The organism is Pseudomonas sp. Leaf58, assembly GCF_003627215.1.
Classification (GTDB): Bacteria; Pseudomonadota; Gammaproteobacteria; order Pseudomonadales; family Pseudomonadaceae; genus Aquipseudomonas.
This window is the reverse complement of sequence record NZ_CP032677.1, coordinates 1-461,373: the sequence shown is the minus strand read 5'-3', so window position 1 is coordinate 461,373 and position 461,373 is coordinate 1. Positions and strand designations below refer to the sequence as shown.

Here is a 461,373-nt window from a genome sequence, read left to right as displayed (position 1 = left end):
TCGCCATTGTCCTCAGCCGCCTTTCGGGCAGCCCGGACCCGCGTTCCAGCGGTTCAGGCAATGCCGGCGCCACCAACATGCTACGCCTGGCAGGCCGTAAAATGGCGATCCTGACCCTGCTTGGCGACCTGTGCAAGGGCCTGCTGCCGGTATTACTCGCCCGCCTTGCCGGGCTAGACCTGCAAGCGCAGGCCTGGGTTGGCGTGTGTGCAGTGCTGGGCCACCTGTTCCCGCTGTACTTCTGCTTCCGCGGCGGCAAGGGCGTGGCGACCGCCGCCGGCATGCTCATGGCCCTGTACTTCCCAGCGGCGCTGCTGGCCATCGGCGCCTGGCTACTGACCTTCTACCTGACCCGCACCAGCTCGCTGGCGGCGCTGATCGCCACGCCCCTGACCTTGCCCTTGCTGGCCTGGCGCGAGCCCGAGGCCCTGCTGCCGATCAGCGTGCTGACGGTGATGATCGTATGGCGCCACCGTAACAACCTGCGCGACTTGTTTGCCGGCCGCGAACGGCATTTCTAAACCTTACAACGGCGGCAACTGCTCCATCGGCCAGCGGGCCTGCACGCTGATCGCCAGGTCTTGCTGCTGCCCGGCCAAAAGGCGTTGGCAACCGGCGTAGGCGATCATCGCGCCGTTGTCAGTGCAGAACTGCGGGCGCGCGTAGTACACGCTGCCCTTCATAGCGGCCAGCATGTCTTCCAGCGAAGCACGCAGGGCCTTGTTGGCACTCACGCCTCCCGCAATCACCAGGCGCTTGAGGCCCGTTTGCTTGAGGGCACGCTTGCACTTGATGGTCAAAGTCTCTACCACCGCCTGCTGGAATGCCAGGGACACGTCGCAACGGGTTTGCTCACCGTCGTCGCCAGCATTCCTGCACTGCTGCCAGGTATTCAGGGCGAAGGTCTTGAGGCCGCTGAAACTGAATTCCAGGCCTGGGCGGTCGGTCATTGGCCGCGGGAACACGAAGCGCCCAGGCACACCCTGCTCGGCCAGGCGCGCGATTTCTGGGCCACCCGGGTAGTTGAGGCCGATCAGCTTGGCCGTCTTGTCAAACGCTTCGCCAGCGGCGTCGTCCAGGCTCTCGCCCAGCAACGCGTACTGGCCGATGCCATCAACCCGAACCAGCTGGGTATGACCACCAGAAACCAACAAAGCGACGAACGGAAATTCGGGCGGGTTTTCTTCCAGCATGGGGGCCAGCAAGTGGCCTTCCATGTGGTGTACGCCAATTGCCGGGATGCCCCAGGCAAAGGCCAACGCCTGGGCACAAGAAGCCCCCACCAGCAATGCACCGACCAGCCCAGGACCCGCGGTATAGGCGATGGCGTCGATCTCGGTGGCAACGCAGCGGGCCTCGTCCAGCACCTGGCGGATGAGCGGCAGCATGCGCTTGACGTGGTCACGCGAAGCAAGCTCGGGCACCACACCGCCGAACACGCGGTGCAGGTCAATCTGGCTGAACAGCGCGTCGGCTAACAAACCGCGTTCACTGTCATATAATGCGACGCCAGTTTCGTCGCAGGATGTTTCCAATCCCAGTACTAGCATGGGTTCGTCCCTTGTGGGGGCTGAATTCGAAGGCGCGCATGATAGTCCCCGTGTTGGATGCCGACCAGCGGTTTTCGATCAGAGGCTTTGCATTCCGGCTTGCTAAGGGTTAACATCCGCAACCCTTGAAAACCGACGTTCTCCAGCACACCTTTGTTTTGCCAGGAGCACGTCTACCCCGGTAATGAATTAAGGTAGCCCTGGATGCCAGCCGTCAAAGTTAAAGAGAACGAACCCTTCGACGTAGCTCTGCGTCGTTTCAAGCGCTCCTGCGAAAAAGCCGGTGTACTGGCTGAAGTTCGTAGCCGCGAGTTTTACGAGAAGCCGACCGCCGAGCGTAAGCGCAAAGCAGCTGCTGCTGTTAAGCGTCACGCCAAGAAAGTTCAGCGCGAACAGCGCCGCGCCGTTCGTCTGTACTAATACAGACGTTCAACGCAAAGCTTCTGCCCTGCCCGGCTAACACCCGGGCGATGGCAGTGGTCGCTTCAAACTTGAGCAGCTAGCTCAAGGCCCTGCACGAGCTTCATGCGAACTGCATATGGGCAACCTGCCTGAAACGTCAGAGCTGGTCCTTGTTGTTGTATGACCAGACGTGCACGTCCGACTGACGGGCCCTCACAGGCCGGCGACGAGCACACTCCCTCGCACTCCCCAAGCAGCACCCGCCCCATTCGGCGTGTGAGCGATTAGACTTGCCAGTTGCCAGATGACGAGACTGCCATGGCCGGGCTGATTCCCCAGAGCTTCATTGACGACCTGATCAACCGCCTCGACATCGTCGACGTGGTGAGTTCGCGCGTCCAGCTGAAAAAAACTGGCAAGAACTACTCCGCCTGCTGCCCGTTCCACAAAGAAAAGTCCCCTTCCTTCACAGTCAGCCCCGACAAGCAGTTCTACTACTGCTTCGGCTGCGGCGCCGGCGGCAACGCGCTGGGCTTCGTCATGGACCACGACAACCTGGACTTCCCCCAGGCCGTCGAGGAACTGGCCCGCGCCGCCGGCATGGAAGTACCCCGCGAACAAGGCCGCCGCGACCACAAGCCGCGCCAGCCAACCGATTCACCGCTGTACCCGTTGCTGGACGCCGCATCGGAGTTCTACCGCCAGGCCCTGCGCAACCACCCAACCCGCAAGGCAGCGGTGGACTACCTCAAGGGCCGCGGCTTGTCCGGGGAAATTGCCCGCGACTTCGGCCTAGGCTTCGCCCCGCCAGGCTGGGACAATTTGCTCAAGCATCTGGGCGCTGACACCCTACAGCAAAAGGTGATGATCGATGCCGGCCTGCTGATCGAGAACGCCGAAAGCGGCAAGCGTTACGACCGCTTCCGCGACCGGGTGATGTTCCCGATCCGCGACAGCCGTGGGCGCATCATTGCCTTCGGCGGCCGGGTGCTCGGCGACGACAAGCCCAAGTACCTGAACTCCCCGGAAACCCCGGTGTTCCATAAAGGCCAGGAGCTGTACGGCCTGTACGAGGCACGCAAGCACAACCGCAACCTCGACGAAATCATCGTCGTCGAGGGCTACATGGACGTTATCGCCCTGGCCCAACAAGGCTTGCGCAACGCCGTGGCTACTCTCGGCACCGCCACCAGCGAAGAGCACCTCAAGCGCCTGTTCCGCGTAGTACCCAGCGTGCTGTTCTGCTTCGACGGCGACCAGGCCGGGCGCAAGGCTGCCTGGCGCGCCCTGGAGGCGACCCTGTCGAACCTGCAGGATGGCCGCCGCGCGCGCTTTCTGTTCCTACCCGAAGGCGAAGACCCGGACAGCCTAGTACGCGCCGAGGGTACCGATGCCTTCATGGCTCGTATCAACCAGCACGCACAGCCGCTGGCCGATTATTTCTTCGAGCAGTTGGGCGTCGAAGCTGACCCGCGCTCGCTGGAAGGCAAGGCGCACATGGCGACCCTGGCAGCACCGTTGATCGAAAAGATCCCCGGCGCCAACCTGCGCCAGTTGATGCGCAACCGCCTGAAGGAAATCACCGGCCTCGACCCACAGCAGGTCGAGCAATTGGCGCAACAAGCCCCAGCCTCCAGCAGCGTGCCGGACTACGACCCTGGCTATGACTACGATGCCATGGCCAGCTACACCCCCGACTACGGCGACATGCCGCAGCACGACTATGCCCCCGTTCATCAGGAACAGGAGTGGAAGCCGAACAAGGGTGGCGGCAAGAAGCCGTGGAGCGACAAGCCTTGGGACAAGAACCGCAAGGGCGGTAAGCCCTGGCAGCAGCGCGACGAAGCACCACCGCGCGTGCCGGCCCCGGTCGAGCCGCCCACCCTGGCTGCCCTGCGTACCCTGCTGCACCACCCGCTGCTGGCCGGCAAGGTGGAAGATGCCAGCCACTTCGCCGACGAAGAACACCTGTACAGCCAGCTGCTGGTGGCATTGATCGAAGCCGCACAGAAAAATCCTGGGCTAAGCTCAATGCAGTTGATCGCACGTTGGCACGGCACCGAACAGGGCCGCCTGCTGAGGGCCTTGGCGGAAAAGGAATGGCTGATCGTGGCCGACAACCTTGAACAACAGTTTTTCGACACTATAACTAGCTTGTCCGCCCGCCAACGCGAGCGCAGCCTGGAACAACTGCTCAGGAAATCACGTCAAAGCGAATTGACCAGCGAGGAAAAAACCCAGCTCCTCGCCCTGCTGAGCCGGAATGTTCCCGCACAAACGCCGACCTCATCTGGCGCGTGAGGCCCATGCTCGGGTATAATCCTCGGCTTGTTTTTTGCCCGCCAAGACCTTCAGTGGATAGGGTGTTATGTCCGGAAAAGCGCAACAGCAGTCTCGTATCAAAGAGTTGATCACCCGCGGTCGTGAGCAGGGCTACCTGACTTACGCGGAGGTCAACGACCACCTGCCTGAGGATATTTCAGATCCGGAACAGGTGGAAGACATCATCCGCATGATCAACGACATGGGGATCAACGTATTCGAGAGTGCTCCGGATGCGGATGCCCTTCTGTTGGCGGAAGCCGACACCGACGAAGCCGCGGCCGAAGAAGCCGCAGCTGCGTTGGCGGCAGTTGAAACCGATATCGGCCGCACGACCGACCCGGTGCGCATGTACATGCGTGAAATGGGTACTGTCGAGCTGCTGACCCGCGAAGGCGAGATCGAAATCGCCAAGCGTATCGAGGAAGGCATTCGTGAAGTCATGGGCGCTATCGCCCACTTCCCGGGCACTGTTGACTACATTCTCGGCGAATATGACCGTGTCACCGCCGAAGGTGGCCGTCTGTCCGATGTTCTCAGTGGTTACATCGACCCTGACGACAACATCGCCGCGCCAACCGACGAAGTGCCAGTTCCTGGTGCCAAGGCCCCTGCGGCCAAAGAAGAGTCGGACGACGAAGACGAAGAAAGCGAAGGCAGTGATGACGAGGAAGAGACCGAAAGCGGTCCCGATCCAGTCGTTGCAGCCCAGCGTTTCGGCGCAGTCAAAGACCAGCTGCAGGACACTAACAAGGTCCTGAAGAAGAACGGTCGCGCCCACAAGGAAAGCGTCGCGGCCCTGCAGGCCCTGGCTGACCTGTTCATGCCGATCAAGCTGGTACCTAAGCAGTTCGAGGTACTGGTTGAACGTGTTCGCGATGCCCTGAACCGTCTGCGCCAGCAAGAACGCGCCATCATGCAACTGTGCGTGCGTGATGCCCGCATGCCGCGCGCCGACTTCCTGCGCATGTTCCCGAGCAACGAAACCGACCAGACCTGGAGCGGTGACCTGGCCAAGCGCAACACCAAATGGGCTGCCGCCCTGGGTGAAAAGGACGCTGCCATCGTCGCTTGCCAGCAAAAGCTGATCGACCTTGAAACCGAAACCGGCCTGACCGTTGTCGAGATCAAGGAAATCAACCGTCGCATGTCGATCGGTGAAGCCAAGGCCCGCCGCGCCAAGAAAGAAATGGTCGAGGCGAACTTGCGTCTGGTGATCTCCATCGCCAAGAAGTACACCAACCGTGGTTTGCAGTTCCTCGACCTGATCCAGGAAGGCAACATCGGCTTGATGAAAGCGGTGGACAAGTTCGAATACCGTCGCGGCTACAAGTTCTCGACGTATGCCACTTGGTGGATCCGCCAGGCGATCACCCGTTCGATCGCCGACCAGGCGCGCACCATCCGTATTCCGGTGCACATGATCGAGACGATCAACAAGCTCAACCGTATTTCCCGCCAGATGCTGCAGGAAATGGGTCGCGAACCGACCCCGGAAGAGCTGGGCGAACGCATGGAAATGCCTGAGGACAAGATCCGCAAGGTATTGAAGATCGCCAAAGAGCCGATCTCCATGGAAACCCCGATTGGTGACGACGAAGATTCGCACCTGGGCGACTTCATCGAGGACTCGACCATGCAGTCCCCGATCGACGTGGCTACGGTCGAAAGCCTCAAGGAAGCCACTCGTGACGTGCTCTCGGGCCTGACCGCACGCGAAGCCAAGGTGCTGCGCATGCGTTTCGGTATCGACATGAACACCGACCACACCCTCGAAGAGGTGGGCAAGCAGTTCGACGTGACCCGTGAGCGGATCCGTCAGATCGAAGCGAAGGCATTGCGCAAACTGCGCCATCCGACTCGCAGCGAGCACTTGCGCTCCTTCCTCGACGAGTGATGACAAACCCCGGCCCAGGCCGGGGTTTTTCTTTTGGCGTGCCCACGCACACCGGCGCAGCCGGCGCCATCTATCGCGGCGCCGGTTTCGCGGGCATGCCCGCTCCCACAGATATAACAGCCCACACCTGCAAGGCCCTGTTGTATCTGACAAAAGACCCCACCTTCCACCGCACACCTGCAGCAATGCCCGTCTACACTCGACTTCATATCACCTGAATGTGAGGCCGCTATGCCCCCGATGCCGGCCATCCTGTTGCTGCTCCTGATTTTGTGGAACACAACGGCCGGCGCCCTGACCCTGACAGATGAGGAGAAAGCCTGGTTGGCTGCCCACCCGCAGCTGAGCCTGGGCGTAGATGCCTCTTGGCCACCGTTCGAGTTTCGCGACCAGGCGGGCCGGTACCAGGGATTGGCCGCCGATTACATCGCCACCATCCAGCAGCGCCTGGGTGTAACGTTCAAACCGGTCGAACCCAGCAGTTGGACCGAGGTACTGGCGCAGGCGCGTGCAAACCGTATCGACTTACTGCCCGGCATCATGTCCACCCCCGAGCGCCAGGAGTACCTGGCCTTCACCCGTCCGTACCTCGACTTCCCCATCGTCATCCTCGCCCACAAAGGCGGCGCACAGCCGCGCAAGCTGGAAGACCTGTACGGCCTGAAGATCGCCGTGGTCGAAAACTATGCTCCGCACGAGTTGCTGCGCACCCACCATCCAGACCTCAATCTGGTCGCCCTGCCCAACGTCAGCTCCACCCTGCAGGCCTTGGCCACCGACCAAGTGGACGCGGTGGTCGGCGACCTCGCTTCCAGCATCTGGAGCCTACGCCAACTCAAGCTGGACGGGCTTTACGTCAGCGGCGAAACACCTTACCGCTACCAGTTGGCCATGGCCGCCCCGCGCGACAATAAGCTGCTGGTCGGCATTCTCGACAAAGTAATGGCCGACATGAGCAGTGGTGACGTCAGCCAGATCCAGCAACGCTGGGTAGGCAATGTGGTCGACCAACGGCTGTTCTGGTCCGACCTGCTGGTGTATGGCCTGCCAACGGTGCTGTTGTTGATGGCCGTGCTGGCTGTAGTCATCCGTATCAACCGCCGGCTCAGCTCGGAAATTTCCCGGCGCATCGCCCTCGAACAGGAACTGCGTAGCAGCGAGTACCACTACCGCAGCCTGGTCGAGAGCCTGTCCGCTATCGCCTGGGAGGCCGACGCCAACGACTTCACCTACAGCTACGTCTCGCCCCACGCCGAAGGTTTGCTCGGCTACCCGCTGAGTGAATGGCTCAAACCCGGCTTCTGGCGCAGCATCCTGCACCCGGAAGACGCCCTATGGGCCCAAGCCTACTGCGACAGCGAGACCGCGGCTGGGCGTGACCACAGCTTGGATTATCGCGTGATCCGGGCCGATGGCCAGGCGCTGTGGGTGCGCAACATCGTCAGCATGATCGAACACGGCCACCAGCCGGTGATGCGTGGGCTGATGATCGACATCAGCGAAACCAAGCACACCGAGGACGCCTTGCGCCTGTCGGAGCAGAAGTTTGCCTCGGTGTTCCAGCAGTGCCCAGACATCCTGCTGATTGCCCGCCACAGCGACGGCTGCCTACTGGAAGTTAACGAAGCCTTTGAAGAGCAGATTGGCCTCAACCCAGGCCAGGTAATTGGCCGTACCGCCACTGACCTGAACCTCTGGGGCGTCGAAGGCAGCGGCCCGCAGCTGCTCGAACGCTTGCACCAGGGTGGCATCCGCAACCTGGAAATGAGCTTCCGGCGCAGCAACGGCCAACTGTTTACCGGCCTGACCTCGGTAGAAACCTTCGAGCTTGACGGCACGCCTGCGCTGGTGGTGGCGGTACGCGATATCAGCCAGCTCAAAGAAACCCAAGAGCAGCTGCAAACCTCGGAAGAAAAATTCGCCAAGGCCTTCCATGCTTCACCCGACGGCTTGTTGCTGTCGCGCCAGAGCGACGGCTTGTTGCTTGAAGTGAACGAGGGTTTCTGCCGCCTCACCGGCTACGACCTTAACCCAACCCTCGACCAGACCTCGTTGGACCTGGGCATCTGGGTCGACCTCAACGAACGCAAGCGCCTGGTCGACCAGCTCAAGCGCGACGGCTTTGTGCGCGACTTCACCTGCCATATCCGCCGCAGCGACGGGCAGATCCGTCTTTGCGAGCTGTCCGCGCGGCCCCTGCCAATTGCCGGGGTCGACTGCATGCTAACCATCGCCCGTGACATCACCGAGCGCCACCTGATGCAGCAAAAACTGCAGCTGGCCGCCACCGTGTTCGAGAATACCGCCGAAGGCGTGCTTATCACCGACATCGACCAACGCATCAGTGCCGTCAACCGTGCCTTCAGCGAAATCACCGGCTACAGCGAAATCGAAGCGCTTGGCCAGACCCCGCGCCTGCTCGCCTCCGGCCAGCACGACAGCGCCTTCTATGCCGCTATGTGGCACCAGTTGACCGACGAAGGCCATTGGCAAGGCGAGATCTACAACAAGCGCAAGAACGGTGAGCTGTACCCTGGCTGGTTAACCATCAGCGCCGTGCGCAACAGCGAGCGCGAAATCACCCATTTCGTCGCGGTGTTCGCTGATATTTCCAGCCTCAAGCATGCCCAGGCCAAGCTCGATTACCAGGCCCACCACGACCCGCTCACCGGCCTGCCCAACCGCGCCTTGTTCGAGAACCGCCTGCAGGCCGTGCTCACCTGCGCGCAGGAGTCCAACCGCCAGGGCGCAGTGTTGTTCCTTGACCTTGACCGCTTCAAGCACATCAACGACAGCCTGGGTCACCCCGTCGGCGACCTGCTGCTCAAGGGCATCGCCCAGCGCCTGAAGGAGCAGGTACGCGACGTCGACACCGTGGCCCGCCTGGGCGGCGACGAGTTCATCATCCTGCTGCCCGGCCTGCACAAACCCAGTGACGCCAGCACCATTGCCAACAAGCTGCTGGCCTGCTTCAACGCGCCGTTCCAGGCCGGCGAGCACGAGTTCTTCACCAGTGCCAGCATCGGCATCAGCCTTTATCCACAGGACGGCACCGACGTTTCCTCGCTGATCCGCAACGCCGACGCGGCCATGTACCGGTCCAAGGCCAAGGGCCGCAACCGCGTCGAAGCCTACACCCGCGACCTCACCGCCCAGGCCAGTGAACGCATCGCCCTGGAGCACGAACTGCGCCGTGCCATTGAACGCAACGAACTGAGCCTGTGCTTCCAGCCCAAGCTCAGCCTCAAGACCCACAGCCTGGTCGGCGCCGAAGCGCTGATCCGCTGGAGCCACCCGAACTTTGGTGAAGTGCCGCCGGAGCACTTTATCCACCTGGCGGAAGAGAACGGCACCATCCTTCAGGTTGGCGACTGGGTATTGGAGCAAGCCTGCCGGCAGATGCAGGCCTGGAAGCAGCACTTCGAGCCCTTCGGCCCACTGTCGATCAACCTCGCCGGCGCCCAGCTGCGCCACCCGCACCTTGCCCGGCGCATCGAACAGTTGCTCAAGCAATACCAGCTCAAGGCCGGCGACCTGCAACTGGAGATCACCGAGAACTTCATCATGAGCCAGGCCGAAGAGGCTCTGGCCGTGCTGTACCAGCTGAAGAAGCTGGGCGTGCAGCTGGCCATCGACGACTTCGGCACCGGCTATTCCTCGCTGAGCTACCTCAAGCGCCTGCCGCTGGACATCCTCAAGATCGACAAGTCGTTCATCCGCGGCCTGCCCGACGACCCGCATGACGCTGCCATCGCCCGTGCAATCATCGCCCTGGGCCGCAGCATGCAGCTGACCATCATTGCTGAGGGCGTGGAAAACCAGGCCCAGCAACGCTTCTTGGCTGCCGAAGGCTGCGAACAGATTCAGGGCTACATCGTCAGCCTGCCCCTGCCTCCAGAGGAGTTTGCGGCAACGTTTCTTCGCATAGCACTATCGGATCTTTCAGATGGCACAGGTGCGAAACCCTCGTTATAATCCGGCCACTTACTGAGGGCCTATAGCTCAGTTGGTTAGAGCAGAGGACTCATAATCCTTTGGTCCACGGTTCAAGTCCGTGTGGGCCCACCAACTTCAAAGCCGCGCACTGCGCGGCTTTTTTGTGCGACTGTCCTCGGCACAGGTTTTTCACCGCTACGGTAGTAACCAACATACGCCGGCTCCAGTTCCACATGAGCTTATGTGAACACTCCATAACCTGTTCCACCCCCCGCGCGCGCAGGTTGTCGGCAGCAAGCGTTCGACCAACCTGTTACTCCTCTCTCGGGCGCGCAAAACGGCTCTGGGATTTTTGCAGTACTGTAATGGGCTGTGACTGCCCTTGCTCTGGTTGGCACGGGCTAGCTAGGCTAGCGGGCCAACCGTAGAGACTCGCCATGTCGGATTCCCGCTCCATCCCACTGGATGAAATCGATCGCCAGCTGATCGCCCTGCTGCAGATTAACGCCCGCGAAAGCGTCGCCACCCTCGCCCGCCAGCTGGGCATCGCCCGCACCACGGTCAATTCGCGCCTGGAGCGGCTGGAGAAAAACAAGGTCATCTCCGGCTATGGCGTGCGCCTTGGCCAGCGGGTAATGGGCGGTGGATTGCAGGCGTATGTGGGGATCAAGGTGCAGCCGCGCTCGGGCAAGGAGGTGGTGCGCCGCCTGAGTGCCATGGGGCAGGTGCAGCAGCTGTGCGCGGTAAGCGGCGAGTTCGACTATGTGGCCTGGCTGCGTACCGACTCGCCCGAGCAACTGGACCAACTGCTGGACCAAATCGGCAGTGTCGACGGGGTGGAGAAGACCACCACATCGATCATTCTCAGCAGCAAGGTGGACCGCGGGCAGCCGCTCTGAGCAGGTTGGCGGTCAGGAGCGTGATGTTGGGCGTAATCAGTGGCGACTTGATTGAAACCACGGGCCAAAAGGCATGCGTGGACCAGGGCGTCTGTGGCGTCGATGCCGGGGCGTATGGCGAATAGCCGCGGGTAGCTGGATTCGCAGCAGCAGAAGGGCTTTTCAGCGGTGGGTTTCAGGAACTGTCTGATCACCCAGTTTACAAGGGCCACACAGCCCCTTGTAGGAGCGGGTTTACCCGCGAATGCTGCAGTGAATCTACCGACGCATTCGCAGGCAAACCCGCTGCTACAAAGGGCCGGTGATGCACTTGGACTACCCGGACCCTGCCTCGTCTAAATGTATATATCCGATGCACTTATGACGAAAAAAACTACATTCAGACAACACTCTGCATCTTAATAACGAACACCCCGCCCCCTAAAATGGCCCCCAAGCATCTCCTATACTCAGGCTCCGCTCGCTGCGCAGCCTCTCCGGCAAGGTCACTTCATGAACAAGAAAAACCGCCACCCCGCCGACGGCAAAAAGCCCATCACCATTTTTGGCCCAGACTTCCCCTTCGCCTTCGACGACTGGCTGGAACACCCGGCAGGCCTGGGCAGCATCCCGGCCGAGCGCCATGGTGAAGAAGTGGCAATCGTGGGCGCTGGAATTGCTGGCCTGGTGGCGGCCTACGAGTTGATGAAGCTGGGCCTGAAGCCTGTGGTGTATGAGGCTTCCAAGCTGGGCGGGCGGCTGCGCTCGCAAACCTTCAACGGCACCGACGGGGTCATTGCCGAACTGGGTGGCATGCGCTTCCCGGTGTCATCCACCGCCTTCTACCACTATGTGGACAAGCTGGGCCTGGAAACCAAACCCTTCCCCAACCCGCTGACCCCGGCTTCGGGCAGCACGGTGATCGACCTGGAAGGCCAAACCTACTACGCCGAAAAGCCCACCGACCTGCCCAAGCTGTTCCACGAAGTGGCCGACGCCTGGGCCGACGCACTGGAAAGCGGTGCCCAATTCGCCGACATCCAGCAGGCTATCCGCGACCGGGACGTACCGCGCCTGAAAGCGCTGTGGAACAAGCTGGTACCGCTGTGGGACGACCGCACCTTCTACGATTTCGTCGCTACCTCGCGCTCGTTCGCCCAACTGAGCTTCCAGCACCGTGAAGTGTTCGGCCAAGTCGGCTTCGGCACCGGCGGCTGGGACTCGGACTTCCCCAACTCGATGCTGGAAATTTTCCGCGTGGTGATGACCAACTGCGACGACCACCAGCACCTTGTAGTCGGCGGTGTAGAACAAGTGCCGCAAGGCATCTGGCGCCATGTACCGGAGCGCTGCGTGCATTGGCCGGAGGGCACCAGCCTGAGCGCGCTGCACGGCGGGGCGCCGCGGACTGGGGTGAAGCGCATCGCCCGCGCTGCCGATGGCCGCCTGGCGGTCACCGACAACTGGGGCGACACCCGTCACTACAGCGCCGTGCTCGCCACCTGCCAGACCTGGCTACTGACCACCCAGATCGACTGCGAGGAATCGCTGTTCTCGCAAAAGATGTGGATGGCCCTGGACCGCACCCGCTACATGCAGTCCTCGAAGACCTTTGTCATGGTCGACCGCCCGTTCTGGAAGGACAAGGACCCGGAAACCGGCCGCGACCTGATGAGCATGACCCTCACCGACCGCCTTACCCGGGGCACCTACCTGTTCGACAACGGCGACGACAAGCCGGGGGTGATTTGCCTGTCGTACGCCTGGATGAGCGACGCGCTGAAGATGCTGCCGCACCCGGTGGAAAAACGCGTGCAACTGGCCCTGGACGCTCTGAAGAAGATCTACCCGAAGACCGACATTGCCGGGCACATCATCGGCGACCCGATCACCGTGTCCTGGGAAGCCGACCCGCACTTCCTCGGTGCCTTCAAGGGCGCGCTGCCTGGCCATTACCGCTACAACCAGCGTATGTATGCACACTTCATGCAGCAGGACATGCCTGCCGAGCAGCGCGGCATGTTCATCGCCGGTGACGACGTATCGTGGACGCCAGCCTGGGTTGAAGGTGCGGTGCAAACATCGCTGAATGCGGTGTGGGGTATCATGAACCACTTCGGTGGCCGCACCCACCCGGACAACCCCGGCCCAGGCGATGTGTTCGACGAAATCGGCCCAATCGCCCTGGCCGACTGAGACAAGGAGGCAGCATGCGCATTGCTTTGTTCCAGGGCGCGCCCAAGCCATTGGACGTGCCCGGCAACCTGCAACGGCTGCACCACCAGGCGCAACTGGCGGCCGAACGCGGCGCCCAGCTGCTGGTGTGCCCGGAGATGTTCCTGACTGGCTACAACATCGGCTTGGCCCAGGTCGAGCGCCTGGCCGAGGCCAACGATGGCCCGGCGGCCATGGCGGTAGTGGAGATCGCTCAGGCGCACCGCATCGCCATCGTCTATGGCTACCCGGAGCGCGGCGATGATGGTGCGATCTACAACAGCGTGCAGTTGATCGATGCCCACGGCAGTAGCCTGAGCAACTATCGCAAGACCCACCTGTTCGGTGAGCTGGACCGCTCGATGTTCAGTGCGGGCCTCGACCACTTCCCGGTGGTGGAGCTGGATGGCTGGAAGATCGGCCTGCTGATCTGCTACGACATCGAGTTCCCGGAGAATGCCCGGCGCCTGGCGCTGGGCGGCGCTGAGCTGATCTTGGTGCCAACGGCAAACATGTCACCGTATGACTTCGTCTGCCAGGTGACCGTAAGGGCGCGGGCGCAGGAGAACCAGTGTTACCTGGTTTACGCCAACTATTGCGGCGCGGAAGGCGAGATCCGGTATTGCGGGCAGAGCAGCATCATCGGCCCGGATGGCAGCCTGCTGGCCATGGCCGGGCGGGAGGAGTGCCAGTTGTTGGCGGAGCTTGAGCATGAGCGGGTTGTGCAGGGGCGAGCAGCATTCCCCTACTTGTCCGACCTGCGCCAGGAACTGCACCTGCGTAAAGGCTGACAGGGGCCGGGCCTGCAACCAAATGGGTTAGCATGGCAGCAGTTACCGGAGTTCCCATGCCTGACGCCACCCGCCACCTCACCCTTGCCAACGGCCTGCAGCTGACCCTGCGCCACGCCCCGCGCCTGAAGCGCTCGGCGGCCGCACTGCGGGTACACGCGGGTAGCCACGACGCCCCAGGCAAATGGCCTGGCCTGGCGCACTTCCTGGAACACCTGTTCTTCCTCGGCACCCCGCGCTTTCCGCTGGAAGACGGCCTGATGCGCTACGTGCAGGCGCTTGGTGGCCAGGTCAATGCCAGCACCCGCGAACGCACCACCGACTTTTTCTTCGAGGTCCCACCCAGCGCCTTGGCCGGTGGGCTCGAGCGCCTGTGCCAGATGCTCGCCGAACCTGACCTAGGCATCGAGCGCCAACGTCGCGAACGCGAAGTGATCCATGCCGAGTTCATTGCCTGGTCGCGCAACCCGCAGGCTCAACAGCAGTTTGCCTTGCTGCAAGCCGTGGCGCCGGGCCATCCATTGAGCGCTTTTCATGCCGGTAACCGGCACACCCTCGCTTTACAGGACCCGGCCTTCCAGCAAGCGCTGCATGGCTTTCATCAGCGCTTCTACCAAGGCGGCCAGATCACCTTGAGCCTGTGCGGCCCGCAGCCGCTGAACGACCTGGAAACACTCGGCCGACAGCATGCCGAGCGGTTCGCAACGGCTAAACCGGTACCACAAACGCTGCCACCGCCACTGTCAGCGGCCCCCCTGCAGCGGGCCTTCACCCACACGAACCTGCCGCCAGGCGCCGAGCAGGCCCTGGAGCTGCTGACCACCTGCCTTGGCGACAGCCGCCCGGGCACCTGGCTGGCTGCACTTCGCCAGCGTGGCTGGCTGCAAGGTTTCCAGGCCGAGGCGCTGTATGCCTTCGCTGGGCAGCTGTTGTGGCACATCGATCTCAAGCTGAGCGAGGAGGCCTGCCCAGAGGAGGTCGATGCCCTGTTGCAGGGTTGGTTTGGCTTTATGCGCCAGGCCCGGGCAGAACAATTGAATGCCGAGTTCGAACGGCTGCAGCAAAGCCGCGAACGCAGCGCCAGCGCGCTTGAGCTGGCCCGCCGGGACAGCGCCGGCCAGCCATTTGCCGGGTTGAATGTGCAAGCTTTGCAGGCCCTGCGTGCCCTGCTGCAAGGCCTGCCGAGCCGCACACATGGGCAATGGCAACTGCCCGCGGTCGAGCCCTTGCTGATGACCGAGCTGCCCAGCGCCAAGACGCAGCCTCTGCCCGCTGCCCTGAAGCTCAGCGACCAGCTCCCCGGCGCACGACAGTACTCGGCGCTCTACCTGCGCTGGCACGTCCCGTCACCCTGGCGCCAGCACCTGCAGGCGGTACTCGAATGCGCCTTGCTGCCCCTGCAACAGCGCTGCGAACGCGCATCGGTGCAACTGCAGTTCAGTGCCGTTGGCGACTACTGGCAACTGCGTTGCGCCGGGCTGCCGGCAGCAGCGCTACGCACTGTGCAGCAGGCTCTGGCGCTGATGCTCAAGCCGCCGGCCGGCTGCTGGCTACCGCCCTCGGCGCAGCCTCCCACACTGATGCCGATCCGGGCCCTGCTCAAGCACCTACCCGACGCGGTGCTGGGCGGCACATCTGCGCCCGTTGCAGCCTGCGCGCTGGCCCAGGCCCAGCTCGACAGCCTGTGGCAGCAGGCTAGCTGGCACGGCCTGGCTGCTGGCTTCGAGCATGCCGCCCTGAACGCATTGGGCACTGCTTTGCAGCATTGCCCTGGCCAAGGTGATGTGCCGGGCCCGTTACCCGCATGGGCCGGGCACCGCTGGCAACATGTCGAAGTACCTGGCAGTGAACAGGCCTTGCTGCTGTTCTGCCCACTGCCCGCTTCCAAAGAAGCGGCCGGCCGCCTGCTCGCCCAGTTGCTACAAGGGCCGGTTTACCAACGGCTGCGGGTAGAGCTGCAACTCGGCTACGCGGTATTCAGTACCTTCCGTCAGGTCGAAGGCGTCGGCGGCCTGCTGTTCGGGGTGCAGTCGCCGCATGCCAGCCAGGCCCAAATCCTTGAGCACCTGCTCAGCTTGCTGCGCCGGGGCGTTACCCTTGAGCCGGCTGCTCGCCAGGCCCTGGCCGAGCAGTTCGATGAACCCGCCATGGGCAACGCCGAAGTCGCCGAATGGGCGTGGCAGACATACCTAGCCACATACGACCACGGGTTGGATGCGCTGCGCCGGTCTATCCTGGATACACGGCAGACGGACCTGGACCAATTGCTCAGCCACCTGCTCGACTCAAGTTCCAGGTGGCTCTGCCTGGCCAACGCTGCCGCGCCAGATACTTCCTGGCAGGGCGCAAACCCATGATTGTTACGAAAATTGCAATGGCACTTTTCGAATAATTAACCTTTCGGTACAAATTTTTCTTGTAAGATAGCGCAATCTCAGTCACGGGAACCTCCAGCGAATGGTGGTACCCAAGTAGTAGCTGACACACCCCACCCTCATCCGGAAGGAGTAATTCCATGTGGACCAAACCTGCATACACTGATCTTCGCATCGGCTTCGAAGTCACCATGTACTTCGCCAACCGCTAAGCCCGGCTTACGGTTCAACGCCTCGGCCTGCCGGGGCGTTTTCGTTTATTCGCTACGGTTTTCTGCATAGAGAGTGGCCATGTACATTCAGGTTCTTGGTTCCGCCGCCGGTGGCGGGTTCCCACAGTGGAACTGCAACTGCGTCAACTGCAAGGGCTACCGTGACGGCACCCTGCGCGCCACGGCGCGCACCCAGTCGTCCATCGCCCTGTCCGATGACGGCGTGCACTGGGTGCTGTGCAATGCCTCGCCCGACATCCGCGCCCAGCTCCAGGCTTTTGCGCCAATGCAGCCAGCCCGCGCCCTGCGCGATACCGGCATTAACGCCATCGTGCTGCTGGACAGCCAAATCGACCACACCACCGGCCTGCTCAGCCTGCGCGAAGGCTGCCCGCACCCAGTGTGGTGCACTGACATGGTCCACCAGGACCTGACCACCGGTTTCCCGCTGTTCAACATGCTCAGCCACTGGAATGGCGGCTTGCAGTGGAACCGCATCGAGCTGGAAGGCAGCTTCGTAATCGACGCCTGCCCCAACCTGCGTTTCACCCCGTTCCCTCTGCGCAGCGCCGCCCCGCCCTACTCGCCGCACCGCTTCGACCCGCACCCGGGCGATAACCTTGGCCTGTTGGTCGAGGACACTCGCACCGGCGGCAAGCTGTTCTACGCCCCAGGCCTGGGCCAGGTGGACGACAAGCTGCTGGCGATGATGCACGGCGCCGACTGCCTGCTGGTCGACGGCACCCTGTGGGAAGATGATGAAATGCAGCGCCGTGGCGTGGGCACCCGCACCGGCCGGGAGATGGGCCACCTGGCGCAGAACGGCCCCGGCGGCATGCTTGAAGTGCTCGATGGCTTCCCGCGCCAGCGCAAGGTACTTATCCACATCAACAACACCAACCCGATTCTTGACGAAGACTCGCCCGAGCGCGCCGAAGTGCTGCGCCGGGGCGTGGAAGTGGCCTTCGATGGCATGAGTATCGAGTTATAGGGCCGCCTCCGCACAGCGTAGGAGCGGGCTTGCCCGCGAAAAATGCAACACGGTATAGGGCACCGGCTCCGCCGGTGTTCGCGGGCAAGCCCGCTCCTACAGGAGGCGAGGCGAGCCGAAACCCAGCTTTACAGGAGCCAGCCGAATGAGCGACGCACTGCCAATGTCCCCTGCCGAATTCGAGCAGGCTCTGCGCGCCAAAGGCGCCTACTACCACATCCATCACCCGTACCATGTGGCGATGTATCAAGGCCGCGCCACTCGCGAACAGATCCAGGGCTGGGTGGCCAACCGTTTCTACTACCAGGTCAACATCCCGATGAAGGATGCCGCGATCCTGGCCAACTGCCCGGACCGCGAAATGCGCCGCGAGTGGATCCAGCGCCTGCTCGACCACGATGGTGCGCCCGGCGAAGACGGCGGCATCGAAGCCTGGCTGCGCCTGGGCCAGGCCGTGGGCCTCGACCCAGACCAACTGCGCTCACAAGAGCTGGTACTGCCCGGCGTGCGCTTTGCCGTCGATGCCTATGTCAACTTCGCCCGCCGGGCCAGCTGGCAGGAGGCCGCCAGCAGCTCGCTGACCGAGCTGTTCGCCCCACAAATCCACCAGTCGCGCCTGGACAGCTGGCCGCAGCACTACCCGTGGATCGACCCAGCCGGCTACGAATACTTCCGCACGCGCCTGGGCCAAGCCCGGCGTGACGTGGAGCACGGCCTGGCGATTACCTTGCAGCACTACACCACCCGCGCGGGCCAGGAGCGTATGCTGGAAATATTGCAGTTCAAGCTGGATATCCTTTGGAGCATGCTCGACGCCATGAGCATGGCCTACGAGCTGAACCGCCCGCCCTATCACTCCGTCACCCAGGAACGGGTGTGGCACAAAGGGATCACCCTATGAGTTTCAACCGTAAACAGGTGCCCAACTGGCGCCCCGGTTACCGCTTCCAGTACGAGCCGGCGCAAAAGGGCCACGTGCTGCTGTACCCCGAAGGCATGATCAAACTCAACGACAGCGCCGCCCTGATCGGCGGCCTGATCGACGGCCAACGCGACGTTGCCGCGATCATTGCCGAACTTGCCCAACAGTTCCCCGATGTCCCGGAAGTGGCCGATGACATCGAGCAGTTCATGGAGGTGGCCCGTGCCGAACACTGGATCGTCCTCGCCTGAGTTACCGCCCACGCCCGAGGTCGGCCTGCCCCTGTGGCTGCTGGCCGAGCTGACCTACCGCTGCCCTTTGCAGTGCCCGTACTGCTCCAACCCGCTGGACTTCGCCGCCCAGGGCCAGGAGCTGAGCACCGCACAGTGGTTCAAGGTAATGGCCGAAGCGCGGCAAATGGGTGCCGCGCAAATCGGCTTTTCCGGCGGAGAACCGCTGGTACGCCAAGACCTCGCCGAACTGATCGGCGAGGCCCGTCGGCTGGGTTACTACACCAACCTGATCACCTCGGGCATCGGCCTGACCGAGGCGCGCATCGCCGACTTCAAGAAAGCGGGCCTGGACCACATCCAGATCAGCTTCCAGGCCAGCGACGAGCAGGTGAACAACCTGCTGGCCGGTTCGAAGAAAGCTTTTGCGCAAAAGCTGGAAATGGCCCGCGCAGTGAAAGCCCATGGCTACCCGATGGTGCTCAACTTTGTCACTCACCGGCACAATATCGACAAGATCGATCGCATCATCGAGCTGTGTATCGCCCTGGAAGCCGACTTCGTCGAGCTCGCCACCTGCCAGTTCTACGGTTGGGCCCACCTCAACCGCCTGGGCCTGCTGCCGACCCGCGCGCAGCTGGAGCGCGCCGAACGTATCACCAACCAGTACCGCGACAAGCTCAAGGCCGAAGGTAACCCGTGCAAGCTGATCTTCGTCACCCCCGACTACTACGAAGAGCGCCCCAAGGCCTGCATGAATGGCTGGGGCAACCTGTTCCTCACCATCACCCCCGATGGCACGGCACTGCCTTGCCATGGCGCACGCCAACTGCCGGTGCAGTTCCCGAATGTGCGCGACCACGACCTGCACCATATCTGGTATGAATCGTTCGGCTTCAACCGTTTCCGTGGCTATGAGTGGATGCGCGAACCGTGCCGCTCCTGCGACGAAAAAGAAAAGGACTTCGGCGGCTGCCGCTGCCAGGCCTTCATGCTGACCGGTGATGCCAGCAACGCCGACCCGGTGTGCGCCAAGTCAGCCGACCACAGCATCATCCTCAAGGCCCGCGAGGAGGCCGAAAGCGCCCAGCTCGCCATTGAACAGATGACCTTCCGCAATGAACGAAACTCCCGTGTCATCGCCCGCGGCTGAATTCACTGCGGCCCAGGCGGTAGCCGCCGGCACCGACTTCGCCGAACTCAAGGTGAGTGCCGATGGGCTGTTCTGGCTGGAGTTCCGCCCAGCCGATGGTGCTTGCCGCATCTGGCACTGGTTGCACTACCAAGCCCGTTGCCTGACCCCGGACGGCTTCAGCGTGCGCAGCCGGGTTTACGAGTACGGCGGTGGCAGTTTCTGCTTGAGTGATGACGGGCTGGTGTTCGTCAACGAAAAGGACCAGCAGGTCTACGCGCAGCTTCTGGACGGCTCCACCCCGCGGGCTTTGACTGACGACGCCAGTTGCCGCTACGGCGATGTGCAGTGGCACGACGGCTCGGTGCTGGCCGTCGAAGAGCGCCACGCCGGGCAGGTGGAACATCGCCTGGTCGCTTTGCGCGAGGGCAGCCGCGAGGTGCTGGCCGAGGGCGCCGACTTCTATGCATCCCCCACCGTGAGTGCCGATGGCCAACGCCTGGCGTGGATTGAATGGGACCGCCCGGAGCAGCCCTGGACCGTCACCCGGTTGATGCAGCGCGCACGGGATGCCCGCGGCCAGTGGGGGCCAGCGCAGTGTGTAGCGGGCACTGACGAATCGCTGCAGCAGCCGCGTTTCGATACAGCAGGCCGGCTCTACTGCCTATCTGATCGCCATGGTTTCTGGCAGCCCTGGGGAGAGGCCGACGGCCGCTGGCAGGCGTTGCCTGCCACCCCCGCTGACCATGCCGCAGCGCCTTGGCAGTTGGGTACCTGCACCTGGTTGGCGCTGGGGCCGCAAAGTTACCTGGCCAGCTGGTTCGCCGACGGCTTCGGGCAATTGGGGCTGCGTACTGCCGATGGCCGTACGCAGCGTTTCGCCAGTGCCTATACGCGCTTTCGCAGCCTAGCCATGGATACCGATCAGCTGTATGCCATTGCCGCCTCGCCCATCAGCCCGCCGGCAGTGATCGCCATTGACCGGAGTAACCACGAGGTACGCGTGTTGGCCGGTGGTGCCGAGGTGCTGCCGGCAGAGCAAATCAGCCTGCCACAGTCGTTCCACTATGGCCGTGACGACGCGCAGGCCCATGGTTTCTTCTACCCGGCGGCGCAGTCGCCAAGTGCCGCGCCGCTGGTGGTCTTCATCCACGGCGGCCCCACCTCGGCTTGTTATCCCGTGCTCGACCCGCGCATTCAGTACTGGACCCAACGCGGCTTCGCCGTTGCCGATCTCAACTACCGGGGCAGCACCGGCTATGGCCGGGCGTACCGCCAGGCGCTGCACCTGCGCTGGGGCGAAAGCGATGTGGTCGATGCCTGCGCGGCGGTCGAATACCTGGCGGCTCGCGGCCTGGTAGACGGGCGCAAGGCGTTCATCCGCGGCGGTAGCGCTGGCGGCTACACCACCCTGTGCGCCTTGGCGTTCCATGATGTGTTCCGCGCTGGTGCCAGCCTGTACGGGGTAAGCGACCCGGTGGCCCTGGGCCGGGCCACGCACAAGTTCGAAGGGGACTACCTGGACTGGCTGATCGGCGACCCACTACAGGATGCCGAGCGCTATCGCCAGCGTACGCCGCTGCTGCATGCGGAGCAGATCAAGGTGCCGGTGATTTTCTTCCAGGGCGAACTGGATGCGGTGGTGGTGCCGGAGCAGACGCGGTCGATGCTGGCGGCGTTGCAGGCTAACGGGGTCGAGGCCGAAGGGCACTTCTATGCGGGCGAGCGGCATGGGTTCCGCAAGGCGGAGAACCTGGCGCATGCCTTGGAAGAAGAATGGAAGTTCTATTGCCGGGTGTTGAAGAGATGACCCCCGGGGCTGCTTTGTAGCCCAATCGCCGGCAAGCCAGCTCCCACAGGTATTACACAGGCCTTGATCGCTGCGCAATCCTGTGGGAGCCCGGCTTGCCGGCGATGAGGCCCTGACAGGCTAACGCTTGGCGATGATATACACCGCATGCACGATCCCCGGAATGTACCCCAGCAAAGTCAGCAGGATATTCAGCCAGAAGGCCCCGCCAAACCCCACCTGCAGGAACACGCCCAGCGGCGGCAGGATGATGGCGATGATGATGCGGATAAAGTCCATGCGAGTCTCTCCTGAAAGGGTTACCTCACAGACTAGCCGCCCGCGGCAGAGGTTCCACGGGCAAAAAAAAACGCCCCGGGCCGAATGAAGCAGGCCAGGGGCGATGCGCAGGAACGCCAGACGGTTCGTTGAATTCTGTATTTCGATCAATCGCTACGCCGGCACTTCGCGGCGGGCCTGCTGCTGGGCGTGCAGGCGGGCGAAGGCACGGGCCAGGCGCAGCAGCATCTCGTCGATGTTGCCCTTGCTCACGGTCAGGGCTGGCGAAAAGCGCAGCACATCTGCCTGCGGTGCGTTGAGCAGCAAACCTTCATGCAGGGCCGCCGCCACCAGCTCGCGGGCCAAGTTGTCTTTCAACTGCAGGGCCCAGAGCAGGCCTTGCCCACGTACTTCGCCCTGGCCATAACGCCCGGCCAGGCGGCTCAGGCCTTCGCGCAAGTGGCGGCCATTGTCCTGTACCTGCTCGAAGAAGCCAGGATCCAGCACGGTATCCAGCACGGCCAGGCCGGCGGCGCACATCAGCGCGTTGCCATGGTGGCTGCCTTCCAGTTCGCCGGGCTCGGCGCAACACGCCGTGCCCCGGGCCAGCAACGCTGCCAACGGCACGCCACCGCCCAAGCCCTTGCCCAGGGTGATGATGTCGGCACGCACGCCATAGGTTTGTTCGGCCAGCAGCGCACCACAACGGCCGATGCCGGTCTGCACTTCATCGAGGATGAGCAGGATGCCCAACTCGCGGCACAGTGTTTCTACCCCCTTGAGGTATTCCTGCGTGGCCGGGATAACACCGGCCTCGCCCTGTATCGGTTCCAACATGATCGCCACGGTGCGCGAGTTCACTTCGGCGTGCAGCGCCGCCAGGTCGTTGAACGGCACTTTGCTGAAACCCGGCAAGCCCGGCTCGCAACGGTTGCATGGCAGCGGGTCGGAGGCCGACAAGGCGCCCAGGCTGCGGCCATGGCAAGCTTGGCTGGCCGTGATGATGTGATAGGCACCGTTGCGGTGCAGTTGGCCCCACTTGCGCGCCAGCTTGATCGCGCCTTCGCAGGCTTCGGCACCACTGTTGAGCAAGTAGGCCTGATCGCTGCCGGTGCTCTGGCACAGGCGCTCAACCAGCCTCAGCAAGCCACGGCTGTGGAAGCCGGACCCCGGGTTGATCAGCGCTTGGGCCTGGTTGCCCAGCGCCTTCACCAACACGCTGGGGCTGTGCCCCAGGCTGTTGACCGCGCCACCCTGGGTAAAGTCCAGGTAGGCATGCCCTTCGTTATCCCACAACCAGGAGCCTTGGCCACGTACGAATACCTGTGCTGCGCGTTCGGTGCTGGGCATCAGGCGCTCACGCGACAGCTGCGACGCTTCCGGCACGATCACCGGCGCACGCTTGGGCTCGGCGACGGCGGCAGCGGCCGGGCGGCGCAGGTTGAACAGGTTCATCAGGGCTCCAACCAATCACGGTAAAGGGCGGCCACGGTGCGGTCTGGGTGCCGGCACTCGATATTCTGCCTTGCCTATCAAAAGTGTTTTTCATCCAAGGTAACAATCGACCGATTGATCGCTGTAACCCGTTGGAATACGGCGATAGACTAGGCTTCGCGAGGGTTCTCGACCATTTCGTTTTTCCAGCATTTTCGATAAGTGTTACTTATGGATTTCCGCCAACTGCGTTATTTCGTCGCGGTGTATGAAGAAGGCCACGTGGGCCGCGCGGCCGAGCGCCTGTCACTGTCCCAGCCAGCGCTGTCGCAGCAGATCCGCCAACTGGAACACAGCCTCGACCTGAGCCTGTTCGAGCGCAGCAACAAGCGCCTGCTGCCGACCTTGGCCGCTCATACCCTGTACAACCACGCCCTGCCGCTGCTCGACGGCCTGCAGCGCGCCCACGAGGCCATGCGCAATTTCAAAGGCCAGTCGCTGCGCACTTTGGCCATCGGTGTATTGCAAACCGTGCGGCCGAGCCTGGTGCCACAACTGCTCGAACGGCTGCGCAAGGCACAGCCGCACCTGGTGGTGCAGATCTACGAGTTGTCAGGGCTGGAGATCGAGCGGCGGCTGCTCAACGGCAGCCTGGACATTGGCATCAGCTATCTGCCGCCACGTCAGCCAGGGTTGCATGGCCTGCTGTTGTATGAAGATGAGCTGCAACTGGTCATCCCCAATAGCCACCCGCTCAAGGACTTCAAGAAGGTTTCCATCCGGCAGGCCGCCGAGCTGCCCATGCTGATGCTGGGCGAGGAGTTCCAGATCCGCCAGATCTGGCAGGCGCAGCTAGCCAGCCAGGGGCGTCGGCCGCAGGTGCAGGCGGAGATGAACAACATGGCGGGGATTCTCGACAGCCTGGCCCATACCGCGCTAGCCACCATCCTGCCCGGGCGGGCCAAGGAAGCTGCCGAGGATGATCAGGGGCTACTGTGGAAGCCATTGAGCGAGCCGCGGGTGCCGCTGAAGGTTGGTTTGGTGTTCCGCGACGCCCAGCGCCAGCAGGCCTCTGTAGAGCTGCTGCGCACGCTGCTGGAGGAAGAGACGGACGCCCGGCTGTTGGGCGCATCGCCGCTGGATGTGCTGGCCTGAAAAAAACGCGCACAAGAAAAACCCCGCCGAAGCGGGGTTTTCCAGACTGTTTCCCTGTGACATCCGTATCGCCCCGCCGTCCTGGCAGGTGGTCCCTCGTCGTCATCCTTGATCTGTCCTTTGCGCTTCCTGCGCAACGTCCATGTGGTAAAGATTAACTCTGGATCCAATCTGAGAACAGTGGCGAAACATCACCACGTCGTGTAGGAAAAAGCTTACACGGAGATGTTTGGGCCGCCTCGCAGCCCTAAAGTCCGTCAGAACTGGCCAGCATCCAGCAGGTACAACGACTCACTCCCCGCCTTCACCGACGCCACCAGCGAATTCAGCCGCGGCAGCAAACGCGCAAAGTAGAACCGCGCCGTGCCCAGCTTGCCCGCATAAAACGCCTGGTCTCCTTCCCCCGCCTGCGCTGCCCGCGCCATCAACGCCCACATGTAGGCATAGGCCACGTAGCCAAAGGCATGCAGGTACTCGACCGAAGCCGCGCCAATTTCATTCGGGTTGCCCTTGGCCTGTTCCAGTACCCATTCGGTCAGCCCGTCGAGTTGGTCGAGGCTGGCCGCCAACGGCTTGGCAAAATCGTCCAGTTCGCTACCCGCACTGGCAATGAACTGGCGAATCTCGTCGGCGAACAGCCGGTAGTACGCGCCGCCGCTGGCCACCACCTTACGCCCCATCAGGTCGAGGGCCTGGATGCCGTTGGTGCCTTCGTAGATCTGCGTAATACGCACATCGCGCACCAGCTGCTCCTGCCCCCACTCACGAATGTAGCCATGCCCGCCAAACACCTGCTGGCCGTGCACCGTGCACTCCAGGCCCAGGTCGGTGAGGAAGGCCTTGGCTACCGGTGTCAGCAGTGCCACCAGCTCTTCGCTGCGTTTGCGCACGCTGGCGTCTTCGCTGTACTTGGCACTGTCCAGTTGCATGGCCACGTAGGTGGAGAAGGCGCGGCCACCCTCGATCTGCGCCTTCATGGTCAACAACATGCGGCGTACATCTGGGTGGACGATGATCGGGTCGGCGGCCTTGTCCTTGGCTTGCGGGCCGCTCGGCGCGCGGCTTTGCAGGCGGTCGCGGGCGTATTCCACAGCATTCTGGTAGGAGCGTTCGGCCGAGGCCAGGCCTTGGATACCAACACCCAGGCGCTCGTAGTTCATCATGGTGAACATGGCCGCCAAGCCTTTGTTTGGCTCACCGACGATATAGCCGACTGCTTCGTCGAAGTTCATCACACAGGTGGCCGAGGCCTGGATGCCCATCTTGTGCTCGATCGAGCCACAGGTGGCCGGGTTGCGCGCGCCCAGGCTGCCGTCTTGGTTGACCATGAACTTCGGCACTAGGAACAGCGAAATCCCTTTCGGCCCCGCCGGTGCATCTGGCAGCTTGGCCAGCACCAGGTGGATGATGTTCTCGGTCAGGTCGTGCTCGCCACCGGTAATGAAAATCTTCGTGCCACTGACCTTGTAGCTGCCGTCAGCCTGGGGTTCGGCCTTGGTGCGGATGATGCCCAGGTCGGTGCCAGCGTGCGGTTCGGTCAGGCACATGGAACCGGCCCACACGCCGGCGTACAGGTTCGGCAGGTACTTTTCCTTCAATGCCTCACTGGCGTGGGCATTGATCGACAGGCAGGCACCGGCGGTCAGCATCGGGTACAGGCCGAAGGCCAGGCTGGAGGCGTTGACCATTTCCTCGACCTGGGCCGAGATAGCCTTGGGCATGCCCATGCCGCCGAACAATGGGTCGCCGCCCACGCCCACCCAGCCGCCTTCTGCATAGGTGTTGTAGGCCTCGATAAAGCCCGCCGGTGTGCGCACCGCGCCGTTGTCCCAGTGGCAACCCTCTTCATCGGCAGCGCGGCTGAGCGGCGCGATGGTTTTCGCGGTGACCTTGCCGGCTTCTTCCAGCACCGCCATCGCCGTGTCGGCATCGACTACTTCAGCCAGCCCGGGCAACTGCGCCCACTGCTCGGCTACGTTGAAGACTTCATTCAGTACGAAGCGCATGTCGCGCAGGGGCGCTTTATAGTCGGCCATGACAACCTCTCGCTAGTCGGGTCGGGGCGGTCTCGGGGAACCGCGAACACTGGGTTGCAGGCAGTGTAACCGAACAACTTTTACGAGACATAGGGTCATCACTAGACCGCACGGTCTATTCCGGTCACGCCATGCGCACTGCCCCACGCTGCGATTGTTGCCCATGCACCATGACACAATTGCGCCCTGCGCCCTTGGCGCTGTAAAGCGCCTGGTCGGCGGACTTCAACACGGCCTCGGGGTTACGATGATCGGCCTGGCGCTCGGCCACGCCGATACTGATGGTGACCGATACCGTGCCGCCGCCACTGCCGGCCCGCCGGTGGCGCCCGGCGGTATCGTCCTGGGGGCGGTTGTGCTGGTCACGCAAGTGCATCACGTAGTTAGCGATCACCTCGCGCACGGCTTCCACGTGCGGCACGCATTGCTCGGCGGTCTTGCCGGCAAACACCAAGGCAAACTCCTCGCCGCCATAACGGTAGGCCCGGCCGCCACCAGTGACTTTGGACAAGCGGCTGGCGACCAGGCGCAGCACCTGGTCGCCCACATCATGGCCATGGGTGTCATTGAATTTCTTGAAGTGGTCGACATCGCTCATGGCAATCACATAGTTGCGCCCCAGGCGCTGCATGCGCTCGTTCAGCGCCCGGCGGCCCGGCAGGCCGGTAAGCTCGTCGCGGAAGGCCATCTGGTAGGCCTCATGGGCCACCGCTGCAGCGATCATCAGCATCACCTGGCTGCACATGATGTTCAGGGTGAACGGCAGGATGAAGGTTTGCGGCAGCATCCAGAAAATGCCCAGCAGCCCTGTGAGCAACGCTGCGTGCAGTGGCCGCGGTGCGCGCAAATACTGCACCACCAACAGGATAAATACGCCGAGAAACAGCGGGTAGGCCATTTGGATCAAGCTCATCCAGTGGCCGTGCAGGGTCGGCCAGCGGATTTCCGCCAGCCATGTCAGTAGCGCCTCGGGGTAACTTTGCTCCAGGGCCACCGCCACGCTGCCCACGGCGAACAGTACTGCACCGCGGGCGACCAGGTCCTGCAGCAGGTGGGTGCGCTCTTGCCAGGCGCCGTACAGCCCGAACAGGGCCGGCAGCAGCAGGCACACCAAGTGGAAGATCACCGCCGCGTCATCGCGCACACGGCCATGGTCGCGGTAAAAGTCGGTCTGGGCGTCGAGCAGGAAGTAGGCGATGTACACCGTGAGCATCAGGAACAGCTCGCGCTGGCGGCGGTACACCGCACAGTAGGCGCCGCCCAACAGCAAGACCAACGTAGGCAGGACGTTAAACAACGATGTGAAAAAGACACTGAGGTCTCTCACATAGGCCGCGGCAAGCCCTGCCAGCAACAGAATCAGCGAAGGCAGAAAGTGACTTGCGCGAACAGCGTTAAAACGAAACAAGGGTAATCTCCAACCCGGCAGATCAATGATGGCATTGTGCCCCTACTTCATCGGCAGCGCACATGAACAGTTGAATTTGCAGATGGATTGAATGGTCTCATCGCCAGCAAGCGGCCCTAGAATGCAAAAACCCGCCTGCCGGTGAAGGCAGGCGGGTTTGGTCTACAGCAGTAGGATCAGTACGACAGGCCGAAGTGCTCTTCGTCCATCGCCATCAGGTTGTTGGCACCCGACAGCATCGTCGCCACATGGGTACGGGTACGCGGCAGAATGCGCTGGAAGTAGAAGCGCGCGGTTTGCAGCTTGGCCGTGTAGAACGCCTCTTCGCTGGTGCCGGCTGCCAGCTTTTCGGCCGCCAGGCGAGCAATGTCGGCCCAGAAGTAGGCCAGGCAGGCGTAGCCGGAATACATCAGGTAGTCGACCGAAGCCGCACCCACTTCTTCACGGTCCTTCATGGCGGCCATGCCCACTTTCATGGTCAGTTCGCCCCACTCTTTGTTGATGGCTGCCAGCGGTTCGACGAACTCCTTGAGCGCCTCAACGCCTTCCTGCGCTTGGCAGAACTTGTGCACGATCTTGGTGAAGCCCTTCAACGCTTCGCCTTGGGTCATCAGCACTTTACGGCCGAGCAAGTCCAGCGCCTGAATGCCGGTGGTACCTTCGTACAGCATCGAGATACGGCTGTCGCGCACGTTCTGCTCCATGCCCCACTCGGCGATGAAGCCGTGGCCGCCATAGATCTGCACACCGTGGTTGGCGGCTTCGAAACCTACTTCGGTCATGAACGCCTTGGCGATCGGGGTCAGGAAAGCCAGCAGCGCGTCGGCCTTCTTACGCTCTTCTTCATCCTGGCTGTACTTGACGATGTCCACCTGCTTGGCGGTGAAGTACACCATTGCGCGGTTGCCTTCAGCGAACGCTTTCATAGTCAGCAGCATGCGCCGCACGTCCGGGTGGACGATGATCGGGTCAGCGGCCTTGTCCGGTGCTTTCGGGCCAGTCAGCGAACGCATTTGCAGGCGCTCACGGGCGTACTTCAGGCCACCCTGGAAAGCCACCTCGGCATGCGCCAAGCCTTGCAGCGCGGTACCCAGGCGAGCAGTGTTCATGAAGGTGAACATGCAGTTCAGGCCTTTGTTGGCCGGGCCGATCAGGAAGCCAGTAGCGCCGTCGAAGTTCATCACGCAGGTGGCATTGCCGTGAATGCCCATTTTGTGTTCGATGGAGCCGCAGCTCACGCCGTTGCGCTCACCCACGCCACCTTCGGCGTTGGGCAGGAACTTCGGCACGATGAACAGCGAAATACCCTTGGTGCCGGCTGGGGCGTCCGGCAGGCGGGCCAGGACGATATGGACGATGTTGTCGGCCATGTCGTGTTCACCGGCGGAAATAAAGATCTTGGTGCCAGACACCTTGTAGCTGCCGTCGGCCTGCGGCTCGGCTTTGGTGCGCAGCATGCCCAGGTCGGTACCGCAGTGGGGTTCGGTCAGGCACATGGTGCCGGTCCACTCGCCGGAAACCAGCTTGGTCAGGTAGGTGTGCTGCTGCTCGGCAGTGCCGTGCGCGGAAATGGTGTTCATCGCGCCGTGCGACAGGCCTGGGTACATGCCCCACGACCAGTTCGCACCACCGACCATTTCGCTCAGGGCCAGGCCCAGCGATTCTGGCAGGCCTTGGCCGCCGTGCTCGACGTCATGCGCCAGGCTTGGCCAGCCACCTTCGACGAATTGTTCGTAGGCCGCTTTGAAGCCGGTTGGGGTTTTCACGCCCGACTCGCTCCAGGTGCAGCCTTCCTGGTCACCCACACGGTTCAGCGGCGACAGCACCTGCTCACAGAACTTCGCGCCTTCTTCGAGGATCGCGTCGACCATGTCAGGCGTGGCGTCCTGGCAACCCGGCAGGCTCTGATAGTGCGCCTCATAGCCGAGCAGTTCGTCGCGAACGAAGCGGATATCACGCAAGGGGGCTTTGTAGTCAGGCATTGCGATGAACCTCTGGGTGAGTTCTGTGGGGTAAGCAGCGCTTGGCGGCCGTCGATCAAACAGTTGTTTGAAACTTACGTTTAGCACCGACTTATGTCAAGGAGGGACTATGGTGCCATTTACGCCACGAAAAATGGCAAAACAGCCATGGCATGGCAAACCCCTTGTAGGAGCGGGCTTGCCCGCGAATGGGCCCGGCCAGGCAAAATGGCTGCCTGATCGGATGCATTCGCGGGCAAGCCCGCTCCTACAGGGAAGGCGGGAGCTTAGGGCGGACGCCGTATCAGGCGTAGGTGTCGATGAACCGGCCGAGCATTTCGTCGGATGCTTTGGCGACATTTGCGCCAAGCTCGACTTCATGTTTGCCTACGGCCAGCTGCACCGTGCTGGTAGCCAAGTCCATCTGCTGGCTGCGGTCGACTGCGCGCAGGCGTTCAGCCTGAAAATCGCTGGACTGGCTGGTGGCGGTACGTTCGGCGCTGATGTTGGCGATCTGGCCTGCGGCCTGATCGACGCGGTTCTGGCCGGTGTGGATTGCGCTCAGGCCCGCGTAGTAGGCGGAGCTACCGGTGATTTCCATGTCAGGACTCCATAGACGCTGGATGACAAACAGGCACAATTAAAGCAGCCCAGGCACAAAAAGACCCGTTTAAATCCCTAATGGCCTGGTGCCATTTGATAGGCCTTGGGTATGCCTACGCCGCTAATCCAACAAATCCAGCTGCAAATGCTCAGCCACCCTATCGGCACTGGCCTGCTTGAGCTTGGGCACCCGCCCCAGGCATGGCGCCGGCAAGCGCTCGGCTAGGCTGGCCAGGTTCTCTTCCAACCTTGAGGTGCGCGGCTCGATAATGTTCGCCACCCAGCCCGCCAGTTGCAGCCCATCACGCTCGATCGCCTCAGCACTGAGCAAGGCATGGCTGATGCAGCCCAGCCGCACTCCCACCACCAAAATCACCGGTAGTTGCAGCGCGACGGCAAGGTCGGACAGGTTCTCCAGGCCCGACAACGGCACACGCCAGCCGCCAGCCCCTTCGACCAAGGTGAAATCGGCATTTTGTTGCAGCACGTTGCGCATCGCCGCCAGCAGCTCGGGCACGGCAAGTGTCACCCCCGCCTCGCGCGCGGCCACATGCGGCGCGATGGCTGGCTCGAAAGCAAACGGGTTGACCTGCTCATAGGGCAACTTGACCGTGCTTTCATCGATCAGCGCCTGGGCATCGCTATTACGCAAGCCTTTCGCCGTCATCGTGCAGCCGGAGGCTACCGGCTTGGCCCCGAGTGTGCTCATGCCCTGCAACCGCGCCGCATGCAGCAACCCGGCGGCGATAGTGGTCTTGCCGACATCGGTATCGGTACCGGCAATGAAATAGGCCTGACTCATTTCGCTCCCCTTACGCCTGTGGCTTGCGCAACACACCATAGACCACCTGATAGGTGGCGGGCAGCCCCTCGGGCTGGCGAAATGCCTCATAGGCCTGCAACAGGCCCTGCATGCGAGCCCGGCCGGTGAGGCCGGAAGGGCGGCCAGGGTTCAAATTGTGCGCACCCAACGCCTTCAGTTCGTGGGTCAGGCTGCGCACATCCGGGTAGTGCAGCACATGCGGGCAGCGCTGCAGCCCAAGCTGTTCAAAGCCACTGGCAGCACACAGGCGCTGATAGTCCTCGAAACGGCGGAAGCGGTTCACATGCACCAGACCATCCACCGCCTGCCAACTGGCACGCAGTTCATCGAGAGTGCCTACGCACAGGCTGCTGAAGGCCAGCACACCGCCGGGGCGTAGCACCCGCCGCGCTTCTGCCAGCACGCTGGCGAACTGGTCGCACCACTGCACGGCCAGGCTGGAGAACACCAGGTCGACGCTGGCATCACCCAGCGGCAAGCGCTCGGCGTCACCGGCCACGTGATAGTGCGCCCCGCCCCGCTCATCGCGGGCATGGCGCAACATGCCTTCGGCGATATCCACCGCTATGCCGCTGGCCTGGGCAAAACGCGCGGCGAGTATGCGGCTGAAATGGCCGGTGCCACTGCCCAGGTCCAGCCAACGCGATGGCTGCAAGCCTGCCGGCAACTGCGCCAGCAAGCTCAAGCCCACCGCACGCTGCAAGGCCGCCACGCTGTCGTAGCTGGCCGCGGCGCGGGAGAACGAGGCTGCCACCTGGCGCTTGTCGGGCAGCGCGCCGGGCAGGGTCGGACGGGAAAGGTCAGTCATCGCCACTCTCATGCAGGAAACTCTTGATGCCCGCCGCCAGTTCCTGTGGGTACTCCAGCAGGAAGGCGTGGGAACTGTCTTCGACCAGGCCCACTTCCACATCGGGCAGCAACTGGCTCAGCGCCTTCGCCGCCTCTGCTGGCACCAGCGCATCACTGCCGGCGAACAGGTGCAGCTGTGGGCCACCATAGGCCTGCAGGGCTTCGCGGGTATCCAGTTTGGCCAGCACCTCAAGGCCGGTGGCCAGGTACAGCGGGTCGGTGTCTGGCACGCCGACACCCAGCTGGCGCAGCAAGGTGCGGGGCTGCAGAGCACCGTCGCTGCACAAGCTGCGGAAGCGTTTGAGGGTGACCTGGGTATGGCTGCGGCAGCCATCGAGGAAGGTGCCGAAGGTGTCTTCGGCCATGCCGTGGGGCCAGTCCGACCGAGCTACGAAACTGGGGTTGCAGGCCAGGGTCAACAAGCCGCAGCAGTGGTCGCCGCGCTTGTGCGCCAAGGCGCTGGCCAGCATGCCGCCGAGCGACCAGCCGCCCAGCCAGACATCGTTGGGCAGCTTGCGGTCAAGGTGCTCGACCCAGGCCTGCACATCACTGTGGGCCAGTTCCGGCAAGGGCATCAGTTCAACCTGCAAGCGGGCATCCTGGGCGCGCAGGCTGGCGGCCAGCGGTTCCAGCGCAGCAGTGCCCAGGCCCCAGCCGGGCAGCAGAACAAGGCGATTACGCATCGGCGTTCTCCAACTGTGGATAACACTCGGCCAATGCATTCAACAATAGCTGCACCTGCGCCTGGCTGTGAGCAGCGCTTAGGGTCACCCGCAGGCGTGCGCTACCCGCCGGCACCGTCGGTGGGCGGATGGCCGTCACCAACAGTCCGCGCTCGCGCAGCATGCGCGACAGGCGCAGGGCCTGCGCGCTGTCGCCGATGACGATCGGCTGGATCGGCGTGGGGCTGTCCATCAGCTGCAGGCCGATTTGCTGCGCGCCTTCGCGGAACTGCCGGATCAACGCCGCCAAGTGCTCACGGCGCCAGGTTTCCAGGCGCAGCAGCTCCAGGCTCTTGAGCGTGGCACAGGCCAGCGCCGGGGGCTGGCTGGTGGTGTAGATGTACGGGCGGGCGAACTGCACCAGCGCCTCGATCAGTTCTTCGCTGCCGGCAACAAATGCCCCAGCGGTACCACACGCCTTGCCCAGTGTGCCGATCAGCACCGGCACCTCATCCACGCCCAGGCCGAAATGCTCGACGATACCGCCGCCTTGGGTACCGAGGGTGCCAAGGCCATGGGCATCGTCGACCATCAACCAAGCGCCGCGGGCCCGGGCCACCTCGGCCAGGGCCGGCAGGTCGGCCAGGTCGCCGTCCATGCTGAACACGCCGTCAGTCACCACCAGCGTGTTGCCGACGGCTTTGTCCAGGCGGCTGGCCAGGCTGGCCGGGTCATTGTGCAGATAGCGGTTGAAACGGGCGCCGCTAAGCAGCCCACCATCCAGCAGGGAGGCGTGGTTCAAACGGTCTTGCAGCACCGTGTCGCCCTGCCCCACCAACGCAGTGATAGCCCCCAGGTTGGCCATGTAGCCGGTGGAGAACAGCAGCGCGCGCGGGCGCCCGGTGAGCTCGGCCAGCGCCTCTTCCACCTGATGGTGCGGTGTGCTGTGGCCGATCACCAGGTGCGAGGCACCGCCACCGACACCCCAGCGCTCGGCGCCGGCCTGCCAGGCAGCGACCACCTCGGGGTGGTTGGCCAGGCCCAGGTAGTCATTGCTGCAGAAGGCCAGCAAACGCTGGCCGTCGACCACCACTTCCGGCCCCTGCGGGCTCTGCAGTAATGGCCGCTGCCGATACAGGTCTGCGGCGCGCCGTTCGGCCAAGCGCGCCGCCAGGTCAAAGGCCATTTCAGGCGGTCGCGGCGTTGTAGAACATCTCGTTGCTGCGCTGCTCGACCAGCGCCTGCTCGATGGCCGCCTGGTGCACTTCGTCAGCGTGTTCTTCGCGCGCTTCGGGCTTGATGCCCAGGCGCTCGAACAGCTGCATGTCCTTGTCGGCCTGCGGGTTGGCGGTAGTCAGCAGTTTTTCGCCGTAGAAGATTGAGTTGGCGCCAGCCATGAAGGCCAGGGCCTGCATTTGCTCGTTCATTTGCTCACGGCCGGCGGACAGCCGCACATGCGACTTGGGCATGAGGATACGAGCCACGGCCAGCATGCGGATGAAGTCGAACGGGTCGACGTCTTGTTCCTCGGCCAGCGGGGTACCGGCTACCTTGACCAGCATGTTGATCGGCACCGACTCCGGGTGCTCCGGCAGGTTGGCCAGTTGGATCAACAGGCCGGCGCGGTCGTCCAGCGACTCGCCCATGCCCAGGATACCGCCCGAGCAAATCTTCATCCCGGCATCACGTACGTAGGCCAGGGTCTGCAGGCGCTCGCTGTAGGTACGGGTGGTAATGATGCTGGTGTAGAACTCTGGCGAAGTGTCGAGGTTGTGGTTGTAGTAGTCCAGGCCGGCTTGGGCCAGCGCCTTGGTCTGCTCCTGGTCGAGCTTGCCGAGGGTCATGCAGGTTTCCAGGCCCATGGCCTTCACGCCTTTGACCATCTCCAGCACATAGGGCATGTCCTTGGCCGACGGGTGCTTCCACGCCGCGCCCATGCAAAAGCGGGTAGAACCGATGGCTTTGGCGCGGGCGGCTTCTTCCAGCACCTTTTGCACTTCCATCAGCTTCTGTTTTTCCAGCCCGGTGTTGTAGTGGCCGGACTGTGGACAATATTTGCAATCTTCCGGGCACGCACCGGTCTTGATCGACAGCAGGGTCGAAACTTGTACGCGGTTGGGGTCGAAATGCGCGCGGTGCACGGTCTGCGCCTGGAACAGCAAGTCATTGAACGGTTGCTGGAACAGCGCCTTGACCTCGGCCAGGGACCAGTCGTGACGTGTTGTTGCAGTTGTGCTGGCGCTCATCGGCGTTTCCTTGTTTAGGCTTAAGCTGGCGCCGGGACAGGAAAGCCCGCCAGCGCATCACGGATAGCTCGCATAGTCATGGAAGGCCTATGAACTGTCAACCGCATTACAAAGCACTGGTTTACAACTGCTCACTTATTAATCAATTTTGCTTGCTGTGCGATGAGCCAGCTGAGCAGGCTTATCCGCTGTGCGTTGCTTGTGAGCAAGAACTACCCTGGCTGGGTGATCACTGCCTGCGCTGTGCGCTGCCCTTGCCTATGCCCGGCCTCACGTGCGCCCCATGCTGTCGTCGCGCGCCGGCTTTCGAGCAGGCGATCGCGTTGTGGCAATTCGGCTTTCCGGTGGACAGCTTGATCAGCCGCTTCAAGCACAACCGCCAGTGGCCTTTGGGGCGGTTGATGGCCGAGTTGCTCGGGCACGGCCTGTTGCATCGCATTGCCGAAGGCCTGCCCCGGCCCGACTTGCTGTTGCCGGTGCCTCTGGCCAAGCGTCGACTGCGCGAGCGGGGGTTCAACCAGGCGACAATGCTGGGGCGCTGGTTGGCGGCGCAGCTGGGGGTACGTTGCGACGAACGGTTGCTGGTGCGCACCCGGGAGACGCCTGCGCAGCAACAACTGGATGCCCAGGCAAGGCGGCGCAATTTGCGCCAGGCGTTTGCTGTCACAAGCGAGCTGAGAGGTAAGCATGTCGCCATTGTCGATGACGTATTGACCACCGGTGCCACTGCACAGGCTGTTGCCCTGGTGCTGCGCCAGGCAGGGGCGCGCCGGGTGGATGTGTATTGCCTGGCACGCACGCCCAAGCCAGGTTATGTGTGATTTCAAAGGCCTCGGCTCACTTGACTGGCCCGAACAGGAGAGGCACCGTCCCTTCATCCATTAATGACTTCATCACCTATGCCGCTGCCCACCGTTCTCACTCAGCACATCGCCCGCCGCCCCCAGCGCATCGCGCTGCTGCACCACATTGCCGAGCAGGGCTCGATCACCCGCGCCGCCAAGGCCGCCGGGCTCAGCTACAAGGCCGCCTGGGACGCCATCGACGAGCTCAACAACCTGGCCAGCCAGCCCCTGGTCGAGCGCAGCACCGGCGGGCGTGGCGGTGGCGGTGCCCGCTTGTCGCAGGAAGGCGAGCGGGTACTGCGCCTGTATCAGCGCCTGCAGAGCCTGCAGGCGCAAATCCTCGAAGCTGCCGAACAGTCCAGTGACCTCGACCTGCTTGGGCGCCTGATGCTGCGCACCAGCGCACGTAACCAGTTGCAGGGCCAAGTCAGCGGCCTAAGCCGTGAGGGCCGGCATGATCGCATCAACCTGGCATTGGCCGGTGGGTTGCAGATCGAAGCGTTGATCACCCATGACAGCACTGCGCGGCTGGAGCTGACGTTGGGGACGATGGTGGTAGCCCTGCTCAAGGCCGGCTGGGTGCAGTTGCTGGCCGAAGGGGAACAAGCCAAAACCGGTAGCAACTGCTTGCGGGCGACGGTACAGGAGGTGCTGACTGAGGCTGATGGGCCCAGCGAGGTCCGCCTGGCGCTGGGCAACGGGCAAACGTTGTGTGCGTTTGCCGAGGCGGATTGGTTGGTTGCGCAACAGCTGCAGAATGGCAGTACGGTGCGGGCGCAGTTTCATCCGTCCTATGTGTTGCTCGGGGTTCCTGCGTAGCCTGGCCGCGCAGCGTGCGGTTGGCGGGCGCGCCCGCGAAGAGGCCGGCACAGGCATAACGCGCTACCATGGCCCACATGCCGTTTACTCCCCGGAGCCTTCATGTCCCACCCCTTCGCCACCCTCACCCCCGACCTGGTCCTGGACGCCGTAGAAAGCCTGGGCTTTCTCAGCGATGCCCGAGTGCTGGCGCTGAACAGCTACGAGAACCGCGTCTACCAAGTGGGTATCGAGGGCGCGCAACCGCTGATCGCCAAGTTTTACCGCCCAGGCCGCTGGAGCGATGCCGCCATTCTCGAAGAACACAGCTTTACCGCTGAACTGGCCGACTGCGAAGTCCCGGTGGTTGCACCGCTGCAGCAGGATGGCCGCACCTTGTTTGAACACCAAGGTTTCCGTTTCACCCTGTTTCCCCGTCGCGGTGGCCACGCCCCCGAGCCGGGTAACCTCGACCAGCTCTACCGCCTCGGTCAATTGCTCGGCCGCCTGCATGCCGTGGCCGCCACCCGCCCGTTCGAACACCGCGAGGCGCTCGCTGTGGACAACTTCGGCCACGCTTCGCTAAAGACCTTGCTCGATGGCAACTTCGTGCCGCGCGAGCTCCTGCCGGCCTATGAATCGGTTGCCCGCGACCTGCTCAAACGGGTGGAGGATATCTACGCCCGCACGCCGCACCAGCTCATCCGCCTGCATGGCGACCTGCACCCCGGCAACCTGATGCACCGCGACGAGGTTTATCACGTCGTCGACCTCGACGACTGCCGTATGGGCCCAGCGGTGCAGGACCTGTGGATGATGCTGGCCGGCAGCCGCGAGGAGCGCCTGGGGCAACTGGCCGAGCTGATCGACGGCTACAACGAGTTCCACGACTTCGACCCCCGCGAGCTGGCCCTGATCGAACCTCTGCGCGCCCTGCGCCAGCTGCATTACAGCGCCTGGCTGGCGCGGCGCTGGGACGACCCGGCGTTCCCGCCCAGCTTCCCTTGGTTCGGCCAGCCCCGTTACTGGGGCGACCAGGTCCTCGCCCTGCGCGAGCAGATGGCCGCGCTGGATGAAGCACCGCTTAAATTGTTCTAGAAGCATGCTCGCCTCTGTCTACAATAGGCGTCGCTTTATTTAGCTACCTAAGCAAGGATTCTGCATGCATGCCGCAAACCCGCGTCGCGGGTACTTACTGGGCCTTAGCGCCTACATCATCTGGGGCCTGTTCCCCCTGTACTTCAAGGCGATCCAAAGCGTCCCGGCGGTAGAGATCATCGTGCACCGGGTGCTGTGGTCGGCGCTGTTTGGCTCGCTGCTGCTGCTGGTATGGAAACACCCCGGCTGGCTGCGCGAACTGCGCGACAACCCGCGCCGGCTAGGCATCCTGGCCTTGAGCGGGGCGCTGATCGCCGGCAACTGGCTGACCTATGTGTGGTCGGTGAACAATGGCCGCATGCTCGAGGCCAGCCTGGGCTACTACATCAACCCGCTGATCAATGTGCTGTTGGGCATGCTGATTCTTGGCGAGCGCCTGCGCCGCCTGCAATGGCTGGCAGTGGCCATGGCCGCCGTGGGCGTGGCCCAGCAGGTGTGGCAGGTGGGCAGCCTGCCGTGGGTGTCGCTGGTGCTGGCGCTGAGCTTCGGCTTTTATGGCCTGATCCGCAAACAGGCGCCGGTGGCCGCATTGCCGGGTTTGGTGGTGGAAACCTGGATGCTGGTACCGCTGGCCCTTGGCTGGCTGCTGCTGCACCCGGCGGCGATGAGTGCCCAAGGCGCCTTCTACACTAGCAGCGAAGCGCTGTGGCTGATAGCTGCGGGGCCGGTGACGCTGATACCGCTGGTGTGCTTCAACGCTGCTGCGCGGCACCTGCCGTACACCACGCTGGGCTTCCTGCAGTACTTGGCGCCGACCTTGGTGCTGCTGCAGGCGGTGCTGCTGTTCGATGAGCATTTGTCGTCGAGCACGTTGGTGGCGTTCATGTTCATTTGGGCGGGTTTGGCGATTTACAGCGTCGATGCGTGGTTGAGTTTGCGCAAGCGTAGCTGATCAAAAAATGATCACAACTCTGCAGGCCTTGTGGTTCGTGGCCTGCAGAGACATCTCCAAAGGTTATCCACACCCTCGTCCCCGTGCTTTGTGCACAACCTGCTGATTTTTGGGTGTTTTTTGAGCAAAGCCTTGGAGGGCTTGAGTTGCCTGGGCTGGAGAGGTGAGCCCCCAGGTTATCCACAAGGCCTTCCCCGTGATATTGGGATAACCGCGGGGGCAGCTTTGCAGCCCCGGCAATCTAGGGTCACTCCTCAGCCCGCAGCTTCAACTCCACCATCAAATCATCCGCCAGGCTCTCCAGCTTCTGTTGCAGCTCATCCAGCGACAGGGTCAACGGCAAAGCCAGCAACGCATCGGCATGGAACAGCGGCTCGCTGCTCATCGGTGCCGGCCGCACCTCGGTGGTAAACCGCTCAAGGTTAACCCCAAGGTCTGCCAGCAACCGGGTAATGTCACGCACGATCCCCGGCCGGTCATTGCCCACCAGCTCCATGGCAATCGGCTTCCAGGTGCACGACGGCTCGATGCCGCTTTCGGCAATCAGCACGCGAATGTCATACCTGGCCAGGCCCTGCAGCGAGGCCACCAACTCGTCGTAGTTTTCCGCCGGCACCGCCACCCGCAGGATGCCGGCAAACTGCCCGGCCATGCGCGACATGCGGCTTTCCAGCCAGTTGCCACTGTGGTCGGCGATACATTGGGCAATGCGCTCCACCTGCCCAGCCTTGTCAGGGGCAATCACAGTCAGTACAAGATGATCCACAAGCCCTTCCTCGTGTCGGACCGCACCAAGCGGCAGAAAATCGGGGGATCGACTCAGTATAGGCAAGGCGCGGCAACCTGCCGCAGGGCAATCCGCACAGCCAATCGTGTACTGTTTCAAGATTTATCTGGAACAATCCACCTGTTTTTTGCGAACATACCCACTCCCAGCGTGACCATACGCGACCAACGGGTCGCATAACGGCGCTTTTAGTCTGATTTTGCCCCGCCTACTGCTTCATGTAGTATCCCGTGGCGCGGACTACAAAACGTCGTTTGGATGTCTGCCAAGGCGCCTGTGAAAATACGCACACCGTCTGCCAGCTGGTCTGACAGGCCGCACCCAGCCGCCCTCGGGTTTCCCGGGGGCACGCACTGGTGCCGTGTTTAGAGAAGCGCTACAGGCTTAATACAGAAGAGCGAAATAGCTGAGCAGAGTGAGGCAAGCAATGACTGGATACGTTCAAGTCGGTGGCCTTCAGGTCGCCAAGGTCCTGTACGACTTCGTAAATAACGAAGCCATCCCCGGGACCGGCATCGTCGCCGAGCAGTTCTGGGCGGGTGCAGAGAAGATCATCAATGACCTCGCTCCAAAGAACAAAGCCCTGCTCGCCAAGCGCGACGAGCTGCAAGCCAAGATCGACGCCTGGCACCAGGCACGCAAAGGCCAGGCACACGACGCCGTCGCCTACAAAGCATTCCTCCAGGAAATCGGCTACCTGCTGCCACAAGCTGACGATTTCCAGGCCACCACCCAGAACGTGGACGAAGAAATCGCCCACATGGCCGGCCCACAGCTGGTTGTTCCGGTGATGAACGCCCGCTTCGCCCTGAACGCCGCCAACGCCCGTTGGGGTTCGCTGTACGACGCCCTGTATGGCACCGACGTCATCAGCGATGAAGGCGGCGCGGAAAAAGGCCAGGGCTACAACAAGGCCCGTGGCGACAAGGTCATTGCCTTCGCCCGCGCCTTCCTCGACGAAGCTGCGCCACTGGCGGCGGGTTCGCACGTTGACTCGACCGCCTACCGCATCCAAGGCGGCAAGCTGGTCGTTGCCCTCAAGGGTGGCAGCAACAGCGGCCTGCGTGACGACGCCCAATTGATCGGTTTCATTGGCGATGCCGATGCACCGACTTCGGTGTTGCTCAAGCACAATGGCCTGCACTTCGAAATTCAGGTAGATGCCAGCACCCCGGTCGGCAGCACCGACGCCGCTGGCGTCAAAGACATCCTGATGGAGTCGGCGCTGACCACCATCATGGACTGCGAGGACTCGGTTGCCGCCGTCGACGCCGACGACAAGGTAATCGTCTACCGCAACTGGCTGGGCCTGATGAAAGGCGATCTGGCCGAAACCGTGAGCAAGGGTGGCAAAACCTTCACCCGCACCATGAACCCGGACCGCGAATACGCCGCGCCCAACGGCGGCAGCGTGACCTTGCACGGCCGCTCGCTGCTGTTCGTGCGCAACGTTGGCCACCTGATGACCAACCCGGCAATCCTCGACGCCCAGGGCAATGAAATCCCCGAAGGCATCCAGGACGGCCTGTTCACCAACCTGATCGCCCTGCACAACCTCAACGGCAACACCAGCCGCAAGAACACTCGCACCGGCAGCGTGTACATCGTCAAGCCGAAGATGCACGGCCCTGAAGAAGTGGCGTTTGCCGCCGAAATCTTCAGCCAAGTCGAAGACTTGCTGGGTATGCCGCGCAACACGGTAAAGGTCGGCATCATGGACGAGGAGCGCCGCACCACGGTCAACCTCAAGTCGTGCATCAAAGCTGCCGCCGAGCGTGTAGCGTTCATCAACACGGGCTTCCTCGACCGCACTGGCGATGAAATCCACACCTCGATGGAAGCCGGCGCCGTGGTGCGTAAGGGCGCCATGAAGAACGAGAAGTGGATCGGTGCCTACGAGAACAACAACGTCGACGTTGGCCTGGCCACCGGCCTGCAAGGCCGCGCGCAGATCGGCAAAGGCATGTGGGCCATGCCCGACCTGATGGCCGCCATGCTCGAGCAGAAGATCGCCCACCCGCTGGCCGGTGCCAACACCGCTTGGGTGCCGTCGCCGACCGCCGCCACCCTGCACGCCCTGCACTACCACAAGGTCGACGTGCAGGCCCGCCAGCGTGAACTGGCCTCGCGTACCCCGGCCTCGGTGGACGACATCCTGGCCATCCCGCTGGCTGCCGACACCAACTGGTCAGCCGAAGAGATCCGCAACGAACTGGACAACAACGCCCAGGGCATCCTCGGCTATGTAGTGCGCTGGATCGACCAGGGCGTGGGTTGTTCGAAGGTGCCGGACATCAACAACGTCGGCCTGATGGAAGACCGCGCCACCCTGCGCATCTCGGCCCAGCTGCTGGCCAACTGGCTGCGCCATGGCGTGGTCAGTCAGGAGCAGGTGCTGGAAAGCCTCAAGCGTATGGCTGTGGTAGTCGACCAGCAGAACGCTGGTGACGCCTTGTATCGCCCAATGGCGCCGAACTTCGACGACAACGTCGCGTTCCAGGCGGCTGTAGAGCTGGTCGTAGAAGGTGGCAAGCAGCCCAACGGTTATACCGAGCCGGTCCTGCACCGCCGTCGCCGCGAGTTCAAGGCGCGTAACGGGTTGTAAGTAACCGCTGCGACAGGGGGCCGCTTTGCGGCCCTCTTTCGCATTACTCGATCTTCAGTTCTTTCTTCACCAGATCCAGCAGCTTGCCCAGATCCACCGGTTTGAGCAGGAAGTCCACCACCCCCAGGTGCATCGCGTCGACCGCCTCCTTCACATCGGTGTCACCGGACACCACGATGATCGACAGCGCCGCCCGCTCCGAATTGCGAATCGTCCGGATCAAGTCCAGGCCATCCTCGGGCTGCATGCGCAAATCGGTAATCATCAAACCAATCCGCTTCTCAAAATGCAGGTACAGCCTGGCTTCCTCAGCCCCGTCCGCCCCTACGGCGTCGATACCCCTGCTTTTCAGGTACAGGATCAGCGCCCCGCGGTTGACTGCGTTGTCATCCACAACCAGCACCAACGGCCTGGTGGCCACAGGCGCACTTTTGCTCACAACGGCCAAGGCCTCGCGTTCGGCGTCGCTCAGGATCTCGGTGTGCTCAGGCATGGCCATCTCTTCAAGAACATTCCGCTTCAGCATTAGGACCGCATAAGCTGCGTAACCCGGCTCGCCTTTCATCGGGCCGTTGACAGCGGCGCTCATAGACTTACGTCCAATGGGCACCAAACCGCCGTAAGCCGACCATGGAACCCGAAAACAACGAAGCCGGCACCTATATATAGATATATATATAGTTCGGCGTAGCGATACGGTCAGTGTCATGAGCAAAAAGGACGCCTATAGCCAGGCGGGCAGGACGGCAGTGCTGCAGAACATCCAGGGCACGTTGCAGTTCTTGCAGCGTTTTCCTCCGTTCAACCAGATGGAACACAGCCATCTGGCCTATCTGGTCGAACAGTGCCAACTGCGCTTCTATGCCAGTGGCGAAAGCATTGTCAAACCTGCCGACGGCCCGGTCGAGCACTTCTACATCGTCAAGCAAGGCCGCGTGGTCGGCGAGCGCCAGCACCTGGTCAAGCCCGGCATGGAGACCACGTTCGAGATCACCAGCGGTGAATGCTTCCCACTGGCGGCGCTGATTGGCGAGCGGGCGACCCGCACCGAGCACCTGGCCGGTGAAGACACCTTCTGCCTGCAGCTGAACAAGGCGGCCTTCATCCGCGTGTTCTCGATGTCTGATGTGTTTCGGGATTTTGCCCTGCGCGGGGTCAGCAGCCTGCTCGACCAGGTCAACCAGCAGGTACGCCAACGCGCGGTGGAAACCCTCGGCACCCAGTATTCGCTGAACACGCCGCTGGGCGAACTGGCCATGCGCCACCCAGTAGTCTGCAGCGCCGACACCCCGCTGCGCGACGCCGTGCGGTTGATGCACGAGCAGCAGGTTGGCAGCATCGTGGTGGTCGACCCGCAGCGCTACCCCACCGGTATCTTCACCCTGCGCGACCTGCGCCAGGTGGTGGCTGCGGCCGATGCCGACCTGGGCGCGCCGATCGAACGGCACATGACCGCCCAGCCGTTTTACCTCAGCCCCCAGGCCAGCGCCTTCGACGCGGCCATGGCCATGACCGAGCGGCATATTGCCCATGTGTGCCTGGTGGAAAACCAGCGCCTGTGCGGGGTAGTTTCGGAGCGGGACCTGTTCTCCTTGCAACGGGTCGACTTGGTGCACTTGGCGCGCACCATCCGCCATGCGCCACGGCTGGATAACCTGGTGTCGCTGCGCGGCGAGATCAGCCAATTGGTCGAGCGCATGCTGGCCCACGGCGCCTCGTCAACGCAGATCACCCAGATCATCACCTTGCTCAACGACCACACCGTCTGCCGGGTGATCGAACTGGCGCTGGCCGAACGTGGTGACCCTGGCGTGCCATTCAGCTGGCTGTGCTTCGGCAGCGAAGGGCGCCGCGAACAAACCCTACACACCGACCAGGACAACGGCATCCTGTTCGAAGCCGCCAACAGCGCCGAAGCCGACGCCATCCGCGCCCGCTTGCTGCCGCTGGCGCAATACATCAACCAGGGCCTGGCGCAATGCGGCTTTACCCTGTGCAAAGGCAATGTCATGGCCGGCAACCCCGAACTGTGCCTGTCGCGCAGCGAGTGGGCGCGGCGGTTCGCCGGCTTTGTGCGCGAAGCCAGCCCGGAAAGCCTGCTGGGTTCGAGTATCTACTTCGACCTGCGCGTGGTGTGGGGCGACGAGCAAGGCTGCGAGCAACTGCGCCAAGGCCTGCTCGAGCAAGTAGCCGACAACCGCCTGTTCCAGCGCATGATGGCTGACAATGCCCTGCGCCAGCGCCCACCGGTTGGCCGCCTGCGCGAGTTCGTGCTGACCCGCCAAGGTAACGACAAGGCCGCCACCCTCGACCTCAAGGTCCAGGGCCTGACGCCCTTTGTCGACGGTGCCCGGTTGCTGGCCATGGCCAATGGCATCGGCGCCTGCAATACCCTGGACCGCCTGCGCCAGCTGGTGGCCAAGGGCGTGATCGAGGCGCTGGACGGTGCAGCGTATGAAGAGGCGTACCACTTCATCCAGCAAACGCGCATGCAACAGCACCAGCGCCAAGCCCGCGACAACCTGCCGTACTCCAACCGGCTCGACCCCGACAGCCTCAACCACCTGGACCGGCGCATCCTGCGCGAGTCCCTGCGCCAGGCCCAGCGCCTGCAAAGCAGCCTGGCCCTGCGGTACCAACTATGAGTTTGTTCGCCTGGCTGCGCCCCAGCGCACCCGACCTGGACCACACCACCCGCCAGCGCCTGGCCCGGCTAGCCAAGCCCGCGCCCTTGGGGGTGTGTAGCCTGCGCGAGCAGCGCTGGGTAGTGCTGGACCTGGAAACCAGCGGCCTCAACCCCAACCGTGACCAAGTGCTGTCAATCGGTGCGGTGGCTATCGAAGACGGCGCCATCGATTTTGCCCAGCAGTTCGAACGCACCCTACACAGGCCTTTGCAGAAGACCAACGCCAGCGTGCTGATTCACGGCCTGGGCCCAAGTGCCCTGGCTGCCGGTTGCGACCCGGCCGAAGCCTTGCTCGATTTGCTCGACTTCATTGGCGATAGCCCGGTGTTGGCATTCCATGCCCCCTTCGACCAGCGCATGCTGGCCCGCGCGCTGAAAGAAAGCCTGGGTTACCGCTTGCAGTCGCCCTTTCTGGATGTTGCCGAGCTGGCACCGATGCTCAACCCCGACACGGTGTTGCGCGAGGCCGGGCTGGATGACTGGGTGGCGCGGTTTGGCCTGCAGGTGGAAGAGCGCCATCATGCCAGTGCCGATGCCCTGGTAACTGCGGAACTGGCGCTGATCCTGTTCAGCCAGGCCAAGCGTCAGCAGTTGGACAGCCCGTTGCAACTGGAGCAGCGGCTGCGCGGGTGGCGGCGGCGCAAGGTCCACAATCACGGCCTGTAGAGATGTATTGGCGCTAATGGCCTCTTCGCGGGTAAACCCGCGCCTACAGGTACCGAGTAGGCCTGGAATATTGCGCGGTACTTGTAGGAGCGGGTTTACCCGCGAAGAGGCCAGCACAGGCAATACCTGTCCAATGCTGGCAATCCGATAAGCGTCCATTGCACCCACCCCATCCCCTCTGCAACAATCGCGAATAATTATCGTTAGTTAATACATACGTTCCGGGGGGACGCTGCTTGTCTTCTGCACAGAGCCCACACGCTGATCTGGTCGGTGCGCTGTACCGCGACCATCGCGGCTGGCTGCTCGCCTGGCTGCAACGCAGCATGGCCTGCCGCCAACGTGCCGAAGACCTGAGCCAGGACACCTTCGTGCGCCTGCTCGGCCGTGAGCGGCTGGATACCCCCCGCGAACCCCGGGCCTTCCTCGCCGCCGTAGCAAAGGGGTTGCTGTTCGACCACTTCCGCCGCGCCGCGCTGGAACAGGCCTATCTGACCGAACTGGCACTAGTGCCGGAAGCCGAACACCCCTCCCCGGAAGTGCAGCACCTGATCCTTGAAGACCTCAAGGCTATCGACCGCCTACTGGGCAAGCTGTCGAGCAAGGCTCGCGCGGCCTTCCTGCACAATCGCCTGGACGGCATGGGCCATAGCGAAATAGCCGAACGCCTGGGGGTTTCGGTATCACGGGTGCGTCAGTACATCGCCCAGGGCATGCGCCAATGCTACGTGGCCCTGTACGGGGAGCCGACGTGAGCAGTGCACCGGTTTCGTCACGGGTGCTGGAAGCCGCTATTGCCTGGAAAGTCAGCCTAGACGATGGTAGCGGCACTCCCGATGAACGCAGCGAATTCATGCGCTGGCATGCCGCCAGCGAGGAGCACGCCCGCGCCTGGCGCCAACTTGGCGCCATGGACCAGCGCGTCAGCGCGGCGGCCGGCCCGGCCCGCCAAGCCCTGCTGCAATCGCGCGTCGGGCTGCGCCGGCGTATCGGCAAGGTCGGCGGCGGGCTGGCCGGCATGTTCCTGCTCGGTTCCCTGCTGGCCTGGGTTGGCGCACCGTCGCTGGCGCCCAGCTACTGGCTGGCCGACCAGCGCACCGCCACCGGCGAACTGCGCACGCTGCGCCTGGAAGACGGCACATTGCTGAGTTTGAACAGCCACACTGCGGTGGATATCGACTACGCAGGCGAGCAACGGGTGATCGTGCTGCGCCAAGGCGAAATCTCGGTCGATACCGGCCACAAAGATCCGCGCCCGTTGCTGGTGCGCACCGACGACGGTCGCCTGCGCCCGCTGGGCACGCGTTTCCTGGTGCGCCGTGAAAATAACGGCACGCGCCTGGAAGTGCTGCAAGCCTCAGTCGCCGCCATGGCGCTTAACAGTGGCGACGAACACGTACTGCGCGAAGGCCAGCAGGTGTTGATGAACGCCAACGGCCTCGGCCAGATCGGCGCAGTGCCAGCCGCTGCCGACGCCTGGACCCGCGGCATGCTGGTGGTGGACGACGTGCGCCTGGCTGACCTGCTGGCCGCGCTTGGCAAGTATCGCAGTGGCTACCTCGGGGTCGACACCAAGGTCGCCGACCTGCGCGTGACTGGCAGCTTCCCGCTGACCGACACCGACTTGGCGTTGGCATCGCTGGTACCGGCATTGCCGGTGAAGATCGAGCGGCACACCCCGTGGTGGGTCAACGTCGTTCCCAAGTAATTCTGTACCGGCCTCTTCGCGGGCTTGCCCGCGAAGAGGCCGGTACAGGCAAAACCCAACTTCAAATAATTCTCGATATTTTTCAGATTCGCTCTGTCACTTTTCCAATCTCGCTCGGCAAGGAAGCAGTAAGCACTTATCCGTCGAGGAGCCGCTGCATGTCCCGTGCTGTTGACCGTATTCTGCGCCCCAGCCTGATGGCACTGGCCGTCGCCGTGGCCGCGCCATTGGCCAGCCCTGCCCTGTTCGCCGCCGAGCAATCTGCTCCGCGCGCCTATAACCTGCCCAGCGCCCCGCTGGCTACCACCCTCAACCAGATCGCCAGCCAGGCCAACATCGCCCTGGCCATCGACCCGGCGCTGGTCAGTGGCCGCAGCTCGGCGCCGGTGAACGGGCAGTACGATGGCCTCAGCGCCCTGCAAGCCGCACTGCTAGGCACTGGCCTGCAGCTGCAGCAGAGCAGCGTAGGCAGTTACAGCCTGGTGGCTACGCCGGAAGGGACACTGGCGCTGCCGGAGACTGCAATCAATGCCTCATCCAGTTATGAAAGCGCTTGGGGCGCCTCCAGCGGCTACGTAGCCACGCGCACTGCCGCGGGTACCAAGACCGACACCCCGATTGTTGAAACTCCACGCTCGATGACCGTGATCACCCGCCAGCAACTGGATGATCGCCAGGTACTCAACCTCAACGACGCCCTGCGCTACACCGCAGGTGTGCAAAGCAGCGGTTACGGTTCGGACTCGCGCGCCGACTGGCTGCGTGTGCGCGGTTTCGAACCGACCCAGTTCCTTGACGGCCTGCCGCTGCCCAAGGGGTCGTTCGCTAACCCCAAGGTCGATCCGTGGAACCTCGAACGCATTACCGTGCTGCGCGGCCCGGCGTCGTCGGTATATGGCCAGACCCCACCGGGCGGCATGCTCGACATGGTCAGCCGCCGTCCGCAGCTTGAGCGCGCGCACCAAGTCGAAGCCCAGGTGGGTAGCAACGAACACCAGCAGATCAACTTTGACAGCACCGGCAAGATCGATGATGAAGGCACGTTTCTCTATCGCGTAAGTGGCGTGGTGCGCGACAGCAATTCACCCATCGACCACATCCCCGACAAACGCTACAACATCGCACCGAGCCTGACCTGGAACATCGACGACGACACCAAACTGACCTTCATCTCTCAATACACCCGCGACGATACCGGTATCACCGGCCAGTTCCTGCCGCTGCAAGGCACCAAGCTGGGCAGCCCGGCGGGCAAAATTTCGCACCACAAGAACCTTGGCGAACCGGACTGGGATTTCTACGACCGCACCTACTACGCATTGGGCTATGCCTTCGAGCATCGCCTGAACGACACCTGGCAGTTCCGCCAGAACCTGCGCTACACCAAAAACGATTTGTCGTTCCAGGCCGTGCAGGTAGCAACCGTCAACAGCGTCGACGCCGATGGCAACGTCAACCGCGAGTCGGGCATCGTCAACGAAGACATCAGCCAGTTCGCGGTCGACAACAACTTCCAGGCCGACTTCCAAACCGGCGACATCAGCCACACTGTGCTGCTGGGCCTGGACCACCAGCGCTCAAATACCAACTATCAGTGGCTATATGGCATGGGCGTGCCACCGATCAACGTCAATCGCCCGGTATATGGCGCCGACCTGTCGAACGTCACTTACTTCGCCATGCAGGACTTTCAGCAGAAAACCTACCAGACGGGTGCCTACGTCCAGGACCAGATGTCGCTCGACAACTGGCGCCTGACCTTGGGTGGTCGGGAAGACTGGATTCACACTGGCACCGTGTTCCACAACAGCAATGACGCTACCAATACCCTGCGCGACAAGGCCTTCAGCGGCAACCTCGGCCTCAGTTACGTATTCGACAACGGCATCACACCGTACTTCTCGTACACCGAATCGTTCCAGCCAGCCGGTGGTGCCAACGTCAACTCCACGGAATCTTTCAAGCCAACCGAAGGCCGTCAATACGAAGTGGGTGTGAAATACCAGCCGGTCGGCACTGACACCCTGCTCACTGCAGCGGTGTATGACCTGAAGCAGAACAATGTCAACGTCACGGAAGGCAGCATCACCCGCCAAGTGGGCGAGTTGCAGGTGCGCGGCCTGGAACTGGAGGCCGCCACCCATGTCACCGAGAACCTCAAGGCAATCGCCTCGTACACCTATACCGACACCGAAATCCTGAAGGGTGACGACAAAGGCAATCGCATGGCGCTCATCCCGCGCCAGCAGGCAACCTTGTGGGCCGACTACACCTGGAACAATGGCCCGCTGGACGGCTTCGGCATTGGCGGCGGTGTGCGCTACGTGGGTGACACCTATGGCAATACCACCAACACCGAACTGGGCCATGTGAGTTCGTACACGGTGTACGACGCCTCGGTGCACTACGACCTCGGCCGCCTCGACAAGAGTATGAAAGGCCTGACTGTGGCGGTAGAGGCGAAGAACCTGTTCAACAAAGACTACCTGGCCAACTGCGACGGTTACTGGTGCTACTACGGTGACGAGCGCAACGTGGTGGCCAGTGTCAATTACAAGTTCTGAGTGATCCGGGGCTGCGCCGCAGCCCCGGCTTGCAACAAGCAAAAAATCGGTACTGTGATGAAAAGCCCAACCATCCGCCGCTGGTCGACGATCCACACCTGGAGCAGCCTGGTCTGCACCCTGTTCCTGCTGTTGCTGGCGCTCACCGGCCTGCCGCTAATCTTCCACCATGAGCTCGAACACCTGCTCGGCGACGCGCCCGAACTGCGCGACATGCCCACAAACGCCCCACACCTCGACCTGCAACAGCTGGTGATCAAGGCCGAGCAGCACCGCCCCGAAGAGGTCATGCAGTACTTCGGCTACGACCAAGACGAGCCCAACGGGGTAGTCGCCATCACCGCCGCCACTGCCGGCACCGCCCCCAATTTGTCGCACACCTTCATGCTCGACGCCCGCACCGGCGAAGCGGTGGCCATGCCGGCCGCCAATGGCGGCTTGATGATGCTGATGCTACGCCTGCACGTGGACATGTTCGCCGGCCTGCCCGGCAAACTGCTGCTGGCATTCATGGGTGTGCTGTTCGTAGTCGCGATCGTTTCCGGCACAGTGCTCTATGCCCCGTTCATGCGCCGCCTGGGCTTCGCCACGGTCCGCCATGACAAATCTCGCCGCCTGCGCTGGCTGGACCTGCACAACCTGCTCGGCGTGGTGACCGTGGCGTGGGCTTTGACGGTGGGCGTGACCGGCGTGATCAGCGCCTTATCCGACCTGGTCATTGCCGCCTGGCGCAACGACAGCCTGGCCGCCATGGTCGCGCCCTACCGCGACGCCCCAGCGCTTACCGAGCGCGCCCCGGCCACCCGCCTGCTGACCATCGCCGAACAGGCCGCACCCAACATGCGCCCCGACTTCATCGCCTTCCCCGGCACGCGCTTCTCCAGCGAACACCACTACGCGGTGTTCATGAAAGGCGCCACGCACCTGACCTCGCACCTGCTCACCCCGGTGCTGATCGATGCGCGAACGCTGGAGGTCACCGCCGTCGGCGAGCGTCCCTGGTACATGGACGCCATGGGCCTGTCGCAACCCCTGCATTTCGGTGACTACGGCGGGCGGCCCATGCAGCTGTTGTGGGCAGCACTCGATGTGCTGACCATCATCGTGCTCGGCAGCGGCCTGTACCTGTGGTGGGGCAAGCACCGCAACAAAACGCAGGTGCGGGCATGAGCCACAGGTGCAGATCGACGCGGCAGATCTTCGCCTGGCCGGCACTGATCGCCGTGCTGAGCACCGCCGGCCTGTTCGCCGCGCTGCTGGACGATGGCCTGTGGGACAGCTTGGCGTTGTTGGGCCTGGGCCTCTCGGCTGCGCTGGGCGTAAGCGGATTCTGGCGCCGGCGGTAACCCGCTACCACCCAGCCGCGCACAACGCGGGGCATGGTGCGCGCCCCTCACAAGGAGCCGCCCCATGACCCCTCTCGAACGCCTCGAGGCCCTGGATAGCCGAATTGCCGCGCTGCAGAACGGCTACCCCCAACTGAACCGCGAGCTACCGCTAGATCAACGCCGCCCGCAGATGCATGGCGACCTCGCCGATTTCTGGACCGACAGCGCGGCACAGCGCAACAAGGCCGCGCTGGTCGCCCTGCGCCGTGAGCAACTGCTGGCTGAAATCGAGCTGCGCCTGGGCGACCAGACTCTCAGCGACGCGCACATCCACCTGCTGCGCACCTGCCTCGAACTCCCCCAGTACTGGCAGCGCCAGCATTTGCCTCAAGCGCTTCGCCCACAGGTCTATAGGGTGATGTTCAGCACCTTGCGGCCAAACCGCCGTGTGCATCTACCCGGCGCGGTGGTGATCCTTGCAGGCGGCCCAGAAGGCATAGACCCCACGCCTGGCACCACGCAAGGCAGCGCATTGCTATGCAGCCTCGCCCATGGCGTCGAAGCCTTCGACGACCTGCGGTCGCTGCATGTGGAGCTGTGCGAGCGGCTGGACGACCCCAAGCAAAGCCAACCCCTGCTCAACCTGCTACAGCGCGAACAAGACCGTGCTGTAATCCGCCAGGCCGATCGCCTGCGGTACGCGTGGTACGCCGATGACCTAGTCACCGAGCAGGTCCAGGACCTCATCGATATCCAGCGGGCGCAGCTGCTAGCGGCCTGGCAAAACGGTAACCCGACCGACCTCGACGCCTTCGAAACACAGCTGAAAACCGCCATGGACCTGCTGCCGCTGATGGGCAGCGAATGGGCCTTGGCCACGCGCTATTCGCTGCTGCTGGAAAAACACCTGCCGGCCTGGTTACGCCAAGCCTCACCCCAAGGGCTGGCGTACATCATGCAAACCATGCAGGCCCTGGCGGGAGCCCTGGAACAGGCAGTTGCACCCGGCATCCTGACACTGGAGCAGTTCAACCAGCGCAACACCCTGCTCGGCTGGGTGCGCAACAGGCTGACCGAAAAGCTGCGCCGGCTGGCCGGCAAGCAGAAGGTACCCGCCCTACACGACATACGCATCAGCGTGACCATGGCGCGCAAGATCGGCCCACTGTTCAACCCGCTGTCGCCGTCGAGTTACATTGCCGCTGCCAGCCGCCCGCAAGTCGGGAGCACGATTGAAATGGTCACCACCACCTATCGCCTGGATGAGCTGGCACTGCTCAATGTGGCGTGGCTCGATGTCGATTACTGGCTTACCGCCCGCGTCCAGCAACCTGAGCAAGACGCTATCGAGGAGCTCACACCCAAACGCGTGAAGGCCATGGTGCGCGAACTCGATGCTGGCGCCAGCTACATGCGTTACCTGCGCACCCATTTGCTGGAATCTGCCGAAGCGCAATGGCGTCAGGAAATGCATGGCCGCATCAACGCCACCCGCATGCATGCCGAACTGGCCAAGGCCAGGCATGCCGGCCATCTGCTGCCCAGCCCGGTCCAGCAGGGTTACCGTTGGGCCAAGGCGATCATCCAGTACCCCGACAGCAACTGGCGCCCCACGATCGAAGAGCATCGCATCAGCGTTCGCCAATTGATCATCCTGGGCCATACCGTACAGGGCGTGCTGCTGATCAACGCCGAGGTGGATGCGGTCACGTCGGTAGTGATCTACACACCCGATGCACCCGACCGGCGCCCGTGGCGGGAATTTCGTACCACCCGCGACCTGCTGCGCTTCTTGCGCGGCAGCGCCGCTATACGCCAGTACGTGGCCCAACGTGTGCCCTTGGCCGATGCCAGCAAAGTGGACGCGCTTTTACGTAAAGGCCGTCTGGGCACACACACCCGTAGGCCAACCATCGACGGCAACCTGTTCGAAGCCTGCTACCGGGCGCAGGTGCGCTCACTGATGGCACAGGCCGATGCCAGCAGCCGTGACAACACCGAGCTGCTCGGGCAGATGGCGCTCAACGGACTGCGCCTGCTGCTGGACCTGCTCAACTTCGTGCTGCCGGCGCCGGCGATGTGGCCACTGGCCTTGGGCCGAGCAGCCATTTCAGTGTGGGATTACTTTGAAGCGCTGGAACGCAAAGACCGCGACACCATGCTGCACCACTTCTGCGCAGCGATCAGCCACTCCTTCGATGCCAGAAACAGCTTCGCCGGCTCGACCAGCCTGCGCAGGGCGCTGCGTGGCCTGCCGCCGCAGCCCCCGCTACCACTGCCGCCGGTACAGGCCGTGGAGGTCGATCCCGCGAAGCTGCGCTACAGGATCGACGGCGTGCATGGCGAGGGGGTATACGAAAAAACCGGCGCCAACCCCGGGCTGAGCCAGTACTACATTCGCGATGCCCAAGGGCGCTTCTACCATGTCAATTTCGATGGGCACCGCTGGCGCGCCACCGACCCGCGTCAACCCGATGCCTATATCAAGTTACCGCTCAAGTTGCTGCAAAATGGTACTTGGGTGGTCGATTCGCCGGCCTTGTGGCACGACGGCCTACCCGACCTTACCCAACTGTTCGACGACTGCAGGCTCAACCCGGCTGTACCAGGCAGTGCAATCGCAGATGAACAGGGCCTGCACGACCACGATGGGCAACTGTACCTGCAACTGGCCGGCCGACAACTGCCGGTACGTCGGCATCTGCTGGCCAACCACTATCACCTGACAATTGCCAATGCCCAGCGCAGCGCCGTGCACGCCTGGGCGGTGTTGCGCCGCCAGGACGGCCAATGGCAGGTACGCGTGCGCCAGCCAGGGCGCAGCAGCGACTGGCTGGCGCTGCCGCCAGGCTACTCGGAAAGCTTGGGCAACAGCCTGTCCAACCGCTGATGCAAGGCACTGCCACTCGGCCAGTTGCGCAGCAGCCGTGCCCGGTCACGGGCGTAGGCGGGGGCGAAGCTGAGCTGGGTGGCGTGCTGGCACATGGCGTCAAGGTCGATCAGCGACCACTGGCCGTTGTGCCAAAACAGGTTGTGGCCCTTGAAGTCGCCATGGCTGATGCGCTCGCGAATCAGTTGCTGCATCACCTGCACCAAGGCATCCACTTGCTCTTCGGGCGCATCGCCGTTCTCCACGTAGGGCGCGAAGCACTCGGCCAGGTCGGGGCCATCGACATACTCAGTGACCAGGTAGGCCCGGCTGCGCAGGCCTATCACCCGCTGTTCAAGCACTGCCAACGGGCGCGGCGTGGCGATGTCGAGGAATTCCAGGCGGTGGCCTTCGATCCACGAATGCCAAGCCCGGCTCGGCCGCCAGAAGCGTTTGAACCAGTGGGCAGTGTTCTTGATGTTGTAGCGTTTGAGCACCAGCGTACGGCCGCCAACCTCGATGCGTGCGACACTGGCCGCCCCACCGGTCTTGTACAGGTGGCCCTGGTCGATCAGCGCGTCGGCCTGCTGCAGCACCGGCAGCATGGCGTCGAGCTCATTGCGACGTATCGCCCGCAAACCGGACAGGCTGCGTTTGACGCTGAACAGGCTGCACTCGCGGCCGGCCTTGTCCAGGTAATCCTTCTGCCGCCAACTGCGCACCTTGTCCACCTGCTTTTGCAAGGCCTCCAACGGTAGCGCATGCTCGGCATTGGCCAGCAGGTAGTGCACCAGCAGCTCCTCGATGAACGGCTCCAGGCGCTTGGGCAACTGGGCGAAAAACACCCCGAGGTTTTCCAGCACACGCGGGCGCGACAACTGCTGGCCGGGCGTTTCGGCCTTGATGCCGGCGCCGTCGATCAGGTACAGCTTGCCAGCGTGGCGCAGCAGGTTGTCCAGGTGCAGGTCTTCCTGCCATAGGCCCTGGGCATGCATGTGCGCCACCGCAGTGAGCGCTTCGCCCAGCACCAAGTGCTGCTCGTCAGCCAGCACTGGCAGGTTTTCCACCGCCGCCCAGGCATCGGCCAGGCTTTCGGCACCGTCGAGGAACTCGAACAGCAACCAGCCACCCTCGCCTTCCTTGAGGCCATCGGCCAGCAGCTTAGGCGTGGTCAGACCTTGCTCGGCCAGCAGCTTCACGCCTTGCAGTTCGCGCTGGAAATGCCGCGCAGCATTCCCACCGACCAGCAGTTTGGCCAACACCGGGGTACCGCGCCAGACGCCGGCGCCGACATAGCGCTGGCCCGGCAGCACGCGCAACAGGCTGAGCAACTGCAGCTCGGCGCTGCCAGCGGCGTCGGCCAGGGTGATGCCCAGCGGCAACGCGGGGCTGCGCCCGGCCTCTTTCAATTCAGACAAACGCATCAGCGGGCCTCTTTTTCACGACGGCGTTGCGTCAGGCGCTGCAGCCAGGTATCGACCAGCGGGCCGTCGGCCGGCTGCGCCAGGTAGGTGGCTAGCAAGGTGCGCACATCCAGTTCGCTCCAGGCGCGGGCGCGGCGCATTAGCGGCTCCAGGTCCTTGAGGCGGTCACGCATGCCAAACAGCAGGAGCCGGGTCTTTTCCAGGTCGATCAATTGCGCGTCCCAGCCATCGCGGCGCTGGCGCAGGAAGATGTGCTTGGGGTAGAAACAGCCATGCACCTGGCCGGCGCTGTGCAGCGTGCGCGCGAGCTGGCCGCAGGCCTGCAGGATGCCACGGCGCTCGACATCGCCCAGCTGTGGCCACTGGGCCAGCAGGCTTTCCAGGTCGGCCCATTCGTCGAGGGCCCGGGTCATCAGCATGGCTCGATGCTTACCACCCTGTTTGCGCTCGCCATAGAACACCGCCTGCAAAGCCGGAATGTGCAGCTTCTGGTAGCGGCTGATGTTGCGGAACTCGCGTGCGAAGGTGGGCTCGCCGAACGGCCGGTGCAGGGTACGGGTCAGGTAGTCGCTCTGGCGCTTGAGGTAGTATCCCTTGCCTTCGAGTTCCAGGCGGAACACGCTGCTCCAGCCACCGCGGCCAGTGTTGGGTTCATCCACGGCATCCAGCTGTAGCGCCCACAGCGCCTCGAAGTCGTCCAGGCCATGGCGTTTGAGCAGCGCGAGGTCCGCGCTGGCCAGATAATCGGTCATTCCCTTCCCTCGAAAAAGCTCACCACCTGGCGAATGCGCTTCTTGTCACGCTCATTCAGCCGGTCGCGGCCACGGTATTGCAGGTAGAAACGCAGGCGCTGGGTGGCCGACAAATGGTATTTAGCCACTTTGTCCAGGCACGCCAGGTCCTTGATCATCCGGTGCCGCCACATGAAGCCGCGCCAGAAGTCGCCAGTGGGGCAGTCGATGAAGAATAGCGTGCCTTGGTCATCAACCAGCAGGTTGCGCCACTTCAGGTCATTGTGGGCAAAGCGGTGCTCGTGCATCACGCGGGTATGGCGTGCCAGCTGACGGCTGAGATGGTCGACCCAGGCGCGGTCGGCTAGGCGCACATCGTTACGCTCGGCCAGGGCCGACAGGTCCTCGGTGTTGGGCAGCTCGCGGGTGATCATTGCACCGCGGCCAAAGGCCAGGCCATTACGCTCCAAGCCCCAGGCCACCACTTCGGCGGTGGGAATGTCCCACTTGGCAAACTGCTTGAGGTTCTGCCATTCGGCTTTGATCCTTGGCCGGCCCAGGTAGCGGCGCATGTGCTTACCGGCCCCGGTGTAGCGCTTGACGTAGTAATTGACCCCATCACGGGCAATGCGCACCACCTCGCTGAGCGGGTCGCGGGTCAGGCGTTCGCCTTGCAAGGCAAATACTGCATCGAGGCTGCCGAAGTCTGCCGCCAGGTGTTGGTAGCCCGGCGCCAGTGTCCAACCCGCCATCAGAGAGCATCCCCATAACGCTGCTTGCGGTCGTAGAGTTTCTGCGCCTTGCGCTCCAGCCAGGCGAGCAGCGCGGCCTCATCCTTCAGCACCTGGCGCAGCGGGCGCTGGAAGTAACCGCGCAGGAAGCGCAGCTTGTCGCGTTGGGTCAGGCCGATGTCCAGCGCCGAGAAGTACAGCGCGGCCAGGTCCTTGTCGCGCCAGCGGCGGCTGATTTTCGCCCGGGTTTGCGCACGGTGCAGGTCGATCACTGACAGTTTGAAATCGTCCGCCGTCACCGGGCGGTCGGTGTGCAGCAGGAAGTGGCAGATGTAGCAGTCGCGGTGGTTGACCCCGGCGCGGTGCATGCCGCCAGTCATCTTCGCCACTTCGGCGATCAACGCGCGCTTCAGGCGCGGCTCGGGCGGCTGCTTGACCCAGTCGATGCTGAAGTCTTCCAGGCTGATGGTCGGCGCCAGCTCTTCGGTGATGATGAACGAGTGCTGCGCGGCCGGGTTGCGGCCACGTTCGCCATAGGCAACGGCAGTCATGGTCGGCACGCCAACCTGCTGCAAACGCTGGATGGCCTGCCATTCCTGGCTGGCACCGAGTACCGGCAACTTGGCAGTAAGCAGGTTCTTGAAGATTTCACCCCAGCCGATGCCGCGGTGGATCTTGACGAAAAACCCCTCGCCAGCAACCTCGGTGCGCAGCGTACGGCGCCCTTCCAACTCGCGGTAAACCTCGCCTTGTAGCGCTTCCACCGCGTCAAAGGCATCACGCCCAGCCCACAACTGCTTGAACGGTTCGGCCAGTATCAGCTTCATGCGCACTCCTGCCCAAGGATCACGTCAGCGGCATGTTGCGGCATGCTGTACAGATCGGCGGTTTCAGCAAACGCCAAGCCGTTGCGCGACCAGCTGGCGCGGGCCGGCTGGTCTTCGAGCATGCGCCGCAGGTAACCGTTGAGCTGCTCTTGTTCGAACGGCTCGTCCAGCACCAGACCGCTGTCTGCCTCGGCAATGTAGTGGGCGTAGCCGCACACCTTGGACACCAGTACCGGCAGCCCGGCCACCAGCGCTTCGAGCAGCACCGTGCCGGTGTTCTCGTTGTATGCCGGGTGAATCAGCAGGTCGGCGCCCAGCAGGAAGCGCGGGATGTCGCTGCGGCCCTTGAGGAACTGCACCTGCTCGCCCAGGCCCAAGGTAGCGCTTTGCAGCTGGAACACCTTGGGGTCGTCCTGGCCAATCACCATCAGCCGGGTGCGCTTGCGCAGGGCCGAGGGCAGCGCGGCCAGGGCCTTGAGGCTGCGGTCCACGCCCTTGGTCTTGAAGCCTGAGCCAATCTGCACCAGCAACAGGTCGTCATCGCCCAGGTTGAATTCCTGGCGGAACTCAGCGCGAATTTCGGCGGCATTGGCTGGCGCACGGCGGTCCTGGGAAATGCCCGGCGGCAGTAGGTGGAAGCGCTCCACCGGGGTGCCGTAATGCTTGATGAACAGCGGCTGCTGCACTTCGGAAATCATCAGCACTTCGGTATGGGCGTCCTTGGCGAACACCGCGCGCTCGTACTCGGCAAAGTGCCGGTAGCGGCCCCAACGGCGGTACAGGCCGCCACGCAGGGTTTGCGCCTTGTCCTCGAAGCAGCCGTCGGCGGCGTAGTACACGTCCAGCCCCGGCATCTTGTTGAAGCCGATCAGCCGGTCGACCGGGCGCTTGGCCAGGTCGGCGGCCATCCAGGCGCTGAGCTTCTCGTTGCGGCGGTGGTTGAAAATCGCCTTCACCGGCGCCACCAGCACTTCGAAGCCCGGCGGAACGTCACCCTCCCAGATCAGCGTGTACACACGGATCTGGTGGCCCCGCTTCTGGCATTCCAGGGCAATGCGCATGAAATCGCGCTGCAGCCCGCCGAAGGGGAAATATTTGTAAAGCACGAAAGCCAGTTGCATCAACGGACATCCTCAGCCAGCAGCAACGCGCTCAAGCGGCTCGCTACATGCTCGGGATTCAGGCGAGTGAAGCACAGCGGCCACTCGCGTTTCAGATCGAACCGGCGCAGGTCGTCGGCGCTCGGTTTGTAGGTGCACTTCTTCTGCAGGCAGGGAGCGCATGGCCAGTCACTGGCTTGGTGAATCTGGGTCCGTCCGTAGGCGCCAGTCAGGCCCGGGTTGGTCGGGCCGAACAGCGAAATAGTGGGTACATCGAGGGCCGCCGCCAGGTGGCCGAGGCCGGTATCGACGGCCACGCAGGCTTTTGCCGCCGCCAGTACACGAGCTACGCCTACCAGGTTCAATTTGGGGAGCACCTGGCAGTTGTTCAAGCCCTGGGCGATACGCTCGGCACGTGCCTTTTCGGCTGGGTTGCCCCATGGCAGGCGCACTTCCAACTTGCGCCGGCCCATACGCTCGGCCAGCTCGCGCCAATAGGCTTCTGGCCAGTGCTTGGTCGCCCAGGTGGTGCCATGCAGGAACACCACGTACGGTGCAGCCGGTGGCAGTTGCAGGCGGTCGAGGTCGAGGCCGTAGTTGCCGATACCTTCCGGCAGGTCGTAGGCCAAGGCCATGGCGAACAGCTGGCGTACCCGCTCTACCGCGTGCTGGCCGGTGGCAACCGACAGGCGCCGGTCATAGAAGCGGCTGGCCCAGCCTTCGCGGGCCGAATAGCGGTCCAGGCCGGCGACCGGTGCCTTCACGTAGCGGGTCAGCCAGGCCGACTTGACCAGGCCCTGGGCGTCGATCACCAGGTCGTACTTGCGCTCACGCAGGCGCCGCTTGAACGCCCTCCACTCGCCACTCTTGATGGTTTGCCAGAGGTTCTTGCGCCAGCGACGGATGGCCACCGGGATAACCTGGTCGACCGCCGGGTGCCAACTGGGGATTTCCGCGAAGCCTTCTTCCACCACCCAGTCAAAACGGATGCCTGGGATGGCGTGGGCGGCATCGGTGAGCGCCGGCAGGGTGTGGATCACGTCACCCAGCGACGAGGTCTTGATGATCAGTACCCGCACTTAGTCGACCTCGGCCACAGTATCGATCAGGTCCGGCCCGCTCAGGCTGTGCAGGGCGGCGATGACTTTGCCCGGTTCCAGCAAGCGCAGGCAGTTGTAGTGGCCGAAGCGGCAGGTACGGTCGAAGCATGGGCTGCACTCGATCCCCGTGCGCACCACCTCCACTTGCTCGGCCAGCGGCGGGGTAAAGCCCGGCGATGTCGAGCCGTACACCGCCACCAGCGGGCGGTTCAGCGCGGCAGCTACGTGCATCAACCCGGAGTCGTTGGACACCACGGCATGCGCGCAGGACATCAGGTCGATGGCCTCGGCCAGCGAGGTTTCGCCAGCCAGGTTGCACGATTCTTCACGGAACCCCGGGATCAACCGGTCACGGATCTGCTCGCCGATCGGGTGGTCGTTTTTCGAGCCGAACAGCCACACCTGCCAGCCCTGGCGGATCATGGCATCGGCCACGGCTGCATAGTGCTCGGCCGGCCAGCGCTTGGCCTCGCCAAACTCGGCACCCGGGCACAGCGCCAACACCGGGCGGTCCAGCTCCAGGCCGAACTTGGCCAGCGCAGCTTCGCGGCTTGGTGCTTCGATCTGCAGGTTGGGGCGCGGGTACGGCTGCGGCAGCTCGGCACCGGGCGCGTAGGCCAGGGCCATGAAGCGCTCGATCATCAGCGGGTAGCGGGCTTTGTCCAGCTTGCGCACGTCGTTGAGCAGGCCAAACCGCATTTCGCCGCGCCAGCCGGTACGCTTGGGGATGCCGGCGAAGAACGGCACCAGTGCCGACTTCAGCGAGTTGGGCAGCAGAATGGCCTGGTCGTACTGGCCGGCCAGGGACTTACCGATACGCCGCCGCGTGGCCAGTTCCAGCGCGCCATGGCCGAGCGGGAAGCTCAGGGCCTGACGGACCTCGGGCATGCGCTCGAGGATCGGCCGGCTCCACTCGGGGGCGAGCACGTCGATCACGCAGTCGGGATGCTGCTGTTTCAGGCACTGGAACAAGGTCTGCGCCATCACCATGTCGCCGACCCAGCTGGGGCCAATGATCAGTATTCTCATGCTTAGTCCAGAAACGCTCGGGGAGGCTACAGGCTGCGATACAGCCTGGCCTCCCCTCTTTATATTCAGGCTATGTGGCCGACAGTGTACCACTCAGGCATATCTGCCGCTGATCGCAGCCCCTGTGGGAGCGGGTTCACCCGCGAACACCGGCGAAGCCGGTGCCATGCACCGCGTCGCTCTCTTCGCGGGTAAACCCGCTCCCACAGGGCTGGTGGCGGCTTCAAGTGAGGCCCAACTCACCCCAGATCCGCCGCACTTCGCGGCGTTCATCGGCAAACTGCGCCGCATCGATCACCCCAGCCTGCTTCTGCAGGGCCTGGCGGTGCGAGGCCGAGCGGAACGCCTTGTACACTTCACGCAACAGCACCGCGTCACTGGCCGGCATCAAACCTGCCTGCTCCAGCTCTTCCAGAATGCGGATGTTATCGGTCCATCGCAGTATGGCCGGGTGGTCGTGGGACCAGGCCAAAGCGGCGTATTGCACCATAAATTCGATATCGACGATACCGCCGGCATCCTGCTTGATATCGAACGGCACGCCGGCCTCGAAGGCATTGGCCGCAGTACCAGCAGCCGTGGCCTTGGTGCCAAGGTTGTCGCGCATCTTGGCGCGCATTTCGCTCACTTCGGTGCGCAGTTTTTCCAGGTCGCGGGGCAGGCCAAGCACCTTCGCGCGCACGCCCTCGAACGCTGTGCCGACCTGCTTGCAACCCACCAACACGCGGGCCCGCACCAAAGCCTGGTGCTCCCAAGTCCAGGCTTCGCTTTGCTGGTAGCGCTCGAACGCGCCCAGCGAGCTGACCAGCAGGCCCGAAGCCCCGGACGGGCGCAGGCGCATGTCCACGTCATACAGCTGGCCCGAGTTGGTCTGGGTGGTCAGCAGGTGAATGATGCGCTGGCCCAAGCGGGTGAAAAACTGCGCGCTGTCGATCGGCTTGGCGCCGTCGGTTTCCGCCTGCGGATCGCCGTCATGAATAAACACCAGGTCCAAGTCCGAGCCATGGCCCAGCTCCAGCCCGCCCACCTTGCCGTAACCAATGATGATGAACCCCGGGTCGCATAGGCTGCCGTCGCTGCGCTTGGGCTGGCCATGGCGGCTCACAGTCTGGCGCCAGGCCAGCGCCAGCACTTGGTCAAGGATGGCTTCGGCCAGCCAGGTCAGGTAGTCGCTGACTTTCATCAGGGGCAGGTTGCCACTGATTTCCGAGGCGGCCACGCGCAAGCTGTGGGCCAGCTTGAAGTGGCGCAGCGCCTCCATTTGCTGTTCCAGGTCGTCCTCGGGGATGCGTGTCAGGCGCTCGCGCAGTTCGCTAGCCAGCTCCGGCGCCAGTGGCGGGCTGAACAGGCGGCCTTCGTTCAGCAGCTCGTCGAGCAGCAGCGGGTAGCGGGCAATCTGCTCGGCAATCCACGGGCTGGCGGCGCACAGGGTCAACAGCCGGCGCAAGGCGCCGGGGTTTTCGGTAAGCAGCACCAGGTAGGCAGAACGCCGGGCCACGGCCTCGACCAGCGGCAGTACACGCTCCAGCACCAGGTCGGGGTTGGCATGTTCAACCGCCTGGGCCAACAAGCGCGGGATGAACGCATCCAGGCGCTCACGGCCGATACGCTGCATCGACCGCAACTGCGGGCTGGAGCGCAGCGCGGCCAGGCGCCGCAGGGCCTCGGCAGGTTGCTTGAAACCGGCCTCTTCCAGCTGGCGGCCAGCCGCTTCTTCATCCTGCGCCTGCTCCCACAGTGGCGACCATTCGCCCCCCACCACCAGCTCGCCCTCGCCGTCTTCATCATCCGGGTCGGCGATTACCTGACGGAAGTGCCAGTCGATACGGCCACGCCAGTACATCAACTGATCGTGGAAGCTCTGCCAGTCAGCAAAGCCAAGCATGTAGGCCACCCGCGCCTGGTCGGTCTCGCCCTCGGGCAGCATCTGCGTCTGGCGGTCGGCGATAGCCTGGATGGCGTGCTCGGTATAGCGCAAAAACTCATAGCCCTCGCGCAGTTCGGCGACCACTGCTGGCGGCAGGTAACCCTGGCCTTCCAAGGTAGCCAACACCTTGAGCAGCGGCCGTTGCTGCAGGCTGAGGTCGCGCCCGCCGTGGATCAGCTGGAAGGCCTGGGCGATGAACTCGACCTCGCGAATACCACCGGCACCCAGCTTGATGTTGTCGGCCATGCCTTTGCGCCGCACTTCTTGCTGGATCAGCTGCTTCATGGTGCGCAGCGCTTCGATCGCAGAAAAGTCCAGGTAACGGCGGTACACGAACGGCCGCAGCATCTCTTGCAACTGCGCACCGGCCGCCTGGTCACCGGCCACCACCCGCGCCTTGATCATCGCGTAGCGTTCCCAGTCGCGGCCTTGGTCCTGGTAATACTGCTCCAGGGCATTGAAGCTGAGCACCAGCGCGCCGGCCGAGCCGTAAGGGCGCAGGCGCATGTCGACGCGGAATACAAAGCCATCGACGGTGACCGGGTCCAGGGCCTTGATCAGGCGCTGGCCCAGGCGGGTGAAGAACTCCTGGTTTTCCAGCGAGCGTTTTACCCCTTCGGTTTCACCGCCTTCGGGGAAGGCGAAAATCAGGTCGATGTCCGACGACAGGTTCAGCTCCACCGCACCCAGCTTGCCCATGCCCAGCACCACCATGTGCTGCGGCTGGCCGCTGCGGTTGCCGATGGGCGTGCCGAACTGCTGGCAATGGCGCGGGTAGAGCCATTGGTAGGCTTCGTCGATGGCAGCATCGGCCAGGTCGGACAGGTCGCGGCAGGTTTCGCCCAGCGCGGCCTGGCGGGTGATGTCGCGCCAGATAATGCGCAGCTGCTGGCGGCTACGCTCGCGGCGCAGGTTGCGCGCCAACTCGTCCTCGCTCTGCGCCGCCTGGGCCGCCGCGGCAATTTGCCCGCGTAGCTCACCAACGGCATAACCTCGCTCCAGCTCGCCACTTTGCAGCAGGGCGAACAACATGGCGGGCTCACGCTGGGCCAGGCTGAGCACGAATTCGCTGGCGGCGGCGACTTGATCGAACTGCTGCCGATGGGCCGGGCTGCAGCGGCTGAAGTCGAGTTCGGCATGCCCGGCCAGTGCATCGCTCAGAAATTGCTGATTGCGGGCGATCAACGGCTGCAGGGTGGGTGGGAGTTCGAGCGGCAAAGGTAGGCGCATGGTCTATCCTTGATCGGCGTGAAATAGAGGTAAAAAAGCGGTCAAGGGGATGCCGGACCACGGTTGGACTGTCGTACAAAAGTTGGAAATAGCTTAAACATCCAATTCATTGGCAAAAAACATCAAGAACCACCTGTTTGCGACATGCTGCCAACCAACATGAACGTTTTTCCTCACAAGCCAAGGTGCGACCAAACGTCGCATTTGTGTAGTATTACTACTACCCATGGCGCGCAAAAGCATGAAATGCCGGAGCAAATGTAGTAAAACTACACGGCGCCGGAGGACACCCCGGTAATCCAAGAATTCACGACGTCTGCCCATAAGGCCAGTCGCAATCTCAGGCAATCGATTCTGGTTGCCTTTCCGCCCTGGAGCAAGCCATGCAAGACCTCGATCCAATCGAAACCCAGGAATGGCTGGATGCCCTGGAGTCGGTCCTCGACAAAGAAGGCGAAGACCGCGCTCATTACCTGATGACCCGTATGGGCGAGCTGGCCACCCGTAGTGGCTCCCAGCTGCCGTATGCCATCACCACGCCATACCGCAACACTATCCCTGTCACCCACGAAGCACGCATGCCTGGCGACCTGTTCATGGAACGCCGCATTCGCTCGATGGTGCGTTGGAACGCCCTGGCCATGGTCATGCGCACCAACCTGAAAGACTCGGACCTGGGCGGACACATCTCCAGCTTCGCCTCCAGCGCCACCCTGTACGACATCGGCTTCAACTACTTCTTCCAGGCCCCGACCGAAGAACACGGCGGCGACCTGATCTTCTTCCAGGGCCACGCTTCGCCAGGCGTCTACGCCCGTGCCTTCATGGAAGGCCGCATCAACGAAGACCAGATGAACAACTTCCGTCAGGAAGTGGACGGCAACGGCCTGTCTTCGTACCCGCACCCATGGCTGATGCCTGACTTCTGGCAGTTCCCGACCGTATCGATGGGTCTGGGCCCAATCCAGGCCATCTACCAGGCACGCTTCATGAAGTACCTGGAAGCTCGCGGCTACATCCCGGCCGGCAAGCAAAAAGTCTGGTGCTTCATGGGCGACGGCGAGTGCGACGAGCCGGAATCCCTGGGCGCAATCGCCCTGGCCGGCCGCGAGAAGCTGGACAACCTGATCTTCGTCATCAACTGCAACCTGCAGCGCCTCGACGGCCCGGTTCGCGGCAACGGCAAGATCATCCAGGAACTCGAAGGTGTGTTCCGTGGCGGTGGCTGGAACGTCAACAAGGTCGTTTGGGGCCGCTTCTGGGACCCACTGCTGGCCAAGGACACCAACGGTGCCCTGCAGCGCCGCATGGACGAAGTCATCGACGGCGAATACCAGAACTACAAAGCCAAAGACGGCGCATACGTGCGTGAAAACTTCTTCAACACCCCAGAGCTCAAGGCCATGGTCGAAGACCTGTCCGACGAAGAGATCTGGAAGCTCAACCGTGGCGGCCACGACCCGTACAAGGTCTACGCGGCGTACCACCAGGCTGTTAACCACAAAGAGCAGCCAACCGTCATCCTGGCCAAGACCATCAAGGGTTATGGCACCGGTGCTGGCGAAGCCAAGAACACCGCACACAACACCAAGAAGGTCGACGTCGACAGCCTGCGTCACTTCCGTGACCGCTTCGACATCCCAGTCAAGGATGCCGACCTGGAGAACCTGCCGTTCTTCAAGCCAGAAGAAGGTTCTGCCGAAGCCAAGTACCTGGCCGAGCGCCGCGCAGCCCTGGGTGGCTTCGTACCGCAACGCCGTGCCAAGAGCTTCAGCATCCCAACACCGCCACTGGAAACGCTGAAAGCGATCCTGGACGGCTCGGGCGACCGTGAAATTTCCACCACCATGGCCTTCGTGCGTATCCTGGCGCAGCTGGTCAAGGACAAGGAAATCGGCCAGCGCATCGTCCCGATCATCCCGGACGAAGCCCGTACCTTCGGTATGGAAGGCATGTTCCGCCAGCTGGGCATCTACTCGTCGGTCGGCCAGCTCTACGAGCCAGTCGATAAAGACCAGGTGATGTTCTACCGCGAAGACAAGAAGGGCCAGATCCTCGAGGAAGGCATCAACGAAGCCGGCGCCATGTCGTCGTTCATCGCTGCCGGTACCTCGTACAGCTGCCACAACCAGCCGATGCTGCCGTTCTACATCTTCTACTCGATGTTCGGTTTCCAGCGCATTGGCGACTTGGCCTGGGCCGCAGGCGACAGCCGCACCCGTGGCTTCCTGATCGGCGGTACTGCCGGCCGTACCACCCTCAACGGTGAAGGCCTGCAACACGAAGACGGTCACAGCCACATGATGGCCGGTACCATCCCTAACTGCCGCACCTACGATCCAACCTACGGCTACGAGCTGGCGGTGATCATTCAGGACGGCATGAAGAAGATGACCGAAGAGCAACAGGACATCTTCTACTACATCACCGTGATGAACGAATCCTACCAGCAGCCAGCCATGCCGGCCGGTGTCGAGGAAGGCATCATCAAGGGCATGTACCTGCTGGAAGAAGACACCCGCGAAGCCGCGCACCACGTACAGCTGATGGGCTCCGGCACCATCCTGCGCGAAGTCCGCGAAGCCGCGAAGATCCTGCGTGAAGAGTTCAACGTCGGTGCCGACGTGTGGAGCGTCACCAGCTTCAACGAACTGCGTCGCGACGGCCTGGCCGTAGAACGCGCCAACCGCCTGAAGCCTGGCCAGAAGCCACAGCAGACTTACGTCGAGCAGTGCCTGAACGGTCGCAAAGGCCCGGTCATCGCCTCTACCGACTACATGAAGCTGTTCGCCGAGCAGATTCGCCAGTGGGTACCGAGCAAAGAGTTCAAAGTCCTGGGTACCGACGGTTACGGTCGCAGCGACAGCCGCAAGAAGCTGCGTCACTTCTTCGAAGTCGACCGCCACTTCGTGGTGCTGGCTGCCCTGGAAGCCCTGGCTGACCGTGGCGAGATCGAACCCAAGGTTGTGGCTGACGCCATCGTCAAGTTCGGCATCGACCCGGACAAGCGCAACCCACTGGACTGCTGAGGAGTATTTTTAAGTGAGCGAACTCATTCGCGTACCTGACATCGGCAGCGGTGAAGGTGAAATCATCGAGCTGTTCGTCAAGGTCGGTGACCGTATCGAGGCTGACCAGAGCCTGCTGACCCTGGAGTCCGACAAGGCCTCCATGGAGATCCCGGCCCCCAAGGCCGGTATCGTCAAAGAGCTGAAGGTCAAGCTGGGCGACCGCCTGAAAGAAGGCGACGAACTGTTGGTACTGGAAGTCGAGGGCGCCGCTGCGGCGCCTGAGGCTCCGGCAGCCGCCGCCGCGCCTGCCCAGGCTGCTGCACCGGCCCCGGCCGCCGAAGCTGCCCCTGCTCCGGCCGCAGCCCCGGCTGCCGCCAGCGTGCAGGACATCCACGTGCCGGACATCGGCTCGTCGGGCAAGGCCAAGATCATCGAAGTGCTGGTTAAAGTCGGCGATACCGTCGAGGCTGACCAGTCGCTGATTACCCTGGAGTCCGACAAGGCCTCCATGGAAATCCCGTCGCCGGCCGCCGGCGTGGTCGAAGAAGTACTGTGCAAGCTGGAAGACGAAGTTGGCACTGGCGACCTGATCTTCAAGCTGAAAGTCGCTGGCGCAGCGCCTGCTGCCGCCCCGGCACCTGCCGCTGCTGCACCAGCCAAGGCTGAGGCTGCCCCAGCCGCCGCACCTGCCGCTGCCGCCCCGGCTGCTGCTGCCCCTGCACCGGTTGCTACTGCGCCGGCTGCTGGCAGCAACGCCAAGGTTCACGCTGGCCCAGCGGTACGTCAGCTGGCCCGTGAATTCGGTGTTGACCTGGGCGCGGTTGCCGCGTCCGGCCCGCACGGCCGCATCCTGAAAGAAGACGTGCAGGTCTACGTCAAGGCGATGATGCAAAAGGCCAAGGAAGCGCCGGCAGCCGCCGGCGCAACTGGCGGCGCTGGCATCCCGCCGATCCCTGCCGTGGACTTCAGCAAGTTCGGTGAAGTGGAAGAAGTGGCCCTGACCCGCCTGATGCAGGTCGGTGCTGCCAACCTGCACCGCAGCTGGCTGAACGTGCCGCACGTGACCCAGTTCGACTCCGCCGACATCACCGAGCTGGAAGCCTTCCGCGTAGCGCAGAAGGCCGTGGCCGAGAAGGCTGGCGTCAAGCTGACCGTGCTGCCACTGCTGCTCAAGGCCTGCGCCTTCCTGCTCAAGGAACTGCCGGACTTCAACAGCTCGCTGGCGCCAAGCGGCAAGGCCATCATCCGCAAGAAGTACGTGAACATTGGCTTTGCCGTGGACACCCCGGACGGCCTGCTGGTCCCTGTGATCAAAAACGTCGACCAGAAGAGCCTGCTGCAGCTGGCTGCCGAAGCGGCTGCGCTGGCTGAAAAAGCCCGCACCAAGAAGCTGTCGGCTGATGAGATGCAAGGCGCTTGCTTCACCATCTCCAGCCTCGGCCACATTGGCGGCACCGGCTTCACGCCGATCGTCAACGCGCCAGAGGTGGCGATCCTCGGTGTGTCCAAGGCAACCATGCAGCCGGTCTGGGATGGCAAGGCCTTCCAGCCGAAGCTGATGCTGCCGCTGTCGCTGTCCTACGATCACCGTGTGATCAACGGCGCTGCCGCCGCGCGCTTCACCAAGCGCCTGGGCGACGTGCTGGGCGATATCCGCACCATGCTGCTGTAAGGCAGCCCACTGCCCCTCCTGGCGAGGGGCAGTACCCTTTTCGAGCTGCCACGCTCGTACCTCAACCCCGTCGATTGGCGGGGCTTTTTTTTGCCTGGATATTTTGGGAGGGCTGCGCCCATCTGTGGGAGCGGGTTCACCCGCGAAGATTCCAACTCGGTACATGGCACCGGCTACGCCGGTGTTCGCGGGTAAACCCGCTCCCACAGGCCGCAAAGCGGCCCCAAAATCTCCAGGCAAACTTCAGATTCCGACCAGACAGCCGATAACCCGTACACAGCATCACACACGGCTGCTTGCCAGCCCCCAGGACATGATGCAACCTTGCCAGATTCGCCGCCCCAAGGCCGCGTTCCCTCTTCAAGCGAGTCTTCGATGAAAAGCCAAACCGATGCCGCCAGCCGTGTGGCGGCCGAGGTCGTCACGCCGTTACCCGTGCCCTCGCGGCTCGGCATGCTGCGTTTCGAACGGCTCAACGAAGCCACCTGGGCCATGCTCTACCTGGACCCAGCCTGCGAACGCCAGTTCGGCCTGCAAGCCGCTGACCTGTGCGCCCTGGTAGACGCACCCTACGCCAGCCTGATGGAGCCCGAGGCCCGCTACCGGCTGCACGACGAGATTCAGCTGCAACTGACCCAGCGCGGCTACTACCGCGTGCGCTACACCTTGCACACACCCAATGCGTCACTACGCCTGCTGGAGGCCGGTGAGGCTTACAAGCAGCACAGCCGCCAGCTGTTGCGTGGCTACCTGAGCGTGCTCGACGACCAGCCCGACGATACCGGCGAGGCCGATGCCAGTGCCCTGGAATCGCGCAACAACCGGCTGCAACTGGCGTTGCAACTGAACCAGCGCGCACAACAGGAACAACTCGAGCACCTGGAGCGGGTACGCAGCCAGCAAGACCTGATCTTGCGCCTCGCGCGCCAGCGCTATAGCTCTGGGAACTCACTGCTGGAGGCCGCCCAACTGATTACCCAGAGCGCCTGCGAAATCTACAAGGTCGACAGCGCCAGTATCTGGCACCTCGAAGAGCAGCGCCTGGAACCCATCACCGCCTGGTACCGGGACGCACAGGTACACCGCCAGCCCCAAGCTATTGATGCCAGCCGCTTCCCCGACTACCTGGATGCGCTGCATGCCAGCCGCGCCATCGACGCCCACAATGCCGGCCATGACCCGCGCACCCGCGCCCTGGCGCAAAGCCTGCGCCCAGAAAACAAAGCCATGCTCGATGCCAGTATCCGCGTCGACGGCCAAGTGGTCGGCGTGCTGTGCCTGGAGCAGACCGGCCAGGCACGGGCCTGGCAGTCAGACGAAATTGCCTTTGCCGGCGAGCTGGCCGACCAGTTTGCCCAAGTCATCACCAACCACAACCGGCGTACCGCAGCCAGCGCTTTGCACCTGTTCCAGCGTGCAGTCGAGCAGAGCGCCAGCGCCTTCCTGCTGGTCAACCGCGACGGCGTGGTGGAATACGTCAACCCAAGCTTTACCGCCATCACCCAGTACAGCACCGAGGAAGTTCAAGGCCGTCACCTGGGCGAGCTGCCGGCGCTAGAGAACCTCAGCGAATTGCTGTTCGATTCGCCGTCCAGCCTGGCTATGGGCAATAGCTGGCAGGGCGAGTTCAAGAGCCGACGCAAGAACCTCGAACCCTACTGGGGCCAGTTGTCGATTTCCAAGGTCTACGGCGACAACCGCGAGCTGACCCACTACATCGGCATCTACGAGGATGTCACCCAGACCAAGCTGGCCCAGCAGCGCATCGAGCGCCTGGCGTACACCGACAACCTGACCAACCTGGGCAACCGCCCGGCGTTCATCCGCAGCCTGGACGAGCGCTTTGCCCGCGATGGCGAGAATTCGATGTGCCTGTTGCTGGTGGACATCGACAACTTCAAGCGCATCAACGACAGCCTCGGCCACCAGACCGGCGACAAGTTGCTGATCAGCCTGGCCCGGCGCCTGCGCAACAGCCTGCACACCGGCGGTATCCTGGCGCGCTTTGCCAGCAACGAGTTTGCCGTGTTGCTCGACGACACCAGCCTGGAAGATGGCCAGGGCGTCGCCCAGCAATTGCTGCGTACCCTCGACAAACCGATGTTCGTCGATAATCAGCTGATCAACGTCACCGCCTCGGTAGGCTTGGCCTACGCGCCGTTGCACGGCGCCAACCCGGCCAGCCTGATGAAAAACGCCGGCTTGGCGCTGCACAAGGCCAAGGCCAACGGCAAGCACCAGGTGCAGGTGTTTACCGAAGTGCTCAATGCCGAAGCCAGCTACAAGCTGTTTGTCGAAAACAACCTGCGCCGCGCCCTGACCCAGAACGAGCTGGAGGTGTTTTACCAGCCCAAGCTGTGCCTGCGCAGCGGCCGCCTGCTGGGCCTGGAAGCGCTGCTACGCTGGAACCACCCCGAGCGCGGCATGATCCGCCCGGACCAGTTCATCAGCGTGGCCGAGGAAACCGGCCTGATCATCCCGATTGGCAAGTGGGTGGTACGCCAGTCATGCCGCATGAGCCTGGAGCTGCGCGAAGCCGGCATGGGCAACCTGCACGTGGCCATCAACCTGTCGCCCAAGCAGTTCTCCGACCCGGACCTGGTGGCCTCGATCAGCTCGATCATCAAGGAAGAAGCTCTGCCCCCGCATTTGCTGGAGCTGGAACTGACCGAGGGCCTGCTGCTGGAAGCCACCGAAGACACCCACCGCCAACTCGACGAGCTGAAGGCCTTGGGCCTGACCCTGGCCATGGACGACTTTGGTACCGGTTATTCGTCGCTGAGCTACCTGAAGAAGTTTCCGATCGACATCCTCAAGATCGACCGCAGCTTCATCAACGAAATCCCGGATAACCAGGACGACATGGAAATCACTTCAGCGGTGGTGGCCATGGCCCACAACCTCAAGCTGAAGGTGGTGGCCGAAGGTATCGAGACGCCGGCGCAGTTGGCGTTCCTGCGCCGGCACCGCTGCGACGTGGGCCAGGGCTACCTGTTCGACCGGCCGATCCCAGGGCGCGAACTGGCCGAACGGCTGAAGCGCTACCCGCGTGGCCCGGTGGCCTGACAGCGGCGCCAACCTCGGGCACTATAGGACCCATTCGGGCCCTTTCGCGGGCACGCCCGCTCCCACAGGGACACCACACTATTCCAAATCTGTGGGGTCCCTGTAGGAGCGGGTTTACCCGCGAAAGCCCCAACACCTATCCCACTGAATAGACACAGAGGAACGGCCATGGTCCTGCGTTCGGAAATCCTGGTGAACAAAAACGTCATGCCTACCGCGGAACAGGCCCTGCCTGGCCGCGAAACGCCAATGAAGTTGCCCGAATTCCATTACGTGTTCAAAGACACCCCACTGCTCGGCCCGTTCTTCGAAGGCGCTATCGACTTCGCCATCTTCGGCCTGGGTTGCTTCTGGGGCGCCGAACGCCGCTTCTGGCAGCGTGAAGGCGTGGTCAGCACCGTGGTTGGCTATGCGGGCGGCTTCACCCCCCACCCCACCTACGAAGAAGTCTGCTCGGGCCTGACCGGCCACACCGAAGTGGTGCTGGTGGTCTTCGACAAGGACAAGGTCAGCTACCGCGAACTGCTGGCGATGTTCTGGGAACTGCACAACCCCACCCAGGGCATGCGCCAGGGCAACGACATCGGCACCCAATACCGCTCGGCCATCTATTGCACCAGCCCGGAACAGCTTGAGCAGGCCAAGGCCAGCCGCGATGCGTTCCAGGCCGAGCTGAGCAAGGCCGGCTTCGGCGAAATCACCACCGAAATCGACCAGGCGCCGACCGTGTACTTCGCCGAGGCCTACCACCAGCAGTACCTGGCCAAGAACCCGGACGGCTACTGCGGTATCGGCGGTACCGGCGTGTGCTTGCCACCGAGCCTGCAGGGTAACTGACACATGAGCACGATGACCCTGTTCCACTCGCCCCTGTCGCCTTTCGTACGCAAGGTCATGGTGGTGTTGCATGAAACCGGCCAGCTTGAGCGGGTAAAGCTGCAGCCGGTGAACATCAGCCCAGTCAGCGGCGACCCGCAGCTCAACCAGGACAACCCGATCGGCAAGATCCCGGCCCTGCGCTTGGAAGACGGCACCGTGCTGCACGACAGCCGGGTGATCTGCGAGTACCTCGACCTGCAGCATGTTGGCCTGCCGCTGCTGCCGCGCGAGGGCTCGGCGCGCTGGCGGCGCATGACCCTGGTGTCGCAGGCCGATGCGATCACGGATGCGGCGGTGTCGAGCCGCTATGAGAGCTTCCTGCGGCCTGAGGACAAACGCTGGGACGGCTGGCTCGAAGCGCAGGCCGAGAAGATTCGCCGTAGCCTGGCCAACCTGGAGCAGGAACACCTGCCAGAGCTGATGTCCGGGTTCGACCTGGCGGCGATCGGTGTGGCTTGCGCACTGGGCTACCTGGACCTGCGTCAACCCGAGTTTGGCTGGCGCGAGCGCCAGCCTGGGTTGGCGGCGTGGTATGCCGAGGTGGCCAAGCGGCCGTCAATGCTGGCAACGGCACCAGTAGCCTGAAGGGCCTCTTCGCGGGTACTGCAAAGGCTTCAAGGGCTGTGCAGCACTTGTAGGAGCGGGTTTACCCGCGAAAGGACCGGTACTGGCGGCTGCGATTAGCAGTCAGGCTTGCCAGCCGTAAACTTCTTGGCCGGGTTGACCGCGGCCTTGAACTCGCGCAGCGCCTTGGAGCCAATCAGCAACGGGTAGTTGAAGCTGCTGCGGTCGACCAGGTTGACCTCCACGGTGCGCTTCACGTCACCCAGGCACAGCTCCAGGTCGACCACCGGGCGCTTGGAGATCTCTGGCGCATCGCCCTCGTCCTCTTCATCGGCACGGCCCTTGATCTTGCTGATGCGCGAGACCTTGTGCTCGTACACCTTGCCGTTCGAGTCCTTGGTCGCCAGGCGGAAGCGCACCCACTCGTCGCCATCACGGGTGAACAGCTCGATGTCCTTGGCCGACAGCGAAGCGGTAAAGGCACCGGTGTCCATCTTGGCTTTAAGGGTTTCGCCCAACTCGGGCAGGGCAATGTTCTCGTAACGGCCGTAAAGGGTGGGCTCAGCAGCCATTACCGGCAGCGCCAACAACGACAACAGGGCAAGCAGAGGTTTCACAGGCAGGCATCCTTGAAAAGGTTCAGTGCTTAGACTGCACTGGCAGGATAGGTTCGCTGCCAGAAGCCTAACCAACATAATGTGAAACATTTGTCCGCGCTGCTGGGCATTGGACATTTGGCGTAGGGCGCAGCGCTGCTTATCATTGCCAACCGCTTATCTCCCACAACAAGAGTCTTTTTATGCGTCGCCTGCTGACCGGCATTCTCACCACCACCCTGCTGCTGCTCAACACCGTGGTGTTGATCTGCCCGCTGCTGGTCTTCGCCCTGCTCAAGCTGGTGCTGCCGGGCCGCGGGCGTGACTATGCCTCGTGGGCGGTGATGTGGGTGGCGGAAACCTGGTCGGAGATCGACAAGGCCATCTTTGCCCTGTGTATCCCCACGCAGTGGGACATCCGTGGCGTCGAGAACCTGCGCAAGGACACCTCGTACCTGGCGGTGAGCAACCACCAGACCTGGGTCGACATTCCGGCACTGATCGAAAGCCTCAACCGCCGCACACCGTTCTTCAAATTCTTTCTGAAAAAAGAGCTGATCTGGGTACCACTGCTGGGCCTGGCCTGGTGGGGCCTGGATTACCCGTTCATGAAGCGCTACAGCAAGGCGTTTCTGGAAAAGCACCCGGAGCTGAAGGGTAAGGACCTGGAGATCACCAAGGCCGCCTGCGAGCTGTTCAAACGCCAGCCCGTGACGGTGGTGAACTACCTGGAAGGCACGCGCTTTAGCGAGGCCAAGCGCCAGCAGCAGCAGTCGCCTTATCGTTACCTGCTAAAACCCAAGGCGGGTGGCGTGGCGTTCGTACTCGCGGCGTTGGGGGACCAGCTGGATGCCTTGCTGGATGTGACCATCGTCTACCCCGGCAACAAGGCCCCGGGTTTCTGGGCCCTGCTCAATGGCAGCATCAGCCGGGTGATTATCGACATTCAGGTGCGTGAGCTCGACCCGGCGCTATGGTCGGGGGATTACGAGAATGACCCTGAGTTCCGGCAAACCGTGCAGGCCTGGGTGAACCAGCTGTGGGCGGGCAAGGACGAACGGATCGAGCAGCTGCGGGCGGAGATCAGCTGAGATCTTTGCCTGAACCGGCCCTACAAAACCCTCAGACCGACGGTTGGGTCAATGGCGCGGGAGTGGTCCACAAGCTCCCCAGGTTCTGCAACAGCGACCCGGCAATCCCCTGCTGCCCCAGGTATTGCAGCAGCAAAGGCGCAAACTGCCCGATCATCCCGGTATCCATCCCCAGCGCCTTGAACGCGTTGTCCAGGTCGCTGCGGTTCTCCACGTTGTTACCCAACGCATTGCTCAATGCCGACTGGCTCTCGCTGTTCTTGCCGAGCAAATCCCCTAACCCACTCAAGCCACCCAGTACATTGGCCCCGGCAAGCAAGTCCAGGCCTGGCACGGCTTTGGTCAACTGGCCGTAGTCATCGGAACTCAGGTTATTACGCGCCAGCCCCAACATCGCCCCTGCCCCGCCCACAGCCTGTTCGGGGGTGATCTTCAATTCGCTGCCCAGGGTGTTGAGCAGATTGGCCTGCGCCGCAGGCGCCTGCACCTGGCCTTGTTGCGCCGGGGTCTGCATCGCGGACACGGCGTTGGCGGCGTCGCTGAGATTGAAGGCGAACACCGGGCTTGCGGCCAGGGTCATCAGGGTTGCCAGGGTGAATGCTTTCATCGGGAGGGACCTCGTCGGCCGGAATGGCCTGGGAAACGAGGTGTTCGACTGGTTTTTCAAAGGTTTGTTCCAGGCCATGTATCGGCTCGCCGGCCTGGCGCGGTCTGGTCGGGAGACCACTCCCACAATGCCCGAATCCCAGTTAGCAAAAAGCCCCTCAAACTGAGGGGCTCGTTGTTACATCATGCCGTCAAGCAGCCCCCCACATCTTGTGCGGGTCGATCACGAATTTCTTCGGTACGCCTGCATCGAACTCGCCATAACCTTCCGGCGCCTGGTCCAGGTTGATCACCTGTACACCAACCACTTCGGCAATGTTGATGCGGTCCCACATGATCGCCTGCATCAGCTGGCGGTTGTACTTCATGGTCGGAGTTTGGCCAGTGTGGAAGCTGTGCGACTTGGCCCAGCCCAGGCCGAAGCGGATGCTCAGCGCGCCAATTTTGGCGGCGGCATCGACCGCGCCCGGGTCTTCGGTCACGTACAGGCCCGGGATACCGATCTGGCCGGCGACGCGGGTCACTTGCATCAGCGAGTTCAGCACGGTAGCCGGGGCTTCATGCTTGGCACCTTCGTGGCCGTGGCCGCGGGCTTCAAAGCCGACAGCGTCGACGGCGCAATCCACTTCCGGCTCGCCGAGGATATCGACGATCTGCTCGTGCAACGGGGTGTCCTTGGACAGATCGACCACTTCGAAGCCCTGAGACTTGGCGTGGGCCAGGCGGGCCGGGTTGAGGTCGCCAACGATGACGCAGGCAGCGCCAAGCAGGCGCGCCGAAGCAGCAGCTGCCAGGCCGACCGGGCCAGCACCAGCAACGTAGACAGTGCTGCCTGGGCCAACGCCGGCAGTCACGGCACCGTGGTAGCCGGTTGGCAGAATATCGGACAGGCAGGTCAGGTCACGGATCTTCTCCATGGCCTTGTCGCGCTCTGGCAGTTTCAGCAGGTTGAAGTCGGCGTACGGCACCAGCACGTATTCGGCCTGGCCGCCGGTCCAGTCGCCCATGTCGACGTAGCCGTAGGCACCGCCAGCGCGTGCTGGGTTGACGGTGAGGCAAACACCGGTGTGCATCTCTTTGCAGGAGCGGCAACGGCCACAGGCGACGTTGAACGGTACCGAGACCAGGTCGCCGATCTGCATGCGCTCGACGTCGCTGCCCTTCTCGACGATCTCACCGGTGATTTCGTGGCCCAGGACCAGGCCGACCTGGGCAGTGGTGCGGCCGCGGACCATGTGCTGGTCGGAACCGCAGATGTTGGTGGAGACCACCTTCAAGATCACGCCGTGCTCAATCTTCTTGCCGCGTGGGTCCTGCATTTTCGGGTAGTCGATCTTCTGCACCTCGACCTTGCCGGCGCCGAGATATACCACTCCACGATTGCCAGACATGCTCTTACCTCGCTTGATTTATATTTATGCAGCGGTGGTGAACGCGCCGCCATCCATGGGCGGCATGTGTTTCTGGAATGAGGGGAATTGTGGGCCTGATACGGCGAGATGCACTGACTGGGAGCGACAGGGAGATGCCATTTAGCGGCAGGTAAAAAATGGTGAGGCCATTCGCGGGCACGCCCGCTCCCACAGGAATTGCGCAACCTTCAAGGCTGGCACTTTACCTGTGGGAGCGGGCGTGCCCGCGAAGAGGCCGGAACAGGCGTTAGAGCACGACTGTCCGATTGGCGTTGAGGAACACCCGCCGCTCAATGTGATACCCCACCGCCCGCGCCAGGGTCAGGCACTCAATGTCACGCCCCTTGGCAATCAGGTCTTCCGGATAATGGCTGTGGTCCACCACCTCGACCCCCTGGGCAATGATCGGCCCTTCGTCGAGGTCGTTGTTGATGTAGTGCGCCGTGGCGCCAACCATCTTCACGCCCTTGTTGTACGCCTGGTGATAAGGCTTAGCGCCTTTGAACCCCGGCAACAACGAGTGGTGAATGTTGATCGCCCAGCCGTCCAGGCGCCGGCACAGCTCAGGCGACAGCACCTGCATGTAACGGGCAAGTACCACCAGCTCGGCGCCGGTTTCCTCGATTACCTGCAGCACCTTGCGCTCCTGCCCCGGCTTGTCCTTAGGGTCGAGCGCAAAGTGGTAGTAAGGAATCTTGTGCCACTGCGCCAGCGGCTCAAGGTCGGGGTGGTTGGACACCACCGCCACCACGTCCATGGCCAGCTGACCGATGCGCTGGCGGTACAGCAGGTCGTTCAGGCAGTGGTCGGCCTTGGACACCATGATCACCACCTTCGGGCGGTGGTTGGGCGCGGTTAGCTCGAAGGCCATGCCAAACGCATCGCTGCGCTCGGCAAGGCCGGCACGGAAGCCGGCTTCGTCGAAATCGTCCGGCTGGCGGAACTCCACGCGAATGAAGAAGCGCCCCGACAGGCGGTCATCGAAGGAGTGGTGCTCCGTGACGTAGCAGCGCTGCTCGAAGAGGTAACGCGTCACCACGTCGACGGTGCCGAGCATGCTCGGGCAGTCGGCGGTGAGAATCCAGGTATCCGGTGCCCGACTCATGTTCTGTTCTCCTTAAGCCTCGATGCTCAGGCCGTATTCGGCCGACGCGTCCTGCAGCCACAGCCACCAGTAATCGGCGAAGCTGCGGCGAATCACCAGTTCCCAAGTGTCTTCGGCGGTACGGCGGATCACCAGTTGCGACTTGGCGAACACGGTGCCAACTGCCTTGCCCACCGGGAAGTTGTTCGGGTGTACATCATAGCTGGTGGACTTCATCAGCACTTCGCGCACGTTCGGGCCGCGCAGTTCCAGCAGGCTCTGCCCGCCGCTGACGTTGACCATCTGGATGTGCTGGCCTTCGAGGGCTGCGCGCAGCTTTTGCTCGACTGCCAGTTCCTGGCCACCGGGGACGATCAGCAACCACTCGTCAGGGCCGACCCATTGCAACGACATCTCGTTGTTGGCAACCACGGTCAGGGCCACTGGCAGCTCCAGGCCCAGGGCCTTGTGCACACCGGCGGCGAACTCTGGGTCATGGCCATCGCCACGCAGGGTCAAGTGGCCGAGGAACTTGCGTTCACGCAGGGTCACGCCTGCGTTCTTGCGGCCTTTGCCAACCAGGCTGGCCAGGTCGGCGTGGTGCAGTGGCGACTGGGCTTTGGCCTCTGCGCCGGGGTTTTGCTGGTAGACGTTGATAGCGCTCATTTCTTACCTGCCTTGAATTCTGGATTCGACCACGATGCCTGCGGGAGACGGTCATCCTGTGGGAGCGGGCATGCCCGCGAATGCGATGGTGGATTCACCGCCCTCTTCGCGGGTACGCCCGCTCCCACAGAGACCTCATTCCAAACTGGGCATCGGTTGGTACCGGGGCCTTAGACGTTCTGCCGCTCACCCTTCGGATCGAAGAACACCGAAGACACGATTTCCGCTTCGATCACGCTGCCATCGGCCTGCGGCGAGTACACGCGCTCACCCATGCGCTTCAGGCCGCCCTTGACCACGCCCATGGCGAACGAGTAGCCCAGGGAGTTGGATGCGTAGCTGGAGGTGACGTGGCCAACCATGTCCATCGGGATCGGTTGCTTGGGGTCGAATACCAGCTGGGCGCCTTCCGGCAGCCACTGGTTCGGATCCACAGGCTTCAGGCCGACCAGCTGCTTGCGGTTCTCGCGCACGCAGTCTTCGCGGTTCATGCCACGCAGGCCAATCCACGAGTACGGCTTGTTGCGACCCACGCACCAGCTCATGTTCAGGTCGTCCGGGTTCATCGAGCCATCAGTATCCTGGCCGACGATGATGAAGCCCTTCTCGGCACGCAGTACGTGCATGGTCTCGGTGCCGTACGGGGTCAGGTTGTACTTCTTGCCGGCCTCGATGATCTTTTCCAGCACGCCCATGGCGTAGTTGGCTTGCACGTTGACTTCGTACGACAGTTCACCGGTGAAGGAAATACGGAACACGCGGGCAGGTACGCCGCCAACGTTGCCTTCCTTCCAGGTCATGAACGGGAAGGCTTCCTTGTCCATGTCGATGTCGGTCAGCTCGCTCAGCAGCTTGCGGCTGTTAGGACCGGACAGGGTCATGGTGGCCCAGTGGTCGGTTACCGAGGTGAAGTACACCTTCAGTTCCGGCCATTCGGTCTGGTGGTACAGCTCCATCCACTGCAGCACGCGGGCGGCACCGCCGGTGGTGGTGGTCATGATGAAGTGGTTGTCGCCGACGCAGGCGGTTACGCCGTCGTCGAAGACCATGCCGTCTTCCTTGCACATCAGGCCGTAGCGGGCCTTGCCCACGTCGAGCTTGGTCCAGGCGTTGGTGTAGATGCGGTTGAGGAACTCGCGGGCGTCTGGGCCCTGGATGTCGATCTTGCCCAGGGTCGAGGCGTCCAGCAGGCCCACGCTGTCACGCACGGCCTTGCACTCACGGGTCACCGCGGCATGGATGTCTTCACCGGCTTTCGGGAAGTACCACGGGCGCTTCCACTGGCCGACGTCTTCGAATTCGGCGCCGTTCTTCACGTGCCAGGCATGCAGGGCGGTGAAGCGTACGGGCTCGAACAGGTGACCACAGTGACGGCCCGCTACCGCGCCGAAGGTGACCGGCGTGTAGTTGGGGCGGAACATGGTGGTGCCCATTTCCGGAATGGTGATGCCGATCGAACGGGCGGCGATGGCCAGGCCGTTGATGTTGCCCAGTTTGCCCTGGTCGGTACCGAAGCCCAGTGCGGTGTAGCGTTTTACGTGTTCGACCGACTCGAAGCCTTCACGGGTAGCCAGTTCGATACCGGCAGCGGTCACGTCGTTTTGCTGGTCGACGAACTGTTTCGGCCCTTTGGTACCCTTGTCGTGCGGCACCTGGAACAGCGCCACGGTGGCCTCTTCCTTGCGCGCTACGGTTTTCGGCAGGCTGCCAGCGGTGGCCTTGAAACCGGCTTCGGTGGCTGCACGTACGCCGCCTTCGAAGCCATCGGCAATAACGTCGCCCAAGGCGTAGACGCCATGGATACCGCCCACGCACACACGCTTTTGCGGGGCATCGCCCGGCACGAAGCCAAGGATGTCGTCACGCCATACCGGGCGACCGCCCAAGTGCGAAGCCAGGTGAACGATCGGGCTGTAACCGCCGGAAGTTGCGATCAGGTCGCACTCGAGGGTTTCGCCAGGGCTGGTGACCTTGTGCGCTTGCACGTCGATGGCGGCCACGCGGGCGCCGGTGACGTGCTTGCTGCCCTTGGCCTCGACCACGGCGCTGGAGGTAAGGATGCGAATGCCTTTCGCACGTGCTTCTTCAACCAGCGAACCACGCGGGTTGTGGCGGGCATCGGCAATGGCGACCACTTGCAGGCCAGCATCGTGCCAGTCCAGCGCGGCGCGGTAGGCGTGGTCGTTGTTGGTCGACAGCACAAGCTTGCGGCCAGGGGCCACGCCGTAGCGGCGAACGTAAGTGGAAACAGCACCGGCCAGCATGTTGCCCGGCACATCGTTGTTGCCGTACACCAGTGGGCGCTCGTGGGCACCCGCAGCCAGCACTACGCGCTTGGCGCGAACACGGTGCACGCGGTGGCGCACCTGGCCGATCGGGGCGCGGTCGCCGAGGTGGTCGGTGAGGCGCTCGTGAATGGTCAGGAAGTTATGGTCGTGGTAGCCGTTGACCGTGGCGCGTGGCAGCAGGGTCACTTCCGGCAGGCCTTCCAGCTCTTTGACCACGGCGCTGACCCAATCAGCGGCAGGCTTGCCGTCCAGGGTTTCGCGGGTGTCGAGCAGGCTGCCGCCGAACTCCTCCTGCTCGTCGGCCAGGATCACGCGGGCACCGCTGCGCGCAGCGGCCAATGCCGCAGCCAGGCCAGCAGGGCCGGCACCGACGATCAGCACGTCGCAGTGCTGGTTCATGTAGTCGTAGCTGTCCGGGTCGTTCTGCAGCGGCGCGCGGCCCAGGCCGGCTGCCTTGCGGATGTACTTCTCGTACGTCATCCAGAACGATTTCGGGTACATGAAGGTTTTGTAGTAGAAGCCCGGCGGCATCATGCTGCCACCGACCTTGCCGAGGATGCCCATGACGTCGTTATTGACGTTTGGCCAGCCGTTGGTGCTGGTGGCTACAAGGCCCGCGTACAGTGCCTGCTGGGTGGCACGCACGTTAGGGATCTGGGTGGCTTCGCTGGAGCCGATCTGCAGGATGGCGTTCGGCTCTTCGGTACCGGCGGCGATGATGCCGCGTGGGCGCGAGTACTTGAAGCTGCGGCCAACGATGTCGACGCCATTGGCCAGCAACGCGGCGGCCAGGCTGTCACCGGCATAACCCTGGTAGGTCTTGCCGTTGAAGGTGAAGTTCAGGACCTTGCTGCGGTCGATACGGCCGCCGCTGGCGAGGCGATAGGTCTGGCTCATACTTTTTCCCCTTGGCCTTTGACGGTCGACGGTGCGTTCGCAGCTTTGCCGTTGGCGGTCACTTGCGGCTTCTCGCCAATCTTGTAGGTTTCCAGAATCTCGTAGGTCACGGTGTCACGGGTGACGTTGAAGTACTGGCGGCAGCCGGCAACGTGGTCCCACAGTTCATGGTGAATACCGCGCGGGTTGTCACGGTAGAACATGTAGGTACCCCACTCCTCGTCGGAGCAGGCGGCAGGGTCCAGCGGGCGGGCGATGTGCGCTTGGCCCGAGGCGTGGAACTCTTCTTCGGAGCGCAGCTCGCCACAATGGGGACAGAATATATGCAACATGACGGTGGCTCCGGTTAGTGGGCGACGGCGGCGGCGCCGTGTTCGTCGATCAATGCGCCGTTGTAGAAACGGTCCATGGAGAACGGCGCGGCCAGTGGGTGCATTTCGCCTTTGGCCAGGCTCGCGGCGAAGACGTTGCCCGAACCCGGGGTCGCCTTGAAGCCACCGGTGCCCCAACCGCAGTTGAAGAACATGTTTTTGACCGGGGTCTTGGTGATGATCGGGCAAGCGTCCGGCGAGGTGTCGACGATGCCGCCCCACTGGCGGTTCATACGTACCCGCGACAGGTTGGGGAACATCTCGACGATAGCCTGCAGGGTGTGCTCGATCACCGGGTACGAACCGCGCTGGCCGTAGCCGACCCAGCCGTCGATACCGGCACCGATCACCAAGTCGCCCTTGTCGGACTGGCTGATGTAACCGTGTACGGCGTTGGACATAATCACGCTGTCGATGATCGGCTTGATCGGTTCGGATACCAGCGCTTGCAGTGGGTGCGACTCCAGCGGCAGGCGGAAGCCGGCCAGCTTGGCCATGTGCCCGGAGTTACCGGCAGTGACCACGCCGACGCGCTTGGCGCCGATGAAGCCCTTGTTGGTCTCCACACCGATCACCGCGCCGTTTTCCTTGCGGAAGCCGATCACTTCGGTTTGCTGGATCAAGTCCACGCCCAGGGCGTCGGCGGCACGGGCATAGCCCCAGGCCACGGCGTCGTGACGAGCCACGCCACCACGGCGCTGTACGGTGGCACCGAGGATCGGGTAGCGGGTGTTCTTGGAGCAGTCCAAGTACGGGATTTCGGCCGCAACCTGGGCAGTGTTCAGCAGCTCACCATCAACGCCATTGAGGCGGTTGGCGCTAACCCGGCGCTCGGAATCGCGAATGTCCTGCAGGGTGTGGCACAGGTTGTAGACGCCGCGCTGGGAGAACATCACGTTGTAGTTGATGTCCTGGGACAGGCCTTCCCACAGCTTCATGGCGTGTTCGTACAGCTGGGCCGATTCATCCCACAGGTAGTTGGAACGCACGATAGTGGTGTTACGGGCGGTGTTGCCGCCGCCCAGGTAGCCTTTTTCGATCACAGCAACGTTGGTGATGCCGTGTTCTTTGGCCAGGTAGTAGGCCGTGGCCAGGCCATGGCCGCCACCGCCAACGATGACCACGTCGTAGACCTTTTTAGGGGTTGGCGTGCGCCACATGCGCTGCCAGTTTTCGTGGTGGCTGAGGGAGTGCTTGAAAAGGCCGAAGCCCGAGTAGCGTTGCATGGTCGTTTACTCCACTCAGCGGTAAACAGGGAAATCAGCGCACAGGGCTGCGACGTTCTTCGCCACATCGGCTTCGACGTCTGCGTCACCGAGGTTGTCGAGGATGTCGCAGATCCAGCCGGCCAGCGCCACGCATTGGGCAACCTTGAAGCCACGGGTGGTGACGGCCGGGGTGCCGATGCGCAGGCCCGAAGTGACGAACGGCGATTGTGGGTCGTTCGGCACGGCGTTCTTGTTGACGGTGATGTGCGCGCGGCCCAGGGCGGCGTCGGCGTCTTTACCGGTAAGGCCCTGGCGAATCAGGCTGACCAGGAACAGGTGGTTGTCGGTACCACCGGAAACCACGTCGTAGCCACGGTCGATGAACACCTGGGCCATGGCCTGGGCGTTTTCGATCACTTGCTGCTGATAGGCCTTGAAGCCTGGCTCCAGCGCTTCCTTGAAGCACACGGCCTTGGCGGCGATCACGTGCATCAGCGGGCCGCCCTGGGCGCCCGGGAACACCGCAGCGTTCAGCTTCTTTTCGATCTCTTCGTTGGACTTGGCCAGGATCAGGCCACCACGTGGACCGCGCAGGGTCTTGTGGGTGGTGGTGGTGACCACGTCAGCGAACGGGATCGGGTTCGGATACAGGCCAGCAGCAACCAGGCCAGCCACGTGGGCCATGTCGACGAACAGCAGCGCACCGACCTTGTCGGCAATGGCGCGGAAGCGTGGGAAATCGAGGGTTTTGGAATAGGCCGAGAAGCCAGCAACAATCATTTTCGGCTTGTGCTCGACCGCCAGGCGCTCGACTTCGTCGTAGTCGATCAGGCCGGTTTTGGTGTCGATGCCGTACTGCACAGCATTATAGAGTTTGCCCGAAGACGACACTTTGGCGCCGTGGGTCAGGTGGCCACCGTGGGCCAGGCTCATGCCGAGGATGGTGTCACCCGCCTGCAGCAGGGCCAGGTAGACCGCGCCGTTGGCCGAAGAGCCGGAGTGCGGCTGGACGTTGGCGTAGTCGGCACCGAACAGCTGCTTGGCGCGCTCGATGGCCAGGGCCTCGACCTTGTCCACGTGCTCACAACCACCGTAGTAGCGCTTGCCCGGGTAGCCTTCGGCGTACTTGTTGGTCAGGCCGCTGCCTTGGGCCTGCATCACGCGCTTGGAGGTGTAGTTTTCCGAGGCGATCAGCTCGATGTGGTCTTCCTGGCGCTGTTCTTCGGCATTCATCGCCGCCAGCAGTGCATCGTCGTAACCTTGGATTTGGTCTTGCTTGCTGAACATCGTGTATCTCCCGGCAGCGATCGTTTCTTGTCGTGGGGCACTGTGGCCCTTTGTGGCGATGGTATGACTGGCCGGGGCAGGTCAGATGCCTGCGCACGCCTTGCAATGGCGCGTTTACGACATTCGCACCGCACATTTTCTCAAGGGCTTCGTCTGGAGCCGCCGTTGCCAAATCGTGCGTCACCTATCATTTCTGCCAGTGGGCCAAAAGCCGGCGCCCTCATATCCTTGCTTTCGACACGTCGATAACCGTTATCGGCGTAATTCGGAGTTCAAGAAAATGCCTGAACACTCACTAAACAAAGGCAGCTGGGGCAAGTTGAATTTCAACTTCGACCCTGCCGCATGGGGTTCACTGGTCTTGGCGCGGCCTGGTGACTTTATTGACATGGTAACGTTTGATCATCAACGGGTTTACGATAAAGTCCAAAGTAGCGAGACACAGTTGAGTCGCCAGGGTAACTTCCTTACCCTTCACCCAGCCAACGCAGCCGTGCTTGATAAGCAAAGGATCACTGAAAGAGAACTTTCAACTATTTCAAGACAGCAAACCGCAACCTTTACATATGTTCAGCTGTATGCCTCCAACCAAACCATCGCTATTTTCGATGACAAAAATTCACGATCTGGCCAAATTGCCCTGGCGGCAACCTCAGAACTGCTATTTAATTCCACGCGCTATAAAATCGACTTCCGCTACATCAATGCCTTTCTGGATGAAGTTACCCATGAATTTACAGCGGTGTATTGGGATATTTATCTAGTTGCCGTTTGAGTGTCAGATGCTCGATACAAGAAGCCGACCACACCTGCGGACTGGCGGCAGCGCCGTCCGCACTTGTATAGGCAACCCCACTGCGATGGTTTAGAGTGCTGTTCTGCGTCGTTCACAGGACAGTGTCATGACAGATAAAAGCCAACAATTCGCCAGCGACAACTATTCCGGTATTTGCCCCGAAGCCTGGGCGGCCATGGAAAAGGCCAACCACGGCCACGACCGTGCCTACGGCGACGACCAATGGACCGAACGCGCCGCGGAATACTTCCGCAACCTGTTCGAAACCGACTGCGAAGTGTTTTTCGCCTTCAACGGCACCGCCGCCAACTCCCTGGCCCTAGCCTCACTGTGCCAGAGCTATCACAGCGTAATCTGCTCGGAGACCGCCCACGTCGAAACCGACGAATGCGGCGCGCCGGAGTTCTTCTCCAACGGCTCCAAGCTGCTGACCGCACCCAGCGTCATCGGCAAGCTGACGCCGCAGTCGATCCGCGAAGTGGCGCTCAAGCGCCAGGACATCCACTACCCCAAGCCACGTGTGGTCACCCTCACCCAGGCCACCGAGGTCGGCACCGTCTATCGACCCGACGAGTTGAAGGCGATCAGCGCCACCTGCAAGGAGCTGGGGCTGAACCTGCACATGGACGGCGCGCGCTTTACCAATGCCTGCGCCTTCCTCGGCTGCAGCCCGGCCGAACTGACCTGGAAAGCCGGCGTCGATGTACTGTGCTTTGGCGGCACCAAGAACGGCATGGCGGTGGGTGAGGCGATCCTGTTCTTCAATCGCCAGTTGGCCGAAGACTTTGACTACCGCTGCAAGCAGGCCGGGCAACTGGCGTCGAAGATGCGCTTCCTGTCGGCACCGTGGGTGGGCCTGCTGGAAGATGGCGCCTGGTTGCGCCATGGCGCGCATGCCAACCGTTGCGCACAGCTGCTGGCCGCACTGGTGAGTGATTTGCCAGGGGTCAAGTTGATGTTCCCGGTGGAAGCCAACGGGGTGTTCCTGCAAATGCCGGAGCACGCCATCGAAGCGCTGCGCGGCAAGGGCTGGCGGTTCTATACCTTTATTGGTAGCGGCGGGGCGCGGTTCATGTGTTCCTGGGATACCGAAGAGGAACGGGTGCGCGAATTGGCGGCGGATATCCGCAACATCATCACCGCCTGACAGAACGCATTCGCGGGCTTGCCCGCTCCCACAGGGATCTCGCTGGGTTCAAGGCCAGCGATGCCCCTGTAGGAGCGGGTTTACCCGCGAAGACGCCCACACCGCTCTAAAGCTTGAACCCACCCATCTGCCGCGCCAGGTCCTCGGCCAAACCACGCAACGCCTGGCACTCTTGCCGACACCCCTGCACCTCTGCCGCCGTGTCCCGCGCCAAGTCGGAAATGCCCTGCACCGTGCGGTTAATCTCCTCGGTCACAGCCGACTGTTCCTCTGTGGCCGTGGCTACCTGATGGTTCATGTCGCTGATATGCTCCACCTGGTCGGTAATCGCGCCCAGCGACGCCCCGGTACGCTGGCTCGACTCCACACCACTGCCGGTCGCCTGCTGCCCCGCCTGCATCGAACTCACCGCCGAACCTGCGCCCTGCTTCAGGCGCTGGATCATCTGCTGCACTTCATCGGTGGACGACTGCGTGCGTCGGGCCAGCGTGCGCACTTCGTCAGCCACCACGGCAAACCCGCGGCCCATCTCCCCTGCCCGTGCGGCCTCGATGGCAGCATTCAGCGCCAGCAGGTTGGTTTGTTCGGAAATACTGCGGATCACCGCTAAAACCTCATCGATCGAGGCGACTTCGTCCGCCAACTGGCTAACCGCGTCAGCCGCTTTGCCAATATCGCCCGACATACCTTCGATACCTCGAATCGAGCGCTGCACAACCTCGCGCGCCTGCAAGGCCTCATCCCGCGCCGATTGCGAGGCCTGGGCCGCGTCACCGGCATTGCGGGCGATATCCTGAACGGTCAGGCCCATCTCATGCACAGCGGTGGCGACCATTTCGGTCATCTCCTGCTGGCGCCCGGAACGTTCGGCGGTGTTGTCCACCACCTGCGTTACTTGCTCGACCGCTCGGTGCAACCGCTCGGAAGTGCTCAGCACCTCGCCGATAAGGCTACGCTGGCTGTCGAGGAAACGGTTGAAACCGCGGGCCAGGTCGCCCAGTTCATCCTGACGCGAATCGTCCAAGCGGTGGCTGAGGTCACCCGCGCCGCTGCCAATCTGCACCAGCGCGCCAGTGACGCGGCGGATCGGGCGTACCAGGCCACGCGCCAGCAGCACCACCAGCAGCAGCGACACCAAGGCCACGCCGCCGCCTATCAGGCTGGTCAGCCACACCGCCTGGTGCATTGGCGCATAAATTTCCTGTTCCGGCACCTCGGCCACCAAGGTCCAGTTGAGGTCGCGCAGCGGCAGGCCAAGCGCCAGGTAGCTTTCGCCATCTCGGTTGAAGCGGCTGCTGCGCAAGCCCTCGCCACCGCTCATTACCGCCTTGGCAGCCTCTGCACCGAGCTGCTCGGTGAGCTGGCGCTTGCCACTGAAGGCTGCATCCGGGTGCACCTGGATAAGGCCATCATTACGCACCAGGAACACCTTGCCGCGCTCGCCGAAACTGAAGTCGTGGATGAGTTGCGATAGCGCGGTCATGCGCAGGCCCATGCCTGCCACGCCGATCAGCTTGCCGGCCTTTTCCACACGGTAATCGATGAACAGTGCCAACTCGCCAGTGGCACCGTCGATGTCGATGTTGATCAGGCGCTCGGCGCCGCTATCGATGTAGCCGTAGAACCATTTGTCCTTGGGGTTGCTGCGGCTGAGCGTACGGTCCAGGCCGTTCTCATTGTAGTAATGGCCGGTTTCAGTCGAAACGAACAGCGTGGTGAAGGCGTGACTACGCTGTTTGGCAGCCTGCAGGTATTCCACAAAGCGTGGCGCTTCGGCAGGGTCTTCACCGGCGGCAAGCCAGTCGCGCAGCAGTGTGTTGCCGGCAATGTCGGCCGCCGCCACCAGTGGCTGGCCGAGCATGCGCTCGATGTCGTTGCGAATGGCTTCGATGCTGGCTGGCAGGGCAGTGTCGACCAGGTAGCGCTCGGTGAGGCGGTTGAGCGCCACGGTGAAGATGATGACCACGACCAGGATGCTCGCCAGCAGGGCAGCGCCCATGCTGGTGATCAATTGCCACTGGATGCTCTTACGCCAGATACCCATGCCCTGCTCCCCGCAACATTATTGTTTTGCGGAAAGTGTATACACTTGCGTATCCAGTTAATCCAGTGATCTGAAGCAATCAGATGCACCTTGTGGGAGCGGGTTTACCCGCGAATGCGATGTAGCATTCACCGCCGCATTCGCGGGTGAACCCGCTCCTACAAAGAGTCGGTGCAGAACGTTATTGCTCGGCAATGGTCCGTACGATGGCGTCCACGGTTGCGTCGATCTGCGCCTGGGTACGCGCCAGAGTCTGTTGATGCTGTTTCTGCAACTCAACCTGCTTGGAGCAAAGGTTAAGGGCAGCCAGCACCAGGAGCTTGTCACCGATCAAGGTCGGGTACTGACGCTTGGTCTCGTTCAGGGCAGTGTTGAGCATCCGTACCGCCTGGGCCAGGGTTTCTTCCTGGCCTTCGGGCGCCTTGATCGAATAGTCGATGCCGAGTATCGACACGACATTGATCGGCTGCTCTAGCAGTCTCATGCGCCGACAACGCCCGCGCTGGCGCGCTCAACCAAGGCCTGGATACGTGCTGCGGTAGCACCGTTCTTCTCTTCCTGCTCCATCAGCGACAGCTGCAGGGTTTCGTTCTCTTCCTTGGCCTGGGCCAGTTGCTGACCGAGGGTGGCGTTTTGCTCAGTAAGTTGAGCGTTTTTCTGCATCAGGTCGCTGACCAGTTGCTCGATTTGATTCAGGGATGCTTCCAGCATGGGTCTATCTCAGGTTGTTGCGAGGGGCGCACACGATAAAGAAAAGTGCGGCCCATCGCCATTAAATATCGGATTCACAAGGTGTCTGACCCGCAGATTGACAGAGTAACCCCCGCCTTGTTCCGATCTGCGTCAACCGCCGGTCAGGAAAAGGTTAGCCACCTCACATTTTTAACCCGTCGCGCTCAAGACTGATCAGTCACGACCGATAGCTCGGCAAGCCTTTTTTCGTCGCACTTTGCGCACCCTTGCTCCCTTGTCTGGATCCTCCCCTCCATGTCTCTTCGCAATATGAATATCGCCCCGCGCGCGCTCCTCGGCTTCGCGCTTATCGGCCTATTGATGCTCGGCCTTGGCATCTTCTCCCTGGTGCAGATGGGCAACATCCGCCAAGCCGGCGTCGCCATCGAGCAGGTCAGCGTACCCAGCATCAAGCTGCTCGACGAGCTCACCGCGCTGAACCTGCGCATGCGCACCCTTTCCTACCGCCTGCTGCTCAACCGCGAGCCGGAAACCCAGCGCGACACCCTGAGCCTGCTGGACCAGCGCAACACCCAGATCGACCGCGCTCGCCAAGCCTACCTGGCGATGATCAGCGCCACCGACGAACAGGCTGCGTTCGACCAATACGGCCAGTTGCTCAACCAGTACCGTCAACTGGAGTCGCGCATGCGCACCCTGAGCCAGGCCAACCGCATCGATGAACTGCGCGACCTGCTCAACCGCGACCTGCTGGCCAACTCCGAGCAGATCAACAAGGTCATGGATACCCTGGTGCGCATCAACACCGAGCAGACCCGCGCCACCAACGAAAAAGCCGCCAACCAGTACGCAGCCGCCTTCGCCCTGGTCATCGGCTTGTTGATCGCCGCCAGCGTCCTGACCTTCCTGTGCGCCTACTTGCTGACCCGCAGCATCGTCAAACCCATTGAGGAAGCGCTAACGGCAGCCGAGCAGGTCGCCGACGGTGACCTGACCCACATCATCCGCGCCGAAGGCACCGACGAAGCTGCCCGCCTGCTGCGTGCGATGGCACGCATGCAGGACAAGCTGCGCGACACCCTGCAATTGATCGCCGGCTCCGCTACGCAGCTGGCCTCGGCTGCCGAAGAGCTGAATGCAGTCACCGATGAAAGCGCCCGGGGCCTGCAACAACAGAACAACGAAATTGAACAAGCTGCCACCGCCGTTACCGAAATGACCAGCGCGGTGGAAGAAGTGGCGCGCAATGCAGTGAGCACTTCCGAAGCATCCAGCGAAGTCAGCCGCTCGACCGGCGATGGTCGGGACCTGGTAATGGAAACCGTAGGTGCCATCGAGCGCATGAGCGGTGACGTGCAAGCTACTGCCACACTGATTACTCACCTGGCCGAACAGTCGCGGGACATTGGCAAGGTACTCGACGTGATCCGCGGCCTGGCTGACCAGACCAACTTGCTGGCGCTAAACGCGGCCATCGAAGCGGCGCGGGCCGGTGAGGCGGGCCGTGGGTTTGCCGTGGTGGCCGATGAAGTGCGGGCACTGGCCCACCGCACCCAGCAGTCGACCAGCGAGATCGAGCGGATGATTGGCACCATCCAGGGCGGTACCGAAAAGGCTGTGGAATCGATGCGCACCAGCACTGACCGCGCGGAATCGACCCTGAACATCGCCCGTGGCGCGGGCATGGCGCTGGACACAATTGCCGGGGCGGTGGCGCAGATCAATGAGCGTAACCTGGTGATCGCCAGTGCGGCGGAAGAGCAGGCGCAGGTGGCACGCGAAGTGGACCGCAACCTGGTGAACATCAATGACCTCTCGGTGCAAAGTGCCACCGGGGCGCATCAAACCAGTGCGGCGAGTGCTGAGTTGTCGCGCCTCGCCGTGGATTTGAATGGGTTGGTGGCACGCTTCCGTACCTGACCAGAACAACCTGGGGCTGCAAAGCAGCCCCCTGCAATTTCGGATCAGTAATCGATCCGCACATCCCCTTTCGGCACACTGCAGCACGACAGAATGTAGCCTTCGGCTTCGTCCTCTTCGGTAATACCACCGTTGTGCTCCATCTCCACTTCGCCGCCCAGCTTGAGCACCTTGCAGGTGCCGCAAATGCCCATACCGCAGGCTTTCGGGATCATCAAGCCAACCTTGGCCGCCGCCGCATGCACGGTCTCGCCTGGGGCGATGCGGATGCTCTTCTCGCTGCCGATGAACTCCACCAGGTTGAGGTCGGAGGCGTCCAGCTCCGGCGCGTCGGCAGCCTGCTCGGCGTGCTCGACCGCGTCGGCCTTGGCTTCCGGCGGCGTCGCACCAAACGACTCCTCGTGGTAGTTCTTCATGTCGAAACCAACCGCTTCGAGCATGCGCTTGACTGCACTCATGTACGGCGTCGGGCCGCAGCAGAACACCGTGCGCTCCATGTAATCCGGCGAAATCAGCTCCATCAGGCGCTGGTTCAGGTAGCCACGGTACCCCGCCCAAGGCTCACCCAGCCCGTGCTTCTCGCAAATGATGTGCAGGCTGAAGTTGGGGATGCGCGACGCCATCTGTTCCAGCTCGCGGTGATAAATGATGTCCTTCGGCGAACGGGCGCTGTGCACGAAGACCATGTCGACGTTGGCATTGGTGTCGTAGAACCAGCGCGCCATGGACATCACCGGGGTAATGCCCACGCCACCGGACAGGTACAGCACCTTGCCCGCGGGGAAGTCGATGGCGTTGAACAACCCGACTGGGCCGTGCACCGGCAGCTCGGCGCCTTCGTGCATGGTGTCATGGAGGAAGTTGGACACCAGGCCGCCCGGTACACGCTTGACGGTGATCGAGAAGCTGTAGGGCACCGACGGCGAGCTGGAAATGGTGTAGGAGCGCATCACCGGCTTGCCTTCGATCTCCAGCTCCAGGGTAACGAACTGCCCTGGCTTGAAGAAGAACATGATCGGTTGGTCGGCCATGAAGCAGAACGTGCGCACGTCCCAGGTCTCCTGGATGACCTTGACGCAGCGCACGATGTGGCGGCCGTTGGCCCAGGTCTGGGTAGTGACCGGATTGAGGAAGGTATCGGACATGTTCATCTCCAGCAGCCGACAATTGGCCTTTTTATGGCTTGGATAATGCGCAAGCTTGCGCCTGCGTACATTCCTGCCAGCGACATCGACGTGCTTATCGCGACCAGCCCCGCACCACAAGGGCTGCGTAGTCGTAATTCAATTCGGCCATGTCGCCCATGGATACGGTTCGTGACGCCTTCGGACGCACACTCCACGGCAAAACAACATGCTGTTTCTTGATGAGCAGCCTTGCGGCACCACAACAACGATTAGCCACCTTTTGCCGGCCGCATACGGCCCCGAGGAATACACGATGGACGTCACCGCAACCCTGAGCCTGGGCGATCCACTGGAAGCTGCACGCAAGGCTACCGCCGAGATGCTGCAGACCCGCGAGCGCACCTACTCGCTGCCCCAGCCTTTTTACACCGACGAGCGTCTGTTCCAGATCGACATGCAGGAGATCTTCCAGAAAGAATGGCTGATCGCCGGCATGACTTGCGAAATCCCGGCGAAAGGCAACTACATCACCTTGCAGATCGGCAATAACCCGATCCTGGTGGTACGTGGCGCCGAAGGTAAGGTGCACGCCTTCCATAACGTTTGCCGCCACCGCGGTTCGCGCTTGTGCGTGAGCGACAAAGGCAAAGTGGCCAAGCTGGTTTGCCACTACCACCAATGGACCTATGAACTGGACGGTCGCCTGCTGTTCGCCGGCACCGAAATGGGCGCCGACTTCGACATGAAGGAGTACGGCCTCAAGCCTGTCAACGTGAAGGTTGCCGGCGGCTACATCTTCATCAGCCTGGCGGAAAACCCGCCTGCCATCGACGAGTTCCTGGCTACCCTGGAACACTACATGGAACCGTACGACATGGAGAACACCAAGGTGGCGGTGCAAACCACCTTGATGGAAAAGGCCAACTGGAAACTGGTGCTGGAAAACAACCGCGAGTGCTACCACTGCTCCGGTTCGCACCCTGAGCTGCTGCAAACCCTGCTGGAATGGGACGACACCAACGACCCGCGTGCCAGCCAGGAATTCAAGGACCACGTGGCCAGCTCTGCGGCCGCCTGGGAAGCCGAGAAAATCCCGTACCTGCACAAGAGCCACGGCCTGCGTAACCGCATTGTGCGCATGCCGCTGCTCAAAGGCACCGTGTCGATGACCATGGACGGCAAACAGGCCTGCCAGAAGCTGATGGGCCGCATTCAGAACCCAGACCTCGGCTCGATGCGCATCCTGCACCTGCCGCACTCGTGGAACCACTGCATGGGCGACCACATGATCGTGTTCACCGTGTGGCCGATCAGCGCCCAGGAAACCATGGTCACCACCAAGTGGTTGGTGCACAAGGACGCCGTGGAAGGCGTGGATTACAACCCCGAGCACATGCGCAAGGTATGGGACGCCACCAACGACCAGGACCGTCGCCTGGCCGAAGAGAACCAGCGTGGCATCAACTCCACCGCGTACCAGCCTGGGCCGTACTCGAAAACCTACGAGTTTGGTGTGGTCAACTTCATTGACTGGTACAGCCAGCGAGTGCTGAACAACCTGGGAGCGGAACCTGCGCCTTACCTGAAGGAAGTGCAGGCACAATAAGCCCGACCCCCGCCACTGAACACCTTGGTGGCGGGGTCTTCCCCATCTTCATTCCCCGCCTGAAATGCGTTTCCCCCCTTCCCTGCAGCACTCGCCCTCAACAGATCCCTGATCACAATTTGATCAACTTGGTCAATCCCGCGTGGTCCCTCGCGTGCAGCGGTATTCATACACCTTATCCACAGAGCCACCAACAGAGTTTGTGAGCAATCGCGAAAGCCTTTGCACCACAGCTGTGGATAAGCGCTTCAAGGTCCTGATTATCAAGGTTTGACTGGTAAAAAGGCGCCTTTGATCATTTTTTGAACAAATTCTTCGAGGCCTTTGAATACGCGGCTCGCAGCCACTATCGAACAGATTATCCACAGAGGGGCTAACAGCGATTGTGGGCAAAAACACCAAGATGCTGATGCGCATGCCGTGAGAGAAGCTGATCGGTTTTTGATCAAATACATGGAAGCGGCGTGGTACAAGGCCTGCGGCCATGCGCCAACACTTTACCCACAGGGTGACGAACAGATTTGGTGGGCAAAAGCGTCGCAGTCAATGCTGTGAATTGAATATAGGAACGGCCTTGTGTCGCGACGGGCTGCGTAGCAGCCCCGGCAATCCTGAGTGGGACTCAAGACCCTGGGGCCTGCTGCGCAGCCCATCGCGACGCAAGGCCGCTCCTATACAGCTCTGCGTCTAGCGGAGGACGCCCTCTTCCAGCAACAGCTTGAGGATGGCTTCGGCGCCTTCCTGCGGAGTAACGTCCTTCAACACCTTGCCACCGCCGCCACTGGCCTTGGCCGTTGCGGCCTTCATCCGGTCGGCACCGCTCTTGGCCTTGATCACCTTAAGCCGCTTGGGCCGTGGGCGAGCCGGTTGCAGTTCGGCCTCCGCCAGCAGTTCGTCGTCGACAATTGCCACGTTGCGCGCCGCCAAAACACCCCGGCGAGCCGGCCCGAAGGCGCTCTGGCGCGGCTTGGGCGCAGCGTTATCCACAGTTGCCAGCAACGGCAAGCGCACCTTCAGCCGACGCCGCTGACCACGCGGCAAGGCCTGCAGTATCTGGGCGGTGCCGTTGTCGATCGACTCCACCTCGGCCAAACCCACGATCAACGGCCAACCAAGCTTCTCGGCCAGCAGGAACGGCAACATGCCGGACCCCTCGCCCGTCTCGGCTTGGCTGCCAGTCAATACCAGCTGCGCCCCGGCGTCGCGCAGGTAATCCCCAAGCACGCCCAGCACATCGGCGCCAGCCGGCTGCTCCAGCACGTCCAAGTGGTCCAGGCCCATGCCCAGGTAGGCACGCAGCGCTTCTTCACGCGGGTCGCCGGCATGCACCACCTGCAAGTTATCCCCAGCCAGCTGCAAACCCAGCTCCACGGCGCGCGCGTCCTGCTCGGCGCGGCGGGCGCGGCCGGAGCTGGGGTGGGCACCGATGGAAACCAGGCTGATCACTTTAGTACTCATGCTCGTGCCCTTATGCCGCGTCGCGCTGGCCGCCGCTGCGGTAGTTATCCACAGCCTCGATCAGTGCCTTGAGAATCGCCGAGCTGTCGCCAATCACCGACAGGTCGGCCCGTTTGATCATGTCGCAGCCCGGGTCCATGTTGATCGCCACCACCTTGTCGCAGGCGCCAATGCCCTGCAGGTGCTGGATGGCCCCAGAGATACCCACAGCCACATAAACCCGTGCGGTAACCCAGGTACCGGTGGCGCCCACCTGGCGATTGCGCGGCATGAAACCGTCGTCCACTGCCACCCGCGAGGCGCCTTCGGTGGCGCCCAGGGCCGCGGTGGCCTGGTGGTACAGGTCCCAATCCTTGACGCCGTTACCGCCCGAGACGATGAACTCGGCCTCGGCCATGGCAATGGTAGCCGGGTCCACGGCCACCGAACCAAGGTCTTCGATGCGCGACAGGCTGCGCGCCACGCTTGTGGACAACTCCACTGGCAGCGCTTCGTGACGGGTTTCGCTGACCGGCTCGGCACACTCTGCCGCCGCCAGGATCAACCGCGGTACGGTGCGCTGCAGGTCTTGCTGGCCCGCCCCGGCACGGCCGATGCACTGGCCGTCCTTGACCTGCCATACCCGCGTTGCCGGGCGTTCGCCCAGCGCTGCGCCCAGGCGCCGGCCCAGTTCGCCGCCACCAGTGCGGCTGTCGGGCAGCAACCAGTGACGGGGGGTGAATTGGTTATCCACAGCCCGCAGGCCCTGCACCAGTTGCTCCGGTGCATAACCCTCGAAGGCCTCGCCCTCGATGACCAGCAGGCGGTCGACCCCGGCTGTGGAAAAGTTGCTTTCCTTGTGCTCACCAAACACCACCGCCAGCACCGCGCCGTCGCTGCCGGCCAGGCTGTGGGCCAGGCCGAGCAGGTCGCGGTCGTGACTGCTCAGGCGGCCGCCAACCATGTCTGGCACCACGGCAATGTAGAACGCCGGTGCCGGTACTTGGTGCAGCGGCAACTTGACCTCCGCCGCCGCCGTACGCCGCCCGCCCACACCGGTGCCCTGCTGGGCGCCGCTGCGGTCGATGCGCTTGATGCCGGCCGGGCCGATGAAGCCCGCAGCAAGCGCATGGGGGTTCTTGCGGATGACGCCGTTAGGCCCCATCCAACTGGTCTGTTGCGTTTGCATGGCCGCGTGCAACGGGTGCAGGCGGTTACGGGCGATCCACTCGGCGCGCGGGTCGCGGCGGATAATGTCGCTCATCAGTGCACCTCCGCAGGTTCACGTTTAGCCGTTTGCGGCTTTGGGGCGGCAGGGGTGTCCTCTTCGATCAGCACGTCGGCGACCAATTCGGCCAGGTCCTTGATCTGTGGGCGCGGCTCAACCACACCTTCGAGCATGGCGGTGCACTGTGGGCAACCCACAGCCACCAACTCGGCCTCGGTCTCGCGAATGTCGTCCATACGCATGTCGGGGATACGCTGCTTGCCCGGGATGTCGGTAATCGGCGCTCCGCCGCCACCGCCGCAGCAGCGCGAGCGGAAGCCCGAACGTTCCATTTCGCGTACTTCGATACCCAGCGCCTTGAGCACTTCACGCGGGGCTTCGTACTCACCGTTGTAGCGGCCCAGGTAGCACGGGTCGTGGTAGGTGACGCTGCCGCCCTTGTGTTGGCCGAGGTTCAACTTCTTGGCTGCGATCAGTTCGGCGATGTAGGTGCTGTGGTGCTGCACCTGGTAGTCGCCGCCCAAAGCGCCGTACTCGTTTTTCAGCACATGGAAGCTGTGCGGGTCGCAGGTGACGATGCGCTGGAACTTGTACTTGGCCAGGGTCTGGATATTGCGCTTGGCCAGCTGCTGGAAGGTCGCTTCGTCACCCAGGCGACGTGCCACGTCGCCGCTGTCGCGTTCTTCCAGGCCGAGCACGGCAAAGTCCACGCCGGAAGCCTTGAGCACTTTGACGAACGAACGCAGGGTGCGCTGGTTGCGCATGTCGAAGGCACCGTCACCGACCCAGAACAGCACCTCGGTGGTTTGCACCTCCGACAGCAGTTGCAGGTTGAGGTCGGCGGCCCAGTTCATGCGCCCGCCAGGGGCGAAACCGCCCGGGTTGTCAGTGGCGATCAGGTTTTCCAGCACCTCGGCGCCCTTGTTCGGGGTAGCGCCCTTTTCCAGGGTGAGGTGGCGGCGCATGTCGACGATGGCATCGACGTGCTCGATCATCATCGGGCATTCCTCGACGCAGGCACGGCAGGTGGTGCACGACCACAGCGTTTCGGCGTCGACCAGGCCATTGACGATCGGCTGGTGCGGGTGGCCGCCATGCTCGCCGATTGGCTTGCCCGGGTACGGGCTGCCGGCAAACTGGGCGTCGGTGCCACCGGCCAGGCCGATGACCATGTCCTGGATGAGCTTTTTCGGGTTCAGCGGCTGGCCGGCGGCAAAGGCCGGGCACATGGCTTCACATTTACCGCACTGCACGCAGGCATCGAAGCCCAGCAGCTGGTTCCAGGTGAAGTCCACCGGTTTTTCCACACCCAGCGGTGCGTTCGGGTCTTCCAGGTCCAGCGGCTTGAGGCCAGTGGAGCGGCCGCCGCCGAAGCGCTCGGCACGGCGGTGCCAGGCCAGGTGCAGGGCACCTGCGAAGGCGTGTTTCATCGGCCCGCCCCAGGTCATGCCGAAGAACAGCTCCGACACACCCCACAGCACCCCCAGGCCGAGAATGGCGACCATTACCCAGCCACCGGTATTGGCCGGCAGGATGCCGGCGACCGGCAACGTGGCAATGAAGAAGCTTGCGGCAAACACCAGCAGGCTCTTCGGCAGGCGCATCCACGGGCCTTTGGACAGGCGCGCAGGCGGGTTGAGGCGGCGTTTGAAGACGAAGATGGCACCGGTGAACATGATCACCGTGGCCACCAGCAGCGCGTAGCCAAGAATCTTGCTCTGCAGGCCGAAGCCGTGCACCAGGATCGCCAGCGCGGCCGACAGCACGAAGCCGCCAGCGGTGGCCACGTGGGTCTTGGACATGTACTTGTCGCGCTCGACCACGTGGTGCAGGTCCACCAGGTAACGGCGCGGCATGGCCAGCAGGCCGCCGATCAGGTTGACCTTGGAGGGCCGGCCACGCCGCCACATGCGCACCCGGCGCAGGGCGCCGAGCACTGCCAGACCAAGGGCAGCGAACAGCAGGATGGGTAGAAGGGTGTTCAACATGGGAGGCTCCCACAACAGCGGTTGCAAGGGGATCAGGCCCCTGGAATCCTGCACCGACCTTGTGGGAGCGGGCGGGCCCGCGAATGCGTCAGTTCAAACAACTTTGTTGTTCATGCCTACGCATTCGCGGGCCCGCCCGCTCCCACCGGGGCCGGTGTGTGCCGACAGTGCGATCAGAAGTCCTTGCACAGGCGCAAGGCGTCGTAAATCGCCGCATGCACGTTGCGCTGGGCCACGCAGTCGCCGATGCGGTACAGCAGGTAGCCCTCGCCCGGCTGGCTGAGGATCGGCTGTGGCTTGATGGCGAACAACGCCTCCACATCGATCTGGCCTTTGTTGCGCGAACCTTCCTTCAGCGCGTAGTACAGCTGCTCGTCAGGGCGCACGCCGTTCTCTACCACCACCTGGTCGACCACGCGTTCTTCCTTGGCGCCGGTGTATTCGTTTTCCAGCACCGCCACCAGCTTGTCGCCTTCGCGGTAGACCTTTTCCAGCATCATGTCGCCGGTCATGATCACTTCTTTGGGGTACATGCTGCGGTAGTAGGTCGGGAAGGTGGTACCGCCCATGGCCACCCCGGGCTTGATATCGTCAGTGACGATCTCGACCTGGCTGCCCTTGTCGGCGATGAAGTCGGCCACCGACATGCCGGTGAACTCGCAGATGGTGTCGTACACCAGCACGTTCTTGCCCGGCGCAACCTTGCCGTCGAGCACGTCCCAACTGCTGACCACCAGCCCTTCGGCGGCGCCCCAGTGTTCGTTTTGCTCCAGGAACGAATGCCCGCCCACTGCCAACACGATCACGTCGGGGCGCAGGTCCTGAATGGCGGCCGCGTCAGCGGCAGTGCCCAGGCGCAGGTCAACCTTCAGGCGCGCCAGCTCCAGCTGGTACCAGCGGGTGATACCGGCAATCTGGTCACGCTGCGGGGCCTTGGCGGCGATGGTGATCTGCCCGCCGATCTGGTCCTTTTTCTCGAACAGGGTCACGTCGTGGCCACGTTCGGCAGCCACCCGGGCCGCTTCCATGCCAGCAGGGCCGGCGCCAACCACCACCACCTTGCGCTTGACGCCGGTGGTCTTCTCGATGATGTGCGGCACGCCCATGTATTCACGGGAGGTCGCGGCGTTCTGGATGCACAGCACATCCAGGCCCTGGTACTGGCGGTCGATGCAGTAGTTGGCACCGACGCACTGCTTGATCTGGTCAATCTGGCCCATTTTGATCTTGGCGATCAGGTGCGGGTCGGCCATGTGCGCACGGGTCATGCCGACCATGTCCACGTAGCCGCCTTCAAGAATGCGCGTGGCCTGGTTCGGGTCCTTGATGTTCTGCGCGTGCAGCACCGGGACCTTGACCACTTCCTTGATGCCGGCCGCCAGGTGCAGGAACGGCTCCGGCGGGTAGCTCATGTTGGGGATGACGTTGGCCAGGGTGTTGTGGGTGTCGCAACCCGAGCCGACCACGCCGATGAAGTCGAGCATGCCGGTGCCGTCGTAGTAGGCAGCGATCTGCTTCATGTCCTCATGGCTGAGGCCATCGGGGTGGAACTCGTCGCCACAGATACGCATGCCCACGCAGAAGTCATCACCGACTTCGGCACGCACGGCTTTTAGCACTTCCAGGCCGAACTTCATGCGGCCTTCAAAGGTACCGCCCCACTCGTCGGTACGCTTGTTGACCCGCGGGCTCCAGAACTGGTCGATCATGTGCTGGTGCACGGCCGACAGCTCAACCCCGTCCAGGCCGCCTTCTTTGGCGCGGCGGGCAGCTTGTGCGTAGTTGCCGATCACGCGCCAAATTTCTTCCACCTCGATGGTTTTGCAGGTGGCGCGGTGCACGGGTTCACGAATACCCGACGGCGACATCAGGGTCGGCCAGTTGAAGCCGTCCCAGCGCGAGCGACGGCCCATGTGGGTAATCTGGATCATGATCTTGGCGCCATGCTTGTGCATGGCGTCGGCGAGGTTTTGGAAATGCGGGATGATGCGGTCGGTCGACAGGTTGACCGATGCCCACCATTCCTGCGGGCTGTCGATGGCCACCACCGACGAGCCGCCGCAAATCGCCAGGCCGATACCGCCCTTGGCCTTTTCTTCGTAGTACTTCACGTAGCGGTCGGTCGTCATGCCGCCGTCAGTGGCGTAGACCTCGGCGTGCGCGGTGCTGAGCACACGGTTGCGGATGGTCAGTTTACCGATCTGAATCGGCTGGAACATTGCTTCGAATGCCATGACGCTATCTCCGGCTTACAACGGCTTTGTAACGAACAGGCCATCTTCGTGGCCTTCTTCCGACCCGCCGTAGACCTGTTCGGCCACGGTGCGGATCGAGCTGCCACGGGCAGCGAGAATTTGGTCCATGGCGCCGGCGAACCAGCCGGTGAACATGTAGTCGACCTTGCGGCCACACTTGCCATAGACGTACACGAACGCAGAGTGCTTGAGCTTGACGCTGCAGGTGCCCTTGTCCAGGTCGATGTCCTGGATTTCAAACAGGCCCCAGCCACGCTGGCTCAGGCGCTTCATGTAGTGCTCGAACACCGCCACACCTTCCAGGCCGTGGCACTCGGCTTCTTTTTCACACCAGTGCCAGGCGGACTTGTAGCCGGCCTTGTAGAGGATTTCGGCGTAGGCGTCAGCGCCCAGCACTTCCTCGATGCCGATGTGGTTATTGACGAAGAAATGGCGCGGCACATACAGCATCGGCAGGGCGTCGCTGGTCCATACACCGGTTTCGGTATCCACTTCGATTGGCAATTGCGGGGCGATCTTGGCCATGGAAACTCAACTCCATAAAAATTTTTTGTTGGGATGCCCCGGCGTTGCTGGCAGGGGCTTTCAGGCTTGGAGAGCGGCTTACTCGCCCCACACGTCCTTGAGGACGTTGACCCAGTTCTCGCCCATGATCTTGCGCACCACGCGCTCGGAGTGGCCGCGCTTGAGCAAGGTTTCGGTGAGGTTGGGGAATTCGCCCACGGTACGGATGCCCAGCGGGTTGATGATCTTGCCGAAGTTGGTCAGGCGACGGGCGTAGCCCTTGTCGTGGGTGAGGTACTCGAAGAAGTCCTGGCCGTGGCCCTGGGTGAAGTCAGTACCGATACCGATAGCGTCTTCACCGACAATGTTCATGGTGTACTCGATGGCCTCGGCGTAGTCGTCGATGGTCGAGTCGATGCCCTTGGCCAGGAACGGCGCAAACATGGTCACGCCGACGAAGCCGCCGTGGTCGGCGATGAACTTCAGTTCTTCGTCCGACTTGTTGCGTGGGTGTTCTTTCAGGCCCGATGGCAGGCAGTGCGAGTAGCACACTGGCTTTTTCGATTCGAGGATGACTTCTTCGGAGGTCTTGGAGCCGACGTGGGACAGGTCGCACATGATGCCGACGCGGTTCATTTCGGCGACGATTTCGCGGCCGAAGCCCGACAGGCCGCCATCACGCTCGTAGCAACCGGTGCCTACCAGGTTTTGGGTGTTGTAGCACATCTGCACGATACCCACGCCCAGCTGCTTGAACACATCGACGTAGGCAATCTGGTCTTCGAACGCATGGGCGTTCTGGAAGCCGAAGAGGATGCCGGTCTTGCCCAGTTCCTTGGCCTTGCGGATGTCGGCGGTGGTGCGCACCGGCATTACCAGGTCACCGTTGTCGCGGATGAGCTTCTGGCTGGCAGCGATTTGGTCGACGGTTGCCTTGAAGCCTTCCCAGACCGATACCGTGCAGTTGGCTGCAGTCAGCCCGCCTTTGCGCATGTCCTCGAACAGCTCGCGGTTCCATTTGGCAATGATCAGGCCGTCGATGACGATACTGTCGGCGTGAAGTTCGGCTGGGCTCATCAGGCTGTCCCCTTTTATTGAATGGGTTGGCGCCAAACCTTATTGCCGGCGCTTTGGGGCCAGCATATGCCTGTGCCCAAAGGCGCCCCGATGCAAAAACGACAGGGGGTTTGCCGAAAGCGTCAATGCGCGACAACACGCCCTCTGGCATGCCGCCTGGCGATGAGAGAGAGTCTCGATAACGACATTTCTGGCCGCTTTATGAACATTTCGTCAGAGAGCTACCGCCTGGCCTTCGGCTGAGCGAGAATCCAGCGATTCGTCAGCCTGGTGAGGAGAAAAGGGATGAGATCAATGGCATGGCTGGTACTGCTGGCTGTCATATCGGGCGCGCAAGCCGGCGAGGAAGAAAGCACCCCGTGTGACAACGTCGAGACCGACCAGCAGACCTACGCCTGCGCTGCGTTCAACAAGCAGACCGCCGAGCGCGAACTGAAAGCGGCGTATGACGACCTGATCCAGCGCATTCGCGACCAGTATGCCGACGAAGGCGACCAAGCCGCCGCCCTGGTTGGGCGCATGGACACGGCCGAAAAGCTGTGGGCGCAGCTGCGCGATGCCGACTGCAAGGTCGAAACCTATGCCGAGAAACCCGGCAGCAAGGCCTTCCAGGCGGCCTGGGATACTTGCGTGGCGCAGCGCAGTGATGACCGCTCGGAGTATCTGCAATCCATTGGGCAGCAGTAGCCGCATTACCTGGGCAGGAAAAGCTTACGCCTTATTTGTCTTGGCAATTCGAACCACAGTGCATCCCAAGCGCCTCAGCCGAGGCGCTGGAATGACCTCAATCGGAAACCAAGACATGACTTCCAACCTCAGCAAAACCGACATGGACAGCGCCATTGCCGCCCTGAAAAAAGAAGGCGAAGAGCGCGCCGTAATGGTCGCCAACACCATCTGCATCTTTGCCCCCGACGTACCCGCCTCGATTGCGGAAGACGTCCTGGACGGCATGCGCCTGATGAACCTGTCGGCAAACAAGAAGTTCGACAAGGAAACCCAGCAGCGTGAGTGGTACAACTTCTACAACGACGGCCTGGGCAAGTTCGGCTGGACACTGACCGGCGCCGCTCATGTAGAAGAAGCGCTGGACAAGGACACCCACACGCTGGCAACCCTGGCGCCTGAAATTGTCACCGTGCAGATCGGCAGCAACCATCGGCTGAGCCGTTGCGTAAAGCGCTCCTTCGAAGTGATCGTGAAAACGCCAAAGGCACAGCAACTGCTCGAAGAGAGCAGCGTGAGCGTTTCGGGCAAATCCAGCACCATTCAGATTTCGGCCTGCGAAATGACGCCACAAGGGCTGCCGATCATGCACATGACCAGCGTTCAGCTGAGCTATGACAAAGCCGAGAAGGCCGCAGGCTCTGCCGGCCGCATCATCGACAAATCGAACACCCGTGTGTACCGGGCCTCGCAACAGGGCTCGTTCAGTGTTCGCCACTTCGGTGCCATGCGCGAAGCCGTCAGGCTGAAGCTGGCCAGTCAAGCGGCCGACATCCTGGCGCTGGACATCTGAGCCAAACTTGGCGCCGCCCTGCGGCGCCATTTTCCATTTTTACGTGCACACAAGGGCTTAACCATGCCCGCAATACCTGCCGCCCAACACCTCGAAGACCTCCACGCCTGCCTGCGCCTGTCGCAATTGGATGCAAACCTGGCTCACGACCGCCAGCAAGACGGCCAGCGCTGGTTCAGCCGTTTTCTGAAAACCCTGGAGGATTGCGGTGTCGAACTGTTCGACCGAACAACCAGGAGTTTCGACTGCACCCCCACGGATGCTGTGTTTCAGGAGGTCTTCGCCGGCTGGATTCCGGCACCTCAGGGTCGCAACCAAAGGTTCAGGCGGGTGGCAAGCGATGTCCTCAACGGCTTGAAACAGCCGGACCTCGCCCTACTGTGCAGTACATCGGCCAGCTCGCACATGCGCATCGAATTTGATGAGGATGACCATAACGGGCCAGTGGCGATTGTGTTCCACCTGTGGTGCGAGACCGCTGCGGATACCCCACGGACGCGCGTGGCCCTGCACCTGGATCACTTGGGCAGCAAACTCATGCCCGAGGCCTTCGAGGCCCAGCGAGTACGGATCGAGACCCAACTCCGGGCGCTGGCAGACCTCGATCAATTCTGATCAGCCAGTTGAGGCTTGAGTGCCTGCCGCTCTGCCCGTGGGCAACAGCCGAAGCGCCGTTTGTAGCAGCGCGTGAAGTACGACGGCAGCTCAAAACCGCACGCCACGCTGACCTGGGTGATGCTCATCTGCGTCTGACACAGCAGCTGTCGCGCCTTGTCCAGACGCAGGCCCAGATAAAACCCACTTGGCGTGTCATTCAAATACAAACGAAACAAGCGCTCCAATTGACGCCGGGTGACCTTGGCGCGGGCTGCCAGCTCCAATGTACTCAGTGGTAGCTCGGTATGCTTTTCCATTTCACCAATCACCTGCACCAGCTTGCGATTACTGATGCCATAGCGAGAGGCAATCTGCATCCGCTGGTGATCCTGGCGCGGCCGGATGCGACCGAGCACGAATTGCTCCGACACCTGCACCGCCAGCTCATTGCCATGGGCTTGCGCAATCAGGTCGAGCATCAGGTCGATCGAAGCGGTGCCCCCGGCACAGGTAATGCGCCGCCGGTCGATTTCGAACAACTCCTGGGTCACCTGCAGGCTCGGGTAATTCTCCTTGAACGCTTCCAGCGCCTCCCAGTGCACGGTGGCCCGGTGGCCATCGAGCAGTCCGGCTTCGGCCAGTAGCACTGCGCCGGTGTCAATGCCGCCCAATATCACCCCGTCGTGGTCCAGGCGGCGTAGCGCCTGGTGCAGCGCCGGCCCATAACAGGCCAGGGGGTCGAAACCGGCCACGATCAGCAACATGCTACCAGCCTCCCCCGCCGCCAGCGCCGCATCAGCGTTCACCGACATGCCATTGCTGGCCTGCACCGCGCCGCCATCCAGGCTTAGCACCTGCCAGCGGTACAACGGGCCTTTGAAGCGGTTGGCCACCCGCAGAGGCTCCAGGGCACTGATGAAACCCATGGCCGAGAAGCCGGGCAACAACAGGAAATGAATGATTTGCGGCATTGCATGCTCCACGGCAAAGGTGGTCGCCTCCGTGCAAGAGTTGGTCGCCAGGGTGCGATTTTCCACCCTGCCAGCAGGGTAGCTTCTTAACACGGCCCAGAGAGGTCGAATCCCCATAACAATATGCACTGCCGATGGAGAGCCACCATGCACAGCTTGATCCGCCGCAGCCTGTTGACCCTTGCCCTGAGCAGCATCGCCACTTCCCCACTGTTCGCCGCCGAACCTGCGGCCTGCAAGAACGTCCGCCTGGGCGTGGTCAACTGGACCGACGTCATTGCCACCAGCGCCATGGCCCAGGTGCTGCTGGACGGCCTGGGCTACCAGACCAAACAAACCAGCGCTTCGCAGCAGATCATTTTCGCCGGCATCCGCGACAAACGCCTGGACCTGTTCCTCGGTTACTGGAACCCGATCATGACCCAGACCATCACCCCATTCGTCGACGCCAAGCAAGTCAAGGTGCTCGACAAGCCCAGCCTGGAAGATGCGCGGGCCACCCTGGCAGTGCCCAAGTACCTGGCTGACAAGGGCTTGAAGACTTTCGCCGACATCCACCGGTTCGAAAAGCAACTGGGCGGCAAAATCTACGGCATCGAGCCCGGCTCCGGCGCCAACACCCAGATCAAGGCGATGATCGCCAAGAACCAGTTCGGCTTGGGCAAGTTCCAGCTGGTCGAGTCCAGCGAGGCCGGCATGCTCGCCGCCGTCGACCGCGCGGTGCGACGCAACGAGGCCGTGGTGTTTTTCGGCTGGGCGCCGCACCCGATGAACGTGAACATCGACATGGTCTACCTGGGCGACAGCCAGGACGCCCTGGGCCCTGATGAAGGCCGCGCGACGGTGTGGACGGTGACCGCGCCCGACTATGCCGAACGCTGCCCCAACGCCCACCGCCTGCTAGCCAACCTGACCTTCAGCGCCGAGGACGAGAGCCGCATGATGCAGCCGCTGCTCGACCACAAGGACGCGCTGGAATCAGCCCGCCAATGGCTCAACGACCACCCCGAGGACAAGGCCCGCTGGCTGCAAGGTGTGACCACCTTCGATGGCAAGCCGGCTGCCGACAACCTCAAGCTCACCGCCAACTGATCCGGCCCATTCGCGGGCAAGCCCGCTCCCACAGGTACAGCGCCGCACTCAAGATCAACTTGATCCTGTGGGAGCGGGCTTGCCCGCGAAAAGGCCAGCACAGACACCACGAGGAACCCCGCCATGAACCACGACGTCATCATCACTTGCGCCCTCACTGGCGCCGGCGACACCGCCTCGAAAAGCCACCTGGTGCCAGTCACCCCCAAACAGATCGCCGAAGCCGCCGTAGAAGCCGCCAAGGCCGGCGCCACTGTGGTGCACTGCCACGTACGTGACCCACAAACTGGCCGTTTCAGCCGTGACGTGGCGCTGTACCGCGAAGTCATGGAACGCATTCGCGAAGCCGACGTAGACATCATCGTCAACCTCACCGCCGGCATGGGCGGCGACCTGGAAATCGGCCCAGGCGAAACACCAATGGAATTCGGCTCAGGTACCGACCTGATCGGCCCACTGGAGCGCCTGGCCCACGTCGAAGCACTACTGCCGGAAATCTGCACCCTCGATTGCGGCACCCTCAACTTCGGCGATGGTAACTCGATCTACGTCTCCACCCCGGCGCAACTGCGTGCCGGCGCCAAGCGCATCACCGAGCTGGGGGTAAAGGCCGAACTGGAGATCTTCGACACCGGCCACCTGTGGTTCGCCAAGCAGATGATCAAGGAAGGCCTGCTCGACGACCCGTTGTTCCAGCTGTGCCTGGGCATACCGTGGGGCGCCCCAGCCGACACCACCACCATGAAGGCAATGGTCGACAACCTGCCGGCCAACGTCACCTGGGCCGGCTTTGGTATCGGCCGCATGCAGATGCCGATGGCGGCTCAAGCCGTGCTGCTCGGCGGCAACGTGCGGGTAGGCCTGGAAGACAACCTGTACCTGGACCGCGGCGTGCTGGCTAGTAACGGCCAGTTGGTCGAGCGCGCAGTGGAGATTATTTCGCGCCTGGGCGCCCGTGTGCTGACCCCAGCCGAAGGCCGGGAAAAAATGAACTTCAAACGCCGCTGATCCTTTCAACAATCTCGGCTGCAGCAGAGAACCTGGTGGGAGCGGGCATGCCCGCTCCCACAGGGATTGGCGCTCACCCGAAGAATTCAACTTAGCCTGAGGACTCGATATGCCTTTCATCACCGAGATCAAGACCTTCGCCGCCCTGGGTAGTGGCGTAATTGGCAGCGGCTGGGTAGCGCGCGCGCTGGCCCACGGCCTGGACGTGGTCGCCTGGGACCCGGCACCCGGCGCCGAACAGGCGCTGCGCCAGCGTATCGCCAACGCATGGCCGGCGCTGCAAAAACAAGGCTTGGCCCCAGGTGCGGCACAAGACCGCCTGAGGTTCGTGGCAACCGTTGAGGAATGCGTACGCGACGCCGATTTCATCCAGGAAAGCGCACCAGAACGGCTGGACCTGAAGCTTGACCTGCATGCGAAAATCAGCGTCGCTGCCAAGCCCAACGCTATCATCGGTAGCAGCACCTCGGGCCTCCTGCCCAGTGAGTTCTACGAGTCGGCCACCCACCCCGAACGCTGTGTGGTCGGCCACCCGTTCAACCCGGTGTACCTGCTGCCGCTGGTCGAGATCGTCGGCGGCAAACGCACCGCACCCGAGGCCATCGAAGCCGCCAAAGCCATCTACACCGCGCTGGGCATGCGCCCGCTGCACGTGCGCAAGGAGGTACCGGGGTTTATCGCCGACCGCCTGCTTGAAGCGCTGTGGCGCGAGGCCCTGCACCTGGTCAACGACGGCGTGGCCAGTACTGGTGAAATCGACGATGCCATCCGCTTTGGCGCCGGTTTGCGCTGGTCGTTCATGGGCACCTTCCTCACCTATACCCTGGCCGGGGGCGACGCTGGCATGCGCCACTTCATGGCCCAGTTCGGCCCCGCGCTGCAGTTGCCCTGGACCTACCTGCCAGCACCGCAGTTGACCGACAAGCTGATCGACGACGTGGTCGATGGCACCTCGCAACAACTGGGCGAACGCAGCATCGCCGCGCTGGAGCGCTATCGTGATGACACCCTGTTGGCGGTACTGGAAGCGGTAAAAACCAGCAAAGCACAGCACGGCATGGCCTTTGGCGATTGAGGAACACACGATGCCCGCACTGATCACTTACCGCACCCCGGTCCAGCAGGACTGGGTCGACTACAACGGGCACCTGCGCGATGCCTTTTACTTGCTGATCTTCAGCTACGCCACCGACGCGCTGATGGCGCGCATCGGCCTGGATGCGGACGACCGTGAGCAGAGCGGTAACTCGCTGTTCACCCTGGAAGCACACATCAACTACCTGCACGAAGTGAAGCTGGGCACTGAGGTATGGGTGCAAACGCAGATCCTCGGCTTCGATCGCAAGCGCCTGCACGTCTACCACAGCTTGCACCGGGCCGGGTTCGACGAGGTGCTGGCGGCCAGCGAGCAAATGCTGCTGCACGTGGACCTGGCGGGGCCGAGGTCGGCGCTGTTCAGTGAACGCAGTATCGAGCTGCTGCAGGGGTTGGTGGATGAACAACAGGACCTGCCACTGGCCGATTTCGTGGCCCGGGTAATGGGCTTGAATAGCAAACCCTGAAAGCGACCATGGCCGCACCTACAGGTGGGGTGCGGCGATTTTGCAGGCAAAAAATAACCCCGGAAAGCCGTGAGCATCCGGGGCCAAGAGCGAGCAACATCCACTGTGCACGAACGAGGGTGACCAAACCCTCCGTTGCGGTAGATGGCTTGAGTGTGCGCACTTCCCAGCAGGTGGATTTAGCCGGAAACGACCTGTTCTTAGCCAAAGCAGCCATGAGGCCATTCAGTGGTTGCGGGCATGTCGCCGTCGTCACAGAATCGGTCGTAAATCACAGCAGCACTCTCTTCGCAATAAAAGGGACAACAGCCATGATGCATGCGGATTTGATTGACCAGGACGATCTGGCAGGCCACCTGCGCGCGCGCGGGTTCGACATTCCGGCCGGGGCCAGTGCCGAGCAGGCCTGCGAGGCGGTGGTACGAGGGCTGAACGAGCCTAATGCGCGGGCCCTGAAGGGGATGGTGGAACAGATGTATACCGGTAGCGCGACAATTTTGCCGGCGGTGCGCCAGGCCATCGACAAACAGCTGTTGCCGGCGTTGGCGCAATTCAATAAGCGCGCCTGACTGATTTCTCCTGCACTGGCCTCTTCGCGGCAAGCCCGCGAAGAGGCCAGCTGCGTTTCAGAGCCTTACGCTGGCAAAGGTCGACTCGTTGCGCGCCTGGCTAAGGGCCGCCATCGGGCCGCTGTGCGGCGATAGGGTCAGGGCCTGCGGGATAGGCATCATCGCCACCTGCTGCGCGGTATTGGAACCCACGCGCTCATCACGCGGCGGAATGCCGAAGTACTCGCGGTAGCACTTGGAGAAGTGCGGGGTGGACACGAAGCCGCACACCGACGCCACTTCGATGATCGACATCGGCGTCTGCTTCAGCAGCTGCCGCGCACGAATCAGGCGCAGCTTCAGGTAGTACCGCGACGGCGAACAGTGCAGGTACTTCTGGAACAGGCGCTCGAGCTGCCGACGCGACACCGCCACGTAAACCGCCAGTTCATCCAGGTCGATCGGCTCTTCGAGGTTGGCCTCCATCAGCGCGACGATTTCCTGCAGCTTCGGCTGGTTGGTGCCGAGCATGTGCTTGAGCGGCACGCGCTGGTGGTCCTGCTCGTTGCGGATACGCTCGTAGACGAACATTTCGGAGATCGCCGCCGACAGCTCACGGCCGTGGTCGCGGCTAATCAGGTGCAGCATCATGTCCAGCGGCGCAGTGCCGCCGGAGCTGGTGAAGCGGTTGCGGTCGAGGGTGAATAGGCGAGTACTCATGTTGACCCGCGGGTAGGCTTCCTGCATGGCTGCCAGGCACTCCCAGTGCACGCTGCAGTCGAAGCCGTCGAGCAGGCCGGCACAAGCCAGCGCCCAGCTGCCGGTGCACACGGCCCCCAGACGGCGCGACTGGCGCGCCTGGGCCTGCAGCCAGGTGACATGCTCACGGGTAACGGTACGCTGGATACCGACGCCTCCGCACACAATCACCGTGTCGATGGGCGGGGCGCTGTGCATGGCTGCATCGGGGGTGATCTGCAAGCCATCACTGGCCCACACCTGGCCACCATCGACGGTCAACGTGTGCCAGCGGTACAGCTCGCGGCCGGACAGCTGGTTGGCCATGCGCAGCGGCTCGACGGCTGATGCCAGGGAAATCAGGGTGAAATTGTCCAGGAGAAGAAACCCGATGGACTGGGGAGCTGTGCGGTTCTGGGTTGGGTTCCCGGAGGTGTAGGACGTCATCGCGGTTTCTCCTCACACAAATGCAGGGTATGCCTCAGGCGGGCACTGATTTCTTGTTATTGACCCCCGTGTCGTTCGCAGGGGCTTACTGCCAAACTCAACGCAAACGCCGTGCCGGAAATTGAACGGCTATCCGAAAAAACCTGAAAACGACGCCTTTATTCGGCAAATCAGGTGCTTTGATCGAGTCGGCCAGATTTCGCAAACGCGCGTGCTAGGCGCCGTGCATGTAACCGCTGAGCAATTTGGTGACACGCGCAGTGTAAGTTGCCCAGAAACGACACTCTTGAGTGTCACCGACAATGCCCGCATTGATAACGACACCCGACGATCGGTATGCGCCGCACTGCACCATAAGGGAGCACTGGTAGTGGTTTTGCACCGTATTTAAATTCACCGGCCTCTTCGCGGGTAAACCCGCTCCTACATGCAGGAGCGGGTTTACCCGCGAAGAGGCCGGTGAGGTCAAGAGACGATCAGCACTCGATAGCGCTGACCGCCAGGCCACCGCGCGAAGTCTCTTTGTATTTGTCGTGCATGTCGGCGCCGGTGTCACGCATGGTGCGGATTACCTGGTCGAGGGAAATGAAGTGCTCGCCGTCACCGCGCAAGGCCATCTGCACCGCGTTGATGGCTTTGACTGCGGCAATTGCGTTGCGCTCGATGCACGGCACCTGCACCAAGCCACCGACCGGGTCGCAGGTCAGGCCGAGGTTGTGTTCCAGGGCGATCTCGGCAGCGTTCTCCACCTGTGGCGGAGTGGCACCAAGCACTTCGGCAAGGCCGGCAGCAGCCATGGCGCACGCCGAACCGACCTCACCCTGGCAACCCACTTCGGCACCTGAGATCGATGCGTTTTTCTTGCACAGGATGCCCACCGCTGCAGCGGCGAGGAAATAGTCAACCACGTTGGATTCGTTAACCGCATCGCTGAAACGCATGTAGTAGTGCAACACCGCCGGGATGATGCCGGCCGCGCCATTGGTCGGCGCGGTAACCATGCGCCCGCCAGCGGCGTTCTCTTCGTTGACCGCCAGGGCAAACAGGTTGACCCACTCCATGGCGCTCATGGTCGAGCCAATCACGTTGGGCTTGCCGACTTCTTGCAGGCTGCGGTGCAGCTTGGCGGCGCGACGGCGCACGTTCAGCCCGCCGGGCAGCGTGCCTTCGTACTTAAGGCCGTTGTTGACGCATTCCTGCATGGCTTCCCAGAGCTTGTGCAGGCCGGCGCGGATCTCTTCCTCGCTGCGCCAGACCTTCTCGTTGGCCATCATCAATTGCGACACGCTGAGGTCGTTTTGCTTGCACAGGCGCAGCAGTTCGGCGGCGCTGTTGAAGTCGTACGGCAGCACCGTTTGATCAGCATCCAAAACGCCGCTGGCAGCCTGTGCGGCATCGACCACAAAGCCGCCGCCCACCGAGTAGTAGGTGTCGCGGTGCAGCTCGCCCTGCTCGCCTTCGGCGATCAAGGTCATGGCGTTGGGGTGGTAGGGCAGGTTTTCGTCCAGCAGCAGCATGTCGCGGGCCCAGACGAATTCGATGGGCAGGCGGCTGTCCAACTGCAGGGTGTTGGTTTCACGCAGGTCAGCGATACGCGGCACGATCTGGGTGGGGTCGATGGCGTCCGGCCACTCGCCCATCAGGCCCATGATGGTGGCGTTGTCGGTGCCGTGGCCGATACCGGTGGCCGACAGCGAGCCATATAGGCGCACTTCGATCCGCTTCACACGTTCCAACTCGCCGCGCTCGCGCAGGCCCTGAACGAACAGGGCGCCAGCACGCATGGGGCCGACGGTGTGGGAGCTGGAGGGCCCGACACCGATCTTGAACAGGTCGAACACGCTGATGGCCATTGTCGAATCACCTCTTGCTGGGCTTGTCTCTGCGCGCCATGCGCAGGGCGGGGCAACTGCTAGGCTGAAGCTGCGAGCCGCCGTGAATGCACGCATCATCAGGCTTTTGCGTAGCCCCCCGCCGTCTGCAACCGACGTACTTTTGTCCAGCAGCGCCGCCCTGTTTTTAGCCCGCTAAACGCCGTTTTCGAGGGGCCTGGTGACGCAAAAATGCGGTGGAGGGGGTGGAAAAATCCATAAGCGACATCGCCCATACTGGATACGACCCGTTCCGTACTGGTTACGACTCCACCAGTAGGCGATTGCCCGGCGCTGGAGGATTATCGAAAGCGACTCGTAAAGCACGGCCACGCATCCTGCCCTCTGCAGGCCTGGTCGACCGGACCGTTAGAACGCCCGGCGACCCACGCGAACCCGAAGACAAAATCCTCAGGAGTCCATCCATGAAAGGTTCACCCTCGCTGTTGCTGGCTGCGTTGCTGTCCACGCCCTTGCTGGCCCAGGCCGCCGAGCCCGAGCAGTGTCAGACGGTAAGGTTCTCGGATGTCGGCTGGACCGACATCACGGTCACCACCGCGACCACCAGCGTTGTGCTCGAAGCACTGGGTTACAAAACCCACACCACCATGATCTCGGTACCGGTGACCTACAAGTCGCTGGCCACCGGCAAGGACCTGGACGTGTTTCTCGGCAACTGGATGCCGACCATGGAGAACGACATCAAGCAGTACCGCGACGCCGGCACTGTGGAAACCGTGCGCGCCAACCTGGAAAACGCCAAGTACACCCTGGCCGTTCCCCAGGCGCTGTATGACAAGGGCCTGAAGGATTTCAGCGACATTCCCAAGTTCAAGAAAGAGCTCGACAGCAAGATTTACGGCATCGAGCCGGGCAACGATGGCAACCGCACCATCCAGGCGATGATCGACAAGAACGCCTTCGGCCTGAAGGACGCCGGTTTCAAGATCGTCCAGTCCAGCGAGGCCGGCATGCTGTCGCAGGTCGACCGGGCGCAGAAGCGCGGCGATGCACTGGTGTTCCTGGGCTGGGAACCGCACCCGATGAACACCCGCTTCAAGATGCAGTACCTGACTGGCGGGGACGAGTACTTCGGCCCCGACTTTGGCAAGGCGACCGTATTGACCAACACCCGCAAGGGCTATGTGCAGGAATGCAGCAACGTTGGCCAGCTGTTGAAGAACTTGTCGTTCGAGCTCAAGGATGAAAGCACCATGATGGGCTATGTCCTGGACGACAAGATGAAACCCGAAGCGGCCGCCAAGAAGTGGCTCAAGGACAACCCTGGCAAGTTGGATGCCTGGCTGGCCGGCGTTACTACCGTGGATGGCAAACCCGGCCTTGAGGCGGCCAAGGCCAAGCTCGCGCAATAACGAACTACGCAATAGCGCTACCTCGGGGCCGGCCGTGCCTGCCCCGGGTTGATTTCAATCTATGCAGGTGGAAGCTCGCTATCATGCTTATCGATCAGAAAATACCCCTGGGCCAGTACATCGCGTCGTTCGTCGAATGGCTGACCCAGAACGGCGCTGAATATTTCGACGCCATCGCGCAAGGCCTGGAGTTCATGATTCATGGCGTCACCAGTGCCCTGACCTGGTTCAACCCCTTCGTCCTCATCGCCCTGTTCGCCGCCCTGGCGCACCTGATCCAGCGCAAGTGGGCGCTGACCGCGTTCGTCGCCCTGTCGTTCCTGCTAATCCTCAACCTGGGTTACTGGCAGGAAACCATGGAAACCCTGGCACAGGTAACCTTCGCCACGGTGGTGTGCGTAGCCATCGGCGTGCCGCTGGGCATCGTCGCCGCGCATAAACCGATGTTCTATACCGCCATGCGCCCGGTCCTCGACCTGATGCAGACGGTACCCACCTTCGTTTACCTGATCCCTACCCTGACCCTGTTCGGCCTGGGTGTGGTGCCAGGGCTGATTTCCACCGTGGTGTTCGCCATCGCCGCGCCTATTCGCCTTACCTACCTGGGCATTTGCGATGTACCCCAGGAGCTGATGGACGCCGGCAAGGCCTTTGGCTGCTCGCGGCGCCAGTTGCTAACCCGCATCGAACTGCCGCACGCGATGCCAAGCATCGCCGCCGGCGTTACCCAGTGCATCATGCTGTCGCTGTCGATGGTGGTGATCGCCGCCCTGGTCGGCGCTGATGGCCTGGGCAAACCTGTGGTCAACGCACTGAACACCGCCGATATTTCCCTGGGCTTCGAAGCGGGCCTGGCGATCGTGCTGCTGGCGATCATGCTCGACCGTATCTGCAAGCAACCGGAACTGCCGGTAAGGGGTGAAGCATGAGCATCATTCGTTTCGAAGACGTCGACGTCATCTTCTCCAACAAGCCGCGCGAAGCGCTGTCACTGCTCGACCAAGGCAAGACTCGCGAGCAGATCCTCAAGCAGACCGGGCTGGTGGTGGGTGTCGAAAAGGCCAACCTGGACATCAACAAAGGCGAGATCTGCGTGCTGATGGGCTTGTCCGGTTCGGGCAAATCCAGCTTGCTGCGATGCATTAACGGCCTCAACACGGTCAGCCGCGGCAAGCTGTTTGTCGAGCATGAAGGCAAGCACATCGACATTGCCCACTGCACCCCGGCCGAACTGAAGATGATGCGCACCAAGCGCATTGCCATGGTGTTCCAGAAGTTTGCCCTGATGCCCTGGTTGACGGTGCGCGAGAACATCAGCTTTGGCCTGGAAATGCAGGGCCGGCCAGAAAAGGAACGGCGCAAGCTGGTCGACGATAAGCTTGAACTGGTGGGCCTGACGCAGTGGCGCAACAAAAAACCGGACGAGCTGTCCGGCGGCATGCAGCAGCGCGTCGGCCTGGCCCGGGCGCTGGCGATGGACGCCGACATCCTGCTGATGGACGAACCGTTCTCGGCCCTGGACCCGTTGATCCGCCAAGGCTTGCAAGACGAGTTGCTGGACCTGCAAGCCAAGCTGAGCAAGACCATCGTGTTCGTCAGCCACGACCTGGACGAGGCGCTGAAGCTGGGTACCCGCATCGCCATCATGAAAGACGGGCGGATCATCCAATACAGCAAGCCGGAAGAGATCGTGCTGAACCCGGCCGACGAGTATGTGCGGACCTTCGTTGCCCACACCAACCCGTTGAACGTGCTGTGCGGCCGCAGCCTGATGCGGACCCTGGACAACTGCAAGCGGGTGAATGGCTCGGTGTGCCTGGACCCGGGTGTTGATTCATGGTTGGACCTGGGTGAAGGCAACTCGATCAAGCGTGCTCGCCAGGGGCAGAACGGCATGGACATGCAGAACTGGGCGCCTGGGCAGGCGGTAGAAGCGTTGGGGCGCAGGCCGACGCTGGTGCACGTGGATATCGGCATGCGCGAGGCGCTGCAAATTCGTTACCAGACGGGCAACAAGCTGGTGCTGCAGGAAAATAACAAGGTGGTGGGGATTCTTGGGGATACCGAGCTTTACCACGCCTTGCTGGGTAAAAATCACGGTTGAAGCAATTGGGGCCGCTTTGCGGCCCTTCGCGGGCGCGCCCGCGAAGGGCTGCGAAGCAGCCCCAGTCAATCAGTCAGCGAACGACGATGCCGCGTGCAGCCATGTAAGCCTTGGCCTCTGGCACCGTGTATTCGCCAAAGTGGAAGATACTGGCCGCCAGCACCGCACTGGCATGCCCTTCCAGAATGCCGTCAGCCAGGTGCTGCAGGTTACCCACACCACCCGAGGCAATCACCGGAATACCCAGCGCATCACTGATAGCGCGGGTCACGCCCAGGTCGAAGCCGTTTTTCATGCCGTCCTGGTCCATGCTGGTCAGCAGGATCTCGCCAGCGCCCAAGCCTTCCATCTTCTTCGCCCATTCAACGGCATCCAGCCCGGTCGGCTTGCGCCCACCGTGGGTGAAGATTTCCCAGCGCGGCGCGTCACCCGGCCCGGACACCTTCTTGGCGTCGATAGCCACGACGATGCACTGCGAACCGAAACGGTCAGCAGCCTCGCCGACAAACTCCGGGTTGAACACCGCAGCCGTGTTGATCGAGACCTTGTCGGCACCGGCATTGAGCAGGTTGCGAATGTCCTGCACGGTGCGCACACCACCGCCCACGGTCAGCGGGATAAACACCTGGCTGGCCATGCGCTCGACGGTATGCAAGGTGGTGTCGCGGCCATCGACGCTGGCGGTGATGTCGAGGAAGGTGATTTCATCGGCACCTTGCTCATCGTAGCGACGGGCGATTTCTACCGGGTCGCCGGCATCACGAATGTTCTCGAACTTGACGCCCTTGACCACCCGGCCGTTATCCACGTCCAGGCAAGGGATGATGCGCTTGGCCAGTGCCATGGTTCAGTCCTCAGCCTTGGTAGTTGTCGCAGAAGGCCTGGGCCTCGGCGACATCGAGGGTGCCTTCGTAGATGGCACGGCCAGTGATGGCGCCGATGATGCCCGGGGCCTTGGCGTCCAGCAGGGCCTTGATGTCGCCCAGGTTGTGAATACCGCCCGAGGCGATCACCGGAATGCGCGTGGCTTCGGCCAAGGCTTTGGTGAAGGGCACGTTGCAGCCCTGCATCATGCCGTCCTTGGCAATGTCGGTGTAGACGATCGCCGAGACGCCATCGGCCTCGAAACGCTTGGCCAAGTCGATGACCTGCACCGAGCTGACTTCAGCCCAGCCATCGGTGGCAACGAAGCCGTCTTTGGCGTCCAGGCCAACAATCACCTTACCTGGGAAGGCCTTGCACGCTTCGGCGACGAACTCTGGCTGCTTGACCGCCTTGGTGCCGATGATGACGTAGCTGACGCCAGCCTTGACGTAGTGCTCGATGGTTTCCAGCGAGCGGATGCCACCACCGATCTGGATCGGCAGGTTCGGGTAGCGCTTGGCGATGGCGGTAACCACCTCACCGTTGACCGGCTGGCCTTCGAAGGCACCGTTGAGGTCGACCAGGTGCAGGCGGCGGCAGCCACCCTCGACCCACTTGGCGGCCATGCTCACCGGGTCGTCGGAAAATACCGTGGAGTCTTCCATGCGGCCCTGGCGCAGGCGCACGCAGGCACCGTCCTTCAGATCGATAGCGGGGATAATCAGCATCTTGGGAACCTGTCTGTTCTTAGGGTTTCAGGGCTTCTCGAGCGCCCACAGATCACTTTCGATGCTCTCGAACCGCTCCTTGAGGTGCAGCTGAACATCGGCAATCGCCCTGTTGTAGTAAAGGGGTGCAATTTCTTTGCTGAACAGCTCAAGGACCTCGGCTACCTCGAACGACCCCAGCTCCAGCTCGAAACGGTCTTCGAGAAAGCGCTTGAGTGTGTCGAGCGCTTCGCGCTCTTGTTCGGGGGCCAGGGTGATGGCCGCGGCCTTGGTCTTCGACCTGCTCATTTACCAGCGCCCGTCCCAGGCAACGAAGTTCTGCAGCAGCTGCAGGCCATGGGTATGGCTCTTCTCGGGGTGGAACTGCACGGCAAAGCGCGAACCATCGGCCAGCGCAGCGGCAAAATCGACACCGTAATGGCCGCGACCAACCACTTGGGCCGGCTTGCCAGCATTGATGTAGTAGCTGTGCACGAAGTAGAAACGCGCACGATCAGGGATGTCGTGCCACAGCGGGTGGTCGTTGGTCTGGCCCACTTCGTTCCAGCCCATGTGCGGCACCTTCAGGTGCTCGCCGTCTTCTTTCAGGTCTTTGCCGAAGAAGCGCACCTGGCCGGGGAACAGGCCAATGCAGTCGACACCGTCGTTTTCTTCGCTGTGCTCCAACAGTGCCTGCATACCCACGCAGATACCGAGGAACGGGCGGTCCTGGCTAACTTCGCGCACCAGGCTGTCGAAGCCCAGGCGGCGGATTTCGGCCATGCAATCGCGAATTGCGCCCACACCTGGGAACACCACACGGTCGGCCTCGCGAATAACCGCGGCATCGCTGGTGACCAGCACTTTACCGGCACCTACGTGCTCAAGCGCCTTGGCCACCGAGTGCAGGTTGCCCATGCCATAGTCGATTACGGCTACCGTCTGCATTTACAGGCACCCTTTGGTGGAAGGCATCTGCCCGGCCATGCGCTCGTCGAGGGTGATGGCCATGCGCAGGGCGCGGCCGAAAGCCTTGAACACGGTTTCGATCTGGTGGTGGGTGTTGTGGCCACGCAGGTTGTCGATGTGCAGGGTTACCAGCGCGTGGTTGACGAAGCCCTGGAAGAACTCCTGGAACAGGTCGACGTCGAAACCACCCACGCTAGCGCGGGTGTACGGCACGTGCATCTGCAGGCCCGGGCGACCGGAGAAATCGATGACCACGCGCGACAGCGCTTCGTCCAGCGGCACGTAGGCGTGGCCGTAGCGGAAGATACCTTTCTTGTCACCGATGGCCTGGGCGAATGCCATGCCCAAGGTGATGCCGACGTCTTCGACGGTATGGTGATCGTCGATATGCGTGTCACCCTTGCACTCGATATCCAGGTCGATAAGCCCATGGCGGGCAATCTGGTCCAGCATGTGTTCAAGGAAAGGCACACCGATATCGAATCGGGCCTTGCCACTGCCATCGAGGTTGATCGAGCACTTGACCTGGGTTTCCAGGGTATTGCGCTCGACGGAAGCCTTACGTTCGACCATCACCAGCTCCGCAAAATCATAGGGCGAAAAGGGTTCCATTATAGGCCCAGAACGCGCCAGCTTGAAACGCGGATGACATATGGCAAAGCGAGGAATTACGCGGCCTGGATACCGCTACAGGTCTATACAACTGGGTAATTGCGGCTACTTGCAGCCCATCGCCGGCAAGCCACCTCCTCTAGGGACCTCACAGCGCTCCAGGCCTGCGGTATACCTGTGGGAGCTGGCTTGCCGGCGATGGGGCCGGTACAGCCAGCCGAATCAGCCGCTGGTATCACTCATCAATGGAATAGCACAGCGGTCTTTTGCAAGGTAATCCACACCCCCCAGGCCAACGGCACGACCACCACCGCCCAGGCCAGCACTACCAGCGGCAGGCTCCCAGGTGCCGCCTTCCACTCCAGCGACCGCGCTGCATCGGCGCCCTTGTCATGGCTCAGCGCACGCTCGGCAGCCAGCTCGGCATCGGTCATGAAGTGCTTGTCGGCCACCGGGCGCACCAGCATGTTGCAGATAAAGCCCAGCACCAGCAGGCCGGCGAGGATGTACAGGGTCATGTCGTAAGCCGCCGCCCGCTCTACGCCGGCGGCCAGCTGATACTCGCGCAGGTAGGTGATCAGCACCGGCCCCAGCACCCCCGCCGCCGCCCAAGCGGTGAGCAAACGGCCATGAATGGCGCCGACCATCTGCGTGCCGAACAGGTCGGCCAAGTACGCCGGGACCGTGGCAAAACCACCACCATACATCGACAGGATGATGCAGAACGCCGCCACGAACAGGGCCACGTTGCCCAGGTGGCCCATGTTCGGCACCAGGCTGTACAAGCCTACGCCCAGGGCGAAGAAGGCAAAGTAGGTGTTTTTGCGGCCTATGTAGTCGGAGAACGACGCCCAGAAGAACCGCCCGCCGATGTTGAACAGGCTCAACAGGCCAGTGAAACCGGCGGCGATGGCAGCAATTTGCGCCAGCTGGGCACTGTTCAGCTCGCTGAAACTCAGTTCGTTGCCCAGCAACTTGCCGGCGAACACTTCCTGCAGCAGCGGCGAAGCCATGCCAAGAATGCCGATACCCGCCGACACATTAAGGCACAGCACCAGCCAGATCAGGGCGAATTGCGGGGTCTTCCAGGCCACGCTGACGTGCACATGGCGGTCGGTGACCATGGTGTTACCGGCCTTCTTCAGGGGTGCGCTCCAGCCTTCAGGCTTCCAGCCGGTCGGCGGCACGCGATAGGCCAAGGCGCCGGCGACCATGAACACGAAGTAGATCGCCGCCATGGCCACGAAGCTCTGCCACACGCCCACCTCCTGCGCGTTGCCGAAGTGGCCCATCAGCGCGGTGGCCAACGGTGCGCCAACCATGGCCCCACCGCCAAAGCCCATGATCGCCATGCCGGTGGCCATGCCGCGTTTGTCTGGGAACCACTTGATCAGGGTCGACACCGGCGAGATGTAGCCCAGGCCCAGGCCGATACCGCCGATCACCCCAGAACCCAGCCACATCAGCCACAGCTGGTGAGTTTTTACGCCAACGGCCGAAATCAGCATGCCGCCGCACCAGCACAGTGCCGACACCAGGCCAGCCTTGCGCGGGCCGGCGTGTTCCAGCCAACCGCCCAACACGGCCGCCGAGCAACCAAGGAAGACGAAGAACAGGGTGTAGATCCAGCTGAGCATGGAGATCGGCCAGTCGCATTCAGCACTGAACATACGGGCCATGAAACCCATGTCCGCCGCGCAGGCAACCGGCGCGCTGATGCCAAGCGCTTGCGACAGGGGCAGCCAGAACACCGAGAAGCCATAAGCCATGCCGATGCACAGGTGGATGGCCAGGGCAGCTGGCGGGACCAGCCAGCGGTTAAAGCCCGGGCGGGCGATGATGCGCTCCTTCGACAGGAAGCCTGGCGCACTGGCCAAGGCCCCCGCCGTGACGGTACTGCTCATGAATCTGATCCTTTTTATAGGGAGAGTGCAGGCAAAGCGGCGCAAGGGTAGCAGCATCAAGTAGCGTGAAAGCAATCTGATATCGTCGTTTTTTGCCTGACTGAAACGGTCATGTAGCCTGTGCCGGCCCTTTCGCGAGTGAGCCCGCGAAGAGCCGGCACAGGCAAAACATCTTTCTGTAGAAAGCCGTACCATCTGCTGTGCACGTAGGAAATACCCTGTATCTCTAGTCGTATACGCAGGGACAACCACTGCGGCGCTATACTCTGGCGCTGGAATTTCAAAATCGGACTACAAGGACTCGCCCATGAAAGCGTTCGGCAAAATCCTGGGACTGGGGCTTCTCGGGTTGCTGCTGATCATCGTGGCGCTGGGCTTCGCCCTGACCCACCTCTTCGACCCTAACGACTACAAAGACGAGATCCGCCAGCTGGCACGTGACAAAGCGCACGTCGAGCTGACCCTCAACGGTGATATTGGCTGGAGCCTGTTCCCGTGGCTGGGCCTGGAGCTGCACGAGGCCAGCATCGCCACCCTGAACAAACCCACCGAGCCGTTTGCCGACCTGCAGATGCTCGGCCTGTCGGTGCGCGTACTGCCATTGCTGCGCCGCGAAGTGCAAATGAGCGACGTGCGCGTCGAAGGCCTGAACCTGACCCTGGCCCGTGACGAACAGGGCCATGGCAACTGGGAAGACATCGGCAAGCCCCTGCCGGCGCAGAACAGCGCCCCTGCCGAGACACCGGCCCAGGCCCCTGCCGACCAGAAACCGGCGCCTACTGCCAGCAACGACCGTGCCGTCAAGCTGGACATCGACAGCCTGACCGTGAACAACGCCCGCGTGCAGTACACCGATGCCAAGACCGGCCAAAGCTACAGCGCCGAGAGCATCCAGCTGAGCACCGGCCCGGTCCACGAAGGCGCCAACATCCCGCTCAAGGCCAGCGCCTTCCTCAGCGCCAGCCAACCGAGCATCAAAGCCCGCACCGAACTGGCCGGCGAACTGCGCTTCGACCGCAAGCTCAAACGCTACAACTTCGAAGACATGCGCCTGTCGGGTGAAACCTCGGGTGAACCCACCGGCGGCAAAACGGTGACCTTCGCCGCCCAAGGCCAGCTGCTGGTCGACCTGGCGGCCAATGTCGCCTCGTGGAGCGGCCTGAAAATCTCGGCCAACCAACTGCGCGCACTGGGTGAGCTAAACCTGCGTGACCTGGACAAAGCGCCACAGCTGAGCGGTGGCCTGTCGATCGCGCAGTTCGACCTGCGCACCTTCCTTGACAGCATTGGCCGCCCGCTGCCGGCCAGCAATGACCCGGCGGCCTTCGCCAAGCTGGAGCTGGTCACCCGCCTGCAAGGCACGCCGAACAGCCTGGCCCTGGAAGACCTGGCAGTGAAGCTGGACGACAGCACCTTCAGTGGCCGCGTGGCTATCGAAGACTTTGCCAAGCAGGCCCTGCGCTTGCAGCTCAAGGGCGACACCTTCGACGCCGACCGCTACCTGCCCGCCAAGAGCGAGGAGGCCAAGGGGGCTACCGCCGCGCGCCAGGCCGAAGTCAAGCAACAGGAAGCCAGCGCCGTATCCGGTGCCGGCTCCACGCCGCTGCCCAACGCCCCCACCCAAGTGGCCTGGAGCGACGACAAGCTGCTACCGGTCGACCGCCTGCGTGCCCTCGACCTGCAAGCCGACCTGACCTTCGGTGCACTAACCCTGGACAAGCTACCGATCAGCGACGCCCAGCTGCAGGTGACGGGCCAAGGCGGCCTGGTGACCTTGAAAACCCTGCGTGGCGGCCTTTACAACGGCACCTTCGAAGCCAAGGGCACGGTCGACGTGCGCCCTGCGGTGCCGCAGCTGGGCATCAACACGCACATCCAGCGGGTGCCGGTGGAGCACTTCATCAAGGCCGACGGCAAGGATCAGGCGCCACCGGTCAAAGGCCTGCTGACGCTCAGCAGCGACCTCACCGCCACCGGCAACAGCCAGAAGGCACTGGTCGACACCCTCAACGGCAGCGCAAACTTCACCATCAACGACGGCGTGCTGGTCAATGCCAACCTCGAACAGCAGCTGTGCCAGGCCATCGCCACGCTAAACCGCAAGTCGCTCAGCGGCGAGCCACGTGGCAAGGACACGCCGTTCCAGGAACTGCGTGGCAGCCTGGTGGTGCGCAATGGCATCGCCAGTAACCCGGACCTCAAGGTGCGTATCCCGGGCCTTACCGTCAACGGCCACGGCGACCTCGACCTGCGCGTGCTAGGCATGGACTACAACGTCGGCGTGATCGTCGAAGGCGACCAACGCGCCATGCCGGACCCGGCCTGCCAGGTCAATGAACGCTATGTCGGTGTGGAAGTACCGCTGCGCTGCCGCGGCCCGCTGGAACTAGGCGCCAAAGCCTGCCGCCTGGACCAGGACGGCCTGGGCAAGGTTGCCGCCAAGCTGGCCGGCAACCGCCTACAAGACAAGATCGATGAAAAACTCGATGAAAAACTCGGAGACAAAGTGAGCCCGGAATTGAAAGATGCGCTTAAGGGGCTGTTCAAGCGATGAGCCCCGAGCAGTTCTCCAGCGCTGTGCTGGGTTGGTATGACGAACACGGCCGGCACGACCTGCCCTGGCAACAGGGCATCACCCCGTACCGGGTGTGGGTGTCGGAAATCATGTTGCAGCAAACCCAGGTGAGCACCGTGCTCAACTACTTCGACCGCTTCATGCAGGCCCTGCCGACCGTGCAGGCCCTGGCCGAAGCACCGGAGGACGAAGTGCTGCACCTGTGGACGGGCCTGGGCTACTACACCCGGGCGCGCAACCTGCAAAAGGCTGCGAAGATCGTCGTGGCGCAGCATGGCGGCGAATTCCCGCGCAGTGTCGAGCAGCTCACCGAGCTGCCCGGCATTGGCCGCTCCACCGCCGGTGCCATCGCCAGCATCAGCATGGGCATCCGCGCGCCGATCCTCGACGGCAACGTCAAGCGTGTGCTGGCCCGCTACACCGCCCAGGCTGGCTACCCCGGTGAGCCCAAGGTGGCCAACCAGCTGTGGGCCACCGCCGAACGCTTTACCCCACAGCAGCGCGCCAACCACTACACCCAGGCAATGATGGACATGGGCGCTACCCTGTGCACCCGCAGCAAGCCCAGTTGCCTGATCTGCCCGCTGCAACACGGCTGCGAAGCGCACCTGCACGGCGAGCAAACCCGCTACCCCGAGCCCAAGCCGCGAAAGGCTTTGCCGCAACGGCGCACACTGATGCCGCTGCTGGCCAACCCTGAAGGCGCCATCCTGCTTTACCGCCGCCCATCCAGCGGCCTGTGGGGTGGTTTGTGGAGCCTGCCGGAGCTGGACGACATCGCCCAGCTCGACGACTTGGCCTACCAGCACGGCCTACGCCTGGCTGGCAGCCGCGCCCTGGCCAGCCTGACCCACACCTTTAGCCACTTCCAGCTGGCGATCGAGCCCTGGCTGGTGCGCGTCGACCCGGTCGGCGAGCACATGGCCGAGGCCGACTGGCTCTGGTATAACCTCGCCACCCCGCCGCGCCTGGGCCTTGCCGCCCCGGTGAAAAAGCTGCTGAAACGCGCGGCCGACGAACTGATTGCAGGAGACGCCCGATGACCCGCACCGTGATGTGCCGCAAGTACCAAGAAGAACTGCCAGGCCTGGATCGCCCGCCCTACCCCGGCGCCAAGGGCCAGGACATCTTCGAACACATCTCGCAGAAAGCCTGGGCCGACTGGCAAAAACACCAGACCATGCTGATCAACGAAAAGCGCCTGAACATGATGAACGCCGAGGACCGCAAATTCCTCCAAGGCGAGATGGACAAGTTTTTTGCCGGCGAAGAGTACGCCCAGGCGGAAGGCTACGTTCCACCCTCGGAATGACCCCACAGAACGTAAGCGACGGAATTAATTTAAAATTTTTTCAAAAAGTCGTTGACGAGCGGTCTGAAAGTCTATTTAATTCACCTCGTCGCCCAGATAGCTCAGTCGGTAGAGCAGAGGATTGAAAATCCTCGTGTCGGCGGTTCGACTCCGTCTCTGGGCACCACCTTCAAGCTTCTGGTGGTTGCAAAGTTACCCGAAGCGACAACAAGAAACCCGCCCAGTGCGGGTTTTTTGTTGCCTGTGATTTTTACAGCTCACGCTCAAAATCACATCACGCCGCCTTGACCAACATCAAGCAGCTATCAATCGCTCACCTTCACAATCGAAGATGGACATCCGAATCGATTAACAAGGCCCTCCATGAGCGAAGAATCCCCCCTCCTGCTCCCCGCCCCCAGCGAACCCACCAGCACCCCAGTCCGCACGCGCCGCCCACGCCAGCGCAAGCCCGAACCCACCATCACCCGCATCAGCCAAGAACCTGCAGCCCTTGAAGTGGCTACTGCGCCAAAGGGCAGTAACGAAGACAGCACCCGCGCCCGCCTTCCGGCCAGCTATCCGTATACCACCCGCCTGCATCGCCAAGACTACGAAAAGGCCAAGCATGCGCTGCAAATCGAGCTACTGAAGGTGCAGAGCTGGGTGAAGGAAACCGGCCAGCGCGTGGTGATCCTGTTCGAAGGGCGTGACGCCGCAGGCAAGGGCGGTACCATCAAGCGCTTCATGGAGCACCTCAACCCACGCGGCGCGCGTATCGTTGCCCTGGAAAAGCCTTCCGAGCAGGAAAAAGGCCAGTGGTACTTCCAACGCTACATCCAGCACCTGCCCACCGCAGGCGAAATGGTGTTCTTCGACCGCTCCTGGTACAACCGCGCTGGGGTCGAGAAGGTGATGGAGTTCTGCACGCCGCTGCAGTACCTGGAATTCATGCGCCAGGCCCCGGACCTGGAGCGAATGCTGTGCAACAGCGGCATCCTGCTGTTCAAGTACTGGTTCTCGGTGAACCGCGAAGAGCAGCTACGCCGCTTCATCTCGCGCCGGGACGACCCGCTGAAACACTGGAAGCTGTCGCCCATCGACATCAAGTCGTTGGACAAGTGGGACGACTACACCGGCGCCAAGGAAGCGATGTTCTTCCATACCGACACCGCCGATGCGCCGTGGACGGTGATCAAGTCCGATGACAAGAAGCGCGCACGGATCAACTGCATTCGGCACTTCCTGCATTCGCTGGACTACCCAGGGAAAGACCCAAGTGTCGCGCATGCGCCAGATGAGCTGCTGGTGGGGCGCGCCTCGCGGGGGTTCGAGGAAGATGAGCCGGCGGCGCCCAGCAGTTGAAACGCTGCTGCGCCTGCGCTTCAATACGCGCAATTTTCGACCCCCAAGGATTCACCCATGGCCACCCCTACCAAGCAACAGAAACGCGCCAAGCGCGCCGCCAGCAAGGCCAAGCAGAACCGCATGGTGCGCAGCGGCCAGGCGGTCAAGGCCAGCGCCGGTGACAGCGCCAGCGTCGAGCAGGTGTACAACAAGGCCATGGACTCGGGCAGCTATGACGCGCTGTTCAACAAGATGAAAGAAGCCCAGGAAGGCGGCCTGGTACCGATGATCTCGGTGTTCCTGGTGGACCCGCTGCTGGCCCTGGTGCTGAAGGGGCACAAGGAAGAACACGCCACCGACTATATCGTGTTGGTGTTCACCGCTTACCGTGCATGGCTCGATGGCGCCAATGAAGAGGCCACCATGGCCTGGCTGGAGAGCGACGAGTTCCAAGCCGCCTATGTGGCAGCCTCGGAGGCTGTGGCCAAGCAGCAGCAACAGCAGAAGCAGTTTGGCTGATAGCGCCACGTAACCTGTTGCGCCCTCTCGCGGGCAAGCAACGCCCACGTTGGTATTCGGGCGTGCGATGCCCCTTGTAGAAGCGGGCTTGCCCGCGAAGAGGCCAGAACAGGCAACAAAAAAGGCCGCGCCCCTCACAGGGCGCGGCCTTCTCATTGCAGCCAGCGCGGATCAGTTATCCAGCGCCACCCGCCCAGCAGCTTCACGCTTACGGTGCACCAGCAAGCCAGCTGCCACCACACCAATGCTCAGCAATGCGGTCGCGATGATTTCGACACGGTGGTCTTCACGCAGCGCCATTACCACCAAAATCGCAACGATGAAGGCAATGGTCGCCCAGGTCAGGCCCGGGAACAGCCACATCTTGAAGGTGATCTTCTCGCCACGGGCCTCACGCTGGGTACGCATGCGCAGCTGCGACACGGCAATCACCAGGTACACCAGCAGCGCAATGGCACCGGAGCTGGCCAGCAGGAACTCAAACACCTGGGCCGGGGCCACGAAGTTGGCGAACACACACAGGAACGCCGCTGCGGTAGACAGCAGTACTGCCACGTGCGGGGTCGCCGCCTTGGTGGTGCGCTGGGCGATGGCCGGGGCGTCACCACGCTTGCTCAGCGAGAACAGCATGCGCGAAGAGGTGTACAGCGCCGAGTTCAAGCAGCTGGTCACGGCGACCAGCACGACGATGTCGACGATCAACTTGGCATTCGGCACGCCGATGCGGCTGAGCACGGTCTGGTAGGAACCGGTTTCGGCCAGGGCCGGGTCGTTCCATGGCACCAAGGCCACGACCAGGAAGATCGACACCAGGTAGAACAGGCAGATGCGCCAGATCACCGAGTTGGTGGCACGGCTGATCTGCTTGCCCGGGTCCTTCGACTCGGCAGCGGCGATGGTCACGATCTCAGTACCCATGAACGAGAACATGGTGGTCAGCATGGCTGCCAGCACTGCGCCCAGGCCGTTCGGCATGAAGCCTTGGGTATCGAACAGGTGGCTGGCACCGCTCACCTGGCTGCTCGGCACAAAGCCGAACAGGGCGGCACAACCCACGGCAATGAAGCCGATGATGGCCAGCACCTTGAGCAAGGCGAACCAGAACTCGAACTCACCGTAGTTCTTCACACTGCACAGGTTGGTCAGGGTCAGCGCCAGAGTAATGATGAGGGAGAAGGCCCACAGGTCAACCGCTGGGAACCAGGCATGCAGGATGGCTGCGGCGGCGTTGGCCTCCAGCGGAATCACCAATACCCAGAACCACCAGTACAGCCAGCCGATGGTGAAACCGGCCCAGCGCCCGATGGCGCGGTCGGCATACGTAGAGAACGAACCGGTGTCAGGCGAGGCGACCGCCATTTCACCCAACATGCGCATCACCAGCACCACCAGCGTACCGGCGGCCAAATAAGCCAGCAGCACGGCTGGGCCGGCAGCAGCAATGGCGTGGCCGGAGCCAACGAACAGGCCGGCACCGATGACGCCAGCGATGGACAGCATGGTCACATGCCGTTGTTTGAGCCCCTGAGCGAGGTCATTGGAATTGTTACCGCTCATTAAAACTACCTTTGTAAGGAGTGGACCACTCCGACTGCGGGTACAGAGCGCGCCAGGGGTTGACCTAGGCGTCGCTGCAATCGGCGGTTTCCTACTGGCAATAAGCGCGCCAGGTGCTGAATGCATTCGTCAGAAACAGCAGCAGGCCTTTAACGGCGGGGTTTGGAGGGCATTCGGCCAAGCACTGACCGAAAGGCCGCCAAATCATCGGATTACTGAAATACTCACTTACAATTGCCCCAAAGGTGCTCCCCGGTAACACCTGTGCACCAGCGCAATGCAAAAAAGTGCAACCTTGCGGTACAACCTGCCACCTCATGAATGCCTTGGCGGGTAGCCCCGCGCCTACCGGGATGGCTTGGCTTAAAGGTCAGGTTTACGCCGCGAATGGTCTAAAAGCGCTTCCATGAGCCGGCCAAAGCTGGCACCATCGCGCCTTTTTTCATCAAGGCTCTGGTGCTGGGCGACACCTTCGCGGACATCCGCGCGACGTTGCGCTGCAACGATGCGACAAACTGCCCCACCAGCACCCCGAGTCCCCGGCGACCCTGTTGGCCGTCATAATGCCGCTATGCTAGCTTGGCGCACGCCAGGAAGGCCGCCAACAGCTGGGAACGCACCCGAACACATGAGGACCGCACATGGCTCAGGCCACGCCCGCGCTGGAAATCCGCAACTTGCACAAACGCTACGGCGAGCAAGAAATTCTCAAGGGCATTTCGCTGACCGCGCGCGACGGTGACGTGATCTCCATCCTGGGGTCTTCCGGCTCCGGCAAGTCCACCCTGCTGCGCTGCATCAACCTGCTCGAGAACCCGCACCAGGGCGAAATTCTGGTCGCCGGCGAAGCACTCAAGCTCAAGGCCGCCAAAAACGGTGACCTGATCGCCGCCGACAACCGCCAGATCAACCGCCTGCGCAGCGAAATCGGCTTTGTCTTCCAAAACTTCAACCTGTGGCCGCACATGTCGATCCTCGACAACATCATCGAGGCGCCACGCCGCGTGCTCGGCCAAAGCAAGGCCGAGGCCATCGAAGCCGCCGAAGCGCTGTTGAACAAGGTCGGCATCTACGACAAGCGCCACAGTTACCCCGCCCAGCTTTCCGGTGGCCAGCAACAGCGTGCCGCCATTGCCCGTACCCTGGCCATGAAGCCCAAGGTCATTCTGTTCGACGAGCCAACGTCGGCGCTCGACCCGGAAATGGTCCAGGAAGTGCTAAACGTTATCCGCGCATTGGCCGAAGAAGGCCGTACCATGCTGCTGGTGACGCACGAGATGAGCTTTGCCCGCCATGTGTCCAGTGAAGTGGTCTTCCTGCACCAAGGCCTGGTCGAAGAGCAGGGATCGCCGCAGCAGGTCTTCGAGAACCCGACCTCGGCGCGTTGCAAGCAATTCATGTCCAGCCACCGCTAACGGAGCAATACATGCACACTTACAAGAAGTTCCTCCTGGCAGCTGCTGCCACGCTGGTGATGTCGGCAAACGCCATGGCCGCAGAAAAACTGCGCATGGGCATCGAAGCCGCCTACCCACCGTTCAACAACAAGGATGCCAGCGGTAACGTGGTTGGCTTCGACAAAGACATCGGCGACGCCCTGTGCGCCAAGATGAAAGTCGAGTGCTCGGTCGTCACCTCCGACTGGGACGGCATCATCCCTGCCCTGAACGCCAAGAAGTTCGACTTCCTGGTGTCGTCGCTGTCGATCACCGACGAGCGCAAGCAGGCGGTGGACTTCACCGAGCCGTACTACTCCAACAAGCTGCAGTTCATCGCGCCGAAAAACGTCGACTTCAAGACTGACGAGGCTTACCTCAAAGGCAAGACCATCGGCACCCAGCGCGCCACTCTGGCCGGCACCTGGCTGGAAGACACCTACGGCGACAAGATCAACATCAAGCTCTACGACACCCAGGAAAACGCCTACCTCGACCTGGTGTCCGGGCGCATCGACGGCATCCTGGCCGACAAATACGTGCAGTACGAGTGGCTGAAGAGCAAAGACGGCATGAACTTCGAGTTCAAGGGTGAGCCGGTTGTCGACAGCGACAAAATCGGCATCGCCGTGCGCAAAGGTGACAACAAGCTGCGCGACGACCTGAACAAAGCCCTGGCAGAAATCAAAGCCGACGGTACGTACAAGAAAATCAACGACAAGTACTTCCCGTTCAGCATCGAATGATCCGCCCTGACCGGCGCGCCCTGGTGGCGCGCCAGTCCCTAGAACGCGCCTACCCATGAATATTGACCTGCACGGATTCGGTCCGGCCCTGGTGGCTGGCACCCTGATGACCGTAAAACTGGCGCTTTGCGCCTTGCTGCTGGGGCTGGTGCTGGGCCTGCTCGGCGCCCTGGCCAAGACCTCCTCGATCAAGCCACTGCAATGGCTTGGCGGCTTCTACTCGACCCTGGTTCGCGGCGTGCCCGAACTGCTGTGGGTACTGCTTATTTATTTCGGCACGGTCGGGCTGATGAGCAGCCTGGGCGACGCCCTGAACCTGCCGGGCCTGGAGCTCAGCGCCTTCGCTGCGGGGGTGATCGCCCTGGGCTTGTGCTTTGGCGCCTATGCCACTGAAGTGTTCCGTGGCGCCATCCTGGCAATCCCCAAAGGCCACCGTGAAGCGGGCATGGCGCTGGGCCTGTCCAAGGGCCGGATCCTGTCGCGGATCATCCTGCCGCAGATGTGGCGCATGGCCCTGCCGGGCCTGGGCAACCTGTTCATGATCCTGATGAAGGACACCGCCTTGGTGTCGGTGATCGGCCTGGAAGAAATCATGCGTCATGCGCAAATTGGCGTGACCGTGACCAAAGAGCCGTTCACCTTCTACATGGTCGCGGCCTGCATTTACCTGAGCTTGACCATCATTGCCATGACCGGCATGCACTTCATGGAAAAACGCGCCGCTCGCGGCTTTGCGAGGGCCGAATAATGAATTGGGAAGTCATCATCAAATGGCTGCCACGCCTGGCCCAGGGCGCGACCCTGACCCTGGAGTTGGTGGCCATCGCCGTGATTGCCGGGTTGATCCTGGCCATCCCGCTGGGCATCGCCCGCTCCTCGCGCCACTGGTACGTGCGCGCCGTGCCGTTCAGCTACATCTTCTTCTTCCGCGGCACGCCGCTGCTCGTGCAGCTGTTTCTGGTGTATTACGGCCTGGCGCAGTTCGATGCCGTGCGTTCGAGTTCGCTGTGGCCGTACCTGCGCGATCCGTTCTGGTGCACGGTGCTGACCATGACCCTGCACACCGCCGCCTACATCGCCGAAATCCTGCGTGGCGCGCTGCAGGCGATCCCCAAAGGTGAAGTCGAGGCGGCACGGGCGCTGGGCATGTCGCGGGGCAAGGCGCTGTTCTACATCATGCTGCCGCGCGCCGCGCGCATCGGCCTGCCGGCCTACAGCAACGAAGTGATCCTGATGCTCAAGGCCAGTGCCCTGGCCAGTACCGTGACCCTGCTGGAACTCACCGGCATGGCCCGTACCATCATTGCCCGCACCTACCTGCCGGTGGAGATCTTCTTTGCGGCCGGGGTGTTCTACCTGGTGATCTCGTTCTTGCTGGTACAGGGCTTCAAGCTGCTGGAGCGCTGGTTGCGCGTGGATGCCAGCCAAGGCCGCTGAAACCGTCTAGCCTTGTTCGCATGCAAGCCCGCCCCTACAACAGGCCGATCCAGGACCGTGTAGGAGCGGGCTTCGCCCGCGAAGAGGCCCTCACCCCCAACACACAGCCCCATGCCCAATCACCTCCACAGCCACCCGCTAAGCACCCGCTTCCAAGCCCTCGACCAGTTCCTGATCGAGCACCAGCCACTGTGGAAACCCCGCCCCTTCACTACGCTGCAGCTGCCCTGGGAAACCACCCACCCGGAGCTTGCCACTTCGCTGCGCCAATGCTCCCTGGCAGACGCCGAAACCGAAAGCGCCACCCAGCCCTTGCCCGCGCCGTTCCCGCAACTGGCCCTGCAAGCCCAACAGCTGTGCGCCCTCGGCACCCTGCCGACAACCGACCTGCCACCTGCCGCCCACCGCCTCGACGTCGCCGTCCCCGGCCGTAAATGGCAGCAGATCGAAGCCTTCGCCAGCCACTTGGCGTTCCGCGAGCAGCCGCATCATTGGCTGGACTGGTGCTCCGGCAAAGGCCACCTCGGCCGCCGCCTGCTACAACCCGGCCAGCAACTGACCTGCCTGGAATACGATGCCGAACTGGTCGCCGCCGGCCAGGCCTTGAGCGCGCACCACCACTTGCCAGCCCAGCACCTGCATCAGGATGTGATGGCCAACGACAGCGCCCGCCACCTGGCTGCCGACACAAGCGTGGTGGCCCTGCATGCCTGTGGCGACCTGCATGTACGCCTGATGCAACTGGCCAGCCAGCAAGGCTGCCGGCAATTGGCCGTGGCGCCCTGCTGCTACAACCGCATTGCAGCGGCACAGTACCAAGCGTTGTCCACAGCCGCGCAAGCCTCCAGCCTGCAGCTGTCATTGGACGACCTGGGCCTCCCCCTGAGCGAAACCGTTACCGCCGGCGCCCGCGTGCGGCGCCAGCGCGACACCTCGATGGCCCGGCGCTTGGGCTTCGACCTGCTGCAACGCCAGCAGCGCCAGACCGACGAATACCTGCCGACACCGTCACTGCCCGTGGCCTGGCTGGAGAAGCCTTTCGAGGCATATTGCCGCCACCTGGCCGACCTCAAGCAACTGCAGCTGACCGGCCACCCGGATTGGGCAGCCGTGGAAGCCGCCGGCTGGCAGCGCCTGGCCGAGGTACGCAACCTGGAGCGGGTGCGCAACCTGTTCCGTCGGCCGCTGGAGCTGTGGTTGGTGCTCGACCGCGCGTTGTTCCTCGAAGAGCAAGGTTATGACGTGCACCTAGGGCTGTTCTGCGACTACCCAGTCACCCCGCGCAACCTGCTGATCCTTGCCGAGCGCGACCGTTAGCCGCAGCACAACCTGTGGATAAGTCTGTGAACAAGCTTGTGATTACCTGTTGGATCCAAGCGCTATTTCAAGCCTTTGGCTTATTCCCGCTTGCGCGTCAAGCCCAGTAAAAACAGGCATTTGCGCAAAGACCAGCGGCGGAGCGATTCGGCATGCCTTTCGCGCAAGTCGCCGATGCCACTTGTGCATAAACTTTTCTTATGGTTGGCACAAGAGGCTTTTAGGCGGTCAATGCGCCTTGTTTTTGGCAATCTCGATATCGTTCATCAGCGCCTTAGCCATGTCGCACAGGTAATCGGCGGCGCCCAGGAATTTATGGTCGTCCTCCATATCGCCTTCACGCACCAGGTGCTTGATGTAGCCCATCAGAATCGAGACATGTTCATAGGCAGCATCGACCGGGACGCCGGGCTCGACGCGGAGCAGGTTGAGGGAGGGGTTACCGGCGGCGAGGAAGGTTTCCACGCCTGCGGTGGTGATGGGCTTTGGGCTGTTGGGATCAGAATCGATCTTTTTCATGTTCAACTCCTAGTTCAAAAGGAGTCGCCGTGTTCATTCTTTCTCACGGAACAAAGGCGGCAACCGTACACGAGGTGAGAAACCGAGTGAACATAGGAAGCTCGGCCAGACCGGAGTCTGCCCGTGCACGGTCGCCATTAAGCAGCCGATACGTTCAAAATCGGGTTCTCACACCCGGTCGCCAGAGCGACCCGAGAACGGTATCCGTGAGCCATTTCCCCGACAACAGCGATACTTCGGCGGCGCGCGTAGGATAGGTCCGAAGCATCCAAACCCTGAAGCTTTTAGCTCTTAGTTCAGAATCTTCGTACAGCTGATAGCCTCTTCGCGGGCAAGCCCGCGCCTACATCACCAGCGGCCACACACCATTGTGTAGGAGCGGGCTTGCCCGCGAAGAGGCCACAACTGACAACAAAAAAACCAAAGCCCCCACCGCAGCCCCCCACCCAACGGTGTATGATCCGCCCCCCAAATGATTAAAAAGTGACGTCGCGCGCCTGCCCGCCAGCCCGCGACCTTCTGGCGTTGCGCCAGATCGACACTGGACTAACGGACCCGACCATCGTGACCCGAGCCAAGCCCCTCGCCCTGTTGACCTTCGCCCTGGCCCTAACCGGCTGCGCTGGCGGCACCACGCCCCACCCGGCCAGCAACCTGGGCTGGAACCACCCCGGCATGCAGCTGGGCGGCGACAACGGCCTGCCACTACGCGCCGACAGCCCCTGCCGCAAGCGCGGCTGCGACAACGACAAGCTGTTTTTCAACCCGGGCAAAACCGAGCCAAACGTCACCACCATCCACCGCGGCTGGTAAGAAAATTCTTCTTTTAGGTCGGTGACTTAGGTCATTTTCAAACATTTGCAAGGAAGTGGTTTACAGGCGCCAACCGATCGTTATAATGACGCCCCATTGCCGGTATAGCTCAGATGGTAGAGCAACTGACTTGTAATCAGTAGGTCCCGGGTTCGATTCCTGGTGCCGGCACCATTCAAGGTTCCATAGAAAGCTTTCAAAATCTCTGGAACCCCCGAAAAACCCGCCTTCTGGCGGGTTTTTTCGTTTTGGCGTTCCGTCGGATTCCGAGGGTAGCCAGCGCTAATAAGGGTAGTTTTAAGGATAGAGGTCCGTTTCGATATCGGAGACTACCCTTATGGCCCGCACCACTGCCCCGCTTACCGACACCGCCTGTCGCACGGCAAAGCCCAGAGAGCGCGAGTACAAGCTCTTCGACGGCGACGGTCTTTACCTGCTTGTGCAACCCAACGGCCGCAAAGGCTGGCGGCTCAGGTACGTGAAGCCGGATGGCCGCGAGGGCCTGACTGCCCTCGGCAGTTACCCGGTGGTTGGGCTTGGCGACGCACGCCGCAAGCGCTTCGAGATCAAGCAGCAGCTCGCCAACGGCATAGATCCCATCCAGTACAAGCAACAAACCAAGACCCAAGCCGTGATCAACGGCCGCACCTTCGAAAGCGTTGCGCTTGACTGGTATGCGAGCATGGTGCCGAAGTGGGCGCCCGGCCACGCCAAGACTGTGCTCAGCCGATTGAAGACTCACGTATTCCCTTTGCTTGGAGCCAGGGCAATCGTTGAGCTGGACACCCACGACCTCATGCAGCCACTGGAAGCCGTGACGAAGCGCGGCACCATCGACGTGGCGCTCAGGATCAAGAACTACCTGCAAAGCATCATGCGTGAAGCCAAACGGCTGCGACTGATCACGGCGAACCCGGCTCACGACCTCGATGGCTCGATCAAGACACCACGAGTAACTCACCGTCCCGCACTACCCTTATCGCGACTGCCAGAACTATTGGCATGCATTGAGGACTACAGAGGTCGCCCGCTCACGCGCCTCACGGTGATGCTGTCGCTGCATGTATTCGTACGCTCCAGTGAACTGCGTTTTGCCCGTTGGAACGAGTTCGACCTCAAGCGCGGAATCTGGGAGATCCCCGACACTCGCCCGGCGCTCGAAGGCGTACCGTTTTCCACAAGGGGTACGAAAATGGCCGGAGACATTCACGTTGTACCCTTATCGCCACAAGCAGTCGCTTTGCTTGAGCAGATCCACACGATCACCGGCAAGTTCGAGCTGGTGTTCGCGGGGGATGCCAAACCGTGGAAACCGATGTCTGAGAACACGGTGAATGCCGCGCTAAGGACGATGGGCTATGACACCAAAGTGGATATCTGCGGCCACGGGTTCCGAGCCATGGCGTGCAGTGCGCTGGTCGAGTCCGGGCTGTGGTCGGAGACGGCTATCGAACGGCAGATGAGCCACAAGGAACGCAACAACGTGCGCGCCGCCTACACCCACAAGGCCGAGTTCCTCGAAGAGCGCCGGATGATCATGACCTGGTGGAGCAGGTTTCTGGAGGCGAACCGCGAGGACCATGTGACGCCGCATGAGTTTGCCAAGCAAACGGGCGAGAACGTCACGCGCCTTCGCAGTGCCAAGAGGACCGAGTAGCCCGCCGTACCACCACCTCAACTTGCTATGAAGTTACCCACGGCACCGCATGAAGCTCCTCCGCGCGGGTCCTTTCAAACGGGGCTGCAAAGCCGCCCCGTTTAAAAGGACCATACCTAAGAAAAAAACTGCTGGCACAGCTGACGTGTGTGGAAAACCACTGATGTCCACCGGAGGATAGTTTATCCACAGGCGCTAAATCCCTGATATCGCGCTGCTTGACGAATATTGTCCACAAGCGTAGACCGGGAGTCGCAAGAGCTGTCGATGACAGCCCCCCAGGTGACCCGAACCTTAAAGGTCACGCCGCTCCTGCGGTGGTTCACCCGCAAGTACGATTCGCGTCCGGCAGCTCGTACGGTCACTACCCATGTGATGGATGCCAACTCAATATCGTTGCCCCTGCGGCAACCACCCTACCCATCTGCTCAGCAGCAACCTATTCGCTTGGCCATTTCGCGTGCGCCAACCTGCGCCCGTCTCTTTCACTGGAAAGAGACGGGCGCTCCTGAAACTGCTGCAGCCCTGATCGCACATGGCTCAGTCGCATTTCCCCTTGTGACAATTGGCGTGACAAATGCCGATGCCACCAGCAACAGCCATGCAGGTGATGGTGCCGCAGACCAGGGAATGGACTGCACCTGACTGACAGTCAGACATGCCCCGGTCATCGCATTGCTGCGTTCACCCGACTCAGGATCTCGCGGCACTGGTCTCGTCAGCCAATGCAGCCTCCACCCGCCCACCGGTAACGGTGCTCAGGAGGCCAGATCATGAGATGCCCTTGCTCCCGGTCGTAAGGAGCCGCCAGTCCCGCGTTAGAGGACATCCCCACAGGTCGCAGGGGCCTTGATCCCTGATAACACTCAACATTCTTGGCGGGATGACGTGGGGCGAGGATCGGAGAACAGGCGATGAGGTGATCGACATGGCATTAGTAGGTAGGCGGGATGGCCGCAATTTCGGCTATGGCAGGCAACTGAGCTATGCAGGCCCGCAGGCGTTGAAAGACATGTTCGGCGGCGGCCACTACGGCACGGTCAAAGCGCACTGTGATCGGTGGCAGGCATTCGTGAAGTGGTGCCGCTCCGATCAGGGCCCCGGTGTCAATGATGCGCGGCGGATTGATCGGAAGTTGTTAACAGACTATGCGGCGTATCTGCGTGACCTGGTTGGGCGCGGTGATCTCGCCGTCAGCACCGCACAAAACCGGCTATCCAGCGTTAACAGAACCATGGCGGCGCTTCGCGGTGATCAGTACGTGAAACTGCCAAATCCGAGTAAGGCGTTGGGTACGCAGCGAAGCGGGGTTCGACAGTCAGTACCGCAGGGCCAAGACCGCGAACAGGTTAAACAGATCGTCGATGAGCTTTGCAGCCGTCATCAGTTACGAGCCGCTGCGATCGTTCTGTTGGCACGAGCCACCGGCATGCGCTTGCGTGAGGCCATCTTGGCTGACCTGCCAAGGCTGAATCGTGAGGCTTGCGATCTAGGTAGGATTAACATTCAGGATGGCACCAAGGGTGGCCGCGCGGGGGCTTCGGCGCCACGTTGGATTGTGGTGGACGACTATGTTCGAGGTGCACTTAGGCATGGACGGCAGGTGTCGCCTGCGGGAAGCCGCAACCTGATTGCGCCACACGAAAGCTACCTGACATTTCTGCAAGAAATCATCCACCCTGCGCGGGTCATCCTTCATGCACACAACCTCAAAGGCTTCCATGAGCTACGAGCGGCGTACGCATGTGAGCGCTACGAGCAGATTACCCAACACCCCGCGCCAATCAACGGCGGCCAATGTTGCCAGGTAGATAGGAACCTTGATCGTGAGGCCCGGAGGCAAATCAGCTATGAGCTGGGGCACGGGCGGATCGACGTGGTCGCGGCCTACATTGGAGGACGTGCTTGAGTAAGCCATTCGATATGGAGCTGTTCTTGGCTGGCGTTCTGACCGGCTCGCACGCAACCCGGCAACGCCATGTGCGACAGGCAAAAATAATCATGGCCGAAATCGCAGGGCGTTGGCAGCGAGAAACACCTTGGACCTGGCAGAAAAAGCATGTGGCTTGGTTTCTCAAACACCGCATGAGCCACCGCAGTGAAGCAACACGGTACTACTATCTACTGACGGCTCGCCTGCTAGCGCGACGTCTAAATACATCATGGGTTTTCATTCTCTGAATGCGGCCCGATCTTGACTGCCAGAACCAACAGCAACAAGGCACAAAGTGCTCACTGTGCCTCTCTGCTGGGGAAAACGACTCAAGAGCCTAGACTTCGGTAACAGGGAGGGGACATCGAGCCTGCTACCAGCAGCAGTCGAGGCAGCACTCAGGACTTAGACTCGATCAGTCCGCACGTCGACAGGCTACACGAAACTGATAGCAGTATGCGATCATCGACGGCCTGTGCGTATCCACATTCTAGGGACAGAAAATGGCTCAAACTGATTTTCGGCTTCGACCATCAGCCAACAATGATCGCAATGGTCATTTCGATGACGTTGGAGCTATCGGCAAGACCATTACCCCAGAGATTGTGATCGCGCTATGCGGGCCAATGGGAACTCCCCTTCATGACGTAGCCAAAACCTTCAAGGAGCTTCTTCAAGGGACGGACTACAACTATGAAATGGTAAACATCATCAGGCTCAGCGAAGACATCCGTCACCACAAGAAACTGATCGATGAGAAATCGATATGCCGACTCATTGAGGCAGGCAACGAGCTGCGCGCAAAGCATGGAAACGAGATTTTGGCTCGATTTGCGGTGCGGCGAATAACGCTAGAGCGAGAGAAAGCTCAGGCGGCATTCGAGGCAGCCCAGGCTGCCGAGCTGGTTGAAGACGGGGCGGCAACAATTCCGAAAGTTACTGTCCGCTACTGCCACATCATCGACTCCATCAAGCATATCGATGAGCTCAAGCTGCTTCGATCAGTTTACGGAGACATGCTTCAAGTCGTTGGCGTGTACTCCCCGATTGAGATGCGGATCGCGCGTCTGGAAAAAGCTAAAGGGCCCGAGGATCAAATCCACGACTTGATCGATCGGGATTCTGGAGAAGAAATTGACCACGGCCAGCGCGTCGAAGACACCTTCCCGCAGGCCGACTTTTTCCTCCGCGTCGACAAGACGACTGACACCCATCGGAAGGGGCGTGTTAAGCGATTCCTGGACCTCATGCTGGGTACGGTAATCGCTACTCCTACCTTGAATGAAAGAGCCATGTACGCCGCCTTTTCAGCTGCACGCAACTCTGCGTGCCTGTCCCGCCAAGTTGGGGCGTCAATAACCAGCGGCGAGGGCGAGATTCTTGCTACCGGTTGGAATGATGTGCCGAAAGCCTTCGGAGGGCTCTACCAAACGGAGACCTATGGCAGCTCGCCAGATGAAGACCGACGCTGTTGGAATTTGGATGGAGGCCTGTGCTCTAACGATCAGGAAAAGCGATTGATCTCAAACGCCATCGTGGACCTCCTGATCAAAGAAGGCCTGATTGAAAAAGCGAAGCGGGATGATGTGTACAAAATCATTCGTAAGAAATCGCAGCTGAAGAGCCTGATCGAGTTCTCACGTGCTGTACATGCCGAGATGCACGCTCTTCTGAGCGCCGGAGCTACGGATGGTGGAAAAATTCGTGGTGGAAAGCTGTTTGTCACCACCTATCCTTGCCATTCCTGCGCCCGTCACATTGTCGCGGCTGGGGTAAAGGAGGTGTATTTCCTAGAGCCATACAGGAAGAGCCTTGCGACGAAGCTGCATGAGGATGCTATAACTGAAAACGAGAATGAACTGGAAAAGGTGCGTGTGATGCCCTTCGATGGCGTAGCACCTGCGCGCTTCTTGAGATTCTTCTCAGCCCATCCAAAGGGACGGAAGGACTCGGATGGCAATATGCACACAAGGGAAGCGCATCCCGTCGCCTCAGTGACCATGGAGGCCATTCCTACACTTGAATCTCTCATCGTACAGAGTCTAGACTCGCGCGGCATTTGAGATCACTCGGCTTGATGGCAGCCACATTTGGAGCACTTATGAAACCCGTCGATGAAATTGGCACCCCAGAATGCGAAGCGCAAATGGCCTTCTCTTTCGAAGCGTTCGACGCTGGGGACCAGTCGCATCTGCAAATGCCTGCCTTCATCCAGCCTGCACAAGCCTACCCCTTGGCGCAAAATAACGTCGTCGCGTTCCCGCACCGCACAGCCCTCTCCGGCGACGCAGGCCTGATTGCGAGAGTTCTGCAGAGGACCAGACACTTCGTCTGAGAGGTTGGGCGTTGGGTATGGTATGCCCAATTTCTCGACAGTAGTGCTTATGCCCGAAGGCGCCCGATCATGCATCGGGCGTTTTTGTTTTGGTGGTGTGGGTGCATTTTCGCTTCAGCTTTATGCCTGCTAAACGATCTCAGTTTGGACGCCCTCTAGATTCCGCTTGAGGACTCTGAATATTTTGCACTCGGTTTCGCCGCCGCCTGATGATCGCTCGGCTATCCCGCAGGATGAAGGTAGCTAGAAATCACACCGTCGTAACAGCTGCCTGTTAACACTGTGCGTAGATTTTCACCACCTCAACCTTTCACACGAGCTCAGCCGGCAACCGAATGGTCAAAACTCACAGCTTTGGCGCTAGTCATCAAGCGCTGCGGGTTGTGGCTCCGGCAATACAGGCTCATTCGCGGCTTGCGGCTCACCCCACCAAGCTGGGCGAGTTGAAGGGGTTTCCTTCAGGGCTGCGCCGATGATGCTCACAAGATCTGGCGAGTGGAGCCCATCAACGTGCTCTGTGAGGGTACTGGTCGTGTTACCCCAAAGAGGATCAAGGATGAAATCGACCCCCTCCTTTCGAGCCATTTTGGCTGCGGGTACGAAGTCAGAATCTCCAGCAATGAGAATGATGGTATCTACCTGCTTCTTGAGAGCCAGGCTCGAGATGTCGACGCCCAGCTTGGTATCAACCATTTTCTGAGTAACGTTGTAGTAGAAGTCATCTTTGGTGATGTCGGTCCACTGACGCTCACCACTCAGAAGAGCCTTCAGGGCATAGCTGGTGAGATTCCACTCGCCAGAAGCCGACAGCGCCCCTAGGCGCAGAGCCGTCTTACGACTTTTTCTTAGTAGGTCATGAAATTCATTTTTTAGGACGTATGGAGGATGCTTCTTTGTCGTCCAGGTACGTGCCTGCTCACCCGGGCTGTCCGGCATCGCGTAACGGAGACTTTTATCCAGAGGCGGGCAATCGTAGAAATAGGTTCTATAGAGCGTGCTTTTGAATTTGCGGAGATGAGCACCAACGATTGCGTTCGTCACATCCTGGAGCTGCTTAGCGGTAAACGGGGTATCATTAAAATACTTCCGCTTGAAAAAGTTGACCCTACGGTCAAAATAACCGCCATCAATCAGCACCGCCGCCGTCTTCATCGTCTTTCCTTAAGGCATAAAAAAACTCAGGACTGCTGGACAGGGCTAAAAATATCCTGCGAGCGGTGCTGAGCTGTGATGGAAATATAGCATAAGCCAAACGGCATTCAAGCTTGACCCCGATAGGGTATGCCTATAGGATCGCAACTCGTTGCGATCCTATAGGCATACCCTATCGGGGTCAACTGAAAATCCACGATTCTCACATCTACCCCATCCTAATCTACAAATCTTCGTGCTGCCTGAGTGCCCGCCAGACGGTGACTCTCATCAGTCCAAGAGCACAGCTAAAGCGAAAAACGAGAGAAAGGCCCATAGCTCGTCGTACCAATCGCCTCCGTCATCAGACCGCCTGCGAGCCCAGTGAACCCTAGCCTAGGCTTAAGGGCAAGGTCATGCGGTCCATTGAACCTCCACCAGCCTCAGCAAGCGCAACAACTAAGTCGCGCTTGTAAAGCGAGTACTAAAAGGTGAGGACCTGATCCTGATGGGCACGCCGACAGAAATCGGCCAGAAGCAGCCAGTCGCAGCAGAAGGCTGCCTGGCGGGGGTAGTGCCAAACTGGAGAAAAATTACCGCCAAGACGCGAGATTTGACTTACCCGCGCTGGTTCTACCCTATTATTAAGATATCGTTTAATGAAACCTTATCTCACATAAGGTATCATATCGTGACACTTTAATATCTCTCAAAGATTTTTTAGTGTGCGATTAGTGATATCTTATACTCTCTAGGATGTCGCTAGGTGCTACCTTATGAAAGACTTTTTCCCTGTTCAAAGCACCTCTGTGCTTTACCGTATAGGCCTTCTGATGAAGGAAGCTCGTCTGCGCATGGGGATACGGCAGGCTGACCTTGCAGAGCTAGCTGGAATTTCTCTCCGAGCTATTCGTCACCTCGAGGGGGGGAAGGCTGAAGGTGTTTCGTTGCGCGATTTCATGCTCGCGCTATTTACCGTGGGGATCTCTGACCGGGTTTTCCAAGCACTGATCGATGACCCTGCGCTTGATCTCAACTCTTTAGAAACCAACACCACCAAGCGCGTAAAACTGCCGCGCAGCAACGCGGAGGACTTCTAATGCCGCACGCTTACATTTACATGGAGTGTCCGGAAACGGGTGAGACTGTGACGCTGGGTAAGCTGACCCTTTCTGGCCGCACGGGAACCTTCGTCTATGCGCCGGAGATCGTGGATGCCAAGGGTTGGGTGCCTGATCCAATACGATATCCGCTCTCCACTCGACCCATTCAGGTACAAAAGAATGGCGGCGTTCCCGGGTTCATTGATGATGCGATGCCAGATGGCTGGGGAGAACGATTGCTGCGCCGCACCCAAAAGGGAGAACTCACACCTATCCAGCTGCTGTTGTTATCTCCTAACGAAGATCGCGCCGGAAATATTATGGCTGGCGAAGCTCGCACACCGAGGCCGGGTACAGGCGAAAGGCCTATGAAAATGCTTGAAGCCAAAGGGCTCGACCACTTCATAGATATTTGCGCTGCGATCTATGACAGCCAGCTGAGCGCTGAGCAGTTGGAGGCTTTAAGAATACGGGATCAGCGCTCAGCTGTTGGTGGTGCCAGGCCCAAGCGCACATACCGCTTTGATCACAAGCTGATTCTTGCTAAGCCTCGCGATAAATTTGATCACTACGACCTGCCGAAATTTGAGTATGCCTGCATGACCTTTGCGGCTACTAAGGGGATGAATGTCGCCCGAACTGCGCTCCATCAAGGTGAAAAAGGCAACACGCTACTTGTGGAGCGATTTGACCGAAAATGGTCAGAGACTGATGCAAGGTTTCGGCGCATCCCAATGATGAGTGGCTTAACTCTTCTCGATGCCGAATGGCACGCGCAGCGCAACGACGGTTGGATCTATGCGGCGCTCGCCGATGAGCTGTATCGCAGAGGCGCGCCAGACTCTGATAGGCAAGAGCTTTACAGGCGAATGGCCTACAACGCTCTCGTAGGGAACAGTGACGATCATCCTCGCAACCACGCTGTGATCTGGCAGGAAGGGGCTTGGCGCCTCTCGCCTATGTATGACGTTCTTCCCGTACTGGGAGAGGGGCCTGCACAAGGGCTGTCGATGCATGTTGGTATAAACGGTACCCTTCTAAGTCGAGATAACCTGCTTAGCCAACATAAGCATTTCGCACTGACGAAAGATGAGGCGGTAGGCATATTGGATCAGGTCGCTTCTTGGGAGTCGGAACTGAAGCAGCACTACGCAGAGCATTTGGCTGGGGCTGAGCTGGATGCGGCGGTGGATGCAACAAGCAGCGAGAGATTGCTGGCTTAGGATAGGCTGCGAAGTCCTCGATTGAAATCTTGGTATTGGTGCTTGCTTTATCGTCGAGCACCACCTTCGTCAGTTGCCCCAGCTTGAATCGACAGATTTGAACGTCACTTGTAACGGATAGCTACCTTTTCGCACCTACAGCTTTGAGCCGCTTGCTGTCGATTAAAAAGGAGCAATGGCTCCTTGTCAGCATGACAGGCTGCTATGCCTCGAGGGCAATGGATCGTAGCTTGGCATTGCTTGCCTCTATGAAAAATTGGGCGAATCCAAAAGGATAGTTTTAGAGATAGAGAGCCGCACAAAACAAAATAAAAAAATTATAAATCATATAGTTATTAAAATTTTCGACTCCTGGTGCCGCACCATACGCAGTATCAAAAAGACTCACCGAAAGGTGGGCCTTTTTGTTCTGTAGGTAACCACCCAGCATTTTTGGTTGACGGTTCCAGCAGTCCTGATTGACCCGAGCGCAACACTCGCCACACGTCCTACCCAACGGGTAGGGTCCTGCTTTTAGCAGACGTGCAAAAGGCGAGTTTTTTTGCTCGGAACTTGACCTTAGCGATGACCGCATCTGCTAAATCTACCGGCGCCAAGCCCGAGAATCTGCCGAGCACCTACCGCCTCCGCCCCCAAGACCGCTCGCTGGAAATCAAAACGCATAATGGCAAAAAGATAGCCATCTAACAGACTCATTGGTTATCCTTCATTCATACTGGCGAGCACCCGCCTTGCCTGCACATGGACGAAAAACGCTGATGACTATCGAGAAACATGAGCTGACGGAGATGAACCAACTGCTGGAAGGCGGTATGAACATTTCGGAAATTGCCAGCAAATATCCCCGTTACGACTACTGGGAAATCTATGCAAACGTTAAGGACTACAGCTTGCTAGGAAAGAAACGGATTATCACAAACCGTCTGAATTCCCTTCGCGAATCGCCTACCAAAGCCGAACGTTCCGAGCTGATTGATGAAATCCAGACGCTGATCACAGAGATGTACGATCTGACCAAAAGCAATGGCAAGAAACTTGTAGAAATTAGCGAAATCCTCAACCGCTAATCCCGCAAGTATCTTCATCAAGTGCGTGACAGGGAAGCCATGTTCGGCGATTGGCTATTCAGGCACGATTGCGGCGCCCAATCAGATCAATTTGGTCGCCGCTCAGATGGGATCTAGGCGTGAGTAAAGTAATCGATATGGGGCTGCTCTTGAAAGGAGCACTCCCTGGGCCACGTCGAAAAATCCACCGAATTCCAGTACCGCGAAAATTGGGACCTCACTGCCAACCACCGTACGTCTGGTGCCGCATCTAGCTCCGCTGCATACCAACGAATACCTCCAAGGCCACCACAACCCACCCTTTGGCAGTTTGTTCGTTATGACGTTTTACCTACCACTCGCTCTGCCGCCTTGCGATAAGCCTGTTCTCGCTCGCGCTTATCCACCGCTACCAGAAAAACAACAACCTCCTGATCGATCACCTGGTAGATCAATCGGTAGCCGCTACTGCGCAGCTTGATTTTGTAGCAGTCCGGCAAGCTATGCAGCCGGTTCGCTTCGACCCTCGGATTCAGCAAAACCGAGACGAGTTTTTACTTGAGTTGCTGCCGGACCGTATCCCCCAGCTTTTGCCATTCCTTCAGCGCTCGCGCATCGAACTCAAGGCTATAGGTCATCCAGAGTAACTTTCACTCGCTGAGGGTCGGCAAGGCGCTCGCGAACGGTCGCTAGCAGCGCCTCATCCTCATTGGTCAAGAGGACAGGTTTAAAAGGCAGCTGCCCGCGCTCGGCGACGTACTGCAATGCTTGGCGCATAAGCTCGGAGGGCGTAACACCCAACCGCTCAAGCTCACGATAGGCTCGGATTTTGAGATCGTCGTCGATACGAACATTGATGGATGCCATGATGGCTTGCTCACTGTAATGACAATTGTCTTTACGGTGACGTAATTCCGGGCACCAGACAAGTGGCTTAGGAGCACAAGCCGACGAAGGACAAAGCCGCTGCACACCGATTCGATTCCACAAATAAAGGCCGCCCCTCACGCACCTCATCGTGAAGCTATCGTTGCACAGCGTTCACACGCTCCAGCGAGCCGCCCTCCCCCCTTGGAATTCCCTCAAATCTTCTTCAACCCTTCAAATCAGCCCCACTAAAACCATTGCGCTGATAAAAACGCTCCAGCTCACGCTCTTCCGGCTCCCTACCGGTAAAAATCTTCAGATACTCAGAGATATAACGCATACGCTGAGCCAACGGCTCGCGGGTTTTCATGCTGATGTAGCCAATTTGCGTCAAATAGATCGTCCGAGCGCGAGTAATCGCAGCATCGTGCTCAAAGCCAAACCGGTCGAACATTTGCCGCAACGCCTCAACGCGCTGCGCATCCGCCTGGCCGATTTCCTGCGCCACTTCCGGTGACTGCAGCGCCCAACTGCGCATGGCGAACTCGAACTGCGAGTCGAACAATTCGCTGTTCAGCCAGCAGTCGAAGACGTTAAGAATCGCCTCGGTGATGGACTCGGCATAGGCCTGGGATTTGGTCACCAGGTTGTAGGTGTTCTTGTTTTTCCATTGCTCGATCAAGGCCGCCAGCAAGGCATCGCGGTCCTCGAAAAACCAGTAGAAGCTGGTGCGCGACAGATTCAGTTTTTTCGCCAGCGGCATAACCCGCACGGCATCGACGCCTGACTCAGTCAAACTTTCATAGGCCGCATTCAGCCAGCCTTCCAGTGAGCCTCGGCCTGCCGGTTCCGCCGTTGAGGTGGATGCTTTCATGGGCATTGCTTCCCTGTGTAAATTCGCTTTTCGTGGTCAACTGTACACTAGCGTCAAGAGCGTTGACACCTGTGTACACAGCGGCCTATTGTTGCCGTGCCTGATGACCTGTTTGCGAGACCGATATGAAAAACGATCCGCTACTTCAGCCTTATCGCCTCAAGCATTTGACCCTGCGCAACCGCATCATGACCACCTCCCACGAGCCCGCTTACCCCGAAGACGGGATGCCGAAAAAGCTTTACCGGGCCTACCACGTTGAACGTGCCAAAGCCGGTGTCGCGCTGACCATGACTGCTGGCTCCGCCGCGATCTCGCGTGACAGCCCGCCGGTGTTCAACAACATTCTGGCCTACAAGGACGAAGTGGTCGGCTGGATGAAAGACCTCACCGACGAGTGCCACGAACACGGTGCGGCGGTGATGATCCAGCTCACTCACCTGGGCCGGCGTACCCGCTGGGACAAAGGCGACTGGCTACCGGTGGTGTCGCCCTCGCACAATCAAGAACCCGCCCACCGCGCCTTCCCCAAGCAGCTGGAACACTGGGACATCGACCGCATCATTCGCGACTACGCCGATGCCGCCGAACGCATGAAAGCCGCTGGCCTGGACGGCATCGAACTGCAAGCTTACGGCCATTTGATGGACCAGTTTTGGTCGCCACTGACCAACGAACTGGACGGGCCATACGGCGGCTCGCTGCAAAACCGCCTGCGCTTTACCTTCGATGTGCTCACGGCCATTCGCCAACGCGTGGGCCCGGAGTTTATCGTCGGCATTCGCTACACCGGCGACGAAGTGCTCGCTGGCGGCCTGCAAAAAGAGGAAGGCTTGCAGATTTCCCAGCTGTTGAAAGACAGTGGCATGATCGACTTCCTTAATGTGATTCGCGGCAACATCGCCACCGACGCCGGGCTGACCGATATCATCCCGATCCAGGGCATGCGCAATGCCCCGCACCTGGACTTTGCCGGCGAAATCAAAGCGCTGACCGACTTCCCGACCTTCCATGCAGCAAAAATTCCCGACGTGGCCACCGCGCGGCATGCGATTGCCTCGGGCTTGGTCGACATGGTCGGCATGACCCGCGCGCACATGACCGACCCGCACATCGTGCGCAAGATCATCGAAGGCCGGGAAGACGATATTCGCCCTTGCGTGGGCGCCAACTATTGCCTGGACCGTATTTACAACGCCGGTGCTGCCTACTGCATTCACAACGCCGCGACCGGGCGTGAAACCACCATGCCGCATGAAATACCCAAGGCGGCCAAGCAGCGCAAAGTGGTAATTGTCGGCGCCGGCCCGGGTGGACTGGAAGCGGCACGGGTGGCAGGCGAGCGCGGCCACGAGGTGGTGGTGTATGAGCTGGCGGACAAACCCGGTGGGCAAATTCGCCTGACCGCACAGTCCGAGCGGCGCAAAGAAATGATCAGCATCATCGATTGGCGCATGGCGCAATGCGAGCGCCTTGGCGTGAAGTTCCACTTCAACACCTGGGCCGACACCGCGATGGTTCTGGATGAAAATGCCGACGTGGTGATCGTGGCGACCGGCGGCATGCCGCACACCGAAGTACTGGAACATGGCAATCAATTGCTGGTTTCAAGCTGGGACATTATTTCTGGCGACGTGAAGCCTGGGCGCAATGTGCTGGTGTACGACGATGCAGGCGACCATGCCGGCCTGCAAGCCGCCGAATTCATCGCCCGCAGTGGCGCCAAGACTGAAATCATGACCCCCGACCGCTCGTTCGCGCCAGAAGTCATGGGCATGAACCTGGTGCCCTACATGCGCTCGTTGCAGCAGCTGGACACCACCTTTACCGTCACCTACCGGCTCAAGGCGGTGGTGCAACAAGGCGACCAATTGCTGGCTACGATCGGCACCGATTACAGCGACCTGACTAAAACCCGCCTGGTGGATCAGGTGGTGGTCAACCACGGCACCCGGCCGCTGGACGAGCTGTATTTCGAACTCAAACCCTTAGCCAGCAACGAAGGCGCCGTGGAGTACATGGACCTGATTGTCGGCAAGCCGCAAACCGTTGCGAGCAACCCCGAAGGGCGCTTCCAGTTGTTCCGCATTGGTGATGCCGTGGCGTCGCGCAATACCCATGCAGCCATCTACGATGCCCTGCGGCTGGTTAAGGACCTGTAGCTGCGGTGTTTCACCCACAACAATAAAGACAGCCGTCACCTGATTTAGAAGCCTTTAGTTACTGCCCCGACAGTTGGCCTGATTGAATTTGATGAACATCAAACTCTTCCCAGCGGAGGTTGTTGCATGCATACGGGTTCTGATTCCATTGAGCTGCTCACTGCGTTAACCGAACGTGACCTGCACTTTCGCAGCGATGCCAAGGTCACTGACCATGCCCTGGCGCCGGTCGACACGGCGTTACTCGATGCGTATACCGCCATCGACCGCAAAGCCCTGCGTCACTACCGCCTGGGGCGTATTCGCGAGCAACTGCGCGCCCACGATTACGCCGGCATTCTGTTGGCCGACCCGATCAACATTCGCTATGCCACCGACACCAACAACCTCGGTTTGTGGGTGATGCATTCGCCCAGCCGCTATGTATTCGTGGCCACCGACGGCCCGGTGGTGTTGTTCGAGTTCACCAGCAGCCGGCACAACAGCGAGCACGTCGAAGCCATCGATGAAATTCGCCCGGCGATTCCCTGGCTGTATTTTCTGGCCGGCCCCCGCGTGCAGGAAAAAGCCGAGCGCTGGGCCCAGGAGGTGGCGGAGCTGATGGCTCGCCATGGTGGCGGCAACCGCCGCTTGGCGGTGGACCGTTGTGACCCTTGGGGCGCGCAGCGCCTGACCCAGAAGGGCATTGAGCTGTTCGATGCGCAGCCGTTGATGGAGCAGGCACGCTTGATCAAGTCGGCGGAAGAGGTCGCCAGCCACCAGGTGTCCATGGGCGTGTGCGATCTGGCGATAGCCCGGATGCGCGCCAGCCTGGTGCCGGGGGTCACTGAAAACCAGCTGTGGAGCATCATGCACGGGACGAATGTCGCGCACGGCGGGGAATGGGCCGAAAGCCGCTTGCTCAGCTCCGGGCCGCGCACCAACCCGTGGTTCCAAGACGCCACCGACAAGGTCATCCAAGCCGGTGAGATGGTGTGTTTTGACACCGACATGGTCGGGCCCGGTGGTTACCTTTCGGATATTTCTCGCAGCTTCGTCTGCCCCGGCAAGGCGCCGACAACGGCCCAGCGCGACTTGCTGGAAATCGCCTCGCAGCAGATCAACCACAACGTCGAGCTGCTGCGCCCGGGCCTGTCGTTTCGCGAGTTTGCCGAACACTGCTGGCCGGTGCCCAAGCGCTTTGAGCACAACCGCTACATGATGATGCTGCATGGCGTCGGCTTGGTCGACGAGTACCCCAGCGTCGCCTACGCCGTGGATTTCGCCGAGTGGGGTTACGACGGCCTGTTCGAGGAAAACATGGTGGTGTCGGTGGAAAGTTACATCGGTGAACAAGGCGGTGGCGAAGGGGTGAAGCTTGAAGAACAGGTGCTGATCAGCGCCAATGGGCCGATAAAACTTTCGCGCACGCCCTTAGTCGACGGCGATCGATAGCTGGAGCAAAACCATGAGCAGTATCACCGTGATCGAAACCGCGCCCGCCTTGGTGCCGCGCCCTGCGGCCAGCGCCGAACCGTTCTTGCGCCTGGAGGGCATTCATAAACAGTTTGGCCCCTACCCCGTGCTGCACGATGTGTGTTTTGAAATGCGCAAGGGCGAGGTGGTGGCCATTATTGGGCCAAGTGGTTCGGGCAAGAGCACCTTGCTGCGTTGTATCAATCAGCTGGAGCCGCCCACCCAGGGCCGGGTGAGTATGGATGGCGTGCACATCGAAGCCGGCCAAAGCTTGCCCCGTGCAGAGCTGCTGAAGCTGCGCCGGCGCATTGGCATGGTGTTCCAGTCGTTTAATCTGTTTCCGCACCTGACCGTGCTGCGCAATGTCAGCCTGGCGCAAATCCGTACCTTGGGCCGCAGCGCCAAAGAAGCCGATGCCCGCTCCATGCAGCTGCTCGAACGCGTCGGCTTGGCCGACAAGGCCCAGCATTACCCGGCGCGCTGCTCCGGTGGCCAGCAGCAACGGATCGCTATCGCCCGCGCCCTGGCATTGGACCCTGAACTGATGCTGTTCGATGAGCCAACCTCGGCGCTGGACCCCGAGCTGGGCTTGGAGGTGCTGGCGGTGATGAAAGAGCTTGCCAGCGAAGGCATGTCGATGATCGTCGTAACCCACGAAATGCACTTTGCCGAAACCGTGTCCGACCGCGTGGTGGTGATGGCCGAGGGGCGAATCATCGAGCAGGGCCCGAGCCAGCAAGTGATGCGCCAGCCCGAGCATGAACGGGTGGTCCAGTTCCTCCAGGCCGTGAGGAATCGCTAATGCAAGACATCCTGATGATGCTGTTGAACGGTGTGCCGTGGACCATTGCGGTCACCGTGCTCGCCTTCTGCGTCGGTGTGGTGCTGGGCTTTCCGATTTGCGCCCTGCGCCTGTCCAAGGTCAAGCCCCTGCGTTTTCTGGCGGCGATGCTGGTGCTGACCCTGCGCTCCATTCCGCCGATTGTCTGGTTGTTTTTCATCTTCTTTGGCATCGGTGGCGGCTATATCAGCCTGTCGCCGTTTACCGCGGCAGTGGTTGGCTTGGGGCTGATTACCGCAGCGCACATGTCCGAGGTGTACCGCGGTGCGTTTGCGGCGATTCCCCCCGGGCAATTCGAAGCCGCCTATGTGCTTAACCTGTCGGCATCGCAACGGTTTTTCGATGTGGTGTTGCCGCAGTTGGTGCGCATCGCCATCCCCACCTCCGCCACCTACGCCATTGGCCTGCTTAAGGATTCGGCGGTGGCCTCGACCATTGGCGTTGGCGATGTCAGCTTCCAGGCCTATCAGGTTTCACAACAAACCTTTCAGGGCCTGAGCGTGTACAGCACAGCGGCGCTGGTTTACCTGGTGCTCAGCGTGCCGGTGGCCTTGTTCTCCCGTTGGCTCTCGGCCACGTTGAAACAGAGGATTGCCCGATGAGCGAACTGCTGACGATGTGGGCGCAATGGCTGCCGGAGTTGTGGAAAGGCTTTGTGCTGTCGATGCAGGTCACGGCGGTGAGCCTGGGCCTGGGTATTGTCTTCGGGCTGGTGCTGGCGCTTAGCGTCTCGGCCCCGAGCCGCTGGGTACGTTACCCATCTTTGGTCATTGTGGAGTTGGGGCGCGGGGCGCCGGTGTTAATCCTGCTGCAGTATTTTTACTTTGGCTTGCCCAGCGTCAACCTCACTTTGACCTCGTTCTGGGCTGCGGTGTTGGCCATGGCGTACTGCACGGCGGCCTACACCAGTGAAATCATTCGCGGTGGTATCGAGGCGGTGGCCCCAGGGCAAACCGAGGCTGCAGAGGTCATCGGCCTCAACCGGTTCGACGCCCTGCGTTTTGTGATCCTGCCTCAGGCCTTGCGGGTAGCGCTGCCGTCGTTGCTGGGGTTCTCGATCATGATGTTCCAAGCTTCGTCGCTGTGTTTCACCATCGCCCTGCCAGAAATTGTCAGCCGGGCGTCCTCCATTGGTTCCTCCACGTTTGAATACATGCCAGTGCTGATCCTGGCCGGTTTGATGTATGCCGCTGTCTGTGCTCCGGCGACCCTGGGCGTGGCAGCGCTGGAAAAAAGACTGGCACCCAGCCAGCCCTAACAACAAATGCCACTCACGCCGTTTTCGGCTGCTGCTCTCTTATTGCAAAGGTGACGTCATGACCCGCTCATTCAAACGCTTTACCCGTTGGATGTTGTTGTGTTCGACCCTGGCCGGCGCGCCGTACGCCCTGGCCGAATGCACCCCGGCGAACCAGTTTGAAACCATTACGCCGGGCGTGCTGACCGTGGCGGCTTATGTCTTCCCGCCTTACTCGATACCGGGGCCGAACAACCAGTTGAGCGGCGTCGATGGCGAGATTATCAAGCGCATCGCCGAACGCGAATGCCTGAAGGTCAAGACCATGGTGGTGGACACCGCAGCGGTGGTGCAGGCGGTGGTAGCAAAGCGCGCCGATGTCGGCATCGGTGACTGGTACCGCACGGCCGAGCGCAGCAAGGCGTTGGGCTTGTCGGCCCCGTTGTACCTGGACGTGATGGGGATTATTTCGGATGAGGGTTACTCGAAGATCTCCGAACTGGACGGCAAGCGCATCGGCACCGTGCAAGGCTACCTGTGGGTGGACGATTTGAAGAAGGCCTTTGGCGATAATCTGGTGCTCTACCCGAACCCGGTGGCCATGGCCCAAGACCTGGCGTCCAAGCGCATCCAGGTTGGTGCGGACAGCTTTGCGGTGGGGGTTTCTGCGCAGCAAAAGGGCGCGTACCCCGGCAAGAGCATCAAGGTGTCCGAGCCCGACCAACGGGTCAAGGCCACGCTTGAGCCTGGGCAAAGCGCCTTCCCGTACACCAAGGCCAACACTGCCTTGGGCGAAGCACTGGGCAACAACATCCAGGCCTTGCATGCCTCGGGGGAAATCGCTGAAATCCTTGCCCAGTTTGGCCTGGCCCGCGAGGCGGCGCAGGTGGGTGAGCCGAGGATGATTCAGTAAAGCGTAACAACTGAATCCGCCAAATCTTGTTGGAGCGGCTTTCGCCGCTCCTGCAGGTGCACAAGCTGCGGCACACCTACAACCCGAGAACACTGACGCCACCATGGACGATGACAAACCCAACAAGCGCTTGTCTCTGACCGCTGCCACCACCTTGGCCCAACAGCTCTGCCTGGCCCACGGCACCAGCTACGCCGTAGCCTCGGCGCTTGCCAACGCCACGGTATCCGCCCAGGCCCATGGCCAACACGAAGTTGGTTTCGGCCATTTGCCTGACTACCTCAGCGGCTTTGCCTGCGGCCGAATCGCCATGGCTGCCGAACCCATCGTGACCCAGGTCGCGCCGGCCATGGTCCGCTGCGACGCGGCCCAAGGCATCGCGCAACTGGGGTTTGATCGCGCTTTCCCAGCGCTGTGCAGCAATGCGCATCAACTGGGTATCGCCCTGTTTGCGCAGTTCAACGCGTTCACCTGTGGCGAGCTGGGCTATTACACCCGTCGCCTGGCGCGCGAAGGGCTGGTGGCGTTGGCGTTCACCAATGGCTCACCGCTGCTCACCGTAGCGGGCCAGAGCCGACCGCTGTACTCCACCAACCCCATCGCCTTTGCTGCCGCCAGTGCTGACGGGCGTTTACTGGCAATTGACCAAGCCAGCAGCGCCACTGCCTACGTAAACCTGCTGCGGGCCGCTGAAGCGGGGGAGGCGATACCGGCAGGCTGGGCAGTTGATGCACAAGGCAATGAAACCCGCAGTGCGCGGGAGGCTCTGCACGGCACGTTGCTGGCATTTGGCGGCGGTCGCGGCGCCAACATCGCGTTGATGGTCGAGGTGCTCGCGGCGGGTCTGACGGGGGCCAATTGGTCATTGGATGCAGCAGATTTCCGTGCCGGCAGCGAATCCCCAGGGGCTGGCATGCTGGTGATTGGCATTGCCCCCAGGTTGCTGGACGAGTGCTTTGCCTCACGCCTGGGCGAGCAGATGACGCGGCTTGAAGCCTTGGGCGTTTACCTGCCGGGCAAGGCCAAAGAACAAGCCTACGCCCGTGCGCTCCGCGAGGGCATCCGCCTGCCGTTATCGGCGTACGACGCATTCAAGGCGCAGCTGGAATAGGTAAAACCCTTCGCCACCGCCGGCCACAGCAGCGAGCCACGTGTTTCAGCCACCGCTGGCATTCATGAAGCGCAGTAGCTGCACGTCGTCACTGCCGAAGGTGTGGCGCGCCGGCTTGTGTTGCAGGGCCTGGCGTATGGCGTCGAGCACCGGGGCGTCTTCCCCGGGGTAGCGCCGCAGCAGGCCACGCAGGTCTAGCGAGTGCTCGTGGCCCAGGCACAGCAGCAGGCGACCCTCGGCGGTCATGCGCACGCGGTTGCAGGTGTCGCAGAAGTGCTGGCTGATAGGTGAAATGAAACCGATGCGGGTGCCGGGGTGGCCACTGACCCGCACGTAACGCGCCGGGCCACCGCTTTGCTCGGCGCTGTCGATGAGCGTGTAGCGTTCGGCAAGGCGTTCGCGCACCCAAGCACTGGAGCAGTAGCTTTCGGGGCGTGAGCGGCCGACGTCGCCCAAGGGCATTTCTTCGATGAAGCTGATGTCCAGGCCGTGGGCAATGGCGAAGTCGACCAGGGCCGGGACTTCGTCGGCGTTGCGCCCATGCAGGGCCACGACGTTGAGCTTGATGGCAGCGAAACCGGCCTTGCGGGCGGCCTCGATGCCGCGCAGCACGCGGCCGAGCTCACCGCTGCGGGTGATGCTGCGAAAGCGCTTCGGGTCGAGGGTGTCGAGGCTGATGTTGAGGCGTTTTACGCCTGCGTCGGCCAGTGGCTGGGCCAGCTTGGGCAATTGCGAGCCGTTGGTGGTCATGACCAGTTCGCGCAGGCCGGGCATGGCGGCGATGCGCTGGCAAAGGCCGACGATGCCGGGCCGCACCAGCGGCTCGCCGCCGGTGAGGCGGATCTTGCGCACGCCCTGGCCGACGAACAGGCGGGCTGTGCGTTCGATTTCCTCCAGCGTCAGCACTTGCTGGCGCGGGAGGAACTGCATGGTTTCGGCCATGCAGTAGATGCAGCGGAAGTCGCAGCGATCGGTGACCGAAATGCGCAGGTAGTCGATTTTGCGGCCGCAGCCGTCGAGCAGTGGGGTGGTCATATGGGTATTCCTGATGGCCCATTGGCGGGCAAGCCCGCTGCTACATTAAAAGCATGTGCCGCTGTAGTTGGCCCCTTGAAGGTGTTACTGAACCAGCGGGCTGGCAGCCCCATCGAGCAGGATCCCGCGGATGTCCGCCTGGCCAATCAGGCTTGCCAGGTACTGCCCCACCGCCACCTGCCACACCCGCTGGTCCAGCTCGGCACGAATCGCTTCGTGCACCACCTCGAACGGCAACGCCCGCCCTTCGATGCGCTGGTCGACCCACACCAGGTGCACCCCGTATCGGCTCTCCAGCGGCTGCTTCGCCAAGCCCAATGGCAAGCGCAGCAATTGCCGCTCGAACTCCGGTACGGTTTGCCCCTGGCTGATTTGCCCAAGCGCCCCACCCTGCTCCTTGGACGGGCAAGCAGAGTGGGCCAGCGCCAGCTCGGCAAAGCGTGAGCCATCCTCGGCCAGCTGGGCGATCAGTGCCGCCGCCAGCGCCTTGGCCTGGCTACGCCCCTCGGCATCCTCCGGCGCGCAGGCCAGCAGGATGTGCCGCACGGCCAGCAGTGGTGCGCTGGCATAGCGTTCGCGGTTGCTGTCGAAGTAATGCCGGCAGATCGCTTCGTCGGCGCCTGGCAGCGGCAGCTCCCGTTCAATCAGCAGGCGCGTCAGGGCCTCTTCCTCGCTCTCGCCGTCGGTGCACTCGGCCTCAAGGCCCAGTTCGGTGATGCGCTGCAGCAGCAGCTCGCGCACCACCAGCGCCTGGCTGGCGAGGAAGATCGCCTCTTCGCGGTCCTCTGCCGGGTGATACTGCAACTCGCGGGCAATGGCGTCGCCATCAATGGCCACGCCGTTGACGGTAATCTGCGGCCACTGCTGTGCGCTGGTGGCAATCAGTGCTGAAGCTTGCATGGTGGTATCTCCTCTTCAGCCCTTCTGCCGCACAATTTGGTAGCGCCGGCCCAGGTACCACACCGGGGCACTGACGAAGTGCACCAGCCGGGTGAACGGGAACAGCACGAATAGGGTCAGGCCCAGCGCCACATGCAGCTTGTACACCAAGCCCACCGGGGCGATCGCCTGCGCGGCCAGCTGCGGCTGCAGGCTCACGGTGTACTGCGCCCAGTCGGCCAGCATCACCATTACCGAGCCATCCAGGTGCTGGGTGGAGGCGACGATGGTCATCAGCCCGAGCGACAGCTGCGCCAGCAACACCACCAGGATCATGATGTCGGAGAAGCTCGAACTGGCCCTTACCCGTGGGTTGAACACCCGGCGGTGCAACAGCATGATCAAGCCGAAGAAGCACAAGATGCCGAACAAGCCGCCCGAGACCATCGCCAGCAGTTGCTTGTCGGCGGTGCCGATGAAGCGGTGGTACAGCGCTTCTGGCGTCAGCAGGCCAACAAAGTGGCCGGCGAGGATGAACAGCACGCCAACGTGGAACAGGTTGCTGGCCACGCGCATATAGCGCTGGTCAGCCGGGGTCTGGCTAAACAGCTGGCTGGAGCCGGCTTTCCAGCTGTACTGCGACAGGTCAAAGCGCGCCCAGCTGCCAATCAGGCAGACGGCCAGGGCGATATACGGGTAAACCCCGAACACCAGCAGGTTGACGTTAGACATTGTGTACCTCCCGGGCCGGAGCCTCCGGCCCGCCTTGCTTGAAATCAACCCAGTGCAGCGGCACCGGCACCTCTTCACGCGCCTTGCCCGGCGCCCGTGGCTGGCTGGGGCAGCGCTCTTGCTGCTCGGCCTTGAGGAAGTCCACGGCCTCCTCCTCCCAGACCTTGTCCATGGCCTCCAGCGAATCGTCGCGCGGCTCTTCCTCCACTCGCTCGCGGGCAGCCGCCATTACCGCCTGTGGGTTCACCCCGGCAATCTGCAACAACGCACGCAGGCACGCGGCATAACGGCTTTCACGCTCCTCCAGGCGCGCCGCCAGCAACGCCAGCAGGTGTGCCACGTCGGCCAGGCCCTCGCGGGCCGTGAGGTCGTCGCGGGTGGAGAGGTATTCCAGGTACAGCGGGATGTAGTCGGGCAGCTCGCGCACACCAATGGCAAAGCCGGCCTCCTCGTACTGGGCCATCAAGTCGACCATGGCCTGGCCACGATCGCGCGACTCGCCGTGCACGTGCTCAAACAGCAGCAGCGACACCGCGCGGCCGCGCTCGAACAGGCCGTCATAGCGTGCCTGTACCTCCATGGTGTCGTCGCCAGCCAGTTCGTCGAGCAGGCAGCGCAGCGCGGCTCGCTGCGCCGGGCTGATCTCGCGTGCAGCGTCGATGGCCACTGCCAGTTCTTTGTAACCCTGGATCAATGCCTCATCGGGGTAGTCGAGCAGCAGGGCAATTACCTTGAGAATGCGCATGTTCATTTCTCCCACAGCTGAACGGTCTTGAGCACATCGCGGCGGTTGGCCTTTTTCGCCCCGAACATGTTGCTGTCGGAGCTACCGCCACAGCCGCTGCCAAAGCTGAAACCACAGCCAGAGCGCTCGGCAAAGGCGTCGCTCATGGCCTCCTCGCGGTGCGCCGAGGGCACCACGTAGCGGTCTTCGTAGTTGGCAATGGCCAGGTAGCGGTACATGTCTTCGCATTGGGCCTGGGTCAGGCCAACCGACTCCAGCACTTGCAGGTCACGCACGCCGTCCACCTGTTCGGCACGCTTGTAGGCGCGCATCGCCAGCAGGCGCTTGAGCGCCAGGCGTACCGGCGCTTCATCACCGGCGGTCAGCAGGTTGGCCAGGTAGCGCACAGGGATGCGCAGGCTGTCGACGTCGGGCAGTACACCGTCCATGCTCACGCTGCCGGCAGCGGCGGCGTTCTGGATCGGCGACAGCGGCGGCACGTACCAGACCATCGGCAAAGTGCGGTACTCGGGGTGCAGCGGCAGGGCCAGCTGCCAGTCCACAGCCAGCTTGTACACCGGCGACTGCTGCGCAGCCTCGATCACCGACATCGGCACGCCATCCTTCAGTGCCTGGGCGATGACCTTGGGGTCGTTGGGGTCGAGGAAAATCTCCAGCTGCTTGCGGTACAGGTCTTGCTCGCCCGGGGTGCTGGCCACTTCATGGATGCGGTCGGCGTCATACAGCAGCACGCCCAGGTAGCGGATGCGGCCCACACAGGTTTCCGAGCATACGGTGGGCATGCCCGCCTCGATGCGCGGGTAGCAGAAGATGCACTTCTCGGACTTGCCGCTCTTCCAGTTGAAGTAGATCTTCTTGTACGGGCAGCCACTGATGCACATGCGCCAGCCGCGGCACTTTTCCTGGTCGATGAGGACAATGCCGTCCTCTTCGCGCTTGTAGATCGCGCCGCTCGGGCACGAGGCCGCGCACGCCGGGTTCAGGCAGTGCTCGCACAGGCGTGGCAGGTACATCATGAAGGTGTTCTCGTACTCACCGTAGATGTCGGCCTGCACCTGGTCGAAGTTCTTGTCCTTGCGCCGCTTGGCGAATTCAGTGCCGAGGATTTCTTCCCAGTTGGGGCCCCATTCGATCTTCTCCATGCGCTGCCCGGAAATCAGCGAGCGTGGCCGCGCCACCGGCTGGTGCTTGGCCTGCGGTGCGGTGTGCAGGTGCTGGTAGTCGAAGTCGAACGGCTCGTAGTAGTCGTCGATGGCTGGCAGGTCGGGGTTGGCGAAGATATTCGCCAACACGCGGAACTTGCCGCCGATGCGCGGTTTGATCGAGCCGTCGCGGTTGCGTACCCAGCCGCCTTTCCACTTGTCCTGGTTTTCCCACTCTTTGGGGTAACCGATGCCGGGCTTGCTTTCGACGTTGTTGAACCAGGCGTATTCCATGCCTTCGCGGCTGGTCCAAACGTTTTTGCAGGTGATCGAGCAGGTGTGGCAGCCGATGCATTTGTCCAGGTTCAGGACCATGCCGACTTGCGAACGAATCTTCATGGCTATCTCCTTAAACGTCGGTTGGCAATGGTTGTGGCAAGGCGTCGCCGCCCAGGCCGCCGACAGCGGTGTCGTCCAGCCAGTCGACTTTGCTCATCTTGCGCACCACCACGAATTCGTCGCGGTTGCAGCCAACCGTGCCGTAGTAGTTGAAGCCGTAGGATTGCTGCGCATAGCCGCCAATCATGTGAGTGGGTTTGAGCACCACGCGGGTCACCGAGTTGTGGTGGCCGCCGCGGGTCTTGGTGGTTTCAGCCCCAGGCACATTCACGATGCGCTCCTGGGCGTGGTACATCATCACCATGCCTTCCTTGACCCGCTGGCTAACCACTGCACGGGCGGTGAGCGCGCCATTGGCGTTGAAGCACTCGATCCAGTCGTTGTCCTCGATACCGACCTTTTTCGCGTCCACCTCGGACATCCACACAATCGGCCCACCACGGCTGAGGGTGAGCATGATCAGGTTGTCGCTGTAGGTGCTGTGGATACCCCACTTCTGGTGCGGGGTAATCCAGTTCAAGGCAATCTCCGGGTTGCCGTTGGGCTTCTTGCCCTTCACGTAGTCCACGGTGCGGGTATTGATCGGCGGGCGATAGCTTTGCAACTGCTCGCCGAAGGCCTGCATCCACGGGTGGTCCTGGTAAAACTGCTGGCGCCCGGTGATGGTGCGCCATGGGATGTATTCGTGAACGTTGGTGTAGCCGGCGTTGTAGCTCACGTGTTCGTCTTCCAGGCCCGACCAGGTCGGGCTGGAGATGATCTTGCGCGGCTGCGCCTGGATGTCGCGGAAGCGGATTGCCTCGTGCTCCTTGGGCATCGCCAGGTGGCTGTGGTCGCGGCCGGTGAACGCCGACAACGCGGCCCAGGCCTTGAGCGCGACGTGGCCGTTGGTTTCCGGTGCCAGGCTAAGGATCACTTCGGCCGCATCGATGGCCGACTCGATCTTCGGCCGGCCCTGGCTCACGCCTTCGTCGCGCACGGTGTGGTTCAGCTCACCGAGAAACTCCACTTCGTGCTCGGTGTTCCAGTTGATGCCCTTGCCGCCGTTGCCCAACTTGTCGAGCAGCGGGCCGAGCGAGGTGAACTTCTTGTAAGTGGCCGGGTAGTCACGCTCGACCACGGTCATGTTCGGGCAGTTCAGGCCCGGTACCGGGGCCTCGCCTGCGGTCTTCCAGTCGCTACCGCCAAACGGCTGGGCCAGCTCACCGGGGCTGTCGTGCAGCAGCGGTACGGTGACCAGGTCCTGTTCCACGCCCAGCTGGCCTTCGCTCATGGCTGAGAAGGCCTTGGCGATGCCCTTGTAGATCTCCCAGTCCGACCGCGCTTCCCAAGCCGGGTCGATGGCCGCCGACAGCGGGTGAATGAACGGGTGCATGTCCGAGGTGTTCATGTCGTCCTTCTCGTACCAGGTCGCGGTCGGCAGGACGATGTCGGAGTACATGCAGGTGGACGACATGCGGAAGTCCAGGGTGGTGACCAGGTCGAGCTTGCCGATGGCGCCCTCTTCTACCCACTCGGCCTCGTTCGGCTTGAAGCCGCCACGCTTGCCGAGGTCTTCATTCATCACGCCATTGCGGGTGCCCAGCAGGTACTTGAGCATGTACTCGTGGCCCTTGCCCGAACTGCCCAGCAGGTTGGAGCGCCAGATAAACATGTTGCGCGGGAAGTTGGCTGGGTTGTCCGGCTGCTCGCAGGCGAAGCGCAGCGAGCCGTCCTGCAGCGACTTCAGCACGTAGTCCTTGGCCGGCATGCCGGCGGCGGCGGCGTCACGGGTAACCTGTAGCGGGTTGCGGTTGAGCTGCGGCGCGCTGGGCAGCCAGCCGGCGCGTTCGGCGCGGATGTTGTAGTCGAGCATGTGCTCGGGGAACTGCGCCTTGTCGGCCAGCGGCGAGAGCACTTCGTGGATGCTCATCTTCTCGTGGCGCCACTGCGAGCTGTGGTTGTAGAAGAAGCTGGTGCCGTTCATCTGCCGGGGTGGGCGGCTCCAGTCCAGGCCGAAGGCCAGCGGCAACCAGCCGCACTGCGGGCGGAGTTTTTCTTGGCCGACATAGTGGGCCCAGCCACCGCCGGTCTGGCCGACACAACCGCACAGCATGAGCATGTTGATCAGCCCGCGGTAGTTCATGTCCATGTGGTACCAGTGGTTCATCGCCGCGCCGACAATGATCATGCTGCGGCCATGGGTCTTGTCGGCGTTGTCGGCAAACTCGCGAGCCACCTGGATAGCCCTTTCCCGCGATACCCCGGTGATTTGTTCCTGCCAGGCCGGGGTGCCTGGTACGCTGGCATCGTCGTAGTCGCTGGCGACATTGCTGCCCCCCAGGCCACGGTCGATGCCGAGGTTGGCGGCCATCAGGTCAAATACCGTGGCCACCTTGGCCTGGCGGCCGTCGGCCAGGGTCAGGCTGCGCACGGGCACCCGGCGCAGCTGGATATCATCGCCCGGGGCCGCGGCGAAGTGTTCGTGGTACTGGCCGCCAAAGTAGGGGAAGGCCACTTCTACCGCTTCACCGTCATCAAGCAGGCTCAGGCGTAAATCAGTCGTACGGCCTTCGCCGCCTTCGCGGGCTTCGATGTTCCATTTGCCCTTCTCGCCCCAGCGGTAGCCGATGGCGCCCTGTGGCGAAACCAGGCCGGCACTGATGTTGTCGACAGCGATGGTCTTCCACTCGGGGTTGTTGGCTTGACCAAGGTTGTCGGCCAGGTCCGAGGCGCGCAGGAAACGGTCGGCGCTGTAGCCGTCGGCGCGCGCCTCGAGCAGCACCAGCATCGGCATGTCGGTGTATTTCTTGGCGTAGTCGCGGAAGTAATCGCTTGGCGTATCGAGGTGAAACTCCTTGAAGATCACGTGGGTGAACGCTTGTGCCAAGGCGGCGTCGGTGCCCTGCTTGGGGTTCAGCCAAAGGTCGGTGAGCTTGGCCACCTCGGCGTAGTCCGGGGTGATGGCCACGGTCTTGGTGCCCTTGTAGCGCACCTCGGTGAAGAAGTGCGCATCCGGGGTACGGGTTTGCGGAACGTTGGAGCCCCAGGCAATGATGTAGTTGGAGTTGTACCAGTCGGCCGACTCCGGCACGTCAGTCTGCTCGCCCCACACTTGTGGCGAGGCCGGCGGCAGGTCGCAGTACCAGTCGTAGAACGACAGGCACACGCCACCAATCAGCGACAGGTAACGCGCGCCAGCGGCATAGCTGACCATCGACATGGCCGGGATCGGCGAGAAGCCCACCACACGGTCCGGGCCGTGCTGCTTGACGGTGTGCACGTTGGCGGCGGCGATGATCTCGTTGACCTCGTCCCAGTGCGAACGCACGAAGCCGCCCATGCCACGCTGGCTTTTGTACGACTCGGCCTTGGCCGGGTCGTTGACGATGCTGGCCCAGGCCTCGACCGGGGCCAGGCTGCGCCGGGCCTCACGCCACAGCTTTAGCAGCGGCTTGCGCACCTTGGGGTATTTCAGGCGGTTGGCGCTGTAGATGTACCAACTGTAGCTGGCGCCCCGTGGGCAACCGCGTGGTTCGTGGTTGGGCAGGTCGTTGCGGGTACGCGGGTAGTCGGTCTGCTGGGTTTCCCAAGTGATCAGGCCGTTCTTCACGTAGATCTTCCACGAGCACGACCCGGTGCAGTTCACCCCATGGGTGGAGCGTACGATCTTGTCGTACTGCCAGCGCGACCGGTAGACGTTCTCCCAGTCGCGGGATTCCTTGCGGGTTTCACCGTGGCCGTTGGCAAACTCACCCTGCTTGCGCTTGAAGAAGCGCAACTGGTCGAGAAGGTGGCTCATGTTCAATTCCTCTCAGGCTGAGCGCGGCTGCCCGCGCTCGTAATCAATTCGTCGGGCTCGGTCAGCAGGGCGTCTGGGCGCCTTTGCGCGCGTACCACCACCAAGTCACCAGGATGCAGCTGAGGTAGTACGCCACGAATGCGTACAGGGCGGCTTCTGGGCCACCGGTCAGGGCGATGGAGCTGCCGAAACTCTTGGGGATGAAGAAGCCGCCGAAGGCGCCCACAGCCGAGCTGAAGCCCAGCACCGCGGCCGACTCCTTGCCCGCCTCACGCAGCGCCCGCTCACGCTGGGCCGGCTGGGCCTTGGCGCTGGCGCGTTCGTGCAGGGTGCGGAAAATCACCGGGATCATGCGGAAGGTGGAGCCGTTGCCGACGCCGGTGGTAATGAACAGCACCATGAACATGCTGAGAAAGCCGAAGAAGTGCCCGGCCTCACCAGCGCGCGGCAAAAAGGCGACCACCCCGAACACGGCGGCGATCATCAGCACGAAGTTCCACAGGGTTACCCGGGCACCCCCGAGCTTGTCCGAGATCCAGCCGCCCAGCGGCCGCGCCAGGGCACCGACCAGCGGGCCGAGGAAGGCGAACTGCAGCGCATTCACTTGCGGAAACGACGTTTTGATCAGCAGCGGGAAGGCCGCGGCAAAGCCGATGAATGAGCCGAACGTGGCCAGGTACAGCCAGCACATCAGCCAGTTGTGCTTGCGCTTGAAGATCACCGCCTGCTCGCTGAATGAGGCACTGGCAGCCTTGAGGTCGTTCATGCCAAACCAGGCCGCCAGGGTGACCAGGGCAACCAGCGGCACCCACACCAGGCCCGCGTTCTGCAGCCACATCGCGCTGCCGTCGGCCAGTTCACGGGGCTCGCCACCGGCGGCGCCGAACAGGCCGACACCCATCACCATCGGCACCAGGAACTGCATGCCCGACACACCCAAGTTGCCCAGGCCGGCATTCAGGCCCAACGCCGTGCCCTGCTGGGCCTTGGGGAAGAAGAAGCTGATGTTGGACATCGACGAAGCGAAGTTGCCACCGCCAAAACCGCACAGCAGGGCGATGATCACGAACACGCTGTAGGGCGTGCCGGGGTCCTGCAGTGCCACGCCCATCCACAACGCTGGGATCAGCAGCGAGGCAGTGCTCAACGCAGTCCAGCGGCGCCCGCCGAACACCGGCACGATGAATGCGTAGAACACCCGCAAGGCGGCGCCAGACAAGCCCGGCAGTGCCGCCAGCCAAAACAGCTGGTCGGTGCTGAAGGCAAAGCCTGCGGCGTTCATGCGCACGATCACCGTGCTCCAAACCATCCACAGGGCAAAGGCCAGGAACAGCGCGGCAATGGAGATCCACAGGTTGCGGTTGGCGATGGCCTTGCCGGTCGCGTTCCAGAACTGCGGGTCTTCTGGGCGCCAGTCTTCGATCACCGGCCCGGGGCGGGCCCCGCGGCCTACGGCGGGGTTGTTGGATGCCGACATGGTCAGTCTCCTCAAAGGTTCAGGAATCGGAATGCTTGGCGCCCAGCACCGGTGCCTTGCGCACCTCGCTGAGGTACATCCAGATCAGCGAGACCCAGACGACGCCGTACAGCAGCATGAAGTTGGAGCTGCGCACGCCGGTCAGGTCGACCAGCGCGCCAAACAATATCGGCAGCACGAAACCGCCCAGGCCGCCGGCCAGGCCGACGATGCCGGACACAGCACCCATGCGATCGGGGAATTCGTCGGCGATGTACTTGAACACCGAGGCCTTGCCGAACGCCCAGGCCACGCCGACGACGAACATCAGCGCGGTGAACACCCAGACGTTGAGGCCAATGTGGAAGCTGCGGGGGCCGTCGACGGTCTGCAGGGTGATGTCGGTTTGCGGGTACGAGAGCAAAAACAGGCACACCCAGCTCACCCACATCACCCACCAGGTCACGCTCTGCGCGCCCCAGCGGTCGGCCAGCCAGCCACCCACAGCGCGCAGCACGCCACCCGGCAGCGAGAAGCAGGCGGCGAGCAAGGCGGCGCTCTGCAGGCTGAAACCGTATTCGCCGACGTAGTACTGGGTCATCCACAGGGCCAGCGCCACATAGCCGCCGAAGACGATCGAGTAGTACTGGCAGTAGCGCCACACGCGCGGGTCTTTCAGGGTAGCGAGTTGATCGCGCAGCGAGACGCTGGAGGCCACCCGGTGCGACTTGTCTTCATAGGTGAAGCACCAGAACATCACGGCGGTGACGAACAAGATCGCCGAAAACACTTTTGGCACCATCTGCCAGCTAGCGGCGGCGATGATTGCCGGGGCCAGAAACTTGGTCAGCGCCGAGCCCGCGTTGCCGGCCCCGAAGATGCCCATGGCCAGGCCCTGGCGGGAGGCTTCGAACCATTTGGCGACGTAGGCGATGCCCACCGAGAACGAGCCACCGGCAAGGCCGACGAACAGGCCCAGCAGCAGAAACTGCCAATACTCGTGGGCACTGCCGACCAGGTAGATCGGCAGCACGCACACCAGCATCAGCACAAAAAACACGATGCGCCCGCCAAAGCGGTCGCCAAGCATGCCCAACGGCAGGCGCACCAGCGAGCCGCTGAGCACCGGGGTGGCCGCCAGCAGGCCGAACTGGGTTTCGTTGAGGTCGAGCAGATCCTTGATAGGCACACCCAGCACCGCGAACATCATCCACACCATGAAGCAGATGGTGAAAGCAGTCGTGCTCATCCCGAGCACCAGCCCCTGTTGCACGTTGCGTTGCATGATGAACGCTCTCCAGGGCGACATTTCACGCGCAGGCTAGGAGCATGGCACCCGGCTCCGATTGACCTGCATCAAGGTGCATGGGCTGCCGGCTGACCTACCATGTAGGCCGCTACCACTAAAGTGGTAGATGCTTTAAACACAATTTATTCGTTTAAAATCAACATGTTAGGTTGATTTGCAGGGCGCCTTAGGCAACCGATAAACACCCCGGCACTCTTTGGAGGTAGCAGCATGCTGCGCTGGCTGAAAAGCTCATTGCCCGCCCGTGCCGGGCTAGCCGTGGTCCTGCTGGCCGCCCTTAGCTTGGCCAGCACGTTCAGCGCGGTGATGATCGCCAGGGTCAGCGAAAACGATGCCGCCGCCATGAACACCGCCGGTTCCCTGCGCATGGCCACCTACCGCCTGGATTGGCAACTGGAAGCCAACGCCGCCCCGGCGGTGCTCGAACAACTGCGCGACGACATGCAGCAACGCCTGCAAAGCCCCACTCTTGCGCACATGCTCGACGACGGCGACCAGAGCCCGGTTGGCAAAGCCTTCGCCCGCGTGCTCAGGCAATGGCAAACCCAGCTGCTGCCGGCCTTGCAGGCCAATGACAAGCAGTTGTTCCAGCAGGAGGCCGAGCGCTTCGTCGGCCACCTGGAAGATTTTGTCCTGCAGTTGCAAAAGCAGAGCGAACGGCGCCAGGGCTGGCAACAGAACATCCAGGGCGCGGCACTGCTGATCACCGTGGTCATCCTGCTGATCGGCTTGTACGAGCTGAACAGCGGCGTCATCGCCCCCCTGCAAGAACTGGTGCGCGCCACCGAGCGCTTTCGCGCCGGCAAGCTCGATGCACGTATCCGCCATCGCTCCAGCGACGAACTGGGGCAGATGGCCGACAGCTTCAATGCCATGGCCGACGCTATCGAACAGTCACACAGCACCCTGGCCTCGCGCGTGGCGGAAAAAACCCAAGAGTTGGAGCAGAGCAATGCCGCCCTTGACCTGCTGTGCCACGCCAGCCGCAGCATCGCAACCCAGCCCACCAGCGCCGAGCATTTGGACGAGCTGATATCCAGCTTCCAGCAGCGCTTGCCTGGCTTGCGCTTGTCCTTGTGCCTACATGGCGAAAGCGCGGCGGGGCATGCCCAGCTGATCGCCCTGCATGGCGACGACGGCACGCGCGACGTGTGTTCTGCCAACGATTGCCCGGGTTGCCAGCGCCAGTTGCTGGCCAACCGCTTCAGCCTGCCGGTCAGTTCGCAAGGCATGTTGCTCGGCAACGTGCGCGCGTATTTTCTCGATGGGCATGCGGCGCATGGCTGGGAGCGCGAGCTGATCCAAGCGCTGGCCGACCTGATTGGCACCAGCCTGTCGCTGGAGCGCCAACGCGAGCGGGAAAACCGCCTTTTGCTGCTTGACGAGCGCAACACGATTGCCCGTGAGCTGCATGATTCCCTGGCCCAGGCGCTGTCGTACATGAAGCTGCAGGTCAGCCGCCTGCAAACCCTGATTCGCCGTGGCGAAAAGACTGAAACCCTGCTGGCGGTCAGTGACGAATTGCGCGACGGCTTGAACAATGGCTACCGACAACTGCGTGAACTGCTGACCACTTTCCGCCTGCAAATTCAGGACGGTGGCCTGGAGCAAGCGCTGGAAGACACCGCACGCGAATTTGCCGAGCGCGGCCACATCCGCGTGCGCCTGCAACAGCAACCGCTGGCATTCAGCCTGGGCGCCAACGAGCAGATCCACGTATTGCAGATAGCCCGTGAAGCGTTGTCCAACTGTGCTCGGCATGCCCACGCCAGCGAGGCCTGGGTACACCTGCACCAGGACGGCGAAGTGATCGAATTGCTGGTCGAGGATGATGGCATAGGGCTGCAGCCCGAATACGACGGCCGCCAGCACCACGGCTTGAACATCATGCAGGAGCGCGCCCGCAGCCTGGGCGGCCAGCTCAGCCTGGCCCACCGCGCACCTCAAGGCACGCAGGTACGGCTGCGTTTCGCCCCGGGCTTCCTGCGCCAACCTGAAACCGAGACACCCACATGAACGTAGCTGCCCCCTATACCCTGCTGCTGGCCGATGACCACCCGATGATGCGCCGTGCACTGCGCCAGCTGATCGAGCTGGAAAGCGACCTGGTGGTGGTCGGCGAAGCCAACAATGGCGTCGAAGCCTGCGAGCTGGTGCAACGGCTGCAACCGGACCTGGTGGTGCTGGACAACAACATGCCCGAGCTCAACGGTGTGGAGGCGCTCAAGCGCCTGCGCGAACAGGGCTATGCGGGGCGCATCCTGCTGTTCACGGTATCGGATGCCGAACAGGATGTACGCGATGCCATGCGTTTCGGCGCCAACGGTTACCTGCTGAAAGACATGGAGCCCGAGTTGCTGATTGAACGCTTGCGCGATTTGCTGGCGGGTAGCCTGGTGGTCAGCCCAGCGCTGACCACGGTACTGGCCCAGGCATTACGGGCCTCACACGGCGCCAGTTCGCTTGACCTGACCGACCGTGAACGGCAAGTGCTGAAGATGGTTGCCGGGGGGTTGAGCAATAAAATGATCGGCAACAAGCTGGGCATTACCGAGGGGACGGTGAAGGTGCATGTGAAGAACCTGCTGCACAAACTGGGCTTGAGATCGCGCGTCGAGGCCGCCGTCTGGGCCTTGGAAAACCTGCGCTAGCGCGCTGCCGCCCGGCTCAGGCCGCCAGGGTGTCGAAACTAATGAAGTCGACGGTCTCGCCGACGCGCAAGGTGCGGTGGGCCTCGATCACCGCCAGGCCTTCGGCACTGCACATGCCGCTGAGCATTGCCGAGCCTTGCCAGGCATGCGGGATCACGCGCAAGCCTGCCGGGGTCGAGGTTAGCCAGGCCCGCAGGTACTGGCGGCGCAGGTTGGACCGCGGCCAATCGAAGCCAGCCGTCACCGGCATGGCGCGCGGCAGCACCTCGCGGCGGCCTTGGGCGCGCAACAGAAACGGCCTGGCCACCACCTGCAAGCACAACAGTGCGGCAACCGGATTGCCCGGCAAACCCAGCCAGGGGGTGTTGCCGATGCGGCCAAAGGCAAACGGCTTGCCCGGCTGAATGGCCAGGCGCCACAAGCGCAGCTCACCCAGTGCTTGGACCGCGTGCTTGAGGTGGTCTTCTTCGCCCACCGAAACGCCGCCGGAGGTCATTATCACGTCCCAGTCTGTAGCTGCCTTGCCCAGGGCTTCGCGACAGGCCCGCGGGTCGTCCGGCAGCCGCCCGAGTTCGCCAACCTCCAACTGCCAGCCACGCAGTGCCGCTGCCAGGCTGTAGCTGTTGGCGTCATAAATCTGCCCAGGGCGTAACACATCACCCGGCGTGCACAGTTCATTACCGGTGCTAAGCAACCCCACGCGCAATGGTCGGTACACGGCAGCCGAGGCGATGCCCTGGCTGGCCAGCAGCCCCAGCTCGGCGGCTCGCAGCCGTTGCCCGGCCTCCAACAGGCGAGCCCCTTGGCGAAACTCCTCGCCGCAACGGCGCACATGGTCGCCTGGCCAGCAGGCAGGCAGCCACACGCCGTCATCCATCACCTTGGCCTGCTCTTGCGGGACGACGCTGTCGGCGCCAGCGGGCAGTGGCGCACCGGTAAAAATACGCACCGCGTGGCCCGCCGGCAGCTCAGCGAGCGCCGCATCACCTGCAGCGATACGCCCGGCCAGCGGCAACAGGCCGCCTTCGCTGGGCAGGTCTGCCGCGCGCAGTGCATAACCATCCATCGCGCTGTTATCCCAGGCCGGGCCAGGGCGCGGTGCGCGAATATCGTCGGCGAGGATCATGCCCAGGGCCATGTCCAACGCCACGCGCTCAACCGCAGGAGGCCGTGGGGCCTGTTCCAGCAGTTCGGCGATGGCCTGGTCGACTGGGCGCAGGTTGTCATGGCCACAGGCGCAACTGTTCATGAGCGGCTCCCACAGGTAGCCAGGGACTGTTCGGGCAACCGCTTCAGGTGGGGGACGAAGTTGCAGGGCTTGGTACGGCAGTCGAGCTGCTTGCGCAGGATCTCGTTCCAGCCCGTGCGGCAGGCGCCCGGTGAGCCCGGCAGGCAACATACCAGCGTGCCGTTGCTCAGCCCGGCCAGGGCGCGCGACTGTAGGGTCGAGGTACCGATTTCTTCCAGCGATATTTGCCGAAACAGCTCGCCGAAACCCTCTACGGTCTTGTCGAGCAACGGTTCGACAGCTTGCGGGGTATTGTCGCGGGCGGTAAAGCCGGTGCCACCGGTCAGCAGCACCACCTGCACCAGCGGGTCGGCGACCCAGGCGCATACCCGCGCGCGGATCAGCCAGATGTCGTCCGGCACCAGGGCCCGGTCCTGAAGGATGTGGCCTGCCTGCTGCAGGCCATCGACCAGGGTCTGTCCCGAGCTATCGGTGGCCAGGGTGCGGGTATCACTGATGGTCAGCACGGCGATGCGCAGTGCCTGGAATTCGCTGAGTGCAAGGTGAGCCATGGCGGCGCCCTCATGGGAATGTCAGCGCGCAGCCTGGGCCGGACACATCGTTACGCCCATTCCTCGAAGGAGGTACCACCCGGGGTAGTTGCAGCAAAGCTTGATTTCGATCAACCCGGAGGGAGGCATCAGGCTTACGCTCAGGGCAGGCAACCCCTGAGGGAAGCACCGTATGGCCAAGAAATTTCCCAGCAACCCCAGCCACCCCGAACGCATTTGCTGGGGCTGCGACCTGTACTGCCCGGCCAAGCAACTGGCCTGTGGCAATGGCGCGAGTCGCACCATGCACCCGGCGGAACTGTTTGGTGAAGACTGGGACAGCTTCGAAGACCGGCTGGAGAAGCCGATCGACGGAGAGCAAGCAATAAGGCCCAAGTAATGGGGGCCGCTTTGCGGCCCACGGGCGCGTGATCAGAACGCGGTGCTGACCGTTAGCGACAGGTTGCGCGGGTCGCCGTAGATTGCCCCGGCATAGAACCCGTAACGGGTGTAGTAGTGCTTGTCGAACACGTTGTTGGCGTTGAGGCTGACGCTGGTGTCGTCGGTTAGCTGATACTTGGCCATGGCATTCCATATGGCATAACCGGACCAATTCACATCAGTGGCACCGTTGCTCACGCCATGGCTCGGCTGGCCTGCTGGGCTGGATATTGCGCGGATGTTGCTCTGCGCGGTAACCCCGGCGCCCAGGGTCAGGCGCTGGAGCGGACCAGCAAGGCGATAGGTGGTCGAAGCCTTGAACAGGTGTGACGGGTCGCTGCGGCCGTCACTGTCGAGGCGGCGAAAGTGCAAGTAGGTGTAGCCGGCATACACGTTCCAGCTGGAGGTCAGGGCGCCGGCGACTTCCAGGTCGATACCGTCGGTTTCCTGGCCGGAACCGGCTTTGTAGGCGTCGCCACCGGTGGGGGTGGTCAGGTCGCCGTCGAGCACTGCCTTGTTTTCCTGCTTGGTGCGAAAGTACGCCGCCGAGGCGTTCAGGCGCCCGTCGAACCACTCCCCCTTGATACCCGTCTCGTAGCTTTGCCCACGAATCGGCTCGACCTTGCTGCCGCTGCGGGTTTCGGCGGTTTGCGGGGTGAAGATGTCGGTGTAGCTGGCGTACAGCGAATAGTTGTCGTTGAGGTCGTACACCGCGCCCAGGTACGGGGTGACGATGCCGTTCTCTTCCTGGCTGCTGCGTGCACCAGCGACGCTGCGAGTGGTTGCCGAATAGTTGCTGGTGCGCACGCCGAGGATGACCGACAGCGGGTCGCTGATGCTCAAGCGAGTGGCGGCGTACATGCCCTGCAGGCGGGTGGTGGTCTTGCTGTGGCGGCCAGTGCGTGAGGCGATGATGCCGTAATCGTCATCCACGCCATTGCGCCAGTCGGTCAGCGCGAAGCCATTGTTGGCGCGGAACTGGCAGCCCAGCGCAGGCGCACTGGCCATGCCGTCGCCTAGCATGGTGCAGGTGTATTCCGGCGACCAGGCCACGGTGCGGCTGTCGTTGTAGCCGACCATTGCCTGGTGGCTACGGCCAAACAGCTGGAACGGGCCAGACAGGTCGATCTGCGCCGACTGCTGGGTGGTGTCGGTAGAACTGTGCAGGCCGTTGAGTACGGCGCCGCTGCCATCTGGGTCCCAGTAGCCGCCGTAGCTGCCACGGCCGGCTGAGTTGACCTTGGCCAGGCCGCGGTGGTTGAGGGTTTCGGCGGTGCTCTGGGCGGCTTGCAGGTTCAACGCCCAGTCGTTGTCGAAGTGGTGCTCAAGCGAGCCGAACGCGGTACGGGTGGTGTACTCGCCAAAGCTCCAGCTAGGCACCACGTTCGTGCTGCGCGGCAGGTCGGTCTTGCTGCCGTCGCGGTACCAGATGGGGATGTTCGCGCCCCAACCGCCGCCGACGATCTTGTTGTATTCGTACTGGTAGCCGGCACCGAGGGTGGTGGCGTCGTCCAGGTCGAACTCGAAATTGGCCAGCGCGGCGCGAGAGCGTTCGGACTGGTTGTCGCGGAACGAGTTGGCGTCCTGCTGGGTGATCACCAAGCGCGAGCGCAGGCGGCCGTCTTCGGACAGCGGCAGGTTGAGGTCAGCGCCCAAGCGGCGTTTGTCCCAACTGCCGTAGGTGGCATAGGCGCTGCCACCAAAGGTCCTGGTCGGTGCCTTGCGGATCAGGTTGACCGTGGCCGAGGGGTCGCCGGTGCCGCCTAACAGGCCGTTGGCACCGCGCACGATGTCGATACGCTCGTACAGGTCCATGTTCAGCGCGTTGCCGCCACCGCTGAAATCGGAACCGCCTTGAAACTGCAAGCCATCGACCTTCCAGTTGCTGATCGAGTAGCCACGGGCCCGGTAGTCGGTGCGCCCGCCCACCTCGGACTTGCTCGCAGTCACACCCGGGGTGGTTTCCAGCGCTTGCTCGATGGTGTGGATGGCGCGGTCATCCATCTGCTGGCGAGTAATGGTGCTAACTGACTGCGGCGTCTGCCGCGGCGTCAGGGCCAGGCCCGTGGAGCTGCGGGTGCTTTCGACCGTATAACCCAGCTGGCCGGCCTGGTCGCCAGGCAAGAGGGCGCTGTCTTCGATCTGCGTGGCTTCCAGCTCCAGCGGTTTGCCGTCGGCAGCTATCGCACCACCACTGATGGCCACGGTGACGAACAAGGCCAGCGGCTTCAGGGGGCTGCCGCCTCGGCTGATGAAAGGAAGGGCGTTCGGGATTCGCTCGGAGTTCATTTGGGAAGGCTTCGTATTTGCAGATGATTTTTTGTTAGGATTCTATGGCTCGGTCCTCCGGGCTCCAGACCCGGCTTGTACGGGGATGTAATTGAACGTAACGAGCGCCACCGGCCCTCACCGAACAGGTGTTTTTCCGCATGAGCACAAACCTGCTTGTTGTTGACGATGACGACGAGATCCGCGAACTTCTTTGTGATTACCTGACAGATGCCGGCTATAACGTGCTAGCAGCAGCTGACGGCGAGCAGATGCGCCAACAGTTGGCCCTGCACAGGGTAGAGCTGGTGGTGCTCGACCTGATGCTGCCCGGCGAGGACGGCCTGAGCCTGTGCCGCCAGTTGCAAGCCACGCCAGGTTTGGCGGTGATCATGCTGTCGGCCAAGGGCAGCACGCTGGACCGCATCATCGGCCTGGAAGTGGGTGCCGACGACTACCTGGCCAAGCCCTTCGAGCCACGCGAGCTGATCGCCCGGATCAAGGCTGTGCTGCGCCGCCCACAACGCCTGGGTACCCCGGCCGAGGAGCCTGCGGCGATGGATGCTCAATTATTCGCCAGCTTTCGTCTGGAGCCTGTGAAGCGCCTGCTCACCCGCCCCGATGGCGAAACCCTGACCCTGCCCCGCTCGGACTACCGCGTGCTACGTGAACTGCTGGATGCCAACAACCGGGTGGTGTCTCGCGACCAACTGACTCGCAGTGCGTTCGGCCGCGACCACCTGCCCGACGACCGTTCGGTGGACATGTGCGTCAGCCGCCTGCGCCAGCACCTGCGCCACGCCCCGGCCGGTACTGCGCAAATCCTCACTATCCGCAACGAAGGCTATTTGCTGAGCCTGGCCGATAACTCGGCCGATGCCTGACATGCGCTGGCTTCGCCGGCTGTGGCCGCGCACCTTGTTCGGCCAGCTGCTGCTGATCATGGTCAGCGGCACGCTGGTGATCCAACTGATGTCGAGCAGCATCTGGTTCGATGTGCGCTTTGCCCAGGTACTCGAAGCACCGGTCCGGCTGGTCGCAGCGCGCAGCGCACCGCTGATTGCCAGCGCCAACTGCTCTGCCGACGCACCGCAGGCGCCTGCGCACTACCAACTACGGTGCAGCGAAACCCCAGCCACGCAGGAGGATGATGAGCGCCGTGGGCGTAGGCGTGTCGAGTTGTTGTTGCAGCAGGCCCTCAAGTACGAGCTGGGGCATGCCCAGGACGTGCGCCTGATGAAGGTGCAGCTGACCGATGAACAGGGCCAACCGATCGTCTGGCGTAGCCTGTTTGGCCTGCGCACAGCCCAGGCGCATCTCAAGTTCGCAGTGCCATTGGCAGATGGACACTGGCTGACCATCGAAGGCCAGGAACTGCAAGGCTGGAGCGGTGAATCTGCCTGGGTGCTGATCAGTGATTACCTGTTGCGGGTGTACGCACTGCGCATCGTCGCGGTATTGCTGGTGTGCCTGATTGCCGTGCGCCTATGCCTGCGCCCGTTGCGCCGCCTGGCCGATGCCGCGCGCGGCTTGGGCAGCAACCTCGAGCAACCGCCGCTGGCGCTGGATGGGCCGGAGGAAGTACGCCAGGCCGCCCAGGCCTTCAACGCCATGCAGCAGCGGCTGATTGCGATGGTCAACGACAAGGCTTACTTCCTGGCCGCCGTGTCTCACGACTTGCGCACCCCGCTGACCCGCATGCGCCTGCGCCTGGAGCGCCTGCCGGACGACGAACATCGCCAGCGCCTGCGGCAGAACATCACGCAGATGGACGACATGATCGGCCAGGTGCTCGATTACCTGCGTGCGGGCGAACAGCAGAATTTGCAGCAGGTGGACCTGGACCGGCTGGTAGCCCGCCAGTGCGCGGACCTGGCCGGCGCCGATGAACCGCTGCCGGTACACGGCCAGGCGGGCAGCCTACAGGTCGATGCCCTGCTGCTGCAGCGCTGCTTGCAGAACCTGTTGGTCAATGCGTTGCGCTATGCCAAGGACGTTTCGGTCACGCTGGAACGGGCGACCACGGGGGTGTCGATCCATATCGACGACCGCGGGCCGGGCATTGCGCCGAGCTTGCTGGCGACCATTATCGACCCGTTCGTGCGCGGTGAAGGGTCGCGTAACCAGGCGTCCGGGGGGTATGGGTTGGGGTTGAGCATTGCCCAGCGGATCGCTACCAGCCATGGCGGCGAGTTGATGCTGTCGAACCGTGAGGGCGGTGGCTTGCGGGTCAGTGTGTTGCTACCACGCTAACGATTTTTCGAGGGATATCGCCTACGAGACGCCCGCTCCCACAGAGGCTCTGCCAAGTCGATCCGTTATGTGCATTTCTAAGTGAGCGGCCTTGCACCCCACATTCAGGTAACAGTCTTTTACCGATTACCCAGGTTTTCCCCTGCCCGCCTTTGCCTATCCTATGCCCGGTCATCCTGCCTGCGATGGACCCATGAAACACTCTCTACCCAGCCGCTACGCCTGCCTCGCCCTGTGCATGCTGTTCACTTTCGCCAGCCTGCCGCTGCTGCCCCTACATACCTGGCTGTGGCCAATAACGCTTATCACCGCACTGCTCAGCCTGGTCGGCCTCAACGACCTGCGCCAAAGCCACCATGCGGTGCGCCGCAACTACCCGATCCTGGGCAATATCCGCTACCTGATCGAAACCATCCGCCCGGAAATTCGCCAGTACCTAATCGAGGGCGACGACGACAAGCTGCCGTTCTCTCGCTCGCAGCGCTCGCTGGTTTATGCCCGCGCCAAGAACGAAAGTGCCGAGAAGGCCTTTGGCACCCTGAACGATGCCTACAAGCCGGGCTTCGAGTTCATCAGCCATTCCATGTTGCCGGTGGCCACGCCAGACCCTGCTTCGTTCCGCATCGCCATCGGCGGGCCACAGTGCCGCCAGCCCTACTCGGCCTCGATTTTCAATATTTCAGCCATGAGCTTCGGTGCCCTCAGCGCCAACGCCATCGCGGCGCTCAACCGTGGTGCACGCATGGGCCGGTTTGCCCATGACACCGGTGAAGGCAGCATCAGCCCGTACCACCGCGAACATGGCGGTGACCTGATTTGGGAAATCGGCAGTGGCTACTTCGGCTGCCGCACCGAGGACGGCCGCTTCGACCCGCAGCGCTTCGCCGAGCAAGCCCGTTCGCCGCAGGTGAAGATGATCGAGATCAAGCTCAGCCAGGGCGCCAAGCCGGGGCACGGGGGCATCCTGCCGGGGCACAAGGTCAGCCGCGAAATTGCCCAGACCCGTGGCGTGCGCGTGGGCGAGGATTGCATCTCCCCGGCAGCGCATAGCGCCTTCCGCACGCCGGTCGAGCTGCTGCAATTTGTGGCCAGCCTGCGCGAGCTGTCGGGCGGCAAGCCGGTTGGCTTCAAGTTCTGCCTGGGCCACCCGTGGGAGTTCATGGGCATTGCCAAAGCCATGCTGGCCACCGGCATTACCCCCGACTTCATCGTTGTCGACGGCAAGGAAGGCGGCACCGGTGCGGCGCCGCGAGAGTTCAGCGACAACATGGGCGTGCCGATGCGTGAAGGCCTGATGTTCGTGCACAACACGCTGGTCGGCCTGAACCTGCGCGCCAGCATTCGCATTGGCGCGGCGGGCAAGATCGTCAGTGCATTCGACATCGCCAGCGTGCTGGCCATCGGGGCTGACTGGGTCAACTCCGCGCGCGGCTTCATGTTCGCCATTGGCTGCATCCAGTCACAAAGTTGCCACACCAACAAATGCCCGACCGGCGTAGCCACGCAAGACCCACTGCGCCAGCGCGCCTTGGTGGTGCCGGACAAGGCCGAGCGGGTGGCCAGCTTCCACCGCAATACGCTGCATACACTGGCCGAAATGCTCGCCGCAGCGGGCCTGGAACACCCCTCGGAGCTCAAGCCCAAGCACCTGGCGCGGCGTATCAGCCCAAGCGAAATCGGGCTGTTCTCGGACCTGCACACGTTCCTCAAGCCGGGCGAGTTGCTCAGTGGCTCGATTGAAAGCGAGTTTTATGCGCGGATGTGGCGGATGGCGCGTAGCGACAGTTTTGCGCCGGAGACGGAGGCAGCGCCGCAGAAGGTGGCAGTACCCCGGAAAGAAGTGGAACCTGCATAGGGCCTCATCGCCGGCAAGCCAGCTCCCACAGGTACATCACAAGGCCTGAAGCCTGCGTAGTACCTGTAGGAGCGGCCATGTGTCGCGATGGGCTGCAAAGCAGCCCCTAGGCCATCAGATCAGAATCAGAAGATGCTGATCGGGTACTCGACGAATACGCGGACTTCGTTGCCGTCGTCGTTGTAGCCGTTCTGCTGCACGGCGTTGTTGGTACGCACGAACGAGCTACGCAGCTTGATCGACAGGTCCTTGGCCGGGCCGTCCTGCACCACGTAACGGATCTGGTTGAAGATTTCGCGCTCTTTACCTTCGCCGAAGCCCTGTGGGTTGGCGACGTTGCGGGTGTTGATGTTGTCACCTACCACGTAAGCCAGCTTGTAGGTCAGGCCCGGCATGCCGTAGGCGCCGAAGTCCAGGCCATAGCCCAGCTGCCAGGAACGCTCGTCTTCGGCGTTGAAGTCGGACCAGTACGAGTTGGCCAGGTAGATGGTCGAACCACCGTCACCCACGCCACCTTCGTTCTGGTACCAGCCGTAGTTGTAGCCGGTGCTGCCAGTGCTGCGCTGGTGGGCGAGGGTGAACGAGTGTGCACCGTACGCGTAGGTGGCAGCCAGGCTCCAGATGGTGTTGGAGTCGCCGTTCAGGCCGGCGGCCTTGACGAACTTGTTGTTGATGTCCGACTTGTAGCCGTTGAAGTCCAGGGTCAGGGACTGGTCGTTGGCAATCGGGAAGACGTAGTTCAGCCCCAGGTAGTGCTTCTTCATCACGTCTTCGTTGTCGGAGGTGTACAGCGAAGCGGTGAAGTCGTCGGTGAACTTGTAGCTACCACCGAGGACGTTGATCGACTTCAGGCCACCACCGTCACGGCGCTCGGCGCTTTTGCGCGCTTCCTGGGTGAAGCGGCCGGCGTTCAGTTCCAGGCCCTGGATCTCTTTGGAGGTGATCAAGGTACCGGTGAAGCTTTCTGGCAGCAGACGCGCGTCGTCGTATTGCAGCACAGGCAGTGCTGGCATCTGGTCGCCGTACTTGAGCACGGTGTTGGAGATGCGGAACTTCACCGCAGCGCCACCACGGGCCAGGTTGTGCGGCGAATTGGCGTTGCCGTTCTCGTCCTTGAAGTCCGAAGGCTTGAAGAAGTCGACACCGGCACCACCATTGTGGCCCTTGCCGCCGTCCAGACGCACGGCGTACAGGCCGAATGCGTCGACGCCGACACCGACGGTGCCTTGGGTGAAACCGGAGGAGAAGTTGGCGATGACGCCTTGGCCCCATTCGATCTGGTCGTCGGTGCCGTGCTTTTTGTCACGATTGATGTAGGCGTTGCGCAGAAGGACGTTAGCGTGGCTGTCCTCGATGAAGCCCTTGCTGTCGGCCTGGTCATTGGCCTGTGCCTGGGTCGCGGCGATCATCGCCAAGGCGACCAGGCTGATCCTGGTTTTCAACATGTTGTTTTCCTTATTTCCTAATCAAAAACGCTCTGCAATATGACGCCAGGAACCACGCCCCTTCGTAGGTTCGACGCTATGCGGATCCAGACTGGAAGGCCCGGCCGGTAAGTACCCGGCGGCCTTTGGCAGCAGCATGGCCACGGTAATGGCCAGCAGGCGTTGGCCGAATCCTAGCCGCGCGCGATTACAAATGTCAAAAAATCGTGAAATGCAGGTTGATATAACCAAAATTACTGGCGGCTCCAGTACATTTTCATGCCTGTAGGCGCTATCAGCGGGCAATTTATCTCGCGTAAGAAAAGCCCCTTTGATCGAGCGGACAGCTTCTTAGCGCGGCCCCGCGAACAACCCGCATCGTATCTGCCTGCGTTACAAACAGAAACATATGTAAAGACAAGCACTTACAAATACGCAAGCAAAAGCAAATAGCAAGCATTACCATCCGCACTTATTTTTCACTTGCTTGCCCGGATGCGCCCATGCTTGCCCCCTGCCGCTTTTCACCCCTCACGCTAGGCTTGTCGCTGCTGTTCAGCGCCGGCCTGGCCAGTGCCGCCACCACCACCCTGCCGGAACTCTCGGTCACCGCCGACAGCGACCGCGAGCAGGACAACCCACAAGTCAAGGAAGTCAGTACCGCCACCCGCACCTCGACACCGCTGCGTTATGTGCCCCAGGCCATCGACACGGTGAAGACCGCCAATGTGCTGGATTACGGCAGCAACACCCTGGGCAAGGCGCTGGAAGGGATCCCCAACGTCAGCAGCGGCGCCGACACGCGCTTCGACAGCGTGCGTATCCGCGGCTTCGACGCCAGTAACGATTTCTACTTGGACGGTGTTCGCGACGACAGCCAGTACATCCGCGACCTGCATAACATCGAGCGGGTCGAAGTACTCAAGGGGCCAGCGGCGGTGCTGTACGGCCGCGGCAGCCAGGGCGGCATCGTCAACCGGGTCAGCAAGGCAGCCGAGCCAGGCCGCCGCTCCACCCTCGAGGCGCAGGCCGGCAGCGAAGACCTGCGTAGCCTGTATGCCGACCTTAGCGCCGACCCCAGCGACACCGTCAGCCTGCGCCTGAACATGGGCAACGAGGACAACAACAGCTTCCGCGATGGCATCGACGGCAGCCGCCAGCTATTCGCCCCGTCCATGAGCTGGCAGCTCACACCCGAGCTGAACTGGCTGGTGCAATACGAATATAGCCGCTACAACCGCACCCCCGACCGTGGCATCCCTGGGGTCAACGGTCGTCCGGCCGACGTCAGCCGCAGCACCACCTACGGGGACACCCAGCGCGACTACATCGACGACCGCGCGCAGTCGCTGCGCTCGCGCCTGAACTACCAACTGAACGAAACCTGGCAGCTGCGCCATACCTTGGGCCTGTTCAAGCTCGACAGCGAATTCGACAACACCTACGTCACCGGCTACAACGCCGGCACCAACACCTTGACCCGGCAACGCTGGCAACAAGACCTGAACACCCGCAACCTGTTCAACAACCTGGAGGCCGAGGGCGATTTCGACACCCTGGGCCTGGAGCACAAGTTGCTGCTGGGCCTGGAGTTCGGCAACCAGAAGCGTGACCCGGTGCTGTACAACGCTGGCGAACAGAAGCTGCCCGGCTGGGGCGAACCAGGGCGCCACCAGCAGCACACTGGCAACCTGGTGCTGTCGAGTAACAACCACACGGTGGTCGACAGCCGCGGCCTGTACCTGCAAGACCAAATTCGCCTTAACGATCAATGGCAGGTGCTCGCCGGCGTGCGCTTCGACCAGTTCGACGTGGAAACCACCAACAAGGATGGCCTAAGCGAACAACAGGACAGCACCAGCACCAGCCCACGCTTGGGTCTGGTCTACACACCGTGGCGTGACCATTCGTTCTACGCCTCGTGGAGCAAAACCTTCTCACCGGTAGGTGGCGGCCTGATCGGCATCACCCCGGGTGCGCCAGGTAACACCAACGACACCAAGCCCGAAGAGACCCGGCAGAAAGAAATCGGGGTGAAGAGCGACTGGCTCGACCAGCGCTTGACCACTACCTTGGCCATCTACGAGCTGGAGCTGTACAACCGCCGCACCCGCGACCCGAACAACCCGGAAATCACCTTGCTCAGCGGCTTGCAGCGTTCGCGCGGCATCGAACTGACCGCCACCGGCAACATCGTCGGCAATTGGTATGTACGCGGCGGCATCGGCTTGCAGGACGCGACTATCGTCAAGGACAACAACGGCCAGGAAGGCAACCGCATCAATGACGTGGCCAAACGTAACGGCAGTTTGTTCGTAACCTGGAAACCACAACTGGGCTGGTATGCAGAAACCGGCTTGACGCTGGTCGGCGACCGTTACGCAGACAACCAGAACACCACTGTGTTGCCGGGGTATGGCCGCTGGGACGCGTTGGCGGGGTACCGCACGCATGACTGGGATGTGCGGGCGGCGTTGAGCAACATTGCCGACAAGACTTACTACAGCTCGGCGACCAGTGCGGCGCAGATCCAAGTGGGTGACCCGCGCAGCCTAGTGGTGACTGGCAGTTACAGCTTCTGATCTTTATCGCGTGTGCCGGCCCTTCCGCGGGTGACCCCGCGCCTACACGAGCACCACATGTCTCAAAGGCGGTAGAGCACTTGTGGGAGCGGGTTTACCCGCGAAGGGGCCGGCACAGGTTGAAGCGATCAATCAGTGCCACACCGCCATCAGCGCCTGCATTTCTGCTTCGCTGATCAGCCCTTGGGGGTACCGTCCGGCAAGCAAACGTAGTGGGTCGGTCGTCCTGACCTTGATGCTTCCATGGTGTTTCAACCACTTCGCCACAAGCTTGAGCGATTGGTGGTTCACTGCCGATGGGCGCAAAGCCGACTCACTTGCTGCATTCATTTCTACACGTACTCCCTGGCCCCGTGAGCGGCTAACTTACGTAAGTATTGTTACAGATCCGATAGTGCGGCCAGGCCGAGCTATCTAATTGAAAAACAATACAAAACATATGCCAGGACGGCCCTCCGGATGGCGCCCGAAAAAAAAGGCCCGTCACTGGACGGGCCTCTTCATTTACGGCGATCTCAGCGCTTGACCGGCGCCGGCTGCTGCTGGGTAAGGCAGTGGATGTTGCCACCGCCCAACAACAGCTCACGGCCAGGGATCATCACCACCTCGTGGTCGGGGAAGATCTTCGCCAGAATCGCTCTGGCCTCAGCATCTGCTGGGTCGTCGAAGCTTGGTGCAATGATGCCGCCGTTGACGATCAGGAAGTTCACGTACGAGCCGGCCAGGCGCACCGAAGGGTCACGCTCCTGGCTGCCGGCCACCTGGTCGACGCCGCCACACTCTTCGGCAGTGGCAAACAACGGGCCCGGGATCGGCATTTTGTGCACGATGAACTCACGGCCCTTGGCATCGCGGGTGTGCTTCAACACCTCCATGGCAGCGTGGCAGCGTGCATAGTTGGGGTCGTTGGAATCATCGGTCCAGGCCAGTAACACTTCGCCCGGGCGCACGTAACAGCAGAAGTTGTCGACATGGCCATCGGTCTCGTCGTTGTACAGGCCATCCGGCAGCCAGACCACGGTATCCACCGCCAGCTGGTCGCGCAGCACCGCTTCGATCTGCTCGCGGCTCAGGTGCGGGTTGCGGTTACGGTTGAGCAGGCATTCTTCGGTGGTGATCACGGTGCCTTCGCCGTCCACATGGATCGAGCCGCCTTCGAGCACGAAACCCTCAGTGTGGTAGCGCTGGCAGCGTTCCATTTCGAGGACCTTGGCCGCCAGTTCCTCGTCACGGTTCCACGGTGCATAAAGGCCGCCATCGAAGCCGCCCCAGGCATTGAAGCCCCAATCCACGCCGCGCACTTCGCCCTGGTCGTTGATGACGAAGGTCGGGCCGGTGTCACGCACCCAGGCGTCGTCGTTGCTAATCTCGACCACGCGGATGTTCGGCTGGTCGAGTTGGCGACGAGCATTTTCGTACTGGCCGGCGGACACCGCGACCGTGACCGGTTCGAAGCGGGCAATGGCCTTGGCCAAAGTCACGTGGGCTGCCTGTGCCGGCTTGCCGCCCAGGCGCCAGTTGTCTGGGCGCTCCGGCCACACCATCCACACCTGGGTTTGCGGGGCCCATTCGGCGGGCATGTGGAAACCATCGGCACGAGGGGTAGAATTGAGGGTTTTCATGGTTAACCTCTGTGAAAGCCCTGAGCCGAGGTGCGCTGGGGCGTTGGTCAATTGGATAACAAGCAGATATGACAGTTCGTGAGGGGCAATGCCCTCAAGGTGCGAATTTTATAACCGATATATATCCGCATTAACAACCAATTTAACAGGCGACCAGACAAACATAGCCAATCTAATCAGATAAGAATCGATATACGACGCACGCTTTGCCGCGATGCGGTGATATTTGTCTGCCATCACCCATGACGACAGGCTAGGCTGCAGGGAACAGAACTTGGATTTTTCAGAGGCGTCTCGATAATGCGCATACTTGTCACAGGCGGCGCCGGTTTCATTGGCTCGGCGCTGGTCCGTCACCTGCTCGACAACACCGGGCACGAAGTATTGAACCTCGACAAGCTGACCTACGCCGGCAACCTCGAGTCGCTGCACAGTATCGCCAGCAACGCCCGCTACGAATTCGTCCAGGCCGACATTGCCGACTCGGCCACCGTCAGCGCGGTGCTCGAACGCTTTCAGCCTCAGGCGATCATGCACCTGGCGGCCGAGTCACACGTGGACCGCTCGATCGACGGCCCGGCGGCGTTCATCCAGACCAACATCGTCGGCACCTATGCCCTGCTGGAAGCCACCCGCGCGTGGTGGAGCCGCCTGCCTGCCGACCAGCGCGCAGCCTTCCGCTTTCACCATATTTCCACCGACGAAGTGTATGGTGACCTGCACGGTGCCGATGACCTGTTCCACGAGACCACGCCCTATGCGCCAAGCTCGCCCTATTCGGCCAGCAAGGCGGCCTCGGACCACCTGGTGCGCGCCTGGCACCGCACCTACGGGCTGCCGGTGCTGATCACCAACTGCTCGAACAACTATGGCCCTTATCACTTCCCCGAGAAGCTGATCCCGTTAATGATCCTCAATGCCTTGGCTGGCAAACCGCTGCCGGTCTACGGCAATGGCCAGCAGGTGCGCGACTGGCTGTTCGTCGAGGACCATGCCCGGGCGCTACTCGAAGTGGTGAGCCGTGGCCAGGTGGGTGAGACCTACAATATCGGCGGCCACAACGAACAGAAGAACCTCGACGTGGTGCATGCAATCTGTGCACTGCTTGAAGAGCTGGCGCCACAACACCCGGCTGGCGTGGCCAATTACGCGGCGCTGATCACCTATGTTCAGGACCGCCCCGGCCACGACCTGCGTTATGCCATCGATGCCAGCAAAATCGAGCGGGAACTGGGTTGGGTCCCTCAAGAAACCTTCGCCAGCGGCCTGCGCAAGACCGTGCAGTGGTACCTCGACAACCTCGAGTGGTGCCGCCACGTCCAGGACGGCACCTACCAGGGTGAACGCCTGGGCCACAACGACCTCAAGGAGCGCATTGCATGACCAAGGGAATCGTCCTCGCCGGAGGCTCCGGCACCCGGCTGCACCCCATTACGCTTGGCGTGTCCAAGCAACTGCTGCCGATCTACGACAAACCCATGATCTATTACCCGATCTCGGTGCTGATGCTCGCCGATATCCGGGACATCTTGTTGATTTCCACCCCACAGGACCTGCCTCAGTATCGCCAGCTGTTCGGCGACGGTAGCCAGTTCGGTATCCGCATCACGTATGCCGAGCAGCCATCGCCAGACGGCCTGGCCCAGGCGTTCCTGATTGGCGAGGACTTCATAGGTGACGACTCGGTCTGCCTGATTCTTGGCGACAACATCTTCCACGGCCAGAGCTTCACCGAGCAGTTGCAGCGCGCAGTCAACCACCCAAGCGGGGCGACTGTTTTCGGCTACTGGGTCAAGGACCCGGAGCGCTTCGGCGTGGTCGAGTTCGATGAGCGGGGCAACGCCCTTTCCATCGAGGAAAAGCCCCTGCAACCGAAGTCCAACTATGCGGTTACCGGGCTGTACTTCTACGACAACGACGTGATCGAAATTGCCAAGGGTATTCGCCCGTCGCCCCGCGGCGAGCTGGAAATCACCGATGTGACCAATGCCTACCTCAAGCGCGGCGACCTGCGTGTGGAGCGCTTCGGGCGTGGCTTCGCCTGGCTCGACACCGGCACCCACGAGAGCCTGCTGGATGCCTCGCAGTATGTGCAAACCGTGGAAAACCGCCAGGGCCTGAAAGTGGCGTGCCTGGAGGAGATCGCCTTCAACAAAGGCTGGATCACCCGTGACCAGTTGCTGGCCAAGGCAGAAAAACTGAAGAAGACCGGTTATGGTCAGTACTTGAGCAAACTGGCCAACGAACCTGCATGAATATCATCCCCACCGCCATCCCCGACGTACTGATCATCGAACCCAAGGTGTTCGGTGACAGCCGTGGCTTTTTTTTCGAAGCGTTCAATGCCCGCGATTTTGCACGGCAGACCGGCGTTACCACCGACTTTGTCCAGGACAACCACTCACGCTCCGTCAAGGGCGTGCTGCGCGGGCTGCACTACCAAGTGGAAAACACCCAAGGCAAGCTGGTGCGCGTGGTGCAAGGCGAGATCCGCGACATTGCCGTGGATGTGCGAGAAAGCTCCCCCACGTTTGGCCAGTGGGTCGCGGTACACCTGTCGGCTGACAACCATCGCCAGCTGTGGATTCCCCCTGGGTTTGCGCACGGGTTTGCCGTGGTGAGCGAGTCGGCCGAGTTTTTGTACAAGACAACCGACTACTACAACCCGCGTGCAGACCGCTGCATCCGTTGGGATGACCCACAACTGGCCATCGACTGGCAGCTGGATGCGCCACCGCTGCTGTCCGAAAAAGACAAGGTCGGCGTGCCCTTCAGCGAGGCGCAATGGCTGCCATGAGGATTCTCGTTTGTGGCCGCAATGGCCAGGTCGCTCAGGCCTTGCAGATGCACTTGGCAGGCCTTGGCGAACTGCATGTACTGGGCCGGGAGCAACTGGACCTGGCCGATCCCGAAGCACTCCGCGCGCCTTTGCGCCGGCTGGCCCCTGACCTGATCATCAACGCTGCCGCCTACACCGCCGTGGACCAGGCAGAGCAGGAGCCGCAGCAGGCGTTTGCCATCAACGCCCACAGCCCGCGCGTGCTCGCCGAAGAAGCAGCAAGGCTCGACGCACCATTGATGCACTTTTCCACCGATTATGTGTTCGCGGGGGACAAGGCAACACCCTATACCGAAGATGATTCACCCAACCCGTTGGGCGTCTATGGCCAAAGCAAGCTGGCGGGGGAACAGGCGATCGCCGCTGTTGCGGAAAAACACCTGATCCTGCGCACCAGCTGGGTCTATTCGCAGTACGGGCGCAACTTTCTGCTGACCATGCAGCGCCTGCTGCAGGAAAAACCCCAATTACGCGTGGTGAACGACCAGGTCGGCGCCCCAACCTGGGCCGGCACCCTTGCCACCTGCACGCGCGGCCTGATCGAGCGCTGGCAGGCCGGTCAGGCCGGCGCCTGGGGCACCTATCACCTGACGGCGCAAGGTGAAACCTCCTGGTTCGGCTTCGCCCAGGCCATCGCCGAGCAGCTCAAGGCCCAGGGCCTGCCTTGCGCTGAACTGCTACCGATCCCGTCCAGCGATTACCCCACCCCGGCGCGCCGCCCCCTCAACTCGCGCCTGGACTGCTCTCGCCTGGTGCGGGAATGGCACGTCAGCCTGCCACACTGGCAGCAAGCGCTGATCGACTGCCTTAAGTAGCGCATAATTGCGTCAGACTTTTCTGGCGCATTTACGTGATGATTGCAAAACCCACGCCCCCACGCCGTCCCCGCTGGCGCAGCCTGGCCCTGTTGGCGCTGTGCCTGGCCCCGTTACTGTGGCCCCTGCATCACCTGGCCGAACGCTACTATCAGCAAGAGCTGGCGTCGCAGAACCGCCAAACCCTCGACCTGTACGTCGCCAACTTGCTCGGCACCCTGCACCGCTATGAGACCCTGCCGCAGATCCTGGTTGACCTGCCGGCCCTGCGCGGTGTGCTGGCCGACCCGTTCCGCCTGGAGGCGGTGACCAACGCCAACCGCCTGCTTAAAGACATCGTCCAGCAGACCGGTGCCGAAGTGATGTACCTGATGGACATCAGCGGCAACACCCTGGCCGCCTCCAACTGGGACAAGCGCGACACCTTCGTCGGCCGTAATTTCGCCTTCCGCCCCTACTTCAACGAAGCCATGGCCGGCCGCCTGGGCCGGTTCTTCGGCCAAGGCACCACATCGGCCAAGCGCGGCTACTTCTTTGCCGCGGCAGTGCGTGACCGCGAGCGGATCGTTGGCGTACTGGTGGTCAAGGTCGACCTCGACCATACCGAAACCCTGTGGGGCCGTACCCCCGAGCAGCTATTGCTGACCGATCACAATGGCGTAGTCATCCTGACCTCGCGGCCCGACTGGCGCTTCCGCGCCACCCGTGCGCTGACCGAGGCCGAGCGCCAGGCCATTATTGCCATCCAGCCCTACCCAACCCAGGCCCCGCAACCACTGGCACTCACCCCAGACGCCTGGATCACCCAAACCCGCGACATCCAGGAAACCGGCTGGCAGGTCAGCATCCTCGCCCCGCGCACGCTGGTCGACCGCTCCGTGCAAACAGTGATGGCCATCGGCGCCGGCACGCTGCTGGTGCTGATGCTGTTGGCCGGCCTGGTGATGCAGCGGCGCCGCCATTACATCGACCGTATCGACTTCGAAGCCCGTGGCCGCCAGGAGCTGGAAAAGCGCGTGGCCGAGCGCACCGCCGACCTCGAAGGCTTGAATACCATGCTCAAGCGCGCCGTGCTGGAGCGCGAGAATGCTCAACAGGAAGCCGTGCGCGCGCAGGACGAGCTGGTGCAGGCAGGAAAACTGTCGGTACTCGGCACCATGTCGGCGAGCATCAGCCACGAGCTAAACCAGCCGCTGGCCGCCATCCGCAGCTACGCGGAAAACGCCGAGATCCTGCTTGACCACCAACGCACCGAAGACGCCCGCGGCAACCTCAAGCTGATCGGCGAGCTGACCGGGCGCATGGCCTCGATCATTGCCCATCTGCGCGCTTTCGCCCGCCGCGACCGCCACGCCCCCGAGAGTGTGGCCCTGCAGCCGGCCCTGGACGACGCCCTGGCATTGCTGGCCAAGCGCCGCCGGGCGATGGCCGTGGAGCTGATCCGCGACCTGCCGGAAGCCACCCTGTGGGTGCAGGCCGGCGAGACCCGTCTGCGCCAGGTGCTCGGCAACCTGCTGGCCAATGCCCTCGACGCCCTCACCGAAAAAGCCAACCCGCGCCGCCTGTGGCTAAGTGCCGAGCAGCGCGATGACTGCGTCTACCTGTACATCCGCGACAACGGCCCCGGCTTCAGCCGCCAGGCCCTGGAACACGCCAAGGAGCCGTTCTTCACCACCAAGACCCGCACCCAGGGCCTGGGCCTGGGTTTGGCTATTTGCGAAAGCCTGATGCGCGCCCTGGGCGGTGAACTACTGCTAGCCAACCACCCGGAAGGTGGCGCACTGCTGACCCTGCAACTACGTGTGGCCGCGCCTGGCGCTACTTTGCCCAATTCGGAGGACCCCTCGGCATGACCACTGAGACACTGATCGACAGCCAAGCCCAGGTGATCCTGGTCGACGACGACCCGCACCTGCGCCAGGCACTGAGCCAGACCCTGGACCTGGCCGGGCTCAAGGTGGTCGCCCTGGCCGATGCCCAAGGCCTGGCTGAACGCATCGAGGCCGACTGGCCTGGGGTGGTGGTCAGCGATATCCGCATGCCCGGCATCGATGGCCTGCAACTGCTGGAGCAACTGCACGGTCGCGATAGCGAGCTGCCGGTGCTGCTGATCACCGGCCACGGTGATGTACCGCTGGCGGTGCAGGCGATGCGCGCCGGGGCCTATGACTTCCTGGAAAAACCCTTTGCTACAGACGCCCTGCTCGACAGCGTGCGCCGCGCCCTGGCCCTGCGCCGCCTGGTGCTGGACAACCGCAGCCTGCGCCTGGCCCTAAGCGACCGCCATCAACTGGCCACCCGCCTGGTCGGCCAGTCGCCGGCCATGCAGCGCCTGCGCGAGCAGATCGGCGCCTTGGCCGGCACCCGCGCCGATGTGCTGATTTTGGGGGAAACCGGCGCCGGCAAAGAGGTGGTGGCCCGCGCCCTGCACGACCTGTCTAGCCGCCGTGATGGGCCGTTCGTGGCGATCAACGCCGGCGCGCTGGCCGAGTCGGTGGTCGAAAGCGAACTGTTCGGCCATGAGCCCGGCGCGTTCACTGGCGCGCAAAAGCGCCGCATCGGCAAGTTCGAGTTTGCCAACGGCGGTACGCTGTTCCTCGACGAAATCGAGAGCATGAGCCTGGACGTACAGGTGAAGCTGCTGCGCATGTTGCAGGAGCGGGTGGTCGAACGCCTGGGCGGCAACCAGCTGATCCCGCTGGATATCCGCATCATTGCTGCGACCAAGGAGGACCTGCGCCAGTCCGCCGACCAAGGGCGTTTCCGCGCCGACCTGTATTACCGTTTGAATGTGGCGCCGCTGCGTATTCCGCCGCTGCGCGAGCGCGGCGATGACATCCTGGTGCTGTTCCAACACTTCGCCGACGCCGCCAGCCAGCGCCACGGCCTGCCGCCGCACACCTTGCAGCCGGCCCAACGCGCCATGCTGCTGCGCCACGGCTGGCCAGGTAACGTGCGCGAGCTGCAAAACGCCGCTGAGCGTTTTGCCCTTGGCCTGGAGCTGGCCTTGGACGGCCAGGTGCCACCTGCGGCAATACCTTCTGCACCGCTGCTAAGCGGCAACCTCAGCGAGCAAGTCGAGCAGTTTGAACGCTCACTGATCGCTGCCGAACTGGCCCAGCCACACAGCTCCATGCGCAGCCTGGCCGAAGCGCTGGGTGTCCCCCGCAAAACCCTGCACGACAAGCTGCGCAAGCATGGCTTGAGCTTTGAAGGCGGCAGCGGCGGGCATGACGATCAAGAGGAAAACCGTTGATGAACAGCGATAGCCAGTACTTGCAATCCGTACTGCACGGCGACATTCCCCTGACCCGCGAAATGGGCCTGGAGGTAATCGATTGGCAGCAGCATACCTTGCGCCTGCAACTGCCGCTGGCAGCCAACGTCAACCACAAGAGCACCATGTTCGGTGGCAGCCTTTACTGCGCGGCGGTGCTGGTGGGTTGGGGCTGGCTGCACCTGCGCCTGCGCGAGTTGGGAATCGATGACGGGCATATCGTCATCCAGGAGGGGCAGATCAGTTATCCGCTACCGGTTACCGGCGCGGCGGTGGCGCGCTGTGCTGCGCCGGACGAGAAAACCTGGGAGCGCTTCGTGACGATGTACCAGCGTCGCGGGCGGGCGCGGCTGACGCTGGAGACCACGGTGAGCAATGCCGGTAGCGCCGAGCCGGCGGTGAAATTCAGCGGCCAGTACGTCCTGCACCGCTAGCACAACCGCCCTGCTCGACATCCACAGGCTCCCACAAGGTGTGGTGAAAACCGTCAGATCAGCTTCAGGAAGGCCTGGCGCCAGCTTGCGGCAGCGGGCAACGCCAGGAAATACGGGTTAAGCAACGACTCCCGCGGCGGGTAGCGGAACGGCAAGCCATCCAGCCCGATCACCTCGCCACCCGCCCCTTCCACAACACCCTGCGCCGCCGCCGTATCCCACTGCGACGTCGGCGCCAGGCGCGGATAGCAATCGGCGCTGCCCTCAGCCAATAAGCAGAACTTCAACGAACTGCCGATACTGGCCAGCTCCAGCTCACCCACCGCAGCCCCCAGCCCCGCCAACAGCGCTTCCTGCTCGGGGCTGGAATGCCGACGGCTGGCCACCACGGTAAAACGCCCATCCGCCGGCGGCGCGTTGCGTACCTGGATCGGTTGGGCTGCCTCACCGGCGTCTGCACGCCAGGCGCCCAAGCCACGGCCACCGAAGTAGCTGCGCCCGTTGGTCGGCATCGACACCACGCCAAACACCACCTCGCCGTTTTCGACCAAGGCGATGTTGACGGTGAACTCCTCGCTGCCGGCAATGAATTCCTTGGTGCCGTCCAGTGGGTCGACCAGCCACCAGCGGCTCCAGCCCTGGCGCTCGGCCAACGGGATATTGCAGTCCTCCTCGGACAGCACCGGAATTTGCGGTGCCAGCGCCAGCAGGCCATCAGCAATCACCCGATGCGCCGCCAGGTCGGCGGCGGTGACTGGCGAATCGTCAGCCTTGTTGGTCACCGCCACATCGGCGCGCCAGAACGGCAGGGTCGCCTCGCCGGCAGACAACGCCAGCTGGACCACTTGGTGCATCAGTTGCAGGTCGCTCATAGCTCCAGCAGCCCCCGCTGGATCAGCAGGTCACGCGCCAGGTACAGCGCCGCCAGCGCCCGCCCCTCGGTGAACTGCGGGTGCATGGCCAACGCCGACAGTTCACGCAGGTTGACCTTGTCGACGCGCATCGGCTCCGGCTCATCGCCTTCCAGGCGCTCCTCGTACAGCTCGCTGGCGAGCACCACCTGAATCTTCTGGCTCATGTAGCCAGGCGACAGCGACAGCTCAGTCAGGTGCTCCAACTGGCGCGCGCCAAAACCGGCTTCTTCCTTGAGTTCCCGGTCGGCCGCCGCCAGCACATCCTCGCCCGGCTCGATCAGGCCCTTGGGCAACGACAGCTCGTATTCGTCGGTGCCGCCGCAGTATTCCTCGACCAGCACGGCGTGCTCAGCGTCGAGCATGGCCACGATCATTACCGCGCCGTAGCCGTTCCCTCGGCCCACCAGGCGCTCGTAGGTGCGCTCGGCGCCATTGCTGAAGCGCAATTGCACGGCTTCGACGCGGAATAGGCGGCTGCTGGCGACGATTTCGCGGCTGAGGACGGTGGGTTTTTGGCGCATGGGGCGGCTCCTTGGCGTGAACGGGTTACTATACCGTGGCTTGCCGACTGAACGAGAGTTTCCCATGCCTGTTCTTCCTTGGTCTGCCATCGATACCGTCCTGTTGGACATGGATGGCACCCTGCTCGACCTGCATTACGACAACCGCTTCTGGCTGGACCACCTGCCCCAGCGCTACGCCGAGCTGCACGGGGTAAGCCGGGCCATGGCGGAAATGGAGCTGCAACCACTGTTCGAGCGCAATGCCGGCACGCTGAATTGGTATTGCCTAGACTTCTGGAGCCGTGAACTGCGGTTGCCGATACGTGAGCTGAAACAGGAAATCGCCCACCTGATCGCCTTGCGCCCGGATGCCGACACCTTCCTGGCGGCGATCCGCGATGCTGGCAAGCGCGTGGTGATGATTACCAATGCCCATCGTGATTCGCTGTCGCTGAAGTTGGAACGGGTGGAGCTGGCGCCGTACTTCGAGCGACTGATCAGCTCGCATGACTACGGCTACCCGAAGGAAAGCCCGCAGTTCTGGGATGCCTTGCAGGCGGACATCGGCTTTGCACCGGCGCGCAGCCTGTTCATCGATGACACCCTGGCGATTCTGCGCAGTGCCCGGCGGTTTGGTGTAGGGCATCTGCTAGCAGTGCGCCAGCCGGATAGCCAGGCACAGCCGCGCGATACCGAGGAGTTTGCCGCAGTCGAGGATTACCGGGAATTATTGGTAGGCCTGTAAGGCCCTTTCGCGGCTCCAGTTGTAGGAGCGGGTTTACCCGCGAAAGGGCCGGTACAGGCTTTAAAGATCAATCCGGAATACGCAGCACCTGCCCCGGGTAAATCTTGTCCGGGTGCTTGAGCATCGGTTTGTTAGCCTCGAAAATCTTGTTGTACTGGTTGGCATTGCCGTAAACAACCACAGCGATGGCCGACAGCGTGTCACCCTTTTTCACGGTAACGAACCTTGCTGCCTGCACTACCGGCCCGGTCACGGTGATCTGGTCCTCGACACTGGCCACCCCGCTGATATTGCCCGCCGCCAAAATGATCTTCTCTTTCTCTTCCTGGCTGGCCACTTCGCCCTTGAGGATGATCTTGTCGCCCTCTACAGTGGCGCTGATGTTCGGGTTACCCAGGCCGACACTTTCCACGTGTTTCTTCAGCTGATCTTCAGCGTTAGCGTTGCCGGGTGTCAGCAGGTCAATCAACTTCTCGCCCGCTTCTTTGACGAAACTGAACAAGCTCATAACGCTCTCCTTGTTGACGGAACCTCGGACCCAGCAGTCTAGGCCAGCTTTCGCCTTACCGCCTGCATGCGACCAATCGACGCGGTCTATCAAGGCATAGAGCCTAGCGATTAGACGCCACCGCCTGGCAAGCCTAGGCTTGTGCTATCGCAAAGCCGCCGAATGAACAGTCTGCCCCGATGAACAGCAAGCCTCCGGTCTGCGCGGCCTCATCGCCTTTGTCCATGCCCGCCGCCAGCAACACCTACGATTACGTCCAGCTCAACGATGCCAGACGCGACAGCACCCCCTTGGCCGAAGAAGTGGCCCTAGCTATCGCCTACAACGGCCTCAACCAGGCGGTGATGCTGGTCAGCCCCACCGACCTGGAAGACTTCGCAGTCGGCTTCAGTGTTGGCAGCGGTATTGTCCAAGGCACCGCCGAAATCTACGACCTGAAACTTTCTGGCAGCGGCTCGGCGATGTATGCCGACCTGGAAATTGCCAGCCGTGCGTTCTGGAACCTGAAAAACCAGCGCCGTCAGCTGGCCGGCACCAGTGGTTGCGGCTTGTGTGGCGTCGAAGCCCTTGAGCAGGCTCTGCCGGAACTGGCCGAGCTGCCCGGTGCGCCCTTGCCACCGGCGCATTGGCTGGCCGGCCTGCGTGAGCGCATCGATGCCTTCCAGCCCTTGGGCCAGCATTGCGGCGCCGTGCATGCGGCGCTGTTCATGGACCGCCACGGCGAACTGCTGCTCGGCCGCGAAGACATCGGCCGGCATAACGCCCTCGACAAACTGATCGGCGCCCTGCTGCGCCAAGGCATCGATAGCCAGGGCGGCATTGCCATTGTCACCAGCCGTTGCAGCCTGGAGCTGATCCAGAAGGTGTTACGAGCCGGTATCCAGACCCTGGTCAGCCTGTCGGCGCCCACCGGCCTTGCCCTGCAGTGGGCACGCAAGCACAACCTCAACCTTATCCATTTGCCTAAGCACAGCGCACCGCGGGTCTACAGCCCAGCGGCGGAGTCGTAACAGTCGTGACCTCGTACCAACAGCTCCCGGACAACGCCCCAGCCTCCCCCCCTCGCTACAAGCCCTACCACGGCCCCGCCGGTGGTTGGGGTGCGCTGCGCAGCGTAGCCAAGGCCTGGGTCGGCAGCGATAACGCGCTGAAGAACCTTCGCGCCCTGCTCAAGACTAACCAGCACGGCGGTTTCGACTGCCCCGGCTGTGCCTGGGGCGACTCGCCGGAAAGCGGCATGGTCAAGTTCTGCGAGAACGGCGCCAAGGCAGTGAACTGGGAAGCCACCAAGCGCCGCGTCGACGCCGCCTTTTTCGCCCGTTACAGCGTCACTTCGCTGCTGCAGCAGAGCGACTACTGGCTGGAGTACCAAGGGCGCCTGACCGAGCCGATGGTCTATGACGCATCCAGCGACCGCTACCAACCCATCAGCTGGGACGCCGCTTACGCCTTGATCGCCCGCGAGCTGAACAAGCTGCCCAACCCTGACCAGGCCGAGTTCTACACCTCGGGGCGCGCCAGCAACGAAGCGGCCTACCTGTACCAGTTGTTCGTGCGCGCCTATGGCACCAACAACTTCCCCGACTGCTCGAACATGTGCCACGAGGCCAGTGGTGTGGCCCTGGGGCAAAGCGTCGGGGTCGGCAAGGGCACCGTCACTTTCGACGATTTTGAACACGCCGATACGATTTTTGTCTGGGGGCAAAACCCCGGCACCAACCACCCACGCATGCTCGACCCGCTACGCGACGCAGTGAAACGCGGTGCCCAAGTGGTGTGCGTCAACCCGCTCAAAGAACGCGGCCTGGAGCGCTTCCAGCACCCGCAAAACCCGTTGGAAATGCTGACCAACAGCGACCGACCGACCACCACTGCGTTCTTCCGCCCGGCCCTGGGCGGCGATATGGCGATGTTGCGCGGCATGGCCAAGTTCGCCCTGCAATGGGAACGTGAAGCCCAGGCCAAAGGCGAACCAGCCGTGTTCGACCACGCGTTCATCGCCGAACATGGCCATGGCATCGACGAGTACCTGGCGGTGGTGGATGCCACCCCGTGGCAGCACATTCAGGCGCAGTCCGGCCTGACGCTGGCCGATATCGAACTGGCGGCACGTATGTACTGCCGTGGCAAGCGGGTGATCATGTGTTGGGCGATGGGCATCACCCAGCATCGCCATTCCGTGCCAACCATTCAGGAACTCGTCAACCTGCAGATGCTGCGCGGCAACATCGGCGCACCCGGTGCCGGCCTGTGCCCGGTGCGTGGCCACAGCAATGTGCAGGGTGACCGTACCATGGGCATCAACGAGCGCCCGCCGATGGCGCTGCTCGATGCCATGGAAAAGCGCTTTGGCTTCGCTGTACCTCGGCACCACGGCCACAACACCGTCGAGGCGATCCACGCCATGCTCGACGGCCGTGCCAAGGTGTTTATCGGCCTGGGCGGCAACTTTGCCCAGGCCACGCCGGACACCGAGCGTACTGCCCAGGCGCTGCGCAACTGCGAACTGACCGTACACATCAGCACCAAGCTCAATCGCAGCCACCTGGTGCACGGCAAGCAGGCGCTGATCCTGCCGTGCCTAGGCCGTACCGACATCGACCTGCAAGGCGAAGGGCCACAAGCGGTGACCGTGGAAGACTCGTTCAGCATGGTCCACGCCTCCAATGGCCAGTTGAAGCCGCTGTCGACGCAAATGCGCTCAGAGCCTGCAGTGGTAGCCGGCATCGCCGCCGCCACCTTGGGCAAGCAACCGGTGGACTGGCATTGGCTGGTGGCCGACTACGACCGCATCCGCGATTTGATCAGCGACACCATCAGCGGCTTCAGCGGTTTCAACCAGCGTCTGCGCCAGCCGGGCGGTTTCTACCTGGGCAACAGCGCCGCCAACCGCGAATGGAATACCAGCACCGGCCGCGCCAACTTCAAGGCCAACCTACTGCCCGACACGCTGCTCGACGAGCGCGTGCGCGCTAGCGGCCAGTTGCCGGACCTGATCATGCAGTCGATGCGCTCGCACGATCAGTACAACACCACCATCTATGGCCTGGACGACCGCTACCGCGGTGTGCGCGGCCAGCGCGAGGTGCTGTTCGTCAACGAAGCCGACATCATCCGCCTGGGCTTCCAGCCGGGGCAGCGGGTGGACATCGTGTCGTTGTGGGGGGATGAACATGTGCGCCGGGTGCACGGCTTCACCCTGCTGGCCTTCGACATCCCTGCCGGGCAAGCGGCAGCGTATTACCCAGAGGTAAACCCGCTGGTGCCGCTGGAAAGCATTGGCGATGGCAGCCATACGCCGACGTCCAAGTTCATCGCTATCACGTTGGAGCGGGCTCGGGACGACGGGCGCATCCTGTAGAAATTGTGTCCACCGCAAAACCAAAAAAGCCCTGTTCCATAACGGTTCAGGGCTTTGTCATAAAAGTCTCAGACAGCCGAAATTCAATAAAGTTTCACAGCAAATACAGCAACTTAGAGAATTGTGTACAACTCGTGTTACTCGTCGGATTTCGTTTGCCAGCCACGCTCGTTAGCCTCAAATTCGCCTCGTCATCCCTATGAGGCTCTCTCGATGAAGAAGTACTCCTCGATTCTGTTGTTGTCTTTCAGCTTGCTCAGCGGCGTTGCCATGGCAGGCGGCACCACCGAGGCCGGCATTGGCGGCGCATTGGGTGGGGTACTGGGCTCCGTTGTGGGCCAGTCCATTGGCGGTAGCACAGGCGGCGCGATTGGCGCAGGCCTGGGCGGCGCAGCCGGCAGTGCGGTAGGTGCCGACAAGCACCAGCGTGGTGAGGCAGCCATCGGTGGCGCATTGGGCGCCGCAGGCGGCAACGTGGTGGGCCGCTCCGTGGGCGGCACCTCGGGTAGCTACATTGGCGCAGCAGCCGGCGGTGGCGCCGGTGGCGCACTGGGTAACTACATGGGCAACAAGGCCGACGAAGACGAGCGTCATGACGAGCGCCGCTACCGTCGCGGCTACGACGACGACCGTCGCCACTACGACCGGGGCCACCACTACGGCCACCGCAAGCACAAGCGCCACTGGCGCGACTAACGCCTGGGGGCCTCGCCCCCGGCAACAAAAGCCCCGCCCCTGCCGGCGGGGCTTTTTTATGCCCGTTGTTCCAGCAAGACGCCAGAGAGGATCACCTGCAGCGCCTGTGGCAACGCTACGGGGCGGCCGCTGGCACGCTCGATGAACACTTGCACCAAAGTGCCTGCCGCGCACGCCTCCGGCTCCCCAGGGCGGAACAGCGCCAGGCGATACTCCACCGTGCTCCCTGCCAGCCGCGCTACCCCCAAACCCACCTCCAACACATCCGGGAAGCCCGGCAGCGCATAGAAGTCAGCCGCCGAACTCACCACGAAAGCCGCCAGCTCGCCGTCGCGCAGGTTGAGCTCGGCCTGTTCAACAAGGAACGCCTGGATGGCGGTTTCGAAGAAGCCGTGCACGGTAGCGCCGGCGATGTGGCCGTTCTGGTCGTTGTCCTGAGGGCGGGTGAGGATGGGATGGAAGTGGCAGAAGGCAGTGCGCGGGGGGGATTCGGTCATCTGGCTGGCTCTTGTCTTCGCGATGGATGCTGACAGTGAAACAGAAAATCCAGGTTTTCGCTGCTTGTGCCGGCCTCTTCACGGTAAACGCGGTCATTGCAGGAGCGGCGTCAGCCGGGACGAACAAAAAAGCCGCCCCTGAGGGCGGCTTTCTCGTTGCGACTGGGCTCAGCTTACAGCTGCGGGCCAGCGGCCTTGATGGCGTCGGAAACTTCGAACTTCTTGAAGTTTTCGATGAACAGCTTGGCCAGGCCTTTGGCGGCCTCGTCGTAGGCCGCTTTGTCAGCCCAGTTGGTGCGCGGGTTGAGCAGCTCGGTTTCAACGCCCGGCACGGCCTTCGGCACGTCCAGGTTGATGATGTCCAGGTGCTCGGTTTCGGCACCAACCAGCGCGCCGCTCTGGATTGCAGCGATCACGGCACGGGTGGTCGGGATGCTGAAACGCTTGCCAACGCCGTAGCCACCGCCGGTCCAGCCGGTGTTGACCAGGTAAACCTTGGAGTTGAAGCCGTTGATACGCTTGATCAGCAGCTCGGCGTACTCGCCAGCCGGGCGTGGGAAGAACGGTGCGCCGAAGCAGGTGGAGAAGGTCGACTTGATGCCGCCGCCCGAACCCATTTCGGTGGAACCGACCAGCGCGGTGTAGCCGGACAGGAAGTGGTAGGCCGCCTGCTCGTTGTTCAGGATCGAAACCGGAGGCAGAACACCGGTCAGGTCGCAAGTCAGGAAGATGACGGCGTTAGGCTCGCCACCCAGGTTCGCTTCGGAACGCTTGGCAACGTGCTCCAGCGGGTAGGCCGCACGGCTGTTCTGGGTCAGGCTGACATCGGTGTAGTCGGCGTGCTTGTTGGCGTCGAGGACGACGTTTTCCAGCACTGCGCCGTGCTTGATGGCTTTCCAGATGACCGGCTCGTTCTTCTCGGACAGGTCGATGCACTTGGCGTAGCAGCCGCCTTCCATGTTGAAGACAACGCCTTCGCCCCAACCGTGCTCGTCGTCACCAATCAGGTAACGGCTTTCGTCGGCCGACAGGGTGGTCTTGCCAGTGCCGGACAGGCCGAAGAACAGGGTCACATCGCCTTCTTCGCCGATGTTGGCCGCGCAGTGCATCGGCAGTACGTCGGCAGCCGGCAGCAGGAAGTTCTGCACCGAGAACATGGCTTTCTTCATTTCGCCGGCGTAACGCATGCCTGCGATCAGCACTTTTTTGGCGGCGAAGTTGATGATCACGCAACCGTCGGAGTTGGTGCCGTCACGCTCAGGCTCGCACACGAAGTTGGCGACGTTGAGGATTTGCCACTCGCCGCGGCCAGCCGGGTTGTACTGTTCTGGATTGATGAACAGGCAACGACCGAACAGGTTCTGCCAGGCAGTCTGGGTGGTCATCTTCACCGGCAGGTAGTGCTCGGCGGCCGCCCCTACGTGAACGTAGGAAACGAAGTGATCCTGGGCGTTGTTGAACGCCTCAACGCGGTCCCACAGGGCATCGAACTTGTCGGCCGGGAACTTGCGGTTGATCGGGCCCCAGGAGATCGCGTCCTGGGTGGAAGGTTCTTCGACGATGAAACGGTCAGCCGGCGAACGGCCAGTACGGTGACCAGTCTCCACGACCAGTGCGCCAGTATCGGCTAGTACGCCTTCACCGCGTTGCAGCGCTTCTTTTACCAGCTCATCGACGCTCAGGTCGGTGTACACGGTGTTGTTGGCTTGCGTCATGAGATACCCCATCCGGCCCGAGGCCGAGTGCTCCAAACGTTTTGTAGTTGTCTTGAAAAAACTACTACAGCGAAAAAAGTGGCCGGATTATGCCAGAAAAGCCCAAAAAAAGTAGGCCCCTCCTGTCAGAACTGCGCTTTTGCGCAATTCGACAGGAGATAGTCCTGTGGTTAAACGTTTCAGTGACGAGTTTCTGAGGCTGCGTCCGTGCCGCCACCAGCAAACAATTGCGCAACATCGCTGGCATCGAACAGGTAGCGCTCGTTGCAGAACTGGCAATCGACTTCTACCTGCCCGCCACATTCTTCGACCAACTGTTTGGCATCGTGCTCACCCAAGCTGACCAGCGCGTTGCCGGAGCGTTCGCGAGAGCAGCTGCAGTGGAAGCGCAGCGGTTCGATATCGAACAGACGCACGGCGTCTTCATGGTAAAGGCGGTGCAGCAGGGTTTCGTTATCCAGCGCCCACTCTTCAACCTTCAGCGTCTTGGCCAGGGCCACGACGTGCTGCCAGCTCTCTTCGCGTTCTTCATCGTCAGGCTGACGATCACGCGGCAATTGTTGCAACAACAGGCCACGCGCCTTGCCGCTGGAGGTGTCCAGCCAGAAACGCGTGTTCAGCTGCTGCGACTGCACGAAGTAGTTGGTGAAGCACTCCGACAGGTTGGCGCCATCGAGGTCGACGGTACCCTGGTAGCGCTGGCCCTTCACCGGGTCGATGGTCAGCGTCAGGTGGCCGTCGGGCATCAGTTGCTCCAACGTGGCACCCGCCGGAATTTGATCGGCTTCGTAACGGGCCATGCCGCGGATGTCGCGCTCGCCCGAGCACTCCACCATCAGCAACGGGATCGGCCCTTGCGAACGTGCCTGCAGAATCAGCAGGCCATCGAACTTCAGCGCGCCCACCAGCAAAGCGGTGGCAGCCATCAGTTCGCCGAGCAAGGCCTGTACTGGCTGCGGGTACTCATGACGCGCCAGTACTGCGGCGTAGCTGTCATCGAGAGACACCCACTCGCCGCGCACATCGCGCTCGTCGAAGATGAAACGTTGGGTGAAATCGGTATCAGGCAAGTCGCTCATAGGTTTTGGCTATCTGAAAAATGATGACAAAATGGTTACAAGGGTTGTCGAAAAACATGCGAGAACCCCGTGGTAGAGCGCTCACAAGGCGCTCAGATTTCTGTTTGCAATAGAGGTATTTTATGGACAATCGACCACTGTTCCAAGCAAGGTGGTCTTGGGGGCCATTAGCAGCCTGTACGCTGCTTGCTATCGCTCTACTGTGTTTCTGGTTATGGCCTATTGGCCAGATCCTGTGCCTGACTTTCGACGAGTGGCTATTCCATAGCCTGAATGCGCCGCTGGCCGACAACCCCACCTGGCGTTATATCTGGACCCTTGGTAGCTTGCGCCCGTTCGACATCGTCGTCGGCCTGATCCTTCTGGCAGTGCTTATCCGTGGCGACTGGGTGTTCAAGGCAGCCCAGGTTCGCGAGGCCTTTTTCGGCTTTTTGCTCACGCTGATCCTCTTAGTGGTGATTCGCGCGCTGTTTTCCAAGTGGGTGGACGCAATGGGCTGGCAACACGACAGCCCATCGATGGTGTTCGACAACGTCGTGCACCTGAGCGATTACTACCCGAACCTGGAAAAAGCCTGGGAGCTGAAGGACCGCTCCAGCAACAGTTTCCCCGGCGACCATGCCTCGGTGCTGCTGATCTGGGCGCTGTTCATGAGCGTTTTCAGCCGCCGCCTGGTGCAGTACCTAGTGGTCTGGGGGCTGGCGGTGCTGTTCATGCTGCCGCGTCTGGTGGCTGGCGCCCACTGGGGGCAGGATGATTACATCGGTGGGTTGCTGATGGCTGTGCTGGCGTTGGGCTGGAGCTGCTATACGCCGCTGGCGGCCAAGGGCAGCGCGGCACTAATACGCTGGACGGCACCATTGTTCAACCTGCTGGGCAAATTACCACTGGTCGGGCGGATGGCAGTCACTCGCTAGGGCCATGGGGGCTGCTGCGATGGGGCGCGAAGCGCCCCCGGCTATTCAAAGCTCCCATGCAGCTGGTGAATCTGCCGCCGCTGCTTCTTGGTCGGCCGGCCATCGGTGGTCACACCCATCGCCCCGGCCTTACGCATTTCCGCCGCCTGCTCACGGCGGCGTACACTTTCTTCGGTTTCTTCATACAACGCCTGCGCCTCTGGCGCCCCACGTCGCACCACCGACAGCGCCTTTACCACCACCGTGCGTTCATCGAACCCGGTGCGCAGCACGAACGCGTCACCCACCCGCGGTTCCTTGCCCGGCTTGCAGCGCTCGCCCCGGCAATGCACCTTGCCGCTCTCGATCGCCGCCTTGGCCAGGGCCCGTGTCTTGTAGAAGCGCGCCGCCCATAGCCACTTGTCCAAGCGGACTTTGTCGTCGTCTTCGGCTTTTTGTGCCATCCCGTTACCTCGAATTCTGTCTTTCATCGAACTGTACTACCTTCACATACGGATGCAAAAAATCCCCGGCGTGCTTACAGTTCACCACCTCATTCGCAGGGTGCGCTTCGTGAAGACATTTGACCATTTGACTGTGATCGGCCTGCGCGAGTGGGTCGCCCTGCCCGACCTTGGCGTGGCCGGGCTGCGCGCCAAGATCGACACCGGCGCCAGCACCTCCAGCCTGCACGCCACCGAGGTGGAGCCGTTCGAGCGCGACGGCCAGCCCTGGGTGCGTTTCACCGCACACCTGGGCTCGGTGGTGCAGTTGCGCCACCGCCGCTGCGAAGCACCGCTGGTGACCATGAAGACCATCAAGAGCTCCAACGGCCAGGCCCAGACCCGCTACGTCATCCGCACCTCATTGGCCTTGGGCGATGGAGTCTGGGAAGTGGAGTTCACCCTGGCTTGCCGCAAGAACATGCGCTACCGCCTGTTGCTCGGTTCCAAGGCCCTGATCCACGGCCAGCTGGTGGTCAACCCCGGCCTGAAGTACGTACAAGACAAACCGGCCTTTCCGGCCACCCTTTCCCCTGTCACAGGTGCTGCATGAAGATCGCTGTGCTGTCGCGCAATCCGCGTCTGTATTCCACCCGCCGCCTGGTCGAAGCCGGCACCCAGCGGGGCCACGAAATGGTAGTGATCGATACCTTGCGGGCCTACATGAACATTGCCAGCCACAAACCGCAGATTCACTACCGCGGCAAGCCACTGGAAGACTTCGATGCGGTAATCCCGCGCATCGGTGCTTCGGTCACCTTCTATGGCTGTGCCGTGCTGCGCCAGTTCGAAATGATGGGCGTGTACCCACTCAACGAGTCGGTAGCCATTGCCCGCTCGCGGGACAAACTGCGCTCACTGCAACTGCTGTCACGGCGCGGCATCGGCCTACCAATCACCGGTTTCGCCCACTCCCCGGACGACATCCCCGACCTGATCCAGATGGTCAACGGCGCCCCACTGGTGATCAAGGTACTGGAAGGCACCCAGGGCATCGGCGTGGTGCTGTGCGAAACCACCAAGGCCGCCGAGTCGGTGATCGAGGCGTTCATGGGCCTGAAGCAGAACATCATGGTGCAGGAATACATCAAGGAAGCGGGAGGGGCGGATATCCGCTGCTTTGTGGTCGGCGACAAAGTCATCGCCTCGATGAAGCGCCAGGCCAAGCCTGGTGAGTTTCGCTCCAACCTGCACCGCGGCGGGGTGGCGAGTTTGATCAAGATCACCCCGGAAGAACGCATGACCGCCATTCGCGCGGCCAAGGTGATGGGCCTGAGCGTGGCGGGTGTGGATATCCTGCGTTCCAACCATGGGCCGCTGGTGATGGAGGTGAACTCATCGCCGGGGCTGGAAGGCATCGAAGTGACCACCGGCAAAAACGTGGCCGCGATGATCATCGAGCACCTGGAGAAAAATGGCGGGCCGAATCAGACCCGCACCAAGGGCAAGGGCTGATTAAGCCTGCACCGGCCTCTTCGCGGGCAAGCCCGCTCCTACAGGGGAACGTAAAACCATGGAGCGGGCTTGCCCGCGAAGAGGCCGGTGATGCTCACACAGCATTACGCGGCAGCAACAACCCCAACGGCAGCCTTACCCGCGCCTCGATCCCGCCACCAGAGCGATTGCGCAGCTCGACATTGCCGCCATGCTGCGCGGCGATCCGCTTGACGATCGCCAGCCCCAGCCCGGTGCCCTTGCCACCGCGCGCCCGGTCGCCGCGAATGAACGGGTTGAAGATGGTTTCCAGCTCCGACTCGTCGATGCCGGCCCCGCGGTCCAGCACGCTCAGCACCACATACGGCGCACTCTCGTCGCCCGATACATAGGCAGCCACTTCAACCCCCTTGCCGGCATGGTGCAGGGCGTTGCCAATCAGGTTGCCCAGCATGCGCTTGAGCGAAACCCGGCGCAGCGGGAACGGTGGGATCGGCTCCAGGCACAGGCGCACGCGTTCTTCCGGCTGGTTATACGGCGCCACCACCTCGCGCACCAAGTCGGCCAGGTCGACCTCCTCCACCGGCTCGTCACGGCCATCGCGGATAAAGGCCAGGAACTGATCGAGGATCGCGTCCATGTCCTCGATATCGCGGACCATGTCGTCACTCAGTTCGTTGTCACTGTTCAGCAAGGACAGCGACAGGCGCAGGCGCGTCAGCGGCGTACGCAAGTCGTGGGAAACCCCGGCCAGCATCAGTTCGCGCTCGCGCCCAGCCTGCTCGACATCCTCGGCCATCTGGTTGAAGGCCCTGTACACCTCGGTCATTTCGCTGGGCGTGTCGCTGATCGGCAGGCGCACGCTGCGCCCCTGGCCGAGCTGGCGAGCGGCAAACACCAGGCGCTTGAGCGGCTGGTTCAATTGGCGCACGAAAATCCAGGCCGAGGCGGTGGACAACAGGCCAATGGCCAGAAACCAACCCAGCACGTTCCAAATTTTTTGCCCCCGCAGCGGGTGCGGGTACAGCGGTACTTTCAGCCAACCGGGGCCCAGGCTCGGCGCATTGACCCACAACGCCGGTGGCGCATGAATGCGCAGCCGCACCTCGGTGTCCTCGCCCAGTTCTGCCTGCATCTGCCGTTGGTAGATTTCGCTATAGGGCCAGTGCTGCTCACCCTCGGGCACGCCAGAGCCAGTAACCCGGATAAGGCCGGCCGCCTCGGCAATTTTGTCGCGGTTTTCTTCGTCGGCAGCCCAATAGGCACGCAAGGTCAGCGCCACACCATGGCTGTACTGACGGTCGACCAGCACGTCCTCGTTCATCAGCAGGTAGACCAGGGTCAAGGCCTTGGAGAACAGGACGACGATCAACACCAGCCACAAGGTGCGGGCGAAGAAACTTTGCGGGAACCACAGCGGTGTTTTCATCGACGGCTGGGCATCATTTACCGGCGTTTCCGTCCGGCACGAACACGTAGCCCACGCCCCAGACGGTCTGGATATAACGCGGCTTGGACGGGTCCGGCTCGATCATGCGGCGCAGGCGCGAGATCTGCACGTCGATGGAGCGCTCCAGGGCGTCCCATTCGCGGCCGCGGGCCAGGTTCATCAGCTTGTCGCGGGTCAGCGGCTCGCGTGCGTGCATCACCAGCGCCTTGAGTACGGCGAACTCACCGGTGGTGAGCATGTGCACTTCGTCGCCGCGTTTGAGCTCGCGGGTAGCCAGCGACAGCTCGTAGTCGCCAAAGGTGACCGATTCGTCTTCGCTGCCCGGCGCACCCGGCACGCTCGGTGCCTGGCGACGCAGCACGGCCTTGACCCGGGCCATCAGCTCGTCCGGGTTGAATGGCTTGCCCAAGTAGTCGTCGGCGCCCAGCTCCAGGCCCTTGATACGGCTGAGCTCGTCGCCCTTGGCGGTGAGCATGATGATCGGGATCTGGTTGTTCTGCTGACGCAGGCGCTTGCACGCGGACAGGCCATCCTCGCCCGGCAGCATCAAGTCGAGCACCACCAGGTTGAACACCTCACGCTGCAGCAGGCGGTCCATCTGCTCGGTGTTGGGCACTGCGCGGGCACGGTAGCCCTTGCTGGTGAAGAAACGCTCCAGCAGGCTGCTCAGCCCCGGGTCGTCATCGACGATGAGAATCTTGTCACCTTCAGCGGTGTTTGGCGTGCCGGTCATGAATAACTCCTCTGATATCGCCGCGCATTATGGCGTAGCCATTGCTGCACGTTGCGTGAGCATTGTTAGCAGATTTTTCCCCCGGCGCCAGTTCCGGCTGGCCGGGCGCCATCACCGCAAGCCGTTGACGATGGGTATAATGCGCGGCTTTCATCCAGCGCCGCCGGGCGATAAAGCCCACAGGCGACCCCCGTATTCACAAATGTCAGGTGGTTTACATGGACAGCATCAACAGCCGTATCGCCGAGGAACTGGGCGTACGCCCCCAGCAGGTCGAGGCGGCCGTGGGCCTGTTGGACGAAGGCTCGACCGTGCCCTTCATCGCCCGCTACCGCAAGGAAGTGACCGGTAGCCTGGACGACACCCAGCTGCGCCATCTGGAAGAACGCCTGCGCTACCTGCGCGAACTCGACGAGCGCCGCGCCAGCATCCTGGCCAGCATCGAGGAGCAGGGCAAGCTGACCGCGGAGCTGGCCCGCGAGATCAAGCTGGCCGACACCAAGACCCGCCTCGAAGACTTGTACCTGCCGTACAAGCAGAAGCGCCGCACCAAGGGCCAGATCGCCCTGGAAGCCGGCCTCGGCGAACTCGCCGACGGCTTGTTCAACGACCCGAACCTGGCCCCGGAAAGCGAAGCCGCACGCTTCGTCAACGCCGAGAAAGGCGTGGCCGACGTCAAGGCCGCGCTGGAAGGCGCCAAGTACATCCTCATGGAACGCTTCGCCGAAGACGCCGCCCTGCTCGACAAGCTGCGCAGCTTCCTCAAGCAGGATGCCGTGCTGAGCGCCCGCGTGGTGGCCGGCAAGGAAGAAGAAGGCGCCAAGTTCCGCGATTACTTCGCCCATGACGAACTGCTGCGCACCGCCCCCTCGCACCGCGCCCTGGCCATCTTCCGCGGGCGCAACGAGGGCGTGCTGAGCGCCTCGCTGAAAGTTGGCGAAGAACTGCCTGGCACCCTGCACCCGTGCGAGGTCATGATCAGCAACCATGTTGGCATCGAAAACCGCAGCCGCCCGGCCGACAAGTGGCTGGGCGAGGTAGTGCGCTGGACCTGGAAGGTGAAACTGTACACCCACCTGGAAACCGACCTGTTCGGCGAGCTGCGCGACAATGCCGAAGCCGAGGCGATCAACGTGTTCGCGCATAACCTGCACGACCTGCTGCTGGCCGCCCCGGCCGGCCCGCGCGCCACCCTCGGCTTCGACCCGGGCCTGCGCACTGGCTGCAAGATTGCCGTGGTCGATGCCACCGGCAAGCTGCTGGACTACACCACCGTCTACCCACACGCGCCGAAGAACGACTGGGACCGCACTATTTCCATCATGGCCGCGCTGTGCGCCAAGCACTCGGTGGAACTGATCGCCATCGGCAACGGCACCGCCAGCCGCGAGAGCGACAAGCTGGTTGCCGAGCTGGTTAAAAAATATCCAGCACTGAAGATTACCAAGATCATGGTCTCCGAGGCGGGGGCTTCGGTGTACTCCGCATCGGAACTGGCCGCCCGCGAGTTCCCGGACCTCGATGTGTCGATCCGTGGCGCTGTGTCGATTGCCCGCCGCCTGCAGGACCCGCTGGCCGAACTGGTGAAGATCGACCCGAAATCCATCGGTGTCGGCCAGTACCAGCACGATGTGTCCCAGCTGAAACTGGCGCGTGGCCTGGACGCCGTGGTCGAGGACTGCGTGAACGCCGTGGGCGTGGACGTCAACACCGCCTCGGTGGCGCTGCTGACGCGCATCTCCGGCCTCAATGCCACCCTGGCGCAGAACATCGTCGCCCACCGCGACGCCAACGGCCCGTTCGCCACCCGCGCGGCGCTGAAAAAAGTCAGCCGCCTGGGTGAGAAAACCTTCGAACAGGCCGCCGGCTTCCTCCGCGTGATGAACGGCGACAACCCGCTGGACGCTTCGGCAGTGCACCCTGAGGCCTACCCGCTGGTGCAGCGCATCGCCGCCGACACCGACCGCGACATTCGCTCGCTGATCGGTGACAGCAGCTTCCTCAAGCGCCTGGACCCAAAGAAATTCACCGATGAAACCTTCGGCCTGCCAACCGTCACCGACATTCTGCAAGAGCTGGACAAGCCTGGCCGCGACCCCCGCCCCGAGTTCAAGACCGCCACCTTCCAGGACGGCGTCGAAGACCTCAAGGACCTAGAGCCGGGCATGATCCTCGAAGGCGTGGTGACCAACGTCACTAACTTCGGTGCCTTCGTCGACATCGGCGTGCACCAGGACGGCCTGGTGCACATCTCGGCACTGTCGGAGAAGTTCGTCAAAGACCCGCGTGAAGCGGTCAAGGCCGGCGACGTGGTCAAGGTCAAGGTCATGGAGGTGGACATCCCGCGCAAGCGCGTCGGCCTGTCCATGCGCATGAGCGACACCCCGGGCGAAAAGGTCGAAGGCAACCGCGGTGGTAACCGTGGCAATGCCGGTAACCGCCAGCCGCAGGCGCCGCGCCAGCGCGAAACCGCCACGGCTGCCCCGGCCAACAACGCCATGGCCTCGCTGTTCGCCAACGCCAAGCAGCTGAAGAAGAAGTGATGGACGTACCGCGCGAGTACGTCGAAAGCGCCTTCAGCCAGCTCCTCGGCTGCCGCCTGCAACGCCTGGACACAGGTGTTGCCGAGGTAGCCCTGGCGCTCGAGCCGCAGTTGCGCAACCGCGGCCAGAAGCTGCACGGCGGGGCGATTTTCAGCCTGGTGGACATCGCCATGGGCCTGGCTTGCTCGGCCAGCCATGGCTTTGACGAGCAAAGCGTCACCATCGAATGCAAGATCAACTACATGCGCGCCGTCAGTGACGGCGAAGTGCTGTGCACCGCCCGCGTGCTGCACGCCGGGCGGCGCACCCTGGTGGTCGACGCCGACGTAGTCCAGGGCGACAAACTGGTGGCGAAAGCACAAGGAACCTTCGCGGTTCTCTAGCTCACCAAGCAGTATCTGCGGTATTTTCAGCAGTGCGCTGGCACTGCTGGATCCGCGTAAACCAGGCGACAACGCCAGTTCCTTTCTTCCTACCCTTGTAGACCGTTATCTCTACCCCCATATTGGGGCGACTGACGCGTGAAGGAATACATCTTGAGCGACCTCCTCAACCGCCGCCTGAGCCTGCTCGGCGCCAATCTCCCCCTGCTCAAGCAGTGCCTGCACGGCATTGAGCGCGAATGCCTGCGCGTGACCGCCGAAGGTCGCCTGGCCCAGACCCCCCATCCGCAAGCACTGGGATCGGCGCTGACCAACGAGCAGATCACCACCGATTATTCCGAATCGCTGCTGGAGTTCATCACCCCGGCCCTGCCCGACCCGGCCAAGGTGCTCGAAAGCCTCGAACAGACCCACCGCTTCGTCTACAGCAAGCTGGGCGACGAATACCTGTGGAGCCCGTCGATGCCGTGCACGCTGCCGGCCGAGGAGGATATCCCGATCGCCGAGTACGGCAGCTCGAACATCGGCAAGCTCAAGCACGTCTACCGCAAGGGCCTGGCCCTGCGCTACGGCCGCACCATGCAGTGCATCGCCGGTATCCATTACAACTTCTCCCTGCCTGAGGCGCTGTGGCCGCTGCTGCGTGCCGCCGAAGGTGGCAGTGAGAGCGACCGCGACTACCAGTCGTCGGCCTACATCGCGCTGATCCGCAATTTCCGCCGCTACAGCTGGCTGCTGATGTACCTGTTCGGCGCTTCGCCGGCCCTGGACAAAGGCTTCCTGCGTGGCCGCCCGCACCAGCTCGAAGAGTTGGATGGCGAAACCCTGTACCTGCCGTTCGCCACCAGCTTGCGCATGAGTGACCTGGGCTACCAGAGCAACGCCCAAGCTGGCCTCACGCCGTGCTACAACAACCTCGCCAGCTACACCGACAGCCTGCGCAAAGCGGTGGGCACGCCCTACCCGCCTTACGTTGAAGTGGGTACGCACGTGGATGGCGAGTGGGTACAGCTGAACACCAACATCCTGCAGATCGAAAACGAGTATTACTCGAACATTCGCCCCAAGCGCGTCACCTACACCGGCGAGCGGCCGATCCAGGCCCTGACCTCGCGCGGCGTGCAGTACGTGGAAGTGCGCTGCCTGGACATCAACCCGTTCCTGCCGGTGGGTATCGACCTGACCGAGGCGCGCTTCCTCGATGCGTTCCTGCTGTTCTGTGCGCTGGAAGACAGCCCGCAGCTGGACAACGGCGAGTGCGGCCAGTGCACCAACAATTTCCTCACCGTGGTCAAGGAAGGCCGTCGCCCCGGCTTGGAACTGCACCGCAACGGCCAGCCGATTGGCCTGAAGGCGTGGGCCAGCGAGTTGATCACGCGCATCCGCTCACTGGCCGATCTGCTCGACCAGGCCCACGGCGGCGAAGAACACGCCAAGGCCCTGGATGCCCAGCAGGCCAAGGTCGACGACGCTTCGCTGACCCCGTCGGCGCAGGTGCTGGCGCGCATGACCGAGCATGACGAAAGCTTCGCCAAATTCTCCCTGCGCCAAAGCCGTATCCATGCCGAAACCTTCCGCGAGCAGCCACTGAACAGCGAACAACAACAAGCGTTCGAAACACTGGCGCGTGAATCGCTCGCTAAACAGGCCGAGATGGAGCAAGAGGAAGTCGGTGACTTCGACCTGTTCGTCGGTGCCTACCAGGCCAGTATCCTAGCGATCAGCAACTGATGAGCCGCACCGCCACCCCGCGCAGACCGCGCGCTAGCAGCCAGGCCAGGATCGAAGCGATCCTGGCGGCTGCGCGCGAGCTGCTGGCCGAACTGGGGGTGGCAAGCCTGTCAATCTACAGCGTGGCCGAGCGTGCGCAGATTCCACCGTCGTCGGTGTACCACTTCTTCGCCAGCGTGCCAGCCTTGCTCGAGGCGCTGACCGCCGACGTGCACCGTGCCTTTCGTGACGCGCTGAGCGCGCCGATCGACGGCAGCGCATTCAACACCTGGCACGAACTGTCACGGCTGATCGAGCAGCGCATGCTGGATATCTACAACAAAGATGCGGCAGCGCGGCAGCTGATTTTGGCCCAGCATGGCTTGAGCGAAGTGGTGCAGGCCGATCGGCAGCACGATATGGAATTGGGCGACTTGATGTACAAGTTGTTCGACCAGCACTTTCACTTGCCGGTGATGCCGGTGGATGTGGACGTGTTTGCCCTGGCTATGGAGCTGAGCGACCGGGTTTATGCGCGGTCGGTGCAGCTGCATGAGGCGATTACCCCGCGTATGGCCGAGGAAGGCAAGCGGGTGTTCGAGGCGTATCTGGGGCTGTATCTGCCGCCGTTTCTGGCCAAGCGTTCCAGCTGAGATTGTTGGGGCCGCTTTGCGGCCCCATAAACCCCATCACAGCTTGGCGATAGACACTTCAGTCGACTTCACGAAGGCAATCACTTCGCTGCCCACCTGCAGCTCCAGCTCACGCACGGAGCGGGTGGTGATCACCGAAGTGACGATGCCAGAGGCCGTCTGCACATCGATTTCCGACAGTACCGGGCCTTCAAGGATTTCTTTCACGGTGCCTTTGAACTGGTTACGAACGTTGATGGCTTTGATAGTCATGGTTTGATTCCTTCTCTAGGGCTTCAGTGTGGTGAGTGAGTCATTCAGTGCGCCCAACGCAACTGCGTGGGCAGAGGGGCTACAGGGTCCGGCTCGGGCGCAGCGCCCGGGGCCGACAGAACACGGTTGAGCACTTCGCTTTCCAGCGCGGCGAGGCGGTGCGAACCACGCGCCCGGGGCCGCGCCAGGTCGACGGTGAGGTCGAGCCCAACCTCGCCGTCCTCGATCAGGATCACCCGGTCAGCCACCGCAACCGCCTCGCTGACATCGTGGGTGACCAGCAGCACGGTGAAGCCGTGCTGACGCCATAGGCGTTCGATCAGTTGCTGCATTTCGATACGGGTCAAGGCATCCAGCGCACCGAGCGGCTCATCCAGCAGCAGCAGGCGCGGCTGGTGGATCAGGGCTCGGGCCAAAGCCACGCGCTGCTTCTGCCCCCCCGACAGCGCCGCCGGCCATTCATTGGCACGGTCGGCCAGGCCAACCGCCTCCAGGGCCTCCAGCGCCCGCTGACGCCAGTCGCCAGACAGGCCCAAGCCAACGTTGTCGATCACCTTCTTCCACGGCAGCAAGCGTGCGTCCTGGAACATCAGGCGGGTTTCTTCACGGGCCTCTTCCAGCGGCGCGGCACCGGCCAGCAGTTGGCCTGCAGTGGCTTGGTCAAGCCCGGCCAACAGGCGCAGCAAGGTGCTTTTGCCGCAGCCGCTGCGGCCAACGATGGCAACGAACTGGCCAGCCGGAATATGCAGCTCGATGCCTTTTAGTACTTCACGCTGGCCGAAGGCCTTGCGCAGGCCGTTGGCGGCCAGCGGGATGCCACGCAGCAGGCGTGGCGGCGGTTGCTTGAGCACGGTCATGCGCCCTCCTTCTTGGCCACTTGGTAGGCCGGGTGCCAGCGCAGCCACACACGCTCCAAGCCGCGCGCGGCGAGGTCGGCGAGCTTGCCGAGCACGGCGTAAAGGACGATGGCCAGTACCACCACGTCTGTTTGCAGGAATTCCCGGGCGTTCATTGCCAGGTAACCGATGCCGGCGTTGGCTGAAATGGTTTCGGCAACGATCAGGGTCAGCCACATGAAACCCAGGGCAAAGCGTACGCCAACCAGGATCGATGGCAGCGCCCCCGGCAGGATCACCTGGCGGAACAGGCTGAAGCCAGACAGGCCGTAGCTACGCGCCATTTCCACCAGTGCCGGGTCGACATTGCGGATGCCGTGGTAAGTGTTCAGGTAGATCGGGAACAGCGTGCCCAGCGCGACCAGAAAGATCTTTGCCGACTCATCGATACCGAACCACAGGATCACCAGCGGGATCAGCGCCAGGTGCGGCACATTGCGGATCATCTGTACCGAGCTGTCGAGCAGGCGTTCGCCCCAATTCGACAGGCCGGTGATAAAGCCCAGCACCAGGCCGATACTGCCGCCAATCACGAAGCCCAGCCCGGCACGCCAGCCGCTGATGGCCAAATGGGTCCAGATATCGCCACTGCGCACCAGCTCCACACCGGCACTGACCACGGCGCTGGGCGCCGGCAGGATGCGCGTCGACAGCCAGCCGGCACTCACCGCCAGTTGCCAGGTGGCCAGCAGCAGTACCGGTAGCGCCCATGGCGCCAGGCGCTGGGCCAGGTTGTTGGAAGTTGCTCTAGTCATGGCCTGGCCCTCAGCTCTGTGCAACAGACTTGGGCAGGATGTCGTTGGCCACCATCTCACCGAACGGGCTTACATAACCGCCAGCCTTGGGTTGCTCCGGGCGCTGTACGTCCAGGTGCGGGAACAGCAGCTCGGCCACCCGGTACGACTCTTCCAGGTGCGGGTAGCCCGAAAAGATGAAGGTGTCGATGCCCAGCTCGGCGTACTCCTTGACCCGCGCAGCAACGGTCGGGCCGTCACCCACCAGCGCAGTACCGGCGCCACCCCGTACCAGGCCGACACCGGCCCACAGGTTGGGGCTGACCTCCAGTTTGTCGCGGTTGCCGTTGTGCAGAGCCGCCATACGTTGTTGGCCCACCGAGTCGAAGCGCGCCAGCGAGGCCTGGGCACGGGAGATGGTGTCGTCGTCCAGGTGCGAAATTAGCTTGTCGGCGGCGGCCCAGGCCTCTGCGTTGGTTTCCCGCACGATCACGTGCAGGCGGATGCCGAAACGCACTTCACGGCCTTGCGCAGCGGCCTTCTCACGTACCTGGGCGATTTTTTCAGCGACTGCGCTCGGCGGCTCGCCCCAGGTCAGGTACAGCTCGACCTGTTCGGCGGCGAGGTCTTGGGCGGCTTCGGAGGAACCGCCGAAATACAACGGCGGGCGCGGTTGTTGGATCGGTGGGTAGAGCAGCTTGGCGCCCTTTACCTGCAGGTGCTTGCCGTCGTAATTAACTGTTTCGCCTTCCAGCACCTTGCGCCAGATGCGGGTGAACTCCACGGAAGCCTCGTAGCGTTCCTGGTGGTTCAGGTGCAGGCCGTCACCGGCCAGCTCGTCTGGGTCGCCGCCGGTCACCAGGTTGAACAGCGCACGGCCGTTGGACAGGCGATCGAGGGTTGCCGCCTGGCGTGCCGCCACAGTCGGCGAGATGATGCCGGGGCGCAGCGCGACCAAAAACTTCAGGCGCTGGGTCACCGGGATCAGCGACGCCGCGACCAACCAGGAGTCCTCGCAGGAACGCCCGGTAGGGATCAGCACGCCGCCGAAGCCGAGTCGGTCGGCGGCCTGGGCGATCTGCTGCAGGTAGCCATGGTCGACGGCGCGCGCACCTTCGGAAGTGCCCAGGTACTTGCCGTCACCGTGCGTGGGAAGGAACCAGAAAATGTTAAGGCTCATTGGAGTTGTCTCCTCAAGGGTGGCTCAGCCAGGGCAACGCCCTGGCGCAGGCGTATCAATCAAGGCGCGCTGGCGACTTTGGCCGGGGGTGTCCAGATCACGTCCTTGATGCTCAGCGGCTTGGGGATCAGCTTCAGCGCCTGGAACGTGTCGGCGATTTTCTGTTGCGCAGCCACCACTTCCGGGGTGAGCGGCGCAGCGCCGTAGCCTTGGCGCTTGACCGAGGTGAGGGTGATGTCGGCGGGCAGGCCAAGCAGCGGTGCCACCTGGTCCGTCACCTCCTGCGGGTTGGCCTGGGACCACTCACCCACAGCGCGCACTTCCTCGATCAAGGTGTTGATCACCACCGGGTGCTGGGTCGCATAGTTGCGGGTGGCGAGGTAGAACTGGTGGTTATCGACCAGCCCCTTGCCGTCACGCAGGGTTCGGGCCTGCAACTGTTGCTCGGCAGCGGCCTGGTACGGGTCCCAGATCACCCAGGCATCCACGCTGCCACGCTCGAAGGCGGCGCGGGCGTCGGCTGGGGGCAAGTAGACAGGTTGGATGTCGCTGTACTTGAGGCCGGCATCCTCGAGGGCGCGGACCAGCAGGTAATGCACGTTGGAGCCTTTGTTGAGGACAACTTTCTTGCCCTTGAGGTCTTTTACCGACTGGATCGGCGAGCCCTTCGGCACCAGGATCGCCTCGCTGTGCGGCGCTGGTGGCTCGTAGGCCACGTAGAGCAGGTCGGCGCCGGCGGCCTGGGCGAACACCGGCGGTGTTTCACCGGTAACACCGAAATCGATGGAACCGACGTTCAGCCCTTCAAGCAGCTGTGGGCCGCCGGGGAACTCTGTCCACTGCACCTGCACGCCCTGCTCGGCCAGGCGTTTTTCCAACGTGCCTTTGGCTTTGAGCAGCACCAGGGTGCCGTATTTCTGGTAACCGATACGCAGGCTCTCGGCCTGGACTTGGGTAATGGCGCCGAAGGACACAGCCGCCGCAAACAGGGCGACCAGACCGCGACGCAAGAAGATTGTGCGCATGGCGCTCTCCTGTGCGAATGGGTTCGGGTTGCACCTGCTTGCCTCGTTGTCGGGCGAGTAAGGTGGTAAAGCGGGTTGGGCCGGTCAGATGCTCCAGCGAGCGCTGATCAGGCGTTCATTCAGTACGCCGGGGGCCACGGGGCGCGGCCGACGGGCCAGGGCCACGTGGAAGGTTTCCAGCGAGTCCTGCAGGCGTTCTTCCAGCGCCGGCACTAGCTGCGCGGGCTTTGTGCCGTCTGCGTAAGCAACCTGGCTGTCGTCGGCGAAGATCCCTTGCAGGGTCTCTTGCGCCTTGAGTGCCGACAGCACGGGCTTGAGTGCGTAATCCACCGCCAGCATGTGGGCGATGCTGCCGCCGGTGGCAATCGGCAACACGATCTTGTGGGCCAGGGCGCGTTCGGGCAGCAGGTCGAGCAACGTCTTCAAGGCGCCGGCGAAGGATGCCTTGTACACCGGCGTGGCAACGATCAGGCCATCGGCCTGGGCTACCAGTTGTTGAAAGTGCTGTACCTGCGGGCTGTCGAAACGGGCGTGCAACAAGTCTTCGGCGGAGAAGTCACGCACCTGGAACGTCACTACCTCGACGCCACGGCCCTGCAGCCATTGGCGCGAACGCTCGAGCAGCACGCCGGAGCGTGAACGGGGACTTGGGCTACCACCGATTGATACCACCAGCATTGCAGCGCTTCCTTGTGTTCTGTTGGAAGAGACATTAACAGTCGCGACATATATCTAGAAATCATATTTCTTCATTTGTTTATTCCATTTAGGACTTTGCGAAAAACTCAGACCTACACTGTCCTGTGGGAGCGGGCGTGCCGTACGCACGGTGGTGTGAGAGGACGGCGGGTGTGAGCCGGGGGCCATGGTGGAACTCGGGGGCGCAGCATATGAATCACGCACTGCCGAAGAAGCTGTGGGAACGGCTCGGACTGGTCTCGATACTGGATACGATCAACCGGCTTAGCCGCATGACCTGAACCGCCGTGTCCATTGACGCCAGATCGCGCAGCGGAGCTTATGCCTGACCCACCCATCCAACTCCTCAAGCGGATGCTTGCTCTGGCTGAGCTTGAAGTAGCTCGCCCATCACTGTCGGGCATCACCCTCGGCTTCTGGCCGGGGTTTAGAGTGACAGTTTCCGTTGTAGGAAATTTCTGCATTACGGCTATCCACGAGACAGTAACGCCTACTGGCGGCATAACCTGTTCGGCCCTTGGTGGCGCGGTTAACCACCACTTACTACGGCTTCGGCTGACTTCTGTACGCCCATCCCGTCGCCTCTCAGCGCTCGGTAGCAAAAAGGCCCACCACAGCCAAGCTGGTTGCGCTAACGCGCAACGCGCCATGCCTGGCGCACATAAAAAAGGGCCGTCGAAACGGCCCGAAAATCCCTGCTTGGCTAAGAGCAATGCAACGAGGAATCCTTTAGCGATTAGGCTGCGGGGTCAGCCGCAGATAGGGTTTGACCGCCCGGTAACCTTTGGGGAAGCGCTGCTTGATCTCTTCCTCATCCTTCAGCGAAGGCACGATCACCACGTCGTCACCGTCCTGCCAGTTGCCTGGCGTGGCGACCTTGTGGTTATCGGTTAGCTGCAGCGAGTCGATCACCCGCAGAATTTCGTGGAAGTTGCGCCCGGTACTGGCCGGATAGGTGATGGTCAGGCGCACCTTCTTGTTCGGGTCGATGACGAACAGCGAGCGCACGGTCAGGGTGTCGCTGGCGTTCGGGTGGATCAGGTCGTACAGGTCGGACACCTTGCGGTCGGCGTCGGCGATGATCGGGAAGTTGACCACGGTGTTTTGGGTCTCGTTGATGTCATCAATCCAGCGGTGGTGCGAGTCGACCGGGTCGACGGACAGGGCAATGGCCTTGACCCCACGCTTGTCGAAATCGTCCTTGAGCTTGGCAGTCAGGCCCAACTCGGTGGTGCACACCGGGGTAAAGTCGGCCGGGTGGGAGAACAACACACCCCAGCTGTTGCCCAGCCACTCGTGGAAACGGATCTTGCCTGCGCTGGAATCCTGTTCGAAATCGGGGGCGATATCGCCGAGTTTGAGACTCATGGGCTGCGGCTCCTGTGCTGGGTTCTGTACACCGTGTGGGTTCAATGTGCCTGCATTCGATTAAAAACAAAAAGAATAAATACTGATTTGTTTATAACCATAAGGCATACGAAATAACAGGCACAAAAAAGCCTCGCACTAGGCGAGGCTTGTCGTTCAGCTACGGCTTACAGGAAGTTGTAAGTGTAGTTCACGATGAAGCGAGTCTGGTCTTTGTCCGCAGCGCTTTCGCCGCTACCACGGTAAACGCCCTGACGCAGGCTGAAGCCCAGGCCTTTGAGGGTGCCTTGCTGAAGGGTGTAGTCAACGCGTGCGTCGCGTTCCCATTCGTTGTAGCTGCCGTCGCCAGACTTGTTGCGCACATCGTCACCACGCAGGTAAGCCACCGAAGCCTTCAGGCCTGGGACGCCCAGGGACGCGAAGTCATACGAGTACTGGCCGAAGGTGGTGTTCTCACCGGCACGGGCGAACTGGTTGATCATGCTGTCCGTGAACAGGTAGAAGCTCGCGCCGCCATTGCCTTCCAGCGAAGAGGTGGCGCCGTCTTTACGGACGCTACCTTGGTTCAGCCAGACGAAACCACCGTCATCACCCACTTGCTGGTGACCGAGCATCAGCGCATGGCCACCCAGGGTGTAGGTGAACATGGCGCTCCAGGTCTTGTTGTCGACCTCGCCCGCGTTCTTCGCAAAGCCACCATTGTTGTCGAAGGCATAACCGGTCTGACCATTCTTGCCGTCGCTGCTGCTGTCGAAGTAACGCAGGTCAGTCTTGAACGACTGGTTGTCGGCAATTTTGAAGACGTGGGTAGCGCCCAGGAAGTGCTGCTTGTAGAAGTCTTCCAGGTTCGAGTAGTAGTACTGCAGAGTCAGGTCTGGCGTGAGCTTGTAGTCACCGCCGGCGAACTGGAACTTGTTGCTGTCGCGGAAGGCGCCAGAAACCGAAAGGCCGGTACTGTTGCTCGAGGCACGACCCATGGCGTGGGTCAGTTGACCGGCGTTGACGGTCAGGTTGTCGATTTCCTTCGACTGCAGGGTGCCACCCTCGAAGGTCTGCGGCAGCAGACGACCATCGTTGGAAACCAAGATCGGCAGCATAGGCGCCAGGGCGCTACCGTAGTGGACTTCGGTTTTCGAGAAGCGAGCCTTGGCGTTACCACCAATGCGTGCCCAGTCGTGGACTGCCGAACCATCGGAGTCGCTTGGGAAGAAGGTGTTGTTGGCATCTGGACGGCTACCACGGCCACCATCCAGGTGAATGCCCCACAGCGCTTGAATGTCTACACCAACGCCTACGGTGCCTTCGGTGAAGCCAGACAGGTAGTCGAGCTTGAAGCCCTGACCGCTTTCTTTCTGGTCAATACCGGCTTCGCGGTTGTCATCGTTGAAGTACATGGTGCGCGAGCTGAGCGCCAGTTTGCTGTCTTCAACGAAACCGGCAGCGCCTGCTTGTTGGGCGAGAACCCCCACTGCCACGGCCAGAGCCAGGCTGGACTTGTACATGTTTTGCTCCTCTACGTTCTAATTCTTGTGTATCTCTGGCGGTGGGATCTGCTGCCCCGCTCACCGTGGATTGGCGATTTAGTCCCAAAGCGTGACCATGAAGTCAATCGTTTCTAAACGTTTCGCGACTTTGGTCTAAGACGCCACCTGCGCTACAGGATAATGACAATCCTATAAATCCAAAATGACCGTTTTATGAATTCGTAAGATTTTTAAGGAATATGTTAGGAACCTTTAGCGCCATTCGTTGTAGCGCCCCCACCATTCATAACTTTTAGTTATTTGCAAACGTTTGCTCATAACCTAATTCCGTATCGGTATATCGGGACGAAAAAGCCTAGCAGGCGCCTATGCTTTCGCCATTGAGCGAGGTCACCTGATGCCATGGGCTCACGGGCGTCCCGGTTGGAGCGGCCATGGTTAAAACAATTGGCTCCTAAGCTAATGCGAAAAAGTTATTTATTTTACTTTTCTTAGATCATTTAGCCTTCTCGGCATCCATCACCCCGATTGTCTGACGAGAGGTTCACCATGATCCCGCACGCTCCGCTGCGCCTGTTCGCCGCCCTGACCCTCGCCAGCGCCAGCTGGTTGGCCCAGGCTGCCGACCTGACCGTGGCCTACCAGACCACAGTCGACCCCGCCAAGGTGGCACAGGTCGACGGCGACTACGAAAAAGCCAGCCACGCCAGCATCGACTGGCGCAAATTCGACAATGGCGCCGACGTGATCACCGCGGTAGCTAGCGGCGACGTGCAGATCGGTTACCTGGGGTCCAGCCCGCTGGCCGCCGCCGCTACCCGCAAGCTGCCGGTGGAAACCTTCCTGATCGCCACGCAAATTGGCGCCGGTGAGGCGCTGGTCGCCCGCGACAGCATCAAGACCCCGCAAGACCTGGTCGGCAAGAAAGTCGCCGTGCCGTTCGTCTCCACCGGCCACTACAGCCTGCTGGCGGCACTGAAAAGCTGGAACATCGACCCGTCCAAAGTACAAATCCTCAACCTGGCGCCGCCAGCCATCATTGCCGCCTGGAAGCGCGGTGACATCGACGCTACCTACGTCTGGGACCCGGCCCTGGGCGTGGCCAAGGAGAACGGCAAAGTGCTGATCACCTCTGGCGAGCTGGCCACCAAAGGTGCACCTACCTTCGACGCTTGGATCGTGCGCAAGGACTTCGCCGCCAAGCACCCCGACGTGGTCAAGGCCTTCGCTAAAGTGACCCTCGACGCCTACGCCGACTACCGCAAAGACCCGAACGCTTGGCTGGCCAACCCCGACAACGTGGCCAAACTGGCCAAGCTGTCCGGCGCCAAGCCAACCGACATCCCGGTACTGCTGCAGGGCAACGTCTACCCGCTGGCCGCCGACCAGGCCAGCGCACTGGGCGCGCCGACTACCCAGGCGCTGACCGACACCGCCACCTTCCTCAAGCAGCAAGGCAAGGTCGACGCGGTGCTGCCAGATTACTCGCCGTATGTCAGCGCCCAGTACCTGCCCAATTAAGCCTGTAGAAACCGACCGGAGCCTGCCATGGCCTTGCTCGAACTGGAGCGCATCAGCGCACAGTACCCCGGTGCCGAAACCCCGGTACTGGCCGACATCAACCTAAGCCTGGGGCCCCGCCAGTTACTGGTGGCCCTGGGGCCTTCCGGCAGCGGCAAGACCTCGCTGCTCAACCTGATCGCCGGCTTCGTCGCCCCCAGCGGCGGGCGCATCACCTTGGACGGCGTGCCCGTCCAGGGCCCCGGCGCCGAACGCGGCGTAGTGTTTCAGGACGATGCCCTGCTGCCTTGGCAGAACGTACTGGGCAATGTCGCCTTCGGCCTGGAACTGGCCGGGGTAGCCCGCGCACAGCGCGAAGCCAAAGCCCGCGAAATGCTGGCCCTGGTCGACCTAGACGGCTTTGCCGAGCGGCGTATCTGGCAACTGTCGGGGGGCCAGAAGCAGCGCGTGGGCCTGGCCCGGGCGCTGGCCGCAGACCCTCGGGTGCTGCTGATGGACGAGCCGTTCGGTGCACTCGATGCCTTCACCCGCGAGCAGATGCAAGAGCTGTTGCTGCAGGTGTGGCAACGCACCGCCAAGCCGGTGTTCTTGATTACCCACGACATCGAAGAGGCCGTGTTCCTCGCCAGCGAACTGGTGCTACTTGCGCCCAACCCAGGGCGCGTAGTGGAGCGCCTGCAACTGGACTTCGGCCAGCGCTATGCCGCCGGCGAATCGGCCCGGGCGATCAAGTCCGACCCGGCCTTTATCGAAACCCGCGAACATGTTTTGGCGCGGGTGTTCTCCCAACGTCAAACCCTGCAGGAGCGCGCATGAGCAGCCTGGACCTGCCGGTCGCCGGCAAACGCAACGCCCAACCCCGGCCAGCCGCCAAGCTGCGCCGCCCCCTTGCCACCCGCTGGATCAGCACCCTGACCTTGGGCAGCCTGTTGCTGGCTTGGTGGCTGGTGACCGCAGCCGACTGGATCGAGCCGCTGTTCCTGCCCTCGCCCACCGACATCCTGGCCAAGGCCGCCACTCTGCTGACCCAGGGCTACATGGATGCCAGCCTATGGCAGCACCTGGGCGCCAGCCTCGGGCGCATCGGCGTGGCGCTGCTGGCTGCCACCCTCACCGCCATCCCAGTGGGTATCGCCATTGGCTATAACCGCGTGGCGCGCGGCATTCTCGACCCGCTGATCGAGTTCTACCGGCCGATCCCGCCGCTGGCCTACTTGCCGCTGATCGTCATTTGGTGCGGCATCGGCGAGTTGTCGAAGGTGTTGTTGATCTACCTGGCGATCTTCGCCCCCATCGCCATTGCCACTGCCACCGGCGTACGCACGGTCGACCCCGCCAAGTTACGTGCCGCGCAGTCGCTGGGCGCGACCAAGGCCCAACTGATCCGCCATGTAATCCTGCCCAGCGCGCTGCCAGACATCCTCACCGGCATCCGTATCGGCCTGGGGGTCGGCTGGTCGACCCTGGTGGCTGCCGAATTGATCGCCGCCACCAGCGGCCTGGGCTTCATGGTGCAGTCGGCGGCGCAGTTCTTGGTTACCGATGTGGTGGTGCTGGGCATCCTGCTGATTGCCCTGATCGCCTTCGCCCTGGAGATGAGCCTGCGCGCCGTGCAACGCAAACTGGTGCCGTGGCACGGGCAAACACACTGACCACGCCAGCACACTGGTGCCTGAAAAAGAGACCGACATGAGCCTGACCATCACCCCCCTCAGCCCGGCGCTCGGCGCGCAGATTAGCGGCGTGGACATCAGCCGCGACATCACCGCCGAACAGCGCGACGCCATCGAGCAAGCGCTGCTGCAGCACCAGGTGCTGTTTTTCCGCGACCAGCCGATCAACCCCGAGCAGCAGGCACGTTTTGCCGCCCGCTTCGGCGACCTGCACATCCACCCGATCTACCCCAACGTGCCGGAAACCCCCCAGGTACTGGTGCTCGACACGGCAGTCACCGATGTGCGCGACAACGCGGTGTGGCACACCGACGTGACCTTCTTGCCAACCCCGGCCTTGGGCGCGGTGCTCAGCGCCAAGCAGTTGCCGGCCTACGGTGGCGACACCCTGTGGGCCAGCGGTATCGCCGCCTTCGAGGCCTTGTCGGCGCCGCTGCGCAAGATGCTCGATGGGCTGACCGCCACGCACGACTTTACCAGGTCGTTCCCCCTTGAGCGTTTTGGCACCACGCCAGAAGACCTGGCGCGCTGGGAGGCCACGCGGCGCAGCAACCCGCCGCTGTCACACCCGGTGGTGCGCACGCACCCGGTGAGCGGGCGCAAGGCGTTGTTCGTCAATGAAGGGTTCACTACCCGCATCAACGAATTGAGCGAGCTGGAAAGCGAGGCACTGCTGAAGCTGCTGTTCGCCCATGCCACCCGGCCGGAGTTCAGCATTCGCTGGCGTTGGCAGGAGCATGATGTGGCGTTCTGGGACAACCGCGTGACCCAGCATTTTGCAGTGGATGACTACCGGCCTAACCGGCGGGTGATGCATCGGGCGACCATCCTCGGGGATGCACCCTTTTAGTTTTTGCCTGTACCGGCCTCTTCGCGGGTAAACCCGCTCCCACAGGTACAACACAGGTTTCGAACCGGTGCCGTCCCTGTGGGAGCGGGTTTACCCGCGAAGAGCCGGTACAGGTTATTACCTGACCAGATGCAGGTACTGCATGTGCCGTTCGTACTGGTCGAGGATGTCGTTGATGATCTGCTCCTTGCTATAGCCCACCAGGTCATAGTTCTGGCTGCCTTCGCTCAGGTGCACCTCCGCCCGATAATAACGGCGGTTCTTCAACTCTTGCGTACCCAGCCCACCCAGGGCGAACGACGGCGTGAAGTAACCGCGCATCTGCACCTGGTAAATGAACGGCTGCTCCTCGCCATGGCCAATCTTCAAACTGACGTTGTCGTGGCTCGGGTCATCCTGGGTAATCAGCGCCAGGCCCTTCTGCTCGAACACCTCGCGTACATCGGCAATCGCCGGGCGCACCACGTCGTCCATGAAGCGGTACACCTCGTCGCGCGACGGAAAGTGCACTGCCTGGCTCAGGCGCTGGCGCCAGCCACCACGCCCGTGGCGTGATTGGGCGAACGGGGCCAATGAGTGCATCTGCGCTATCTGCCGTTGCGACTCCAGGTAGAAGGCCTTGTGCAGCCCCCACATCATGCACAACAAGATCAGCGAGAACGGCAACGAGGTCAGCACCACCGCCGACTTCAGCGAATCGATGCTACCGGCAAACAGCAACGCGCTGGTGATCAGCGCCGTCATTGCACCCCAGAAGATGCGTAGCCAGTTCGGCCCGTCTTCATCGGCATCACCGCCCTTGGCCGACAATGTCGACAGCACCACGGTGCCCGAGTCGGCCGAGGTGACGAAGAACACGAAGCTGATGAACACCGTGGTGGCGATCACGGCCTTGCTCCAGGGGTAGGTCTCCAGCAGCAGGTACAGGCTCATCGACGGGTTATCCAGCGCCGACTGGCCCAGCGCGGTCATGCCGTGATTGATCACCTGGTCAAGGGCGCTGTTGCCGAAGATCGACATCCACGCCAGGGTAAAGCCCAGCGGGATCAACAGCACGCCGAAGACGAACTCGCGGATGGTGCGGCCACGGGAGATGCGGGCAATGAACAGGCCCACGAACGGCGCCCAGGCAATCCACCAGGCCCAGTAGAACACTGTCCAGCCGCCCAGCCAGTCACGGTTATCACCGTAGGCATAAACGTCGAAGCTCTTGCGCGGCAAGGCGCCCAGGTAATCGCCCAAGTTTTGGATCAAGGTGTTGAACAAGTGCTGGGTAGGCCCGGCGAACAACACGAACAGCAACAATGCGCAGGCCAGGAACAGGTTGATGTCGCTCATCACCCGCACGCCCTTCTCCACCCCGGCAACCGCCACGGCCACCGCGGCGCCCATCATCAGCACGATGAGCAGTACCTGCACCCACTGGCTGTGGCTGATACCGAACAGGTAGTCGAGCCCGGCGTTCAGGTGCAGCACGCCAAAGCCCATGTCGGCGCCTAGGCCAAACACCGTGGCGATGATGCCGAAACCGTCTACTGCGTAGCCGATCGGCCCGTTGATGCGCTTGCCAATCAACGGGTACAAGGCCGAGCGCAAGGCCAGCGGCAGGTTGTGCCGGTAGGCGAAGTAGGCCAGGGCCATGCCGACGAAGGCGAATACGCCCCAGCCATGCAGGCCCCAGTGCAGGAACAGGATCTGCATCGCCTGGCGCCCGGCCTCGGCCGTGCCCGCTTCGCCCTGGGGGGGTTGCAGCATGTGGGTGAGGGGTTCTGAGACGCAGAAGAAGAACAAGGTAATGCTGATACCGGCGGCAAACAGCATGCCGGCCCACGACAGGTAGCTGAACTCGGGTTCGTCGTGGTCGGCACCGAGCTTGATCTTGCCGTAGCCGGACAAGGCGGTGACCACCACGAAGACCAGGTACAACGTCATCGCCAGCATGTAGTACCAGCCGACCGTATTGGCCGCCCAGTTCTGCGCCGCCAGTAACCAGTCGCCGGCGGTTTGCGGGTTGGCGATGACTACCAGGCCGAAGATGAGGATGAAGCTTGCCGCAAAATAGAACACCGGGGGGTTCATGCGGATCTTGCCACTGGCAAGGGAGGGGGTCGGCGCACTCATTGGGTGTGCACCTCGTCGAATGACGTAAGGTTCGGAATGAACGGGTTCAGCAAAGGAATCCTCCTGTTGAACACCGGCAGCGGACCAGCGTTTTTTCATTGAACAAGCGTTCAAGTTAAACATGGATCGGATTTCAATGCGAATCAGGGCGCTGATTGGTGCCCTCCTGTACCGGCCTCTTCGCGGGCTTGCCCGCGAAGAGGCCGGTACAGGCCGAGGAAATGCCAGGTTAATTCTTGTCCTGGCAATCCAGCTGCAGGTTGGCCTGGGTGATGTTGCTTTCAGCCGGCACACTACGGGTCAGCCACACATTGCCGCCAATGGTCGAGCCCTTGCCGATGGTGATCCGCCCCAGTACCGTGGCGCCGGCATAGATCACCACATCGTCTTCGACGATCGGGTGGCGAGGCAGGCCTTTGTGCAGGGTCCCCGACTCATCGCTGGGGAAGCGCTTGGCGCCCAGGGTCACCGCCTGGTAGATGCGCACCCGCTCGCCGATGATCGCGGTTTCACCAATGACTACACCGGTGCCGTGGTCAATGAAGAAGCTAGGGCCGATCTGCGCCCCGGGGTGAATGTCGATCCCCGTGGCCGAATGCGCCAGCTCCGAGCTGATCCGCGCCAGCAGCGGCAGGCCGGCCTGGTACAAGTGGTGGGCCAGGCGGTGGTGGATGATTGCCAGGATGCCTGGGTAGCACAGCAGCACTTCATCAACGCTGCGCGCCGCTGGGTCGCCGTGGTAGGCGGCCAGCACGTCGGTGTCGAGTAACACCCGCAGGTCTGGAAGCGCAGCGGCAAAACCCTGGATCAAGTTGAGCGCATGGGCATTCACGCCGGCCAGCTCAGCCTTGCTATGCCGCGCGGCGTAGCGCAGTTCCAGGCGGGCCTGGGTCAGCAGGGCGGTCAGGGCGGCGTCCAGGGTGTGGCCGACGTAGAAGTCTTCACTCTCTTCGCGCAGGTCGACCGGGCCAAGGCGCATGGGGAACAACGCACCGCACAGTTGCTCCAGAATATGCCGCATAGCCTCACGCGACGGCAGCTCACGCCCGCCCTGCTGGTCGCTGCTGCGGCCATTGCGGGTGCGCCATTGCTCACGGGCACCGCGCAGGCCGGTGACGATGTTCTGCAACTGCCAGTGCCCGGATGAAGGTTGTTCGCTCACGGTGTTCTCCTGCCTGAGTAGGCCAACTATTGTTATCGCCAGGCCTGGCCCTTTCGCGGGTAAACCCGCGCCTACACGGTCCTTGTGGGAGCGGGTTCACCTGCGAAGAGGCCAGGCCTGCGTACATGCAATCCACTCTACGGCAAATCCATCCCTTGGAAAAAACAACGCTTTATTCCATCCTGCACTAAGTCAGGCATAAGCAGCGATGACGCGGGGCAGATACTCGCCTACCCTCAATGCAGCCAGCACTGACGCAAACAAAAAAGGGAATAACAAAATAATTTTTTATTATTTCCTGGCCTAAGCGGCCTGACCCTATAGTCGCCACCCACTACTTACACAACAAGCGCGGGGCTCTGCACATGTCGAAATTCGCCAAACCGCTACTCAATGCCAGCCTGGCACTGCTGCTGGGTGCCGGCCTGCTCAGCCAGGCCTTCGCCGGCGAGCAGCTGAAGACCATCCAGGAAAAAGGCGTGATCAACGTCGGCCTCGAAGGTACTTACCCACCGTTCAGTTTCCAGGACGAGAACGGCAAGCTGACCGGCTTCGAAGTGGAGCTGTCCGAGCTGCTGGCCAAGGAACTGGGGGTCAAGGCCAAGGTTCAGCCCACCAAGTGGGACGGCATCCTCGCCGCGCTGGAATCCAAGCGCCTGGACGTGGTGATCAACCAGGTGACCATTTCCGAAGAGCGCAAGAAGAAGTACGACTTCTCCGAGCCCTACACCATCTCCGGCATCCAGGCGCTGATCCTGAAGAAGAAGGCCGAGCAGTTGGGCATCCACAAGGCCGCCGACCTGGCCGGCAAGAAGGTTGGCGTGGGCCTGGGTACCAACTACGAGCAATGGGTCAAGAAAGACGTACCGCAAGCCGATGTACGCACTTATGAAGACGACCCAAGCAAGTTCGCCGACCTGCGCAACGGCCGCATCGATGCCATCCTGATCGACCGCCTGGCGGCGCTGGAATATGCGCAAAAAGCCAAGGACACCGAGCTGGCCGGCGACGCCTTCTCGCGCCTGGAAAGCGGCGTGGCCCTGCGCAAGGGCGAGCCTGAGCTGTTGGCGGCAATCAACAAGGCCATCGACAAGCTCAAGGCTGACGGCACGCTGGCCAAGCTGTCCGAGAAATACTTCGGTGCTGATGTCACCAAATGATTGCTGAAAGCCTGCAACTCGTTGTCGACTCCACGCCCTTCCTACTGAAGGGCGCGGGTTATACCGTGCTGCTTAGCGTTGGCGGCATGTTCTTCGGCCTGGTGCTGGGCTTTGCCCTGGCGCTGATGCGGCTGTCGAAGCTCTTGCCGCTGAATTGGCTGGCGCGGGTCTACGTGTCGTTTTTCCGCGGCACGCCGCTGCTGGTGCAACTGTTCGTGATCTATTTCGGCATGCCGCAGATCGGCATCGAGCTGGACCCGATCCCAGCGTCGCTGATTGGCCTGTCGCTGAACATGGCCGCCTACATCTGCGAAATCCTGCGCGCGGCGATCTCCTCGATCGACCGTGGCCAGTGGGAAGCTGCCGCCAGTATCGGCATGACCCGCGTCCAGGCCATGCGCCGGGCGATCTTGCCTCAGGCCTTGCGCACGGCACTGCCACCGTTGGGCAACAGCTTTATCTCATTGGTCAAGGACACCGCCCTGGCGGCGACCATCCAGGTGCCCGAGCTGTTCCGCCAGGCCCAACTGATTACCGCGCGTACCTTCGAAGTGTTCACCATGTATGTGGCGGTGGCGGTTATCTACTGGGTGCTGTGCAGCATCCTCGCGCACTTCCAGAACCGCATGGAAGCGCGGGTCAACCAGCATGACCAGGAGCATTGAGCATGATTGAAGTCAAAGGCCTGACCAAGCAGTTCAAGGGCCAGACCGTGCTCAACGGTATCGACCTGAATGTGCAGCCCGGCGAAGTGGTGGCCATCATTGGCCCCAGCGGTTCGGGCAAGACTACCTTCCTGCGCTGCCTCAACCTGCTGGAAACCCCCGATGCCGGGCAGATCCAGATCGGCGCCATCAGCATCGATGCCAACCGCCCATTGGGTGGGCAGCAGAGTGCGATACGCCGCTTGCGCCAACAGGCGGGGTTCGTGTTCCAGAACTTCAACCTGTTCCCTCACCGCACCGCCCTGGAGAACGTGATCGAGGGCCCGGTCATCGTCAAGAAGACCCCCCGCGAGCAGGCCATCGACCTTGGCCGGCGCCTGCTGGCCAAGGTTGGCCTGGCGGGCAAGGAAGATGCCTACCCCCGGCGCCTGTCCGGTGGCCAGCAGCAGCGGGTGGCCATCGCCCGCGCCCTGGCCATGGAGCCGGAGGTGATCCTGTTCGACGAACCGACCTCGGCGCTGGACCCGGAGCTGGTAGGTGAAGTGCTGGCGACCATCCGCGGTTTGGCCGAGGAGAAGCGCACCATGATCATCGTCACCCATGAGATGAGCTTTGCCCGGGATGTAGCGAACCGCGTGATCTTCTTCGACAAGGGGGTGATCGTGGAACAGGGTGAGGCCAAGGCGCTGTTCGCGGCGCCGAAGGAAGAACGCACCCGGCAGTTTTTGCGCAAGTTCCTTGGGACTGCGGCTTCCGAGTAAACCTGTACTGGCCTCTTCGCGGGTAAACCCGCTCCTACAGGTGTAGCACCGGCCTCGAAACCGGTGCCGCACCTGTAGGAGCGGGCTTGCCCGCGAAGAGGCCGGCACATCTGTAGCAAATCCCTCCTTCTATAAATATTCCAAAAAGTTAGTTCATAAAGTTTTTATAAACCATTACGGTATATAAACCGGACCACCGGACCAGCACACATCTGTCGCGATCAGCTGTAGCGGCATAACTAATTTGTGAGGTCAGGAATGGTCAGGATCACAATCACCCCAGTGCGTAACGCCAGGGCATTGAGTGCAGCCGAGGAGCGGCACTGATGTCCAGCCAAGCCAATACCCAATTCCATAGCGATCTCGACAGCTCGCCCCTGCTGCTGCCTGCCAAGGTACTGCGCAACGATGCCGAGGCCCTGCAAGCAGCGCGCGAAGTGGCCAAGGTGGCCCGCGAGCAGGCCGCCCGTCGCGACCAGCAACGCAAGCTGCCGTGGGCCGAGATCGAGCTGTTCACCCGCAGCGGCCTGGGCAGCATCAGCGTACCCAAGGCCCATGGCGGCCCCGAAGTGTCGTTCGAGACCGTGGCCGAAGTGTTCCGCCTGATCAGCGCCGCCGACCCGGCCCTGGGGCAGATCCCGCAGAACCAGTTCGGCATGCTGCAGTTGCTGCGCCTGGCCGCCACCGAAGCGCAACAAGCGGTAATCTTCCGCAGCGTGCTCGACGGCTGGCGCATCGGCAATGCCGGCCCCGAGCGTGGCACCAAGGACACCCTCACCCTCAAGGCGAAAATCACCCGCGCCGGCGACAGCTATCGCATCAGCGGCGAAAAGTTTTATTCCACCGGCGCCCTGTTCGCCCACTGGGTGGCGGTAAAAGCACTGGACGACGAAGGCCGCCAGCGCCTGGCATTCGTGCGCCGGGGCAGCCCGGGGCTGCGCATCGTCGATGACTGGTCCGGGTTCGGCCAGCGCACCACCGCCAGCGGCACCGTGCTGCTCGACCAAGTACCGGTGGAAGCCGAGCTGGTGATCGACAACTGGCGCCAGCGCGACATTCCCAATATCCAGGGCGCGGCCTCGCAACTGATCCAGGCGGCAATTGACGCCGGTATCGCCGAAGCGGCGATCGAAGATGCCATCAGCTTCGTGCGCGAAAAGTCCCGGCCATGGGTTGAGGCCAACGTGGACCGTGCCAGTGACGACCCCTATGTGATTGCCGACATCGGCCGCCTGAAACTTGAACTGCACGCCGCCGAAGCGTTGCTGGGCAAAGCTGCGCGAGTGCTCGACGAGGTGAATGCCGCGCCGATCGACGCAGCCAGTGCAGCGCGGGCGTCGATTGCGGTGGCCGAGGCCAAGGTGCTGACTACCGAAATCGCCCTGCAGGCCAGCGAGAAGCTGTTCGAGCTGGCTGGCAGCCGCGCCACCCTCGCCGAGTTCAACCTCGACCGGCACTGGCGCAATGCTCGGGTGCACACCCTGCATGACCCCGTGCGCTGGAAGTACCACGCGGTCGGGGCTTACCACCTTAACGGCACACTGCCTGCGCGGCATTCCTGGATCTAATTGTTGGGCCCTGGGGGCTGGCTTGCCGGCGATTGGGGCGCAAAGCGCCCCCAGGCCTCGGAGAAAACCATGACTACAAATATCATTACCGACGACAGCCAAGCCCTGGCTGTCGCCGAAGACATTGCCCAACAACTGCGTCGCGACAGCGCCCTGCGTGACCGCGAGCGCCGCCTGCCGCACGCCGAACTCGAGCTGTTCACCCGCTCCGGCCTATGGGCCATCAGCGTGCCCAAGGCCTTCGGCGGTGCTGGCGTATCCAACGTCACCCTGGCCAAGGTCATCGCCCGTATCGCCCAGGCCGACGGCTCGCTCGGGCAGATCCCGCAAAACCATTTCTACGCACTGGAAGTGCTGCGGGTAAACGGTACGCCCGAACAGCAACAGCGCCTATATGCCGAGGTACTGGCAGGCCGCCGCTTCGGCAACGCCCTGGCCGAACTGGGCACCAAAACCGCCAACGACCGCACCACCCGCCTGAGCCGTGACGGCGAGGGTTTCCGCATCAATGGCCGCAAGTTCTATTCCACCGGCGCCATCTACGCCCAGCGCATTCCTACCTCGGTCATCGACGAACAGGGCGTGCAGCAGCTGGCCTTCGTCCCGGCCGACAGCCAGGGCCTGCAGGTGATCGACGACTGGAGCGGCTTCGGCCAGCGCACCACCGGCAGCGGCTCGGTGGTGTTCGACAACGTGCACGTCGATGCCGCCGACGTGGTGCCGTTCCAAAGCGCCTTCGAGCGCCCCACCCCAGTCGGCCCGCTGGCGCAGATCCTCCACGCTGCAATCGACACCGGCATCGCCCGCGCGGCCTATGAAGATGCCCTGCACTTCGTGCGCACCCGCAGCCGCCCCTGGGTCGATTCCGGCCTGGACAACGCCACGGACGACCCGCTGACGCTGAAAAGCTTCGGCCACCTGGCGATACGCCTGCATGCTGCCGAGGCCCTGCTGGAGCGTGCCGGCGAATACCTCGACCGCGCCCGTGACGACAGCACTGCCGACAACGTGGCCGCCGCCTCCATCGCCGTGGCCGAAGCACGCGCCATCAGCACCGAAATTGCCCTGGCGGCCGGCACCACCCTGTTCGAACTGGGCGGCAGCCAGGCCACCCTGGCCGAACACAACCTCGACCGCCACTGGCGCAATGCCCGCGTGCACACCCTGCACGACCCGGTGCGCTGGAAGTACCACGCCATCGGCAATTACTACCTCAACGGGGCCAACCCGCCGCGCCGAGGGACCATCTGATGGCCAAGCAGATTCTGCTCAATGCCTTCAACATGAACTGCATCGGGCACATCAACCACGGCCTGTGGACCCATCCACGGGACACCTCGACCCAATACAAGACCCTGGATTACTGGACCGACCTGGCACGCTTGCTTGAGCGAGGCCTGTTCGACGGGCTGTTCATCGCCGATATCGTCGGCACCTACGACATCTACGGGCAGTCGCTGGACGTCACCCTCAAAGAGTCGATTCAGCTGCCGGTCAACGACCCGTTGCTGCTGGTCTCGGCCATGGCCGCCGTCACCCGCCACCTGGGTTTCGGTCTTACCGCCAACCTCACCTACGAGGCGCCCTATCTGTTCGCCCGGCGCCTTTCCACCCTGGACCATCTGAGCAATGGCCGAGTGGGCTGGAACATCGTTACCGGCTACCTCGACAGTGCCGCCCAGGCCATGGGCCTGGCGCAGCAGCCCGAGCACGACCGCCGCTACGACCAGGCCGACGAATACTTGCAGGTGCTGTACAAACTGTTGCAAGGCAGCTGGGCCGACGATGCCGTGCTCGCCGACCGCCAGCAGCGCGTGTACGCCCACCCCGACAAAGTGCGCAAGGTTAGCCACCAGGGCGAGTTCTACAAAGTCGAGGGCTACCACCTCTGCGAACCCTCGCCGCAGCGCACGCCAGTGTTGTTCCAGGCTGGCAGCTCACCACGTGGCCTGGCTTTCGCCGGTAACCACGCCGAGTGCGTGTTCATCAGTGGTCAGGACAAGGCCGCTACTCGCGCCCAGGTCGACAAGGTACGTGCCGCTGCCCAGGCCGCAGGTCGCGACCCACAGGCAGTCAAGGTGTTCATGGGCATCACGCTGATCGTCGCCGCCACCGAGCAACAGGCCCAGGCTAAGCACGCTGAGTACCTGCGTCATGCCAGCGCCGAGGCTGGGGTCGCGCACTTCGCCGCCTCTACCGGCATCGACTTCGCCGCCTACGAGCTGGACGAGCCAATCGCCTTCAGCCAGGGCAACGCCATCCAGTCCGCCACGCGCCAGTTGCAGGACAACGCCTGGACCCGCCGACGCTTGCTGCAACAGCACGCCCTGGGGGGCCGTTACGTAACCTTGGTCGGTGCGCCCGAACAGGTGGCCGAGCAACTGATTGCCTGGCTCGATGAAACTGGCCTGGACGGCTTCAACCTGACCCGCACCGTAACGCCGGAAAGCTTCGAAGATTTCATCGACCTGGTGATCCCGCAGTTGCAACAGCGTGGCCGCTACAAGACCGCCTACGCCGAAGGCACCCTACGCGAGAAGTTGTTCCAGGCCGACCACCCGCACCTGCCCGCCGACCACCCTGGCGCGGCTTACCGCTTTACCCCCACCCCTGCCCCGACTGGAGCCCTGCACCATGCTTGAAAAACTGTTCCGGCCCGTCGCGGCCATAGCCCTCACCCTCGGCCTGTCCGCCAGCACCTTGGCTGCCGAACCACTGAAGATCGGTACCACCGCCGCCTTTGCCATCCCCCTGGAAGCCGCCGTGGAAGAAGCGCACAAGCAAGGGCTGGAAGTGAAGCTGATCGAGTTCAGCGACTGGATCGCGCCCAATGTCAGCCTCAACAGCGGCGACATCGACGTGAACTACTTCCAGCACATCCCGTTCCTGGAAAACGCCAAGGCTGCCGCAGGCTTCAAGCTGGTGCCCTACGCCCCGGGCATCATCAACAACGTCGGCCTGTACTCGAAAAAGTACCCAAGCTTCGCCGAGCTGCCCGAAGGCGCCAGCGTGGCCATCGCCAACGACCCGATCAACAGCGGCCGTGGCTTGCAGTTGCTGGCCAAGGCCGGGTTGATCACCCTCAAGCCTGGGGTCGGCTACAAGGCCACCGAGGACGATATCGTCGCCAACCCGAAAAAGTTGAAGATCCTCCAGGTCGAGGCGGTGCAGCTGGTGCGTGCCTATGACGATGCCGACCTGGTGCAGGGCTATCCGGCATACATCCGCCTGGCCAACACCTTCGATGCCAGCTCGGCATTGCTGTTCGATGGCTTGGAAAACAAGGAGTACGTGATCCAGTTCGTCATTCGCCCGCAAAGCAAGGATGACCCGCGCCTGGCCAAGTTCGTCGACATCTACCAGCACTCGCCAGCCGTGCGCGCGGCCTTGGACAAAGCCCACGGCAAGCTTTACCAGGCCGGCTGGGAGGGCTGACATGAGCCAGGCCAGCGCGCTCAGGGCGCCCACCCCACAACCACTGCCGCCAACGGCCAGGGAGCACGCCCTGCGCCCAGAGGCCAATCAAGCCCACGTGCGCTTCATCGGCCTGGGCAAGACCTACCCGGGCCAGGTGCAACCAGCCTTGCAAGGCATCGACCTGAATATCCGCCATGGCGAAATCTTCGGCATCATTGGCCGCAGCGGTGCCGGCAAGTCATCGCTGCTGCGCACCATCAACCGCCTGGAACGACCCAGCCAGGGCCGGGTGCTGGTCGATCAGGTGGACATTGCGCCGTTCGACGAGGACCACCTGGTAGCCCTGCGCCGGCGCATCGGCATGATCTTCCAGCATTTCAACCTGATGTCGGCCAAGACCGTGTGGGAAAACGTCGAGCTGCCCTTGAAGGTGGCCGGCGTCGCCAAGGCCGAACGCCAGCGCAAGGTGCGTGAACTGCTGGAGCTGGTCGGCCTGCAGGAAAAGCACAAGGTGTACCCGGCGCAGTTGTCGGGCGGGCAAAAGCAACGGGTGGGCATTGCTCGGGCACTGGTGCACGACCCCGAGATCCTGCTGTGCGACGAGGCCACCTCGGCACTGGACCCGGAAACCACCGCTTCAATCCTGGAACTGCTGCGCGACATCAACCAGCGCCTGGGCCTGACCATCGTGCTGATCACCCACGAGATGGCAGTGATCCGCGATATCTGCCATCGGGTGGTGGTGCTGGAGCGCGGTGCTGTGGTTGAGCAGGGCGAGGTCTGGCGGGTATTCGGCACACCGCGCCACGAGGTCACCCGTACCCTGCTCGCGCCATTGCAAGCCAAGTTGCCTGCTGCACTGCAAGCCAGCCTGCGGGCAGGCCCAGCGGGCCGCGACAGTGCCGTGGTGCTGAAGCTGACCCTGCTCGGCGAACCGGAGCTATCGGCCCTGTTCAACGACCTGGGCGGGCGCGTGCGCCTATTGCAGGGCGGTGTGGAAACCATTGGTGAGCATGCCCTGGGACGGTTGATCCTGTCGGTGCAGCACTCGCCGCACGACACCCACCAATTGCTTGAACGTGCCCGCCGCTGGGCCGAGGACGTGGAGGTATTGGGCCATGTGGTTTGATCGCCTGTTGGAAGGCTTGCTCGATACCCTGCTGATGGTCGGCGTGTCATCGCTGGTCGCGCTGCTGGTGGGGGTACCGATGGCGGTGCTGTTGGTTACCAGTGACAAGGGCGGGATATTCGAGGCGCCCCTGCTGAACCGGGTGCTGGGCGCCTTGGTCAACCTGTTCCGTTCGATCCCGTTCCTGATCTTGATGGTCGCGCTGATCCCCTTCACCCGCCTGGTGGTAGGCACCACCTACGGCGTGTGGGCGGCGGTGGTGCCGTTGACCATCGCCGCCACACCGTTCTTCGCGCGAATTGCCGAGGTCAGCCTCCGCGAAGTCGACCACGGCTTGGTAGAGGCTGCACAGGCCATGGGCTGCCGGCGCTGGCACATCGTTTGGCACGTACTGCTGCCCGAGGCGCTACCGGGGATCGTGGGCGGGTTCACCATTACCCTGGTAACCTTGATCAACTCCTCGGCCATGGCTGGGGCGATTGGTGCCGGGGGCTTGGGGGATATCGCCTACCGCTATGGCTACCAGCGCTTCGACAGCCAGATCATGCTGACCGTGATCGCCATGTTGGTGGCGTTGGTGGCGGTGATTCAGCTGGGTGGGGACCGGTTGGCGAAGGGGTTGAACAAACGCTAGATCGGGGGCCGCAAAGCGGCCTCGGCAATCTCAACCCCAGTGCAACTCCCCAGCCGGCACCGGCCGCCCAAACCAGTAGCCCTGCCCCAGCTGGCACTGCTCCTGCAACAGGAAGCTGGCCTGCTCCGCCTGCTCGATACCTTCGGCATGTACCTGCATGCCCATGCTGCGGGCCAGGGCGATGATCACCCGCACAATCGCAATATCGTCCTCATCAAGCGGCAAGCCGGCGACAAAGCCCTGGTCGATTTTCAGCTTCTGCACCGGCAGGCGCTTTAGCCGCAGCAACGAGGAATACCCGGTACCAAAGTCATCGATGGCCAAGGTCACGCCCAACTCACGCAGGCGATGCAGCTGCTCCAGCGCCACTTCCGGGTCTTCCATGACTGCGCTCTCGGTCACTTCCAACTCCAGCAAAGTCGAATCCAGGCCGGTGTCGTGCAGCACCTCGGCCACCTGCTGGTACAACTCGTGCTGGCCAAACAAGCGGCTTGAGATATTCACGGCCACGAATGCCAATGGCCGGCCTTCAGCTTGCCAATGCACCATTTGCTGGCAGGCCTGGCGCAGCACCCAGGCGTCGATTTCGGCAATCAGCCCGGTGCGCTCGGCAATCGGGATGAACTCGCCCGGCGGCACCAGCCCGCGCTGAGGGTGCTGCCAGCGCACCAGGGTCTCGACCCCGACCTGACGGCCAGTCGCCAGGTCGTGCACCGGCTGATAAAACACCCGCAATTCGTCCTGCTCGAGCGCCCGGCGCAGTTCGCCGGCGGTTTCGACCCGGTGCTGGGCGTGGGCGGTCAACTCTTCGGTGTACAGCGCATAGCAAGCCCGACCGCTGCTCTTGGCTTTGTACAAAGCCGAATCGGCATTGCGCAACAACTGCTCGGTGCTCAAGGCGTCGCTGGGGAACAGGCTGATGCCCGCGCTGACACTGATGAACAGACGATGGCCATCGAACAGGAACGGCTGGCGTATACGTTCGATGATGCTCTGCGCCAGCTTGCCCGCCTGGCCGACCTGCTGGCAGTTCTCCGCCAACACGCCGAATTCATCACCGCCAAGACGCGCCAGCGTCACGCCAGGGCCCAGCACCTCAGCCAGGCGCTCGCCCGCCTGCTTCAGCAACTGGTCGCCGATGGTGTGGCCAAGGCCGTCGTTGATGCTCTGAAAGTGGTCTAGGTCCAACAGCAGTAGGGCACAACCACGCTTGTTGGCCTGGGCGGTGGCCAAGGCCTGGGTCACTCGGTCGGTGAACAGCAGGCGGTTGGGCAACCCAGTCAGTGGGTCATGGTGGGCCAGGTAGGCCAGTTCCTGTTCAGTATGTTTGATCGCACTGATGTCGCTGAACACCGCCACGTAATGGCTGAGTTCGCCTTCGTCGTCGTGGATGGCGCAAATGGTCTGCCACTGCGGGTAGATTTCACCGCTCTTGCGCCGGTTCCAGATTTCGCCGCTCCATTCGCCCTTTTCCGCCAGGGTGGCGAATATCTGCTGGTAGAACTCCAGGCCATGGCGGCCCGACTTGAACTTGTTCGGGCGGTGGCCGATGACCTCGTCCTGCTGGTAGCCGGTAATGCGCATGAAGGCTCGGTTGACGTGCACGATCAGGCCTTGGCGGTCAGTTACCAGCACGCCTTCCAGGGTGCTGTCGAATACTGCTGCAGCCATGCGCAGCCGTTCCCGGTCTTCGCAGCGCAAGCGGGCGCCATGGCCGATGAAGTTGAGCAACCGGACCCGCGACACATAAATCAGCAAGCCACTGAACAGCAACCAGACCACCACATTGATCTGCCGCCCCACAGTCAGGGCCAAGGGGTCGTCGGTCATGCCGTGCAGCACCACCTCTGCCAGCGTCAGGCAGAGGATCGAGAGCACCACATATAGCGCAGCCATGCGCAAGGCGTCGCGAACGGAAACAGACATGTCGGATGCGATAGCCCACAAGAAAGGAGGGGCGATTATAAAGGTTCTGCTGCTCAAGGTGCGATTTGTGGTGGTTTCGAGATCGAGCGCCACCGACATATCGAGTTGCCAGCTTTGACTGGTTTTATTTCCCTGCCAAGGGATAATCAGCCCTTCCCCCTGCATTCCGAGGGTATTTAAACCTATGTGGTACAACGGCCTGCTCGACTTGTCGGCCTGGCAACTGGTCGGCATCACACTGCTGATGACCCACGTGACCATTGTCAGCGTCACGGTCTACCTGCACCGCTACTCCGCGCACCGAGCCCTGGAGCTCAATGGCGCGCTCAAGCACTTCTTCCGTTTCTGGCTGTGGCTGACCACGGCGCAGAACACCCGCGAATGGACCGCCGTCCACCGCAAGCACCACGCCAAATGCGAAACGCCCGACGACCCGCATAGCCCAGTGTACAAGGGCCTGGGCACGGTGCTGCGTAAAGGTGCCGAGCTGTACCGGGAAGAGGCGCGCAACGCCGAAACCCTACGCATCTACGGCAAGAACTGCCCGGACGACTGGGTCGAGCGCAACCTCTACTCGCGCTACAAGCTGGGCGGCATCGCACTGATGGCGGTGCTTGACCTGCTGCTGTTCGGCACCCTCGGCATCACCATTTGGGCGGTGCAGATGATGTGGATTCCGTTCTGGGCCGCCGGGGTGGTCAATGGCCTGGGCCACGCCGTCGGCTACCGCAACTTCGAGTGCCGCGATGCCGCCACCAACCTGGTGCCCTGGGGCATCATCATCGGTGGCGAAGAACTGCACAACAACCACCACACCTACCCCAACTCGGCCAAGCTGTCGGTCAAGCGCTGGGAGTTCGACATGGGTTGGGCGTGGATCCGCCTGTTCTGCCTGCTGCGCCTGGCCAAGGTGCAGCGCGTGGCGCCAATTGCCCACCGGGTCGAAGGCAAAGGCAGCCTGGACATGGATACGGCCATGGCCATTCTCAACAACCGCTTCCAGATCATGGCCCAGTACCGCAAGCTGGTGATTGGCCCCCTGGTCAAGCAAGAGCTGGCCCGGGTCGATGCCTCGGTCCGCCACCACTTCCGCCGCGCCAAGCGCCTGCTATCGCGCGAGACCAGCCTGCTGGAAGACCGCCACCATGTGCGCATCGAGTCGATGCTCGCCCACAGCCAGGCGCTGAAGACCATCTACGAAAAACGCCTGGCCCTGCAGCAGATTTGGGCGCGCACCAGCGCCAACGGCCATGACATGCTGGCCGCCATGAAGGACTGGGTACACGAAGCCGAAACCAGCGGCATCCAAGCCCTGCGCGATTTCGCGGCGCAACTCAAAACCTACTCCCTGCGCCCGACCGGCGCCTGACCGCCGTTGATCGGCACGCCCCATTGCAGGGCGTGCCGCCCGGAACTTCACCCCTTCGCCCCCACTCAAAGCCGGCACATCGCCCGCGTGGCGGGCCGGATGCTGGCCGCACGCTTTCACGTCGAGACCCGCTTCGTGCACATGGCCAAGAACATTCCAACAACCCTGCCCGGCACACCCCCTCCCGAGGCTGCGCAAACCTTGCTTGCCCTGCTCCACGCCCAAGGCGAGGTCGCCCGCCTGAGCGAGCGTGAGCAGCTGTTCAGTTCGCTGCTCGACAGCGTCAATGCCGTGCTGTGGGCCTTTGACTGGGAAACCCGCCAGGTGCTTTACGTCAGCCCCGCCTACGAGCGCATCTTCGGCCGCCCGGCAAGCCTGGTACTGGCCGACTACAACGAGTGGCGCGACTGCATCTACCCCGACGACCTGGAGTACGCAGAACGCAGCCTGGCCCAGGTGCTGCTCAAGGGCTCGGTGGAAGACCGCGAGTACCGCATTCTCAATGCCGACGGGCAGCTGCGCTGGCTGAGCGACAAGTGCTACATCAATCAGCAACGCGACGGTGACCGGGTCATCATTGTCGGCATCGCCGAAGACATTACCGAGAAGAAGCAACTGGAGGGCGAACTGCAGCGCCTGGCCACCACCGACGTGCTGACCCAGAGCAGCAACCGCCGGCACTTCTTCGAATGCGCGCAGCAAGCCTTCGACAGCGCCCGCGAAGACGGCACGCCGCTGGCTTTCCTGCTGCTGGATATCGACGATTTCAAGCGCATCAACGACAGCTACGGCCATCAAGAAGGCGACCAGGTTCTGCAACGCATCGCCGACAGTGGCAAGGCGGTGCTCCGCCGTGGCGACCTGTTCGGGCGCATTGGTGGCGAGGAGTTTGCCGCGGTGTTCCCGGGCTGTAATGCCCAGGTAGCGGAGCAAATTGCCGAGCGCTTGCAGCGGCAGATTCAACGCCTGAGTTTCAGCCATGGAGAGCAGACGTACGGGGTGACGGTGAGCCAGGGCTTGACCGAGCTGACCGACAAGGATGTGGCCCTGGACAGCCTATATGCCCGGGCTGATGCAGCGATGTACCAGGCCAAGCGCCAGGGCAAGAACCAGATCGTCCTGGGCTGAGCCCTGGGGGGCTTCGCAGCCCCAAAATCTCAACCCGAAACCTCGGCCTCAGCCACCGGCGGTTCTTGCGGTGGTTTCCCTTCTGGGTTCTCCACCTTGCGCAACCGGCTCAGCTCCGGCAGGCCAAGCTTCAGCAAGCGTGCGGTCTTGCCGCTGGCGACCTTCTCCAGCCCCTGCTCAGCCGGTAGCTGCGACAACTGCCCAGCCAGGTTCATGGCCAGGATCTCCCGCGAATACACCCCGCCGCCGAGCTGGTAGATCGCCGCAATCAACTCGCGCAGTGTCAGCGGTAACCGCCAACGCGTACGCAGCGCCGAGCCGAACGGCGCCGCGAATTCGTTGAGCGACAGTTGCACCTTGTCCTCGTCCAGTTCGCCGCCGGCCAAGCGCCACTCTTGCAAACAGCGCAATACCGCCAGGTCGCCCAAGCAATGGAGCAGCCCCGCGCAGTAACAACGCCCTTCGTCCAGCTCGAGCATGCGCGCCAAAGTACGGCCATACTCGGCCGCCCGCAGCGAAAGGCCCCAGAAGCGGGCCGCATGCTCGGCCAACAACGGGTCGCTGAGGCGGGCGCTGCGCTTGAGGGTCATGCCCAGGATCAGGTTCATGCTTTGGGTGCTACCCAGCTTGCTCAGGGCCTGCAGCAACGTTTGCACCGGTGCCTCACGGTGCAGCGCTGCGCTGTTGGCTGCCGCGATCAGCACAGCGGTAATCTGCGGATCGTTGCGCACTTCCGCCTCTAGCACCCTCAGGTCCAGGCCATGAGGGTCGAGTGCGCGTTTGATCGCCACCTGCACATCAGCCAGAAGCGGCCCGCCATCAGCGCTGGCACGGCGCTGCTCAAGGTAAGCTGGCAGGCTGGCCCCCGCCTGCAAGGCCGGCACCGGGCAGGCGATCTCTTCGCCAACGGCCAGCAGCAACTCTTCCAGGCGCTTGCGCAAGGTGTCCAGGTTCAGTGGCTTGCTCAGGTAGGCCGTGGGGTGCAGCGGCAGCGCTTCACGCACACTGGCGCTGTCGCTGCGGCTGCTCATGAGGATGAACGGCAACCCCGAACCTTTGGCGCGGACCTTGCGCAGCAGGTCGAGGCCATCGACACCGGCCAGCTCGCGGGCAGCGATGATAAGGTCGGGTTTGCTGGACAAGGCACTGAGCGCCTGCGAGCCGTCGGCGCAGACCTGCACCCGAGCATCACAGCGTACGCTGAGCAGCATTTCGCTGAGCATGTCACGTACCCATGGGTCGCCTTCCACAATCAGCACGCTTGGTGGGGTGGGGTGTGCAGCGTTCATCGCCAACTACTCCTGCATAGCCTGACACACAGTCCATCGCAGCTTCCAAAGCCAGTCCTCCGACAACCATAGCGCCACAGGGCTTTTCTGGGCACAAAAAAAACCCGCCGAAGCGGGTTTTTTCTGAAGCGTGTCACATCAGGCGATTTCAGCGAAGCACTCTTCGATGATAGCCAGGCCTTTGTCCAGCAGCGCGTCTTCGGCAGTCAGCGGAACCAGGATACGCAGGACGTTGCCGTAGGTACCGCAAGACAGCAGGATCAGACCCTTATCACGTGCCTTGGCAACTACTTGGCCAACAGCGGCAGCGTTCGGGGTGTGAGTGCCTTTCTCGAAGACTTCAACGGCAATCATCGAGCCCAGACCACGGACGTCGCCGATGATTGGGTGCTTTTTCTGGATTTCGCGCAGGCCAGTGGTCAGGCGCTCACCGACAGCCTTGCTGCGGTCCAGCAGCTTCTCTTCTTCGAACACTTCGATTACGGCCAGGGCCGCGGCGCAAGCGATCGGCGAACCGGCGTAGGTACCGCCCAGGCCGCCTGGGGCGATGGCGTCCATGTACTCGGCCTTGCCGCATACACCGGCCAGCGGGAAGCCGCCAGCGATGGACTTGGCGAAGGTGGTCAGGTCAGGCGCAACGCCCATCTGTTCCATGGCGAAGAAGGTACCGGTACGACCAGCGCCGGTTTGTACTTCGTCGGCGATCAGCAGGATGCCGTGCTGGTCGCACAGGGCGCGCAGGCGCTGCATCAGCTCTTTCGGCGCTGGCAGGAAGCCGCCTTCGCCTTGTACTGGCTCGAGGATGATCGCGGCGATGTCTTTAGGCTCAGCATCGTTCTTGAAGATGCGCTCGACCGAAGCGATGGCATCGTCAACGCTGATACCGTGCAGTTCGTTCGGGAACAGGGCGCGGAAGATGCCGCCTGGCATCAGGCCCATGCCAGCGGAGTACGGCACGACCTTACCGGTCAGGCCCAGGGTCATCATGGTACGGCCGTGGTAAGCGCCGGTGAAGGCGATTACGCCAGCACGGCCAGTAGCAGCACGGGCGATTTTGACGGCGTTCTCAACGGCTTCGGAGCCGGTGGTAACCAGCAGGGTCTTCTTGTCGAAGTTGCCAGGGACCAGCTTGTTGATCTTTTCGCACAGCTCTACGTAGGGTTCGTAAGCCAGTACCTGGAAGCAGGTGTGGCTGACCTTGGTCAGCTGCTCTTGCACGGCCGCAACCACTTTCGGGTGCAGGTGGCCGGTGTTCAGTACTGCGATGCCGCCCGCGAAGTCGATCAGTTCGCGGCCTTCAACGTCGATCACGGTCGAGTTCTTCGCGGTATCGACGAAGATCGGGTGGATCTGGCCAACGCCACGTGGGACGGCAGCTACACGACGTTGCATCAAGGATTCGTTGGTCTTGCTCATAATGCCCTCATTGCGCCGGGTTGGAGTGGCGCTTTTATTCGGGGGGGCTGGGTGTGCTCGCGAACAGTATTCGTTGATCGACTGCCGCAAACGCCCTGGCCACCAGGTACTGCAATGTAAAAAAGGCCAGCGAGACGTCGCTCTCGCGCCCCGCTGGCAGAGGTAAAGCCTTTACCGTGCGATCAGACGCTGATGCACAGGTATTTGATTTCGAGGTAGTCCTCGATACCGTACTTGGAACCTTCGCGGCCCAGGCCCGAAGCCTTGATGCCACCGAACGGTGCCACTTCGTTGGAGATCAGGCCGGTGTTGATACCCACCATGCCATACTCCAGGGCCTCGGCAACACGGAACACACGGCTCATGTCGCGGGCGTAGAAGTACGAAGCCAGGCCGAACTCGGTGTCGTTGGACATGGCGATGACTTCGGCTTCGTCTTTGAAGCGGAACAGCGGCGCCAGTGGGCCGAAGGTCTCTTCCTTGGCAACGGCAGCGGTCTTCGGTACGTCGACCAGGATGGTCGGCTCGAAGAAGTTGCCTTCGATGATCTTGCCGCCGGACAACACTTTGGCGCCTTTGGAAACGGCGTCTTCAATGTGTTCCTGAACCTTGGCGACAGCCTTGCCGTCGATCAGCGGACCAGTGGTGGTGCCGTCTTCCAGGCCGTTACCGATCTTCAGCTTGGCAACCGCAGCGGCCAGCTTCTGGGCGAACGCGTCGTAAACACCGTCCTGCACGTAGATACGGTTGGCGCAAACGCAGGTTTGGCCGTTGTTGCGGTACTTGGAGATGATCGCGCCCTCGACCGCCTTGTCCAGGTCGGCGTCGTCGAACACGATGAACGGGGCGTTGCCACCCAGCTCCAGGGAAACCTTCTTGATGTCCTTGGCGCATTCTTCCATCAGCTGGCGACCAATTTCGGTCGAGCCGGTGAAGGACAGCTTGCGTACCAGGGAGTTGCCAGTCAGTTCGCCGCCAACTTCGCCAGCGCTGCCGGTAACCACGCTCAGCACGCCAGCCGGGATGCCGGCACGGTGCGCCAGCTCGACCAGGGCCAGGGCGGAGTATGGGGTCTGCGAAGCTGGCTTGAGCACCATGGTGCAGCCAGCGGCCAGGGCCGGGCCGGCTTTACGGGTGATCATGGCCGCCGGGAAGTTCCACGGGGTGATGGCCGCGGTAACGCCGATTGGCTGCTTGATGACGATCAGGCGCTTGTCAGGCTGGTGGCCCGGGATGGTGTCACCGTAGACGCGCTTGGCTTCTTCGGCGAACCACTCGATGAACGAGGCGGCGTAGGCGATTTCGCCCTTGGCTTCGGCCAGCGGCTTGCCTTGCTCGGTGGTCATCAGGCGAGCCAGGTCGTCCTGGTTCTCGATCATCAGTTCGAACCAACGACGCAGCTTGGTCGAACGCTCTTTGGCGGTCAGTGCACGCCAGGCCGGCAGGGCCTTGTCGGCGGCTTCGATGGCGCGGCGGGTTTCCGCGGTGCCCATCTTCGGCACGGTACCGATGACTTCACCGGTGGCCGGGTTGGTCACCTTGATGGTCTGGCCGTTGTCCGCATCCAGCCACTCACCATTGATATAGGCTTGCTGGCGGAACAACTGAGCGTCTTTGAGCTGCATGTCGGCTTCCCGAATTGTTGATTGTAGAAAAGCGCCCAAGGCAGGGCATCGAGCGTTTGAAATCTCAAACGAATGCTAAGCGGCTGCTGGGGTGTAGGACAATAGGCTGTTCGAAAAAAAGAACGAATGGTTGAACAGCCCGTCCGGAAATGTCGCTACAGGTTAGACGATCGAGCGGAGGGAAATGTGAAAGGTGGGGCTTGGCATGAGAGCTTTTGCGCCTGTGAGATCAAGCGCCGCCCGCGCGGCGCTTCGCGGCACAAGGCCGCTCCCACATCTGTTTCGGGCCAGTCACGCCTGTGGGGTCACCTCTGGGCGCCTTGTTTGTTCCACTCGATAGCGAAGGTTGCGCTGCTGCTTTTCATCCATCTCAAGCCATGCGCCAAGGCTGCAACCCACCTGGCACAGGAATAATTGGCCCGAAACAGATGTGGGAGCGGCCTTGTGCCGCGAAGCGCCGCGCGGGCGGCGCTCGATCTCACAGGCGAAGAAAATGTTGTGGCAAGTACCCAGCAACCGAGATGCTTCCTCGACCCAATCAGAACGCCTTGGCCAAGTTGATCACCAGGGCTCGGTAGCCGACCGAGCCCGGCTGTCGGCTGTGCACCTTCAGCTCCACCAGCACCTCCTGGGTCCCGCGTCGCACCTCGTTGAGCACGGTAGTGGTGAGCTTCTCCGGGGTCAGGAAGTTCACCGACGCCGAGTAGATGAACTGGGTGTCGGTCTCCGGGCGGTAGGCCACCACCGAGGTCACCGGGCTGTACCACTCGTCGCCGCGTTCCTTGCCGTATTCCCACACCTGCTCGACCGTGCCCTTGGCCTCGTCGATGCGGTATTCCACTGCCCGGCTGTAGTTGCCGGCCAGCTTGGTGGGCGCAAAGTCCCGGCCCCAACCGTTATCGAACACGGTCAGTGTGCCTTTGCCGGTCAGCCAGGCGGTGTGTTGGGTCCACGACCAGTCGAAGCCTTCGCCAGCGACCGGTTGCAGCACCTTCTCGCGCAGATGCTGTGGCCAGCCTTGAGGCGAGGCGAGAATCCATTTCACCTGCTTGTCGCGACCGATCTTCACCACGCCCTGATGCCGTGCTGAAACGATGATGCTGTCGTCATCGGCATCGTAGTCGATGGCATTGACGTGCGCCCAGTTCCGCCCGGTACCTACCCCTGGTGTGTCACCAAAAGGCAAGTCACCCTCGGCCAGTTCGTTGGCTAACCGGTCATCCTGCTTGTGCACACCCTGCGGCAACTGAATGGCCGCCTTGCCCAGGGTTTCCAGCAGGTCGCCGCGGTAGGGGTCGAGGATCTGGTTGAGGTCCCAGAAGTCCAGCACATCACCTGCCTCGTTGACCTCGATGATGTGGTCGCGGATAGAGCGCACGCGCTTGCCGTCGGGCCGACGATAGTCGCTGGTGCCCACCCGCAGCAGGTAGGTGCCATGGGCAGTCTCGCGGATTTCATGGGAGAAATCGGCAAATTTGTCGGGCAGGCTGCGCTGCCAGATGCGCCGGCCTAGCAGGTCGTACTTGGAATACGTTTGGCCCTGGCCCCAGATCAGCTTGCCGTCGCGGGTTTGCTGGAAGCCCATGGTGCCGCCCAAGCCGTCGCGGCGGTTGGAGTCGTGGATCTGCTCGATGTCCAGGTACCAACGCACGTCACCGTTGCTGTCAGCGATCCAGTTGTTGCCCACCTGGTCCCATTCCGCCGCCCCCCCCAAGGCGTTCCACTTGAGCGCGCGCCCGCCAGGGATGTCACCGAGCAGGTGGTTGAACAGGTACAGGCGCTTCTCAAAACCTGCGGCCACTTTGATCGGCTGCACTTCCGGTAGCGCAGCGGTCTGCTTCGCCACCACCGGCAGGCGCACGGCCGGTGCGTAGATCTGGTATTGCTCGCGAACGCGTTCGCCGTCGAGCTTGTAGGTCACTTCCACCTGGTTGACGTGGTCCGGGTACAGGCCGAATACCGGGATGCCGCCGTAGGTCCACAACGAACGGTCGGACACCTCGTAGGCAATGTCTACACCCCGCTCGCCACGCCCCAGTACGCGCACATGGGCGGCACTCAGGCTGCGCCCGCCGTCGCGGATGATCGCGGTCAGCGGCGCCAGGCGGTACGGGTTGACCACCACATCGCCGAGCAGCGCCTCGTCACGCGCGGGGACCTTGGCGGTGAGGCAGGCGCCTTCTGGCAAGGCGGGGGTTTCGGTCTTGGCATTCATGGCAAAGCTCCTTGTGCTCAGAAATCGTAACGGGCGGTGGCGCCGAAGGTGCGCGGGGTACCGAGCACGCCGGCATAACCACCATTGGCGGAGTTCCACAGGCTGGTGAAGTAGGTTTTGTCGCCAGCGTTTTTCACCCACAGCGACAGGTCGACCACGCCATCGCCCTGGTCCAGGCGCACACCGGCGGAAAGGTTGACCAACGCGTAGCTGGGTATTTGGCCGAAATCGGAATCGTCGATGGTGCCTACCGCCTTCGAGCGGAAGGCGTAACTGGCAGTGACGTAGGGTTCGATGTGTTCGCTCGCCTGCCATTTGTACTGGGTGTTGAGGTTGGCGATGTACTTGGAGGCGCCAACCACTTGGTGGCCGGACAGGTCGCAGGTGGCCGTGGCATTGGCCAAGCTCACCTCTGGCGGGCAGGGTGCGTCGTCGTACTCGGTGTAACGCACGTCGTTCCACGAACCGTTGAAATTGACCGTAAGGCCGCGGACCGGCAGCGCCGTGGCCTCGAACTCCAGGCCACGCGAGCGCACGCTGCCGGCGTTGGCCAGGTACTGCACGCGGTTGATCTGGTCGTAGACATTGGCCTGGTAGCCGTGCACCTGCGCCCAGAACAGGTTGGCGTTGAGTTGCAGGCGGTTGTCGAGCAGCGTGCTTTTCAAGCCGATTTCGGCGTTATTGACCCGTTCGGTACCGACTAGCAGCGAGTCGGTGCCCAGCCGTGGCGCTGCGCCGACGGTAAGGTTGATACCGCCAGACTTCTCGCCATGGGTCAGGGTGGCGTAGCCCAGCAGTTGCTCGTTGAAGCGGTAGCTCAGGCCCAGTAGCCCGGAGGGGCTGAAGCTGTACTGGTTAAGGTCGCCCGAGTCGTAGGCGCCTACCCGGCCCTGGTGCGCAGCGGCAGCGGCCCCGGCCACAGCTGCGCCGCCGGTTGGTGCATCGCGGGTTACCCAGGCGCTCTTCTCTTCGTAGGTGCCGCGGATACCGGCGGTGAAGTCCAGGCGGTCGGTGATGTGCCAAGTGCTCTGGGCGAACAGCGCGTAACTGTCGGTATCGATGTGGCCGTTGCCGATGGTGTCGACGTTGGCCAGGGCACCGGCCGGGGTGAGGTTCCAGATGTCGGCCTGCGGCCCGTAGTAAGTGAAGGATTTGTTGTCCAGGTCTTGCTTGAAGTAATAGGCGCCCAACACGTAGTCGAAGGCACCGCCGGTGGGCGAGGCCAGGCGAATTTCCTGGGAATACTGCTTGTCGCGCACCGACACCCCAGCGCTGTAGAACACTGGCACGTTGAGGCCGTCGTCGTTACGCGGGGTAAAGTCCCACCAGCGGTAGGCGGTGATCGAGGTCAGGGTGAAGTCGTTGGGCAAGGTCCAGTTGGCCTCCACCGAGGTACCGCCCTGAAACACCGTCACCTGCTGGTCGGCGTCGAAGTTGACCTTACGGTCCTTGCCCGACACCAGTGTCGCACCCGCCTGGGCGGCCAGGCTTTCGTAGCGGTTGACGCCATTGATGGTTGGCCCGGTGCTGTACAGGCTGAGGATGCCGTTGTCGGAGTCCTCTTCGTTGTATTCGCCGATCCAGCGCAGGTTGAAGGTTTCGCTCGGCTTGAACAGCAGCTGGGTGCGAAAGCCCTGGCGCTTGCCGCCGTTGAGGTCGTCGCCGTTATGAATGTTCTTCACATAGCCGTCGTCCTGCGTGCGGTAGGCACTGATGCGCCCGGCCAGAGTCTCGCTGATCGGCCCCGAGAAGCTGCCTTGGGTCTGCAGGTAGCCGTCTTCGCCAATCGATTGCTGGATGCTGCCCTCGCGGTGAAAGGTGGGTTTGCGCGTGCTGATGTTGAGCACGCCAGCAGTGGTGTTCTTGCCGAACAGCGTGCCTTGCGGACCGCGCAGTACTTCCAGCTGCTCCACGTCCAGCAGGTCGAACACTGCCATGCCGGGGCGGCCGAGGTAGACGTTGTCCAGGTAGATGCCGACGCTGCCTTCCAGGCCATCGCTGGCTGGGTTGTTGCCCAGGCCGCGGATCGAGATGCTCGACTGGCGGGCATGCACATAGGCGACGTTGGTGCTGGGCACCAGCTGTTGCAAATCCTGTACGCGGTAGATGCGTTGGCTTTCCAGGGTTTCACTGTCGAGCACGCTGATCGGTGTGGGCACGCTTTGCGCGGTTTCTTCACGGCGGCGGGCATTGACCGTGACAGTGCCAAGCTTGGCTTCCTGCTCCACCGCCGGGGTGGCACTAGCCGGCTCTTCGGCGAAGCTGGCGCCGGACGCTGCCAGCAATACGCCGGCGGCCAAGGGTTGCAAGGTGAAACGCGACGCGCGCGCAGGCCAACGGGAAAGTCCGGACATGCAAATGCTCCTTGAGGCATGGGCCCTGGCGAGCATTTCCGTTGGCGGAACCGAATCGCGGTCAGATGGGCTTATATTCTTTTAAGAGATATAAATATTTGTAATTCATATTTTGTGGAATAAGTGACTCCCTTTATAAGGGGACTCACCCTTGTCAGCAATTGCATTTGGCCGAAGGTTTTAATGTAAAAAATGCATATCGATCTGCGCCAGTTGCGCCACTACATTGCCCTTGTTGAACACCGCAGCTTTGTCGCAGCGGCGGCGGCGGTGAACCTGTCGCAATCGGCTTTCAGCCGCAGCATCCAGACGCTGGAGCACAACGTCGGCTGCCGCCTGGTAGACCGCGCCAGCAAGGAGCTGGCGCCGACCCGCCAGGGCTTGCTGGTGCTTGAGCACTCGCGGCGGTTGGTGCATGGGGCACACAACCTGGTCAACGAGATTCATCAATTCAACGGCGCCACCACCGGTGTAGTGCGCTTTGGCTCCGGCCCGGCGCCAGCCGGGGGCTTGGTGCCACGGGCCGTGGCGCGCTTCGTGGCCGAATACCCAGCCGCGCGTACCTGCTTCCAGGTAGATAACTGGCAGGCGCTGAACCGCAAGCTGATAGCCGAGGAGATCGAGTTCTTCGTCGCCGATACTCGCCAGTTCGAATCCGACCCGGATTACCGCGTACACAAACTGGCGGCGCAACGCTGGCACTTCTGCTGCCGCGCTGGGCATCCACTGACTGCACAGGCCGAAGTGCAGGCGCGGGATGTGTTCGATTACCCGCTGGCGACCACTTTGCGCCCGCCGAACATTCGCAAGATCCTCAGCGACCTTAGCGGGCGGCAGGACTTTCTGCCGTCGGTAGAGTGCGAGCACGGCTACGCACTGCTGAACGTGGTGATGCATTCGGACACCATCGGCATTGCCTGCAATGCCAATTTGCGGCCATATCAGCGTGATGGGGGATTAGTGGCGTTGCAGTTGGCGGACCTTACGGCGGAACAGGAAGAGGCGTTCTATACCCGTTACGGGGTAGTGAGCCGGGTGGGGTATGGCTTGTCGCCGCTGGCCCAGGGGCTGGTCAGGCAATTGATTGCCTGTGATACCGAGGTTTAGGCTTGCCGGCGAAAGGGCCGCAAAGCGGCCCCGGCAATATCAGCCCTTACGCGTAGTCCGGCTCAACTGCCCATCCACCCCAACCGGCACCTCGCCCGCCAAGGTCACCCGCCGCACCACGCGCGGCTGGGTGCCATAGTCATCCACCGCGTAATGCTGCGTCGCGCGGTTATCCCAGATCGCCACATCCCCCGCCTGCCAGCGCCAGCGTACAGTGTTCTCCAGGCGCGTCACATGCCCCTGCAACACCGCGAACAAGTGCTGCGAATCAGCCAGCGAATAGCCCTTGATGCGCTTCACGAAATGCCCCAGCTGCAACACCCGCTCGCCGCTGATCGGGTGCACCCGTACCACCGGGTGCTCGGTCTCATAGACGGTGGAGGTGAACACCTTGCGATAGCGCTCCAGCTTGGCCGGCTCCACGTCGGGCTTGAGGCTGGCATAGTCATATTCATTGCTGTGTATCGCCCACAACTTATCGGCCAGCTCACGCAGCGGCTCGGGCAGCTCCTGGTAGGCCGCCGCAGTGTTGGCCCACACCGTATCGCCACCCGAGGCCGGCGCCACCACGCTGCGCAGGATCGAGGCCTTGGGGTAGGCATCGACGAAGGTGACATCGGTGTGCCACGAGTTGGCCCGCTGGCCTTCGGCGCCATCGAGCTGTAGCAGGTAGCTGGTGCCGTCGACCACCGGCACGGTGGGGTGGGCGACCGGTTCGCCGAGTAACTTGGCGAAGGCTTCCTGGCTTTGGTCATCCAGGTGTGCCTGGCCACGGAAGAAGATCACCTTGTGTTTCACCAGCGCGGCCTGGATGGCGTCGAGGGTGGCGGCATCGAGGTCGGCGGACAGTTGCACCCCACGTATTTCGGCGCCGATACGGCCAGCAACCGGGTGAATGTCGAGTTCGAGAGTGTGTGGCGCGGAGGCCAGGGCGGCATTGCTCATGGTTATGGTCCTTGCAGTCATTGTCGGGTTGTTTGAGTTCAGCGGGCGGCCTGCACGGCCTGTTGCTGTTGCAGGGCGGCATCGAGGAAGCGAGGCTCGATCCAGTCGGCGACCTGGAAGCCACGACGAATCAGGCGCTCCTTGGCAGCCAGGTCGACGCCCTGCTGCAGCTGGGCAACGAATTCGGCGTCCAGGCGGGGATCGAAGTAGTGGTCGAGGTTTTCCTTGGCCAGGTCGTCGTTGAGAATGCTGCGCGGCCAGTTGGCATTGCTGGCCACCAGGTCGATATAGGCCTCGCGGTTGTTTTCGTCGCGCAGCCAGGCACTGGCCTGCTGCTGGGCGTTGACCAGGCGCTGGACCAGCTCGGGGTATTGGCGGATGAATTCACCCGTGCCCAGCAACACCGCCTGGGTGCTGCCGGCGCCTTCCAGGTCACGCGAGTTGACCGGCAGCTCGACCAGCCCGCGTTCACGCAGCGACAACAGGTTGGACAAACCCCAGGTAGCGTCGACCTGTTTGGCGGCCAGCGCGGCGTTGGCGGCGTTGAAGTCCAGGTTGATCACCTTCAGTTCGCGCTCGGTCAGCCCCTGGCTGGCCAGGGCACTGGCGAACGACAGCTGGTTGGCGGTGCCGCGGAACACCGCCACGCGCTTGCCCTTGAGGTCGTGCAGGGTGTTGATGCCAGAACCGGGCACCACGCCCAGGTAACTCTTAACGCCACGCACGCCCGCCGACAGCACGCGGGTATCCAGGCCATTGGCCTTGCCGACGATAGCGGCCAGGTCGCCGAGGTAGGCGAAATCGGCCTGACCGTTGGCCAACGCCTCGTTCACCACCGGCCCGGCCCCTTTGAAGAAGTGCCAGTCGATGCGGATGCCGTCCTTGGCGAATTCCTTCTCCAGCAGTTGCTGATCCCGCAGCACATCGACCACGCCACCGGCGCTGGGCTTGCTGCCCGCGCTAAGGTCGGGCACGGCGATGCGAATGCTCTGCGGCTTGGCCGGCTCAGCCGCGTGGGCGCTAAGGGTAAAGGCCAGCCCAAGGGCGGTAATCAGGTGGCGCAACGGGGTTTTCATGGCAAGGCTCCTTGGCAGGCTGCCACCGGCGATGGCCGGCGCTTTGGCCAGAAGCTAGGCAGGTCTGGTTAGAACCTACAAAGATCAAAACTTCATTTTTTAGTAACTGGATTGCATAAATCAGGCGCCATGCGGGCCCGCGCGGAGCTTGCGGAAAACGCATGGAAAATATGAGGAAAACGCAACGGATAAGGGCTTCCGTATGCATGGGACGCATGCTCTTATCTCTTGAAAGTCGCTTTTTGAATTTTTTAATTCCATAAGTGAATAAACTAACAACGCTTCGAGAGATGGCCGATGAATGGAATTCTGAGCAGGAATCGGGGGGGGCCGCCACGCAACCCATTCGCGGCGCAAGGCCGCTCCCACAGGGACCGCGTCCACTCTGCTGAGCGGTTTCTACCTTGGGTGTTGCCTGGGGCGATTGCGCTGCTTTGGCTGGTAGCCAGCCGGCAGCACTGGATGAGCGAGCAGATCCTGCCGGCGCCGGCGTTGGTGTGGCAGAGCGCGCTGGAGTTTGGCTCTGGCGAACTGTGGGGGCACCTGTGGATAAGCCTGCAAAGGCTGCTCTGGGGGCTGGCGGTTGGCATTGGCAGCGGGTTGTTGCTGGGCGTTTGGCTGGGTGCTTCACGGCAGGCGCAGACGCTGGTGCTACCGACCTTCGTGGCACTGGCACAAATTCCGACCCTGGCCTGGATTCCGCTGTTCATGCTGTTCTTTGGCATCGGCGAACTGCTCAAGCTAGTGGTGCTGGTAAAAGCCGTGGTGGTTCCCGTCACCTTGCACACACTGGTGGGTGTACGCGATGCCCAACCCAAACTGCGGGAGGCCGCAGCGGCCCTGCGCCTGCCTCGCCACCTGTTGTTCCTGCGCTTGTTGCTGCCGGCTGCCCTGCCCGCCTTTCTCACCGGCGTGCGCCTGGCCCTGGCCACCGGCTGGACTTCGCTGCTGGCGGTCGAGCTCTTGGCTTCCAGCGAGGGCATCGGCTACCTGATGGTGTGGGGGCGACAGCTGTTCATGCTCGACTTGGTGCTGCTGTGCATTCTGGTGATCGGCCTGGTCGGTGCCGTGCTGGAGCGCGGTTTCTCTACCTTGGAAAAACGCCTTTTGTACTGGCCGCAACCTGCCACTGGCGAACAGCAGCGCGGGCCGCTGCCACGCGGCTGGCAAAGCTTGCTGCTGCCTCTGGCGCTGCTGACGCTATGGCAGGGCAGCAGCAGCTTTGCCTGGGTCGACCCGAATATCCTGACCTCGCCGCTTGAAGTGCTGCGCACCCTACTGGTGGGCCTGGCCGATGGTTCGCTACCACAGGCCTTGCTGCTGAGCCTGCAACGCGCCCTGAGCGGCTTGCTGCTGGGCGGCGGCGCCGGCCTGCTGGCCGGTTTGCTGCTGGGGCTGTCCAGCAATGCTGAGCGCCTTTTCGGGCCGAGCCTGACGGCGTTGCGTCAGGTGGCGCTGTTTGCCTGGGTGCCGTTGCTCACGGCCTGGTTCGGCCTAGGAGAAGGGGCCAAGCTGGTGTTCGTCGGCCTGGCCGCGTTCTTCCCGCTGCTGATCGCCACCCAACGCGGCATTGCCAGCCTGTCGCCGCAGTTGGGCGAAGCAGCCCGCACCCTGCGCCTGAACCTCTGGCAGCGCCTGCGCCTACTGGTATTGCCCGGCGCGGCCCCGGCAATCTTCGCCGGCTTGCGCCTGTCGCTGATCTATGCCTGGCTGGGCACCATCGGTGCCGAGTACTTCATGCCTTCGGACGGCGGCATCGCCAGCCTGATGATCGGCGCCCAGCAACTGTTCCGCATGGACCAGGTCATGGCCGCCATGGTCCTGATCGGCCTGGTCGGCGCCCTGCTCGGCACCCTTGGACAACGCCTCGAATCGCGCGCCACGCGCTGGAGAACCGCATGAACGCCTTCAACACCTCCCACCTGCAAGCGGCCAACCAGCCCGATACCACCCCACCCCTGGTCAGCTTCGAGGGGGTGGGCAAGGTGTTCAGCGTAGACGGCCAGCCACTCGAGGCCATTCGCAACTTCAACTTATCGATCAACCAAGGCGAGTTCATTGCCATCGTCGGTGCCTCAGGGTGTGGTAAATCCACCCTGCTACGCCTGCTGGTGGGGCTTGATACCGACTACAGCGGCAACATCCGGGTCGACGGCCACGGTGTCAGTGGCATTGGTGGCGAACGCGGAATAGTCTTTCAGGAGCATCGGCTGTTCCCCTGGCTTAGCGTCGAGCAGAACATTGCCCTGGGCCTGGTCAACGAACCGCTGACCCAGGGTGAGCGCGCCCGGCGGGTGCATGAATTCGTGCAGTTGGTGGGCTTGACTGGCTTTGAATCAGCCTACCCGCACCAATTATCCGGCGGCATGGCCCAGCGCGTGGCGATTGCCCGCGGCCTGGTGGCCAGCCCGCGCATTCTGCTGCTGGATGAGCCCTTCGGCGCGCTGGATGCATTGACCCGTCAACAACTGCAGGACGAACTGCTGGCCATTCGCGAACGAGCCGGCATCACCACGCTGCTAGTCACCCATGACGCCGAAGAAGCCACCTACCTGGCCGACCGGGTGGTGGTGCTGGAGCCACGCCCAGGGCGGATCAAGGCGGTGGTGGAGATCGACCTGCCGCACCCACGTTTGCGCACCGGCGTAACATTGCACGGCCTGCGCGAAAAGGTGCTGCACCAGATTACTGGCGACGGCGGTTACCTGCCGATACCAGCCCGCCGGGTGGAAGGCTTGAGGCCCGAGCTGATCGCGCTGTGAAGTTGCCCCGTGCCTACAGGGGGCCACGCGTGTAACCGGTAAAAACAGCCACAGATCAAGGCGATGGACGTCATCGGCGCAGATGGGTATTATGCGTGCGCGTTGCACTCGTAGCTCAGCTGGATAGAGTACTGCCCTCCGAAGGCAGGGGTCGTGGGTTCGAATCCCGCCGAGTGCGCCATATCAAAAAGCCCTGGGCCTGCGCCCGGGGCTTTTTCATTTGTGCGACAGGTCGCGTTTCTGGCACTCCCGTGCCAAGGGTCATTGGTGTTAGCGTGGGCGTCTTCCCGTTTTCTGACGGGTAACCCACAACAATGACTGGCGAAGGAATGCACGCAACCATGCACCTGAAAAAACTCACCGCCACCACCCTGCTGCTGGCCAGCATCGGCCTGTTCACCCAGCCGGCCCAGGCCAACCTCACCCAGCAGCAGTCCGCTGCCATCGTCAAAGCCTTCGACGGCAGCGACCCAAGCGACTTCAAGCAGTTCCTCGGCAAGCTCAAAGGCAGCGACCTGGCCAAGGTCGACAACCTGGCGGCAACCCTCGATGCCTACTTGGCCAGCAAGCCCTTGGCCGCCGAGCAGCAGAACGAGATCAACCGCCTGCTGGGCCTGTACACCCGCATCAAGTACGGCAAGGCCGCCAGCGAAACCCTGCGAGAACTGGTGGCCATCCCCACCTTCAACGTGGAGGGCACGCCGCAACACGAGAACCCCGAGTTTCTCAAGATCGCTGACAAGATCAAGGCGCTAGCGGATAGCTTCGGCCTGGCTTTCCGTAACATCGACAACCGGGTGTACGAAATTTCACTGGGCAGCGGCAAGCAAGTGATCGGCCTGCATGCTCACGCCGACGTGGTGCCGGTCAACCCGGATAACTGGAAGCTGGCCGATGGCACGCGCCTGGACCCGTTCAAGGTCACCCTGGTTGGCGACCGCATGTACGGCCGCGGCACCGAAGACGACAAGAACGGCATTGTCGTAGCGATGTACGCGCTAAAAGTGGCCAAGGACGAAAACCTGCCGCTCGCCCGGCAGTTCAAACTGCTGATCGACACCACCGAAGAAACCAGCGGCGATGCCATCCCTTACTACTTCGAGCGCAACCCCACGCCCGACTACAATCTGGCCCTGGATGGCGGCTACCCGGTGGTTATCGCCGAGAAAGGCTATGGCACGGTCATGGCTAGCTTCAGCAAGCGCACGGCCACTGGCAAGGGTGCAGAGATCGTCAACCTGACCGGCGGCCTGGCCACCAACCAGATCCCCACCACTTCGGTCGCGACCCTGACCACCGACAACCCGGCAAAGTTGGCCGCGCAGCTGCAAAAAGCCGGTACCGAGTACGTGAAGCGCAACGGCGGCGATTTCAGCATCGATGCCAAGGCTGACGGCAAGCAGGTGTTGCTCACCGTGACGGGCGTGTCGGCCCACTCTTCGGAGCCGGAGTCCGGGGTCAACCCGGTGGCGCGCATGCTCGGCTTCATCAACGGCCTGGGGCAGCAGGTGCCGCTCAAGCACAACCACTTCACCGATGCCGCCCGCTACGCTGCCGACAACTGGGGCCTGGACTACCTGGGCAACAAGCTGGGCGTGGCCTTCAAGGACCCGTTTATGGGCCCACTGACGGCGTCGCTGACTTTTGTCGGGGTGGATGACAAGGGCCTGAAGCTGGCGGTGAACCTGCGCATTCCCAAAGGCAAGGCAATCGCCACGATCAAGGACGAACTGGCCGACAAACTGGGCAAATGGACCCAGCACAGCCACACCTCGGTAGCCTTCGACTACAGCTTGGACGAGCCGATGTACCGCAACCCCGAGGGCGAATGGGTCAAGGCCCTGCTGGCCGTGGCTAGCGAGAACCTGGGTATGAAGCACGAGTTCGGTACCTCGGCGGGTGCTACCTCGGTGCACGACCTGCCCAACGGCGTGCAGTTCGGCCTGGCCATGCCGGACGTGAAATACACCGGGCACAACGACAACGAGTTCAAGACCGTGGAGCAGTTCATGCTGGACCTGCAGGTAGTGAGCGAGATGGTGGCACGGGTCGGGCAAATGCCTGAACTCTGATTGGCTGTACCCGCCTTTTCGCGGGCACGCCCACTCCCACAGGTGTCGCACCGGCTTTGATGGCTGTGTAATTCCTGTGAGAGCGGGCAAGCCCGCGAAGAGGCCAGGCAACCCCCCTTCATGACGTTTTTCAATCGACTCGATGCCGTTTCCTGCATTGCCGTGCAGAGCGTCGTGCCGGATGCTTTATTTACTCCGAGACATCGCTTTTTTCCACCCGCAGAGGCCCGTATGAAGACCGTCGAACAAATCCTCAAGACCAAGTCCCAGCACCACACCGTGTACACCATCGGCCCGGATGACTCGGTACTCGACGCACTGAAGCTGCTGGCAGAGAAAAACGTCGGGGCGCTGCCCGTGGTCGAGGGTAACCAGGTGGTGGGGATCGTCAGTGAACGGGACTATGCACGCAAACTGGTGCTCAAGGGCCGTTCGTCCGCCGCCACCCCCGTGCGCGAGATCATGAGTGCGCCGGTGGTCACCGTGGAACCGAAGCAGAACCTCGAGTACTGCATGAACCTGATGACCAACCGCCACCTGCGCCACTTGCCAGTGGTCAGTAACGGCGAACTGCTCGGCCTGCTGTCGATCGGTGACCTGGTCAAGGAAACCATCGCCGAACAGGCCCACCTGATCCTGCAACTGGAGCAGTACATCCGCGGCGAATGAAGCACCTCAATGGTAGGCGCGCTCCAACTCGTCCAGTTGATGGTCGAAGCTGCGCAGGCGCGCCGACCAGGTGTACACCAGCACTTCGAGGTCACGGTTGAGCACAGCGGTATTGCCATGGCCGCTGGCAGTCGGCTCACCCAGATCCAGCTGGTAGCGTTCACGGGCCATGGCCTGGGCGACGCTGGACAGGTCGCGGGCATTGGCCAGCCAGTGGTGGTGATGGTCATGTATTTCGCGGTCGAGCAACCGGCACTGGCGCTTCAGCGCGTCCAGGCTCTGTTCAAGCGGTGTGCCACGCAGCTCGCCCATGACCTCTTCGAAGGTTCGCCCCGAGTGCCAGTAGCTACCCCAGAAGTAGCGGTCGAACACCGTTTCGACGCGGCGTAGCGCGACTTTGGTGTTCCAAATGGTCAGCAACGTTCGCCCCTGCACCACTTCGCGTTTGTTCAGGTGCAGCTGCTGCCAAGCGATCCAGGTCAGCGCCACCAGTACCACCGCCACTGTGACAGCGGCAGCGGCATACAGGAAATGCACCGCCTGGTTCATCTGCTGTGTCTGCCTGATGCCATAGAAGTAACTGGCCGTCAGGGTGCCCAGGATCGTCACGGAGCACCAGAAACCTGGTGCATAGGGATCTTTCATCGCGCTATCCCCTTATTGTTTTCCTGAGCATAGCAACGGCCAATCACTCGTCAGGTGCCGCTCGGCGCTTTATTTTCGGGGGCGGCGCAAGGCCTCGTTAAGTTGATCGAATGGCACTGCCCAATCAGCATCCTCAATGATGCTGTCCTTGAGGAAGCCACGCTGGGCATCGGTCCAGAACGGCGCATCTACCAGCTTGATTTCATTCTTCAGTGGCGAGTGGCTGGCAATGAACTGATCGATGCTTACCGCATCGTCAGGCAGGCCCAGTTGTTTGAACAGGTCGGCAAAGGGATGAATCGGCGCTTCCATGGTTCCTCCTGAGTGCCAGGCAAGCCGTCCACGACGCCCGCCTGGCATGGGTGTGAAAACATCAGCACAGCTCGCGCACTTCGGCGTGCGGCACCAGTTTCATGTACTGCTCCATGCTCATGTGGATCAGGTGATCGTGGTCACCCGCCTCCAGGTAGACATCACCTTGGCGGGTAAGGCTCGGGTCGAGCAGCATTTTTATCTGGTAAGCATCGCCAAGGGCCGGTACGGCACCGCGCTCACAGTCGCCGAACAGGCTCGGCAGGCCGCTTTCACGGGTTAGTTGCCAGGCCCCGGACATGCGTACCTTGCTCATGTCCAGATGCCGATTGGCCGGCAGCACGGCCATGATGTAGTTGCCATGACGGTCATCGAGCATGACCGACTTAGCGACCCGTTCGGCGGGTACGCCGGCCGTGCGGGCCGACTCCAGGCTGGTGGCCGAATGGGGATGGGGAATGATGTCGTAGTCGCAGTTCGCCTTGTCCAGGCGAGCCTGCAGGGTCTTTGCCATACGCATGATGCACCTCCGGTTTCGCCCCCCAATTTCCAATTTTAGGCCGGCTACCAGCAGGCAGGGCTAAACTTGTGCAATACAGGCAAACGAGGTGACGACAGGTGATCGCCCGCTGCTGGCGCTGGCTGTTGCTGCTGATGTTGCTTGGCACCGCGCCAGGCGGCCAGGCAGCGCCCGGCGCAGTCTGGGTGCTGGGTATCGACGATGCCATCGGCCCGGCCAGCGCCGATTACCTGGTGCGCAGCCTCGCCCAGGCCCAAGCGCAGGGCGCGCAACTGGTGGTGATCCGCATGGACACCCCAGGCGGGCTGGACAGCGCCATGCGCCAGATGATCAAGGCGATGCTCGCCAGCCCCGTACCGGTCGCCACTTTCGTCACCCCCAGCGGCGCCCGCGCCGCCAGCGCCGGCACTTATATCCTGTACGCCAGCCATGTTGCGGCCATGGCGCCCGGGACCAACCTGGGCGCCGCCACGCCCGTGCAGATCGGCGGCATGCCAGGCGCGACCAAGGGCGAAAAGGCCAATGGCGGCGATGACGAAACCCTCGCGCGCAAACAGGTCAATGATGCAGCGGCTTATATCCGTGGCCTGGCGCAGTTGCGCGGGCGCAATGCCGAATGGGCGGAGAAGGCCGTGCGTGAGGCGGTCAGCCTGTCCGCCAGCGAGGCTATGCGGCTGAACGTGATCGACTTGGTGGCCGATGACCTGCCCGACCTGCTGCGCAAGCTCGACGGCAAAACGCTCACTGTCGTGGGCCAGCCCCTGCAGTTGCATACCGCCGGCGCCAGCCTGGTCGAGCACTTGCCGGACTGGCGTACACGGGTGCTAGCGGTAATCACCAACCCAAGCGTGGCGCTGATCCTGATCATGATCGGTGTGTACGGCCTGCTGTTCGAGTTCATGAGCCCGGGCTCGACGGTAGGCGGTGTAGTTGGTGGTATCTGCCTGTTGCTGGCGCTATATGCGCTGCAACTTTTGCCGGTGAGCTTTGCCGGGGTGGCGCTAATAGTGCTCGGCATCGCCTTCATGATCGCAGAAGCGTTCTTGCCCAGTTTCGGTGTGGTCGGTTTTGGCGGCATTGTCGCCTTCGTGGTCGGCGCGCTGATCCTGATCGACACCGACGCCCCCGGTTTCGGCATTCCGTTGGGCTTGATCGGCACCCTGGCGCTGCTTTCGGCACTGCTGCTCGGGGGCGTGCTGGGCATGGCCCTGAAGGCACGCCAACGCGCGCTGGTTAGCGGTGACGCCGGCCTGGTCGGTAGCCTGGTCACCGTCACCCAGGTTATGGCGGGTAACCCGTTCTGTGGCGCCGTGCTGGCCCAGGGCGAGCAATGGCAAGTGCAGTGCACAACGCCGCTGCAAACGGGCCAGAACGTGCGAGTGATCGCGCGCCATGGCGTGATGTTGGAAGTGAGCGCCGCTGCGCCCGCGGCGCAAGGAGAATGACCATGTTCATGCAGGTGGGTTTCGGCGCGGTGCTGATCGTGCTGGCGATGCTGTTGCTGTCGGCGTTCCGCATTCTGCGCGAATACGAGCGCGGCGTGGTGTTCCAGCTGGGGCGTTTCTGGCAGGTGAAGGGGCCAGGGCTGATCCTATTGATCCCGGTGATCCAGCAAATGGTGCGGGTCGACCTGCGCACTGTGGTGCTGGATGTACCGCCGCAGGATGTGATCACCCGCGACAACGTCTCGGTCAAGGTCAACGCCGTGGTCTACTTCCGCGTGCTCGACCCGCAGAAGGCGATTATTCAGGTTGAGGATTTCCTGGTAGCAACCAGCCAACTGGCCCAGACCACCCTGCGCGCGGTGTTGGGCAAGCACGAACTGGATGAGCTGCTGGCCGAACGCGAGCAACTGAACCTGGACATTCGCCAAGTGCTGGATGCGCAAACCGACGCCTGGGGCATCAAGGTGGCCAACGTCGAAATCAAACACGTCGACCTCAACGAGTCGATGGTGCGCGCCATTGCCCGTCAGGCCGAAGCCGAGCGCGAACGGCGGGCCAAGGTGATCCATGCCGAGGGTGAGTTGCAGGCGTCGGAGAAGTTGATGCAGGCGGCGCAGATGTTGAGCAAGGAGCCGGGGGCGATGCAGTTACGCTATATGCAGACGCTGGGGACGATTGCCGGGGACAAGAGCTCGACTATTGTCTTTCCGCTGCCGGTGGATCTGCTCAAGGGGTTGGTGGACAGGCAAAAATAGCAGGGGCCCATTCGCGAGCAAGCCCGCGAATGGTCTATATGCGATCTGTCAGATTGGCGCGCGGCGCAGGGTAGCCAGGAAGGTGGCCGCACCAATGAACAGCCCGGCAAAGGTCCGGTTCAGGCGCTTCTGCTGCTTGGGCGTACGCAGCAAACGCAATACCCGCGCAGCCAAGCCGGTGTACCCCGCCATTACCAGCATGTCCACGGTGACCATGGTCACGGTGATCGCCACATACTGCGGCAGCAGCGGTGCCTGCGGGTTAATGAACTGTGGCAGCACCGCCAGCATGAACACCAGTGCCTTGGGGTTGCTGACATTGACCAGGAAGCCACGGAATACCAGGCTGAGCGGCTTGCCCAGCGGGCGCACGCCGGATTCATCGCTCATGTCCATCGGCAGGGCACGCCACTGCTTGTAGGCAAGGTAGACCAGGTAGGCGACGCCGAACCATTTGATGAGCTGGAAGGCCGTGGCCGAGGCGGCCAGCACGGCACCCACACCCGCGGCGATGATGGCGATTTGCAGGATCAGGCCCAGTTGCAGGCCCAGGGCGTTCCAGTACCCACGCCAGAAACCGTATTGCAGGCCGCTGGACATCGAGGCAATCGCCCCGGCACCGGGTGAAAGGCTGATCACCCAACAGGCGGCAAAGAAGCCTAACCATACTTCCATCGACATTACACACCTCGCTCGAGCATATGTTGCAAAACGTTAAGCTAAGGTGTTGATGAAAAAATAACCAGAAATTTCTGAAGGATTTATTTTCCCTCGACGGGTGCCTCTTGGTGCATGGACTACACCTCTGCCCCGCGCCAGCGCCGCACCGACTTCTGGAAGAACTGGCTATTGGGCACCTGCACCAGCGCCCCGCCCGCTTCGGGCAGTTCCATCAGGGTGGTGAACAGCAGGTTGATAGCGATAACTCGGCCCTTGACGCCCGGCTTGTCCAGGGTATCGACCAGCTCGACCACGTCACCGATACGAAATGGCCCGACGGTGAAGATCAGTACCGCGCACAGCAGGTTGGACAGCACGCTCCACATGGCGAAGAAAGCCACCGCCGCCACCGCGACGAAGCCCGACAACGCTGTCCACAATACGGTTGCCGATACGCCCAGGCGCTCCAGCACGAACAACAGCGCACTGCCCATGATCAACCAGCGCAGCCCGCCGCGCACCGGCACCAGCAGCTCCGGCGGCAACGGGTAACGCTGGCTCAGGCGGCTTAGCCCGCGGGCGATGATGCGCTGCAGGACGAACGCCGCCACCAGGATCAACAGGATCTGCAAGCCCAGCCAGAAGGTGTCCATCCATTGCCCAGGTAGCAGCGAACGCAGCTCCTCCATCAGGACAGCGCCTCGAGCTCGGCCTGCATGCTTTCGAGGGTTTCCAGGGCTTCCATCCAAGCCTCTTCCAGTTCGCCTTCGCGCTGTTTCAGCTTGGTCTGGCGCGCCAGCAGGTCACGCAGTTGGTCCTTGCGTGCTGCGTCATAAAGGTCACCGTCACCCAGTGCGGTCTCGATCTCGGCCAGGTGCGCGTGCACTTGGTTGAGCTCGGCCTCCAATTTGTCGGCGGCCTTTTTGTGCGGGGCCAGTTGCTGGCGCAAGGCTGCGGCAGCCTGGCGCTGGGCTTTCTTGTCGGTCTTGTCCGGGTTGACCGGGGTGGTACTGGCCGGGGCGCTGCGCTGGCGGAACTCAACCAGCCAACGGCTGTAGTCGTCCAGGTCGCCATCGAAGGTTTCGACCTTGCCGTCCGCCACCAACAGGAAGTCGTCAGTGGTGCTCTTGAGCAGGTGACGGTCGTGAGACACCACTACCACGGCACCGGCAAACTCCTGCAACGCCATGGTCAGCGCCAGGCGCATTTCCAGGTCGAGGTGGTTGGTCGGCTCGTCGAGCAGCAGCAGGTTTGGCCGCTCCCAGGCGATCAGTGCCAGCGCCAAGCGGGCCTTTTCACCACCGGAGAAGTTCACCACCGGCTCGTCGGTGCGCTCGCCATGGAAGTCGAAACCGCCAAGAAAGTCGCGCAGCGTCTGCTCGCGCTCGCTGGGGGCAATACGCTGCAAGTGCAGCAACGGGCTGGCCTTGTCGTCCAGCGAGTCCAACTGGTGCTGGGCAAAATAGCCCACGGCCAGGTTCTCGCCGCGCACCAGGCGGCCGGACAGCGGCTCAAGCTCGCCGGCAAGGTTTTTGATCAAGGTCGACTTGCCCGCACCATTAGGGCCGAGCAGGCCAATGCGCGCACCCGGGGTGAGCTGCAACTTGACCTTGTCGAGGATGGCCTTGTCGCCGTAGCCCAGGCGGCCTTCGGACAGGCTCAGCAGCGGGCTGGAAATTTTATGCGACTCGCGGAAGACGAAGTCGAATGGCGAATCGACGTGCGCCGCCGACAGTTCTTCCATGCGCTCCAGGGCCTTGATCCGGCTTTGTGCCTGGCGGGCCTTGGTGGCTTGGGCCTTGAAGCGGGCAATGTACTTTTCCATGTGCGCGCGCTGCGCCTGCTGCTTCTCGTAGGCCTGCTGCTGCTGAGCCAGGCGCTCGGCACGGGTGCGCTCGAAGGCGGTGTAGCCGCCCTTGTACAGGTTCAGCTTGCGCTGTTCAACGTGCAACACATGGTCGACCACGGCATCGAGGAAGTCACGGTCGTGAGAGATCAGCAACAGCGTGCCAGGGTAGCCCTTGAGCCAGTCCTCCAGCCACAGGATGGCATCCAGGTCGAGGTGGTTGGTGGGCTCGTCGAGCAGTAGCAGGTCGGACGGGCACATCAGTGCCTGGGCCAGGTTCAGGCGCATCCGCCAACCACCGGAGAAGTCGCCAACGCGGCGGTCCATCTGCTCGTTGGTGAAGCCCAAGCCCGCTAGCAACTTGCGCGCGCGGGCGTCGGCGGTGTAGCCGTCGGCGCTTTCCAGCTCACTGTGCAGGCGCGCCAGGGCAGTGCCGTCGTGGGCCTGCTCGGCTACGGCCAGTTCGGCCTGGACCTTGCGCAGGCGCAAGTCGCCATCGAGCACATAGTCCACGGCCAGGCGGTCGAGGGTGTCGACCTCCTGGCGCATGTGGGCGATGCGCCAGTCGCCGGGCAGCTGGCAATCACCACCATCGGGCGACAGCTCACCGCGCAGCAACGCGAACAGGCTGGATTTTCCGGCGCCGTTGGCGCCGATCAGGCCGGCTTTGTGACCGGTGTGCAGGGTCATCTCGGCGCCTTCTAGCAGGCGCTGCGGACCACGCTGTAAAGTGAGGTTGGATAGTCTGATCATGATGGTCGCGGAGTCTACCAGCTTCGCCGGCCCATAGCGCGAGTGCAACCATGTACACCGACCTGTGGAATTACGCCCTGGCCCTGTATGCCAAGCCCGGCGTGGAAGCAGCCTGCCTCGACCTGCAGGCGCAAGGTGGCGATGTGTGCCTGCTGCTCTGCGCTACCTGGCTGCAAGCGCGTGGCGTGGCTGTGCTGGACCAGCGCGCACAGGCGTTGCGCGAAGTGGCCGAGCCCTGGCAGCGTGAAGTGGTCGCGCCGTTACGCAGCCTACGCCAACAATGGCGGGCGGCAGCGCAGGGCGATGCGCAACTGATGGTGTTGCGAGAACACGTGAAGGGCCTGGAATTGCAGGCCGAGAAGGCCTTGCTGGAGCGCTTGCAGGACTGTGCGCGACAGTGGCCCGCGGACGCCCATGAGCCCGCGGGTGACTGGCTGGCCCGGCTGGCGCCAGACCAGGCCCGCCACCACGACGCGCTGGATGGGTTGCGCGTCGCGGCGACCGCGCTTCAGGATGCCGAAGATGGCGTTTGAGCCGGTACGCTGGCGGGTGCCGAAGGGGCTACCGAAGCGCCTTGGGTGGCCGAGTTGGTTGCCGCGGCCGGAGTGCTGGCGGCAGGCGCAGCCGGTTTGGCTTCGGCGGGCTTAGTTGCTGCGGGTTTGGCGACAGGTTTGGCGGCCTTACGGGCAGGGGCTTTTGCCGCAGCGGGTTTAGCGGCTGGCTTGGCTGCAGGCTTGGCAGCAGCAGCTTTAGCTACTGGCTTGGCTGCAGGCTTGGCGGCAGCAGCTTTGGCTACTGGCTTGGCCGCAGGCTTGGCAGCAGCGGCTTTGGCTACTGGCTTGACTGCTGGCTTGGCAGCAACAGCTTTGGCTACTGGCTTGGCCGCAGGCTTGGCAGCAGCGGCTTTGGCTACTGGCTTGACTGCTGGCTTGGCAGCAGCAGCTTTGGCTACTGGCTTGGCCGCAGGCTTGGCAGCAGCGGCTTTAGCTACTGGCTTAGCTGCTGGCTTGGCAGCAGCAGCTTTGGCTACTAGCTTGGCCGCAGGCTTGGCAACAGCAGTGGCCTTGGCAGGCGGTTTGGCTGCAGCGGCGGTTTTGGCCACAGCAACCCGGGTAGCAGGTTTGGCGGAGACCGGCTTGGTGGTCTTCGCAGCACGCTGATCAAGCGCCTTGGCGGCGGCTTCGCGAACCTTGCCTACACCTTGGGCAAGCTTGAGGCTGTCCTGGGCGTCGCGCTTGAGTTGCTGGATATAAGAGCGGGTTTGAGATTGACGGTCCTTGAGGGCATCGAGCAGCTCTTCAAGCTCGCCAATGGCTTTTTGCGCCTTGTTCTGCGCCTTGGCTTTACCTGCCTTGGCCGCCCCCTGCAGTTTCAGACGACCGTTGTGCAGTTTTTCCTGAGCCTTGACCCGTTGCTTTTCCAACTTGGCCAGCAGTTTTTCCGCATCAGCCAGCGCTTGGGTGCAGGCATCTTCCAAATGTTCGAGCAGGCTGCCCGAAAGTTGCTGGAGCAGGTGTAACGGCGTACTTACTGGCTTCTTTTTGGCCGACATGGTTTACCTCCTGGCTGACGAGATTGCGGCTCATACTATGCTTCTGCTGCTACCGCCGCTAGGGCATGTTGACAGTAATATTTACGCCGCGTTGCATGCCTGGGCAAAGTTGTTATCTTGCAGCTCCGTGCAAGTGTAGTTGCTGAATAAATCATTGCTGATATTTACCAATTATCTGAATTGCCCCGCGCCCCTGAGCGACCTTGTGTCGCGCCTACAAGGATCGCGAGCACACAATACAAAACTGAACGCTGGCATACTTCCACGCTCATTGGCGCAGGAACTGACCATGCCTCGATATCTTGTTTTAGTTTTATGCCTGCTGGCGCCTGTCGCCTTAGCTGACAGCGACAACCGAGACCTTGCCTACAGTCTTGGCGCCAGCCTGGGAGAGCGGCTGCGCCAGGAAATGCCCGGCCTGCAACTGGATGACCTGGTCGAAGGCCTGCGCCAATCCTACCAAGGGCAACCGCTGAAGCTCGACAAGGCACGCATGCAGGCCGTGCTTAAGCAGCATGAAGCGCAGGAAGGCGATGCCGCTACGCAGAAGCTGCAAGCTGCCGAAACACGCTTTCTGGCCAACGAGCGCGGTCGCTATGGCATGCACGAACTACCGGCAGGCGTGCTCTACAGCGAACTGCAAGCAGGCACCGGTACGCAGCCCAAAGCCGGTGGCAAGGTTCAGGTGCGCTATGTGGGCAGACTGCCGGATGGCTCGGTGTTCGACCAGAACCAGACGCCGCAGTGGTTCAGCCTGGATTCGGTGATCGAAGGCTGGCAGGTAGCTTTGCCGCAGATGCACGCCGGCGCCAAATGGCGCCTGGTGATTCCATCGGCACAAGCCTACGGTGCCGAGGGCGCGGGTGACCTTATCGCACCCTATACACCCTTGGTATTCGAAATCGAATTGCTGGCGGTTGGTGACTGACACCAACCTTCAGGCCTGCACCGCGCCCTCTTCCTTGTGCGCGTTATGCAGCACTTCGATCAGGCAGTCTTCAAGTTCGAAGCGTTCGTGCAATAGGGCACCCAACTTGGTCAGCTTCTCGGCGAAGCGTTCGGTGTCCTTGCACTCTGCCTTGGCGCAATGGTCATTGAAGGCCAATGCGATCTGGGTGATATCGTTGATTCTTGGGTTGATCTCTTCGGCCAGCTTCAGCGCCTTTTCGTCATCGAAAGCCTTGGCCTCACTGACCAGTTGCTCACAGACTTCGAAATGCCACGCCGAAACGTAGTCGACAAGGAGAGCGCAAAAGTCCCCGTTCGTGTCCTTGTCGGCGAAGGCAGGCTTCGCATCGCGCAGGGCACCGAATGCCTGCACCAGCTCCTGGCGCTCCTCTAGCCAACGATCGATCAGCTTGTGAACCCCACCCCAGCGTTCCTGGGCATTCTGACAACTATCGAGCATGGCAATCTCTTCCCTTCTGGGTAGATGCCGCTGCACCTCGCACCACGACCGCGCAGCACAAAGGTGACATCAGCAGGACGGCATCGAGCAGTTGTATTTTCGGTATGCGTGCTGGGAGATTATTCCCGCGCGTGCTGCCCTTCAAGGTACGCAGCGGACAAAGTTCATACAAGTGTTTAATACCCTGTCACAACGCCATTGGTCGCGCTATGGGCTCAGCCTTGCGCCAGGTCAAGTTCTTGCCAGGGTGCGGAAACGATACGCCAGCAGACAGCTCAGGGGTAGCGCCGCCAGCAGCAGGAAGGCCAACAGGCTCCATTCCGGCAGCGTCAGGTCCAGAAAGCTCCAGGCCAGCGAGTGGCAGTCTGGGCCGCCGAGCAACAATTGCCGCACCGCCTCGCCCCAGGATTGCTCGAACACCCGCCCAATCGGCACCGGGCACACCTGAATGGCCCCCCCAGCGCCCTGCAGCCAGACATGCCGTGCCGCCAGCAACGCGCCCCCCAGCGAGCACCCCAGCGTCGCCCGCGCGTAGCAGCGAATACCCTGCGAGCCCGGCGCCTGCAGTACAGCCGCGAGGCACAGCAGCGCGTATGCACCAAGCAGCAGCCGCTGGCTGAAGCACAACGGGCACGGTACCAACCCCAAGGCGTTTTCCAGGTGCAAGGACACACCCAGTACCGCCACTGCGGCCAGGCAGGCGGGGAGGAAAAAGGTGCGCAAACGGGCCGGCAGCATGGGCGGTTAAGGTCCCGGGATGATGAATTAGCTTGAAACGGTAGAGGAAAGGCAGGCTTTGTTTCAAGGCGCGACAGCAGCGACAAGTCACTGAAGCACGAAGGAAATTTCCAACCAATTGGTAGGAAACGTCTGAAGAAATGGACCGCAGATCTAACCTACGTCGAAAGACAAGTTACCCGCCCCCAAAGCCCGCACCTTGGCGCGGGCCTAGGGGTAGGTCAGGCGCGTATGCCTTCTGGCAACGGCAGGGCAAGCAGACGCTCGTCCAGCAGGCCGAGGCCCTCCTGGAACAACTGATTGCTGCGCTCGGTCTCGCCAAGGCCGGCGAGCAGGCGCGCCAACTCAGCGCAGGTTTCGGGGTTGCGCTCCAGGCGCAGGCTGTTTTCCAGGTAATCACGCGCCTTGCCCCACAGGCGGTTCTGCAAGCTCAAGCGGCCCAGGGTCAGCAGCAGGCTGGCATCTTGCGGATGAGCCTTAAGCCAACCTTCGGCGGTTTGCAGCTGGCGTGCCGGGTCATCGCCGCGCACCAGGCCGTACAAACGGGCCAGGTGGCTTTCATACTCACGCTTGAGCGCGGTACGCAGCACTTGCTCGGCCTCGCCTTGGGCGCCCACTTGGCGCAATTGCTCAGCGTAGGCCAGCACCAGTTGTGGCTCTTGCCGTTGGGCTGCAGTCAGTTGCTGCCAAGCGCGTTCCAAAGCTTGACGGGCACTTTGTGCATCCTCGCCACGGGTAGTGGCCAGGCTTAGGTTCTGCCCCCAGGCACGTTGCTCCAAGGTGGCAAGCTCGGCGGCCGGCAGCACCTTGCCCTTGCGCAGGTCTGGCAGCAGGCGGATCAATGCCGACCAATCGCCGCGCTCCAGGTACAGGCGCTGCAGCAGGCGCAATACCTGGCTGTTGTGCGGGTGGCGCTCCTGCATGGCCAACAGGGTTTCCAGGGCCCCATCGCTTTCGCCACGGTCCATCTGCAACTGCGCATGGGTCAGGGCGATGGCCAGTTCCGCTTGCGGCTGGCGCTCCAAAGCACGCTCCAGCAGGTTATCGCTGTCTTCAGTTCGGCCTTGTTCGTTGGCGGCACGCGCCGCACCCAGGTAGTACAGCAACGGCTGGCGCTCGGCCTCGGCGGCACGGTGCAGGTGGCGCTGGGCACTGGCCCAGCGGCCCTCGGCGAGGTCCAACTGGCCCTGTTCGATGGCCAGGCGGATGCGCCGGCTGCGGTTACGTCGCGACCACGGGTTGACCACGCCACTGGACGTCAGCACCAGGCCAACCAGGTAGCGCAGCAGCCACAGCAGCACGCCGACAGCCAGCAACCCGCCCAAGGCCGCCCACAGCCCTGACTGATAACGGAAGCTGCCATAAGAAACCAGCACATAGCCGCTGTGCTTGGCAACGGCGATGCCCAGCGCCGCAGCCACCACGATCGCCAGCACAGCCAGCAGATAGACACGCTTCATGGCTTGCCCCCTTCAGCCTCAGCCGGCAGATGCCGGCGCTGAATGTAGGCCTGCACCGCGGCCAGGCTTTCGCTCAGGTCGGGGGTTACCACCGAAACCGGTTGTTCGGCCAGGGCATTGAGGCTGTCGAGCATGGCCTTGCTTTGCGGGTTGTCGGCGTTGAAGTTGGCCAGCAACACACTGCGGGCATCGTCCAGCGCCTGGGTGTAGACCTTGGCCTCACCGTTGAGCGCCGCCCACTGGGCCTGCTCGATGGTCAGGCTCAGTGCCAGGCGTAGCTGGTTCAGCTGTTGCCCGGCCAGCAGCGGGCGCACATTGTCATCGGCGTTAAAGTCGATCTGGAAGTACTTGGATATCTCCGCCCACCACTGCGACAGGCGACTGGCGCCATCGCCGTCGGCGGTGAGGGCGCCGAGCGCATCGGCATTACTGGCGAACTCGGGCGACTGGGCGCTGAGTTGCTGCACCAATTCGCGCTGTGCGGCCAATTTCAGGAACAGGCCGGTACGGTCTGGTTGCTGGGTGCTGTTGAGTGTCGCCAGGCTGCGTGCCAGTTGCTCACGAGCGGCGAAGGCACCCGGGTCGCTCTGTTCGCGCAGGATTTCGTCGGCGCCTTCGACCAAGGCCTTGGCACTGGTAATGTCCTGCAGTGCCGACAGGCGCAGCGTGGCTAAGCGCAGCAGGTGCTCGGCTTCGGCTAAGCGCCACTCCTTGCGGCTTTCGCCTAGCACGGTTTCCAGGCGCTGGCTGAGGCGTTGCTGGTCGCCTTGCAGCTGCGCTACCAGGCGCCGGCGGTCTTCCAGTTCACTGGCAGCCGGCAAGCTGGCGAGTTGCGCGCTGATCTGCTGCTCACGCTGCTGCAGAGCCTCGGCGCGCTGGTTCAGTGCCTCGATATGCTGACCTTGGTTGAATTCGCTGCCTTGCAGTTGACGCACCTGCCAGACACCCCAGCCACCTACCGCAACCCCGGCCGCACCCAACAACAGGGCCAATGCTGCCAGGCCACTGCCAGAGCGCTTGGCAGGTGGGGTGGTAACGGGTTCCGTCGGCGCCTGTGCCGACGGCTGATCGTTATTGGACAAGACAGTCTCGCTCACGTATCCATCCTTTGCATGGGGGCGCATCGCGTTCAGCTTAGCGCCTTAAAGGGCAGGTGCAGCGCTGCGCTGCACGGCTGCCAGCAAGGCCGTGGCACTGGCGCCACGGCAATCCACAACCTGTTGGGCCCCGGCGGCCCTGGCCTGTTCCGCCACCCGCGGGCTGGGCACGAACAGCGGCAGGCACGCCAGCTGCGGCCAATCGGCGCCGGCCACCTGCTGCAAGTGTTCAAAACCCTGCCCACTGCTGACCACCAGGCCATTGAGGCGTTCCGCTTCGATGCGGCGCATCAGAGTGCCCGCCGGGTAAGCCGGCAGGCAGCGACGATACAGTTCCAGATAATCGACACTAGCACCTTGCTGTGCAAGACGCTCTGCCAGCAGTTCGCGACCTCCAACGCCACGAACGATCAAGATGCGCGAAGCTGGCGCGGCAACAGCCTGGTGCAGGGCCGGTAGCGCCAGCAAGGCTTCGCTGTCATCACCACGCCGCGGAACACTGACCATCAGGCCCGCCTCCTGCAGTACTGCAGCGGTCGCCTCGCCTACGGTGAACCAGTTTTGCCGTGGCGGCTGCAAGCCGGCCTGGGCCAGTTGATCGAGCAGCAACCTCGCGGCTGGTTTGCTGACCACAATGATCGCCTGGAAGCCCGGCAAGCCCTCCAGCAACAAGCGTTGCTGGTTATCCACAGCGACGGGTTCAATCGCCAGCAGCGGCAGGCAGCTACTGCCCACCCCAGCTGCCGCCAGGCTTTGCGCCAGTGCCGCACAGTCCTCGGCAGGCCGGGTCAGCAACAGGCGCCATGGGCTCACGGGTGGCCGGCCTCGCCGTAAACTTCCTTGAGGATGGCCTCGGCGCCCTGGCCCAGCAGGTCCTCGGCCACCTGCACGCCTAGGGTTTCGGCAGCCACGCGGGGTGCACGGGCGTCTGCCACCAGTAGGCTAGCGCCGCTGGGTTGGCCAACCAGGCCGCGTAGCCACAGCTGGTCACCTTCGAGTACCGCGTAGCAGGCAATCGGCACTTGGCAGCCGCCATTCAGGCGTTTGTTCAGGGCACGCTCAGCCACCACCCGGTCGGCGGTGTCAGCATGGTGCAGCGGTGTCAGCAGCGCGTGAATTTCGCGGTCGGCGCTGCGGCATTCGATGCCCACTGCGCCCTGCCCGCCAGCCGGCAGGCTGTCCTCGACGCTGATGGTGGCGGTGATGCGGTCTTCAAAGCCGAGGCGGATCAGGCCGGCGGCGGCGAGGATGATGGCGTCGTACTCGCCAGCATCCAGTTTGGCCAGGCGGGTATTGACGTTACCGCGCAGGAAGCGGATTTGCAGGTCAGGGCGACGCGCCAGCAGTTGGGCCTGGCGGCGCAGGCTGGAGGTGCCGACGATACTACCGGCAGGCAGCGCGTCGAGGCTGGCGAAGCGGTTGGAGACGAAGGCATCGCGCGGGTCTTCGCGCTCGCAGATACAATACAAGCCCAGGCCTTCGGGGAAGTCCATGGGCACGTCCTTCATCGAATGCACGGCGATGTCGGCTTCATTGTCCAGCAGGGCAGTTTCCAGTTCTTTGACGAACAGGCCCTTGCCGCCGATTTTTGCCAGCGGCGCGTCGAGCAATTTGTCACCGCGGCTGACCATGGGCACCAGGGTCACCAACAGACCAGGGTGGGCCTGCTCGAGGCGGGCTTTGACGTATTCGGCCTGCCACAGGGCCAAGGCACTTTTACGAGTGGCAATGCGGATTTCGCGAGTGGACATGGAACGCCCCGATCCAGAGAAATGCTGTCGATGATAACAGCATCGCCGGTATCGCTTGCAGATGTGGATCAGGATCCTGTGCTTGCCTGTACCGGCCCAATCGCCGGCAAGCCAGCTCCCACAGGAGCCGTGGATGGCTCAAGGCTGGCGCTGTCCCTGTGGGCCCTGGCTTGCCGGCGATTGGGCCGGTACAAGTTCAGAGGGTTTGCATCATCTTGCGTACACCGGCCACATGGCGCCGGCTGACGGTCAGGGCATCGCCGTCCAGGCCCTTCAGGAACAACTGAAAATGCCCCAGTGGGGTACGCTGTAGTCGTTCGATACGCTCACGGGCGACCAACGCATTACGGTGGATACGCACAAAGCGTTCGCCAAACTCGTCTTCCAGGGCCTTGAGCGGCTCGTCGAGCAGCACTTCCCCAGCTTCGTGGCGCAAGGTCACGTACTTATGGTCGGCAATGAAATAGATCACCTGGGGCAAAGGGATCAGCTCAATGCCTTTGCGTGTGCGAGCACTGATGTGGCTACGTGGGCCGCCACCTTCATTGGCCGGCCGGGTGAGCGCCGCCAATTGGGCGCGGTTGGGTTTTTCGGCCTTGCGCAAAGCGTCGCGCAACGCGTGCACCTGGAAAGGCTTGGTCACATGGCTGAGGGTACTGTCCTTGAAAGCCTCGGCACCGTATTCATCGTCGCCGGTGCAAAACACCACCGCCGGCGGCGCCTCGCGCTCGCACAGGCGAGCGGCAACCTGCAGGCCATCCAGGCCTGGCATGCCGATGTCCAGCAGGACCACATCGGGCTTGAGGCTCTCGATCAGCGCCAGGGCCTCCTCGCCGTTGGTGGCGCTAGGCTCCAGCACGGTGTAACCCTCCAGTTCGCCGAGCAGCCGGCTGAGGCGTTCACGGCCTTGGGGTTCGTCATCAACGATCAGGACATTCATAATTGCGCTGGATTCCTGAATGAGTCTCGCACAGGTATAGCGTAGACAGGTGTAGTTCGAGCGACACTGCGGTCACGCTCTAGACCGGTGCGATGGCCAAAGATTCACTCGGCTGGCAGATTCACTGCCAGTCCTTTGTCCAACTGTAGACGGTCCGTGGAACACTGCCGTTCATTCCTTAAAATCCTTCTCTGCCGACTTCCGGGCATTTCTCTCGACCGGCGCCCTGCGGCAGCAAGCCCAACCCTGCTATTATCGGCGCCACTTTTTCGTTCACGCCTGCAATGAGTGAATTCATGAGCACCGACAAGACCAATCAGTCCTGGGGCGGCCGCTTCAGTGAACCCGTCGACGCCTTCGTCGCCCGTTTCACCGCCTCGGTCGATTTCGACAAGCGCCTGTACCGCCACGACATCATGGGTTCGATCGCCCATGCCACCATGCTGGCGCAGGTCGGCGTGCTCAGCGATGCCGAGCGCGACACCATCATCGATGGCCTGAAGACCATCCAGGGCGAGATCGAGGCCGGCGCCTTCGACTGGCGCGTCGACCTCGAAGACGTGCACATGAACATCGAGGCACGCCTGACCGACCGTATCGGTATCACCGGCAAGAAGCTGCACACCGGGCGTAGCCGCAACGACCAGGTGGCTACCGACATTCGCCTGTGGCTGCGCGACGAAATCGACCTGATCTTGGCCGAAATCACCCGCCTGCAGCAGGGCCTGCTCGAACAGGCCGAGCGTGAAGCCGAAACCATCATGCCCGGTTTCACTCACCTGCAGACGGCCCAGCCGGTCACCTTCGGCCACCACCTGCTGGCCTGGTTCGAAATGCTCAGCCGCGACTACGAGCGCCTGGTCGACTGCCGCAAGCGTGCCAACCGCATGCCACTGGGCAGCGCTGCGCTGGCCGGTACCACCTACCCGATCGATCGCGAACTCACTTGCAAGCTGCTGGGCTTCGAAGCCGTAGCCGGCAACTCGCTGGACGGCGTGTCGGACCGTGACTTCGCCATCGAATTCTGCGCGGCTGCCAGCGTGGCGATGATGCACCTGTCGCGCTTCTCCGAAGAGCTGGTGCTGTGGACCAGCGCGCAGTTCCAGTTCATTGACCTGCCGGACCGCTTCTGTACCGGCAGCTCGATCATGCCGCAGAAAAAGAACCCGGATGTGCCAGAGCTGGTACGCGGCAAGAGCGGCCGCGTGTTCGGCGCCCTGACCGGCCTGCTGACCTTGATGAAAGGCCAACCGCTGGCTTACAACAAGGACAACCAGGAAGACAAGGAGCCGCTGTTCGACGCCGCCGACACCCTGCGCGACTCGCTGCGTGCTTTTGCCGACATGATCCCGGCGATCAAGCCCAAGCACGCCATCATGCGTGAAGCGGCCTTGCGTGGTTTCTCCACCGCCACCGACCTGGCCGACTACCTGGTACGTCGTGGCCTGCCGTTCCGTGACTGCCACGAAATCGTTGGCCACGCGGTGAAGTATGGGGTGGACACAGGCAAGGACCTGGCCGAGATGAGCCTGGACGAACTGCGCCAGTTCAGCGACCAGATCGAGCAAGACGTGTTTGCTGTGCTGACCCTGGAAGGCTCGGTGAATGCGCGTAACCACATTGGTGGTACGGCGCCAGCACAGGTGCGTGCTGCTGTGGTTCGTGGCAAGGACCTGCTGGCTTCGCGCTAAGGCCCAGGGCGAGGGCTTCGCCCTCGTTCGCGGGTAAACCCGCTCCTACAGAGGGCCGCGCTGTACCTGTAGGAGCGGGTTTACCCGCGAATGGCCCAATACCGATCTTAGCGCTTGCCGCTCCGAATCATCTCCATGAAGGCCGGCATCGCCGCCTCCTTGTCCGCCACGATCCGCGCCATGTGCGGGTTCTCGCCCATCAGTTGCAGCAACGCCTTGGCCTGCGGGAAGTCTGCCAGGAAGTCGATATTCAGCACCTTCTTGCCCACGGCACAGGCCAGGTCGACCGAGAAGCAGAACATCAGGTCTGCCAACGTCAGTTGCTCACCCGCCACATAGGGTGCGAAGCGACCGTTGCGTTTGAGCGTGGCGAACCCCGCCAGCAAATCGGCACGGGCTTTTTCCTTGATCAGCGGTTCCACCGACATGCCGAAGAATGATTCGGCATAGCAGGTACGCGCCGGCAGCTCGATGTACAGCTCGATCTCTTTGAGCAGTTCACGCACCTTGGCCTGCCCGAACGGGTCGGCGGGCAACAGTGCCTTGCCGCCCTGAGTCTGCTCGATATAGTCGAGAATCACGTTGGTTTCGCTGAGGAAACCGTGTTCGGTCTGCAACACCGGCACCTTGCCCCGTGGGCTCACTTCCAACGCTTGCGGCGCCTGGCCGCCGTAGAAGGTGACTTCCTCGAAGGGCAGGCCTTTTTCCAGCAGGGCCAGCTTGACCATGTTGTAGTAGTTGCTGACCGAGAATCCATGAAGCTTGAGCATGAGGTAACAGCCTCCAGGCCGTAAGGGGTTGGCCTGGCTTTTATAGACCGATCGCCTGCCACTGACCAGCGTCATGCGCCCGGTCAATGCCCAGGCATTGCCGCCACAGGCATGGCACACTGTGCCTCCCATCACAGGAGTAGCGCCATGAGCGAGCCCACCGACATCGACAATGACGACGAAGCCTTTGCCGAGGCAACGCTGACCCAGGCCATCGAAAACCAGATCGAAAGCGGCGAGCCGCCTGCGGCCAAGGCCACCTTCAACAAACTGACCCTGGTCGGTTATGAGCGTGAAGACATTCTCAACCTGATGGCCCATGTGCTGGCCTTCGAGATCGACAACATGCTGGTGGAAGACCGCGCGTTCAACAGCGAGTGGTATGAGAACGCCCTGCGCGCGCTGCCGGAACTGCCGCCTGAGATGGATCAAGGCGACGACGAATAACCCGTCTACACTCGAAGATCAGGCACCGTTGAACGGTGCCGTAATCCTTGTCTGGAAGTCAGGAGTCGCCATGCCTTTTACCCCCGATCTGATCGAAGAACTTGAAGTACTTGCGCTGTTCAAACACGACAGCAGCCAAGAAGGCATCAAGATAACCAGCACCGCCGCCCCTGCCCTGATCGCGGCTGCGCAACGCCTGCATGAAAAGGGGCTGACCGATCAACCTGATGGTGGCTACCTGACCAGCCTGGGTCATGACGCCGTCGAAAGTGTTCAGCTGCTGCAGAATATTCTCAAGGCGCCACAGCCGGCCTGATCCGAGATTGCGAGGGGCTGCGCTGCAGCCCCTTTCAGTTGGCCGTTGCCCTGCGCTTTTCCGCTAGGCGCGAGCGCCCGTACAGGAACACGATGGCCAGCAAGGCCACCGCCTGCGCCGACAGCGAGTAGGCATCAGCGTGGATCCCCAGCCAATCGAACTCGAAGAACGCCACCGGCCGCGTCCCCAGCACCCCGGCCTCTTGCAGCGCCTTCACGCCATGCCCGGCGAACACTACCGACAGTGCGCACAGCAGCCCGGCGTTGATGCTGAAGAATAGCGTCAGCGGCAGCTTGGCCGAACCACGCAGAATCACCCAAGCCAAACCTACCAGCAGCACCAGCGCCGTGGCGCCACCGGCCAGCACCGCCTGGTGCCCGGCAGGGCCGGCTTGCAACCACAGGGTTTCGTAGAACAGGATCACTTCGAACAGTTCGCGGTACACCGAGAAGAACGCCAACACGGCAAAGCCGAAACGCCCGCCGCCGCTGACCAGGCTGCTCTTGATGTAGTCCTTCCAGGCTGCAGCGTGACGGCGGTCGTGCATCCACACGCCTAACCACAGCACCATCACCGCGGCGAACAGTGCCGTGCAGCCTTCCAGCAGTTCGCGCTGGGCACCACCCACGTCGATTACATAGGCCGCCAGGGCCCAGGTGCCAAAACCGGCCAACAGTGCCAGGCCCCAGCCAATATTGACGCTGCGTACCGCCGATTGCTGGCCGGTATTACGCAGGAAGGCCAGGATCGCCGCCAGCACTAGAATCGCCTCAAGGCCTTCGCGCAGCAGGATCAGCAAACCGGAGACAAAGCTCAGCGACCAGCTCAGGCCGTCGCTGCCCAGCAGTTTTGCCGCTTGCTCAAGCTTAGCCTTGGCTTCGGCCAGGCGTTGCTCGGCCTGGGCTGCGGGCAGGCCGTCCTGCAATGCCTGACGGTAGGCCATCAGGGACTTTTCGGTGTCCTTGCGCGTCAGGGTATCGATGTTGTCCAGCGAACTTTCCACCAGTTCGAAGCCTTCAAGGTAGGCCGCCACCGACAGGTCGTAGGCTTGATCGTGGTCGCCTGCGCGGTAAGCGGCCAGGCTCTTGTCCAAGGTGCTGGCGGTGTATTCGAGCAGTTGCGTCGGGCCGCGCTTGGCCAGCGGCGGCTGGGCACGCTGAGCGCGGAACGCCTCGACGGCCACATTACCTTCGTTAGCGGCGACTTCGGCCGGGGTCTGACGGGCCAGGTCAGCGATGTTCCAGCGCTTGTCGCCTTTGCTGGCTTCCGGCTTGGCGGTGAAGCTGGCGATATAGGCGGCCACATCCCAACGCTGGCGGTCGTCCAGTTGGTCGGCAAAGGACGGCATCTCGGTACCGTCGATGCCCAGAGCCAGGGTGTTGTAGAGGTCGAACAGGCTCAACTGGTCGAGGCGCGCGACATCGCGCAGGTTGGCCGGGGCAGGCTCCAGGCCGACCCCTGCCGGGCCGTCGCCAGCACCGGTGTCGCCGTGGCAGATCGAGCAGTTTTGCGCATACAGCGCCGCGCCACGGGCCGGGTCCGGGGTAATCACTGGGGCTTGGCTGACCTCGTAGGCCACTGCCAGGCGTGCGCCCAGCTGGCGGGCCTGCTTGGCCACCGTAGCGCCTTGCTGACGTTGATCGATGGCCTGGCGTAGCGCCTGAATCCCCTGCTCCAGGGCCGCTTGTTCGGCATTGGCGGGCAGGCTTTTGACCAGCTCGGCCAACACCGTGCTGAACTCCTGCTGCTCACGGTATTCACCATCGTCGATTACGTTGCCGTCTTGCACGGTCGGCGGGTAGTCGGCGCCAATGTAGTCCAGCAGGTGCAAGGCCTTGGTCGCCTCAGCGGGGGCTTCGGCCAACGCCAGGTTACTGCACAACGCCAGCACCGGGCCGAGCAACAAAGCCGGCAGCCAAGCGAGCAGACGGGAACGGGTTTTCATGGCCAGTCTCGAAGGTGAATGCGAAAGAGAACATTGTTCACTTCCACTTTGCTTCTCTCAAGAGTATTGGGCGGAATTCATGAAAAATCTTGCTACAAATCAGACCAAGCGGGAGGGAATAGAGCCTGAGGACGACGCGGTAACTGGCGGAGCTGGCGTGCCGGCGATTGGGCCTCAAGGCTTGGCGGTGTCCTTCCAGCCCCCACCCAACGCCAGAAACACCCCAACCTGGCCCAACGCCACCTGGCTATTCGCCGCCGCCAGCTGCGCGCGCATGTCGGTATAGGTACGGGTCGCCTGCAAATCCGCCAAGAACGACTCGCGCCCAGCCTGATAATAACGATGGGTCTGGTCCGCCGCTTCCTTGGCTGACTTCTCCGCCTCGGCCAACGCATCGCGACGGTCCAGCAGGGCGCTGTATTGCGCCAGGCGGGTCTGAGTTTCGCGGATGGCGTTCAACACTACACCGTCGAAATTCGCCAGGGCCGCCTGGGTCGAGGCTTCGGCCATGCGAATGCGGGCGCGGGTGCCGTTGGTGGGGATGCTCCAGCTGATCTGCGGGCCAAAGCCCCAGCGGTTGGTCGCGGGCTCGCCAAGGTTCTCCAGAATACCGATGGTGCCAACTTGGGCACCGATGCTGATGTCCGGGTACAGGGCGCCAGTCGCCACGCCGATGTAGGCGGTGGCGGCGGCCAGTTGGCGTTCGGCCTGGCGCACGTCAGGGCGGCGCTTGAGCAACGCCGCGCCATCGCCCACCGGAACCAGTTGGTTCAGGTGCGGCAGTTCGGCACAATCGACGGTGCCGGCGGGCAGCTGGTCTACCGGCTTGGCCAGCAATGCGGCCAGGGTGTACATGCCGGTCTCGCGCTCAGCCCTGAAGCGCGGCAGTTCGGCACGCAAGGATTTGAACTGGGTTTGCGAGCGGGTGACCTGGGTTTCGTCGCCACGGCCGGCATCACGCAGGCGCTGGTTAAGCTTCACGCTCTGCTCCTGCAGGTCGAGCGACTCGCGGGCGATGTGGTATTCCTCATTAGCCGAACATACCTGCGTGTAGGCCTTGACGACGTCCGCCACCAGGGTGATGCGGGCGGTATCAGCAGCGGCCTGCACCGCGTCGGCATTGGCCTTGGCCGCCTCGGTGCCGCGCTTGAAGGTGCCCCACAGGTCGAACTGGTACGAGGCGCTGATGATAGCCTCGCCGATGTTGGCCACTGGCACCTTCTCGGGCAGCAAAAACGCTTCGCCCGACTCTTGCAGGCGCTGGGCGCCAAGTTTGACGCCGCCGTTGAAGCCACCTTGCGCTTCAGCTACCTCGACTTGGGCGCGGGCCTTGGCGATATTGGCGGCGGCCACGCGCAGTTCGGTGTTGGCACTCAGGGCCTGGCGCACCAGCTCGTTCAGCCGCTGGTCCTGGTACAGCTGCCACCAATCCTCGGGTACCGGCGCCGACACCACACTGTCGGCATCCTGGCGCAGCGGGCCGTTGAGGTCGTTGCGTTGCACTGCCGCGTCCTGTGGCACCTGGTAGTCGGGGCCGACCATCATGCAGGCCCCCAGCGACAGGCACAGGCCCGCCAGGATCAGCTGTTTCATGGGCGCTGGCCCTCGATGATCGACACCGTGGCAGTTCGCCCGGCGATCATGCGGAACTCTTGCGGCACTTCGTCGAAGGCGATACGCACCGGAATTCGCTGGGCCAGGCGCACCCAGCTGAACGCCGGGTTGACGTTGGGCAGCAGGTTGGCGCCGCTGCTGCGGTCGCGGTCTTCGATACCGGCAGCAAAACTTTGCACATGGCCGCGCAGGCGGGTGTTGTCGCCCATCACGCGAATATCCACGGCATCGCCAATGTGGATACCACCAAGCTTGGTTTCTTCGAAATAGCCGTCGACGTGGTACGAGGCACTGTCGACCACCGACAGTACCGGGTGGCCGGCGGTGACGAATTCGTGGTTACGCGGCGCACGGTCGTTTAGGTAGCCGTCCACCGGGCTGCGCACCACCGAGCGGTCGAGGTTGAGCTGGGCAGTGTCGACCGCCACCTGCGCCTCGCTGACGGCCGAGCGGGCGCGGGCTTCGCGGGACTGGCTTTCCTCCAGCTGCTCGGCGGCCACCAGGTTGCCCAGCTTGCGGTTGCGCTGCGCCTCGCGAGCGGCCTGGGCCAGGGTTTCCTGGCGCTCAGCAAAGGTCGCCTTGGCCTGGCGCAGGGCCAGGGTGAAGCGGTCCTGGTCAATGGTGAACAGCACGTCGCCGCGCTTGACGGTCTGGTTGTCGCGCACCTCGACCTTCTGGATCAACCCGGACACATCCGGGGCGATCTGGATCACGTCGGCGCGGATGTGGCCGTCGCGGGTCCAGGGGGCGAACATGTAGTAGACCACCATCTGCCACACGAGCACGGCGGCGAAGGTCACTACCAGCAAGGTCAGGACCACGCGGCCCAGGGTCAGTAAAGGTTTTTTCATGGCAGCATCAGGTTTCGGCAAAAGTGGTCCACCGCGCCAAGCAGCACGGCATACAGGGCAACATTGAACAGCGCCCGGTGCCAGACCAGGCGGTAGAAATGCAGGCGCACCAGCACTGCATGCACCCCCAGGAACAGCAGGTAGGTGCCAAACATCATCACCAGCAGCGTGGGCAGAAACACCCCGCTGATATCCAGTTCACCAATCACAGGGGCGCTCCGTCGAGGCCGGGTGGCAGTTGCGGTTGTTCGGCAGGTTCGAGCATCACTTCGACGCCTGGCAGCAGTGCCAGGCGCAGGCCGCTCAAGGCTTGCAGCAGGTGGGTGCGGGCATCGCCGCGCTCGTACAGTTCATCCAGGTTCAGCGCCAGGCGCGCGCGCTCCATGTTGCGCAACAGCGCGGCCGGGGCGTGTAGGCGAACGCCTTCGCGTAGGCAGGCGGCGTAATGCGCGCCGACTTCCTCGATCACCGTGCTCAGCCGCCCCCGAGCATGCTGGCCAGCACGCGGCATATAGGCCAGCAGGTCGAGCAGGTTCAGCCCCACGCGCAGGTCGCGCAGCGCCACGCCGCTGTCCTGGCCAGTTTGCGACAGCCGCGGCAGGTGCTGCATCAGGCGGTCAAGCATTTGCACGCCCACCTGGCGATGCTCAGCCAAGGTAGCCGGTGCGGTCATTTCGACGATGTCGCGCCAGGCGAAACGGGTCATGCGCTTGGCCGCCAACTCCACACCGAACGGCCGCATTACCAGTGTCCAGATAAATGCGAACAGCAGCCCTACGGGCCCGGCCAGGTTGGAGTTGAGGAAGGTGAAGAAGTCGGCGTCATAGGCACCCTGGATACTGATGAAGGTCGAGGTATTGACGATGGTCAGCAAGGTGCCCAGGTAGAAGCGCGGTTGCACGGTCAGGGTGCCGATGCAGATAAACGGCACGGCGAAGGCCAGCACCAGCATCGGGAAATCGTGCAAGTTGGGCAGCACCAGGAACAGGTACAGGCTGGAGAAGATGACCGACATCAGCGTCCAGAAGAAGAACTTGTAGATTTGCGGCGCCGGGTCGTCCATGGCAGCGAAGAAGCTGCACGAAACGGCGGCGAGGATTACCGCGCTGGCGCCGTCGTGCCAACCCAAGCCAATCCACAGGCCGCACGCAACGACGATCGCCAGCACGGTGGAGGCCACCGAGTACAGCATCAGGCCGCGGTCGAAGAACGCCGTCAGCCGGCCCAGGCGCCAGTGGCGGTACACCGCACGCCAGGGCTTGGCGTCGTCGGTGCGCAGGGCGTGTTGCAGGCTGCAGCAGTCCTGCCATAGGTCGGCCCATTCGGTCAGGCGATACAGAGCGTTGGACAGCAGCAATTCGGCGCGCTGATCGAGGGCGGCGGCGCCGGGCTGCAGGCGCCCGATCTGCTCGTGCAGGGCTGTCCAGCGGGCGACCGAGGCGTTATCGGCAGTGCCCTTGAGCCATTCGCGGGCAGCCTCGAGCAGCGGTTGCAACTGGGCGAACTGTGCCGGGGCGCGGCCTTCGAGGGCCACCAAGGCATCGTCGAGGGCATCGATCACCGGCAGCAGGTGGATCATGCGGCCGCGCAACTCGCGGGCGTTCTTCACGGTGTGCGGCCCGGCGCCTTCATGGCCGAGCTGGCCGATCATCAGTTCCAGCGAGTTGAAAGTGGCGACCATCGCCGCGCGCATGCCACCAACCTGTTCGGCACTGGCTTGGCGGGCCAGGTAGGTGTCGCTGTAGCGAATCGCCTCGGAGAACCAGTTACCCGTGGCACCGACCACCACCGGCGCCAGCCGGCGTGGCCAGAAGATTGCCCCGACCACCGCCGCGCAGACAATCCCCAGGCAGATTTCCTGGGCGCGGGAAGACGCCACGTCGAACACTGCCAGCGGGTTGTCGACCACCGCCAGGGCTATCATCGGTAGGGTGTAACCGGCCAGCATCAGCACGTAGTTGTTGGCAGTACGCAGGTTCAGCGAAAGGAACAGCAAGGTACCGGTCCACAGGGCGATGGCGATGCTCAACAGCAACGGCGACTGGACCAGTGGCGGTACCAGGAAAATCGCCCCACCGGCACCGAGCAGCGTGCCCAAGGCACGGTACAGGGCCTTGGAGCTCGTGGGGCCGAGGAACGGGCTGGAGACGATGTACACCGTGGCCATGGCCCAATAGGGGCGTGGCAACTGCATGAGCAGGGCGATGTACAGGGCGATCATGGAAGCGGCGAAGGTACGCACGCCATAAAACCAGTCGCGGGCTGGAGGGACCGAGCTGAAGAAACCGCTCATTCCGCCCCGCCTGTGTTGCCCAGGCCGGCGGCCTCGAAGGCACGCAACACGCGCAAGGCGGCTTCCAGGTCGGCTTGGTCGATACCGTGCAACACCTCGCGGCGCAGGCGCACCAGCTCGGCCTCGATGGATTCAGCCAGGGCGCGGCCCTGGGCCGTCAGGCTCAGGGCCTTGGCGCGACGGTCCAGCGGGTCTTCGCTGCGGCATACCAGGCCGGCTTTGCACAGTTGGTCGAGCAAGCGCACCAGCGACGGGCTTTCCAGGCCAGCGGCCTGGGCTACAGCCACCTGATGTACACCGTCGCCCAGGCGCACGATCATCAGCAACGGCGCGGCGCAGGCCTCGGAAATGCCATAGCTGGTCAGGGCTGCGTGGCAGATGCGCCGCCAATGGCGGGCGGCAACCACCATGCCACTGCTGACGTGCAAGCGCAGGAGATCAAGGGACATGGAAGGAACCAAGTATATTCATAGTTTGCTAACTATCAATATACGCCTGTGCCTCCCCCTGTCGTCAACAGGGGGTGAGGCCGGGCATGGATGAATTGTTGTTCATGCTGGGGATTTTGCGTTGCCTGGCCGGGCCCTTTCGCGGGCAAGCCCGCTCCTACGGGGGCCAGGTGCTGCGCAATTCCATGTAGGAGCGGGCTTGCCCGCGAAAGGGCCCGCCCAGGCAACCGAAAACTCAAGGTTGAATCTGGTCTTCGAGCTTCATGGTCAACGCCAATGTGCTACCCATCTGCACCGCCCGGTCCCGCCATTCAAGGTAGCGGGCCGCGTCACGGCTGCTGAAGTGCACCGCCAGCTCCTCGGCCGCCTGCACCACCCTCGCCGCAGCCGCCAACTCCAGCCAATAGAGCGCCGCCTTGATGTCGGCCTCCACGTACAGCCCGTGCATCAACCGGTAACCTACTTCAAACCGGCAACGTGCCTCACCCCGCTCGGCCCCGCGCAAGAACCACTGGTAGGCCTGCACCATATCGACCTGCCATTGCAGGCTGCCGTCGCACACTTCTTCCTCGTACAGGTCACCCAACGCCGCAGCGGCGTGCAGCATGCCCCGCTCGAAGGCCTGCCGGTAGCACTCCGCCGCTTGCACATAGGACGGATCGACGCCTTTGCCGAAGTAATGCTGCTGCCCAAGGTTGAACCAGGCCGCCGCATTGCCCTGCAGGGCTGCCATGCGCAACAGGTGGCTGGCCAGCACGGTGTCGGCACGCCAGTATTTACCGTTGAGCCAGATCCAGCCCAGGTCGTTGAGCGCCGCCACATTACCTTGCAAGGCCTGCCGCCGCAGGTCGGCATACACCGTTTGCAAATTGCTGGCCTCATCCAGGCGGCTGACCAGCAGCGAGCGCTGGCTAGGCAGCCCTACCCCGGCGAACAGCCGCTGTCGCCTCCCGGCAGAGGCCGGTGGGGCAATGACCCGCTCGGGCAGAAGGCGGGCAAGCAGCGAATGGATATTGCTGGCAGCAGACATGTTCATCCTCATTGAACGACGCACAACCCCAACCTTCGGTTGTGATGAGGCGTGATTCTGCGTGACGTCACGTCAAAACCTGTCGCGAACGATTCGGTAACAAGCAACCAAATGCGACTTCCTTGATCTGAGCAGGCTGTGGCCAATTGCCATGCCCCACGCCTGCCGCCATCCTATTGCGGCAAGCCTAGACAAGGACGTTACCTTTTGCCGTTCGCCACCACTCGCGCCACCCTCAGCCGTCAGTGGGCGCTGCTGCGCCAACTGCCCAGCCGTTCCCCAGGCATTACCAGCGCCGAGCTGGTCTGGCGCCTGCGTGACGTGGGCTTCACTGTCAGCAAACGCACCGTCGAACGCGACCTCAATGAGCTGTCGCTGATATTCCCACTAGAACGCAATGACAAGAGCATCCCGTTTGGCTGGCACTGGTCGGCGAGTGCCGTGGGCGAGCTTCGCGGCAATTTTGATTTGCTGACGCACCTGCGCGGAGATGCGTTGCAACCGGCGCGGGGTGAGGGTGTGGAATTGGTAGCGCGGATCAGCGATGCGCTGGCACGGCAGTTGCGGGACGCGCCGCTGAGCAGCGACATGCAGCTGACCGCGCTCGAGCACGGGCATCGCTTGCGGGCCACGGTGAGCGACGGCTGGCCGTTACGCTGGTGGCTGTTGAGCCATGGCGATGGGGTGGTGGTGGAGCAACCTGCTGGCTTGCGCGAGGAGATTGGCAAGATCCTGAGTAATGCGGCGGCTCAGTACCAGAATCTTTAGCCCGAGAGGCCAGCACAGGCTTACCGTTTAGCGCTGCATCCCCCAACGCCGCACAGTAAGCCGCTCCAGGGTATTGAACACCAACCCTTCCACCAGCAGGCCGATCAAGATCACCACCGCCAGCCCGGCAAATACCTTGTCGGTATACAGCTCATTACGGTTCTGGAAGATGTACCAGCCCAGCCCGCCTTTGCCGCTGCTGGCACCGAACACCAGCTCGGCGGCGATCAGGGTGCGCCAAGCAAACGCCCAGCCAATTTTCAACCCCGACAAAATCGACGGCAAGGCCGCCGGCACCAGGATGTGCAGCACCAGCCGCAGCCCTTTCAGGCCATAGTTACGGCCAGCCATGCGCAGAGTCTCCGAAACACCAAGAAAGCCGGCGTAAGTGTTCAGCGCCAACGCCCACAGCACCGAATGCACCAACACGAAGATCAGGCTGTTGTCACCCAGGCCGAACCACAACAAGGCCAGGGGCAGCAGGGCAATGGCCGGCAGCGGGTTGAACATCGAGGTCAGCGTGCCCAGCAAGTCCCGGCCCAGTTGGGTCGAGACTGCCAGGCTGGTCAGGCCGAAGGCCAGGACGATGCCCAGTACGTAACCTTTGAGCAGAATCACCAGCGAGACGCCGACCTTGGCCGGCAGTTCACCGCTGGCCAGGCCATCCCACAGGGCGGCAGCAGTTTGCACGAAGCTCGGCAACAACAGGTCATTAGCCTGGTAACGGGCGACGGCTTCCCACAGCACGGCGATCACCAGCAGGATGACCGCCTTGCGCAGCCAGCCTTGCTGCCACAGGCGCTGGGCCAGCGGTAGCTGGCGTTCCACAGGCACACTGAGCAGGGGCTCCAGCTGCACCTCGTATTCCTGGCGTACAGGGGTTGTGGTCATGGCTGAAGCTCCTGTCAGTAGGCGATGCGAATAGCGTTGAAGCCCAGGCCGTCGGGCTGCTCCGGGGCGTCCGCCTCGTTGAACAACAAACGGTGGATACGTCGAGCGCTGGCCTGGAAGTCGCTGCCACCCAAGCTGCCCAGGTGGTACTGGTGGCTGTGCACTTCGGCGCGCACCCGCCCCGGGTGCGGTGACAGCAGCAGGATGCGGTTGCCGACTACCAGCGCTTCTTCGATGGAGTGGGTAACGAACAGCAGGGTGAAACGCACCTCCTCCCACAACAGCAACAGTTCTTCCTGCATCTTGCGCCGGGTCAGCGCGTCGAGCGCGGCGAACGGCTCGTCCATCAGCAGGACCTTCGGCTGCGTGGCCAAGGCTCGAGCAATGGCCACTCGAGCCTTCATGCCGCCCGACAGGGTGTGCGGGTAAGCATCAGCGAAGGCGGCCAAGCCGACTTTCTCCAGATAATGCAACGCCCGCTCCTCGGCCTCGGTACGTTTGAGCTGGCCAGATACCAACAGCGGGAACATGACGTTCTGCTTCACCGTCTTCCACGGTGGTAGCTGGTCGAACTCCTGGAACACCACGATGCGGTCGGGACCTGGGCCGCGAACGGGCTGGCCCTGCAGCAAAATTTGCCCTTCTTGGGGCTGGATGAAGCCGGCCACGGCCTTGAGCAAGGTGGACTTGCCGCAGCCAGAAGGGCCAAGCAGCACAAACCGGTCGGCTCGGTCGACTTCAAAACTGACTTGGTGGGTAGCCCGCACCACGCGTTGCGCGGTGCGGTACTCGAGGCTGAGGTTATCCACCTTGAGCAAGGGCGGCGTAGCGACACGGCTCAGGTTGCTGGCCGTGTGGCCTGGCAATGGGGCGGTCATGGTCGGTCAGCTCCCTTGCAGTGGGCGTTCATCCTGGAAGAAATAGTCCTTCCACGATTGCGGCTTGTGCTTGATGGCGCCTACCCGATAGAGAAAATCAGCAAGCTTGTAGGTGTTTTTTGGCGTGACGGTAAACTCGTACTGCGGGTTGTCGATTAGCTTGATCAGTACGTCGCGGTCGATTTTGGCCTTGGTCACACGAATGTAGGTGTCGGCTGCCGCAGCCTTGTCGTTCTGGGCGAAGTCTGCGGCTTCGGCCAAGGCATCGACGAAAGCCTTGTAGGTCTTGGGATTGTCGTTGCGGAATTTTTCGGTGGCAAACAGCAGGGTTGGCGAGTTGGGACCGAGCAGGTCATAGCTGTTGAGCACGATGTGCACATCTTTGTTGGCCAGTACCTGGTCCTGGAACGGCGGGTTGGAAAAGTGGCCGTTGAGTTCGGTGCCACCGGCCAGCAATGCGGCGGTTGCATCCGGGTGCGGTACAGCCAGGGTGTATTTGTCCAGGCGGTTGTATTCCTTGTCGCCCCACTGCTGGGCGGCCGCGTATTGCAGGAAACGCGATTGCACCGAAACGCCCACGGCCGGCAAGGCAATGCGGTCTTTATCGGAAATATCGGCGATGGTCTTCACGTTTGGGTTGCTGCTGACCAAGTAGTAGGGGAAGTTACCCAGCGAAGCCACGGCCTTTACGTTCTGCCGGCCCTTGGTTCGGTCCCACACAGTCAGCAGCGGGCCGACGCCAGCACCGGCGATGTCCACCGAACCGGACAGCAGGGCGTCATTGATAGCCGAACCACCCGACAGCTGGGCCCAGTCGACTTCGATGTCAATGCCCTGCTCTTTACCGTGCTTTTCGATCAGGTGCTGATCACGCACCACGTTCAGCAGCAGGTAGACGATGCCGAACTGTTCGGCTATGCGGATCTTGCCTTCTGCTTGCGCCACGGCGGGGGTGGCCAGGCTGCCGACGACCAGGCTGGCGCCCAGGCCGATGCTTGCCGCCAAGCGGCTGATGGATTTGCGCATGATGGGTTTCCTCAGTCGTCAGAACGGGGCATTGCCCTGGATGGTGGTGCGGTACAGCTTGCGACGCAGGTGTGCGGGGCAGCCGGCGGCCAGGTGGATCAGCGAACGGTTGTCCCAGAACACCAGGTCGTGGGGCTGCCACTGGTGGCGGTAGATGTTCTGTTCCAGCACGCTCAGGGCATACAGCTGTTGCAGCACGTCGCGGCTTTCATCGTCTGGCAGGCCGACGATGCGGGTGGTGAAGCCTTCGCTGACGAACAGCGCCTTGCGGCCATTTTCCGGGTGGCTACGAACCACCGGGTGGATAACTTCCTGTACCTGCGCCAGCTGCTCGGCGGTCAGGGTCGGCCGCCAGTTGCCTGCGAATTTGGTCTCGGCATAACGGGCGGTGTAGGAGTGAGCAGCACTGCGGCCCTCGACCACACTGCGCAGGGCTGCGGGGACGGCGTCCCAGGCTTTGTGCATGTCAGCGAACAACGTATCGCCACCCTCGCTGGGCAGCTCTTGTGCATGCAGCATGGAGCCGAGGCTGGGCAGTTCCTTGTACGACAGGTCCGAGTGCCAGAATTTGCCGGCATCCCCGAGGCCGATGTTGCGGCCGTCTTCGATGATGTTGGAAACGATCAGGATTTCAGGATGACCTGCTAGCAGGAACTGCTTGAGCACATGGATCTGCAGCTCGCCAAAGCGGCGGCTGAAAGCGATTTGTTGGGCTGGGCTGATACGTTGCTGGCGGAACACCAGCACATGGTGGTCGAGATGGGCACGATGGATACGGCTGAAATCCTCGGCGTTGACCGGTTTGGCCAGGTCCAGACCAATGATCTCGGCGCCGACGGCACCGTAAAACGGGCGGATTTCGAAGCGTTGCGGCTGGGCGCTGTCGATGATCGACAAGGCGTTCGAGGCGGCTGACATTTTTCACTCCCACGCAGTGCGCGACTTCAATGGCGCGCAACGATCAGAAACGCACGGGGATTTCCCGTGTGGGTTCAAGTCGTGCGGCGCATCGATTGGTCGACAGGTACGCAGTGAAAGTGACTATAAAGTCATAAGATCAATAATTTAAATACCTTTAAAGAATAGCACTGGGCTTTGCCCGCCCTGTGCTCAGATCAGCCCGCCCTGCTCTTCTTCTTCAATGAGATTGGTTAGGCTGCTGAGCGCCTTGCGCGCAGTGGACCGATTAAGCAGCTTGGCCTGTGCGCCGGGGGGCAGGTCAGTGATCTTGAATACGCCCTTGGCGGTCAGCACGTCGATCAAGTCCTCGAGCACGCGGATCATGTCCAGGTCACTTTGCTTGAGCTGGTTGAGGCTGTTTTCCACCATGTCATCGGCAAACCATTCCTGGATATCGGCATGGTCGGCGGGGAGCATTTCGGTGAACTGGTCAAAAGCGGCTGCCTCTACCCGCAGCAACTGGCCGGCGGCGTCGCGTTGCACGTAGAACATGGCGTTGTCCCTCGTCACGTTGGTTCCTTGTTGGTAGACAGCAGCATAGGCAAAGATCACCGGGCATGCAGGCCCGGCGCCAGAGTATGCGCTGTCGGAAGATGGCAGGAAAGAGCCGTGGCCGCTGAGCGGCCAATCGCCGGCAAGCCAGCGCCCACATGGACTGTACAACTCACAAGAGCTGCACCGTACCTGTGGGAGCTGGCCTGCCGGCGATCGGGCTGCAGAGCAGCCCGCTAACGCATCAGCAATCAGCTGTCCTTGTTGTGGATGATGATGGTTGGGTCAGCACCGCTGATCAACGAGTTGATCGTGGTGTTGGACCAGTTCACCCCCTCCAGCTTGATCGTCACGTCGGCGTTGGCGATACCACCGGCTGCGTTAAGCTTGCCTTCGCTGCTGACCTGCAGCGTCGTCGTGCCTTCTACCGTGGAGAGCTTCAGGTAGTTGTCGATGGTGCTGCCCTTCTCGCCCTGGAGCAGGTCCTTCAGGTCGATACGGTCGCCCTCGGCCACCTTGAAGTCCTTGATCACGTCGTTGCCGGTATCGCCAACCTTCCACACGAAGGTGTCGGCGCCGCTACCCCCAGTCATCGTGTCGTCACCCTTACCGCCAAAGAGGATGTCGTTGCCTTCCCCGCCGAGCAGGGTGTCTTTACCCAGCCCACCAATGAGGATGTCATTGCCCTTGCCGCCGTCGAGGGTGTCGTCGCCGCCCTGGCCGAACAGCAGGTCATTGCCCGCGCCACCGTTGAGGATGTCGTTGCCATCGTTGCTACGCGAGACATCGAATTCGCTGACGTGCTCGACGATGTATTTGTGCAGCACGCGACCGTCGACATCCCCCAGGGCTACCCCCAGCTGGCCTGCCACGTAACCCTGAATGGCTTCGACACCGTTGCCGGCGACTGAACCGAAGGTCACCAGGTCACCGAAGATGATGTCGTTGCCATCGCCGCCGTTGACGGTGTCGTTGCCCGGCACAGTAGCTTCGCTGTGGCCCAGGATCGCTTCCGCCAGCTTGCTCGGGTCGATATTGGTTTGCGGCTTGTTATCCGTGTCGTAAGGCTTCAGGTCGTTGACATTGACTGCACTATTGAGGCCGATGGCTTCCACGCCAGAGAGTTTGGACAGCAGCAGGAAGCTTTGTTGGGAGTTGACGTCCGCCCAGTAATCGGACCAGCGGTCGGAAGTAGCGTAGGAAAACTCAAACGTGCCATCTCCCTGGGCATGCACCTGTCCACTGGCGTCACTGTCGTAACGCCAGTTGTTACCGCTACCGGTCTTGTACTCGGCAGTCATATTGCCAGCAGCATCGATGCTGAAGCGGTTGTTGCTCCCCACCAGCTTATTGGTAACCACATCGCCCAACTTGTAGTTGATCGACTTCAGTACGGAATCCAATGTGTAGCTGGAGTTCATGAGCGTGGCTTCACGCTCGCCAGTCTGGTACACGTTCGGCTGGCCGTCGGTGATGAAGAACGTCTGGCGGCTGCCGGTGTTGCCCGCGTCCATCAATTGCTTGAACCAGTTGGCGGTGGTCTTGAAGGCATCCTCGTAGTTGGTCGAACCACTGGAATAGAGCGTGTTGAGGGCACTGTAGAGTGTGCTCAGCGCGTTCTTGTCGCCCAGGTTGACCGAAACCGTACTGTTCACCTGGGTGGAGAAGTCCACCAACAGAATGTTCACCGTGCCGGATTGTGCACCCTTGACGCTGTTGGCCAAGGTATCGAACACCGACTTCAGCGATTTGCGCGCGGCATCGACCGCGCTGCCCATGCTGCCCGAGGTATCGACGATGAACGCAATGTTGTAGTCCTGGCCCGGCGTCACGTGCAGGCCACTGATGTCGGCAACGATGATGTCGCTGGTGACGGTGCCGGTGAACGTGTCGCTGTCGGTGGTCAGGTTGGTGGCGGTGTAGGTGTCCGGATAGACGGTGACCTTGATAGTGCCCTCGGTGGAGGCCGTGCTGCCGCCCACACCCTCGGTGGCGGTCGAGGTGACCTTCACATCGAAACTGCCCTGGTAGTACGCCGGCGGCTTGATGCTGAGGCCGCCGAGGTTCCAGCCGGTGACATCGACCGACGCGGCGCCGACGGTGACGGTATGGCCGGCGCCATCGCTGAGCACCGAGCCTGCCGGAATACCGGCCAGCTTGACGGTCAAGCTTTCGGAACCGTCGGTGTCGGTCAGGTTGGTGGAGATGCCGACCAGCTTGACGGTGCCATTCTCTGGCCCTTCGTTGAGCTTGTAGCCGTCGTAGTAGCCCTGGCCGTTGCTGCCGTGGAAGTCGGACACAGAAAGCCCGGCGTTACCCATCGCAGTCACGTTCGGGTACATCGGGATGGCCGAGCTGTTCAGGTCGGTCACCGGGCCGTTACCGACCTTGACGTTGATGTCCAGGCTGCCCGGGCCGGCCTGGTTGGCGTGGTAGATCTCCAGGGTGTAGTAGCCGCTGACCGACGGCGAGAAGCTGCCGGAGATCGTGCCATTCGCACCCCAGGTAGCGCCCACCACGGCGGTATTGCCGATATACACCTGCAGGCTGTCATCGGCGACGCCGCTGAAGGTGTAGGTTTGGCCGGCTTCCAGGTAGATCAGGCCCGAAGTCTTCGAGCCAGTGCCGGCGGTGACGCTGGCAACCGAATCAACGCTGGTAACCTGCTCGGTCTTGCTGGCACTACCGGAGTTGGCGAACACGGTTTTCAGCGCAGCACCGCTGATGCCGTTGCCGTTGGTGCCCAGGCCACTGAGGCTGTTCCAGGTTTCCCGGGTCAGGCCGAGCGAATCGGGGTTATTGTTGCCAATGCTCAGGCCAGGCTTGTCGGCCACAGGCGCGATGTCGACCTTCAGCGTGGCTTCGCTGCCCGCAGCGGCGCCGTCGGTAGGCTTGTACTTGATCTGGGCGTAGTCGGCCTGCTTGTTGCCCACGCCCGTTCCACCGTACCCATCGATACCCGACTCATTGAGCTTCGGTACGAACCGCAGGTTGCCGGCAGCAATATCGGCCTGGCTGACGGTCTGGTTTTGGGCAACATTGACCCAGGCGGTGCCGTTGAACAGCTGCAGCGAGCCCGCTGGCAGCTGGGTGAAGGTTACACCCAGGCTCGACAGGGCGCTGTCGACGTCGGCAACGTTGAAGTCGCTCCAGCCCAGCACCAGCGGCGTGTCTTCAACACCGCTGACGGCACCGCCGGTGGCGACCGGTGCATCGTTTACCGCGATGACATTCACGGTGGTGGTAGCGGTATTCGAGGTGTTCACGCCGTCGGTTACCGTCACGGTAATGACGCGCGGCGTGGTGCTCGGGTTCTCGCTGCTGTTGATGAAGGTGATGTTCTTGATCGCCTGAATATAGTCGGCCAGCGTTGCAGAGCCGCTCAGGGTCAGGACTACCTTGCCTTCGGTGCTATTGGCGTTGATCGAGATGCCGTTGACGCTGTTGCCCAGGTTCAACGCGTCACCCGGCTGACGGTTGGTCAGGGTGACCGTCGCGCCGGTCAGCCGCGAACTGTCGAAGTCGGTGATGCTTACGTCCACATCGCCGATCGACACGCCGCTACCCGGCTGGTTCTCGGTGAACGTGGTCTGGTAGTCGGCACCGGTACGGCCGCTGGAGTCGTTGGCATCCAGGTCCAGAACCGGCGCGGGCTCGAAGATCTGGGTAGTCACGCTACCGGCACTGGTGCTGATGTCGAGCTTCTCGAAGTTACCGCCGGTGGCCGAATCGATCTTGACGGTGAACTGCTCCGTGCCTTCGGTGACGTTGTCCTTGAGCGTCGGAATGGTGAACGTTGCCTGCGTGCTATTGGCTTTGATCACCACGGTAGCCACGCCGGTGTAGTCCGTGCCATTAGCAGCGGTGCCGGTGTAGGACAGTTTGACGGTGACGTCGGTCTCGGCCTTGTTGGTCAGGTTGAGGACGTAGCTGGCGTTGCCACCTTCGGCGACGGCGGTGGTACCGCTGATGCTCAGGGTGGTGGTCTGGATGGTATCGCTGACCGCGGTGACGGCCGCTGTTGTGCTGACGTCCAGTTTCTCGAAGTTGCCACCGCTAGTTTCGGTGATCTTCGCCGAAACGTTGCCTGCATCGATATAGACATCATCAGTTGGTGCCGCAACGGTAACGCTACCGGAGAGCTTGCCTGCTTCGATGCTGATAACAGCGCCGTTGCTGAGCTTGATGGTCATATCGGTGCCGGCCTTGTTGGTCAAGGTGGCGATGTAGGTGATCTGGCCACCTTCCTCGACACTCGGCGTAGCGCTAAGGCTGAGGCTGGTGGTGTCGATGGTGTCGGTGACCTGGGTTACTGCGTAGGCGCCGTCGGTGGACAGCCGCTCGAAGTCGCCCCCCGTACTACCGTCGATTTTGGCGCGTACCGTGCCCGCATCGATGTACGGATCGTCCCCCGGTGCCTGGATGGTGATGCTGCCCTGGGTGGCACCTTGGGCGATAGTGATGGTTTCGCCGTTGCTCAACCGCACGGTCATCTCGGTGCCGGCCTTGTTGGTCAAGGTGGCGGTATAGGTGATGCTGCCACCCTCGTCGACAGTCGGGGTTGCGGTCAGGCTCAGTACCGTAGTGTCCTTCGTGTCCGGCACATCGGTTACGACGGTGACAGGGTTTCCGGTAGCGACCACCTTCTCGTAGTTACCACCCGAGATCTCGGTGATCTTGTTGGTCAGGTCCAGGTTGGTGTTGTGGACGTTGTTCGGTGCAGTGAACGGCACCGAAGCCGACGACTCACCCACTGGAATCGTGATGGTCTGGCCGTTGGCCAGTTTCACTACCAGGTCGGTGCCGGTGACTTTGTGGTTGACCGACGCGGTGTAGGTCACTACCCCGCCTTCAGCGACGGTGGAAGTGGCGGTCAGGGTGACCGTGGTGGTGTCGATGGTGTCGGTGACCTTGGTCACCGCTGCGGTGCTGCTGACGTCGAGCTTCTCGAAGTCACCGCCAGTGGTGCCAGTGATGGTCACGCCCAGGTCTTCGGCATCGAGATACACGTCGTCGCTTGGCGCATCGACCGTAATCGAAGCTTCCTTCGAACCGGCGGCAATGGTGATGGTTTCGCCATTGCTCAGCTTGATCACCAGGTCGGTGCCGGCCTTGTTGGTCAAAGTGGCGGTGTAGGTGATTTTGCCGCCTTCGGCCACGGTTTCCGTCGCGGTCAGCGTGAGCGAAGTGGCATCCGGGGTCGCTGGGTTGTCGGTGACAGTTGTCACCGGCTCGCCAACAGCCACAGTCTTCTCGTAATTACCGCCCGAGATCTCGGTGATCTTGTTGGTCAAGTCCAGGTTGGTGTTATGGACGTTGTTTGGCGCGGTGAACGGTACCGAAGCCGACGACTCACCCACTGGAATCGTGATGGTCTGGCCGTTAGCCAGCTTCACTACCAAGTCAGTACCGGTGACTTTGTGGTTAACCGAGGCGGTGTAGGTCACTACGCCGCCTTCAGTAACCGTCGAGGTCGCGGTCAGGGTGACCGTGGTGGTGTCGATGGTGTCGGTGACCTTGGTCACCGCTGCGGTGTTGCTGACGTCGAGCTTCTCGAAGTCACCACCGGTGGTGCCAGTGATGGTTACGCCCAGATCTTCGGCATCAAGATACACGTCATCGCTTGGCGCATCGACGGTAATCGAGGCTTCCTTCGAGCCGGCCGCAATGGTGATGGTCTCACCGTTGCTCAGCTTGATCACCAGGTCGGTGCCGGCCTTGTTGGTCAAAGTGGCGGTGTAGGTGATTTTGCCGCCTTCAGCCACGGTGTCCGTCGCGGTCAAGGTCAGCGAAGTAGCGTCCGGAGTCGCTGGGTTGTCGGTGACAGTTGTCACCGGTTCGCCAACGGCCACAGTCTTCTCGTAGTTACCACCCGAGATCTCGGTGATCTTGTTGGTCAGGTCCAGGTTGGTGTTATGGACGTTGTTCGGCGCGGTGAACGGCACCGAAGCCGACGACTCACCCACGGGAATCGTGATGGTCTGGCCGTTGGCCAGTTTCACTACCAGATCGGTACCGGTGACTTTGTGGTTAACCGACGCGGTGTAGGTCACTACGCCGCCTTCAGTAACCGTCGAGGTCGCCGTCAGGGTCACGGTGGTGGTGTCGATGGTGTCGGTGACTTTGGTCACAGCCGCAGTGCTGCTGACGTCCAATTTCTCGAAGTCACCGCCAGTGGTGCCAGTGATGGTCACACCCAGGTCTTCGGCATCAAGGTAAACGTCGTCGCTCGGCGCGTCGACGGTGATCGACGCTTCCTTGGAACCGGCAGCAATGGTGATGGTTTCGCCATTGCTCAGCTTGATCACCAGGTCGGTGCCAGCCTTGTTGGTCAAGGTGGCGGTGTAGGTGATCTTGCCGCCTTCAGCCACGGTGTCCGTTGCCGTCAAGGTCAGCGAAGTAGCGTCCGGGGTCGCTGGGTTGTCGGTGACAGTCGTCACAGGCTCGCCAACGGCCACGGTCTTCTCGTAGTTACCACCCGAGATCTCGGTGATCTTGTTGGTCAGGTCCAGGTTGGTGTTATGGACGTTGTTCGGCGCGGTGAACGGCACCGAAGCCGACGACTCACCCACTGGAATCGTGATGGTCTGGCCGTTGGCCAGTTTCACTACCAGATCGGTACCGGTGACTTTGTGGTTAACCGACGCGGTGTAAGTGACCACACCGCCCTCGACCACGCTTTGCGAGGCAGTCAGGGTCACGGTGGTGGTGTCGATGGTGTCGGTGACTTTGGTCACCGCTGCGGTGTTGCTGACATCGAGCTTCTCGAAGTCACCGCCGGTAGTGCCAGTAATGGTCACGCCCAGGTCTTCGGCATCGAGATACACGTCGTCGCTCGGCGCGTCGACGGTAATCGACGCTTCCTTGGAACCGGCGGCAATGGTGATGGTCTCGCCATTGCTCAGCTTGATCACCAGGTCGGTGCCAGCCTTGTTGGTCAAGGTAGCGGTGTAAGTGATCTTGCCGCCTTCAGCCACGGTGTCCGTTGCCGTCAAGGTCAGCGAAGTAGCGTCCGGAGTCGCTGGGTTGTCGGTGACAGTTGTCACCGGCTCGCCAACAGCCACAGTCTTCTCGTAATTACCGCCCGAGATCTCGGTGATCTTGTTAGTCAAGTCCAGGTTGGTGTTATGGACGTTGTTTGGCGCGGTGAACGGTACCGAAGCCGACGACTCACCTACAGGAATGGTGATGGTCTGGCCGTTAGCCAGCTTCACTACCAAGTCAGTACCGGTGACTTTGTGGTTGACCGACGCGGTGTAGGTCACTACCCCGCCTTCAGTAACCGTCGAGGTCGCGGTCAGGGTGACGGTGGTGGTGTCGATGGTGTCGGTGACTTTGGTCACCGCTGCGGTGCTGCTGACATCGAGCTTCTCGAAGTCACCGCCGGTAGTGCCGGTAATGGTCACGCCCAGGTCTTCGGCATCGAGATACACGTCATCGCTTGGCGCATCGACGGTAATCGACGCTTCCTTCGAGCCGGCCGCAATGGTGATGGTCTCACCGTTGCTCAGCTTGATCACCAAGTCGGTGCCGGCCTTGTTGGTCAAGGTAGCGGTGTAAGTGATCTTGCCGCCTTCAGCCACGGTTTCCGTCGCGGTCAGCGTGAGCGAAGTGGCATCCGGGGTCGCTGGGTTGTCGGTGACAGTTGTCACCGGCTCGCCAACGGCCACGGTCTTCTCGTAGTTACCGCCCGAGATCTCGGTGATCTTGTTAGTCAAGTCCAGGTTGGTGTTATGGACGTTGTTTGGCGCGGTGAACGGCACCGAAGCCGACGACTCACCTACAGGAATGGTGATGGTCTGGCCGTTAGCCAGCTTCACTACCAAGTCAGTACCGGTGACTTTGTGGTTAACCGACGCGGTGTAGGTCACTACCCCGCCTTCAGTAACCGTCGAGGTCGCCGTCAGGGTCACGGTGGTGGTGTCGATGGTGTCGGTGACTTTGGTCACCGCTGCGGTGCTGCTGACATCGAGCTTCTCGAAGTCACCGCCGGTAGTGCCAGTAATGGTCACGCCCAGGTCTTCGGCATCGAGATACACGTCGTCGCTTGGGGCATCGACGGTAATCGACGCTTCCTTCGAACCGGCGGCAATGGTGATGGTTTCGCCATTGCTCAGCTTGATCACCAGGTCGGTGCCGGCCTTGTTGGTCAAAGTGGCGGTGTAGGTGATTTTGCCGCCTTCGGCCACGGTATCCGTCGCGGTCAGGGTCAGCGAAGTAGCGTCCGGGGTCGCTGGGTTGTCGGTGACAGTTGTCACTGGCTCGCCAACGGCCACGGTCTTCTCGTAGTTACCGCCCGAGATCTCAGTGATCTTGTTGGTCAAGTCCAGGTTGGTGTTATGGACGTTGTTTGGCGCGGTGAACGGTACCGAAGCCGACGACTCACCTACAGGAATGGTGATGGTCTGGCCGTTAGCCAGCTTCACTACCAAGTCAGTACCGGTGACTTTGTGGTTAACCGACGCGGTGTAAGTGACCACACCGCCCTCGACCACACTTTGCGAGGCAGTCAGGGTCACGGTGGTGGTGTCGATGGTGTCGGTGACCTTGGTCACCGCCGCCGCGCCGCTGACGTCGAGCTTCTCGAAGTCACCGCCGGTGGTGCCAGTGATGGTCACACCCAGGTCTTCGGCATCGAGGTACACGTCATCGTTTGGCGCGTCGACGGTGATCGAGGCTTCTTTAGAGCCGGCGGCAATGGTGATGGTCTCACCGTTGCTCAGCTTGATCACCAAGTCGGTGCCGGCCTTGTTGGTCAAGGTAGCGGTGTAGGTGATCTTACCGCCTTCGGCCACGGTATCCGTCGCGGTCAGGGTCAGCGAAGTGGCGTCCGGGGTCGCTGGGTTGTCGGTGACAGTCGTCACTGGCTCGCCAACGGCCACGGTCTTCTCGTAGTTACCGCCCGAGATCTCAGTGATCTTGTTGGTCAGGTCCAGGTTGGTGTTGTGGACGTTGTTCGGTGCAGTGAATGGCACCGAAGCCGACGACTCACCCACTGGAATCGTGATGGTCTGGCCGTTGGCCAGTTTCACTACCAGGTCGGTGCCGGTGACTTTGTGGTTGACCGACGCGGTGTAGGTCACTACCCCGCCTTCACCGACGGTGGAAGTGGCGGTCAGGGTGACCGTGGTGGTGTCGATGGTGTCGGTGACCTTGGTCACCGCTGCGGTGCTGCTGACATCGAGCTTCTCGAAGTCACCGCCGGTAGTGCCAGTAATGGTCACGCCCAGGTCTTCGGCATCGAGATACACGTCGTCGCTTGGGGCATCGACGGTAATCGACGCTTCCTTCGAACCGGCGGCAATGGTGATGGTTTCGCCATTGCTCAGCTTGATCACCAGGTCGGTGCCGGCCTTGTTGGTCAAAGTGGCGGTGTAGGTGATTTTGCCGCCTTCGGCCACGGTATCCGTCGCGGTCAGCGTGAGCGAAGTGGCATCCGGGGTCGCTGGGTTGTCGGTGACAGTTGTCACCGGCTCGCCAACAGCCACAGTCTTCTCGTAATTACCGCCCGAGATCTCGGTGATCTTGTTGGTCAAGTCCAGGTTGGTGTTATGGACGTTGTTCGGCGCGGTGAACGGCACCGAAGCCGACGACTCACCCACGGGGATAGTGATGGTCTGGCCGTTAGCCAGCTTCACTACCAAGTCAGTACCGGTGACCTTGTGGTTAACCGACGCGGTGTAAGTGACCACACCGCCCTCGACCACGCTTTGCGAGGCAGTCAGCGTCACAGTGGTGGTGTCGATGGTGTCGGTGACCTTGGTCACCGCTGCGGTGCTGCTGACGTCGAGCTTCTCGAAGTCACCGCCGGTGGTGCCAGTGATGGTCACGCCCAGATCTTCGGCATCGAGGTACACGTCATCGTTTGGCGCGTCGACGGTGATCGACGCTTCCTTGGAACCGGCAGCAATGGTGATGGTCTCGCCATTGCTCAGCTTGATCACCAGATCAGTGCCGGCCTTGTTGGTCAAAGTGGCGGTGTAGGTGATCTTGCCGCCTTCAGCCACGGTGTCCGTTGCCGTCAAGGTCAGCGAAGTAGCGTCCGGGGTCGCTGGGTTGTCGGTGACAGTCGTCACAGGCTCGCCAACGGCCACGGTCTTCTCGTAGTTACCACCCGAGATCTCGGTGATCTTGTTGGTCAGGTCCAGGTTGGTGTTATGGACGTTGTTCGGCGCGGTGAACGGCACCGAAGCCGACGACTCACCCACTGGAATCGTGATGGTCTGGCCGTTGGCCAGTTTCACTACCAGATCGGTACCGGTGACTTTGTGGTTAACCGACGCGGTGTAAGTGACCACACCGCCCTCGACCACGCTTTGCGAGGCAGTCAGGGTCACGGTGGTGGTGTCGATGGTGTCGGTGACTTTGGTCACCGCTGCGGTGTTGCTGACATCGAGCTTCTCGAAGTCACCGCCGGTAGTGCCAGTAATGGTCACGCCCAGGTCTTCGGCATCGAGATACACGTCGTCGCTCGGCGCGTCGACGGTAATCGACGCTTCCTTGGAACCGGCGGCAATGGTGATGGTCTCGCCATTGCTCAGCTTGATCACCAGGTCGGTGCCAGCCTTGTTGGTCAAGGTAGCGGTGTAAGTGATCTTGCCGCCTTCAGCCACGGTGTCCGTTGCCGTCAAGGTCAGCGAAGTAGCGTCCGGAGTCGCTGGGTTGTCGGTGACAGTTGTCACCGGCTCGCCAACAGCCACAGTCTTCTCGTAATTACCGCCCGAGATCTCGGTGATCTTGTTAGTCAAGTCCAGGTTGGTGTTATGGACGTTGTTTGGCGCGGTGAACGGTACCGAAGCCGACGACTCACCTACAGGAATGGTGATGGTCTGGCCGTTAGCCAGCTTCACTACCAAGTCAGTACCGGTGACTTTGTGGTTGACCGACGCGGTGTAGGTCACTACCCCGCCTTCAGTAACCGTCGAGGTCGCGGTCAGGGTGACGGTGGTGGTGTCGATGGTGTCGGTGACTTTGGTCACCGCTGCGGTGCTGCTGACATCGAGCTTCTCGAAGTCACCGCCGGTAGTGCCGGTAATGGTCACGCCCAGGTCTTCGGCATCGAGATACACGTCATCGCTTGGCGCATCGACGGTAATCGACGCTTCCTTCGAGCCGGCCGCAATGGTGATGGTCTCACCGTTGCTCAGCTTGATCACCAAGTCGGTGCCGGCCTTGTTGGTCAAGGTAGCGGTGTAAGTGATCTTGCCGCCTTCAGCCACGGTTTCCGTCGCGGTCAGCGTGAGCGAAGTGGCATCCGGGGTCGCTGGGTTGTCGGTGACAGTTGTCACCGGCTCGCCAACGGCCACGGTCTTCTCGTAGTTACCGCCCGAGATCTCGGTGATCTTGTTAGTCAAGTCCAGGTTGGTGTTATGGACGTTGTTTGGCGCGGTGAACGGCACCGAAGCCGACGACTCACCCACTGGAATCGTGATGGTCTGGCCGTTGGCCAGTTTCACTACCAAGTCAGTGCCGGTGACCTTGTGGTTGACCGACGCGGTGTAGGTTACTACCCCGCCTTCAGCGACGGTGGAAGTCGCGGTCAGGGTGACCGTGGTGGTGTCGATGGTGTCGGTGACTTTGGTCACCGCTGCGCCGCTGTTTACATTCAACTTCTCGAAATCACCGCCTGAAGTATCGGTGATTTTGACACGAAGGACTTCAGCATCGACGTATACGTCGTCGCTTGGGGCATCGACGGTAATCGAAGCTTCCTTCGAGCCGGCGGCTATGGTGATGGTCTCGCCATTGCTCAGCTTGATCACCAAGTCGGTGCCAGCCTTGTTAGTCAAGGTGGCGGTGTAAGTGATCTTACCGCCTTCGGGCACGGTATCCGTCGCACTGAGACTCAGGCGGGTAATATCCTTGGTGCCTGGGCCGTCGGACACCATTGTCACCGGCTCGCCAACCGCTACGGTCTTCTCGTAGTTACCACCCGAGATCTCGGTGATCTTGTTGGTCAGGTCCAGGTTGGTGTTGTGGACGTTGTTCGGTGCGGTGAACGGCACCGAGGCCGACGACTCGCCCACCGGAATGGTGATGGTCTGGCCGTTGGCCAGTTTCACTACCAGATCGGTACCAGTGACTTTGTGGTTGACCGAGGCGGTGTAAGTGACCACACCGCCCTCGACCACGCTTTGCGAGGCAGTCAGGGTCACGGTGGTGGTGTCGATGGTGTCGGTGACCTTGGTCACCGCCGCCGCGCTGCTGACGTCGAGCTTCTCGAAGTCACCACCGGTGGTGCCAGTGATGGTCACGCCCAGGTCTTCGGCATCGAGATACACGTCGTCGCTTGGCGCGTCGACGGTGATCGAGGCTTCTTTAGAGCCGGCGGCAATGGTGATGGTCTCACCGTTGCTCAGCTTGATCACCAGGTCGGTGCCGGCCTTGTTGGTCAAAGTGGCGGTGTAGGTGATTTTGCCGCCTTCAGCCACGGTGTCCGTCGCGGTCAAGGTCAGCGAAGTGGCGTCCGGGGTCGCTGGGTTGTCGGTGACAGTTGTCACTGGCTCGCCAACGGCCACGGTCTTCTCGTAGTTACCGCCCGAGATCTCAGTGATCTTGTTGGTCAGGTCCAGGTTGGTGTTGTGGACGTTGTTCGGTGCAGTGAACGGCACCGAAGCCGACGACTCACCCACTGGAATCGTGATGGTCTGGCCGTTGGCCAGTTTCACTACCAAGTCAGTGCCGGTGACCTTGTGGTTGACCGACGCGGTGTAGGTCACTACCCCGCCTTCAGCGACGGTGGAAGTCGCGGTCAGGGTGACCGTGGTGGTGTCGATGGTGTCGGTGACCTTGGTCACCGCTGCGGTGCTGCTGACGTCGAGCTTCTCGAAGTCACCACCGGTGGTGCCAGTGATGGTCACGCCCAGGTCTTCGGCATCGAGGTACACGTCGTCGCTCGGCGCATCGACCGTGATCGAGGCCTCTTTCGAGCCCGCGGCAATGGTGATGGTCTCGCCATTGCTCAGCTTGATCACCAGATCAGTGCCGGCCTTGTTGGTCAAAGTGGCGGTGTAGGTGATTTTGCCGCCTTCAGCCACGGTGTCCGTCGCGGTCAAGGTCAGCGAAGTGGCGTCCGGGGTCGCTGGGTTGTCGGTGACAGTTGTCACTGGCTCGCCAACGGCCACGGTCTTCTCGTAGTTACCGCCCGAGATCTCAGTGATCTTGTTGGTCAGGTCCAGGTTGGTGTTGTGGACGTTGTTCGGTGCAGTGAACGGCACCGAAGCCGACGACTCACCCACTGGAATCGTGATGGTCTGGCCGTTGGCCAGTTTCACTACCAAGTCAGTACCGGTGACTTTGTGGTTGACCGAGGCGGTGTAGGTCACTACGCCGCCTTCAGTAACCGTCGAGGTCGCGGTCAGGGTGACCGTGGTGGTGTCGATGGTGTCGGTGACCTTGGTCACCGCCGCCGCGCCGCTGACGTCGAGCTTCTCGAAGTCACCGCCGGTGGTGCCAGTGATGGTCACACCCAGGTCTTCGGCATCAAGGTAAACGTCGTCGCTCGGCGCGTCGACGGTGATCGACGCTTCCTTGGAACCGGCAGCAATAGTGATGGTTTCGCCATTGCTCAGCTTGATCACCAGGTCGGTGCCGGCCTTGTTGGTCAAAGTGGCGGTGTAGGTGATCTTACCGCCTTCGGCCACGGTGTCCGTCGCGGTCAAGGTCAGCGAAGTGGCGTCCGGGGTCGCTGGGTTGTCGGTGACAGTTGTCACTGGCTCGCCAACGGCCACGGTCTTCTCGTAGTTACCGCCCGAGATCTCAGTGATTTTGTTGGTCAAGTCCAGGTTGGTGTTGTGGACGTTGTTCGGTGCAGTGAACGGCACCGAAGCCGACGACTCACCCACTGGAATGGTGATGGTCTGGCCGTTGGCCAGTTTCACTACCAAGTCAGTGCCGGTGACCTTGTGGTTGACCGACGCGGTGTAGGTCACTACCCCGCCTTCAGCGACGGTGGAAGTCGCGGTCAGGGTGACCGTGGTGGTGTCGATGGTGTCGGTGACCTTGGTCACCGCCGCCGCGCCGCTGACGTCGAGCTTCTCGAAGTCACCGCCGGTGGTGCCAGTGATGGTCACACCCAGGTCTTCGGCATCAAGGTAAACGTCGTCGCTCGGCGCGTCGACGGTGATCGACGCTTCCTTGGAACCGGCAGCAATAGTGATGGTTTCGCCATTGCTCAGCTTGATCACCAGGTCGGTGCCGGCCTTGTTGGTCAAAGTGGCGGTGTAGGTGATCTTACCGCCTTCGGCCACGGTGTCCGTCGCGGTCAAGGTCAGCGAAGTGGCGTCCGGGGTCGCTGGGTTGTCGGTGACAGTTGTCACTGGCTCGCCAACGGCCACGGTCTTCTCGTAGTTACCGCCCGAGATCTCAGTGATTTTGTTGGTCAAGTCCAGGTTGGTGTTGTGGACGTTGTTCGGTGCAGTGAACGGCACCGAAGCCGACGACTCACCCACTGGAATGGTGATGGTCTGGCCGTTGGCCAGTTTCACTACCAAGTCAGTGCCGGTGACCTTGTGGTTGACCGACGCGGTGTAGGTCACTACCCCGCCTTCAGCGACGGTGGAAGTCGCGGTCAGGGTGACCGTGGTGGTGTCGATGGTGTCGGTGACCTTGGTCACCGCCGCCGCGCCGCTGACGTCGAGCTTCTCGAAGTCACCGCCGGTGGTGCCAGTGATGGTCACACCCAGGTCTTCGGCATCAAGGTAAACGTCGTCGCTCGGCGCGTCGACGGTGATCGACGCTTCCTTGGAACCGGCAGCAATAGTGATGGTTTCGCCATTGCTCAGCTTGATCACCAGGTCGGTGCCGGCCTTGTTGGTCAAAGTGGCGGTGTAGGTGATCTTACCGCCTTCGGCCACGGTGTCCGTCGCGGTCAAGGTCAGCGAAGTGGCGTCCGGGGTCGCTGGGTTGTCGGTGACAGTTGTCACTGGCTCGCCAACGGCCACGGTCTTCTCGTAGTTACCGCCCGAGATCTCAGTGATTTTGTTGGTCAAGTCCAGGTTGGTGTTGTGGACGTTGTTCGGTGCAGTGAACGGCACCGAAGCCGACGACTCACCCACTGGAATGGTGATGGTCTGGCCGTTGGCCAGTTTCACTACCAGATCGGTACCAGTGACTTTGTGGTTGACCGAGGCGGTGTAAGTGACCACACCGCCCTCGACCACGCTTTGCGAGGCAGTCAGGGTCACGGTGGTGGTGTCGATGGTGTCGGTGACTTTGGTCACAGCCGCAGTGCTGCTGACGTCCAATTTCTCGAAGTCACCGCCAGTGGTGCCAGTGATGGTCACGCCCAAGTCTTCGGCATCGAGGTAAACGTCATCGCTTGGCGCGTCGACGGTGATCGAGGCCTCTTTCGAGCCGGCGGCAATGGTGATGGTCTCGCCATTGCTCAGCTTGATCACCAGATCAGTGCCGGCCTTGTTGGTCAAAGTGGCGGTGTAGGTGATCTTACCGCCTTCAGCCACGGTGTCCGTCGCGGTCAAGGTCAGCGAAGTAGCGTCCGGAGTCGCTGGGTTGTCAGTGACAGTCGTCACAGGCTCGCCAACGGCCACGGTCTTCTCGTAGTTACCACCCGAGATCTCAGTGATCTTGTTGGTCAGGTCCAGGTTGGTGTTGTGGACGTTGTTCGGTGCAGTGAACGGCACCGAAGCCGACGACTCACCCACTGGAATGGTGATGGTCTGGCCGTTGGCCAGTTTCACTACCAAGTCAGTGCCGGTGACCTTGTGGTTGACCGACGCGGTGTAGGTCACTACCCCGCCTTCAGCGACGGTGGAAGTCGCGGTCAGGGTGACCGTGGTGGTGTCGATGGTGTCGGTGACCTTGGTCACCGCCGCCGCGCCGCTGACGTCGAGCTTCTCGAAGTCACCGCCGGTGGTGCCAGTGATGGTCACACCCAGGTCTTCGGCATCAAGGTAAACGTCGTCGCTCGGCGCGTCGACGGTGATCGACGCTTCCTTGGAACCGGCAGCAATAGTGATGGTTTCGCCATTGCTCAGCTTGATCACCAGGTCGGTGCCGGCCTTGTTGGTCAAAGTGGCGGTGTAGGTGATCTTACCGCCTTCGGCCACGGTGTCCGTCGCGGTCAAGGTCAGCGAAGTGGCGTCCGGGGTCGCTGGGTTGTCGGTGACAGTTGTCACTGGCTCGCCAACGGCCACGGTCTTCTCGTAGTTACCGCCCGAGATCTCAGTGATTTTGTTGGTCAAGTCCAGGTTGGTGTTGTGGACGTTGTTCGGTGCAGTGAACGGCACCGAAGCCGACGACTCACCCACTGGAATGGTGATGGTCTGGCCGTTGGCCAGTTTCACTACCAGATCGGTACCAGTGACTTTGTGGTTGACCGAGGCGGTGTAAGTGACCACACCGCCCTCGACCACGCTTTGCGAGGCAGTCAGGGTCACGGTGGTGGTGTCGATGGTGTCGGTGACTTTGGTCACAGCCGCAGTGCTGCTGACGTCCAATTTCTCGAAGTCACCGCCAGTGGTGCCAGTGATGGTCACGCCCAAGTCTTCGGCATCGAGGTAAACGTCATCGCTTGGCGCGTCGACGGTGATCGAGGCCTCTTTCGAGCCGGCGGCAATGGTGATGGTCTCGCCATTGCTCAGCTTGATCACCAGATCAGTGCCGGCCTTGTTGGTCAAAGTGGCGGTGTAGGTGATCTTACCGCCTTCAGCCACGGTGTCCGTCGCGGTCAAGGTCAGCGAAGTAGCGTCCGGAGTCGCTGGGTTGTCAGTGACAGTCGTCACAGGCTCGCCAACGGCCACGGTCTTCTCGTAGTTACCACCCGAGATCTCAGTGATCTTGTTGGTCAGGTCCAGGTTGGTGTTGTGGACGTTGTTCGGTGCAGTGAACGGCACCGAAGCCGACGACTCACCCACTGGAATCGTGATGGTCTGGCCGTTAGCCAGTTTCACTACCAGGTCGGTGCCGGTGACTTTGTGGTTGACCGACGCGGTGTAAGTGACCACACCGCCCTCGACCACGCTTTGCGAGGCAGTCAGCGTCACAGTGGTGGTGTCGATGGTGTCGGTGACCTTGGTCACCGCCGCCGCGCTGCTGACGTCGAGCTTCTCGAAGTCACCGCCGGTGGTGCCAGTGATGGTCACGCCCAGGTCTTCGGCATCGAGGTACACGTCATCGCTTGGCGCGTCGACGGTGATCGAGGCTTCTTTAGAGCCGGCGGCAATGGTGATGGTCTCACCGTTGCTCAGCTTGATCACCAAGTCGGTGCCGGCCTTGTTGGTCAAGGTAGCGGTGTAGGTGATCTTACCGCCTTCGGCCACGGTGTCCGTCGCGGTCAGGGTCAGCGAAGTAGCGTCCGGAGTCGCTGGGTTGTCAGTGACAGTCGTCACAGGCTCGCCAACGGCCACGGTCTTCTCGTAGTTACCGCCCGAGATCTCAGTGATCTTGTTGGTCAGGTCCAGGTTGGTGTTATGGACGTTGTTTGGCGCGGTGAACGGTACCGAGGCCGACGACTCGCCCACCGGAATGGTGATGGTCTGGCCGTTAGCCAGCTTCACTACCAGGTCAGTACCGGTGACTTTGTGGTTAACCGACGCGGTGTAAGTGACCACACCGCCCTCGACCACGCTTTGCGAGGCAGTCAGCGTCACAGTGGTGGTGTCGATGGTGTCGGTGACCTTGGTCACCGCCGCCGCGCTGCTGACGTCGAGCTTCTCGAAGTCACCGCCGGTGGTGCCAGTGATGGTCACGCCCAGGTCTTCGGCATCGAGGTACACGTCATCGCTTGGCGCGTCGACGGTGATCGAGGCTTCTTTAGAGCCGGCGGCAATGGTGATGGTCTCACCGTTGCTCAGCTTGATCACCAGGTCGGTGCCGGCCTTGTTGGTCAAAGTGGCGGTGTAGGTGATTTTGCCGCCTTCGGCCACGGTATCCGTCGCGGTCAAGGTCAGCGAAGTGGCATCCGGGGTCGCTGGGTTGTCGGTGACAGTCGTCACAGGCTCGCCAACGGCCACGGTCTTCTCGTAGTTACCGCCCGAGATCTCGGTGATCTTGTTGGTCAGGTCCAGGTTGGTGTTATGGACGTTGTTCGGCGCGGTGAACGGCACCGAAGCCGACGACTCACCCACGGGGATCGTGATGGTCTGGCCGTTAGCCAGTTTCACTACCAGGTCAGTGCCGGTGACCTTGTGATTGACCGACGCGGTATAAGTGACCACACCGCCCTCGACCACGCTTTGCGAGGCAGTCAGCGTCACAGTGGTGGTGTCGATGGTGTCGGTGACCTTGGTCACCGCCGCCGCGCTGCTGACGTCGAGCTTCTCGAAGTCACCGCCGGTGGTGCCAGTGATGGTCACACCCAGGTCTTCGGCATCGAGGTACACGTCATCGCTTGGCGCGTCGACGGTGATCGAGGCTTCTTTAGAGCCGGCGGCAATGGTGATGGTTTCGCCATTGCTCAGCTTGATCACCAGGTCGGTGCCAGCCTTGTTGGTCAAGGTAGCGGTGTAAGTGATCTTGCCGCCTTCAGCCACGGTTTCCGTCGCGGTCAGCGTGAGCGAAGTGGCATCCGGGGTCGCTGGGTTGTCGGTGACAGTTGTCACCGGCTCGCCAACAGCCACAGTCTTCTCGTAATTACCGCCCGAGATCTCGGTGATCTTGTTGGTCAAGTCCAGGTTGGTGTTATGGACGTTGTTTGGCGCGGTGAACGGTACCGAAGCCGACGACTCACCCACTGGAATCGTGATGGTCTGGCCGTTAGCCAGCTTCACTACCAAGTCAGTACCGGTGACTTTGTGGTTAACCGACGCGGTGTAAGTGACCACACCACCCTCGACCACGCTTTGCGAGGCAGTCAGGGTCACGGTGGTGGTGTCGATGGTGTCGGTGACTTTGGTCACCGCTGCGGTGCTGCTGACGTCGAGCTTCTCGAAGTCACCGCCGGTGGTGCCAGTGATGGTCACGCCGAGATCTTCGGCATCGAGGTACACGTCGTCGCTTGGCGCATCGACGGTGATCGAGGCTTCTTTAGAGCCGGCGGCAATGGTGATGGTTTCGCCATTGCTCAGCTTGATCACCAAGTCGGTGCCGGCCTTGTTGGTCAAGGTAGCGGTGTAGGTGATCTTGCCGCCTTCAGCCACGGTGTCCGTTGCCGTCAAGGTCAGCGAAGTAGCGTCCGGGGTCGCTGGGTTGTCGGTGACAGTTGTCACCGGCTCGCCAACAGCCACAGTCTTCTCGTAATTACCGCCCGAGATCTCGGTGATCTTGTTAGTCAAGTCCAGGTTGGTGTTATGGACGTTGTTTGGCGCGGTGAACGGTACCGAAGCCGACGACTCACCTACAGGAATGGTGATGGTCTGGCCGTTAGCCAGCTTCACTACCAAGTCAGTACCGGTGACTTTGTGGTTGACCGAGGCGGTGTAGGTCACTACGCCGCCTTCAGTAACCGTCGAGGTCGCCGTCAGGGTCACCGTGGTGGTGTCGATGGTGTCGGTGACTTTGGTCACCGCTGCGGTGCTGCTGACGTCGAGCTTCTCGAAGTCACCGCCGGTGGTGCCAGTGATGGTCACGCCGAGATCTTCGGCATCGAGGTACACGTCGTCGCTTGGCGCATCGACCGTAATCGAAGCTTCCTTCGAACCGGCGGCAATGGTGATGGTTTCGCCATTGCTCAGCTTGATCACCAGGTCGGTGCCGGCCTTGTTGGTCAAAGTGGCGGTGTAGGTGATTTTGCCGCCTTCAGCCACGGTGTCCGTCGCGGTCAAGGTCAGCGAAGTGGCGTCCGGGGTCGCTGGGTTGTCGGTGACAGTTGTCACTGGCTCGCCAACGGCCACGGTCTTCTCGTAGTTACCGCCCGAGATCTCAGTGATCTTGTTGGTCAGGTCCAGGTTGGTGTTGTGGACGTTGTTCGGTGCAGTGAATGGCACCGAAGCCGACGACTCACCTACAGGAATGGTGATGGTCTGGCCGTTGGCCAGTTTCACTACCAGATCGGTGCCAGTGACTTTGTGGTTGACCGAGGCGGTGTAAGTGACCACACCGCCCTCGACCACGCTTTGCGAGGCAGTCAGGGTCACGGTGGTGGTGTCGATGGTGTCGGTGACCTTGGTCACCGCTGCGGTGCTGCTGACGTCGAGCTTCTCGAAGTCACCGCCGGTGGTGCCAGTGATGGTCACGCCGAGATCTTCGGCATCGAGGTAAACGTCATCGCTTGGCGCGTCGACGGTGATCGAGGCCTCTTTCGAGCCGGCGGCAATGGTGATGGTTTCGCCATTGCTCAGCTTGATCACCAGGTCGGTGCCGGCCTTGTTGGTCAAAGTGGCGGTGTAAGTGATCTTGCCGCCTTCGGCTACTGTAGGCGTAGCAGACAGGTTCAGGCAGGTGATGTCCTCGGAGCCCGGCTGGTCGGTGACCGTAGTGCTGACCTCAGTCTTGTCCAAGGTCAGTTTTTCGAACTTCCACGCATCTGCACCGCTGACTGCGTCGATCGCGTTGATTACAGGCTGAGCGCCTATATAAATGTCATTCGGCGCGGTAACGGTGATCGAACCCGTGGTGCTGTTGGCCGGCACCGCAACAACGGTCTTGCCATCGCTGAGGGTGAAGTACAGCGTCGAGTGGTTATTGAGCGGCAGGCCGTCTTTGCTGGTCAGCGTGACGGTGTAGGTGATCTCGCCGCCTTCGGTGACCGACTCGCTGGCAGTGAGCTTGGCCACCACTTCGTTGATGGTGTCGGTCACTTTCACCGACGCATCGCCGCCCAATTGCAGGTTTTCGAAGGTGCTGCCTGCTATATCGGCCGCCGATTTGAGGCCCACGCTGATTTCGCCAGCATCTTGGTAAACGTCGTCACCCTGCTCGGCGTGGGTGTACTGCACGCTGGTTTCGCCCGCCTTGATAGTGACCTGGGCATTGTTGCTCAGGGTCACAACCAGATCATGCGCCAGCACAGTGTTGATCTTGACGGTGAAGGTCGGGCTCTGGTTCTCGAACACCGACTCTTGGTTGGCCTCGATAGTGACCTTGACGATATCGCCTGCAGGCCCAGGGGTGCCAGGCTCGTCAGTCACTGTAGTGCTGACCTGGGTCTTGTCCAACGTCAGTTTTTCGAACTTCCACGCGTCCGCACCGCTAACCGCTTGGATCGCGTTGACCACTGGCGGGTTGGCGCCCACGTAGACGTTATCTGGCGCGGTAACGGTGATCGAACCCGTGGTGCTGTTGGCCGGCACCGCAACAACGGTCTTGCCATCGCTGAGGGTGAAGTACAGCGTCGAGTGGTTATTGAGCGGCAGGCCGTCTTTGCTGGTCAGCGTGACGGTGTAGGTGATCTCGCCGCCTTCGGTGACCGACTCGCTGGCAGTGAGCTTGGCCACCACTTCGTTGATGGTGTCGGTCACTTTCACCGACGCATCGCCGCCCAATTGCAGGTTTTCGAAGGTGCTGCCTGCTATATCGGCCGCCGATTTGAGGCCCACGCTGATTTCGCCAGCATCTTGGTAAACGTCGTCACCCTGCTCGGCGTGGGTGTACTGCACGCTGGTTTCGCCCGCCTTGATAGTGACCTGGGCATTGTTGCTCAGGGTCACAACCAGATCATGCGCCAGCACAGTGTTGATCTTGACGGTGAAGGTCGGGCTCTGGTTCTCGAACACCGACTCTTGGTTGGCCTCGATAGTGACCTTGACGATATCGCCTGCAGGCCCAGGGGTGCCAGGCTCGTCAGTCACTGTAGTGCTGACCTGGGTCTTGTCCAACGTCAGTTTTTCGAACTTCCACGCGTCCGCACCGCTAACCGCTTGGATCGCGTTGACCACTGGCGGGTTGGCGCCCACGTAGACGTTATCTGGCGCGGTAACGGTGATCGAACCCGTGGTGCTGTTGGCCGGCACCGCAACAACGGTCTTGCCATCGCTGAGGGTGAAGTACAGCGTCGAGTGGTTATTGAGCGGCAGGCCGTCTTTGCTGGTCAGCGTGACGGTGTAGGTGATCTCGCCGCCTTCGGTGACCGACTCGCTGGCCGTCAGCTTGGCCACCACTTCGCTAATGGTGTCGGTCACCTCGACCGAAGCGGCACCGCCCAGTTGCAGGTTCTCGAAAGTACGGCCGTCGACATCCGCCGCCGCCTTGATGCCCAGACTGATCTGGCCGGCGTCGCTGTAAACGTCATCGCCCTGTGCGTCATGAGAATACGGCGCGCTGGTATCGCCAGCCTTGATGGTGACCTGAGCATTGTTGCTCAGGGTCACGACCAGGTCGTGATCCAGCGGCGCATTGATGTGAACGGTGAAGGTCGGGTTGACGTTCTCAGCCACCGAGTTTTGGTCAGCGGTGATGGTGACCTGTACCAGATCGCCCTGGTTGTCGGTGCCCGGGGTTCCGGAACCTGGCTCGTCAGTTACCGAGGTAGTGATGGTCTCACCGCCGAGCGTCAGCTTCTCGAAGGTACCCGCACCCGCTACGGACTCCAGCTTGTTCGCGATAGCCGCCTGACCACCGACATAGACATCATCGTTGACGGTGATGGTGGCGGTACCCGACGCGCTGTTAGCCGGGATGGTTACTGTCGTGCCGTCGCTCAAGGTGAAAGTGAGCGCGCCGTGCTGATTAACAGGCAGACCCTGTGCGTTGGTCAGGGTGACGGTGTAGGTCACCTGGCCACCTTCAGTCACGGAAGACTTGTCGGCAGTCAGCGTGGCGACTACTTCACTGATAGTGTCCGTGATTTCAACGGTTGCCGGGCCACCAAGCGCCAGCTGCTCGAAGGTGGCGCCCGAAACGGTAGCGTCAGTGACGCTAAGCGTAACCGAACCGGCGTCATTGATGACGTCATCACCCTGGGCCGAGGTTTTGTACTCGACTTCGGTCTTGCCGGCTTCAATGGTTACCTTGTCGCCGTTCGACAGGGTAACAGTCAGCGGACGATCAAGTGCCTGGCTTACTTTTACAGTGAAGGAAGGCTGTTGGTCTTCGGTCACATTGCCATTGCTGATGATGCTTACGCTGACGGTATCAATGCTGTCATTAATGACAGTCGAGGCTGGGGTCGGATTCGGCGTCAGTTGCTCGAAGTTACCGCCGGTGGCGCTTTCGATGGTCACACTAACGGTCGAACCGTTGTTGTAGACGTCGTTCGCCGGGGTCTGGAAGTCGACGCTGCCCTGGGTCTTGCCGGCCTCAACGGTGATGGTTTGGCCGTTGGACAGGGTCACGGTCACCGGCGACTGGGCTGGGTTGCTCAGGGTCACGGTGTAGGTGATCACGCCGCCTTCAGTGACACTTGGCGAAGCAGTCAGAGTCGCCGTGGTGCTGTCGACCGAGTCATTGATGGTGGTCTGTGCTGGAGTCGGGTTCGGCGTCAGTTGCTCGAAGTTACCGCCCGTGGCGCTTTCGATGGTCACGCTAACGGTCGAACCGTTGTTGTAGACGTCGTTGACCGGGGTCTGGAAGTCGACGCTGCCCTGGGTCTTGCCGGCTTCAACGGTGATGGTCTGGCCGTTGGACAGGGTCACGGTCACCGGCGACTGAGCGGGGTTGCTCAGGGTTACGGTGTAGGTGATCACGCCGCCTTCAGTGACGCTTGGCGAAGCAGTCAGAGTCGCGGTGGTGTTATCCACCGAATCATTGATCGATGTCTGCGCCGGAGTCGGGTTCGGCGTCAGCTGCTCGAAGTTACCGCCCGTGGCGCTGTCGATGGTCACGCTAACGGTCGAACCGTTGTTGTAGACGTCGTTGGCCGGGGTCTGGAAGTCGACGCTGCCCTGGGTTTTACCCGCTTCAACGGTAATGGTCTGGCCGTTGGACAGGGTCACAGTCACCGGCGACTGAGCGGGGTTGCTCAGGGTTACGGTGTAGGTGATCACGCCGCCTTCAGTGACGCTTGGCGAAGCAGTCAGAGTCGCGGTGGTGTTATCCACCGAATCATTGATCGATGTCTGCGCCGGGGTCGGATTCGGGGTCAGTTGCTCGAAGTTACCGCCCGTGGCGCTGTCGATGGTCACGCTGACGGTCGAGCCGTTGTTGTAGACGTCGTTGGCCGGGGTCTGGAAGTCAACGCTGCCCTGGGTCTTGCCGGCTTCGACGGTAATGGTCTGGCCGTTGGACAGAGTCACTGTCACCGGCGACTGAGCGGGGTTGCTCAGGGTCACGGTGTAAGTGATGACGCCACCTTCGGTCACCGACGGGCTCGCCGTCAGGGTCGCCGTGGTGCTGTCGACCGAATCATTGATCGACGTCTGCGCCGGAGTCAGGTTCGGCGTCAGTTGCTCGAAGTTGCCACCGGTGGCGCTGTCGATGGTCACGCTAACGGTCGAACCGTTGTTGTAGACATCATTGGCCGGGGTCTGGAAGTCGACGCTGCCCTGGGTTTTACCCGCTTCAACGGTAATGGTCTGGCCGTTGGACAGAGTCACGGTCACCGGCGACTGGGCCGGGTTGCTCAGGGTCACGGTGTAAGTGATGACGCCACCTTCGGTCACCGACGGGCTCGCCGTCAGGGTCGCGGTGGTGCTGTCGACCGAATCGTTGATGGTGGTCTGTGCCGGGGTCGGATTCGGGGTCAGCTGCTCGAAGTTGCCACCGGTAGCGCTTTCGATGGTCACGCTAACGGTCGAACCGTTGTTGTAGACGTCGTTCGCCGGGGTCTGGAAGTCGACGCTGCCCTGGGTCTTGCCGGCCTCAACGGTGATGGTTTGGCCGTTGGACAGGGTCACGGTCACCGGCGACTGGGCTGGGTTGCTCAGGGTCACGGTGTAGGTGATCACGCCGCCTTCAGTGACACTTGGCGAAGCAGTCAGAGTCGCCGTGGTGCTGTCGACCGAGTCATTGATGGTGGTCTGTGCTGGAGTCGGGTTCGGCGTCAGTTGCTCGAAGTTACCGCCCGTGGCGCTGTCGATGGTCACGCTAACGGTCGAACCGTTGTTGTAGACATCATTGGCCGGGGTCTGGAAGTCGACGCTGCCCTGGGTCTTGCCGGCTTCAACGGTGATGGTCTGGCCGTTGGACAAGGTTACGGTCACCGGCGACTGGGCCGGGTTGCTCAGGGTCACGGTGTAAGTGATCACGCCGCCTTCAGTGACGCTTGGCGAAGCAGTCAGAGTCGCGGTGGTGTTATCCACCGAATCATTGATCGATGTCTGCGCCGGGGTCGGATTCGGGGTCAGCTGCTCGAAGTTACCGCCCGTGGCGCTGTCGATGGTCACGCTAACGGTCGAACCGTTGTTGTAGACATCATTGGCCGGGGTCTGGAAGTCGACGCTGCCCTGGGTCTTGCCGGCTTCAACGGTGATGGTCTGGCCGTTGGACAAGGTTACGGTCACCGGCGACTGGGCCGGGTTGCTCAGGGTCACGGTGTAAGTGATCACGCCACCTTCGGTCACCGACGGGCTGGCCGTCAGGGTCGCGGTGGTGCTGTCGACCGAATCGTTGATGGCGGTCTGTGCTGGAGTCGGGTTCGGGGTCAGTTGCTCGAAGTTACCGCCCGTGGCGCTGTCGATGGTCACGCTAACGGTCGAGCCGTTGTTGTAGACATCATTGGCCGGGGTCTGGAAGTCGACGCTGCCCTGGGTTTTACCCGCTTCAACGGTGATGGTCTGGCCATTGGACAGGGTTACAGTCACCGGCGACTGGGCTGGGTTGCTCAGGGTCACGGTGTAGGTGATCACGCCGCCTTCAGTGACACTTGGCGAAGCAGTCAGAGTCGCCGTGGTGCTGTCGACCGAATCGTTGATGGTGGTCTGTGCTGGGGTCGGATTCGGGGTCAGCTGCTCGAAGTTGCCACCGGTGGCGCTGTCGATGGTCACGCTAACGGTCGAACCGTTGTTGTAGACATCATTGGCCGGGGTCTGGAAGTCGACGCTGCCCTGGGTTTTACCCGCTTCAACGGTAATGGTCTGGCCGTTGGACAGAGTCACGGTCACCGGCGACTGGGCTGGATTGCTCAGGGTCACGGTGTAAGTGATCACGCCACCTTCGGTCACCGACGGGCTGGCCGTCAGGGTCGCGGTGGTGCTGTCGACCGAATCGTTGATGGCGGTCTGTGCTGGAGTCGGGTTCGGGGTCAGTTGCTCGAAGTTACCGCCCGTGGCGCTGTCGATGGTCACGCTAACGGTCGAGCCGTTGTTGTAGACATCATTGGCCGGGGTCTGGAAGTCGACGCTGCCCTGGGTTTTACCCGCTTCAACGGTGATGGTCTGGCCATTGGACAGGGTTACAGTCACCGGCGACTGGGCTGGGTTGCTCAGGGTCACGGTGTAAGTGATCACGCCACCTTCGGTCACCGACGGGCTCGCCGTCAGGGTCGCGGTGGTGCTGTCGACCGAATCGTTGATGGTGGTCTGTGCTGGGGTCGGATTCGGGGTCAGCTGCTCGAAGTTGCCACCGGTGGCGCTGTCGATGGTCACGCTAACGGTCGAACCGTTGTTGTAGACGTCGTTCGCCGGGGTCTGGAAGTCGACGCTGCCCTGGGTTTTACCCGCTTCAACGGTAATGGTCTGGCCGTTGGACAGAGTCACGGTCACCGGCGACTGGGCTGGATTGCTCAGGGTCACGGTGTAAGTGATGACGCCACCTTCGGTCACCGACGGGCTGGCCGTCAGGGTCGCGGTGGTGCTGTCGACCGAATCGTTGATGGTGGTCTGTGCCGGGGTCGGGTTCGGCGTCAGCTGCTCGAAGTTACCGCCCGTGGCGCTGTCGATGGTCACGCTAACGGTCGAACCGTTGTTGTAGACGTCGTTGGCCGGGGTCTGGAAGTCGACGCTGCCCTGGGTTTTACCCGCTTCAACGGTAATGGTCTGGCCGTTGGACAGAGTCACGGTCACCGGCGACTGGGCTGGATTGCTCAGGGTCACGGTGTAAGTGATGACGCCACCTTCGGTCACCGACGGGCTGGCCGTCAGGGTCGCGGTGGTGCTGTCGACCGAATCGTTGATGGTGGTCTGTGCCGGGGTCGGGTTCGGCGTCAGCTGCTCGAAGTTACCGCCCGTGGCGCTGTCGATGGTCACGCTAACGGTCGAACCGTTGTTGTAGACGTCGTTGGCCGGGGTCTGGAAGTCGACGCTGCCCTGGGTTTTACCCGCTTCAACGGTAATGGTCTGGCCGTTGGACAGGGTCACAGTCACCGGCGACTGGGCTGGATTGCTCAGGGTCACGGTGTAAGTGATGACGCCACCTTCGGTCACCGACGGGCTCGCCGTCAGGGTCGCCGTGGTGCTGTCGACCGAATCATTGATGGTGGTCTGCGCCGGGGTTGGGTTCGGGGTCAGCTGCTCGAAGTTGCCACCGGTAGCGCTGTCGATGGTCACGCTAACGGTCGAACCGTTGTTGTAGACATCATTGGCCGGGGTCTGGAAGTCGACGCTGCCCTGGGTTTTACCCGCTTCAACGGTAATGGTCTGGCCGTTGGACAGAGTCACGGTCACCGGCGACTGGGCTGGATTGCTCAGGGTCACGGTGTAAGTGATGACGCCACCTTCGGTCACCGACGGGCTGGCCGTCAGGGTCGCGGTGGTGCTGTCGACCGAATCGTTGATGGTGGTCTGTGCCGGGGTCGGATTCGGGGTCAGCTGCTCGAAGTTGCCACCGGTAGCGCTGTCGATGGTCACGCTAACGGTCGAACCGTTGTTGTAGACATCATTGGCCGGGGTCTGGAAGTCGACGCTGCCCTGGGTCTTGCCGGCCTCAACGGTGATGGTTTGGCCGTTGGACAGGGTCACGGTCACCGGCGACTGGGCTGGGTTGCTCAGGGTCACGGTGTAGGTGATCACGCCGCCTTCAGTGACACTTGGCGAAGCAGTCAGAGTCGCCGTGGTGCTGTCGACCGAGTCATTGATGGTGGTCTGTGCTGGAGTCGGGTTCGGCGTCAGTTGCTCGAAGTTACCGCCCGTGGCGCTTTCGATGGTCACGCTAACGGTCGAACCGTTGTTGTAGACATCATTGGCCGGGGTCTGGAAGTCGACGCTGCCCTGGGTCTTGCCGGCCTCAACGGTGATGGTCTGGCCGTTAGACAGAGTCACAGTCACCGGAGTCTGGGCAGGGTTGCTCAAGGTCACGGTGTAAGTGATCACGCCACCTTCGGTCACCGACGGGCTCGCCGTCAGGGTCGCCGTGGTGCTGTCGACCGAATCATTGATCGACGTCTGCGCCGGAGTCGGGTTCGGCGTCAGTTGCTCGAAGTTGCCACCGGTGGCGCTGTCGATGGTCACGCTAACGGTCGAACCGTTGTTGTAGACATCATTGGCCGGGGTCTGGAAGTCGACGCTGCCCTGGGTCTTGCCGGCTTCGACGGTAATGGTCTGGCCGTTGGACAGGGTCACAGTCACCGGCGACTGAGCGGGGTTGCTCAGGGTTACGGTGTAGGTGATCACGCCGCCTTCAGTGACGCTTGGCGAAGCAGTCAGAGTCGCGGTGGTGTTATCCACCGAATCATTGATCGATGTCTGCGCCGGGGTCGGATTCGGGGTCAGCTGCTCGAAGTTACCGCCCGTGGCGCTGTCGATGGTCACGCTAACGGTCGAACCGTTGTTGTAGACATCATTGGCCGGGGTCTGGAAGTCGACGCTGCCCTGGGTCTTGCCGGCCTCAACGGTGATGGTCTGGCCGTTAGACAGAGTCACAGTCACCGGAGTCTGGGCAGGGTTGCTCAAGGTCACGGTGTAAGTGATCACGCCACCTTCGGTCACCGACGGGCTCGCCGTCAGGGTCGCGGTGGTGCTGTCGACCGAATCGTTGATGGTGGTCTGTGCTGGAGTCGGGTTCGGCGTCAGTTGCTCGAAGTTACCGCCCGTGGCGCTGTCGATGGTCACGCTAACGGTCGAACCGTTGTTGTAGACATCATTGGCCGGGGTCTGGAAGTCGACGCTGCCCTGGGTCTTGCCGGCTTCAACGGTGATGGTCTGGCCGTTGGACAAGGTTACGGTCACCGGCGACTGGGCCGGGTTGCTCAGGGTCACGGTGTAAGTGATCACGCCGCCTTCAGTGACGCTTGGCGAAGCAGTCAGAGTCGCGGTGGTGTTATCCACCGAATCATTGATCGATGTCTGCGCCGGGGTCGGATTCGGGGTCAGCTGCTCGAAGTTACCGCCCGTGGCGCTGTCGATGGTCACGCTAACGGTCGAACCGTTGTTGTAGACATCATTGGCCGGGGTCTGGAAGTCGACGCTGCCCTGGGTCTTGCCGGCTTCAACGGTGATGGTCTGGCCGTTGGACAAGGTTACGGTCACCGGCGACTGGGCCGGGTTGCTCAGGGTCACGGTGTAAGTGATCACGCCACCTTCGGTCACCGACGGGCTCGCCGTCAGGGTCGCGGTGGTGCTGTCGACCGAATCGTTGATGGTGGTCTGTGCTGGAGTCGGGTTCGGGGTCAGTTGCTCGAAGTTACCGCCCGTGGCGCTGTCGATGGTCACGCTAACGGTCGAGCCGTTGTTGTAGACATCATTGGCCGGGGTCTGGAAGTCGACGCTGCCCTGGGTTTTACCCGCTTCAACGGTGATGGTCTGGCCATTGGACAGGGTTACAGTCACCGGCGACTGGGCTGGGTTGCTCAGGGTCACGGTGTAAGTGATCACGCCACCTTCGGTCACCGACGGGCTCGCCGTCAGGGTCGCGGTGGTGCTGTCGACCGAATCGTTGATGGTGGTCTGTGCTGGGGTCGGATTCGGGGTCAGCTGCTCGAAGTTGCCACCGGTGGCGCTGTCGATGGTCACGCTAACGGTCGAACCGTTGTTGTAGACGTCGTTCGCCGGGGTCTGGAAGTCGACGCTGCCCTGGGTCTTGCCGGCCTCAACGGTGATGGTTTGGCCGTTGGACAGGGTCACAGTCACCGGCGACTGGGCTGGATTGCTCAGGGTCACGGTGTAAGTGATCACGCCACCTTCGGTCACCGACGGGCTCGCCGTCAGGGTCGCGGTGGTGCTGTCGACCGAATCGTTGATGGTGGTCTGTGCTGGGGTCGGATTCGGGGTCAGCTGCTCGAAGTTGCCACCGGTGGCGCTGTCGATGGTCACGCTAACGGTCGAACCGTTGTTGTAGACATCATTGGCCGGGGTCTGGAAGTCGACGCTGCCCTGGGTCTTGCCGGCCTCAACGGTGATGGTTTGGCCGTTGGACAGGGTCACGGTCACCGGAGACTGAGCGGGGTTGCTCAGGGTCACGGTGTAGGTGATCACGCCGCCTTCAGTGATGCTTGGCGAAGCGGTCAGGGTCGCCGTGGTGCTGTCGACCGAATCGTTGATGGTGGTCTGTGCTGGGGTCGGATTCGGGGTCAGCTGCTCGAAGTTGCCACCGGTAGCGCTTTCGATGGTCACGCTAACGGTCGAACCGTTGTTGTAGACGTCGTTCGCCGGGGTCTGGAAGTCGACGCTGCCCTGGGTCTTGCCGGCCTCAACGGTGATGGTTTGGCCGTTGGACAGGGTCACAGTCACCGGCGACTGGGCTGGATTGCTCAGGGTCACGGTGTAAGTGATCACGCCACCTTCGGTCACCGACGGGCTCGCCGTCAGGGTCGCGGTGGTGCTGTCGACCGAATCGTTGATGGTGGTCTGTGCCGGGGTCGGATTCGGCGTCAGCTGCTCGAAGTTACCGCCGGTGGCGCTGTCGATGGTCACGCTAACGGTCGAACCGTTGTTGTAGACGTCGTTCGCCGGGGTCTGGAAGTCGACGCTGCCCTGGGTCTTGCCGGCCTCAACGGTGATGGTTTGGCCGTTGGACAGGGTCACAGTCACCGGCGACTGGGCTGGATTGCTCAGGGTCACGGTGTAAGTGATCACGCCACCTTCGGTCACCGACGGGCTCGCCGTCAGGGTCGCGGTGGTGCTGTCGACCGAATCGTTGATGGTGGTCTGTGCTGGGGTCGGATTCGGGGTCAGCTGCTCGAAGTTGCCACCGGTGGCGCTGTCGATGGTCACGCTAACGGTCGAACCGTTGTTGTAGACATCATTGGCCGGGGTCTGGAAGTCGACGCTGCCCTGGGTCTTGCCGGCCTCAACGGTGATGGTTTGGCCGTTGGACAGGGTCACGGTCACCGGAGACTGAGCGGGGTTGCTCAGGGTCACGGTGTAGGTGATCACGCCGCCTTCAGTGATGCTTGGCGAAGCGGTCAGGGTCGCCGTGGTGCTGTCGACCGAATCGTTGATGGTGGTCTGTGCTGGGGTCGGATTCGGGGTCAGCTGCTCGAAGTTGCCACCGGTAGCGCTTTCGATGGTCACGCTAACGGTCGAACCGTTGTTGTAGACGTCGTTCGCCGGGGTCTGGAAGTCGACGCTGCCCTGGGTCTTGCCGGCCTCAACGGTGATGGTTTGGCCGTTGGACAGGGTCACAGTCACCGGCGACTGGGCTGGATTGCTCAGGGTCACGGTGTAAGTGATCACGCCACCTTCGGTCACCGACGGGCTCGCCGTCAGGGTCGCGGTGGTGCTGTCGACCGAATCGTTGATGGTGGTCTGTGCCGGGGTCGGATTCGGCGTCAGCTGCTCGAAGTTGCCACCGGTGGCGCTCTCGATGGTCACGCTGACGGTCGAGCCGTTGTTGTAGACATCGTTGGCCGGGGTCTGGAAGTCGACGCTGCCCTGGGTCTTGCCGGCTTCGACGGTGATGGTCTGGCCGTTGGACAAGGTCACAGTCACCGGCGTCTGGGCAGGGTTGCTCAAGGTCACGGTGTAAGTGATGACGCCACCTTCGGTCACGCTTGGCGAAGCGGTCAGGGTGGCGGTGGTTGTGTCGATGGTATCGGTAACTTGGGTTACCGCTGGCGTTTGCGGCACTGTCACCGTTAGCCCGCCGCCCCCGGTGGTTCCCGTTACGGTGGTCGAAATTTGCCCCCCGTCGATATACGGGGTGTCGTTAGCCGGGACCACGACGCTGACGCTACCACTGGTCTGCCCGGCCGGAATGACAATTACGGCACCGTTGGACAGGGTAACGACCAGGTTAGTAGTCGGTGCCAAGCCAACCGTCGCGGTATAAACGATTACGCCACCCGCTTCGCTGATGGAAGGGGTAGCGCCAAGCACCAGACCGGTAGCGACGTCAGTGTCCGTCGTCGGCGTAGTCACTAGGTTGCTGCTGGTGGTATCCAGCACGCCAACTTCTGCGCTATCGAGCACGGCAGCGAAGCCCAGGCCGTCGGTTGGGAAGCCGATGGTAGGGTCAACCCTGCCTGCAGTTTCTTCGAGCATTACGAAGCTGTGGCCACCACCCAGCGCGCCACCTCCCCCAGCCGACGATGGCCCCGCCGCAGTCGCTTCAAGCTCGGTAGTTGGGTCGACACCTGCAGCAATGGCCTGTTGCAGCTCTTCCACGGAGGGCGCGGCCTGTGCAGTCGCCTGGCTCAGGTCGGCGCTGCTATCCGGCGCGTCGGCACTCCATTGGCTGTCACGGCCCAAGTCGAGCATACGGCCATCGGCCAGTTCCAAGGTAATTGCGCCGCCCGGGCCGGTGAGCACCTGCTCGCCAGCCAGCAGACGGTCCCCTTCGATCAGTACACGCCGGATGCCCTCTGGGGATACCGCAATAACCTGGCCGACAATACTTTTGACGATGGCTACAACGCTGCTCATTGGACTCTCCGTGTGACCCGATGGGTTCTTCCATGCCAGAGCGGCGCTTGTAAGCCACCTCAGGCGGAACTATGTCGATAAACGCTTGACGGTTTTTGACGTCAATATTCCGTCTATAACTTTTTGGAATTACTTAAATGCCAAACTATTGACCTTATACAGGCCATCCTAAACAATCGGCAATGTAATGTCACATTGATATTTGAACCTTAGCCAACCGTTTTCTACGGACAAATGTCGCACATCATAGAAAGCGTATTTTCGTTCAATTCAAGCGCCCTTTCCCACACCTGGCAGTCGAAATTAATGGTGCAGGGCAACCGTCCATCGGGAGCTGGCAAGGATTCTGACGTCAATATTCAGGCCATTTTCAACCGTCGAGCTGGCTGCCTGCCTACAAGCACAAAGCTTGCCTAACGACAGACGTGCAATGGCCGAGCTGCAAGGCGGCACCAGGCGCGTAGACAGCCTTGGCCGGAACAACTCACAGCACTGCAACAGCCGGCGCAACGATTTGTCGCAGATCAAAGACATAGCGAACCACTGCGCAAATACTGCCAGCCCGAAACGAGAAAATAGAGCAGATCGGTAAATTCTGGTCCCATCGACGAACTGCTTTATCAATAGATGATTTACGACTAGTTAGTTACACCAAGCCGTCAACAAGCCAGCGCCTGTTTCATGGCACCAATGCAAGCCGATAATGTTGCACCTCTGCTAGCTGCCAGATGGCAGGCTATGCTGCAAATTAGCTTCGGCTTGGACGCTGACTGGATCAAACGTGAAACATCCTCCGCCCAGCATCGTCTGGTAAGCATGAAGACCGTAGAATTGTTTACTCCATATCGATTCAAGGCGACCATTAGTGAGCTGTTCCGGTGTCAGAGTGCCGTAGCCCTCCTGACAACTGCTTGACAGCACTATTGAACGCTAGGGTGAGCCGCCCCGAACGGCGGCACACCCACCCCACCCACCACAAGGATGAAGAGAGCGCCGCGTGGAATCCGAAGTCAGTCGAGTCCAACTCAGCCACGATCCACGCAGTCAGCATGACGATCCCCTGCTGGATAGTCTGTTGAGCCTGTGTGTCCTGCACCAGAAACCTGCCAGCCGGGTCATGTTGACCACTGGGCTACCGCTGCCCGCCCAGCGCCTGAGCCCCGAGCTGTTGCCCCGCGCAGCAGCCCGGGCCGGCCTGCAGGGGCGCCTTCTGCAGCGCAAGCTGGAGCAGATCCCGAGCATCGCCATGCCGGCGATGCTGCTGCTTAAAGAAGGCCGCAGTGCGGTCCTTCTGGGCTGGGAGAACGAAGATACTGCACGCCTGCTGCTCAGCGAGAGCGATGGCGGCGAGGTGCACGTCAGCCGCGAAGCCCTGCTGAGCGACTACAGTGGCCGCGTATTCTTCGCCCAGCCGCAGCACAAATTCGACGTCAACCACGGTAACCTCATCCCGCGGGCGAAGTCGTGGTTCCGCGATACCTTGCTGCGCAGCAAGTGGCTGTATATCGACGCCATCGCTGCCAGCCTGGTGATCAACCTGATTGCCCTGGCCGCGCCGCTTTTTGTGATGAACGTGTATGACCGAGTGGTGCCCAACCAGGCGACCTCGACCCTTTGGGTATTGGCCGTCGGCATCGCTGGCGCTTATATCTTCGACCTGATTCTCAAGGGCCTGCGCGGTTTGTGCCTGGATCTAGCCGGCAAAAAGACCGACCTGATCATTTCGGCGACGCTGTTCGAACGCATTGTCGGCATGTCGATGAAGTACCGCCCGGCCAGGGTTGGCAGCTTTGCCCAGAATATTCACGAGTTCCAGGGCCTGCGCGATTTCCTCGCCTCGTTGACCCTGACCAGCCTGATCGACCTACCGTTCACTATCCTGATCCTGATTGTGATCGCCATCATTGGCGGGCACTTGGTGTGGATTCCGATCATCGCCTTCCCGCTCGCCCTGGGCATTGGCTACGCCCTGCAACGGCCACTGATGGCGACCATGGAGCGGACCATGGCCCTGGCCTCGGAGCGCCAGTCCAGCCTGATCGAAACCCTGGCCGGCCTGGATGCGGTGAAGGTCAACAACGCCGAAAGCGAACGCCAGTACATGTGGGAGCAGACCCTTGGCACCCTCAGCCGCCTGGAACTGCGCGTGAAGGTGCTGTCGAGCCTGGCAATGAACATCACCCTGCTGATCCAGCAACTGGCGGGTGTGGCGATGATTTGCGTCGGCGTATACCTGATCATTGACGGTAACCTGAGCATGGGCGGCCTGGTTGCCTGCTACATGCTCAGCGGCCGCGCCCTCGGCCCGCTGGGCCAGCTCAACGGCCTGCTCGCCCGCTACCAGCAGGCCAAGGTGACCATGGTCTCCACCGACCACATGATGGAGCTGCCGCAAGAGCGCAACTTTGAAGAGCGCCCGCTTAGCCGTAGGGTGCTGCAGGGCAGCGTAGAGTTCCGCGGCGTTGATTTTACCTACCCGAACCAGCAAAACCAGGCTTTGAAAAACATCAACCTCACCATTCGTCCCGGCGAAAAGGTGGGCATCATCGGCCGCAGCGGCTCGGGCAAGAGTTCGCTTGCCAAGCTCATCGTTGGCCTGTACGAGGCCAATAGTGGGTCGCTGCTGGTCGATGGCGTGGACATTCGCCAGATTGACGTCAGCGAACTGCGCCACAACATCGGCTACGTTCCGCAGGACATCCAGTTGTTGGCAGGCACTCTGCGCGACAACTTGGTCAGCGGCGCCCGTTATATTGAGGATGAGTTGATCCTGCAGGCCGCCGAGTTGGCTGGCGTGCATGAGTTCGCCCGGCTGCACCCGGACGGCTACGAGCTGCAAGTGGGTGAGCGGGGGCAGAACCTGTCCGGCGGCCAGCGGCAGAACGTAGCCCTGGGCCGCGCACTGTTGCTCAACCCGCAAATCCTGCTGCTGGACGAGCCGACCAGCGCCATGGACAACACCGGTGAAGAACGCCTCAAGCAGCGTCTGCAGGCAGTGGTGGAAGGCAAGACAGTTCTGCTGGTTACGCACCGTGCCTCGCTGCTGTCACTGGTAGACCGATTGATCGTGATCGATCGCGGGCAGATTGTCGCCGACGGCCCGAAAGCCGCGGTCATGGATGCGCTGAAAAAGGGGCAGATCAGTGTTGCATAAGCTGGATATGGGACAATTCAAGGACGGCCTGAGGCGCTATTTCAAAGGCTCCGACTCACTGGGCGGCCAGCCTCTGCCCGAGGTCAACAAGGCCCTGATCGAGGATGCGCCACGGGTTGTGCGGCTGACCATCTGGGGGGTGATCCTGTTCTTCGTGTTCTTGATCGTGTGGGCCAGCGTCGCGCCCATCGATGAGGTCACGCGGGGTGAAGGCAAGGCCATTCCATCTTCCAAGGTGCAGAAGATCCAGAACCTGGAGGGCGGCATCGTCGCTGAAATCTTCGCCAAGGAAGGGCAGATCGTCGAAGTGGGCCAGCCGCTGTTACGCCTGGACGAAACCCGCTTCGCCTCCAACGTGGGTGAAACCGAGGCCGACCGCCTGGCCATGGCCTTGCGGGTGGAGCGTCTGAGCGCCGAGGTGGAAGACAGCCCGCTAAAAATCGATGAGGCACTACGCAAGGCCGCGCCAAGCCAGGCCGCCGGCGAAGAGTCGCTGTACCTGAGCCGGCGCCAGCAACTGCAAGACGAAATTGGCGGCCTGCAACAGCAACTGGTACAGCGCCAGCAGGAGTTGCGTGAATACAGCTCTAAACGCGCCCAGTACGCCAACAGCCTGGAACTGCTGCGCAAAGAGATCAACATGTCCGAGCCGCTGGTTGCCACGGGGGCGATTTCCCAGGTGGAGGTACTGCGCTTGCGCCGTGCCGAAGTGGAAAACCGCGGCCAACTGGATTCCACCGCTCTGGCCATTCCACGTGCCGAGGCAGCCATCCGCGAGGTGCAAAGCAAGATTGAAGAAACCCGTGGCAAGTTCCGCAGCGAAGCGCTGACCCAGCTGAACGAAGCGCGCACCGAGCTAAACAAGACCACCGCCACCAGCAAGGCGCTGGATGATCGCGTGCACCGCACCATGGTCACTTCGCCGGTGCGCGGTATCGTCAAGCAGTTGCTGGTGAACACCATTGGCGGAGTGATCCAGCCCGGCAGCGATATCATCGAAATCGTGCCACTGGACGACACGCTGGTAATCGAAGCGAAGATCCTGCCCAAGGACATCGCCTTCCTCCACCCCGGCCAGGAAGCGACAGTCAAGTTCACGGCCTATGACTACACCATCTACGGTGGGCTCAAGGCCAAGCTGGAGCAGATTGGCGCCGACACCATCACCGATGAAGATAAGAAGACTACCTACTACCTGATCAGGCTGCGCACCGATCGCAGCCACCTGGGTACTGACGAGAAGCCGCTGTTGATCATTCCGGGGATGGTGGCCACGGTAGATATCATGACCGGTAAAAAGACCATCATGAGCTACCTGCTCAAGCCAATCATGAAGGCACGTTCAGAAGCGCTGCGCGAGCGCTGATAGCCAACCCTACCGCCGCTCTGTGTAGGAGCGGCTTTGTGTAGCGAAAGGGCCGCAGAGCGGCCCAGCACTTCAAGGATCGCTGCTTAACCCTGGGGCCGCTCTGCGGCCCTTTCGCTACACTAAGCCGCTCCTACAGGGGTCGCGTAGGGCCAGTCAGCGCCAAGGCGCAGGTTCGCCAACCAACTGCCCCTGAATCCCGCCCACGCCCATCTCCTGCAACACCAGCCGCTCCCCTTCCGTCTCTACACGCTCGGCAATCAACGGCAGGTCAATGCTGTGCGCCGCGCGCTGGATGGCTTCGATGAACAGCCGCTTGTGCTGCTCACGGTCGATATTGCGGATGTAGCTGCCGTCGATTTTCAGGTAGGCCAGGCCCAAGTGCGCCAGGTTGCCGATCATGCTGAAGCGCCCACCAAAGCGTTGCAGGGCCAAGCCGAACCCTAGCGCGTGCAAGCGCCGATTCAGCTGCTCGAGGGCAGACTGCTCGGGCAGTTGTTCTTCGCCAATTTCGAAGACCAGCCGCGGCCCCAGCGCCGTATGCTGGCCCAGCAATTCGTAAACACGCTGCAGTGCCTTGGGGTCGGCCAGGGTAGCGGCTGACAGGTTCATCGCCAGCACCTGGTCATGCCCACGCAGGTGCGCAAGCACCTTCTCCAGTACCAGCAGGTCCAACCGTGACATCCAGCCGAAACGCTCCAGCCAGGGCAAGAAGCGACCCGCCGGCAGCGCCTCGTCGGGCCCCTCCTGCAAGCGCGAAATCACCTTGTGGTGCAGTATCCGTTGCGCAGTGGTGCAGTCCACCACAGGCTGGAAGAACAGTTGGAAATGGCCGCGGATGAACGCTTGGTCAAGCCGCTCGTACCAAGCGTGCTGACTGTCCGCTGCGACGGCAGCCACACCCTGCTCCAGGCAGACCCAGCCTGGCGTCGGCTGGTTCTCGGCGCGGGCCAGTGCCTCGTCTGCGAGCTTGAGTAGCGCCTGTGGTGCGTCACCAGGGCTGTAGGGCGCAAGGCCGATGCAGGCCACCGGATCGATATCACTGGCGCCGGTTTCATGCAGGCTTTGCAGCGTCGCTTCCAGGGCCTGAGCGAGTTGCACCGCCTCCTCATGCACCATGCCTGGTGCCAGCACGGCAAACTCGCCGCCACGGCTGCGGGAAATCAGGTCGTTGGTTTCCGGGTAAGTGGCACAGGTGCGGCGCAACTGCTCACCCACTGCCTGCAGCAGCTGGTCGGTACGCTGGCCGCCAAGGCGAGCGTTCAACCCCGCCAGCCCCTGGACCCGCAGCAACAGCAGGTAGCCGGTGCGCGCTTCTTCCAGGTTGCTCACCCGGGCGTTCAGCTGCATCTCGAAATAACGGCGGTTGGACAGCCCAGTCAGGCTGTCCTGGTAGGATTCGGCACGCAGTCGCTCACTGCGCTCGGCCTGCTCGGTGAACAATGCCTTGAGCTTTTCGACCATCTGATTCATTGCCTGCACCACCCGGCGCAGTTCTGGTGTACGCGGCAACTCTGGCAGGCTGAGGAATTCGCGGCGAGCAATGGCGTGAGATTGCTCCACCATGTAGTCCAGCGGCCGTAACTGGCGGCGCAACAGCAAGGCCCCAAGCACAGCACTGGCCGCACCACACAACAGCAGCCAGCCCAGGCTGCCCAGAGCGCTTTGCCAGAGCTTGGCGATGGCGAACATCGGGTGGCTGATCACTTCAACCCGCGCAGCCTGCTGCCAGCCGCGGCTGACAATGGCATCGCCACCGGCAGCCTCCAGACCGATCAAGTGCACGAACCAGCGCGGTACACCGCTTGGGTCCGGCTCGGCGTGGCGCTCCACCAGCACGGCATTGGAGCCTAGGTCGACCACCTTGATGCTTGCATAATAACCACTGTCGAAAATCGAGCTGACCATCAGTTCGACCATCGCTGGGTCATCGATATTCGGCGTAAGCGACAGCGCCAGCGCGGTCGCCGCATCCTGGGCGTGCGAGCGCAACTGGTTGACGTACTGGCTACGTGAGCTTTCCAGGCTGACCATGAAACTGCCACTGAAGGCGATCACCAGGAACAGGCAAATGGCCAACAGCAATTGTTTGAACAATGACATCTGTGCTCCTTCAGTAAACCGGCTCGGCCGGAAACCCTTCGGCCTGCATTTTCTTCAGCAAATCCTGCCAGCGTGACAGCCGCTTGGTATCGCCGACCTTCTTGTTGCCTGCAGCGCCCGTCAACCACAGCCCCTCGCCATTGAAGGCATACACCGGCAACAGGTCGGTACGCTGGCTGGCTGGCTTGATGGCATCCATCAGGCTGTCGAGCACCAACGGCTGTGCTTGTGGGTTTGAATAATAGGTCAGGACCATGTGCGCCCGGTTCTGCCGCAGCGCCTTGACATAGGTGATGCGCAGTTTTTCGCTGGGGATACCCATGCGCCGCAGGCTGAAATACTTGGCGATAGCGTAGTCCTCGCAGTCCCCTGCGCCCTTTATCAGCGCCTGCACCGGTGTGGCCCAGTAATCGACCTCATGCCACAGATCGATGTCCTCGACATAGCGCAGTTGCTGGTTGAAGAATCGGTTGACCACCTGCAAGCGCTCAAGCTCAGTACCCTGTTTCTGCGTGGTCATCAGGTTCTGCCAAGCATCGATACGGCCCTGCCCACTCCCCAGCGGGCCATATAAGGCCTGCGATTTGCGGCTGATCTGGGAAAAGTCCCAATCCGCGTGCAAGCCGCCAAGCAGCAGAATGCCCAGCAGCGCGGCAAGGCCGACACGTTGCACAACGGTTTTTAGCATCCAGGATATCGCCACTGCGAAGCCCTGTTCAGGCCAGTCGAAAGCAGCGATGGTGCGGCTTGCCACGGCAAAAAACAATGGCACCCTGCAATCATGCACCCGCTGGTCAGCCGACCTACACTTTATGCTTATAACCTTCTGTAGGTTGCTTCCTTTGACAGGCGACTTCATCCACCATAGCCGCGCTTTTGGGGCACCCTTCCAGTTCGGCTGCAAGTTTGACACTCCCATGAGCTGTTACTAGTGTCATTGGATCCAACTTTAGTCATTGTTAAGGCAGGCGTTGCGTGGCCGAGAAAATCAAATTGAGCAATGTGCTGGCCAGCGAACAGCTGTTGCCGCACCAGGCCCGTGGCGTGATTGAAGAACGCCTGCGCAGTGCCATTCTTGATGGCCGCTTGCCCCCGGGTACGGCTGTGCGACAACAAGAGCTCGCCACCCTGTTCGGTGTAAGCCGCATGCCCGTGCGCGAGGCCTTGCGCCAGCTTGAGGCGCAATCACTGTTGAAAGTGGAGATGCACAAAGGCGCAGTGGTTGCGCCGTTGATCGGCGAAGATGCGGTGGACACCTATGCCCTGCGCATCCTGCTCGAGGCGGAAGCACTACGCCAATCGATTCCGCTGCTTGATGCCAACGACATCGCCAACGCCCGGGGCTATATCCAGCAATTGGAGAACGAAACCCGCCACGCCGAAATCGGTCGCCTCAATCGCCTGTTCCACATGGCGTTGTACAACAAGTCGCCGAACAAAAAACTGCTGCGCCTGATCGAGGACGAACTGAATGAGGAAGAACGCTTCCTGCGTTTCCATCTATCGTCCATGGGACTGGGAAAGCTCACCCAGGACGATCACAACGCGCTGGTGGATGCAGCCTGCGACAAGCTGGTGGATGAGGCGGTAGCAGTGCTGGAAAACCACCTGAATAAGGGTGCGCGGGTGATCCGGAAGTACCTGGATACGCAGCTGGGAGACTAACCTGGTAGCGATATTGCACTGGGCGCTACCCAACGATGTGCAGGTGACCGACAGCTAGAAACTGTCAGGCCCGCTCCCAACTCGGGTTATACGGGCTCTGTTGGCAAGCCCGGAAAAGACAAAGCCCCTGTCTGCAGCGCAGACAGGGGCTTTGGATTTGAATCTTGACGATGACCTACTCTCACATGGGGAAACCCCACACTACCATCGGCGATGCATCGTTTCACTGCTGAGTTCGGGATGGGATCAGGTGGTTCCAATGCTCTATGGTCGTCAAGAAATTCTGTGTGCTGGCCCGTCCTTCGGACGTGCCTGCGAATCTCTGTAGTTCCTACTTAAAGACAAAACCCCTACCTGCATGCGCAGATAGGGGTTTTGCGAAATGAATCTTGACGATGACCTACTCTCACATGGGGAAACCCCACACTACCATCGGCGATGCATCGTTTCACTACTGAGTTCGGGATGGGATCAGGTGGTTCCAATGCTCTATGGTCGTCAAGAAATTCTGTAGCCAGAATGTCCAGATGGACAGCCCAGCGAATTCGGATATGTGATATTTGTGGTTCGTTGCGAACTTTCGGTTCGTATCATCTTCACCACCACAATTTGGCTTCGTGCGCAAATTGCTTGGGTGTTATATGGTCAAGCCTCACGGGCAATTAGTATTGGTTAGCTCAACGCCTCACAGCGCTTACACACCCAACCTATCAACGTCGTAGTCTTCGACGGCCCTTTAGGGGATTCAAGATCCCAGTGAGATCTCATCTTGAGGCAAGTTTCCCGCTTAGATGCTTTCAGCGGTTATCTCTTCCGAACATAGCTACCCGGCAATGCCACTGGCGTGACAACCGGAACACCAGAGGTTCGTCCACTCCGGTCCTCTCGTACTAGGAGCAGCCCCTCTCAAATCTCAAACGTCCACGGCAGATAGGGACCGAACTGTCTCACGACGTTCTAAACCCAGCTCGCGTACCACTTTAAATGGCGAACAGCCATACCCTTGGGACCGGCTTCAGCCCCAGGATGTGATGAGCCGACATCGAGGTGCCAAACACCGCCGTCGATATGAACTCTTGGGCGGTATCAGCCTGTTATCCCCGGAGTACCTTTTATCCGTTGAGCGATGGCCCTTCCATACAGAACCACCGGATCACTAAGACCTACTTTCGTACCTGCTCGACGTGTTTGTCTCGCAGTCAAGCGCGCTTTTGCCTTTATACTCTACGACCGATTTCCGACCGGTCTGAGCGCACCTTCGTACTCCTCCGTTACTCTTTGGGAGGAGACCGCCCCAGTCAAACTACCCACCATACACTGTCCTCGATCCGGATAACGGACCTGAGTTAGAACCTCAAAGTTGCCAGGGTGGTATTTCAAGGATGGCTCCATGAGAACTGGCGTCCCCACTTCAAAGCCTCCCACCTATCCTACACAAGCAAATTCAAAGTCCAGTGCAAAGCTATAGTAAAGGTTCACGGGGTCTTTCCGTCTAGCCGCGGATACACTGCATCTTCACAGCGATTTCAATTTCACTGAGTCTCGGGTGGAGACAGCGCCGCCATCGTTACGCCATTCGTGCAGGTCGGAACTTACCCGACAAGGAATTTCGCTACCTTAGGACCGTTATAGTTACGGCCGCCGTTTACCGGGGCTTCGATCAAGAGCTTCGCTTGCGCTAACCCCATCAATTAACCTTCCGGCACCGGGCAGGCGTCACACCCTATACGTCCACTTTCGTGTTTGCAGAGTGCTGTGTTTTTAATAAACAGTCGCAGCGGCCTGGTATCTTCGACCGGCATGGGCTTACGGAGCAAGTCCTTGACCCTCGCCGGCGCACCTTCTCCCGAAGTTACGGTGCCATTTTGCCTAGTTCCTTCACCCGAGTTCTCTCAAGCGCCTTGGTATTCTCTACCTAACCACCTGTGTCGGTTTGGGGTACGGTTCCCAGTTATCTGAAGCTTAGGAGCTTTTCTTGGAAGCATGGTATCAACCACTTCGTCGCCTAAAGGCAACTCGTCATCAGCTCTCGGCCTTAGAATCCCGGATTTGCCTAAGATTCCAGCCTACCACCTTAAACCTGGACAACCAACGCCAGGCTGGCCTAACCTTCTCCGTCCCTCCATCGCAATAACTGGAAGTACAGGAATATTAACCTGTTTTCCATCGACTACGCTTTTCAGCCTCGCCTTAGGGACCGACTAACCCTGCGTCGATTAACGTTGCGCAGGAAACCTTGGTCTTTCGGCGTGCGAGTTTTTCACTCGCATTGTCGTTACTCATGTCAGCATTCGCACTTCTGATACCTCCAGCAAGCTTCTCAACTCACCTTCACAGGCTTACAGAACGCTCCTCTACCGCATCATCATAAGATGATACCCGTAGCTTCGGTGCATGGTTTGAGCCCCGTTACATCTTCCGCGCAGGCCGACTCGACTAGTGAGCTATTACGCTTTCTTTAAAGGGTGGCTGCTTCTAAGCCAACCTCCTAGCTGTCTAAGCCTTCCCACATCGTTTCCCACTTAACCATGACTTTGGGACCTTAGCTGACGGTCTGGGTTGTTTCCCTTTTCACGACGGACGTTAGCACCCGCCGTGTGTCTCCCATGCTCGGCACTTGTAGGTATTCGGAGTTTGCATCGGTTTGGTAAGTCGGGATGACCCCCTAGCCGAAACAGTGCTCTACCCCCTACAGTGATACATGAGGCGCTACCTAAATAGCTTTCGAGGAGAACCAGCTATCTCCGAGCTTGATTAGCCTTTCACTCCGATCCACAGGTCATCCGCTAACTTTTCAACGGTAGTCGGTTCGGTCCTCCAGTCAGTGTTACCTAACCTTCAACCTGCCCATGGATAGATCGCCCGGTTTCGGGTCTATACCCAGCGACTAAACGCCCTATTAAGACTCGCTTTCGCTACGCCTCCCCTATTCGGTTAAGCTCGCCACTGAATATAAGTCGCTGACCCATTATACAAAAGGTACGCAGTCACCTAACAAAGTAGGCTCCCACTGCTTGTACGCATACGGTTTCAGGATCTATTTCACTCCCCTCTCCGGGGTTCTTTTCGCCTTTCCCTCACGGTACTAGTTCACTATCGGTCAGTCAGTAGTATTTAGCCTTGGAGGATGGTCCCCCCATATTCAGACAAAGTTTCTCGTGCTCCGTCCTACTCGATTTCATTGATAAGAGATTTTCGTGTACGGGGCTATCACCCACTATGGCCGCACTTTCCAGAGCGTTCCACTAATCTCAAACCAACTTAAGGGCTGGTCCCCGTTCGCTCGCCACTACTAAGGGAATCTCGGTTGATTTCTTTTCCTCAGGGTACTTAGATGTTTCAGTTCCCCTGGTTCGCCTCTTGCACCTATGTATTCAGTACAAGATACTCAGCTTATGCTGAGTGGGTTCCCCCATTCAGAGATCTCTGGATCACAGTCTGTTTGCCGACTCCCCAAAGCTTATCGCAGGCTACCACGTCTTTCATCGCCTCTGACTGCCAAGGCATCCACCGTATGCGCTTCTTCACTTGACCATATAACCCCAAGCAATCTGGTTATACTGTGAAGACGACATTCGCCGAAAATTCGCACGTCGCTCTTTCGAGCAGAACTCACAAATTTTACCTTAGCCTGATCCACCAGCAGTGAAACTGGTGTTCAGTCTATTTCTATCACATATCCGAATTTTTAAAGAACGATCTGACAAAAGCCAGAAATCAACATTCGAAGCGAATGCTCATTTCTGAGTTTGATCAAGCAGTACAGCGTAAGTGGTGGAGCCAAGCGGGATCGAACCGCTGACCTCCTGCGTGCAAGGCAGGCGCTCTCCCAGCTGAGCTATGGCCCCGCATATTGGTAGGTCTGGGCAGATTTGAACTGCCGACCTCACCCTTATCAGGGGTGCGCTCTAACCAACTGAGCTACAGACCTATATAGGGTCTTGATCGTCTTCAACTTCTTGAATCAAGCAATTCGTGTGGGTGCTCATCAGCAGGCTGATGTCGTCGATTAAGGAGGTGATCCAGCCGCAGGTTCCCCTACGGCTACCTTGTTACGACTTCACCCCAGTCATGAATCACACCGTGGTAACCGTCCTCCCGAAGGTTAGACTAGCTACTTCTGGTGCAACCCACTCCCATGGTGTGACGGGCGGTGTGTACAAGGCCCGGGAACGTATTCACCGCGACATTCTGATTCGCGATTACTAGCGATTCCGACTTCACGCAGTCGAGTTGCAGACTGCGATCCGGACTACGATCGGTTTTGTGAGATTAGCTCCACCTCGCGGCTTGGCAACCCTCTGTACCGACCATTGTAGCACGTGTGTAGCCCAGGCCGTAAGGGCCATGATGACTTGACGTCATCCCCACCTTCCTCCGGTTTGTCACCGGCAGTCTCCTTAGAGTGCCCACCATTACGTGCTGGTAACTAAGGACAAGGGTTGCGCTCGTTACGGGACTTAACCCAACATCTCACGACACGAGCTGACGACAGCCATGCAGCACCTGTGTCAGAGTTCCCGAAGGCACCAATCCATCTCTGGAAAGTTCTCTGCATGTCAAGGCCTGGTAAGGTTCTTCGCGTTGCTTCGAATTAAACCACATGCTCCACCGCTTGTGCGGGCCCCCGTCAATTCATTTGAGTTTTAACCTTGCGGCCGTACTCCCCAGGCGGTCAACTTAATGCGTTAGCTGCGCCACTAAAATCTCAAGGATTCCAACGGCTAGTTGACATCGTTTACGGCGTGGACTACCAGGGTATCTAATCCTGTTTGCTCCCCACGCTTTCGCACCTCAGTGTCAGTATCAGTCCAGGTGGTCGCCTTCGCCACTGGTGTTCCTTCCTATATCTACGCATTTCACCGCTACACAGGAAATTCCACCACCCTCTACCGTACTCTAGCTTGCCAGTTTTGGATGCAGTTCCCAGGTTGAGCCCGGGGCTTTCACATCCAACTTAACAAACCACCTACGCGCGCTTTACGCCCAGTAATTCCGATTAACGCTTGCACCCTCTGTATTACCGCGGCTGCTGGCACAGAGTTAGCCGGTGCTTATTCTGTCGGTAACGTCAAAACAGCAAGGTATTAGCTTACTGCCCTTCCTCCCAACTTAAAGTGCTTTACAATCCGAAGACCTTCTTCACACACGCGGCATGGCTGGATCAGGCTTTCGCCCATTGTCCAATATTCCCCACTGCTGCCTCCCGTAGGAGTCTGGACCGTGTCTCAGTTCCAGTGTGACTGATCATCCTCTCAGACCAGTTACGGATCGTCGCCTTGGTGAGCCATTACCCCACCAACTAGCTAATCCGACCTAGGCTCATCTGATAGCGCAAGGCCCGAAGGTCCCCTGCTTTCTCCCGTAGGACGTATGCGGTATTAGCGTTCCTTTCGAAACGTTGTCCCCCACTACCAGGCAGATTCCTAGGCATTACTCACCCGTCCGCCGCTGAATCGAAGAGCAAGCTCTTCTCATCCGCTCGACTTGCATGTGTTAGGCCTGCCGCCAGCGTTCAATCTGAGCCATGATCAAACTCTTCAGTTCAATACTGCTTGGGTTTTTAAGAAACCCTAAACTTGGCTCAGCAATCTCAAATGACTATGTGATTTCTCGCATGGTCACTTGTGATGCTGATAATCTTTTTGACTATCAGTCCGTACTCACAAGCACCCACACGAATTGCTTGATTCAATTTGTTAAAGAGCGTTTGGTTAAGAGCTTTTCGTCTCAACCGAGGCGCGCATTCTACGCTTTCCTCAGAGCCTGTCAAGCGTTTATTTTGAAGTTTTTCGCGAGAAACTCGTTTAACTTCAAACACTTAACTCGCTTCGATCTCTCGTCGCGGGAGGTGAATAATACAGCATTCAAAAACGCTGTCAACCACCTTTTTTGCCACCAGCTGGCTTTCAGCCTACCAGGAGAAGCGATAGCTTCTACTTAAAGACAAAACCCCTACCTGCATGCGCAGATAGGGGTTTTGCGAAATGAATCTTGACGATGACCTACTCTCACATGGGGAAACCCCACACTACCATCGGCGATGCATCGTTTCACTACTGAGTTCGGGATGGGATCAGGTGGTTCCAATGCTCTATGGTCGTCAAGAAATTCTGTAGCCAGAATGTCCAGATGGACAGCCCAGCGAATTCGGATATGTGATATTTGTGGTTCGTTGCGAACTTTCGGTTCGTATCATCTTCACCACCACAATTTGGCTTCGTGCGCAAATTGCTTGGGTGTTATATGGTCAAGCCTCACGGGCAATTAGTATTGGTTAGCTCAACGCCTCACAGCGCTTACACACCCAACCTATCAACGTCGTAGTCTTCGACGGCCCTTTAGGGGATTCAAGATCCCAGTGAGATCTCATCTTGAGGCAAGTTTCCCGCTTAGATGCTTTCAGCGGTTATCTCTTCCGAACATAGCTACCCGGCAATGCCACTGGCGTGACAACCGGAACACCAGAGGTTCGTCCACTCCGGTCCTCTCGTACTAGGAGCAGCCCCTCTCAAATCTCAAACGTCCACGGCAGATAGGGACCGAACTGTCTCACGACGTTCTAAACCCAGCTCGCGTACCACTTTAAATGGCGAACAGCCATACCCTTGGGACCGGCTTCAGCCCCAGGATGTGATGAGCCGACATCGAGGTGCCAAACACCGCCGTCGATATGAACTCTTGGGCGGTATCAGCCTGTTATCCCCGGAGTACCTTTTATCCGTTGAGCGATGGCCCTTCCATACAGAACCACCGGATCACTAAGACCTACTTTCGTACCTGCTCGACGTGTTTGTCTCGCAGTCAAGCGCGCTTTTGCCTTTATACTCTACGACCGATTTCCGACCGGTCTGAGCGCACCTTCGTACTCCTCCGTTACTCTTTGGGAGGAGACCGCCCCAGTCAAACTACCCACCATACACTGTCCTCGATCCGGATAACGGACCTGAGTTAGAACCTCAAAGTTGCCAGGGTGGTATTTCAAGGATGGCTCCATGAGAACTGGCGTCCCCACTTCAAAGCCTCCCACCTATCCTACACAAGCAAATTCAAAGTCCAGTGCAAAGCTATAGTAAAGGTTCACGGGGTCTTTCCGTCTAGCCGCGGATACACTGCATCTTCACAGCGATTTCAATTTCACTGAGTCTCGGGTGGAGACAGCGCCGCCATCGTTACGCCATTCGTGCAGGTCGGAACTTACCCGACAAGGAATTTCGCTACCTTAGGACCGTTATAGTTACGGCCGCCGTTTACCGGGGCTTCGATCAAGAGCTTCGCTTGCGCTAACCCCATCAATTAACCTTCCGGCACCGGGCAGGCGTCACACCCTATACGTCCACTTTCGTGTTTGCAGAGTGCTGTGTTTTTAATAAACAGTCGCAGCGGCCTGGTATCTTCGACCGGCATGGGCTTACGGAGCAAGTCCTTGACCCTCGCCGGCGCACCTTCTCCCGAAGTTACGGTGCCATTTTGCCTAGTTCCTTCACCCGAGTTCTCTCAAGCGCCTTGGTATTCTCTACCTAACCACCTGTGTCGGTTTGGGGTACGGTTCCCAGTTATCTGAAGCTTAGGAGCTTTTCTTGGAAGCATGGTATCAACCACTTCGTCGCCTAAAGGCAACTCGTCATCAGCTCTCGGCCTTAGAATCCCGGATTTGCCTAAGATTCCAGCCTACCACCTTAAACCTGGACAACCAACGCCAGGCTGGCCTAACCTTCTCCGTCCCTCCATCGCAATAACTGGAAGTACAGGAATATTAACCTGTTTTCCATCGACTACGCTTTTCAGCCTCGCCTTAGGGACCGACTAACCCTGCGTCGATTAACGTTGCGCAGGAAACCTTGGTCTTTCGGCGTGCGAGTTTTTCACTCGCATTGTCGTTACTCATGTCAGCATTCGCACTTCTGATACCTCCAGCAAGCTTCTCAACTCACCTTCACAGGCTTACAGAACGCTCCTCTACCGCATCATCATAAGATGATACCCGTAGCTTCGGTGCATGGTTTGAGCCCCGTTACATCTTCCGCGCAGGCCGACTCGACTAGTGAGCTATTACGCTTTCTTTAAAGGGTGGCTGCTTCTAAGCCAACCTCCTAGCTGTCTAAGCCTTCCCACATCGTTTCCCACTTAACCATGACTTTGGGACCTTAGCTGACGGTCTGGGTTGTTTCCCTTTTCACGACGGACGTTAGCACCCGCCGTGTGTCTCCCATGCTCGGCACTTGTAGGTATTCGGAGTTTGCATCGGTTTGGTAAGTCGGGATGACCCCCTAGCCGAAACAGTGCTCTACCCCCTACAGTGATACATGAGGCGCTACCTAAATAGCTTTCGAGGAGAACCAGCTATCTCCGAGCTTGATTAGCCTTTCACTCCGATCCACAGGTCATCCGCTAACTTTTCAACGGTAGTCGGTTCGGTCCTCCAGTCAGTGTTACCTAACCTTCAACCTGCCCATGGATAGATCGCCCGGTTTCGGGTCTATACCCAGCGACTAAACGCCCTATTAAGACTCGCTTTCGCTACGCCTCCCCTATTCGGTTAAGCTCGCCACTGAATATAAGTCGCTGACCCATTATACAAAAGGTACGCAGTCACCTAACAAAGTAGGCTCCCACTGCTTGTACGCATACGGTTTCAGGATCTATTTCACTCCCCTCTCCGGGGTTCTTTTCGCCTTTCCCTCACGGTACTAGTTCACTATCGGTCAGTCAGTAGTATTTAGCCTTGGAGGATGGTCCCCCCATATTCAGACAAAGTTTCTCGTGCTCCGTCCTACTCGATTTCATTGATAAGAGATTTTCGTGTACGGGGCTATCACCCACTATGGCCGCACTTTCCAGAGCGTTCCACTAATCTCAAACCAACTTAAGGGCTGGTCCCCGTTCGCTCGCCACTACTAAGGGAATCTCGGTTGATTTCTTTTCCTCAGGGTACTTAGATGTTTCAGTTCCCCTGGTTCGCCTCTTGCACCTATGTATTCAGTACAAGATACTCAGCTTATGCTGAGTGGGTTCCCCCATTCAGAGATCTCTGGATCACAGTCTGTTTGCCGACTCCCCAAAGCTTATCGCAGGCTACCACGTCTTTCATCGCCTCTGACTGCCAAGGCATCCACCGTATGCGCTTCTTCACTTGACCATATAACCCCAAGCAATCTGGTTATACTGTGAAGACGACATTCGCCGAAAATTCGCACGTCGCTCTTTCGAGCAGAACTCACAAATTTTACCTTAGCCTGATCCACCAGCAGTGAAACTGGTGTTCAGTCTATTTCTATCACATATCCGAATTTTTAAAGAACGATCTGACAAAAGCCAGAAATCAACATTCGAAGCGAATGCTCATTTCTGAGTTTGATCAAGCAGTACAGCGTAAGTGGTGGAGCCAAGCGGGATCGAACCGCTGACCTCCTGCGTGCAAGGCAGGCGCTCTCCCAGCTGAGCTATGGCCCCGCATATTGGTAGGTCTGGGCAGATTTGAACTGCCGACCTCACCCTTATCAGGGGTGCGCTCTAACCAACTGAGCTACAGACCTATATAGGGTCTTGATCGTCTTCAACTTCTTGAATCAAGCAATTCGTGTGGGTGCTCATCAGCAGGCTGATGTCGTCGATTAAGGAGGTGATCCAGCCGCAGGTTCCCCTACGGCTACCTTGTTACGACTTCACCCCAGTCATGAATCACACCGTGGTAACCGTCCTCCCGAAGGTTAGACTAGCTACTTCTGGTGCAACCCACTCCCATGGTGTGACGGGCGGTGTGTACAAGGCCCGGGAACGTATTCACCGCGACATTCTGATTCGCGATTACTAGCGATTCCGACTTCACGCAGTCGAGTTGCAGACTGCGATCCGGACTACGATCGGTTTTGTGAGATTAGCTCCACCTCGCGGCTTGGCAACCCTCTGTACCGACCATTGTAGCACGTGTGTAGCCCAGGCCGTAAGGGCCATGATGACTTGACGTCATCCCCACCTTCCTCCGGTTTGTCACCGGCAGTCTCCTTAGAGTGCCCACCATTACGTGCTGGTAACTAAGGACAAGGGTTGCGCTCGTTACGGGACTTAACCCAACATCTCACGACACGAGCTGACGACAGCCATGCAGCACCTGTGTCAGAGTTCCCGAAGGCACCAATCCATCTCTGGAAAGTTCTCTGCATGTCAAGGCCTGGTAAGGTTCTTCGCGTTGCTTCGAATTAAACCACATGCTCCACCGCTTGTGCGGGCCCCCGTCAATTCATTTGAGTTTTAACCTTGCGGCCGTACTCCCCAGGCGGTCAACTTAATGCGTTAGCTGCGCCACTAAAATCTCAAGGATTCCAACGGCTAGTTGACATCGTTTACGGCGTGGACTACCAGGGTATCTAATCCTGTTTGCTCCCCACGCTTTCGCACCTCAGTGTCAGTATCAGTCCAGGTGGTCGCCTTCGCCACTGGTGTTCCTTCCTATATCTACGCATTTCACCGCTACACAGGAAATTCCACCACCCTCTACCGTACTCTAGCTTGCCAGTTTTGGATGCAGTTCCCAGGTTGAGCCCGGGGCTTTCACATCCAACTTAACAAACCACCTACGCGCGCTTTACGCCCAGTAATTCCGATTAACGCTTGCACCCTCTGTATTACCGCGGCTGCTGGCACAGAGTTAGCCGGTGCTTATTCTGTCGGTAACGTCAAAACAGCAAGGTATTAGCTTACTGCCCTTCCTCCCAACTTAAAGTGCTTTACAATCCGAAGACCTTCTTCACACACGCGGCATGGCTGGATCAGGCTTTCGCCCATTGTCCAATATTCCCCACTGCTGCCTCCCGTAGGAGTCTGGACCGTGTCTCAGTTCCAGTGTGACTGATCATCCTCTCAGACCAGTTACGGATCGTCGCCTTGGTGAGCCATTACCCCACCAACTAGCTAATCCGACCTAGGCTCATCTGATAGCGCAAGGCCCGAAGGTCCCCTGCTTTCTCCCGTAGGACGTATGCGGTATTAGCGTTCCTTTCGAAACGTTGTCCCCCACTACCAGGCAGATTCCTAGGCATTACTCACCCGTCCGCCGCTGAATCGAAGAGCAAGCTCTTCTCATCCGCTCGACTTGCATGTGTTAGGCCTGCCGCCAGCGTTCAATCTGAGCCATGATCAAACTCTTCAGTTCAATACTGCTTGGGTTTTTAAGAAACCCTAAACTTGGCTCAGCAATCTCAAATGACTATGTGATTTCTCGCATGGTCACTTGTGATGCTGATAATCTTTTTGACTATCAGTCCATACTCACAAGCACCCACACGAATTGCTTGATTCAATTTGTTAAAGAGCGTTTGGTTAAGAGCTTTTCGTCTCAACCGAGGCGCGCATTCTACGCTTTCCTCAGAGCCTGTCAAGCGTTTATTTTGAAGTTTTTCGCGAGAAACTCGTTTAGCTTCAAACACTTGGCTCGCTGCGATCTCTCGTAGCGGGAGGCGAATCATACAGCGTTTAGCAACGCTGTCAACCATCATCTCAACCGCTTTCGATCATTCGATCGTAGCCCTTTCAGCTTCTTCTGAACTACTTAACTCGTTGAATTTCAAGGAGTTTGTCGTTCCGTTGTCGCTGGAAGTGGGGCGCATTATAAGGGGATTCGAAGGCCCGTCAACCTTTAATTTCAAGAAACCTTAATATCGCCGAAAAGCAAAGCGGGGAGGCCTGACGGCCTCCCCGCTTTTCATCAAAATCACCCGCCTTTAAAGCACACCGGCGCTGCGTAGCCGTTGCACTTCATCGGCATCTAGCCCCAACACATCCGCCAGCACCACCTCGGTATGCTCACCCAATAGCGGCGGCGCCCGGCGATACTCCACCGGCGTTTCCGACAACCGTATAGGGCTCGCTACTTGCGGCACACTCCCCGCCAACGGATGCGCAATACTTACTGCCAGCCCACGCGCCAACACCTGGGGATCCTGGAACATCTGCGCCAGGTCGTTGATCGGCCCGCACGGGACCCCTGCAGCCTCCAATTGGCTCACCCATTCGGCCGTGGTCTTGAACACCGTGGCCTGGCGAATGAGCGGAATCAGCTCAGCCCGGTTGGTTACCCGGAGCTTGTTGGTAATGAAACGCGGATCGTCCGCCCATTGCGGCTGCCCAGCGACTTCAGCGAACTTGCGGAACTGGCTGTCGTTGCCCACGGTAAGAATGAAATCGCCATCCGCTGTCGGAAAGTCCTGGTAAGGCACGATATTAGGATGCGCATTGCCCAGGCGACGAGGCGGGCGCCCTGTGGTCAGGTAGTTCATTGCCTGGTTCGCCAGGCAGGCGACTTGCACATCGAGCAATGCCATGTCGACATGCTGGCCCACCCCAGCCTGCTCCCGATGAGCAAGGGCAGCGAGGATTGCTACTGTGGAATACAACCCGGTAAGGATGTCGGTTAGCGCCACCCCCACCTTAACCGGCCCCGCCCCATCTTCACCCTCCGGGCGGCCGGTCAGGCTCATCAACCCACCCAACCCCTGGATCATGAAGTCATAACCCGCGCGCTTGGCATAAGGCCCGGTCTGGCCAAACCCCGTTATGGAACAATAGATAAGCTGAGGGTTGATCGCCTGCAGGCTTTGGTAGTCCAGGCCATAGGCAGCCAGCCCACCCACCTTGAAGTTCTCGATGACGATATCTGACTTGGCCGCCAGCTCACGCACCAGGCGCTGCCCCTCGGGCAGGGTGAAATCTATGGTCACCGAGCGCTTGTTGCGGTTGGCGGACAGGTAATAGGCCGCCTCACTGGTGTTCTCGCCCTCGGCATCCTTGAGGAAAGGCGGCCCCCACGAGCGTGTATCGTCTCCACTTCCAGGGCGCTCGACCTTGATTACATCAGCACCAAGGTCAGCGAGGATCTGGCCCGACCACGGGCCAGCCAATACGCGCGAAAGGTCAAGCACCCGCAGATGTGATAGCGCGCCCATGGGCTGGCTCCTTATTAATAGAAGGCCTGGATACCGGTTTGCGCACGCCCAAGGATCAGTGCATGCACATCGTGGGTACCTTCATAGGTGTTGACCACCTCAAGGTTGACCAGGTGACGGGCGACACCGAACTCGTCGGAGATGCCGTTACCACCCAGCATGTCACGCGCCATACGGGCGATATCGAGCGCCTTGCCGCAAGAGTTGCGCTTCATGATCGAAGTAATCTCCACCGCAGCCGTGCCCTCGTCCTTCATCCGCCCCAGGCGCAGGCAACCCTGCAGCGCCAGGGTGATTTCGGTCTGCATGTCGGCCAGCTTTTTCTGAATCAGCTGGTTGGCAGCCAGCGGGCGGCCGAACTGCTGACGGTCCAAGGTGTACTGACGCGCGGTGTGCCAACAGGCCTCAGCGGCACCCAGCGCACCCCAAGAGATGCCATAGCGGGCCGAGTTCAGGCAGGTGAAAGGGCCCTTGAGACCACGCACATCCGGGAAGATGTTCTCCTCTGGCACGAACACGTTATCCATGACGATTTCGCCGGTAATCGAGGCGCGCAGGCCAACTTTGCCATGGATTGCCGGGGCACTGAGGCCTTCCCAGCCCTTTTCCAGGACGAAGCCGCGGATATCGCCAGCATCATCCTTGGCCCAGACCACGAACACATCGGCGATTGGACTGTTGGTAATCCACATCTTGCTGCCAGTCAGGCGGTAGCCACCGTCGACCTTCCTAGCGCGCGTGATCATCGAGCCCGGGTCCGAGCCGTAGTTGGGTTCGGTCAGACCAAAGCAACCGATCCACTCGCCACTGGCGAGCTTGGGTAGGTACTTCTGCTTTTGTGCCTCGGTGCCAAATTCGTTGATCGGCACCATTACCAGCGACGATTGCACGCTCATCATCGAGCGGTAACCCGAGTCGATGCGTTCTACCTCACGCGCTATGAGGCCATAGCACACATAGTTAAGGCCACTGCCACCGTATTGCTCAGGAATGGTGGCACCCAGCAGGCCGATTTCACCCATTTCACGGAAGATCGCCGGGTCGGTTTGCTCATGGCGGAAGGCCTCGAGCACGCGCGGTGCCAACTTGTCCTGGGCGAACTGATAAGCGCTGTCACGCACCATGCGCTCTTCTTCAGTGAGCTGCTGATCAAGCAGCAGTGGGTCGATCCAGTTGAAGCTTGCTTTACCGGCCATGAGCGAAATCCTCGAAATAGGGGGCAGTTTCTTGTGCCTTTGAGCCTAGGCCTGATCAGCCGCCGGGACAAACGAGGATTGCGCACCAATTAGTGATAATTTGTCACTTCGTAAATCGGCAAAACGCCATATTGACAGCCTTACGAGTGAGGTTGACGTACATGCGCCGCAAGATCCCCAGTACCGCCGCCCTGGTCTGCTTTGAAGCGGCGGCGCGCAACGAGAGCTTTACCAAGGCCGCTCAGGAGCTGGCCCTCACCCAAGGTGCCGTTTGTCGGCAGATAGGTGGCCTTGAGGCCTTCCTTAATGTGGAACTGTTCCGCCGTTCGCGGCGGGGCGTGAAGCTGACTGAGGCAGGCCTTTCCTACAGCCGTCAGGTTGCCGCCCAACTGGACGCGGTAGAGCGTGACACCTTGTCGGTGATGCGCCAACAGGGCGCCAACGTGATCGAACTGGCCGTGGTGCCTACTTTCGGCACCCAATGGCTACTGCCACGCCTCAAGGACTTTCAGCAGCGCCACCCCGAGGTCACAGTCAACCTCACCAACCGCACCCGGCCCTTCCTGTTTGCCGACACCACCTTCGATGCCGCCATCTACTTCGGCGACGCCGATTGGTCCGGCACCCAGTCGCACCGGCTGATGGGCGAGAACCCGGTACCGGTATGCAGCCCAACCCTGCTGGGCGGCCAAGGTATGCTAGATGCGCAGTGCATTGCGCAACTGCCGCTGCTGCAGCAGAGCACGCGCCCCTATGCCTGGCGGCAATGGTTCGGCAGCGTCGGTATGAATGTAGAGGGCGACATGACAGGCCCGCGATATGAACTATTCTCGATGCTCGCCCAGGCGGCCATGCATGAGATGGGCATCGCCTTGATCCCACCGTTCCTGATCCAGCGCGAGTTGGAAGAGGGTAGGTTAGTGGTCGCTAACAGATACGCCCTGAGGAGCGACAAGGCCTACTATCTGATGATTCCGGAGCGCAAGGTGGAATCGGCATCACTGCGCGCCTTCCGCGACTGGCTGTTAAGCCAGGCCCAGGCGTACACAGCAAAAACGTAAGCAAACGCGACAAATTGACCTCGTAGTCAATTATTTTGAACACCTACAGATATATGTATTTGTCGCATTTACGTAAACTGTTATGCCCGCCTGAAAAAGCCCGTTAACCCTGCTCACTACGCGGCTTTGCGGGTGATTTTGCGACATTCACAAAGTCATCAGCGAATTGATCGCAATTTTTTTGTTTTTTTCTCCTAGTCTGCCAATAGCCCATGGTTGACGGGCTGCAGTCGGACCGTTGCGACATACGGTCACAGGGTGACTTGTAGTTTTGACTTAGTTTCGCTCCAGAACCTGTTGAAGGCCTCTGGGTTCGTCTGCAAAATGCTTCCCCCGCCCAGGATTCGGCGGGTCGGCGCTCCACAGCCGCCCCAGTGCACCACCCGCAGTGTGCTGGCTTTTACAAAACAAAAGGTCACCGCAGGAGAAATAGTCGTGCACATTGGTGTTCCTCTCGAGACGCAGACCGGTGAGACAAGGGTCGCAGCGACCCCAGAAACCATCAAGAAACTGATTGGCCAGGGTCATCAGGTCACCGTCCAACGGGGGGCAGGGCTCAACGCCAGCATTCCGGACAGTGCCTATGAGGCCGTGGGTGCTTCCCTGGGGAGTGCAGCCGATGCCTATGGCGCCCAATTGGTCCTCAAAGTGGTCGCTCCCAGTGACCAGGAACTGGCCCTGATAAACAGTGGCAGCCTCCTGGTGGGCATGCTCAACCCCTTCAACAGCGAGCTGATTGGCAAGATGGCCGAACGCGGCATTACCGCTTTCGCCCTGGAAGCCGCACCGCGCACCTCACGGGCACAGAGCCTGGACGTATTGTCGTCCCAGGCCAACATCGCCGGCTACAAGGCGGTGTTACTGGCTGCTCATCACTATCCACGCTTCATGCCGATGCTGATGACCGCTGCCGGTACCGTTAAGGCCGCGCGCGTGCTGATCCTGGGGGCGGGTGTTGCCGGCCTGCAGGCCATCGCCACGGCCAAGCGCCTGGGTGCGGTGATCGAGGCATCCGATGTACGCCCGGCCGTAAAGGAGCAGATTGAATCGTTGGGTGCCAAGTTTCTCGACGTGCCCTTCGAAACCGATGAGGAACGCGAGTGCGCCGAAGGCGTCGGCGGTTACGCCCGACCGATGCCGGCCAGCTGGATGCAGCGCCAGGCTCAGGCCGTACACGAGCGAGCCAAGCAGGCGGATATCGTTATCACCACCGCACTGATCCCGGGGCGCAAGGCGCCGACCCTGCTCAGCGCCGAAACCGTGGCGCAGATGAAGCCCGGCTCGGTGGTCATCGACCTCGCCGCCGCCCAGGGCGGCAACTGCCCGCTGACCGTTGCCGACCAGGTGGTGCAGGAGAACGGCGTGATCATCGTCGGCCCGACCAACCTACCGGCCCAGGTGGGTGCTGACGCCTCGGCACTGTATGCACGCAACCTGCTGGACTTCATGAAGCTGCTGTTCGACAAAGACGGCGCGCTGGTCATCAACCTCGAAGACGACATTGTCGCGGCCTGCCTTATGTGCCGTGATGGCCAAATCGTCCGCAACAACGGCTAAGGAGCACGACAATGGAAGACATGCTGATTTCCCATGGCATCTACAACCTGATCATCTTCGTGCTGGCGATCTATGTGGGTTACCACGTGGTGTGGAACGTCACCCCGGCGCTGCACACCCCGTTGATGGCAGTTACCAACGCCATCTCGGCAATCGTCATCGTCGGCGCCATGCTGGCAGCTGCCCTGACCGTTACCCCGGCCGGCAAGTTGATGGGTACCCTCGCCGTGGCCCTGGCCGCAGTCAATGTGTTCGGTGGCTTCCTGGTCACCCGCCGCATGCTTGAGATGTTCAAGAAGAAAACCAAGAACGAGGCGCAGAAGTAAGTATGAGCATGAATCTGGTAACGCTCCTCTACCTCGTCGCCTCGGTGTGCTTCATCCAGGCGCTCAAGGGCCTGTCGCACCCGACCACCTCGCGGCGCGGCAACCTGTTCGGCATGATCGGCATGGGGCTCGCCATCCTCACCACGGTTGGCCTCATTTATAAGCTCGGGGCTGAGCTTGCTACCGCTGGCATCGGCTATGTCATCGTCGGCCTGCTGGTCGGCGGCACCGCCGGGTCGATTATGGCCAAGCGCGTCGAGATGACCAAGATGCCGGAGTTGGTCGCTTTCATGCACAGCATGATCGGCCTGGCGGCGGTGTTCATTGCCATCGCCGCCGTGCTGGAGCCACAATCGATGGGCATCGTTGCCGCTATCAGCGACCCGATCCCCACCGGCAACCGGCTGGAGCTGTTCCTTGGCGCGGCCATCGGTGCCATTACCTTCTCCGGTTCGGTAATTGCCTTTGGCAAGCTGTCGGGCAAGTACAAGTTCCGCCTGTTCCAAGGCGCACCGGTACAGTTCCCCGGCCAGCACAAGCTGAACCTGATCCTGGGCCTGACCACCATCGCCCTCGGCCTGCTGTTCACCTTCACCGGCCATTACAGTGCTTTCACCCTGATGCTGGTTTTGGCCTTTATCATGGGCGTACTGATCATTATTCCGATCGGGGGTGCTGACATGCCGGTGGTGGTGTCGATGCTCAACAGCTATTCGGGCTGGGCAGCGGCCGGTATCGGCTTCTCGCTGAACAACTCGATGCTGATCATCGCCGGCTCCTTGGTGGGTTCGTCCGGTGCCATCCTCTCGTACATCATGTGCAAGGCGATGAACCGCTCGTTCTTCAACGTCATCCTCGGTGGTTTCGGCGGTGATACCGATGCCGGCGCGGCGCAAGGGACGCAGGAGCAGCGCCCGGTGAAGTCCGGCTCGGCCGACGATGCCACCTTCCTGCTCAGCAATGCCGACAGCGTGATCATCGTCCCGGGCTACGGCCTGGCGGTGGCCCGCGCCCAGCACGCGCTGAAGGAACTGACCGAAAAGCTGACCCACAGCGGCGTCACCGTCAAGTACGCGATCCACCCAGTGGCAGGCCGTATGCCGGGGCACATGAACGTGCTGCTGGCAGAGGCAGAAGTGCCGTACGATCAGGTGTTCGAGATGGAAGACATCAACGCCGAGTTCGGCCAGGCTGACGTGGTGCTGGTACTGGGCGCCAACGACGTGGTCAACCCGGCGGCGAAGAACGACCCCAAGTCGCCGATCGCCGGCATGCCGATCCTCGAAGCGTTCAAGGCCAAGACCATCATCGTCAACAAGCGCTCCATGGCCAGCGGTTATGCCGGCCTGGACAACGAGCTGTTCTACCTCGACAAGACCATGATGGTGTTCGGCGACGCCAAGAAGGTCATCGAAGACATGGTGAAGGCGGTAGAGTGACAACGGCCGCTGCAAACCAGCTGCTATAAAGAAGGCCCCGGTCAGAATCTGCCGGGGCTTTTCTTTTATTGATCCGGATCAACGGCTCTACTCCCGGGCTTCTCATACGACCATGGTCGTGGGACGGCAAGGGGCGAAGTCTCTAGACTGCGCTGCAGTAGTTTCAGTAGCCCGAGATAACAATCCATGTACCGTGATCGTATCCGCTTGTCCTCCCTGCACAGCAAGGTAATGAGTGCGGCTGATGCCGCTGGTCTGATCGAGGACGGCATGACCGTCGGCATGAGCGGTTTCACCCGCGCCGGCGAAGCCAAGGCCGTACCGCATGCACTGGCCGAACGTGCCAAGCAGTCGCCACTGAAAATCAGCCTGATGACTGGCGCCAGCCTGGGCAATGACCTGGACAAGCAACTGACCGAGGCCGGCGTGCTGGCTCGCCGCATGCCGTTCCAGGTCGACAGCACCCTGCGCAAAGCCATCAACGACGGCAAGGTGATGTTCATCGACCAACACCTGTCGGAAACCGTCGAGCAACTGCGCAACCAGCAGCTGAAGCTGCCGGACATCGCGGTCATCGAAGCCGTGGCCATCACCGAGCAAGGCCACATCGTGCCCACGACTTCGGTGGGCAACTCGGCCAGCTTCGCGATTTTCGCCAAGCAGGTGATTGTCGAGATCAACCTCTCGCACAATACCAACCTCGAAGGCCTGCACGACATCTACATCCCGACTTACCGCCCGACCCGCACGCCAATCCCGCTGGTCAAGGTGGATGACCGTATCGGTAGCACCGCTATCCCGATCGACCCAGCCAAAATCGTCGGTATCGTTATCAGCGACCAGCCGGACTCGCCGTCCACTGTTCTGCCGCCAGATGACGAGACCCAGGGTATCGCCGACCACCTGATTAACTTCCTCAAGCAGGAAGTCGACGCTGGCCGCATGACCAACAAGCTCGGCCCGCTGCAGGCTGGTATCGGCAGCATCGCCAACGCGGTGATGTGTGGCCTGATCGAGTCGCCGTTCGAAGACCTGACCATGTACTCCGAAGTGCTGCAGGACTCCACCTTCGACCTGATCGACGCCGGCAAGCTGAGCTTCGCCTCGGGCAGCTCGATCACCTTATCGACCCGCCGCAACGCCGACGTGTTCGGCAACCTGGAGCGCTACAAGGACAAGCTGGTCCTGCGCCCGCAAGAAATTTCCAACCACCCGGAAGTGGTACGTCGCCTGGGCATCATCGGTATCAACACTGCACTGGAGTTCGATATCTACGGTAACGTCAACTCCACCCACGTCTGCGGCACCAAGATGATGAACGGCATCGGTGGCTCGGGTGACTTTGCCCGTAACGCTCACCTCGCTGTGTTCGTCACCAAGTCGATTGCCAAGGGTGGCGCGATTTCCAGTGTGGTACCGATGGTCAGCCACGTCGACCACACCGAGCATGACGTGGACATCCTGGTTACCGAGCAAGGCCTGGCCGACTTGCGTGGCCTGGCACCGCGCGAACGGGCCCGGGCGATCATCGACAATTGTGTGCACCCAGACTACCGCGCTGCGCTGAACGACTACTTCGAGCGTGCCTGCCAGCGCGGCGGTCACACCCCGCACATCCTGCGTGAAGCACTGAGCTGGCACGAAAACCTGGAAGAAACCGGGCGTATGCTGGTGGGCTGATCCCATCGTGGTTCGGAACAGTGGCCCTGCTTCCACTGTTCCGCTCTTGATTTCTCTATCGTGAAATCCTGGGCCGCTGTGCGGCCCTGCTGCGACACACGGCCGCGTCTACACCATTGTGTTGCACAGCCAAGCCGGCACGATTAAAAACTGTTCTACTGTACTGGTATTTTTACCTTTCAACGGCGTAGCAAACTCAACCTTAAGCTCAAAACGCACCATATCTGTGCAGACCAGTACAGTTATGCCTATTTCGAGTGCAACAGTAGGGTTACACAGTTAACTGAGCCATCGTCTTTCCACCAAACTGTATCTACTGTTCTGGACGACAGAGGAGGATCATTGGCATCAGTTAAATCACTACCTAATCCCGCCATAAGCGGAAGGATGAAACATCATGGAACGTACCCTCAGTTCCGGTCTGGTTTTTGAAAGCAACACCCAGCAATCCCACGCTTCGATGCCGCTGCGCGCCCTGTCCACCCTGCTGCTGTGGCAGCGCCGTATGGCTAGCCGCCGTCAATTGGCTCGCCTGGACGCCCGCCTGCTGGCCGACGCCGGTATCAGTGAGTCGCAGCGTTACGAAGAGCTGAGCAAGCCGTTCTGGCGCTAAGCTCCGTATTGCCGGCTTTGGCCGGCACCGCGAATTCCTAAAACCCGTTGCAGGTGACTGCAGCGGGTTTTTTGTTTCTAGGCCGCATGCTAGAGCCTCTTACTGGTCGACATGTACAGTTTAATAAATTTCAAAAAACACCAGTACAATTCCTGCCGACACGTCGTCAGCGTTCAAGAACCCCGGTGCGTGATACGCTTGGCTCGGCAGTTTGGTAAAACCCGCTGTTAAAAGTACCGCGACGAGTTGTGCAAGCGTCCGATAAAGCAGAACAACCCGACCCTAGCCCAGGAGTTCATGATCATGTCCCGTAAATACCTTCTTGGCGCCGCCATGATGCTGAGCCTGGCCGGCACCGCAAACGCCACCAGCTTCGTTGTCACCACTGACGCCGTCGTTGGCGCGGTGGCCGCGTCCACTGATGCCACTTCCGATATTTCCTCTTCGTTCCGTGACGACAAGATCGTCCAGGCCGCCCGTGACGACGCCGCCAGTTTCGTTGGCAGCCAAGGCGACATCCGCGGTGCCAAGCTGGAGAGCGCTTTCCTGCACATCCGCTCGCAAATGCCAGCCCTGCAAGCCAGCGACGCACAACTGGCCCAGGCCATCCTGGCACTCTGACGCCGGTTGACCCTTTCGGCTGTGTTGGTCACCACCAGCACAGCCGTACCTACCATTGCCGCCCACGTTTCCAGCTTTTGTAGAGCCCATGCGTTATCTGTTGCCGCTGCTGTTCTCCCTCGTTGGCATGGCCAACGTCCATGCCATGGATACCACCACGCAAAGCCTGGTCATCACTGGCTATGTCACCAGCCAAGTCACCAGCGCACCGTTTGACCGTAAACTGGTCCACCAGGCCCGCGACGATGCCGCTGCCTTCGTCGCCAGCGACGGTCAGATCCGCGGTGCGCGGTTGGAGGCTGCGTTGGAATCATTACGCCACAATTGCGCACGGCACACCGTCGGCGACCTGGAACTGGCGCAGGCAATTCTCGTCCAATAACTACACCCGACTCCCTGTATTTTTCGGAGATGCTCCATGCGTAAACCGCTGATTGCCGCTACCCTCGGCATGTTGCTGCTGGCCGACCTGGCCCAGGCACAAACCCTGGTGGCCACCAGCAACATCATCGTGCGTGCCTTTGGCCGCTCGATCGATTTCACCTCTGACACCACCACTTCAATCCGCGATTCGAAAGTAGTGCGCGAAGCCCACGACGACGCCGCCAGCTTCGTCGCCAGCAACGGTGACATCCGCGGCGCCCAACTTGAGGCAGCCTTCAACACCCTGCGCGAGCGTGTACCGCAAGCACGGGACGCCAGCGACCAAGTATTGGCCGAAGCCATCCTCGCGCTGTGAATCGCGTGCGCGCCTGGCTGCTCGGCTGCGCCCTGACGCTGCTCGGCACGCCCGCCTTGGCCGACCTGCAGCTTGAGCTGCAGGCGTCCGGCCTTGATCCGCAACAGGCCCAAGCCAGCCAGACTCTGCTTGATGAAGCGCTGGGCAAATTGCCCCCTCGCTTCAAGCAACAGCTAAACCGCCGCGTGCAGGTCAGCTGGAGCGACAACATGCCGGTCGATGCCTATGGCCAGGCATCGCTGGTGTCCACCCTGGAGCTCAACCGCCGCTTGCTGCCCAGCCTCACCGATGGCAGCGCCGCCACCCAGCGCACCAACCGCCCGCATGGCACGGTGCGTGAAGAGCTGCTGGCGACCGTATTGCACGAGCTCACCCACATCTACGACCGCGCCCGCCTGTGGTCTAGCGCCGAACACACACTGATCGCCCGCTGCAAGCGCCAGCAAGGCACGTTGGGCAAGGTCGGCCTGCCCGAGGCATGCCGCGGCCAGGCCGAGCGCCGCTTTACCCTCAGTGACGACCCACGCTTGCTCGACCTGGCTGGCTGGCAGCAGTACGTGGGCCGACGTGGCGAGCGTGAGCAGCACAACGGCCAATTCGTGCGCAGCCCCGACAGCTATGAACTGAGCAGCCCCAAAGAGTACATCGCGGTCAACATGGAGTATTTCCTCCTCGACCCGAGCTACGGCTGCCGCCGCCCGTCGCTCAACCAGTACCTGCGCGAGCACTTCGGCTGGGCACCGCAACAGGACACCTGTGCCAAGGGCCTGCCATTCATCAACGCTGGCAGCGACTTCGCCCGCCTGCCGCTGGGTGAAATCGACCCTGAGCGGGTCTATGAAGTGGACTACCTGCTAGCCGAAGCCAACCAGAACCTGGTCAGCCGCTGGGGCCACAGCATGCTGCGCCTGGTAATCTGCAAGCCGGGCCGCCCACGCGGGCCCGACTGTCGCCTGGACCTCGACCAGAGCCTGGTGCTGTCGTACCGCGCCTTCGTCAACGATGTGCAGCTTTCGAGCTGGGACGGCTTGGTCGGTGCCTACCCCTCGCGACTGTTCGTGCTGCCGCTGGGCCAGGTCATCGATGAATACACCAAGACCGAACTGCGTAGCCTGGCCTCGGTGCCGTTGCGGCTCAACCGCGACGAGATCGAAAACCTGGTGCGCCAGGCCGCCGAAATGCACTGGAGCTACGACGGCAACTACTGGTTCCTATCGAACAATTGCGCGGTGGAGTCGTTGAAACTGCTGCGCAGCGGCACCGCCAACCCACGCCTGAACGACCTCGACAGCATCATGCCCAATGGCTTGCTGGCGGTGCTCAAGGGTAGGGGGCTGGCCGACACCAGCGTGCTCGACGACCCACGCGAGGCTCTGCGCCTGGGCTATCGATTCGATTCTTACCGTGACCGCTACCAGGCCATGTTCGACGTGTTGCGAAAACAACTGCCGATCAAACAGGCCAAGGTCGAAGACTGGCTGGCCCTGAATGCCGAGCAGCGCCGTGGCTGGTTTGCCAAAGCCGACCTGCGCACCAGCGCCGCCTTGCTGCTGCTCGAACAGGCCAGCTTGCGCCAGCAATTGCTGCTGGCTCAGGACGAGGTCAAGCAACGCTACCTGAATGCCGCAGCGCTGAATGATGGCAGCGTCAGCAAGGCCGATGCGACCCTCAAGCAAATGCTCGCCAATAGCGGCTTCCTCAGCCGCCCGGCAGAGTTGCTCGATGCCAAGGGTTACGGGCTGCCGCAGCCGCAGGAGCGCAAGCACCTGGAGCAAGTCAGCAGCGAGCGGCAGGCGCAGCTGCTGCGCCTGAGCACAACCTTGGACAAAGAGGTGAGGGCGCTGCTGGAGCCGTCGCGGGCCAAGGAAATTGCCGCGGTTGAGGCCAATGTGAAGCAGATTGGCGAACATTTACGAGCGCTGCACAAGGCCGCCGGTGGCCTGCAACTGTGATGTTTGCCATGCCGGTCTCTTCGCGGGTAAACCCGCTCCCACAGGATTTACACAGCACCTGAGAGCGGCGCCGTACCCTTTAGGAGCGGGTTTACCCGCGAAAGGGCCAGCACAGACAACACAAGGCCTACAGTTTCTCCTCAGCCTCCGAAGGCAAGTGCTCATCCAGATGCAACCACGGCAACCGGCTACCCACCCAGATATGCCGGTTGGCCCGCACCCGCTCTGGATGGTCCAGCGTAGCCACCGTCACATCCACCGTCTCCGGGCTATGCGTGGTCACCAGCGCCACATGCGCCCCGCATTGCCCGCAGAAGTAGCGGCTGCAACTGGCCGGCGCCACATAGCAGTTCGGCTCCCCGGCCAGCCACCGAAACCCTGAACGGGGCAGGGTGAGCCAGGTCACCACCAGCCCGCCGCTGACCCGCCGGCAGATCGAACAATGGCAGTGGGCAATGTCCGTCAGGTCACCCTCCAAGCGATAACGTATAGCGCCGCAATGGCAGCCACCTTCGGTCACATTCTGCATCACCTACCTCCCGTCGCCTTTGCCTAAGCGAAAGCTGGCTGAAAGCTTACCGCCCTAGGATAGCCCCACTACCGGCACCAGACCGGTCAGCCAGGGCACCCGGTCAGCACCGCGCCCGGCCCAATCAACAACAACAATGGTGATTCTGATGTATTCCTGTGCCCGCCTTCCCGTAGTGCCCCTCCGCATGCTCCCTGCGCAGCGCCCAACGCGCTGATCCGCCCGAATCGACTTTTCCTTCGCCGCGCCACGCCTGGAGTATTGCCATGCTGACCTTCCTCGGCTTTGCCATGGTCATCACCTTTATGTACCTGATCATGACCAAGCGCCTATCGGCCTTGATCGCACTGATCCTGGTACCGATCCTGTTCGCCCTGTTCGGCGGTTTTTCCGCCAAGATCGGCCCCATGATGCTCGAAGGCATCAGCAAGCTCGCGCCTACCGGCGTGATGCTGATGTTCGCCATTCTGTACTTCGCCCTGATGATCGACTCCGGGCTGTTCGACCCAGCCGTGCGCAAGATCCTCAAGCTGGTCAAGGGCGACCCGCTGAAAGTTTCTGTCGGCACCGCAGTATTGGCCCTGGTGGTCTCACTCGACGGTGACGGCGCTACCACCTACATGATCTGCTGCGCCGCCATGCTGCCGATGTACAGCCGCCTCGGTATGAGCCCGCGGATTATGGCCGGTCTGATCATCCTCGCCGGCGGGGTGATGAACATGACCCCCTGGGGTGGCCCGACCGCTCGCGCCGCCAGCGCCCTGCATGTGGACCCGTCGGACATCTTCGTGCCGATGATCCCGGCCATGCTGTTCGGAGTGCTGGCGATCCTGGCCATCGCCTATATGTACGGCAAGCGCGAACGTGCCCGCCTGGGCGAACTGCATTTGCCCACCGACGATATCGACCACAGCGAAATCACCGTTTCGCAGTACCCGGATGCACGCCGGCCAAAACTGCTGTACTTCAACGGCGCCCTCACCGCCGCCCTGATGGTCGCCCTGATCGTCGGCGTGCTGCCGCTGCCGGTGCTGTTCATGATCGCCTTCAGCATCGCCATGATCGTCAACTACCCGTGCCTGCAGCAGCAAAAGGACCGCATCGCCGCCCACGCTGGCAGCGTGCTGGCTGTCACCGGGTTGATTTTCGCCGCTGGCATCTTCACCGGTATCCTGTCGGGCACCGGCATGGTCGACGCCATGTCCAAGAGCCTACTGTCGGTCATCCCCGATGCGCTGGGGCCCTATTTGGCAGTAATCACCGCCATCGTGAGCATGCCGTTCACCTTCTTCATGTCCAACGACGCGTTCTACTACGGTGTGCTGCCAGTATTGGCCGAAGCCGCCAGCCATTACGGTATCAGCCCGGTGGAAATGGCCCGTGCGTCGATCGTCGGCCAGCCGGTACACCTACTCAGCCCGTTGGTACCCTCCACCTACCTGCTGGTGGCCCTGGCCGGTATCGAGTTCGGCGATCATCAGCGCTTCACCTTGAAGTGGGCAGTACTGGTGTGCCTGTGCATAATGCTCGCCGCACTGCTGATGGGCATTTTCCCGCTGTTCAGTAGTCTTTAATAAACACGTATTAGCTACCGCGGCGCGCCCCTGATCGGGCGCGTCGCCTTTACCGCTCGAAGGAAAACACATGGAATGGCTGACCAGCCCGGAAATCTGGGTTGCCTTTTTTACCCTTACCGCGCTTGAGATCGTCCTCGGTATCGACAACATCATCATGATCTCGATCCTGGTCAGCCGCATGCCCAAGCACATGCAGCCGCGTACCCGGATCTTCGGCCTGGCCCTGGCCATGGTCACCCGCATCATGCTGCTGTTGTCGATCACCTGGGTCATGCGCCTTACCGCCGACTTGGTCGTGGTGTTCGGCCAAGGCATCTCTGGACGCGACCTGATCTTGTTCTTTGGCGGCCTGTTCCTGCTGTGGAAAAGCTCGCAAGAGATCTACCACGGCCTGGAAGGCGAGGACGAGAACGCGGATGAGCCGAAAGGCGCGGGTGGCAAGTTCTTCTACACCATCATCCAGATCGCCATCATCGACATCGTGTTCTCGCTGGACTCGGTAATCACTGCGGTAGGCATGGTTTCCCACGTACCGGTAATGATCGCCGCCATCGTCGTTGCCGTGCTGGTGATGATGCTGTGCGCCGGCGCCATCAGCAATTTCATCGACAAGCACCCGTCGCTGAAGATGCTCGCGCTGTCGTTCCTGATCGTGGTCGGTACCGTACTGATCGCCGAAGCCTTCGACGTGCATGTGCCAAAGGGCTACGTCTACTTCGCCATGGCCTTCTCGCTGGCGGTAGAGGCCATCAACATCCGCATGCGCACCGCCTTGGCGCGCAAGAACGGCAAAGAGCATGAGCCGGTGAAACTGCGCAAGGACATTCCGGGTCAATAAGATCAGGAAGTGCAGGACACAAAGGGCCCTTCGGGGCCCTTTTTCATGCCCGTATTGACGCTTACGCGGGCAAGCCTGCGGATAGGCCCGTACCGCAATCATTCATTTGCCCCGTGTTTCAAATAAATGGCAGGCATGCGAAGCTGGCGACAGCTACGTAAAACAACTAAAGCTTTGAGTGAGCACTGAAAATTCTTCAAACGCTCACGCTTCGTCTCTTGGCCCACTGGGCCAGTGCAACAGGGGGCCTTCGCCATGCTGACCCTGCTCAACCTGCTCTCGGCCGTGACGCTTCTGGTCTGGGGCACCCACATCGTGCGTACCGGCATTCTCCGGGTATTCGGCTCGGGCCTGCGGCGCATCATCAACCAGAACATGAATAAGCGTCCGCTGGCGTTTATCGCCGGTATTCTGGTCACGGCCATGGTACAGAGCAGCAACGCCACCGCCATGCTGGTCACATCGTTCGTCGGCCAAGGCTTGATGGCCATGACTCCGGCCCTGGCAATCATGCTCGGTGCCGACGTGGGCACCGCGCTGATGGCTCGGGTGCTGACCCTGGACCTGTCCTGGCTGTCGCCGCTGCTCATCTTCCTTGGCGTGATCTTTTTCCTCTCGCGCAAGCAGACACGTGCTGGCCAACTGGGCAGGGTAGGCATTGGGCTTGGCCTGATCATTCTGGCATTGGAGCTGATCGTGCAGGCAGCGACACCGATCACCCACGCCCAGGGGGTTAAAGTGCTGTTCGCCTCCCTCACCGGCGACATTATGCTCGATGCCTTGGTGGGTGCGCTGTTCGCCATGATTTCCTATTCCAGCCTGGCTGCCGTGCTGCTCACTGCGACGCTGGCCGGTGCCGAAGTGATCAGCCTGCCGGTGGCCATCGGCCTGGTGGTCGGCGCCAACATTGGTAGCGGGCTGCTGGCCTTCATCAGCACCAGCATGCAAAACGCCGCTGGGCGCCGAGTGGCCCTGGGCAGCCTGCTGTACAAGCTGATCGGCCTGCTACTGATCATCCCTGTGCTGCACCCGCTGGTGGCGTGGATGGACTCGCTAAGTTTCAGCCCGCAGGAACTGGTCATCGGCTTTCACCTGCTCTACAACACGCTTCGTTGCCTGATCATGCTGCCCACGGTCAAACCCATGGGCCGGTTGTGCAATAGCCTGCTGCCCGAGCGCGAGGCCAGTAATGGCCAGGTACGCCCGCGCCATCTCGACACCTCGGCACTGGAAACGCCCAGCCTGGCCCTGGCCAACGCCGCCCGCGAAACCCTGCGCCTGGGCGATATCGTCGACAGCCTGCTCGAAGCCATGCTCGGCGCCCTGCGCGGCACACACACCGCCTTGCCACAGCAAGTCCGCGCCTTGGGCGAGGACGCTGAAGCCTTGTACAGTGCAATCAAGTTGTACCTGGCGCAGATGTCGCGCGAAGACCTCAGCGAACAAGACAACCGCCGCTGGGCCGAAATCATCGAGTTGGCGATTAACCTCAAGTTGGCCTGCGACCTGATCGAACGCATGTTGCGCAAAGTCCAGCAGCAGAAAACCAGCCAGCGCCGGGAGTTTTCTCAAGTGGGCCTGGACGAGCTGACCGGCCTGCAAGAGCAGTTGCTGGCCAACTTGCGCCTTGGGCTGTCGGTATTCCTCAGTGCCGACCCAGAAAGCGCCCGCTTGCTGCTACGGGAAAAACGCCGCTTTCGCGCCCAGGAGCGGCGCCTTGCCCACGCCCATGTCAGCCGCCTGCAACGCAAGGTAGTACAAAGTATTGAGACCAGTTCGCTACACTTGGAGCTGATCGCCGACATGAAGCGTTTGAACTCTTTGTTCTGTAGCAGTGCCTATGTGGTACTGGGCGGCTCGGACACGGGCGGGCTGATGCTCGACAGCGTGCCGGACGAAGCCCGCCTGCCGTGATTTTGCCTACCTGAGGACCAAAGCTCGCCCATGCGTTGCCTGATGTTCGTTTGCCTGCTGATTTGCGGCCTACCCTCATTCGCCCTCGACCGCTCGCGCGTTGAGGGCTACCTGTTGCCCAATGGCCTGCAGGTCATCCTCAAAGACGGCTATGAACGTGACCATGTGGCTATTCGCCTGGTGGTCGGGGTAGGCCTGGACGATTTCAATTGCGAGCAGAAAGAGCTGCCGCACCTGCTCGAGCACCTACTTTTCGGCGGGATAGACGAAACTGGCGAGGGCGGCCTGGAGGAGCGCTTGCAATCGCTGGGCGGGGAGTGGAACGCCTACACCAGCAGCGCCGACACCACCTTTGTTATCGAAGCCCCGGCGCGCAACCAGCGCAAAGTCCTCGACCTGCTGCTGGCAGTTATCCGCGACACCCGCATCGATGCCAAGGCCCTGGCCAATGCCAAGCACATCATCGAGCGCGAGGATGGCGGCCACTATGGCCACCTGCAGCGTTGGCTCGACCGCCAGGACATCGGCCACCCCGCCAGCGACCAGCTGGCCACAGAACTGGGTTTGAAGTGCCCCGAACGCTCCAACCTCGACAGCATGACCCTAGAGCAGGTGCAAACCTTGCGTGACCACTGGTACGCCGCCAACAACATGACCCTGATCATGGTCGGCGGCCTCGACCGCCTGTTACCGGCGTACCTGGAGCGCACCTTTGGCGAACTGCCAGCCACCGAACCGGAAGAACGCCGCACCTTGGAAAGCATCAGCCAGCCAGCTGAGCAGCGTCGCGACCTGACCCGCGGCTGGCTGGGCGACAGCGTCAAGCTGCACTGGCTGTTCATTGAGCCGGTGCTGGACAACGATCACCAGGCCACCCTCGACCTGTTGTCGCGCTACCTGGAGTGGGCGCTGTATGACCAGCTGCGCCTACGCAACGGCTTGTCCTACGGGCCCTCGGTACAACGCGAAAGCTTTGGCGACACCGGCCTGCTCAGCCTCAATGCCGACCTGGAACGCGAGGACATCGACCAGGCCGTCGAGGTGATGCAGGCGTTGTTCGCGCACCTGCGCAAGGAAGGGCTCGACCCGGATACCTTCGCCCGCATCAAGTACGCCAGTGTCGCCAAGGAAAGCTGGAGCACCCAGGGCAACAGCGCCTTGGCCGACTACTACTGGGGGGCATTGAACGACTATACCGATGGGCGCTTTGCCAACCCGGTGCGCAAGTTGCGCCAGGTCAGCCTGGCGCAGGCCAATGAGGCGCTGAAGGGCCTGCTCAAGGAGGAGGGGTACGTGCGTATCGAAAAGCCGTTGCTTGGCTATGATGAGCTTTACGGGCTGGTTGCCTTGCTGTTAGGGCTGATCCTGGCAGCGGGGCTGTTGCGCTGGCGTCGGCATGGCCCTGAAAAGCCGAGCGGTGCTACACGGTAGCGGTGAATCGGCGGTATCCTTTTGCCATTACCGGCCTCTTCGCGGGCACGCCCGCTCCCACAGAGTTCAGCGACAACCCGGACCCAGTGGGAGCGGGTGTGCCCGCGAAGAGGCCGGCACAACCCCCATCCTTTCTGTTGTAGCCCCCAATGCCCCAAATCCCCCAAGTCGTCCAACGCATCATCGAGCTGCTCAAACGCTACCCCGGCATCATCGCGCTTGGCGGTTTCCTCTCCGGCATCGGCAGCTTCATCCTGGTTGACCGCCAAGCTGGGCTGGCCAGCTGGGTGGCCGTACTCATGCTGGTCAGCTGGGTCTGGCTGATGCTGGAGAACACCCTCACCGGCCTGTTCGCACGCACCTTCAACCGCGAAATCCCACAGCCGCTGTTGCGCTACGCGACGCAGATGATCCACCAGGAATCGCTGTTCTTCGTGCTGCCGTTCTTCTTCATCACCACCACTTGGAACAGCAGCCAGCTGGTGTTCACCGGCTTGCTCACTGCAGCCGGCCTGATCTCGATCATCGACCCGCTGTACTACAAGTGGCTGGCACCGCGGCGTTGGCTGTTCCTGGCGTTGCATACCCTGACTTTGTTCGCCGCACTGCTGACAGCGTTGCCGATCATCCTGCACCTGACCACCGCGCAAAGTTTCAAACTGGCCTTGATCGCGGCCATGGCCCTGTCGTTCCCTAGCCTGGCCAGCAGCTTCCCGATCAACAACTGGCGCCGCGCCGTCGCGCTGGTACTGGTGACGTTGTCGGTCGGCGGCGGCGGCTGGCTGCTGCGCTCCTGGGTGCCGCCAGCCACCCTGTGGATGACCGAAGTGGCGGTCAGCACCGAAGTGCTGAACCGCCAACCGGGCGATTCGCTGGACGAAATTGCCGCCAGCCGTATTCGCAGCAGCGGCCTGTACGCCTACACCGCGATCAACGCGCCACGTGGCCTGAACGAGCGCATCTACCACGTGTGGCAAAAGGACGGCAAAGAGGTCGACCGTATTGCCCTGGACATCCACGGCGGGCGCAAGGAGGGCTACCGGGCCTGGACCCACAAGCAGAACTTCCCGCCGAACCCGGTGGGCAAGTGGCAGGTGAGGGTGCTGACCGAGGACGGCCAGGTAATTGGCGTGCTGCGCTTCAAGGTGGTCGACGATACACCGGCGCAATGATTGAAAAGGGGCTGCTAGGCAGCCCCTGGCCCCTTCAGACAGCACATAATCACCAAACAGCCCAGGCCCGCTGCGCTATGATCAGCCCCTACGCCTTAGTGCCGAGTCAGTTGCATGGAGCCTATGACCACCCCCAGCGCCACCCTGGACACCAGTAGCCAACCGGCCTGCCTGCGCATTACCGGTGACTGGACCCTGGCGCACTACGCCAGCCTCAAGCATGAGAGCGAGCGCCTGCGTACGCAATACGCCGCCGACACCGTCGCCGACCTTAGCCAACTTGGCCGCCTGGACACCGCCGGTGCCTCACTACTGGCCGAGCTGCTCGGTTCCGAGCGCCTGTCGCGCTGTACCCACGGCCTGCCCGAAGCCAGCCGCGCACTGCTAAAGAACGTTTACTGCTCGGTGCAGGACTACTGCATCCCAGTCAAGGAGCCCGAGCGCAATGTGCTGCTGTTGCTGCTGGAGCGCATCGGTTGCGCCGTCGGCACCTTGTGGCAAGACACCATGCAATTGCTCGGCTTCGTCGGCGTAATCCTCGAAACCCTGCTGCGCCGTGCCCTGCAGCCCCACCGCTGGCGCATTACCCCGGTCGTGGCACACATTGAGCAGACCGGCCTGGACGCCGCACCTATCGTTGCCTTGCTGACCTTCCTGGTAGGTGCGGTAGTGGCGTTCCTCGGCGCCACGGTGCTGGCTGCCTTCGGCGCGACCATTTTCACCGTCGACCTGGTGGCGTTCTCGTTCCTACGCGAGTTCGCCGTGCTGCTGACCGCTATCCTCATGGCCGGCCGCACCGCCAGCGCATTCACCGCCCAGATCGGCTCGATGAAAGCCAACGAAGAAATCGACGCCATCCGCACCCTGGGGCTGAACCCTATGGAACTGTTGGTGGTACCGCGGGTACTGGCCCTGTTGATATCGCTGCCGTTGCTCACCTTCATCGCGATGATTTGCGGCATTGTCGGCGGTGCTGTGGTGTGTGCGCTATCGCTGGACATCTCACCGGCGATGTTCCTGTCGCTGCTGCAAAGCGACATCGGCGTGCAGCACTTCCTGGTCGGCCTGGCCAAGGCACCGTTCTTCGCCTTCCTGATCGCCTCCATCGGCTGCCTGGAAGGCTTCAAAGTCAGCGGCAGCGCCGAATCGGTAGGGGCGCATACCACCTCGGCGGTGGTGCAATCGATATTCGTGGTCATCGTGCTGGACGCAGTGGCCGCCCTGTTCTGCATGGAGATGGGCTGGTGAGTGGCCAGGAAACCGTGATCGAGGCGCGTGGTATCTGCAACCGCTTCGGTCGCCAGAGCGTGCACGAAAACCTCGACCTAGACCTGTACCGCGGTGAGATTCTTGCCGTGGTCGGCGGGTCGGGCAGCGGCAAGTCGGTGTTACTGCGCAGCATCATCGGCCTGCGGCGGCCCAATGAAGGGCAAATCAAGGTGTTCGGCCAAGACTTAGCCAGCCTGCGCGAACAGCAGCGCTCACTGGTCGAGCGGCGCTTCGGCGTACTGTTCCAGAAGGGCGCGCTGTTTTCTTCGCTGACCGTGACCGAAAACGTGGCTTTGCCGCTAATCGAGCACGCCGGGCTGTCGCGTGCAGATGCCGAGCACCTGGCCGGGGTTAAGCTGGCCCTGGCCGGGCTGCCGATCTCGGCTGCCGACAAGTACCCAGCCTCGCTATCGGGGGGCATGATCAAGCGCGCAGCGTTGGCTCGGGCCCTGGCACTGGACCCTGACATCCTGTTCCTCGACGAGCCAACCGCCGGCCTGGACCCGATCGGCGCGGCCGCCTTCGACCAGTTGATCCTAACCCTGCGTGACGCCCTGGGCCTGTCGGTGTTTCTCATCACCCACGACCTCGACACCCTGTACACCATCACCGACCGCATCGCGGTGCTGTCGCAAAAGAAGGTCCTGGTGGCCGGCCCGCTGGCCGAGGTCGAGCAAACCAACGACGCCTGGATTCAAGAATACTTTCATGGCCCGCGCGGGCGGGCAGCCGAACAGGCCGCCACCCGTGCCGGGCAGGAGCGCTGAACAATGGAAACCCGAGCCCATCACGTCCTCATCGGCCTGGTCACTGTCCTGGTGGTGGCCGGCGCCATGCTGTTTGGCCTGTGGCTGACCAAATCCAGTGTCGACGACGCCTTCAAGGACTATGAGGTGGTATTCAACGAGGCCGTCTCGGGCCTATCCCGCGGCAGCCCGGTGCAGTACAACGGCATCAAGGTTGGCGACGTGTCGACCCTACGCCTAGACCCAAAAGACCCACGCCGGGTACTGGCACGGGTGCGCCTGAGCGCCGACACCCCGGTCAAGGAAGATACCCAGGCCAAGCTCACCCTGGCCGGCGTGACCGGTAACTCATTTATCCAGCTCAGCGGCGGCACCCCGAAAAGCCCTGAGCTTAAGGGCAAGGATGGCAAGCTGCCGGTGATCATTGCTTCGCCCTCGCCGATCTCGCGCCTGCTCAATGACAGCAGCGACCTGGTGACCAACATCAACCTGCTGCTGCACAACGCCAACCAGATGTTCTCCGACGACAACATCGGCCACCTCAGCAACACCCTGGCCAACCTCGACAAGACCACCGGCGCTTTTGCCGGCCAGCACGGCAGCATCGCCCAGGCCATCGAGCAACTGGTGCTGGTGGGCAAGCAGGCCAGTGCCACCCTGGCCGAAACCCAGGCGCTGATGCGCAATGCCAACGGCCTGCTGGGTAGCGAAGGCAAACAAGCCATCGGCAGCGCCGAGCAGGCCATGCAGGCGCTGGCCGAGAGCACCGCCACCATCAACAGCTTGCTGAAAGACAACAGCGAAGCCATCGGCGACGGGGCCCAGGGTCTGAACCAGCTGACCCCGGCGATTCGCGAGCTACGCGAAACCCTCAACGCACTCAAAGGCATTTCCCGGCAACTGGAAGCCGACCCCAGCGGCTACCTGCTCGGCCGCGACAACAACAAGGAGTTCCAGCCATGAAACCGTCGCTGCGCCTGCTGGCCCTGGCGGCCGCGCTGAGCCTGGCCAGTGCCTGCTCGATCCTGCCGCAAAGCGAACCCGTCGACCTCTACCGCCTGCCGGTGAACCAGCCTAGCCGCACGCCGCCGGTACTGGGCTGGTCATTGCGCCTGAACAAGCCGCTGGCCAGCGAAGTGCTGGCCGGGCCACGGATTGCCGTTATTCCCCAGGGCGATGTGGTTAGCAGCTACAAAGGCGCGCGCTGGGGCGATGCAGTGCCGGTGCTGCTGCGTAACCGCCTGCTCGACGGCTTCCAGCGTGACGGCCAGGTACAGCGCCTGAGCGCCGACGACAGTAACCTGCAAGCCGACTACGAGCTGGCCGGCGAACTGCAAGCGTTCCAGAGTGAATACCGTGCAGACGGTGCTGTGGAGGTGGTGATCCGCTATGACGCACGCCTGGTCCAGGGCCGCAGCCAGCGCATCTTGGCTAGCAAACGCTTCGAGATCCGCCAGCCGCTGGCTGACAAGCAGGTATCAGCGGTGGTTGCCGGGTTTGGCCAGGCCTGCGACCAACTGACCGGGCAGGTGGTGAGCTGGACCATTGCCCAAGCTGGCAGCAGTTACGCTCACTAAAGGCCTGCACGCTTTTGGGTGGGCGCGCGTCAGGCGAAGAACCAGTAGCAGACGAAGATTGCTGCGACCACACCTGAGAATTCGGCCAGCAGCGCGCAACCCACCGCATGACGCACCCGCTGGATACCCACGGCACCAAAGTACACCGCTAGCACATAGAAGGTGGTTTCGGTACTTCCCTGGATGGTTGCCGCCACCAGTGCCGGGAAGCTGTCTACACCGTGGGCCTGCATGGTCTCGATCAGCATCGCCCGCGCGGCACTACCAGAGAACGGCTTGACCAGCGCCGTGGGCAGGCCCTCGACGAAGCGGGTATCCAGGCCCAGCCAGGTCACCGCATGGCGGATACCGTCCAGGGCCAGCTCCAGGGCGCCGGACGCACGCAGCACACCGACCGCCACCAACATCGCCACCAGGTAGGGCAACAGGTTCTTGGCCACGTCGAAGCCTTCCTTGGCACCTTCGACAAAGGTTTCATACACCTTCACCCGCTTCAAGGCGCCAATCACCAGGAACAAGGTGATCACGCCAAACAGCGTGAGGTTGCCCAAGATCGACGACAGGCCGGCCAGCGCGGCCGCCGACAAGGTGCCAAGGAAGGCCATGAAGCCACCCAGCAGCAAGGCACCGGGGATCAGGTAGGCAAGCACCACCGGGTCCCACAAGCGCAGGCGCTGCATCACTGCCACAGACAGCAGGCCGACCAGGGTCGAGACACTGGTAGCCAGCAGGATGGGCAAGAACACCATGGTCGGGTCTGGCGCACCTTGTTGCGCCCGGTACATGAAGATGGTTACCGGCAGCAGGGTCAGCGACGAAGCATTGAGCACCAGGAACAGGATCTGCGCATTGCTCGCCGTGGTGCTGCTGGGGTTAAGCTCCTGCAGCGCGCGCATGGCCTTCAGGCCAATTGGCGTGGCGGCGTTGTCCAAACCGAGACCGTTGGCGGCGAAGTTCATGGTGATCAGGCCCAAGGCCGGGTGTCCGGGTGGCACTTCCGGCATCAGGCGGGCAAACAGCGGGCCAAGCACCTTGGCCAGCCACTCGACGATGCCGGCCTGCTCGGCGATCTTGAGAAAGCCCAGCCACAGGGTCAGCGTGCCGAACAGCAGCACCATCACTTCGACCGACAGCTTGGCCATGGCGAAGATGCTCTCGACCATCGCCGCAAAGATGCCGGCGTTGCCGCCTACCAGCCATTGGGCCAGGGCGGACACTGCCGCCACCAGGAAAAAGCCAAGCCAAAGGCCGTTGAGCATCCGTGTGTACCCCCTGAAAAATGCCCGAATAATAGCGGAAGTTGTCTGTACCGGCTTCATCGCCGGCAAGCCAGCTCCCACAGGGATGTCACAAGGCCCGAAGCCAGCGCGGTATCTGTGGGAGCTGCCTTGCCGCCGAAGGGCCGGTACAGGCGCCTGAGATTCTCACAGACAACAAAAAGCCCCGACAGGTCGGGGCTTCTTGTTCAGCACATAAGGCTCAGCGCTTGGCGGTCTCGCCAACCACAGCCGTTTGCTGCTTGCCGGCCATCAGCGAGGCGTAGTACTTCTCGCCTTTGGCTGCGTCGTACATGCCTTCCCAACGGGCAATGACCAGGGCTGCCAGGGCGTTGCCCACCACGTTCAAGGCGGTACGGGCCATGTCCATGATGCGGTCGACACCGGCGATGAAGGCCAGGCCTTCCAGCGGGATGCCCACGCTGCCCAGGGTGGCCAGCAGCACCACGAAGGAAACGCCCGGTACGCCAGCGATACCTTTGGAGGTGACCATCAGGGTCAGTACCAGCAGCAGCTGTTGGCTCCACGACAGGTCGATACCGTACAGCTGAGCAATGAAGATGGCCGCGATGCTCTGGTACAGGGTCGAACCGTCGAGGTTGAAGGAGTAGCCGGTCGGTACCACGAAGGAGCAGATCGACTTCGGCGCACCGTACTTTTCCATCTTCTCGATCACGCGCGGCAGCACGGTTTCCGAGCTGGAGGTGGAGTAGGCCAGAATCAGCTCATCTTTCATGATGCGCATGATCTTGATCACCGAGAAGCCGAACAGGCGCGCCACCAGGCCCAACACCATGAAGGCAAAGAAGGCGATGGCGAAGTACACCAGCACTACCAGCTTGGCCAGTGGCAGCAGCGAGCTGAAGCCGAAGTTGGCAACGGTCACAGCGATCAGGGCAAACACGCCGATTGGGGCGTAGTTCATGATCATGTGGGTGACCTTGAACATGGTTTCCGAGACGCCCTGGAAGGTGCGTACCAGCGGGTCACGCAGGTCTGCCTGCAAGCTCGACAAGCCCAGGCCGAACAAGACCGAGAAGAAGATGATCGGCAGCATTTCGCCACGCATCAGCGCTGCGAAGATGTTCGACGGGATCAGGTTGAGCAGGGTTTCGATGAACGCGTGCTCATGCTGCACTTCGGCAGCAGTGGCCTGGTACTTGGAAATGTCTACGGTACCCAGGGTGCTCATGTCGATGCCGGCGCCCGGGTGGAACAGGTTGGCCAGCACCAGGCCGACGACGATGGCGATGGTGGTCACCACCTCGAAGTAGATGATGGTCTTCAGGCCGATACTGCCCAGTTTCTTCGCATCGCCAACCCCGGCGATACCCACGATCAGCGAGGAAATCACGATCGGGACGACGATCATCTTGATCAGGCGAATGAAGATGTCACCAGCGGGCTGGAGGACGTTGCTGATCCACCATGCCTTTTCTGCACTGAAATGATTCAGTAGCGCGCCGATTGCAACACCCAGGACCAGACCTATGACGATCTGCCAGGCGAGGCTCAGTTTTGCCTTCTTCATGTCTTTACCCTTTGTTGTAGTGGTCATGGGCACCTAACGGAAACGCCCGTAACAGAGCCATCGGCTAGGTCAAGGGGCAACATATTGTTCCGTCCGGCAACTTCATGTAAGGACACCGCAGGCGAGCAACGGGGTGCTCGGGCCGGCGAAAAAGGCGGCAACTATTGCGATGGCAAAGGGGGAAATCTAATGCCTGAAACGCATAGCCCATACCATTTACGCATAATGTTTCTGGCCATTACGAGGGCTTTGTAAGTGATTGATTTATAACGTTCGGAAACCCGAACAAGACCAAGCCGCCATATTTCGGCAGATTTAGCCGTAGCGAACGTGCATGAAAAATGGCCTGTTCGACAATCCGAATGGCAGAAAAGGCACTTGAACGCGGGAGGGGGAAGGGGAAAAAAAACTGATATACGGTTAAGACAAAATGTGTCTTGAAGAACAAATCGCGCAGGGGAAGCGAAGTTTCCTACATGGCTCCTCGGAAGTCAGGTCTGACAAGATGCCCCAATGACACCGTCGACCTGATGCTTCCGATTTCGCCTTTCCTGACCCGGCCCAATGCTGGAGGCACTCCCTGTACCCCTAGGCCACTCCGATCCTGCAACAATCAGAACAGCCCGGCCCCTTGGTCATGTGCTGCCCCTCCTCGGGGCGGCGCATCATAGAAGGCTGAAATATAGAAAGGTTCAGCTTCTATTACGTGACAGTGCATGACTTTCATTCGTACCGGCTGCCAACGCTCAGTACCAGTTCGGGTCACGCTTAAGCTGCTCCTGCAGCATTGCTTTCATGCCGTCGTCCGGCTTACCCAACCAGCGGTACTGCGCGTGGCGGGTGGGCGACTTGTCGTTCGGCAACCCTTCGGGTACTTCCACGAGCATCCCGTAGGCATCGTCCTTGTCCCAGCTGAACGCCACGATCAGGCGCTTGTAAGTGCAGTTAGTGTGGGCCTCGCACAACGGGCCCACCAAGTACTGCTCGCCATCTTCGGTGACGGCAGACATCTGCTGCTGGGCACTGCCGGTCAAATTGACCACCCAATCGGGTAAGCGTTCCTCGCCTTTAATGGTGTCCTGCCAGGCTTGCCGGTACTCCGGGTCTGAACCAAGCAATTGGTCGGCCCGGACTTGGCCGTCATTGGCCGCCATCGCCGCAGCGCTGCTACCCAGCAACAGCGCAGCAGCCAGGGCTGAACAGTGCATCCTGCCCATCTTCAACCTCGTCCACGTCCAAAGAAGAAGGAGGCTACGAACAGTACCAGGAAGACAATGAACAGAATCTTCGCGATACCCGTGGCAGCGCCCGCGATACCACCGAAGCCCAACACAGCGGCAACAATGGCGATGATGAGGAAAGTGATAGCCCAGCTCAGCATGGTGGTTCTCCTTTCTTTATCGGGATGAGTCCGGCCGGCAGGTCAAAAGACCCAGCGGTCCTGGGGTACGACATTTTCCAGGGTGGCCGGTGAGGCAGAGGCCTGGCCCGTTTGCAGCGGGTCAGCGGCCTTGACTAGGGTGTTGGCACGGGATGCCTGAATCTGCGTCAACAGGGCTGTCTGCGCCGCCACTTGCTCGGCCAGCCGCGCGGTCTGCCAGCTGTAATAGAAGAGGCCAGCGGCCAAGGTCAGCAGCAGCGCCATGCCAAGTGACAGCATCTGGCGCAGGGGCAGTGCAGCGGTCTGCGAGCGGTTGACGGATTGGCGGTTCATGCCGGCTCCTCCTGCTGTAATTCTTGTTCAAACCTGAACAGGTAATTGCAGCCTGCATGCCAGCCTTCCCTATCTAATAAAAATCTTTTAAATCAACAAGTTATGAAAGATATGCCAGGTCGACGAGGACGTATCCTGCACGATAGGCCCGCCAGCGTCGTGCGAATTGCACGATTAGCCCTCAACCTTGGTCGCCACCTTGAGCAGGTCGGCATCCACCCCGCGCACACCCACTATCTGCCGGGCGATCTCCACGGCGATGGTTTTCTGCTCGTTGCTGACCACTTCGCCCGACAGCCGCACCAAGCCCTCTTCACTGGCCACTTTCAGGTTGAGGCCATCGAGATTGCGGCTGAAGCGGTAGCTATTTTGAATCTTGTCGATTATCCAGCTATCGCTCGGTTGCGGCCCAGTGGGCGCCCCAACCGGGGTTTCTCGCGCCTTTGCCATCGCGGTGGTATCAAGGCTGACCAGATTGTTGACCAAGTGAACGCCATCCGTAGTACGCGCCACCACACCAGCCAACTCCTTGGCCTCGGCACTGTCGACCTTGCCCCGCAGGGTCACCACACCATCGCTGCTTTGTACTTCTATAGGTGCCTTCTCCGTGGTGCGGCTCCACAGCAGCCGCGCACGGATCACTGCCGCCAGGGTGGCGTCTTCCAGGCGCTGGGCGTAGGCACGCAACGCTAGCGGGCGCTCCACCAGTTGGGCGTTGACCCGCAGCTGGTTGTCGACCTTTTCAATGCCGCGGGTGGCCAACGCAACATGCTCGGCCAACTGCCGCTCGACGTCGTTCTCAACCTCACCGGAAAGCCGCGCTTGCTTGCCATCCACCTGCACCTCAATCCTGAAAGGGTCGAGCATGCGGTTCAATGACAGGGCAGTTTGCAGGGCACCTTCCAGGCGCGCGTCCTGTACCGGGTCGGCAAATGCCGGGGTGAACACCGGCAGCAAAGCGGCCGCCAAAACGGCGGTACGGATAGATAAAGGCATGGTCGCGCCTCCTTTTTGTAGGCATTAACTGAAAATCGTCGCAACCAATGTGCCAGCGCGTGCCTCTAAGCAAATCATCGGGATAGCGCGGTTTACCGGGGGCGCTTGGCCATTGGCTAGCATGCAAAGGACAGAATCCTTCAGAATTGACCATGCAACTTGCCCGATTTTTCCCACACTAATTGAAGATCTATCCCTAAGGAGCGCAGGACATGGAATCAGCCCAGGACAACCAAGGCCGCATTCTGCTGGTGGATGACGAGTCCGCGATCCTCCGCACGTTCCGCTACTGCCTCGAGGACGAGGGCTACAGTGTGGCCACGGCCAACAGCGCCGCACAGGCCGAAACCCTGCTGCAGCGTCAGGTATTCGACCTGTGCTTCCTGGATTTGCGTCTGGGTGAAGACAACGGCCTCGATGTGCTGGCGCAGATGCGTATCCAGGCTCCTTGGATGCGAGTGGTGATTGTCACTGCGCACTCGGCGATCGACACCGCGGTGGATGCGATCCAAGCCGGTGCCGCCGATTACTTGGTCAAGCCGTGCAGCCCCGACCAATTGCGCCTGGCCACTGCCAAGCAACTGGAAGTGCGCCAGCTTTCCGCGCGCCTGGAAGCCCTGGAAGGCGAAGTACGCAAACCCAAGGACGGCCTCGACTCGCATAGCCCGGCCATGATGGCGGTGCTGGAAACCGCCCGTCAGGTCGCCACCACCGACGCCAATATTCTTATTCTTGGCGAGTCCGGTACCGGTAAAGGCGAGCTGGCCCGTGCCATCCATGGCTGGAGCAAACGGGCGCGCAAAGCCTGCGTGACCATCAACTGCCCGTCGCTGAATGCCGAACTGATGGAAAGCGAGCTGTTCGGCCACACCCGCGGCGCCTTTACCGGCGCCAGCGAAAGTACCCTGGGGCGGGTCAACCAGGCGGATGGGGGCACATTGTTCCTCGACGAGATCGGCGATTTCCCACTGACCTTGCAACCAAAGCTGTTGCGCTTCATCCAGGACAAGGAATACGAGCGCGTCGGCGACCCGGTCACCCGCCGTGCCGATGTACGCATCCTCGCCGCCACCAACCTCAACCTCGAAGAGATGGTGCGCGAAAGCCGCTTCCGCGAAGACCTGCTGTACCGCCTGAACGTCATTACCCTGCACCTGCCGCCCCTGCGCGAGCGCAGTGAAGACATCCTTACCCTGGCCGACCGTTTCCTCGCCCGCTTCGTCAAGGAATACTCCCGGCCCGCCCGTGGTTTCAGTGAGGAAGCGCGAACGGCCCTGCTCAACTACCGCTGGCCCGGCAACATTCGCGAACTGCGCAACGTGGTCGAGCGGGCGAGTATCATCTGCCCACAAGAACGCGTGGAAGTCAGCCATCTGGGCATGGGCGAGCAGCCCGCCGGCAATGCCCCGCGCGTCGGCGCAGCGCTGAGCCTGGATGAACTGGAACGCGCCCACATTGGCGCGGTGCTGGCCGCTAGCGACACCCTGGACCAGGCCGCCAAGACCCTGGGCATCGATGCCTCCACGCTGTACCGCAAGCGCAAGCAGTACAACCTATGAAGTGGCCGCCCATGAAGCTGCGCACGCGGCTTTTCCTCAGCATCTCGGCGCTGGTCACCGTGGCCCTGCTCGGGCTGCTGCTGGGCCTGGTCAGCGTGCTGCAGATGGCTACCGTGCAGCAGCAATTGGTCCGCGACACTACCCACACCCTAGAAGTTGGGCTGAAGTTGCGGCAAAACCTTGGCGAGCAATTGACCCTGCTGCTTGATGAAGACACCGCCCCGGAGAACCTCCGGCTGCTGCAGGACAACTTCCTGGCCCTGCTTAACCAAGGGCTGGAACAGGGCGGCGAGCGTACCGGGTTCAGCAAAGCCCGCAGCAACTACCAGGCCTTCCTCCAGGCTTACCGCAACAGCAATGCACCCGCCCACAGCATGGGCGTGGAGCAACCCCTAGGCGCTGCGTTCAATCAGGTCCGTACCGACCTGATCGACTCCAACAAGCAAGCGCTGGAGCACATCACCCGCAGCGAGGAATACACGCGTGACCGCGCACTGCTGGTTAGCGGCGTGCTTGGCCTCATGGGCCTGCTGGTACTCGTACTGGGCTTCGTCACCGCGCACAACATCGCCCGGCGCTTCGGCCAGCCGATCGAAGCCTTGGCCAAAGCAGCCGACCAGCTCGGCGAGGGCAATTTCGACGTCACCCTACCGGTTACCCAAGCCACTGAGCTGAGCCAGCTAACCCGCCGCTTCGGCCTGATGGCCGAAGCCATGCGCAAGCACCAGGCCACTAACGTCGATGAGCTGCTGGCCGGCCAGCAGCGCTTGCAGGCCGTACTGGACAGCATTGACGATGGCCTGCTGATCATTGATCGCCAAGGCCGTCTGGAGCACCTTAACCCGGTCGCGCAGCGCCAGCTGGGCTGGACCGACAGCCGTGTGGGCAGCAGCCTGGCCGAGGCCCTGCAGCGCCCGGAGCTGGAGCAGCAGCTACGCCAGGTACTGCGCGGTGGCAGCCTCGACCGCCCACCGGACGACCTGAACATGGAGGTTGATGAAGAAACGCGCCTGCTCACCTACAGCCTGACCCCGGTCAGCCACCCGCAAGGGCCGATCCTTGGCGCGGTGATGGTGCTGCACGATGTCACCGAACAGCGGGCCTTCGAGCGCGTGCGCAGTGAGTTCGTGCTGCGTGCCTCACACGAGTTGCGCACGCCGGTGACCGGCATGCACATGGCCTTTGGCTTGCTGCGTGAACGGCTCAAATTCCCGCCCGAGGCGCGCGAGCACGACCTGCTGGAAACCATCAGCGAGGAAATGCAGCGGCTGACCCAGTTGATCAACGACCTGCTCAACTTCTCCCGCTACCAAAGCGGGCTGCAGAAGCTTGACCTGGCCCCCTGCGCTATCGATCAATTGCTGGCGCGCGCACAGCTGCGCTTTGCCGAGCAGGCTGCACACAAGCAAATCGAATTGATCCAGGAACTGGAGCCGCCGCTGCCGCGTATCCAGGCCGACGTCGCCCAGCTTGACCGGGTGTTGGACAACCTGCTGCACAACGCTATCCGCCATACCGCCAGCGGTGGGCGTATCCGCTTGCATGCGCGACGGCATGCGGAGCGGGTGATCGTCAGCGTCGAGGACAATGGTGAAGGCATTGCCTACGGGCAGCAGGGACGTATCTTCGAGCCCTTCGTGCAGGTAGGGCGCAAAAAAGGTGGTGCGGGGCTGGGGCTAGCGCTGTGCAAGGAGATCGTACAGCTGCATGGCGGGCGCATGGGCGTGTTTTCGCGGCCGGGGCAGGGCACCCAGTTCTACATGGCGCTGCCGGTCTGACTCAGCCAGAACACAGAGGGCGCGCAGGCAGCCAGATAACACTCAATGCTCAACCCGTTTCGGCAGCCGCCCGCGGGTTACCAGTTCGGCAAACTGCCGGGCGTTCAGCGGCCGGGCAAACAGCCAGCCCTGGCCATAATTGACCCCTTCGCTGTTCAGCAGCACGGCCTGGTCCTCACATTCGATGCCCTCGGCAATCACCCGCAAATGCAGGTCATGGGCCATGCGGATGATATGCGGCGCCACACCGCTGCTGGCGGCGTCGTGCCCTAAGGCATCGATGAACGCCTTGTCGATCTTCAGGCAGTCTACCGGCAGGGTTTGCAAGTAAGCCAGGCTGCAATAGCCGGTACCAAAGTCATCGATCAGCACTTGGTGGCCCACCGCACGCAACGCCTGCAGGTTGTCACGGGCCACCACAACATCGATCAGGCCGCGCTCGGTCACCTCAAAAGCAATCTGGCTAGCCGACACCCTGTGCAAGGCCAACAGACGTGCAGCCACCCGGCCGATACGCGGCACCATCACATCGCAGGCCGCCAGGTTGACCGAAATGTACAAGTTGGGATGCGAGCGCAGCAGTTGCCCTAGCTGTTCCAGCACGCGCTGCAGGACAAAGTCGGTGATCTGGCGAATCTGGCCGGTATTTTCCGCCAACGGGATGAACAGGTCCGGGCTGGTCAGGGTGCCATCCGGGCGGCGCCAGCGCACCAGAGCCTCGGCCCCCACGCAACGCCGGCTGTCGAGTTCAAAGATCGGCTGGTATAGCACCTGCAGCTCGCCACGGCGCAAGGCATTTTGCAATTCCGAGCTCATCGAGCGCCGTTGCAGGATTAACTGCAGCACCAGCCAGCCAATGCAACAAGCCGCCAGCACACTACCGGGGAACAGCAGCCAGAGCATGCCATTCATCCTCAGCGGCAGGCTGGCACGCGGGGCAATCAGCACCAGTTGATAGTCCGGTGACTTGGTCGGCATACGGTAGATCAGGCGGTCACTGAGTTCGAGCAGCGACTTGTGGCTGGTCGACCAGGCCGAGGGCGGCGGCCATACCTGCGGCGGGCCCAATACCGGGATGGCCCGGGCGCCGTTGTCCAGTACCACCACCAGGCTACCGCCCGGCGGCAGGTCGACCACATCGGTCAGGTGCCCACGGGAAGTCGAGACAACGAACTTGCCCCGCCCCAGCATCAGCGCGGCCAAATTCTCGTTCGGCTCGGTCGTGGTGTTCAGCCAGTAGCTGTAGGTCGGCCCCTGAATGTCAGGCGCGCGCAAGGGTTCGAACGCCCGCTCGTCACCGCGGTTGGAGCAGGCAACGTTGCCATCCACATACGCCGCTTCATAGATGAACCGCGAACTCAGCCCTACCTGCTGCAATGCCGCCAACATCGCCGGGCTGCAGCCGCGCAAGGGCTGCGCCTGCAGCAGGTCGACCCCTTCACGCAACTGGCCGAATACCTGCTCGAGGCGCTCGAGAAAGCGTTCGCCCTGGGCATTCATCTGTTCGCTCTCGCTTTGCTTCATCTGTTGCAAGGCAATGCCGATGCTGGCAGTAAGCAAAACCGCGGCGCTGGTCAATGCTGCCAAGGTGGCCAGCATCCAGGGACGGTAAAAAATTTGGCGCAGCAAGACGATGAGAGCTGACATCGAAGGCATCCAGTTGATTACCAAGGTATAGCAACTGAATCAAGAATCATCCTCGCCGTTTGGCGCTTCGCTGGAACTTCTACAAGCCACCTACGGGCTCAACGCATCCGATTGAGTACCTGCAACATTGCTGCCGTCTGGGCATCCGGTGTGCCATCGAAACGCTGTGGGCGGAAGCGCATCTGGAATGCGGCGATCACATGGCGGGTGGCAACATCCAGCACCCCGGTCTGCTCGAGCGCATAGCCAAATCGCGCCAGCTCTTGCTGATACCAGCCAACGCTCGGTGGGTTGACGCTGAAATAGGCCTGTTGCCGCGCAACCGCATTGGCATCCGGCCAGACGCCCAGCCCGGCATCGGCCAGGCGCTTCCAGGGGAACAACGGCCCCGGGTCCAGTTTACGCAACGGTGCGATATCGCTGTGGCCGATGATGTGCCGTGGCTCAATGTTGTTGCGCTTGACGATGTCCTTGAGCAGGGCGATCAGCGACTGCACCTGCGCTTCGCTATAGGGGTGCCAGACGCGGCCATTCGGGGTGTCGGTAAAGCCCGGGTTGACGATTTCGATACCGATGGAAGAAGAATTCAGCCAGGTCCGTCCTTGCCACTGGCTGTCACCGGCATGCCAGGCACGGCGGTTTTCATCCACCAACTGGTAGACCGTGGCCGGGCCATCGCCAATCAGGTAATGGCTACTGACTTCGCCATGGGTCAGCAGCGCCAGGGACCGCTCCAGCGAAGCATTGGTGTAATGGAGGACCACAAACTGGATACGGTTGTCCTGGTTGACCGAAGGGTGGCTACGGTCAATGCGAAGGCCCGTCGAACACCCGGCAACAGACAGTAGCAAAAGGGAAATCAGGTTTTTTTTAAGCGTGGAAAGCACATCAGTGGCCTCAGCGTATTAGCGCTACAGTATAACGTGCTCCCCCACCGCCGTGCTTGCCGCGAGTCAGCTGCTGCACATCAGCATGAACTCCAGCGCGTTGTCGCCGCTTGCGCTTTCCACATCCACCAATTGGGTCATGACGGTCACATGGCTGGTTAGCGGAGCACCAATGACTTTGGCCTGGCCATGCAGTTGCCGCTCATAGGTACTGGCGTCGATTGGCGAAGCTACACAGAAACGAGGGTTGCCTGACACGGCCGAAGGCTTGAGCAAAATCTTGTACTGATTGAAATAGTTGGGTTGCGCCTGCAGTTCGACACTGCTGACCCATTCAGGGGACTGCTGCAGCAGCGTGCCATCCGCAGCGACATGCGCAGTCAGGAGGGTTGGCTCGGCGTGGACGCCGGCCTGGAACGCCAGCCCGACCATCAGCGGCAGGTACCATGCTCGTATTTTCATGTTCAGGTTCCTTGTGTGGATCGACGAAGGCCAGCCACCTGCTGGCCAGGCCTGCCAGTGTCAACCCACACACCACCGCGAACGTGGTAACTATCTACCCCTGTTCGACGCGATTGCGCCCCAGCTCCTTGGCCCGGTACAGCGCCGCATCGGCGCGCTTGAGCACTTGGTCGCCGCGCTCGCCTGAACGGAATGCGCCCAGGCCAATGGACGTGGTGATCACCACCCGTTCGCCCTTGAAGTGGAACGGGCAGGCTTCGATTGTGGCACGCAGCACCTCGGCCACCTGGGCGGCTGCGGCCGGGGTGGTCTGCGGCAGGAGCAGGACAAACTCCTCGCCGCCAAAACGGGCAATAAAGTCGCGGCCGCGCAGGCGCTTGCGCAACTGGTCGGCGACAATCTTCAGTACCTTGTCCCCGGCCAAGTGCCCATAACTGTCGTTGATACGCTTGAAATGGTCCAGGTCGAGGATGGCCATCGCCAAGTGGCCGCCGTTTTCCTGCCATTCGATGATTTCGCGCTCAACCCGCTCGCTCCACGCCGCACGGTTGGGTAGGCCGGTAAGGGGATCGAGCAGGGCTTTTTGCCGCTGCTCCTCCAGGTGTTCGCGATAGCCAAGTGCCTCATGCTCCATATTCGCCACCCGCTCCGCCAGCCCTTGCAGGCGCCCGGCCAGCTCATGCTCACGGCGATCGCGCTCATGCTTGTGTGCGTCCATGGTCACTAGCAGGCCTTCCAGGCGGTTTTCCAAGATGTGCTTGAGGCTGTCCACATCGGCGGCACCTTGCACACTGCTCTGCAGCCCATCGACGTGTTCACGCAGTTGGGTATCCAGTTCTCGGGCGGCAGAACTGTTGTCGGCGTGGCCGGCGCTGGCTTCGTGCAGGTGGCTCTGGAAGCCTTCCAGGCGTTCGTTGAGCTGCTGCAGGTAGGTTTCGAATTCGTGCTGACCACTGTCGGTGATCGCCAACATGAGCACGGCCAGGTCATCCAGCACCGGGATCAGCTCATACCAGTTCAAGCCGCGTGCGACTCGCTCACGCATCTCCAGCGCTTGGGCCTTATGCCGCTCGGGCAGGCTAAGGTCATCGAGCAGGCCGATCAGGGTCTGCTCGATATGCGCAGCAACCTGGCTATAGGGTGGCTCCACCGCATAGGGCAAGGCATAGGGGCCGTCCTCGCCGAAGGTTTCTTCGAGGGTTTGTAGCGGCTCTGTTTTAGCCAACAGTTCGCTGCCGGCAGCTTCAGGCCTGAGCATTTCGCCCACTCCTGGGCCCAGTATTTCGCCAGGCACTTCGTCCTGCAGTGGCTGCGACCGCGGGGCGGGCGACGTGTCGGGCGTATCGATCAGCGCGGGGCCAAATGCCTCGAACTCGGGCGCTACTACCGGCTCGGTGGCGGGGCCGGGCAGCGGTAGCAGCGCATCCACCTCGTCGGGCTGCGCGACATCGACACTGCCCGCTGCTGCGTGGGGCGGCGTTTCGGCCGCAGGCACCAGCACCGGCACAAGCGCTGGTTCGTCTTGCGCGTCATCCTCGCGGCTGCCGAACAAGCGTTGCAAAAAGCCTGGCCGGGTTTCTTCACCCGGCTTGCCCAGGGCCGACAGTGCCCGGCCCTGCAGGCCGCTCAACTCACCCAACAGCGGCGGCAAGTCGCGTGACTGGGCAACGCCACCGTCAAGTTTTTTCGCCAGCTTTTTTAGCGGCCTTGAGATATCGCTGGGCAGCGGCAGGCCTTGCAGTTGGTCAACCAGCGCGGTCAGCGCATCGCTGACCTGGTTCATGCGCGTTTCACGGCGTTGTTCGGAGTCCAGTACCGCTTTTTCAAGCCGCGGAATCAGCCCGGCAAGGCCGGCGTCCACGTTATCGCTGCGAATGACCTCGCGCATTTCCTTCATGCACTGGTCTACCACCTTGTCACTGCCTTCAGCAGCCAGGGTGCTGCGCACCAGGCCGCGGCGCAGCAGGTCGAATCGGGCGTCCCAACGGCGTTCGAGCTTTTCCTGTTGCTCGATGCTTTTCAGGTATTTTTCTTTCCAGCGCTCTGCTTCTTCGGTCATGCCTGGATCCGCGACGGGTGATACATCTGGGCTGTCTGATTACACGCTGTCGGCGTGCACCGCGAACACTTGAGGGCGTGCGAGGCTTTAGCTGATTCAGCTCAAGACCGGCAGCGTATCCACAGTCAATGCATCAGGCAATCGGATCTCTACGGCGACCGGAAGGTGGTCGGAAATGGGTTGTGCCAACACCTCGACACGCTCCAGCGTGAGGCTTGGGCTGAGCAGGATGTGGTCCAGGCAACGCTGCGGTCGCCAGCTGGGGAAGGTGGCCTCGACTTGCGGGGCAACCAGGCCCAGGTCACGTAGCGGCGAATGCTCCAGCAGGTCGGTGGCATGAGTGTTCATGTCACCCATCAGCACCTGATGGCGGTAGCCACCAATCAGTTCGCGGATGTAACCCAGTTGAAGGGCGCGGGTCTTGGCACCCAGCGCCAGGTGCATCATCACCACGATCAACGCATCTTCGCCCTCGCCAAAACGCACCAGAATCGCACCACGCCCAGCGGGGCCGGGCAACGGGTGATCCTCGAGCAGATGCGGTTTCAGGCGGCTGAGCACGCCATTGCTGTGTTGGGCGAAACGCCCAAGGTTGCGGTTGAGCTGCTGGTACCAGTAGGGAAAGGCACCCAGATGGGCCAAGTGCTCCACCTGGTTGACGTAGCCTGAGCGCAGACTACCGCCATCGGCCTCTTGCAAGGCCACCAGGTCGAAGTCGCCCAGCAGCTTGCCAATCTTCTGCAAGTTGCCGGCACGCCCGTTGTGTGGCAGCAAGTGCTGCCAACTACGGGTCAGGTAATGCCGGTAGCGCTCGGTGCTGATACCGACCTGAATATTGAAACTGAGCAGCCGCAGGCGACCATCCTCGGGCAGGCCGGGGGCCTGCAGGTGATGCGCGTTGACCTGCGGCTGGTGCAGGCCAATGCCACGCGTAGACCTGAAGCGGGGCATTGTTTTGCGCCGCTTACTTAGCGGCGCGCTCCTTGCCGATCAGCTGGTCGGCGACGTTCAGCACGCCTTCCGGCCCGCCAGCGGTACCCAGGTCGAAACGGTATTTGCCGTTGACCACCATGCTTGGTACGCCGGTAATTTCGTACTTCTTCGCCAGTTCCTTGGCCTGTTTGACCTGGCCCTTGATGGCGAACGAGTTGAAGGTGGCGAGGAACTTGTCCTTGTCCACGCCTTGGGTGGCGAGGAAGTCAGCCATGTCCTGCGGGTCGGTCAGGCGTTTGTGCTGGTTCTGGATGGCATCGAACACCGCCGCGTGCACCTTCTGCTCGACACCCATGGCTTCGAGGGTCAGGAACATCTGGCCGTGAGCGTCCCATGGGCCACCGAACATGGCCGGTACGCGCTTGAAGTTGACGTCCTTGGGCAGCTTGTCGACCCATGGGTTGATGACAGGCTCAAAGTGGTAGCAGTGAGGGCAGCCGTACCAGAACAGCTCGACCACTTCGATTTTGCCAGGCACGGAAACCGGAACAGGGTTGCTCAGCTCGATATATTCCTTGCCAGCAACAGGCTCGGCGGCCTGAACGGCAGTCATACCGAATACGCTGGCGGCGACCAGCGCGGCGCTGAGAATCAGTTTACGCATGCTTTACTCCTGAGCAGTCATGGGTCGCCTCGACGCAACCTGTAATGAGACAGGCCGGGAAGGGCGCGAGTTCTGTAGTGTAACGGCAGCGGACGGAAAAAAGGGCGGTGCAGCCGCCCTTTCATCATTGGCCTACAACATTAACTGAAAGTTAATGCAGGCCCTGGATGTAGCTGGCCAACGCCTCGATGTCGTGGTTGCTCAGCTTGCCGGCGATGGTGCGCATGGTCATGGCATCGCCGTCGTTGGTGCGGTTGCCTTCACGGAAGTCGGTCAGTTGCTTGGTCACGTACTGCGAGTGCTGCCCGCCCAAGTGCGGGAAGCCGGCCAGGGCGATGCCCGCGCCGTTCGGCGAGTGGCAACCGGTGCAGGCAGGCATGCCTTTTTCCAGGTCACCACCGTTGAACAGCGCACGGCCACGCTCGACCAACTTGGGATCGGCCGCGCCCACGCTGCCTTTCTGGCTGGCGAAGTAGGCGGCGATATCGGCCAGGTCCTGATCGCTGAACGCGGCCAGCATGCCAGTCATCTCCAGCACAGTGCGCTTGCCCGACTTGATATCGTGCAGTTGTTTTTCGAGGTAGCGCTGGCCTTGGCCAGCCAGTTTCGGGAAGTTCGGTGCCAGGCTATTACCGTCGGGGTTGTGGCAGGCGCCACAGACGGCCGTCTTGGCTTGGCCGGCGGCGGCATCGCCTTTGACGGGTTGCGCAGCAGTGGCCGCACCTGCGACACCCAAGGTCAACAGCAGACTCACGACTAGTTTGTTCATCAGCTAATCCAACACGGCTAAGGGTGAAATGTTATGTATCGGGACTGCCACTCATCCAAAGGATGACCAAACGGTAGTCCTCGGCACTGCAGTCCATGCACAATCCACGCGGCGGCATAGCCTTGAAACCCTGGGTGACGTGCTTAACCAGTACATCCATGCCTTGCGCCAGCCTTGGCTCCCAAGCTGCCCGGTCACCCTGCCTGGGTGCCTGTGGCAACTGCCCGGTGTGACAGGCCGCACACGTGCGGTTGTACAACACCTCGGGATCCTGTGTAGCCTGTGCGCTGAAAACCGGCAGGAATATACCGACAGCAAGCAGCCATTTCGCCATGCGGAACGACCTTCAGGGTTGGGGGCCGCGCTGCGTTCTGTTGCGCGAGCTATTGTTCGACACCCCATGCCCATTCCCCTTCGCTTGGAGAATGAGCACACAAAAACTGGGGCATTATATACTTCCGCCATCCAAACGGAAACGACACCGCTTGCCAGGCTCGGGCCTACAGAGTCAGGCAACACCCACATCGGATATCCCATGCAAGTCAAGAACCCCATCCTCGGCCTCTGCCAGAAAGCCAAATTCGCCCTCAGCGCTGCCAAGGTCGAACAATGCCCGGACGACCAGGGTTACGAGGTGGCTTTCGCCGGCCGCTCCAACGCCGGCAAATCCAGCGCCCTCAACACCCTGACTCATGCCAGCCTGGCGCGCACCTCGAAAACTCCCGGGCGCACCCAGCTGTTGAATTTCTTCAGTCTGGACGATGAACGGCGTTTGGTCGACCTGCCGGGCTACGGTTATGCAAAAGTGCCGATTCCGCTGAAGCAGCACTGGCAGAAACACCTGGAAGCCTACCTGGGCAGCCGTGAATGCCTGCGCGGCATCATCCTGATGATGGACGTGCGCCACCCGATGACCGACTTCGACAAGATGATGCTCGACTGGGCCAAGGCTAGCGGCATGCCCATGCACATCCTGCTGACCAAGGCCGACAAGCTGACCCACGGCGCAGGCAAGAACACCCTGCTCAAAGTGCAGTCGGAAATCCGTAAGGGCTGGGGTGACGCGGCGAGTATTCAGTTGTTCTCGGCGCCCAAGCGCCAAGGCCTCGAAGAGGCTTACCGCGTGCTGGCGGACTGGATGGAGCTGGAGGACAAGCCCGTCGCCTGAAAGTTGGCCGTTACTTTGTAGGAGCGGTTTTACCCGCGAATGCGGCGGGGCATCCGACCTCGCATTCGCGGGTAAAACCCGTCCCCACAGGGTTTACTGCAAGCCTTTAGGTAAATTCCAGGCAAAAAAAACCCCGGACTTCGTATGGGGAGGGGGAAGTTCGGGGTCCAAGTCCGGACCGCTAGGGCGGGGTCCAGATATCTGCCAACACTTAACACAACATAGGAGCATCGAAGGGCTTCACCAGCCATTCAGTTACTCTGAGTTCCGGTTCACCGGTTTAGTTCCAAAACGCTGAAAACTATTTGCGCTAGTTTCACGAAGTTTCAGTACCAACGGCACTGAGCGCTGCCAGGATCCGCGCCCCTAGATCGCAGATCCTACACAGCTTTCCCCGCTCAATCAGTGAGCTTCGTCCCAATTCGCCCCACTTCCTGCCTCGACCAGCAACGGCACATCCAGCTGCGCAGCGCGGCTCATGTGCAGGCGAATTTCATCTTTCACCTGCTCCACCAAATCCTCGCGAACTTCCAGCACCAGTTCGTCGTGTACCTGCAAGATCACCCGTGCATCCAGCCCGCTTTCGCTCAGCCAGTTGTCCACATTGACCATGGCCCGCTTGATGATATCGGCGGCGGTGCCCTGCATTGGCGCGTTGATCGCCGTGCGTTCCGCACCTTTGCGCAGGGCTGGGTTCTTGGCGTTGATGTCCGGCAGATACAGACGACGGCCGAACAGGGTCTCGACATAGCCTTGCTCGGCCGCTTGGGCGCGGGTGCGCTCCATGTAGGCCAGCACGCCCGGGTAGCGGGCAAAGTAACGGTCAATGTAATCCTGCGACTGCTTGCGGTCGACGCCGATCTGCTTGGCCAGGCCGAAGGCGCTCATACCGTAGATCAGGCCGAAGTTGATGGCCTTGGCGCTACGGCGCTGGTCGGTGGTGACGTCGGCTAATGCCACGCCGAAAACTTCCGCCGCCGTGGCGCGGTGCACGTCAAGGTCGTTGCGGAAGGCGTGCAGCAGGCCTTCGTCCTTGGCCAAGTGGGCCATGATGCGCAGCTCGATCTGTGAGTAGTCCGCCGCCAACAACTTGTACCCGGGGCTGGCAATGAACGCCTGGCGGATGCGCCGGCCTTCGGCCGTACGGATCGGGATGTTCTGCAGGTTCGGGTCGCTCGACGACAGCCGGCCAGTCGCCGCCACAGCCTGCTGGTACGAGGTATGGATACGCCCAGTGCGCGGGTTGATCTGCCCTGGCAGCTTGTCGGTGTAGGTACTCTTGAGTTTGCTCAAGCTGCGGTACTGCATCAGTACCTCGGGCAGCGGGTAGCCTTGCTCGGCCAGCTCATCGAGCACCGCCTCCGCCGTGGATGGCTGGCCCTTGGTGGTCTTGCTCAGCACTGGCATGCCCAGCTTGTCGTAGAGGATCGCGCCCAACTGCTTGGGCGAGCCAAGGTTGAATTGCTCACCGGCCAGCGCGTAGGCGCGCTGCTCCAGTTCGGCCATCTTCACCCCCAGCTCACCACTCTGCACCTGCAGCAGCGCAGCATCGACCAGCGCCCCCTGGCGCTCGATTTTGGCCAGCACCGGCACCAGCGGCATCTCGATGTCCATCAGTACCGGCTGCACGCTCGGTGTTTGCGCCAGGCGTGCTTGCAGCGCGTAGTGCAGACGCAGGGTGATGTCGGCGTCTTCGGCGGCGTAGGGGCCGGCCTTGTCCAGGTGGATCTGGTTGAAGGTCAGCTGCTTGGCGCCCTTGCCGGCGATGTCCTCGAAGGCAATGGTGGTGTGGTCGAGGTACTTCTGCGCCAGGCTGTCCATGTCGTGACGGGTGGCGGTGGAGTTCAGCACATACGACTCGAGCATGGTGTCGTAGGCCACGCCGCGCATTTCAATGGCCGGCGAACCGTTGGCGAGGATGTTGATATCGTATTTGGCGTTTTGCCCGACCTTGGCCTTGGTCGGGTCTTCCAGCAGCGCTTTCAGCGCCAGCAGTACCGCCTCGCGGTCCAGCTGAGCCGGCGCACCTTCATAGTCGTGGGCCAGCGGCACGTAGGCTGCTTCATGCGGTGCGACAGCGAACGACAGGCCGACCAGTTGCGCCTGTTGGGCGTCCAGGCTGGTGGTCTCGGTGTCGAAGGCGAACAACGGAGCCTGGCGCAGCTTCTCCAGCCAGAAGTCGAAACGCGCCTGGTCAAGGATAGTTTCGTAGGTGGGCTCAACCTTGGCCGCCGGCTCCGCGACCGGCGCCAGGTCGTCACCGGCCCTGGCTGCTTCACGCTGCACCTCGGCAACCCAGCTCTTGAACTCCATCTCGGTGTACAGCGCCAGCAGGGCGTCGCGGTCGGGCTCGCCACACACCAGCGCCTCGACCTCGACGTCCAGCGGTACGTCGACCTTGATGGTGGCCAACTCATAGGACAGGAACGCCGCGTCGCGGTGCTCCTCGAGCTTGGCCGGCAGGGTCTTGGCGCCGCGAATGGCCAGCGTCGGCACTTTGTCCAGGTTGGCGTACAGGTCGCTGAGGCCGCCGCCGATGCCGGTCAGCAGGCCAACAGCGGTTTTTTCGCCCACACCCGGTACGCCGGGGATGTTGTCGACCTTGTCACCCATCAGCGCCAGGAAGTCGATGATATGTTCCGGGCCGACACCAAATTTCTCGTGCACGCCAGCCACGTCCAGCACGCTTCCGGTCATGGTGTTGACCAAGGTAATGTGCCCGTCTACCAGCTGCGCCATGTCCTTGTCACCGGTCGAGATGACAACCGGACGGCCCAGCGCAGCACTGCTGCGCGCCAGGGTGCCGATCACGTCGTCGGCCTCGACACCCTCGACGCACAACAGCGGGTAGCCTAGGGCCTTGACGCTGGCGTGCAGCGGCTCGATCTGCACCCGCAGGTCGTCCGGCATGCTGGGGCGGTTGGCTTTGTACTCGGCGAACATCGCATCGCGGAAGGTGCCGCCCTTGGCGTCGAACACCACCGCAAACAGGCTGTCGGGGTATTGCTTGCGCAGGCTCTTGAGCATGTTCAACACACCCTTCACCGCACCGGTCGGCATGCCCTTGGAAGTGGTCAACGGCGGCAGCGCGTGGAAGGCGCGGTACAGGTAGGAGGAACCGTCCACCAGGACGAGGGGCGCTTGGCTCATGAGCAGAATCAACCTTTTCGACGGGTCCGGCGCTAGAATAGCCAGAATCATTGACGACAAAGGGACAAGGTTATCATGCGTGCACTCAATCGCCTGTTACTGCTCGGTCTGTTGGCAACCATGCCAGTCGTCACCCTGGCGGCGGACGACGCCCCCTCGGCCGATCCCGAGGTGACCATTCGCACGGAAGGCGACAAAACCATCCAGGAGTACCGGCAAAACGGGTTCCTGTATGCGATCAAGATCACGCCGAAAAACGGCAAGCCTTATTTCCTGGTACGCGCCGATGGCTCTGATGGTAATTTCATTCGATCCGACCAGCCGGACATGTTGATCCCGTCCTGGAAGATCTTCGAGTGGTAATCTGACGCGCACCGTTCACATCAACCCGGCACTTCCCGGCGGAAGTGCCCGTATGGGCAATTTTTCATCATGTCAGTCTTCACCCCCGTGACCCGGCCTGAGCTGGAAACCTTTCTGGCGCCGTACGAGCTGGGCCGTCTGCTCGACTTCCAAGGCATTGCCGCCGGCACCGAGAACAGCAATTTCTTCGTCAGCCTCGAACAGGGGGAGTTCGTCCTGACGCTGATCGAGCGCGGGCCCAGCGAGGACATGCCGTTCTTCATCGAGCTGCTCGACACCCTGCACGCTGCCGACATGCCGGTGCCCTATGCGATCCGTGACCGCGACGGCAATGGCCTGCGCGAACTGTGCGGCAAACCGGCACTGCTGCAGCCACGGTTGTCCGGCAAACACATCAAGGCCCCCAATGCGCAGCACTGCGCCCAGGTAGGCGAACTGCTGGCGCACATCCACCTGGCCACCCGCGAGCACATCATCGAGCGCCGCACCGACCGTGGCCTGGATTGGATGCTGGCCTCGGGTGCCGAGCTGCTGCCACGCCTGACTGCCGAGCAAACTGCGCTGCTGCAGCCGGCACTGGATGAAATCAGCGCGCACAAGGCGCAGATTCTGGCCCTGCCACGGGCCAACCTGCATGCCGACCTGTTCCGCGACAACGTGATGTTCGAAGGCACCCACCTGACGGGGGTGATCGACTTCTACAACGCCTGCTCCGGGCCGATGCTGTATGACATCGCTATCACCGTGAACGACTGGTGCCTGGACGAGCACGGTGCAGTCGATGTACCGCGTGCCCAGGCGCTGCTGGCGGCCTATGCGGCGCTGCGGCCGTTCACTGCCGCCGAGGCTGAACTGTGGCCGGAAATGTTGCGGGTAGGCTGCGTGCGCTTCTGGCTGTCGCGCCTGATTGCAGCGGAGTCGTTTGCCGGGATGGATGTGATGATCCACGACCCGAGCGAGTTCGAAGTGCGCCTGGCGCAGCGCCAGCAGGTGGCTTTGCACCTGCCGTTCGCCCTCTAGACCGCATCCGCCTCATTCGCGGGCACACCCGCTCCCACAGCTACAAGTTGGTGTTATCCCTGTGGGAGCGGGCGTGCCCGCGAAGAGGCCGGTACAGGCTTACAGCTGCTCCAGGCACCCAGCCAGATCGCCACCCAGCTTCTCCAGCAAGCGCTCATAGCCCTTGCCATCCACCGGCTCGGTACCGCCCAGTGCATCCAGCTCGGCCAGGCGCACCGGTAGCCCGGCGGTCAATGTCTCGGCCAGCCGTGGCCGCAACGGCGGCTCGCTGAACACGCAGGTCTTGCCCACTTCCTGCAGGCGCTTGCGCATGGCCGCCACATGTTGCGCCCCCGGCTGCACTTCGGAGGCCACGCTGAACACGCCAGTGTGCTTCAAGCCATATTCAGCCTCGAAGTAATCGAACGCTTCGTGGAACACGAAGTACGGCTTGTCGGCAATTCCGGCCACCCGTGCCTTGATCCGCTCATCGAGCGCATCCAGGCGTTCGGCAAAAGCCTTCAGGTTGCTCTGGTAACGCGCCGCATTAGCCGGATCGACCTGGGCCAGGTCCGCTGCCATTTTCGCGGCAATTACCTGCGCGTTGGCCGACGAAAGCCACAAGTGCGCATCCAAACTGCCTGGGCGATGGTCGTGGTCATGGTCGTCGTGGCCTTCTTCCTCATGGGAATGGCTGTCCTCGCCAAAGTGGCGCAGCTTCATGCCCGGCAGCGACTGCACGGCAACCGTGGCCTTGCTGCGGCTACCCAGAACGCGCGGCAGGAAGCTCTCCATGTCCGGGCCAATCCAGTACAGCAGGTCGGCATCGCCCACCCGCCGTACGTCGGACGGGCGCAGTGCGTAGTGGTGCGGCGAAGCGCCAGGCGGCAGCAGTACTTCGGGGCTGCCCACGCCATCCTGCACGGCGGCGGCTATCTGCTGCAGCGGTTTGATACTGGTCAGCACACGCACATCGGCATGGGCCGAAAATGCGATGAAAGCGACAAAAAGGGCTAGGAATCGGGACACGGTGAATACTCGAGTCGGCAGAAACAGGTAACATAATAACGTCTCCATCCAGAACCGTCGCTGCCCATGTCCATCACGCCGCTGGCCAACCGTCCTCACGATCACTCCCATTGCGTACACAGCGCACTGGCTGAAGCTGACGCCTTGTGCACCCGCCAAGGCCTGCGCCTGACCGCACTGCGCCGCCGTGTGCTGGAACTGGTGTGGCAAAGCCACAAGCCGCTGGGCGCCTACGATATCCTCGCCGTGCTCAGCGAACAGGACGGCCGCCGCGCCGCGCCGCCCACGGTGTATCGCGCGCTGGATTTCCTGCTGGACAACGGCCTGGTGCACCGCATCGCCTCGCTCAACGCCTTCATCGGCTGCAGCCACCCCGAGCACGTGCACCAGGGGCAGTTCCTGATCTGCCGCGCCTGCCATGTGGCCATCGAGCTCGAACAGGCGTGCATCAGCGAAGCCATCATCAGCAGCGCCAAAGGCGTGAGCTTCACGGTCGAGACCCAGACCGTGGAGGTGGTCGGCCTGTGCAGCAACTGCCGGAGCGCGGCATGAGCGACGCACTGATCCGCCTGGAGCAGGTGGGCGTCACCTTTGGTGGCGAGGCGGTGCTCGACAGCATCGACCTGGCCGTCGCACCCGGCCAAATCGTTACCCTGATCGGCCCCAACGGGGCGGGCAAGACCACCCTGGTGCGCGCCGTGCTCGGGCTGCTCAAGCCGCACCGCGGCAAGGTATGGCGCAAGCCGAAGCTGCGCATTGGCTACATGCCGCAAAAAATCCAGGTCGATGCCACGCTACCGCTGTCGGTGCTGCGCTTCCTGCGCCTGGTGCCCGGCGTAGACCGTGCAGCAGCCCTCTCGGCGTTGCAGGAAGTGGGCGCCGAGCAGGTCATCGACAACCCAATCCAGACCATTTCCGGTGGCGAAATGCAGCGCGTGCTGCTGGCCCGCGCCTTGCTGCGCGAACCCCAGTTGCTGGTGCTCGACGAACCGGTACAGGGCGTCGACGTGGTCGGCCAGACCGAGCTGTACAACCTCATTACCCGCCTGCGCGACCGCCACGGCTGCGGCGTGCTGATGGTTTCCCACGACCTGCACCTGGTGATGAGCGCCACCGACCAGGTGGTGTGCCTGAACCGCCACGTGTGCTGTTCGGGGCACCCCGAGCAGGTCAGCGGCGACCCGGCATTCGTCGAACTGTTCGGCCAGACTGCCCCCAGCCTGGCCATCTACCATCACCATCACGACCACAGCCACGACCTGCATGGCTCGGTGGTCGCCCCTGGCACCCATGTTCACGGAGCGCACTGCAAGCATGGCTGATTTTCTTCTCTACGCCCTGCTTGCCGGTTTGTCCCTGGCGCTGGTGGCTGGCCCGTTGGGCTCCTTCGTGGTGTGGCGGCGCATGGCCTATTTTGGCGATACACTGTCCCACGCCGCCCTGCTTGGCGTGGCCTTGGGCTTTGCCCTGGACGTTAGCCCAGCGCTGGCGGTAACCGTGGGCTGCCTGCTGCTGGCGATTTTGCTGGTGACCTTGCAGCAACGCCAACCACTGGCCTCCGACACCCTGCTCGGCATACTCGCCCCCAGCACCTTGTCGCTAGGCCTGGTAGTGCTGAGTTTCATGCACGACGTGCGCATTGACCTGATGGCCTACCTGTTCGGCGACCTGCTGGCCATCAGCCCCACCGACCTGGCCTGGATCCTCGGCGGTAGCGCGCTGGTCCTGTTGCTGCTCGCCGTGCTGTGGCGGCCTTTGCTGGCAGTGACCGTGCACGAAGAGCTGGCCATGGTCGAAGGCCTGCCCGTGGCCGGCCTGCGCATGGCGCTGATGCTGCTGATCGCGGTGGTGATTGCCGTGGCCATGAAGATCGTCGGGGTGTTGCTGATCACCTCGCTGCTGATCATCCCCGCCGCTGCGGCGCAGCGCCACGCCCGCTCTCCCGAGCAGATGGCCGTGGGTGCCAGCCTGCTGGGCGTGACCGCAGTGTGCGGCGGCCTGGCCCTGTCGTGGTTCAAGGACACCCCTGCCGGCCCGTCGATCGTGGTTTGCGCAGCAGTGCTATTCTTGCTGAGCCTAGCCCTGCCAAAACGCTGAAAATCAGGGCACGTGAAGGCGTGCCCTGCAACCTTTTAGCGGGTAAAGGGTCTGTAAGACCTGTTTTCGAGCGTGCGCACCTGGGTGTAGACTTGCTCGCTTTTTGCGCAAATAGAGAGTCGCAGGAATGAAGCCGTTCGCCTCCCGTTATCTGCTTGTTGCCGCGTTTTCCCTGTTCCTGGCTGCCTGCTCCAGCGCACCGGTCGAACAGGCCACCGCACCTGCCCAAGCCGATGCCTGGCAGCAGTTGCAACAAAACATCGCCAGTAGTGAACTGGCTACCGCCGAAGATCAACTGGCTGCCCTGCAGGCCCAGTCGCCTGATGACCCACGCCTGGAGCAATACCAGCGCCAGCTGGCCGAGGCCTACCTGCAACGCAGCCAGATCGTGCTGCAAAAGGGTGATGTGAATGCTGCAGCCACCGCCCTGGCCCGTGCCCGCGCGCTAATGCCGCAAGCGCCAGCGGTGACAGGTGGCGATGCCATGAGCCAGGCACGCAAGGCCGAGCTGGAAAAGGCAGAGGCTGCGCTGAAAGCGGCCGAAGCCAAGCCTAAGGCACGCATCATTGACCCGACAGCGCCCAGCACCGTGGTGGCCTTGAAGACCACCGACAGCCGCGCCATGCGCCGCCAACTGGATGAAATTGCCGCCGATGTGGTGAGCTACCAGTGCGAGGTGCTGTTCCAAGTGCCGCGCACCGAAGATGCGCCTTGGTTGAAGACCCTGCTGGAGAAGCGTGTGCGCAAGATCGACAGTGGCTTCGATTTGAAGCAGAAGCATGAAATCCAGCGTTCGCTGCCGGCGCAGGTGGTTCTGGTTCCGCGTCAACAGTAAATGCTTCGCGGGCAAGCCCGCTCCTACAAGGATTTGCACAAGCCCCAAGGCATGCATCCGGCCGGTGTAGGAGCGGGTTTACCCGCGAAGAGCCCTGTCAGGCGGGCACAGCCTCCGCAGCCGCCTCCCGCTCCCACACCCGATGCCCCTCGACCGCTTTGACAAAGGCATCCACCACCTTCTGCTCGTCCCCCAGCAACAGCCCCTTGTCCTCTTTGAGGCCCAAGCTGCCCAATAGCTCCTTGGTCAACATCATGGCCTTCAAGTGCTTGTAGCCCTCCAGCAGGAAGTGCTTGGCCAAGCCACTACCCGCCAGGCCATCCGTCGAAGCCTTGCCCCCGGGCACGACAATGCCGTCGAACATGATCGAAGGCATCCCCTCCATCGACGCAGCCACCGGCAATTGCTTGCCATCCGCCGTCTTCACCGGCGCCGACGTCGGCCCTAGCAGCATCGGCCGGGCGCTGTGCGCCTCCAACGCCTTGACCAGCTTGTCTACGCTGGCAGCGTCCACGCCATCAGCCACCAACACAGCAATCTTGCGGCCCTTGATGCCGACCGTACCTGGGTGGTTCATCTGGCTCAGTGCAGGGGATTGGTTCAGCTGACTAGCTTTGACCTGCACGGTGCCGGCCTTTGGCGCAGGTAGGCCCAGGTTCGCAGCCACCGCCGCAGCCAGCTTGAGGTCGATGTTGGCGAGAATTTCGTTCACCTCCCGCGCACGAATGGTTTCACGCTCAACCTTGCCCAGTTCAAAGCTGTACGCCTTGATAATGTGCTGTTGCTCGGTGGGGCTCATGCTTTGGAAAAACAGCTTCGCTTGCGAGAAGTGGTCGCCGAATGACTCGCTGCGCTGGCGGATCTTGTGCGCATCGATGCGCTCTTGGTAACTCTCGAAACCGCCATCCTGCGGGGCCGGAGGAGTTTCCTTCGGCCAGCCGCCATCGATGGAGTTTGGCTCGTAGGAAGCGCGCCCGCGGTGCACCAGGTGCTGGTGCAAGGCATCGCGCTGATTATTGTGGTTAGGGGCGACGGGGCGGTTGATCGGGATCTGGTGGAAGTTAGGCCCACCCAGACGGCTTAGCTGGGTATCGGTGTAAGAAAACAGCCGGCCCTGTAGCAACGGGTCGTTGCTAAAGTCGATGCCTGGCACGATGTGGCCCGGGCAAAACGCTACCTGCTCAACTTCGGCAAAGAAGTTGTCCGGGTTGCGGTTCAGCACCATCTTGCCCAGGGGCGTAACCGGCACCAGCTCTTCCGGGATGATCTTGGTCGGGTCCAGCAGGTCGAAGTCGAACGCGTGCTCGTCGGCTTCCGGCACGACCTGCACGCCCAGCTCCCATTCCGGGTAATCGCCCGTCTCAATGGCTTCCCACAGGTCGCGACGCTGGAAGTCGGCGTCTTTGCCTGCCAGCTTTTGCGCTTCGTCCCACAGCAGGGAATGCACACCCTGACGCGGTTTCCAGTGGAATTTGACGAAACTGGTCTCGCCCTGGGCGTTGATCAGGCGGAAGGTATGAACCCCGAAACCTTCCATCATCCGCAAGCTGCGCGGGATCGCGCGGTCCGACATCGCCCACATCACCATATGGGCCGACTCGGGCACCAACGAAACGAAATCCCAAAAGGTGTCATGTGCCGACGCACCCGTTGGGATTTCGTTGTGCGGTTCGGGTTTCACGGCATGGACGAAGTCGGGGAACTTGATCGCATCCTGAATGAAGAACACCGGCATATTGTTGCCCACCAGGTCGAAATTGCCCTCATCGGTGTAGAACTTCACCGCAAAGCCACGCACGTCGCGCACGGTATCCGCTGAGCCACGTGGGCCCTGCACCGTGGAAAACCGCACGAAAACCGGGGTGAGTTGCTCCGGGTCCTGTAAAAAGCCAGCCTTGGTCAGTTCTGCGTGGTTGCCATAGCTCTGGAAATAGCCGTGCGCACCGGTACCCCGCGCATGCACGATGCGCTCCGGAATACGCTCGTGGTCAAAGTGCGTGATCTTCTCGCGCATGATGAAGTCTTCAAGCAGCGAGGGCCCACGGTCGCCGGCTTTCAGCGTGTTCTGGTTGTCTGCAATGCGCACACCCTGATTGGTACGCAGTGCATGGCCTGTGGCATCACTGCGCGCAGCTTCCAGGCTCTGCAGCTTGGCATTGGTGTTGGCCCGGTCGGGGGTCTGTGTGCCGGCGGCTTCGCTGTGCTTCGGCGCGTCCGTGTTCTTGCTGGGCATGGTCGGCTCTCCTTCATCAGTTCAGGCGTACCCGTGTCGGGCTTGTGCAAGTAGTGACTGGAGTGCTTTGCCGAGCGTTCAATCAGAATTACCGGTTGTCGCTATATGCCCGAAGGATTGGTGCATTACGAAATAAATGCTAAGAACAGCTATAGGAAAAGGCTAAAATGCGCGACCACAGCTAACCGCTGACCCAAATTCCATGCGCCCCACAAGGTTCGCTACGTGATCGAGTTCCAACAGGTACATAAAACCTACCGCGTTGCCGGTAGGGAAATCCCCGCACTGAATCCGACCAGCCTGACCATCGAAGATGGCCAAGTGTTCGGCCTTATCGGCCACTCTGGTGCCGGCAAAAGCACCATGCTGCGCCTGATCAACCGCCTGGAAGAGCCTTCTGGTGGCAAGATCATCGTCGACGGCGAAGACGTCACCGCCTTCAACGCCAGCCAGCTGCGCGGCTTCCGCCAGCAGGTCGGGATGATTTTCCAGCACTTCAACCTGCTGGCTTCCAAGACCGTCGCCGACAACGTCGCGCTGCCGCTGACCCTGGCCGGCGACCTGTCGCGCAGCGAAATCGACAAGCGCGTCACCGAACTGCTGGCCCGCGTCGGCCTGTCGGACCACGCCAAAAAGTATCCGGCGCAGTTGTCTGGCGGCCAGAAGCAACGCGTCGGCATCGCCCGCGCCCTGTCCACCAACCCCAAGATCCTGCTGTGCGACGAGGCCACCAGCGCCCTCGACCCGCAAACCACGGCTTCGGTCCTGCAATTACTGGCCGAAATCAACCGTGAACTGAAGCTGACCATCGTGCTGATCACCCACGAGATGGACGTGATCCGCCGGGTCTGCGACTGCGTAGCAGTGATGGACGCCGGCCACATCGTCGAGCAGGGCTCGGTGGCCGAGGTGTTCCTGCACCCGCAGCACGCCACCACCAAGCGTTTCGTCCAGGAAGACGAGCAGGTCGACGAAGGCGAGCAGCGCGACGACTTTGCCCATGTGCCAGGCCGCATCGTGCGCCTGACCTTCCAGGGCGACGCCACCTACGCGCCGCTGCTAGGCACCGTGGCCCGCGAAACCGGTGTGGACTACAGCATCCTCGCTGGGCGTATCGACCGTATCAAGGATGTCCCCTATGGCCAGCTCACCCTCGCCCTGATCGGCGGTGACATGGAAGCGGCATTTGCCCGCTTCAAGGCAGCTGACGTACATATGGAGGTACTGCGTTGATGGACGCCCTGAATTTCTTTGCCAACGTCGACTGGGCCGAAATCTGGCTGGCCACCATCGACACCATGATCATGCTGTTCGGCTCGCTGTTCTTCACCGTGCTGCTGGGCCTGCCGCTGGGCGTGCTGCTATTCCTCTGCGGGCCGAAGCAGATGTTCGAGCAGAAGGGCGTGTATGCGCTGCTGTCGCTGGTCGTCAACATCCTGCGTTCGCTGCCGTTCATCATCCTGCTGATCGTGATGATCCCGATTACCGTGCTGATCACCGGCACCTCGCTGGGCGTCGCCGGCGCCATCCCGCCGCTGGTGGTAGGCGCCACGCCGTTCTTCGCGCGCCTGGTGGAAACCGCCCTGCGTGAAGTAGACCGCGGCATCATCGAAGCCACCCAGTCGATGGGTGCAACCACCCGGCAGATCATCACCAGCGCATTGCTGCCAGAAGCCCGCCCGGGCATCTTCGCGGCCATTACCGTAACCGCCATCACCCTGGTGTCGTACACCGCCATGGCCGGCGTGGTCGGTGCCGGCGGCTTGGGCGACCTGGCCATCCGCTTCGGTTACCAGCGCTTCCAGACCGATGTGATGGTCGTCACCGTGGTGCTGTTGCTGGTACTGGTTCAAGTGCTGCAGAGCGTGGGCGACAAACTGGTCGTGCATTTTTCCCGTAAGTAACCCCAATGGGGTCGGCCCAGCCGACCCGTTCGGGGGCCGTCGCGGCCCTCACAAGGAGTGATCAATGAAGAAGCTGCTTGCTGTTGTCGCCGCTGTCGCGGCCTTCTCGGCCAACGCCGAGTCCCTCACCGTTGCCGCTACCCCAGTGCCGCACGCCGAAATCCTCAACTTCGTCAAACCTGCGCTGGCCAAAGAGGGCGTGGAGCTGAAGGTCAAGGAATTCACCGACTACATCCAGCCAAACGTACAGGTTGCCGAAAAGCGCCTGGATGCCAACTTCTTCCAGCACCAGCCGTACCTGGATGAGTTCAACAAGGCCAAGGGCACCAACCTGGTGAGCGTAGCCGGCGTGCACATCGAGCCGCTGGGCGTGTACTCGACCAAGATCAAGAAGCTGGAAGAGCTGTCCTCCGGCGCTACCGTGGTCATCCCCAACGATGCCACCAACGGCGGCCGCGCCCTGCTGCTGCTGGACAAGGCTGGGGTAATCAAGCTGAAGGACAACAAGAACATCCTGTCCACTGTGAAGGATGTTGCCGAGAACCCGAAAAACCTGAAGTTCCGTGAGCTGGAAGCCGCCACCATCCCGCGCGTGCTGACCCAGGTCGATGCCGCCCTGATCAACACCAACTACGCGCTAGAAGCCAAGCTGAACCCAGAAAAAGACGCCCTGGCCATCGAAGGCAGCGACTCGCCCTATGTGAACATCCTGGTTGCTCGCCCAGACAACAAGGATTCGGACGCGATGAAGAAGCTGGCCGCTGCGCTGCACTCGCCTGAAGTGAAGCAGTTCATCAACGAGAAGTATAAAGGCGCTGTGGTTCCGGCGTTCTAAGCCAACAATCGTGCTGGGTTCTTCGCGGGCAAGCCCGCTCCTGCAGGTATATCGCCAGGCCCAAGGCTATCGATAATCCTGTAGGAGCGGGCTTGCCCGCGAAGCTTTTAAGGCCCACTCAATCTCGCTTCACGAGCCCCGGCAACTGCGCCACCAGCTTCTGGTTGTTGAATGGCGCCCGAATGAACCCGCGCTGACGCCCATCCGGCCCGACAACCGCCAGGTTGCCACTGTGGTCCACGGTATACCCCGGCTTGCTGGTATCCGCCGGGATGAACGGAATGCTCAAGGCATTGGCCAGTTTCTGAGTATCCTCGATCGACCCTGCCACCCCAACGAAATCCTTGTCGAAATAGCCCAGGTACTGCTTCAACTGGTTCGGCGTGTCGCGGTTCGGGTCCACGCTCACCAGTACCACCTGCAGCCGCTCCACAGCCTCCTTGGGCAGCTCGCTCTTAACCTGGCGCAACTGGGCCAGGGTGGTCGGGCAGATGTCCGGGCAGTAGGTGTAGCCAAAGAACAGCAGCGACCATTTGCCCTTTAAGTCGTCCAGTTGCACCGGCTGGCCGTCCTGGTTGGTCATGGTCACATCGGCCACGGTACGGCTTTGCGGCAGCAGGATGATGCCGGCATCGATCAGCTCGGTGGGGTTGGGTTGGTCGCGGCCATTGAGGACCTTGTTGACGGTCAGGCCCATGATCAACGCGACCACGGCAACAAGGATGAAGACGGTTTTCTGGGTTCGGGTCATAGGTTCAGCAACAAGTAGTGGTCAAGGAGCAACGCGATGAACAGCGCAAACAGGTAGCCGATAGAGTACTTGAAGGTGCCGATTGCCGCGTGCGGCCGGCTGCCACGGTACAACACCCAGGCCCAATGCAGGAAGCGCAGGCCCAACAACAGGGCGCAGGCCAGGTACAGCGGGCCGCTCATGTGGATGGCGTAGGGCAGCAGGCTCACCGCCAGCAACACCAGGGTGTACAGCAGGATGTGCAGCTTGGTGTAGCGCTCGCCATGGGTTACCGGCAGCATCGGGATATCGGCCTTGGCGTACTCCTCCTTGCGGTGGATAGCCAGCGCCCAGAAGTGGGGTGGGGTCCAGGCGAAGATGATCAGCACCAGCAGCAAGGGCTCGGCGCTGACATGGCCACTGACCGCCACCCAGCCTAGCAATGGTGGGGCGGCACCCGCCAAGCCACCGATGACGATGTTCTGCGGTGTGGCCCGCTTGAGGAAGCCGGTATAGAGCACCGCATAGCCCAGCAAGGAGGCCAGGGTCAGCCAGGCGGTGAGGGCATTGGTGAACACCAGCAGCAAGGCCATGCCCAACAACGCCAGCGCCAAGGCGAACAGCAGCGCTGGCAGCGGCTCGACCCGGCCCTGGGCCAGGGGCCGCTTGTGGGTACGTGCCATCAGCGCGTCGATGCGCCGATCGACTACATGGTTGACCACCGCCGCACCGCTGGCACACAGGCCGATACCCAAGTTGCCGAACAACAACACGCTCCAACTCACGCCCGCACGGGTGGCGAGGAACATACCCGCCAGCGAGGTGATCAGCATCAGCACCACCACCTTGGGCTTGGTCAGCTCCAGGTAATCCCGCCAGCTGGCCCGACGTGCGCTCAGAAGCGTCGCCACGAATCGTTCCTCATGTGATGGGAAATGCCGACGCCTGCAACCGGCCGCAAGCGCCAGCCATGGCCGACCCCCACGCGCACCTTGTCGACCACACGGATGCGGTAGTTCACCAGCACCATGCTCAGCAGCAGCAGCGCGCCACCAGCGTTGTGCGCCACCGCCACGGCCAGTGGCAGGTGCAACAGCACATTGCTGATGCCCAGGCCGACTTGAACGGCCAGTGCCAGCAACACCAGCCGCGCCAGGCCAGGTAGGCCACAGCGGTGCAGTTTCCAGCTGAGCATCAGCAGCACACCGGTCACCAGTAACGCCCCCAGGCGATGGCTGATATGGATGGCTGTGCGCGCATCACTGTCCAACTGGCCGCCCAGGTAGTTGGGGCCGACGTGCTGAGTGAGGTGGAAACCGTTGCTGAAGTCCGCCGCAGGCCACCACTGGCCATGGCAGGTGGGCAGGTCGATACAGGCGACAGCCGCGTAATTGGCGCTGACCCAACCGCCCAAGGCAATCTGGCCGATCACCACCAGCAGCGCCAACGCGGCAATCCGGCGCAGGCTCAATGGCAGTTTTGGCAGCGGCGCAAAGGCCCGAGATAGACGCAGGGACAACAGGAACAGCAGGCTGAGGGTGGTGAAACCACCCAGTAAATGCGCGGTGACCACTTGCGGCCACAGCTTCAAGGTGACCGTCCACATGCCGAAGGCTGCCTGGGCCAGCACCACGCCCAGCAACAGCACCGGCAGGCGATAAGGCTGACCATCGCGGGCATGCCGGCGCACCGCCTGCAAGGCGAGCAGGGCAATCACCACGGCCAGGGTGCCGGCAAAGTAGCGATGGACCATCTCGGCCCAGCCCTTGGCGGCTTCCACCGGGTGCTCAGGAAAGTGCAGCTCGGCATGCGCCAGCTGAGCTTCACCCTTGGGCACGCTAATGAAGCCATAGCAACCCGGCCAGTCCGGGCAGCCGAGCCCGGCGTGGGTCAGGCGGGTATAGGCACCGAGCAGGACGACCAACAGTGCCAGCAGGGTGGCGAACACAGCAAGGCGGAATCCGGGTCTGGCCATGGCGGGCTCCTAGCCAATGTTGGACAGCTTGAGCAGGTGGCGCAGGTCGTCCAGCACATGCTTACCGTTGGCCTTGGCGTCGTAGCGCAACACCAGGTTGCCGTGCGGGTCGACGATCCACAGCTGCGGGCCAGCCTCGCCGACCTTTTGCAGGTAACGTTGTGCATCCAGCGGGTAACGCTGCAACTGCGGGTACTCGCGGCCAAGCAGCGCCTGGTAGTCAGCGCTCACCGGCTGGGCAGCTGCCAGTGCATGGCTGGCACGGCTGGCATCACGACCCAGGCCCACCTGAATCTGCCGGGCCAGGTACACCAGCCGCTGGCAATCTTCGGCACAGGCTTCGGGCGCGCTCACCAGCAGTTGCCAACGCTCGTCCTGGCCTGCCACGCCGATATCGGTACGGCTCTCGCCGTTGCCAATCATCACCCCGTGGTAGCTGCGGCCTTCCGGCACCCAGAAACTGAGCTTGTACATGCTGGTGGCCAGAATCATCGGCCCAAGCACCACCAGCAGGATTAATATCAGCTGCAAACGCCCACGGGCTCTGGGCTTGCCAGGTTCAGGCACTTCCAGTGGAGTGGCGGTGGCCATGGCGTTTCTCCTTGTTGTGGTGCCAGCCGAAGTAGAGGTAAAGCAGTACCAAAGCGAACGCCAGGGCAAACCACTGCACGGCATACCCCAGATGTTTCTCCGGGCCCATGGCGACTACCGGCCAGCCCAGGCGATAGGCCGCCGGGCCAGGTTGCAGGCGCAGTTCATGGGCGAAGCCTTCACGACCGAGTCGTTGCCATAGCTGCGCGGCATCCACCGCGGTCAGCAGGCGCGGCCACTGGCCGCCTGCAGGGTCGGGATGCAGCTGGAACGTGCTGCCGGGCGCGACATACACCGAAGCGTCCAGCGCCAACGTTTGGGAAGGAGTAGCGAATTGCACCGGCACCCGGCGGTCCGGCCACGGTAACCAGCCGCGATTGACCAGCAGCCATAGGCCACTGGCTTGGTCATGAAAAGGCTGCAGCAGCTCGACACCGGCCTGGCCATCGCGCATGCGGTTGTCCAACAGCAGGCTGTGCTCGGCGTCGAAACGGCCATAAAGATGCACATGGCGGTAGGCGTTGTCTTGGCTCGCCGTCAGTTGCGCAGTGGCCCGGGGCGCCTCGATCTGGCGCTCAGCATAGATGGCTAGCAACATGCGCTTTTCCTCGGCGCGACCGAGTTGCCAGCAGCCAAGCGCGATCAGCCCCGGCAGCAGCGCGAGCACTACCAGGGTGGGTAACCAGCCCGGGCGAAACGGCCTCATCGCAGCCTCGCCAGGTCGATCGCTATACTTATCCACATCACCGCATCCCCCCGGAGTATCGCCATGCTCAAGGCCGCGATTGTCCTGATGCTGTTGGCCACGATTGCCAGCCTGTTCAGTGGCTTGGTGTTTCTGGTCAAGGACGACGAAAACTCAACCCGCCTGCTGAAAGCGCTGACTGTGCGGGTAACCCTGGCGGCATTGACCATCGGCCTGATCGCCTGGGGCTTTATCAGCGGTCAGCTGGTTTCACATGCCCCCTTCTGAATCGGTATCGCCATGACGGAAAGCTCCCACAAGCGGGTTCTCGGGTGCCTGTCAGAGTACGTATACAAAGATAAACAACCCTACCCACACCACGTCGACGAAGTGCCAGTACCAACTGGCCGCCTCGAAGCCAAAGTGTTTTTCCGGGTTGAAATGCCCGCGCAAGATGCGCACGAACATCACGATCAGGATGATCGTGCCCAAGGTCACGTGGGCGCCGTGGAAGCCGGTTAGCATGAAGAACGTCGCACCATAAATCCCCGACCCCAGCGTCAGGCCCAGCTTGGTATAGGCCTCGTGGTACTCGAAGGCCTGCAGCGCGATAAAGCTGATGCCGAGGATGATGGTCAGGGCCATCCAGACTTTCAGCGGGCCACGGTGGTTACGGCGCAGGGCATGGTGGGCGATGGTGATGGTCACGCTGGAGCTGACCAGCAAGATGGTGTTGATCAACGGCAGGTGCCACGGGTCAATCACTTCCTTGGGCGGCGGGAACAGTTTCGGGTCGGGCGTGTGCAGCAACGGCCAGGTGAACTCGAAGGTTGGCCACAGCATGTGGGCAACCCCCTTGGCCCCTTCACCTCCCAGCCACGGCCCAGCTAGCACGCGTACATAGAACAACGCACCGAAGAAGGCCAGGAAGAACATCACCTCGGAGAAGATGAACCAGCTCATGCCCCAACGGAACGAGCGATCCAACTGCGGGCTGTATAGCCCCGCGCGGCTTTCCCGGACCACCGAACCGAACCAGCCGAACAGCATGTATGCCAGGAACAACGCGCCGACGAAGAAAATCAGCGGGCCGTGCGAGTCCGGGTGCCCTGCCTTCATATCGTTGAACCAGGTACCCAGGCCAAACACCGTGATGAACATGCCGATGGTGGCGATGATCGGCCACTTGCTCTGCGCCGGGACATAGTAGTGCTGATGACTTGCCATTGCTGTTCTCCTTCCCTTAACGGGCGCCCTGGACGTCCTGGGCCGCGACATGCGCGACGGGCGGGTGGCGAGCGGTGATGTCGAACAAGGTGTAGGCCAGTGTCAGGTGCTTCACGCTGGCCGGCAGGTCGCGGTCGACGATGAAGCGCACCGGCATCTCGATGCGTTCGCCAGGCTGCAGCACCTGCTGGGTAAAGCAGAAGCACTCGGTCTTGTGGAAGTACGCCGCGGCCTCGGCCGGGGTGATGCTAGGGATGGCTTGCGCACTCATCGGCCGATCGGTGGGGTTATGGGCGATGAAGATCATCTGGTTGACCGCCCCCGGGTTGACCTCCAGCTGGTCGGCCGTGGAATAGAAGTCCCAGACCATGTCGCTGGCATTGGTCGACATGAATTGCACACGCACCGACCGCGTCGGGTCACTGACCTGGCTGCCTTCGTATTGCACGCCAGTCTTGCCGTTGATGCCAAAGGCCTTGCACATCACGTCGTAGATCGGCACCAGGGCAAAGCCGAAGGCGAACATCACCACCGTCAGCATCAGCAGGCGCAGTACCAGGCGTTTCAGCGTCAGGCCGGTCATGGCAGCGTTCCTATTTCACTTCCGGTGGCGTCTGGAAGGTGTGGTAGGGCGCAGGCGAGGGGATCGACCACTCCAGGCCCTCGGCACCGTCCCACGGTTTGGCTGGTGCAGGTGCGCCGCCGCGGATGCACCGGATGACAATGAACAGGAAGAAGATCTGCGTGGCGCCGAACATGAACGCGCCGATCGACGACACCATGTTGAAGTCGGCGAACTGCAGGTTGTAGTCAGGGATTCGCCTTGGCATGCCGGCCAACCCCACGAAATGCATGGGGAAGAAGGCCAGGTTCATGCCAATGAACGACAGCCAGAAGTGCAGTTTGCCGAGGGTTTCGTCGTACATGTGGCCGGTCCATTTCGGCAGCCAGTAGTAGGCCGAGGCGAAGATGCCGAAGATTGCCCCAGGCACCAGCACATAGTGGAAGTGCGCCACCACGAAGTAGGTGTCGTGGTACTGGAAGTCTGCCGGGGCGATAGCCAACATCAGCCCGCTGAAGCCGCCGATGGTGAACAGGATGACGAAGGCAATGGCAAACAACATCGGCGTCTCGAAGGTAAGCGAGCCTTCCCACATGGTGCTGACCCAGTTGAACACCTTCACCCCGGTGGGTACGGCGATCAGCATGGTGGCGTACATGAAGAACAGCTCGCCAACCACCGGTATGCCGACCACGAACATGTGGTGGGCCCAGACGATGAACGACAGAAAGGCAATGGCGCCGGTGGCGTACACCATGGAGGTGTAGCCGAACAGCGGTTTACGCGAAAACGCCGGAATGATCGAGCTGACGGCGCCGAAGGCCGGCAGGATCATGATGTACACCTCGGGGTGGCCGAAGAACCAGAACACGTGCTGGAACAACACCGGGTCACCGCCGCCAGCGGCACTGAAGAAGCTGGTGCCGAAATGGATGTCCATCAACATCATGGTCACCACCCCGGCCAGCACCGGCATCACCGCAATCAACAGGAACGCGGTAATCAGCCAGGTCCAGACGAACAGCGGCATCTTCATCAAGGTCATGCCTGGGGCGCGCAGGTTGAGGATGGTGGCGATCACGTTGATCGCGCCCATGATCGAGCTGATGCCCATCAGGTGGATGGCGAAAATGAAGAAGGTCACGCTGGCCGGCGCATAGGTGGTGGACAGCGGTGCATAGAAAGTCCAGCCGAAGTTGGGCCCGCCACCCGGGCTGAACAGGGTCGAAACCAGCAGCAAGAATGCCGCTGGCAGCAGCCAGAAGCTGAAGTTGTTCATGCGCGGCAGGGCCATGTCGGGCGCACCGATCATCAACGGGATCATCCAGTTGGCCAGGCCGACGAAGGCCGGCATCACCGCACCGAACACCATGATCAGGCCGTGCATGGTGGTCATCTGGTTGAAGAACGCCGGCTCGACGATCTGCAGGCCAGGCTGAAACAGCTCGGCGCGGATCACCATGGCGAACGAGCCACCAAGCAGGAACATGATGAAGCTGAACCATAGGTACATCGTGCCGATGTCCTTGTGGTTAGTGGTCAGCACCCAGCGCATCAGGCCCTTGGCCGGGCCGTGCGCATGGTCGTGGCCGTGGGCGTGGTCGTCGATCACTGCACTCATGTCCTGTCTCCTGCAATCCACTGATTGCCGCGAGTTACCCGGTTCATTGCGCTTCTGCCTGCTTCAGCGCCAGCACGTCCTTCGGCGTGACCATGTCGCCCTTGTTGTTCCCCCAGGCGTTGCGCTCGTAGGTGACCACGGCGGCGATGTCGACCTCCGAGAGCTGCTTGCCGAACGCCGCCATGGCGGTGCCGGGCTTGCCGTGGAAAACGATACCCAGGTGGGCTTCCTTCGGCCCGGTGGCGATCTTCGAGCCCTTGAGCGCCGGGAACATCGGCGGCAGGCCCTGGCCTTCAGCCTGGTGACAGGCTACGCAAGTGGTGTGGTAGACCTTGTCGCCGCGCGCCACCAGTTCTTCCAGGGTCCATTCTTTGCTGGTCAGTTCCTTGAGCTTGGCCGCTTCAGCCTTGCGCTCGCCCAGCCAGGTGTCGTAGTCGGCCTTGGACTTGACCTCGACTACCACCGGCATGAAGCCGTGGTCCTTGCCGCACAGCTCGGTGCACTGGCCACGGTAGATGCCGGGCTTCTCGATACGGGTCCAAGCTTCGTTGACAAAGCCCGGTATGGCATCGCGCTTGACCGCGAAGGCCGGCACCCACCAGGAGTGGATGACGTCGGCGGCGGTCACCAGAAAACGCACCTTGGCGCCCACCGGCAGCACCAGCGGCTGGTCGACTTCGAGCAGATAGTGCTCGTCCTTGGGGGCCTTGTTGTGGATCTGCTCGGCGGGGGTGGCCAGGTTGCTGAAGAACTCCACATCCTGGCCCAGGTATTTGTAGTGCCACTTCCATTGGTAGCCGGTGACCTGGATATCGATGTCCGACTCGCTGGCGTCGTAGATATCGATCAGGGTCTTGGTGGCCGGGATGGCCATGACCACCAGGATCAGGAAAGGGACCACGGTCCAGAGGATTTCTACCCAGGTATGCTCGTGGAAATGCGCCGCCTGCTGGCCAGTGGAACGGCGGTGGATGACCATGGACCAGAACATCGCGCCAAACACCACGATGCCAATGATCACGCAGATCCAGAATATGGTCATGTGCAGGTCGAAGACGGCGTTGGAGACTTCCGTCGCCCCCGGGTGCATGTTCACGGTCCAGGCGGCGTTGGCCTGACCAAAAACCGACCACAACAGGAGGCCCATCCAGACATGTGGATGTCGCATCATTGCGGGTTCCCCTTCTCGTTCTTGTTATCCCGGAGGCGTGGCCTGCGGCAAGAGGGAACGGCGGTCAAGACTGCCAGGCTTCGACGACCGAGCCCCTGCAAAAGCAGTTGGGCCTCATCAACGAATCACGTTCACCGGGAGTATAGACAGCGACCAACGGCACGCAATGAAGCCCGTGAAATGAACTTCATGAAATGGCTTAATGCGCCGAAAGCCGCGCGCTTGATAGGGTATGGCGCAATAATGGCATGTGGATATGCCTAAGGATGCACACGTTTGCGCGACTTATAACAAATGCGTCTTAGGTATTCTGTATACCGAGCTAATTTAGTGTCTTCCGTTTGAAACGTAATGTCCCTGGAGTTGTCATGAACATCGCTGCTGTACGCGAGCAGGTAAGCCAAGCCCATCAACACGAAGGCCAGACCGGCCAATTGAAAGCGCGTCTCGAGCTGCAACTGCCCCACCTGCACCCCTCGATTCAACTGCCTGAGCAGGACGCCCAGGGTACTTTGGCGCGCTTCGTCAGCGCCTACATCGACCAGGTTCCGGAACTGCTGGAGGCCGCACACGAGGTCGCCCGCGAGGCCGGGATCGAATCACAGATCACACCTGTACTGAAAATTGCCGAGGCTTACTTCCTGCAGCCACCCAGCGTGATGCAAGGACATGTGGGCCTGGACTGCCTGCTGGATGAGGCCTACCTGGCTCACCGCCTGGTAGAGGAAGTGAACGATCTATACATCCGTCACTTCCAGCAGCCGCTGATTCCGGTCGACACCACGGTGGCCAACCTGATTGCCCACCAATTGATTGGCGAGAGCTTTGCCAACCAGCTGGATGAGGTGGTGCATCACTCGGTTGATGAAATGCTCAATGACGAAAGCTTTGCGGTGGAGTCGGTAGAGGTCTACCGCGAGAAGCTGAGCAGCCCGGAAACCGGTGCAGCCTGGAAGCGCTGGCCGTGCCTGTCGCGCCAGCTGGGCGTCGAGCTGGGTCAACCCGCCTGATATTCCTGTTCCGGCCTCTTCGCGGGCAAGCCCGCACCTACACAGTTTCGCGTCAATACGGCACCTGTGTAGGAGCGGGCTTGCCCGCGAAGAGGGCGGTTCAGCCAACAACGGCTCGGCCTAGGCCCCAACCCCCGCCGTAGTCCGCAGCCGCCCTTCGATCCGCCGCTTCAATCGCCACTGCTCGATCAGCAACCGCGACCCATTGGCCGAATTGCTGCGGCTCCAGTCCTCCAGCAGCTCCAGGCACGAGTGGTCGATATAACTCAGGTTACCCAGCGGTACATGCAGGGTGGTCCCCGCTGGCACAGTGTTTAACACCTGGGTAAGCGCCGGCACCTTGAGGAAGGTGGCCGCACCACTAAGGCGCAACTCCATGTGCCCAGCCTTCTGCAGGCTGATCAGGTTGATCTTCAACCGCGCCGCCTTGAACGCCAACTTCAGCAAGGTCAGCGCAAAGCCCAGCAGCACCCCGGTCAGCAGGTCGGTGAAAATGATCGCCAAGGCCGTCGCCGCGTAAGTGAACATCGGCATGCGGCCATAGCGGCCCAGGCCACGAAACGCCTTGAAGTCCACCAGCTTGACCCCGGTAAACACCAACACCCCAGCCAGACTCGCCACCGGAATCTGCTGCAGCACGCTGCTTAGTACTACCACGAAGGCCAACAGCCACAGGCCATGGAAGATCGCCGAGGCCCGGGTCTGTGCACCCGCTTGCACATTGGCCGAGCTGCGCACGATCACCCCGGTCATCGGCAAGGCACCCAGCACCCCACACAACATGTTGCCGATGCCTTGCGCCGACAGTTCACGGTCGAAGTCCGAACGCTGGCCGCTGTGCATGCGGTCGACCGCTGCAGCCGACAACAGGGTTTCGGCACTGGCGATGAAGGCCAAGGCGAAAGCGGCGACCAGCAGGGTTGGGTCGGCCAGCTGCATCAGGTCATTCGGGCGGATCCAGTCGATGGCTTCAGACAGATCTGCCGGCACCTGCACCCGGTTCACCGGCAAGGCCAGCCACATACTGATGGCCGTCATGGCCGCCACGCCCAGTAGGGCACCCGGGACGAAGCGCAGCCGCTGCGGCCGCAGGCGCTCCCAGCCCCACATGATAACGATGGTGCCCAGGCCCAGCGCAGCTGCCTGCCAGCCCGAACCGGCAGCTTCCAGCGGCAGGGCGGCGGCGATGGTGGCAGGAAACGCCAGCAGGTTCTGCATGCCAGACGGTTGCGGCGCGGTGTCGAACATCACATGCACCTGCGACAGCACGATCAACACGCCAATGCCTGCCAGCATGCCGTACACCACCGCCGGCGCGGTTACCCGAAACCAGCAGCCCAAGCGCAGGCGCCCGGCCAGTAACTGCAACAGGCCCGCCAGCAACAGGATCGGCCCAAGCATGGCCACGCCATGCTGGCGCACCAGCTCGAATACCAGCACCGCCAAGCCAGCCGCCGGGCCACTGACCTGCAGCGGTGAACCGGCGAGGAAACCCACGACAATGCCGCCGATAATGCCGGTAATCAGGCCTTTGGCTGGCGGCATGCCCGAGGCAATCGCAATGCCCATGCACAACGGCAAAGCCACCAGAAAGACCACCACCGACGCCAGCAACTCACGCGGCAGGGCCGCTTTTAACTGTGTAATGTTCACCGTGTTTCTCCTTTCTCTGTCACACAACCATTCCCCTGGCCGTGGGCACGTTTTGCCCCTGACGAGCGCCCAGGCGCGGGCCGCCAGCGGTTGTGCCGGCAGGTCAGTCAGGGAATTCAAGGCAGCCGAAGGCCGCGCCACACCCCTACGGGGTGCAGCCGGCTATCAAGGTTTTAGCGGTGGATGGGTCGCTTAGTAGCGGCCTCTCGGAGTAGCGCAGGGGACCGGCTCGCCGGCAGCCAGGGGCAGGAAGCTATCGCTGGCGGCGTCGTAGGCTTCGATCTTGCTGGACTCGATGTCGTAGACCCAGCCATGGATGAACAGCTCGCCCGCTGCCAGGCGCGAAGCCACCGACGGGTGGGTGCGCAGGTGATGCAGCTGGGCGATGACGTTTTCCTTGGTCAGTACCTGCATGGTTTCGTGTTCGCTGCCGCACGAGCAGTTGTTCTCGACCACTGTGCGGGCCACTTCGGCATGACGCAACCAGGCGGAAACGGTTGGCATCTTGGTCAGCGATTGCGGGTTGAGTACGGCACGCATAGCGCCGCAGTCGGAGTGGCCGCAGACGATGATGTGGTGCACTTTCAGCGCCAGTACGGCGTACTCGATAGCACTGGAAACGCCGCCGTTCATCTGGCCATACGGGGGTACCACGTTACCGACGTTACGGGTCACGAACAGGTCGCCTGGCGAGCTTTGGGTGATCAGCTCGGGGACGATGCGCGAGTCGGCACAGGTGATGAACATGGCGCGCGGGGTTTGCGCGGTGGCGAGTTTCTTGAACAGCTCTTGCTGCTCGGGGAAAACGTCATGGTGAAAACGCAGGAAGCCGTCGACGATGTGCTTAAGGGCGGCATCGGCGCTCTCCGCGGGGACCTGCGGAACGACCTTGGATGGGTCCTTGACGGGCATGATTCATCCTCTTGACGGTGTGAAGGTAAGTCCATTTTACCGATGAAAGATTCTGGCTATGCAGGGTTTTAGATGACGCGCACGGGCCATAGATCACAGTCGGTGAAGACTGATTTCCTACGCTAGCGGGGAAAACTTAACTGAAACTTAATTCGAAGGCTCTAGAACGCATGTTCCAGATGAGAAAGGCGGGAACTGGATAATAGCAAAAAAACATCAATTGCCAAGAGTCATTACTGTAATTGTCCACTTGGATTAGTTGCATTGAGGGCTGGCAATAGGCCCATGTCTACGCAAAATTTGTGGGAGTGGGGTGCCCGCGAAGGAGGCAACTCGGTACATGGCACCGGCTGCGCCGGTGTTGGCGGGCACGCCCGTTCCCACAAGGTCCGCGTAACCGCTGAATAATCAGAACAGCGCCATTTGCCCACCTGGCGGGCAGAACGCCGAGCAATCCAATGCCTGTGCTTCCCGCCCTTCAAAATCCAACCGCTTCATGGCCTTGGCAAACCGCTGCGCCAGCAACTCGGCGAACACGCCTTCACCGCGCATGCGTACACCAAACCGGCTGTCATACAATTCACCGCCGCGGCTCTGGCGGATCAGGCTCAATACATGTGCCGCCCGCTGCGGGTAATGGTCCTGCAGCCATTGCTCGAATAACGGCGCCACCTCCAGCGGCAAGCGCAACATCATGTAGGCCGCGCTTTGGGCGCCAGCTTCCTTGGCCGCCTCCAGCAGGCGCTCCAGTTCACTGTCGTTGATCATCGGAATCATCGGCGAACACAACACACCGACCGGCACCCCCGCCGCGCGCAACACGCGGATCGCCCGCAACCGAGCCTTGGGTGACGCTGCACGCGGCTCCAGCACCCGCTTCAGGTCGTCGTCCAGCGTGGTCAGGCTGATCATCACCCGCGCCAGACGCTGGCGGGCCATCTCGGCCAGCAGATCAAGGTCACGCAACACCAGTGAGCCCTTGGTGACGATGGTCACCGGGTGACGAAAGCGCAGCAGCACTTCGAGCAGGCGCCGGGTCAGCAACTGCTCGCGCTCGATAGGCTGGTAAGGGTCGGTGTTGGAGCCCAGGTTGATTGGCGCGCACACGTAGCCGGGTTTGCTCAATTGCTGCGCCAGCACCTCAGCGGCGTTGGTCTTGGCGATCAACTTGGTTTCGAAATCCAGGCCAGGGGATAGGTCCCAGTAGGCGTGGGAAGGGCGGGCATAACAGTAGATACAACCATGCTCGCAGCCACGGTAAGGGTTGATGGAGCGATCAAAGGGCAGGTCGGGGGAGGTGTTGCGGCTGATCACCGACTTGGCTGTCTCAACCCGCACCTCGGTGCCATGGGTTTGCGGCACTTCCTGGTACCAGCCATCATCCTCCGCCACTGAATGGCTCGGAGCAAAACGGTTGTGCGGATTGTGCGCCGTGCCACGGCCCTTTTGCGGTGCTGGAGGAATCATGGCTTACCCCGATACTGTATTCATATACAGTATCGTGCATACCAGCATCTTTCCAGCACCTCTGGTCAGCGAACCCTCACGCCAAGCCATGCCAGCGCAGGTAAGGCGCATGGCTCACTGGCCGCCCCAAAAACGCCTCGATGCCTTCGCGCAACGGGCGTGATGCCCCCGGGGCGAATAGCGCCTCCTGCAGCGCCCGGCCAGTGGCGCGGTCCAGCAGCCCAGCCGCTTCAAAGCGGGTGAACAGGTCCAAGGCGTGCACATCCGACCACAGATACGCATAAAAACCTGCATCGTAGCCATTCACCAAGTGACCAAAGGCATGCGCAGGCCGCTCGAAGTCGGCCAGTGGCCAAAAACCACAGCGCTCCCGCGCGTCAGCCATGCGCTGCGCAAGTGTCCTGCCGTCGTTCGGCGTGGCATGCAGGTCCATGTCAAATAACGCCAGGCTCAGTTCAGCGGCGGTTTCCTGTACCCCCTGCTGGCGTAACCACTGGAAACACTCATTAACCCGCGAGCGGGTGAGTTGGCTGCCGTCTGCCTGGTGCGACGAAACCGTCACCAGGTAATCCGCGTCCCATACCCAGCGCTCGAACAGCTTGCCGAACAGCTCCACACCATCGGTGCCAAGTTCGGTCACGTTGGACATCACATGGTTGGTTGTACGCACCAGCAGGTGGTGCAGCGCATGGCCAAATTCGTGGTACATCTTGCGCAAAGACAGGTGGTCGAGCAGTGGCTGGCTGCCCTGCGGCGCTTGCGGCACATCACAGAAGACCACCGCCGAGGCAGGCTGGTAGACCCCCTCGGCATCGACCCGGCGGTTGCGTATGTAGGTCGTCATCACCGTGTTCGCCTGCTTGCCGGCATGCTGCACGGCATCCAGGTACAGGTAACCAATAAAGGCATGGTCCTGCCACACTTCGAACGTTTGCACGCTTTCATCCCAAGTGGGGAGCGCTTTGGGCAGCAGCAACACCCCAAACAGCATTTCCGCCAGCTGCTGCAACGCCGTCACAACCGCGCGCAACGGGAAGTACTCGCGCAGGGCCTCAGTGGAGAGTTCGGTAGGCGAGGGTGCTTGCAGGTAATCGACATCCCACGGTTGGACATCAGCCATACCCTTGGCTGCAGCCTGGTGCTCGACACTCGAACGCCTTTGCAGCATTGCGGGGCGGACCTGCGCAGCGAGGTCATGAAGAAAGCCGCGTACCTGTTCGAGCGAGCCGGCACTCTTGGCCTGCAGGCTCTGTTCGGGATGGCTGGCAAAACCGAGCAGGCGAGCCTTTTCATCGCGCAGCTGCGCCAGTTGCTGAAGATGCGAACCGTTGTCCAGCTGCGGGTCAGGGCTGACGCCGCGGGTGTGGTAGGCCCGATACACGCGCTCACGGAGCTCGCGGTTGTCGGCGTGCTTGAGTACAGCCTCGGTGGCCACACTTTCACAGGCCACCAGCCAGCCCGGCTTGCCCGCCTCTTGTGCCCTTGCAGCCAACTCGTCGCGTACCCGTATAGGTATGCCCACCAGTTCGGCTTCATCCGTGATATTCAGCCCAGGCCTGTTGATATTGGTGCGGAAGGCATCAAGGGCTTTGCCAATCTGAGCCTGCAGCTCGACCAAACGTGCTTTGCCGGCCGGGTCGAGCAAAGCCCCACTGGTGTTGAATTTGCCAAGATGCCAGCGCAGAGTGGCGCGCTTCTGGGCATCCAGATTTTTGCCAACGTCGCTGGCAGCCAAGTGTTCGTAGAGGTTTTGCAGCCTGTTGTCGGCGAATTTTTGTTCAAACCGCGCCGTCGCCTGGGCGAAGAAGCCAATGATGGCGCTGGCCCAGTCCTGATCCCTGCCAACCAGTGGCGAGGCAGCGTACAACGCGGCCAGCAATTGCGCATCCAAGCCATCCACCGCCAGCACCATATCATCCCAGGTCGGCATATCGCCCTGTTCGACGAGAATGCGCTCGATACCTTGCTCATGTGCTGAAAGCACATGAGCAAAGGCCTCCCGCATGTTTTCAAGGGTGATTGCTGGGTAATCGACGGGGATATCGCTTTTTTGCAGTAACGGGTTGTCCATGGCGCAATACCTGCTGTTGATGAAGAGCAGGCGAGCCTAAATGGCCAGCGGGCAACGGGTGGCCTGAGTATCTACCACCCGTGCATGCCTTGCCTGCCCGGGCACGGCGCCCGGGCGGCACGACGGCGTTATTCTGCCGGTTTCTTCAACTTCGGGTTAGGGAAGAACTGCACCGTCTGCACCTTGGCCGGCGCGGCTTTCGGTGCCAGATGGTTGACCCGAGTGCCAAGCTCCTTGGGCACCGACAACCCCTGTTCGTTGAGGGTGTCAGTAAAGCCGCAGGCCACGCACTCGCGGTGCGGCACGCCGTCTTCGCTCCACATCATCAGCTTGTCGGGCTCGCTGCACGCCGGGCATACAGCCCCGGCAATGAAGCGCTTCTTGGTCTTGGTCACGGCTACCTCACTCATGCTGCAGCGTCCTCGCTCAGGCCACTGTGGCGCAGCAAGGCATCGATGGAAGGCTCACGGCCACGGAAGTCGACGAACAACACCATCGGCTCGCGCGAACCGCCACGGGCCAGGATAGCCTCACGGAATGCGCGACCGGTTTCGGCATTCAGCACGCCTTCTTCCTCGAAGCGCGAGAAGGCGTCAGCCGACAGCACTTCGGCCCATTTGTAGCTGTAGTAGCCCGCCGCGTAACCGCCAGCAAAGATGTGTGCAAAGCTGTTGGGGAAGCGGTTGTACGCGGGTGGGCGCATGACCGACACCTCGTCGCGCACGCCTTCAAGTACCTGCAGCACGCTGCGGCCATCGCCATGGCTGGCATGCAGCTCGAAGTCGAACAGCGAGAACTCCAACTGGCGCACCATCATCATGCCCGACTGGAAATTCTTCGCTGCCAGCATCTTGCTCAGCAGGTCCTGAGGCAGAGCCGCACCGGTCTCGAAGTGGCCGGAGATCAGCGCCAGGCCTTCTGGCTCCCAGCACCAGTTTTCCATGAACTGGCTGGGCAGCTCGACCGCGTCCCAGGCCACGCCGTTGATGCCGGAAACGCCGGCATGCTCGATGCGGGTCAGCAGGTGGTGCAGGCCATGACCGAACTCATGGAACAGTGTAGTGACTTCATCGTGGGTCAGCAGCGCCGGTTTGCCGGGCGCGGCCGGGGTGAAATTGCATACCAGGTTGGCTACCGGGCTCTGCAGCTGGCCGCTGGCAGTACGACGCCGGTCGCGGGCGCCGTCCATCCAGGCACCACCACGCTTGTTGGCTCGGGCATACAGGTCGAAGAAGAAGCGGCCGACGTGCTGGCCGTTTTCCTTGATCTCGAACAGGCGCACGTCCGCGTGCCAGCTGTCGAAGCCCTTGAGTTCGGCGATTTCGATGCCGTACAGGCGCTGCACGATGCTGAACAGGCCGCCCAGTACCTTGTCGATCGGGAAGTACGCGCGCAGGGCTTCCTGCGACACGCTGTAGCGCTGTTCGCGCAGCTTCTCGCCGTAATAGCCGGCATCCCAGCTGGCCAGCTCATGGCAGCCCTGCTCAGCGGCGTAGGCTTTGAGCTGCTCCAGGTCCTGGGCGGCGAACGGCTTGGAACGTTTGGCCAGGTCACGCAGGAAGCTCAACACCTGGTCGCTGGACTCGGCCATCTTGGTGGCCAGGCTCAGTTCGGCGTAGTTCTTGTAGCCCAGCAGCTCGGCCAGCTCCTGGCGCAGGGCGAGAATTTCCTGCATTACCGGGCCGTTGTCGAACTGGCCGGCATTCGGGCCTTGGTCCGAGGCGCGGGTACAGTAGGCGGCGTACAACTCTTCGCGCAGGGCGCGGTCGCTGGCGTAGGTCATCACCGCGTAGTAGCTGGGGAATTCCAAGGTAATCAACCAGCCGTCGAGGCCCTTGGCCTGGGCGGCGGCAGCCATTTGTGCCTTGGCCGAATCGGTCAGGCCGGCCAGTGCGGCTTCGTCAGTGACGTGCTTGGTCCAGGCCTGGGTGGCGTCGAGCAACTGGTTGGAGAAACGGCTGCCCAGCTCGCTGAGCTTGCTTTGTACTTCGGCGTAGCGCTGCTGCTTGTCCGCTGGCAGGTCGATACCCGACAGGCGGAAGTCACGCAGGGCGTGCTCGAGGATAGTCTTTTGCGCCACGTCGAAGCTGGCGGCCTCGGGGCTGTTGATCAGCGCCTGGTAGGCGTCGAACAGCGCACGGTTCTGGCCCAGTTCGGTAGAGTAGGCACTCAGCGCCGGCAGGCACGACTCATAGGCCTCGCGCAACTCCTGGTTGTTGCACACCGCATTGAGATGGCTGACCGGGCTCCAGGCGGCACCCAGACGGTCGTTCAGTTCGTCCATGGCCAGCACCAGGCCGGCCCAGGTCGGGTTACTGCCCTGCTTTTCGAGGATCTCGGCAATGGCTTTACGGTTGTCGGCCAGGATCGCTTCGATCGCCGGCAACACGTGCTCAGCACGGATTTGCGAGAAGGGCGGCAGATCGTAGGACTGCAGAAGTGGGTTGTTCGCACTCACGGTTTGGATACCTTGGCAGAAGAAACACTGCCCCATCTTAATTACAATCGACGCCGACCGCAGCAGGCAGCCTGCCTATCGGCACAGATGAGAGACGCTATCATGGCCATCCGAAGCTTCCAGCAACACACTCCGAAAGTTGGGCCCCGGGCCTTCGTCGACCGTTCGGCGGTGGTGTTGGGCGACGTGGAGATTGGCGAAGACAGCTCGGTCTGGCCGCTGACCGTGGTGCGCGGCGACATGCACCGCATCCGCATCGGCGCGCGCACCAGCGTGCAAGACGGCAGCGTGCTGCACATTACCCACGCCGGCCCTTTCAACCCGGACGGCTTCCCGCTGATCATCGGCGACGAGGTAACAATCGGCCACAAGGTCATGCTGCATGGCTGTACCCTGGGCAACCGCATCCTGGTCGGTATGGGCAGCACCATCATGGATGGTGCCATTGTCGAGGACGAAGTGATCATCGGCGCCGGCAGCCTGGTACCGCCCGGCAAGCGCCTGGTCAGCGGTTACCTGTACATGGGCAGCCCGGTGAAGCAGGCCCGACTGCTGAACGACAAGGAACGCGCGTTCTTCTCCTACAGTGCCAGCAACTATGTGAAGCTCAAGGACCAGCACCTGGCCGAAGGCTACCACCAACCTGAATGACCACATTCGCGGGCTTGCCCGCGAAGAAGGCCACGCAGCACTCACGTGGAACCCAATAAATGCACCAGCAACATATCCTGTTCGACCTCGACGGCACCCTGACCGATCCCCGCCAGGGCATCACCCGCTCGATCCAATACGCGCTGGCCAAGCTGGGCATCGACGAGCCAGACCTGAGCCGCCTCGAACACTTCATCGGCCCGCCCCTGCTGCAGGCCTTCATGCAGTTCTACCACTTCGACGAGGCTAAAGCCTGGGAGGCGGTGAACTTCTATCGGGAGCGGTTCAGCGCCACCGGCCTCTACGAGAACCTGGTATTCGAAGGTGTGCCGGAGCTACTCGAAGCCCTCAATAGCCAAGGCCGCACGCTGTACATCGCCACCTCCAAGCCGTGGCAGTTCGCCCGGGAAATCGCCCGGCATTTCACCTTCGACCAGCACTTCAAGGTGATCTACGGCAGTGAACTGGACGGCACCCGCACCAACAAGGTCGAACTGATTCGCCACCTGCTGGATGAAGAAGGGCTAGACCCGGCGCAAACGCTGATGATCGGTGACCGCAAGCATGACCTGATCGGTGCGCGCAGCAATGGCTTGCAGGCGGTAGCGGTGGGGTATGGGTTTGGTAGCCAGGAAGAGTTGATGGCGGAGGCGCCGGCGTTCCACTTTGCTACCTTGGCCGAGATGCATCAGGCGTTCCTTAAGGCTTGATGGCCCTGGGGGCTGCTTTGCAGCCCATCGCAGGCAAGCCACACGTCAGGCCGCACCGATTTCAAGCCATGCGCAGTACCGGTGGGAGTTGGCTTGCCGACGATGGGCCGCAAAGCGGCCCCAAATGCTCACAGGTTCACCATCAACCGCTGCAATGCCGCTTTCCTCTCTTCAATCGGCATCCGCCCCAACTGCTCGACCTGCTGATAAAACCGCGCCCAGTCCCCACCCACCTCACGGAATACCGCCGCAAACGCCGGCACCCACTGGTCATACAGCCCAAACGGCAACAACTTGGCATTGTTCATCGGCCCATACATCCACGCGTCATAACGCTTGTCACCCCCCCAAGCGCCATCGCGCAAATGCCGATACTCCTGCCTTAGCCGCTCGAACTCCGCCTGCTTGGCAATCCGCTTGTGCGCATCATCCAACTGCCCGGCATAAATCGCCTGCAACCGCTCGCGGCTGGCCAGCACCAACCGGATGAATTGGTCACGCTGCTGCCCCTGGTCCGCACCCTCCGCGGCAAGCCCACGCGCCAGTCGCCATTGCCGCGTGCCTTCCTGCTCGACAAAAGAGGCAAACGACTCGTTGAACTCGGTGTCGTCCTGCACATACAAGCGCTGGTGGGCCAACTCATGGAAAATCAACGTGGCCAAGCGCTCGTCGCCCCAGCCAACCATCGACGACAGGATCGGGTCATCGAACCAGCCCAAGGTGGAATAGGCCTCCACGCCGCCCACGTAAACGTCCATGCCGCCCTGGCGCATCAATGCCGCCGCCCCACGCGCAGCGCCGGGCTGGTAGTAGCCGCGGTACGCCACGCAGCCTGCAATCGGGAAGCAGTGCGTCACCGGCTGCAACGACAGCTCGGGCGTGGCGAAGACATTCCACACCACGTAGGGCCGGCCAAGGTCGGCATAAACCCGGTAGCTGCGGTTGTCGGGCAGTTTCAGCTGCTGGCTGGCAAACGCTCGCGCCTGCTCCGCACGCGCCAGGCGCGTGCGCAGTTGCACCGAGGTGGCCGGGTCGGCCAGTACCTGCTCCACCGGCTGGCGTGCGCGCAGCAACTGCCACTGGCCCTCGGCAAGCTGGCCATAGTAGGCCGCGCTGCTGCAACCGTTCAGCAGGAGCAGCGCCAGCAGCGGAACCAAACGGGTGAAAATGCGGTCGAGTGCCCCAGGGCCTGAGCGCTGAATAAGAAAAAGTCGAAGCATCCGGGACTGTCTGACTCGCTCATGGCCAATTCGCTCCAAGACTATCTCGCCAAGGGGGAGTTTCGCCATGCGTGCACTGTTGGTCACCGGCTCACTGTTGCTGATATCCGCCTGTTCGACCTTGCCAGACCCAGACCCAAACCAGGCCTGGATCGACCTCACGCCGTACCAAGACACTTCGCTGCACGCTGTGCAGGTAGACGAACGCGACTGGGCTGATAGCCGTTATTTCGAAGTGCAGCCCGGCAGCCACGAGCTGACCGTGCGCTATCAGTTTGCAGTTACGCCCAGCAACATTGGCCCAGTCGACCAGCCACTGTGGCGCGATTGCCAGGTCAAACTGACCTTCAAGGACTTCAGCGCCGGCCAGCGCTACCAGTTGCAGGCCGGTAGCATCGGTTTCCGCCCCTGGATCAAACTCTACGACCACCAGCAAAAACTGCTCGGCCAGGGTTTGCCTGCAGGCTGCCAACGCACCTGAACCGCGCAAACGGCGCTATGCTTGAAGGGTGTAAATCGCAAGTGGGAGTTTTGCCATGCGCCAGCCCATGATGCTGATCGCCCTCAGTGCGCTGGGGGCTTGCGCCAGCCCCTTGCCGCCCGTCGACCCCAAGCAGGCCTGGGTCGATCTCTACACCATGACACCCGGTAGGGTGATCATGGCCGACCGCCTTGATGGCAAGCGCCTGGACGATGGCCGCTACTTCCAGGTGACGCCGGGTAAACACGAACTGGTGGTGCGCTTCGATTATGAAATCTACGCGGGGGGCGTCATGACCGAGCCCAGAGACCGTACCTGCTACCTGACCGTACGCTTTGACAACTTCAAGGCCGGCGAGCGCTATCGCCTGGAGGCGAGGGCGCCAGTGATGGAGCCGCAGGTGCTGCTGTATGACGCCAGCCGCAAGGTACTGGTGAACGAGCCTAGCGAGGTGTTCTGCATTCCTTGATTCAGGGGCCGCAAAGCCCCTGAATCCCAAACCTACCGATCATTCTTCTGGTAGATGATCTTCTTTGTCCCACCATCGCAAGTGCCGACCACCATATTCGGGTCCTTGACCTCGCTGTTGGGCACGATCTCCAAGGTATAGGACGCAACCCCCTGCGCCTGGATCTTGGCCTCGATCTCGGCTTTGAGTTCCTCGCACGGCTTTACTGCCGCCAGCGTTGAGGTGGCGACCAGGGGAGCCAACAAGGCGATTGCTAGGCGAATCATGAAACCGCTCCTGATAGGGCAGCGTGCTGCCGACGCTGTTTAGACTACAACAAACCGCCCTAATTGCACCGCTTCAACCCACCAGCGCCGCATCCAGGCTGATTTTCGCGTTCAGCACCTTGGACACTGGGCACCCCGCCTTGGCCTTGTTGGCAATTTCCAGGAACTGCGCCTCGCTCGCGCCCGGCACCTTGGCCCTGAGCACCAGATGCACAGCGGTAATGGCAAAACCGTCAGGTTGCTTGTCGAGCGTCACCTCGGCAGCGGTGTCAATCCGCTCGGCAGTCAACCCCGCTTCGCCTAGCATCATCGACAGCGCCATCGAGAAGCAGCCGGCGTGTGCCGCGCCGATCAGTTCTTCCGGGTTGGTCCCGGGCGAGCCCTCGAAACGGGTATTGAAACCGTAAGGGTTCTGCTTCAGCGCGCCACTTTCGGTAGAAAGCAGGCCTTTGCCATCCTTCAGGCCACCTTGCCAGATCGCCGATGCTGTCTTTTTCATGATGCCTCCTGGTCGCTGGGTTACGTACTTATGGGTTCAGAGGCCAGGCGCCTACGGCAAGTTCAGATCATTCGCATAGCAAGCATTGAATCCAACGAATACGCCCATACAGAGTCAATAAGGCCTCTGGCCAACCACTTTTGCGGAGGCTCCTATGACCCAGCTGCGTGACCTGAAGATTTCCACCCTCGACCTGGTGCCCGTGCGCGCTGACGCTGGCCCCGCGCAGTCATTGCGCAATTCGTTGGACCTGGCGCAACACGTCGAACGCTTTGGCTACAACCGCTTCTGGGTGGCCGAGCACCACAACATGGACGGCATCGCCAGTTCGGCCACCTCGGTGCTGATTGGTTACTTGGCCGGTGGCACCTCGACCATTCGCGTGGGCTCTGGCGGGGTCATGCTGCCCAACCACGCGCCGCTGGTGATTGCCGAACAGTTTGGCACCCTGGCCAGCCTCTACCCAGGGCGCATCGACCTCGGCCTGGGGCGCGCGCCGGGTTCCGACCAGATGACCGCCTACGCCCTGCGCCGCGATCGCGCTGGCAGCCCGGACGACTTCCCGGACGATGTCGAAGAACTGTCGCGCTACCTCGGCCCGCGCACCGATGATCAAAAAGTGATCGCCGTGCCCGGGTATGACACCGACATACCGATGTGGCTGCTTGGCTCCAGCCTATTCAGTGCCCAGCTGGCCGGCATGCGCGGCATGCCCTATGCCTTCGCCTCGCACTTCGCGCCGCGCTACATGCACGAGGCGATCCGCGTTTACCGCAACCACTTCAAGCCCTCGACCACGCTGGCCAAGCCGTATGTGATGCTGGGCATCCCCATGGTAGTAGCGGATACCGATGAAAAGGCCGAATACCTGGCCACCTCGGTGTACCAGCGCATCCTGGCGCTGATTCGCGGGCAGAGTCTGATGCAAAAGCCGCCTGTGGAGAGCATGGATGGGCTGTGGTTGCCCCACGAGCGGGATGCGGTTGGCAGCTTCCTGGGCCTGGCGATGATTGGCAGCCCACAGAAGGTGCGGGCCAAGGTGGAGGTGCTGCTGGAGCAAACCGGTGCGGATGAGCTGATCTTTACCTGTGATTTGTATGAGCATGCTGACCGGATTCGGTCCTATGAGCTGATGGCGCAGGCCCTCAAGAGCGCGTGACCTTCTTCGCGGGCAAGCCCGCGAAGAAGCCAACACATCAGCCGCGGCGGTACACAATCTCCTTGGTCCCGCCCTCGCAGCTACCAATCACCTTGCCGGCCGGCTCGCCCTTGTTGACGATCTCCAGCTTGTAGCCGGTGACGCCCTTGGCATCCAGCTTGGCGGCAATCTCCGCCTTCAGCTCCTCGCACGGCTTGCCGGCTGCAAGCGCACCGCCGGCCAGGGTCATCAGACCCAGCGCCAGAATCAGTTTGTTCATCAATCGCTTTCCTTGTGCAGATGAAATCAGAAAGGGCGCCCGCCAGGGCGCCCCCTTCCTAATACCCGATCCCGCCGAGCTCATCCAGCCCGGCTGTGTTTCAGCTATTGGCGATACGGAAGCCAACCTTCAGCGTGACCTGAAAGTGCGCCGCCTTGTTGTCGCGGATATGGCCCCGGGTATCGATCACTTCAAACCACTCCAGGTGCTTGATGCTCTTTCCGGCTTCGGCCAAGGCGTTGTTGATCGCCTCCTCGATGCTGGTAGGTGAAGACCCCACCAGCTCAATCTTCTTGTACGTGTGATGATCGGTCATGAGCGCTCTCCTTGGATAACGGTGAGGTTCAGCCTAGCAGCGCAGGCCGGGTTTACCCTGCGAGCCGTCACCGTTGGTAAAAGTTCGATCGCACTTTCACGCCGACCTAAGGTCGCATTCCTTACAGTCCCTACTGCAAAGGAGAGTCAACATGCCCCGCCACTCGCTGCGTAAGACGTCCCTGGAAAGCATGGAAGCGGAGATCGAGAGCCTTCTGAAAAGCTTGGAGAACCTCAAGCATGATGCGTCGGAAGAGTCCCAGAAATCGGTAAAGGCAATGCGCAGCAACGCCGAGAGCGCCCTTCGTCATTCGCGCAGCCTGCTCAGCGATGCCTATGACGAAGTGAAACAACGTACGCGCCAAACGGGTATCGCTACCCGTGACTACGCCCAGGAACACCCGTATACCACCGCTGGCGTAGCCATAGGCGCACTGGGCCTATTGGCGGCGTATCTGATGTGCAAACGCAACTAAGCGCTCTGCCGCGCAAGCTCCGCACGTAGCCACTGCGCCAACTGCTCGGCGCGCCCATCTGCGGCGCGCCGGGGCACCCACAGTGCCAATGCCGCAGGGGTTGGTGAAAAGCCCCATGGCGCACTCAAACGGCCTGCCCGCAGGTCATCTGCGACCAGCGGTTGCGGCGCAATGGCCACACCCAAGCCCGCCACGGCCGCTTCCAATAGGTAATACAGGTGCTCGAAGGCCTGGCCATAGTGGAGGGCCTCCGGGTTCAGGCCCTGTTCCAGCGCCCAGGTCGGCCACGCCTGCGGGCGCGAGGTGGTGTGCAGCAGCGCCTCGCCCAGCAAGGCCTTGGCAGGTGCCCCCAGCAAGCGCTCGCAGCCAGCGAAATGCGGGCTGAGCACCGGCCCAATGCGCTCCTCGGCCAGCACATGCACCTGCATGTCGGCAGGCCACGGAGGCTCGGCATATACCAGCAGCGCATCCAGCCCTGGCCGCCGAGGGTCGAGGTCGCCTTCCCCCGCCGACAGGTGCAAGCGCAACTCCGGCAAATCCGCCTGCAGCCGCCCCAACCGCGGAATGAACCAGCGCGCCAGCAGGCTGCCCGAACAGCCCAGCACGAACGGTGCCTCGCTTCCGTCGCGGCTGAGTTCGGCACAGACGCTGCGCAGCCGGTCGAAGGCCTCGCTGCTGGCATCACGCAGGCGGGCGCCAGCATCTGTGAGTTTGATGCCACGCCCATCCTTGACGAACAGCGCCGTGCCCAAGTGTTCCTCGAGCACTTTGATCTGCCGGCTAACAGCGCCATGGGTTACGTGCAGCGCTTCAGCCGCCTGGCTGACGCTGTTAAGCCGAGCAGTAGCCTCAAAGGCCCGCAGGGCGTTGAGGGGAGGGAGGTCGTGGGCCATTTTACCTGTGAGTTTTTCTGACAAGTTTGCGCAATCTTATCGGTTTTCAGCCGGGCTTGCCGTGGTTACAGTAAAGCCCATCACTCATTCATTACGCCTTGGAGCGCCCCATGACCCAGTCCCAATACCGCCCCGGCCCCGACGCCAATGGCCTGTTCGGCTCGTTCGGCGGCCGTTACGTGGCCGAAACCCTGATGCCACTGGTGCTGGACCTGGCCCGCGAATACGAAGCGGCCAAGGCTGACCCCAAGTTCCTCGAAGAGCTGGCCTACTTCCAGCGCGACTACATCGGCCGCCCCAACCCGCTGTACTTCGCCGAACGCCTGACCGAACACTGCGGCGGCGCGAAGATTTTCTTCAAGCGTGAAGAGCTTAACCACACCGGCGCGCACAAGGTGAACAACTGCATCGGCCAGGTACTGCTGGCCAAACGCATGGGCAAGAAGCGCCTGATCGCCGAAACCGGCGCCGGCATGCACGGTGTAGCCACCGCCACCGTCGCCGCCCGTTTTGGCCTGCCTTGCGTGATCTACATGGGTGCCACTGACATCGAGCGCCAGCAGGCCAACGTATTCCGCATGAAGCTGCTGGGCGCTGAGATCGTCCCAGTTACCGCCGGCACCGGCACCCTGAAGGACGCCATGAACGAGGCGCTGCGCGACTGGGTTACCAACGTCGACGACACCTTCTACCTGATCGGCACCGTCGCCGGCCCACACCCTTACCCGGCCATGGTCCGCGACTTCCAGTCGATCATCGGCAAAGAAACCCGCGCCCAGCTGCACGAGAAAGAAGGCCGCCTGCCAGACAGTCTGGTCGCCTGCGTAGGCGGTGGTTCCAACGCCATGGGCCTGTTCCATGAATTCCTCGAAGAGCCGAGCGTGCAGATTATCGGCGTTGAAGCCGGCGGCCATGGCGTACACACCGACAAGCACGCAGCCAGCCTGAACGGCGGCGTACCAGGTGTGCTGCACGGCAACCGTACCTACCTGCTGCAGGATGAAGACGGCCAAATCACCGATGCCCACTCGATTTCCGCCGGCCTGGACTACCCGGGCATCGGCCCGGAGCACGCCTACCTGCACGAAGTGAAACGCGTGGAATACGTCAGCATCACCGACGACGAAGCCCTCGACGCCTTCCATGCCTGCTGCCGCCTGGAGGGCATCATCCCAGCGCTGGAAAGCTCCCATGCGCTGGCCGAGGCGATCAAACGTGCACCGAACCTGCCTAAGGACCACCTGATGGTCGTGTGCCTGTCGGGCCGCGGCGACAAAGACATGCAAACCGTCATGAGCCATATGGCCGCCCAGGAGAAACAGGCATGAGCCGTCTTGAACAACGCTTCGCCGAACTGAAGGCCGAAGGCCGCTCGGCACTGGTCACCTTCGTCACCGCGGGCGACCCGGGCTACGACGCCTCGCTGCAGATCCTCAAGGGCCTGCCGGCTGCCGGGGCCGACGTGATCGAACTGGGCATGCCGTTCACCGACCCGATGGCCGATGGCGTGGCTATTCAGCTGGCCACCCTGCGCGCCCTGGAAGCCGGCCAGACCTTGGCCAAGACCCTGCAAATGGTTCGCGAATTCCGTGTGGATAACCAGACCACGCCGATCGTGCTGATGGGCTACTACAACCCGATCCACCGCTTTGGCGTGGAAAAGTTCGTGGCCGAAGCCAAGCAAGCGGGGGTCGATGGCCTGATCATCGTCGACCTGCCGCCAGAGCACGACGCCGAGCTGGCTAGCCCAGCCCAGGCTGCGGGCATCGACTTCATCCGCCTGACCACCCCGACCACTGACGATGCGCGCCTGCCGCGCGTGCTGGAGCGCAGCTCCGGGTTTGTCTACTACGTGTCGGTGGCCGGTGTGACCGGTGCCGGTTCGGCGACCACCGAACACGTGACCGAGGCCATCGCCCGCCTGCGTCGGCATACCGATCTGCCGATCAGCGTTGGCTTTGGCATTCGTACGCCAGAGCAGGCAGCGAACATTGCCCGCTTGGCGGATGGTGTGGTGGTGGGCTCTGCGTTGGTCGACAAGATTGCCCAGGCCAAGAGTGCCGATCAGGCGGTGAGCGACGTATTGAGCCTGTGCTCGGCGCTGGCTGAAGGGGTACGCGGCGCTCGTCGCTAAACCGCATCGCCTGGTTCGCGGGCAAGCCCGCTCCTACAGGTATCGTGTCATCCCTGTAGGAGCGGGCTTGCCCGTGAAGAGGCCATACCAGCCAATAGATACCTACCCACCAAACATCGACAGGTCCAAAGGCCGCACAGCCCCCATCCAGATCGCATGATCGCGGTGGTCCGCCAACTCATCCCCGGTCAGCGGGTGCATGAACACCACCAACCCTTTCCGATACAGCGCCAACCAAGGCAACACCACTCCCACAATTTCCGGCTCGAAGGCTAACTGACAGCTCCAGTCCGGGTGCGGCCCAACCGGTTTTTGATGCATGCGCCCCATGGTTACCGGGAACAGCCGCGAAGCCTCTTCGCACAGTTCACGGGCCTGCTGCATGGTCGCTGCGTCGTAGTACACATGGGCGTGGTAACCCTTGATCCTCTGCACGATAACTCCTGATTGCGGTCCAACCATCACCACCTGCAAAGGGAGTGATGCAGTGAAAAACGCCGAAACCCCAGTATTCAAACTGGTCCTGTTCGGGCCTGAATGCAGCCTGGGCAGTGCCCTGATGGTCGAGCTGCTGTCGCGCCAGCACGAAGTGACCGCCGTGGTCGACAACCTCAACCGCCACGCCCCGCGCCCTGGCCTGCATTTCAAGATAGGTGGGCTGGGCGATGCCGACCAGGCAGAGCAAGGCGCGGCCGGAGGCTCGGCGGTGATAGCCCTACTGTCGGCGCTGGCACCGCGTGACCTGCTGGAACAAGCCCGCATGAGCGACGCGTTGGTGGCGGGGTTGAAGCCTACGACTATACGCCGGCTGTTGCTGGTGGGCGATTTCGATGTGCTGGATGAGCCGAGCAAGTACAGCGAGATAGAGCGCGAATGCGTGGATCAGGTGGTCGATGGGCTACAACGCAGTGTGTTGCACTGGACGCTGATCAACGCGCCGCAGGAACTGGCCGGGTTGGGGGTGGAGCACTTTCGCAGCACCGAGGGCACGCTGGAACCTGGACTAGCTGAGCCACTGCGGCGTCTGGCCAGGATCGCGGCGGGGATGGTGGATATGCTGGAGCTGGATTTGCACCGGGGCGAGCATCTGAACTTCGTGGTCTAGATCGCCGGCGATGGGTCGCAAAGCGGCCCCGAAATCTCAAAGGCTACGCTCTTGCTCCAGCCAATCCACAAACCGCTCGATCAACGCCCCACGCCGCTTACGCGGCGGCAACACCGCGTAATACCCGCGCTCCGAGCACAAACTCCCCTCCAGCGGCCGGCACAGCAAGCCTTGCTCCACCAACCCATCCACCAGGTGCCCCCAGCCAATCGCCACCCCTTGCCCGGCAATGGCCGCCTGGATCAGCAACGTATAGTTATCGAAGCGCAACTGCCCCGCCGGCGGTGGGCTGGCTACGCCAAACGCGCGAAACACCCCCGCCCAGTCAAACCAGCGGCTGGCCTGCTCACCCTTCAAATGCAGCAGCGGCAATCGTTGCAAAGCCACGGCTGACAAGGGTTTGCCATGAGTTAGCCGGGGGCTGCAGACCGGGAAAACTTCTTCATCGAACAGCCAGCGGCTCTCACCCTGGTGAAAACGCCCGTCGCCAAACAACACCGCCACGTCAATGTCCGGGCGCAACATACCCTGGCTGCGTTCACCCGTGACCAGGCTCACATCCACCTGTGGATAAGCGTCATGAAAACGCTGCAGCCGTGGCATTAGCCAAAACGCCGCAAAGGCAAAGTCGGTAGCTACCTGCAACACCTCACGCTGGCTGCGCCCACTGGCCTGGGCAATGCCCTCGTCCATGGCCTGTAAACCCTGATGCACCTGTTCAAACAGCACCCGGCCAGCCTCAGTCAGCTCGATGCCCCGGTAAATGCGGTCGAACAGGCGCGTAGCCAACTGCGCCTCCAGCCGTTTGACCTGCTGGCTCACCGCCGGCTGCGTGGTGCCCAGCTCCACCGCAGCAGCGGTAAAGCCACGCAACCGCGCTGCAGCCTCGAACACGCGCAAGGTATCCAGTGACAGCTCGGCAAGGTGGTCAAACATAAGCGTGGCTAATCCCAATCATTGCCCGCCATGGGCTTTACCCATGTTATCCGCAGTCGCATCTTGGTAGGCAAGCGGTTCGCATAACCTTCAACGATGGAAGCCTCCATGACGCGCCCGAATATCCTGTTCATCATGGCCGACCAGATGGCCGCGCCTTTGCTGCCGATCTACGGCCCTTCGCCCATCCACATGCCACACCTCAGCCGGCTGGCCGAACAGGCCGTGGTGTTCGATTCGGCCTACTGCAACAGCCCACTGTGCGCGCCCTCGCGCTTTACCCTGGTCAGCGGCCAGTTGCCCAGCCGCATCGGTGCATACGACAACGCCGCCGACTTCCCCGCCGACGTGCCGACGTACGCGCACTACCTGCGCCGCCTGGGCTACCGCACTGCGCTGTCGGGCAAGATGCACTTCTGCGGCCCGGACCAACTACACGGCTACGAAGAGCGCCTGACCAGCGATATCTACCCGGCTGACTACGGCTGGGCGGTGAACTGGGATGACCCGGATGTGCGCCCAAGCTGGTACCACAACATGTCCTCGGTATTGCAGGCAGGCCCGTGCGTGCGTACCAACCAGTTGGATTTCGACGACGAAGTCGTGTTCAAGGCGCGCCAGTACCTGTACGACCATGTGCGTGAAAACGATGGCCGGCCGTTCTGCCTGACCGTGTCGATGACCCACCCGCACGATCCCTACACCATCCCCAAGCGGTATTGGGATCGCTACGAAGGTGTTGATATCCCTATGCCACGCGCCGAGTTTGCCCAGCAACAACTCGACCCGCATTCGCAGCGCCTGCTGAAGGTCTACGACCTGTGGAACAAGCCGCTGCCTGTGGACAAGATACGCGACGCTCGCCGCGCCTATTTTGGCGCCTGCAGCTACATCGACGACAACATTGGCCAACTGCTGCAAACCCTGGAGGAATGCAACCTGGCTGAGGACACCCTGATCGTGTTTTCCGGCGACCACGGCGACATGCTGGGTGAGCGAGGCCTCTGGTACAAGATGCACTGGTTCGAGATGTCAGCGCGGGTGCCGCTGCTGGTGCACGCGCCAAAGCGCTTCGCGCCAGCCCGGGTCAGCGCCTCAGTGTCCACCTGCGACCTGCTGCCGACCCTGGTCGAACTGGCCGGCGGTACTGTGGATAACCACTTGCACCTGGACGGCCGCTCGCTGCTCGGCCACCTGCAAGGGCAGGGCGGCCACGACCAGGTCATCGGTGAGTACATGGCCGAAGGTACCGTCGGCCCGCTGATGATGATCCGCCGTGGGCCGTATAAATTCGTGTACAGCGAAGACGACCCTTGCCTACTCTATGATCTGAGCCGCGACCCGCACGAGCGGGAGAACCTCACCGGCAGCCCAGACCACCAGGCGCTGCTGCAGGCATTTGTCGATGAAGCACAGCAGCGTTGGGATATCCCCAGCCTGCGCCAGCAGGTTTTGGCCAGCCAGCGGCGGCGCCGCCTGGTGGCCGAGGCGCTGGCCATCGGCAAGCTGAAAAGCTGGGACCACCAACCGCTGGTGGACGCCAGCCAACAGTACATGCGCAACCACATCGATCTCGACGACCTCGAGCGCAAGGCACGTTATCCACAGCCCGCACCCCTGGATTGAGAAGAGAGACCGCCATGCACAAGTTCTCCGCCGCCGTGTTCGCCCTGGCCCTGGGCACCGCCACCGCCCACGCTGCAGACACCGACGCGCAATGCAGCACCGTGAAATTGGCCGACCCCGGCTGGAGTGACATTGCCTCGACCAACGCCGTGGCCCGCCTGCTGCTGGAAAGCCTGGGTTATCAGGTGAAGATTGACAGCCTGGCGGTACCGATCATCTACGGCGGCCTCAAGGATGGTCGGGTCGATGCCTTTCTCGGTAACTGGATGCCAGCGCAGCAAGGCTTTCATGACAAGTTCATCGCCAACGGCGACGTGCAGCAGCTGTCACGCAACCTGGAAGGAACCGAGTTCACCCTGGCCGTGCCCGATTATGTGTGGAATGCCGGGGTGAAGGACTTTGCCGACCTGCAGAAACACGCCGACCAGTTCGACAAGAAGCTATATGGAATTGGCTCTGGCGCACCGGCCAACCTGTCGTTGAAGGAAATCATCGACAAGAATGAATTCAACCTCGGCCAGTGGAAGCTGGTGGAGTCCAGCGAGCAGGCGATGTTGACGCAGGTCGACCGGGCAGTGAAGAAACAGCAGTTCATCACCTTCCTTGGCTGGACCCCGCACCCGATGAATGTGAAGCTGAAGATGCATTACCTGACAGGCGGGGAAAAATGGTTTGGCAGCAAGGGCGAGGTGTACACACTGACACGCAAGGGTTATCCACAAGCATGCCCGAATGCGGCGAAGCTTCTGGGTAACCTGAAGTTCACCCTGGATATGGAAAACTCCATCATGGCCGAGGTTGTGGACAAGAAGATCAGCTTTGATGAAGCAGCCAAGGCTTGGCTGAAGGCGCATCCCGAGCTGCTGGAAGGGTGGTTGGCTGGAGTGACTACCAAGGTCGATGGCAATGCCCTGGAGGCCGTCAAAGCCAAGCTGTAATCTCAGACGCGACGCGCCCCATTGTAGGAGCGGGTTTACCCGCGAATGCTGCAGTGAAATGTACCGCCGCATTCGCGGGTAAACCCGCTCCTACAATGGGCCAGTGTACCTTCGGAACTGTGGATATCTCATGCATCGCCTCTTCCTCTTGCTGCCCTTCCTAACCTGGCTCCCCCGCCAATCGGGCCGCAGCCTGCGCCAGGACCTGCTGGTGGGCCTGAGCGGTGCCATTCTCGCCCTACCGCAATCCATCGCCTATGCCCTGATCGCCGGCCTTCCCGCCGAATACGGCCTGTATGCCGCCATCGTGCCGGTGCTTGTCGCCTGCCTGTGGGGCTCGTCCTGGCACCTGATCTGCGGCCCGACCGCCGCCATTTCCATCGTCCTCTACGCCAGCATCAGCCCGCTGGCCGTGGCCGGCAGCGCCGACTACATCACCCTGGTGCTACTGCTGACCTTCCTTGGCGGTGTTTTCCAGTTGCTGCTCGGGCTTTTGCGCTTCGGAGCACTGGTCAATTTCGTTTCCCATTCCGTGGTGCTCGGCTTCACCCTGGGTGCCGCTGTGGTCATTGCCTTGGGCCAACTGCCCAACCTGCTGGGCCTGCAGCTGCCCAGCCAGGCCACAGCGTTAATGACCGTGCAAAGCCTGGCCGGCCATGTCGGCGAGGTGGACCTGCCCTCATTGATCCTCGGCCTGACCACCCTCGTAACTGGCTTGGCCTTCAAGCTGTGGCGCCCACGCTGGCCCAGTCTTTTGATCAGCCTGATCCTGGTCAGCCTGCTGGCGTTGATGCTGCCCGGCTTGTTTGGCCATGTGCCGCGCGTACCGGCATTCACTGGCCAACTGCCGCCCTTTAGCCCGCTGCCACTACTGGACATTGAACTTATCCTGCGCCTGCTGCCCACTGCCGTAGCGGTTGGCATGCTTGGGTTGGTCACCAGCCTGTCGATTGCTCGTTCGTTATCGGCACGTTCGGAGCAGTTGATCGACGCTAACCAAGAAATCCGCGCACAGGGCCTGTCAAACATCGTCGGCGCATGGTTCTCCGGCTACCTGTCTTCCGGCTCCTTCACCCGCTCCGGCTTAAGCTACGACGCCGGCGCCCGTTCGCCCATGGCCGGCGTATTCTCGGCACTGTGGGTGGCACTGTTCGCCGTTGCCGGGGCTGGGTTGATCGCACATCTGCCAATTCCTGCGATGGCTGGCAGCATTCTGCTGATCTGCTGGGGGTTGGTGGATCACAGGGCGATCCGTGCGCTGTTCCGGGTCAGCCGTTCAGAGTTCCTGGTGATGGCGCTGACAGCGGCGGCGACGCTGTTGCTAGAGCTGCAAACGGCGATCTACGCCGGGGTGCTCGCTTCGCTGTTCTTCTATCTGAAACGCACTTCACGGCCACGGGTACAGCAGAGCCGTGAAGGGGAGGCGGATGTGCTGCGAGTGGGCGGGTCGATCTTCTTTGGCGCGGCGCATTATCTGCAGGTGCGTTTGCAGCGCTGCCAGGGGCCGCATGTGGTGATCGATGCGCGGCAGGTGAATTTTATCGATTTCTCTGGTGTGGATATGTTGCACCGCGAGGCGCGGCGGTTGCGCCGGGCAGGCGGGAGTCTGACCTTGCACCGCGCCAGGCCACAGGTGATCGAGGAATTGCAGAAGCTGGAAGGGGTGGCGTTGTGCCCAATCCGGTTTGAGGAGTGATGTTGAGATCCGGGGGCCGCAAAGCGGCCCCCAACAATCTCAGCCCCGAGCGAGCTGCCTGCGCAATTCAGCCAAAACCGGCGCGGTATCCGGCCGAACCCCACGCCAGATAAAGAACGCTTCGGCCGCCTGCTCAGCCAGCATCCCAAGCCCATCCAGCACCTTGGCCGCCCCCAGCTTTTCGGCCCACTGGCAAAACGGCGTCGGCTCCTTGCCATACATCATGTCGTAGCAAACCGTGCGCCCCGCCGCGACCAAGCTGTCGGCAATCGGCGGCAGTTCCCCAGCCAGGCTCGCCGAAGTGGCATTGATTATCACATCCACCGGCTCCTGCAACCAGGCAAACCCGCTGGCTACCACCGGCCCCAGTTCGTCGAACTCACGAGCCAGCTGTTCGGCCTTTTCCACGGTACGGTTGGCAATCACCAGCGATTGCGGCTTGTGCGCCAAAATCGGCTCCAGCACGCCACGCACGGCACCACCGGCACCCAGGATGAGGATGCGCTTGCCGGCCAACTCGACCCCGGCATTCACCGTCAGGTCACGCACTAGGCCAGCACCATCAGTGTTATCGCCCTGCAAGGTGCCATCGGCCAGCTTGCTCAGCGTGTTCACCGCGCCCGCACGTTGGGCACGCGGGGTCAGGCTGTCGCACAGGCGGTAGGCTTCTTCCTTGAATGGCACGGTGACGTTACCGCCGCTGCCTTGCTTGAAGAACCCGCGCGCGCAGTCGCTGAACTCGTCCAGCGGCGCCAGCAGGGTGGCGTATTCTAGGTCCTGGCCGGTCTGCTCAGCGAACAGGCGATGGATCAGCGGCGATTTGCTGTGGCCGATGGGGTTACCGAAAACGACGTACTGGTCCATGGCAATTCCTTGGTTATCAACAGGCTTACTGGCCCAGCCAGTCGCGGTCTTGCAGGAAGTACTCGGTCAGGCGTGCTTCTTCGCTGCCCGGTGCGGCCTTCCAATCGTAACCCCAACGCACCTGCGGCGGCAGCGACATCAGGATCGACTCGGTACGGCCACCGGACTGTAGGCCGAACAGGGTGCCACGGTCATAGACCAGGTTGAACTCCACGTAACGGCCACGGCGGTATTCCTGGAACTCGCGCTGCTGCGGGGTGTAAGGCGTGTCCTTGCGCCGTTGGATGATCGGCAGATAGGCGTTGACGTAGGCATCACCGATGGCGCGGATGAAAGCGAAGCAGGTGTCGAAGTCCCACTCGTTCAGGTCATCGAAGAACAGGCCACCAATACCGCGTGGCTCGCCACGGTGCTTGAGGTGGAAATAGCGGTCACACCAGGCCTTGTAGCGCGGGTACACGTCGGCGCCAAACGGCGCGCAGGCCTGTTCAGCCACGCGGTGCCAGTGAATGCAGTCCTCCTCATTGCCGTAGTACGGGGTCAGGTCGAAGCCACCGCCAAACCACCACACCGCTTCTTCCCCTTCCTTTTCGGCGATGAAGAAGCGCACATTGGCGTGGGAAGTGGGTACATGCGGGTTGTGCGGGTGGATCACCAGCGACACGCCCAAGGCCTCGAAGCCACGGCCCGCCAATTCGGGGCGGTGGGCACTGGCCGATGGCGGCAGGCCGGCACCGAACACATGGGAAAAGTTGACCCCACCTTTCTCGATCACCTTGCCGTCGCCGATCACCCGCGTGCGGCCCCCGCCACCGGCTTCGCGCACCCAGGCGTCCTCGACGAAGCGGGCGCCGCCGTCTTCAGCTTCGAGGGCAGAGCAGATGCGGTCTTGCAGGTCGAGCAGGTAGGCTTTCACGGCCTCGGTGCGGCTAGTCATCGGGTCACCAGGAACGGGCAGGGAAGAATTCGCCGCGTAGCATACCACCGCCAGCCCGCGCGCCGCAGTTGACGGCGATCAAGCAAAGGCGTCCGATAGAAGGCCTTCCCCGATCCCAACTACAGGAGTGCGAGATGGCCAAGCGTATCCAGTTCAGCCAGCATGGCGGCCCGGAAGTGCTGCAGTTTGTGGAATTTGAACCTGCCCCGCCGGGGCCACTGCAGGTGCGTGTGCGTAACCATGCGATCGGCCTGAACTTCATCGACACCTACTTCCGCAGCGGGCTGTATGCGCCGCCGTCCCTGCCTTCGGGCCTGGGCACTGAAGCGGCAGGCGTGGTCGAGGCGGTGGGCGAGGGGGTAACCCGACTGAAGGTTGGTGACCGCGTGGCCCATGCTGGCGGCCCACTGGGTGCGTATAGCGAGGTGCATACGCTGCCAGAGGCCAACCTGGTCAAGCTGCCCGACAACATCAGCTTCGAACAGGCTGCGGCGGTGATGCTCAAGGGTTTGACTGTGCAGTACCTGCTGAAGCAGACCTACGAGGTCAAGCCAGGTGAGGTGATCCTGTTCCACGCCGCTGCTGGTGGTGTAGGTTCGCTGGCATGCCAGTGGGCCAAGGCCTTGGGCGCCAAGTTGATCGGTACCGTGAGTTCTGCCGAGAAGGCCGAACGGGCCAAGGCGCTGGGGGCGTGGGCGACTATCGACTACAGCCGCGAAGACGTGGCCAAGCGGGTGCTGGAGCTGACCGACGGCAAGAAATGCCCGGTGGTGTATGACGGCGTCGGTGCAGATACCTGGCTGACCTCGCTGGACTGTCTGCAGCCACGTGGGCTGATGGTGAGCTTTGGTAATGCCTCGGGCGCGGTGAGCGGGGTGAACCTGGGGATTCTGGCGCAGAAGGGTTCGCTGTATGTGACCCGGCCGACGCTGGCGACCTATGCGAATAATGCCGAGAACACCCAGGCAATGGCGGATGACCTGTTTGCCATGATTGGCAGTGGCAAGCTAGTTGTGGATATCCAGCAGCGGTATCCGCTGAGTGAGGCGGCGAAGGCGCAGGTGGAGCTGTCGGCGCGGCGGACTGTGGGGTCTACTGTTTTGTTGCCTTGATCGGCATAAGAGCGCGTTAGGGCGGGCAGGTGCTTGCCTTGGTTTTTGTGGTGTTGCGCAGATCGAGCGCCGCCCCCGCGGCGCATCGCCGGCAAGCCGGCTCCCCCCAAGCGCGCCGATTTCAAGTCATGTGCAGTACCTTTGGGAGCTGGCTTGCCGGCGATCGAGGGCGAAGCCCTCGCCAGCGATATCAGCCCGGGCGCACGACCTCGCCTGTCGCCAGGTTACGAATCACACTCGGGTTCTTCCGCCCACCCAGCGCGCCACCCAGTACCAGGTCCAGTTGGCCATGGAAATACTGCTCCACCCGCAACCGGGTCTTCGCCGCCGGACGCCCGCCAGGGTTGCACGAGGTGGAAATCAACGGCCCTACCAAGGCACACAGCTCGCGCACCACCGGGTGGTCGCTGACCCGCAGCGCCACGGTGTCATGTTCACCGGTCACCCACTCGGGCAACAAGTCCTGGTGCGGGACCAGCCAGGTGTTCGGCCCCGGCCAGGTACTGCCCATGCGGTCTATCCAGTCTTCAGGAAAGTCCTCGAACAAGAAGTCGAACTGGCGGATGTTGTCGGCAACCAGGATCAACCCTTTATCCACAGGCCGCGACTTCAGCGCCAACAGGCGATACACCGCGTCTTCGTTCCACGGGTCGCAGCCCAGGCCCCAGACCGCTTCCGTCGGGTAGGCGATCACTGCGCCCGCCCGAATCTCACGTGCGGCTTGTTGCACACGAAAACTGCTCACCATTGCTGTCTCTCCGCCGTTGAACCTTGCTTGTGCGCAGTGTACTTAGCCCGCGCGGGCAAACCAACGCCCAGCTTCATTGCTCACTCGGCCTGCCAGCTCAAGCTCGGTAAGTTGTGCCAGTACCACCGCCAGCGGCTGCTCGCTGCAGTGGGCCAGGCTTTCGCTGGTCTGCGGTGCGGCATGCAGCAAGGCAAGCAAGGGGTGGTCGAATTTGTCCACAATGGCGGGCGGCAGGTTCTGCCAGCCTTGCAGGCTTTCCATAATCTGCTCCACTGTTTCCACCAGCTGCGCGCCGTCACGGATCAGCTGGTGACAGCCCTTGGCGCCTGGGTGGTGGATGGAGCCCGGTATGGCATACACCTCGCGACCTTGTTCGGCCGCCAACCGCGCCGTTATCAGCGAGCCGCTGGCGAGGCTGGCCTCTACCACCAACACGCCCAGCGATAAGCCACTGATGATGCGATTACGGCGGGGGAAGTTGCCGGGCAGCGGCCCGGCGTCCAGTGGATACTCCGACACCAGCGCGCTACCACTGTCGATCATCGCCCTGGCCAGCTCCCGGTGCCGCTGTGGATAAAGTTTTTGCAACCCAGTACCCAACACGCCAATCGTGCCCCCGCCAGCCTGTAACGCGCCCCGATGAGCGGCGCCGTCAATGCCCGCAGCCAGCCCGCTGGTGATGATGAAACCGGCCTGCGCAAGGTAACGAGCAAATGCCCCGGCGATATCCAGAGCCGGCGGTGTAGCACGTCTACTACCCACAATTGCCAGCTGCGGGCGGCTAAGCAAAGCGGCTTCGCCAGCCACAAAAAGCAGCGGCGGGGCATCGTCAATTTCTGCCAACAGCGCGGGGTAATCCGGGTCGTCCCACATCAACAAATGCTGGCCAGGGCGCTCTAGCCAGGCCATTGCGGCCAACGCGCCATCGCGGACTTCGGCGCTGCGCCGAGCGTCAATAGTGGCCTGGGGAATGCCCAGCGCCCGCCAGGCAGAACCCGGCGCGCTAAGTGCTGAAGAAGCGCTGCCGAATGCATCGAGCAAGTGATGGAAGCGTCGCAGTCCGGTCTCGGGAAGGCGATGCAGGCGCAAACGCGCCTCCAGTTCGGCAGGCGGGCAAGGCGACGAATGGTGCATAGACATAGCGATCATCCTTGATCAAAACGGGGCCATCAACGTGGCACAACCTGTGGATAACTTTGTGGGTAACAGTTTGAAAAGCTGTCCATTGATTGGGGGCTATCAAGCCCATAGACACCCTAGACGAGCTTGCCAGGTGCTGAAATCCCCGTTTCCCTTTATTATGTGTGCTCAGTTTTCAACCGAACGCACAGTGACTGCCTGACCTTATGGCCATCTTGAACATTCTCGAATTCCCGGACCCGCGCCTGCGCACCATCGCTAAACCGGTGACGGTGTTCGACGACGCCCTGCGTCAGCTGATCGACGACATGTTTGAAACCATGTACGAAGCCCCTGGCATTGGCTTGGCCGCCACCCAGGTCAACGTGCACCAACAAGTCGTGGTCATGGACCTCAGTGAAGACCGCAGCGAGCCGCGCGTCTTTATCAACCCCACGGTCGAAGAGCTGACCCACGACATGGGCCAGTACCAGGAAGGCTGCCTGTCGGTACCGGGCTTCTACGAGAACGTCGACCGCCCGCTGCGTGTGCGGGTCAAAGCCCAGGACCGCGACGGCAAGCCATACGAGCTGGAATGCGAAGGCCTGCTGGCGGTATGCGTGCAGCACGAATTCGACCACCTCAACGGCAAGCTGTTTGTCGACTACCTGTCGCAGCTCAAGCGCGATCGGATCAAGAAGAAGCTGGAAAAGCAGCACCGCCAGCAAGCCTGATCCCCACCTTCCAGAAGGCTTGCTCCGGCAAGCCTTTTTCTTTTTTGAAGCGAGAACTCCATGCGCATCGTCTTTGCAGGCACACCAGAGTTTGCCGCCGAACACCTCAAGGCCCTGCTCAACAGCCCGTACGAGATCGTGGCCGTCTACACCCAGCCCGACCGCCCCGCCGGCCGTGGCCAGAAGCTCATGCCGAGCGCGGTCAAGGCGCTGGCCGTGGCCAATGACATTCCGGTGTTCCAGCCGCCGACCCTGCGCAATGCCGAAGCCCAGGCCGAACTGGCCGCGCTGAAGCCAGACCTGATGGTAGTGGTCGCCTATGGCCTGATCCTGCCGCAGGTGGTACTGGACATCCCGCGTTTGGGCTGCATCAACAGCCATGCCTCACTGCTGCCACGCTGGCGCGGTGCGGCGCCGATCCAGCGCGCCGTGGAGGCTGGCGACGTCGAAAGCGGCGTGACCGTGATGCGTATGGAGGCGGGCCTGGACACCGGCCCGATGCTGCTCAAGGTGGTCACCCCGATCAGCGCCGACGACACCGGCGGCAGCCTGCACGACCGCCTCGCCGAAATGGGCCCGCCCGCTGTGGTCCAGGCCATCGCTGGCCTGGCCGACGGTTCGCTGCCCGGTGAAGTGCAGGACGATGCTCAGGCCACCTACGCGCACAAGCTGAACAAGGACGAAGCCCGTATCGACTGGAGCCGCCCGGCCGTCGAACTGGAACGCCTGATCCGTGCCTTCAACCCCTGGCCGGTGTGCCACAGCACCCTGGATGGCGAAAGCGTGAAGGTGCTGGCCGCCAAGTTGTCCACAGGCAAGGGCGCCCCAGGCGAGATTATTTCCGCCAGCAAGGATGGCCTGGTGGTCGCCTGTGGTGACCAGGCACTGAGCCTGACCCGCCTGCAACTGCCCGGGGGAAAGGCGCTGAACTTCAGCGACTTGTTCAATAGCCGGCGCGAGAAGTTCGCCACCGGCAAGGTGCTCGGCCAATGAACCCACGCCTCGCCGCCGCCCGTGCACTTGCCGCTGTGCTCAGTGGCAAGGCCTCGCTGAACAGCTCGCTGCCGGCACAGCTGGACAAGGTCGATGAACGCGACCGTGGCCTGACCCAGGACCTGGCGTTCGGCACCGCACGCTGGCAGCCACGCCTCGACCTGCTGGCCGCACAATTGCTGCAGAAGCCGTTCAAGGCTGCCGACGCCGACGTGCAGGCACTGCTGCTGGTCGGCCTGTACCAGCTGTTCTACACCCGTATTCCGGCCCACGCCGCCATCGGCGAAACCGTCGGCTGCGCCGACAAGCTGAAGAAGCCGTGGGCCAAGGGCCTGCTCAATGCCGTGCTGCGTCGCGCCCAACGTGAAGGCGAGGAATTGCTCGCCAGCATGGAGCGCGACCCGGTGGTGCGCACGGCCCACCCGCGCTGGCTGCAAAAAGCGCTGAAGGCTTTCTGGCCGGAACAGTGGGAAGCCATCTGTGCCGCCAACAACGCCCACCCGCCGATGATCCTGCGGGTCAACCGCCGCCATCACAGCCGCGATGCTTACTTGGCGCTGCTGGCCGAGGCAGGCATTAGCGCCAGCGCCTGCCAATACAGCCGTGACGGCATCGTGCTGGGCGAAGCCTGCGACGTGCGCGGCCTGCCAGGTTTCGCCGAAGGCTGGGTGAGCGTGCAGGACGAAGCCGCTCAGCTGTCTGCCGACCTGCTGGACCTGGCCCCCGGCCAGCGCGTGCTCGACGCCTGCTGCGCGCCAGGCGGCAAAACCTGCCACCTGCTGGAAGCCGAAGCTGGCCTGGCCCATGTGGTGGCCATCGACCTCGAAGCCAAGCGCCTAACCCGCGTGCGCGAAAACCTCGACCGCCTGCAACTGGACGCTGAACTGATTGCCTGCGACGCCCGCGACACCGCCAGCTGGTGGGACGGCAAGCCGTTCCAGCGCATCCTGCTCGACGCGCCGTGCTCGGCTACCGGCGTGATCCGCCGCCATCCGGACATCAAGCTGACCCGTCAGGCCGACGACATCCCGGCCCTGGCCGCGCTGCAAGGCGAGCTACTCGATGCCCTGTGGCCAACCCTGGAAGTAGGCGGCACGCTGCTGTACGCCACCTGCTCCAGCCTGCCGACCGAGAACACCGAAGTGATCGACGCTTTCCTCACCCGCACCCCGGGTGCCCGTGAGCTGGACCTGGCCACCGAAGCCGGCCTGCGCCAGCCCCACGGCCGCCAGCTGCTGGCCCAGGAAGGCGGCCACGACGGTTTCTACTATGCCAAGCTGATCAAGATCGCCGCCTCGCGCGGATAAGAACAACAGGTAGGGAGTAGCGGATGAAGATCATCATCCTCGGGGCAGGGCAGGTAGGCGGAACACTGGCAGAACACCTGGCCAGCGAAGCCAACGACATCACCGTGGTCGACACCGACGGCGAACGCCTGCGCGACCTGGGCGACCGCCTGGACATTCGCACCGTGCAGGGTCGTGGCTCACTGCCCACGGTGCTACGCCAGGCCGGTGCCGACGACGCCGACATGCTGGTGGCGGTGACCAACAGCGACGAGACCAACATGGTCGCCTGCCAAGTGGCCTATTCGCTGTTCCACACCCCGACCAAGATCGCCCGGGTGCGCGAGTCGGCCTACCTGACCCGCGAAGAGCTGTTCGACAACGACCACATTCCGGTCGACGTGCTGATCAGCCCTGAGCAGGTAGTAACCAACTACATCAAGCGCCTGATCGAACACCCAGGCTCGCTGCAGGTGATCGACTTCGCCGAAGGCAAGGCCCAGCTGGTGGCGGTGAAGGCGTACTACGGCGGCCCGCTGGTTGGTCAGCAACTGCGCCAGATTCGCGCGCACATGCCCAACGTCGACACCCGCGTGGCGGCCATCTTCCGCCGCGACCGGCCGATCACCCCGCGCGGCGACACGGTGATCGAAGCCGATGACGAGGTGTTCTTCATTGCCGCGAAAAAGGACATCCGCGCCGTGATGGGCGAACTACGCCGCATCGACGAAACCAACAAACGCATTGTCATCGCCGGCGGCGGACAAATTGGCGAACGCCTGGCCGAAGCCATCGAAAGCCGCTACCAGGTGAAGATCATCGAGATGAGCCCGGCCCGCTGCCGTCACCTCTCCGACACCCTGGAAAGCACCGTGGTGCTGCAGGGCAGCGCCTCGGACAAGGACCTGATGCTCGAAGAGAACATCGCCGACGCCGATATTTTCCTGGCCCTGACCAACGACGACGAAGCCAACATCATGTCGTCGCTGCTGGCCAAGCGCCTGGGCGCGGGCAAGGTGATGACCATCATCAACAACCCGGCCTACGTCGACCTGGTGCAGGGTGGCGATATCGACATTGCCATCAGCCCGCAGCTGGCCACCATCGGCACCTTGCTGGCACACGTGCGCCGGGGCGACATCGTCAGCGTGCACTCGCTGCGCCGTGGTGCGGCCGAGGCCATCGAAGCGGTGGCGCATGGCGATTCGAAGTCGAGCAAGGTGGTGGGCAAGGCCATCGAAGACATCGCCCTGCCGCCAGGTACCACCATCGGGGCGATCATCCGCGACGAAGAGGTGATGATCGCTCACGATGACACGGTGATCGAATCGGGTGACCACGTGATCCTGTTCGTTGTGGATAAAAAGCACATTCGCGATGTGGAGAAGTTGTTCCACGTCGGCTTGAGTTTCTTTTAGGAGAACAGGGCATGCGCGAGTCACTGGAGAAGATGCTGGCCAAGGGTGTGGATAACCCGTTGCTGCGGTTCGGCCTTGGCAAGGCCTGGCTGGATGAGGGCAATGGCGCTGAGGCAGCGGTGCACCTGGCGCGCTGTGTACAGCAGGACCCGAAGTATTCGGCGGCGTGGAAGCTGCTGGGCAAGGCGTATCAGTTGCAGGGTGACCTGGCGGCTGCGCGCAAGGCCTGGGAGGACGGGATCGTGGCGGCGCAGGCCCATGGCGACAAGCAGGCCGAGAAAGAGATGACCGTGTTCCTGAAGAAGCTCAACAAAGTATCGGATTAGGGCCCCCGTGTAGGAACGGGTTCACCCGCGAATGCGTCGGTAAATCCAACATCGCATTCGCGGGTAAACCCGCTCCTACAGGTGACGGTGAAATGCTTAATACCAGCGCGGCTCGCCAGCCGGGCGTTTCTTGAAGCGTTTCATGCTCCACATGTACTGGCTGGGGTACTGGCGCACGTAGCGCTCGACCACCTTGCTCATCGCCGCCGCCGACACGTTCACGTCGGTGCTGTACATTTCTTCCGGCGCCGCCTCCAGAAACACCTTGAAGCCCGAACCGTCCGGCAACCGCAGCGCATGCAGGAACACCCCCACCGCCTTGCCCCCTGCCAACATGTTCGGCACGAACTTGCTGGTCAGCGCCTGGGTCCCCAGGAACGGCACGAACACACCCGCCGATTCCGCCGGCTCCGGGTCAGCGGGAATACCCACCTGGCCACCACGGCGCACTTCCTTGATCACGCTGAGGATGCCTTCCTTGGTCGATGGCGCCACGCGGTTGCCCATCTGCACCCGTTGCTCGCGCAGTAGGTCATCCACCGCCTTCAGCTTCGGCGGGCGGTAGAAGATGATCGGTTTGCACTGGTTGCAATAAAAGTGGTTCAGCACCTCCCAGTTACCCAGGTGGCTGGTGATGCCGACCACGCCCTTGCCCGAGGCCAGAGCTTGCTCCAGCACTTCCAGGCCGTGCACTTCCTTGACCAGTTCCAGCGAGCGCTGCGGCGGCCAGATCCAGGCACAAGCACTTTCAACGAACGATTTGCCGATATCCCGCAAGGCCTGGCCGACCAGTTGCTCACGGGCAACCGGGTCCATTTCGGGGAAACACTTGGCCAGGTTGATCCGCACCACGTCGCGCGAACCGTTGGGGATCTTCCACATCAGCCAGCCGATACCGGCGCCAACGCGCTGCACAGCGCCCCAGGGCAGCTTGGCAAACAGGCGCAGCACCCCGACCATCAGGGCGCCCTTGAACTTTTCCACAGGCGAATTCCTTATTTCAGCAAGGCGCGCATTGTAACCCCTCAGCGCAACAAGGCGGCGTAGCGATCGCAATCGGTGGTGTGGTCCATGACCATGCCGGTGGCCTGCATGAACGCATAGCAGATGGTTGGGCCGACAAAGGTGAAGCCGGCTTTCTGCAGGGCCTTGCTCATGGCCTTGGCTTCGTCGGTAACCGCCGGCACCTCGCTGCGGCCGTTGAAGTGGTTGATCTTCGGCGCACCGCCAACGAACGACCAGAGCCATTCGGCAGGGTTATCCACAGCCAGCCAGGCCTGGGCATTGCGCCGGGCGGCCTTGAGCTTGAGGCGGTTGCGGATGATCCCGGCATCCTGCATCAACGCTTCGATACGTTCGTCGCTCATGGCGGCCAGCTGCACCGGGTCGAAGCCGTGCATCACCTCGCGATAACGCTCGCGTTTGCGCAATACGGTGAGCCATGACAAGCCCGCCTGGAACCCTTCGAGCAAAAGCATCTCGAACAGCAACGCCGGGTCACGCTGGGGTGTTCCCCATTCCTGGTCATGGTAGGCCTGGTACAACGGATCGTCGGTACACCAAAAGCAGCGTGGCATAAGGCTCCAATGAGTAGAGGGCGAGGCGAATCAGGTTATACTCCCGCTCTTTACATCCGCATCCCCAGATACAGGTGAATTTCGTGAGCCAGCCTACGCCAGCCGTGCGTACCTTCCAAGACCTGATCCTCGCCCTGCAAAACTACTGGGCAGCTCAAGGTTGTGTGGTGCTTCAGCCCTACGATATGGAAGTAGGCGCCGGCACTTTCCATACCGCCACGTTCCTGCGCGCCGTCGGCCCAGAGACCTGGAACGCCGCCTATGTGCAGCCTAGCCGTCGCCCCGCCGACGGGCGGTATGGCGAAAACCCCAACCGCCTGCAGCACTACTACCAATTCCAGGTGGTGCTCAAGCCAAACCCGGCCAACTTCCAGGAGCTGTACCTGGGCTCGCTGAAAGCCATCGGCCTGGACCCGCTGGTCCACGACATTCGCTTTGTCGAAGACAACTGGGAATCGCCGACCCTTGGCGCCTGGGGCCTGGGCTGGGAAATCTGGCTGAACGGCATGGAAGTCACTCAGTTCACCTACTTCCAGCAGGTAGGCGGCATGGAGTGCTACCCGGTCACCGGTGAAATTACCTACGGCCTCGAGCGCCTGGCCATGTACATCCAGGGCGTCGACTCGGTGTACGACCTGGTATGGGCCGACGGCCCGTTCGGCAAAGTCACCTACGGTGACGTGTTCCACCAGAACGAAGTGGAGCAGTCGACCTATAACTTTGAACACGCCAACGTCGAGAAGCTGTTCGAGCTGTTCGATTTCTACGAAAGCGAAGCCAACCGCCTGATCAAGCTGGACCTACCGCTGCCGACCTATGAAATGGTCCTGAAGGCGTCGCACACCTTCAACCTGCTGGATGCCCGTCGCGCCATTTCGGTCACTGAGCGCCAGCGCTACATCCTGCGTGTCCGTACCCTGGCCCGGGACGTGGCGCAAAGCTATCTGCAAGCCCGTGCACGCCTGGGCTTCCCGATGGCCACCCCTGAACTGCGTGACGAAGTGTTGGCTAAGCTGGAGGCTGCACAATGAGTGCTCAAGATTTCCTGGTAGAACTGGGCACCGAAGAGCTGCCACCGAAGGCCCTCGCCAGCCTCGGCGATGCCTTCCTGGCCGGTATCGAGAAAGGCCTGCAGGCCGCTGGCCTGAACTACACCGGCAAGCAGGTATATGCCGCGCCGCGTCGCCTGGCCGTACTGATCCGCCAACTGGACGTGCAGCAGCCTGACCGCAGCATCAACATTGACGGCCCACCCCTGCAGGCGGCATTCAACGCCGAAGGCGAGCCGACCCAAGCTGCCCTGGGCTTCGCCAAGAAGTGCGGTGTAGAGCTGGCCGAAATCGACCAGAGTGGCCCCAAGCTGCGCTTCTCCCAGCACATCCCGGGCAAAGCCACTGCAGGCCTGCTGCCGACCATCGTCGAAGATTCGCTGAACGACCTGCCAATTCCCAAGCGCATGCGCTGGGCGGCCAGCCGTGAAGAGTTCGTGCGCCCGAGCCAATGGCTGGTGATGCTGCTGGGCGACCAGGTGGTCGACTGCACCATCCTGTCGCAGCAAGCTGGCCGTGAGTCCCGCGGCCACCGCTTCCACCACCCGGAAAACGTGGTTATCACCACCCCGGCCAACTACGTCGAAGACCTGCGCAAAGCCTACGTGCTGGCCGACTTCGCCGAGCGCCGCGAGCTGATCAGCAAGCGCACCGCTGAGCTGGCCATGCAGCAGGAAGGCACCGCTATCGTGCCGCCGGCGCTGCTGGACGAAGTGACCGCCCTGGTCGAGTGGCCGGTGCCGCTGGTTTGCTCGTTCGAGGAGCGTTTCCTGGAGGTGCCGCAGGAAGCCCTGATCACCACCATGCAGGACAACCAGAAGTACTTCTGCCTGCTGGACAGCGAAGGCAAGCTGCTGCCGCGCTTCATTACCGTGGCCAACGTCGAAAGCCGTGACCCCAAGCAGATCGTGCAAGGCAACGAGAAGGTCGTGCGCCCTCGTCTGACCGACGCCGAGTTCTTCTTCAAGCAGGACAAGAAGCAGCCACTGGAAACCTTCAACGAGCGTCTGAAGAACGTGGTATTCCAGGCTCAGCTGGGCACCGTGTACGACAAGGCCGAGCGTGTTTCCAAGCTGGCCGCGTTCATTGCCCCACTGATCGGCGGCGACGCCCAGCGCGCTGGCCGTGCCGGCCTGCTGTCGAAGTGTGACCTGGCTACCGAGATGGTCGGCGAATTCCCTGAAATGCAGGGTGTTGCCGGTTACTACTACGCGCTCAACGACGGTGAGCCGGAAGACGTTGCCCTGGCCCTGAACGAGCAGTACATGCCGCGCGGTGCTGGCGCCGAGCTGCCGCAGACCCTCACCGGTGCTGCCGTGGCAATCGCCGACAAGCTCGACACTCTGGTCGGCATCTTCGGCATCGGCATGTTGCCTACCGGCAGCAAGGACCCGTACGCCCTGCGCCGTGCCGCCCTGGGCGTGCTGCGCATTCTGATCGAGAAGCAACTGGACCTGAACCTGACCGGTGCGGTCGAGTTCGCGGTCAAGCAGTTTGGTGCCAAGGTCAAAGCTGCCGGCTTGGCCGAGCAGGTGCTGGAGTTCATCTTCGACCGCCTGCGTGCGCGCTACGAAGACGAAGGCATCGATGTAGCCACCTATCTGTCGGTACGGGCCCTGCAGCCAGGCTCCGCCTTGGACTTCGACCAGCGTGTGCAGGCCGTGCAAGCGTTCCGCAAGCTGCCAGAAGCCGAGGCCCTGGCCGCAGTGAACAAGCGCGTGTCAAACCTGCTGAGCAAGGCTGAAGGCGCCATCGCCGAGCAGGTTGAACCGAAGTACTTCGACAATGCCAACGAGTTCTCCCTGTACTCGGCCATCCAGCAGGCCGACCAGGCCGTGCAACCGATGGCGGCTGCACGCCAGTACAGCGAATCGCTGGCCCGCCTGGCGGCCCTGCGCGATCCGGTCGACGCCTTCTTCGAGGCGGTGATGGTGAACGCCGAGGACGCTAAGGTACGTGCCAACCGTTATGCCCTGCTCAGCCGCCTGCGCGGCCTGTTCCTGGGCGTGGCCGACATCTCGCTGCTGGGGTAAACCTTGAAACTGCTGATTCTCGACCGTGACGGGGTGATCAACTACGACTCCGACGCCTATATCAAGACGCTGGAAGAATGGGTGCCGATCCCTGGCTCGGTCGAAGCGATCGCGCAGTTGAGCAAGGCGGGCTGGACGGTGGCCGTGGCCACCAACCAGTCCGGCATTGCCCGTGGCTACTACCCGCTGGCAACCCTCGAGGCCATGCACGCGCGCCTGCGCGAACTGGTGGCCGAGCAGGGCGGTGAAGTGGGCCACATCGTGTATTGCCCGCACGGGCCGGACGAAGGCTGCGATTGCCGCAAGCCCAAGCCTGGCATGCTGCGGGCGATCGCCGAGCATTATCAGGTTGGCCTTGAGGGCGTCTGGTTCGTCGGCGACAGCAAAGGTGACCTGGAGGCCGCCCAGGCCGTCGGTGCACAACCGGTGTTGGTGAAAACGGGCAAGGGCCAGCGGACCCTGGAAAAAGGCGTCGGCAAAACTACACTTATTTTCGACGATCTGGCAGCTATCGCCAGAGAACTAATTTAAACGATGCGCCTTCTGGCGCATTTTTCTCAGGCGGGCATGCCCCGCAATGGTACAAGCCACTATGTCGATCCTGCAGGCGATCAGAATCTTTCTTTTTTACCTGCTGCTGGGCACCAGTTCGCTGCTGTGGTGCTCGCTGAGCTTCTTCATCGCGCCGTTCCTATCGTTCCCCAAGCGCTACAAGTTCATTAACGTGTACTGGTGCCGCTGCGCGCTGTTCCTGGTGCGCACCATTCTGGGTATCGACTACAAGATCACCGGCGCTGAAAACGTGCCTGCTGAGCCTTGTGTAATTCTGTCCAACCACCAGAGCACTTGGGAAACCTTCTTCCTGTCCCAGTACTTTTCGCCGTTGAGCCAGGTGCTCAAGCGCGAGCTGCTGTACGTGCCGTTCTTCGGATGGGCCATGGCCATGCTGCGGCCAATCGCGATCAACCGGGACAACCCGAAGGAAGCCCTGCGCCAGGTGGCGAGCCAAGGTGATGAGCTGCTCAAGCAGAAGACCTGGGTGTTGATATTCCCGGAAGGCACCCGCGTGCCGTTCGGCACCGTCGGCAAGTTCTCCCGCGGTGGTACCGCGCTGGCAGTGAATGCCGGGCTGCCGGTGCTGCCGATTGCCCACAACGCTGGCAAGTTCTGGCCGAAGACCGGTTGGGGCAAGCGCTCGGGCACCATTGAGGTGGTAATTGGCGCGCCGATGTACGCCAATGGCACCGGGCCACGCGCCATTGCCGAGCTTAATGACCGCGCTGCAGCATGGAACGAAGCAACCCAACGGGCCATGGGTTCGCTGCCGCCGGCCGATGAAAAACCCGCGCAGCAGATGGCCTGAGCGTCTGTGGATAACTTGTGAGCAATTTTTGGATTAAATGCTTGAAGTAAGCGCTAAGTGATTGAATTGACTGTTTATTTCCCTGTATGACATTTTTCTGAAAATCGTGCATAAGTTTTTCGAGGTATAAAAAAACCGGCTTTTACAGCCGGTTTTTTTGTGGGCTCACGCAGGTGTTATAAGAGCAGCCCGGGCCCCGTTAGACCTTGTCGATATCTACATCCTTGGTTTCCTTCAGGCAGAAGATCCCAACCACCAGGCTGATCCCCGTCACCAGCACCGGATACCACAGCCCGTAGAAGATATCCCCTGTGTACACCACCAGGGCAAACGACACCGTTGGCAGGAAGCCACCGAACCAGCCGTTACCGATGTGATAGGGCAGCGACATCGAGGTGTAGCGGATACGGGTCGGGAACAGCTCGACCATCACCGCTGCTAGCGGGCCATAGGTCATGGTCGCGATCAGGATCATCGCCACGATCAGCACCACCACCATTACCTGATTGACCTGCGCCGGGTCGGCTTTGGCCGGGTAACCCGCCTGTTCCACTGCCGCACGCATGGCTGCTTCGTCGAAGCCATTGATGGCCTTGTCACCGATGTTCACCACCACATCGCTGCCGGCAACGTCCACCGAGCTGTACGGCAGGCCCTGCTTGACCAGGAATGTCTTGACCTTGTCGCATGGGCTGTCAAAACGTGCCTTGCCCACCGGGTCGAACTGGAACGTGCAGCCCTGCGGGTCGGCAGTGACCACGATTGGTGCCTGACGGCTGGCAGCATCGATCTGTGGGTTGGCGTAGTGGCTCAGCGCCTTGAACAGCGGGAAGTACAGCACAGTGGCCAACAGCAGGCCGAGCATCAGGATAGGCTTGCGGCCGATGCGGTCGGACAACCAGCCGAAGAACACGAAGAACGGCGCACCAATCACCACGCTGATGATCAGTAGGGTGTTGGCCTGGGCCGGGTCCATCTTCAGCATCTGGGTCATGAAGAACAGCACGTAGAACTGCGCCGTATAGAAGGTCACGGCCTGCCCGGCGTTGATGCTGAACAGGGCGGTCAGCACCACTTTCAAGTTGGGCCAAGAGGTGAACGACTCACGGATTGGCGACTTGCTGACCTTGCCTTGGGCCTTCATTTTCACGAAGGCTGGCGACTCGTGCATGCTCATGCGAATCCAGGTGGAGATCGCCAGCAGGAAGATCGACAGCAGGAAGGGCAAGCGCCAGCCCCATACTTCGAACTGATCGCCGCTGATGTAGCGGCTGCCCAGTACCACCAGCAATGACAACAACAGGCCTAACGTTGCCGTGGACTGGATGAAGCCCGTATGGAACCCGCGCTTACCGTGTGGGGCATGTTCTGCCACATACGTTGCCGCACCGCCGTATTCCCCGCCAAGCGCCAGCCCCTGCAGCATGCGCAGGACCACCAGTATGATCGGCGCAGCGATACCGATGCTGGCATAGGTGGGCAACAGCCCTACCGCAAAGGTGGACAGGCCCATCAGCACGATGGTGACCAGAAAGGTGTATTTGCGCCCGATCATGTCACCCAGGCGGCCAAATACCAGCGCGCCGAACGGCCGCACGAGAAAGCCGGCGGCAAAGGCCATCAGGGCGAAGATGAAGGCGGTGGTATCGTTCACGCCAGCGAAGAACTGCTTGCTGATGACCGCTGCCAGCGCACCATAGAGAAAAAAGTCATACCACTCGAAAACTGTCCCGAGGGATGACGCGAAAATGATCTTGCGTTCTTCACGACGGCTGGAGCTGCTGGCCGCCGCACCCTGCTCTTGGATGTAATCCGACATCGTTGCTGTCCTCGGCCCGCAGGCCACAGTGATTATTCTTGTTGTTCCACTGTCGGTAGCTTTCGACCGCAAGCTACCGGTGTTGCATGCTCCCGGTCAGGGGGTCGGTATCGCGTCTTCGTTCAGATAGGTCTGGGTGGCAGCTCCTTTGAGGATCAGTTGCGCCGCCTTCTCGGCGATCATCAGGGTGGGTGAACAGGTATTGCCGGAAGTGATCTGCGGCATGATCGAGGCATCGGCCACGCGCAGGCCGGGGATGCCGTGCACGCGCAGTTGGTTATCCACAACGTCCATTTCACCGCTGCCCATGCGGCAAGTACCGACCGGGTGGAAGATTGTGGTGCCGATTTTGCCTGCGGCTTCGAACAGCTGTTCCTCGGTTTGCAGGGCCGGGCCCGGCAGGTATTCCTTAGGTTCGAACGCGGCGAGGGCAGGGGCCTGGACAATACGCCGGGTCAGGCGGATGGCATCGGCGGCGACGCGCAGGTCCTGGGGGGCGCTGAGATAGTTGGGGTCGATCAGCGGCGCGCTGTTCATGTCGCTGCTGCGGATATCGATACGCCCGCGGCTGACCGGGCGCAGGTTGCACACCGATGCGGTAAAGGCCGGGAACTGATGCAGCGGTTCGCCAAAGCGCTCCAGTGACAATGGCTGTACGTGGTACTGCAGGTTGGCGGTGGCCTGCTCCGGGCCCGAACGCACGAACGCGCCCAACTGGCTCGGCGCCATGGCCAGCGGGCCACTGCGGTCGTAGAGGTAACGCAGGCCCATGCCCATCTTGCCCCACAGGCTGTTGGCCATCTGGTTCAGGGTACGGGCATTGCGAATTTGGTAGATAAGGCGCAGTTGCAGGTGGTCCTGCAGGTTGCCACCCACGCCCGGCATGTGGTGACGCACACCAATACCCAGGCTTTCCAGTAGCTGCCGCGGGCCAATGCCGGAGCGCTGCAGAATGCCGGGCGAACCCACCGCGCCAGCACAGAGAATGATTTCGCGACGCGCCGCAAACTCATGCCAGGCACCTTGCCAGAACGCCTTCACCGCCCGCGCACGGGTGTTGTTGAGCAGTACCTGATCAACCTGCACGCTGGTCAGCACGGTGAGGTTGGGGCGGTTGTTGATCGGCCGCAGGAACGCCTTGGAGGCATTCCAGCGCACACCGCTGCGCTGGTTGACCTGAAAGTATCCACAGCCCTGGTTGTCGCCAGTATTGAAGTCATCGACCTTGCCGATGCCGCTCTGCTCAGCAGCATCACGGAAGGCATCGAGAATCGGCCAGCTATAGCGCTGGCGCTCGACCCGCCATTCGCCTTCGCCGCCATGGTGCTCGCTGGCGCCGGCAAAGTGGTTTTCGCTCGCCTTGAACAGCGGCAGCACGTCCTGCCAGGCCCAGCCTTCGTTGCCCAGCTCAGCCCAGCGGTCATAGTCGGCTGCCTGGCCGCGCATGTAGATCATGCCGTTGATCGAGGAACAGCCCCCCAGCACCTTGCCCCGTGGATAACCCAGTGCGCGCCCCCCCAGGCCAGGCTGTGCTTCGGTTTTGAAACACCAGTCGGTGCGCGGATTGCCGATGCAGTAGAGGTAACCGACAGGGATGTGGATCCAGGGGTAGTTGTCGCGGCCACCCGCTTCCAGCAGCAACACGCGGCAGCCAGGGTTGGCGGACAAACGATTGGCCAGCAGGCAACCGGCTGGGCCGGCCCCTACGACCACGTAATCGAAGACAGAATCGGCTGATGGCATGTGCAACCTCGCGCCCGTTTTTTATTCTTGTCCCGATCCATCTTAGTGAGTAATTTCGTGGGTGAAACACGAGATTTCGCGCAGCCGCTGTGCGTTTTAGCACAGGGGTAAGCCTGTACCGGCCTCTGTGAGAGCGGGTTCACCCGCGAAAGGGCCGGAACGAACTGCCAAAAAGGATAAGCATGTTCGACTGGAATGATCTGCGGTTTTTCCTCGAGTTGCAGCGCAGCGGCCGCCTGCTTACTGCCGCCAAGCGCCTCAATACCACCCACAGCACGGTGGCCCGGCATATCGAGAGCATCGAGCAAAGCCTGGGCACTGCGCTGTTCGTGCAGCATGCCCAGGGCTACGAACTGACCCCTTCTGGCCAGGCCCTGCTCAAGCACGCCGAAGCCATGGAAAACGTCGCCCTGCTGGCGCAGGAAGAAATCACTCAGGCCATCACCCCGCTGGGCAAGATTCGCCTAGGTGTGACGGAAGGCATCGGCATCATGTTTTTCACCCCACGCATGAACGCGCTGTTCGAGCGCTACCCCGGCCTGGAAGTAGAACTGGTGGCCGTGCCGCGCTTCGTCAGCATCCTCAACCGCGAGGCAGAGATCAGTATCCACCTGGAACGCCCGAACGCTGACCTGCTGATTACCCGCAAGCTCACCGACTATCGCCTGGCGCTGTACGCCAGCCAGGAGTACCTGAACCGCGCGCCACCTTTGCACAACCGCGAGGACTTGGCCCGGCACAGCTGGATCGGTTACGTCGACGACTTGCTGTTCAGCCAGGAGCTGCTGTTTCTCAACAGCTTTTGCCGCGCCCCCAATGTGGTGTTTCGCAGCACCAGCGTGATCGCCCAGCAGGCCGCCGCCCGCGCCGGGCTGGGCATCGCCGTACTGCCCAACTACATGGCCCGCCACGACCCGACGCTGGTGCGCGTGCTACCTGGCGAGACTATCCAGCGCAGTTACTGGATCTGCACCCGTCGCGAGTTGCACAAGTCGGTACGCCTGCGAGTGGTGTGGGATTACCTGCTGGCGCTGTGCGCGGCCGAACAGAGCGAACTGCTAGCCCAGTAGCGCCTTGCCGACCAGTAGCAGCGCAGCTGCCCAACCTGCCACGGCAAACATCTGCTGCAAGCGCGGCCCGGCTAGCTTGGCCGCCAGTGGCCGCGCCAGCAGCAAACCGAGCACCGCGCCGATGGCGAACGGCGCGCCAACCTGCCAATGCATGACCCCCGCCAGGCTGGCGCTGACCACACTGCCGGCAGATACCAGAGCGATCACTGCCAGCGAGGTGGAAACGATGCTGGCCATGCGTAGGTTGGTATAGCGGTTCAAGGCCGGGATGATGACGAAGCCACCCCCCACGCCAAGCAGGCCAGACAAAAGCCCGGACAGCGCGCCAGTGAAAGCCAAGGCACGCGCACAGGGCAGGGTCCAGCGCAAACGGCCCTGCAACGGGTTCAGCACACAGGGTTCAATGTAGCGATGGGCGTCATTGGCTTCACCGCGCAGCTCTTTGGCCGCCTTGCGCCAGATGCGCAGGCAGGCGTACACCAGCACCGCAGCGAACACCAACTGCAGTGGCGTGTTCGGCAGGCGGTGCGCCAGCATCAGCCCGAACGGGGCCGCTGCCACCCCTATCAGTGCGATGAACAGTGCTGCCCGGTAGCGCACCAAGCCCTGACGCAAGCCCAGCACAGCACCAACCGCCGCCGCCAAGCCTACAGCCAGCAAACCGACCGGTGCCGCCTCGACCATCGACAGCCCCAGGCCGAATACCAGCAAAGGCACTGCGAGGATGCCACCGCCCGCCCCCGTCAATGCCAGCACAGCGCCGATGATTGCGCCTAGGCCTGCACCCAATAATTGATGTTCGATCACTGCCCACCCTCGGCTACCAACTGCGGGCGTGCCAGCCACTCGCGCCCCTTGAGCATGCCTTGCCAGTACAGGGGTGGCAGCGCCTGCGCCTTGAGCAGCCATGCCAGGCGCGTCGGCTTGCGGCCATCGAGCAACCAGTTGGGGAAGCTCGGTGCCAGCTTGCCGCCATAGGTGAACTCTGCCAGCACAATCTTGCCGCGCTCGACGGTAAGCGGGCACGAGCCATAGCCGTCGTACTGGGCCAGCGTTGGCAGCTTGCCAAGCGCCACCAGCACGTTGTTGGCTACCACCGGTGCCTGCTTGCGGGCAGCCGCAGCAGTCTTGGCATTGGTGGTGTTGGCTACGTCACCTAGGGCATGGATGTTGCCGAACTTGCGATGGCGCAGGGTGTGCGGATCGACATCGACCCAACCGGCACTATCGGCCAATGGGCTTTCGCGAATGAACGCCGGTGCCACCTGCGGTGGTACAACATGCAGCATGTCGAAGGCTTCGATGCGGGTTTCACTGCTGCCATCGGCCAAGGTACGCACAAAGGTAGCGCGCTTGTTCGGGCCGTCCACGGCTACCAGGCGGTGGGCAAAATGGAGGTCTACCGCGTACTTGTCGATGTACTTCATCAGCGCGGGCACGTAGTCCGCCACACCGAACAATACCGCGCCGGCATTGAAGAAACTGGCCTTCACAGCCCCTAAGTGACCATGGCGCAGCCAGTGGTCGCAAGACAGGTACAGCGCCTTCTGCGGCGCGCCCGCGCACTTGATGGGCATCGGCGGCTGACTGAACACGGCGCGGCCTTGCTTGAGTTTCTGCACCAGCTCCCACGTGTAGGGCGCCAAGTCGAAGCGGTAGTTGGAAGTGACGCCGTTGCGGCCCAGGGTCTCGCTAAGCCCATCGATGGCAGCCCAATCCAGCTTGAGCCCAGGGCAGACCACCAGTTGTTGATAGCGGATGGCCCGCCCGTCCTCAAGGAGGACCAACTGGCCCAACGAGTCAAAGACCTGCACCCGCGCTTTAATCCAGCGCACCCCACGCGGAACCGTCGCGGCCATGGTGCGGGCAGTGCTCGACGCCTTGAACACACCGGCACCGACCATAGTCCAGCCGGGCTGGTAATAATGCACGTCGGCTGGGTCAATCAAGGTAACGTCCAGCGACGGGTCACGGCTGATCAGGCTGGATGCGGTGGCGATACCAGCGGCACCGGCACCGACGATGACCACTGTGTAGTGGTCGGTATTGGTTGGGGACAACAAGGCAGGCATGGCGGTAAATCCTGGAAATCTGGTTATAGGGCAGGGCGGTTACAGCTTGTTCAGCGGGATCTTCAGGTAGCTCACACCGTTCTCTTCTGGTGCGGGGAACTGGCCGCTACGCATGTTCACCTGCACCGCGGGCAGGATCAGTACCGGCATGTCGAGTGTCTTGTCGCGCGCTTCGCGCATGGCGACGAAACTGGCCTCGTCGATGCCTTGGTGAATGTGGATATTGCTGGCGCGCTGCTCGGCCACGGTGGTGACGTACTGCATGTCGCGGCCACCGGGCAGGTAGTCGTGGCACATGAACAGCCGGGTCGAGTCGGGGAAGGCCAGCAGGCGACGGATCGAGCGATACAAGGTACGGGCATCGGCCCCCGGGAAGTCACAGCGGGCAGTGCCGTAGTCGGGCATGAACAAGGTGTCGCCGACGAACACCGCGATCTCGCCGCCGTCCTCGATCATGAAGCTCATGCACGCGGGTGTATGCCCCGGGGTGTGCAGCGCACGGGCATGCAGGTTGCCAATGCGGAAACCTTCCTCGTCCTCGAACAGCACATCGAACTGGCTGCCGTCGCGGGCAAAGCCAGGTTCGGCATTGAACAGGTCACCGAACACTTTCTGCACCTGGGTTATGTGCGCGCCGATAGCGGTATGGCCGCCAAGCCTTTCCTTCAGGTAGGCCGCTGCTGAAAGGTGGTCGGCGTGCACATGGGTTTCCAGCACCCAGCGCACGCTGGCATTCAGCTCCGCCACACGCTCGATCAACCGGTCTGCCGAAGCGCTGCAGGTGCGCCCGGACTTGGGGTCATAATCCAGCACGCTGTCGATCAATGCGCATTGCCGGGTTTCACGGTCCATGACCAGATAGCTGATGGTCGAGGTCGCCTTGTCGAAAAAGGCGTCCACGTGAAGGTTGTTGCCGATGATCATCACGTTCTCCAATTTATCCGCCATGCCTTGTAAGGCGTAGGCAGTGACTGGAGGTTTATCAAGATGCATGCCAGGCTTTTTCCTACGCATGGCCCAATGAATCCGGCCCGCGGCTGACAGCTGTCGGCGAAACTGACAGCACGGCTGGCAGTCGACTGTCAGCCAATGGCAGTGTTTGGCAGTCCTTGTTACCCTGCGCCGGCTCATCCAATCGGTGCCGTCATGCCTGAAGCTCATCCCCTCATCCTAGCCCTGGTTTCCTACCTTGAGCACGATGCCCTGCCAACCATCGTGCTGGACACCGACTACAACATCCTGGCCGCGAACGCCGCCTACCGCCGCCAGTTCGGCCAGCATGACCAGGCGCCGCTGGGCGAAAAGTGCCACAAGGTCTCGCACCACTACGCCGTGCCGTGCGACCAGGCTGGCGAGCATTGCCCGATGCGCAAGGCGTGGGACAGCAAAGTACCGGAGCGGGTGTTGCACATTCATCACACGCCACGTGGCCCCGAACATGTGGATGTCGAGCTACGGCCGATCCTGGACGAACAGGGCAGGGTGGTAGCCTTTGTCGAACGGCTGACCACCATCACCCTCGCCTCGGCGCAGCCTCAGGAACAGGGGCTGGTCGGCCGGGCGCCAGCATTCAAGGCTGCCCTGGCCAGTCTGCAGCGCGCGGCGCCCGCACAAATCCCGGTGTTGCTGCAGGGTGAGTCGGGGACTGGCAAGGAGCTGTTTGCCCGCGCAGTGCACATGGGCAGCCCCCGGGCCAACGGCCCACTGGTAGTGGTCGACTGCACTGGCCTGACCGAGTCATTGTTCGAGAGTGAGTTGTTCGGCTACGAGAAGGGCGCGTTCACCGGTGCCAACCAGCGCAAGGTTGGCCTCGCTGAAGCAGCCCATGGCGGCACCCTGTTCCTTGATGAAATTGGCGAAGTGCCGCTGGCGATGCAGGTGAAACTGCTGCGCTTGATCGAGTCCGGCAGCTTTCGCCCGGTTGGCAGCCTGCGCACAGTGCATTCGGATTTCCGCCTGGTGTCGGCAACTCACAAGCCGCTCAAGCAAATGGTCGCGAATGGGAGCTTCCGCGAAGACCTGTACTACCGCATCAGCGGCTTCCCGATCCGCCTGCCTGCACTGCGCGAACGGGTCGAAGACTTGCCCCTGCTCGCACAGAGCCTACTGCAGCGCACGGCAGGCAAGCCGACGCCCAAGCTGAGCGCGGAGGCCTTGCAGCAGCTTGGGCTGCATTCGTTCCCAGGGAATATTCGCGAGCTGCGCAACATTCTGGAAAGGGCGCGGTTATTTACCGATGACGGGCTGATCCGGCCGGAGCATTTGCCGGACGAGATTAGACCGGTAGCAACCGTGAAGACAGGGGGACGGCGTAGTGACCTGGGTGAGCTTGCGCAAGCACTGGAACAGTTCAAAGGCTCACGCAGCGAACTGGCCAACCACCTCGGCATGAGTGAGCGTACGCTGTATCGTCGCTTGAAGGCGCTGGGCCTGAGCTAGTTATTGCCAGGCACTAAAAAGCCCGCATTAGCGGGCTTTCTAGTATCTGGCAATCTACACCTGATCAGAAGTCCAGGTTCGACACCGACAGCGCGTTGCTTTCAATGAAGTCACGGCGCGGTTCTACCGCATCACCCATGAGGGTGTTGAAGATCTGGTCAGCAGCGATCGCATCCTCGATGGTGACCTTGAGCATGCGGCGGACGGCTGGGTCCATGGTGGTTTCCCACAATTGATCCGGGTTCATTTCACCCAAACCTTTGTATCGCTGGATCGTATGGCGCTTGGTGGTTTCGTTCATCAGCCAGTCCAAGCCTTCCTTGAACTCAACGATAGCTTTTCGGCGCTCGCCACGCTGCACATAGGCCCCTTCACCCAACAGACTCGACAACTTGGCACCCACGTTGACCACGGTGCGGTAGTCGTTGCTGCCGAAGAAGTCACGGTTAAAGGTGATGTAACTGGCCAGGCCATGAGAGGTGATTTCCACTTCAGGTAGCCATACATTGCGTTCCTTGTCTTCGCGCAGGCTGGCTTTATAAGCAAGGCCAGACTTCTGGCTGTTGTTCAAACGCTCCTGGAATCGGGCCAGCCAAGCTTGCATGACAGCGTGGTCACCCAACTGCTCCAGAGTCACCTCCGGCAGGTAGATGAAATGTTCGGTGAGCTCTTCCGGATACAAGCGCGACAGACGCTTGAGGGTCTTCATGACGCTACGGAATTCGTTGACCAACGCTTCCAGTTGCACACCGGAAACCGCTGGCGCCGACTCGTCCAAATGCAGGCTGGCATCTTCCAAGGCCGACTGGGTCATGTACTCCTCCATGGCCTCGTCGTCTTTGATGTACTGCTCTTGCTTGCCTTTCTTCACCTTGTACAGCGGTGGCTGGGCAATGTAAATGTAGCCACGCTCGACCAGCTCTGGTAGCTGACGGAAGAAGAATGTCAGCAGCAGGGTGCGAATGTGCGAACCGTCAACGTCAGCATCGGTCATGATGATGATGTTGTGATAACGCAGTTTTTCGATGTTGTACTCTTCACGGCCGATACCGCAGCCCAGCGCAGTGATCAGCGTGCCCACTTCCTGGGACGAAATCATCTTGTCGAAGCGCGCTTTCTCGACGTTGAGGATCTTGCCCTTCAGCGGCAGGATCGCCTGGGTACGACGGTTACGGCCTTGCTTGGCCGAGCCACCCGCGGAGTCACCCTCCACCAGGTACAGTTCGGAAAGGGCAGGGTCCTTTTCCTGGCAGTCCGCCAGTTTGCCCGGCAGGCCGGCGATATCCAACGCACCTTTACGGCGCGTCATCTCACGGGCTTTACGTGCAGCTTCACGGGCACGGGCAGCGTCGATCATCTTGCCAACGACGGCCTTGGCCTCGTTCGGGTTTTCCAGCAGGAAGTCCGAGAAGTATTTGTTCATCTCTTGTTCCACGGCGGTTTTCACCTCCGAGGAGACGAGCTTGTCTTTGGTCTGCGAGCTGAACTTAGGGTCCGGTACCTTCACCGAGATGATTGCGGTCAGGCCTTCACGGGCATCGTCGCCAGTGGTCGCCACCTTGTTCTTCTTGGCCAGGCCTTCCTGTTCGATGTAGCTGTTCAAGCTACGGGTCAGCGAAGAACGGAAGCCCACCAGGTGAGTACCGCCATCACGCTGCGGAATGTTGTTGGTGAAGCACAGCAGGTTTTCGTTGAAGCTGTCGTTCCATTGCAAGGCGACTTCAACACCCACACCATCGTCACGCTGAACGTTGAAGTGGAACACCTGGGAGTTCACCGGCGTCTTGTTGGTGTTCAGGTACTCGACGAACGCACGCAGGCCGCCTTCGTACTTGAAGAACTCTTCCTTACCGCTGCGCTCATCCTTCAGCAAAATGCCAACGCCCGAGTTCAGGAACGACAGTTCACGGATACGCTTGGCCAGGATGTCCCAGCTGAAGTGAATGTTCTTGAAGGTTTCAGCGGACGGCTTGAAGTGAATGTGAGTACCGGTCGTCTCGCTCTCACCGACAACAGCCATCGGCGCTTGAGGAACACCGTGAACGTAAGTCTGTTCCCAGATCTTGCCGCTACGGCGAACAGTGAGCACCAGCTTCTCGGACAGAGCGTTTACAACAGAAACACCTACGCCGTGCAGACCGCCGGATACCTTGTAGGAGTTGTCATCGAACTTACCGCCGGCGTGCAACACGGTCATGATGACCTCGGCTGCGGAAACGCCTTCTTCTTTGTGCACGTCGACCGGAATGCCGCGACCGTTGTCGCGCACACTGATGGATTCGTCCGGGTGGATGATAACGGTGATGTCATCGCAGTGACCGGCGAGGGCTTCGTCGATCGAGTTGTCGACCACCTCGAAGACCATGTGGTGCAGGCCGCTACCATCATCGGTGTCGCCAATGTACATGCCGGGACGCTTGCGTACGGCATCCAAACCTTTCAGCACCTTGATGCTGGAGGAGTCGTACGTTTGATTTTCGCTCATGCCTTCACTCCCGATGGTCGTGGGTCTGGGTGATACGGCCTTGTTCCACGTGGAACAAAGCAACTGGCGTTTCCGTCTGCCAGCCTTCCCTCAGTAATTCGTGATCTACACAGGTGATAAAAACCTGGCAGTGTAATTCTTCTAGCAAGCGGCACAGCGCGCGGCGATGCTGGTCGTCGAGTTCGGACGGCAAGTCATCCACCAGATAAATACAGTGACCGCGGCGAGCCTGGCTAACAAGGTGGCCTTGGGCAATACGCAATGCGCAAACCACCAGCTTTTGCTGACCTCGCGACAAAATGTCGGCTGCATTGTTGGCAGCCAGACGAAGGCGCAGATCAGCACGCTGCGGACCGGCCTGGGTATGGCCCATCTGCTGATCGCGAAGGAGAGAGGAGGCGAGTACTTCTTGCAGTTCCCGGTCCTTGTCCCAGCCTCGGTAGTAGCTCAGGGTTAACCCGTCCAGCTCGACAAGTTCGCTCAGGGTTCGCTCGAAGACAGGCTTCAAGGCCTTGATGTAGTTGCGACGGTATTCATCTATTTCCGCACTGGCCAGGCACAACTCCCGGTCCCAGGCGGCTTGCGAAGCTGGGTCAAGTGTACCATGCCGCAACCATGAGTTCCGCTGCCGCAGAGCCTTCTGCAGCCGTTGCCAGGCCGACAGGAAGCGAGGTTCCACGTGGAACACCCCCCAATCGAGGAACTGGCGGCGAATTTTCGGGGCACCTTCCAACAGCCGAAAACTGTCTGGATTGATGAGCTGCAGCGGCAGTAGCTCTGCCAACTGCGCGGCACTGCGCGCGTTCTGCCCATCGATGCGAATAGTGAAATCTCCCTGCCGCTCACGTGATACACCCAGGTTGCTGGTACCACCCTCAGTCAATTGAACTTCGCCAAATACAGTGCAAGCAGGTTGTTCATACTGGATGACCGGGTTCAAGCGGGTGCTGCGGAATGAGCGCGCCAGCCCAAGCAAGTGCACGGCTTCAAGTACGCTGGTCTTGCCGCTGCCATTAGCGCCGTAAAGGATGTTGATGCGGGGGGAGGGTAAGAGTGTCACCGGGTGCAAGTTGCGCACCGCGGTGACCATGAGACGTCGAAGGGACATTTCGCCTGCTACGGGTTACAGGCGCATCGGCATGACAACGTAGGAAGAATCGTCGTTGCCAGCTTCCTGCAGCAGCGCACTGCTGTTGGAGTCGGACAGGATCAGACGAACTTGCTCAGTAGTCATCACACCCAGCACATCCAGCAGGTAGCTGACGTTGAAGCCGATTTCCAGCGAGCTACCTTCGTAGTCCACGCTGATTTCTTCTTCAGCTTCTTCCTGCTCGGGGTTGTTGGCCTGGATCTTCAGTTGCCCAGCCGCCAGTTGCAGGCGGATACCGCGGTACTTTTCGTTGGAAAGGATCGCAGTGCGGCTGAAGGCTTCACGCAGCGCCTGGCGGTCGCCGACCACTAGCTTGTCGCCGCCCTTGGGCAGAACGCGCTCGTAGTCCGGGAACTTGCCATCCACCAGCTTGGAGGTGAAGGTGAACTCACCAGTGGTGGCGCGGATGTGGTGCTGGCCCAGGACGATGCTGACCATGCCTTCTGGGTCGGTCAACAGACGTGCCAGTTCCAGGATACCTTTGCGTGGCACGATGACTTGGTGGCGATCATCCTGCTCAATGGGGGCGCTCATGGAGCACAGCGCCAAGCGGTGACCGTCGGTGGCTACCGCACGCAGCGTATTGCGGGAAACCTCCAGCAGCATGCCGTTGAGGTAGTAGCGCACATCCTGCTGGGCCATGGCGAAGCTGGTGCGCTCGATCAAGCGACGCAGCTTGCTTTGCTCCAGGTTGCAGGTCAGCGAGCCTGGGCCTTCTTCCACGGTAGGGAAGTCATTGGCTGGCAGGGTCGACAGGGTAAAGCGGCTGCGGCCGGCCTTGACCAACAGTTTTTGCTCGTCGACCTTGATATCGATCAGAGCGTCGTTCGGCAGGCTTTTGCAAATGTCCATCAGCTTGCGTGCCGGGACAGTGATTTCGCCGGGCTCAGCCGGCTCTTCCAGTTGCACGCGGCCTACCAGTTCGACCTCCAGGTCGGTACCGGTCAACGACAATTGCTGGCCTTGTACAACCAGCAGTACGTTGGACAGGACCGGCAAGGTCTGACGGCGCTCGACGACACCGGCGACCAGTTGCAGGGGTTTCAACAGGGCTTCGCGTTGAATGGTGAAATGCATGGTCTAGTCCCTTGCCTTCAATTAGCTGCGCAGACGGCCATCAGGTCGTCAGCGTCCGCAGCAGGTTCTTGTAGTCCTCGCGGATGTCCGCGTCGGATTCCTTCAGTTCGTTGATCTTGCGGCAGGCGTGCAGCACGGTCGTATGGTCGCGACCACCGAACATGTCGCCGATTTCCGGCAGACTGTGGTTGGTCAGCTCTTTGGACAGCGCCATCGCCACCTGGCGCGGGCGCGCGACAGAACGCGAACGCCGCTTGGACAACAGATCGGAGATCTTGATCTTGTAGTACTCAGCGACAGTACGCTGAATGTTATCCACACTGACCAGCTTGTCCTGCAGCGCCAGCAGGTCCTTGAGCGATTCACGGATCAGCTCGATGGTGATGTCACGACCCATGAAGTGTGAGTGAGCAATCACTCGCTTCAATGCACCTTCCAGTTCACGGACGTTGGAGCGGATACGCTGGGCGATAAAGAAGGCCGCGTCATGCGGTAACTCGACCTTGGCCTGATCGGCCTTCTTCATCAGGATTGCCACGCGAGTTTCCAGCTCAGGCGGCTCGACAGCCACCGTCAACCCCCAACCAAAGCGCGATTTAAGGCGTTCTTCCAGGCCTTCAATCTCCTTGGGGTAGCGGTCAGAAGTAAGGATTACCTGCTGGCCGCCCTCAAGCAAGGCGTTGAAGGTGTGGAAAAACTCTTCCTGCGAGCGCTCTTTACGGGCAAAGAACTGGATGTCGTCGATCAGCAACGCATCTACCGAACGGTAGAAGCGTTTGAATTCGTTAATGGCATTGAGCTGCAGCGCCTTGACCATGTCGGCGACGAAGCGCTCCGAATGCAGGTACACAACCTTGGCATTCGGGTTCTTCTTCAGCAGGTGGTTACCCACAGCATGCATAAGGTGGGTTTTACCCAGGCCCACCCCCCCATAAAGGAAGAGCGGGTTGTAGCCATGTTTGGGGTTGTCTGCCACCTGCCAGGCAGCCGCACGTGCCAGCTGGTTCGACTTGCCCTCGACGAATGTGTCGAAGGTGAACGTACGGTTCAGATAGCTGGTGTGCTTGAGCGCACCTTCAACCTGCACGGTGCGCTGTTCAGTCCGGGCATTGCTAACCGGCGCCGATGCAGGCTCGGCCATGGCATCGAAGCTATCACGCGAGGACGGTTCGGCCAGTTCATCGACCAGCACGGGCTCGGACGCTGCCATCGCGACCGGTTCGACCGCAGCCGCCGGTACCGCCTTCTGGGGCTGGCTGTGCGCCTGGGTTTGCGCAAGCGTAGCAGCCACCGCGGCACTCACTGGCGCGTTTGGCGCAGCACGGGGTGCCGAGCTGCGACGGCTGCCAATCAATAAGGAAAGGGCAGGCGCAATGCCACTGCCGTTTTCACCTAACAGCTCAAGCAAGCGCCCCAGGTACTTTTCATTGACCCAATCGAGAACGAAACGGTTAGGCGCATAGACGCGCAACTCGTCGCCTTCGGCTTCGACCTGTAGCGGACGGATCCAGGTGTTGAATTGCTGGGCAGGCAGTTCATCGCGCAGAAGCTCCACGCACTGCTGCCAAAGTTCCACTGACAC

General features: G+C 61.8%; 374 protein-coding genes, 8 tRNA genes, 7 rRNA genes and 4 pseudogenes (1 of these 393 only partly in view). 195 read left to right on the top strand and 198 right to left on the bottom strand.

The genetic code is table 11. From position 1 onward, the window contains the following. Positions 1-521, top strand: partial view of a glycerol-3-phosphate 1-O-acyltransferase PlsY gene (gene plsY, locus DV532_RS02040; RefSeq protein ID WP_056805544.1) — the 3' portion only. 49 nt of this gene lie to the left of the window's left edge; the window shows 521 of its 570 coding nt (coding positions 50-570); the start codon falls outside the window, past its left edge; its stop codon occupies positions 519-521. A 3-nt stretch (positions 522-524) separates the two neighbouring features. Here plsY and tsaD read toward each other — a convergent pair whose 3' ends face one another. Then, positions 525-1,550: a tRNA (adenosine(37)-N6)-threonylcarbamoyltransferase complex transferase subunit TsaD gene (gene tsaD, locus DV532_RS02035; RefSeq protein WP_056805548.1), complete on the bottom strand. Its 1,026-nt coding sequence runs from the start codon at positions 1,548-1,550 to the stop codon at positions 525-527. Positions 1,551-1,754: 204 nt separating this feature from the next. Here tsaD and rpsU point away from each other — a divergent pair, with 204 nt between their 5' ends. The 15 genes from rpsU to DV532_RS01940 all read left to right on the top strand — a co-directional run bounded on the left by rpsU (position 1,755) and on the right by DV532_RS01940 (position 21,662). After that, on the top strand, positions 1,755-1,970 hold the full coding sequence (gene rpsU, locus DV532_RS02030; RefSeq protein ID WP_003255575.1) for a 30S ribosomal protein S21: 216 nt from the start codon (positions 1,755-1,757) through the stop codon (positions 1,968-1,970). Positions 1,971-2,270: 300 nt separating this feature from the next. Further along, positions 2,271-4,253, top strand: a complete 1,983-nt coding sequence (gene dnaG, locus DV532_RS02025; RefSeq protein ID WP_056805550.1) for a DNA primase — start codon at positions 2,271-2,273, stop codon at positions 4,251-4,253. Between the two features lie 67 nt (positions 4,254-4,320). Then, positions 4,321-6,171: an RNA polymerase sigma factor RpoD gene (rpoD, locus tag DV532_RS02020; protein ID WP_056805553.1), complete on the top strand. Its 1,851-nt coding sequence runs from the start codon at positions 4,321-4,323 to the stop codon at positions 6,169-6,171. A 231-nt stretch (positions 6,172-6,402) separates the two neighbouring features. Further along, complete coding sequence (locus DV532_RS02010; RefSeq protein ID WP_056805556.1) at positions 6,403-10,146, top strand: bifunctional diguanylate cyclase/phosphodiesterase; 3,744 nt, start codon at positions 6,403-6,405, stop codon at positions 10,144-10,146. Between the two features lie 16 nt (positions 10,147-10,162). Continuing rightward, positions 10,163-10,239, top strand: a tRNA-Ile gene (locus tag DV532_RS02005). A gap of 305 nt (positions 10,240-10,544) precedes the next feature. Beyond that, complete coding sequence (locus DV532_RS01995; protein WP_056805559.1) at positions 10,545-11,006, top strand: Lrp/AsnC family transcriptional regulator; 462 nt, start codon at positions 10,545-10,547, stop codon at positions 11,004-11,006. A 492-nt stretch (positions 11,007-11,498) separates the two neighbouring features. Then, positions 11,499-13,181: an NAD(P)/FAD-dependent oxidoreductase gene (locus DV532_RS01985; protein WP_056805562.1), complete on the top strand. Its 1,683-nt coding sequence runs from the start codon at positions 11,499-11,501 to the stop codon at positions 13,179-13,181. 14 nt (positions 13,182-13,195) lie between these two features. Next, positions 13,196-13,990 carry a carbon-nitrogen hydrolase family protein gene (locus tag DV532_RS01980; RefSeq protein WP_056805566.1) on the top strand — a complete coding sequence of 265 codons (795 nt, stop codon included), beginning with the start codon at positions 13,196-13,198 and terminating at the stop codon, positions 13,988-13,990. Positions 13,991-14,046: 56 nt separating this feature from the next. Next, complete coding sequence (gene pqqF / locus DV532_RS01975; RefSeq protein ID WP_056805569.1) at positions 14,047-16,347, top strand: pyrroloquinoline quinone biosynthesis protein PqqF; 2,301 nt, start codon at positions 14,047-14,049, stop codon at positions 16,345-16,347. Between the two features lie 158 nt (positions 16,348-16,505). Then, positions 16,506-16,577 carry a pyrroloquinoline quinone precursor peptide PqqA gene (gene pqqA / locus DV532_RS01970; protein ID WP_003243383.1) on the top strand — a complete coding sequence of 24 codons (72 nt, stop codon included), beginning with the start codon at positions 16,506-16,508 and terminating at the stop codon, positions 16,575-16,577. A gap of 79 nt (positions 16,578-16,656) precedes the next feature. Beyond that, complete coding sequence (pqqB, locus tag DV532_RS01965; RefSeq protein WP_056805572.1) at positions 16,657-17,568, top strand: pyrroloquinoline quinone biosynthesis protein PqqB; 912 nt, start codon at positions 16,657-16,659, stop codon at positions 17,566-17,568. 145 nt (positions 17,569-17,713) lie between these two features. Further along, complete coding sequence (gene pqqC / locus DV532_RS01955) at positions 17,714-18,469, top strand: pyrroloquinoline-quinone synthase PqqC (protein ID WP_056805575.1); 756 nt, start codon at positions 17,714-17,716, stop codon at positions 18,467-18,469. Then, positions 18,466-18,741 carry a pyrroloquinoline quinone biosynthesis peptide chaperone PqqD gene (gene pqqD / locus DV532_RS01950; RefSeq protein ID WP_056805578.1) on the top strand — a complete coding sequence of 92 codons (276 nt, stop codon included), beginning with the start codon at positions 18,466-18,468 and terminating at the stop codon, positions 18,739-18,741. The genes pqqC and pqqD overlap by 4 nt, the downstream gene beginning before the upstream one ends. Beyond that, a complete protein-coding gene (gene pqqE, locus DV532_RS01945) occupies positions 18,713-19,873 on the top strand; it encodes a pyrroloquinoline quinone biosynthesis protein PqqE (protein WP_056805580.1) in 1,161 nt (386 codons plus the stop codon). Before pqqD ends, pqqE begins: the two co-directional genes overlap by 29 nt. Further along, a complete protein-coding gene (locus DV532_RS01940) occupies positions 19,839-21,662 on the top strand; it encodes a S9 family peptidase (RefSeq protein WP_056805584.1) in 1,824 nt (607 codons plus the stop codon). Before pqqE ends, DV532_RS01940 begins: the two co-directional genes overlap by 35 nt. Before the next feature lie 120 nt (positions 21,663-21,782). Here DV532_RS01940 and DV532_RS01935 read toward each other — a convergent pair whose 3' ends face one another. Together DV532_RS01935 and DV532_RS01930 are read right to left on the bottom strand one after the other, a co-directional pair. Beyond that, positions 21,783-21,941, bottom strand: a complete 159-nt coding sequence (locus DV532_RS01935; RefSeq protein ID WP_009681539.1) for a YqaE/Pmp3 family membrane protein — start codon at positions 21,939-21,941, stop codon at positions 21,783-21,785. A gap of 153 nt (positions 21,942-22,094) precedes the next feature. Next, the gene (locus DV532_RS01930) at positions 22,095-23,375 is read right to left on the bottom strand and encodes an aspartate aminotransferase family protein (protein ID WP_056805585.1); all 1,281 of its coding nucleotides are present in this window, start codon (positions 23,373-23,375) and stop codon (positions 22,095-22,097) included. A gap of 210 nt (positions 23,376-23,585) precedes the next feature. Between DV532_RS01930 and DV532_RS01925 the strand changes: the two genes are divergently transcribed. Beyond that, positions 23,586-24,509, top strand: a complete 924-nt coding sequence (locus DV532_RS01925) for a LysR family transcriptional regulator (protein ID WP_056805588.1) — start codon at positions 23,586-23,588, stop codon at positions 24,507-24,509. A 257-nt stretch (positions 24,510-24,766) separates the two neighbouring features. Here the strand turns inward: DV532_RS01925 and DV532_RS01920 are convergent, their stop codons facing one another. The 9 genes from DV532_RS01920 to bioB form a co-directional block, all read right to left on the bottom strand. Next, positions 24,767-26,545: an acyl-CoA dehydrogenase C-terminal domain-containing protein gene (locus DV532_RS01920; RefSeq protein WP_056805589.1), complete on the bottom strand. Its 1,779-nt coding sequence runs from the start codon at positions 26,543-26,545 to the stop codon at positions 24,767-24,769. 124 nt (positions 26,546-26,669) lie between these two features. Then, positions 26,670-27,953: a diguanylate cyclase gene (locus DV532_RS01915; RefSeq protein ID WP_056805593.1), complete on the bottom strand. Its 1,284-nt coding sequence runs from the start codon at positions 27,951-27,953 to the stop codon at positions 26,670-26,672. A gap of 176 nt (positions 27,954-28,129) precedes the next feature. Continuing rightward, entirely contained in the window at positions 28,130-29,935 is a 1,806-nt protein-coding gene (locus DV532_RS01910) for a phenylacyl-CoA dehydrogenase (RefSeq protein ID WP_056805596.1), read from the bottom strand. Positions 29,936-30,218: 283 nt separating this feature from the next. Then, positions 30,219-30,515, bottom strand: coding sequence for a hypothetical protein (locus DV532_RS01900; protein WP_056805599.1), 297 nt, complete (start codon positions 30,513-30,515; stop codon positions 30,219-30,221). A 123-nt stretch (positions 30,516-30,638) separates the two neighbouring features. Continuing rightward, positions 30,639-31,319 (bottom strand): dethiobiotin synthase, encoded by a 681-nt coding sequence (bioD, locus tag DV532_RS01895; RefSeq protein ID WP_056805602.1) that lies wholly within the window; start codon positions 31,317-31,319, stop codon positions 30,639-30,641. Positions 31,320-31,329: 10 nt separating this feature from the next. Continuing rightward, positions 31,330-32,148 (bottom strand): malonyl-ACP O-methyltransferase BioC, encoded by an 819-nt coding sequence (gene bioC, locus DV532_RS01890; protein ID WP_056805605.1) that lies wholly within the window; start codon positions 32,146-32,148, stop codon positions 31,330-31,332. After that, positions 32,141-32,872, bottom strand: a complete 732-nt coding sequence (locus tag DV532_RS01885) for an alpha/beta fold hydrolase (protein WP_056805608.1) — start codon at positions 32,870-32,872, stop codon at positions 32,141-32,143. The genes bioC and DV532_RS01885 overlap by 8 nt, the downstream gene beginning before the upstream one ends. Continuing rightward, positions 32,865-34,037: an 8-amino-7-oxononanoate synthase gene (gene bioF / locus DV532_RS01880; protein ID WP_056805611.1), complete on the bottom strand. Its 1,173-nt coding sequence runs from the start codon at positions 34,035-34,037 to the stop codon at positions 32,865-32,867. Before bioF ends, DV532_RS01885 begins: the two co-directional genes overlap by 8 nt. A gap of 1 nt (position 34,038) precedes the next feature. After that, positions 34,039-35,097, bottom strand: coding sequence for a biotin synthase BioB (gene bioB, locus DV532_RS01875; RefSeq protein ID WP_056805615.1), 1,059 nt, complete (start codon positions 35,095-35,097; stop codon positions 34,039-34,041). Between the two features lie 89 nt (positions 35,098-35,186). Between bioB and DV532_RS01870 the strand changes: the two genes are divergently transcribed. From DV532_RS01870 to rarD, 4 genes are all read left to right on the top strand, one after another. Further along, positions 35,187-35,918 carry a ComF family protein gene (locus DV532_RS01870; RefSeq protein ID WP_056805618.1) on the top strand — a complete coding sequence of 244 codons (732 nt, stop codon included), beginning with the start codon at positions 35,187-35,189 and terminating at the stop codon, positions 35,916-35,918. A 78-nt stretch (positions 35,919-35,996) separates the two neighbouring features. Beyond that, positions 35,997-36,761 (top strand): TOBE domain-containing protein, encoded by a 765-nt coding sequence (locus DV532_RS01865; protein WP_056805620.1) that lies wholly within the window; start codon positions 35,997-35,999, stop codon positions 36,759-36,761. A gap of 102 nt (positions 36,762-36,863) precedes the next feature. Further along, entirely contained in the window at positions 36,864-37,838 is a 975-nt protein-coding gene (locus tag DV532_RS01860; protein WP_056805623.1) for a serine/threonine protein kinase, read from the top strand. A gap of 64 nt (positions 37,839-37,902) precedes the next feature. Then, complete coding sequence (rarD, locus tag DV532_RS01855) at positions 37,903-38,790, top strand: EamA family transporter RarD (protein ID WP_056805626.1); 888 nt, start codon at positions 37,903-37,905, stop codon at positions 38,788-38,790. 247 nt (positions 38,791-39,037) lie between these two features. Here rarD and DV532_RS01850 read toward each other — a convergent pair whose 3' ends face one another. Then, complete coding sequence (locus tag DV532_RS01850; protein ID WP_056805628.1) at positions 39,038-39,556, bottom strand: glycine cleavage system protein R; 519 nt, start codon at positions 39,554-39,556, stop codon at positions 39,038-39,040. 448 nt (positions 39,557-40,004) lie between these two features. Here DV532_RS01850 and DV532_RS01845 point away from each other — a divergent pair, with 448 nt between their 5' ends. Further along, positions 40,005-42,182, top strand: a complete 2,178-nt coding sequence (locus DV532_RS01845; RefSeq protein ID WP_056805631.1) for a malate synthase G — start codon at positions 40,005-40,007, stop codon at positions 42,180-42,182. 43 nt (positions 42,183-42,225) lie between these two features. Here the strand turns inward: DV532_RS01845 and DV532_RS01840 are convergent, their stop codons facing one another. Next, positions 42,226-42,771, bottom strand: a complete 546-nt coding sequence (locus DV532_RS01840) for a response regulator (RefSeq protein ID WP_056805634.1) — start codon at positions 42,769-42,771, stop codon at positions 42,226-42,228. A 118-nt stretch (positions 42,772-42,889) separates the two neighbouring features. Here DV532_RS01840 and DV532_RS01835 point away from each other — a divergent pair, with 118 nt between their 5' ends. The 8 genes from DV532_RS01835 (at position 42,890) to DV532_RS01800 (ending at position 54,024) form a co-directional block, all read left to right on the top strand. Continuing rightward, positions 42,890-44,827 carry a DUF294 nucleotidyltransferase-like domain-containing protein gene (locus tag DV532_RS01835; protein WP_056805637.1) on the top strand — a complete coding sequence of 646 codons (1,938 nt, stop codon included), beginning with the start codon at positions 42,890-42,892 and terminating at the stop codon, positions 44,825-44,827. Next, complete coding sequence (locus DV532_RS01830; protein WP_056805639.1) at positions 44,824-45,534, top strand: PolC-type DNA polymerase III; 711 nt, start codon at positions 44,824-44,826, stop codon at positions 45,532-45,534. The genes DV532_RS01835 and DV532_RS01830 overlap by 4 nt, the downstream gene beginning before the upstream one ends. Positions 45,535-45,770: 236 nt before the next feature. After that, complete coding sequence (locus DV532_RS01825) at positions 45,771-46,289, top strand: RNA polymerase sigma factor (protein WP_056805641.1); 519 nt, start codon at positions 45,771-45,773, stop codon at positions 46,287-46,289. Further along, complete coding sequence (locus DV532_RS01820; RefSeq protein WP_056805643.1) at positions 46,286-47,242, top strand: FecR domain-containing protein; 957 nt, start codon at positions 46,286-46,288, stop codon at positions 47,240-47,242. Before DV532_RS01825 ends, DV532_RS01820 begins: the two co-directional genes overlap by 4 nt. A 158-nt stretch (positions 47,243-47,400) precedes the next feature. After that, positions 47,401-49,806 carry a TonB-dependent siderophore receptor gene (locus DV532_RS01815; RefSeq protein ID WP_056805646.1) on the top strand — a complete coding sequence of 802 codons (2,406 nt, stop codon included), beginning with the start codon at positions 47,401-47,403 and terminating at the stop codon, positions 49,804-49,806. A gap of 57 nt (positions 49,807-49,863) precedes the next feature. Next, positions 49,864-50,976, top strand: coding sequence for a PepSY domain-containing protein (locus DV532_RS01810; RefSeq protein WP_056806188.1), 1,113 nt, complete (start codon positions 49,864-49,866; stop codon positions 50,974-50,976). Next, a complete protein-coding gene (locus DV532_RS01805; RefSeq protein ID WP_056805650.1) occupies positions 50,973-51,152 on the top strand; it encodes a hypothetical protein in 180 nt (59 codons plus the stop codon). Before DV532_RS01810 ends, DV532_RS01805 begins: the two co-directional genes overlap by 4 nt. A gap of 64 nt (positions 51,153-51,216) precedes the next feature. Next, positions 51,217-54,024 (top strand): dermonecrotic toxin domain-containing protein, encoded by a 2,808-nt coding sequence (locus DV532_RS01800; protein WP_056805653.1) that lies wholly within the window; start codon positions 51,217-51,219, stop codon positions 54,022-54,024. Here the strand turns inward: DV532_RS01800 and DV532_RS01795 are convergent. From DV532_RS01795 to glnE, 8 genes are all read right to left on the bottom strand, one after another. Further along, complete coding sequence (locus tag DV532_RS01795) at positions 53,985-55,427, bottom strand: lipopolysaccharide kinase InaA family protein (RefSeq protein WP_056805656.1); 1,443 nt, start codon at positions 55,425-55,427, stop codon at positions 53,985-53,987. The genes DV532_RS01800 and DV532_RS01795 overlap by 40 nt on opposite strands. Continuing rightward, complete coding sequence (locus tag DV532_RS01790; protein WP_056805659.1) at positions 55,427-56,179, bottom strand: lipopolysaccharide kinase InaA family protein; 753 nt, start codon at positions 56,177-56,179, stop codon at positions 55,427-55,429. Before DV532_RS01790 ends, DV532_RS01795 begins: the two co-directional genes overlap by 1 nt. Further along, positions 56,176-56,910, bottom strand: a complete 735-nt coding sequence (locus DV532_RS01785) for a lipopolysaccharide kinase InaA family protein (RefSeq protein ID WP_056805662.1) — start codon at positions 56,908-56,910, stop codon at positions 56,176-56,178. Before DV532_RS01785 ends, DV532_RS01790 begins: the two co-directional genes overlap by 4 nt. After that, positions 56,910-57,716: a lipopolysaccharide core heptose(I) kinase RfaP gene (gene rfaP, locus DV532_RS01780; RefSeq protein ID WP_056805664.1), complete on the bottom strand. Its 807-nt coding sequence runs from the start codon at positions 57,714-57,716 to the stop codon at positions 56,910-56,912. Before rfaP ends, DV532_RS01785 begins: the two co-directional genes overlap by 1 nt. After that, the gene (locus tag DV532_RS01775; protein ID WP_056805667.1) at positions 57,713-58,837 is read right to left on the bottom strand and encodes a glycosyltransferase family 4 protein; all 1,125 of its coding nucleotides are present in this window, start codon (positions 58,835-58,837) and stop codon (positions 57,713-57,715) included. The genes rfaP and DV532_RS01775 overlap by 4 nt, the downstream gene beginning before the upstream one ends. Beyond that, positions 58,837-59,895 carry a lipopolysaccharide heptosyltransferase I gene (gene waaC, locus DV532_RS01770; protein WP_056805670.1) on the bottom strand — a complete coding sequence of 353 codons (1,059 nt, stop codon included), beginning with the start codon at positions 59,893-59,895 and terminating at the stop codon, positions 58,837-58,839. The genes DV532_RS01775 and waaC overlap by 1 nt, the downstream gene beginning before the upstream one ends. Further along, positions 59,896-60,945 (bottom strand): lipopolysaccharide heptosyltransferase II, encoded by a 1,050-nt coding sequence (gene waaF / locus DV532_RS01765; protein ID WP_056805673.1) that lies wholly within the window; start codon positions 60,943-60,945, stop codon positions 59,896-59,898. A 223-nt stretch (positions 60,946-61,168) separates the two neighbouring features. Further along, a complete protein-coding gene (glnE, locus tag DV532_RS01760) occupies positions 61,169-64,102 on the bottom strand; it encodes a bifunctional [glutamate--ammonia ligase]-adenylyl-L-tyrosine phosphorylase/[glutamate--ammonia-ligase] adenylyltransferase (RefSeq protein ID WP_056805677.1) in 2,934 nt (977 codons plus the stop codon). Between the two features lie 383 nt (positions 64,103-64,485). Between glnE and aceE the strand changes: the two genes are divergently transcribed. The 5 genes from aceE to DV532_RS01730 all read left to right on the top strand — a co-directional run bounded on the left by aceE (position 64,486) and on the right by DV532_RS01730 (position 73,315). Further along, positions 64,486-67,131 (top strand): pyruvate dehydrogenase (acetyl-transferring), homodimeric type, encoded by a 2,646-nt coding sequence (aceE, locus tag DV532_RS01755; protein ID WP_056805681.1) that lies wholly within the window; start codon positions 64,486-64,488, stop codon positions 67,129-67,131. Positions 67,132-67,144: 13 nt separating this feature from the next. Continuing rightward, positions 67,145-68,785, top strand: coding sequence for a dihydrolipoyllysine-residue acetyltransferase (aceF, locus tag DV532_RS01750; protein ID WP_056805684.1), 1,641 nt, complete (start codon positions 67,145-67,147; stop codon positions 68,783-68,785). A gap of 375 nt (positions 68,786-69,160) precedes the next feature. Further along, positions 69,161-71,851 (top strand): bifunctional diguanylate cyclase/phosphodiesterase, encoded by a 2,691-nt coding sequence (locus DV532_RS01740; RefSeq protein WP_056805687.1) that lies wholly within the window; start codon positions 69,161-69,163, stop codon positions 71,849-71,851. Between the two features lie 168 nt (positions 71,852-72,019). Then, positions 72,020-72,688, top strand: a complete 669-nt coding sequence (gene msrA, locus DV532_RS01735) for a peptide-methionine (S)-S-oxide reductase MsrA (protein ID WP_056805689.1) — start codon at positions 72,020-72,022, stop codon at positions 72,686-72,688. A 3-nt stretch (positions 72,689-72,691) separates the two neighbouring features. After that, positions 72,692-73,315 (top strand): glutathione S-transferase, encoded by a 624-nt coding sequence (locus tag DV532_RS01730; RefSeq protein WP_056805691.1) that lies wholly within the window; start codon positions 72,692-72,694, stop codon positions 73,313-73,315. 95 nt (positions 73,316-73,410) lie between these two features. Here DV532_RS01730 and DV532_RS01725 read toward each other — a convergent pair whose 3' ends face one another. Beyond that, positions 73,411-73,911 (bottom strand): ATP-dependent zinc protease, encoded by a 501-nt coding sequence (locus DV532_RS01725; protein ID WP_056805694.1) that lies wholly within the window; start codon positions 73,909-73,911, stop codon positions 73,411-73,413. Between the two features lie 182 nt (positions 73,912-74,093). Between DV532_RS01725 and DV532_RS01720 the strand changes: the two genes are divergently transcribed. Continuing rightward, positions 74,094-74,981 carry an acyltransferase gene (locus DV532_RS01720; protein ID WP_056805696.1) on the top strand — a complete coding sequence of 296 codons (888 nt, stop codon included), beginning with the start codon at positions 74,094-74,096 and terminating at the stop codon, positions 74,979-74,981. Between the two features lie 31 nt (positions 74,982-75,012). Here DV532_RS01720 and DV532_RS01715 read toward each other — a convergent pair whose 3' ends face one another. From DV532_RS01715 to DV532_RS01680, 8 genes are all read right to left on the bottom strand, one after another. Continuing rightward, positions 75,013-75,588, bottom strand: a complete 576-nt coding sequence (locus DV532_RS01715) for a DUF2780 domain-containing protein (protein ID WP_056805699.1) — start codon at positions 75,586-75,588, stop codon at positions 75,013-75,015. Positions 75,589-75,778: 190 nt separating this feature from the next. Beyond that, on the bottom strand, positions 75,779-76,978 hold the full coding sequence (fdhA, locus tag DV532_RS01710; RefSeq protein WP_023532721.1) for a formaldehyde dehydrogenase, glutathione-independent: 1,200 nt from the start codon (positions 76,976-76,978) through the stop codon (positions 75,779-75,781). A gap of 268 nt (positions 76,979-77,246) precedes the next feature. Continuing rightward, positions 77,247-78,104 carry a formyltetrahydrofolate deformylase gene (purU, locus tag DV532_RS01705; protein ID WP_056805702.1) on the bottom strand — a complete coding sequence of 286 codons (858 nt, stop codon included), beginning with the start codon at positions 78,102-78,104 and terminating at the stop codon, positions 77,247-77,249. 12 nt (positions 78,105-78,116) lie between these two features. After that, positions 78,117-78,749 carry a sarcosine oxidase subunit gamma gene (locus tag DV532_RS01700; protein ID WP_056805704.1) on the bottom strand — a complete coding sequence of 211 codons (633 nt, stop codon included), beginning with the start codon at positions 78,747-78,749 and terminating at the stop codon, positions 78,117-78,119. 170 nt (positions 78,750-78,919) lie between these two features. Then, a complete protein-coding gene (locus DV532_RS01695; protein ID WP_056805706.1) occupies positions 78,920-81,934 on the bottom strand; it encodes a sarcosine oxidase subunit alpha in 3,015 nt (1,004 codons plus the stop codon). Then, complete coding sequence (locus tag DV532_RS01690; RefSeq protein ID WP_016484537.1) at positions 81,931-82,266, bottom strand: sarcosine oxidase subunit delta; 336 nt, start codon at positions 82,264-82,266, stop codon at positions 81,931-81,933. Before DV532_RS01690 ends, DV532_RS01695 begins: the two co-directional genes overlap by 4 nt. 14 nt (positions 82,267-82,280) lie before the next feature. Further along, a complete protein-coding gene (locus DV532_RS01685) occupies positions 82,281-83,531 on the bottom strand; it encodes a sarcosine oxidase subunit beta family protein (protein ID WP_016484536.1) in 1,251 nt (416 codons plus the stop codon). A 15-nt stretch (positions 83,532-83,546) separates the two neighbouring features. Continuing rightward, on the bottom strand, positions 83,547-84,800 hold the full coding sequence (locus DV532_RS01680) for a serine hydroxymethyltransferase (RefSeq protein WP_056805708.1): 1,254 nt from the start codon (positions 84,798-84,800) through the stop codon (positions 83,547-83,549). Between the two features lie 85 nt (positions 84,801-84,885). Here DV532_RS01680 and DV532_RS01675 point away from each other — a divergent pair, with 85 nt between their 5' ends. Both DV532_RS01675 and DV532_RS01670 read left to right on the top strand, forming a co-directional pair. Beyond that, positions 84,886-85,575 carry a hypothetical protein gene (locus DV532_RS01675; RefSeq protein ID WP_156676009.1) on the top strand — a complete coding sequence of 230 codons (690 nt, stop codon included), beginning with the start codon at positions 84,886-84,888 and terminating at the stop codon, positions 85,573-85,575. Between the two features lie 127 nt (positions 85,576-85,702). Continuing rightward, positions 85,703-86,743: a low specificity L-threonine aldolase gene (locus tag DV532_RS01670; RefSeq protein WP_056805714.1), complete on the top strand. Its 1,041-nt coding sequence runs from the start codon at positions 85,703-85,705 to the stop codon at positions 86,741-86,743. 106 nt (positions 86,744-86,849) lie between these two features. On the opposite strand, the gene DV532_RS31120 is transcribed toward DV532_RS01670, so the two are convergent. The 4 genes and pseudogenes from DV532_RS31120 to DV532_RS01650 form a co-directional block, all read right to left on the bottom strand. Continuing rightward, complete coding sequence (locus DV532_RS31120) at positions 86,850-87,578, bottom strand: methyl-accepting chemotaxis protein (protein ID WP_372339991.1); 729 nt, start codon at positions 87,576-87,578, stop codon at positions 86,850-86,852. Positions 87,579-87,713: 135 nt separating this feature from the next. Continuing rightward, positions 87,714-88,742: pseudogene (locus tag DV532_RS31115) on the bottom strand (cache domain-containing protein); the annotation flags it as partial. A gap of 226 nt (positions 88,743-88,968) precedes the next feature. Beyond that, a complete protein-coding gene (locus tag DV532_RS01655; RefSeq protein WP_056805719.1) occupies positions 88,969-89,271 on the bottom strand; it encodes a cell division protein ZapA in 303 nt (100 codons plus the stop codon). Then, positions 89,268-89,498, bottom strand: coding sequence for a hypothetical protein (locus DV532_RS01650; protein WP_056805722.1), 231 nt, complete (start codon positions 89,496-89,498; stop codon positions 89,268-89,270). The genes DV532_RS01655 and DV532_RS01650 overlap by 4 nt, the downstream gene beginning before the upstream one ends. Before the next feature lie 276 nt (positions 89,499-89,774). Between DV532_RS01650 and DV532_RS01645 the strand changes: the two genes are divergently transcribed. After that, entirely contained in the window at positions 89,775-91,400 is a 1,626-nt protein-coding gene (locus DV532_RS01645; RefSeq protein ID WP_056805726.1) for a methyl-accepting chemotaxis protein, read from the top strand. Positions 91,401-91,444: 44 nt separating this feature from the next. On the opposite strand, the gene gbcB is transcribed toward DV532_RS01645, so the two are convergent. Next, entirely contained in the window at positions 91,445-92,545 is a 1,101-nt protein-coding gene (gene gbcB / locus DV532_RS01640; protein ID WP_056805731.1) for a glycine-betaine demethylase subunit GbcB, read from the bottom strand. Positions 92,546-92,840: 295 nt separating this feature from the next. Between gbcB and gbcA the strand changes: the two genes are divergently transcribed. Then, entirely contained in the window at positions 92,841-94,133 is a 1,293-nt protein-coding gene (gbcA, locus tag DV532_RS01630; RefSeq protein ID WP_056805735.1) for a glycine-betaine demethylase subunit GbcA, read from the top strand. Positions 94,134-94,820: 687 nt separating this feature from the next. Here gbcA and DV532_RS01625 read toward each other — a convergent pair. The 6 genes from DV532_RS01625 to DV532_RS01600 form a co-directional block, all read right to left on the bottom strand. Continuing rightward, a complete protein-coding gene (locus DV532_RS01625; RefSeq protein ID WP_056805738.1) occupies positions 94,821-95,591 on the bottom strand; it encodes an electron transfer flavoprotein subunit beta in 771 nt (256 codons plus the stop codon). Positions 95,592-95,601: 10 nt separating this feature from the next. Next, positions 95,602-96,834: an electron transfer flavoprotein subunit alpha/FixB family protein gene (locus tag DV532_RS01620; protein WP_056805740.1), complete on the bottom strand. Its 1,233-nt coding sequence runs from the start codon at positions 96,832-96,834 to the stop codon at positions 95,602-95,604. Then, positions 96,834-98,786 carry a dimethylglycine demethylation protein DgcB gene (gene dgcB, locus DV532_RS01615; RefSeq protein ID WP_056805744.1) on the bottom strand — a complete coding sequence of 651 codons (1,953 nt, stop codon included), beginning with the start codon at positions 98,784-98,786 and terminating at the stop codon, positions 96,834-96,836. Before dgcB ends, DV532_RS01620 begins: the two co-directional genes overlap by 1 nt. 173 nt (positions 98,787-98,959) lie before the next feature. Next, positions 98,960-101,020, bottom strand: coding sequence for a dimethylglycine demethylation protein DgcA (gene dgcA / locus DV532_RS01610; protein ID WP_056805746.1), 2,061 nt, complete (start codon positions 101,018-101,020; stop codon positions 98,960-98,962). A 15-nt stretch (positions 101,021-101,035) separates the two neighbouring features. After that, positions 101,036-101,566 carry a DUF5943 domain-containing protein gene (locus DV532_RS01605; RefSeq protein ID WP_056805749.1) on the bottom strand — a complete coding sequence of 177 codons (531 nt, stop codon included), beginning with the start codon at positions 101,564-101,566 and terminating at the stop codon, positions 101,036-101,038. Between the two features lie 78 nt (positions 101,567-101,644). Next, complete coding sequence (locus DV532_RS01600) at positions 101,645-102,622, bottom strand: dipeptidase (protein ID WP_033703163.1); 978 nt, start codon at positions 102,620-102,622, stop codon at positions 101,645-101,647. A gap of 285 nt (positions 102,623-102,907) precedes the next feature. Here DV532_RS01600 and DV532_RS01595 point away from each other — a divergent pair, with 285 nt between their 5' ends. The 3 genes from DV532_RS01595 (at position 102,908) to DV532_RS01585 (ending at position 104,756) form a co-directional block, all read left to right on the top strand. Continuing rightward, positions 102,908-103,309: a lysozyme inhibitor LprI family protein gene (locus tag DV532_RS01595; protein WP_056805751.1), complete on the top strand. Its 402-nt coding sequence runs from the start codon at positions 102,908-102,910 to the stop codon at positions 103,307-103,309. A 115-nt stretch (positions 103,310-103,424) separates the two neighbouring features. Further along, the gene (locus DV532_RS01590; protein WP_236707556.1) at positions 103,425-104,141 is read left to right on the top strand and encodes a hypothetical protein; all 717 of its coding nucleotides are present in this window, start codon (positions 103,425-103,427) and stop codon (positions 104,139-104,141) included. 63 nt (positions 104,142-104,204) lie between these two features. Beyond that, positions 104,205-104,756, top strand: a complete 552-nt coding sequence (locus DV532_RS01585; protein WP_056805754.1) for a hypothetical protein — start codon at positions 104,205-104,207, stop codon at positions 104,754-104,756. Here the strand turns inward: DV532_RS01585 and DV532_RS01580 are convergent. Next, positions 104,747-105,709 (bottom strand): GlxA family transcriptional regulator, encoded by a 963-nt coding sequence (locus DV532_RS01580; protein WP_056805758.1) that lies wholly within the window; start codon positions 105,707-105,709, stop codon positions 104,747-104,749. The genes DV532_RS01585 and DV532_RS01580 overlap by 10 nt on opposite strands. A gap of 147 nt (positions 105,710-105,856) precedes the next feature. Here DV532_RS01580 and choX (DV532_RS01575) point away from each other — a divergent pair, with 147 nt between their 5' ends. From choX (DV532_RS01575) to DV532_RS01555, 5 genes are all read left to right on the top strand, one after another. Further along, positions 105,857-106,801, top strand: coding sequence for a choline ABC transporter substrate-binding protein (choX, locus tag DV532_RS01575; protein WP_056805761.1), 945 nt, complete (start codon positions 105,857-105,859; stop codon positions 106,799-106,801). Positions 106,802-106,924: 123 nt separating this feature from the next. Further along, positions 106,925-107,809, top strand: a complete 885-nt coding sequence (locus DV532_RS01570) for a 3-keto-5-aminohexanoate cleavage protein (protein ID WP_056805764.1) — start codon at positions 106,925-106,927, stop codon at positions 107,807-107,809. Positions 107,810-107,918: 109 nt separating this feature from the next. Further along, the gene (locus DV532_RS01565; protein ID WP_056805767.1) at positions 107,919-108,884 is read left to right on the top strand and encodes an L-carnitine dehydrogenase; all 966 of its coding nucleotides are present in this window, start codon (positions 107,919-107,921) and stop codon (positions 108,882-108,884) included. A 10-nt stretch (positions 108,885-108,894) separates the two neighbouring features. Continuing rightward, positions 108,895-109,371 carry a thioesterase family protein gene (locus tag DV532_RS01560; protein ID WP_056805770.1) on the top strand — a complete coding sequence of 159 codons (477 nt, stop codon included), beginning with the start codon at positions 108,895-108,897 and terminating at the stop codon, positions 109,369-109,371. Between the two features lie 311 nt (positions 109,372-109,682). Beyond that, complete coding sequence (locus DV532_RS01555) at positions 109,683-109,940, top strand: hypothetical protein (protein WP_021782639.1); 258 nt, start codon at positions 109,683-109,685, stop codon at positions 109,938-109,940. A gap of 57 nt (positions 109,941-109,997) precedes the next feature. Here DV532_RS01555 and DV532_RS01550 read toward each other — a convergent pair whose 3' ends face one another. Further along, positions 109,998-111,104, bottom strand: a complete 1,107-nt coding sequence (locus tag DV532_RS01550; RefSeq protein ID WP_056805772.1) for a GlxA family transcriptional regulator — start codon at positions 111,102-111,104, stop codon at positions 109,998-110,000. 476 nt (positions 111,105-111,580) lie between these two features. Continuing rightward, on the bottom strand, positions 111,581-112,957 hold the full coding sequence (locus tag DV532_RS01545; RefSeq protein ID WP_056805775.1) for an L-serine ammonia-lyase: 1,377 nt from the start codon (positions 112,955-112,957) through the stop codon (positions 111,581-111,583). A gap of 443 nt (positions 112,958-113,400) precedes the next feature. Here DV532_RS01545 and choX (DV532_RS01540) point away from each other — a divergent pair, with 443 nt between their 5' ends. From choX (DV532_RS01540) to choV, 3 genes are all read left to right on the top strand, one after another. Next, the gene (gene choX / locus DV532_RS01540) at positions 113,401-114,348 is read left to right on the top strand and encodes a choline ABC transporter substrate-binding protein (protein WP_056805778.1); all 948 of its coding nucleotides are present in this window, start codon (positions 113,401-113,403) and stop codon (positions 114,346-114,348) included. Positions 114,349-114,428: 80 nt separating this feature from the next. After that, positions 114,429-115,277: a choline ABC transporter permease subunit gene (choW, locus tag DV532_RS01535; RefSeq protein WP_177339552.1), complete on the top strand. Its 849-nt coding sequence runs from the start codon at positions 114,429-114,431 to the stop codon at positions 115,275-115,277. Then, the gene (gene choV, locus DV532_RS01530; protein WP_056805783.1) at positions 115,274-116,452 is read left to right on the top strand and encodes a choline ABC transporter ATP-binding protein; all 1,179 of its coding nucleotides are present in this window, start codon (positions 115,274-115,276) and stop codon (positions 116,450-116,452) included. Before choW ends, choV begins: the two co-directional genes overlap by 4 nt. Positions 116,453-116,525: 73 nt before the next feature. Here the strand turns inward: choV and hisF are convergent, their stop codons facing one another. The 6 genes from hisF to DV532_RS01500 form a co-directional block, all read right to left on the bottom strand. Further along, the gene (gene hisF, locus DV532_RS01525; RefSeq protein WP_056805786.1) at positions 116,526-117,296 is read right to left on the bottom strand and encodes an imidazole glycerol phosphate synthase subunit HisF; all 771 of its coding nucleotides are present in this window, start codon (positions 117,294-117,296) and stop codon (positions 116,526-116,528) included. A 10-nt stretch (positions 117,297-117,306) separates the two neighbouring features. Further along, on the bottom strand, positions 117,307-118,044 hold the full coding sequence (gene hisA, locus DV532_RS01520; protein WP_003255731.1) for a 1-(5-phosphoribosyl)-5-[(5-phosphoribosylamino)methylideneamino]imidazole-4-carboxamide isomerase: 738 nt from the start codon (positions 118,042-118,044) through the stop codon (positions 117,307-117,309). Positions 118,045-118,071: 27 nt separating this feature from the next. Next, positions 118,072-118,332, bottom strand: coding sequence for a DUF2164 domain-containing protein (locus DV532_RS01515; protein WP_056805787.1), 261 nt, complete (start codon positions 118,330-118,332; stop codon positions 118,072-118,074). Beyond that, positions 118,333-118,971: an imidazole glycerol phosphate synthase subunit HisH gene (gene hisH / locus DV532_RS01510; RefSeq protein ID WP_056805790.1), complete on the bottom strand. Its 639-nt coding sequence runs from the start codon at positions 118,969-118,971 to the stop codon at positions 118,333-118,335. It abuts the gene before it with no gap. Then, the gene (gene hisB, locus DV532_RS01505) at positions 118,972-119,565 is read right to left on the bottom strand and encodes an imidazoleglycerol-phosphate dehydratase HisB (protein WP_003255736.1); all 594 of its coding nucleotides are present in this window, start codon (positions 119,563-119,565) and stop codon (positions 118,972-118,974) included. Positions 119,566-119,846: 281 nt separating this feature from the next. Beyond that, positions 119,847-121,508: an OFA family MFS transporter gene (locus DV532_RS01500; protein ID WP_056805793.1), complete on the bottom strand. Its 1,662-nt coding sequence runs from the start codon at positions 121,506-121,508 to the stop codon at positions 119,847-119,849. Positions 121,509-121,815: 307 nt separating this feature from the next. On the opposite strand from DV532_RS01500, the gene DV532_RS01495 reads away from it, so the two are divergent. From DV532_RS01495 to DV532_RS01470, 6 genes are all read left to right on the top strand, one after another. Next, positions 121,816-124,062 carry an AsmA family protein gene (locus DV532_RS01495; RefSeq protein WP_056805796.1) on the top strand — a complete coding sequence of 749 codons (2,247 nt, stop codon included), beginning with the start codon at positions 121,816-121,818 and terminating at the stop codon, positions 124,060-124,062. Further along, complete coding sequence (gene mutY / locus DV532_RS01490; RefSeq protein WP_056805799.1) at positions 124,059-125,126, top strand: A/G-specific adenine glycosylase; 1,068 nt, start codon at positions 124,059-124,061, stop codon at positions 125,124-125,126. Before DV532_RS01495 ends, mutY begins: the two co-directional genes overlap by 4 nt. Next, positions 125,123-125,395: an oxidative damage protection protein gene (locus tag DV532_RS01485; RefSeq protein WP_056805802.1), complete on the top strand. Its 273-nt coding sequence runs from the start codon at positions 125,123-125,125 to the stop codon at positions 125,393-125,395. Before mutY ends, DV532_RS01485 begins: the two co-directional genes overlap by 4 nt. A 90-nt stretch (positions 125,396-125,485) precedes the next feature. Beyond that, positions 125,486-125,561 (top strand) — tRNA-Phe (locus DV532_RS01480). 197 nt (positions 125,562-125,758) lie between these two features. After that, the gene (gene ppk2, locus DV532_RS01475; protein ID WP_056805805.1) at positions 125,759-126,739 is read left to right on the top strand and encodes a polyphosphate kinase 2; all 981 of its coding nucleotides are present in this window, start codon (positions 125,759-125,761) and stop codon (positions 126,737-126,739) included. A 57-nt stretch (positions 126,740-126,796) separates the two neighbouring features. Continuing rightward, entirely contained in the window at positions 126,797-127,240 is a 444-nt protein-coding gene (locus tag DV532_RS01470; RefSeq protein ID WP_056805809.1) for a hypothetical protein, read from the top strand. A 171-nt stretch (positions 127,241-127,411) separates the two neighbouring features. Here the strand turns inward: DV532_RS01470 and gabP are convergent, their stop codons facing one another. Continuing rightward, positions 127,412-128,797, bottom strand: a complete 1,386-nt coding sequence (gabP, locus tag DV532_RS01465) for a GABA permease (protein ID WP_056805812.1) — start codon at positions 128,795-128,797, stop codon at positions 127,412-127,414. A 641-nt stretch (positions 128,798-129,438) separates the two neighbouring features. Here gabP and DV532_RS01455 point away from each other — a divergent pair. The 5 genes from DV532_RS01455 to DV532_RS01435 all read left to right on the top strand — a co-directional run bounded on the left by DV532_RS01455 (position 129,439) and on the right by DV532_RS01435 (position 133,733). Then, positions 129,439-130,212: an ABC transporter ATP-binding protein gene (locus DV532_RS01455; RefSeq protein ID WP_003255746.1), complete on the top strand. Its 774-nt coding sequence runs from the start codon at positions 129,439-129,441 to the stop codon at positions 130,210-130,212. 11 nt (positions 130,213-130,223) lie between these two features. Beyond that, positions 130,224-130,979, top strand: coding sequence for an ABC transporter substrate-binding protein (locus tag DV532_RS01450; RefSeq protein ID WP_056805815.1), 756 nt, complete (start codon positions 130,224-130,226; stop codon positions 130,977-130,979). A gap of 55 nt (positions 130,980-131,034) precedes the next feature. Further along, on the top strand, positions 131,035-131,727 hold the full coding sequence (locus DV532_RS01445) for an ABC transporter permease (protein ID WP_056805818.1): 693 nt from the start codon (positions 131,035-131,037) through the stop codon (positions 131,725-131,727). Further along, on the top strand, positions 131,727-132,416 hold the full coding sequence (locus tag DV532_RS01440; RefSeq protein ID WP_056805822.1) for an ABC transporter permease: 690 nt from the start codon (positions 131,727-131,729) through the stop codon (positions 132,414-132,416). Before DV532_RS01445 ends, DV532_RS01440 begins: the two co-directional genes overlap by 1 nt. A gap of 111 nt (positions 132,417-132,527) precedes the next feature. Further along, positions 132,528-133,733, top strand: coding sequence for a methyltransferase (locus tag DV532_RS01435; RefSeq protein WP_056805825.1), 1,206 nt, complete (start codon positions 132,528-132,530; stop codon positions 133,731-133,733). A 228-nt stretch (positions 133,734-133,961) separates the two neighbouring features. On the opposite strand, the gene DV532_RS01430 is transcribed toward DV532_RS01435, so the two are convergent. Further along, complete coding sequence (locus DV532_RS01430; RefSeq protein WP_056805828.1) at positions 133,962-134,252, bottom strand: DUF3077 domain-containing protein; 291 nt, start codon at positions 134,250-134,252, stop codon at positions 133,962-133,964. Positions 134,253-134,816: 564 nt separating this feature from the next. Between DV532_RS01430 and DV532_RS01425 the strand changes: the two genes are divergently transcribed. From DV532_RS01425 to DV532_RS01390, 8 genes are all read left to right on the top strand, one after another. Further along, positions 134,817-135,065 carry a hypothetical protein gene (locus DV532_RS01425; RefSeq protein ID WP_056806194.1) on the top strand — a complete coding sequence of 83 codons (249 nt, stop codon included), beginning with the start codon at positions 134,817-134,819 and terminating at the stop codon, positions 135,063-135,065. A 98-nt stretch (positions 135,066-135,163) separates the two neighbouring features. Next, positions 135,164-135,239, top strand: a tRNA-Thr gene (locus tag DV532_RS01420). A gap of 163 nt (positions 135,240-135,402) precedes the next feature. After that, a complete protein-coding gene (locus DV532_RS01415) occupies positions 135,403-136,722 on the top strand; it encodes an integrase arm-type DNA-binding domain-containing protein (protein WP_056805831.1) in 1,320 nt (439 codons plus the stop codon). A 267-nt stretch (positions 136,723-136,989) separates the two neighbouring features. Further along, on the top strand, positions 136,990-137,367 hold the full coding sequence (locus DV532_RS01410) for a hypothetical protein (protein ID WP_236707557.1): 378 nt from the start codon (positions 136,990-136,992) through the stop codon (positions 137,365-137,367). Positions 137,368-137,650: 283 nt separating this feature from the next. Beyond that, positions 137,651-138,631: an integrase domain-containing protein gene (locus DV532_RS01405; protein ID WP_056806196.1), complete on the top strand. Its 981-nt coding sequence runs from the start codon at positions 137,651-137,653 to the stop codon at positions 138,629-138,631. Continuing rightward, complete coding sequence (locus DV532_RS01400) at positions 138,628-138,903, top strand: hypothetical protein (protein ID WP_082477164.1); 276 nt, start codon at positions 138,628-138,630, stop codon at positions 138,901-138,903. The genes DV532_RS01405 and DV532_RS01400 overlap by 4 nt, the downstream gene beginning before the upstream one ends. A 255-nt stretch (positions 138,904-139,158) precedes the next feature. Beyond that, positions 139,159-140,718, top strand: coding sequence for an anti-phage dCTP deaminase (locus DV532_RS01395; protein ID WP_056805832.1), 1,560 nt, complete (start codon positions 139,159-139,161; stop codon positions 140,716-140,718). A gap of 38 nt (positions 140,719-140,756) precedes the next feature. Beyond that, the gene (locus tag DV532_RS01390; protein WP_056805835.1) at positions 140,757-140,990 is read left to right on the top strand and encodes a hypothetical protein; all 234 of its coding nucleotides are present in this window, start codon (positions 140,757-140,759) and stop codon (positions 140,988-140,990) included. Positions 140,991-141,350: 360 nt separating this feature from the next. On the opposite strand, the gene DV532_RS01385 is transcribed toward DV532_RS01390, so the two are convergent. Beyond that, positions 141,351-142,142, bottom strand: a complete 792-nt coding sequence (locus tag DV532_RS01385) for an NYN domain-containing protein (protein ID WP_056805838.1) — start codon at positions 142,140-142,142, stop codon at positions 141,351-141,353. Between the two features lie 755 nt (positions 142,143-142,897). Here DV532_RS01385 and DV532_RS01380 point away from each other — a divergent pair. From DV532_RS01380 to DV532_RS01370, 3 genes are all read left to right on the top strand, one after another. Then, entirely contained in the window at positions 142,898-143,221 is a 324-nt protein-coding gene (locus tag DV532_RS01380; RefSeq protein ID WP_056805841.1) for a helix-turn-helix domain-containing protein, read from the top strand. After that, positions 143,221-144,447 (top strand): type II toxin-antitoxin system HipA family toxin, encoded by a 1,227-nt coding sequence (locus DV532_RS01375; RefSeq protein WP_056805844.1) that lies wholly within the window; start codon positions 143,221-143,223, stop codon positions 144,445-144,447. Before DV532_RS01380 ends, DV532_RS01375 begins: the two co-directional genes overlap by 1 nt. Before the next feature lie 758 nt (positions 144,448-145,205). Continuing rightward, complete coding sequence (locus DV532_RS01370; protein ID WP_120715286.1) at positions 145,206-145,514, top strand: hypothetical protein; 309 nt, start codon at positions 145,206-145,208, stop codon at positions 145,512-145,514. Between the two features lie 317 nt (positions 145,515-145,831). On the opposite strand, the pseudogene DV532_RS01365 reads toward DV532_RS01370, so the two are convergent. From DV532_RS01365 to DV532_RS01355, 3 genes and pseudogenes are all read right to left on the bottom strand, one after another. Further along, positions 145,832-146,131 (bottom strand): annotated as a pseudogene (locus tag DV532_RS01365) (type II toxin-antitoxin system RelE/ParE family toxin). After that, positions 146,121-146,360 (bottom strand): type II toxin-antitoxin system RelB/DinJ family antitoxin, encoded by a 240-nt coding sequence (locus DV532_RS01360; RefSeq protein WP_056805850.1) that lies wholly within the window; start codon positions 146,358-146,360, stop codon positions 146,121-146,123. Before DV532_RS01360 ends, DV532_RS01365 begins: the two are co-directional and overlap by 11 nt. Positions 146,361-146,586: 226 nt before the next feature. Next, positions 146,587-147,234, bottom strand: coding sequence for a TetR/AcrR family transcriptional regulator (locus DV532_RS01355; RefSeq protein WP_056805853.1), 648 nt, complete (start codon positions 147,232-147,234; stop codon positions 146,587-146,589). 125 nt (positions 147,235-147,359) lie between these two features. Here DV532_RS01355 and DV532_RS01350 point away from each other — a divergent pair, with 125 nt between their 5' ends. From DV532_RS01350 to DV532_RS01320, 7 genes are all read left to right on the top strand, one after another. After that, positions 147,360-149,396: an NADH:flavin oxidoreductase gene (locus DV532_RS01350; RefSeq protein WP_056805856.1), complete on the top strand. Its 2,037-nt coding sequence runs from the start codon at positions 147,360-147,362 to the stop codon at positions 149,394-149,396. A 126-nt stretch (positions 149,397-149,522) separates the two neighbouring features. Then, positions 149,523-150,830, top strand: a complete 1,308-nt coding sequence (locus DV532_RS01345; protein ID WP_056805859.1) for a Xaa-Pro peptidase family protein — start codon at positions 149,523-149,525, stop codon at positions 150,828-150,830. 13 nt (positions 150,831-150,843) lie between these two features. Then, positions 150,844-151,653, top strand: a complete 810-nt coding sequence (locus tag DV532_RS01340; protein ID WP_056805861.1) for an amino acid ABC transporter ATP-binding protein — start codon at positions 150,844-150,846, stop codon at positions 151,651-151,653. After that, positions 151,653-152,294, top strand: a complete 642-nt coding sequence (locus DV532_RS01335) for an amino acid ABC transporter permease (protein ID WP_056805864.1) — start codon at positions 151,653-151,655, stop codon at positions 152,292-152,294. Before DV532_RS01340 ends, DV532_RS01335 begins: the two co-directional genes overlap by 1 nt. After that, positions 152,291-152,950 (top strand): amino acid ABC transporter permease, encoded by a 660-nt coding sequence (locus DV532_RS01330; RefSeq protein ID WP_056805866.1) that lies wholly within the window; start codon positions 152,291-152,293, stop codon positions 152,948-152,950. Before DV532_RS01335 ends, DV532_RS01330 begins: the two co-directional genes overlap by 4 nt. 58 nt (positions 152,951-153,008) lie before the next feature. Next, positions 153,009-153,842, top strand: a complete 834-nt coding sequence (locus DV532_RS01325; RefSeq protein ID WP_056805869.1) for an ABC transporter substrate-binding protein — start codon at positions 153,009-153,011, stop codon at positions 153,840-153,842. A gap of 103 nt (positions 153,843-153,945) precedes the next feature. Further along, positions 153,946-154,953, top strand: coding sequence for an Ldh family oxidoreductase (locus DV532_RS01320; protein WP_056805871.1), 1,008 nt, complete (start codon positions 153,946-153,948; stop codon positions 154,951-154,953). Between the two features lie 45 nt (positions 154,954-154,998). Here the strand turns inward: DV532_RS01320 and moaA are convergent, their stop codons facing one another. The 8 genes from moaA to DV532_RS01280 form a co-directional block, all read right to left on the bottom strand. Then, positions 154,999-155,988: a GTP 3',8-cyclase MoaA gene (gene moaA / locus DV532_RS01315; RefSeq protein WP_056805874.1), complete on the bottom strand. Its 990-nt coding sequence runs from the start codon at positions 155,986-155,988 to the stop codon at positions 154,999-155,001. An 84-nt stretch (positions 155,989-156,072) separates the two neighbouring features. Continuing rightward, a complete protein-coding gene (locus DV532_RS01310; RefSeq protein ID WP_056805885.1) occupies positions 156,073-156,888 on the bottom strand; it encodes a peptidylprolyl isomerase in 816 nt (271 codons plus the stop codon). A 15-nt stretch (positions 156,889-156,903) separates the two neighbouring features. Beyond that, entirely contained in the window at positions 156,904-157,599 is a 696-nt protein-coding gene (gene narI, locus DV532_RS01305) for a respiratory nitrate reductase subunit gamma (protein WP_056805886.1), read from the bottom strand. Beyond that, positions 157,592-158,344, bottom strand: coding sequence for a nitrate reductase molybdenum cofactor assembly chaperone (gene narJ / locus DV532_RS01300; RefSeq protein WP_056805887.1), 753 nt, complete (start codon positions 158,342-158,344; stop codon positions 157,592-157,594). The genes narI and narJ overlap by 8 nt, the downstream gene beginning before the upstream one ends. A gap of 2 nt (positions 158,345-158,346) precedes the next feature. Continuing rightward, a complete protein-coding gene (gene narH / locus DV532_RS01295) occupies positions 158,347-159,885 on the bottom strand; it encodes a nitrate reductase subunit beta (RefSeq protein WP_056805889.1) in 1,539 nt (512 codons plus the stop codon). A 10-nt stretch (positions 159,886-159,895) separates the two neighbouring features. After that, positions 159,896-163,666 (bottom strand): nitrate reductase subunit alpha, encoded by a 3,771-nt coding sequence (locus DV532_RS01290; RefSeq protein WP_056805892.1) that lies wholly within the window; start codon positions 163,664-163,666, stop codon positions 159,896-159,898. Positions 163,667-163,727: 61 nt separating this feature from the next. Then, the gene (locus DV532_RS01285; RefSeq protein ID WP_056805894.1) at positions 163,728-165,143 is read right to left on the bottom strand and encodes a NarK family nitrate/nitrite MFS transporter; all 1,416 of its coding nucleotides are present in this window, start codon (positions 165,141-165,143) and stop codon (positions 163,728-163,730) included. Between the two features lie 19 nt (positions 165,144-165,162). Continuing rightward, positions 165,163-166,407 carry a nitrate/nitrite transporter gene (locus DV532_RS01280; RefSeq protein WP_372339980.1) on the bottom strand — a complete coding sequence of 415 codons (1,245 nt, stop codon included), beginning with the start codon at positions 166,405-166,407 and terminating at the stop codon, positions 165,163-165,165. 234 nt (positions 166,408-166,641) lie between these two features. On the opposite strand from DV532_RS01280, the gene DV532_RS01275 reads away from it, so the two are divergent. Further along, entirely contained in the window at positions 166,642-168,447 is a 1,806-nt protein-coding gene (locus tag DV532_RS01275; protein WP_056805896.1) for a HAMP domain-containing protein, read from the top strand. After that, complete coding sequence (narL, locus tag DV532_RS01270) at positions 168,444-169,082, top strand: two-component system response regulator NarL (RefSeq protein ID WP_056805899.1); 639 nt, start codon at positions 168,444-168,446, stop codon at positions 169,080-169,082. Before DV532_RS01275 ends, narL begins: the two co-directional genes overlap by 4 nt. Before the next feature lie 16 nt (positions 169,083-169,098). On the opposite strand, the gene glp is transcribed toward narL, so the two are convergent. Together glp and moaB are read right to left on the bottom strand one after the other, a co-directional pair. After that, complete coding sequence (gene glp, locus DV532_RS01265; RefSeq protein WP_056805902.1) at positions 169,099-170,331, bottom strand: gephyrin-like molybdotransferase Glp; 1,233 nt, start codon at positions 170,329-170,331, stop codon at positions 169,099-169,101. Beyond that, positions 170,328-170,882 (bottom strand): molybdenum cofactor biosynthesis protein B, encoded by a 555-nt coding sequence (moaB, locus tag DV532_RS01260; protein WP_056805905.1) that lies wholly within the window; start codon positions 170,880-170,882, stop codon positions 170,328-170,330. The genes glp and moaB overlap by 4 nt, the downstream gene beginning before the upstream one ends. 172 nt (positions 170,883-171,054) lie before the next feature. Here moaB and DV532_RS01255 point away from each other — a divergent pair, with 172 nt between their 5' ends. Further along, a complete protein-coding gene (locus tag DV532_RS01255; RefSeq protein WP_056805908.1) occupies positions 171,055-171,261 on the top strand; it encodes a DUF3079 domain-containing protein in 207 nt (68 codons plus the stop codon). Between the two features lie 32 nt (positions 171,262-171,293). Here DV532_RS01255 and DV532_RS01250 read toward each other — a convergent pair whose 3' ends face one another. Further along, positions 171,294-173,591 carry a TonB-dependent siderophore receptor gene (locus DV532_RS01250; RefSeq protein ID WP_056805911.1) on the bottom strand — a complete coding sequence of 766 codons (2,298 nt, stop codon included), beginning with the start codon at positions 173,589-173,591 and terminating at the stop codon, positions 171,294-171,296. A 140-nt stretch (positions 173,592-173,731) separates the two neighbouring features. Here DV532_RS01250 and DV532_RS01245 point away from each other — a divergent pair, with 140 nt between their 5' ends. The 3 genes from DV532_RS01245 to DV532_RS01235 all read left to right on the top strand — a co-directional run bounded on the left by DV532_RS01245 (position 173,732) and on the right by DV532_RS01235 (position 177,678). Continuing rightward, positions 173,732-174,454 carry a response regulator gene (locus DV532_RS01245; protein ID WP_056805914.1) on the top strand — a complete coding sequence of 241 codons (723 nt, stop codon included), beginning with the start codon at positions 173,732-173,734 and terminating at the stop codon, positions 174,452-174,454. 1 nt (position 174,455) lies between these two features. After that, entirely contained in the window at positions 174,456-175,823 is a 1,368-nt protein-coding gene (locus tag DV532_RS01240) for an ATP-binding protein (RefSeq protein WP_056806202.1), read from the top strand. 193 nt (positions 175,824-176,016) lie between these two features. After that, a complete protein-coding gene (locus DV532_RS01235) occupies positions 176,017-177,678 on the top strand; it encodes an FMN-binding glutamate synthase family protein (protein WP_056805915.1) in 1,662 nt (553 codons plus the stop codon). Between the two features lie 125 nt (positions 177,679-177,803). Here DV532_RS01235 and DV532_RS01230 read toward each other — a convergent pair whose 3' ends face one another. Beyond that, complete coding sequence (locus DV532_RS01230) at positions 177,804-179,123, bottom strand: OprD family porin (protein WP_056805918.1); 1,320 nt, start codon at positions 179,121-179,123, stop codon at positions 177,804-177,806. A gap of 482 nt (positions 179,124-179,605) precedes the next feature. On the opposite strand from DV532_RS01230, the gene DV532_RS01225 reads away from it, so the two are divergent. Next, on the top strand, positions 179,606-181,684 hold the full coding sequence (locus tag DV532_RS01225; RefSeq protein ID WP_056805921.1) for a TonB-dependent siderophore receptor: 2,079 nt from the start codon (positions 179,606-179,608) through the stop codon (positions 181,682-181,684). 132 nt (positions 181,685-181,816) lie between these two features. On the opposite strand, the gene DV532_RS01215 is transcribed toward DV532_RS01225, so the two are convergent. Further along, positions 181,817-182,014: a hypothetical protein gene (locus DV532_RS01215; protein ID WP_056805923.1), complete on the bottom strand. Its 198-nt coding sequence runs from the start codon at positions 182,012-182,014 to the stop codon at positions 181,817-181,819. Positions 182,015-182,199: 185 nt separating this feature from the next. Then, entirely contained in the window at positions 182,200-183,306 is a 1,107-nt protein-coding gene (gene aguA, locus DV532_RS01210) for an agmatine deiminase (RefSeq protein ID WP_056805926.1), read from the bottom strand. 300 nt (positions 183,307-183,606) lie between these two features. Between aguA and rfbB the strand changes: the two genes are divergently transcribed. Genes rfbB through DV532_RS01175 form a run of 7 tightly spaced genes read left to right on the top strand, consistent with a single transcriptional unit; the run spans position 183,607 to position 190,671 of the window. Further along, positions 183,607-184,689: a dTDP-glucose 4,6-dehydratase gene (gene rfbB, locus DV532_RS01205; RefSeq protein ID WP_056805929.1), complete on the top strand. Its 1,083-nt coding sequence runs from the start codon at positions 183,607-183,609 to the stop codon at positions 184,687-184,689. Further along, positions 184,686-185,561, top strand: a complete 876-nt coding sequence (rfbA, locus tag DV532_RS01200; RefSeq protein WP_056805932.1) for a glucose-1-phosphate thymidylyltransferase RfbA — start codon at positions 184,686-184,688, stop codon at positions 185,559-185,561. The genes rfbB and rfbA overlap by 4 nt, the downstream gene beginning before the upstream one ends. Continuing rightward, positions 185,558-186,103, top strand: a complete 546-nt coding sequence (gene rfbC, locus DV532_RS01195; protein WP_056805934.1) for a dTDP-4-dehydrorhamnose 3,5-epimerase — start codon at positions 185,558-185,560, stop codon at positions 186,101-186,103. The genes rfbA and rfbC overlap by 4 nt, the downstream gene beginning before the upstream one ends. Continuing rightward, positions 186,100-186,960 carry a dTDP-4-dehydrorhamnose reductase gene (gene rfbD / locus DV532_RS01190; RefSeq protein WP_056806205.1) on the top strand — a complete coding sequence of 287 codons (861 nt, stop codon included), beginning with the start codon at positions 186,100-186,102 and terminating at the stop codon, positions 186,958-186,960. Before rfbC ends, rfbD begins: the two co-directional genes overlap by 4 nt. 38 nt (positions 186,961-186,998) lie before the next feature. Beyond that, complete coding sequence (locus tag DV532_RS01185; protein ID WP_056805936.1) at positions 186,999-188,813, top strand: ATP-binding protein; 1,815 nt, start codon at positions 186,999-187,001, stop codon at positions 188,811-188,813. After that, positions 188,810-190,216, top strand: a complete 1,407-nt coding sequence (locus tag DV532_RS01180) for a sigma-54 dependent transcriptional regulator (RefSeq protein ID WP_056805939.1) — start codon at positions 188,810-188,812, stop codon at positions 190,214-190,216. The genes DV532_RS01185 and DV532_RS01180 overlap by 4 nt, the downstream gene beginning before the upstream one ends. After that, the gene (locus tag DV532_RS01175) at positions 190,216-190,671 is read left to right on the top strand and encodes a YiiD C-terminal domain-containing protein (protein WP_056805942.1); all 456 of its coding nucleotides are present in this window, start codon (positions 190,216-190,218) and stop codon (positions 190,669-190,671) included. Before DV532_RS01180 ends, DV532_RS01175 begins: the two co-directional genes overlap by 1 nt. 53 nt (positions 190,672-190,724) lie before the next feature. Here the strand turns inward: DV532_RS01175 and cysQ are convergent, their stop codons facing one another. Then, positions 190,725-191,543: a 3'(2'),5'-bisphosphate nucleotidase CysQ gene (gene cysQ, locus DV532_RS01170; protein WP_056805945.1), complete on the bottom strand. Its 819-nt coding sequence runs from the start codon at positions 191,541-191,543 to the stop codon at positions 190,725-190,727. Next, positions 191,540-192,106: an ADP compounds hydrolase NudE gene (gene nudE / locus DV532_RS01165; RefSeq protein ID WP_056805948.1), complete on the bottom strand. Its 567-nt coding sequence runs from the start codon at positions 192,104-192,106 to the stop codon at positions 191,540-191,542. Before nudE ends, cysQ begins: the two co-directional genes overlap by 4 nt. Positions 192,107-192,170: 64 nt before the next feature. On the opposite strand from nudE, the gene yrfG reads away from it, so the two are divergent. Then, positions 192,171-192,833, top strand: coding sequence for a GMP/IMP nucleotidase (gene yrfG, locus DV532_RS01160; protein WP_056805951.1), 663 nt, complete (start codon positions 192,171-192,173; stop codon positions 192,831-192,833). A 67-nt stretch (positions 192,834-192,900) separates the two neighbouring features. On the opposite strand, the gene lysM is transcribed toward yrfG, so the two are convergent. After that, the gene (gene lysM / locus DV532_RS01155) at positions 192,901-193,341 is read right to left on the bottom strand and encodes a peptidoglycan-binding protein LysM (RefSeq protein WP_056805954.1); all 441 of its coding nucleotides are present in this window, start codon (positions 193,339-193,341) and stop codon (positions 192,901-192,903) included. A gap of 179 nt (positions 193,342-193,520) precedes the next feature. Here lysM and fdhD point away from each other — a divergent pair, with 179 nt between their 5' ends. From fdhD to DV532_RS01140, 3 genes are all read left to right on the top strand, one after another. Continuing rightward, positions 193,521-194,351, top strand: coding sequence for a formate dehydrogenase accessory sulfurtransferase FdhD (gene fdhD, locus DV532_RS01150; protein ID WP_056805957.1), 831 nt, complete (start codon positions 193,521-193,523; stop codon positions 194,349-194,351). Between the two features lie 5 nt (positions 194,352-194,356). Beyond that, entirely contained in the window at positions 194,357-196,702 is a 2,346-nt protein-coding gene (locus DV532_RS01145; protein WP_056805960.1) for an FdhF/YdeP family oxidoreductase, read from the top strand. 213 nt (positions 196,703-196,915) lie between these two features. Next, entirely contained in the window at positions 196,916-197,398 is a 483-nt protein-coding gene (locus DV532_RS01140; protein ID WP_056805964.1) for a glycine zipper domain-containing protein, read from the top strand. A 56-nt stretch (positions 197,399-197,454) separates the two neighbouring features. Here DV532_RS01140 and DV532_RS01135 read toward each other — a convergent pair whose 3' ends face one another. From DV532_RS01135 to hslO, 3 genes are all read right to left on the bottom strand, one after another. Next, entirely contained in the window at positions 197,455-197,895 is a 441-nt protein-coding gene (locus tag DV532_RS01135; RefSeq protein WP_056805967.1) for a thioesterase family protein, read from the bottom strand. Positions 197,896-198,068: 173 nt separating this feature from the next. Then, positions 198,069-199,610 carry a phosphoenolpyruvate carboxykinase gene (locus DV532_RS01130; RefSeq protein ID WP_056805968.1) on the bottom strand — a complete coding sequence of 514 codons (1,542 nt, stop codon included), beginning with the start codon at positions 199,608-199,610 and terminating at the stop codon, positions 198,069-198,071. Positions 199,611-199,789: 179 nt separating this feature from the next. Beyond that, positions 199,790-200,689, bottom strand: coding sequence for an Hsp33 family molecular chaperone HslO (hslO, locus tag DV532_RS01125; protein WP_056805969.1), 900 nt, complete (start codon positions 200,687-200,689; stop codon positions 199,790-199,792). A gap of 122 nt (positions 200,690-200,811) precedes the next feature. Between hslO and DV532_RS01120 the strand changes: the two genes are divergently transcribed. Continuing rightward, positions 200,812-201,606 (top strand): phosphatase PAP2 family protein, encoded by a 795-nt coding sequence (locus tag DV532_RS01120; RefSeq protein ID WP_056805970.1) that lies wholly within the window; start codon positions 200,812-200,814, stop codon positions 201,604-201,606. Positions 201,607-201,647: 41 nt separating this feature from the next. Here DV532_RS01120 and DV532_RS01115 read toward each other — a convergent pair whose 3' ends face one another. Continuing rightward, positions 201,648-202,049, bottom strand: coding sequence for an RNA-binding S4 domain-containing protein (locus DV532_RS01115; RefSeq protein WP_056805973.1), 402 nt, complete (start codon positions 202,047-202,049; stop codon positions 201,648-201,650). Positions 202,050-202,158: 109 nt separating this feature from the next. On the opposite strand from DV532_RS01115, the gene DV532_RS01110 reads away from it, so the two are divergent. Both DV532_RS01110 and rimK read left to right on the top strand, forming a co-directional pair. Beyond that, the gene (locus DV532_RS01110; protein ID WP_041166351.1) at positions 202,159-202,641 is read left to right on the top strand and encodes an ATP-dependent zinc protease; all 483 of its coding nucleotides are present in this window, start codon (positions 202,159-202,161) and stop codon (positions 202,639-202,641) included. Then, positions 202,638-203,543, top strand: coding sequence for a 30S ribosomal protein S6--L-glutamate ligase (gene rimK / locus DV532_RS01105; protein ID WP_056805975.1), 906 nt, complete (start codon positions 202,638-202,640; stop codon positions 203,541-203,543). Before DV532_RS01110 ends, rimK begins: the two co-directional genes overlap by 4 nt. A 94-nt stretch (positions 203,544-203,637) precedes the next feature. Here the strand turns inward: rimK and DV532_RS01100 are convergent, their stop codons facing one another. Both DV532_RS01100 and ompR read right to left on the bottom strand, forming a co-directional pair. Beyond that, on the bottom strand, positions 203,638-204,951 hold the full coding sequence (locus tag DV532_RS01100) for an ATP-binding protein (protein ID WP_056805977.1): 1,314 nt from the start codon (positions 204,949-204,951) through the stop codon (positions 203,638-203,640). A gap of 13 nt (positions 204,952-204,964) precedes the next feature. Beyond that, the gene (ompR, locus tag DV532_RS01095) at positions 204,965-205,705 is read right to left on the bottom strand and encodes a two-component system response regulator OmpR (protein ID WP_012270052.1); all 741 of its coding nucleotides are present in this window, start codon (positions 205,703-205,705) and stop codon (positions 204,965-204,967) included. 218 nt (positions 205,706-205,923) lie between these two features. Between ompR and DV532_RS01090 the strand changes: the two genes are divergently transcribed. The 4 genes from DV532_RS01090 to DV532_RS01075 all read left to right on the top strand — a co-directional run bounded on the left by DV532_RS01090 (position 205,924) and on the right by DV532_RS01075 (position 210,994). Then, positions 205,924-208,248, top strand: coding sequence for a Tex family protein (locus tag DV532_RS01090; RefSeq protein ID WP_056805983.1), 2,325 nt, complete (start codon positions 205,924-205,926; stop codon positions 208,246-208,248). Further along, complete coding sequence (locus tag DV532_RS01085; protein ID WP_056805986.1) at positions 208,248-208,631, top strand: PaaI family thioesterase; 384 nt, start codon at positions 208,248-208,250, stop codon at positions 208,629-208,631. The genes DV532_RS01090 and DV532_RS01085 overlap by 1 nt, the downstream gene beginning before the upstream one ends. A gap of 153 nt (positions 208,632-208,784) precedes the next feature. Continuing rightward, positions 208,785-210,362, top strand: coding sequence for a glutamate--cysteine ligase (gshA, locus tag DV532_RS01080; RefSeq protein ID WP_162241145.1), 1,578 nt, complete (start codon positions 208,785-208,787; stop codon positions 210,360-210,362). Then, positions 210,362-210,994: a TetR/AcrR family transcriptional regulator gene (locus DV532_RS01075; protein ID WP_056805989.1), complete on the top strand. Its 633-nt coding sequence runs from the start codon at positions 210,362-210,364 to the stop codon at positions 210,992-210,994. Before gshA ends, DV532_RS01075 begins: the two co-directional genes overlap by 1 nt. A 36-nt stretch (positions 210,995-211,030) precedes the next feature. Here DV532_RS01075 and DV532_RS01070 read toward each other — a convergent pair whose 3' ends face one another. The 6 genes from DV532_RS01070 to ssuE all read right to left on the bottom strand — a co-directional run bounded on the left by DV532_RS01070 (position 211,031) and on the right by ssuE (position 215,759). Continuing rightward, a complete protein-coding gene (locus DV532_RS01070) occupies positions 211,031-211,246 on the bottom strand; it encodes a molybdopterin-binding protein (protein ID WP_003255829.1) in 216 nt (71 codons plus the stop codon). Positions 211,247-211,290: 44 nt separating this feature from the next. After that, positions 211,291-212,103 (bottom strand): aliphatic sulfonates ABC transporter ATP-binding protein, encoded by an 813-nt coding sequence (gene ssuB, locus DV532_RS01065; RefSeq protein WP_056805991.1) that lies wholly within the window; start codon positions 212,101-212,103, stop codon positions 211,291-211,293. Continuing rightward, on the bottom strand, positions 212,100-212,897 hold the full coding sequence (gene ssuC / locus DV532_RS01060) for an aliphatic sulfonate ABC transporter permease SsuC (protein WP_056805993.1): 798 nt from the start codon (positions 212,895-212,897) through the stop codon (positions 212,100-212,102). Before ssuC ends, ssuB begins: the two co-directional genes overlap by 4 nt. Positions 212,898-212,907: 10 nt before the next feature. Continuing rightward, positions 212,908-214,056 (bottom strand): FMNH2-dependent alkanesulfonate monooxygenase, encoded by a 1,149-nt coding sequence (ssuD, locus tag DV532_RS01055; protein ID WP_056805994.1) that lies wholly within the window; start codon positions 214,054-214,056, stop codon positions 212,908-212,910. Between the two features lie 59 nt (positions 214,057-214,115). Further along, complete coding sequence (locus DV532_RS01050; RefSeq protein ID WP_056805996.1) at positions 214,116-215,081, bottom strand: sulfonate ABC transporter substrate-binding protein; 966 nt, start codon at positions 215,079-215,081, stop codon at positions 214,116-214,118. Positions 215,082-215,165: 84 nt separating this feature from the next. After that, positions 215,166-215,759, bottom strand: coding sequence for an NADPH-dependent FMN reductase (gene ssuE, locus DV532_RS01045; protein WP_056805999.1), 594 nt, complete (start codon positions 215,757-215,759; stop codon positions 215,166-215,168). A 173-nt stretch (positions 215,760-215,932) separates the two neighbouring features. Between ssuE and DV532_RS30795 the strand changes: the two are divergent. Then, positions 215,933-216,061 (top strand): annotated as a pseudogene (locus DV532_RS30795) (maturase); the annotation flags it as partial. Positions 216,062-216,071: 10 nt separating this feature from the next. Here DV532_RS30795 and DV532_RS01035 read toward each other — a convergent pair. The 3 genes and pseudogenes from DV532_RS01035 to DV532_RS01020 all read right to left on the bottom strand — a co-directional run. Continuing rightward, a pseudogene (locus DV532_RS01035) lies at positions 216,072-216,170 on the bottom strand (group II intron maturase-specific domain-containing protein); the annotation flags it as partial. A gap of 339 nt (positions 216,171-216,509) precedes the next feature. Next, complete coding sequence (locus DV532_RS01025; RefSeq protein ID WP_056806001.1) at positions 216,510-217,148, bottom strand: peroxiredoxin; 639 nt, start codon at positions 217,146-217,148, stop codon at positions 216,510-216,512. A gap of 167 nt (positions 217,149-217,315) precedes the next feature. Further along, positions 217,316-218,650, bottom strand: a complete 1,335-nt coding sequence (locus tag DV532_RS01020; RefSeq protein WP_056806003.1) for an OprD family porin — start codon at positions 218,648-218,650, stop codon at positions 217,316-217,318. 531 nt (positions 218,651-219,181) lie between these two features. On the opposite strand from DV532_RS01020, the gene tauA reads away from it, so the two are divergent. The 4 genes from tauA to tauD are packed head-to-tail and all read left to right on the top strand — an operon-like array spanning position 219,182 to position 222,676. Then, a complete protein-coding gene (tauA, locus tag DV532_RS01015) occupies positions 219,182-220,153 on the top strand; it encodes a taurine ABC transporter substrate-binding protein (RefSeq protein ID WP_056806005.1) in 972 nt (323 codons plus the stop codon). A 27-nt stretch (positions 220,154-220,180) separates the two neighbouring features. Next, positions 220,181-220,969, top strand: coding sequence for a taurine ABC transporter ATP-binding subunit (gene tauB / locus DV532_RS01010; RefSeq protein ID WP_056806008.1), 789 nt, complete (start codon positions 220,181-220,183; stop codon positions 220,967-220,969). After that, the gene (gene tauC / locus DV532_RS01005; RefSeq protein ID WP_056806010.1) at positions 220,966-221,805 is read left to right on the top strand and encodes a taurine ABC transporter permease TauC; all 840 of its coding nucleotides are present in this window, start codon (positions 220,966-220,968) and stop codon (positions 221,803-221,805) included. The genes tauB and tauC overlap by 4 nt, the downstream gene beginning before the upstream one ends. Positions 221,806-221,842: 37 nt before the next feature. Beyond that, entirely contained in the window at positions 221,843-222,676 is an 834-nt protein-coding gene (gene tauD / locus DV532_RS01000; RefSeq protein ID WP_056806013.1) for a taurine dioxygenase, read from the top strand. Between the two features lie 117 nt (positions 222,677-222,793). Here tauD and betT read toward each other — a convergent pair whose 3' ends face one another. Beyond that, on the bottom strand, positions 222,794-224,755 hold the full coding sequence (gene betT / locus DV532_RS00990; protein WP_162241147.1) for a choline transporter BetT: 1,962 nt from the start codon (positions 224,753-224,755) through the stop codon (positions 222,794-222,796). Positions 224,756-225,026: 271 nt separating this feature from the next. Further along, positions 225,027-225,959, bottom strand: a complete 933-nt coding sequence (gene epsC, locus DV532_RS00985; protein WP_056806020.1) for a serine O-acetyltransferase EpsC — start codon at positions 225,957-225,959, stop codon at positions 225,027-225,029. Between the two features lie 365 nt (positions 225,960-226,324). On the opposite strand from epsC, the gene tcyJ reads away from it, so the two are divergent. The 9 genes from tcyJ to DV532_RS00935 all read left to right on the top strand — a co-directional run bounded on the left by tcyJ (position 226,325) and on the right by DV532_RS00935 (position 235,293). After that, positions 226,325-227,119, top strand: coding sequence for a cystine ABC transporter substrate-binding protein (gene tcyJ, locus DV532_RS00980; RefSeq protein ID WP_056806022.1), 795 nt, complete (start codon positions 226,325-226,327; stop codon positions 227,117-227,119). Further along, on the top strand, positions 227,116-227,784 hold the full coding sequence (tcyL, locus tag DV532_RS00975; protein WP_056806025.1) for a cystine ABC transporter permease: 669 nt from the start codon (positions 227,116-227,118) through the stop codon (positions 227,782-227,784). Before tcyJ ends, tcyL begins: the two co-directional genes overlap by 4 nt. A 2-nt stretch (positions 227,785-227,786) precedes the next feature. Further along, positions 227,787-228,545 carry an L-cystine ABC transporter ATP-binding protein TcyN gene (gene tcyN / locus DV532_RS00970; protein ID WP_056806028.1) on the top strand — a complete coding sequence of 253 codons (759 nt, stop codon included), beginning with the start codon at positions 227,787-227,789 and terminating at the stop codon, positions 228,543-228,545. Between the two features lie 326 nt (positions 228,546-228,871). Next, entirely contained in the window at positions 228,872-230,113 is a 1,242-nt protein-coding gene (locus DV532_RS00960; RefSeq protein ID WP_056806030.1) for an SfnB family sulfur acquisition oxidoreductase, read from the top strand. 69 nt (positions 230,114-230,182) lie between these two features. Beyond that, positions 230,183-231,364: an SfnB family sulfur acquisition oxidoreductase gene (locus tag DV532_RS00955; RefSeq protein WP_056806209.1), complete on the top strand. Its 1,182-nt coding sequence runs from the start codon at positions 230,183-230,185 to the stop codon at positions 231,362-231,364. Then, positions 231,364-232,755 (top strand): LLM class flavin-dependent oxidoreductase, encoded by a 1,392-nt coding sequence (locus DV532_RS00950; protein ID WP_056806033.1) that lies wholly within the window; start codon positions 231,364-231,366, stop codon positions 232,753-232,755. Before DV532_RS00955 ends, DV532_RS00950 begins: the two co-directional genes overlap by 1 nt. Further along, positions 232,748-233,548: a MetQ/NlpA family ABC transporter substrate-binding protein gene (locus DV532_RS00945; RefSeq protein WP_056806036.1), complete on the top strand. Its 801-nt coding sequence runs from the start codon at positions 232,748-232,750 to the stop codon at positions 233,546-233,548. Before DV532_RS00950 ends, DV532_RS00945 begins: the two co-directional genes overlap by 8 nt. Before the next feature lies 1 nt (position 233,549). Beyond that, positions 233,550-234,659 carry a methionine ABC transporter ATP-binding protein gene (locus DV532_RS00940; protein ID WP_056806038.1) on the top strand — a complete coding sequence of 370 codons (1,110 nt, stop codon included), beginning with the start codon at positions 233,550-233,552 and terminating at the stop codon, positions 234,657-234,659. Continuing rightward, the gene (locus DV532_RS00935) at positions 234,649-235,293 is read left to right on the top strand and encodes a methionine ABC transporter permease (protein ID WP_056806040.1); all 645 of its coding nucleotides are present in this window, start codon (positions 234,649-234,651) and stop codon (positions 235,291-235,293) included. Before DV532_RS00940 ends, DV532_RS00935 begins: the two co-directional genes overlap by 11 nt. 30 nt (positions 235,294-235,323) lie before the next feature. Here the strand turns inward: DV532_RS00935 and dibA are convergent, their stop codons facing one another. Next, positions 235,324-237,219 (bottom strand): phosphodiesterase DibA, encoded by a 1,896-nt coding sequence (gene dibA / locus DV532_RS00930; RefSeq protein ID WP_056806042.1) that lies wholly within the window; start codon positions 237,217-237,219, stop codon positions 235,324-235,326. Between the two features lie 184 nt (positions 237,220-237,403). On the opposite strand from dibA, the gene desA reads away from it, so the two are divergent. Then, positions 237,404-238,588, top strand: coding sequence for a delta-9 fatty acid desaturase DesA (gene desA, locus DV532_RS00925; RefSeq protein WP_056806043.1), 1,185 nt, complete (start codon positions 237,404-237,406; stop codon positions 238,586-238,588). Between the two features lie 99 nt (positions 238,589-238,687). Beyond that, entirely contained in the window at positions 238,688-239,716 is a 1,029-nt protein-coding gene (locus DV532_RS00920; RefSeq protein ID WP_056806046.1) for a sensor domain-containing diguanylate cyclase, read from the top strand. Positions 239,717-239,745: 29 nt separating this feature from the next. On the opposite strand, the gene DV532_RS00915 is transcribed toward DV532_RS00920, so the two are convergent. From DV532_RS00915 to DV532_RS00895, 5 genes are all read right to left on the bottom strand, one after another. Continuing rightward, entirely contained in the window at positions 239,746-241,005 is a 1,260-nt protein-coding gene (locus DV532_RS00915; protein WP_056806048.1) for a response regulator, read from the bottom strand. A gap of 138 nt (positions 241,006-241,143) precedes the next feature. Beyond that, positions 241,144-242,421 (bottom strand): 4-aminobutyrate--2-oxoglutarate transaminase, encoded by a 1,278-nt coding sequence (gene gabT / locus DV532_RS00910; RefSeq protein ID WP_056806050.1) that lies wholly within the window; start codon positions 242,419-242,421, stop codon positions 241,144-241,146. Between the two features lie 182 nt (positions 242,422-242,603). Further along, positions 242,604-244,046 carry an NADP-dependent succinate-semialdehyde dehydrogenase gene (gabD, locus tag DV532_RS00905; protein WP_056806053.1) on the bottom strand — a complete coding sequence of 481 codons (1,443 nt, stop codon included), beginning with the start codon at positions 244,044-244,046 and terminating at the stop codon, positions 242,604-242,606. Between the two features lie 538 nt (positions 244,047-244,584). Then, entirely contained in the window at positions 244,585-246,261 is a 1,677-nt protein-coding gene (locus tag DV532_RS00900; RefSeq protein WP_056806056.1) for an aryl-sulfate sulfotransferase, read from the bottom strand. A gap of 17 nt (positions 246,262-246,278) precedes the next feature. Continuing rightward, the gene (locus DV532_RS00895; RefSeq protein ID WP_056806058.1) at positions 246,279-248,615 is read right to left on the bottom strand and encodes a TonB-dependent receptor; all 2,337 of its coding nucleotides are present in this window, start codon (positions 248,613-248,615) and stop codon (positions 246,279-246,281) included. 192 nt (positions 248,616-248,807) lie between these two features. Here DV532_RS00895 and DV532_RS00890 point away from each other — a divergent pair, with 192 nt between their 5' ends. Beyond that, positions 248,808-249,722, top strand: coding sequence for a LysR family transcriptional regulator (locus tag DV532_RS00890; protein WP_056806062.1), 915 nt, complete (start codon positions 248,808-248,810; stop codon positions 249,720-249,722). 39 nt (positions 249,723-249,761) lie between these two features. Here DV532_RS00890 and DV532_RS00885 read toward each other — a convergent pair whose 3' ends face one another. Beyond that, the gene (locus tag DV532_RS00885; protein ID WP_056806066.1) at positions 249,762-250,667 is read right to left on the bottom strand and encodes a TauD/TfdA family dioxygenase; all 906 of its coding nucleotides are present in this window, start codon (positions 250,665-250,667) and stop codon (positions 249,762-249,764) included. Positions 250,668-250,705: 38 nt separating this feature from the next. Beyond that, entirely contained in the window at positions 250,706-251,743 is a 1,038-nt protein-coding gene (locus tag DV532_RS00880; protein ID WP_056806069.1) for an ABC transporter substrate-binding protein, read from the bottom strand. 297 nt (positions 251,744-252,040) lie between these two features. Between DV532_RS00880 and DV532_RS00875 the strand changes: the two genes are divergently transcribed. From DV532_RS00875 to DV532_RS00855, 5 genes are all read left to right on the top strand, one after another. Then, positions 252,041-253,645: an ABC transporter permease gene (locus tag DV532_RS00875; RefSeq protein ID WP_082477168.1), complete on the top strand. Its 1,605-nt coding sequence runs from the start codon at positions 252,041-252,043 to the stop codon at positions 253,643-253,645. Further along, positions 253,642-254,505, top strand: a complete 864-nt coding sequence (locus DV532_RS00870; RefSeq protein WP_056806071.1) for an ABC transporter ATP-binding protein — start codon at positions 253,642-253,644, stop codon at positions 254,503-254,505. The genes DV532_RS00875 and DV532_RS00870 overlap by 4 nt, the downstream gene beginning before the upstream one ends. 104 nt (positions 254,506-254,609) lie before the next feature. Further along, positions 254,610-254,686: transfer RNA gene (locus DV532_RS00865), tRNA-Arg, on the top strand. Positions 254,687-254,846: 160 nt separating this feature from the next. Continuing rightward, entirely contained in the window at positions 254,847-256,577 is a 1,731-nt protein-coding gene (locus DV532_RS00860) for a dipeptidase (RefSeq protein ID WP_056806072.1), read from the top strand. Positions 256,578-256,808: 231 nt separating this feature from the next. Continuing rightward, positions 256,809-257,246: a CBS domain-containing protein gene (locus DV532_RS00855; protein ID WP_056806073.1), complete on the top strand. Its 438-nt coding sequence runs from the start codon at positions 256,809-256,811 to the stop codon at positions 257,244-257,246. A 6-nt stretch (positions 257,247-257,252) separates the two neighbouring features. Here DV532_RS00855 and DV532_RS00850 read toward each other — a convergent pair whose 3' ends face one another. From DV532_RS00850 to DV532_RS00840, 3 genes are all read right to left on the bottom strand, one after another. Next, positions 257,253-257,891, bottom strand: a complete 639-nt coding sequence (locus DV532_RS00850) for a hypothetical protein (protein ID WP_056806075.1) — start codon at positions 257,889-257,891, stop codon at positions 257,253-257,255. Between the two features lie 69 nt (positions 257,892-257,960). Continuing rightward, a complete protein-coding gene (locus DV532_RS00845) occupies positions 257,961-258,203 on the bottom strand; it encodes a DUF2789 domain-containing protein (RefSeq protein ID WP_056806077.1) in 243 nt (80 codons plus the stop codon). A 61-nt stretch (positions 258,204-258,264) separates the two neighbouring features. Then, on the bottom strand, positions 258,265-258,723 hold the full coding sequence (locus DV532_RS00840; protein WP_056806078.1) for an aminoacyl-tRNA deacylase: 459 nt from the start codon (positions 258,721-258,723) through the stop codon (positions 258,265-258,267). A gap of 98 nt (positions 258,724-258,821) precedes the next feature. On the opposite strand from DV532_RS00840, the gene DV532_RS00835 reads away from it, so the two are divergent. Together DV532_RS00835 and DV532_RS00830 are read left to right on the top strand one after the other, a co-directional pair. Then, the gene (locus DV532_RS00835) at positions 258,822-260,168 is read left to right on the top strand and encodes a nodulation protein NfeD (RefSeq protein WP_056806080.1); all 1,347 of its coding nucleotides are present in this window, start codon (positions 258,822-258,824) and stop codon (positions 260,166-260,168) included. 2 nt (positions 260,169-260,170) lie between these two features. Then, complete coding sequence (locus tag DV532_RS00830) at positions 260,171-260,923, top strand: slipin family protein (protein ID WP_056806082.1); 753 nt, start codon at positions 260,171-260,173, stop codon at positions 260,921-260,923. Between the two features lie 48 nt (positions 260,924-260,971). Here the strand turns inward: DV532_RS00830 and DV532_RS00825 are convergent, their stop codons facing one another. From DV532_RS00825 to DV532_RS00815, 3 genes are all read right to left on the bottom strand, one after another. Beyond that, entirely contained in the window at positions 260,972-261,604 is a 633-nt protein-coding gene (locus DV532_RS00825) for a LysE family transporter (protein ID WP_056806088.1), read from the bottom strand. Between the two features lie 116 nt (positions 261,605-261,720). Continuing rightward, positions 261,721-262,272, bottom strand: coding sequence for a mechanosensitive ion channel family protein (locus DV532_RS00820; protein WP_056806091.1), 552 nt, complete (start codon positions 262,270-262,272; stop codon positions 261,721-261,723). Next, positions 262,272-264,182 carry an ATP-binding cassette domain-containing protein gene (locus DV532_RS00815; RefSeq protein ID WP_056806212.1) on the bottom strand — a complete coding sequence of 637 codons (1,911 nt, stop codon included), beginning with the start codon at positions 264,180-264,182 and terminating at the stop codon, positions 262,272-262,274. The genes DV532_RS00820 and DV532_RS00815 overlap by 1 nt, the downstream gene beginning before the upstream one ends. A gap of 50 nt (positions 264,183-264,232) precedes the next feature. Here DV532_RS00815 and DV532_RS00810 point away from each other — a divergent pair, with 50 nt between their 5' ends. Further along, positions 264,233-264,715 (top strand): TIGR02444 family protein, encoded by a 483-nt coding sequence (locus DV532_RS00810; RefSeq protein WP_056806094.1) that lies wholly within the window; start codon positions 264,233-264,235, stop codon positions 264,713-264,715. On the opposite strand, the gene DV532_RS00805 is transcribed toward DV532_RS00810, so the two are convergent. After that, positions 264,691-265,734 carry an AlgP family protein gene (locus tag DV532_RS00805; protein ID WP_056806096.1) on the bottom strand — a complete coding sequence of 348 codons (1,044 nt, stop codon included), beginning with the start codon at positions 265,732-265,734 and terminating at the stop codon, positions 264,691-264,693. The two genes, DV532_RS00810 and DV532_RS00805, sit on opposite strands and share 25 nt — an antisense overlap. Before the next feature lie 289 nt (positions 265,735-266,023). On the opposite strand from DV532_RS00805, the gene DV532_RS00800 reads away from it, so the two are divergent. Beyond that, on the top strand, positions 266,024-266,662 hold the full coding sequence (locus tag DV532_RS00800) for an FKBP-type peptidyl-prolyl cis-trans isomerase (RefSeq protein WP_056806100.1): 639 nt from the start codon (positions 266,024-266,026) through the stop codon (positions 266,660-266,662). A 9-nt stretch (positions 266,663-266,671) separates the two neighbouring features. Here DV532_RS00800 and DV532_RS00795 read toward each other — a convergent pair whose 3' ends face one another. The 7 genes from DV532_RS00795 to DV532_RS00765 all read right to left on the bottom strand — a co-directional run bounded on the left by DV532_RS00795 (position 266,672) and on the right by DV532_RS00765 (position 273,128). Beyond that, positions 266,672-267,142: an Rsd/AlgQ family anti-sigma factor gene (locus DV532_RS00795; protein ID WP_056806103.1), complete on the bottom strand. Its 471-nt coding sequence runs from the start codon at positions 267,140-267,142 to the stop codon at positions 266,672-266,674. A gap of 231 nt (positions 267,143-267,373) precedes the next feature. Then, positions 267,374-267,880, bottom strand: a complete 507-nt coding sequence (locus DV532_RS00790) for a disulfide bond formation protein B (RefSeq protein ID WP_056806106.1) — start codon at positions 267,878-267,880, stop codon at positions 267,374-267,376. A gap of 221 nt (positions 267,881-268,101) precedes the next feature. After that, positions 268,102-269,340, bottom strand: a complete 1,239-nt coding sequence (locus DV532_RS00785; RefSeq protein ID WP_056806109.1) for a heme biosynthesis protein HemY — start codon at positions 269,338-269,340, stop codon at positions 268,102-268,104. Then, the gene (locus DV532_RS00780) at positions 269,337-270,437 is read right to left on the bottom strand and encodes a uroporphyrinogen-III C-methyltransferase (protein ID WP_056806112.1); all 1,101 of its coding nucleotides are present in this window, start codon (positions 270,435-270,437) and stop codon (positions 269,337-269,339) included. Before DV532_RS00780 ends, DV532_RS00785 begins: the two co-directional genes overlap by 4 nt. 45 nt (positions 270,438-270,482) lie before the next feature. Beyond that, positions 270,483-271,250, bottom strand: coding sequence for a uroporphyrinogen-III synthase (locus DV532_RS00775; protein WP_056806115.1), 768 nt, complete (start codon positions 271,248-271,250; stop codon positions 270,483-270,485). Continuing rightward, on the bottom strand, positions 271,247-272,188 hold the full coding sequence (gene hemC / locus DV532_RS00770) for a hydroxymethylbilane synthase (protein WP_056806119.1): 942 nt from the start codon (positions 272,186-272,188) through the stop codon (positions 271,247-271,249). Before hemC ends, DV532_RS00775 begins: the two co-directional genes overlap by 4 nt. 196 nt (positions 272,189-272,384) lie before the next feature. Beyond that, positions 272,385-273,128: a LytTR family DNA-binding domain-containing protein gene (locus DV532_RS00765; RefSeq protein WP_056806122.1), complete on the bottom strand. Its 744-nt coding sequence runs from the start codon at positions 273,126-273,128 to the stop codon at positions 272,385-272,387. Between the two features lie 296 nt (positions 273,129-273,424). Here DV532_RS00765 and argH point away from each other — a divergent pair, with 296 nt between their 5' ends. Continuing rightward, the gene (argH, locus tag DV532_RS00760; RefSeq protein ID WP_056806125.1) at positions 273,425-274,819 is read left to right on the top strand and encodes an argininosuccinate lyase; all 1,395 of its coding nucleotides are present in this window, start codon (positions 273,425-273,427) and stop codon (positions 274,817-274,819) included. 107 nt (positions 274,820-274,926) lie between these two features. On the opposite strand, the gene DV532_RS00755 is transcribed toward argH, so the two are convergent. Beyond that, on the bottom strand, positions 274,927-275,589 hold the full coding sequence (locus DV532_RS00755; protein ID WP_056806128.1) for a glutathione S-transferase: 663 nt from the start codon (positions 275,587-275,589) through the stop codon (positions 274,927-274,929). A gap of 147 nt (positions 275,590-275,736) precedes the next feature. Here DV532_RS00755 and DV532_RS00750 point away from each other — a divergent pair, with 147 nt between their 5' ends. Further along, positions 275,737-276,036: a hypothetical protein gene (locus DV532_RS00750; RefSeq protein WP_056806130.1), complete on the top strand. Its 300-nt coding sequence runs from the start codon at positions 275,737-275,739 to the stop codon at positions 276,034-276,036. A gap of 70 nt (positions 276,037-276,106) precedes the next feature. Then, positions 276,107-276,352 (top strand): TIGR02647 family protein, encoded by a 246-nt coding sequence (locus tag DV532_RS00745; protein WP_056806132.1) that lies wholly within the window; start codon positions 276,107-276,109, stop codon positions 276,350-276,352. Between the two features lie 34 nt (positions 276,353-276,386). Here the strand turns inward: DV532_RS00745 and DV532_RS00740 are convergent, their stop codons facing one another. The 7 genes from DV532_RS00740 to DV532_RS00710 form a co-directional block, all read right to left on the bottom strand. Continuing rightward, a complete protein-coding gene (locus tag DV532_RS00740) occupies positions 276,387-278,297 on the bottom strand; it encodes an FTR1 family protein (RefSeq protein WP_056806137.1) in 1,911 nt (636 codons plus the stop codon). A 174-nt stretch (positions 278,298-278,471) separates the two neighbouring features. After that, entirely contained in the window at positions 278,472-279,890 is a 1,419-nt protein-coding gene (locus tag DV532_RS00735) for an efflux transporter outer membrane subunit (protein ID WP_056806140.1), read from the bottom strand. Beyond that, the gene (locus DV532_RS00730; protein WP_056806143.1) at positions 279,887-280,762 is read right to left on the bottom strand and encodes an HlyD family secretion protein; all 876 of its coding nucleotides are present in this window, start codon (positions 280,760-280,762) and stop codon (positions 279,887-279,889) included. Before DV532_RS00730 ends, DV532_RS00735 begins: the two co-directional genes overlap by 4 nt. After that, the gene (locus tag DV532_RS00725; protein WP_003255905.1) at positions 280,759-280,971 is read right to left on the bottom strand and encodes a DUF1656 domain-containing protein; all 213 of its coding nucleotides are present in this window, start codon (positions 280,969-280,971) and stop codon (positions 280,759-280,761) included. The genes DV532_RS00730 and DV532_RS00725 overlap by 4 nt, the downstream gene beginning before the upstream one ends. After that, positions 280,968-283,055, bottom strand: a complete 2,088-nt coding sequence (locus tag DV532_RS00720; RefSeq protein ID WP_056806145.1) for an FUSC family protein — start codon at positions 283,053-283,055, stop codon at positions 280,968-280,970. The genes DV532_RS00725 and DV532_RS00720 overlap by 4 nt, the downstream gene beginning before the upstream one ends. Then, positions 283,052-283,504: a MarR family winged helix-turn-helix transcriptional regulator gene (locus DV532_RS00715; protein WP_056806148.1), complete on the bottom strand. Its 453-nt coding sequence runs from the start codon at positions 283,502-283,504 to the stop codon at positions 283,052-283,054. Before DV532_RS00715 ends, DV532_RS00720 begins: the two co-directional genes overlap by 4 nt. Positions 283,505-283,739: 235 nt before the next feature. Next, on the bottom strand, positions 283,740-284,534 hold the full coding sequence (locus tag DV532_RS00710) for a tetratricopeptide repeat protein (protein WP_056806151.1): 795 nt from the start codon (positions 284,532-284,534) through the stop codon (positions 283,740-283,742). A 207-nt stretch (positions 284,535-284,741) separates the two neighbouring features. On the opposite strand from DV532_RS00710, the gene DV532_RS00705 reads away from it, so the two are divergent. Continuing rightward, positions 284,742-285,302, top strand: coding sequence for a WYL domain-containing protein (locus DV532_RS00705; protein WP_056806153.1), 561 nt, complete (start codon positions 284,742-284,744; stop codon positions 285,300-285,302). A 27-nt stretch (positions 285,303-285,329) separates the two neighbouring features. On the opposite strand, the gene DV532_RS00700 is transcribed toward DV532_RS00705, so the two are convergent. The 6 genes from DV532_RS00700 to DV532_RS00675 form a co-directional block, all read right to left on the bottom strand. Further along, the gene (locus DV532_RS00700; protein WP_056806156.1) at positions 285,330-286,193 is read right to left on the bottom strand and encodes an ABC transporter permease; all 864 of its coding nucleotides are present in this window, start codon (positions 286,191-286,193) and stop codon (positions 285,330-285,332) included. 14 nt (positions 286,194-286,207) lie between these two features. After that, positions 286,208-287,071, bottom strand: a complete 864-nt coding sequence (locus DV532_RS00695) for an ABC transporter ATP-binding protein (RefSeq protein WP_056806159.1) — start codon at positions 287,069-287,071, stop codon at positions 286,208-286,210. A gap of 6 nt (positions 287,072-287,077) precedes the next feature. Further along, the gene (locus tag DV532_RS00690) at positions 287,078-288,097 is read right to left on the bottom strand and encodes an ABC transporter substrate-binding protein (RefSeq protein WP_056806162.1); all 1,020 of its coding nucleotides are present in this window, start codon (positions 288,095-288,097) and stop codon (positions 287,078-287,080) included. An 18-nt stretch (positions 288,098-288,115) separates the two neighbouring features. After that, positions 288,116-289,015: a TauD/TfdA family dioxygenase gene (locus tag DV532_RS00685; RefSeq protein WP_056806165.1), complete on the bottom strand. Its 900-nt coding sequence runs from the start codon at positions 289,013-289,015 to the stop codon at positions 288,116-288,118. A gap of 192 nt (positions 289,016-289,207) precedes the next feature. Further along, complete coding sequence (locus tag DV532_RS00680) at positions 289,208-289,549, bottom strand: hypothetical protein (RefSeq protein WP_056806168.1); 342 nt, start codon at positions 289,547-289,549, stop codon at positions 289,208-289,210. 251 nt (positions 289,550-289,800) lie between these two features. Next, a complete protein-coding gene (locus DV532_RS00675) occupies positions 289,801-322,056 on the bottom strand; it encodes an immunoglobulin-like domain-containing protein (protein ID WP_120715282.1) in 32,256 nt (10,751 codons plus the stop codon). A gap of 997 nt (positions 322,057-323,053) precedes the next feature. On the opposite strand from DV532_RS00675, the gene DV532_RS00665 reads away from it, so the two are divergent. Beyond that, on the top strand, positions 323,054-325,210 hold the full coding sequence (locus DV532_RS00665; protein ID WP_056797575.1) for a type I secretion system permease/ATPase: 2,157 nt from the start codon (positions 323,054-323,056) through the stop codon (positions 325,208-325,210). A gap of 7 nt (positions 325,211-325,217) precedes the next feature. Continuing rightward, complete coding sequence (locus DV532_RS00660) at positions 325,218-326,576, top strand: HlyD family type I secretion periplasmic adaptor subunit (protein WP_177339528.1); 1,359 nt, start codon at positions 325,218-325,220, stop codon at positions 326,574-326,576. 156 nt (positions 326,577-326,732) lie between these two features. Here the strand turns inward: DV532_RS00660 and lapD are convergent, their stop codons facing one another. Further along, the gene (gene lapD / locus DV532_RS00655) at positions 326,733-328,679 is read right to left on the bottom strand and encodes a cyclic di-GMP receptor LapD (protein WP_056797570.1); all 1,947 of its coding nucleotides are present in this window, start codon (positions 328,677-328,679) and stop codon (positions 326,733-326,735) included. 10 nt (positions 328,680-328,689) lie between these two features. Beyond that, positions 328,690-329,451, bottom strand: coding sequence for a cysteine protease LapG (gene lapG, locus DV532_RS00650; protein WP_177339527.1), 762 nt, complete (start codon positions 329,449-329,451; stop codon positions 328,690-328,692). 203 nt (positions 329,452-329,654) lie between these two features. Between lapG and DV532_RS00645 the strand changes: the two genes are divergently transcribed. Next, positions 329,655-330,344 carry a GntR family transcriptional regulator gene (locus DV532_RS00645; RefSeq protein WP_056797567.1) on the top strand — a complete coding sequence of 230 codons (690 nt, stop codon included), beginning with the start codon at positions 329,655-329,657 and terminating at the stop codon, positions 330,342-330,344. Positions 330,345-330,506: 162 nt separating this feature from the next. Here the strand turns inward: DV532_RS00645 and rrf (DV532_RS00640) are convergent. The 13 genes from rrf (DV532_RS00640) to DV532_RS00580 all read right to left on the bottom strand — a co-directional run bounded on the left by rrf (DV532_RS00640) (position 330,507) and on the right by DV532_RS00580 (position 344,481). Continuing rightward, positions 330,507-330,622 (bottom strand): 5S ribosomal RNA (gene rrf, locus DV532_RS00640). Positions 330,623-330,731: 109 nt separating this feature from the next. Further along, positions 330,732-330,847, bottom strand: a 5S ribosomal RNA gene (rrf, locus tag DV532_RS00635). Positions 330,848-330,985: 138 nt separating this feature from the next. After that, a 23S ribosomal RNA gene (locus DV532_RS00630) occupies positions 330,986-333,878 on the bottom strand. 238 nt (positions 333,879-334,116) lie between these two features. Then, positions 334,117-334,192, bottom strand: a tRNA-Ala gene (locus DV532_RS00625). A 6-nt stretch (positions 334,193-334,198) separates the two neighbouring features. Beyond that, positions 334,199-334,275: transfer RNA gene (locus DV532_RS00620), tRNA-Ile, on the bottom strand. A gap of 79 nt (positions 334,276-334,354) precedes the next feature. Next, positions 334,355-335,891, bottom strand: a 16S ribosomal RNA gene (locus DV532_RS00615). 445 nt (positions 335,892-336,336) lie between these two features. Beyond that, positions 336,337-336,452, bottom strand: a 5S ribosomal RNA gene (rrf, locus tag DV532_RS00610). A gap of 138 nt (positions 336,453-336,590) precedes the next feature. After that, positions 336,591-339,483, bottom strand: a 23S ribosomal RNA gene (locus tag DV532_RS00605). A gap of 238 nt (positions 339,484-339,721) precedes the next feature. Next, positions 339,722-339,797: transfer RNA gene (locus tag DV532_RS00600), tRNA-Ala, on the bottom strand. 6 nt (positions 339,798-339,803) lie between these two features. Further along, positions 339,804-339,880, bottom strand: a tRNA-Ile gene (locus DV532_RS00595). Positions 339,881-339,959: 79 nt separating this feature from the next. Then, positions 339,960-341,496 (bottom strand): 16S ribosomal RNA (locus tag DV532_RS00590). The 16S, 23S and 5S rRNA genes sit together here with 4 tRNA genes alongside, the layout of an rRNA operon. A 568-nt stretch (positions 341,497-342,064) precedes the next feature. After that, positions 342,065-343,285, bottom strand: a complete 1,221-nt coding sequence (locus DV532_RS00585) for a CaiB/BaiF CoA-transferase family protein (protein WP_056793642.1) — start codon at positions 343,283-343,285, stop codon at positions 342,065-342,067. Between the two features lie 14 nt (positions 343,286-343,299). Then, positions 343,300-344,481: an acyl-CoA dehydrogenase gene (locus DV532_RS00580; protein ID WP_056793643.1), complete on the bottom strand. Its 1,182-nt coding sequence runs from the start codon at positions 344,479-344,481 to the stop codon at positions 343,300-343,302. Positions 344,482-344,642: 161 nt separating this feature from the next. On the opposite strand from DV532_RS00580, the gene DV532_RS00575 reads away from it, so the two are divergent. The 10 genes from DV532_RS00575 (at position 344,643) to DV532_RS00530 (ending at position 354,469) form a co-directional block, all read left to right on the top strand. After that, positions 344,643-345,542, top strand: a complete 900-nt coding sequence (locus DV532_RS00575; RefSeq protein ID WP_056793644.1) for a LysR family transcriptional regulator — start codon at positions 344,643-344,645, stop codon at positions 345,540-345,542. Positions 345,543-345,977: 435 nt separating this feature from the next. After that, entirely contained in the window at positions 345,978-347,099 is a 1,122-nt protein-coding gene (locus DV532_RS00570) for a Re/Si-specific NAD(P)(+) transhydrogenase subunit alpha (protein WP_056793646.1), read from the top strand. Between the two features lie 11 nt (positions 347,100-347,110). Further along, positions 347,111-347,425, top strand: coding sequence for an NAD(P) transhydrogenase subunit alpha (locus DV532_RS00565; RefSeq protein ID WP_003256966.1), 315 nt, complete (start codon positions 347,111-347,113; stop codon positions 347,423-347,425). A 2-nt stretch (positions 347,426-347,427) separates the two neighbouring features. Next, positions 347,428-348,864, top strand: coding sequence for an NAD(P)(+) transhydrogenase (Re/Si-specific) subunit beta (locus DV532_RS00560; RefSeq protein ID WP_056793647.1), 1,437 nt, complete (start codon positions 347,428-347,430; stop codon positions 348,862-348,864). Between the two features lie 186 nt (positions 348,865-349,050). Next, complete coding sequence (locus tag DV532_RS00555; RefSeq protein WP_056793648.1) at positions 349,051-350,544, top strand: acetyl-CoA hydrolase/transferase family protein; 1,494 nt, start codon at positions 349,051-349,053, stop codon at positions 350,542-350,544. Positions 350,545-350,941: 397 nt separating this feature from the next. Continuing rightward, complete coding sequence (locus DV532_RS00550; protein ID WP_056793649.1) at positions 350,942-351,157, top strand: DUF1127 domain-containing protein; 216 nt, start codon at positions 350,942-350,944, stop codon at positions 351,155-351,157. A 303-nt stretch (positions 351,158-351,460) separates the two neighbouring features. Continuing rightward, positions 351,461-351,778, top strand: coding sequence for a DUF2388 domain-containing protein (locus tag DV532_RS00545; protein WP_056796578.1), 318 nt, complete (start codon positions 351,461-351,463; stop codon positions 351,776-351,778). Positions 351,779-351,866: 88 nt separating this feature from the next. After that, positions 351,867-352,160: a DUF2388 domain-containing protein gene (locus tag DV532_RS00540; protein WP_056793651.1), complete on the top strand. Its 294-nt coding sequence runs from the start codon at positions 351,867-351,869 to the stop codon at positions 352,158-352,160. 36 nt (positions 352,161-352,196) lie between these two features. Then, the gene (locus tag DV532_RS00535) at positions 352,197-352,517 is read left to right on the top strand and encodes a DUF2388 domain-containing protein (RefSeq protein WP_003256970.1); all 321 of its coding nucleotides are present in this window, start codon (positions 352,197-352,199) and stop codon (positions 352,515-352,517) included. Further along, positions 352,514-354,469 (top strand): DUF4105 domain-containing protein, encoded by a 1,956-nt coding sequence (locus tag DV532_RS00530; protein ID WP_056793652.1) that lies wholly within the window; start codon positions 352,514-352,516, stop codon positions 354,467-354,469. Before DV532_RS00535 ends, DV532_RS00530 begins: the two co-directional genes overlap by 4 nt. A 127-nt stretch (positions 354,470-354,596) precedes the next feature. On the opposite strand, the gene DV532_RS00525 is transcribed toward DV532_RS00530, so the two are convergent. Then, positions 354,597-354,998: a GFA family protein gene (locus DV532_RS00525; RefSeq protein WP_056793655.1), complete on the bottom strand. Its 402-nt coding sequence runs from the start codon at positions 354,996-354,998 to the stop codon at positions 354,597-354,599. 266 nt (positions 354,999-355,264) lie between these two features. Between DV532_RS00525 and DV532_RS00520 the strand changes: the two genes are divergently transcribed. The 9 genes from DV532_RS00520 to DV532_RS00475 all read left to right on the top strand — a co-directional run bounded on the left by DV532_RS00520 (position 355,265) and on the right by DV532_RS00475 (position 365,522). Further along, positions 355,265-356,572 (top strand): CitMHS family transporter, encoded by a 1,308-nt coding sequence (locus tag DV532_RS00520; RefSeq protein WP_056793657.1) that lies wholly within the window; start codon positions 355,265-355,267, stop codon positions 356,570-356,572. Between the two features lie 70 nt (positions 356,573-356,642). Further along, positions 356,643-357,413: a TerC family protein gene (locus DV532_RS00515; RefSeq protein WP_056793659.1), complete on the top strand. Its 771-nt coding sequence runs from the start codon at positions 356,643-356,645 to the stop codon at positions 357,411-357,413. Positions 357,414-357,668: 255 nt separating this feature from the next. Beyond that, complete coding sequence (locus tag DV532_RS00510) at positions 357,669-359,327, top strand: Na/Pi cotransporter family protein (protein ID WP_056793661.1); 1,659 nt, start codon at positions 357,669-357,671, stop codon at positions 359,325-359,327. Between the two features lie 30 nt (positions 359,328-359,357). Next, complete coding sequence (locus tag DV532_RS00505; protein WP_056793663.1) at positions 359,358-360,758, top strand: pitrilysin family protein; 1,401 nt, start codon at positions 359,358-359,360, stop codon at positions 360,756-360,758. A gap of 149 nt (positions 360,759-360,907) precedes the next feature. Further along, a complete protein-coding gene (locus DV532_RS00495) occupies positions 360,908-361,930 on the top strand; it encodes a DUF5924 family protein (protein ID WP_056793665.1) in 1,023 nt (340 codons plus the stop codon). A 114-nt stretch (positions 361,931-362,044) separates the two neighbouring features. Then, complete coding sequence (locus DV532_RS00490) at positions 362,045-363,178, top strand: ABC transporter permease (RefSeq protein WP_056793667.1); 1,134 nt, start codon at positions 362,045-362,047, stop codon at positions 363,176-363,178. Next, on the top strand, positions 363,175-363,966 hold the full coding sequence (locus DV532_RS00485; RefSeq protein ID WP_056793669.1) for an ABC transporter ATP-binding protein: 792 nt from the start codon (positions 363,175-363,177) through the stop codon (positions 363,964-363,966). The genes DV532_RS00490 and DV532_RS00485 overlap by 4 nt, the downstream gene beginning before the upstream one ends. A gap of 3 nt (positions 363,967-363,969) precedes the next feature. Continuing rightward, positions 363,970-364,908, top strand: a complete 939-nt coding sequence (locus tag DV532_RS00480; protein WP_056793671.1) for an MlaD family protein — start codon at positions 363,970-363,972, stop codon at positions 364,906-364,908. Then, complete coding sequence (locus DV532_RS00475) at positions 364,905-365,522, top strand: ABC-type transport auxiliary lipoprotein family protein (RefSeq protein WP_056793673.1); 618 nt, start codon at positions 364,905-364,907, stop codon at positions 365,520-365,522. The genes DV532_RS00480 and DV532_RS00475 overlap by 4 nt, the downstream gene beginning before the upstream one ends. A 29-nt stretch (positions 365,523-365,551) precedes the next feature. Here the strand turns inward: DV532_RS00475 and DV532_RS00470 are convergent, their stop codons facing one another. From DV532_RS00470 to DV532_RS00445, 6 genes are all read right to left on the bottom strand, one after another. Then, positions 365,552-366,781 (bottom strand): nucleoside recognition domain-containing protein, encoded by a 1,230-nt coding sequence (locus DV532_RS00470; protein WP_056793675.1) that lies wholly within the window; start codon positions 366,779-366,781, stop codon positions 365,552-365,554. Positions 366,782-367,001: 220 nt separating this feature from the next. After that, complete coding sequence (gene gltP / locus DV532_RS00465; RefSeq protein ID WP_056793677.1) at positions 367,002-368,330, bottom strand: glutamate/aspartate:proton symporter GltP; 1,329 nt, start codon at positions 368,328-368,330, stop codon at positions 367,002-367,004. A gap of 746 nt (positions 368,331-369,076) precedes the next feature. Then, a complete protein-coding gene (locus DV532_RS00460; protein WP_056793679.1) occupies positions 369,077-369,547 on the bottom strand; it encodes an inhibitor of vertebrate lysozyme family protein in 471 nt (156 codons plus the stop codon). Positions 369,548-369,549: 2 nt separating this feature from the next. Next, positions 369,550-369,711 (bottom strand): DUF1328 domain-containing protein, encoded by a 162-nt coding sequence (locus DV532_RS00455; protein WP_003252966.1) that lies wholly within the window; start codon positions 369,709-369,711, stop codon positions 369,550-369,552. 42 nt (positions 369,712-369,753) lie between these two features. Continuing rightward, positions 369,754-370,044, bottom strand: a complete 291-nt coding sequence (locus DV532_RS00450; RefSeq protein WP_056793681.1) for a hypothetical protein — start codon at positions 370,042-370,044, stop codon at positions 369,754-369,756. A gap of 174 nt (positions 370,045-370,218) precedes the next feature. After that, on the bottom strand, positions 370,219-371,040 hold the full coding sequence (locus DV532_RS00445; RefSeq protein WP_056793683.1) for a BON domain-containing protein: 822 nt from the start codon (positions 371,038-371,040) through the stop codon (positions 370,219-370,221). Positions 371,041-371,252: 212 nt separating this feature from the next. Between DV532_RS00445 and algB the strand changes: the two genes are divergently transcribed. Next, a complete protein-coding gene (gene algB / locus DV532_RS00440) occupies positions 371,253-372,599 on the top strand; it encodes a sigma-54-dependent response regulator transcription factor AlgB (protein ID WP_056793685.1) in 1,347 nt (448 codons plus the stop codon). Further along, entirely contained in the window at positions 372,596-374,377 is a 1,782-nt protein-coding gene (locus DV532_RS00435; protein WP_056793687.1) for a KinB sensor domain-containing domain, read from the top strand. The genes algB and DV532_RS00435 overlap by 4 nt, the downstream gene beginning before the upstream one ends. 42 nt (positions 374,378-374,419) lie before the next feature. Here the strand turns inward: DV532_RS00435 and DV532_RS00430 are convergent, their stop codons facing one another. From DV532_RS00430 to DV532_RS00395, 8 genes are all read right to left on the bottom strand, one after another. Beyond that, positions 374,420-376,024 (bottom strand): EAL domain-containing protein, encoded by a 1,605-nt coding sequence (locus DV532_RS00430; protein WP_056793689.1) that lies wholly within the window; start codon positions 376,022-376,024, stop codon positions 374,420-374,422. A 98-nt stretch (positions 376,025-376,122) separates the two neighbouring features. Then, positions 376,123-376,911, bottom strand: a complete 789-nt coding sequence (locus tag DV532_RS00425) for an N-acetylmuramoyl-L-alanine amidase (RefSeq protein WP_056793691.1) — start codon at positions 376,909-376,911, stop codon at positions 376,123-376,125. A 66-nt stretch (positions 376,912-376,977) separates the two neighbouring features. Beyond that, positions 376,978-377,373, bottom strand: coding sequence for a hypothetical protein (locus DV532_RS00420; protein ID WP_056793693.1), 396 nt, complete (start codon positions 377,371-377,373; stop codon positions 376,978-376,980). A gap of 94 nt (positions 377,374-377,467) precedes the next feature. Further along, positions 377,468-379,432 (bottom strand): GGDEF domain-containing protein, encoded by a 1,965-nt coding sequence (locus DV532_RS00415; protein ID WP_056793695.1) that lies wholly within the window; start codon positions 379,430-379,432, stop codon positions 377,468-377,470. Positions 379,433-379,528: 96 nt separating this feature from the next. Beyond that, positions 379,529-380,383: an endonuclease/exonuclease/phosphatase family protein gene (locus tag DV532_RS00410; RefSeq protein WP_056793697.1), complete on the bottom strand. Its 855-nt coding sequence runs from the start codon at positions 380,381-380,383 to the stop codon at positions 379,529-379,531. A gap of 13 nt (positions 380,384-380,396) precedes the next feature. Further along, on the bottom strand, positions 380,397-381,029 hold the full coding sequence (gene dsbA, locus DV532_RS00405) for a thiol:disulfide interchange protein DsbA (RefSeq protein WP_056793700.1): 633 nt from the start codon (positions 381,027-381,029) through the stop codon (positions 380,397-380,399). Between the two features lie 151 nt (positions 381,030-381,180). Beyond that, entirely contained in the window at positions 381,181-381,798 is a 618-nt protein-coding gene (locus tag DV532_RS00400; protein WP_056793702.1) for a cytochrome c, read from the bottom strand. A 31-nt stretch (positions 381,799-381,829) separates the two neighbouring features. Further along, positions 381,830-382,132: a cytochrome c5 family protein gene (locus tag DV532_RS00395; protein WP_056793704.1), complete on the bottom strand. Its 303-nt coding sequence runs from the start codon at positions 382,130-382,132 to the stop codon at positions 381,830-381,832. A 201-nt stretch (positions 382,133-382,333) separates the two neighbouring features. Here DV532_RS00395 and yihA point away from each other — a divergent pair, with 201 nt between their 5' ends. After that, the gene (yihA, locus tag DV532_RS00390) at positions 382,334-382,966 is read left to right on the top strand and encodes a ribosome biogenesis GTP-binding protein YihA/YsxC (RefSeq protein ID WP_056793705.1); all 633 of its coding nucleotides are present in this window, start codon (positions 382,334-382,336) and stop codon (positions 382,964-382,966) included. 402 nt (positions 382,967-383,368) lie between these two features. Here the strand turns inward: yihA and polA are convergent, their stop codons facing one another. Beyond that, on the bottom strand, positions 383,369-386,116 hold the full coding sequence (gene polA, locus DV532_RS00385) for a DNA polymerase I (RefSeq protein ID WP_056793707.1): 2,748 nt from the start codon (positions 386,114-386,116) through the stop codon (positions 383,369-383,371). A gap of 75 nt (positions 386,117-386,191) precedes the next feature. Here polA and DV532_RS00380 point away from each other — a divergent pair, with 75 nt between their 5' ends. Then, positions 386,192-386,479, top strand: a complete 288-nt coding sequence (locus tag DV532_RS00380; RefSeq protein WP_056793710.1) for a DUF2782 domain-containing protein — start codon at positions 386,192-386,194, stop codon at positions 386,477-386,479. A gap of 69 nt (positions 386,480-386,548) precedes the next feature. After that, positions 386,549-387,499: a homoserine kinase gene (locus DV532_RS00375; protein ID WP_056793713.1), complete on the top strand. Its 951-nt coding sequence runs from the start codon at positions 386,549-386,551 to the stop codon at positions 387,497-387,499. Between the two features lie 99 nt (positions 387,500-387,598). Here DV532_RS00375 and DV532_RS00370 read toward each other — a convergent pair whose 3' ends face one another. Then, entirely contained in the window at positions 387,599-388,555 is a 957-nt protein-coding gene (locus tag DV532_RS00370; protein ID WP_056793715.1) for a zinc ABC transporter substrate-binding protein, read from the bottom strand. A gap of 18 nt (positions 388,556-388,573) precedes the next feature. Here DV532_RS00370 and zur point away from each other — a divergent pair, with 18 nt between their 5' ends. The 4 genes from zur (at position 388,574) to DV532_RS00350 (ending at position 391,439) form a co-directional block, all read left to right on the top strand. After that, positions 388,574-389,059 carry a zinc uptake transcriptional repressor Zur gene (gene zur, locus DV532_RS00365; RefSeq protein WP_056793718.1) on the top strand — a complete coding sequence of 162 codons (486 nt, stop codon included), beginning with the start codon at positions 388,574-388,576 and terminating at the stop codon, positions 389,057-389,059. Beyond that, positions 389,056-389,829 (top strand): zinc ABC transporter ATP-binding protein ZnuC, encoded by a 774-nt coding sequence (gene znuC / locus DV532_RS00360; protein WP_056793720.1) that lies wholly within the window; start codon positions 389,056-389,058, stop codon positions 389,827-389,829. Before zur ends, znuC begins: the two co-directional genes overlap by 4 nt. After that, positions 389,822-390,604, top strand: a complete 783-nt coding sequence (gene znuB / locus DV532_RS00355; RefSeq protein ID WP_056793722.1) for a zinc ABC transporter permease subunit ZnuB — start codon at positions 389,822-389,824, stop codon at positions 390,602-390,604. Before znuC ends, znuB begins: the two co-directional genes overlap by 8 nt. Positions 390,605-390,731: 127 nt before the next feature. Beyond that, entirely contained in the window at positions 390,732-391,439 is a 708-nt protein-coding gene (locus DV532_RS00350; RefSeq protein ID WP_056793723.1) for a PA5502 family lipoprotein, read from the top strand. A 97-nt stretch (positions 391,440-391,536) separates the two neighbouring features. Here the strand turns inward: DV532_RS00350 and katE are convergent, their stop codons facing one another. Further along, entirely contained in the window at positions 391,537-393,672 is a 2,136-nt protein-coding gene (gene katE / locus DV532_RS00345; RefSeq protein ID WP_056793725.1) for a catalase HPII, read from the bottom strand. Between the two features lie 225 nt (positions 393,673-393,897). Here katE and DV532_RS00340 point away from each other — a divergent pair, with 225 nt between their 5' ends. From DV532_RS00340 to DV532_RS00330, 3 genes are all read left to right on the top strand, one after another. After that, the gene (locus DV532_RS00340) at positions 393,898-394,905 is read left to right on the top strand and encodes a methionine ABC transporter ATP-binding protein (RefSeq protein ID WP_056793727.1); all 1,008 of its coding nucleotides are present in this window, start codon (positions 393,898-393,900) and stop codon (positions 394,903-394,905) included. Further along, the gene (locus DV532_RS00335; RefSeq protein ID WP_056793728.1) at positions 394,905-395,576 is read left to right on the top strand and encodes a methionine ABC transporter permease; all 672 of its coding nucleotides are present in this window, start codon (positions 394,905-394,907) and stop codon (positions 395,574-395,576) included. Before DV532_RS00340 ends, DV532_RS00335 begins: the two co-directional genes overlap by 1 nt. Positions 395,577-395,640: 64 nt before the next feature. Continuing rightward, positions 395,641-396,411 carry a MetQ/NlpA family ABC transporter substrate-binding protein gene (locus tag DV532_RS00330; protein ID WP_056793730.1) on the top strand — a complete coding sequence of 257 codons (771 nt, stop codon included), beginning with the start codon at positions 395,641-395,643 and terminating at the stop codon, positions 396,409-396,411. 118 nt (positions 396,412-396,529) lie between these two features. On the opposite strand, the gene DV532_RS00325 is transcribed toward DV532_RS00330, so the two are convergent. The 5 genes from DV532_RS00325 to DV532_RS00305 are packed head-to-tail and all read right to left on the bottom strand — an operon-like array spanning position 396,530 to position 400,413. Further along, entirely contained in the window at positions 396,530-397,162 is a 633-nt protein-coding gene (locus DV532_RS00325; protein WP_056793732.1) for an SCO family protein, read from the bottom strand. After that, positions 397,159-398,052 (bottom strand): heme o synthase, encoded by an 894-nt coding sequence (gene cyoE, locus DV532_RS00320; RefSeq protein WP_056793735.1) that lies wholly within the window; start codon positions 398,050-398,052, stop codon positions 397,159-397,161. The genes DV532_RS00325 and cyoE overlap by 4 nt, the downstream gene beginning before the upstream one ends. Continuing rightward, the gene (locus DV532_RS00315) at positions 398,037-399,116 is read right to left on the bottom strand and encodes a heme A synthase (RefSeq protein WP_056793737.1); all 1,080 of its coding nucleotides are present in this window, start codon (positions 399,114-399,116) and stop codon (positions 398,037-398,039) included. Before DV532_RS00315 ends, cyoE begins: the two co-directional genes overlap by 16 nt. 9 nt (positions 399,117-399,125) lie before the next feature. Beyond that, positions 399,126-399,707 (bottom strand): hypothetical protein, encoded by a 582-nt coding sequence (locus tag DV532_RS00310; RefSeq protein WP_056793739.1) that lies wholly within the window; start codon positions 399,705-399,707, stop codon positions 399,126-399,128. Then, on the bottom strand, positions 399,676-400,413 hold the full coding sequence (locus tag DV532_RS00305; RefSeq protein ID WP_056793741.1) for an SURF1 family protein: 738 nt from the start codon (positions 400,411-400,413) through the stop codon (positions 399,676-399,678). The genes DV532_RS00310 and DV532_RS00305 overlap by 32 nt, the downstream gene beginning before the upstream one ends. Before the next feature lie 63 nt (positions 400,414-400,476). Between DV532_RS00305 and DV532_RS00300 the strand changes: the two genes are divergently transcribed. Next, positions 400,477-400,680 carry a twin transmembrane helix small protein gene (locus DV532_RS00300; protein ID WP_056793743.1) on the top strand — a complete coding sequence of 68 codons (204 nt, stop codon included), beginning with the start codon at positions 400,477-400,479 and terminating at the stop codon, positions 400,678-400,680. 51 nt (positions 400,681-400,731) lie between these two features. On the opposite strand, the gene DV532_RS00295 is transcribed toward DV532_RS00300, so the two are convergent. From DV532_RS00295 to coxB, 4 genes are read right to left on the bottom strand one after another with little or no spacing between them, the layout of a single operon-like run. Then, positions 400,732-401,619: a cytochrome c oxidase subunit 3 gene (locus DV532_RS00295; RefSeq protein WP_056793746.1), complete on the bottom strand. Its 888-nt coding sequence runs from the start codon at positions 401,617-401,619 to the stop codon at positions 400,732-400,734. A gap of 16 nt (positions 401,620-401,635) precedes the next feature. Beyond that, a complete protein-coding gene (locus tag DV532_RS00290) occupies positions 401,636-402,202 on the bottom strand; it encodes a cytochrome c oxidase assembly protein (RefSeq protein ID WP_056793748.1) in 567 nt (188 codons plus the stop codon). Positions 402,203-402,212: 10 nt separating this feature from the next. Continuing rightward, entirely contained in the window at positions 402,213-403,802 is a 1,590-nt protein-coding gene (gene ctaD / locus DV532_RS00285) for a cytochrome c oxidase subunit I (protein WP_056793750.1), read from the bottom strand. A 43-nt stretch (positions 403,803-403,845) separates the two neighbouring features. Further along, a complete protein-coding gene (coxB, locus tag DV532_RS00280) occupies positions 403,846-404,973 on the bottom strand; it encodes a cytochrome c oxidase subunit II (RefSeq protein WP_056793752.1) in 1,128 nt (375 codons plus the stop codon). Positions 404,974-405,341: 368 nt separating this feature from the next. Here coxB and DV532_RS00275 point away from each other — a divergent pair, with 368 nt between their 5' ends. Continuing rightward, complete coding sequence (locus DV532_RS00275) at positions 405,342-405,983, top strand: hypothetical protein (RefSeq protein WP_056793754.1); 642 nt, start codon at positions 405,342-405,344, stop codon at positions 405,981-405,983. Between the two features lie 120 nt (positions 405,984-406,103). On the opposite strand, the gene DV532_RS00270 is transcribed toward DV532_RS00275, so the two are convergent. From DV532_RS00270 to prlC, 6 genes are all read right to left on the bottom strand, one after another. Next, positions 406,104-407,636 (bottom strand): SulP family inorganic anion transporter, encoded by a 1,533-nt coding sequence (locus tag DV532_RS00270; protein ID WP_056793756.1) that lies wholly within the window; start codon positions 407,634-407,636, stop codon positions 406,104-406,106. Positions 407,637-407,828: 192 nt separating this feature from the next. Continuing rightward, positions 407,829-408,548, bottom strand: coding sequence for a carbonic anhydrase (locus DV532_RS00265; protein WP_056793757.1), 720 nt, complete (start codon positions 408,546-408,548; stop codon positions 407,829-407,831). Positions 408,549-408,956: 408 nt separating this feature from the next. Next, the gene (locus tag DV532_RS00255) at positions 408,957-410,015 is read right to left on the bottom strand and encodes a PA0069 family radical SAM protein (protein ID WP_056793760.1); all 1,059 of its coding nucleotides are present in this window, start codon (positions 410,013-410,015) and stop codon (positions 408,957-408,959) included. Between the two features lie 76 nt (positions 410,016-410,091). After that, positions 410,092-412,086, bottom strand: a complete 1,995-nt coding sequence (locus tag DV532_RS00250; protein ID WP_056793762.1) for a M3 family metallopeptidase — start codon at positions 412,084-412,086, stop codon at positions 410,092-410,094. A 128-nt stretch (positions 412,087-412,214) separates the two neighbouring features. Next, positions 412,215-412,496: a YheV family putative zinc ribbon protein gene (locus DV532_RS00245; RefSeq protein ID WP_056793765.1), complete on the bottom strand. Its 282-nt coding sequence runs from the start codon at positions 412,494-412,496 to the stop codon at positions 412,215-412,217. Beyond that, positions 412,493-414,580 (bottom strand): oligopeptidase A, encoded by a 2,088-nt coding sequence (gene prlC / locus DV532_RS00240; RefSeq protein ID WP_056793766.1) that lies wholly within the window; start codon positions 414,578-414,580, stop codon positions 412,493-412,495. The genes DV532_RS00245 and prlC overlap by 4 nt, the downstream gene beginning before the upstream one ends. 66 nt (positions 414,581-414,646) lie before the next feature. Here prlC and DV532_RS00235 point away from each other — a divergent pair, with 66 nt between their 5' ends. Both DV532_RS00235 and DV532_RS00230 read left to right on the top strand, forming a co-directional pair. Next, on the top strand, positions 414,647-415,195 hold the full coding sequence (locus DV532_RS00235) for a gamma carbonic anhydrase family protein (protein ID WP_056793768.1): 549 nt from the start codon (positions 414,647-414,649) through the stop codon (positions 415,193-415,195). A 59-nt stretch (positions 415,196-415,254) separates the two neighbouring features. Next, positions 415,255-415,905, top strand: a complete 651-nt coding sequence (locus DV532_RS00230) for an HAD family hydrolase (RefSeq protein WP_056793771.1) — start codon at positions 415,255-415,257, stop codon at positions 415,903-415,905. Positions 415,906-416,033: 128 nt separating this feature from the next. On the opposite strand, the gene DV532_RS00225 is transcribed toward DV532_RS00230, so the two are convergent. Then, on the bottom strand, positions 416,034-417,107 hold the full coding sequence (locus DV532_RS00225; RefSeq protein WP_056796582.1) for an aminopeptidase: 1,074 nt from the start codon (positions 417,105-417,107) through the stop codon (positions 416,034-416,036). 85 nt (positions 417,108-417,192) lie between these two features. On the opposite strand from DV532_RS00225, the gene DV532_RS00220 reads away from it, so the two are divergent. Continuing rightward, positions 417,193-417,606 (top strand): hypothetical protein, encoded by a 414-nt coding sequence (locus DV532_RS00220; protein ID WP_056793773.1) that lies wholly within the window; start codon positions 417,193-417,195, stop codon positions 417,604-417,606. Positions 417,607-417,661: 55 nt separating this feature from the next. Next, positions 417,662-418,075, top strand: a complete 414-nt coding sequence (locus DV532_RS00215; protein WP_056793775.1) for a hypothetical protein — start codon at positions 417,662-417,664, stop codon at positions 418,073-418,075. 32 nt (positions 418,076-418,107) lie between these two features. On the opposite strand, the gene DV532_RS00210 is transcribed toward DV532_RS00215, so the two are convergent. After that, positions 418,108-418,341, bottom strand: a complete 234-nt coding sequence (locus DV532_RS00210; RefSeq protein ID WP_056793777.1) for a DUF1161 domain-containing protein — start codon at positions 418,339-418,341, stop codon at positions 418,108-418,110. A 73-nt stretch (positions 418,342-418,414) separates the two neighbouring features. Next, the gene (locus tag DV532_RS00205) at positions 418,415-418,840 is read right to left on the bottom strand and encodes an OsmC family protein (RefSeq protein WP_056793779.1); all 426 of its coding nucleotides are present in this window, start codon (positions 418,838-418,840) and stop codon (positions 418,415-418,417) included. Positions 418,841-418,994: 154 nt separating this feature from the next. Here DV532_RS00205 and DV532_RS00200 point away from each other — a divergent pair, with 154 nt between their 5' ends. Further along, a complete protein-coding gene (locus DV532_RS00200) occupies positions 418,995-419,999 on the top strand; it encodes an LLM class flavin-dependent oxidoreductase (RefSeq protein WP_056793781.1) in 1,005 nt (334 codons plus the stop codon). 37 nt (positions 420,000-420,036) lie between these two features. Here the strand turns inward: DV532_RS00200 and DV532_RS00195 are convergent, their stop codons facing one another. Further along, on the bottom strand, positions 420,037-420,258 hold the full coding sequence (locus tag DV532_RS00195) for a DUF1161 domain-containing protein (RefSeq protein ID WP_056793783.1): 222 nt from the start codon (positions 420,256-420,258) through the stop codon (positions 420,037-420,039). A 100-nt stretch (positions 420,259-420,358) separates the two neighbouring features. Beyond that, the gene (locus DV532_RS00190; protein ID WP_056793784.1) at positions 420,359-420,574 is read right to left on the bottom strand and encodes a dodecin; all 216 of its coding nucleotides are present in this window, start codon (positions 420,572-420,574) and stop codon (positions 420,359-420,361) included. A gap of 151 nt (positions 420,575-420,725) precedes the next feature. On the opposite strand from DV532_RS00190, the gene DV532_RS00185 reads away from it, so the two are divergent. Continuing rightward, positions 420,726-421,049, top strand: a complete 324-nt coding sequence (locus DV532_RS00185; RefSeq protein ID WP_056793787.1) for a YqjD family protein — start codon at positions 420,726-420,728, stop codon at positions 421,047-421,049. Here DV532_RS00185 and DV532_RS00180 read toward each other — a convergent pair. Continuing rightward, positions 421,046-421,942, bottom strand: a complete 897-nt coding sequence (locus tag DV532_RS00180) for a LysR family transcriptional regulator (protein ID WP_056793789.1) — start codon at positions 421,940-421,942, stop codon at positions 421,046-421,048. The two genes, DV532_RS00185 and DV532_RS00180, sit on opposite strands and share 4 nt — an antisense overlap. Before the next feature lie 110 nt (positions 421,943-422,052). Here DV532_RS00180 and trpB point away from each other — a divergent pair, with 110 nt between their 5' ends. Both trpB and trpA read left to right on the top strand, forming a co-directional pair. Beyond that, positions 422,053-423,270, top strand: coding sequence for a tryptophan synthase subunit beta (gene trpB, locus DV532_RS00175; protein ID WP_056793791.1), 1,218 nt, complete (start codon positions 422,053-422,055; stop codon positions 423,268-423,270). Beyond that, complete coding sequence (gene trpA / locus DV532_RS00170) at positions 423,267-424,076, top strand: tryptophan synthase subunit alpha (RefSeq protein WP_056793793.1); 810 nt, start codon at positions 423,267-423,269, stop codon at positions 424,074-424,076. Before trpB ends, trpA begins: the two co-directional genes overlap by 4 nt. A 102-nt stretch (positions 424,077-424,178) precedes the next feature. Here the strand turns inward: trpA and DV532_RS00165 are convergent, their stop codons facing one another. Next, complete coding sequence (locus tag DV532_RS00165) at positions 424,179-424,511, bottom strand: DOPA 4,5-dioxygenase family protein (RefSeq protein WP_056793795.1); 333 nt, start codon at positions 424,509-424,511, stop codon at positions 424,179-424,181. A gap of 52 nt (positions 424,512-424,563) precedes the next feature. On the opposite strand from DV532_RS00165, the gene DV532_RS00160 reads away from it, so the two are divergent. Beyond that, positions 424,564-425,181, top strand: coding sequence for an NAD(P)-dependent oxidoreductase (locus DV532_RS00160; protein WP_056793797.1), 618 nt, complete (start codon positions 424,564-424,566; stop codon positions 425,179-425,181). Positions 425,182-425,217: 36 nt separating this feature from the next. On the opposite strand, the gene DV532_RS00155 is transcribed toward DV532_RS00160, so the two are convergent. Further along, positions 425,218-426,117, bottom strand: a complete 900-nt coding sequence (locus tag DV532_RS00155; protein WP_056793800.1) for a LysR family transcriptional regulator — start codon at positions 426,115-426,117, stop codon at positions 425,218-425,220. Between the two features lie 108 nt (positions 426,118-426,225). On the opposite strand from DV532_RS00155, the gene betC reads away from it, so the two are divergent. The 3 genes from betC to DV532_RS00140 all read left to right on the top strand — a co-directional run bounded on the left by betC (position 426,226) and on the right by DV532_RS00140 (position 430,377). After that, positions 426,226-427,743 carry a choline-sulfatase gene (gene betC / locus DV532_RS00150; protein ID WP_056793802.1) on the top strand — a complete coding sequence of 506 codons (1,518 nt, stop codon included), beginning with the start codon at positions 426,226-426,228 and terminating at the stop codon, positions 427,741-427,743. 14 nt (positions 427,744-427,757) lie between these two features. Beyond that, positions 427,758-428,681, top strand: a complete 924-nt coding sequence (gene choX, locus DV532_RS00145; protein WP_056793804.1) for a choline ABC transporter substrate-binding protein — start codon at positions 427,758-427,760, stop codon at positions 428,679-428,681. Between the two features lie 130 nt (positions 428,682-428,811). Beyond that, on the top strand, positions 428,812-430,377 hold the full coding sequence (locus tag DV532_RS00140; RefSeq protein WP_056793806.1) for a SulP family inorganic anion transporter: 1,566 nt from the start codon (positions 428,812-428,814) through the stop codon (positions 430,375-430,377). A gap of 39 nt (positions 430,378-430,416) precedes the next feature. Here the strand turns inward: DV532_RS00140 and aroE are convergent, their stop codons facing one another. Next, positions 430,417-431,241, bottom strand: coding sequence for a shikimate dehydrogenase (gene aroE / locus DV532_RS00135; RefSeq protein WP_056793808.1), 825 nt, complete (start codon positions 431,239-431,241; stop codon positions 430,417-430,419). A gap of 25 nt (positions 431,242-431,266) precedes the next feature. Further along, positions 431,267-432,178: an oxygen-dependent coproporphyrinogen oxidase gene (hemF, locus tag DV532_RS00130; RefSeq protein ID WP_019098072.1), complete on the bottom strand. Its 912-nt coding sequence runs from the start codon at positions 432,176-432,178 to the stop codon at positions 431,267-431,269. A gap of 134 nt (positions 432,179-432,312) precedes the next feature. Between hemF and DV532_RS00125 the strand changes: the two genes are divergently transcribed. After that, on the top strand, positions 432,313-433,290 hold the full coding sequence (locus tag DV532_RS00125; RefSeq protein ID WP_056793810.1) for an NADPH:quinone reductase: 978 nt from the start codon (positions 432,313-432,315) through the stop codon (positions 433,288-433,290). Positions 433,291-433,480: 190 nt separating this feature from the next. On the opposite strand, the gene DV532_RS00120 is transcribed toward DV532_RS00125, so the two are convergent. Continuing rightward, positions 433,481-434,038 (bottom strand): L-threonylcarbamoyladenylate synthase, encoded by a 558-nt coding sequence (locus DV532_RS00120; protein ID WP_023660948.1) that lies wholly within the window; start codon positions 434,036-434,038, stop codon positions 433,481-433,483. 42 nt (positions 434,039-434,080) lie between these two features. After that, on the bottom strand, positions 434,081-435,178 hold the full coding sequence (gene dprA, locus DV532_RS00115) for a DNA-processing protein DprA (RefSeq protein ID WP_056793812.1): 1,098 nt from the start codon (positions 435,176-435,178) through the stop codon (positions 434,081-434,083). 206 nt (positions 435,179-435,384) lie between these two features. Here dprA and def point away from each other — a divergent pair, with 206 nt between their 5' ends. From def to DV532_RS00090, 5 genes are read left to right on the top strand one after another with little or no spacing between them, the layout of a single operon-like run. Beyond that, positions 435,385-435,891, top strand: coding sequence for a peptide deformylase (gene def / locus DV532_RS00110; protein WP_003260000.1), 507 nt, complete (start codon positions 435,385-435,387; stop codon positions 435,889-435,891). A gap of 60 nt (positions 435,892-435,951) precedes the next feature. After that, positions 435,952-436,884: a methionyl-tRNA formyltransferase gene (gene fmt, locus DV532_RS00105; protein ID WP_056793814.1), complete on the top strand. Its 933-nt coding sequence runs from the start codon at positions 435,952-435,954 to the stop codon at positions 436,882-436,884. Next, positions 436,881-438,191: a 16S rRNA (cytosine(967)-C(5))-methyltransferase RsmB gene (rsmB, locus tag DV532_RS00100; protein WP_056793816.1), complete on the top strand. Its 1,311-nt coding sequence runs from the start codon at positions 436,881-436,883 to the stop codon at positions 438,189-438,191. Before fmt ends, rsmB begins: the two co-directional genes overlap by 4 nt. A 23-nt stretch (positions 438,192-438,214) precedes the next feature. After that, positions 438,215-439,588: a Trk system potassium transporter TrkA gene (trkA, locus tag DV532_RS00095; RefSeq protein ID WP_056793818.1), complete on the top strand. Its 1,374-nt coding sequence runs from the start codon at positions 438,215-438,217 to the stop codon at positions 439,586-439,588. 11 nt (positions 439,589-439,599) lie between these two features. Beyond that, positions 439,600-439,914, top strand: a complete 315-nt coding sequence (locus DV532_RS00090) for a tetratricopeptide repeat protein (RefSeq protein ID WP_056793820.1) — start codon at positions 439,600-439,602, stop codon at positions 439,912-439,914. Between the two features lie 96 nt (positions 439,915-440,010). On the opposite strand, the gene DV532_RS00085 is transcribed toward DV532_RS00090, so the two are convergent. Next, positions 440,011-440,898 carry a lysophospholipid acyltransferase gene (locus tag DV532_RS00085; protein WP_056793823.1) on the bottom strand — a complete coding sequence of 296 codons (888 nt, stop codon included), beginning with the start codon at positions 440,896-440,898 and terminating at the stop codon, positions 440,011-440,013. A gap of 41 nt (positions 440,899-440,939) precedes the next feature. Next, positions 440,940-441,491, bottom strand: coding sequence for a DNA-3-methyladenine glycosylase I (locus tag DV532_RS00080; RefSeq protein ID WP_056793825.1), 552 nt, complete (start codon positions 441,489-441,491; stop codon positions 440,940-440,942). An 83-nt stretch (positions 441,492-441,574) separates the two neighbouring features. Between DV532_RS00080 and glyQ the strand changes: the two genes are divergently transcribed. The 4 genes from glyQ to DV532_RS00060 are packed head-to-tail and all read left to right on the top strand — an operon-like array spanning position 441,575 to position 445,936. After that, positions 441,575-442,522, top strand: a complete 948-nt coding sequence (gene glyQ, locus DV532_RS00075) for a glycine--tRNA ligase subunit alpha (protein ID WP_056793827.1) — start codon at positions 441,575-441,577, stop codon at positions 442,520-442,522. Further along, positions 442,519-444,573: a glycine--tRNA ligase subunit beta gene (gene glyS, locus DV532_RS00070; RefSeq protein ID WP_056793829.1), complete on the top strand. Its 2,055-nt coding sequence runs from the start codon at positions 442,519-442,521 to the stop codon at positions 444,571-444,573. The genes glyQ and glyS overlap by 4 nt, the downstream gene beginning before the upstream one ends. Before the next feature lie 3 nt (positions 444,574-444,576). Continuing rightward, complete coding sequence (gmhB, locus tag DV532_RS00065) at positions 444,577-445,104, top strand: D-glycero-beta-D-manno-heptose 1,7-bisphosphate 7-phosphatase (RefSeq protein WP_056793831.1); 528 nt, start codon at positions 444,577-444,579, stop codon at positions 445,102-445,104. Between the two features lie 46 nt (positions 445,105-445,150). Then, a complete protein-coding gene (locus DV532_RS00060) occupies positions 445,151-445,936 on the top strand; it encodes a 1-acyl-sn-glycerol-3-phosphate acyltransferase (protein ID WP_056793833.1) in 786 nt (261 codons plus the stop codon). A gap of 199 nt (positions 445,937-446,135) precedes the next feature. Here DV532_RS00060 and DV532_RS00055 read toward each other — a convergent pair whose 3' ends face one another. Together DV532_RS00055 and DV532_RS00050 are read right to left on the bottom strand one after the other, a co-directional pair. Continuing rightward, positions 446,136-447,755 carry an MFS transporter gene (locus tag DV532_RS00055; protein WP_056793834.1) on the bottom strand — a complete coding sequence of 540 codons (1,620 nt, stop codon included), beginning with the start codon at positions 447,753-447,755 and terminating at the stop codon, positions 446,136-446,138. A 96-nt stretch (positions 447,756-447,851) separates the two neighbouring features. Further along, a complete protein-coding gene (locus DV532_RS00050; RefSeq protein ID WP_056793836.1) occupies positions 447,852-449,498 on the bottom strand; it encodes a GMC family oxidoreductase in 1,647 nt (548 codons plus the stop codon). Positions 449,499-449,680: 182 nt separating this feature from the next. Here DV532_RS00050 and DV532_RS00045 point away from each other — a divergent pair, with 182 nt between their 5' ends. After that, complete coding sequence (locus DV532_RS00045; RefSeq protein ID WP_056793838.1) at positions 449,681-450,568, top strand: LysR family transcriptional regulator; 888 nt, start codon at positions 449,681-449,683, stop codon at positions 450,566-450,568. Here DV532_RS00045 and DV532_RS00040 read toward each other — a convergent pair. The 3 genes from DV532_RS00040 to DV532_RS00030 are packed head-to-tail and all read right to left on the bottom strand — an operon-like array spanning position 450,557 to position 453,564. Further along, positions 450,557-451,375, bottom strand: coding sequence for a sulfite exporter TauE/SafE family protein (locus DV532_RS00040; protein ID WP_056793840.1), 819 nt, complete (start codon positions 451,373-451,375; stop codon positions 450,557-450,559). The two genes, DV532_RS00045 and DV532_RS00040, sit on opposite strands and share 12 nt — an antisense overlap. Continuing rightward, positions 451,372-452,640, bottom strand: a complete 1,269-nt coding sequence (locus tag DV532_RS00035) for an FAD/NAD(P)-binding oxidoreductase (protein WP_056793842.1) — start codon at positions 452,638-452,640, stop codon at positions 451,372-451,374. Before DV532_RS00035 ends, DV532_RS00040 begins: the two co-directional genes overlap by 4 nt. A 39-nt stretch (positions 452,641-452,679) precedes the next feature. Then, positions 452,680-453,564, bottom strand: a complete 885-nt coding sequence (locus DV532_RS00030) for an MBL fold metallo-hydrolase (RefSeq protein ID WP_056793844.1) — start codon at positions 453,562-453,564, stop codon at positions 452,680-452,682. Positions 453,565-453,786: 222 nt separating this feature from the next. Here DV532_RS00030 and DV532_RS00025 point away from each other — a divergent pair, with 222 nt between their 5' ends. Beyond that, positions 453,787-455,079 carry a sigma-54-dependent Fis family transcriptional regulator gene (locus tag DV532_RS00025; RefSeq protein ID WP_056793846.1) on the top strand — a complete coding sequence of 431 codons (1,293 nt, stop codon included), beginning with the start codon at positions 453,787-453,789 and terminating at the stop codon, positions 455,077-455,079. 64 nt (positions 455,080-455,143) lie between these two features. Here DV532_RS00025 and gyrB read toward each other — a convergent pair whose 3' ends face one another. The 4 genes from gyrB to dnaA are packed head-to-tail and all read right to left on the bottom strand — an operon-like array spanning position 455,144 to position 461,373. Next, positions 455,144-457,564: a DNA topoisomerase (ATP-hydrolyzing) subunit B gene (gyrB, locus tag DV532_RS00020; protein ID WP_056793848.1), complete on the bottom strand. Its 2,421-nt coding sequence runs from the start codon at positions 457,562-457,564 to the stop codon at positions 455,144-455,146. 4 nt (positions 457,565-457,568) lie between these two features. Next, positions 457,569-458,672: a DNA replication/repair protein RecF gene (gene recF, locus DV532_RS00015; protein WP_056793850.1), complete on the bottom strand. Its 1,104-nt coding sequence runs from the start codon at positions 458,670-458,672 to the stop codon at positions 457,569-457,571. Between the two features lie 15 nt (positions 458,673-458,687). Continuing rightward, entirely contained in the window at positions 458,688-459,791 is a 1,104-nt protein-coding gene (gene dnaN / locus DV532_RS00010; RefSeq protein WP_056793852.1) for a DNA polymerase III subunit beta, read from the bottom strand. Positions 459,792-459,831: 40 nt separating this feature from the next. Beyond that, the gene (gene dnaA / locus DV532_RS00005) at positions 459,832-461,373 is read right to left on the bottom strand and encodes a chromosomal replication initiator protein DnaA (protein ID WP_056793854.1); all 1,542 of its coding nucleotides are present in this window, start codon (positions 461,371-461,373) and stop codon (positions 459,832-459,834) included.

Coding starts and splice junctions, on each gene's coding strand:
- tsaD (WP_056805548.1), bottom strand. CDS start 1,550: ATGCTAGTACTGGGATTGGAAACATCCTGCGACGAAACTGGCGTCGCA.
- rpsU (WP_003255575.1), top strand. CDS start 1,755: ATGCCAGCCGTCAAAGTTAAAGAGAACGAACCCTTCGACGTAGCTCTG.
- dnaG (WP_056805550.1), top strand. CDS start 2,271: ATGGCCGGGCTGATTCCCCAGAGCTTCATTGACGACCTGATCAACCGC.
- rpoD (WP_056805553.1), top strand. CDS start 4,321: ATGTCCGGAAAAGCGCAACAGCAGTCTCGTATCAAAGAGTTGATCACC.
- DV532_RS02010 (WP_056805556.1), top strand. CDS start 6,403: ATGCCCCCGATGCCGGCCATCCTGTTGCTGCTCCTGATTTTGTGGAAC.
- DV532_RS01995 (WP_056805559.1), top strand. CDS start 10,545: ATGTCGGATTCCCGCTCCATCCCACTGGATGAAATCGATCGCCAGCTG.
- DV532_RS01985 (WP_056805562.1), top strand. CDS start 11,499: ATGAACAAGAAAAACCGCCACCCCGCCGACGGCAAAAAGCCCATCACC.
- DV532_RS01980 (WP_056805566.1), top strand. CDS start 13,196: ATGCGCATTGCTTTGTTCCAGGGCGCGCCCAAGCCATTGGACGTGCCC.
- pqqF (WP_056805569.1), top strand. CDS start 14,047: ATGCCTGACGCCACCCGCCACCTCACCCTTGCCAACGGCCTGCAGCTG.
- pqqB (WP_056805572.1), top strand. CDS start 16,657: ATGTACATTCAGGTTCTTGGTTCCGCCGCCGGTGGCGGGTTCCCACAG.
- pqqC (WP_056805575.1), top strand. CDS start 17,714: ATGAGCGACGCACTGCCAATGTCCCCTGCCGAATTCGAGCAGGCTCTG.
- pqqD (WP_056805578.1), top strand. CDS start 18,466: ATGAGTTTCAACCGTAAACAGGTGCCCAACTGGCGCCCCGGTTACCGC.
- DV532_RS01940 (WP_056805584.1), top strand. CDS start 19,839: ATGAACGAAACTCCCGTGTCATCGCCCGCGGCTGAATTCACTGCGGCC.
- DV532_RS01935 (WP_009681539.1), bottom strand. CDS start 21,941: ATGGACTTTATCCGCATCATCATCGCCATCATCCTGCCGCCGCTGGGC.
- DV532_RS01930 (WP_056805585.1), bottom strand. CDS start 23,375: ATGAACCTGTTCAACCTGCGCCGCCCGGCCGCTGCCGCCGTCGCCGAG.
- DV532_RS01925 (WP_056805588.1), top strand. CDS start 23,586: ATGGATTTCCGCCAACTGCGTTATTTCGTCGCGGTGTATGAAGAAGGC.
- DV532_RS01920 (WP_056805589.1), bottom strand. CDS start 26,545: ATGGCCGACTATAAAGCGCCCCTGCGCGACATGCGCTTCGTACTGAAT.
- DV532_RS01910 (WP_056805596.1), bottom strand. CDS start 29,935: ATGCCTGACTACAAAGCCCCCTTGCGTGATATCCGCTTCGTTCGCGAC.
- DV532_RS01900 (WP_056805599.1), bottom strand. CDS start 30,515: ATGGAAATCACCGGTAGCTCCGCCTACTACGCGGGCCTGAGCGCAATC.
- bioD (WP_056805602.1), bottom strand. CDS start 31,319: ATGAGTCAGGCCTATTTCATTGCCGGTACCGATACCGATGTCGGCAAG.
- bioC (WP_056805605.1), bottom strand. CDS start 32,148: ATGACTGACCTTTCCCGTCCGACCCTGCCCGGCGCGCTGCCCGACAAG.
- DV532_RS01885 (WP_056805608.1), bottom strand. CDS start 32,872: ATGCGTAATCGCCTTGTTCTGCTGCCCGGCTGGGGCCTGGGCACTGCT.
- bioF (WP_056805611.1), bottom strand. CDS start 34,037: ATGGCCTTTGACCTGGCGGCGCGCTTGGCCGAACGGCGCGCCGCAGAC.
- bioB (WP_056805615.1), bottom strand. CDS start 35,097: ATGAGCGCCAGCACAACTGCAACAACACGTCACGACTGGTCCCTGGCC.
- DV532_RS01870 (WP_056805618.1), top strand. CDS start 35,187: ATGAACTGTCAACCGCATTACAAAGCACTGGTTTACAACTGCTCACTT.
- DV532_RS01865 (WP_056805620.1), top strand. CDS start 35,997: ATGCCGCTGCCCACCGTTCTCACTCAGCACATCGCCCGCCGCCCCCAG.
- DV532_RS01860 (WP_056805623.1), top strand. CDS start 36,864: ATGTCCCACCCCTTCGCCACCCTCACCCCCGACCTGGTCCTGGACGCC.
- rarD (WP_056805626.1), top strand. CDS start 37,903: ATGCATGCCGCAAACCCGCGTCGCGGGTACTTACTGGGCCTTAGCGCC.
- DV532_RS01845 (WP_056805631.1), top strand. CDS start 40,005: ATGACTGGATACGTTCAAGTCGGTGGCCTTCAGGTCGCCAAGGTCCTG.
- DV532_RS01840 (WP_056805634.1), bottom strand. CDS start 42,771: ATGAGCGCCGCTGTCAACGGCCCGATGAAAGGCGAGCCGGGTTACGCA.
- DV532_RS01835 (WP_056805637.1), top strand. CDS start 42,890: ATGAGCAAAAAGGACGCCTATAGCCAGGCGGGCAGGACGGCAGTGCTG.
- DV532_RS01830 (WP_056805639.1), top strand. CDS start 44,824: ATGAGTTTGTTCGCCTGGCTGCGCCCCAGCGCACCCGACCTGGACCAC.
- DV532_RS01815 (WP_056805646.1), top strand. CDS start 47,401: ATGTCCCGTGCTGTTGACCGTATTCTGCGCCCCAGCCTGATGGCACTG.
- DV532_RS01810 (WP_056806188.1), top strand. CDS start 49,864: ATGAAAAGCCCAACCATCCGCCGCTGGTCGACGATCCACACCTGGAGC.
- DV532_RS01805 (WP_056805650.1), top strand. CDS start 50,973: ATGAGCCACAGGTGCAGATCGACGCGGCAGATCTTCGCCTGGCCGGCA.
- DV532_RS01800 (WP_056805653.1), top strand. CDS start 51,217: ATGACCCCTCTCGAACGCCTCGAGGCCCTGGATAGCCGAATTGCCGCG.
- DV532_RS01795 (WP_056805656.1), bottom strand. CDS start 55,427: ATGCGTTTGTCTGAATTGAAAGAGGCCGGGCGCAGCCCCGCGTTGCCG.
- DV532_RS01790 (WP_056805659.1), bottom strand. CDS start 56,179: ATGACCGATTATCTGGCCAGCGCGGACCTCGCGCTGCTCAAACGCCAT.
- DV532_RS01785 (WP_056805662.1), bottom strand. CDS start 56,910: ATGGCGGGTTGGACACTGGCGCCGGGCTACCAACACCTGGCGGCAGAC.
- rfaP (WP_056805664.1), bottom strand. CDS start 57,716: ATGAAGCTGATACTGGCCGAACCGTTCAAGCAGTTGTGGGCTGGGCGT.
- DV532_RS01775 (WP_056805667.1), bottom strand. CDS start 58,837: ATGCAACTGGCTTTCGTGCTTTACAAATATTTCCCCTTCGGCGGGCTG.
- waaF (WP_056805673.1), bottom strand. CDS start 60,945: ATGAGAATACTGATCATTGGCCCCAGCTGGGTCGGCGACATGGTGATG.
- glnE (WP_056805677.1), bottom strand. CDS start 64,102: ATGCGCCTACCTTTGCCGCTCGAACTCCCACCCACCCTGCAGCCGTTG.
- aceE (WP_056805681.1), top strand. CDS start 64,486: ATGCAAGACCTCGATCCAATCGAAACCCAGGAATGGCTGGATGCCCTG.
- DV532_RS01740 (WP_056805687.1), top strand. CDS start 69,161: ATGAAAAGCCAAACCGATGCCGCCAGCCGTGTGGCGGCCGAGGTCGTC.
- msrA (WP_056805689.1), top strand. CDS start 72,020: ATGGTCCTGCGTTCGGAAATCCTGGTGAACAAAAACGTCATGCCTACC.
- DV532_RS01730 (WP_056805691.1), top strand. CDS start 72,692: ATGAGCACGATGACCCTGTTCCACTCGCCCCTGTCGCCTTTCGTACGC.
- DV532_RS01720 (WP_056805696.1), top strand. CDS start 74,094: ATGCGTCGCCTGCTGACCGGCATTCTCACCACCACCCTGCTGCTGCTC.
- DV532_RS01715 (WP_056805699.1), bottom strand. CDS start 75,588: ATGAAAGCATTCACCCTGGCAACCCTGATGACCCTGGCCGCAAGCCCG.
- fdhA (WP_023532721.1), bottom strand. CDS start 76,978: ATGTCTGGCAATCGTGGAGTGGTATATCTCGGCGCCGGCAAGGTCGAG.
- purU (WP_056805702.1), bottom strand. CDS start 78,104: ATGAGTCGGGCACCGGATACCTGGATTCTCACCGCCGACTGCCCGAGC.
- DV532_RS01700 (WP_056805704.1), bottom strand. CDS start 78,749: ATGAGCGCTATCAACGTCTACCAGCAAAACCCCGGCGCAGAGGCCAAA.
- DV532_RS01695 (WP_056805706.1), bottom strand. CDS start 81,934: ATGAGCCAGACCTATCGCCTCGCCAGCGGCGGCCGTATCGACCGCAGC.
- DV532_RS01690 (WP_016484537.1), bottom strand. CDS start 82,266: ATGTTGCATATATTCTGTCCCCATTGTGGCGAGCTGCGCTCCGAAGAA.
- DV532_RS01685 (WP_016484536.1), bottom strand. CDS start 83,531: ATGCAACGCTACTCGGGCTTCGGCCTTTTCAAGCACTCCCTCAGCCAC.
- DV532_RS01680 (WP_056805708.1), bottom strand. CDS start 84,800: ATGTTCAGCAAGCAAGACCAAATCCAAGGTTACGACGATGCACTGCTG.
- DV532_RS01675 (WP_156676009.1), top strand. CDS start 84,886: ATGCCTGCGCACGCCTTGCAATGGCGCGTTTACGACATTCGCACCGCA.
- DV532_RS01670 (WP_056805714.1), top strand. CDS start 85,703: ATGACAGATAAAAGCCAACAATTCGCCAGCGACAACTATTCCGGTATT.
- DV532_RS31120 (WP_372339991.1), bottom strand. CDS start 87,578: ATGGTCGCCACCGCTGTGCATGAGATGGGCCTGACCGTTCAGGATATC.
- DV532_RS01655 (WP_056805719.1), bottom strand. CDS start 89,271: ATGAGACTGCTAGAGCAGCCGATCAATGTCGTGTCGATACTCGGCATC.
- DV532_RS01650 (WP_056805722.1), bottom strand. CDS start 89,498: ATGCTGGAAGCATCCCTGAATCAAATCGAGCAACTGGTCAGCGACCTG.
- DV532_RS01645 (WP_056805726.1), top strand. CDS start 89,775: ATGTCTCTTCGCAATATGAATATCGCCCCGCGCGCGCTCCTCGGCTTC.
- gbcB (WP_056805731.1), bottom strand. CDS start 92,545: ATGTCCGATACCTTCCTCAATCCGGTCACTACCCAGACCTGGGCCAAC.
- gbcA (WP_056805735.1), top strand. CDS start 92,841: ATGGACGTCACCGCAACCCTGAGCCTGGGCGATCCACTGGAAGCTGCA.
- DV532_RS01625 (WP_056805738.1), bottom strand. CDS start 95,591: ATGAGTACTAAAGTGATCAGCCTGGTTTCCATCGGTGCCCACCCCAGC.
- DV532_RS01620 (WP_056805740.1), bottom strand. CDS start 96,834: ATGAGCGACATTATCCGCCGCGACCCGCGCGCCGAGTGGATCGCCCGT.
- dgcB (WP_056805744.1), bottom strand. CDS start 98,786: ATGTTGAACACCCTTCTACCCATCCTGCTGTTCGCTGCCCTTGGTCTG.
- dgcA (WP_056805746.1), bottom strand. CDS start 101,020: ATGGCATTCGAAGCAATGTTCCAGCCGATTCAGATCGGTAAACTGACC.
- DV532_RS01605 (WP_056805749.1), bottom strand. CDS start 101,566: ATGGCCAAGATCGCCCCGCAATTGCCAATCGAAGTGGATACCGAAACC.
- DV532_RS01600 (WP_033703163.1), bottom strand. CDS start 102,622: ATGAGCCCAGCCGAACTTCACGCCGACAGTATCGTCATCGACGGCCTG.
- DV532_RS01595 (WP_056805751.1), top strand. CDS start 102,908: ATGAGATCAATGGCATGGCTGGTACTGCTGGCTGTCATATCGGGCGCG.
- DV532_RS01590 (WP_236707556.1), top strand. CDS start 103,425: ATGACTTCCAACCTCAGCAAAACCGACATGGACAGCGCCATTGCCGCC.
- DV532_RS01585 (WP_056805754.1), top strand. CDS start 104,205: ATGCCCGCAATACCTGCCGCCCAACACCTCGAAGACCTCCACGCCTGC.
- DV532_RS01580 (WP_056805758.1), bottom strand. CDS start 105,709: ATGCCGCAAATCATTCATTTCCTGTTGTTGCCCGGCTTCTCGGCCATG.
- choX (WP_056805761.1), top strand. CDS start 105,857: ATGCACAGCTTGATCCGCCGCAGCCTGTTGACCCTTGCCCTGAGCAGC.
- DV532_RS01570 (WP_056805764.1), top strand. CDS start 106,925: ATGAACCACGACGTCATCATCACTTGCGCCCTCACTGGCGCCGGCGAC.
- DV532_RS01565 (WP_056805767.1), top strand. CDS start 107,919: ATGCCTTTCATCACCGAGATCAAGACCTTCGCCGCCCTGGGTAGTGGC.
- DV532_RS01560 (WP_056805770.1), top strand. CDS start 108,895: ATGCCCGCACTGATCACTTACCGCACCCCGGTCCAGCAGGACTGGGTC.
- DV532_RS01555 (WP_021782639.1), top strand. CDS start 109,683: ATGATGCATGCGGATTTGATTGACCAGGACGATCTGGCAGGCCACCTG.
- DV532_RS01550 (WP_056805772.1), bottom strand. CDS start 111,104: ATGACGTCCTACACCTCCGGGAACCCAACCCAGAACCGCACAGCTCCC.
- DV532_RS01545 (WP_056805775.1), bottom strand. CDS start 112,957: ATGGCCATCAGCGTGTTCGACCTGTTCAAGATCGGTGTCGGGCCCTCC.
- choX (WP_056805778.1), top strand. CDS start 113,401: ATGAAAGGTTCACCCTCGCTGTTGCTGGCTGCGTTGCTGTCCACGCCC.
- choV (WP_056805783.1), top strand. CDS start 115,274: ATGAGCATCATTCGTTTCGAAGACGTCGACGTCATCTTCTCCAACAAG.
- hisF (WP_056805786.1), bottom strand. CDS start 117,296: ATGGCACTGGCCAAGCGCATCATCCCTTGCCTGGACGTGGATAACGGC.
- hisA (WP_003255731.1), bottom strand. CDS start 118,044: ATGCTGATTATCCCCGCTATCGATCTGAAGGACGGTGCCTGCGTGCGC.
- DV532_RS01515 (WP_056805787.1), bottom strand. CDS start 118,332: ATGAGCAGGTCGAAGACCAAGGCCGCGGCCATCACCCTGGCCCCCGAA.
- hisH (WP_056805790.1), bottom strand. CDS start 118,971: ATGCAGACGGTAGCCGTAATCGACTATGGCATGGGCAACCTGCACTCG.
- hisB (WP_003255736.1), bottom strand. CDS start 119,565: ATGGTCGAACGTAAGGCTTCCGTCGAGCGCAATACCCTGGAAACCCAG.
- DV532_RS01500 (WP_056805793.1), bottom strand. CDS start 121,508: ATGAGCAGTACCGTCACGGCGGGGGCCTTGGCCAGTGCGCCAGGCTTC.
- DV532_RS01495 (WP_056805796.1), top strand. CDS start 121,816: ATGAAAGCGTTCGGCAAAATCCTGGGACTGGGGCTTCTCGGGTTGCTG.
- mutY (WP_056805799.1), top strand. CDS start 124,059: ATGAGCCCCGAGCAGTTCTCCAGCGCTGTGCTGGGTTGGTATGACGAA.
- DV532_RS01485 (WP_056805802.1), top strand. CDS start 125,123: ATGACCCGCACCGTGATGTGCCGCAAGTACCAAGAAGAACTGCCAGGC.
- ppk2 (WP_056805805.1), top strand. CDS start 125,759: ATGAGCGAAGAATCCCCCCTCCTGCTCCCCGCCCCCAGCGAACCCACC.
- DV532_RS01470 (WP_056805809.1), top strand. CDS start 126,797: ATGGCCACCCCTACCAAGCAACAGAAACGCGCCAAGCGCGCCGCCAGC.
- gabP (WP_056805812.1), bottom strand. CDS start 128,797: ATGAGCGGTAACAATTCCAATGACCTCGCTCAGGGGCTCAAACAACGG.
- DV532_RS01455 (WP_003255746.1), top strand. CDS start 129,439: ATGGCTCAGGCCACGCCCGCGCTGGAAATCCGCAACTTGCACAAACGC.
- DV532_RS01450 (WP_056805815.1), top strand. CDS start 130,224: ATGCACACTTACAAGAAGTTCCTCCTGGCAGCTGCTGCCACGCTGGTG.
- DV532_RS01445 (WP_056805818.1), top strand. CDS start 131,035: ATGAATATTGACCTGCACGGATTCGGTCCGGCCCTGGTGGCTGGCACC.
- DV532_RS01440 (WP_056805822.1), top strand. CDS start 131,727: ATGAATTGGGAAGTCATCATCAAATGGCTGCCACGCCTGGCCCAGGGC.
- DV532_RS01435 (WP_056805825.1), top strand. CDS start 132,528: ATGCCCAATCACCTCCACAGCCACCCGCTAAGCACCCGCTTCCAAGCC.
- DV532_RS01430 (WP_056805828.1), bottom strand. CDS start 134,252: ATGAAAAAGATCGATTCTGATCCCAACAGCCCAAAGCCCATCACCACC.
- DV532_RS01415 (WP_056805831.1), top strand. CDS start 135,403: ATGGCCCGCACCACTGCCCCGCTTACCGACACCGCCTGTCGCACGGCA.
- DV532_RS01410 (WP_236707557.1), top strand. CDS start 136,990: ATGACAGCCCCCCAGGTGACCCGAACCTTAAAGGTCACGCCGCTCCTG.
- DV532_RS01405 (WP_056806196.1), top strand. CDS start 137,651: ATGGCATTAGTAGGTAGGCGGGATGGCCGCAATTTCGGCTATGGCAGG.
- DV532_RS01395 (WP_056805832.1), top strand. CDS start 139,159: ATGGCTCAAACTGATTTTCGGCTTCGACCATCAGCCAACAATGATCGC.
- DV532_RS01390 (WP_056805835.1), top strand. CDS start 140,757: ATGAAACCCGTCGATGAAATTGGCACCCCAGAATGCGAAGCGCAAATG.
- DV532_RS01385 (WP_056805838.1), bottom strand. CDS start 142,142: ATGAAGACGGCGGCGGTGCTGATTGATGGCGGTTATTTTGACCGTAGG.
- DV532_RS01380 (WP_056805841.1), top strand. CDS start 142,898: ATGAAAGACTTTTTCCCTGTTCAAAGCACCTCTGTGCTTTACCGTATA.
- DV532_RS01375 (WP_056805844.1), top strand. CDS start 143,221: ATGCCGCACGCTTACATTTACATGGAGTGTCCGGAAACGGGTGAGACT.
- DV532_RS01370 (WP_120715286.1), top strand. CDS start 145,206: ATGACTATCGAGAAACATGAGCTGACGGAGATGAACCAACTGCTGGAA.
- DV532_RS01360 (WP_056805850.1), bottom strand. CDS start 146,360: ATGGCATCCATCAATGTTCGTATCGACGACGATCTCAAAATCCGAGCC.
- DV532_RS01355 (WP_056805853.1), bottom strand. CDS start 147,234: ATGAAAGCATCCACCTCAACGGCGGAACCGGCAGGCCGAGGCTCACTG.
- DV532_RS01350 (WP_056805856.1), top strand. CDS start 147,360: ATGAAAAACGATCCGCTACTTCAGCCTTATCGCCTCAAGCATTTGACC.
- DV532_RS01345 (WP_056805859.1), top strand. CDS start 149,523: ATGCATACGGGTTCTGATTCCATTGAGCTGCTCACTGCGTTAACCGAA.
- DV532_RS01340 (WP_056805861.1), top strand. CDS start 150,844: ATGAGCAGTATCACCGTGATCGAAACCGCGCCCGCCTTGGTGCCGCGC.
- DV532_RS01335 (WP_056805864.1), top strand. CDS start 151,653: ATGCAAGACATCCTGATGATGCTGTTGAACGGTGTGCCGTGGACCATT.
- DV532_RS01330 (WP_056805866.1), top strand. CDS start 152,291: ATGAGCGAACTGCTGACGATGTGGGCGCAATGGCTGCCGGAGTTGTGG.
- DV532_RS01325 (WP_056805869.1), top strand. CDS start 153,009: ATGACCCGCTCATTCAAACGCTTTACCCGTTGGATGTTGTTGTGTTCG.
- DV532_RS01320 (WP_056805871.1), top strand. CDS start 153,946: ATGGACGATGACAAACCCAACAAGCGCTTGTCTCTGACCGCTGCCACC.
- moaA (WP_056805874.1), bottom strand. CDS start 155,988: ATGACCACCCCACTGCTCGACGGCTGCGGCCGCAAAATCGACTACCTG.
- DV532_RS01310 (WP_056805885.1), bottom strand. CDS start 156,888: ATGCAAGCTTCAGCACTGATTGCCACCAGCGCACAGCAGTGGCCGCAG.
- narI (WP_056805886.1), bottom strand. CDS start 157,599: ATGTCTAACGTCAACCTGCTGGTGTTCGGGGTTTACCCGTATATCGCC.
- narJ (WP_056805887.1), bottom strand. CDS start 158,344: ATGCGCATTCTCAAGGTAATTGCCCTGCTGCTCGACTACCCCGATGAG.
- narH (WP_056805889.1), bottom strand. CDS start 159,885: ATGAAGATTCGTTCGCAAGTCGGCATGGTCCTGAACCTGGACAAATGC.
- DV532_RS01290 (WP_056805892.1), bottom strand. CDS start 163,666: ATGAGCCACCTTCTCGACCAGTTGCGCTTCTTCAAGCGCAAGCAGGGT.
- DV532_RS01285 (WP_056805894.1), bottom strand. CDS start 165,143: ATGTCGGCATCCAACAACCCCGCCGTAGGCCGCGGGGCCCGCCCCGGG.
- DV532_RS01280 (WP_372339980.1), bottom strand. CDS start 166,407: ATGCAACGCAACGTGCAACAGGGGCTGGTGCTCGGGATGAGCACGACT.
- DV532_RS01275 (WP_056805896.1), top strand. CDS start 166,642: ATGCTGCGCTGGCTGAAAAGCTCATTGCCCGCCCGTGCCGGGCTAGCC.
- narL (WP_056805899.1), top strand. CDS start 168,444: ATGAACGTAGCTGCCCCCTATACCCTGCTGCTGGCCGATGACCACCCG.
- glp (WP_056805902.1), bottom strand. CDS start 170,331: ATGAACAGTTGCGCCTGTGGCCATGACAACCTGCGCCCAGTCGACCAG.
- moaB (WP_056805905.1), bottom strand. CDS start 170,882: ATGGCTCACCTTGCACTCAGCGAATTCCAGGCACTGCGCATCGCCGTG.
- DV532_RS01255 (WP_056805908.1), top strand. CDS start 171,055: ATGGCCAAGAAATTTCCCAGCAACCCCAGCCACCCCGAACGCATTTGC.
- DV532_RS01250 (WP_056805911.1), bottom strand. CDS start 173,591: ATGAACTCCGAGCGAATCCCGAACGCCCTTCCTTTCATCAGCCGAGGC.
- DV532_RS01245 (WP_056805914.1), top strand. CDS start 173,732: ATGAGCACAAACCTGCTTGTTGTTGACGATGACGACGAGATCCGCGAA.
- DV532_RS01240 (WP_056806202.1), top strand. CDS start 174,456: ATGCGCTGGCTTCGCCGGCTGTGGCCGCGCACCTTGTTCGGCCAGCTG.
- DV532_RS01235 (WP_056805915.1), top strand. CDS start 176,017: ATGAAACACTCTCTACCCAGCCGCTACGCCTGCCTCGCCCTGTGCATG.
- DV532_RS01230 (WP_056805918.1), bottom strand. CDS start 179,123: ATGTTGAAAACCAGGATCAGCCTGGTCGCCTTGGCGATGATCGCCGCG.
- DV532_RS01225 (WP_056805921.1), top strand. CDS start 179,606: ATGCTTGCCCCCTGCCGCTTTTCACCCCTCACGCTAGGCTTGTCGCTG.
- DV532_RS01215 (WP_056805923.1), bottom strand. CDS start 182,014: ATGAATGCAGCAAGTGAGTCGGCTTTGCGCCCATCGGCAGTGAACCAC.
- aguA (WP_056805926.1), bottom strand. CDS start 183,306: ATGAAAACCCTCAATTCTACCCCTCGTGCCGATGGTTTCCACATGCCC.
- rfbB (WP_056805929.1), top strand. CDS start 183,607: ATGCGCATACTTGTCACAGGCGGCGCCGGTTTCATTGGCTCGGCGCTG.
- rfbA (WP_056805932.1), top strand. CDS start 184,686: ATGACCAAGGGAATCGTCCTCGCCGGAGGCTCCGGCACCCGGCTGCAC.
- rfbC (WP_056805934.1), top strand. CDS start 185,558: ATGAATATCATCCCCACCGCCATCCCCGACGTACTGATCATCGAACCC.
- rfbD (WP_056806205.1), top strand. CDS start 186,100: ATGAGGATTCTCGTTTGTGGCCGCAATGGCCAGGTCGCTCAGGCCTTG.
- DV532_RS01185 (WP_056805936.1), top strand. CDS start 186,999: ATGATTGCAAAACCCACGCCCCCACGCCGTCCCCGCTGGCGCAGCCTG.
- DV532_RS01180 (WP_056805939.1), top strand. CDS start 188,810: ATGACCACTGAGACACTGATCGACAGCCAAGCCCAGGTGATCCTGGTC.
- DV532_RS01175 (WP_056805942.1), top strand. CDS start 190,216: ATGAACAGCGATAGCCAGTACTTGCAATCCGTACTGCACGGCGACATT.
- cysQ (WP_056805945.1), bottom strand. CDS start 191,543: ATGAGCGACCTGCAACTGATGCACCAAGTGGTCCAGCTGGCGTTGTCT.
- nudE (WP_056805948.1), bottom strand. CDS start 192,106: ATGCGCCAAAAACCCACCGTCCTCAGCCGCGAAATCGTCGCCAGCAGC.
- yrfG (WP_056805951.1), top strand. CDS start 192,171: ATGCCTGTTCTTCCTTGGTCTGCCATCGATACCGTCCTGTTGGACATG.
- lysM (WP_056805954.1), bottom strand. CDS start 193,341: ATGAGCTTGTTCAGTTTCGTCAAAGAAGCGGGCGAGAAGTTGATTGAC.
- fdhD (WP_056805957.1), top strand. CDS start 193,521: ATGAACAGCAAGCCTCCGGTCTGCGCGGCCTCATCGCCTTTGTCCATG.
- DV532_RS01140 (WP_056805964.1), top strand. CDS start 196,916: ATGAAGAAGTACTCCTCGATTCTGTTGTTGTCTTTCAGCTTGCTCAGC.
- DV532_RS01135 (WP_056805967.1), bottom strand. CDS start 197,895: ATGACCGAATCCCCCCCGCGCACTGCCTTCTGCCACTTCCATCCCATC.
- DV532_RS01130 (WP_056805968.1), bottom strand. CDS start 199,610: ATGACGCAAGCCAACAACACCGTGTACACCGACCTGAGCGTCGATGAG.
- hslO (WP_056805969.1), bottom strand. CDS start 200,689: ATGAGCGACTTGCCTGATACCGATTTCACCCAACGTTTCATCTTCGAC.
- DV532_RS01120 (WP_056805970.1), top strand. CDS start 200,812: ATGGACAATCGACCACTGTTCCAAGCAAGGTGGTCTTGGGGGCCATTA.
- DV532_RS01115 (WP_056805973.1), bottom strand. CDS start 202,049: ATGGCACAAAAAGCCGAAGACGACGACAAAGTCCGCTTGGACAAGTGG.
- rimK (WP_056805975.1), top strand. CDS start 202,638: ATGAAGATCGCTGTGCTGTCGCGCAATCCGCGTCTGTATTCCACCCGC.
- DV532_RS01100 (WP_056805977.1), bottom strand. CDS start 204,951: ATGAAAACACCGCTGTGGTTCCCGCAAAGTTTCTTCGCCCGCACCTTG.
- ompR (WP_012270052.1), bottom strand. CDS start 205,705: ATGACCGGCACGCCAAACACCGCTGAAGGTGACAAGATTCTCATCGTC.
- DV532_RS01090 (WP_056805983.1), top strand. CDS start 205,924: ATGGACAGCATCAACAGCCGTATCGCCGAGGAACTGGGCGTACGCCCC.
- DV532_RS01085 (WP_056805986.1), top strand. CDS start 208,248: ATGGACGTACCGCGCGAGTACGTCGAAAGCGCCTTCAGCCAGCTCCTC.
- DV532_RS01075 (WP_056805989.1), top strand. CDS start 210,362: ATGAGCCGCACCGCCACCCCGCGCAGACCGCGCGCTAGCAGCCAGGCC.
- DV532_RS01070 (WP_003255829.1), bottom strand. CDS start 211,246: ATGACTATCAAAGCCATCAACGTTCGTAACCAGTTCAAAGGCACCGTG.
- ssuB (WP_056805991.1), bottom strand. CDS start 212,103: ATGACCGTGCTCAAGCAACCGCCGCCACGCCTGCTGCGTGGCATCCCG.
- ssuC (WP_056805993.1), bottom strand. CDS start 212,897: ATGACTAGAGCAACTTCCAACAACCTGGCCCAGCGCCTGGCGCCATGG.
- ssuD (WP_056805994.1), bottom strand. CDS start 214,056: ATGAGCCTTAACATTTTCTGGTTCCTTCCCACGCACGGTGACGGCAAG.
- DV532_RS01050 (WP_056805996.1), bottom strand. CDS start 215,081: ATGCGCACAATCTTCTTGCGTCGCGGTCTGGTCGCCCTGTTTGCGGCG.
- ssuE (WP_056805999.1), bottom strand. CDS start 215,759: ATGCTGGTGGTATCAATCGGTGGTAGCCCAAGTCCCCGTTCACGCTCC.
- DV532_RS01025 (WP_056806001.1), bottom strand. CDS start 217,148: ATGAGTCTCAAACTCGGCGATATCGCCCCCGATTTCGAACAGGATTCC.
- DV532_RS01020 (WP_056806003.1), bottom strand. CDS start 218,650: ATGTACAAGTCCAGCCTGGCTCTGGCCGTGGCAGTGGGGGTTCTCGCC.
- tauA (WP_056806005.1), top strand. CDS start 219,182: ATGATCCCGCACGCTCCGCTGCGCCTGTTCGCCGCCCTGACCCTCGCC.
- tauB (WP_056806008.1), top strand. CDS start 220,181: ATGGCCTTGCTCGAACTGGAGCGCATCAGCGCACAGTACCCCGGTGCC.
- tauC (WP_056806010.1), top strand. CDS start 220,966: ATGAGCAGCCTGGACCTGCCGGTCGCCGGCAAACGCAACGCCCAACCC.
- tauD (WP_056806013.1), top strand. CDS start 221,843: ATGAGCCTGACCATCACCCCCCTCAGCCCGGCGCTCGGCGCGCAGATT.
- betT (WP_162241147.1), bottom strand. CDS start 224,755: ATGAACCCCCCGGTGTTCTATTTTGCGGCAAGCTTCATCCTCATCTTC.
- tcyJ (WP_056806022.1), top strand. CDS start 226,325: ATGTCGAAATTCGCCAAACCGCTACTCAATGCCAGCCTGGCACTGCTG.
- tcyL (WP_056806025.1), top strand. CDS start 227,116: ATGATTGCTGAAAGCCTGCAACTCGTTGTCGACTCCACGCCCTTCCTA.
- tcyN (WP_056806028.1), top strand. CDS start 227,787: ATGATTGAAGTCAAAGGCCTGACCAAGCAGTTCAAGGGCCAGACCGTG.
- DV532_RS00960 (WP_056806030.1), top strand. CDS start 228,872: ATGTCCAGCCAAGCCAATACCCAATTCCATAGCGATCTCGACAGCTCG.
- DV532_RS00955 (WP_056806209.1), top strand. CDS start 230,183: ATGACTACAAATATCATTACCGACGACAGCCAAGCCCTGGCTGTCGCC.
- DV532_RS00950 (WP_056806033.1), top strand. CDS start 231,364: ATGGCCAAGCAGATTCTGCTCAATGCCTTCAACATGAACTGCATCGGG.
- DV532_RS00945 (WP_056806036.1), top strand. CDS start 232,748: ATGCTTGAAAAACTGTTCCGGCCCGTCGCGGCCATAGCCCTCACCCTC.
- DV532_RS00940 (WP_056806038.1), top strand. CDS start 233,550: ATGAGCCAGGCCAGCGCGCTCAGGGCGCCCACCCCACAACCACTGCCG.
- DV532_RS00935 (WP_056806040.1), top strand. CDS start 234,649: ATGTGGTTTGATCGCCTGTTGGAAGGCTTGCTCGATACCCTGCTGATG.
- dibA (WP_056806042.1), bottom strand. CDS start 237,219: ATGTCTGTTTCCGTTCGCGACGCCTTGCGCATGGCTGCGCTATATGTG.
- desA (WP_056806043.1), top strand. CDS start 237,404: ATGTGGTACAACGGCCTGCTCGACTTGTCGGCCTGGCAACTGGTCGGC.
- DV532_RS00920 (WP_056806046.1), top strand. CDS start 238,688: ATGCTGGCCGCACGCTTTCACGTCGAGACCCGCTTCGTGCACATGGCC.
- DV532_RS00915 (WP_056806048.1), bottom strand. CDS start 241,005: ATGAACGCTGCACACCCCACCCCACCAAGCGTGCTGATTGTGGAAGGC.
- gabT (WP_056806050.1), bottom strand. CDS start 242,421: ATGAGCAAGACCAACGAATCCTTGATGCAACGTCGTGTAGCTGCCGTC.
- gabD (WP_056806053.1), bottom strand. CDS start 244,046: ATGCAGCTCAAAGACGCTCAGTTGTTCCGCCAGCAAGCCTATATCAAT.
- DV532_RS00900 (WP_056806056.1), bottom strand. CDS start 246,261: ATGAATGCCAAGACCGAAACCCCCGCCTTGCCAGAAGGCGCCTGCCTC.
- DV532_RS00895 (WP_056806058.1), bottom strand. CDS start 248,615: ATGTCCGGACTTTCCCGTTGGCCTGCGCGCGCGTCGCGTTTCACCTTG.
- DV532_RS00890 (WP_056806062.1), top strand. CDS start 248,808: ATGCATATCGATCTGCGCCAGTTGCGCCACTACATTGCCCTTGTTGAA.
- DV532_RS00885 (WP_056806066.1), bottom strand. CDS start 250,667: ATGAGCAATGCCGCCCTGGCCTCCGCGCCACACACTCTCGAACTCGAC.
- DV532_RS00880 (WP_056806069.1), bottom strand. CDS start 251,743: ATGAAAACCCCGTTGCGCCACCTGATTACCGCCCTTGGGCTGGCCTTT.
- DV532_RS00875 (WP_082477168.1), top strand. CDS start 252,041: ATGAATGGAATTCTGAGCAGGAATCGGGGGGGGCCGCCACGCAACCCA.
- DV532_RS00870 (WP_056806071.1), top strand. CDS start 253,642: ATGAACGCCTTCAACACCTCCCACCTGCAAGCGGCCAACCAGCCCGAT.
- DV532_RS00860 (WP_056806072.1), top strand. CDS start 254,847: ATGCACCTGAAAAAACTCACCGCCACCACCCTGCTGCTGGCCAGCATC.
- DV532_RS00855 (WP_056806073.1), top strand. CDS start 256,809: ATGAAGACCGTCGAACAAATCCTCAAGACCAAGTCCCAGCACCACACC.
- DV532_RS00850 (WP_056806075.1), bottom strand. CDS start 257,891: ATGAAAGATCCCTATGCACCAGGTTTCTGGTGCTCCGTGACGATCCTG.
- DV532_RS00845 (WP_056806077.1), bottom strand. CDS start 258,203: ATGGAAGCGCCGATTCATCCCTTTGCCGACCTGTTCAAACAACTGGGC.
- DV532_RS00840 (WP_056806078.1), bottom strand. CDS start 258,723: ATGCGTATGGCAAAGACCCTGCAGGCTCGCCTGGACAAGGCGAACTGC.
- DV532_RS00830 (WP_056806082.1), top strand. CDS start 260,171: ATGTTCATGCAGGTGGGTTTCGGCGCGGTGCTGATCGTGCTGGCGATG.
- DV532_RS00825 (WP_056806088.1), bottom strand. CDS start 261,604: ATGTCGATGGAAGTATGGTTAGGCTTCTTTGCCGCCTGTTGGGTGATC.
- DV532_RS00820 (WP_056806091.1), bottom strand. CDS start 262,272: ATGGAGGAGCTGCGTTCGCTGCTACCTGGGCAATGGATGGACACCTTC.
- DV532_RS00815 (WP_056806212.1), bottom strand. CDS start 264,182: ATGATCAGACTATCCAACCTCACTTTACAGCGTGGTCCGCAGCGCCTG.
- DV532_RS00810 (WP_056806094.1), top strand. CDS start 264,233: ATGTACACCGACCTGTGGAATTACGCCCTGGCCCTGTATGCCAAGCCC.
- DV532_RS00805 (WP_056806096.1), bottom strand. CDS start 265,734: ATGTCGGCCAAAAAGAAGCCAGTAAGTACGCCGTTACACCTGCTCCAG.
- DV532_RS00800 (WP_056806100.1), top strand. CDS start 266,024: ATGCCTCGATATCTTGTTTTAGTTTTATGCCTGCTGGCGCCTGTCGCC.
- DV532_RS00795 (WP_056806103.1), bottom strand. CDS start 267,142: ATGCTCGATAGTTGTCAGAATGCCCAGGAACGCTGGGGTGGGGTTCAC.
- DV532_RS00790 (WP_056806106.1), bottom strand. CDS start 267,880: ATGCTGCCGGCCCGTTTGCGCACCTTTTTCCTCCCCGCCTGCCTGGCC.
- DV532_RS00785 (WP_056806109.1), bottom strand. CDS start 269,340: ATGAAGCGTGTCTATCTGCTGGCTGTGCTGGCGATCGTGGTGGCTGCG.
- hemC (WP_056806119.1), bottom strand. CDS start 272,188: ATGTCCACTCGCGAAATCCGCATTGCCACTCGTAAAAGTGCCTTGGCC.
- DV532_RS00765 (WP_056806122.1), bottom strand. CDS start 273,128: ATGAATGTCCTGATCGTTGATGACGAACCCCAAGGCCGTGAACGCCTC.
- argH (WP_056806125.1), top strand. CDS start 273,425: ATGAGCACCGACAAGACCAATCAGTCCTGGGGCGGCCGCTTCAGTGAA.
- DV532_RS00755 (WP_056806128.1), bottom strand. CDS start 275,589: ATGCTCAAGCTTCATGGATTCTCGGTCAGCAACTACTACAACATGGTC.
- DV532_RS00750 (WP_056806130.1), top strand. CDS start 275,737: ATGAGCGAGCCCACCGACATCGACAATGACGACGAAGCCTTTGCCGAG.
- DV532_RS00745 (WP_056806132.1), top strand. CDS start 276,107: ATGCCTTTTACCCCCGATCTGATCGAAGAACTTGAAGTACTTGCGCTG.
- DV532_RS00740 (WP_056806137.1), bottom strand. CDS start 278,297: ATGAAAACCCGTTCCCGTCTGCTCGCTTGGCTGCCGGCTTTGTTGCTC.
- DV532_RS00735 (WP_056806140.1), bottom strand. CDS start 279,890: ATGAAACAGCTGATCCTGGCGGGCCTGTGCCTGTCGCTGGGGGCCTGC.
- DV532_RS00730 (WP_056806143.1), bottom strand. CDS start 280,762: ATGAAAAAACCTTTACTGACCCTGGGCCGCGTGGTCCTGACCTTGCTG.
- DV532_RS00720 (WP_056806145.1), bottom strand. CDS start 283,055: ATGAGCGGTTTCTTCAGCTCGGTCCCTCCAGCCCGCGACTGGTTTTAT.
- DV532_RS00715 (WP_056806148.1), bottom strand. CDS start 283,504: ATGTCCCTTGATCTCCTGCGCTTGCACGTCAGCAGTGGCATGGTGGTT.
- DV532_RS00710 (WP_056806151.1), bottom strand. CDS start 284,534: ATGTCTGCTGCCAGCAATATCCATTCGCTGCTTGCCCGCCTTCTGCCC.
- DV532_RS00700 (WP_056806156.1), bottom strand. CDS start 286,193: ATGACCACAACCCCTGTACGCCAGGAATACGAGGTGCAGCTGGAGCCC.
- DV532_RS00695 (WP_056806159.1), bottom strand. CDS start 287,071: ATGACCGCCCCATTGCCAGGCCACACGGCCAGCAACCTGAGCCGTGTC.
- DV532_RS00690 (WP_056806162.1), bottom strand. CDS start 288,097: ATGCGCAAATCCATCAGCCGCTTGGCGGCAAGCATCGGCCTGGGCGCC.
- DV532_RS00685 (WP_056806165.1), bottom strand. CDS start 289,015: ATGTCAGCCGCCTCGAACGCCTTGTCGATCATCGACAGCGCCCAGCCG.
- DV532_RS00680 (WP_056806168.1), bottom strand. CDS start 289,549: ATGTTCTACGTGCAACGCGACGCCGCCGGCCAGTTGCTGCGGGTAGAG.
- DV532_RS00675 (WP_120715282.1), bottom strand. CDS start 322,056: ATGAGCAGCGTTGTAGCCATCGTCAAAAGTATTGTCGGCCAGGTTATT.
- DV532_RS00660 (WP_177339528.1), top strand. CDS start 325,218: ATGGGACAATTCAAGGACGGCCTGAGGCGCTATTTCAAAGGCTCCGAC.
- lapD (WP_056797570.1), bottom strand. CDS start 328,679: ATGTCATTGTTCAAACAATTGCTGTTGGCCATTTGCCTGTTCCTGGTG.
- DV532_RS00585 (WP_056793642.1), bottom strand. CDS start 343,285: ATGGGCGCGCTATCACATCTGCGGGTGCTTGACCTTTCGCGCGTATTG.
- DV532_RS00580 (WP_056793643.1), bottom strand. CDS start 344,481: ATGGCCGGTAAAGCAAGCTTCAACTGGATCGACCCACTGCTGCTTGAT.
- DV532_RS00575 (WP_056793644.1), top strand. CDS start 344,643: ATGCGCCGCAAGATCCCCAGTACCGCCGCCCTGGTCTGCTTTGAAGCG.
- DV532_RS00565 (WP_003256966.1), top strand. CDS start 347,111: ATGGAAGACATGCTGATTTCCCATGGCATCTACAACCTGATCATCTTC.
- DV532_RS00560 (WP_056793647.1), top strand. CDS start 347,428: ATGAGCATGAATCTGGTAACGCTCCTCTACCTCGTCGCCTCGGTGTGC.
- DV532_RS00555 (WP_056793648.1), top strand. CDS start 349,051: ATGTACCGTGATCGTATCCGCTTGTCCTCCCTGCACAGCAAGGTAATG.
- DV532_RS00550 (WP_056793649.1), top strand. CDS start 350,942: ATGGAACGTACCCTCAGTTCCGGTCTGGTTTTTGAAAGCAACACCCAG.
- DV532_RS00545 (WP_056796578.1), top strand. CDS start 351,461: ATGTCCCGTAAATACCTTCTTGGCGCCGCCATGATGCTGAGCCTGGCC.
- DV532_RS00540 (WP_056793651.1), top strand. CDS start 351,867: ATGCGTTATCTGTTGCCGCTGCTGTTCTCCCTCGTTGGCATGGCCAAC.
- DV532_RS00535 (WP_003256970.1), top strand. CDS start 352,197: ATGCGTAAACCGCTGATTGCCGCTACCCTCGGCATGTTGCTGCTGGCC.
- DV532_RS00525 (WP_056793655.1), bottom strand. CDS start 354,998: ATGCAGAATGTGACCGAAGGTGGCTGCCATTGCGGCGCTATACGTTAT.
- DV532_RS00520 (WP_056793657.1), top strand. CDS start 355,265: ATGCTGACCTTCCTCGGCTTTGCCATGGTCATCACCTTTATGTACCTG.
- DV532_RS00515 (WP_056793659.1), top strand. CDS start 356,643: ATGGAATGGCTGACCAGCCCGGAAATCTGGGTTGCCTTTTTTACCCTT.
- DV532_RS00510 (WP_056793661.1), top strand. CDS start 357,669: ATGCTGACCCTGCTCAACCTGCTCTCGGCCGTGACGCTTCTGGTCTGG.
- DV532_RS00505 (WP_056793663.1), top strand. CDS start 359,358: ATGCGTTGCCTGATGTTCGTTTGCCTGCTGATTTGCGGCCTACCCTCA.
- DV532_RS00495 (WP_056793665.1), top strand. CDS start 360,908: ATGCCCCAAATCCCCCAAGTCGTCCAACGCATCATCGAGCTGCTCAAA.
- DV532_RS00490 (WP_056793667.1), top strand. CDS start 362,045: ATGGAGCCTATGACCACCCCCAGCGCCACCCTGGACACCAGTAGCCAA.
- DV532_RS00480 (WP_056793671.1), top strand. CDS start 363,970: ATGGAAACCCGAGCCCATCACGTCCTCATCGGCCTGGTCACTGTCCTG.
- DV532_RS00475 (WP_056793673.1), top strand. CDS start 364,905: ATGAAACCGTCGCTGCGCCTGCTGGCCCTGGCGGCCGCGCTGAGCCTG.
- DV532_RS00470 (WP_056793675.1), bottom strand. CDS start 366,781: ATGCTCAACGGCCTTTGGCTTGGCTTTTTCCTGGTGGCGGCAGTGTCC.
- gltP (WP_056793677.1), bottom strand. CDS start 368,330: ATGAAGAAGGCAAAACTGAGCCTCGCCTGGCAGATCGTCATAGGTCTG.
- DV532_RS00460 (WP_056793679.1), bottom strand. CDS start 369,547: ATGGGCAGGATGCACTGTTCAGCCCTGGCTGCTGCGCTGTTGCTGGGT.
- DV532_RS00455 (WP_003252966.1), bottom strand. CDS start 369,711: ATGCTGAGCTGGGCTATCACTTTCCTCATCATCGCCATTGTTGCCGCT.
- DV532_RS00450 (WP_056793681.1), bottom strand. CDS start 370,044: ATGAACCGCCAATCCGTCAACCGCTCGCAGACCGCTGCACTGCCCCTG.
- DV532_RS00445 (WP_056793683.1), bottom strand. CDS start 371,040: ATGCCTTTATCTATCCGTACCGCCGTTTTGGCGGCCGCTTTGCTGCCG.
- algB (WP_056793685.1), top strand. CDS start 371,253: ATGGAATCAGCCCAGGACAACCAAGGCCGCATTCTGCTGGTGGATGAC.
- DV532_RS00435 (WP_056793687.1), top strand. CDS start 372,596: ATGAAGTGGCCGCCCATGAAGCTGCGCACGCGGCTTTTCCTCAGCATC.
- DV532_RS00430 (WP_056793689.1), bottom strand. CDS start 376,024: ATGTCAGCTCTCATCGTCTTGCTGCGCCAAATTTTTTACCGTCCCTGG.
- DV532_RS00420 (WP_056793693.1), bottom strand. CDS start 377,373: ATGAAAATACGAGCATGGTACCTGCCGCTGATGGTCGGGCTGGCGTTC.
- DV532_RS00415 (WP_056793695.1), bottom strand. CDS start 379,432: ATGACCGAAGAAGCAGAGCGCTGGAAAGAAAAATACCTGAAAAGCATC.
- DV532_RS00410 (WP_056793697.1), bottom strand. CDS start 380,383: ATGCCCCGCTTCAGGTCTACGCGTGGCATTGGCCTGCACCAGCCGCAG.
- dsbA (WP_056793700.1), bottom strand. CDS start 381,029: ATGCGTAAACTGATTCTCAGCGCCGCGCTGGTCGCCGCCAGCGTATTC.
- DV532_RS00400 (WP_056793702.1), bottom strand. CDS start 381,798: ATGAACAAACTAGTCGTGAGTCTGCTGTTGACCTTGGGTGTCGCAGGT.
- DV532_RS00395 (WP_056793704.1), bottom strand. CDS start 382,132: ATGGCGAAATGGCTGCTTGCTGTCGGTATATTCCTGCCGGTTTTCAGC.
- yihA (WP_056793705.1), top strand. CDS start 382,334: ATGCAAGTCAAGAACCCCATCCTCGGCCTCTGCCAGAAAGCCAAATTC.
- polA (WP_056793707.1), bottom strand. CDS start 386,116: ATGAGCCAAGCGCCCCTCGTCCTGGTGGACGGTTCCTCCTACCTGTAC.
- DV532_RS00380 (WP_056793710.1), top strand. CDS start 386,192: ATGCGTGCACTCAATCGCCTGTTACTGCTCGGTCTGTTGGCAACCATG.
- DV532_RS00375 (WP_056793713.1), top strand. CDS start 386,549: ATGTCAGTCTTCACCCCCGTGACCCGGCCTGAGCTGGAAACCTTTCTG.
- DV532_RS00370 (WP_056793715.1), bottom strand. CDS start 388,555: ATGGAGACGTTATTATGTTACCTGTTTCTGCCGACTCGAGTATTCACC.
- zur (WP_056793718.1), top strand. CDS start 388,574: ATGTCCATCACGCCGCTGGCCAACCGTCCTCACGATCACTCCCATTGC.
- znuC (WP_056793720.1), top strand. CDS start 389,056: ATGAGCGACGCACTGATCCGCCTGGAGCAGGTGGGCGTCACCTTTGGT.
- znuB (WP_056793722.1), top strand. CDS start 389,822: ATGGCTGATTTTCTTCTCTACGCCCTGCTTGCCGGTTTGTCCCTGGCG.
- DV532_RS00350 (WP_056793723.1), top strand. CDS start 390,732: ATGAAGCCGTTCGCCTCCCGTTATCTGCTTGTTGCCGCGTTTTCCCTG.
- katE (WP_056793725.1), bottom strand. CDS start 393,672: ATGCCCAGCAAGAACACGGACGCGCCGAAGCACAGCGAAGCCGCCGGC.
- DV532_RS00335 (WP_056793728.1), top strand. CDS start 394,905: ATGGACGCCCTGAATTTCTTTGCCAACGTCGACTGGGCCGAAATCTGG.
- DV532_RS00330 (WP_056793730.1), top strand. CDS start 395,641: ATGAAGAAGCTGCTTGCTGTTGTCGCCGCTGTCGCGGCCTTCTCGGCC.
- DV532_RS00325 (WP_056793732.1), bottom strand. CDS start 397,162: ATGACCCGAACCCAGAAAACCGTCTTCATCCTTGTTGCCGTGGTCGCG.
- DV532_RS00315 (WP_056793737.1), bottom strand. CDS start 399,116: ATGGCCAGACCCGGATTCCGCCTTGCTGTGTTCGCCACCCTGCTGGCA.
- DV532_RS00310 (WP_056793739.1), bottom strand. CDS start 399,707: ATGGCCACCGCCACTCCACTGGAAGTGCCTGAACCTGGCAAGCCCAGA.
- DV532_RS00305 (WP_056793741.1), bottom strand. CDS start 400,413: ATGAGGCCGTTTCGCCCGGGCTGGTTACCCACCCTGGTAGTGCTCGCG.
- DV532_RS00300 (WP_056793743.1), top strand. CDS start 400,477: ATGCTCAAGGCCGCGATTGTCCTGATGCTGTTGGCCACGATTGCCAGC.
- DV532_RS00295 (WP_056793746.1), bottom strand. CDS start 401,619: ATGGCAAGTCATCAGCACTACTATGTCCCGGCGCAGAGCAAGTGGCCG.
- DV532_RS00290 (WP_056793748.1), bottom strand. CDS start 402,202: ATGACCGGCCTGACGCTGAAACGCCTGGTACTGCGCCTGCTGATGCTG.
- ctaD (WP_056793750.1), bottom strand. CDS start 403,802: ATGAGTGCAGTGATCGACGACCACGCCCACGGCCACGACCATGCGCAC.
- coxB (WP_056793752.1), bottom strand. CDS start 404,973: ATGATGCGACATCCACATGTCTGGATGGGCCTCCTGTTGTGGTCGGTT.
- DV532_RS00275 (WP_056793754.1), top strand. CDS start 405,342: ATGAACATCGCTGCTGTACGCGAGCAGGTAAGCCAAGCCCATCAACAC.
- DV532_RS00265 (WP_056793757.1), bottom strand. CDS start 408,548: ATGCCCGTCAAGGACCCATCCAAGGTCGTTCCGCAGGTCCCCGCGGAG.
- DV532_RS00255 (WP_056793760.1), bottom strand. CDS start 410,015: ATGATTCCTCCAGCACCGCAAAAGGGCCGTGGCACGGCGCACAATCCG.
- DV532_RS00250 (WP_056793762.1), bottom strand. CDS start 412,086: ATGGACAACCCGTTACTGCAAAAAAGCGATATCCCCGTCGATTACCCA.
- DV532_RS00245 (WP_056793765.1), bottom strand. CDS start 412,496: ATGAGTGAGGTAGCCGTGACCAAGACCAAGAAGCGCTTCATTGCCGGG.
- prlC (WP_056793766.1), bottom strand. CDS start 414,580: ATGGGGCAGTGTTTCTTCTGCCAAGGTATCCAAACCGTGAGTGCGAAC.
- DV532_RS00235 (WP_056793768.1), top strand. CDS start 414,647: ATGGCCATCCGAAGCTTCCAGCAACACACTCCGAAAGTTGGGCCCCGG.
- DV532_RS00230 (WP_056793771.1), top strand. CDS start 415,255: ATGCACCAGCAACATATCCTGTTCGACCTCGACGGCACCCTGACCGAT.
- DV532_RS00220 (WP_056793773.1), top strand. CDS start 417,193: ATGCGTGCACTGTTGGTCACCGGCTCACTGTTGCTGATATCCGCCTGT.
- DV532_RS00215 (WP_056793775.1), top strand. CDS start 417,662: ATGCGCCAGCCCATGATGCTGATCGCCCTCAGTGCGCTGGGGGCTTGC.
- DV532_RS00210 (WP_056793777.1), bottom strand. CDS start 418,341: ATGATTCGCCTAGCAATCGCCTTGTTGGCTCCCCTGGTCGCCACCTCA.
- DV532_RS00205 (WP_056793779.1), bottom strand. CDS start 418,840: ATGAAAAAGACAGCATCGGCGATCTGGCAAGGTGGCCTGAAGGATGGC.
- DV532_RS00200 (WP_056793781.1), top strand. CDS start 418,995: ATGACCCAGCTGCGTGACCTGAAGATTTCCACCCTCGACCTGGTGCCC.
- DV532_RS00195 (WP_056793783.1), bottom strand. CDS start 420,258: ATGAACAAACTGATTCTGGCGCTGGGTCTGATGACCCTGGCCGGCGGT.
- DV532_RS00190 (WP_056793784.1), bottom strand. CDS start 420,574: ATGACCGATCATCACACGTACAAGAAGATTGAGCTGGTGGGGTCTTCA.
- DV532_RS00185 (WP_056793787.1), top strand. CDS start 420,726: ATGCCCCGCCACTCGCTGCGTAAGACGTCCCTGGAAAGCATGGAAGCG.
- DV532_RS00180 (WP_056793789.1), bottom strand. CDS start 421,942: ATGGCCCACGACCTCCCTCCCCTCAACGCCCTGCGGGCCTTTGAGGCT.
- trpB (WP_056793791.1), top strand. CDS start 422,053: ATGACCCAGTCCCAATACCGCCCCGGCCCCGACGCCAATGGCCTGTTC.
- trpA (WP_056793793.1), top strand. CDS start 423,267: ATGAGCCGTCTTGAACAACGCTTCGCCGAACTGAAGGCCGAAGGCCGC.
- DV532_RS00155 (WP_056793800.1), bottom strand. CDS start 426,117: ATGTTTGACCACCTTGCCGAGCTGTCACTGGATACCTTGCGCGTGTTC.
- betC (WP_056793802.1), top strand. CDS start 426,226: ATGACGCGCCCGAATATCCTGTTCATCATGGCCGACCAGATGGCCGCG.
- choX (WP_056793804.1), top strand. CDS start 427,758: ATGCACAAGTTCTCCGCCGCCGTGTTCGCCCTGGCCCTGGGCACCGCC.
- DV532_RS00140 (WP_056793806.1), top strand. CDS start 428,812: ATGCATCGCCTCTTCCTCTTGCTGCCCTTCCTAACCTGGCTCCCCCGC.
- aroE (WP_056793808.1), bottom strand. CDS start 431,241: ATGGACCAGTACGTCGTTTTCGGTAACCCCATCGGCCACAGCAAATCG.
- hemF (WP_019098072.1), bottom strand. CDS start 432,178: ATGACTAGCCGCACCGAGGCCGTGAAAGCCTACCTGCTCGACCTGCAA.
- DV532_RS00125 (WP_056793810.1), top strand. CDS start 432,313: ATGGCCAAGCGTATCCAGTTCAGCCAGCATGGCGGCCCGGAAGTGCTG.
- DV532_RS00120 (WP_023660948.1), bottom strand. CDS start 434,038: ATGGTGAGCAGTTTTCGTGTGCAACAAGCCGCACGTGAGATTCGGGCG.
- dprA (WP_056793812.1), bottom strand. CDS start 435,178: ATGTCTATGCACCATTCGTCGCCTTGCCCGCCTGCCGAACTGGAGGCG.
- def (WP_003260000.1), top strand. CDS start 435,385: ATGGCCATCTTGAACATTCTCGAATTCCCGGACCCGCGCCTGCGCACC.
- fmt (WP_056793814.1), top strand. CDS start 435,952: ATGCGCATCGTCTTTGCAGGCACACCAGAGTTTGCCGCCGAACACCTC.
- rsmB (WP_056793816.1), top strand. CDS start 436,881: ATGAACCCACGCCTCGCCGCCGCCCGTGCACTTGCCGCTGTGCTCAGT.
- trkA (WP_056793818.1), top strand. CDS start 438,215: ATGAAGATCATCATCCTCGGGGCAGGGCAGGTAGGCGGAACACTGGCA.
- DV532_RS00090 (WP_056793820.1), top strand. CDS start 439,600: ATGCGCGAGTCACTGGAGAAGATGCTGGCCAAGGGTGTGGATAACCCG.
- DV532_RS00080 (WP_056793825.1), bottom strand. CDS start 441,491: ATGCCACGCTGCTTTTGGTGTACCGACGATCCGTTGTACCAGGCCTAC.
- glyS (WP_056793829.1), top strand. CDS start 442,519: ATGAGTGCTCAAGATTTCCTGGTAGAACTGGGCACCGAAGAGCTGCCA.
- DV532_RS00060 (WP_056793833.1), top strand. CDS start 445,151: ATGGTACAAGCCACTATGTCGATCCTGCAGGCGATCAGAATCTTTCTT.
- DV532_RS00055 (WP_056793834.1), bottom strand. CDS start 447,755: ATGTCGGATTACATCCAAGAGCAGGGTGCGGCGGCCAGCAGCTCCAGC.
- DV532_RS00050 (WP_056793836.1), bottom strand. CDS start 449,498: ATGCCATCAGCCGATTCTGTCTTCGATTACGTGGTCGTAGGGGCCGGC.
- DV532_RS00045 (WP_056793838.1), top strand. CDS start 449,681: ATGTTCGACTGGAATGATCTGCGGTTTTTCCTCGAGTTGCAGCGCAGC.
- DV532_RS00035 (WP_056793842.1), bottom strand. CDS start 452,640: ATGCCTGCCTTGTTGTCCCCAACCAATACCGACCACTACACAGTGGTC.
- DV532_RS00030 (WP_056793844.1), bottom strand. CDS start 453,564: ATGATCATCGGCAACAACCTTCACGTGGACGCCTTTTTCGACAAGGCG.
- DV532_RS00025 (WP_056793846.1), top strand. CDS start 453,787: ATGCCTGAAGCTCATCCCCTCATCCTAGCCCTGGTTTCCTACCTTGAG.
- gyrB (WP_056793848.1), bottom strand. CDS start 457,564: ATGAGCGAAAATCAAACGTACGACTCCTCCAGCATCAAGGTGCTGAAA.
- recF (WP_056793850.1), bottom strand. CDS start 458,672: ATGTCCCTTCGACGTCTCATGGTCACCGCGGTGCGCAACTTGCACCCG.
- dnaN (WP_056793852.1), bottom strand. CDS start 459,791: ATGCATTTCACCATTCAACGCGAAGCCCTGTTGAAACCCCTGCAACTG.